Source organism: Salmonella sp. A29-2 (assembly GCF_020150755.1).
GTDB lineage: Bacteria > Pseudomonadota > Gammaproteobacteria > Enterobacterales > Enterobacteriaceae > Salmonella > Salmonella enterica.
This window is the reverse complement of the sequence record NZ_CP083731.1, coordinates 4544341-4885263: the sequence shown is the minus strand read 5'-3', so window position 1 is coordinate 4885263 and position 340923 is coordinate 4544341. Positions and strand designations below refer to the sequence as shown.

307 protein-coding genes, 11 tRNA genes, 9 rRNA genes, 9 pseudogenes and 1 riboswitch are annotated in these 340923 nt (G+C 52.9%); of the genes and pseudogenes, 182 read left to right on the top strand and 154 right to left on the bottom strand.

Annotated elements, in window-relative coordinates; translation table 11 throughout:
- Positions 1-494 precede the first annotated feature (494 nt).
- The 6 genes from rpmH to K8W53_RS23730 all read left to right on the top strand — a co-directional run bounded on the left by rpmH (position 495) and on the right by K8W53_RS23730 (position 5807).
- Positions 495-635: a 50S ribosomal protein L34 gene (rpmH, locus tag K8W53_RS23755; RefSeq protein ID WP_000831330.1), complete on the top strand. Its 141-nt coding sequence runs from the start codon at positions 495-497 to the stop codon at positions 633-635.
- A gap of 16 nt (positions 636-651) precedes the next feature.
- Entirely contained in the window at positions 652-1011 is a 360-nt protein-coding gene (rnpA, locus tag K8W53_RS23750; protein ID WP_000239725.1) for a ribonuclease P protein component, read from the top strand.
- On the top strand, positions 975-1232 hold the full coding sequence (yidD, locus tag K8W53_RS23745; protein ID WP_001307474.1) for a membrane protein insertion efficiency factor YidD: 258 nt from the start codon (positions 975-977) through the stop codon (positions 1230-1232). Before rnpA ends, yidD begins: the two co-directional genes overlap by 37 nt.
- 2 nt (positions 1233-1234) lie before the next feature.
- Positions 1235-2881, top strand: a complete 1647-nt coding sequence (yidC, locus tag K8W53_RS23740; RefSeq protein ID WP_000378283.1) for a membrane protein insertase YidC — start codon at positions 1235-1237, stop codon at positions 2879-2881.
- 140 nt (positions 2882-3021) lie between these two features.
- A complete protein-coding gene (mnmE, locus tag K8W53_RS23735; RefSeq protein ID WP_000019079.1) occupies positions 3022-4386 on the top strand; it encodes a tRNA uridine-5-carboxymethylaminomethyl(34) synthesis GTPase MnmE in 1365 nt (454 codons plus the stop codon).
- Between the two features lie 203 nt (positions 4387-4589).
- Positions 4590-5807: a site-specific integrase gene (locus tag K8W53_RS23730; protein WP_000868887.1), complete on the top strand. Its 1218-nt coding sequence runs from the start codon at positions 4590-4592 to the stop codon at positions 5805-5807.
- On the opposite strand, the gene K8W53_RS23725 is transcribed toward K8W53_RS23730, so the two are convergent.
- From K8W53_RS23725 to K8W53_RS23670, 12 genes and pseudogenes are all read right to left on the bottom strand, one after another.
- The gene (locus K8W53_RS23725; RefSeq protein WP_000215270.1) at positions 5804-6172 is read right to left on the bottom strand and encodes a helix-turn-helix domain-containing protein; all 369 of its coding nucleotides are present in this window, start codon (positions 6170-6172) and stop codon (positions 5804-5806) included. The genes K8W53_RS23730 and K8W53_RS23725 overlap by 4 nt on opposite strands.
- A 357-nt stretch (positions 6173-6529) precedes the next feature.
- A complete protein-coding gene (locus K8W53_RS23720; RefSeq protein WP_000802150.1) occupies positions 6530-7483 on the bottom strand; it encodes a replication protein RepA in 954 nt (317 codons plus the stop codon).
- A complete protein-coding gene (locus tag K8W53_RS23715) occupies positions 7470-7697 on the bottom strand; it encodes a helix-turn-helix transcriptional regulator (protein WP_001187968.1) in 228 nt (75 codons plus the stop codon). The genes K8W53_RS23720 and K8W53_RS23715 overlap by 14 nt, the downstream gene beginning before the upstream one ends.
- A 150-nt stretch (positions 7698-7847) precedes the next feature.
- Positions 7848-9575, bottom strand: a pseudogene (gene traN, locus K8W53_RS23710) (conjugal transfer mating pair stabilization protein TraN); the annotation flags it as partial.
- Positions 9572-10749 (bottom strand): IS3-like element ISVch4 family transposase gene (locus K8W53_RS23705; RefSeq protein ID WP_086010879.1). Its coding sequence is split into 2 segments (ribosomal slippage): positions 9572-10491 and positions 10491-10749, totalling 1179 coding nucleotides; the frame shifts between segments, so codons are not numbered across the junction. The pseudogene traN and the gene K8W53_RS23705, both read right to left, overlap by 4 nt.
- A 286-nt stretch (positions 10750-11035) precedes the next feature.
- Entirely contained in the window at positions 11036-11290 is a 255-nt protein-coding gene (locus K8W53_RS23700) for a hypothetical protein (protein WP_000043897.1), read from the bottom strand.
- Positions 11290-12930 carry a hypothetical protein gene (locus tag K8W53_RS23695; protein WP_224154050.1) on the bottom strand — a complete coding sequence of 547 codons (1641 nt, stop codon included), beginning with the start codon at positions 12928-12930 and terminating at the stop codon, positions 11290-11292. Before K8W53_RS23695 ends, K8W53_RS23700 begins: the two co-directional genes overlap by 1 nt.
- Before the next feature lie 143 nt (positions 12931-13073).
- The gene (tnpC, locus tag K8W53_RS23690) at positions 13074-14609 is read right to left on the bottom strand and encodes an IS66 family transposase (protein WP_001000406.1); all 1536 of its coding nucleotides are present in this window, start codon (positions 14607-14609) and stop codon (positions 13074-13076) included.
- 49 nt (positions 14610-14658) lie between these two features.
- Positions 14659-15006: an IS66 family insertion sequence element accessory protein TnpB gene (gene tnpB, locus K8W53_RS23685; RefSeq protein ID WP_000609174.1), complete on the bottom strand. Its 348-nt coding sequence runs from the start codon at positions 15004-15006 to the stop codon at positions 14659-14661.
- Positions 15003-15335: a transposase gene (locus tag K8W53_RS24095; RefSeq protein ID WP_050586387.1), complete on the bottom strand. Its 333-nt coding sequence runs from the start codon at positions 15333-15335 to the stop codon at positions 15003-15005. The genes tnpB and K8W53_RS24095 overlap by 4 nt, the downstream gene beginning before the upstream one ends.
- A gap of 130 nt (positions 15336-15465) precedes the next feature.
- Complete coding sequence (locus tag K8W53_RS23675; protein ID WP_223533974.1) at positions 15466-17139, bottom strand: conjugal transfer protein TraG N-terminal domain-containing protein; 1674 nt, start codon at positions 17137-17139, stop codon at positions 15466-15468.
- Between the two features lie 3 nt (positions 17140-17142).
- The gene (locus K8W53_RS23670) at positions 17143-18567 is read right to left on the bottom strand and encodes a conjugal transfer protein TraH (protein ID WP_001536376.1); all 1425 of its coding nucleotides are present in this window, start codon (positions 18565-18567) and stop codon (positions 17143-17145) included.
- A 243-nt stretch (positions 18568-18810) separates the two neighbouring features.
- Here K8W53_RS23670 and K8W53_RS23665 point away from each other — a divergent pair, with 243 nt between their 5' ends.
- Complete coding sequence (locus tag K8W53_RS23665; protein WP_161400193.1) at positions 18811-19674, top strand: hypothetical protein; 864 nt, start codon at positions 18811-18813, stop codon at positions 19672-19674.
- Between the two features lie 33 nt (positions 19675-19707).
- Here the strand turns inward: K8W53_RS23665 and K8W53_RS23660 are convergent, their stop codons facing one another.
- On the bottom strand, positions 19708-20412 hold the full coding sequence (locus K8W53_RS23660; RefSeq protein WP_001067855.1) for an IS6-like element IS26 family transposase: 705 nt from the start codon (positions 20410-20412) through the stop codon (positions 19708-19710).
- Positions 20413-20476: 64 nt separating this feature from the next.
- Between K8W53_RS23660 and aac(3)-Id the strand changes: the two are divergent.
- From aac(3)-Id to K8W53_RS23630, 6 genes and pseudogenes are all read left to right on the top strand, one after another.
- A pseudogene (gene aac(3)-Id / locus K8W53_RS23655) lies at positions 20477-20851 on the top strand (aminoglycoside N-acetyltransferase AAC(3)-Id); the annotation flags it as partial.
- Positions 20852-20926: 75 nt separating this feature from the next.
- Positions 20927-21771 (top strand): annotated as a pseudogene (locus tag K8W53_RS23650) (AadA family aminoglycoside 3''-O-nucleotidyltransferase).
- 116 nt (positions 21772-21887) lie between these two features.
- Positions 21888-22235, top strand: a complete 348-nt coding sequence (locus K8W53_RS23645) for a quaternary ammonium compound efflux SMR transporter QacE delta 1 (RefSeq protein WP_000679427.1) — start codon at positions 21888-21890, stop codon at positions 22233-22235.
- A complete protein-coding gene (gene sul1 / locus K8W53_RS23640; RefSeq protein ID WP_000259031.1) occupies positions 22229-23068 on the top strand; it encodes a sulfonamide-resistant dihydropteroate synthase Sul1 in 840 nt (279 codons plus the stop codon). Before K8W53_RS23645 ends, sul1 begins: the two co-directional genes overlap by 7 nt.
- 127 nt (positions 23069-23195) lie before the next feature.
- Entirely contained in the window at positions 23196-23402 is a 207-nt protein-coding gene (locus K8W53_RS23635; protein ID WP_033896018.1) for a hypothetical protein, read from the top strand.
- Positions 23403-23441: 39 nt separating this feature from the next.
- Positions 23442-24206 (top strand): IS6-like element IS6100 family transposase, encoded by a 765-nt coding sequence (locus K8W53_RS23630; protein WP_023464298.1) that lies wholly within the window; start codon positions 23442-23444, stop codon positions 24204-24206.
- A 139-nt stretch (positions 24207-24345) separates the two neighbouring features.
- On the opposite strand, the gene K8W53_RS23625 is transcribed toward K8W53_RS23630, so the two are convergent.
- From K8W53_RS23625 to K8W53_RS23595, 7 genes are read right to left on the bottom strand one after another with little or no spacing between them, the layout of a single operon-like run.
- A complete protein-coding gene (locus K8W53_RS23625) occupies positions 24346-25215 on the bottom strand; it encodes a putative bifunctional diguanylate cyclase/phosphodiesterase (RefSeq protein WP_003160808.1) in 870 nt (289 codons plus the stop codon).
- The gene (gene merE, locus K8W53_RS23620) at positions 25212-25448 is read right to left on the bottom strand and encodes a broad-spectrum mercury transporter MerE (RefSeq protein WP_003132004.1); all 237 of its coding nucleotides are present in this window, start codon (positions 25446-25448) and stop codon (positions 25212-25214) included. The genes K8W53_RS23625 and merE overlap by 4 nt, the downstream gene beginning before the upstream one ends.
- On the bottom strand, positions 25445-25810 hold the full coding sequence (gene merD / locus K8W53_RS23615; protein ID WP_000995360.1) for a mercury resistance co-regulator MerD: 366 nt from the start codon (positions 25808-25810) through the stop codon (positions 25445-25447). Before merD ends, merE begins: the two co-directional genes overlap by 4 nt.
- Positions 25811-25827: 17 nt before the next feature.
- Positions 25828-27510 (bottom strand): mercury(II) reductase, encoded by a 1683-nt coding sequence (merA, locus tag K8W53_RS23610; protein ID WP_058654843.1) that lies wholly within the window; start codon positions 27508-27510, stop codon positions 25828-25830.
- Between the two features lie 51 nt (positions 27511-27561).
- Positions 27562-27984 carry an organomercurial transporter MerC gene (gene merC / locus K8W53_RS23605; protein WP_001340589.1) on the bottom strand — a complete coding sequence of 141 codons (423 nt, stop codon included), beginning with the start codon at positions 27982-27984 and terminating at the stop codon, positions 27562-27564.
- A 35-nt stretch (positions 27985-28019) separates the two neighbouring features.
- A complete protein-coding gene (gene merP / locus K8W53_RS23600) occupies positions 28020-28295 on the bottom strand; it encodes a mercury resistance system periplasmic binding protein MerP (protein WP_000732292.1) in 276 nt (91 codons plus the stop codon).
- Between the two features lie 13 nt (positions 28296-28308).
- The gene (locus K8W53_RS23595; protein WP_001294663.1) at positions 28309-28659 is read right to left on the bottom strand and encodes a mercuric transport protein MerT; all 351 of its coding nucleotides are present in this window, start codon (positions 28657-28659) and stop codon (positions 28309-28311) included.
- 71 nt (positions 28660-28730) lie between these two features.
- Here K8W53_RS23595 and merR point away from each other — a divergent pair, with 71 nt between their 5' ends.
- On the top strand, positions 28731-29165 hold the full coding sequence (gene merR, locus K8W53_RS23590; protein WP_058654846.1) for an Hg(II)-responsive transcriptional regulator: 435 nt from the start codon (positions 28731-28733) through the stop codon (positions 29163-29165).
- A gap of 205 nt (positions 29166-29370) precedes the next feature.
- Here the strand turns inward: merR and tetR(A) are convergent, their stop codons facing one another.
- Entirely contained in the window at positions 29371-30021 is a 651-nt protein-coding gene (tetR(A), locus tag K8W53_RS23585; protein ID WP_000164043.1) for a tetracycline resistance transcriptional repressor TetR(A), read from the bottom strand.
- Positions 30022-30126: 105 nt separating this feature from the next.
- Here tetR(A) and tet(A) point away from each other — a divergent pair, with 105 nt between their 5' ends.
- Positions 30127-31326 carry a tetracycline efflux MFS transporter Tet(A) gene (gene tet(A), locus K8W53_RS23580; RefSeq protein WP_000804064.1) on the top strand — a complete coding sequence of 400 codons (1200 nt, stop codon included), beginning with the start codon at positions 30127-30129 and terminating at the stop codon, positions 31324-31326.
- 31 nt (positions 31327-31357) lie between these two features.
- Here tet(A) and K8W53_RS23575 read toward each other — a convergent pair whose 3' ends face one another.
- Positions 31358-32242, bottom strand: a complete 885-nt coding sequence (locus tag K8W53_RS23575; RefSeq protein ID WP_000058717.1) for a DMT family transporter — start codon at positions 32240-32242, stop codon at positions 31358-31360.
- A gap of 137 nt (positions 32243-32379) precedes the next feature.
- Positions 32380-32772, bottom strand: coding sequence for a cysteine hydrolase family protein (locus K8W53_RS23570; RefSeq protein WP_001351729.1), 393 nt, complete (start codon positions 32770-32772; stop codon positions 32380-32382).
- A gap of 3 nt (positions 32773-32775) precedes the next feature.
- On the opposite strand from K8W53_RS23570, the pseudogene K8W53_RS23565 reads away from it, so the two are divergent.
- The 5 genes and pseudogenes from K8W53_RS23565 to K8W53_RS23545 form a co-directional block, all read left to right on the top strand.
- Positions 32776-34143: pseudogene (locus tag K8W53_RS23565) on the top strand (Tn3-like element TnAs1 family transposase); the annotation flags it as partial.
- 63 nt (positions 34144-34206) lie between these two features.
- Positions 34207-34911 carry an IS6-like element IS26 family transposase gene (locus tag K8W53_RS23560; RefSeq protein WP_001067855.1) on the top strand — a complete coding sequence of 235 codons (705 nt, stop codon included), beginning with the start codon at positions 34207-34209 and terminating at the stop codon, positions 34909-34911.
- Positions 34912-34964: 53 nt separating this feature from the next.
- Positions 34965-35627 (top strand): annotated as a pseudogene (locus K8W53_RS23555) (multidrug transporter subunit MdtL); the annotation flags it as partial.
- Positions 35596-36555, top strand: a complete 960-nt coding sequence (yidZ, locus tag K8W53_RS23550; protein WP_000749365.1) for an HTH-type transcriptional regulator YidZ — start codon at positions 35596-35598, stop codon at positions 36553-36555. The pseudogene K8W53_RS23555 and the gene yidZ, both read left to right, overlap by 32 nt.
- 157 nt (positions 36556-36712) lie before the next feature.
- The gene (locus tag K8W53_RS23545) at positions 36713-37408 is read left to right on the top strand and encodes a 4'-phosphopantetheinyl transferase family protein (protein ID WP_161399819.1); all 696 of its coding nucleotides are present in this window, start codon (positions 36713-36715) and stop codon (positions 37406-37408) included.
- Positions 37409-37441: 33 nt separating this feature from the next.
- Here K8W53_RS23545 and K8W53_RS23540 read toward each other — a convergent pair whose 3' ends face one another.
- The gene (locus K8W53_RS23540) at positions 37442-38146 is read right to left on the bottom strand and encodes an IS6-like element IS26 family transposase (RefSeq protein WP_001067855.1); all 705 of its coding nucleotides are present in this window, start codon (positions 38144-38146) and stop codon (positions 37442-37444) included.
- A gap of 63 nt (positions 38147-38209) precedes the next feature.
- On the opposite strand from K8W53_RS23540, the pseudogene K8W53_RS24090 reads away from it, so the two are divergent.
- Positions 38210-38296: pseudogene (locus tag K8W53_RS24090) on the top strand (phosphopantetheinyl transferase); the annotation flags it as partial.
- Positions 38296-38880, top strand: coding sequence for an NADPH-dependent FMN reductase (locus K8W53_RS23530; RefSeq protein ID WP_001575173.1), 585 nt, complete (start codon positions 38296-38298; stop codon positions 38878-38880). The pseudogene K8W53_RS24090 and the gene K8W53_RS23530, both read left to right, overlap by 1 nt.
- Positions 38881-38924: 44 nt before the next feature.
- On the opposite strand, the gene adeP is transcribed toward K8W53_RS23530, so the two are convergent.
- A complete protein-coding gene (gene adeP / locus K8W53_RS23525; RefSeq protein WP_001519317.1) occupies positions 38925-40262 on the bottom strand; it encodes an adenine permease AdeP in 1338 nt (445 codons plus the stop codon).
- Positions 40263-40467: 205 nt separating this feature from the next.
- Between adeP and K8W53_RS23520 the strand changes: the two genes are divergently transcribed.
- On the top strand, positions 40468-41277 hold the full coding sequence (locus K8W53_RS23520; protein ID WP_023224006.1) for a WG repeat-containing protein: 810 nt from the start codon (positions 40468-40470) through the stop codon (positions 41275-41277).
- Between the two features lie 12 nt (positions 41278-41289).
- Positions 41290-41955 (top strand): 6-phosphogluconate phosphatase, encoded by a 666-nt coding sequence (gene yieH / locus K8W53_RS23515; RefSeq protein ID WP_023224005.1) that lies wholly within the window; start codon positions 41290-41292, stop codon positions 41953-41955.
- A 94-nt stretch (positions 41956-42049) separates the two neighbouring features.
- On the opposite strand, the gene phoU is transcribed toward yieH, so the two are convergent.
- The 7 genes from phoU to K8W53_RS23480 form a co-directional block, all read right to left on the bottom strand.
- Positions 42050-42775, bottom strand: coding sequence for a phosphate signaling complex protein PhoU (phoU, locus tag K8W53_RS23510; RefSeq protein ID WP_000377800.1), 726 nt, complete (start codon positions 42773-42775; stop codon positions 42050-42052).
- 14 nt (positions 42776-42789) lie between these two features.
- On the bottom strand, positions 42790-43563 hold the full coding sequence (gene pstB / locus K8W53_RS23505; protein ID WP_000063118.1) for a phosphate ABC transporter ATP-binding protein PstB: 774 nt from the start codon (positions 43561-43563) through the stop codon (positions 42790-42792).
- Between the two features lie 86 nt (positions 43564-43649).
- The gene (pstA, locus tag K8W53_RS23500; protein ID WP_000212197.1) at positions 43650-44540 is read right to left on the bottom strand and encodes a phosphate ABC transporter permease PstA; all 891 of its coding nucleotides are present in this window, start codon (positions 44538-44540) and stop codon (positions 43650-43652) included.
- A complete protein-coding gene (gene pstC, locus K8W53_RS23495) occupies positions 44540-45499 on the bottom strand; it encodes a phosphate ABC transporter permease PstC (RefSeq protein ID WP_058654918.1) in 960 nt (319 codons plus the stop codon). The genes pstA and pstC overlap by 1 nt, the downstream gene beginning before the upstream one ends.
- Positions 45500-45634: 135 nt before the next feature.
- The gene (gene pstS / locus K8W53_RS23490; protein ID WP_000867131.1) at positions 45635-46675 is read right to left on the bottom strand and encodes a phosphate ABC transporter substrate-binding protein PstS; all 1041 of its coding nucleotides are present in this window, start codon (positions 46673-46675) and stop codon (positions 45635-45637) included.
- A 165-nt stretch (positions 46676-46840) separates the two neighbouring features.
- Entirely contained in the window at positions 46841-48214 is a 1374-nt protein-coding gene (locus K8W53_RS23485) for a fructose-specific PTS transporter subunit EIIC (RefSeq protein WP_000162544.1), read from the bottom strand.
- A 48-nt stretch (positions 48215-48262) separates the two neighbouring features.
- On the bottom strand, positions 48263-49081 hold the full coding sequence (locus K8W53_RS23480) for a shikimate 5-dehydrogenase (RefSeq protein ID WP_000166709.1): 819 nt from the start codon (positions 49079-49081) through the stop codon (positions 48263-48265).
- Positions 49082-49175: 94 nt separating this feature from the next.
- Between K8W53_RS23480 and K8W53_RS23475 the strand changes: the two genes are divergently transcribed.
- A complete protein-coding gene (locus K8W53_RS23475; protein ID WP_000213173.1) occupies positions 49176-50933 on the top strand; it encodes an SgrR family transcriptional regulator in 1758 nt (585 codons plus the stop codon).
- Positions 50934-51082: 149 nt separating this feature from the next.
- Here K8W53_RS23475 and glmS read toward each other — a convergent pair whose 3' ends face one another.
- From glmS to asnC, 16 genes are all read right to left on the bottom strand, one after another.
- On the bottom strand, positions 51083-52912 hold the full coding sequence (glmS, locus tag K8W53_RS23470; protein ID WP_058654911.1) for a glutamine--fructose-6-phosphate transaminase (isomerizing): 1830 nt from the start codon (positions 52910-52912) through the stop codon (positions 51083-51085).
- Between the two features lie 188 nt (positions 52913-53100).
- The gene (gene glmU / locus K8W53_RS23465; protein WP_000934851.1) at positions 53101-54471 is read right to left on the bottom strand and encodes a bifunctional UDP-N-acetylglucosamine diphosphorylase/glucosamine-1-phosphate N-acetyltransferase GlmU; all 1371 of its coding nucleotides are present in this window, start codon (positions 54469-54471) and stop codon (positions 53101-53103) included.
- Positions 54472-54790: 319 nt separating this feature from the next.
- Positions 54791-55489, bottom strand: coding sequence for a Bax inhibitor-1 family protein (locus K8W53_RS23460; RefSeq protein ID WP_023224002.1), 699 nt, complete (start codon positions 55487-55489; stop codon positions 54791-54793).
- Between the two features lie 229 nt (positions 55490-55718).
- On the bottom strand, positions 55719-56138 hold the full coding sequence (locus K8W53_RS23455; RefSeq protein ID WP_001251971.1) for a F0F1 ATP synthase subunit epsilon: 420 nt from the start codon (positions 56136-56138) through the stop codon (positions 55719-55721).
- A 20-nt stretch (positions 56139-56158) separates the two neighbouring features.
- On the bottom strand, positions 56159-57541 hold the full coding sequence (gene atpD, locus K8W53_RS23450; protein WP_000190499.1) for a F0F1 ATP synthase subunit beta: 1383 nt from the start codon (positions 57539-57541) through the stop codon (positions 56159-56161).
- 26 nt (positions 57542-57567) lie between these two features.
- A complete protein-coding gene (gene atpG / locus K8W53_RS23445) occupies positions 57568-58431 on the bottom strand; it encodes a F0F1 ATP synthase subunit gamma (RefSeq protein ID WP_000896506.1) in 864 nt (287 codons plus the stop codon).
- 50 nt (positions 58432-58481) lie between these two features.
- A complete protein-coding gene (atpA, locus tag K8W53_RS23440; RefSeq protein WP_001176751.1) occupies positions 58482-60023 on the bottom strand; it encodes a F0F1 ATP synthase subunit alpha in 1542 nt (513 codons plus the stop codon).
- A gap of 12 nt (positions 60024-60035) precedes the next feature.
- The gene (gene atpH, locus K8W53_RS23435) at positions 60036-60569 is read right to left on the bottom strand and encodes a F0F1 ATP synthase subunit delta (RefSeq protein WP_001288957.1); all 534 of its coding nucleotides are present in this window, start codon (positions 60567-60569) and stop codon (positions 60036-60038) included.
- A gap of 14 nt (positions 60570-60583) precedes the next feature.
- The gene (gene atpF, locus K8W53_RS23430) at positions 60584-61054 is read right to left on the bottom strand and encodes a F0F1 ATP synthase subunit B (protein WP_001052212.1); all 471 of its coding nucleotides are present in this window, start codon (positions 61052-61054) and stop codon (positions 60584-60586) included.
- Between the two features lie 59 nt (positions 61055-61113).
- Positions 61114-61353, bottom strand: coding sequence for a F0F1 ATP synthase subunit C (atpE, locus tag K8W53_RS23425; protein WP_000429386.1), 240 nt, complete (start codon positions 61351-61353; stop codon positions 61114-61116).
- A 46-nt stretch (positions 61354-61399) separates the two neighbouring features.
- Complete coding sequence (gene atpB, locus K8W53_RS23420) at positions 61400-62215, bottom strand: F0F1 ATP synthase subunit A (protein ID WP_000135632.1); 816 nt, start codon at positions 62213-62215, stop codon at positions 61400-61402.
- 8 nt (positions 62216-62223) lie between these two features.
- A complete protein-coding gene (gene atpI, locus K8W53_RS23415) occupies positions 62224-62604 on the bottom strand; it encodes a F0F1 ATP synthase subunit I (protein ID WP_000116685.1) in 381 nt (126 codons plus the stop codon).
- A gap of 615 nt (positions 62605-63219) precedes the next feature.
- On the bottom strand, positions 63220-63843 hold the full coding sequence (gene rsmG / locus K8W53_RS23410; protein WP_001519938.1) for a 16S rRNA (guanine(527)-N(7))-methyltransferase RsmG: 624 nt from the start codon (positions 63841-63843) through the stop codon (positions 63220-63222).
- 102 nt (positions 63844-63945) lie between these two features.
- Complete coding sequence (gene mnmG, locus K8W53_RS23405) at positions 63946-65835, bottom strand: tRNA uridine-5-carboxymethylaminomethyl(34) synthesis enzyme MnmG (protein WP_000499872.1); 1890 nt, start codon at positions 65833-65835, stop codon at positions 63946-63948.
- 378 nt (positions 65836-66213) lie between these two features.
- Positions 66214-66657: an FMN-binding protein MioC gene (gene mioC / locus K8W53_RS23400; RefSeq protein ID WP_023223999.1), complete on the bottom strand. Its 444-nt coding sequence runs from the start codon at positions 66655-66657 to the stop codon at positions 66214-66216.
- Between the two features lie 89 nt (positions 66658-66746).
- Positions 66747-67205, bottom strand: coding sequence for a transcriptional regulator AsnC (asnC, locus tag K8W53_RS23395; protein WP_000433018.1), 459 nt, complete (start codon positions 67203-67205; stop codon positions 66747-66749).
- Between the two features lie 150 nt (positions 67206-67355).
- On the opposite strand from asnC, the gene asnA reads away from it, so the two are divergent.
- Positions 67356-68348, top strand: coding sequence for an aspartate--ammonia ligase (gene asnA / locus K8W53_RS23390; RefSeq protein ID WP_000845123.1), 993 nt, complete (start codon positions 67356-67358; stop codon positions 68346-68348).
- 4 nt (positions 68349-68352) lie between these two features.
- On the opposite strand, the gene viaA is transcribed toward asnA, so the two are convergent.
- Positions 68353-69804: an ATPase RavA stimulator ViaA gene (gene viaA / locus K8W53_RS23385; protein ID WP_000956588.1), complete on the bottom strand. Its 1452-nt coding sequence runs from the start codon at positions 69802-69804 to the stop codon at positions 68353-68355.
- Positions 69798-71294 carry an ATPase RavA gene (gene ravA, locus K8W53_RS23380; protein WP_000940987.1) on the bottom strand — a complete coding sequence of 499 codons (1497 nt, stop codon included), beginning with the start codon at positions 71292-71294 and terminating at the stop codon, positions 69798-69800. The genes viaA and ravA overlap by 7 nt, the downstream gene beginning before the upstream one ends.
- Before the next feature lie 348 nt (positions 71295-71642).
- Between ravA and kup the strand changes: the two genes are divergently transcribed.
- From kup to rbsR, 7 genes are all read left to right on the top strand, one after another.
- Entirely contained in the window at positions 71643-73511 is a 1869-nt protein-coding gene (gene kup, locus K8W53_RS23375; RefSeq protein ID WP_000102338.1) for a low affinity potassium transporter Kup, read from the top strand.
- A 196-nt stretch (positions 73512-73707) separates the two neighbouring features.
- Positions 73708-74127, top strand: a complete 420-nt coding sequence (gene rbsD, locus K8W53_RS23370) for a D-ribose pyranase (protein ID WP_000715944.1) — start codon at positions 73708-73710, stop codon at positions 74125-74127.
- A gap of 7 nt (positions 74128-74134) precedes the next feature.
- On the top strand, positions 74135-75640 hold the full coding sequence (gene rbsA, locus K8W53_RS23365; RefSeq protein WP_000339364.1) for a ribose ABC transporter ATP-binding protein RbsA: 1506 nt from the start codon (positions 74135-74137) through the stop codon (positions 75638-75640).
- Positions 75641-75645: 5 nt separating this feature from the next.
- Positions 75646-76611: a ribose ABC transporter permease gene (gene rbsC, locus K8W53_RS23360; protein WP_000211345.1), complete on the top strand. Its 966-nt coding sequence runs from the start codon at positions 75646-75648 to the stop codon at positions 76609-76611.
- 24 nt (positions 76612-76635) lie between these two features.
- On the top strand, positions 76636-77526 hold the full coding sequence (gene rbsB, locus K8W53_RS23355; protein ID WP_052939458.1) for a ribose ABC transporter substrate-binding protein RbsB: 891 nt from the start codon (positions 76636-76638) through the stop codon (positions 77524-77526).
- Between the two features lie 132 nt (positions 77527-77658).
- Positions 77659-78588, top strand: a complete 930-nt coding sequence (rbsK, locus tag K8W53_RS23350; RefSeq protein ID WP_000844728.1) for a ribokinase — start codon at positions 77659-77661, stop codon at positions 78586-78588.
- Positions 78589-78591: 3 nt separating this feature from the next.
- Positions 78592-79590, top strand: a complete 999-nt coding sequence (gene rbsR / locus K8W53_RS23345; protein WP_023223996.1) for a ribose operon transcriptional repressor RbsR — start codon at positions 78592-78594, stop codon at positions 79588-79590.
- On the opposite strand, the gene mdtD is transcribed toward rbsR, so the two are convergent.
- Positions 79556-80983 (bottom strand): multidrug transporter subunit MdtD, encoded by a 1428-nt coding sequence (mdtD, locus tag K8W53_RS23340; RefSeq protein ID WP_000202072.1) that lies wholly within the window; start codon positions 80981-80983, stop codon positions 79556-79558. The genes rbsR and mdtD overlap by 35 nt on opposite strands.
- An 11-nt stretch (positions 80984-80994) precedes the next feature.
- On the bottom strand, positions 80995-81699 hold the full coding sequence (locus tag K8W53_RS23335; RefSeq protein WP_001131144.1) for a FadR/GntR family transcriptional regulator: 705 nt from the start codon (positions 81697-81699) through the stop codon (positions 80995-80997).
- A gap of 480 nt (positions 81700-82179) precedes the next feature.
- On the opposite strand from K8W53_RS23335, the gene K8W53_RS23330 reads away from it, so the two are divergent.
- The 6 genes from K8W53_RS23330 to K8W53_RS23305 all read left to right on the top strand — a co-directional run bounded on the left by K8W53_RS23330 (position 82180) and on the right by K8W53_RS23305 (position 87488).
- A 16S ribosomal RNA gene (locus K8W53_RS23330) occupies positions 82180-83721 on the top strand.
- Positions 83722-83806: 85 nt separating this feature from the next.
- Positions 83807-83882 (top strand) — tRNA-Glu (locus K8W53_RS23325).
- A gap of 193 nt (positions 83883-84075) precedes the next feature.
- A 23S ribosomal RNA gene (locus tag K8W53_RS23320) occupies positions 84076-87062 on the top strand.
- 95 nt (positions 87063-87157) lie between these two features.
- Positions 87158-87273, top strand: a 5S ribosomal RNA gene (gene rrf / locus K8W53_RS23315).
- The 16S, 23S and 5S rRNA genes sit together here with 3 tRNA genes alongside, the layout of an rRNA operon.
- A 54-nt stretch (positions 87274-87327) precedes the next feature.
- Positions 87328-87404, top strand: a tRNA-Asp gene (locus K8W53_RS23310).
- Between the two features lie 8 nt (positions 87405-87412).
- Positions 87413-87488: transfer RNA gene (locus K8W53_RS23305), tRNA-Trp, on the top strand.
- Positions 87489-87589: 101 nt separating this feature from the next.
- On the opposite strand, the gene hdfR is transcribed toward K8W53_RS23305, so the two are convergent.
- Positions 87590-88438: an HTH-type transcriptional regulator HdfR gene (gene hdfR, locus K8W53_RS23300; protein WP_001541181.1), complete on the bottom strand. Its 849-nt coding sequence runs from the start codon at positions 88436-88438 to the stop codon at positions 87590-87592.
- Between the two features lie 106 nt (positions 88439-88544).
- Here hdfR and maoP point away from each other — a divergent pair, with 106 nt between their 5' ends.
- A complete protein-coding gene (maoP, locus tag K8W53_RS23295; RefSeq protein ID WP_000840996.1) occupies positions 88545-88883 on the top strand; it encodes a macrodomain Ori organization protein MaoP in 339 nt (112 codons plus the stop codon).
- Between the two features lie 24 nt (positions 88884-88907).
- On the opposite strand, the gene K8W53_RS23290 is transcribed toward maoP, so the two are convergent.
- On the bottom strand, positions 88908-90428 hold the full coding sequence (locus tag K8W53_RS23290; protein ID WP_023224553.1) for a YifB family Mg chelatase-like AAA ATPase: 1521 nt from the start codon (positions 90426-90428) through the stop codon (positions 88908-88910).
- Between the two features lie 350 nt (positions 90429-90778).
- Here K8W53_RS23290 and ilvL point away from each other — a divergent pair, with 350 nt between their 5' ends.
- From ilvL to K8W53_RS23250, 8 genes are all read left to right on the top strand, one after another.
- On the top strand, positions 90779-90877 hold the full coding sequence (ilvL, locus tag K8W53_RS23285) for an ilv operon leader peptide (RefSeq protein WP_001311244.1): 99 nt from the start codon (positions 90779-90781) through the stop codon (positions 90875-90877).
- A gap of 86 nt (positions 90878-90963) precedes the next feature.
- Positions 90964-91014: a peptide IlvX gene (gene ilvX, locus K8W53_RS23280; RefSeq protein ID WP_192930503.1), complete on the top strand. Its 51-nt coding sequence runs from the start codon at positions 90964-90966 to the stop codon at positions 91012-91014.
- A 2-nt stretch (positions 91015-91016) separates the two neighbouring features.
- The gene (gene ilvG / locus K8W53_RS23275) at positions 91017-92663 is read left to right on the top strand and encodes an acetolactate synthase 2 catalytic subunit (protein WP_001012567.1); all 1647 of its coding nucleotides are present in this window, start codon (positions 91017-91019) and stop codon (positions 92661-92663) included.
- The gene (gene ilvM / locus K8W53_RS23270) at positions 92660-92923 is read left to right on the top strand and encodes an acetolactate synthase 2 small subunit (protein WP_000983260.1); all 264 of its coding nucleotides are present in this window, start codon (positions 92660-92662) and stop codon (positions 92921-92923) included. Before ilvG ends, ilvM begins: the two co-directional genes overlap by 4 nt.
- A 17-nt stretch (positions 92924-92940) precedes the next feature.
- On the top strand, positions 92941-93870 hold the full coding sequence (gene ilvE / locus K8W53_RS23265; protein WP_000208532.1) for a branched-chain-amino-acid transaminase: 930 nt from the start codon (positions 92941-92943) through the stop codon (positions 93868-93870).
- Positions 93871-94029: 159 nt separating this feature from the next.
- Entirely contained in the window at positions 94030-95880 is a 1851-nt protein-coding gene (ilvD, locus tag K8W53_RS23260) for a dihydroxy-acid dehydratase (protein ID WP_023195008.1), read from the top strand.
- Between the two features lie 2 nt (positions 95881-95882).
- Positions 95883-97427 (top strand): threonine ammonia-lyase, biosynthetic, encoded by a 1545-nt coding sequence (gene ilvA / locus K8W53_RS23255; RefSeq protein ID WP_023137104.1) that lies wholly within the window; start codon positions 95883-95885, stop codon positions 97425-97427.
- Positions 97428-97532: 105 nt separating this feature from the next.
- Positions 97533-98234, top strand: coding sequence for a DUF2461 domain-containing protein (locus K8W53_RS23250; RefSeq protein ID WP_024147969.1), 702 nt, complete (start codon positions 97533-97535; stop codon positions 98232-98234).
- A gap of 10 nt (positions 98235-98244) precedes the next feature.
- Here K8W53_RS23250 and K8W53_RS23245 read toward each other — a convergent pair whose 3' ends face one another.
- Genes K8W53_RS23245 through ilvY form a run of 3 tightly spaced genes read right to left on the bottom strand, consistent with a single transcriptional unit; the run spans position 98245 to position 99922 of the window.
- Entirely contained in the window at positions 98245-98619 is a 375-nt protein-coding gene (locus tag K8W53_RS23245; RefSeq protein WP_000937045.1) for a hypothetical protein, read from the bottom strand.
- Between the two features lie 13 nt (positions 98620-98632).
- A complete protein-coding gene (locus K8W53_RS23240; RefSeq protein ID WP_001259309.1) occupies positions 98633-99022 on the bottom strand; it encodes a hypothetical protein in 390 nt (129 codons plus the stop codon).
- Positions 99023-99034: 12 nt separating this feature from the next.
- Positions 99035-99922, bottom strand: a complete 888-nt coding sequence (ilvY, locus tag K8W53_RS23235) for an HTH-type transcriptional activator IlvY (protein ID WP_001530887.1) — start codon at positions 99920-99922, stop codon at positions 99035-99037.
- A gap of 163 nt (positions 99923-100085) precedes the next feature.
- Here ilvY and ilvC point away from each other — a divergent pair, with 163 nt between their 5' ends.
- Positions 100086-101561, top strand: a complete 1476-nt coding sequence (gene ilvC, locus K8W53_RS23230; protein ID WP_000024943.1) for a ketol-acid reductoisomerase — start codon at positions 100086-100088, stop codon at positions 101559-101561.
- 93 nt (positions 101562-101654) lie between these two features.
- Here the strand turns inward: ilvC and ppiC are convergent, their stop codons facing one another.
- A complete protein-coding gene (gene ppiC / locus K8W53_RS23225; protein ID WP_001096806.1) occupies positions 101655-101936 on the bottom strand; it encodes a peptidylprolyl isomerase PpiC in 282 nt (93 codons plus the stop codon).
- A gap of 193 nt (positions 101937-102129) precedes the next feature.
- Between ppiC and K8W53_RS23220 the strand changes: the two genes are divergently transcribed.
- From K8W53_RS23220 to rep, 4 genes are all read left to right on the top strand, one after another.
- Entirely contained in the window at positions 102130-102831 is a 702-nt protein-coding gene (locus K8W53_RS23220; protein WP_001024340.1) for a Crp/Fnr family transcriptional regulator, read from the top strand.
- A gap of 28 nt (positions 102832-102859) precedes the next feature.
- The gene (locus K8W53_RS23215) at positions 102860-103603 is read left to right on the top strand and encodes a nucleoside phosphorylase (RefSeq protein ID WP_001182428.1); all 744 of its coding nucleotides are present in this window, start codon (positions 102860-102862) and stop codon (positions 103601-103603) included.
- A complete protein-coding gene (gene pnuC / locus K8W53_RS23210; protein WP_020838007.1) occupies positions 103603-104331 on the top strand; it encodes a nicotinamide riboside transporter PnuC in 729 nt (242 codons plus the stop codon). Before K8W53_RS23215 ends, pnuC begins: the two co-directional genes overlap by 1 nt.
- A 99-nt stretch (positions 104332-104430) precedes the next feature.
- Positions 104431-106455, top strand: coding sequence for a DNA helicase Rep (rep, locus tag K8W53_RS23205; protein ID WP_001238842.1), 2025 nt, complete (start codon positions 104431-104433; stop codon positions 106453-106455).
- Between the two features lie 39 nt (positions 106456-106494).
- On the opposite strand, the gene gppA is transcribed toward rep, so the two are convergent.
- The gene (gene gppA, locus K8W53_RS23200) at positions 106495-107976 is read right to left on the bottom strand and encodes a guanosine-5'-triphosphate,3'-diphosphate diphosphatase (RefSeq protein ID WP_001089447.1); all 1482 of its coding nucleotides are present in this window, start codon (positions 107974-107976) and stop codon (positions 106495-106497) included.
- A gap of 118 nt (positions 107977-108094) precedes the next feature.
- Positions 108095-109360, bottom strand: coding sequence for an ATP-dependent RNA helicase RhlB (gene rhlB / locus K8W53_RS23195; RefSeq protein WP_023224557.1), 1266 nt, complete (start codon positions 109358-109360; stop codon positions 108095-108097).
- Positions 109361-109503: 143 nt separating this feature from the next.
- On the opposite strand from rhlB, the gene trxA reads away from it, so the two are divergent.
- The 20 genes from trxA (at position 109504) to K8W53_RS23095 (ending at position 126008) form a co-directional block, all read left to right on the top strand.
- Positions 109504-109833: a thioredoxin TrxA gene (gene trxA / locus K8W53_RS23190; protein WP_001280776.1), complete on the top strand. Its 330-nt coding sequence runs from the start codon at positions 109504-109506 to the stop codon at positions 109831-109833.
- Between the two features lie 247 nt (positions 109834-110080).
- Entirely contained in the window at positions 110081-110164 is an 84-nt protein-coding gene (locus tag K8W53_RS23185) for a rho operon leader peptide (RefSeq protein WP_134820045.1), read from the top strand.
- Between the two features lie 87 nt (positions 110165-110251).
- Positions 110252-111511 carry a transcription termination factor Rho gene (rho, locus tag K8W53_RS23180; protein ID WP_001054532.1) on the top strand — a complete coding sequence of 420 codons (1260 nt, stop codon included), beginning with the start codon at positions 110252-110254 and terminating at the stop codon, positions 111509-111511.
- Between the two features lie 229 nt (positions 111512-111740).
- Entirely contained in the window at positions 111741-112844 is a 1104-nt protein-coding gene (gene wecA, locus K8W53_RS23175; protein ID WP_000771937.1) for a UDP-N-acetylglucosamine--undecaprenyl-phosphate N-acetylglucosaminephosphotransferase, read from the top strand.
- 11 nt (positions 112845-112855) lie between these two features.
- On the top strand, positions 112856-113902 hold the full coding sequence (wzzE, locus tag K8W53_RS23170; protein WP_000193417.1) for an ECA polysaccharide chain length modulation protein: 1047 nt from the start codon (positions 112856-112858) through the stop codon (positions 113900-113902).
- 55 nt (positions 113903-113957) lie between these two features.
- Positions 113958-115088 carry a non-hydrolyzing UDP-N-acetylglucosamine 2-epimerase gene (wecB, locus tag K8W53_RS23165; RefSeq protein ID WP_023224558.1) on the top strand — a complete coding sequence of 377 codons (1131 nt, stop codon included), beginning with the start codon at positions 113958-113960 and terminating at the stop codon, positions 115086-115088.
- Positions 115085-116347 carry a UDP-N-acetyl-D-mannosamine dehydrogenase gene (wecC, locus tag K8W53_RS23160; protein WP_023224559.1) on the top strand — a complete coding sequence of 421 codons (1263 nt, stop codon included), beginning with the start codon at positions 115085-115087 and terminating at the stop codon, positions 116345-116347. The genes wecB and wecC overlap by 4 nt, the downstream gene beginning before the upstream one ends.
- Complete coding sequence (gene rffG / locus K8W53_RS23155; protein WP_000822143.1) at positions 116347-117414, top strand: dTDP-glucose 4,6-dehydratase; 1068 nt, start codon at positions 116347-116349, stop codon at positions 117412-117414. Before wecC ends, rffG begins: the two co-directional genes overlap by 1 nt.
- Positions 117357-117671: a sugar phosphate nucleotidyltransferase gene (locus tag K8W53_RS23150; RefSeq protein WP_223163379.1), complete on the top strand. Its 315-nt coding sequence runs from the start codon at positions 117357-117359 to the stop codon at positions 117669-117671. The genes rffG and K8W53_RS23150 overlap by 58 nt, the downstream gene beginning before the upstream one ends.
- On the top strand, positions 117649-118326 hold the full coding sequence (rffC, locus tag K8W53_RS23145; RefSeq protein WP_001145159.1) for a dTDP-4-amino-4,6-dideoxy-D-galactose acyltransferase: 678 nt from the start codon (positions 117649-117651) through the stop codon (positions 118324-118326). Before K8W53_RS23150 ends, rffC begins: the two co-directional genes overlap by 23 nt.
- A gap of 4 nt (positions 118327-118330) precedes the next feature.
- The gene (gene rffA, locus K8W53_RS23140; protein WP_000612080.1) at positions 118331-119461 is read left to right on the top strand and encodes a dTDP-4-amino-4,6-dideoxygalactose transaminase; all 1131 of its coding nucleotides are present in this window, start codon (positions 118331-118333) and stop codon (positions 119459-119461) included.
- Position 119462: 1 nt separating this feature from the next.
- The gene (wzxE, locus tag K8W53_RS23135) at positions 119463-120713 is read left to right on the top strand and encodes a lipid III flippase WzxE (protein WP_000050297.1); all 1251 of its coding nucleotides are present in this window, start codon (positions 119463-119465) and stop codon (positions 120711-120713) included.
- The gene (locus tag K8W53_RS23130; RefSeq protein WP_023224560.1) at positions 120710-121789 is read left to right on the top strand and encodes a TDP-N-acetylfucosamine:lipid II N-acetylfucosaminyltransferase; all 1080 of its coding nucleotides are present in this window, start codon (positions 120710-120712) and stop codon (positions 121787-121789) included. Before wzxE ends, K8W53_RS23130 begins: the two co-directional genes overlap by 4 nt.
- Complete coding sequence (wzyE, locus tag K8W53_RS23125; RefSeq protein WP_000055605.1) at positions 121786-123144, top strand: ECA oligosaccharide polymerase; 1359 nt, start codon at positions 121786-121788, stop codon at positions 123142-123144. Before K8W53_RS23130 ends, wzyE begins: the two co-directional genes overlap by 4 nt.
- On the top strand, positions 123141-123881 hold the full coding sequence (gene wecG, locus K8W53_RS23120) for a lipopolysaccharide N-acetylmannosaminouronosyltransferase (RefSeq protein ID WP_023224561.1): 741 nt from the start codon (positions 123141-123143) through the stop codon (positions 123879-123881). The genes wzyE and wecG overlap by 4 nt, the downstream gene beginning before the upstream one ends.
- 206 nt (positions 123882-124087) lie before the next feature.
- Positions 124088-125473 carry a bifunctional threonine/serine APC transporter ThrP gene (thrP, locus tag K8W53_RS23115; RefSeq protein WP_000818378.1) on the top strand — a complete coding sequence of 462 codons (1386 nt, stop codon included), beginning with the start codon at positions 124088-124090 and terminating at the stop codon, positions 125471-125473.
- 102 nt (positions 125474-125575) lie between these two features.
- Positions 125576-125652, top strand: a tRNA-Arg gene (locus K8W53_RS23110).
- Positions 125653-125706: 54 nt separating this feature from the next.
- Positions 125707-125782 (top strand) — tRNA-His (locus tag K8W53_RS23105).
- Between the two features lie 20 nt (positions 125783-125802).
- A tRNA-Leu gene (locus K8W53_RS23100) sits at positions 125803-125889 on the top strand.
- 42 nt (positions 125890-125931) lie between these two features.
- A tRNA-Pro gene (locus K8W53_RS23095) sits at positions 125932-126008 on the top strand.
- A 581-nt stretch (positions 126009-126589) separates the two neighbouring features.
- On the opposite strand, the gene hemY is transcribed toward K8W53_RS23095, so the two are convergent.
- Genes hemY through hemC form a run of 4 tightly spaced genes read right to left on the bottom strand, consistent with a single transcriptional unit; the run spans position 126590 to position 130658 of the window.
- The gene (gene hemY / locus K8W53_RS23090) at positions 126590-127786 is read right to left on the bottom strand and encodes a protoheme IX biogenesis protein HemY (protein WP_052939534.1); all 1197 of its coding nucleotides are present in this window, start codon (positions 127784-127786) and stop codon (positions 126590-126592) included.
- A 2-nt stretch (positions 127787-127788) separates the two neighbouring features.
- The gene (gene hemX, locus K8W53_RS23085) at positions 127789-128958 is read right to left on the bottom strand and encodes a uroporphyrinogen-III C-methyltransferase (protein ID WP_000138976.1); all 1170 of its coding nucleotides are present in this window, start codon (positions 128956-128958) and stop codon (positions 127789-127791) included.
- A 21-nt stretch (positions 128959-128979) separates the two neighbouring features.
- Positions 128980-129720 (bottom strand): uroporphyrinogen-III synthase, encoded by a 741-nt coding sequence (gene hemD / locus K8W53_RS23080; protein ID WP_000025495.1) that lies wholly within the window; start codon positions 129718-129720, stop codon positions 128980-128982.
- On the bottom strand, positions 129717-130658 hold the full coding sequence (gene hemC, locus K8W53_RS23075) for a hydroxymethylbilane synthase (RefSeq protein ID WP_058654864.1): 942 nt from the start codon (positions 130656-130658) through the stop codon (positions 129717-129719). Before hemC ends, hemD begins: the two co-directional genes overlap by 4 nt.
- 376 nt (positions 130659-131034) lie before the next feature.
- On the opposite strand from hemC, the gene cyaA reads away from it, so the two are divergent.
- From cyaA to K8W53_RS23055, 4 genes are all read left to right on the top strand, one after another.
- Entirely contained in the window at positions 131035-133581 is a 2547-nt protein-coding gene (cyaA, locus tag K8W53_RS23070; protein WP_000281718.1) for a class I adenylate cyclase, read from the top strand.
- Between the two features lie 107 nt (positions 133582-133688).
- Positions 133689-134045, top strand: coding sequence for a hypothetical protein (locus tag K8W53_RS23065; protein WP_000752580.1), 357 nt, complete (start codon positions 133689-133691; stop codon positions 134043-134045).
- Positions 134046-134230: 185 nt separating this feature from the next.
- Positions 134231-134773 (top strand): STM3941 family protein, encoded by a 543-nt coding sequence (locus tag K8W53_RS23060; protein WP_001747560.1) that lies wholly within the window; start codon positions 134231-134233, stop codon positions 134771-134773.
- 11 nt (positions 134774-134784) lie between these two features.
- Positions 134785-135147 (top strand): hypothetical protein, encoded by a 363-nt coding sequence (locus K8W53_RS23055; RefSeq protein ID WP_052939535.1) that lies wholly within the window; start codon positions 134785-134787, stop codon positions 135145-135147.
- Between the two features lie 70 nt (positions 135148-135217).
- Here the strand turns inward: K8W53_RS23055 and cyaY are convergent, their stop codons facing one another.
- The 4 genes and pseudogenes from cyaY to K8W53_RS23035 all read right to left on the bottom strand — a co-directional run bounded on the left by cyaY (position 135218) and on the right by K8W53_RS23035 (position 136508).
- The gene (gene cyaY / locus K8W53_RS23050) at positions 135218-135538 is read right to left on the bottom strand and encodes an iron donor protein CyaY (protein ID WP_001651119.1); all 321 of its coding nucleotides are present in this window, start codon (positions 135536-135538) and stop codon (positions 135218-135220) included.
- Positions 135539-135607: 69 nt separating this feature from the next.
- Entirely contained in the window at positions 135608-135997 is a 390-nt protein-coding gene (locus tag K8W53_RS23045; RefSeq protein ID WP_023224229.1) for a DUF3021 family protein, read from the bottom strand.
- Positions 135985-136287, bottom strand: a pseudogene (locus K8W53_RS23040) (hypothetical protein); the annotation flags it as partial. The gene K8W53_RS23045 and the pseudogene K8W53_RS23040, both read right to left, overlap by 13 nt.
- Positions 136257-136508: a hypothetical protein gene (locus K8W53_RS23035; protein WP_023888879.1), complete on the bottom strand. Its 252-nt coding sequence runs from the start codon at positions 136506-136508 to the stop codon at positions 136257-136259. The pseudogene K8W53_RS23040 and the gene K8W53_RS23035, both read right to left, overlap by 31 nt.
- 185 nt (positions 136509-136693) lie before the next feature.
- Between K8W53_RS23035 and lptM the strand changes: the two genes are divergently transcribed.
- From lptM to corA, 8 genes are all read left to right on the top strand, one after another.
- Entirely contained in the window at positions 136694-136897 is a 204-nt protein-coding gene (gene lptM / locus K8W53_RS23030) for an LPS translocon maturation chaperone LptM (protein ID WP_000799903.1), read from the top strand.
- A 36-nt stretch (positions 136898-136933) separates the two neighbouring features.
- Positions 136934-137758: a diaminopimelate epimerase gene (gene dapF, locus K8W53_RS23025; RefSeq protein WP_001160671.1), complete on the top strand. Its 825-nt coding sequence runs from the start codon at positions 136934-136936 to the stop codon at positions 137756-137758.
- Positions 137755-138462 (top strand): DUF484 domain-containing protein, encoded by a 708-nt coding sequence (locus tag K8W53_RS23020; RefSeq protein ID WP_000812763.1) that lies wholly within the window; start codon positions 137755-137757, stop codon positions 138460-138462. Before dapF ends, K8W53_RS23020 begins: the two co-directional genes overlap by 4 nt.
- A complete protein-coding gene (xerC, locus tag K8W53_RS23015; RefSeq protein ID WP_000132874.1) occupies positions 138459-139361 on the top strand; it encodes a tyrosine recombinase XerC in 903 nt (300 codons plus the stop codon). The genes K8W53_RS23020 and xerC overlap by 4 nt, the downstream gene beginning before the upstream one ends.
- A complete protein-coding gene (yigB, locus tag K8W53_RS23010; RefSeq protein WP_023224232.1) occupies positions 139361-140077 on the top strand; it encodes a 5-amino-6-(5-phospho-D-ribitylamino)uracil phosphatase YigB in 717 nt (238 codons plus the stop codon). Before xerC ends, yigB begins: the two co-directional genes overlap by 1 nt.
- 135 nt (positions 140078-140212) lie before the next feature.
- Entirely contained in the window at positions 140213-142375 is a 2163-nt protein-coding gene (gene uvrD / locus K8W53_RS23005) for a DNA helicase II (RefSeq protein ID WP_000383436.1), read from the top strand.
- 259 nt (positions 142376-142634) lie between these two features.
- Positions 142635-142691, top strand: a complete 57-nt coding sequence (gene ysgD, locus K8W53_RS23000) for a YsgD/CorL family protein (RefSeq protein ID WP_213083418.1) — start codon at positions 142635-142637, stop codon at positions 142689-142691.
- Positions 142692-142846: 155 nt separating this feature from the next.
- On the top strand, positions 142847-143797 hold the full coding sequence (gene corA, locus K8W53_RS22995) for a magnesium/cobalt transporter CorA (RefSeq protein WP_000947139.1): 951 nt from the start codon (positions 142847-142849) through the stop codon (positions 143795-143797).
- Between the two features lie 48 nt (positions 143798-143845).
- Here corA and yigF read toward each other — a convergent pair whose 3' ends face one another.
- The 4 genes from yigF to yigI are packed head-to-tail and all read right to left on the bottom strand — an operon-like array spanning position 143846 to position 146130.
- Positions 143846-144226 (bottom strand): inner membrane protein YigF, encoded by a 381-nt coding sequence (gene yigF, locus K8W53_RS22990; protein ID WP_000356594.1) that lies wholly within the window; start codon positions 144224-144226, stop codon positions 143846-143848.
- A gap of 15 nt (positions 144227-144241) precedes the next feature.
- Positions 144242-144700, bottom strand: a complete 459-nt coding sequence (locus K8W53_RS22985) for a membrane protein (protein ID WP_001538085.1) — start codon at positions 144698-144700, stop codon at positions 144242-144244.
- Between the two features lie 34 nt (positions 144701-144734).
- Positions 144735-145619 carry an EamA family transporter RarD gene (gene rarD / locus K8W53_RS22980; RefSeq protein WP_000339080.1) on the bottom strand — a complete coding sequence of 295 codons (885 nt, stop codon included), beginning with the start codon at positions 145617-145619 and terminating at the stop codon, positions 144735-144737.
- A gap of 43 nt (positions 145620-145662) precedes the next feature.
- Positions 145663-146130, bottom strand: a complete 468-nt coding sequence (gene yigI, locus K8W53_RS22975) for an acyl-CoA thioesterase YigI (protein ID WP_001277136.1) — start codon at positions 146128-146130, stop codon at positions 145663-145665.
- A gap of 164 nt (positions 146131-146294) precedes the next feature.
- Here yigI and pldA point away from each other — a divergent pair, with 164 nt between their 5' ends.
- The 3 genes from pldA to rhtC all read left to right on the top strand — a co-directional run bounded on the left by pldA (position 146295) and on the right by rhtC (position 149761).
- The gene (gene pldA / locus K8W53_RS22970) at positions 146295-147164 is read left to right on the top strand and encodes a phospholipase A (RefSeq protein ID WP_001201692.1); all 870 of its coding nucleotides are present in this window, start codon (positions 146295-146297) and stop codon (positions 147162-147164) included.
- Positions 147165-147247: 83 nt separating this feature from the next.
- Positions 147248-149077, top strand: coding sequence for an ATP-dependent DNA helicase RecQ (recQ, locus tag K8W53_RS22965; RefSeq protein ID WP_023224233.1), 1830 nt, complete (start codon positions 147248-147250; stop codon positions 149075-149077).
- 63 nt (positions 149078-149140) lie between these two features.
- Positions 149141-149761, top strand: coding sequence for a threonine export protein RhtC (rhtC, locus tag K8W53_RS22960; protein ID WP_000928814.1), 621 nt, complete (start codon positions 149141-149143; stop codon positions 149759-149761).
- A 39-nt stretch (positions 149762-149800) separates the two neighbouring features.
- Here rhtC and rhtB read toward each other — a convergent pair whose 3' ends face one another.
- Positions 149801-150421, bottom strand: a complete 621-nt coding sequence (gene rhtB, locus K8W53_RS22955; protein WP_023224235.1) for a homoserine/homoserine lactone efflux protein — start codon at positions 150419-150421, stop codon at positions 149801-149803.
- Between the two features lie 110 nt (positions 150422-150531).
- Between rhtB and pldB the strand changes: the two genes are divergently transcribed.
- The 3 genes from pldB to K8W53_RS22940 all read left to right on the top strand — a co-directional run bounded on the left by pldB (position 150532) and on the right by K8W53_RS22940 (position 153344).
- Positions 150532-151548, top strand: coding sequence for a lysophospholipase L2 (gene pldB / locus K8W53_RS22950; protein WP_023203706.1), 1017 nt, complete (start codon positions 150532-150534; stop codon positions 151546-151548).
- 15 nt (positions 151549-151563) lie between these two features.
- Positions 151564-152364, top strand: a complete 801-nt coding sequence (gene yigL, locus K8W53_RS22945; protein WP_000285338.1) for a sugar/pyridoxal phosphate phosphatase YigL — start codon at positions 151564-151566, stop codon at positions 152362-152364.
- An 80-nt stretch (positions 152365-152444) separates the two neighbouring features.
- Positions 152445-153344: a carboxylate/amino acid/amine transporter gene (locus K8W53_RS22940; protein ID WP_001196254.1), complete on the top strand. Its 900-nt coding sequence runs from the start codon at positions 152445-152447 to the stop codon at positions 153342-153344.
- On the opposite strand, the gene metR is transcribed toward K8W53_RS22940, so the two are convergent.
- Positions 153232-154185, bottom strand: coding sequence for an HTH-type transcriptional regulator MetR (gene metR, locus K8W53_RS22935; RefSeq protein ID WP_000569786.1), 954 nt, complete (start codon positions 154183-154185; stop codon positions 153232-153234). The two genes, K8W53_RS22940 and metR, sit on opposite strands and share 113 nt — an antisense overlap.
- A gap of 248 nt (positions 154186-154433) precedes the next feature.
- Between metR and metE the strand changes: the two genes are divergently transcribed.
- Together metE and K8W53_RS22925 are read left to right on the top strand one after the other, a co-directional pair.
- The gene (metE, locus tag K8W53_RS22930) at positions 154434-156698 is read left to right on the top strand and encodes a 5-methyltetrahydropteroyltriglutamate--homocysteine S-methyltransferase (protein WP_023223980.1); all 2265 of its coding nucleotides are present in this window, start codon (positions 154434-154436) and stop codon (positions 156696-156698) included.
- A gap of 334 nt (positions 156699-157032) precedes the next feature.
- A complete protein-coding gene (locus K8W53_RS22925) occupies positions 157033-158376 on the top strand; it encodes an anaerobic sulfatase maturase (RefSeq protein ID WP_072106073.1) in 1344 nt (447 codons plus the stop codon).
- Between the two features lie 79 nt (positions 158377-158455).
- On the opposite strand, the gene K8W53_RS22920 is transcribed toward K8W53_RS22925, so the two are convergent.
- On the bottom strand, positions 158456-159268 hold the full coding sequence (locus tag K8W53_RS22920) for a dienelactone hydrolase family protein (protein ID WP_000213959.1): 813 nt from the start codon (positions 159266-159268) through the stop codon (positions 158456-158458).
- 258 nt (positions 159269-159526) lie between these two features.
- On the opposite strand from K8W53_RS22920, the gene udp reads away from it, so the two are divergent.
- The 9 genes from udp (at position 159527) to tatD (ending at position 167579) form a co-directional block, all read left to right on the top strand.
- The gene (gene udp / locus K8W53_RS22915) at positions 159527-160288 is read left to right on the top strand and encodes a uridine phosphorylase (protein ID WP_000045169.1); all 762 of its coding nucleotides are present in this window, start codon (positions 159527-159529) and stop codon (positions 160286-160288) included.
- Between the two features lie 139 nt (positions 160289-160427).
- A complete protein-coding gene (gene rmuC, locus K8W53_RS22910) occupies positions 160428-161858 on the top strand; it encodes a DNA recombination protein RmuC (protein ID WP_000355562.1) in 1431 nt (476 codons plus the stop codon).
- Positions 161859-161953: 95 nt separating this feature from the next.
- Complete coding sequence (gene ubiE / locus K8W53_RS22905) at positions 161954-162709, top strand: bifunctional demethylmenaquinone methyltransferase/2-methoxy-6-polyprenyl-1,4-benzoquinol methylase UbiE (protein ID WP_000229009.1); 756 nt, start codon at positions 161954-161956, stop codon at positions 162707-162709.
- A gap of 9 nt (positions 162710-162718) precedes the next feature.
- Positions 162719-163324 (top strand): ubiquinone biosynthesis protein UbiJ, encoded by a 606-nt coding sequence (gene ubiJ / locus K8W53_RS22900; protein WP_001116090.1) that lies wholly within the window; start codon positions 162719-162721, stop codon positions 163322-163324.
- Positions 163321-164961: a ubiquinone biosynthesis regulatory protein kinase UbiB gene (gene ubiB, locus K8W53_RS22895; protein WP_000187559.1), complete on the top strand. Its 1641-nt coding sequence runs from the start codon at positions 163321-163323 to the stop codon at positions 164959-164961. Before ubiJ ends, ubiB begins: the two co-directional genes overlap by 4 nt.
- Positions 164962-165166: 205 nt before the next feature.
- Positions 165167-165421 (top strand): Sec-independent protein translocase subunit TatA, encoded by a 255-nt coding sequence (gene tatA, locus K8W53_RS22890; RefSeq protein ID WP_000508972.1) that lies wholly within the window; start codon positions 165167-165169, stop codon positions 165419-165421.
- Between the two features lie 3 nt (positions 165422-165424).
- On the top strand, positions 165425-165973 hold the full coding sequence (gene tatB / locus K8W53_RS22885) for a Sec-independent protein translocase protein TatB (protein ID WP_058654860.1): 549 nt from the start codon (positions 165425-165427) through the stop codon (positions 165971-165973).
- A 2-nt stretch (positions 165974-165975) separates the two neighbouring features.
- On the top strand, positions 165976-166755 hold the full coding sequence (tatC, locus tag K8W53_RS22880; protein WP_000257554.1) for a Sec-independent protein translocase subunit TatC: 780 nt from the start codon (positions 165976-165978) through the stop codon (positions 166753-166755).
- 41 nt (positions 166756-166796) lie between these two features.
- The gene (gene tatD, locus K8W53_RS22875; protein ID WP_000459637.1) at positions 166797-167579 is read left to right on the top strand and encodes a 3'-5' ssDNA/RNA exonuclease TatD; all 783 of its coding nucleotides are present in this window, start codon (positions 166797-166799) and stop codon (positions 167577-167579) included.
- Between the two features lie 7 nt (positions 167580-167586).
- Here the strand turns inward: tatD and rfaH are convergent, their stop codons facing one another.
- Positions 167587-168075, bottom strand: coding sequence for a transcription/translation regulatory transformer protein RfaH (gene rfaH, locus K8W53_RS22870; RefSeq protein WP_001192410.1), 489 nt, complete (start codon positions 168073-168075; stop codon positions 167587-167589).
- A 185-nt stretch (positions 168076-168260) separates the two neighbouring features.
- On the opposite strand from rfaH, the gene ubiD reads away from it, so the two are divergent.
- The 3 genes from ubiD to K8W53_RS22855 all read left to right on the top strand — a co-directional run bounded on the left by ubiD (position 168261) and on the right by K8W53_RS22855 (position 172603).
- Positions 168261-169739: a 4-hydroxy-3-polyprenylbenzoate decarboxylase gene (gene ubiD / locus K8W53_RS22865; RefSeq protein ID WP_024147914.1), complete on the top strand. Its 1479-nt coding sequence runs from the start codon at positions 168261-168263 to the stop codon at positions 169737-169739.
- A gap of 85 nt (positions 169740-169824) precedes the next feature.
- Complete coding sequence (gene fre / locus K8W53_RS22860) at positions 169825-170526, top strand: NAD(P)H-flavin reductase (protein WP_000209836.1); 702 nt, start codon at positions 169825-169827, stop codon at positions 170524-170526.
- Positions 170527-170779: 253 nt separating this feature from the next.
- Positions 170780-172603, top strand: coding sequence for an aryl-sulfate sulfotransferase (locus K8W53_RS22855; RefSeq protein ID WP_000669901.1), 1824 nt, complete (start codon positions 170780-170782; stop codon positions 172601-172603).
- 196 nt (positions 172604-172799) lie between these two features.
- Here the strand turns inward: K8W53_RS22855 and fadA are convergent, their stop codons facing one another.
- Entirely contained in the window at positions 172800-173963 is a 1164-nt protein-coding gene (gene fadA, locus K8W53_RS22850) for an acetyl-CoA C-acyltransferase FadA (RefSeq protein WP_000438783.1), read from the bottom strand.
- 9 nt (positions 173964-173972) lie between these two features.
- A complete protein-coding gene (gene fadB, locus K8W53_RS22845) occupies positions 173973-176162 on the bottom strand; it encodes a fatty acid oxidation complex subunit alpha FadB (protein WP_000966001.1) in 2190 nt (729 codons plus the stop codon).
- Between the two features lie 189 nt (positions 176163-176351).
- Between fadB and pepQ the strand changes: the two genes are divergently transcribed.
- The 9 genes from pepQ to rrf (K8W53_RS22800) all read left to right on the top strand — a co-directional run bounded on the left by pepQ (position 176352) and on the right by rrf (K8W53_RS22800) (position 185996).
- Positions 176352-177683: a Xaa-Pro dipeptidase gene (gene pepQ / locus K8W53_RS22840; protein ID WP_000444525.1), complete on the top strand. Its 1332-nt coding sequence runs from the start codon at positions 176352-176354 to the stop codon at positions 177681-177683.
- Positions 177683-178297 (top strand): IMPACT family protein, encoded by a 615-nt coding sequence (locus tag K8W53_RS22835; RefSeq protein WP_000378897.1) that lies wholly within the window; start codon positions 177683-177685, stop codon positions 178295-178297. Before pepQ ends, K8W53_RS22835 begins: the two co-directional genes overlap by 1 nt.
- A 38-nt stretch (positions 178298-178335) precedes the next feature.
- Positions 178336-179787 carry a Trk system potassium transporter TrkH gene (gene trkH / locus K8W53_RS22830; RefSeq protein ID WP_000545688.1) on the top strand — a complete coding sequence of 484 codons (1452 nt, stop codon included), beginning with the start codon at positions 178336-178338 and terminating at the stop codon, positions 179785-179787.
- 11 nt (positions 179788-179798) lie between these two features.
- Entirely contained in the window at positions 179799-180344 is a 546-nt protein-coding gene (gene hemG, locus K8W53_RS22825) for a menaquinone-dependent protoporphyrinogen IX dehydrogenase (RefSeq protein ID WP_023223975.1), read from the top strand.
- A 377-nt stretch (positions 180345-180721) separates the two neighbouring features.
- Positions 180722-182263 (top strand): 16S ribosomal RNA (locus K8W53_RS22820).
- Positions 182264-182332: 69 nt separating this feature from the next.
- Positions 182333-182409 (top strand) — tRNA-Ile (locus tag K8W53_RS22815).
- Between the two features lie 109 nt (positions 182410-182518).
- Positions 182519-182594: transfer RNA gene (locus K8W53_RS22810), tRNA-Ala, on the top strand.
- Between the two features lie 182 nt (positions 182595-182776).
- Positions 182777-185683: ribosomal RNA gene (locus K8W53_RS22805) — 23S ribosomal RNA — on the top strand.
- Between the two features lie 197 nt (positions 185684-185880).
- Positions 185881-185996, top strand: a 5S ribosomal RNA gene (gene rrf / locus K8W53_RS22800).
- A gap of 302 nt (positions 185997-186298) precedes the next feature.
- Here rrf (K8W53_RS22800) and mobB read toward each other — a convergent pair.
- Both mobB and mobA read right to left on the bottom strand, forming a co-directional pair.
- On the bottom strand, positions 186299-186814 hold the full coding sequence (gene mobB / locus K8W53_RS22795) for a molybdopterin-guanine dinucleotide biosynthesis protein MobB (protein ID WP_010989085.1): 516 nt from the start codon (positions 186812-186814) through the stop codon (positions 186299-186301).
- A complete protein-coding gene (mobA, locus tag K8W53_RS22790) occupies positions 186811-187395 on the bottom strand; it encodes a molybdenum cofactor guanylyltransferase MobA (RefSeq protein WP_023224813.1) in 585 nt (194 codons plus the stop codon). Before mobA ends, mobB begins: the two co-directional genes overlap by 4 nt.
- Before the next feature lie 69 nt (positions 187396-187464).
- Here mobA and K8W53_RS22785 point away from each other — a divergent pair, with 69 nt between their 5' ends.
- From K8W53_RS22785 to dsbA, 3 genes are all read left to right on the top strand, one after another.
- Positions 187465-187734: a YihD family protein gene (locus K8W53_RS22785; RefSeq protein WP_000649858.1), complete on the top strand. Its 270-nt coding sequence runs from the start codon at positions 187465-187467 to the stop codon at positions 187732-187734.
- Positions 187735-187810: 76 nt separating this feature from the next.
- Positions 187811-188797: a serine/threonine protein kinase gene (locus K8W53_RS22780; RefSeq protein ID WP_000999264.1), complete on the top strand. Its 987-nt coding sequence runs from the start codon at positions 187811-187813 to the stop codon at positions 188795-188797.
- A gap of 16 nt (positions 188798-188813) precedes the next feature.
- Positions 188814-189437 (top strand): thiol:disulfide interchange protein DsbA, encoded by a 624-nt coding sequence (gene dsbA / locus K8W53_RS22775; RefSeq protein WP_000725364.1) that lies wholly within the window; start codon positions 188814-188816, stop codon positions 189435-189437.
- A 12-nt stretch (positions 189438-189449) separates the two neighbouring features.
- On the opposite strand, the gene K8W53_RS22770 is transcribed toward dsbA, so the two are convergent.
- The gene (locus tag K8W53_RS22770; RefSeq protein ID WP_023224812.1) at positions 189450-190358 is read right to left on the bottom strand and encodes an acyltransferase; all 909 of its coding nucleotides are present in this window, start codon (positions 190356-190358) and stop codon (positions 189450-189452) included.
- Between the two features lie 387 nt (positions 190359-190745).
- On the opposite strand from K8W53_RS22770, the gene polA reads away from it, so the two are divergent.
- On the top strand, positions 190746-193532 hold the full coding sequence (polA, locus tag K8W53_RS22765; RefSeq protein ID WP_023224811.1) for a DNA polymerase I: 2787 nt from the start codon (positions 190746-190748) through the stop codon (positions 193530-193532).
- 338 nt (positions 193533-193870) lie between these two features.
- On the opposite strand, the gene yihA is transcribed toward polA, so the two are convergent.
- Positions 193871-194506: a ribosome biogenesis GTP-binding protein YihA/YsxC gene (yihA, locus tag K8W53_RS22760; protein ID WP_000183328.1), complete on the bottom strand. Its 636-nt coding sequence runs from the start codon at positions 194504-194506 to the stop codon at positions 193871-193873.
- Positions 194507-194745: 239 nt separating this feature from the next.
- On the opposite strand from yihA, the gene K8W53_RS22755 reads away from it, so the two are divergent.
- The 3 genes from K8W53_RS22755 to hemN all read left to right on the top strand — a co-directional run bounded on the left by K8W53_RS22755 (position 194746) and on the right by hemN (position 197166).
- Positions 194746-194970, top strand: a complete 225-nt coding sequence (locus K8W53_RS22755) for a hypothetical protein (RefSeq protein WP_001541209.1) — start codon at positions 194746-194748, stop codon at positions 194968-194970.
- Positions 194971-195088: 118 nt separating this feature from the next.
- On the top strand, positions 195089-195604 hold the full coding sequence (gene yihI / locus K8W53_RS22750) for a Der GTPase-activating protein YihI (RefSeq protein WP_000743292.1): 516 nt from the start codon (positions 195089-195091) through the stop codon (positions 195602-195604).
- Between the two features lie 188 nt (positions 195605-195792).
- The gene (gene hemN, locus K8W53_RS22745) at positions 195793-197166 is read left to right on the top strand and encodes an oxygen-independent coproporphyrinogen III oxidase (RefSeq protein ID WP_023224810.1); all 1374 of its coding nucleotides are present in this window, start codon (positions 195793-195795) and stop codon (positions 197164-197166) included.
- Positions 197167-197255: 89 nt separating this feature from the next.
- Here hemN and K8W53_RS22740 read toward each other — a convergent pair whose 3' ends face one another.
- From K8W53_RS22740 to glnA, 4 genes are all read right to left on the bottom strand, one after another.
- Positions 197256-197366: a YshB family small membrane protein gene (locus K8W53_RS22740; RefSeq protein ID WP_001578131.1), complete on the bottom strand. Its 111-nt coding sequence runs from the start codon at positions 197364-197366 to the stop codon at positions 197256-197258.
- A gap of 112 nt (positions 197367-197478) precedes the next feature.
- Positions 197479-198888: a nitrogen regulation protein NR(I) gene (gene glnG / locus K8W53_RS22735; protein ID WP_023224809.1), complete on the bottom strand. Its 1410-nt coding sequence runs from the start codon at positions 198886-198888 to the stop codon at positions 197479-197481.
- An 8-nt stretch (positions 198889-198896) separates the two neighbouring features.
- Complete coding sequence (glnL, locus tag K8W53_RS22730) at positions 198897-199946, bottom strand: nitrogen regulation protein NR(II) (RefSeq protein ID WP_000146194.1); 1050 nt, start codon at positions 199944-199946, stop codon at positions 198897-198899.
- A 274-nt stretch (positions 199947-200220) separates the two neighbouring features.
- Positions 200221-201630, bottom strand: coding sequence for a glutamate--ammonia ligase (glnA, locus tag K8W53_RS22725; protein ID WP_001271699.1), 1410 nt, complete (start codon positions 201628-201630; stop codon positions 200221-200223).
- Between the two features lie 375 nt (positions 201631-202005).
- Here glnA and typA point away from each other — a divergent pair, with 375 nt between their 5' ends.
- Positions 202006-203829 carry a ribosome-dependent GTPase TypA gene (gene typA / locus K8W53_RS22720; protein ID WP_000572060.1) on the top strand — a complete coding sequence of 608 codons (1824 nt, stop codon included), beginning with the start codon at positions 202006-202008 and terminating at the stop codon, positions 203827-203829.
- A gap of 54 nt (positions 203830-203883) precedes the next feature.
- Here the strand turns inward: typA and K8W53_RS22715 are convergent, their stop codons facing one another.
- From K8W53_RS22715 to yihU, 14 genes are all read right to left on the bottom strand, one after another.
- Positions 203884-204618 carry a Cof-type HAD-IIB family hydrolase gene (locus K8W53_RS22715; protein ID WP_001270600.1) on the bottom strand — a complete coding sequence of 245 codons (735 nt, stop codon included), beginning with the start codon at positions 204616-204618 and terminating at the stop codon, positions 203884-203886.
- Complete coding sequence (locus K8W53_RS22710) at positions 204603-205481, bottom strand: STM4011 family radical SAM protein (RefSeq protein ID WP_023224808.1); 879 nt, start codon at positions 205479-205481, stop codon at positions 204603-204605. The genes K8W53_RS22715 and K8W53_RS22710 overlap by 16 nt, the downstream gene beginning before the upstream one ends.
- Positions 205478-206719 carry an STM4012 family radical SAM protein gene (locus tag K8W53_RS22705; protein WP_023203611.1) on the bottom strand — a complete coding sequence of 414 codons (1242 nt, stop codon included), beginning with the start codon at positions 206717-206719 and terminating at the stop codon, positions 205478-205480. The genes K8W53_RS22710 and K8W53_RS22705 overlap by 4 nt, the downstream gene beginning before the upstream one ends.
- Before the next feature lies 1 nt (position 206720).
- Complete coding sequence (locus K8W53_RS22700) at positions 206721-207596, bottom strand: STM4013/SEN3800 family hydrolase (protein ID WP_000282799.1); 876 nt, start codon at positions 207594-207596, stop codon at positions 206721-206723.
- On the bottom strand, positions 207589-208614 hold the full coding sequence (locus K8W53_RS22695; RefSeq protein ID WP_077944502.1) for an STM4014 family protein: 1026 nt from the start codon (positions 208612-208614) through the stop codon (positions 207589-207591). Before K8W53_RS22695 ends, K8W53_RS22700 begins: the two co-directional genes overlap by 8 nt.
- Positions 208615-208626: 12 nt before the next feature.
- On the bottom strand, positions 208627-209475 hold the full coding sequence (locus K8W53_RS22690; protein WP_023224806.1) for an STM4015 family protein: 849 nt from the start codon (positions 209473-209475) through the stop codon (positions 208627-208629).
- 156 nt (positions 209476-209631) lie between these two features.
- Positions 209632-210324 (bottom strand): porin OmpL, encoded by a 693-nt coding sequence (gene ompL / locus K8W53_RS22685; RefSeq protein ID WP_023224805.1) that lies wholly within the window; start codon positions 210322-210324, stop codon positions 209632-209634.
- A gap of 67 nt (positions 210325-210391) precedes the next feature.
- Positions 210392-211813, bottom strand: coding sequence for an MFS transporter (locus K8W53_RS22680; RefSeq protein ID WP_000064888.1), 1422 nt, complete (start codon positions 211811-211813; stop codon positions 210392-210394).
- 45 nt (positions 211814-211858) lie between these two features.
- On the bottom strand, positions 211859-213241 hold the full coding sequence (locus K8W53_RS22675; protein ID WP_000084251.1) for an MFS transporter: 1383 nt from the start codon (positions 213239-213241) through the stop codon (positions 211859-211861).
- A gap of 45 nt (positions 213242-213286) precedes the next feature.
- Positions 213287-215323 (bottom strand): alpha-glucosidase, encoded by a 2037-nt coding sequence (locus K8W53_RS22670; RefSeq protein WP_001651162.1) that lies wholly within the window; start codon positions 215321-215323, stop codon positions 213287-213289.
- Between the two features lie 43 nt (positions 215324-215366).
- Positions 215367-216224: an aldose-1-epimerase gene (locus K8W53_RS22665; RefSeq protein ID WP_024146405.1), complete on the bottom strand. Its 858-nt coding sequence runs from the start codon at positions 216222-216224 to the stop codon at positions 215367-215369.
- A 3-nt stretch (positions 216225-216227) separates the two neighbouring features.
- Positions 216228-217469, bottom strand: a complete 1242-nt coding sequence (gene yihS / locus K8W53_RS22660; protein ID WP_023224804.1) for a sulfoquinovose isomerase — start codon at positions 217467-217469, stop codon at positions 216228-216230.
- Between the two features lie 15 nt (positions 217470-217484).
- Positions 217485-218363 (bottom strand): sulfofructosephosphate aldolase, encoded by an 879-nt coding sequence (yihT, locus tag K8W53_RS22655; protein ID WP_001067413.1) that lies wholly within the window; start codon positions 218361-218363, stop codon positions 217485-217487.
- A gap of 22 nt (positions 218364-218385) precedes the next feature.
- A complete protein-coding gene (yihU, locus tag K8W53_RS22650) occupies positions 218386-219282 on the bottom strand; it encodes a sulfolactaldehyde 3-reductase (protein WP_000268248.1) in 897 nt (298 codons plus the stop codon).
- 164 nt (positions 219283-219446) lie between these two features.
- Between yihU and K8W53_RS22645 the strand changes: the two genes are divergently transcribed.
- The 6 genes from K8W53_RS22645 (at position 219447) to fabY (ending at position 224256) form a co-directional block, all read left to right on the top strand.
- Positions 219447-220343 carry a sugar kinase gene (locus tag K8W53_RS22645; RefSeq protein WP_001520529.1) on the top strand — a complete coding sequence of 299 codons (897 nt, stop codon included), beginning with the start codon at positions 219447-219449 and terminating at the stop codon, positions 220341-220343.
- A gap of 33 nt (positions 220344-220376) precedes the next feature.
- Positions 220377-221180, top strand: a complete 804-nt coding sequence (locus K8W53_RS22640) for a DeoR/GlpR family DNA-binding transcription regulator (protein WP_000059693.1) — start codon at positions 220377-220379, stop codon at positions 221178-221180.
- A 190-nt stretch (positions 221181-221370) separates the two neighbouring features.
- Positions 221371-221970 (top strand): glucose-1-phosphatase, encoded by a 600-nt coding sequence (yihX, locus tag K8W53_RS22635; RefSeq protein WP_000965695.1) that lies wholly within the window; start codon positions 221371-221373, stop codon positions 221968-221970.
- The gene (locus tag K8W53_RS22630) at positions 221964-222836 is read left to right on the top strand and encodes a virulence factor BrkB family protein (RefSeq protein WP_000921423.1); all 873 of its coding nucleotides are present in this window, start codon (positions 221964-221966) and stop codon (positions 222834-222836) included. The genes yihX and K8W53_RS22630 overlap by 7 nt, the downstream gene beginning before the upstream one ends.
- Positions 222833-223270, top strand: coding sequence for a D-aminoacyl-tRNA deacylase (gene dtd, locus K8W53_RS22625; RefSeq protein ID WP_000560969.1), 438 nt, complete (start codon positions 222833-222835; stop codon positions 223268-223270). The genes K8W53_RS22630 and dtd overlap by 4 nt, the downstream gene beginning before the upstream one ends.
- Positions 223271-223314: 44 nt before the next feature.
- Positions 223315-224256, top strand: a complete 942-nt coding sequence (gene fabY, locus K8W53_RS22620; protein ID WP_001518251.1) for a fatty acid biosynthesis protein FabY — start codon at positions 223315-223317, stop codon at positions 224254-224256.
- 14 nt (positions 224257-224270) lie between these two features.
- On the opposite strand, the gene K8W53_RS22615 is transcribed toward fabY, so the two are convergent.
- The 3 genes from K8W53_RS22615 to K8W53_RS22605 form a co-directional block, all read right to left on the bottom strand.
- Entirely contained in the window at positions 224271-224717 is a 447-nt protein-coding gene (locus K8W53_RS22615) for a helix-turn-helix domain-containing protein (protein ID WP_001259011.1), read from the bottom strand.
- Complete coding sequence (locus tag K8W53_RS22610) at positions 224714-225025, bottom strand: type II toxin-antitoxin system HigB family toxin (RefSeq protein WP_000558166.1); 312 nt, start codon at positions 225023-225025, stop codon at positions 224714-224716. Before K8W53_RS22610 ends, K8W53_RS22615 begins: the two co-directional genes overlap by 4 nt.
- 85 nt (positions 225026-225110) lie before the next feature.
- Complete coding sequence (locus K8W53_RS22605; protein ID WP_001127698.1) at positions 225111-226040, bottom strand: alpha/beta hydrolase; 930 nt, start codon at positions 226038-226040, stop codon at positions 225111-225113.
- Between the two features lie 217 nt (positions 226041-226257).
- Between K8W53_RS22605 and K8W53_RS22600 the strand changes: the two genes are divergently transcribed.
- Positions 226258-226569, top strand: coding sequence for a hypothetical protein (locus K8W53_RS22600; protein WP_023138876.1), 312 nt, complete (start codon positions 226258-226260; stop codon positions 226567-226569).
- The gene (locus tag K8W53_RS22595; protein WP_000362052.1) at positions 226570-226860 is read left to right on the top strand and encodes a helix-turn-helix domain-containing protein; all 291 of its coding nucleotides are present in this window, start codon (positions 226570-226572) and stop codon (positions 226858-226860) included. It begins immediately after the preceding gene.
- 46 nt (positions 226861-226906) lie between these two features.
- On the opposite strand, the gene fdhE is transcribed toward K8W53_RS22595, so the two are convergent.
- From fdhE to fdnG, 4 genes are read right to left on the bottom strand one after another with little or no spacing between them, the layout of a single operon-like run.
- Positions 226907-227836, bottom strand: a complete 930-nt coding sequence (gene fdhE, locus K8W53_RS22590) for a formate dehydrogenase accessory protein FdhE (RefSeq protein WP_000027730.1) — start codon at positions 227834-227836, stop codon at positions 226907-226909.
- Complete coding sequence (fdoI, locus tag K8W53_RS22585) at positions 227833-228468, bottom strand: formate dehydrogenase cytochrome b556 subunit (protein WP_000829025.1); 636 nt, start codon at positions 228466-228468, stop codon at positions 227833-227835. The genes fdhE and fdoI overlap by 4 nt, the downstream gene beginning before the upstream one ends.
- Positions 228465-229367 (bottom strand): formate dehydrogenase subunit beta, encoded by a 903-nt coding sequence (gene fdxH / locus K8W53_RS22580; protein ID WP_000331361.1) that lies wholly within the window; start codon positions 229365-229367, stop codon positions 228465-228467. The genes fdoI and fdxH overlap by 4 nt, the downstream gene beginning before the upstream one ends.
- A 12-nt stretch (positions 229368-229379) precedes the next feature.
- Positions 229380-232430, bottom strand: a complete 3051-nt coding sequence (fdnG, locus tag K8W53_RS22575) for a formate dehydrogenase-N subunit alpha (protein WP_077915487.1) — start codon at positions 232428-232430, stop codon at positions 229380-229382.
- A gap of 194 nt (positions 232431-232624) precedes the next feature.
- Here fdnG and fdhD point away from each other — a divergent pair, with 194 nt between their 5' ends.
- Positions 232625-233461 (top strand): formate dehydrogenase accessory sulfurtransferase FdhD, encoded by an 837-nt coding sequence (gene fdhD / locus K8W53_RS22570; RefSeq protein WP_023224803.1) that lies wholly within the window; start codon positions 232625-232627, stop codon positions 233459-233461.
- 267 nt (positions 233462-233728) lie between these two features.
- Here the strand turns inward: fdhD and K8W53_RS22565 are convergent, their stop codons facing one another.
- Positions 233729-234760 carry a YiiG family protein gene (locus K8W53_RS22565; RefSeq protein ID WP_023224802.1) on the bottom strand — a complete coding sequence of 344 codons (1032 nt, stop codon included), beginning with the start codon at positions 234758-234760 and terminating at the stop codon, positions 233729-233731.
- Between the two features lie 182 nt (positions 234761-234942).
- Between K8W53_RS22565 and K8W53_RS22560 the strand changes: the two genes are divergently transcribed.
- The gene (locus tag K8W53_RS22560) at positions 234943-236043 is read left to right on the top strand and encodes a YiiG family protein (RefSeq protein ID WP_000828048.1); all 1101 of its coding nucleotides are present in this window, start codon (positions 234943-234945) and stop codon (positions 236041-236043) included.
- 354 nt (positions 236044-236397) lie between these two features.
- On the opposite strand, the gene K8W53_RS22555 is transcribed toward K8W53_RS22560, so the two are convergent.
- The gene (locus tag K8W53_RS22555) at positions 236398-236721 is read right to left on the bottom strand and encodes an AzlD domain-containing protein (RefSeq protein ID WP_000527677.1); all 324 of its coding nucleotides are present in this window, start codon (positions 236719-236721) and stop codon (positions 236398-236400) included.
- A complete protein-coding gene (locus K8W53_RS22550) occupies positions 236721-237380 on the bottom strand; it encodes an AzlC family ABC transporter permease (protein WP_000683586.1) in 660 nt (219 codons plus the stop codon). Before K8W53_RS22550 ends, K8W53_RS22555 begins: the two co-directional genes overlap by 1 nt.
- A 100-nt stretch (positions 237381-237480) precedes the next feature.
- On the opposite strand from K8W53_RS22550, the gene K8W53_RS22545 reads away from it, so the two are divergent.
- Positions 237481-238029: a helix-turn-helix domain-containing protein gene (locus K8W53_RS22545; RefSeq protein ID WP_001517951.1), complete on the top strand. Its 549-nt coding sequence runs from the start codon at positions 237481-237483 to the stop codon at positions 238027-238029.
- A gap of 88 nt (positions 238030-238117) precedes the next feature.
- Here the strand turns inward: K8W53_RS22545 and rhaM are convergent, their stop codons facing one another.
- From rhaM to rhaB, 5 genes are all read right to left on the bottom strand, one after another.
- A complete protein-coding gene (gene rhaM / locus K8W53_RS22540; RefSeq protein ID WP_000619478.1) occupies positions 238118-238432 on the bottom strand; it encodes an L-rhamnose mutarotase in 315 nt (104 codons plus the stop codon).
- Positions 238429-239577, bottom strand: a complete 1149-nt coding sequence (gene fucO, locus K8W53_RS22535; RefSeq protein WP_023224801.1) for a lactaldehyde reductase — start codon at positions 239575-239577, stop codon at positions 238429-238431. Before fucO ends, rhaM begins: the two co-directional genes overlap by 4 nt.
- A 126-nt stretch (positions 239578-239703) precedes the next feature.
- Entirely contained in the window at positions 239704-240531 is an 828-nt protein-coding gene (gene rhaD / locus K8W53_RS22530; protein WP_023224800.1) for a rhamnulose-1-phosphate aldolase, read from the bottom strand.
- 142 nt (positions 240532-240673) lie between these two features.
- A complete protein-coding gene (gene rhaA, locus K8W53_RS22525) occupies positions 240674-241933 on the bottom strand; it encodes an L-rhamnose isomerase (protein WP_000211470.1) in 1260 nt (419 codons plus the stop codon).
- The gene (rhaB, locus tag K8W53_RS22520; RefSeq protein WP_023224799.1) at positions 241930-243399 is read right to left on the bottom strand and encodes a rhamnulokinase; all 1470 of its coding nucleotides are present in this window, start codon (positions 243397-243399) and stop codon (positions 241930-241932) included. The genes rhaA and rhaB overlap by 4 nt, the downstream gene beginning before the upstream one ends.
- Before the next feature lie 287 nt (positions 243400-243686).
- Between rhaB and rhaS the strand changes: the two genes are divergently transcribed.
- Together rhaS and rhaR are read left to right on the top strand one after the other, a co-directional pair.
- Positions 243687-244523 carry an HTH-type transcriptional activator RhaS gene (rhaS, locus tag K8W53_RS22515; RefSeq protein WP_000217112.1) on the top strand — a complete coding sequence of 279 codons (837 nt, stop codon included), beginning with the start codon at positions 243687-243689 and terminating at the stop codon, positions 244521-244523.
- A gap of 152 nt (positions 244524-244675) precedes the next feature.
- Complete coding sequence (gene rhaR, locus K8W53_RS22510; RefSeq protein ID WP_000013290.1) at positions 244676-245524, top strand: HTH-type transcriptional activator RhaR; 849 nt, start codon at positions 244676-244678, stop codon at positions 245522-245524.
- Here rhaR and rhaT read toward each other — a convergent pair.
- Positions 245521-246555 carry an L-rhamnose/proton symporter RhaT gene (gene rhaT, locus K8W53_RS22505; RefSeq protein ID WP_023181427.1) on the bottom strand — a complete coding sequence of 345 codons (1035 nt, stop codon included), beginning with the start codon at positions 246553-246555 and terminating at the stop codon, positions 245521-245523. The two genes, rhaR and rhaT, sit on opposite strands and share 4 nt — an antisense overlap.
- A 618-nt stretch (positions 246556-247173) precedes the next feature.
- On the opposite strand from rhaT, the gene K8W53_RS22500 reads away from it, so the two are divergent.
- Positions 247174-247857 carry an oligogalacturonate-specific porin KdgM family protein gene (locus K8W53_RS22500; protein ID WP_161400186.1) on the top strand — a complete coding sequence of 228 codons (684 nt, stop codon included), beginning with the start codon at positions 247174-247176 and terminating at the stop codon, positions 247855-247857.
- A gap of 157 nt (positions 247858-248014) precedes the next feature.
- Here the strand turns inward: K8W53_RS22500 and K8W53_RS22495 are convergent, their stop codons facing one another.
- The 3 genes from K8W53_RS22495 to K8W53_RS22485 are packed head-to-tail and all read right to left on the bottom strand — an operon-like array spanning position 248015 to position 250832.
- Complete coding sequence (locus tag K8W53_RS22495; protein ID WP_023224798.1) at positions 248015-249322, bottom strand: TRAP transporter large permease; 1308 nt, start codon at positions 249320-249322, stop codon at positions 248015-248017.
- Complete coding sequence (locus K8W53_RS22490) at positions 249315-249830, bottom strand: TRAP transporter small permease (protein WP_001091413.1); 516 nt, start codon at positions 249828-249830, stop codon at positions 249315-249317. The genes K8W53_RS22495 and K8W53_RS22490 overlap by 8 nt, the downstream gene beginning before the upstream one ends.
- Positions 249831-249848: 18 nt before the next feature.
- Positions 249849-250832: a TRAP transporter substrate-binding protein gene (locus K8W53_RS22485; protein ID WP_000812816.1), complete on the bottom strand. Its 984-nt coding sequence runs from the start codon at positions 250830-250832 to the stop codon at positions 249849-249851.
- Between the two features lie 328 nt (positions 250833-251160).
- Between K8W53_RS22485 and sodA the strand changes: the two genes are divergently transcribed.
- From sodA to K8W53_RS22470, 3 genes are all read left to right on the top strand, one after another.
- The gene (sodA, locus tag K8W53_RS22480; protein ID WP_000122632.1) at positions 251161-251781 is read left to right on the top strand and encodes a superoxide dismutase [Mn]; all 621 of its coding nucleotides are present in this window, start codon (positions 251161-251163) and stop codon (positions 251779-251781) included.
- A gap of 69 nt (positions 251782-251850) precedes the next feature.
- Positions 251851-252540, top strand: a complete 690-nt coding sequence (gene yiiM / locus K8W53_RS22475; protein WP_000559229.1) for a 6-hydroxyaminopurine reductase — start codon at positions 251851-251853, stop codon at positions 252538-252540.
- 11 nt (positions 252541-252551) lie between these two features.
- Positions 252552-252947, top strand: coding sequence for a nuclear transport factor 2 family protein (locus K8W53_RS22470; RefSeq protein ID WP_000133441.1), 396 nt, complete (start codon positions 252552-252554; stop codon positions 252945-252947).
- 50 nt (positions 252948-252997) lie between these two features.
- Here K8W53_RS22470 and cpxA read toward each other — a convergent pair whose 3' ends face one another.
- Complete coding sequence (gene cpxA, locus K8W53_RS22465) at positions 252998-254371, bottom strand: envelope stress sensor histidine kinase CpxA (protein WP_000580402.1); 1374 nt, start codon at positions 254369-254371, stop codon at positions 252998-253000.
- Positions 254368-255066 (bottom strand): envelope stress response regulator transcription factor CpxR, encoded by a 699-nt coding sequence (gene cpxR / locus K8W53_RS22460; RefSeq protein WP_001033731.1) that lies wholly within the window; start codon positions 255064-255066, stop codon positions 254368-254370. The genes cpxA and cpxR overlap by 4 nt, the downstream gene beginning before the upstream one ends.
- A 150-nt stretch (positions 255067-255216) precedes the next feature.
- Between cpxR and cpxP the strand changes: the two genes are divergently transcribed.
- The 11 genes and pseudogenes from cpxP to K8W53_RS22405 all read left to right on the top strand — a co-directional run.
- The gene (gene cpxP / locus K8W53_RS22455) at positions 255217-255717 is read left to right on the top strand and encodes a cell-envelope stress modulator CpxP (protein WP_001233463.1); all 501 of its coding nucleotides are present in this window, start codon (positions 255217-255219) and stop codon (positions 255715-255717) included.
- Between the two features lie 147 nt (positions 255718-255864).
- Entirely contained in the window at positions 255865-256767 is a 903-nt protein-coding gene (fieF, locus tag K8W53_RS22450) for a CDF family cation-efflux transporter FieF (protein WP_001077321.1), read from the top strand.
- A 184-nt stretch (positions 256768-256951) separates the two neighbouring features.
- Entirely contained in the window at positions 256952-257914 is a 963-nt protein-coding gene (gene pfkA, locus K8W53_RS22445) for a 6-phosphofructokinase (protein ID WP_000591793.1), read from the top strand.
- A 203-nt stretch (positions 257915-258117) separates the two neighbouring features.
- Positions 258118-259107, top strand: a complete 990-nt coding sequence (locus tag K8W53_RS22440; protein WP_020838226.1) for a sulfate ABC transporter substrate-binding protein — start codon at positions 258118-258120, stop codon at positions 259105-259107.
- A 100-nt stretch (positions 259108-259207) separates the two neighbouring features.
- Positions 259208-259963: a CDP-diacylglycerol diphosphatase gene (locus tag K8W53_RS22435; protein WP_000750757.1), complete on the top strand. Its 756-nt coding sequence runs from the start codon at positions 259208-259210 to the stop codon at positions 259961-259963.
- A gap of 262 nt (positions 259964-260225) precedes the next feature.
- Entirely contained in the window at positions 260226-261560 is a 1335-nt protein-coding gene (locus tag K8W53_RS22430) for an MFS transporter (protein ID WP_000777314.1), read from the top strand.
- Between the two features lie 10 nt (positions 261561-261570).
- Positions 261571-262530, top strand: a complete 960-nt coding sequence (locus K8W53_RS22425; RefSeq protein ID WP_023224796.1) for an aminoimidazole riboside kinase — start codon at positions 261571-261573, stop codon at positions 262528-262530.
- A gap of 9 nt (positions 262531-262539) precedes the next feature.
- A complete protein-coding gene (locus K8W53_RS22420; RefSeq protein WP_000557882.1) occupies positions 262540-263580 on the top strand; it encodes an ADP-ribosylglycohydrolase family protein in 1041 nt (346 codons plus the stop codon).
- A gap of 62 nt (positions 263581-263642) precedes the next feature.
- Positions 263643-264365 carry a GntR family transcriptional regulator gene (locus tag K8W53_RS22415; protein ID WP_001533426.1) on the top strand — a complete coding sequence of 241 codons (723 nt, stop codon included), beginning with the start codon at positions 263643-263645 and terminating at the stop codon, positions 264363-264365.
- 97 nt (positions 264366-264462) lie between these two features.
- A pseudogene (locus K8W53_RS22410) lies at positions 264463-264588 on the top strand (hypothetical protein); the annotation flags it as partial.
- 50 nt (positions 264589-264638) lie between these two features.
- Positions 264639-264779 (top strand): annotated as a pseudogene (locus K8W53_RS22405) (CDP-diacylglycerol diphosphatase); the annotation flags it as partial.
- Between the two features lie 89 nt (positions 264780-264868).
- Here the strand turns inward: K8W53_RS22405 and K8W53_RS22400 are convergent.
- The 3 genes from K8W53_RS22400 to lsrR form a co-directional block, all read right to left on the bottom strand.
- Positions 264869-265219 (bottom strand): cupin domain-containing protein, encoded by a 351-nt coding sequence (locus tag K8W53_RS22400; RefSeq protein WP_001173083.1) that lies wholly within the window; start codon positions 265217-265219, stop codon positions 264869-264871.
- Positions 265220-265232: 13 nt separating this feature from the next.
- Positions 265233-266825 carry an autoinducer-2 kinase gene (lsrK, locus tag K8W53_RS22395; RefSeq protein ID WP_052939520.1) on the bottom strand — a complete coding sequence of 531 codons (1593 nt, stop codon included), beginning with the start codon at positions 266823-266825 and terminating at the stop codon, positions 265233-265235.
- Positions 266826-266911: 86 nt separating this feature from the next.
- Entirely contained in the window at positions 266912-267871 is a 960-nt protein-coding gene (gene lsrR / locus K8W53_RS22390; RefSeq protein WP_001283049.1) for a transcriptional regulator LsrR, read from the bottom strand.
- Between the two features lie 255 nt (positions 267872-268126).
- Between lsrR and lsrA the strand changes: the two genes are divergently transcribed.
- The 7 genes from lsrA (at position 268127) to K8W53_RS22355 (ending at position 274799) form a co-directional block, all read left to right on the top strand.
- On the top strand, positions 268127-269662 hold the full coding sequence (gene lsrA / locus K8W53_RS22385; RefSeq protein ID WP_001167250.1) for an autoinducer 2 ABC transporter ATP-binding protein LsrA: 1536 nt from the start codon (positions 268127-268129) through the stop codon (positions 269660-269662).
- Positions 269656-270699 carry an autoinducer 2 ABC transporter permease LsrC gene (gene lsrC, locus K8W53_RS22380; RefSeq protein ID WP_000911134.1) on the top strand — a complete coding sequence of 348 codons (1044 nt, stop codon included), beginning with the start codon at positions 269656-269658 and terminating at the stop codon, positions 270697-270699. Before lsrA ends, lsrC begins: the two co-directional genes overlap by 7 nt.
- Positions 270699-271697 carry an autoinducer 2 ABC transporter permease LsrD gene (lsrD, locus tag K8W53_RS22375; RefSeq protein ID WP_001070414.1) on the top strand — a complete coding sequence of 333 codons (999 nt, stop codon included), beginning with the start codon at positions 270699-270701 and terminating at the stop codon, positions 271695-271697. Before lsrC ends, lsrD begins: the two co-directional genes overlap by 1 nt.
- Before the next feature lie 28 nt (positions 271698-271725).
- A complete protein-coding gene (gene lsrB, locus K8W53_RS22370) occupies positions 271726-272748 on the top strand; it encodes an autoinducer 2 ABC transporter substrate-binding protein LsrB (RefSeq protein WP_000090739.1) in 1023 nt (340 codons plus the stop codon).
- Positions 272749-272776: 28 nt separating this feature from the next.
- On the top strand, positions 272777-273652 hold the full coding sequence (lsrF, locus tag K8W53_RS22365) for a 3-hydroxy-5-phosphonooxypentane-2,4-dione thiolase (protein ID WP_052939523.1): 876 nt from the start codon (positions 272777-272779) through the stop codon (positions 273650-273652).
- Positions 273653-273734: 82 nt separating this feature from the next.
- Positions 273735-274025 carry a (4S)-4-hydroxy-5-phosphonooxypentane-2,3-dione isomerase gene (gene lsrG, locus K8W53_RS22360; protein WP_023224791.1) on the top strand — a complete coding sequence of 97 codons (291 nt, stop codon included), beginning with the start codon at positions 273735-273737 and terminating at the stop codon, positions 274023-274025.
- A 9-nt stretch (positions 274026-274034) separates the two neighbouring features.
- Positions 274035-274799, top strand: a complete 765-nt coding sequence (locus K8W53_RS22355) for an epimerase (protein ID WP_001088049.1) — start codon at positions 274035-274037, stop codon at positions 274797-274799.
- A gap of 91 nt (positions 274800-274890) precedes the next feature.
- On the opposite strand, the gene tpiA is transcribed toward K8W53_RS22355, so the two are convergent.
- Positions 274891-275658, bottom strand: a complete 768-nt coding sequence (tpiA, locus tag K8W53_RS22350; RefSeq protein WP_001216339.1) for a triose-phosphate isomerase — start codon at positions 275656-275658, stop codon at positions 274891-274893.
- Positions 275659-275770: 112 nt separating this feature from the next.
- A complete protein-coding gene (locus tag K8W53_RS22345; protein ID WP_000802241.1) occupies positions 275771-276367 on the bottom strand; it encodes a YiiQ family protein in 597 nt (198 codons plus the stop codon).
- 100 nt (positions 276368-276467) lie between these two features.
- Here K8W53_RS22345 and K8W53_RS22340 point away from each other — a divergent pair, with 100 nt between their 5' ends.
- Positions 276468-276896: a DUF805 domain-containing protein gene (locus K8W53_RS22340; protein ID WP_000155237.1), complete on the top strand. Its 429-nt coding sequence runs from the start codon at positions 276468-276470 to the stop codon at positions 276894-276896.
- 106 nt (positions 276897-277002) lie between these two features.
- On the opposite strand, the gene fpr is transcribed toward K8W53_RS22340, so the two are convergent.
- The 4 genes from fpr to K8W53_RS22320 all read right to left on the bottom strand — a co-directional run bounded on the left by fpr (position 277003) and on the right by K8W53_RS22320 (position 281342).
- Entirely contained in the window at positions 277003-277749 is a 747-nt protein-coding gene (gene fpr / locus K8W53_RS22335) for a ferredoxin--NADP(+) reductase (protein ID WP_000796304.1), read from the bottom strand.
- 96 nt (positions 277750-277845) lie between these two features.
- Complete coding sequence (glpX, locus tag K8W53_RS22330) at positions 277846-278856, bottom strand: class II fructose-bisphosphatase (RefSeq protein ID WP_001250624.1); 1011 nt, start codon at positions 278854-278856, stop codon at positions 277846-277848.
- A gap of 111 nt (positions 278857-278967) precedes the next feature.
- Positions 278968-280476: a glycerol kinase GlpK gene (gene glpK / locus K8W53_RS22325; protein ID WP_000136811.1), complete on the bottom strand. Its 1509-nt coding sequence runs from the start codon at positions 280474-280476 to the stop codon at positions 278968-278970.
- Between the two features lie 20 nt (positions 280477-280496).
- Entirely contained in the window at positions 280497-281342 is an 846-nt protein-coding gene (locus K8W53_RS22320) for an MIP/aquaporin family protein (RefSeq protein WP_000084285.1), read from the bottom strand.
- Positions 281343-281740: 398 nt separating this feature from the next.
- On the opposite strand from K8W53_RS22320, the gene zapB reads away from it, so the two are divergent.
- Complete coding sequence (gene zapB / locus K8W53_RS22315; protein WP_000051370.1) at positions 281741-281980, top strand: septal ring assembly protein ZapB; 240 nt, start codon at positions 281741-281743, stop codon at positions 281978-281980.
- Between the two features lie 221 nt (positions 281981-282201).
- Here the strand turns inward: zapB and rraA are convergent, their stop codons facing one another.
- From rraA to priA, 7 genes are all read right to left on the bottom strand, one after another.
- Positions 282202-282687 carry a ribonuclease E activity regulator RraA gene (gene rraA / locus K8W53_RS22310; RefSeq protein ID WP_000872918.1) on the bottom strand — a complete coding sequence of 162 codons (486 nt, stop codon included), beginning with the start codon at positions 282685-282687 and terminating at the stop codon, positions 282202-282204.
- A gap of 92 nt (positions 282688-282779) precedes the next feature.
- Positions 282780-283709: a 1,4-dihydroxy-2-naphthoate polyprenyltransferase gene (gene menA / locus K8W53_RS22305; protein WP_000139639.1), complete on the bottom strand. Its 930-nt coding sequence runs from the start codon at positions 283707-283709 to the stop codon at positions 282780-282782.
- Positions 283710-283775: 66 nt separating this feature from the next.
- The gene (hslU, locus tag K8W53_RS22300) at positions 283776-285107 is read right to left on the bottom strand and encodes an HslU--HslV peptidase ATPase subunit (RefSeq protein WP_023224790.1); all 1332 of its coding nucleotides are present in this window, start codon (positions 285105-285107) and stop codon (positions 283776-283778) included.
- 9 nt (positions 285108-285116) lie between these two features.
- The gene (hslV, locus tag K8W53_RS22295; protein ID WP_000208240.1) at positions 285117-285647 is read right to left on the bottom strand and encodes an ATP-dependent protease subunit HslV; all 531 of its coding nucleotides are present in this window, start codon (positions 285645-285647) and stop codon (positions 285117-285119) included.
- 91 nt (positions 285648-285738) lie between these two features.
- Complete coding sequence (gene ftsN / locus K8W53_RS22290) at positions 285739-286713, bottom strand: cell division protein FtsN (protein WP_017441863.1); 975 nt, start codon at positions 286711-286713, stop codon at positions 285739-285741.
- A gap of 93 nt (positions 286714-286806) precedes the next feature.
- A complete protein-coding gene (gene cytR, locus K8W53_RS22285; RefSeq protein ID WP_000841337.1) occupies positions 286807-287832 on the bottom strand; it encodes a DNA-binding transcriptional regulator CytR in 1026 nt (341 codons plus the stop codon).
- A 154-nt stretch (positions 287833-287986) separates the two neighbouring features.
- Entirely contained in the window at positions 287987-290185 is a 2199-nt protein-coding gene (priA, locus tag K8W53_RS22280; RefSeq protein WP_023224788.1) for a primosomal protein N', read from the bottom strand.
- Between the two features lie 203 nt (positions 290186-290388).
- Here priA and rpmE point away from each other — a divergent pair, with 203 nt between their 5' ends.
- Positions 290389-290601 carry a 50S ribosomal protein L31 gene (gene rpmE / locus K8W53_RS22275; protein ID WP_000715284.1) on the top strand — a complete coding sequence of 71 codons (213 nt, stop codon included), beginning with the start codon at positions 290389-290391 and terminating at the stop codon, positions 290599-290601.
- Positions 290602-290646: 45 nt separating this feature from the next.
- On the opposite strand, the gene K8W53_RS22270 is transcribed toward rpmE, so the two are convergent.
- The 3 genes from K8W53_RS22270 to metJ all read right to left on the bottom strand — a co-directional run bounded on the left by K8W53_RS22270 (position 290647) and on the right by metJ (position 294074).
- Positions 290647-291309 carry a TIGR02117 family protein gene (locus tag K8W53_RS22270; protein WP_023224787.1) on the bottom strand — a complete coding sequence of 221 codons (663 nt, stop codon included), beginning with the start codon at positions 291307-291309 and terminating at the stop codon, positions 290647-290649.
- A 200-nt stretch (positions 291310-291509) separates the two neighbouring features.
- Entirely contained in the window at positions 291510-293300 is a 1791-nt protein-coding gene (locus K8W53_RS22265; protein WP_000899639.1) for an aryl-sulfate sulfotransferase, read from the bottom strand.
- Positions 293301-293756: 456 nt separating this feature from the next.
- The gene (gene metJ, locus K8W53_RS22260; RefSeq protein ID WP_000852811.1) at positions 293757-294074 is read right to left on the bottom strand and encodes a met regulon transcriptional regulator MetJ; all 318 of its coding nucleotides are present in this window, start codon (positions 294072-294074) and stop codon (positions 293757-293759) included.
- A 264-nt stretch (positions 294075-294338) separates the two neighbouring features.
- Between metJ and metB the strand changes: the two genes are divergently transcribed.
- Complete coding sequence (metB, locus tag K8W53_RS22255; protein WP_023224786.1) at positions 294339-295499, top strand: cystathionine gamma-synthase; 1161 nt, start codon at positions 294339-294341, stop codon at positions 295497-295499.
- A gap of 2 nt (positions 295500-295501) precedes the next feature.
- Complete coding sequence (locus K8W53_RS22250) at positions 295502-297934, top strand: bifunctional aspartate kinase/homoserine dehydrogenase II (RefSeq protein WP_000110805.1); 2433 nt, start codon at positions 295502-295504, stop codon at positions 297932-297934.
- Between the two features lie 115 nt (positions 297935-298049).
- Here the strand turns inward: K8W53_RS22250 and mscS are convergent, their stop codons facing one another.
- The 3 genes from mscS to K8W53_RS22235 all read right to left on the bottom strand — a co-directional run bounded on the left by mscS (position 298050) and on the right by K8W53_RS22235 (position 301267).
- Positions 298050-298907, bottom strand: a complete 858-nt coding sequence (gene mscS, locus K8W53_RS22245) for a small-conductance mechanosensitive channel MscS (protein WP_000398251.1) — start codon at positions 298905-298907, stop codon at positions 298050-298052.
- Between the two features lie 2 nt (positions 298908-298909).
- Positions 298910-299908, bottom strand: a complete 999-nt coding sequence (locus K8W53_RS22240; RefSeq protein WP_023224785.1) for a hypothetical protein — start codon at positions 299906-299908, stop codon at positions 298910-298912.
- Positions 299909-300142: 234 nt separating this feature from the next.
- A complete protein-coding gene (locus tag K8W53_RS22235) occupies positions 300143-301267 on the bottom strand; it encodes a hypothetical protein (protein WP_001134820.1) in 1125 nt (374 codons plus the stop codon).
- A gap of 135 nt (positions 301268-301402) precedes the next feature.
- On the opposite strand from K8W53_RS22235, the gene K8W53_RS22230 reads away from it, so the two are divergent.
- From K8W53_RS22230 to K8W53_RS22220, 3 genes are all read left to right on the top strand, one after another.
- A complete protein-coding gene (locus K8W53_RS22230; protein WP_000865254.1) occupies positions 301403-302959 on the top strand; it encodes a bifunctional metallophosphatase/5'-nucleotidase in 1557 nt (518 codons plus the stop codon).
- A gap of 264 nt (positions 302960-303223) precedes the next feature.
- Positions 303224-304462, top strand: coding sequence for a serine hydroxymethyltransferase (locus K8W53_RS22225; protein ID WP_023224783.1), 1239 nt, complete (start codon positions 303224-303226; stop codon positions 304460-304462).
- Positions 304459-305565, top strand: a complete 1107-nt coding sequence (locus K8W53_RS22220; RefSeq protein WP_023224782.1) for an alanine racemase — start codon at positions 304459-304461, stop codon at positions 305563-305565. Before K8W53_RS22225 ends, K8W53_RS22220 begins: the two co-directional genes overlap by 4 nt.
- On the opposite strand, the gene K8W53_RS22215 is transcribed toward K8W53_RS22220, so the two are convergent.
- Positions 305510-306991, bottom strand: coding sequence for a PLP-dependent aminotransferase family protein (locus K8W53_RS22215; RefSeq protein ID WP_023224781.1), 1482 nt, complete (start codon positions 306989-306991; stop codon positions 305510-305512). The two genes, K8W53_RS22220 and K8W53_RS22215, sit on opposite strands and share 56 nt — an antisense overlap.
- Before the next feature lie 278 nt (positions 306992-307269).
- On the opposite strand from K8W53_RS22215, the gene metF reads away from it, so the two are divergent.
- Both metF and katG read left to right on the top strand, forming a co-directional pair.
- Positions 307270-308160, top strand: coding sequence for a methylenetetrahydrofolate reductase (gene metF, locus K8W53_RS22210; protein ID WP_000007507.1), 891 nt, complete (start codon positions 307270-307272; stop codon positions 308158-308160).
- 164 nt (positions 308161-308324) lie between these two features.
- On the top strand, positions 308325-310505 hold the full coding sequence (katG, locus tag K8W53_RS22205) for a catalase/peroxidase HPI (protein WP_020838265.1): 2181 nt from the start codon (positions 308325-308327) through the stop codon (positions 310503-310505).
- 57 nt (positions 310506-310562) lie between these two features.
- Here the strand turns inward: katG and K8W53_RS22200 are convergent, their stop codons facing one another.
- The 7 genes from K8W53_RS22200 to argE form a co-directional block, all read right to left on the bottom strand.
- The gene (locus tag K8W53_RS22200) at positions 310563-311186 is read right to left on the bottom strand and encodes a DUF1287 domain-containing protein (protein ID WP_023224780.1); all 624 of its coding nucleotides are present in this window, start codon (positions 311184-311186) and stop codon (positions 310563-310565) included.
- 258 nt (positions 311187-311444) lie between these two features.
- Positions 311445-312548, bottom strand: coding sequence for a bifunctional L-1,2-propanediol dehydrogenase/glycerol dehydrogenase (gene gldA / locus K8W53_RS22195; protein WP_000374041.1), 1104 nt, complete (start codon positions 312546-312548; stop codon positions 311445-311447).
- 11 nt (positions 312549-312559) lie between these two features.
- Positions 312560-313222, bottom strand: a complete 663-nt coding sequence (gene fsa / locus K8W53_RS22190) for a fructose-6-phosphate aldolase (RefSeq protein WP_000424866.1) — start codon at positions 313220-313222, stop codon at positions 312560-312562.
- Between the two features lie 254 nt (positions 313223-313476).
- Positions 313477-314313, bottom strand: coding sequence for a helix-turn-helix transcriptional regulator (locus K8W53_RS22185; RefSeq protein ID WP_023224779.1), 837 nt, complete (start codon positions 314311-314313; stop codon positions 313477-313479).
- Between the two features lie 160 nt (positions 314314-314473).
- Positions 314474-316207 (bottom strand): phosphoethanolamine transferase CptA, encoded by a 1734-nt coding sequence (locus tag K8W53_RS22180; RefSeq protein ID WP_001192092.1) that lies wholly within the window; start codon positions 316205-316207, stop codon positions 314474-314476.
- Between the two features lie 210 nt (positions 316208-316417).
- Positions 316418-319069 (bottom strand): phosphoenolpyruvate carboxylase, encoded by a 2652-nt coding sequence (ppc, locus tag K8W53_RS22175; RefSeq protein ID WP_001005548.1) that lies wholly within the window; start codon positions 319067-319069, stop codon positions 316418-316420.
- A 391-nt stretch (positions 319070-319460) separates the two neighbouring features.
- Positions 319461-320612 carry an acetylornithine deacetylase gene (argE, locus tag K8W53_RS22170; RefSeq protein ID WP_000800208.1) on the bottom strand — a complete coding sequence of 384 codons (1152 nt, stop codon included), beginning with the start codon at positions 320610-320612 and terminating at the stop codon, positions 319461-319463.
- Between the two features lie 88 nt (positions 320613-320700).
- Between argE and argC the strand changes: the two genes are divergently transcribed.
- The 4 genes from argC to oxyR all read left to right on the top strand — a co-directional run bounded on the left by argC (position 320701) and on the right by oxyR (position 325184).
- A complete protein-coding gene (gene argC, locus K8W53_RS22165; RefSeq protein ID WP_017441856.1) occupies positions 320701-321705 on the top strand; it encodes an N-acetyl-gamma-glutamyl-phosphate reductase in 1005 nt (334 codons plus the stop codon).
- A gap of 7 nt (positions 321706-321712) precedes the next feature.
- Positions 321713-322489, top strand: coding sequence for an acetylglutamate kinase (gene argB / locus K8W53_RS22160; RefSeq protein ID WP_001575262.1), 777 nt, complete (start codon positions 321713-321715; stop codon positions 322487-322489).
- A gap of 117 nt (positions 322490-322606) precedes the next feature.
- Entirely contained in the window at positions 322607-323983 is a 1377-nt protein-coding gene (argH, locus tag K8W53_RS22155; protein ID WP_010835126.1) for an argininosuccinate lyase, read from the top strand.
- 283 nt (positions 323984-324266) lie between these two features.
- The gene (oxyR, locus tag K8W53_RS22150; protein ID WP_001025919.1) at positions 324267-325184 is read left to right on the top strand and encodes a DNA-binding transcriptional regulator OxyR; all 918 of its coding nucleotides are present in this window, start codon (positions 324267-324269) and stop codon (positions 325182-325184) included.
- Here oxyR and sthA read toward each other — a convergent pair.
- Entirely contained in the window at positions 325167-326567 is a 1401-nt protein-coding gene (sthA, locus tag K8W53_RS22145) for a Si-specific NAD(P)(+) transhydrogenase (protein WP_001120791.1), read from the bottom strand. The genes oxyR and sthA overlap by 18 nt on opposite strands.
- Before the next feature lie 198 nt (positions 326568-326765).
- Between sthA and fabR the strand changes: the two genes are divergently transcribed.
- Both fabR and K8W53_RS22135 read left to right on the top strand, forming a co-directional pair.
- Positions 326766-327401 carry an HTH-type transcriptional repressor FabR gene (fabR, locus tag K8W53_RS22140; protein ID WP_000971958.1) on the top strand — a complete coding sequence of 212 codons (636 nt, stop codon included), beginning with the start codon at positions 326766-326768 and terminating at the stop codon, positions 327399-327401.
- A 15-nt stretch (positions 327402-327416) separates the two neighbouring features.
- Entirely contained in the window at positions 327417-327776 is a 360-nt protein-coding gene (locus K8W53_RS22135) for a YijD family membrane protein (protein WP_000813838.1), read from the top strand.
- 46 nt (positions 327777-327822) lie between these two features.
- Here K8W53_RS22135 and trmA read toward each other — a convergent pair whose 3' ends face one another.
- Positions 327823-328923 (bottom strand): tRNA (uridine(54)-C5)-methyltransferase TrmA, encoded by a 1101-nt coding sequence (gene trmA, locus K8W53_RS22130; RefSeq protein WP_023200574.1) that lies wholly within the window; start codon positions 328921-328923, stop codon positions 327823-327825.
- A gap of 114 nt (positions 328924-329037) precedes the next feature.
- Positions 329038-329231, top strand: a riboswitch (cobalamin riboswitch).
- Between the two features lie 65 nt (positions 329232-329296).
- On the opposite strand from trmA, the gene btuB reads away from it, so the two are divergent.
- The 9 genes from btuB to birA all read left to right on the top strand — a co-directional run bounded on the left by btuB (position 329297) and on the right by birA (position 339842).
- A complete protein-coding gene (gene btuB, locus K8W53_RS22125; RefSeq protein ID WP_000591403.1) occupies positions 329297-331141 on the top strand; it encodes a TonB-dependent vitamin B12 receptor BtuB in 1845 nt (614 codons plus the stop codon).
- Positions 331086-331937, top strand: a complete 852-nt coding sequence (murI, locus tag K8W53_RS22120) for a glutamate racemase (protein ID WP_000201804.1) — start codon at positions 331086-331088, stop codon at positions 331935-331937. Before btuB ends, murI begins: the two co-directional genes overlap by 56 nt.
- A 379-nt stretch (positions 331938-332316) precedes the next feature.
- Positions 332317-333858 (top strand): 16S ribosomal RNA (locus K8W53_RS22115).
- 69 nt (positions 333859-333927) lie between these two features.
- Positions 333928-334004: transfer RNA gene (locus K8W53_RS22110), tRNA-Ile, on the top strand.
- A 109-nt stretch (positions 334005-334113) separates the two neighbouring features.
- Positions 334114-334189: transfer RNA gene (locus tag K8W53_RS22105), tRNA-Ala, on the top strand.
- Between the two features lie 182 nt (positions 334190-334371).
- Positions 334372-337360, top strand: a 23S ribosomal RNA gene (locus tag K8W53_RS22100).
- Positions 337361-337557: 197 nt separating this feature from the next.
- Positions 337558-337673: ribosomal RNA gene (gene rrf / locus K8W53_RS22095) — 5S ribosomal RNA — on the top strand.
- Positions 337674-337854: 181 nt separating this feature from the next.
- Positions 337855-338883 carry a UDP-N-acetylmuramate dehydrogenase gene (murB, locus tag K8W53_RS22090; RefSeq protein WP_000149798.1) on the top strand — a complete coding sequence of 343 codons (1029 nt, stop codon included), beginning with the start codon at positions 337855-337857 and terminating at the stop codon, positions 338881-338883.
- A complete protein-coding gene (gene birA, locus K8W53_RS22085; RefSeq protein ID WP_023224488.1) occupies positions 338880-339842 on the top strand; it encodes a bifunctional biotin--[acetyl-CoA-carboxylase] ligase/biotin operon repressor BirA in 963 nt (320 codons plus the stop codon). The genes murB and birA overlap by 4 nt, the downstream gene beginning before the upstream one ends.
- Positions 339843-339876: 34 nt before the next feature.
- Here the strand turns inward: birA and coaA are convergent, their stop codons facing one another.
- Positions 339877-340827, bottom strand: a complete 951-nt coding sequence (gene coaA / locus K8W53_RS22080; RefSeq protein ID WP_000023068.1) for a type I pantothenate kinase — start codon at positions 340825-340827, stop codon at positions 339877-339879.
- Positions 340828-340923: the final 96 nt, after the last annotated feature.

The following is a 340923-nucleotide window of genomic DNA, read 5'->3' as shown; positions in this document are numbered from 1 at the left end:
GTGTTCATGCCTGACCAGGATCGTTTGAAACGATCAGGACCGCGGATCATAGCCTAAACTGAGCAAGAGATCTTCTGTTTCTCACAGATTCTTCCCGATTTATCCACAGGACTTTCCAGGAAAGGATAAGTGTAATCGATCCTGGGGAACTCCTGTACGCTTTCGCGCGCATATTGAAAAAATTAATAGGTAAAGGTGAGCAGACGCCTAAAAGATCGCATAAAGATCCAGGGCGATCCTTGCGCTTTACCTGGCAGTCCGTATAATTCTCCACCCGTCGCGCAATGCCCGTCATATGGCGTCAACGCTGCTTATTTTCCGCACAAAAAGGCGTGGAAAATCGCGGGAAAATAAGGAAAGAGAATTGACTCCGGAGTGTACAATTATTACAATCCGGCCTCTTTAATCACCCACACTGTGGCGTAAGTCGTTCAAAGTTTGTTCGGGTATACGCAAAAGTCAGTGAATTTATTCAAGTTTAGGTAGAAATCGCCATGAAACGCACTTTTCAACCGTCTGTACTGAAGCGCAACCGTTCTCACGGCTTCCGTGCTCGTATGGCTACTAAAAATGGTCGTCAGGTTCTGGCACGTCGTCGTGCTAAAGGCCGCGCTCGTCTGACCGTTTCCAAGTAATAAAGCTAACCCCTGAGTGGTTAAGCTCGCATTTCCCAGGGAGTTACGTTTGTTAACTCCCGCTCATTTCACATTCGTCTTCCAGCAACCTCAACGGGCTGGCACGCCGCAAATCACCATCCTCGGCCGCCTGAATTCGCTGGGGCATCCCCGTATCGGTCTTACCGTCGCCAAGAAAAATGTTCGACGTGCGCATGAACGCAACCGGATTAAACGTCTGACGCGTGAAAGCTTCCGTCTGCGCCAGCATGAACTTCCTGCAATGGATTTCGTGGTGGTGGCGAAAAAAGGGGTTGCCGACCTCGATAACCGTGCTCTCTCGGAAGCGTTGGAAAAATTATGGCGCCGCCACTGTCGCCTGGCTCGCGGGTCCTGATAGCCCTTATTCGGGTCTATCAACGCCTGATCAGTCCGCTGCTTGGGCCGCATTGTCGTTTCACGCCAACGTGCTCAAGCTACGGAATTGAGGCATTGCGCAGGTTTGGAGTGATAAAAGGCAGTTGGTTGACGGTGAAACGCGTATTAAAATGCCACCCTTTACACCCTGGTGGTGACGATCCCGTCCCGCCCGGACCATTTGATACCAGAGAACACTAACGATGGATTCGCAACGCAATCTTTTAGTCATCGCTTTGCTGTTCGTGTCTTTCATGATCTGGCAAGCCTGGGAGCAGGATAAAAATCCGCAACCTCAGACTCAACAGACCACGCAGACAACGACCACCGCAGCGGGTAGCGCCGCCGACCAGGGCGTACCAGCCAGTGGCCAGGGGAAAATGATTACGGTGAAAACCGATGTGCTTGATTTGACTATCAACACCCGTGGTGGTGATGTCGAGCAGGCCTTGCTCCCGGCTTACCCGAAAGAACTGGGTTCCAACGAACCGTTCCAGCTGCTGGAAACCACCCCGCAGTTTATCTATCAGGCGCAAAGCGGCCTGACAGGCCGCGACGGCCCGGATAACCCGGCGAACGGCCCGCGTCCGCTGTACAACGTCGAGAAAGAGGCGTTTGTACTGGCCGACGGTCAGAACGAACTGCAGGTTCCGATGACTTATACTGACGCCGCAGGCAACACGTTTACCAAAACGTTTGTCTTTAAGCGTGGCGATTATGCGGTTAACGTGAACTATAGCGTGCAGAACACCGGCGAAAAACCGCTGGAAGTCTCCACCTTTGGTCAGTTAAAACAATCCGTCAACCTGCCTCCTCATCGCGACACCGGCAGCAGCAACTTTGCGTTGCATACGTTCCGCGGCGCAGCGTACTCCACGCCGGATGAGAAGTATGAGAAATACAAATTCGACACTATTGCCGATAACGAAAACCTCAACGTCAGCTCCAAAGGCGGTTGGGTGGCAATGTTGCAGCAGTATTTCGCTACCGCATGGATTCCGCGTAACGACGGCACCAACAATTTCTACACCGCCAATCTGGGTAACGGCATTGTCGCTATCGGCTATAAAGCGCAGCCGGTACTGGTACAGCCAGGCCAGACTGGCGCGATGACCAGCACCCTGTGGGTCGGCCCGGAAATTCAGGATAAAATGGCGGCTGTTGCACCGCACCTGGATTTGACCGTGGACTACGGCTGGTTGTGGTTCATCTCTCAGCCGCTGTTCAAGTTGCTGAAGTGGATCCACAGCTTTGTGGGCAACTGGGGCTTCTCCATTATCATCATTACCTTTATCGTTCGCGGTATCATGTACCCGCTGACCAAAGCGCAGTACACGTCAATGGCGAAGATGCGTATGCTGCAGCCGAAAATTCAGGCGATGCGCGAACGTCTTGGCGATGATAAACAGCGCCAAAGCCAGGAGATGATGGCCCTGTACAAAGCGGAGAAGGTTAACCCGCTGGGCGGCTGCTTCCCGCTGATCATCCAGATGCCTATCTTCCTGGCGTTGTACTACATGCTGATGGGTTCCATTGAACTGCGTCATGCGCCGTTCGCGCTGTGGATTCATGACCTGTCCGCACAAGACCCGTACTACATTCTGCCGATCCTGATGGGCGTAACGATGTTCTTCATTCAGAAGATGTCGCCGACCACCGTGACCGACCCGATGCAGCAGAAGATCATGACCTTTATGCCGGTCATCTTTACGGTGTTCTTCCTGTGGTTCCCGTCAGGTCTGGTGCTGTACTATATCGTCAGCAACCTGGTCACCATCATTCAGCAGCAGCTGATCTACCGTGGTCTGGAGAAGCGTGGCCTGCATAGCCGCGAGAAGAAAAAATCCTGATTCGGTGTAGGCCGGATAAGGCGAAGCCGCCATCCGGCAAGGCGCGCCGGTCAGCCTGATGGCGCTAACGCTTATCAGGCCTACAATCAAAAGGCGGTCATATGACCGCCTTTTTTATTGCAACAAAGTTGAGACTAACCATGAGCCATAACGACACTATCGTCGCCCAGGCAACCCCACCGGGACGCGGTGGCGTGGGTATCCTGCGTATCTCTGGTCTGAAGGCGCGCGACGTTGCGCAAGAGGTGCTGGGCAAGCTGCCGAAGCCGCGCTATGCCGACTACCTGCCGTTTAAAGACGTTGACGGCAGCGCGCTGGATCAGGGTATTGCGCTGTGGTTCCCCGGCCCAAACTCCTTCACCGGTGAAGATGTGCTGGAGCTACAAGGGCACGGCGGTCCGGTGATCCTGGACCTGCTGTTAAAACGTATCCTGACGCTTCCTGGCGTGCGCATTGCCCGACCGGGCGAGTTCTCCGAGCGAGCGTTCCTCAACGATAAGCTCGATTTAGCCCAGGCGGAAGCCATTGCCGACCTGATCGATGCCAGTTCCGAACAGGCGGCGCGTTCGGCGCTAAACTCGTTACAGGGGGCATTTTCCGCCCGCGTTAACCACCTTGTGGAAGCACTTACTCACCTGCGAATCTACGTCGAAGCGGCTATTGATTTTCCGGATGAGGAGATCGACTTTCTCTCTGACGGCAAAATCGAAGCGCAGCTCAATGGCGTCATCGCCGATCTTGACGCCGTGCGAACCGAAGCGCGCCAGGGCAGCCTGCTGCGCGAAGGGATGAAGGTAGTGATTGCCGGACGCCCGAATGCCGGGAAATCCAGCCTGCTGAATGCGCTGGCAGGCCGTGAAGCGGCCATTGTTACCGATATCGCCGGCACCACGCGCGACGTGTTGCGCGAGCATATTCACATCGACGGGATGCCGCTGCATATCATCGATACCGCCGGACTGCGCGACGCCAGCGACGAAGTTGAGCGTATCGGCATCGAACGCGCCTGGCAGGAGATTGAACAGGCCGATCGCGTGCTGTTTATGGTGGATGGCACCACGACGGACGCCGTTGACCCTGCCGACATCTGGCCGGACTTTATCGCCCGTCTGCCCAAAAATCTACCGATTACCGTGGTACGTAACAAGGCGGATATCACCGGCGAAACGTTGGGTATTAGTGAAGTAAACGGTCACTCACTGGTTCGCCTCTCGGCGCGTACCGGCGAAGGCGTCGACGTGTTGCGTAACCACCTCAAGCAGAGCATGGGGTTTGATACCAATATGGAAGGCGGCTTCCTGGCCCGCCGCCGTCACCTACAGGCGCTGGCGGAAGCCGCTGACCATCTTGAGCAGGGCAAAGCGCAGCTATTAGGCGCATGGGCGGGGGAACTGCTGGCGGAAGAGTTGCGCCTGGCGCAGCAAAGCTTAAGCGAGATTACCGGCGAGTTTACCTCCGACGACCTGCTGGGACGGATTTTCTCCAGCTTCTGTATTGGGAAGTAAATCTCCTAAATTAAATTAAAAACGAAGTAAAACCTTTCAAAACATATCAAAACAACCAATTGTTATTTATGGCAATTTTAGGAAGTTCTCTTATGGTTAGGTTTTACTTCCCTTCTCACGATTTTGCTCCGTTTTGCTAATTATTGATCCACATTTGCTCCCGAGTTAAAATTTTGGAGTAACGGGAGCAAAGCGGAGCAATTATGAAGGTATCAGTAAACAAGCGTAACCCTAACTCGAAGGGGCTCCAGCAACTTAGGCTAGTGTACTATTACGGAGTTGTTGAAGGTGAGGATGGCAAAAAACGAGCAAAGCGCGACTACGAACCTTTAGAACTCTATCTCTACGAGAACCCAAAGACACAAGCAGAGCGTCAGCACAATAAAGAAATGTTGCGTCAGGCTGAGGCTGCGCGGTCAGCAAGGCTCGTTGAATCTCACAGTAATAAGTTCCAACTGGAAGACAGAGTAAAACTTGCTTCGAGCTTTTACGATTACTACGACAAGTTAACTGCCAGTAAAGAGTCTGGAAGCTCTTCAAACTATTCTATTTGGATCTCAGCAGGTAAACATCTTCGGAGCTATCACGGAAGAGCAGAGCTCACTTTTGAAGAAATTGATAAAAAATTCCTAGAAGGGTTTAGGAAATACCTTTTAGAGGAACCACTAACGAAATCGCAATCAAAACTTGCGAAAAACACAGCCTCTAGTTACTTCAACAAAGTCAGAGCCGCACTAAATGAAGCGTTCCGGGAAGGCATCATCAGGGATAACCCAGTCCAGCGAGTAAAAAGTGTCAAAGCAGAAAATACCCAGCGAACCTACCTCACTCTGGATGAAGTTCGAGCTATGACAAAAGCGGAATGTCGCTATGACGTACTTAAACGAGCATTTCTTTTTAGTTGCACAACTGGCTTGAGATGGAGCGATATTCAGAAGCTTACTTGGAAAGAAATAGAAGAGTTTCAGGATGGACACTACAGAATTATTTTCAAACAAGCTAAATTACTGAATGCCGGAAACAGCTTAGTCTACCTGGATCTACCAGACTCAGCCGTCAAGCTTATGGGAGAGCGCCAAGATAAAGCGGAGCGAGTATTTAAAGGGTTAAAATATAGCAGTTACACCAACGTTGCTTTGCTACACTGGGCAATGCTAGCAGGCGTTCAAAAACATGTTACTTTCCACGTAGGCAGACATACATTTGCTGTGGCCCAGCTTAACCGTGGGGTTGATATCTATTCTCTCTCTCGCCTTCTTGGACACTCAGAATTGAGAACAACGGAAATTTATGCTGATATCCTTGAAAGTCGCCGGGTAACAGCAATGAGAGGCTTTCCAGATATTTTTGAAGATAAAGTACAAGAATCTGGAACTTGCTGTCCTCACTGCGGAAAGTCCGTATTGAATAAAACACTTTAAGATGCCCTACGGCCGCGAGGAAAACTCGTGATGTAATTTGTAACGTCTTGGTGAAGTTCATGAGCAGACTTCACTCTGTTCTTTTCCAACCATGCTTGAAGGTCTGAGCGCTTAATTAGCACCCGATTACCACCCGGCTTAGTAAACGATAAGCGCTTTTCATGCGTCAGGCGGTAGATGTATGAGCGTTTTGCTCCAACGTATGCCGCCGCCTCATCGACGGTAAGATACTCTTTATCAGATGGTGGTAAGTTTGATTTGCTGCCGTCACTCACCGTATTTTCAACGACCTGAGCCAGTAATTGCTTCATTTCTGCAATTTCGCTTCTCAAGGCATTCAAGGTTTCATTCACGTCTACAGTCATCAGCCTACCCGTTACACACCAGTTATTGATAGACCTAGTTTATGAGAGACAGCTACCAATCCTCGGCTCTGGATCTGCCCTTTTAGGGCGCGAACAAAGTTATTAACGCCTGAACATGGTTCAACTATAGGTATCTTTATAGGATTTTTTTAAAGGCAATACCTATAGGTTTAGGGGGGGGGAAATTATGCGTGCAAAGTGGGGGTGATTATGCGCAGCTCGTCAGTAGTCAGGGGGGTAATTATGCGTAAAAAGGGGGGGGCGATTATGCGTGGATAAAATCCAAAACCAACAGTGTTTTCCACAACTTTGCAAAACAATAACATAAAAAAACCGGCACATTGGCCGGTTATTAAGTCAATTACGGTATGGAATCGGTGGGGGGCTGGACATCATCAGAATTCCGCCAGTCACTTTCTTAACTTTTGCATCCGGATAAACAGTAAGGACTCTCTTTAGAGCAGGAAGGAATACCTTCTTAAAGTTCCTGTCAGCGTCGTCTCCGGTATATTCTTGACCAAACTGCTCGCGCAAATTACGCCAGTACAATACGACAGGCCTACCGCTAATTCGATGTAAACGATCCGAAAGCATGGCATAAATATCCATCGCAAGAGCACTGCTATTAAGCTGATTTAGAGCCCTTAAATCAAGCGGTACAGCATGTTCGCTTAGCGTAGTAAAATACTCGTGTGAAAATGTAATAACACCAGGCCATAAAGCACCTTGATTGTCGCTGTTACCAATCCAAGCCTCAAATTTTTGGATGGGCTTACCATCGTAAGTGAACGCTTTATCAGCGGTACTAAAACCAAGGGTAATACTACAAGCAGATAACGCCAAAAGCTGTTTACGGAAGTTTGTATAGCTCCCATTTTTTCCTCCTGATGACTCCTTGCCCAGTTGTTTGAGGAAAGCACTGGCGCTATTGCCGACATCAATCTCGGGTGATTTTGAACGCAACGCTTGAGTATTCAGATATGCCATTACAAGCCTTGGCATGGGACCATACGGAACAGGCTGTTGGAGAAACTGCTTACCATCCCAAATTTTACCCGCTCGGATGTATAGACCAGCAGCACCACAACGCCTCTCAAACTCAGATCCATTTACTCTTGAACGAGGCAAACCGACTTGGCACATGATTGAGTGCATAAAAGTGAAATCATTGGGCGAGGGTGGATCTGATTTAATCCTTACTGAGGCATCTATTAATTCAGACTCAGCCCGACTCAAGCCTTGTGATTTATCACTATTTTCTACTTCGATATCCGCCTGATACTGAGCAAGTAGTTGGCTAAATGGCTTCATTACTTACCCTGCGGGAATCAAGCCATGCCTCCAACTGATCTAACCTGTATCTTAGTGTTTTATCGCCACTGATTTTATATGGTTTGGGAAATGAAGGGTCGTTTGTGCGGATTCGTTGAAGCGTTGGCACAGAGATTTTAAGTAGGGCAGTCACCTCATACACAGAGATCATCTGCAGGTGACTGTAATCTTTTTCATTTAAAGTTTGCTGCATAAATTTCTCCAGCATCATCATTGATTTACTGGAGAAATTTTGAGGGTGAACCCCCGTAAACATGGCCTCTGGAAGTGCCCTATTTGGGCACCTAGGCGATTTATTCCGACACAAAAACTTTCACATGTGAAAGTTTCTCATTGATAAACATCAACCACCATTGCCATCCAAGTCAGGAAAGATTTCACGCGCTTTGTCGTTTCTAATTTTGTCCACATTAATCCCTTCCAGCCGCTCCATAATACGTTCTGAGGCGTCTTGTCGAGTACCATCAATATTAAAATCACTTCCAGCTCCCGTTAAAGCATCCAAGTTTAACGATGCGGGATCAGGAAGTTTTCCATTTTGCTGAAGTATACCCAACCACTCGTCTAGGTTAACCTTACTCCAATCAATATCCGCTATTCGATCCAATGGAATTCCGCCGCATTGAGGTGTGCGCGCATCACCAAAGTTAAGGCCAAGTTGTGGCCGCACTTGCTCTTGGATGATTCGAGAGAGTGGCGAGTTGAAACAGCAATAGGACTCTCGCTCCTCGACACATGCTCCCAGTACTTTGGACTTGCAGTAAGATCCAACGTATGTGCAGCTATTTAGTGCTCTTTTAGCATTCATGGTGAACTCCTTTTCCTCGCACTTCCAAATCATTTGGATCATGACCATCGACACTACATAGACTGTGTAAACAGTCATAACGGTGCTTAGCATGGCGGCACCTTGTTGGCCGAGGATTTGTTCAGTCATTGATTCAGGAGCCCCAGCAGGTACGCCAGCGGCTCCCGTCGCAGAAGCATTTCCTAGAGCTTCAGAAGTCAGCTTGGTAATTTGCTCCTTTAATGCGCCAATAGTCTCCTGGGCAAACTGTTGAACAGGCTGGAGAAAACTATCAACCGCTCCACTAATATTTTCTATATAACTTGCAAAAGGCTGTGTTATTTCGGTCCAGCCAGACATTACGGGGTCTCTTAATACTTGGTATGCTCCTTTCACGGCACTGCCATCAGAGAGTCCCATAACGGCACCGTCTAGCTTAGGCACGGCCATAATCAAATTGAGATAATCAGCAAACGAAATATTCGTCGGCTTTTCACAACAATCTGAGACACCACCCACAGCAATCTTGCATTCCCCAGCCTCACCGGCAAAAGCTGAACACATCACATTTTCTTCACCAGTGGGGTTATCATCATAATTTTGACCAGTACAACTCATATCCTGAGTCATGAACTGAGCTGCATTCAACAATGCAGATGCACGAGCGAAATCAGTGCTTTGTGACTTTGTTATATCGAGACAATCATCCCCCATACACCTAATGGGTCCACCACATTGATACGTCGTTTCTTTCTCTAAAGTAGGTATTGATATGTCCGTTCCGCAGTCGTAGGTATCTTTAAACACATAACACTTACCCGAGGAACCCTCTGCTCCATCAATACATTCAGAACTAATAAATCCACACTGAGGATTATCCTCATACATCTGGCAACTGTTGAGATTTCCACCAGTATTTACAGGGCAGTGTGTTTCACCTTGAGGATCTGTCCAGCAGTCCATTTGCCCCTTATAAAAGTCATAGTCGGCTTTAACTCGAACCTTTTTGCACAGCTTTGGAATGCCAGGGAAAGGTGACGGTTTCAGTTGGGATTCGCAAACTTTGACCCCGTTGATGACTGTGCAGCCCGTAGCATCAGTCGGGTCATCTATACATGTTATCTCGCCTTCGGCAAAACCATCTACAACCCCTTTGGCTGAATCCATGCAGCTCTGTGGAGCCCACTCATCCTTGGTAATGGCTTTCGATGGGTCATAGCGGAGTTTTATGCGGCCAAAACCCTCACCTTCACCAGTTACTGAAACACGGATTGTAGTGGTCAACTAAAATTGGCCACGGTTTTAGAGTTTTCCCAATATAATCGTTCTGATTCATTGGGAGTTAGACCACCGTTATACTGATGTGGCCTGAGTTGGCAGTAATATCCGATAATGTAGCGGGTGATCTCTTGTTGAGCCTCAGCGAAGCTACGATAACCCACAGTTGGCACCCATTCCGTCTTCAGACTTCTAAAGAAGCGCTCTATCGGCGCATTATCCCAACAGTTTCCTCGGCGAGATAAACTCTGTTTTATTTGAAAGCGCCACAGTAATTGACGGTATTTACGGCTAGTATAATGACTGCCTTGATCGCTATGGAACATGACACCTTTTGGCTTTCCGCGAGATTCATAGGCCATAGACAGCGCTTTACCTGTCAACCGACTATCAGGCGACAAAGACATTGACCAACCAATCACTTTGCGGGCAAAAAGATCGATAACGACCGCTAAATACATCCACCGATTACCTGTCCAAATATACGTAACATCGCCAGCCCAAACTTCATTTGGAGCCGTAACAGCAAATTGACGACTTAAGTGATTTGGAACGTCAATATGTTCTTGTGAAGCCTTTCTGTAACGATGCTTTGGTTCTTGGCAGCTTACTAAACCAAGAGTTCTCATTAGCTTTGTTGCTCGGTATCGGCTCAGCTTTACACCCTGATTTGTGACTATATCTGCAATGGTTCTCGCTCCCGCAGAGCCATTGCTTGCGGCGTGAGCCTCGCTAATCAAGCTGCGCAGTTTTATTGTTTCCGCATTAATTAACGCTGGGCGTTTAAGCCAATAGTGATAACTACTTCGATGAACATTGAAGACTTCGCATAATATTTTTACGCTGTGGCTCTGCTTGAGTTTCTTGATTATCAAGAATTGTTCAGTGAGTCCGACATCAAGAGAGCCGTGGCTTTTTTTAGTATTTCATTATGCTCTTCAAGGCGAGCCAGCTTCTTTTTCAATTCCCGAATTTCTATTTGCTCAGGGGTCATAGGTGAAGCTTTAGGTGTTTTCCCTTGGCGTTCTTCTCTAAGCTGGCGAACCCATTTATCCATCGTGGACTTGCCCACATTCATGGCTTGGGCTGCTTCCGTCACTGAGTAATTTTGGTCTAAGACTAGCTGCGCTGCTTCTAACTTAAATTCTGCGCTAAATAGTCGTCTTGTACGTTTTGTCATAATGTCACCTGTTAACTTATGAGGTGATGATATCACCTCTAACTAAGTGACCAAATTCACTATGCCACTACAGTTTCTCTGCTGGCATCTTTAAAGATTGGTAGAAGAGCCTATCTAATCAGTAATTCCGGGAGTAAAACGAACACATTATCTGGGCGAGATCTGTTTGCAGACGTCACATACAACCCTGCCACAGGATCTCCAATGGTAAGTGACGTAGATGTATCCGGAAGCTTCTATGGATTGAATAAAAACAAAGGCTCCTGAGAGCCTTTGTTTTTATTCATTATAGACTTAACGTTAACTGCCTATCTTTATATCTTAATAACGGATACCGTTGAGGCGACGAAAAAAAACCTATCAAAATGTGTTTATTAAGTTCCGGATGCTCTCTGATTACATTGTTCAACACCGAACCATCGACGATAAATTTTTTATTTCCACAGGAGATTGGCTTTTCGTTTAGCCATCTCCCTTCCCCCAGTAATATCATCACTTTAAGCTCTTTAATTGCGCGTCTATATTCAGCTCGTTTGCTCATTAACGGCCTCCTTTGGCTACGGACAAATACCTTGATACAGGCGCTAAATATCCGCCCGCTTGGTCTTTACCTGCCCCCGCAGAACTTTCAATAATCGCAGCCATTTTATCTGCCAATACGTTATCACCAACCTCTTCTCTGAGATTTTCTCTTAGTTCTCCAGAGCGCGATGAATCGCCGCCCATCAACGATGCAGCAAACAATTCTGCTCCTGCCTGACTATTCAAACCATAATCATATCTTGCAGTATCCATTGCTATCTGCCTGAATTCGTCACCATATTGCTGAACAAACTCAGCCGCCTTTCCAGCTCCAGCCTCGCTTGCACTTGCTAATGCTGAAGCAAAAAACATCCCTCTTTCTCTAACAGACATTCCCTGTGCTGCCTCTGAAAGATCTGAATTACCGGTTAACCATTCTTTACCGGCTTCAAATCCACTGATCCCCACACCAATGATATCCCTACCCAGATTTGCAGCACCTACAGCCAGGAAGCCTCCAAGACCATACTCTTGCTTGACGTAATCGTCCCCTTTCTTTGTGTCCTCAATAAACTGATCTCGTTGTTCCGGAGTCATCTGGGCTAACTTAGACATCGATTGCCCAAAACTCTCTGCGAACCCTTCTTTGGCGGCTCCTGCGCCACCCACAACTTGCTGTACAAAACGACCTGCGCCCTCAGCACCTGCAAACAAAGCACTGGATGTTGACGGGGCCAAATCGGATGCCATGATCTGTGCTCTTAACGCAGGCAAGCGGTCATTAAGATATTCATTTCTGCTTGTCCCATAACTCTGCTCAAGTTGTTGGATACCCTTTTCATGAGCGTCACGAACAGAATTTTCAGATCCAATACTGCCTGATTCAGCTAAAAGCTTTTGTTCATTGCTCATTCTTTCCGGTGCCGAAAGTGCGCTCGAATTTTCAACCGGCGAGACATAGCGCGGAGCATCCTTTACCAACATTGCACTATGACCAGGTTGATTAAAGTCAATACCACTGTTACCACCAGTGGCCTTTGCTATTGCACCGGCTGCAATTGCTTGTTCAGATGGAGAGTTGGAATTGAGCATAGCAAACAACTGCCCTCCAACTATTGCCCTCTGGGAATCAATACCTAAATCTTGGTAATGCTGGGCTTTTCTTTGCGCAAAATCTCTTGTCTCTGGCGATGACTGTCTAACACCATCTGACAATGACTTACCGGCTGACCAGTTGTTCAGAACTTTGTCAGCTAACGCGATAATATTATTGTTGCTAGTAGTCCCGATAGTTTGCTGAGCCTGAGATAACTCTTGGTAGGTTTGTTGCGAAGACAAAAGATCAGAACTGGATTGCATGAGCTGCTTTCTCTGCTCTTCACCTAAGCTCTGGGTAAAACGTTGACCTTTATCAGTAGACACTTGCCGCGCCAAATCACTCGTTAATGCTGAACTGTCATCTTTTGTAAAACCGAGTCCGCGAGATAAAGAGTCAATATCAGAACTAAGCTGCTGTCTACTATCCTGACTCTGCGATTGCGCAGATACATCTAAACTACCGTTCATAGATACCGGATTAGCGGCATTTACAGCGGCACCAACCGGTCCTGTAAAAGCAGCAGCAAGTTTTCCGGCATCCACTCCAGCGCTAGCACGCATAGCAATAGCTCCTGCCACAGCATCCGTGTGAGAAGCATTTATCCCACGATCAGTAACGTAGTTCTGCGCCGCGGACAAAATACTTTTAGCCTGAGTTGAATCGTAAGCGTGCAGTGAGAACCGTATTGACGAAGTGAAGCTGGTCAGGCAGGCAGAGTAACCCGCCACGGGAGCAGAGCACCCACCCGGTTCACAGGCCAGTCGGCGATGACATCAAGTACATGATGCAGATAGCGTTCCGGATCCACGCCGTTTAATTTGCACGTCCCGATAAGACTGTACAGTGACGCACCGCGCTCACCACCATGATCCGAGCCGAAGAACAGCCAGTTTTTTCTCCCCAGACTGACCAGTCGTAGGGCGTTTTCGGCAATGTTATTATCCACCTCCACCCAGCCATCTTCTGCATAGCGGGTCAGCGCCGGCCACTGGTTCAGCGCATACCCGAACGCCTTCGCCAGTTCTGAGTGCCTTGAGAGGGTTTTCTGTTTCTCCCGCAGCCACCCCTCCAGTGACGCCAGCAGCGGCAGCACTTTTTGGTGCCGGACTGCCTGCCGTTCCTCTGCTCTTTTACCTCTGAGCTCCGACTCGATGGCATACAGCTCGCCGATCCGTTTCAGCGCCTCCTCCGTCAGGGCTGACGGGGTACGGACGTGAACATCGTGGATTTTTCGGCGGGCATGGGCCCAGCACGCGGCTTCCTTTATATGGCCGTCGCGGTAGAGCTCGTTGAACCCGGCGTAGGCATCAGCCTGCAGTACGCCACTGAAGCCTGCAAGATGGGTCTGAGGGTGGATACCTTTTCTGTCCGGGCTGTAAGCGAACCACACTGCGGGGGCCAGCGCTGATCCGGCGTTGCGGTCGTCTCGAACGTACGTCCATAAGCGCCCGGTCTTCGTCTTCTTATTGCCTGGCAACAGCACCGGGACAGGCGTATCGTCAGCATGGAGTTTGCCGTCGGTCAGGACATAGTGCTGAAGGGCTTCATCCAGCGGTGCCAGCAGACGACAACACGCATCCACCCAGCCCGACAGTACAGAACGACTCAACACTACACCCTGGCGGGCATAGATCTCCGACTGGCGATACAGCGGTGTGTGCTCTGCATACTTTGAGGTCAGCACTCGGGCCAGCAGCCCCGGTCCGGCGATCCCCCGTTCGATGGGGCGCGAAGGAGCCGGGGCCTGAACGATGCGATCGCACCGACGGCAGGCATGCTTTTCACGGACTGTCCGGATAACCCGGAAGGCGCTGCGCATCAGCTCCAGCTGTTCGGCGGCATCCTCACCCAGGTAACTCAGCGAACCACCGCACTCCGGGCAACACGGCTCAGTCGGCAGCAGCCGCTTCTCATCCCGTGGGAGTGACTCAGGGAACGGTTTGCGGGTGCGGGTCTGACGCAGCGGGCGCTGCACTGCCGGGTCATCCACCCGGCCGGTCAGCGTATCGCTTTCCTGCTGCAGCAGGTTCAGGTCAGCTTCCATTTGCGCGATACGGCGGGATACCTTTTCGGAACGACTGCCGAAGTTCATCCGGCGCAGCTTATCCAGTTGCGCCTGCAGATGGTCTATTTCGCGTTCCCGGTTGCTCAGCTTTTCCTGCAGGGCGTGGATCAACGCTTCCTGTTCGGCCAGGCGCTGTTTCAGCAGAAGGATGTCGTCAGAAGAGGTGTCGTTCATAAGCCTGTATTTTACCAGGCTTATTCTGCGACAACCAGGATAAAGAGCGCTACAACATGGTCAGGGATGTCAGTAACCGCTTTGGCTGTCGCCAGTCGATACCTTCCATCAGCATCGCCAGTTGCGCCGGCGTCAGGAACACTTTGCCATCGCGGGCTGAGGGCCAGGCGAAGCGACCACGTTCCAGTCGCTTTGTCAGCAGGCACAGACCATCGCCGGTGGACCAGAGCAGTTTTACCTGACTGCCGCTGCGTCCCCGGAAGATGAAGACGTGGCCGGACATCGGGTCATCTTTCAGCGCGGTCTGCACCTTTGCGGCGAGGCCATTGAAGCCGTTGCGCATATCGGTGATACCGGCAACCAGCCAGATTTTTGTGCCTGCGGGAAGATTTATCATACAGGCCCCCGCATCAGTTCGCGCAGGACAGTGCTCATGAGTTCAGCAGAGGGATGAGTCAGTGTTATTTCTCCTCCCCGACATTTTATGTGGCAGGTAGCGGGAGGAGAGCAGGATGGTAGTTCGAAGGTTGGGAGAGAAGAGCCCGCCTGAAGCTGCACGGGTATCAGGGCAGGAAGCGACGATGAGTTTTTTCGGGGCCGACAGACCCGCCCTTCACGCTGCCAGAGCCTTATCCATTTAAAGAGCAGGTTATCATTGACGTCATGTTTCCGGGCCAGTGCGGCAATACTGCCTTCTTCTTCAAGAGCCAGCCTGACCAGTTCCATTTTGAATTCAGGGGAATAGTGTTTCCGGGGAAGTCTTTCTTTAGCGCGCATGAGGTGTCCACCTGCAAAATAAGTGGGTGCTTAAGTTACAGGATCCTGGATTCGGGACCAGACGGTACTCAGACGACGCTTACGTTGAATCAGACGCTCTCAACGTTTGTCCTAATGATTGTAGTTGTGAATAAGTCTGTTCTGAACCATGTCCAGAAAACACACTATTACTTAATTGGCTAGCGAAACCTTTCTGAGCCTGTGCAGTAGCAGCAGAACTACTGCTAAGGGCATTACTTACGGTACTCCCTAAGTTAATACTATCAACTAACGACTCACCTCCAGAGGTCATTGTTCCAGCAATCCGGGATTGATTAAATTGTGGTTGTTGACTCAAAACAGAACCACGGTCCACTAAGTCTGGAGACATTAGTTTTTCATTGACTGTATCACTCGCCCCCACTCGTTGAGCAAGACTATTGAAGGCATATACTGAGCCAGTTACTAACATCAACGATAGGACTGGCGTTGCTGCGGCCATCATTCCACCTATCCCTATCCAACGCTCAATTTCGGCCCCAGCATATGCAACGCCTTCAAATGAGGATAAGTTCCCTGTGGTATATTTTGCGAGCGCCTGCTGCCCCATTATGTAAATGAATAGATTGATTACCGACATAATTGGCAACCAAAGTTGTACCCATATAAGCATTTGAAGATACTTACCGACCAATAGCAAACCTTTAGAACCTAGCACCATCACAAATGCGGCTATGGGCGTAATCGCATAGGCAAACCCCTCTACCAAGGTCATAAGAGGTTGAATCGATTTTACAAACAAAGACTGTTCGGCTGCATATTGCGTATTTCGCTGAGACTCAGCTTGAGTGAGCATGATTTGTGCGTACGGATCATTCATATCACTGTAGTACTGAGCAAAGCCACGCTGTACGATAGGTTGCAGAAAATTGGCTTTTATAAAATCACCTGCGGCCACATTCGTAACCTGCAGGCGATATAAAGCGTCAGATGTAGCATTCAAAGCATCAGTGGTAGACAACAAATAGCCAAGAGCTTGTTGCGAAAGGCCAGAATTGAAGGCAGTTTCAAAGGATTGGCTCAACTGAATCCAGCCATCTGTACAACTGGGATCTGTCGGGCCAGATGGAGACAGGTACAATCGGGTCCCATATATTTGTGAATCAAATCTGAGAGCTGTACGCCAATTCTCTGTGTTGATTTGATCCTCATTTGACTCACCTAATGAAAATTTAATTGCTGTGCATTCTGATATGTAGTTAGTCAGGCTTTTCTTCATATCAACAGCACCGCCTCCTAGGGAATCATTCCAGACAGTCCATAGTGCTGACTCCATTTCGTGATTTCTGAGCTTTGATAATAACTCTAAAGAATCCATGAACTTTGATTCAGTCACACTCGCGACAGGGCTATATGCAACCTCAAAGAGTTTTGTGAGACCAAATCCAACGCTTGAGATTATAGAACCAGCGGCGGCTGGACCAACAGGTACGTTATCCACTACTCGCACTTGTCCGTTGTACGCGTCCTCAATAGTTACCGTAACGCCGGCTCCAAAGGAAATGGCATACACGAGCCAACAAGCAAAAACTTGATGTAAATCCCAGGATTTAGCTCCCTGGAATAACGACTGAAATGAGATGATAAGAGCGCCAATTAAAAGGCCAATACTTACCATTCGTTCAAAATCACCGGTGCCTGTAGCCATCGCTACAGCAATCATTATTTGCTCTAGAAATGCGGCATCACCGACGGAATAAATACTAAAATCCATTAGTTACTCCTTTTTCCCTGATGCTTGGGCCGCAAGTAAAAGCCGCTGCTTCTTTGTGACATCAAGTAAGCTGTTGTAATACCCCATCAGATCACTTAGCTTCCCGTGCCTCACAATTAATTGGTCATACTCTTGTCTGACAACAGCCCGAGAAGCATCAAGTACATCAACAGCTTTTTGTTGATAGGCATTATCACTGTTAGCTAACGCAATAGTTGTTGCCCGGTATATCTCCTCAATAAACCTGTAGGTTATATCTAGCGCTATGATGGTCTGTGCTTGCTGAGCAAACTGCTCTGCTGTATCACTGGAAACAGCGGAAAGATTTCGGAAAAGTGAGCCAAAGCTACTGGGGAGATTTGATACAAAAGCTATCTCGGCAGAACTTAAAGCCCCAACATTGTTTGCATATTTATAAATCAATCCAGGTGAATAATCAGAACCAAGAAGTAAATCTGACATTTGATTGCCAATACCCCTGAGCTGAACACTCTTCAGCTCAGAACCAGCAGAAATACAGTTAACCGTATCACTGTCACATGAATAAACTTTAACAGAGCCACCTGAAATGAGATCTCCAAGGGTAATTCGATTCCCCGGTAAGGTGACGATGGGATTAGTACTGTTGTTTGCTCCAGCAAGATTTGGATCATTAATTAAATCACCAATGACAACGGCACCAGTTATAGACATCATGGCTTCAAGCAGGCTGTTATCCCCGTACTGGAACCATGAACTTACACTATTCTTTTTGAGTTGCTTCCAGACAATATTACCTATCATCTCTTGGTAGGCCTGTGGCGAGTTGTCTTTCAGCGTCTTGATTGCCGTTTGTCCATCCGTTTCCTGCGTTGCAGAAAACATGTCTTCAAATAAACCTTTGGTCGATGCTTTTGTACGAGTATCGTTCTTTAGTTTCGTGTCAAAAGCACTTAGTGAATCGTTAACAATACCCTGAGCTAACTGACAAGAATTGCCTAAATGCTGGTTCAAAGCCTGAACTTTCTTCTGAAAGTTTTCTATCCATTTGGCACCATCAGGAAAAACATTATCCAGAGCTAGTTGAAAAGCATAGCCCTTTGCATTTGCTGCCACAGCTCGCATCAGTTGAACAATCTGATCTGCATTCACAAACGATAAAGAACCACCGAATAGATCAACGCCACCACACCCAGCTTTCCAGGATGGAGGGACAAAGCTAACTAGGTTTTCATCAAAAATACGCGCTTTGGTGGTCACACGCCCACCCGCAATAACTCCACGGCGTTGTGTCTCATGAATACCCGGTCTAGTTGTATTACTCATTTCGTTGAATAGTCTATCCATCTCGGACTGAAGCCCTTCAGCCGAGGCATGAGTGGCGACGACAGAGAAGATGATTAAACAAGAGGCAGATAGTGTTCTAATGTAAGGGGGAGAGACTCTCATACTGTTGCTCCAATAGGTTTCGTGTCACCCGAAAGCCTACCGAGCAAATGAGTACAAACCGAACTCCCAAACTGTCCAATTTGGGCAGTCCAAATAAAACTTTCACATGTGAAAGTTAATCATTGAATAATGTCGGCAACTTTGTCACGTCAGTACAAACTTATGATTTTTAAAAAGTTTTAATTAACCCTTGTTGCATTTTCACAAACCAATGGCACTCTATTTCTAAAAGAGGAGCTTTAAATGAAAATGAATATGTCAACTTCCGTAAGTTCAGCTACAGCCTTGTTCGCCGCCATTATGCTCGCAGGCTGTGCTACAACCCCAAAATCCTATAATTCAGAGATGTCCAGAGCGTTAAACTTGGCAAGAGCTGGGGGTATTTATGACCAAGATCTGAGAGACTCAGAAGATGGGCGGAACTCATATAGACAGTCTCTACTGATGAAAGCGCTAAATGTCACAAGCCTGGCCACATCGCTTGATGCTCCATTAAGAGGATTGAACGGTCAGCAAACTCTCATGTTTAACACTGCAAGCATTCTTACATCACCGGATAACCCATCCGCTAGGCCAAGTTTGATGGCTTGGATGCCTGCATCAATGGCTAAATCCTCAGAAGATGCTTATAGCAACTACATAAACCTAATTGATAATGCCGTTGCGGTAGCCGCGAAATCTATGAACCTGGATTTAACTAAAATAGTGGAAAGTACAGCGCCTAAGATTGATGGAAATCCCTTAATTATGTGGGCAGTAACGGCTCCACAATTTGGCTGTGATGGCTCAAACTGCGTAATTGCATACAACGTTACAATGCCTAATCCGTGGAAAACACCAGCCTTTGTGGGCAGTGGTAATATTGATAGCTTTAATCTGGCCGCTAATAACACGACCAAATATTCTCGATTGATTTTCTCCCAGGTCAGCGACGTGAAATCATTTCCAATGGACGATTTTTACAAAAGTACGAGCCGAGCGCTGCCGGAGTGGGCAGTCATGTATTTCCCGCCCAATAGTGTGTTCCAGGATGGCAAAGCTTTACCATATCCAGTTATCTATGAAAAAGGCCAGCAATTGCTATTTAGGGCACTGTTGCAAAGTTAGCGATGAGGCAGCCTTTTGTCTTATTCAAAGGCCTTACATTTCAAAAACTCTGCTTACCAGGCGCATTTCGCCCAGGGGATCACCATAATAAAATGCTGAGGCCTGGCCTTTGCGTAGTGCACGCATCACCTCAATACCTTTGATGGTGGCGTAAGCCGTCTTCATGGATTTAAATCCCAGCGTGGCGCCGATTATCCGTTTCAGTTTGCCATGATCGCATTCAATCACGTTGTTCCGGTACTTAATCTGTCGGTGTTCAACGTCAGACGGGCACCGGCCTTCGCGTTTGAGCAGAGCAAGCGCGCGACCATAGGCGGGCGCTTTATCCGTGTTGATGAATCGCGGGATCTGCCACTTCTTCACGTTGTTGAGGATTTTACCCAGAAACCGGTATGCAGCTTTGCTGTTACGACGGGAGGAGAGATAAAAATCGACAGTGCGGCCCCGGCTGTCGACGGCCCGGTACAGATACGCCCAGCGGCCATTGACCTTCACGTAGGTTTCATCCATGTGCCACGGGCAAAGATCGGAAGGGTTACGCCAGTACCAGCGCAGCCGTTTTTCCATTTCAGGCGCATAACGCTGAACCCAGCGGTAAATCGTGGAGTGATCGACATTCACTCCGCGTTCAGCCAGCATCTCCTGCAGCTCACGGTAACTGATGCCGTATTTGCAGTACCAGCGTACGGCCCACAGAATGATGTCACGCTGAAAATGCCGGCCTTTGAATGGGTTCATGTGCAGCTCCATCAGCAAAAGGGGATGATAAGTTTATCACCACCGACTATTTGCAACAGTGCCCCGCAACAAGCCGTCATCAAGCTATCTTCAAAAACTGCTTAGCACTTCTAGTTTTATTGCGTTGGCTGCGGTTGACGAGCAAAAAGTCATTGGCGCTATCGCCGCGTATGAGTTGCAAAAATTCGAGCAGCAAAGAAGCGAGATTTATATCTACGATCTCGCTGTAGCGGCAACCCGCCGCAGAGAAGGCATAGCTACAGCTCTAATTAAAAAACTCAAGGCTATAGGCGCAGCGCGTGGAGCTTATGTGATTTACGTCCAAGCTGATAAAGGCGTAGAAGACCAACCAGCCATAGAGCTCTATAAAAAACTAGGAACCATCGAAGACGTATTTCATTTCGACATTGCGGTTGAGCAGAGTAAAAATCATGCCTAACAAGGCACTCCAGCCGACGGCTTTGCCTTCGCTGCGCTACGGCAAATCCGCGGCTGAGTTTGGGCGTTAGACATCATGAGTGAAAAAGTGCCCGCCGAGATTTCGGTGCAACTATCACAAGCACTCAACGTCATCGGGCGCCACTTGGAGTCGACGTTGCTGGCCGTGCATTTGTACGGCTCCGCACTGGATGGCGGATTGAAACCGTACAGTGATATTGATTTGCTGGTGACTGTAGCTGCACCGCTCAATGATGCCGTGCGGCAAGCCCTGCTCGTCGATCTCTTGGAGGTTTCAGCTTCCCCTGGCCAAAACAAGGCACTCCGCGCCTTGGAAGTGACCATCGTCGTGCACAGTGACATCGTACCTTGGCGTTATCCGGCCAGGCGGGAACTGCAGTTCGGAGAGTGGCAGCGCAAAGACATCCTTGCGGGCATCTTCGAGCCCGCCACAACCGATTCTGACTTGGCGATTCTGCTAACAAAGGCAAAGCAACATAGCGTCGTCTTGGCAGGTTCAGCAGCGAAGGATCTCTTCAGCTCAGTCCCAGAAAGCGATCTATTCAAGGCACTGGCCGATACTCTGAAGCTATGGAACTCGCCGCCAGATTGGGCGGGCGATGAGCGGAATGTAGTGCTTACTTTGTCTCGTATCTGGTACACCGCAGCAACCGGCAAGATCGCGCCAAAGGATGTTGCTGCCACTTGGGCAATGGCACGCTTGCCAGCTCAACATCAGCCCATCCTGTTGAATGCCAAGCGGGCTTATCTTGGGCAAGAAGAAGATTATTTGCCCGCTCGTGCGGATCAGGTGGCGGCGCTCATTAAATTCGTGAAGTATGAAGCAGTTAAACTGCTTGGTGCCAGCCAATGATGTCTAACAATTCATTCAAGCCGACGCCGCTTCGCGGCGCGGCTTAATTCAAGCGTTAGATGCACTAAGCACATAATTGCTCACAGCCAAACTATCAGGTCAAGTCTGCTTTTATTATTTTTAAGCGTGCATAATAAGCCCTACACAAATTGGGAGATATATCATGAAAGGCTGGCTTTTTCTTGTTATCGCAATAGTTGGCGAAGTAATCGCAACATCCGCATTAAAATCTAGCGAGGGCTTTACTAAGCTTGCCCCTTCCGCCGTTGTCATAATCGGTTATGGCATCGCATTTTATTTTCTTTCTCTGGTTCTGAAATCCATCCCTGTCGGTGTTGCTTATGCAGTCTGGTCGGGACTCGGCGTCGTCATAATTACAGCCATTGCCTGGTTGCTTCATGGGCAAAAGCTTGATGCGTGGGGCTTTGTAGGTATGGGGCTCATAATTGCTGCCTTTTTGCTCGCCCGATCCCCATCGTGGAAGTCGCTGCGGAGGCCGACGCCATGGTGACGGTGTTCGGCATTCTGAATCTCACCGAGGACTCCTTCTTCGATGAGAGCCGGCGGCTAGACCCCGCCGGCGCTGTCACCGCGGCGATCGAAATGCTGCGAGTCGGATCAGACGTCGTGGATGTCGGACCGGCCGCCAGCCATCCGGACGCGAGGCCTGTATCGCCGGCCGATGAGATCAGACGTATTGCGCCGCTCTTAGACGCCCTGTCCGATCAGATGCACCGTGTTTCAATCGACAGCTTCCAACCGGAAACCCAGCGCTATGCGCTCAAGCGCGGCGTGGGCTACCTGAACGATATCCAAGGATTTCCTGACCCTGCGCTCTATCCCGATATTGCTGAGGCGGACTGCAGGCTGGTGGTTATGCACTCAGCGCAGCGGGATGGCATCGCCACCCGCACCGGTCACCTTCGACCCGAAGACGCGCTCGACGAGATTGTGCGGTTCTTCGAGGCGCGGGTTTCCGCCTTGCGACGGAGCGGGGTCGCTGCCGACCGGCTCATCCTCGATCCGGGGATGGGATTTTTCTTGAGCCCCGCACCGGAAACATCGCTGCACGTGCTGTCGAACCTTCAAAAGCTGAAGTCGGCGTTGGGGCTTCCGCTATTGGTCTCGGTGTCGCGGAAATCCTTCTTGGGCGCCACCGTTGGCCTTCCTGTAAAGGATCTGGGTCCAGCGAGCCTTGCGGCGGAACTTCACGCGATCGGCAATGGCGCTGACTACGTCCGCACCCACGCGCCTGGAGATCTGCGAAGCGCAATCACCTTCTCGGAAACCCTCGCGAAATTTCGCAGTCGCGACGCCAGAGACCGAGGGTTAGATCATGCCTAGCATTCACCTTCCGGCCGCCCGCTAGCGGACCCTGGTCAGGTTCCGCGAAGGTGGGCGCAGACATGCTGGGCTCGTCAGGATCAAACTGCACTATGAGGCGGCGGTTCATACCGCGCCAGGGGAGCGAATGGACAGCGAGGAGCCTCCGAACGTTCGGGTCGCCTGCTCGGGTGATATCGACGAGGTTGTGCGGCTGATGCACGACGCTGCGGCGTGGATGTCCGCCAAGGGAACGCCCGCCTGGGACGTCGCGCGGATCGACCGGACATTCGCGGAGACCTTCGTCCTGAGATCCGAGCTCCTAGTCGCGAGGGCTCTGTTGCAAAAATCGTGAAGCTTGAGCATGCTTGGCGGAGATTGGACGGACGGAACGATGACGGATTTCAAGTGGCGCCATTTCCAGGGTGATGTGATCCTGTGGGCGGTGCGCTGGTATTGTCGCTATCCGATCAGCTATCGCGACCTTGAGGAAATGCTGGCGGAACGCGGCATTTCGGTCGACCATACGACGATCTATCGCTGGGTCCAGCGCTACGCCCCGGAGATGGAGAAGCGGCTGCGCTGGTTCTGGCGGCGTGGCTTTGATCCGAGCTGGCGCCTGGATGAAACCTACGTCAAGGTGCGGGGCAAGTGGACCTACCTGTACCGGGCAGTCGACAAGCGGGGCGACACGATCGATTTCTACCTGTCGCCGACCCGCAGCGCCAAGGCAGCGAAGCGGTTCCTGGGCAAGGCCCTGCGAGGCCTGAAGCACTGGGAAAAGCCTGCCACGCTCAATACCGACAAAGCGCCGAGCTATGGTGCAGCGATCACCGAATTGAAGCGCGAAGGAAAGCTGGACCGGGAGACGGCCCACCGGCAGGTGAAGTATCTCAATAACGTGATCGAGGCCGATCACGGAAAGCTCAAGATACTGATCAAGCCGGTGCGCGGTTTCAAATCGATCCCCACGGCCTATGCCACGATCAAGGGATTCGAAGTCATGCGAGCCCTGCGCAAAGGACAGGCTCGCCCCTGGTGCCTGCAGCCCGGCATCAGGGGCGAGGTGCGCCTTGTGGAGAGAGCTTTTGGCATTGGGCCCTCGGCGCTGACGGAGGCCATGGGCATGCTCAACCACCATTTCGCAGCAGCCGCCTGATCGGCGCAGAGCGACAGCCTACCTCTGACTGCCGCCAATCTTTGCAACAGAGCCTCCGTCGCCATGCTCACCTCGCTTTGGTGCACACGAGTATTGAGCATAGTCGAGATTGGTGCAGATCACTTCTGATATTGAACTGTCAGGAGCTGGCTGCACAACAGCCATTACGCCCAATCAACTGGTGCAGTCGTCTTCTGAAAATGACAGAGTCACTTGCATTCATGGTGGCACCCCTCCATTGACTGACGAAGACGGCGAATGCCGCCGCCGGCATTGGCTTCGCGAACAGGAAGCCTTGTCCTGTGTCGCAGTCCGCTTGTCGCAATAGATCAAGACTCGCCGATGTTTCCACGCCTTCAGCCACCACATCCATGCCCAGCCCGTGCGCAAGCTGAATCACGGTGTGCACGATGGTTTGGTCGCGGCGGTCGTTGGCGAGCCCGGCGACAAACGATTGGTCGATCTTGAGCGTGCTGATTGGGCAGCACTTCAGATGTTGCAGACAGGAATACCCCGTCCCGAAGTCATCGGCGGCGAAGCGCACACCGATCTGCCGCAAGGCGTCCAGGGCGGGGAAGATCGCCGGATCACCAAACGCGACCGATTCGGTCAGCTCGATTTCGAGATACTCGGCGGGCAACTCGGCATCAGCCAGCACGCCCTTTACCCACCCGTCGAAGTCCGGTCCCACTTGGCTCGCCGAAACATTGACGGCCAGCCGGAACGGTCGCCATGCCAGCATTCGCCAGTCACGCATCTGGCGGCAGGCTTCGCCCAGCACCCAAGCGCCGATTTCAGGCATCAGGCCGGACGATTCGACCACGGGCAGGAACTGGCCCGGTGGCAATAGTCCAAGCGTCGGATGACGCCAGCGCAACAGGGCTTCCGCGCCGACAATCCCACCACTGCGCAGATCGACGACGGGCTGGTAGTGCAGTTCAAGCTGCCCGCGCTCGACCGCTTGGGCCAGTTCCGGCGTCGTCCATCCATCCGGCCGGAAAGCGCTCATTCTCTTTCCCTGAATGCCCGCAACGCCCGCGACAGGGACAGAAGGAACAGGCCGGTCAAACCGAGCGCCGCGATGACCCAATGCTCGCCGAGGAAAGCACCGGCGGTTGTGCCGGCCAGCACGACAGCGAGGATGGGCAGGTGGCAGGGGCAAGTCAGCACAGCCAGTCCGCCCCACAGGTAGCCGGTGATCGGTTTGTGCGTCTCGGACGGCAAGCGCTCGGGGTTGTTCATGGCAGACTCTCCGCGTGCTGTGCCGGCTCGGTCGGCAGGGTGGCCAACTGCACTTCCAGATCGGCCAACGCTTCGCGCCGACGCTCGACGAACTGACGCAGCAGGGCAAGCTGCGCGGCCGCTTCGTCGCCGTCCGCCGCATCCAGCGCCCGGCACAGCCGCGCCAGCGCGTCGAGGCCGATGCCCGCCTCGAAGGCCGCCCGCACGAAGCACAGCCGTTGCAAGGCGGCGTCATCGAACAAGCCGTAGCCGCCTGGTGTGCACGCCACCGGGCGCAGCAATCCGCGCAGCAGGTAGTCGCGCACGATATGCACGCTCACCCCGGCATCAAGAGCCAGCCGGGACACCGTGTAGGCGTTCATTGAACACCTCCTTTTTCTCACCCGGCGCAGCAGGAAAGCTGCTTCACATCCTTGTTGAAGGTCTGCGCCGCGAGCTTCAACCCCTCGACCATCGTCAGGTAGGGGAACAACTGGTCGGCCAGTTCCTGCACCGTCATGCGGTTGCGAATGGCCAGAGCCGCCGTCTGGATCAGTTCACCCGCTTCCGGCGCGACCGCCTGTACGCCGATCAGCCGATGGCTGCCTTCCTCGATAACCAACTTGATGAAGCCGCGTGTGTCGAAGTTGGCGAGCGCACGCGGCACGTTGTCCAAGGTCAAGGTGCGGCTGTCGGTCTCGATCCCGTCGTGGTGGGCTTCCGCCTCGCTGTAGCCCACGGTCGCCACTTGCGGATCGGTGAACACCACGGCCGGCATTGCGGTCAGGTCGAGCGCCGCATCGCCGCCGGTCATGTTGATCGCGGCACGGGTGCCGGCCGCTGCCGCCACATAGACGAACTGCGGCTGGTCGGTGCAGTCGCCGGCCGCGTAGATGTTCGGGTTGCTCGTGCGCATGCCTTGGTCGATGACGATGGCACCTTGCGCATTGACAGTGACCCCCGCTGCGTCCAGCGCGAGGCTGCGCGTGTTCGGTGTCCGACCGGTGGCAACCAGCAGTTTGTCGGCGCGCAATTCACCGTGCGTGGTGGTCAGCACGAATTCACCGTCCATATGGGCGACCTGGCTGGCTTGCGTGTGCTCCAGCACCTCGATGCCCTCGGCACGGAAAGCGGCTGTCACCGCCTCGCCGATGGCCGGGTCTTCACGGAAGAACAAGGTATTGCGCGCCAGGACCGTGACCTTGCTGCCCAGCCGGGCAAAGGCTTGCGCCAGCTCCAGCGCCACCACCGACGAGCCGATTACGGCAAGGCGTTCGGGAATGGTGTCGCTCGCCAGGGCCTCGGTGGAAGTCCAGTAGGGTGACTCTTTCAAGCCCGGAATCGGCGGGACCGCCGGGCTGGCACCCGTGGCGACCAGGCAGCGGTCGAACATCACGACGCGCTCGCCACCCTCGTTCAAACGGACGGTAAGGCTCTGGTCGTCCTTGAAGCGCGCCTCACCGTGCACAACGGTGATGGCCGGATTACCGCCCAGGATGCCTTCGTACTTGGCGTGCCGCAGTTCGTCGACGCGGGCCTGCTGCTGGGCCAGCAGCTTACTGCGGTCAATCGTAGGCACAGTTGCCGCAATACCGCCATCGAACGGGCTTTCCCGGCGCAGATGGGCGATATGGGCGGCGCGGATCATGATCTTGGACGGCACACAACCGACATTGACGCAGGTGCCGCCGATGGTGCCGCGCTCGATCAGCGTGACACGTGCGCCTTGCTCGACGGCCTTCAGCGCCGCTGCCATCGCGGCCCCGCCGCTGCCGATGACGGCGATATGCAATGCGCCGCTGCTACCCGTCTTGTCGTTTCTGCCCAGCAGATCGCGCATCTTGTCGAGCAATCCGCCCGGCGTCGAAACTGAGGGGGCATCGGCCAGCGTGGCCCGATAACCGAGTCCAGCTACAGCGGCCGTCAGCGCGTCGGGTGACGTGCCGACCTCAATGGCGAGCTTGGCGCTGCCCTTGGCGTAGGAGACATCCGCTGATTGCACGCCGGGCACTTTCTCCAGGGCGTCCTTGACATGCACTGCGCACGAGTCGCAAGTCATGCCGGTGATTTTGAGAGTGCTCATACCATCGTTCCTTATTCGTGTGGGCCGCCGTGTCGCACGGTCAGCCGTCTTTCACAAGCGCTTGGCGGGGAGTTCGCAGCCGTCCGGTCCGCAACGGCGATGCGCCGGCGACACGAAGTCCCAGATCGACACCCCAATCATCAAGGCCAGGCCGACGTACATCAGGTTCGCCGTCCACCAGTTGCCGAGCAGCCAGACCGTGGCCGCAAACACGATGGCCGGGCCGATCATGCCGAGCAGACTGCGCAGCCATTGCCGATGACTGAACCAACCCAGCGCGTTCGCCAGGAAGGCCAGCGCGGCAAACAGCGGCAGCAGGCGGCTGATGAACAGTCCCTCGTACTGGCTCAAGAAGCCCAGCCCGATGGCCGCGCCGAAGCTGGCGAGGGCTGGAAAGCAGGCGGCGCAGCCCATCGCGGAAACGACGCTGCCGAGCGCGCCGGTTTTATCGGCAATGCGTGTCATCAGTCCCATGAAGCGGCTCTCGCTGTTGTCGTTGGCTTGCTGGCTCACTGCTTGACGCTGGACGGATAGCCGGCGTCTGCGGTGGCCTTGGTCAGCTTCTGTACGCTGGCCTTGGTGTCGTCAAAAGTGACGACGGCCTCGCGCTTCTCGAAGCCCACATCGACCTTGCTCACGCCTTCGACCTTGGAGAGCGCTTTCTTGACTGTGATCGGGCAGGCGGCGCAAGTCATGCCGGGAACCGCTAGCGTGACGGTCTGGGTAGCGGCCCACACCGGGGCAACAGCGGCGGCGAGGGCAAGGGAGGCAAACAGTTTCTTCATGATGAACTCCTGGTTAATAGAAAAATGGAACGACATAGGGAAATCCAAGCGCGACCAGGACCAGCACGGCCACGATCCAGAAAATCAGCTTGTAGGTGGCGCGCACCTGCGGAATCGCGCAGACCTCACCTGGCTTGCATGCCTGCACGGGCCGGTAAATCCGCTTCCAGGCGAAGAACAGCGCCACTAGCGCCGCGCCGATGAACAACGGTCGATAGGGTTCCAGCACCGTCAGGTTGCCGATCCAAGCACCGGAGAAGCCCAGGGCGACCAGTACTAGCGGCCCCAGGCAGCAGGTCGATGCAAGAATGGCGGCCAGCCCGCCGGCGAAGAGCGCACCGCGCCCGTTTTGTGGTTCAGACATACGTTGGCCCTTTTGAATTTGGATTGGATAGCGTAACCTTACTTCCGTACTCATGTACGGAGTCAAGCGATATGGAAAATAATTTGGAAAACCTGACCATTGGCGTTTTTGCCAAGGCGGCCGGGGTCAACGTGGAGACAATCCGCTTCTATCAGCGCAAGGGCCTGTTGCGGGAACCGGACAAGCCTTACGGCAGCATCCGCCGCTATGGGGAGGCGGACGTGGTTCGGGTGAAATTCGTGAAATCGGCACAGCGGCTGGGGTTCAGTCTGGACGAGATTGCCGAGCTGTTGCGGCTCGACGATGGCACCCGCTGCGAGGAGGCCAGCAGCCTGGCCGAACACAAGCTCAAGGACGTGCGCGAGAAGATGGCCGACTTGGCGCGCATGGAAACCGTGCTGTCTGAACTCGTGTGCGCCTGCCATGCACGAAAGGGGAATGTTTCCTGCCCGTTGATCGCGTCACTACAGGGCGAAGCAGGCCTGGCAAGGTCAGCTATGCCTTAGCGTGCTTTATTTTCCGTTTTCTGAGGTGCCCCCCAGAAGGCCGCCAGAGAGGCCGAGCGCGGCCGTGAGGCTTGGACGCTAGGGCAGGGCATGAAAAAGCCCGTAGCGGGCTGCTACGGGCGTCTGACGCGGTGGAAAGGGGGAGGGGATGTTGTCTACATGGCTCTGCTGTAGTGAGTGGGTTGCGCTCCGGCAGCGGTCCTGATCAATCGTCACCCTTTCTCGGTCCTTCAACGTTCCTGACAACGAGCCTCCTTTTCGCCAATCCATCGACAATCACCGCGAGTCCCTGCTCGAACGCTGCGTCCGGACCGGCTTCGTCGAAGGCGTCTATCGCGGCCCGCAACAGCGGCGAGAGCGGAGCCTGTTCAACGGTGCCGCCGCGCTCGCCGGCATCGCTGTCGCCGGCCTGCTCCTCAAGCACGGCCCCAACAGTGAAGTAGCTGATTGTCATCAGCGCATTGACGGCGTCCCCGGCCGAAAAACCCGCCTCGCAGAGGAAGCGAAGCTGCGCGTCGGCCGTTTCCATCTGCGGTGCGCCCGGTCGCGTGCCGGCATGGATGCGCGCGCCATCGCGGTAGGCGAGCAGCGCCTGCCTGAAGCTGCGGGCATTCCCGATCAGAAATGAGCGCCAGTCGTCGTCGGCTCTCGGCACCGAATGCGTATGATTCTCCGCCAGCATGGCTTCGGCCAGTGCGTCGAGCAGCGCCCGCTTGTTCCTGAAGTGCCAGTAAAGCGCCGGCTGCTGAACCCCCAACCGTTCCGCCAGTTTGCGTGTCGTCAGACCGTCTACGCCGACCTCGTTCAACAGGTCCAGGGCGGCACGGATCACTGTATTCGGCTGCAACTTTGTCATGCTTGACACTTTATCACTGATAAACATAATATGTCCACCAACTTATCAGTGATAAAGAATCCGCGCGTTCAATCGGACCAGCGGAGGCTGGTCCGGAGGCCAGACGTGAAACCCAACAGACCCCTGATCGTAATTCTGAGCACTGTCGCGCTCGACGCTGTCGGCATCGGCCTGATTATGCCGGTGCTGCCGGGCCTCCTGCGCGATCTGGTTCACTCGAACGACGTCACCGCCCACTATGGCATTCTGCTGGCGCTGTATGCGTTGATGCAATTTGCCTGCGCACCTGTGCTGGGCGCGCTGTCGGATCGTTTCGGGCGGCGGCCGGTCTTGCTCGTCTCGCTGGCCGGCGCTGCTGTCGACTACGCCATCATGGCGACGGCGCCTTTCCTTTGGGTTCTCTATATCGGGCGGATCGTGGCCGGCATCACCGGGGCGACTGGGGCGGTAGCCGGCGCTTATATTGCCGATATCACTGATGGCGATGAGCGCGCGCGGCACTTCGGCTTCATGAGCGCCTGTTTCGGGTTCGGGATGGTCGCGGGACCTGTGCTCGGTGGGCTGATGGGCGGTTTCTCCCCCCACGCTCCGTTCTTCGCCGCGGCAGCCTTGAACGGCCTCAATTTCCTGACGGGCTGTTTCCTTTTGCCGGAGTCGCACAAAGGCGAACGCCGGCCGTTACGCCGGGAGGCTCTCAACCCGCTCGCTTCGTTCCGGTGGGCCCGGGGCATGACCGTCGTCGCCGCCCTGATGGCGGTCTTCTTCATCATGCAACTTGTCGGACAGGTGCCGGCCGCGCTTTGGGTCATTTTCGGCGAGGATCGCTTTCACTGGGACGCGACCACGATCGGCATTTCGCTTGCCGCATTTGGCATTCTGCATTCACTCGCCCAGGCAATGATCACCGGCCCTGTAGCCGCCCGGCTCGGCGAAAGGCGGGCACTCATGCTCGGAATGATTGCCGACGGCACAGGCTACATCCTGCTTGCCTTCGCGACACGGGGATGGATGGCGTTCCCGATCATGGTCCTGCTTGCTTCGGGTGGCATCGGAATGCCGGCGCTGCAAGCAATGTTGTCCAGGCAGGTGGATGAGGAACGTCAGGGGCAGCTGCAAGGCTCACTGGCGGCGCTCACCAGCCTGACCTCGATCGTCGGACCCCTCCTCTTCACGGCGATCTATGCGGCTTCTATAACAACGTGGAACGGGTGGGCATGGATTGCAGGCGCTGCCCTCTACTTGCTCTGCCTGCCGGCGCTGCGTCGCGGGCTTTGGAGCGGCGCAGGGCAACGAGCCGATCGCTGATCGTGGAAACGATAGGCCTATGCCATGCGGGTCAAGGCGACTTCCGGCAAGCTATACGCGCCCTAGGAGTGCGGTTGGAACGTTGGCCCAGCCAGATACTCCCGATCACGAGCAGGACGCCGATGATTTGAAGCGCACTCAGCGTCTGATCCAAGAACAACCATCCTAGCAACACGGCGGTCCCCGGGCTGAGAAAGCCCAGTAAGGAAACAACTGTAGGTTCGAGTCGCGAGATCCCCCGGAACCAAAGGAAGTAGGTTAAACCCGCTCCGATCAGGCCGAGCCACGCCAGGCCGAGAACATTGGTTCCTGTAGGCATCGGGATTGGCGGATCAAACACTAAAGCTACTGGAACGAGCAGAAGTCCTCCGGCCGCCAGTTGCCAGGCGGTAAAGGTGAGCAGAGGCACGGGAGGTTGCCACTTGCGGGTCAGCACGGTTCCGAACGCCATGGAAACCGCCCCCGCCAGGCCCGCTGCGACGCCGACAGGATCTAGCGCTGCGTTTGGTGTCAACACCAACAGCGCCACGCCCGCAGTTCCGCAAATAGCCCCCAGGACCGCCATCAATCGTATCGGGCTACCTAGCAGAGCGGCAGAGATGAACACGACCATCAGCGGCTGCACAGCGCCTACCGTCGCCGCGACCCCGCCCGGCAGGCGGTAGACCGAAATAAACAACAAGCTCCAGAATAGCGAAATATTAAGTGCGCCGAGGATGAAGATGCGCATCCACCAGATTCCCGTTGGAATCTGTCGGACGATCATCACGAGCAATAAACCCGCCGGCAACGCCCGCAGCATCGCGACCGTCATCGGTGAGAAGTTCGGCAGGTATTGGGTGGTGACAATGTAGGTGCTGCCCCAAATGGCAGGTGCTATCGCTGTGAACAATAAATCGGGCGTGCGTAATGACATGCGATTACAAGACCTCCGCTACGGCGATGGGTTTTTGAGAGTTGCAGGCGCCGCGATGACCGCACCCTGACTTGGACTGGCCCTGCCTCGCACCAATCCACCTGCGGCTATGGCCGCGATCATGCGAGGCCCGAAAATTACACGACCTGTACACGTCCGCCGAACCCGGAACGCAACAGAGCTTCGTGGGCATCCCGATCCGGGTCGTAGCAGCAGTCCTGGACCAAACGCACGTCGTAGTCCGCATCACTAGCCCAGGCGACGCTTGAAAGAACAACGCCGGTGGTGCTTATCCCGGCCATGACAAGCGTGCTTACGCCGCGCGTCCGAAGGTCGGCGTCGAGCGCCGTGCCATAAAAGACGCTGGCTCGCGGACATGCATAGAAAAGGTCGCCCCGTTCGATCGCAAGCCCTTCGACGGGCAGACCGGTGCGAAATCGTCCGCTCGGGAGATACGGTGAGATTTGGCGATTCGTCGCCGGCGGCGCATGTTCATACTCTTCGCCGAGCGAAAAGTTGGGGAACAGCACGGGCCGGCCGCGCAAGGCGTGCTGGCAGCCGTGCAGACCCTGCGTGAGATGAACGCCGACAACCTGCGCAAGGTGCCGGCCGATGCACCCACGGCCTTCATCAAGCCGCGCTGGAAGCCGCTGGTGATCACCCCGGAAGGCCTCGACCGGAAATTCTACGAAATCTGCGCCCTGTCCGAGCTGAAGAACGCCCTGCGCTCCGGCGACATCTGGGTCAAGGGCTCGCGGCAGTTCCGCGACTTCGACGACTACCTGCTGCCGGCCGAGAAGTTCGCCGCACTCAAGCGCGAGCAGGCCCTGCCCCTGGCGATCAACCCGAACAGCGACCAGTACCTGGAAGAGCGTTTGCAGCTGCTGGACGAGCAGTTGGCCACCGTCACCCGCCTGGCCAAGGACAACGAGCTGCCCGATGCCATCCTCACCGAGTCAGGGCTGAAAATCACCCCGCTGGATGCGGCGGTGCCGGATCGGGCGCAGGCGCTGATCGACCAAACCAGCCAGTTACTGCCGCGCATCAAGATCACCGAACTGCTGATGGACGTGGACGACTGGACGGGCTTCAGCCGCCACTTCACCCACTTGAAGGACGGGGCCGAGGCCAAAGACAGGACGTTGCTGCTGTCCGCAATCCTCGGTGATGCGATCAACCTCGGGCTGACCAAGATGGCCGAGTCGAGCCCCGGCCTGACCTACGCCAAGCTGTCCTGGCTGCAAGCCTGGCACATCCGCGACGAAACCTATTCGGCGGCCTTGGCCGAGCTGGTCAACCACCAGTATCGCCACGCCTTTGCCGCCCACTGGGGCGACGGCACGACCTCATCCTCCGATGGCCAGCGCTTCCGCGCGGGTGGCCGGGGCGAGAGCACCGGGCACGTCAACCCGAAGTACGGTAGCGAGCCGGGACGGCTGTTCTATACCCATATCTCCGACCAGTACGCGCCGTTCAGCACCCGCGTGGTGAATGTCGGCGTCCGCGATTCCACCTATGTGCTCGACGGCCTGCTGTACCACGAGTCCGACCTGCGGATCGAGGAGCACTACACCGACACGGCCGGCTTCACCGATCACGTCTTTGCCCTGATGCACCTGCTAGGCTTCCGCTTCGCGCCGCGCATCCGCGACCTCGGCGAAACCAAGCTGTACGTGCCGCAGGGCGTGCAAGCCTACCCGACGTTGCGCCCGCTGATCGGCGGCACCCTGAACATCAAGCACGTGCGTGCCCACTGGGACGACATCCTGCGCCTGGCCAGCTCGATCAAGCAGGGCACCGTCACCGCCTCGCTGATGCTGCGCAAGCTCGGCAGCTACCCGCGCCAGAACGGACTGGCCGTGGCCCTGCGCGAGCTGGGCCGGATCGAGCGCACGCTGTTCGGCACTGTTGCAAATAGTCGGTGGTGATAAACTTATCATCCCCTTTTGCTGATGGAGCTGCACATGAACCCATTCAAAGGCCGGCATTTTCAGCGTGACATCATTCTGTGGGCCGTACGCTGGTACTGCAAATACGGCATCAGTTACCGTGAGCTGCAGGAGATGCTGGCTGAACGCGGAGTGAATGTCGATCACTCCACGATTTACCGCTGGGTTCAGCGTTATGCGCCTGAAATGGAAAAACGGCTGCGCTGGTACTGGCGTAACCCTTCCGATCTTTGCCCGTGGCACATGGATGAAACCTACGTGAAGGTCAATGGCCGCTGGGCGTATCTGTACCGGGCCGTCGACAGCCGGGGCCGCACTGTCGATTTTTATCTCTCCTCCCGTCGTAACAGCAAAGCTGCATACCGGTTTCTGGGTAAAATCCTCAACAACGTGAAGAAGTGGCAGATCCCGCGATTCATCAACACGGATAAAGCGCCCGCCTATGGTCGCGCGCTTGCTCTGCTCAAACGCGAAGGCCGGTGCCCGTCTGACGTTGAACACCGACAGATTAAGTACCGGAACAACGTGATTGAATGCGATCATGGCAAACTGAAACGGATAATCGGCGCCACGCTGGGATTTAAATCCATGAAGACGGCTTACGCCACCATCAAAGGTATTGAGGTGATGCGTGCACTACGCAAAGGCCAGGCCTCAGCATTTTATTATGGTGATCCCCTGGGCGAAATGCGCCTGGTAAGCAGAGTTTTTGAAATGTAAGGCCTTTGAATAAGACAAAAGGCTGCCTCATCGCTAACTTTGCAACAGTGCCGTTTATCCTGCGCGAGACGCGCCCGGCAAGGCTGGCTCCACGCGATTTATCACGATCGTCGCCCGCCGCCGAGTCGCTGGTTAACCGTTTTTTCGTCAGTCGACTGGCGATCACCACCCTTAGCGTGTCGGTGATCCTGACCTTCGTCAATGCCTCTCCAGTGCTGCTGATGGAGGTGATGGGATTTAGCCGTGGCGACTATGCCATTACCATGGCGCTCACCGCAGGCGTCAGCATGGTCGTCTCTTTTTCTACCCCTTTTGCGCTTGGGTTATTTAAGCCGCGAACCTTAATGCTCGTCTCACAGGGGCTGTTTTTGACGGCTGGCGTGACGTTAAGCCTTGCTCATACCAATACCGTCACGCTCTTTGGCCTGACGCTTATCTGCGCCGGATTCTCGGTTGGTTTTGGCGTCGCGATGAGCCAGGCGCTGGGGCCGTTTTCGCTGCGCGCCGGAGTAGCCAGTTCCACGCTGGGTATCGCGCAGGTTTGCGGTTCATCACTGTGGATTTGGCTGGCGGCAATACTCGGTATCAGCGCGATGAATATGCTGATCGGGATTCTGATTGGTTGTAGCATAGTGAGTATTCTGCTGATCTTCTCCGTCACGCCCAACAGGTCCGTAGCCGAGCATGAAGAAATCCCTTACCAATCTCGACCTTAATTTGCTGTTATGCCTACAGTTACTCATGCAGGAGCGCAGCGTCACTAAAGCTGCAAAACGGATGAACGTAACGCCCTCGGCGGTCAGCAAATCGCTGGCGAAACTCCGGGCATGGTTTGACGATCCGCTGTTCGTCAATACGCCGCTGGGCCTGGCGCCGACGCCGCTGATGGTCAGTATGGAGCAAAGTCTGGCGGACTGGATGCAGATGGGGAATCAACTGCTTGATAAGCCGCATCATCAAACGCCGCGCGGTTTAAAATTTGAGTTGGCGGCAGAGTCGCCGCTGATGATGATTATGTTTAATTCACTGTCGCAGCAGATTTATCAGCGCTATCCGCAGGCTACCATTAAGGTTCGCAACTGGGATTATGACTCGCTGGAGGCGATTACGCGTGGGGAAGTCGATATCGGATTTACCGGACGCGAAAGCCATCCCCGCTCGCGAGAATTGCTCAGTCTGTTGCCGCTCGCGATTGATTTTGAGGTACTGTTTAGCGATTTACCGTGGGTCTGGCTGCGGGAAGATCATCCGGCGCTGCGCGAAGCGTGGGATCTGGACACTTTTCTGCGCTACCCGCATATCAGTATTTGCTGGGAGCAAAGCGATACCTGGGCGCTGGATGATGTCCTGCAAGAAATGGGACGCAAACGCCATATTGCCTTGAGCCTGCCGGGGTTCGAGCAGTCGCTCTTTATGGCCGCCCAGCCGGATCACACCCTGATAGCAACCGCGCCGCGCTATTGCCAGCACTACAATCAGCTCCACCAGCTACCGTTAGTGGCGCGCCCCCTGCCTTTTGATGCGCAACAGCGGGAAAAGCTGATGGTGCCGTTTACCCTATTATGGCACAAACGTAATAGTCATAATCCCAAGATTGTGTGGCTACGACAGGCTATCAACACGCTCTGCCGTCGCCTTATCTGACCACCTGCGTTGATAAATTAACCTTCCTCTTACCAGAAATGTCACCGTCTGATTAAAGAACCTTCTGAAATTGAATTTTTAGCGCGTAAAACCTGTCCATAATTTACGTTAATGTTACTCTCGTCATTATCACGGCCCATTAATCACGGAGCGAAAAATGGCGACTCACTTTGCCAGAGGGATACTTACGGAGGGACAGTTGGTTTCAATTCGTCTCTCTTCGTCTTGCCATATTGAAGCCAGAAACCTGCCTGCTCACCGACGAACGCGTTTTCTCGCCTCCAGAGGCCTTCTTGCCGAACTGATGTTTATGCTGTACGGAATTAGCGAGCTGCCGGAAATCATTATTCAGGCGAAAGGTAAACCCGCGTTTCGTGACAAAAATCTGCCAGGCTTTTCTATCTCCTACGCCGGAAATATGGTTGGCGTGGCGTTGACCACCGAAGGAGAGTGCGGGCTGGATATGGAATTACAGCGCACCTCCCGCGGCTTTCACCATCCGCATTCGCTCGAACGCCACCCTTTCTCCCGTAATGAAAACTTATGGGTAGCCAATCAAAACGATCCCAACGAAGCGCGGGCGCAACTCATTACATTGCGCCAGAGCGTGTTAAAACTCACCGGCGATGTCATGAATGACGATCCGCGGGAGCTGCAACTTTTACCCGTTGCCGGACGCCTGAAGTGCGCGCATGTCACGCAGCTTGAAGCCGTGTGCGATGCGGAAGATGTACTGGTATGGTCCGTAACCGTTACGCCAGCGATAGAAAAATTAAAAGTGTGGGAGTTCGATGGCAAACTGGGCTGGAAAAGCCTGCCCGATATCCAGACGCGGGCACTGTTGCAAAGTTAGCGATGAGGCAGCCTTTTGTCTTATTCAAAGGCCTTACATTTCAAAAACTCTGCTTACCAGGCGCATTTCGCCCAGGGGATCACCATAATAAAATGCTGAGGCCTGGCCTTTGCGTAGTGCACGCATCACCTCAATACCTTTGATGGTGGCGTAAGCCGTCTTCATGGATTTAAATCCCAGCGTGGCGCCGATTATCCGTTTCAGTTTGCCATGATCGCATTCAATCACGTTGTTCCGGTACTTAATCTGTCGGTGTTCAACGTCAGACGGGCACCGGCCTTCGCGTTTGAGCAGAGCAAGCGCGCGACCATAGGCGGGCGCTTTATCCGTGTTGATGAATCGCGGGATCTGCCACTTCTTCACGTTGTTGAGGATTTTACCCAGAAACCGGTATGCAGCTTTGCTGTTACGACGGGAGGAGAGATAAAAATCGACAGTGCGGCCCCGGCTGTCGACGGCCCGGTACAGATACGCCCAGCGGCCATTGACCTTCACGTAGGTTTCATCCATGTGCCACGGGCAAAGATCGGAAGGGTTACGCCAGTACCAGCGCAGCCGTTTTTCCATTTCAGGCGCATAACGCTGAACCCAGCGGTAAATCGTGGAGTGATCGACATTCACTCCGCGTTCAGCCAGCATCTCCTGCAGCTCACGGTAACTGATGCCGTATTTGCAGTACCAGCGTACGGCCCACAGAATGATGTCACGCTGAAAATGCCGGCCTTTGAATGGGTTCATGTGCAGCTCCATCAGCAAAAGGGGATGATAAGTTTATCACCACCGACTATTTGCAACAGTGCCCAGACGCGCGCCAATGAGCCAACCGGTCGTCTGATGCGATTCGCCCAACTCCCCGCCGCCAAATCGTATACGCTTAATCGTTCATAATGAAAAAAGGGGCACGTATGTCTGAAACGCTGAATGTGGTTACATTGCTGGGAAGTTTACGCAAAGGTTCCTTTAACGGAATGGTGGCGCGTACGCTGCCTAAAGTCGCGCCGGCAGGAATGACGGTATCGCCGCTGCCTTCGATCGGGGATATTCCGCTGTATGACGCCGATATCCAGCAGGAAGAGGGATTTCCAGCCAGCGTAGAGGCGCTGGCGGAGCAGATTCGCAACGCTGACGGCGTCGTCATTGTGACGCCGGAATATAACTATTCCGTTCCCGGCGGCCTGAAGAATGCCATCGACTGGCTATCCCGTCTGCCTGAGCAGCCGCTGGCGGGTAAGCCCGTTCTTATCCAGACCAGTTCAATGGGGGCGATTGGCGGCGCGCGCTGCCAGTATCATCTGCGCCAGATTCTGGTGTTCCTTGATGCGATGGTGATGAACAAACCGGAGTTTATGGGCGGCGTGATTCAGAATAAAGTCGACCCGCAGACTGGAGAAGTGGTGGATCAGGGAACGTTAGATCATTTGACCGGTCAGCTGACCGCATTTGGCGAGTATATTCAGCGCGTTAAAGCGTAAGTTATTTAAAAACCCTCCCCCCGATGGGGCGAGGGTTCATTTCATCAGTGTGCGTCAATAAACACAATCTTCAGCACGAATAACAGCGCGACAATCACTACGCACGGGCTAAGGTCGCGCAGGCGACCGGTACCAATCTTCATCACGCAGTAAGAGATAAAGCCCAGCGCGATACCTTCGGTGATCGAGAAGCTAAACGGCATCATTACCGCCGTAATAAACGCCGGGACCGATTCGGTTAAATCCTGCCAGTTTACCCGCGCCAGGCTGGAGGTCATCAGCACGCCGACGTAAATCAGCGCGCCCGCCGCCGCGTAAGGCGGCACCATGCCCGCCAGCGGCGACAGGAAGATAACCAGCAGGAACAAAATACCGACCACCACTGCCGTCAAACCGGTGCGACCGCCCACCGAAACGCCGGAAGAGGACTCAATATAAGCGGTCACAGAAGACGTTCCGACAAATGCGCCAGTGACGGAAGAGATACTATCAACAAACAGCGCCTGCTTCATGCGCGGGAATTTGCCTTTCTCATCCGCCAGCCCGGCTTTATCGGTCACGCCAATCAGCGTACCGGAGGAGTCAAACAGGTTGACCAACATGAAGGAGAAAATAACCCCCGCCAGGCCAAGATTGAACGAGCCTGCCAAATCGACATGCCCTACCACGCTGGTGACGCTTGGCGGCGCGGAGACAATGCCGTTGTAGTGCACATCGCCCATCATCCAGCCAAGCAGCGTCGTGACGATGATGGACACCAGCACCGCCGCATGAATGTTGCGCGAAGCGAGAATCGCAATAATAAAGAATCCGAGAACCCCCAGCAGCACGCTGTGCGAGGTCAGGTTGCCGATGCTGACCAGCGTTTCCGGGTTAGCGACGATCACGCCGGCGTTTTTCAGCCCCATCATGCCGATAAACAGGCCGATGCCGCTGGTGATGCCCACGCGCAGGCTGACCGGAATGTTGGCGATCATCCAGTAACGCACGCGGAAGATAGTCAGCAATAAAAGACCAACAGCGCCCCAGAAAATGGCGCCCATGCCTACCTGCCACGGCAGTCCCATTGCCTGCACAACCACGAAGGCAAAGAACGCATTCAGCCCCATCGCGGGCGCCAGCGCCACCGGCAGGTTAGCGAACAGGCCCATCAGAATACTGCCAAAGGCCGCAATCAGACAGGTGGTCACAAAGACGGCGCTGGTGTCCATGCCAGCTACGCCCAGAATTTGCGGGTTAACAAAAACGATATAAACCATCGTCAGGAAAGTGGTAAAACCGGCGATCACTTCGGTTCGTGCCGTCGTGCCATGTTCGCGCAGTTTAAACACGCGTTCCAGCATACCCTGACCAGAAGCCTGGGTGGTGTGTTGTTGACTCATTATCAATTTCCGGAGAAAGGAGGGAAAATTCGCCGTTATCCTATACCAAAATGCGACACCTGGCGCAGTTGTGTGGTAATTTTTTTCACTCAATTTGTTAGTACGGCAACGATTGCGTCCCCTCATTCAGCATTACGTAAACGTTAAACTAGCGATATGAGACAGGAAATACTGAGGCAGCGACCAGGATATGAAAAGGATTTTTATGTTTACCCGTCTGTTTTTCTTACTCGCGTTGGTTTCTTCAACATCCGGGGCGGCAGGCTCATCCATTCTGAGTCTTATCAACACCATTCAACCAAAAACTTATCTGAACGCACCTGTACCGTTACCGCTAAAACCTGACCAGGTAGAAATATCTGACGTTTCTTTTAGCGCCGACGGCTTAAGACTGCCAGTAACGCGCTTTTACGTCATCTGTCAGGATGAGTTTTGTGGACTCTACAACGCCGCTGGGCAGGCAATCATTCCGTGGCAAAAAATCTATATTGAGCATTATGACAGCGAAACAGATCTGTTTTACGTCTCAACATCGTTCACCGGTAACCATACCGGTTTGTATAGCGCCCGCCAGCAGCAATTTATCTACCCGCCCGTCTATTCCAGCATTGAGTTAGCCGAAAGCAGCGCCATAGTTTTTCTCTCGACTTACCAGAATAGCGCTCAGCTAAGCGGCATGGGCGATGCTTACGGCAATGTGATTATTGCGCCGCAATTTTCGTCGATACAGATGATAAACCAGCGACCCGATGCGTTTGTCGCGGGAAAGCGGATGAACGACAAGATTTTATACGGCCTTCTTGATTTTTCAGGAAACATCATTATTCCCTTTCGCTACGATACTGTCTCTAATACAGATTATCGGTACAATATCAACTTCATCGCCGTCGCTAAAAACGGGCGCTGGGGAGTGATCGATAAAACAGGCAACCTGATCAGGCCGCTGCGCTACAGCCGGGATGACACAGAAAAATGGTTAACGCAACGCGGCGCGCGTCCACGGTTTGGCGACTAAACAGGAAACATCATGTCCATGATAGAAGCGGTATTTTTCGATTGCGACGGTACGCTGGTCGATAGTGAAGTGATTTGCTCGCGTGCCTATGTCGCAATGTTTCAGGAATTTGGCATCACGCTCGATCTCGAAACGGTATTTAAACGCTTTAAGGGCGTAAAACTCTACGAAATTATCGAAACTATCAGCAAGGAGTACGGTGTTACACTAAGACGCGACGTTCTGGAGCCGGTGTACCGCGCGGAAGTGGCGCGCCTGTTCGATACCGAACTGGAAGCGATCGCGGGCGCAAATACCCTGCTGGAGAGCATTAAGACGCCTATGTGCGTGGTATCCAACGGACCGGTCAGTAAGATGCAGCATTCGCTGGGTAACCTGGGCATGTTGCATTATTTTCCCGATTTGCTGTTTAGCGGTTACGATATTCAACGCTGGAAGCCCGATCCGGCGCTGATGCTCCATGCGGCGAACGCCATGAAGGTCAATGTTGAGAAGTGTATTCTGGTGGATGATTCCAGCGCGGGCGCGCAGTCAGGAATTGCAGCGGGAATGGAAGTGTTTTATTTCTGCGCCGATCCGCATAACAAGCCGATCGATCACCCTAACGTGACGACGTTTACCGATTTGGCGCAGTTGCCGGGATTGTGGAAAGCGCGCGGGTGGGAGATTACGCGTTAACTGAAATGCCGGATGGCGCTAACGCTTATCCGGCCTACAGGTACAGATGCTGTAGGCCCGGTAAGCGCAGCGCCACCGGGCAAAAGAATGAGATTTACTCTTTCGGATCTTTCCCCGCCAGCAGTTTATCCAGCTCATCGCCGCCGACGTGACGGAAATCCTGCCCCTTCACGAAGTAGAAGATGTATTCGCAGATATTCTGGCAACGGTCACCGATACGCTCGATAGAGCGCGCGCAGAATAACGCGGTCAGCACGCTGGGAATCGTGCGCGAGTCTTCCATCATGTAGGTCATCAGCTGACGCACGATGCCTTCGTACTCCTGGTCAACTTTCTTGTCTTCACGGTAGATACGCACCGCTTCGTCGAGATCCATGCGCGCGAATGCATCCAGCACGTCGTGCAGCATCTGCACGGTGTGGCGACCCAGTGACTCCAGACTCACCAACAGCGGCTGGTGCTGCTGGGAGAATTTCTCCAGCGCGGTACGGCAGATTTTATCCGCCACGTCGCCAATGCGCTCCAGTTCGGCGATGGTTTTGATAATCGCCATTACCAGACGCAGATCGCTCGCCGTCGGCTGGCGCTTGGCGATAATACGCACGCAGGCTTCATCGATGGCGACTTCCATCATATTAACCTGATGATCGCCTTCTACCACGCGCTTCGCCAGCTCGCTGTCCTGGTTGTGCATGGCGGTGATAGCGTCAGAAAGCTGCTGCTCCACCATGCCGCCCATGGTCATTACCTGAGTGCGGATGCTTTCCAGTTCGGCGTTGAACTGGCCGGAAATATGTTTATTAAGGTTCAGACTGTCCATTACGCACTCCTGAATTAACCGTAACGACCGGTGATATAGTCTTCTGTTTGTTTCTTCGCGGGCTTGGTGAACAGATCGTCCGTGTTGCTGAACTCAATCAACTCGCCCAGGTACATAAACGCCGTATGATCGGAGCAACGTGCCGCCTGCTGCATGTTGTGGGTCACGATCACCACGGTGTAATCCTGTTTCAGCTCGGTGATCAGCTCTTCAATACGCCCGGTAGAGATCGGGTCCAGAGCTGAACATGGCTCATCCAGCAGCAACACTTCCGGGCGAATGGCGATACCGCGCGCAATGCACAGACGCTGCTGCTGACCACCGGAGAGAGAGTACCCGCTCTGGTGCAATTTATCTTTGGTTTCGTTCCATAATGCGGCTTTGGTCAACGCCCACTGCACGCGCTCATCCATATCGGCACGAGACAGCTTCTCAAACAGACGCACGCCAAAGGCGATATTGTCATAGATGGACATCGGGAACGGCGTCGGCTTCTGGAATACCATCCCCACTTTTGCGCGCAGCAACGCGATATCCTGGGTATTGGTGAGAATATTGTCGCCATCCAGCAGAATTTCACCTTCCGCGCGCTGCTCCGGATAAAGCGAGTACATTTTATTGAAGGTACGCAGTAGCGTTGATTTACCGCAGCCGGATGGCCCGATAAATGCCGTTACCTGATTCTTCGCGATATCCAGATTAATGTTCTTCAGGGCATGGAATTTGCCGTAGTAGAAGTTCAAATCACGAACCTGAATCTTACTCGGGGCAGTTTCAACCATACTCATTTCACTCTTTTCCTCATCCAGCGCCGCATCCGCCACGCCGTAAAATAATGCCTGATGGCGCTACGCTTATCAGGCCTACAATGTCTTTAACCGTGTTTTTTCTTCGCGAAAACAACACGCGCCAGAATATTCAGCAGCAGTACGCACAGGGTAATAATCAGCACGCCCGCCCAGGCTAATTGTTGCCATTCGGCAAATGGGCTCATCGCGAATTTAAAGATGGTCACCGGCAGGTTGGCGATCGGCTGCATCATGTCGGTGCTCCAGAACTGGTTCGAGAGCGCGGTAAACAACAATGGCGCCGTTTCGCCGGCGATACGCGCAATAGCCAGCAGGATACCGGTCATAATGCCGGAGATAGAGGCTTTCAGCGTAATCGCGGAAATCATCTTCCACTTCGGCGTACCCAGCGCATAAGCGGCTTCACGCAGGCTATCCGGCACCAATTTGAGCATGTTTTCAGTGGTACGGATAACGATCGGTACCTGCAACAGCGCCAGCGCAATCACCCCTGCCCAACCGGAGAAGTGCTGCATCTGCGCCACCACGATGGTGTAAACAAACAGCCCCACAACAATTGACGGCGCGGAAAGCAGAATGTCGTTAATAAAGCGAATGATTTCCGCCAGCCAGGATTTACGGCCATATTCCGCCAGATAGATCCCGGCCATAATCCCCAGCGGCGTACCCAATACGGTAGCCCAGAGAATCAATAATCCACTCCCCGCCAGGGCGTTCGCCAGCCCGCCGCCCGCCGTGTTCGGCGGCGGCGTCATTTCGGTAAACAGCGCCAGCGACATCCCGTCGATACCACGGGTGATAGTGGACATCAAAATCCAGATCAGCCAGAACAGACCAAATGCCATCGTCGCCATTGAGAGCGTTAGTGCGATACGGTTCTTCATGCGGCGACGCGCCTGCATCTTGCGACGGGATTCCGCGAGCTGCGCGGTGTTCTGCATATCAAGCGTAGCCATTAACGTGCTCCCTCGTTCTTCGCCAGACGCATAATCATGAATTTAGACGCCGCCAGGACGATAAAGGTGATCACAAACAGGATCAGCCCCAGCTCCATCAACGCTGCCACGTGCAGACCCGATTCCGCCTCAGCGAATTCGTTCGCCAGCGCGGAAGTGATGCTATTGCCCGGCATATACAGCGACGCGCTGTCGAGCTGGTAGGTATTGCCGATGATAAAAGTGACCGCCATCGTTTCACCCAGAGCACGGCCCAGCCCCAGCATAATGCCGCCGATCACGCCATTTTTGGTGAACGGTAGCACGATGCGCCAGATAACTTCCCAGGTAGTACAGCCTATACCGTAAGCGGACTCTTTCATCATTACCGGCGTTTGCTCGAAGACGTCGCGCATAACCGCCGCAATGTAGGGGATGATCATGATGGCGAGGATGACGCCCGCCGCCAGAATGCCGATACCAAACGCCGGGCCGGAGAACAGCGCGCCGACAAACGGAATGTTGGAAAGAATATTGCCGACCGGCTCCTGGAAGTACGTCGCAAACAGCGGCGCGAAGATAAACAGCCCCCACATGCCGTACACGATACTGGGGATCGCCGCCAGCAGCTCAATGGCGATGCCGAGCGGACGCTTTAGCCAGCCTGGCGCCAGCTCGGTTAAAAACAGGGCAATGCCGAAACTGACCGGAACAGCGATCAGCAGTGCGATAAAGGAGGTCACCAGCGTGCCGTAAATGTGCACCAGCGCGCCGTAGATATCGTTTGGCGCGTCCCATTCCTTAGTCCAAAGAAATGAGAAACCAAATTTCTGAATACTTGGCCAGGAGGAGATGATCAATGAGACGATAATACCGCCCAACATCAATAGCACAATCAGCGCAGCCAGTTTTACCAGCGCGCTGAAAATCATGTCGCCTTTTTTACCCGGCGGGTTAAAAGCAGGCTTGGTTGCAGCCATAAATTACTCTTTCCATTAAACGCGTTTTACGACGTTGCCCCTGCCGGATGGCGCTACGCTTATCCGGCCTACAACGTGGGCCTGCGGTCGAAACCGTAGGGCGGATAAGCGTAGCGCCATCCGCCAATTCGTTAATTAATACAGCGCCTTACCGTTGCTGTCTTTTATACTGGTCTTCCAGGCGGTACGAACCTGCTCAACAACGTTATCCGGCAGGCTGGCGTAGTCCAGATCATTCGCCTGCTTAGCGCCATTTTTGTAGGCCCAGTCGAAGAACTTCAGCACTTCAGCACCCTGCTCAGGTTTCTTCTGCGCTTTGTGGACCAGGATAAAGGTGGTGGAGGTGATTGGCCACACATCGTCACCTTTCTGGTTGGTCAGATCCTGCGCGAAGGTTTTGCTCCAGTCTGCGCCTTTCGCCGCATTAGAGAAGCTCTCTTCCGTCGGGCTTACCGGTTTGCCGTCGGCAGAAACCAGTTTGGTGTAGGCCAGGTTGTTCTGCTTGGCATAAGCGTATTCAACGTAGCCAATAGCGCCTGGCAAACGCTGTACAAATGCCGCGATGCCGTCGTTACCTTTACCGCCCAGACCGGTTGGCCAGTTCACGGTAGAACCCGCGCCCACTTTCGATTTCCACTCGTCGTTGACTTTCGCCAGGTAACTGGTGAACACGAAGGAAGTACCGGAACCGTCAGCGCGACGCACCACAGCGATGTTCTGAGAAGGCAGCTTCACGCCTGGGTTCAGTTTGGTGATGGCTTCATCATCCCACTTCTTGATTTTACCGAGGTAGATGTCACCCAGCGTTTTACCATCCAGCACCAGTTCGCCGGATTTGAGGCCTGGAATATTCACCGCCAGCACCACGCCGCCGATCACCGTCGGGAACTGGAACAGGCCTTCCTGATTCAGTTTTTCGTCAGACAGCGGCGCATCGGAAGCGCCAAAATCAACGGTATTCGCGGTGATTTGTTTCACGCCGCCGGAAGAGCCTATCCCCTGGTAATTGACTTTGTTACCGGTTTCTTTCTGGTAGGTATCCGCCCATTTGGCATACACCGGCGCAGGAAACGTTGCACCGGCACCTGTCAGGCTTGCTGCTGCAAAGGCAGAGAACGCGCTCATCGATAAGGTCGCGGCGACAACAGTTGCGACAGTGGTACGCATAACTTTCATAATGTCTCCTGCACGGTTTCGGTAAATCGTTGTTTGAGTTGCTACGATGAGCAAAATAGGACAAATTGATGACAGTTATATGTCTTGATTATGACGGTTTGATGACAATGGAAATAAAAAAGCTGGCCCGGGGAGACACCAGACCAGCCTGCAGGGGGAGATGAATTAGACTGTTTGCGCAACCGCAGACGGTTTCAACAGCGCGTACATCAGGCCGCAGGCAATAGTGCCCAAGGCAATCGAGAGCAGGTACTGCATCACATGTTCTACCGCATGTGGGATCGCCAGGACAAAGAGGCCGCCGTGTGGCGCCATCAGTGTACAACCGAAATACATGGATAGTCCCCCGGCGATTGCGCCACCGACCATCGTAGAAGGGATGACGCGCATCGGGTCACGCGCGGCGAAGGGAATCGCCCCTTCAGAGATAAAGCACAGCCCCAGGATAAAAGATGCATTACCCGCTTCATGCTCAGCGGCATTGAATTTCGCTCTTGCCGCCCAGGTTGCGACGCCCATTCCTAATGCCGGTACCATCCCTGCCGCCATAATAGCCGCCATTGGCATATAAGAATGAGAAGCCAGTAAACCGACGCCGAAGGTATACGCAGCTTTATTCACCGGCCCGCCAAGGTCAAAACCTTGCATTGCGCCCAGCAACATTCCCAGCAAGATAGCATTCGTAGAGGTCATATTCCCCAGGAACGTCGTCAGCCCTTCCATCACCGCAGACACCGGGCCACCCACCACGTAAATCATGATTAGGCCGGTAATCAGCGTAGAGAGTAGCGGCAGAACCAGTACCGGCTTAAGCGCTTCCATTGACGCTGGCAGCTTAATATTTTGCGCCAGAAACCGTACGCTGTAACCGGCCAGAAAACCGGCCACAATCCCTCCCAGGAAACCAGCGCCGCACAGGCTGGCCAACATCCCGCCAATAAGCCCCGGGGCCAGACCCGGACGATCGGCAATTGAGAAGGCAATAAACCCAGCCAGTACCGGCACCATCAGCGCAAAGGCCGCCTTACCACCAATTTGAAATAGCGCAGCCGCCAGCGTGCCCGGCTCATTGAAGGCCTGGATACCGAAGACAAAAGAGAGCGCGATACACAACCCTCCCGCCACCACCAAAGGAAGCATATGGGATACGCCGGTCATTAAATGCTTATAAACGCCGGGTAGCTCTGTTTTACCAGCTGAAGAAGAGCGCCCGGCACTCCCCTGATAGACCTCGGCGCTATTGAAAGCATTATCCATTTCCTGCGCACTCTTTTTTAGCGCCGCGCCGGTACTGGTGCGATAGAGTCTTTTGCCAACAAAGCCTGACAGATCCAGTTCAATATCCGCCGCGATAATCACCACATCCGCTTGCGCTATCTCTTCCGCAGTCAGCGTGTTCTTCGCCCCGACGGAACCGCGAGTTTCAACCTTGATCCAGTCACCACGCTTGCGGGCTTCAATTTCCAACGCTTCGGCAGCCATAAATGTATGGGCGACGCCCGTCGGACAGGCCGTCACAGCAACAATTTTTTTAGTCATAGTAGGGTACCCTGTTCTTTTAATTTAAAGAAAAAGCGGGAAAAAATGTTACAGGCGTGACCAGGCCGCGGCTTTCTGGAACAGCGCGTCATCCGGGCGAATCCCGGTATAAAGGACAAATTGCTCCACGGCCTGAATAGCAAACACTTCGGAACCGGTAATCACGGTTTTACCGCGTTCACGGGCGTAGCGGATCAGCGGCGTGACGGGCGGTAGCGCCACCACATCAAAGATAACGCTCGCCTTATCCACTTCCTGTTCGGAATAAGAGAGTTTGTCGGCATCATTACCGCCAGCCATTCCGATAGGCGTGGCGTTAATTAACAAATCGGCTTCAATACCGTCGGTATCCGGGCGCCATTCATAGCCATAGAGTTCGGCCAGTTGTTTACCTGACGCTTCATCAATCGCAACAATATAACCACGGGTAAACCCTGCATCCTTCAGCGCGCAGGCTACCGCCTTTGCCATACCACCGCTGCCACGCAAAGCAAACACCAGGTCGGGAGAGACCTTGTAATTCGCCAGCAAGCGAGCTATTGCAATGTAATCAGTGTTGTACGCCTTCAGATGGCCATTGGTATTCACAATGGTATTAACTGAGTGAATGGCCTGAGCGGAAGCATCCAGTTCATCCACCAGCGGAATGCAGGCTTCCTTAAATGGCATAGAGATCGCGCACCCACGGATCCCCAGACCGCGCACGCCGCTAATGGCCTGCGTAAGATCGGTCGGCGAAAAGGCTTTGTAGAGATAATTGAGATCCAGCGCTTCGTACAGATAGTTGTGAAAGCGTGTACCGAAGTTACTCGGGCGTGCCGCCAGGGACATGCAGACCTGAGTATCTTTATTAATGCGCTTTGTCATGATGAATCCTCATAGAAGTTGCGATAGAGAAAATCATCGGCTAAAAAGGGGATATTAAAAATTGCTCATTCCCGTTCGGGAAATTTCACCTTTTATGACAACCCGGCACACTGAACAAAAATACTTAAAGCTACTCCAGCACTATGGCGACAAGCCTGTTAGCGTGACATTACAGGAGCTGGCGGATGTGTTGTTCTGCACCCGGCGGCATATGCGTAATCTGTTGCTTCAGATGCAGGAGGCAAAGTGGCTCATCTGGCAATCACAGGCCGGACGTGGGCATCGCGCCCGGCTTCACCTGCGCTATAAACCAGAACAGCTGTTAAGCGAAAAGGCGGAGCAGTTGCTGGAGTCTGGTCATGTTGATCAGGCCATTCAACTGCTGGGTAAAAATAAGCACCAGGTGGCGCAACTGCTGCGTTCAAAGCTGGGCTATAGCGTGCGGGCAGACTATCAGCGGCTGTGCATCCCCTATTACCGGACAATGCCGTCGCTGTGCCCCGGCATACCGTTGCGTCGCTCTGAGCAGCATCTGGTCAGGCAGATTTTTAGCGGCCTGACGCGCATAAATGAGGAAAAAGGTGAAGTCGAAGCCGATCTTGCCCACCACTGGCGGCAGATTGATCCGCTGCGCTGGCGTTTTTATCTGCGCCCCGCCGTCCTCTGGCATGATGGCCAGGAGCTGACGATCGACGCGGTTATCGCTTCACTGACCCGCAGCGCTAAGCTGCCGCTGTTCTCGCACTTGCAGACCATTCAGGCCACCGGGCCGCTGAGCCTTGAAATTACGCTGGCGCACCCGGATAACCGACTGCCGCTGCTGCTCAGCCATATTGATGCCATGATCCTACCGCCTGACCATACACAACGCGCTGATTTCCCGGCACATCCTGTGGGGACTGGCCCTTATGAGGTGGTGGAAAACAATGGCTTTCATCTGCAAATGAAGGCCTTTGACCACTATTTCGGTCTGCGCGGGCTGCTGGATGAAGTGGAGGTCTTTATCTGGCCGAATTTAACGGAGACAGACAACCTGGCGGAATCGCTGTCGGATAACGACACGGCAGCCTGGCTCAGCTCCAGCCTGAGCGATGAGGATTACGTTTCCGGACGGCTTAGCCAGGTATCAGGCAAACCTTCTGACAACCTGCGCGAGATGTTTCTCGAGCGTGGAGGATATTTTTTATTATGCGACAGCCGCTCCCCGCACTGGCATACCGCCGAACATCGCCGCTGGCTGCGGGAAACACTCAGCCCTTACGCCATACTCCAGCATCTGAGTGAGGCAATTCGCCCCTTCTGGGTACCGGGCGGCAGCCTGCTGTCCTCCTGGTTTCATACTATTGAGGCGGGCCCGGCCTGTTCACCTTTTATCTCGTCGTCGCCCTACGCAAAACTGCGTCTGGCCTATCACGATCAGCACCCTGAATTTCCAATGCTCCTGGATATTATGCAAGAGATCATGCGCCAGCAGGGCATTTTACTTGAGGGCGTTGAGCTGAATTATGATGACTGGGCGAATGGCAAAGCCAATGTGGATCTCTGGCTGGGGACGGTCAATTTCCCCATTCCCGAAGAGTGGAACGTCGGTACATGGCTACTGGGCTCCCCTTTACTGCGCCACGCCATCAGTGGTGGGGATGATGCGCTGCTGGCCCAATGGGAAACCCAGTGGCATGCCGAAACCATCAGCGCGGAACAACTGGTCAGGGAAACCACCCGTTCAGGCTGGCTACAACCGCTTTTTCACCACTGGATGCGACTCAAAAGCCCCGACCGGGCCAGGGGGATCCACCTGAATAACCTGGGATGGTTTGATTTCCGATCCACCTGGATTGAGCCAGGGCCTTAAAGAAGAGAATGTGACCGGGTGCCCGTAGCGCAGGCAGGCGTAGCACCTCTTAGTCGCTCTTCAGCCACCATAGAGAAAGAACAGCGCCTGTCACAGCGCACAAAAAAAGGCCGTCTATCGACGGCCTTCTGCCTGGTACTACATTTGACTTACTCTACCGTCACCGATTTCGCCAGGTTACGCGGCTGGTCAACGTCGGTGCCTTTAATCAGCGCCACGTGATACGCCAGCAGTTGCAGCGGAACGGTGTAGAAGATAGGCGCAATGACCTCTTCCACATGCGGCATCTCAATGATGTGCATGTTGTCGCTGCTCACAAAACCCGCATCCTGATCGGCGAAGACGTACAACTGACCGCCACGTGCGCGAACTTCTTCGATGTTGGATTTCAGTTTCTCCAGCAGTTCGTTGTTCGGCGCCACCACAATCACCGGCATGTCGGCGTCAATCAGCGCCAACGGCCCGTGTTTCAGCTCGCCTGCAGCATAGGCTTCAGCATGAATGTAAGAGACCTCTTTCAGCTTCAGCGCGCCTTCGAGCGCTATCGGATATTGTTCGCCACGCCCCAGGAACAGCGCATGGTGTTTGTCAGAGAAATCTTCCGCCAGGGCTTCGATACGTTTGTCCTGCGACAACATCTGCTCAATACGGCTCGGCAGCGCCTGTAGGCCATGAACGATATCATGCTCAATGGACGCATCCAGACCTTTCAGGCGAGACAGTTTCGCCACCAGCATCAACAGCACGGTTAACTGGGTGGTGAAGGCTTTGGTAGATGCTACGCCAATTTCCGTTCCGGCATTGGTCATCAGCGCCAGATCGGATTCACGCACCAGCGAAGATCCCGGCACGTTACAAATGGCCAGAGAGCCCAAATATCCCAGCTCTTTCGACAGACGCAGGCCAGCCAGGGTATCTGCCGTTTCGCCAGACTGGGAGAGCGTGATCATCAGGCTGTTACGGCGCACGGCAGATTTGCGATAGCGGAATTCAGAGGCGATTTCAACGTCGCACGGAATACCTGCCAGCGATTCAAACCAGTAACGGGAAACCATACCGGAGTTGTAAGACGTACCGCAGGCGAGGATCTGAATATGCTCAACCTTTGACAGCAGTTCGTCGGCGTTCGGTCCCAACTCGCTTAAATCCACCTGACCGTGGCTGATGCGCCCGGTAAGGGTGTTTTTGATCGCGTTCGGCTGTTCGTAGATCTCTTTCTGCATGTAGTGGCGGTAAATACCTTTATCGCCCGCGTCATATTGCAGATTGGATTCGATATCCTGACGTTTTACTTCCGCGCCGGTGTTATCGAAGATATTTACCGAACGGCGAGTGATTTCAGCGATATCGCCCTCTTCAAGGAAGATAAAGCGACGAGTCACTGGCAACAGCGCCAGCTGGTCAGAAGCGATAAAGTTTTCGCCCATACCCAGGCCAATCACCAGTGGGCTACCAGAACGTGCCGCCAGTAGGGTATCCGGGTGACGGGTATCCATGATCACCGTACCGTACGCACCACGCAGTTGCGGGATAGCACGCAGAACAGCCTCACGCAGAGTACCGCCCTGTTTCAGTTCCCAGTTTACCAGGTGTGCAATCACTTCGGTGTCGGTTTCAGAAACGAAGGTATAGCCACGCGCTTTTAACGCTTCACGCAGCGGTTCATGGTTTTCGATGATGCCGTTATGCACCACCACAATGTGTTCAGAAACATGCGGATGCGCGTTAGCTTCTGAAGGTTCACCGTGCGTCGCCCAGCGAGTGTGAGCAATACCGGTGCCGCCATGCAGAGGATGTTCTTCCGCTGCCTGAGCCAGCATCTGGACTTTACCGAGGCGACGCAGGCGGGTCATATGACCTTCTGCATCCACCACGGCCAGACCGGCAGAGTCATATCCGCGGTATTCCAGACGACGTAAACCTTCGAGAAGGATTTCAGCTACACCACGCTGCGCGATAGCGCCAACAATTCCACACATAGTTTTATTTCCTGATTATGGCATTACGCCATGCGTTGTCGCTGACCTGTATGCCCGTCGTTGCGGGCGCCCCGAGCCTTGTAGAGAGTGGGGTTATTTTTATAAGTACTGCTCATGGAGCGGAGGATTATTTTATCCTCTCATCTCCGGTCTGCCGGATGGCGCTGACGCTTATCCGGCCTACAAAATCACTTTTTCTTCACCGGACGCTGCCAGCCTTGCTTATGCACCTGCGGCACGCGGCTTAATACCAGTTCATTGTCAGCTACGTTACGGGTGACGGTAGTCCCTGCGGCGATGGTGGCCCCTTTACCAACAGTGACCGGCGCCACCAGTTGGGTATCGGAGCCGACAAACACATCGTCGCCAATAACCGTTTTGAATTTGTTCGCGCCATCATAGTTACAGGTGATGGTCCCCGCGCCGATATTCACGTTGTCGCCAATTTCCGCATCTCCCAGGTAGGTCAGATGACCGGCCTTAGAACCTTTACCCAAACGCGCTTTTTTCATTTCAACGAAATTGCCGACGTGAGCGCCCGCTAACAGCTCCGCGCCGGGACGCAGGCGAGCAAACGGACCGATGGTGCAGGCCGCTTCCAGATGCGCATCTTCCACCACGCTGTATGGGCTAATTTCGCAGTCATCGCCAATAACGCTGTTTTTAATAATGCAGCCCGCGCCGATCTTCACGCGGTGACCGAGCGTTACATAACCTTCGATGATAACGTTAGCGTCAATTTCGACATCCATTCCACAATGAAGGGTGCCGCGGAGATCAAAACGTGCCGGATCGCGCAACATAACGCCGGATAACAGCAGTTTCTCCGCCTGTTCGGCCTGGTAAATACGCTCCAGACGAGAAAGCTGTAGACGGTTATTCACGCCGTCCGTTTCGCTGATGCGAGCCGGATGCACCGCGGCGATTTCCCGTCCTTCCTGATAAGCCAGCGCAATGATATCAGTGATGTAATATTCACCCTGCGCATTATTGTTAGTCAGCTTAGACAACCAGCGTTTCAGGTCCGCGCCGTTGGCGATCAGAATACCGGTGTTAATTTCCTGGATCTGACGCTGTTCATCAGTGGCGTCTTTATGTTCAACGATGCCGGTCACTTTACCGTTTTCACGCGTAATACGGCCATAGCCGCTCGGATCGTCCAGCTTCACGGTTAATAACCCAATACCACCCTGCGGTTTGGCATCGCGCAGGCGCTGTAAGGTTTCAACCGAAATCAGCGGCACGTCGCCGTAAAGCATTAAAATATCTTCATCGTCGCTAAAGAAGGGCGCGGCCTGCTGCATTGCGTGACCTGTTCCCAACTGTTCCGCCTGAAGCACCCAGTTCAGCTTGTCATCTTTCAGGGTCTGTTTTAACAACTCGCCACCGTGGCCATAGACCAGATGAACCTGTGCGGCCCCTAATTTAGTAGCTGCATCAATGACATGCTGCACCATGGGTTTACCCGCCAGCGTGTGCAGCACTTTAGGAATATCGGAATACATGCGCGTGCCTTTACCTGCGGCAAGGATCACTACGCTCATAGCACTATTTAACATACGCGTCCTGACTGTAATTTGAGAACGAATTTATACTGTTTCACGTTGAAAATACTACATTTTTTTCATCGTAAAATGGAAGAAGGATAAAACGCTCACCGGGATAACATCCCCGCCTGCTAATGAATCATTTTCGTTCATTACCGCGCCTCTTGTCTCCTGAAAAGTAAAAACACCCGCGTATTGGCAACGTAGTCCGATGTTTTTGCTGTTTTTTTACTCCATAAATAAAGAAGATAACGTAATAAAGCGCAGGGGAGTCAGAAAAGCAAAAACCAGCGACAGAGGCCGCTGGTTTTCCGTTGCGCGTATTTTTTACTTAATTACGCGACATAAAAATCCGCAAAATATACCAGAACATGGTCGCGATAGAAGCGAACAGATGTAATGCCGCGCCAGCAGGGCGATCGGTAGGGTAATGGTGAATAATGTTAGAAGTATCGTAAAGTATAAACCCGGCGCACAGCAGTACCATTAGCGCAGAAAACCAGACACCCAGCGAGAAGCCGCAGATGACGCTGGCAATAATCGCGCCAAAAGCAATGAACCCAGCCATAGTCAGAAACGAGCGCAGAAAAGAAAAGTCTTTTTTTATGGAAAAAGCGGTAAACGTCAGGCCGCCGACCAGCAACAGGGTGGTAATAGCCGCCGCGCCAATGATGGACGGATTAATATAAGCCGCCAGCGTTAACAGGGGGGCAAAAATCAAGGATTCTGCCAACACATAAATCCCCAGCCCGATAAGTTGCGTTTGATTAGTCCCCGCATTATCCGCCAGACGGGTCGCCAGCATTCCCACCAGCATAAAAGCGCCGAGAACAACCAACCAGCTATATCTTCCACCAGCCAGCAGCACATCAAGCGCATACTCCCCGACCCCTATAAAACTCCATGCCGCGCTCAACACGATAAAACCGACGATGGCGCCGGCGAGATGAAGATAAGCGCGACGAATAAAGGTAGTACGATCAATCCTTGAGTCGGGTTGTGGACCCGCAAAGGATGGCTGAAATGACATAGTAATAATCCCTCATTTTATGCAATAAAAACGCATCCATTCCTTCCTTCTTCGCACAATGTGCAGATGCCAATGACAGAAAGAAGGATTTAATGAAAACAGCGCTGTCGCTGAAAACGCGTCGCCTTCAGCCGCTTGTTTTTGTCGTTGCTAGTTTATCGAATAAAAATTGAGAGGATAAAAAAAAACCAGTCCGCAATCAGACTGGTTTTATGCTTTCAAGCCGGTGTTACATCGCTTTTTTGGTCAACTCGATAACGCGCAGTTTAGCGATCGCTTTGGCCAGTTCCGCAGACGCCTGAGCGTAATCCACGTCACCGTGCGAGCTCTTAATGTGCTCTTCGGCTTTACGCTTCGCTTCCAGGGCTCGCGCTTCGTCGAGATCCTGACCGCGAATCGCGGTATCCGCCAGAACGGTCACGCTGCCAGGCTGCACTTCCAGAATGCCGCCGGACAGATAGATAAACTCTTCATGACCGTGCTGCTTAACGATGCGAATCATACCAGGCTTAATGGCGGTGAGCAGCGGCGCGTGCCCCGGGTAAATCCCCAGTTCGCCTTCGCTACCCGTAACCTGGATTTTCTCGACCAGACCGGAGAACATTTGTTGCTCCGCGCTGACGACATCCAGGTGGTAAGTCATTGCCATATCACCCTCCGATTAAGGCGTTAAAGTTTTTTGGCTTTTTCCACGGCTTCGTCGATGGAACCGACCATGTAGAACGCCTGCTCCGGCAGGTGATCGTATTCGCCTTCCATGATGCCTTTAAAGCCACGGATGGTGTCTTTCAGGGAAACGTATTTGCCCGGAGAACCGGTAAATACTTCCGCCACGAAGAACGGCTGGGACAGGAAGCGCTGAATTTTACGCGCGCGAGCTACCACCAGTTTATCTTCTTCAGACAGTTCATCCATACCGAGGATGGCGATGATGTCTTTCAGTTCCTGATAACGCTGCAGGATGGACTGAACGCCACGCGCGGTGTCGTAGTGTTCCTGACCAACAACCAGCGGATCCAACTGACGGCTGGTGGAGTCCAGCGGGTCAACGGCCGGGTAGATACCCAGGGATGCGATCTGACGGCTCAGTACCACGGTTGCATCTAAGTGCGCAAAGGTGGTGGCTGGAGACGGGTCAGTCAAGTCATCCGCCGGTACGTATACCGCCTGTACGGAGGTGATAGAACCGGTTTTGGTGGAGGTGATACGTTCCTGCAGAACGCCCATCTCTTCCGCCAGAGTCGGCTGGTAACCTACTGCGGAAGGCATACGGCCCAGCAGTGCGGATACTTCCGTACCGGCCAGGGTGTAACGATAGATGTTATCGACGAACAGCAGTACGTCACGACCTTCGTCACGGAATTTCTCCGCCATGGTCAGACCGGTCAATGCAACGCGCAGACGGTTTCCCGGCGGCTCGTTCATCTGGCCATACACCAGGGATACTTTATCGATAACGTTGGAGTCGGTCATTTCGTGGTAGAAGTCGTTACCCTCACGAGTACGTTCACCTACGCCCGCAAACACAGAGTAACCGGAGTGCTCGATCGCGATGTTACGGATAAGCTCCATCATGTTTACGGTTTTACCTACACCCGCACCACCGAACAGACCGACTTTACCGCCCTTCGCGAACGGACACATCAGGTCGATAACTTTGATACCGGTTTCCAGCAGTTCCTGAGAGTTTGACAACTCTTCGTAGGAAGGCGCTGCGCGGTGAATCGCCCAACGCTCTTCTTCGCCGATCTCGCCTTTCATGTCGACCGGTTCGCCCAGGACGTTCATGATACGACCCAGCGTGGCTTTACCTACCGGGACTTCGATCGGGTGTTCGAGATCTTTTACATCCAGACCGCGACGCAGACCGTCAGAAGACCCCATCGCGATGGTACGCACAATACCGCCGCCAAGCTGCTGCTGAACTTCCAGCACCAGCTTCTCATTACCATTCTGCACCTCAAGGGCATCGTACACGCGTGGTACGGCATCCTGAGGGAACTCGACGTCGACCACGGCGCCGATTACCTGGACAATCTTTCCAGTAGCCATCTTAAATCCTCTACGAAATAACCTGGTTAAACCGCGGCGGCCCCCGAGACGATCTCGGTGAGTTCCTGAGTAATGCTGGCCTGACGAGCTTTGTTGTATACCAACTGCAGCTCTTTAATCAGGCTGCCGCCATTATCGGTTGCGGCTTTCATCGCCACCATTCGTGCGGCCTGCTCGCTGGCCAGGTTTTCTACCACGCCCTGATAAACCTGAGACTCCACATAACGACGCAGGAGAGTATCCAGCAGCGCTTTCGGGTCTGGTTCATACAGGTAATCCCAGGCTTTACGCTTCAGATCATCATCTTCTGACGCCGGCAGCGGCAGCAGTTGAGTGATCGTCGGCACCTGAGACATGGTGTTAATAAATTTGTTGCTGACAATGTAAAGCTTGTCCAGACGGCCTTCGTCGTAGGCCTGCAACATCACTTTAACCGGACCGATCAGTTCGGACAGAGAAGGGTTATCCCCCATACCTGTCACCTGAGCGACAACGTTGCCGCCTACGGAATTAAAGAATGACACGCCCTTAGAGCCGATCATTGCGAGTTCGCACTGAACGCCTTTATCGGACCATGCCTTCATATCCGCCAGCAGCTTTTTGAACAGGTTAATGTTCAAGCCACCGCACAAACCACGGTCGGTCGACACTACCAGGTAGCCCACGCGTTTAACGTCGCGCTCTTCCAGGTAGGGGTGCTTATATTCCAGATTACCGTTCGCAAGGTGACCAATCACTTTGCGCATGGTCTCTGCATAAGGACGGCTGGCCGCCATGCGATCCTGCGATTTACGCATTTTGGAAGCGGCGACCATCTCCATCGCTTTAGTGATCTTTTGCGTGTTCTGGACGCTTGCGATCTTACTACGTATCTCTTTTGCGCCGGCCATGAGCTTCTCCTCAATGCCTTACGGCCTGCCCTAAGGCAAGCCGCCAGACGTTACCAGGACTGGGTTGCTTTGAAGGAATCGAGGATGCCTTTCAGCTTGCCTTCGATTTCGTCGTTATAGCCACCGGACTGGTTGATCTCTTGCATCAGCGGAGCGTGATCACGGTCGACGTAAGCCAGCAGTGCGGCTTCGAAGCTACCGATTTTCGCCAGTTCGACATCCGCCAGATAACCACGTTCTGCTGCGAACAGAACCAGAGACTGCTGCGCGACGGACATCGGCGCATACTGTTTCTGTTTCAGCAGTTCGGTCACTTTCTGACCGTGGTCAAGCTGTTTACGGGTGGCATCGTCAAGGTCGGATGCAAACTGAGAGAACGCCGCCAGTTCACGATACTGCGCCAGCGCGGTACGAATACCACCGGACAGTTTTTTCATGATCTTGGTCTGGGCTGCGCCACCTACACGGGATACCGAGATACCCGGGTTAACCGCAGGACGAATACCGGCGTTAAACAGGTTAGATTCCAGGAAGATCTGACCATCGGTAATCGAAATTACGTTGGTCGGAACGAACGCGGAAACGTCACCTGCCTGCGTTTCGATAATCGGCAGCGCGGTCAGAGAGCCGGTTTTCCCTTTCACTTCACCTTTGGTGAAGGCTTCGACGTAGTCGGCGTTAACACGCGCAGCACGCTCCAGCAGACGAGAGTGGAGGTAGAATACGTCGCCCGGGAATGCTTCACGTCCTGGCGGACGACGGAGCAGCAGGGAGATCTGACGGTAAGCAACAGCCTGTTTAGACAGGTCATCGTAAATGATCAGCGCATCTTCGCCGCGGTCGCGGAAGTATTCGCCCATTGCACAACCGGCATACGGCGCCAGATATTGCAGCGCAGCGGATTCGGACGCGGTAGCCACCACAACAATGGTGTTAGCCAGCGCGCCGTGTTCTTCCAGTTTACGCACCACGTTAGAGATGGTGGACGCTTTCTGGCCGATAGCGACATAGATACATTTGATACCGGAATCGCGCTGGTTGATGATGGCGTCGATAGCCAGCGCGGTTTTACCGGTCTGACGGTCACCGATGATCAGTTCACGCTGACCACGACCGATTGGGATCATGGAGTCAACGGCTTTATAGCCGGTCTGCACCGGCTGATCGACAGACTGACGATCGATAACGCCCGGCGCAATCGCTTCAACGGCAGAGAAGCCGTCATTATCAACCGGACCTTTACCGTCAATTGGCGCACCCAGGGTGTTCACCACACGTCCCAGCAGACCGCGGCCAACCGGAACTTCCAGGATACGACCCGTACATTTAACCTTCATGCCTTCGGCAAGGTCAGCGTATGGACCCATGACTACCGCACCCACGGAGTCGCGCTCCAGGTTCAGTGCGATAGCGTAACGGTTACCCGGCAGGGAGATCATTTCACCCTGCATACAATCGGCCAGGCCGTGAATGCGGATAACACCGTCACTGACAGAAACAATAGTACCTTCGTTGTGAGCTTCGCTCACCACATTGAACTGAGCAATGCGCTGCTTGATCAGTTCGCTGATTTCGGTGGAATTCAGTTGCATGCTCCAGTCCCCTTAAGACTGCAAGACGTCTGCAAGGCGCTCAAGACGGCCGCGTACGCTGCCATCAATGACCATATCACCCGCCCGGATGATAACGCCTGCCATTACAGACTTATCGATTTTGCAATTCAGCTTCACTTTGCGTGACAGACGTTTTTCCATCGCGGCGCTGATTTTCGAAAGCTGCTCTTCACTCAATGCGGTTGCCGACGTAACTTCTACCTCGGAGGTAGCTTCACTGGCGGCACGCAGATGAATAAACTGCTCCAGAACATCCGGGAGCGCGTTCAGACGATTATTTTCAGCCATCACCCGAATCAGGTTCTGACCGTTTTCGTCTAACTGCTCACCGCAGACTGCGATAAACGACTCAGCGAGCGTTTCCGGCGCCAGCGCGCCAGAGAGAAGCTCTGCCATTTGTTCGTTCTTGGTTACCTCGGCGGCAAACGCCAGCATATCCTGCCAGCGCTCTACGCTTTGGTGTTCAACGGCAAAGTCAAAAGCTGCTTTGGCGTAGGGGCGAGCTACCGTAACAAATTCAGACATCAGCCCCTCCCTCCTTACAGTTCAGCGACAAGTTTATCCACGATGTCGCTGTTAGCAGCTTCATCCACGGAACGTTCGATGATCTTCTCGGCGCCAGCAACAGCCAGGATAGCAACTTGCTTACGCAGCTCTTCACGGGCGCGTTTACGCTCGGCTTCAATTTCCGCCTGCGCCTGCGCCACGATTTTAGTACGTTCCTGCTCTGCTTCAGTTTTGGCTTCGTCCAGGATCTGAGCGCGGCGTTTATTTGCCTGCTCAATGATTACCTGAGCTTCCGCTTTCGCTTTTTTCAGCTGGTCGGTCGCGCTGGCCTTTGCAAGGTCAAGATCCTTATGTGCTCGTTCAGCAGAAGCGAGACCGTCAGCAATTTCTTTCTGACGTTTCTCGATGGCTGCCATTAACGGCGGCCATACGTACTTCATGCAAAACCAGACAAAGAGAATAAACGCGATGGCCTGGCCGAGGATTGTTGCGTTAAGATTCACAGCACAATGCCTCTATCTAGTTAACCTTCTGATATTGCTCTTAATTCAAGCAACGCTTACTACGCGACAGCGAACATCACGTACAGACCCAGACCTACAGCGATCATCGGGATAGCATCCACCAGACCCATAACGATAAAGAACTGAGTACGCAGCAGAGGAATCAGATCAGGTTGACGCGCCGCGCCTTCCAGGAATTTACCCCCGAGGATGCCGATACCGATCGCAGCACCGATTGCCGCCAGACCCATCATCACAGCGGCAGCCATGTACAGCAGATCCATATTCAGGTTTTCCATGACAGTCTCCAGTTTGTTTCAGTTAAAACGTAGTAGTGTTGGTAAATTAATGCTCTTCGGACGCCATCGACAGATAGACAATCGTCAGAACCATGAAAATGAAGGCTTGCAGCGTAATAATCAGGATGTGGAAAATGGCCCACGGCACATTCAGAATCCACTGTGACCACCACGGCAACAGACCAGCAATCAGAATGAAAATCAGCTCACCGGCATACATGTTGCCGAACAGTCGCAGACCGAGAGAAACCGGTTTGGACAGCAGACTTACCCCTTCAAGGATTAAGTTGACAGGAATGAACGCCCAGTGATTGAACGGCTGCAGCGTCAACTCTTTAGCGAAGCCGCCGATGCCTTTCATTTTGATGCTGTAGAACAGAATAAGGATGAATACGCCCAGCGCCATCGACAGGGTGATGTTGACGTCAGCAGACGGCACCACGCGCGTTGCCGGCAGACCCAGCCAATGCTCAGCGATATACGGCAGCAGGTCGATAGGCAGTAAGTCCATCAGGTTCATAAGGAATACCCAGACGAAAATCGTCAGGGCCAGCGGCGCAATCAGCTTGCTTTTGCCATGGTACATGTCTTTGACGCTGCCATGCACAAAGCCGACTATCAGCTCAATCGCGGTCTGAAACTTGCCTGGCACGCCGCTGGTCGCTTTTTTAGCAACGCTACGGAACATCACCAGAAACAACAGACCCAGCACCACCGAGAAGAACATGGAGTCAATATTGAGCGTCCAGAAGGTGGCTGGGGGGTTCTGCGGATCCACCAGCGAGAAAGTACGCAGGTCCAGCTGAAGGTTATTCAGATGGTGTCCTATGTATTCCTGCGGCGTCATATTTTCTGAAGCCATGATGCCTTTTACCCTTTGTTGTTAATTACAGCCGGCGCCAGTATCTGAACCACCAGCACCAAAACCCACGTAACGATCAGCGGCAAAAACACCGCCTTTAAAACCGCCAACGCCACCACCAGTAAAACCAGCATCGCTAACACCTTGAAGGCTTCACCGAAGGCGAAAGTCCAGGACACGCGGCCCTTAGCAGGTGTATGCGCCTGGTGACGCCAGGCAAATATCATAAACAACATATTAGGCAGTGCCACTGCCAATCCCCCACATACTGCGGAGATGCCCCAGAAGGGGTCTTTGAGGCAAAACAGCAATCCACTTGCTATTACCGCCAGAAACTGAATGAACAGAAGCTTACGAGCAACGTTTCGACTCACGAGCGACACAGACATCACGTTTTTACTCCTGCTCACTTCGAGGTATGCCGCGTGTCGTATAAAACGTTCTTTAAGACTTAGAGTCAAGCATCAAAAAGCGGTCAAATTATACGGTGCGCCCCCGTGATTTCAAACAATAAGTAGCCAAAAGGTGAATAAATGTTTAAATATTTTTCTCTGGCCCGCATTTTTAACTTTTAGCCAAAGTGTGAACGATCGTACAAAACTGCAAATAGCGCGAAAACACTGGCGATAAAGCGTGCACCAGATCACACATTAAACATATTCATGCTTACGCAATTCATTTACGTGTCAATTCATGCCTTTTCATCTTTTTGATATTTAAGCGTAAAACCAGGTACTGTTTTAAAAATACCAGCTTACACCTTAAAAACGCCCCATTGACATTTATAATAAAAATTTAACAAGCAAAAGTGATTTTTCGATTCGATTTTTAGCAGACTGATATTTACAAAGTTGATTACTCTCTGTTTTAACAAAAGAAGCGACGTTGTCATGTTGAAACGAAACCGTAAATCCAGAGTTAAATGTAACAACGCTGAAATGCGTTATACCTGTCGATTTTTAACACAAGCCGCGTCGTTTTTTTTCTATTTTTTTTGATAAAAATTAAACTTTGTTTGACTTAATAATCACCAGATGCCGCTCGCCTTCCAGTTGCGGAACGCGTAATTTTTCAACAGATTCGACGCTAAAATTGTCAGGTAGTGAGGCAATTTCATCCCCTGGCAATTGCCCTTTTAAGGCATAAAAACGCCCTTTCTCTCCCGGCAGATGGTGACACCAGCTCACCATATCATTCAACGATGCGAAAGCGCGGCTGATAACGCCATCAAACGGTGGTTCGGAGGGATAGGCTTCAACGCGGCTTTGAACCGGCGTGATGTTTTCCAGTTTCAGTTCGTGCTGGACCTGACGCAGAAAACGTACCCGCTTGCCCAGGCTGTCGAGTAAGGTGAAATGCGCGTCAGGGAGAACAATAGCCAGCGGGATGCCCGGCAGCCCCGGTCCTGTTCCTACATCGATAAAACGCTGTCCCTGAAGATACGGCGCAACGACTATGCTGTCGAGAATATGGCGTACCAACATTTCGTTGGGATCCCGCACTGACGTCAGGTTGTATGCTTTGTTCCATTTGTGCAGCATATCAACGTAGGCGACCAACAGCGTTTTCTGGTGATCGGTAAGAGAAATACCGGCATCAGCCAGCAGACGAGAGAGTTTGTTGAGCACGGTCATTACCTGTTAATAATCAAATGCCCGATGCGCTTTCGCTTATCGGGCCTACAAATTTGTAGGGCGGGCAAGCGAAGCGCCCCCGCCAAATTAGTGTTATCAAGCGCTACGACGCAGCATACCTTGTTTTTTCAGCCATACCAGCAGAATGGAGATTGCCGCTGGCGTAACGCCGGAGATACGCGATGCCTGGCCGATAGACGCCGGTTTATGATCGTTCAGCTTGGCGATAACTTCGTTCGACAGACCGGAAACCTGACGATAATCCAGCGTGGCAGGCAGCAACGTATTCTCGTTACGTAGTTGTTTTTCAATCTCATCCTGCTGGCGAGCGATATAGCCTTCGTATTTGACCTGGATTTCCACCTGCTCAGCGGCTTGCTCATCTTCAAGCGCAGGCGCGAATGCGGCAAGCGAAGTGAGCTGCGCGTAGGTCATTTCCGGACGACGCAACAGATCTTCGCCGCTGGCCTCACGGGAGAGAGGCGTGGTCAAATGCGCATTCACTTCATCGGCGGATTCCGCAGACGGCGTTACCCATGTCGATTTCAGCCGCTGACGTTCGCGTTCGATATTTTCCAGCTTCTCGTTGAATCGCGCCCAGCGTTCATCATCCACCAAACCCAGCTCGCGGCCCATTTCGGTCAGACGCAGATCGGCGTTGTCCTCACGCAGCATCAGGCGATATTCGGCGCGGGAGGTAAACATGCGATACGGCTCTTTGGTGCCCAGCGTACAGAGATCGTCCACCAGCACGCCGAGATAAGCCTGAGAACGCGCAGGCGCCCAGCCCTCTTTGTCGGCGGAAAGACGCGCGGCATTCAGACCAGCGAGCAAGCCCTGCGCCGCAGCCTCTTCATAGCCAGTAGTACCGTTGATTTGACCAGCAAAGAACAGGCCGTGAATAAATTTACTTTCCAGAGTCGGTTTCAGATCGCGCGGGTCGAAGAAATCGTACTCAATCGCGTAACCAGGGCGAACGATCTTCGCGTTCTCCATGCCCTGCATGGAACGGACAATCTGCATCTGCACGTCAAACGGCAGGCTGGTGGAGATACCGTTAGGGTAAATCTCGTTAGAGGTCAGTCCTTCCGGCTCAAGGAAGATCTGATGCTGGTTACGATCGGCAAAACGCATCACCTTGTCTTCGATCGAAGGACAGTAGCGTGGGCCGATCCCTTCGATCACGCCAGCATACATTGGGCTACGATCGAGGTTATTACGAATCACGTCATGGGTTTTCTCATTGGTATGCGTGATGTAACACGGCACCTGTTGCGGATGCTGAGAAGCATTCCCCATAAACGAGAAAACCGGCATCGGGTTATCGCCATGCTGTTGAGCCAACACGCTGAAATCGATAGTACGCGCATCAATACGCGGCGGTGTGCCGGTTTTCAGGCGGCTGACGCGTAGCGGAAGCTCACGCAGACGGCGAGACAGCGGGATGGATGGCGGATCGCCAGCACGACCGCCGCTGTAGTTATCCAGACCAATATGAATTTTGCCGTCCAGGAAGGTCCCGACGGTCAGTACCACCGCTTTCGCGCGGAATTTGAGCCCCATTTGGGTCACAGCGCCGACAACGCGATCGTTTTCGACAATCAGATCTTCAACCGCTTGCTGGAAGATCATCAGATTCGGCTGATTCTCCAGCGCGGTACGCACCGCCTGGCGATATAAGACTCGATCCGCCTGAGCCCGGGTAGCGCGAACGGCCGGACCTTTGCTGGCGTTTAGTATCCTAAACTGAATACCTGCCTGATCGATCGCTTTCGCCATCAGACCGCCGAGCGCATCCACCTCTTTTACCAGATGTCCCTTTCCAATACCGCCGATCGCCGGGTTGCAGCTCATCTGTCCCAACGTGTCAATATTGTGTGTCAAAAGCAGAGTCTGTTGACCCATACGCGCTGCGGCCATCGCGGCCTCAGTGCCTGCATGACCCCCGCCAATAATAATGACGTCAAAAGGATCCTGATAAAACATGGTAATTGCCTCGCATAACGCGGTGTGAAAATGGATTGAAGCCCGGGCGGTGGATTCTACTCAACTTTAGCCGATGGAGAAAGCCCCGGGATCCGGGCTATTAAAAAGAAGATCTTTTTATTTAGAGATCTGTTCTATTGTGATCTCTTATTAGGATCGCTCCAGGCTGTGGATAACCCAGATCCTGTAATAAAGATCAATGCGTTGGAAAGGATCACTAGCTGTGAATGATCGGTGATCGTGGCCCGTATAAGCTGGGATCAAAACGGGTACTTATACACAACTCAAAAAGTGAACAACGGTTATTCTTTGGATAACTACCGGTTGATCCAAGCTTTCCACCAGATTTATCCACAATGGATCGCACGATCTTTACACTTATTTGAGTAAATTAATCCAGGATCCGAGCCAAATCTCCGCTGGATCTTCCGGAATCTCATGCTCAAGGATGTTGATCTTCAGTGTTTCCCCAACCTGTTTTGCGCCAGCGCCTTTCAGTTCCGTTTCTATTTTCTCAATCGCGCCGCAAAACGTGTCGTATTCTCGACTGCCAATGCCAATTGCGCCGAAACGTACCGCGGAAAGATCGGGTTTCTGCGTCTGAAGGTCTTCATAGAAAGGGGTCAGGTTGTCCGGAATGTCTCCGGCGCCGTGCGTTGAGCTGATTATCAGCCAGATCCCGGAAGTTGACAGATCCTCTAATAACGGACCGTGCACCGTTTCGGTTGAAAAACCGGCAGCTTCCAGCTTTTCCGCCAGATGTTCCGCGACGTATTCGGCGCCGCCCAGGGTGCTGCCGCTGATAAGAGTAATGTCTGCCATTGATCGCTCGCTCAGGTAAAGAGGCTGCATTGTACTCTGTGAACGAGCTGGGATCTACCTGTGGAAAAATGTGGGATTAAAAAAGCCGATCATGGCTTGATGGTGCGCATGATCGGGTTCTGCAAGACGATCAGTGTCTCAGTGGACTGAATTTCATCAATTGTTTGGATCTTGTTGATAAGTACGTGCTGAAGCGCGTCGATTGATTTGCACATCACTTTTATAAAGATGCTGTAGTGACCGGTGGTGTAATACGCTTCCGTCACCTCATCCAGGCTTTCCAGCCGGGCCAGTGCGGAGGGATAGTCTTTGGCGCTTTTGAGGATGATGCCAATAAAGCAGCCCACATCGTAGCCCAGTTGTTTAGGGCTGACGTCAATCCGTGCGCCCGTAATGATCCCGGCCTGCTTCATTTTCTCGACGCGAACGTGAATGGTTCCAGGGCTAACGCCAAATTGTTTGGCCAGTTCGGCGTAGGCAGTGCGGGCATTTCCCATTAAGGCGTCAAGGATACCGCGGTCCAGATTGTCGATCTGATAATTTTCCATCGCTTTTTCTTATGCAGATTAATGATTATCTCTATTTTAGCCATTATTTTTAACGAATCAAAACCGAAGTTAGCTTTTTATCTGTTGATTATTGAATAGTGCTCTCGTTTTGTTGCTTAATCATAGGCAACAGGACGCAGGAGTAAAAAAATGAAAACCGCTTACATTGCCAAACAACGTCAAATTAGCTTCGTGAAATCACATTTCTCTCGCCAGCTGGAGGAGCGTCTGGGTCTGATTGAGGTCCAGGCGCCGATCCTGAGTCGCGTAGGGGATGGTACGCAGGATAATTTGTCCGGCTGTGAAAAAGCGGTGCAGGTAAAAGTGAAAGCGTTGCCTGACGCCCAGTTCGAAGTGGTGCATTCACTGGCGAAGTGGAAACGTCAAACCCTGGGGCAACATGACTTCAGCGCGGGCGAAGGGCTGTACACGCACATGAAAGCCCTTCGCCCCGATGAAGACCGACTCTCTCCGCTCCACTCGGTCTATGTGGATCAGTGGGACTGGGAGCGTGTCATGGGCGATGGCGAGCGCCAATTTTCCACCCTGAAAAGCACAGTAGAGGCTATATGGGCAGGAATTAAGGCGACGGAAGCAGAAGTGCATAAACAGTTTGGTCTGGCGCCGTTCCTGCCAGAGCAAATTCAGTTTGTTCACAGCCAGGAGCTGTTGTCTCGCTATCCGGATCTGGATGCGAAAGGGCGCGAACGCGCGATCGCCAAAGAACTTGGCGCCGTTTTCCTGGTGGGGATCGGCGGTAAACTGAGCGATGGCCACCGCCATGATGTACGCGCGCCGGATTATGATGACTGGAGCTCCGCATCTGAGCTGGGCTACGCCGGTCTGAACGGCGATATCCTGGTGTGGAACCCGGTGCTGGAAGATGCGTTTGAGCTTTCCTCTATGGGTATCCGTGTAGATGCCGATACGCTGATGCGCCAGCTGGCGTTGACCGGTGATGAAGATCGCCTGCAACTGGAGTGGCATCAGGCGCTGCTGCGCGGCGAAATGCCGCAGACCATCGGCGGCGGGATTGGGCAGTCGCGTCTGACGATGTTGCTGCTGCAATTGCCGCATATTGGTCAGGTGCAGTGCGGCGTATGGCCCGCGCAGGTTCGCGAAAGCATTCCTGCTATTTTATAAGCCGTTAGCGCCGCCAGCGTCTCAGCAGGCGGCTTCGCATCCCGGTGTCAAAGCGCCAGATATGATCGAAAATGCGCATGATGCCGGGTTTGCCGTGCGCCGACATCGCCACCGCATGGAATCGATGCTGGTGAAGACGCTGCAACTCTCCCACTTTGCTCACCACGTCATCCGGCAAGCGCTGGGCGATAAAATCCGAAATGACCACCGCATCGGCATCAAACCATTCCCGTCCCTGCATTCTTTCAATAATGGCGCGAAAACAGCTGGCGATATCCGTGCCGCCGCGAAAACGTTGACTTAAAAAGCGGATGGCCTGCTCAATACCTTCCGGGCCGGAGAGTTCATAACGCACAACGTCAGTGGAAAACAGCATAATAAAGCAGCGGCGGTTATCCGCCAGCGCAACGCGCATCAACGCCAGGCAGAACGCTTTTGCGCACTGCTCGTTAAATCCCCCCATCGAGCCTGAAGTATCGACGCAGACAATAAACGGTCCGCGCGGCTGCTCGTCGACATCCTGGTGTACTACCGGCCGTTCGGTCACTTTCTCACGCCACGCTTCGCCATGCAGGCGATAGGTGAGGAGCTGTTTTTCCACTAACCGGCGGTAAAATTCATATTCCAGCTCGGTGATGCCGAGCGTCGCCAGCTCTGGCGGCAACAGGCGCAGAATATCATCGCCTTGCTGAATACCGTCAACCTGCTCCGGCACCGTAGCGGGTTCGCGTACCAGTGTACGAAAGGTTTCCATCGGCGCGTCTTTTTTCGGTACCGATTTGGCTTCCCGCGAACGTCCCAGTTGTTCCGCCAGTTGCATTAGCTCCGGCTGGGCGGCGAGAAATTCGCCGTATTTGACGATCAGTTGATAATCACCACGTTTAAGCTGGCCCGCGCTCATATCCCACAGGCGGCCTGCGGCATTATCATTTTCCGCTAGCGTCGGTTCCAGTTGCCCGCTCAGCGTCATCCGTTCCTGAACGTCACTCAGCAACTGCTCGCGCTCTTCTTCCAGTAGTTGCTGGTTTAACGTGGTGGCCTGCACGACCAGACTTAACCGCCAGCGTTGCAAAAAAAGCGTGTGTAGCGCAGGGGTAAAGGTACTGTTGCTCTCCGTCAACTGCTTCGCCTGCGCGGCATACGGTGAATGCAGGCGATGAAGCAACGCCAGTATTTGCGGCAGTTGCACGATGAACTGTGGGGTAGAGAGAAGTTGGCTTTGCTGATAACACATGACCTCTTCCGTGAGTTCCGGCGGAACGCGTGCGTCTTTAAGACGGCTGCGTAGCGCTTCCCGCCAGCGCGGGAGATCGGCGGTCACGGCGTTTTTTAAACGCGGAAACTTTTCAAAGAAAATGACCAGCTGTGGGGAAGCCAGTAGCGCGAGGATCATCTCTTCGACCATTCCCTCTTCGCTGACGGCCAGCATGGTATTTAGCGTATCCAGCGTCAGCATTGTTGCGCCTGGCGGATCTGTTCTCCTACATCCTGCAGGCTGGCCTCAATGCGCCCTAACCAGTCGCTGTGAATAAACAGGCAATGTTGCTGCTCGCTGAAGCGGGTATGCTGCTGGCGCCAGTCGTTTTCTAACGTTTCCAGCTGCTGTTTGATCTCCGCAGGCATACTGTCTTCAGCCGCTCCCGGTAACGCCAGACGGGTACCTTGTAGACTGATGTCGCGCACCACCAGATGTTGAGCGTTATCGACTTCCATATTCAGCGTTTGGGCAAAGCCGATCCCGTTCAGTTTGCCGCGGATCTCGCCGCCTTTGGTCAGCCAAAGTTCCAGCGCGCTGCGGTCAAAGGTAATATGGATCACTTCCATATCATGCAGTTTTAGCGGTTTTTGTAGCAATAACGTCAACGTTGACGCACTGGCTTCCGGCGGTAAAGTGTAATGCGGGCGGCGGCTGAACATACCGCCTTCTTTAATGACGGTGAAGGCGGTTTTATCGCTTTGCTGTTGCTGCAACTGGAGGCGGCGCTGGACGATACCGCCGAGGCGAGTCAGCATGGCCTGCTGCTGCCAGGCGTGTCCGGTCATCAATATTTCCAGTTGCTGTTGCATGAGATTCAGACTCTGCGCGTCATACCACAAGCAATCTTTTAGCAGGATAAGGTCAATCGGCGCAACCGCGTCACGTCCGCTAAAGAAGGCGCTGGCCTGTAACAGGCGGATGGCTTTCTTCCAGCGACGGTCGGAGACATAAGGCGCATTCGGCAAATTATCCAGCTGTTGGCGCAGAGTAAATATCAGCTCAAAGACCGGATCAGGGAGTGAAATCGCGCCGATATCTTTTTGCCACTGTTGATATTCTTCGTCGCTAACCTGTAACGAGGCGGGGACCGGGTTATCGCTCTCATCCTGCTGACTAACCAGCATGGAGCGGAAATTGGCTTTATCCTGAACTTTATCCAGCCACAGGCGAATCAACATTCGGTCGTACAAGGCTTCCAGGCTGCTGTCCGCTTCGGGCAGTTCGTTAGAGGCCGCCACCAGCAGCCGCATCGGAATTTTTTCCTCAAACGCGCCGTTGCGGAAATGGCGTTCGTTAATGGCGGTCAGCAATGTGTTCAGGATAGCGGGCCCGGCTTTCCAGATTTCATCCAGAAAAACGATTTCGGCTTCGGGAAGGTAGCCGGTCGTTAAGCGTTCATAGCGACCTTCATCTTTCAGCGCCTGAATAGAGAGCGGTCCAAAAACCTCTTCCGGCGTGGAAAAGCGTGTCATCAGATATTCAAAAGCGCGGGCGCGCTGGAAAGCAAACTTCAGGCGGCGGGCAATCAGACTCTTGGCGATACCGGGCGGGCCCAACAAAAAGACGCTTTCACCGCTTAACGCCGCCAGTAGGCACAGGCGTATGGCGTGACTACGTTCATACAGCCCCTTCTCAAGGGCGCTGCTCAGACGGGAAATTCTTTCCGCTAATAAATGTGGGTGAGCCATAATAAAGAGGCGTCCTTTCGACAAATGGATCATGCTAATTGCGAGTATAGACGTTTCACCACCGGGGCTGTAATCGTCTGATGCGCTGTTTATTTTTCTTTGAGCCAGGTTAATCTGGCTTCATTTAGGGGTACGATTTTATGATTAATCGTGCATACTGTGCGCTTTTTTGTGGGCCAAGGGACTAAGCACACATTTCATATCTATACACTTATTCATTCAAACTACATCAAGGCGGCAAAGGAGTGAATCCCCTGGCACTAACATTCAACGTGTGACTGGGGTAAGCGAATGCAGCCGACAAGGAGGTAGCGTGAAGGGTGACGTGTATAAACGAAAGATGAGTCTATGAGCACTGATAATAAGCAATCGTTGCCTGCGATTACCCTCGCAGCTATTGGGGTTGTCTACGGTGATATTGGTACCAGCCCGCTTTATACGCTTCGTGAATGTTTGTCCGGTCAGTTTGGTTTTGGCGTTGAACGAGATGCCGTGTTTGGTTTTCTGTCGCTGATCTTCTGGCTACTCATCTTTGTGGTTTCCATCAAATATCTCACCTTCGTGATGCGCGCCGATAACGCGGGTGAAGGTGGAATTTTGACGCTGATGTCGCTTGCCGGGCGTAATACCTCGGCGCGCACTACATCTATGTTAGTTATCATGGGACTGATAGGCGGCAGCTTTTTCTATGGCGAAGTGGTCATTACGCCGGCGATTTCGGTGATGTCGGCGATTGAAGGCCTGGAGATTGTCGCGCCGCAGCTGGATACCTGGATTGTCCCGCTCTCCATTATTGTGCTGACTCTGTTGTTTATGATTCAGAAGCACGGTACGGGAATGGTAGGGAAACTCTTTGCGCCGATTATGCTGACCTGGTTTTTAATCCTGGCGGTACTTGGCCTGCGCAGTATTATCGCCAATCCCGAAGTGTTACATGCGCTGAATCCTGTCTGGGCGGTACGTTTTTTCCTTGAATATAAAACCGTATCATTTATTGCGTTGGGCGCGGTGGTGCTGTCGATTACCGGCGTAGAGGCGTTGTACGCCGATATGGGACACTTCGGTAAGTTCCCGATTCGCCTGGCGTGGTTTACCGTGGTACTGCCGTCGTTAGTACTGAACTACTTTGGTCAGGGCGCATTGCTACTAAAGCATCCGGAAGCGATTAAAAATCCCTTCTTCCTGTTGGCGCCGGACTGGGCGTTAATTCCGCTGCTGATTCTGGCCGCGCTGGCGACGGTGATCGCCTCCCAGGCGGTCATTTCCGGCGTCTTTTCGCTGACGCGTCAGGCCGTGCGTCTTGGCTATTTGTCGCCAATGCGCATTATCCATACCTCCGAGATGGAGTCCGGTCAGATCTACATCCCTTTCGTTAACTGGCTGCTTTATTTCGCGGTCGTGGTTGTTATTGTTAGCTTTGAGCACTCCAGCAACCTGGCGGCGGCCTATGGCATCGCCGTGACCGGCACGATGGTGCTGACGTCTATTCTTTCTACGACCGTGGCGCGTAAGAACTGGCACTGGAACAAATATTTTGTCGCGCTGATCCTCATCGCGTTCCTGTGCGTGGATATCCCGCTGTTCTCGGCTAACCTCGACAAATTGTTGTCCGGCGGTTGGCTGCCGCTGAGCCTGGGTCTGATCATGTTCACGATCATGACCACCTGGAAGAGCGAGCGTTTCCGTCTGTTGCGTCGTATGCATGAACACGGTAATTCGCTGGAAGCGATGATTGCTTCACTGGAGAAGTCACCGCCGGTTCGGGTGCCGGGTACTGCCGTATACATGTCGCGCGCGCTCAGTGTGATCCCTTTTGCTTTATTGCATAACCTGAAGCACAACAAAGTGTTGCATGAGCGCGTAATCTTATTGACGTTGCGTACGGAAGATGCGCCTTATGTGCATAACGTTCGCCGGGTGCAGATTGAGCAGTTGTCTCCGACATTCTGGCGCGTGGTGGCCAGCTACGGCTGGCGCGAAACGCCAAACGTTGAAGAGGTGTTCCACCGCTGCGGTCTGGAAGGGCTTAGCTGTCGGATGATGGAAACGTCGTTCTTTATGTCGCACGAGTCGTTGATTGTCGGCAAACGCCCGTGGTATTTGCGTTTGCGCGGTAAACTGTATTTGTTGCTGCAACGTAACGCTCTGCGCGCGCCGGATCAGTTCGAGATCCCGCCTAACCGCGTGATTGAGTTAGGAACGCAGGTCGAGATTTAACCTCCCATCACCATGCCGGGGGCCGCGTTGGCTTACCCGGCCTGGCCAATCCGTAGATTCCCACACGATAATCGCCTGATTTCCGCTAGCGAAACGTTTCGACGGCGATCACAATTCTGTTACGTCATGATGGTTTTATGAACACATCCAGGGTTACACTGCGGCCAGCGAAACGTTTCGCTAGTGGAGCAGAAAAATGAAGAAAGGCACCGTACTCAACTCTGAAATCTCGTCGGTCATTTCCCGTCTGGGGCATACTGATACTCTGGTGGTCTGTGATGCGGGTTTACCTATCCCGAATAGCACCGCGCGTATCGATATGGCACTAACCCAGGGCGTACCTTCTTTTATGCAGGTGGTGGATGTTGTGACCCGGGAAATGCAGGTTGAGGCGGCGATTCTTGCAACGGAAATCAAACAACAGAATCCGCAGCTCCACGAAACGTTGCTCACTCACCTTGAGCAACTGCAGCAACACCAGGGAAACACCATAAAAATTAGTTATACGACACACGAACAATTCAAAAAATTGACTGCAGACAGTCAGGCAGTGATTCGCAGCGGGGAGTGTTCCCCGTATGCGAACGTCATTCTTTGCGCTGGCGTCACTTTCTGAGGCCGCTATGGACGCATTACTGCAACTCAAAGGGATCGATAAAGCGTTCCCCGGCGTGAAGGCTCTCTCCGGCGCCGCGTTAAACGTTTATCCTGGCCGCGTTATGGCGCTGGTGGGGGAAAACGGCGCCGGAAAATCCACCATGATGAAAGTATTAACCGGCATCTATACGCGAGATGCGGGATCGTTGTTATGGCTGGGTAAAGAGACCACCTTTAACGGGCCTAAATCGTCTCAGGAAGCCGGGATCGGCATTATTCATCAGGAACTGAACCTGATCCCGCAGTTGACCATTGCGGAAAACATCTTCCTGGGCCGTGAGTTTGTGAATCGCTTTGGCAAAATCGACTGGAAAAAGATGTATGCCGAAGCCGACCACCTCTTAGACAAACTCAATCTGCGCTTTAAGAGCGATAAGCTGGTGGGCGAACTCTCTATCGGCGATCAGCAAATGGTGGAAATCGCCAAAGTGCTGAGCTTCGAATCCAAAGTCATCATTATGGATGAACCGACCGATGCGCTGACCGACACTGAAACCGACTCTCTGTTCCGCGTTATCCGCGAATTAAAATCGCAGGGGCGCGGCATTGTCTATATCTCCCACCGTATGAAAGAGATCTTCGAAATTTGCGATGACGTGACGGTCTTCCGCGATGGGCAATTTATCGCCGAGCGTGAAGTGGCCACGTTGACCGAAGATTCTCTTATCGAAATGATGGTGGGACGTAAGCTGGAAGATCAGTACCCGCATCTGGATAACGCGCCGGGTGAGATTCGCCTCAAGGTCGATAATCTGTGCGGACCGGGCGTGAATGATGTCTCTTTTGTGCTGCGAAAAGGCGAGATTCTTGGCATTTCCGGCCTGATGGGCGCCGGTCGCACCGAGCTGATGAAAGTATTGTACGGCGCGATGCCGCGAACCAGCGGTTACGTGACGCTCGATGGACACGAAGTGGTGACGCGTTCTCCGCAGGACGGGCTGGCCAATGGCATCGTTTATATCTCTGAAGACCGTAAGCGCGATGGACTGGTGCTCGGCATGTCAGTTAAAGAGAATATGTCGCTGACGGCGCTGGACTATTTCAGCCGCGCTGGCGGAAGCCTGAAACACAAAGATGAGCAGCAGGCGGTGGGGGATTTTATCCGTCTGTTCAACGTCAAGACACCGTCAATGGAACAGGCGATAGGCCTGCTTTCTGGCGGTAATCAGCAAAAAGTGGCGATTGCCCGCGGGTTGATGACGCGCCCGAAAGTGCTCATTCTCGACGAGCCGACCCGCGGCGTGGACGTCGGCGCCAAGAAAGAGATTTACCAGCTTATCAACCAGTTTAAGGCCGACGGCCTGAGCATCATTCTGGTCTCATCTGAGATGCCAGAAGTATTAGGCATGAGCGATCGCATCATCGTCATGCATGAAGGGCATCTCAGCGGTGAATTTACTCGCGAGCAGGCCACCCAGGAAGTGTTAATGGCTGCCGCAGTGGGCAAGCTTAATCGCGTGAATCAGGAGTAAAAAAGATGACAACCCAGGCTGTTTCTGGTCGCCGTTATTTCACTAAAGCGTGGCTTCTTGAGCAGAAGTCGCTCATTGCCCTGCTGGTGCTGATCGCGATTGTGTCGACGTTGAGCCCCAACTTTTTTACCGTTAATAATCTGTTCAATATTCTTCAACAGACCTCCGTCAACGCCATTATGGCGGTGGGGATGACGTTGGTGATTCTGACATCGGGGATCGATCTGTCCGTCGGTTCCCTGCTGGCGCTCACCGGCGCGGTTGCCGCTTCAATCGTCGGCGTTGAAGTGAATGCGCTGGTCGCGGTTGCCGCCGCGCTGGCGCTGGGCGCTGCGATTGGCGCCGTTACTGGCGTTATCGTCGCGAAAGGCCGCGTACAGGCGTTTATCGCTACGCTGGTGATGATGCTGCTACTGCGCGGCGTGACGATGGTTTACACCGACGGTAGCCCGGTCAACACCGGCTTTACCGATAACGCCGATCTGTTTGGCTGGTTCGGTATCGGCCGTCCGCTGGGCGTTCCTACGCCGGTCTGGATCATGGCTATCGTCTTTATCGCCGCCTGGTATATGCTGCATCACACCCGTCTGGGACGCTATATCTACGCGCTGGGCGGTAACGAAGCGGCGACGCGCCTGTCTGGCATTAGCGTGAGCAAAGTGAAAATTATCGTCTATTCACTTTGCGGCCTGACAGCGTCGCTGGCGGGCATCATTGAAGTGGCGCGCCTCTCTTCCGCGCAGCCGACGGCGGGTACCGGCTATGAGCTGGATGCTATTGCCGCCGTGGTGCTGGGCGGCACCAGCCTTGCAGGCGGTAAAGGACGCATTGTTGGGACATTGATCGGCGCATTGATTCTCGGCTTCCTTAATAATGGTTTGAATTTGTTAGGTGTTTCCTCCTATTACCAGATGATCGTCAAAGCGGTGGTGATTTTGCTGGCGGTACTGGTAGACAACAAAAAGCAGTAACAACGACTACAGGACATCTGAAATATGAACATGAAAAAACTGGCTACCCTGGTATCTGCTGTTGCGCTGAGCGCCACCGTGAGCGCGAATGCAATGGCGAAAGACACCATTGCGCTGGTGATCTCTACCCTCAATAATCCCTTCTTCGTGTCGTTAAAAGACGGGGCGCAAAAAGAGGCGGATAAACTGGGTTATAACCTGGTGGTGCTGGACTCCCAGAACAACCCTGCCAAAGAGCTGGCGAACGTGCAGGATTTAACCGTTCGCGGGACCAAAATTTTGCTGATCAACCCGACTGACTCCGATGCGGTGGGTAACGCGGTGAAGATGGCGAACCAGGCGAAGATTCCGGTTATCACGCTTGACCGCCAGGCAACCAAAGGCGATGTCGTCAGCCATATCGCGTCTGATAACGTGCTGGGCGGTAAGATCGCTGGCGACTATATCGCGAAAAAAGCTGGCGAAGGCGCCAAAGTGATTGAGTTGCAAGGCATTGCCGGAACATCCGCGGCGCGTGAGCGTGGCGAAGGTTTCCAGCAGGCGGTAACCGCCCACAAATTTAATGTCCTGGCCAGCCAGCCAGCCGATTTCGACCGTACTAAGGGTCTGAACGTCATGCAGAACCTGCTGACCGCGCATCCGGATGTTCAGGCTGTCTTCGCCCAGAACGATGAAATGGCGCTGGGCGCACTGCGCGCGCTGCAAACTGCCGGTAAAGCAGATGTGATGGTGGTTGGATTTGACGGTACGCCGGATGGCGAAAAGGCCGTAAAAGATGGCAAACTGGCAGCGACTATCGCTCAGTTACCGGATCAAATCGGCGCCAAAGGCGTTGAAGTGGCGGATAAGGTGCTGAAAGGCGAAAAAGTTCAGGCCAAATATCCGGTTGACCTGAAACTGGTCATCAAGCAGTAATAAACGACACGGGTCAACTATGGCCTGATGGCGACAGAAATACGCGAGCCTCCGCTGAGGTGAACGTAAAAAAAGAAAAGCAGGGCACGCGCCACCCTAACCGGTGGCGCACTTTGACGTGGAACCCCGAATATGAAAACCGCAGGTAATCTCATCGTCCTTGGCAGCATTAATGCCGATCATATCCTTAATCTTGAGTCCTTCCCTACCCCGGGTGAAACGGTAACCGGTAGCCATTATCAGGTCGCGTTTGGCGGGAAAGGCGCGAATCAGGCGGTTGCTGCGGGACGTAGCGGGGCAAATATTGCGTTTATCGCCTGCACGGGCGATGACGATATTGGCGACAGTATTCGTAAACAATTAGTCAGCGATCGTATTGATATCGCGCCAGTTAGCGTTATTAAAGGCGAGTCTACTGGGGTGGCGCTGATTTTCGTTAACGGCGAAGGCGAGAACGTCATCGGTATTCATGCCGGAGCGAATGCCGCGTTATCGCCGGCGTTGGTTGATGCGCAACGTGAACGTATCGCGCAGGCGGATGCGTTACTGATGCAGCTGGAATCGCCGCTGGAAAGCGTACTGGCGGCGGCGAAAATCGCCCATCAACATCATACTACTGTTGCGCTTAACCCGGCGCCTGCCCGTGAGCTACCGGATGAACTGCTGGCGCTGGTGGACATCATCACGCCAAATGAAACGGAAGCTGAAAAGCTGACGGGCGTGCGTGTGGAAAATGACGACGATGCCGCGAAAGCTGCGCAGGTTTTGCATGATAAAGGCATTCGAACCGTATTAATTACCTTAGGAAGCCGTGGCGTCTGGGCCAGCGTAGACGGCGAGGGCCGCCGCGTTCCTGGATTTAGCGTTGAGGCTGTCGATACCATTGCCGCCGGAGATACGTTTAACGGCGCCTTTATCACCGCGATACTGGAGGAGACGCCGTTGCCGGAAGCGATTCGCTTTGCCCATGCCGCCGCCGCGATTGCCGTAACGCGTAAAGGCGCGCAACCTTCCGTTCCGTGGCGCGAAGAGATAGAAGCGTTTTTACATCAGCAGGGGTAACGCTTGGCTACTATGAAAGATGTTGCCCGCCTGGCGGGAGTCTCTACATCGACGGTCTCTCACGTTATTAACAAAGATCGCTTTGTGAGTGAGACGATAACCGAAAAAGTTGAAGCGGCGATTAAATCACTTAACTATGCGCCTTCTGCGCTGGCGCGAAGCCTCAAGTTAAACCAGACCCGCACGATTGGTATGCTGATTACCGCCAGTACCAACCCTTTTTATTCCGAACTGGTGCGCGGCGTTGAGCGAAGCTGTTTTGAGCGCGGTTATAGTCTGGTGCTGTGCAATACCGAAGGCGACGAGCAACGGATGAACCGCAACCTGGAGACGCTGATGCAAAAACGGGTAGACGGTTTACTGCTGCTGTGTACCGAAACGCATCAGCCTTCTCGTGAAATCATGGAGCGTTATCCGTCTATTCCTACCGTCATGATGGACTGGTCGCCGTTTGATGGTGAGGGCGATAGCGATCTCATTCAGGATAATTCGTTGTTAGGCGGCGATCTTGCCACCCAATACCTTATCGATAAAGGTTTTACCCGAATAGCCTGTATTACCGGCCCGCTGGACAAAACGCCAGCGCGTTTACGGCTGGAAGGGTATCGGGCGGCGATGAAACGCGCAGGGCTGGCTATTCCGCAAGGCTATGAGATCACCGGCGATTTTGAATTTGGCGGCGGCTTTGACGCCATGCAGGCGTTACTCGCCCATCAACAGCGACCGCAAGCGGTTTTTACCGGAAACGATGCGATGGCTGTCGGCGCCTATCAGGCGCTATATCAGGCGGGGCTTCGTATTCCGCAGGATATGGCAGTCATTGGCTATGATGATATTGAGCTGGCGCGCTATATGACGCCGCCGCTGACGACTATCCATCAGCCGAAAGATGAATTGGGCGAGCTGGCTATTGATGTGTTGATTCATCGGATGGCGCAGCCCGCCTTGCAACAACAGCGACTTCAGCTTACTCCGGTTTTGACGGAGCGTGGGTCGGTTTAGATTTATGCCGTTCTTTAATCAGATTGTTGCCGTCTTTGACTCTTAGCAGCATAAACATCAGCGCGGACACGATAGTGATCGCCCCCATCGTGATAAAGGTATAGTGGAACTGTTCCACGGTACTGGTGCCCGCAAAACCTTCATAAATACGTAACACCGCCGCGCTGATCGCCACGCCTAAACTGATAGACAATTGCTGCGTAACCGCCAGAACGCTGTTGCCGCTGCTGGCGTTATCGTCCGTCAGATCCGCAAGAGTAATCGTATTCATTGCCGTAAATTGAGTGGACATCGCCATTCCAAGAATGAATAGCGGCAGTACGAGCATCCAGATCGGCATGGCGGGAGATTGAAACGAAAACTGGGCAATCATCAGACCGATAAATACCGTAATGCCGACCAGAGTCTTCCGGTATCCCAAACGTCGCAAAACCTGCGTTACGGTCGATTTCGCGATAATAGAACCCAAAGCTGTCGGCGCCATCATGCAGCCGGCGATCAGAGCCGGGTAGCCAAAACCAACCTGTAGCATTAACGGCATCAAAAAAGGTACGCAGCCTGTCCCCAGACGCGTGGCGAGGTTGCCGGCAATACCGACGGAAAATGTGCGTGTCTTAAACAGCGATAGTGATATTAACGGTGTCGGATGACGGCGGGCGTGGCGGATATAGGCCAATAGTAGAACGATACTGCAAAAAATAATGGCGGATGCGATCCATGTCGCCACAATCTTTTCGCCAAACAGTTCCATTCCGCTGGAAAATAAAACCAGACTTAACCCAAAAAGAAAGAAGCCGGTCATGTCAAACTTGCGACGCGGCGTGGTGAAGTTGGGCATATATTTGCGGGCATACAGAATGCCTGCAACACCAATGGGAATATTAATCAGGAAGATCCAGTGCCAGCTTGCCCAGGTCACCAGTACGCCGCCTAATACCGGCCCCAGAATCGGACCTACCAGCCCCGGCATAGTGACAAAGTTAAGAACAGGCAGCAGCTCACTACGCGGATAGGCTCGCAATAACGCCAGCCGCGCCACTGGCATCATCATCGCTCCGCCGACGCCTTGTACGACGCGAAAAATAACCAATTCAGATAGTGAACTGGAGAGCGCGCAGGCCAGCGAGCCTAACGTAAACAGACTTACGGCAACCATAAAGACGCGACGCGTACCAAAGCGGTCAGCCAGCCAGCCGCTTACCGGAATTAACATAGCTACTGTCAGGGTATAACTGATAATAGCGGACTGCATGGCGAGTGGTGAACGGTTAAGACTATGCGCAATAGCCGGTAAAGCGGTATTCAAAATGGTGGCGTCTAGCGCCTGCATAAAGAAGGCCATCGCCGCGATCCACGGCAGGCCAGCCATACTGCGCGCTTTTTTGCTGGTCATTCAATATCCTGTTAATTATCTGGTCTCTCATTGGGCGCTATTAACAACGCCTGACAGGCCTGGAAAGCGCGTTCGCCGTCGCCATCAGCGATGGCATCAACAATGGCCTGGTGCAAATCCAGCTTTACCACCTCGTTATAGGTGATTGAGGTAAAGTAAGTGTGATAAACCGAATGAAATAGCGTCGCAAAAGAGATTAGAAAGGGATTGGCGCTCATTTCGTAGATATGCTCGTGCCACGCCATATCCACTTCAATCCAGCGTTCACGCTTAAAATGCTTTTTCAGCGCGACCATCTCTTCCATTAAGGCATTAAGCCGCGCTTTCTGCTCCGGTGTGCCAAGAGTCGCCGCCAGCAGGCAGGCTTGCGGCTCCAGGCTAATACGCATCACCAGAAAATGATCTACCACCTGATGAAAATTTTCTTCCGTCATCCACCAGGTCAGCAGCTCTTGATCCAGAAAGTTCCAGTTTCCCTGCGGCATCACCCGCGTACCAATGCGCGGACGGGGTAGCACCATACCTTTAGCCGTCAACGTTTTCACCGCTTCGCGAACTGCCGTTCGACTTACGCCGTACTGCTCGCCCAGTTCTATTTCGCCGGGAAGAATCGTACCGGGGGCGTAGTCACCCTTTAATATCCGCTGCGCCAGCTTTTCAGCCAGAACATAGGATAGATTTTTCTGTGCGGCTAATTGTTGTGCGCTTAAAGGCATGAATGTTCTTCCTTTCTCTTTCGTTTGGTTATTAGTATGCCACCTGGAAGTGTGATTGCAGTTGCAATAACGGCATTTTGCTTATTTTATGGCACGTTAAGCCCGCTGTTGATGAAAAAAGAGACACTCAGAAAATTATTTTAAATTTCCTCTTGTCAGGCAGAAATAACTCCCTATAATGCGCCACCACTGACACGGAACAACGGCATACAGGCCGCCGGGTCAGCGGGGTTCAGACCAGAACCTCACGGAGAAAAGCGAAAATAAACGCTTGACTCTGAAGCGGGAAAGCGTAATATGCACACCCCGCGCCGCTGAGAAAAAGCGAAGCGGCACTGCTCTTTAACAATTTATCAGACAATCTGTGTGGGCACTCGAAGATACGGATTCTTAACGTCGCAAGACGAAAAATGAATACCAAGTCTCAAGAGTGAACACGTAATTCATTACGAAGTTTAATTCTTTGAGCATCAAACTTTTAAATTGAAGAGTTTGATCATGGCTCAGATTGAACGCTGGCGGCAGGCCTAACACATGCAAGTCGAACGGTAACAGGAAGCAGCTTGCTGCTTTGCTGACGAGTGGCGGACGGGTGAGTAATGTCTGGGAAACTGCCTGATGGAGGGGGATAACTACTGGAAACGGTGGCTAATACCGCATAACGTCGCAAGACCAAAGAGGGGGACCTTCGGGCCTCTTGCCATCAGATGTGCCCAGATGGGATTAGCTTGTTGGTGAGGTAACGGCTCACCAAGGCGACGATCCCTAGCTGGTCTGAGAGGATGACCAGCCACACTGGAACTGAGACACGGTCCAGACTCCTACGGGAGGCAGCAGTGGGGAATATTGCACAATGGGCGCAAGCCTGATGCAGCCATGCCGCGTGTATGAAGAAGGCCTTCGGGTTGTAAAGTACTTTCAGCGGGGAGGAAGGTGTTGTGGTTAATAACCGCAGCAATTGACGTTACCCGCAGAAGAAGCACCGGCTAACTCCGTGCCAGCAGCCGCGGTAATACGGAGGGTGCAAGCGTTAATCGGAATTACTGGGCGTAAAGCGCACGCAGGCGGTCTGTCAAGTCGGATGTGAAATCCCCGGGCTCAACCTGGGAACTGCATTCGAAACTGGCAGGCTTGAGTCTTGTAGAGGGGGGTAGAATTCCAGGTGTAGCGGTGAAATGCGTAGAGATCTGGAGGAATACCGGTGGCGAAGGCGGCCCCCTGGACAAAGACTGACGCTCAGGTGCGAAAGCGTGGGGAGCAAACAGGATTAGATACCCTGGTAGTCCACGCCGTAAACGATGTCTACTTGGAGGTTGTGCCCTTGAGGCGTGGCTTCCGGAGCTAACGCGTTAAGTAGACCGCCTGGGGAGTACGGCCGCAAGGTTAAAACTCAAATGAATTGACGGGGGCCCGCACAAGCGGTGGAGCATGTGGTTTAATTCGATGCAACGCGAAGAACCTTACCTGGTCTTGACATCCACAGAACTTTCCAGAGATGGACTGGTGCCTTCGGGAACTGTGAGACAGGTGCTGCATGGCTGTCGTCAGCTCGTGTTGTGAAATGTTGGGTTAAGTCCCGCAACGAGCGCAACCCTTATCCTTTGTTGCCAGCGGTCCGGCCGGGAACTCAAAGGAGACTGCCAGTGATAAACTGGAGGAAGGTGGGGATGACGTCAAGTCATCATGGCCCTTACGACCAGGGCTACACACGTGCTACAATGGCGCATACAAAGAGAAGCGACCTCGCGAGAGCAAGCGGACCTCATAAAGTGCGTCGTAGTCCGGATTGGAGTCTGCAACTCGACTCCATGAAGTCGGAATCGCTAGTAATCGTGGATCAGAATGCCACGGTGAATACGTTCCCGGGCCTTGTACACACCGCCCGTCACACCATGGGAGTGGGTTGCAAAAGAAGTAGGTAGCTTAACCTTCGGGAGGGCGCTTACCACTTTGTGATTCATGACTGGGGTGAAGTCGTAACAAGGTAACCGTAGGGGAACCTGCGGTTGGATCACCTCCTTACCTGAAAGAAGCGTACTTTGCAGTGCTCACACAGATTGTCTGATGAAAAGTGAATAGCAAGGCGTCTTGCGATTGAGACTTCAGTGTCCCCTTCGTCTAGAGGCCCAGGACACCGCCCTTTCACGGCGGTAACAGGGGTTCGAATCCCCTAGGGGACGCCACTTGCGCGGTAATGTGTGAAAGGCGTTGCCATCAGTATCTCAAAACTGACTTACGAGTCACGTTTGAGATATTTGCTCTTTAAAAATCTGGATCAAGCTGAAAATTGAAACACAGAACAACGAAAGTTGTTCGTGAGTCTCTCAAATTTTCGCAACACGATGATGAATCGAAAGAAACATCTTCGGGTTGTGAGGTTAAGCGACTAAGCGTACACGGTGGATGCCCTGGCAGTCAGAGGCGATGAAGGGCGTGCTAATCTGCGATAAGCGCCGGTAAGGTGATATGAACCGTTATAACCGGCGATACCCGAATGGGGAAACCCAGTGTGACTCGTCACACTATCATTAACTGAATCCATAGGTTAATGAGGCGAACCGGGGGAACTGAAACATCTAAGTACCCCGAGGAAAAGAAATCAACCGAGATTCCCCCAGTAGCGGCGAGCGAACGGGGAGGAGCCCAGAGCCTGAATCAGCATGTGTGTTAGTGGAAGCGTCTGGAAAGGCGCGCGATACAGGGTGACAGCCCCGTACACAAAAGCGCATGTGCTGTGAGCTCGATGAGTAGGGCGGGACACGTGGTATCCTGTCTGAATATGGGGGGACCATCCTCCAAGGCTAAATACTCCTGACTGACCGATAGTGAACCAGTACCGTGAGGGAAAGGCGAAAAGAACCCCGGCGAGGGGAGTGAAAAAGAACCTGAAACCGTGTACGTACAAGCAGTGGGAGCACAGGTTTACCTGTGTGACTGCGTACCTTTTGTATAATGGGTCAGCGACTTATATTCTGTAGCAAGGTTAACCGAATAGGGGAGCCGGAGGGAAACCGAGTCTTAATTGGGCGTTAAGTTGCAGGGTATAGACCCGAAACCCGGTGATCTAGCCATGGGCAGGTTGAAGGTTGGGTAACACTAACTGGAGGACCGAACCGACTAATGTTGAAAAATTAGCGGATGACCTGTGGCTGGGGGTGAAAGGCCAATCAAACCGGGAGATAGCTGGTTCTCCCCGAAAGCTATTTAGGTAGCGCCTCGTGAATTCATCTCCGGGGGTAGAGCACTGTTTCGGCTAGGGGGCCATCCCGGCTTACCAACCCGATGCAAACTGCGAATACCGGAGAATGTTATCACGGGAGACACACGGCGGGTGCTAACGTCCGTCGTGAAGAGGGAAACAACCCAGACCGCCAGCTAAGGTCCCAAAGTCATGGTTAAGTGGGAAACGATGTGGGAAGGCCCAGACAGCCAGGATGTTGGCTTAGAAGCAGCCATCATTTAAAGAAAGCGTAATAGCTCACTGGTCGAGTCGGCCTGCGCGGAAGATGTAACGGGGCTAAACCATGCACCGAAGCTGCGGCAGCGAACGTATCACTTAAAGCGATTCAGCGGATTACGATTGACGGAGCGAAGCGACGTCAAAGCGTATACAAAGTCGAGTCGGTTTAAGGATACGTTCGTTGGGTAGGGGAGCGTTCTGTAAGCCTGTGAAGGTGGCCTGTGAGGGTTGCTGGAGGTATCAGAAGTGCGAATGCTGACATAAGTAACGATAAAGCGGGTGAAAAGCCCGCTCGCCGGAAGACCAAGGGTTCCTGTCCAACGTTAATCGGGGCAGGGTGAGTCGACCCCTAAGGCGAGGCCGAAAGGCGTAGTCGATGGGAAACGGGTTAATATTCCCGTACTTGGTGTTACTGCGAAGGGGGGACGGAGAAGGCTATGTTGGCCGGGCGACGGTTGTCCCGGTTTAAGCGTGTAGGCTGGTTTTCCAGGCAAATCCGGAAAATCAAGGCTGAGGCGTGATGACGAGGCACTACGGTGCTGAAGCAACAAATGCCCTGCTTCCAGGAAAAGCCTCTAAGCATCAGGTAACATCAAATCGTACCCCAAACCGACACAGGTGGTCAGGTAGAGAATACCAAGGCGCTTGAGAGAACTCGGGTGAAGGAACTAGGCAAAATGGTGCCGTAACTTCGGGAGAAGGCACGCTGACACGTAGGTGAAGTGATTTACTCATGGAGCTGAAGTCAGTCGAAGATACCAGCTGGCTGCAACTGTTTATTAAAAACACAGCACTGTGCAAACACGAAAGTGGACGTATACGGTGTGACGCCTGCCCGGTGCCGGAAGGTTAATTGATGGGGTCAGCGCAAGCGAAGCTCCTGATCGAAGCCCCGGTAAACGGCGGCCGTAACTATAACGGTCCTAAGGTAGCGAAATTCCTTGTCGGGTAAGTTCCGACCTGCACGAATGGCGTAATGATGGCCAGGCTGTCTCCACCCGAGACTCAGTGAAATTGAACTCGCTGTGAAGATGCAGTGTACCCGCGGCAAGACGGAAAGACCCCGTGAACCTTTACTATAGCTTGACACTGAACATTGAGCCTTGATGTGTAGGATAGGTGGGAGGCTTTGAAGTGTGGACGCCAGTCTGCATGGAGCCGACCTTGAAATACCACCCTTTAATGTTTGATGTTCTAACGTGGACCCGTAATCCGGGTTGCGGACAGTGTCTGGTGGGTAGTTTGACTGGGGCGGTCTCCTCCTAAAGAGTAACGGAGGAGCACGAAGGTTGGCTAATCCTGGTCGGACATCAGGAGGTTAGTGCAATGGCATAAGCCAGCTTGACTGCGAGCGTGACGGCGCGAGCAGGTGCGAAAGCAGGTCATAGTGATCCGGTGGTTCTGAATGGAAGGGCCATCGCTCAACGGATAAAAGGTACTCCGGGGATAACAGGCTGATACCGCCCAAGAGTTCATATCGACGGCGGTGTTTGGCACCTCGATGTCGGCTCATCACATCCTGGGGCTGAAGTAGGTCCCAAGGGTATGGCTGTTCGCCATTTAAAGTGGTACGCGAGCTGGGTTTAGAACGTCGTGAGACAGTTCGGTCCCTATCTGCCGTGGGCGCTGGAGAACTGAGGGGGGCTGCTCCTAGTACGAGAGGACCGGAGTGGACGCATCACTGGTGTTCGGGTTGTCATGCCAATGGCACTGCCCGGTAGCTAAATGCGGAAGAGATAAGTGCTGAAAGCATCTAAGCACGAAACTTGCCCCGAGATGAGTTCTCCCTGAGACTTAGAGTCTCCTGAAGGAACGTTGAAGACGACGACGTTGATAGGCCGGGTGTGTAAGCGCAGCGATGCGTTGAGCTAACCGGTACTAATGAACCGTGAGGCTTAACCTTACAACGCCGAAGGTGTTTTGGCGGATTGAGAGACGATTTTCAGCCTGATACAGATGACATCGACATGCTAAAGGCGTGTTGATAAACAGAATTTGCCTGGCGGCAGTAGCGCGGTGGTCCCACCTGACCCCATGCCGAACTCAGAAGTGAAACGCCGTAGCGCCGATGGTAGTGTGGGGTCTCCCCATGCGAGAGTAGGGAACTGCCAGGCATCAAATTAAGCAGTAAACTGATGTAAAAATCAGTGGTTGTAAAAGAATTCGGTGGAGCGGTAGTTCAGTTGGTTAGAATACCTGCCTGTCACGCAGGGGGTCGCGGGTTCGAGTCCCGTCCGTTCCGCCACCCTAATTAGGGGCGTAGTTCAATTGGTAGAGCACCGGTCTCCAAAACCGGGTGTTGGGAGTTCGAGTCTCTCCGCCCCTGCCAGAAATAATCCTTAGCATCTGCTAAGGATTTTTTTTTGCCTGAAATTACCTGATTATCTGATCAGGTAATCGTAAGTTCCCTTCTTTTTCTTTTCATCATTTTCATTGTTCATCCAGCACATCCGTTTTTAACAGATCGCAGATCAGCGAGTATTTATCGCTGTTTTGCAGCCAAATGGCGTATAGCGGCCGTGAAAGCGTTGCGCTGTCGGCAACGGTATGTAATCCGCCCTTTTCATTTGCCCAGTTTACAGGAAGCCAGCTACAGCCATTTAATGCGCTAAGCTGCTGTCGGGCGAGTTCGGCTGAGCTGGTTGTTAATACCGGCACTTCATCTGCTGCGATCAGCCCGGTTTCATGCTGTTGGAAGTCTGGTCCCCACTCCAGCCGCAGATAATTGAGTTCTGATTTCTTACGGGCAGGGCTGCTGCAATATAACGCCAAAGTGAAGTGCCCTAACAGTTGACTGCTGAACTCATCCATTTTGGGCGCTTCGGTAGTAATGAGGAGATCAAGCTGGCGTTCATGAAGTTGCTTCACAAGCGATTGCCGTTGAGCGATTCTGGCTTCGAATTGCAGGCCGCTTTGCGGCTCCTGTAGTTGGTACAGTCGCCCCAGCCAGGCGTTAAGCATACACTCCCATAAAGACGCGCTGGCGCCGATGGAAAACTCGTTATGGCGTGAGGTATGCGCCACCTCTTTACGTGCCGCCTGCCACGTATTCATCAGCGTTTCCGCATACGGTAAAAGTTTTTCGCCAGCCGTGGTTAAACGGATATTGTTTCTGTGCCGTGTAAAAAGGTTTACGCCCAGTTGATTCTCCAGTTGCCTGATACGAAAGCTCACCGCGGATTGCGTCAGGTAAAGTGCTTCTGCGGCCCGCCCGAAATGGCGTGTCCGGCTAACTTCCAGGAAAGTTTTTAACAATTCCGTATCCACTGTGCTCTCCACAAAATTATTTGTCGTTATGATTTAAATGTTTTGTTTTACACTCTGTCAAGCGTAACTAATACTCCGCGCCATAAATAGCTCAGACAAAGAATTAGGAGCGTGCAGGATGGCGGAAAGCTTTACGACGACTAATCGATATTTTGACAATAAACATTATCCACGTGGATTCTCTCGTCACGGTGATTTCACGATTAAAGAGGCACAACTGCTTGAGCGTCATGGTCATGCCTTTAATGATCTGGATCTTGGCAAGCGTGAGCCTGTGACTGAAGAAGAGAAGCTGTTTGTAGCGGTATGTCGCGGTGAACGCGAGCCGGTAACGGATGCAGAACGCGTCTGGTCCAAGTATATGACGCGTATCAAGCGTCCAAAACGCTTCCACACCTTGTCTGGCGGCAAGCCGCAAGTTGAAGGCGCAGAAGACTACACCGAAGCTGATGATTAATAAAAAGGGCGTAATGCCCTTTTTTTACGCCAGCAGCTTTTGCAAATGAATTAACAACCTGTCTATCGCCCGATAGCTTACCGCCTCCTGCAAATGCTGACGCGAGATCTGGTCAGCCAGTTCTATGTCGGCAATGGTTCTGGCCACTTTTAGTAAACGCTGCCAGGCGCGAATGGATAATCCAAGATGCACCAGCGTGTCTTCAAGCCAGCGGGCGTCATCGTGATGCAAAACACAATATTTTTGGATTTCGCGACCCTCCAGACGCGCGTTTAACTTCTTCTGGCGTCGGTACTGCCGTTCATGGGCGGCGATGACCCGCTTTTTTACCGTAGCGCTGCTCTCACCCTTTGAGGCATGTTGGCTAAGAATCCCGGGCGGTGGAAGCGGTATCTCAAGCGAAAGGTCAAAACGATCAAGAAACGGGCCTGACAACCGATTAAGGTAACGTAGTGTCTGTTCTGGCGTGCAGCGATTATGGTTTCCCTGATAATGTCCGGTCGGGCTGGGATTCATTGCGGCGATTAACTGGAACCTGGCAGGGTACGTTATTTTCGCTCTGGTACGGGATAAATGAATTTGACCGGATTCTATAGGTTCACGTAGCGCATCCAGTGTGCGTCGTTCAAATTCAGGCAATTCATCAAGGAACAAAATTCCGTTGTGCGCCAGCGATATCTCTCCCGGGGTGGGTATTGCGCCGCCGCCGACCATAGCAGTAAGTGAGGCGCTATGATGAGGTGAGCGAAAGGGGCGTTGCTGCCATCGTTTTTGTACCGTATCGGCATTAACCAGACTGAGGATCGCGGCGCTTTCCAACGCCTCTTCATTGCTTAATGGTGGAAGAATCCCGCTCAGTCGACTGGCCAGCATGGTTTTACCCGTACCCGGCGGGCCGATCAATAGCAGATTATGGCCACCTGCCGCTGTAATCTCCAGGCCGCGTTTACCCTGCTCCTGACCGATCACATCGCGAAGATCGGCAGTTGCGGTAGGCGATGCCATATCCTGAGCTAAAGGTCTTTCCAGGGCGTGTTTCCCTTCCAGAAAGGCGCAGACGGTTTGTAGATGATCGGCGATAAAACATCCTTCTTTGCTGATAAGCCCAACCTCCGCCGCGTTCTCTGTTGCGACGATAATATTTCTGCCGGCCCTGATGGCTTCCGTTGCACTTGATATTGCGCCAGGAACGCCGCGTAATGCGCCTGTAAGCGCTAACTCACCCACCAGCTCATATGCCTCAAGATTCGACGCTGTAAGCTGCTCAGACGCGGCCAGAAGCGCAACAGCAATAGGCAGGTCATACCTTCCACCCTCTTTCGGTAGATCGGCTGGAGCAAGGTTAATGGTTATTTTTTTAGCCGGAAATTCATATCCGCTATTAATAATCGCACTACGTACCCGGTCACGCGCCTCTTTTACCGTGGTTTCCGGTAGGCCAACCATGGTTAATCCCGGTAATCCATTACTGATATGCACCTCTATAGTGATAGGCGGCGCATTGACGCCAAGTGCGGCGCGGGTATGAACAATCGCCAGTGACATAATCCCTCCTGTTACGTGGATTATGCGGAATAGAAGAGAAAATCGAATTACTGACTTTTTGTTTTTAGCGGCTGATTCCTGAATTTTGGCGTCATTTTCAGGTAAGAAGCATCAAACTGGAAGAACGCTCGCAGAAGCGAAAAGAAGGAAAACAGGGTGTAGAGTGCGCCAAAAGGGGGAGGAAAACGTGAAAATTTTTCAGTTGCTAATTTTTCTTATAAAAAACAAAGCACTTTTAGGCATTCACCTGCATTATCTGAAACGTGGTTAAAAAAATATCTTGTGCTATTGGCAAAACCTATGGTAACTCTTTAGGTATTCCTTCGAACAAGATGCAAGAATAGACAAAAATGACAGCCCTTCTACGAGTGATTAGCCTGGTCGTGATTAGCGTGGTGGTGATTATTATCCCACCGTGCGGGGCTGCACTTGGACGAGGAAAGGCTTAGAAATCAAGCCTTAACGAACTAAGACCCCCGCACCGAAAGGTCCGGGGGTTTTTTTTGGCCTGAAAAACTTAAGCGAGGAGCAGAGCGTGAATAACAGCATAAAATTCTGTTTCTCAAGATTTACGACGGGGATGTAACTATGAACGGGGCACAGTGGGTGGTACATGCTTTGCGAGCGCAGGGGGTGAAAACCGTATTTGGTTATCCTGGCGGCGCAATTATGCCAGTTTACGACGCGTTGTATGACGGTGGTGTGGAGCATTTGTTGTGCCGACACGAGCAGGGGGCCGCAATGGCGGCAATCGGTTATGCCCGTTCTACCGGCAAAACCGGTGTTTGTATCGCCACTTCCGGCCCTGGCGCCACTAACCTGATCACTGGCCTGGCGGATGCGTTGTTAGATTCGGTCCCCGTCGTCGCGATCACGGGTCAGGTTTCCGCCCCGTTCATCGGCACTGATGCGTTCCAGGAGGTGGATGTGTTAGGCCTGTCGCTGGCCTGTACCAAACACAGCTTCCTGGTGCAGTCGCTGGCAGAGCTGCCTCGTATCATGGCAGAGGCTTTTGAAGTCGCCAACGCTGGCCGTCCTGGCCCGGTTCTGGTGGATATCCCGAAAGATATCCAGTTGGCCAGCGGTGAGCTGGAACCCTGGTTTACTACCGTTGATAACGAAGCGACCTTCCCGCAGGCTGATGTTGAACAGGCGCGCCAGATGCTGGAACAGGCGAAAAAACCCATGCTGTACGTCGGCGGTGGTGTTGGTATGGCGCAGGCAGTTCCGGCGCTGCGTAAATTTATCGCGGTAACGCAAATGCCAGTTACCTGCACGCTGAAAGGGCTGGGGACTGTTGAAGCTGATTATCCGTACTATCTGGGCATGCTGGGAATGCACGGTACTAAAGCGGCTAATTTCGCGGTGCAAGAGTGTGATTTACTGATCGCCGTTGGTGCACGTTTTGATGACCGGGTGACCGGTAAGCTGAATACGTTTGCGCCGAACGCCAGCGTAATCCATATGGATATCGACCCGGCGGAAATGAACAAACTGCGTCAGGCACACGTCGCGTTGCAGGGCGATTTAAATTCGCTGTTGCCGGCATTACAGCAACCGCTGAAGATCGACGCATGGCGTCAGTCCTGTGCAGAGCTGCGCGCAGAACACGCCTGGCGCTATGACCATCCTGGCGAGACTATCTATGCGCCGTTGTTGTTGAAGCAATTGTCGGAACGCAAACCCGCAGACAGCGTGGTGACGACGGATGTGGGGCAGCATCAGATGTGGTCAGCCCAGCATATGACTTACACCCGCCCGGAGAACTTCATCACTTCCAGCGGTCTGGGGACGATGGGATTCGGCTTACCGGCGGCCGTTGGCGCACAGGTAGCGCGACCGAATGATACCGTTATCTGTATCTCCGGTGACGGCTCCTTCATGATGAATGTTCAGGAGTTGGGCACCGTAAAACGCAAGCAGTTACCGTTGAAGATAGTCTTACTCGACAACCAGCGGTTAGGGATGGTTCGACAATGGCAGCAACTGTTTTTCCAGGAGCGATATAGCGAAACCACCCTGACCGATAACCCCGATTTCCTCATGCTGGCCAGCGCCTTCGGCATTCCAGGCCAGCACATTACTCGTAAAGACCAGGTTGAAGCGGCACTTGACACGATGTTGGCAAGCGAAGGGCCGTACCTGCTTCACGTCTCAATCGACGAACTTGAAAATGTCTGGCCGTTGGTGCCGCCTGGCGCCAGTAACTCTGAAATGCTGGAGAAATTATCATGATGCAACATCAGGTCAATGTATCGGCACGCTTTAATCCAGAAACCTTAGAACGTGTTTTACGCGTGGTGCGCCATCGTGGTTTTCAGGTGTGCTCCATGAATATGGAAGCCGCGACCGATGCGCAGAATATAAATATTGAATTGACCGTTGCCAGTCCCCGGTCGGTCGACTTACTGTTTAGTCAGTTAAGTAAACTGGTAGATGTTGCGCATGTCGCGATCTGCCAGAGCGCTGCCACATCACAACAAATCCGCGCCTGAGCGCAAAAGGAAGAAAAATGACGACGAAAAAAGCTGATTATATTTGGTTCAATGGCGAGATGGTGCGCTGGGAAGACGCGAAGGTTCACGTAATGTCTCACGCGCTGCACTACGGTACGTCGGTATTTGAAGGGATTCGGTGCTACGACTCTCACAAAGGCCCGGTAGTGTTTCGTCATCGTGAACATATGCAGCGCCTGCGCGACTCAGCAAAAATTTATCGTTTTCCGGTTTCCCAGAGTATTGATGAGCTGATGGAAGCCTGCCGCGAAGTGATCCGCAAAAACAACCTGACCAGCGCCTATATCCGTCCGTTGGTATTTGTCGGCGATGTCGGTATGGGCGTTAACCCGCCCCCGGGATACACCACTGACGTCATCATCGCCGCGTTCCCGTGGGGGGCATACCTGGGCGCCGAAGCGCTGGATCAGGGGATCGATGCGATGGTTTCTTCCTGGAATCGCGCTGCGCCGAACACCATTCCGACCGCCGCGAAAGCGGGCGGGAACTATCTTTCCTCACTGCTGGTGGGTAGCGAAGCGCGCCGCCACGGCTATCAGGAAGGCATCGCCCTGGATGTAAACGGCTATATCTCCGAAGGCGCAGGCGAAAACCTGTTTGAGGTAAAAGATGGCGTGCTGTTTACTCCGCCGTTTACCTCTTCCGCGCTGCCAGGCATTACTCGCGACGCGATCATCAAACTGGCGAAAGAGCTGGGTATTGAAGTGCGTGAGCAGGTGCTGTCCCGTGAATCGCTGTATCTGGCCGACGAAGTGTTTATGTCCGGAACCGCGGCAGAAATTACTCCGGTACGCAGCGTTGATGGTATCCAGGTAGGTGAAGGCCGTTGCGGCCCTGTGACCAAGCGTATTCAACAAGCCTTCTTTGGTCTCTTCACTGGAGAAACCGAGGATAAATGGGGCTGGTTGGATCCGGTAAATTCATAATAAATAAAATTAATATTTTCCCAAAATAATTTGCGTCACAGGAAGGCGGCAACGCAGCGAATCCCCAGGGCTTACTGTAGTAAGTGACTGGGGTGAGTGAGGCAGCCAACGCACCTGTGGCGTGAAGTATGAAGGGAAAAGATGGGGAGTAAATAAAGCATGCCTAAGTACCGTTCCGCCACCACCACTCATGGTCGTAATATGGCGGGTGCCCGCGCGCTGTGGCGCGCCACCGGAATGACCGACAGTGATTTTGGCAAACCGATTATCGCCGTGGTGAACTCATTCACTCAGTTTGTGCCGGGTCACGTTCATCTGCGCGATCTCGGTAAGCTGGTCGCCGAACAGATTGAAGCTTCCGGCGGTGTGGCGAAAGAGTTCAACACTATTGCCGTGGATGACGGGATCGCCATGGGGCACGGGGGTATGCTCTATTCACTGCCGTCGCGCGAGCTGATCGCCGACTCCGTGGAGTACATGGTGAACGCTCACTGCGCTGACGCGATGGTGTGTATCTCCAACTGCGACAAAATCACCCCAGGGATGCTCATGGCCTCGCTGCGCCTGAATATTCCGGTGATCTTTGTCTCCGGCGGACCGATGGAAGCCGGGAAAACCAAGCTTTCAGACAAAATTATCAAGCTGGATCTGGTTGATGCCATGATTCAGGGCGCGGACCCGAAAGTCTCTGACGATCAAAGTAACCAGGTTGAACGCTCCGCCTGTCCAACCTGCGGCTCCTGCTCCGGCATGTTTACCGCTAATTCCATGAATTGCCTGACCGAAGCGCTGGGCCTGTCGCAGCCGGGCAACGGTTCGCTACTGGCGACCCACGCTGACCGGAAGCAGTTGTTCCTCAATGCCGGTAAGCGGATTGTTGAACTGACTAAACGCTATTACGAGCAGGATGACGAAAGCGCACTGCCACGAAACATTGCCAACAAGGCGGCGTTTGAGAATGCGATGACGCTGGATATTGCGATGGGCGGTTCGACCAATACCGTTCTGCATCTACTGGCGGCGGCGCAGGAAGCGGAAATCGACTTCACCATGAGTGATATCGACAAGCTGTCCCGCAAGGTGCCGCAGCTGTGTAAAGTGGCGCCAAGTACCCAGAAATACCATATGGAAGACGTTCACCGTGCCGGCGGTGTGCTGGGTATTTTAGGCGAGCTGGATCGTGCCGGGCTGCTGAACCGCAACGTGAAAAACGTATTAGGCCTGACGCTGCCGCAAACGCTGGAACAGTACGACATCACGGTTACGCAGGACGAAGCGGTTAAAAAAATGTTCCGTGCTGGCCCTGCCGGTATCCGTACTACCCAGGCGTTCTCGCAGGATTGTCGCTGGGATTCGCTGGATGACGACCGCGCAGCGGGTTGCATCCGCTCGCTGGAATATGCCTATAGCAAAGACGGCGGTCTGGCGGTGCTGTATGGCAACTTCGCCGAAAACGGCTGCATCGTTAAAACCGCGGGCGTCGATGACAGCATCCTTAAATTCACCGGCCCGGCGAAAGTGTATGAAAGCCAGGACGACGCGGTAGAGGCGATTCTCGGCGGCAAAGTAGTGGAAGGCGATGTAGTCGTGATCCGCTACGAAGGGCCGAAAGGCGGGCCGGGCATGCAGGAAATGCTCTATCCGACCAGTTTCCTGAAGTCGATGGGGCTGGGCAAAGCCTGCGCGCTCATTACCGATGGGCGTTTTTCCGGCGGTACTTCGGGTCTTTCCATCGGCCACGTCTCGCCGGAAGCGGCCAGCGGCGGCACTATTGCGTTGATTGAAGATGGCGACACCATTGCGATTGATATCCCAAACCGCAGCATTCAGTTGCAGTTGAGCGAGGCTGAAATCGCCGCACGCCGCGAGGCGCAGGAAGCTCGCGGCGATAAAGCCTGGACGCCGAAAAATCGTCAGCGTCAGGTTTCGTTTGCCCTGCGTGCCTACGCCAGCCTGGCGACCAGCGCCGATAAAGGCGCGGTGCGCGATAAATCGAAACTGGGAGGTTGATGATGGCGGAATCTCAACCTCTGTCAGTCGCGCCGGAAGGGGCGGAGTATCTGCGCGCGGTGCTACGCGCGCCAGTATACGAGGCGGCGCAGGTGACGCCGCTGCAAAAAATGGAAAAGCTCTCGTCACGTCTGGATAACGTTATTCTCGTCAAACGCGAAGACCGGCAGCCGGTACATAGCTTTAAGCTGCGCGGCGCTTACGCGATGATGGCCGGATTGACCGAAGAACAAAAAGCCCACGGCGTGATTACCGCGTCGGCGGGGAACCATGCACAGGGCGTGGCGTTTTCCTCCGCGCGGCTTGGCGTGAAGTCTCTGATCGTCATGCCAAAAGCAACGGCGGATATTAAAGTCGATGCGGTACGCGGTTTTGGCGGCGAAGTGCTGTTGCACGGCGCTAATTTTGATGAAGCGAAAGCGAAAGCTATTGAGCTGGCGCAGCAGCAGGGTTTTACCTGGGTGCCGCCGTTTGATCACCCAATGGTGATCGCCGGGCAGGGCACGCTGGCGCTGGAACTGCTTCAGCAGGATTCGCATCTCGATCGTGTCTTTGTGCCGGTTGGCGGCGGCGGCCTGGCGGCGGGCGTAGCGGTACTGATCAAACAATTGATGCCGCAAATCAAAGTGATTGCCGTCGAAGCGGAGGATTCCGCCTGCCTGAAAGCGGCGTTGGAAGCCGGTCATCCAGTGGATCTCCCGCGCGTTGGGTTGTTTGCTGAAGGCGTGGCGGTAAAACGCATCGGCGACGAAACCTTCCGGCTGTGCCGGGAGTATCTTGACGACATCGTAACCGTCGATAGCGACGCGATCTGCGCGGCGATGAAAGACCTGTTTGAAGATGTGCGTGCGGTGGCGGAGCCGTCCGGCGCGCTGGCGCTGGCAGGGATGAAGAAATATATCGCCCAGCACAATATTCGCGGCGAACGCCTGGCGCACGTCCTTTCCGGCGCCAACGTCAACTTCCACGGCTTGCGCTATGTGTCTGAACGCTGCGAGCTGGGGGAACAGCGCGAAGCGTTACTGGCGGTGACCATTCCGGAAGAAAAGGGTAGCTTTCTCAAATTCTGCCAGTTGCTTGGCGGGCGTATGGTCACCGAATTTAACTACCGTTTTGCCGACGCGAAAAATGCCTGTATTTTTGTCGGCGTACGCGTCAGTCAGGGGCTGGAGGAGCGAAAAGAGATTATCACCCAACTGTGCGACGGCGGTTATAGCGTAGTGGATCTCTCCGACGATGAAATGGCGAAGCTGCATGTGCGCTATATGGTCGGCGGACGCCCCTCCAAGCCATTACAGGAGCGTTTGTATAGTTTCGAATTTCCGGAGTCGCCCGGCGCATTGCTCAAATTCCTGCATACGCTTGGCACGCACTGGAATATTTCGCTATTCCATTACCGCAGCCACGGTACCGATTATGGCCGCGTGCTGGCGGCGTTCGAGTTAGGCGATCATGAGCCGGATTTCGAAACCCGGCTGCATGAGCTGGGCTATGAATGCCATGATGAGAGCAATAACCCGGCGTTCCGGTTCTTTCTGGCGGGGTAGGAATAGTGATGACCGGAAGAAATGTCTCCTTCCGGTCATCTGCATAGACGGCGCGTCAGGGAGTGGGATAATAAACTGACGATCGCTATGAGTAAGGGCAAAAAGATGGCTGGACGCTTTCAGGGATTTGCACAAGAAGGGCTCAATTTTCTTCAGCAGGTTTGTATTGAGAACGACAAAGCCTGGTTCGATGAGCACCGCTTTATCTACGAAAGAAGCCTTCTGACTCCATTCCGCGCGCTGGTGGACGACCTTGCTCCAGCGATGCTGGAAATCGATCCACTGCTGGAAACCCGACCCGCCATCGGTAAAACCCTGTCGCGTATTCACCGCGATACCCGTTTCTCGCACGACAAATCGCTGTACCGCAGCCGGATGTGGCTGACCTTCAAACGTTCGGCGAAAAACTGGATCGATGCGCCAGCCTACTTTTTTGAAATCAGCCCCGATACCCTACGCTATGGGTTGGGTTACTACAGCGCCAGCAAATCTACGATGGATCTGTTTCGCCATACGTTGAGGAAGCGGCCTGATGCGTTTTTACAGGTTGCCGAATGCTGCAGCCCGCCATTTGAGCTGGTGGGGGAAAGCTATAAGCGGCTGCTGGCCAAAGATCTCGACCCGGCGATATCCGACTGGTATCAGCGTAAAACGTTTGCCGTGATGGTGACGGATAATGACGTAGAAAAACTCTTCCATACCGATCTGGTCACACGGCTGGCCGAGAGTTTCCAACAGTTGGAGCCGCTGTACCAGTGGCTGATGACGGTGGAAACCATGAAGCAGGTGAACCCGGCGGATTTATAAAAGATTGCCGTTATGTATTAACATTTTTCGGGATAAAGTGTATTTCCAGGAATCGCCCTTTACCTACCTGGTGAGGCCCTTCCATTATAACAAATAACTGATTTTCCCTGATCTGGAGATAATGCTCATCATTGAATGTGAAAGCCAGGCTAACAATGAAAGGGAAATCAAAAAGTTCAATTTCTCCTTCGACAAAGGTGATGCCCCAATATTCATCCGTGAGGGACGGTATGACAATGTCGGGTCGATACCCTTTTATCGGTAAGAGTTTTCGCTTCGTAGAATCAAATTCTACTTCTGCACGGACATAGTTGCCTGAATTTCCGCCCATAGCAGCATGGGGCTCCTTAAGGATACGCGCAGTCTTACTGTTTTTTGGGAGCATAAGCCGACTCTTGTTATTTCATCACTGTCTCTCGAACGTATTTATCTAATTTGTCCGATTCATAAAATGCCATACACCGCTCCAGCACGTTATTAGCGTCTTTAGCGCTATCGGGGTGGAGCGCCATCGTTAAGCGGTCAAAGCCTTCTGTTTCTTTGGCGACGAATTTAAGGAATGGTTTCCATTTCCCGGCATTATCTAACGCGTAGGTTTTAACTAAAAACGACATATCATGGCCTGGAGCATAAAAAGCATCCGGCGGAATGCGTTTATGATAGTTATCAACAAGGCACTGCTTTAACGCCAGATGCTTTACATCCTGTACGGTAATGCCCGTCGGTTTAGCCTGTACGCTGAAGCATATCGCTACCAGTGCAGATAACAGCATTATTTTTGTGCGCATTTTATTACCTTATCAACCCTGAACAATCTTCCAGAACGCATCAATTAGCGGCTCATGCAGCCGCTTTTTTTGCGCGCAGACGCCCAGTTCAAACGGCGTTTTTTCGTCGCTGCGCTCTAAAATCATCACCCGATTGCGCACCGGCTCCGGGCTGTTTTCCAGCACCACTTCCGGCAGCAGCGCCACGCCGCAGCCCAGCGCCACCATTGAGACCATCGCTTCGTGACCGCCGACGGTGGCGTAAATCTGCGGATTGCTGATTTTATGGCGGCGGAACCACAGCTCAATGCGGCGGCGTACCGGCCCCTGATCGGCCATGATAAACGGCACCGTCGACCAGTCGGGCTTATCAACCGAAACCTGATTACGCACCGGGCAGGGCAGCGCCGGGGCGATCAGCACCACCGCCAGATTTTCCAGCATCGAAAACGCCACCGCGCCGGGTAGCGTTTCCGGCTTACCAGCAATCGCCAGATCGGCCTCGCCGGTGACCACTTTGTCCATGGCATCGGCGGCGTCGCCGGTGGTGAGCTTAATTTCCACCGAGGGATGTTCGGCGCGAAAACGGTCGAGGATCGGCGGCAGATGACTGTATGCCGCGGTCACCGAGCAGAAAATATGCAGTTCGCCGGAAAGGGACGGCCCCTGCTGATCGAGGGTATGGCGCAACTGCTGATATTGCAAAAGTGTCTGTTGGGCAAACACTCGCAGCTCTTCACCCGCTTCGGTCAGCGTGACCGTACGGTTATCGCGCACAAACAGCGGCTGGCCGAGATCTTCTTCCAGCCGCTGAATCTGCCGGGAGAGCGTGGAGGGGCTGACGTGCATCGCCCGCGCGCTGCGGCCAAAGTGGCGGCTTTCCGCCAGATGCAGGAAGGTTTTTAGATCGCGTAAATCCACAGACAGACCTCCGGTTTTTGACGTTGCATAAACCGCAACATAACGTTGTGAATATATCAATTTCCGCAATAAATTTCCTGTTGTAATGTGGGTTCATTCGCACAGATAGCAATCTGTAAACCGAACAATAAGCGCGACACACAACATCACGGAGTACACCATCATGGCTAACTACTTTAATACACTGAACCTGCGCCAGCAGCTGGCACAGCTGGGTAAATGCCGCTTTATGGGCCGCGACGAATTCGCCGACGGCGCGAGCTACCTTCAGGGTAAAAAAGTGGTCATCGTCGGCTGTGGCGCTCAGGGGCTGAACCAGGGCCTGAACATGCGTGATTCCGGTCTGGATATCTCCTACGCCCTGCGTAAAGAAGCGATTGCTGAGAAGCGTGCTTCCTGGCGTAAAGCGACCGAAAACGGCTTCAAAGTGGGTACCTACGAAGAGCTGATCCCGCAGGCCGACCTGGTGGTTAACCTGACGCCAGACAAACAGCACTCCGACGTGGTGCGTTCCGTACAGCCGCTGATGAAAGACGGCGCGGCGCTGGGCTACTCCCACGGCTTCAATATCGTGGAGGTGGGCGAGCAGATCCGTAAAGACATCACCGTGGTGATGGTAGCGCCGAAGTGTCCGGGCACCGAAGTGCGCGAAGAGTACAAACGTGGTTTCGGCGTACCGACCCTGATCGCGGTACACCCGGAAAACGACCCGAAAGGCGAAGGTATGGCGATTGCGAAAGCCTGGGCGGCGGCGACCGGCGGTCACCGTGCGGGCGTACTGGAGTCTTCTTTCGTGGCGGAAGTGAAATCCGACCTGATGGGCGAGCAGACCATCCTGTGCGGTATGCTGCAGGCCGGTTCTCTGCTGTGTTTCGACAAGCTGGTGGCAGAAGGCACCGACCCGGCATACGCCGAAAAACTGATTCAGTTCGGCTGGGAAACCATCACCGAAGCGCTGAAGCAGGGCGGCATCACCCTGATGATGGACCGTCTGTCTAACCCGGCAAAACTGCGTGCTTACGCGCTGTCCGAACAGCTGAAAGAGATCATGGCGCCGTTGTTCCAGAAACACATGGATGACATCATCTCCGGCGAATTCTCGTCCGGCATGATGGCTGACTGGGCTAACGACGATAAGAAACTGCTGACCTGGCGTGAAGAGACCGGTAAAACCGCGTTCGAAACCGCGCCGCAGTTTGAAGGTAAAATCGGCGAGCAGGAGTACTTCGATAAAGGCGTGCTGATGATTGCGATGGTGAAAGCGGGCGTTGAGCTGGCGTTCGAAACCATGGTCGATTCCGGCATCATCGAAGAATCCGCTTACTACGAATCACTGCACGAGCTGCCGCTGATCGCGAACACCATCGCCCGTAAGCGTCTGTACGAAATGAACGTGGTTATCTCCGATACCGCAGAATACGGTAACTATCTGTTCTCTTACGCTTGCGTACCGCTGCTGAAACCGTTTATGGCGGAATTGCAACCGGGCGATCTGGGTAGTGCTATCCCGGAAGGCGCAGTAGACAACGCACAGCTTCGCGACGTGAACGACGCGATTCGTAGTCATGCGATTGAGCAGGTAGGTAAGAAACTGCGCGGCTATATGACGGATATGAAACGCATTGCGGTAGCGGGTTAATGTAGGCAGTGTCGGGTGGCGCTAGCGCTTACCCGACCTACAAAATCAAGCAGACGATGTAGGCCGGGTAAGGCGTAGCCGCCACCCGGCTTTTTATTTGCGATACAATACCTTAATGATGTGATAACCGAACTGGGTGTGCAATGGGCCGGTTGGCTCCAGTACCGGGCAGGAAAAGACTACTTTATCGAATGCCGGAACCATCTGGCCCTGACGAAATTCGCCTAAATGACCGCCTTTTTTACCGGATGGGCAGATAGAATGCTTCTTCGCCAGCTTCTCAAAATCGCCGCCGTTTTTAATTTGCTCCAGAAGATCCAATGCCAGTTTCTCTTCTTTTACAAGAATATGCAGTGCTGCTGCCATTTTTGCCATTATTGTGTTCTCACGTCGCAAAGATTGGCCGTCACTTTATCACTCCTTAGGCCGTCAGACATATACTCTTCGCCATTACAGGACAGATGTCCCGCCTGATTTAATGAACCGGGAGATAAGCGGCATTTTTAGCGGGCGTATTTCGGATGTGCGGGACGGCGGTCCTGTCCTTTCTGACAAGGGGCGAGATACCATGAACATAATGAAAAACGCAGAATTTCCAGACGACTGGCTTTTAGGGCTACGCCAGGTCGTACGCGACCCAGTGCTCTATGAATTACTCAAATACTGCCCGTTGGAAATCATGCAGTGCTGGCGATTTGACGACATTTCCCGTGGCGCGCTTATCTGCCGCCAGGGGGAAATATGCCAGCAATTTTCACTCATCGTGGCCGGTGAAGTGGATGTTTTTTACGAAGCTGAAGATGGACGCCGTTACCGGCAGGCGCGTTATGGCAAAGGAGATATGCTGGGCGAGCTAGAGATATTTGAGTCGCGGCATTACATCTGTTCTGTCGTAGCCGTCGGCAATGTACAGCTACTCAGCCTGCCGCAAGCGCATTTTTGCCGCTGGCTGACGCTGGATAACCACTTTAACCAGCGAATGCTGCGGTTTTTCAGCCAACAGTATTACCAGTTGTCGAAAAAGGCCAGTAGCGACAATTTGTACTCGCTGCATCAGCGCGTATGCCAGGCATTATGGCTGCGTTATCAACAATATGAATCAACCACTATTTTGCTTGATAAGCAGAATCTTGGTCAGGAATTTGCGGCGACGACGCGCAGCATCAACCGGATACTGCACGATCTGAAATCGCTGAACATTATCGATACCGACGGTGAGCGGATCATTTTACTGGCTCCTGAAAAACTCAAACAGGAGGCGGAAATCTGAACCTCTCAGAACAATAAGGAGACGGGAGATGCAACCCCATATTCGGCTTAACACAAGCATGACCCGCGCGAAATATGCGCTTTTGCCCGGCGACCCCGGGCGGGTGGATAGAATCGCCCGTTTTCTTGATAAGGCTGAGATTCTGGGGCAAAACCGGGAGTTTCGCGCGGCGCGCGGTTGGTACCAGGGGGTTGAAATAGTCGTGCTTTCCACGGGAATCGGCGGACCGTCAACCGCTATCGCCATTGAGGAGTTACGCCAGGTTGGCGTCAACACGCTAATCCGTATCGGTAGTTGCGGCGCGTTGCAGGACTCGCTGGCGTTGGGCGATGTGATCATCGCCCACGGCGCGGTGGCTGACGACGGTGCCAGCAAAACCTATGCGCCCGCCAGTTATCCGGCCTGTGCGGACCCGTATCTTACCGCCACGCTGATACAGCAGGCGAAACAGATGAACATCTCTGCCGTTTGCGGGCTGGTACGCAGCCATGACAGTTTTTATACCGATCGCGAAGCTGAACTGGATGCCGAATGGTCGGCCAGGGGAGTTCTCGGCGCGGATATGGAAACCGCCGCGCTGATGGTGGTGGGGGCGTTACGTGGGCTGCGTACCGCGTCGTTGCTAAACGTGGTCGTCGCGCATAGTGGTTGTCTGGAGAGCAGCATTAACCATTATGTTCAGCAGGAAACCTTGTGCCAGCAAGGTGAAGAGCGCCAAATTTCTCTGGCGCTTCAGGCCATTTATTTCGATAGTTTGCAAGGAGAGCAATGATGGACTTTTTCAGCATTAACAATGTAATGGTCAACATTCCTCTCGGCGAGGGTGGGTATGCGCTGTCGTGGATTGAGGCTATCGGCACCGTCTTTGGCTTATTGTGCATCTGGTGCGCCAGCCGGGAAAAAATCGTTAATTACCTGTTTGGTTTGATTAACGTCACTCTGTTTGCCGCCATCTTTTTTCAGATTCAACTGTATGCCAGCTTGCTACTTCAGGTGTTTTTCTTTGCGGCGAATATTTACGGCTGGTACGCATGGAGCCGGCAGAATGACGCCCGGGAAGCCGCTCTGAAAGTACGCTGGCTTTCTCGTCAACAAACATGGAGGTTGGGGGGCGTATGTATTATCGCCATTCTGCTGATGACGTGGTTTATCGATCCGGTCTTCGCTATGTTGACCCGCGTTATGCTCGCTCTGCTGCAAACGGTAGGTATGCAGGTGGCGATGCCTGAACTCCAGCCGGATGCGTTCCCGTTCTGGGATTCCACCATGCTGGTGTTGTCGATTGCGGCGATGGTGCTGATGACCCGCAAGTACGTGGAAAACTGGCTGCTGTGGGTGATTATTGATGTAATTAGCGTCGTGATCTATGCAGTACAGGGCGTTTATGCGATGTCGCTTGAGTATGTTCTGCTGACGGCGATCGCGCTAATGGGTTCTTACAGTTGGATCAAGAGCGCACAGCGTAATGGCTATACGCCGCTTGCCGCCAGAGCCTGCTGATTGACCTTTTCCAGGCTGCCTGAAAAAGCAGCCTGGTCTTCTCTGGGCCTCGCTTTCTGCTACAATCCCTCCCCCGTTCGAAGATTGAGCACTATTCCCATGCGTTTAAATCCCGGCCAACAACACGCTGTCGAATTCGTCACCGGACCCTGCCTGGTGCTGGCAGGAGCGGGTTCTGGTAAAACTCGCGTAATTACCAATAAAATCGCCCACCTGATCCGCGGATGCGGCTATCAGGCCCGGCATATTGCGGCGGTGACGTTTACCAACAAGGCAGCGCGTGAGATGAAAGAACGCGTCGGGCAGACGCTCGGCCGTAAGGAAGCGCGCGGTTTGATGATCTCCACCTTTCATACGCTAGGGCTGGATATTATTAAGCGCGAGTACGCTGCGCTGGGGATGAAATCGAACTTTTCATTGTTTGACGATACCGACCAGGTCGCCTTGCTCAAAGAGCTGACCGAAGGCCTGATCGAAGACGACAAGGTTCTGTTGCAACAGCTGATCTCCACGATCTCCAACTGGAAAAACGATCTCAAAACGCCTGCACAGGCAGCGGCGGGGGCGAAAGGCGAACGCGATCGTATTTTTGCCCACTGCTACGGGCTTTACGACGCCCATATGAAGGCATGTAACGTTCTCGATTTTGATGATTTGATTTTGCTGCCGACGCTGCTGCTGCAACGCAATGACGAGGTGCGCGAGCGCTGGCAGAATAAAATTCGTTATCTGTTGGTGGATGAATATCAGGATACTAACACCAGCCAGTATGAGTTGGTTAAGCTGCTGGTCGGGCAACGCGCGCGCTTTACGGTCGTGGGCGATGACGACCAGTCTATCTACTCCTGGCGCGGGGCGCGTCCGCAAAACCTGGTGTTACTGAGCCAGGACTTTCCGGCGCTGCAGGTGATTAAACTGGAGCAAAACTATCGTTCTTCGGGCCGCATCCTGAAAGCGGCGAATATTCTCATCGCCAACAATCCGCACGTCTTTGAAAAGCGCCTCTTTTCCGAGCTCGGTTACGGCGCGGAACTCAAAGTGTTAAGCGCAAACAATGAAGAGCATGAAGCTGAGCGCGTTACCGGCGAACTGATTGCCCATCACTTTGTGAACAAGACCCAGTACAAGGATTACGCCATTCTGTATCGCGGGAATCATCAGTCGCGGGTATTTGAAAAATTCCTCATGCAGAACCGCATTCCGTACAAAATTTCCGGCGGCACCTCATTCTTCTCCCGTCCGGAGATTAAAGACCTGCTGGCCTACCTGCGGGTGTTGACCAACCCGGATGATGACAGCGCTTTCCTGCGCATCGTGAATACGCCAAAACGCGAAATCGGTCCGGCCACGCTGCAAAAGCTGGGCGAATGGGCAATGACGCGTAATAAGAGCCTGTTTACCGCCAGCTTTGATATGGGACTTAGCCAGAAGCTGACCGGACGTGGTTACGATTCATTGACGCGTTTTACCCACTGGCTGGGGGAAATCCAGCGTCTGGCCGAACGCGAGCCTGTCGCCGCCGTGCGCGATCTCATCCACGGTATTGACTATGAATCCTGGTTGTACGAAACCTCGCCGAGCCCCAAAGCGGCGGAAATGCGTATGAAAAACGTTAACCAGCTCTTTAGCTGGATGACTGAGATGCTGGAAGGCAACGAACTTGATGAGCCGATGACGCTGACCCAGGTGGTTACACGCTTTACGCTGCGCGATATGATGGAGCGCGGCGAGAGCGAAGAAGAGCTGGATCAGGTACAGTTGATGACGCTTCATGCGTCGAAAGGACTGGAATTCCCGTATGTCTATATGGTGGGAATGGAAGAAGGATTTTTGCCGCATCAAAGCAGCATTGACGAAGATAATATTGAGGAAGAGCGTCGGCTGGCCTATGTCGGGATCACTCGCGCGCAGAAAGAGCTCACCTTTACATTATGTAAAGAGCGCCGTCAGTATGGGGAACTGGTGCGCCCGGAACCCAGCCGCTTCCTGTTAGAACTCCCGCAGGATGATTTAATCTGGGAGCAGGAGCGCAAAGTGGTAAGCGCTGAGGAGCGAATGCAAAAAGGGCAAAGTCACCTGGCTAATCTGAAAGCCATGATGGCGGCAAAGCGAGCGAAATCGTAGGCCGGATAAGCGAAGCGTCATCCGGCAATCAGACTACAGTTAGCGAACGTCCAGCGGCCAGTGTACATAGCTTTGCCACTGGCTTTCCTGATCAATCAACTCTTTACCCAGCGGGTGATGTGCCAGCCAGTCGCCAGGCAAGGTTAACGTCAGATTTTCATTTAGCGCCTGTAGCGTAATTTCTGGTACCAGATCGTCACGACGGCGACCGGCAAAGAGAATCGCCAGGCGCAGCAAACGGCATAGCTGTTCCGCAACACGGGGCGGTACCGCGTTTTGCTGATGAAGCGAAGAGAGATCGACCGGATTGGTCTGATTCAGTAAGAGGGTGGCGAGCAACTTTTTCTGCGCGGGCGTATAGCCAGGCAGATCCAAATGGCGTACTAAATAGGCAGCATGATAGGGCGCCTGTTTAAAATCAACGCTCAGACCGATCTCATGCAATTGGCAAGCGCTAAGCAACAGTTCACGACTGATAGGCTCAATATGCCAGGCATTTTCTACCTGTTTGAGGAAGTTATCTGCCAGCTTCGCCACGCGATTTGCCTGATCGGTATCGACGATAAACCGACGCTGAATGTTTCGCAGCGTGCGGCTGCGGATATCCTGATCTACCGCCAGATGCAACATCCCATACACCAGCCCTTCGCGTAACGCGCCGCCTGCCAGCGTCATGCTCTGGATGTTCAGCTCGGTAAATATCGCGATCAGAATAGCCAGCCCGCTTGGGAAAACCAGCGCGCGCTCCAGCGTCAGGCCCTCGATTTCCAGCTCTTCCAGACGCCCGCACTGTATCGCGCGTTGTTTTAGCTGCTGCAGTTTGGCGAGCGTAATGCGCTCGTCCATCCCCTGCGCCATCATAATTTCCTGCAATGCCTGTACGGTGCCGGAGGCACCCACGCAGACCTTCCAGCCATGAAAACGCAGTTCATCGGCGACCGGACGCAACACATCGCGCGCGGCTTTCTCCGCGTCATCAAAATTTTCTTGCGCCAGATTACGATCGCTAAAATAGCGTTCAAGCCACGTTACGCAGCCCATCGACAGGCTAAACAGCGACGTGGTTTGCGCGCCAGTGCCGGTAACCAGTTCAGTGCTGGCGCCGCCGATATCCACCACCAGTCGCTGATCTGCGCCGCCGGTGGTATGAGCGACCCCCTGATAAATCAGCCGCGCCTCTTCTTCGCCGCTGATAACCTGCACCGGACAACCAAGGATAGTCTGCGCTTTCGCGATAAATTCACCTGCATTGACGGCGAGACGCAATGTTGCGGTGGCAACCACGCGGATTTGTGGCTGCGGGATATCCTGCAAACGTTCAGCAAACAGACGCAGGCATTGCCAGCCGCGTTCCATTGCTTCGGCTGAAAGGTGGTTGTCGTTGTTCAGACCCGCGGCCAGACGCACCTTGCGTTTTATTCGGGTCAGCGTCTGGATGCTTCCCGCCGCCTCGCGCACGACCAGCATATGAAAACTATTGGAACCGAGATCAATGGCGGCATACAACGAGGTGGAATTCATACACTTCATCCTTCAACCTGTATCCGTGTTGGCTGCGTACTCTTCCTAAGCTCATCGGGATTTGTTTTCTTGCCGCCTTGATACAGGCTAAATGATTTTGTGTATGACATAACTTTTCTTAACCTGAACGACGACGATTACGCGGAGCGCCAGCGCGGCGCGGACCATTGCCAGGACGCGAACGCGTCAGACGCAACGGCTTGGGCAGATCGTTCATGAGCGCTTCCGGATTGTATTTGCTGACCGGAATCGAGTGGCCGATATAGCTCTCAATGGCGGGCAGATTCAGCGCATACTCTTCGCAAGCCAGGCTGATGGAATGTCCGCTGGCGCCAGCGCGACCGGTACGACCGATACGGTGAACATAGTCTTCACAATCGTCTGGCAGATCGTAGTTAAAGACGTGCGTTACGGCGGGGATATGCAACCCGCGCGCCGCGACATCGGTCGCCACAAGAATATCCAGATCGCCGCGGGTGAACTCATCCAGAATCCGCAGGCGCTTTTTCTGCGCGACGTCGCCGGTCAGCAGACCAACACGATGGCCATCTGCCGCCAGATGTCCCCAGATATCTTCGCAACGATGCTTGGTGTTGGCGAAAATAATGGCGCGATCCGGCCACTCTTCTTCGATCAGCGTTTGCAGTAAACGCATTTTCTCTTCATTAGAGGGGTAGAAAAGCTCTTCTTTAATGCGGTGGCCGGTCTTTTGCTCCGGTTCCACTTCAACATATTCGGCGTTGTTCATCTGTTCAAACGCCAGCTCGCGAACCCGATAAGACAGGGTGGCGGAGAACAACATGTTCAGACGCTGCGCAGCCGGCGGCATACGACGGAACAGCCAGCGGATATCTTTAATAAAGCCCAAATCGTACATGCGATCGGCTTCATCGAGTACGACGACCTGAATGGCGCCGAGGTTAATGTGGTTTTGTTTGGCGTAGTCGATCAGTCGGCCCGTTGTACCAATAAGAATATCAACGCCGCTTTCCAGCACTTTAAGCTGCTTGTCGTAACCATCGCCGCCGTAAGCCAGGCCTAATTTTAAGCCTGTCGCTTGCGCCAGCGGCTCCGCGTCTGCGTGAATTTGTACGGCTAATTCACGCGTCGGCGCCATGATCAGCGCACGCGGCTGGTTCACCTTGCGATCGTCGATCGCGGAATGAGAAAGTAAATAATGAAACGTTGACGTCAGAAACGCCATCGTTTTCCCGGTACCGGTTTGCGCCTGCCCTGCAACGTCACGACCCGCCAGCGTTAGCGGAAGGGCCAGTGCCTGAATGGGCGTACAATTATAAAACCCTTTTTTTTCAAGGGCTTCAACCACCTGTGGGTGCAGGGCGAAGTCGGAAAACTTCTGTTCTGTTAAATGTGTTTTGCTCATAGTGTGGTAGAATATCAGCTTACTATTGCTTTACGAAAGCGTATCCGGTGAAATAAAGTCAACCTTTGTTGGCGAAGTTAACATCAGCACCTCGTTGGTTAATGCTACACCAACACGCCAGGCTTATTCCTGTGGAGTTATATATGAGCGATAAAATTATTCACCTGACTGACGACAGTTTTGACACGGATGTACTCAAAGCGGACGGGGCTATCCTCGTTGATTTCTGGGCAGAGTGGTGCGGGCCGTGTAAAATGATCGCTCCGATTCTGGATGAAATCGCTGACGAATATCAGGGCAAATTGACCGTTGCCAAACTGAACATTGACCAGAACCCAGGTACTGCGCCTAAATATGGCATCCGCGGTATTCCGACTCTGCTGCTGTTTAAAAACGGCGAAGTGGCGGCAACCAAAGTAGGCGCACTGTCTAAAGGTCAGTTGAAAGAGTTTCTCGACGCCAATCTGGCGTAATACCTTTTATACGTCGAATGACAAAGGCGCTGTATAGTCAGGCGTCTGTCATTCGACGAATGATTAAGGTATCAGGCAGTTTCGTGGCGTCTGTTGTCCTTACGTTATTCTTAAATTGTCAGGATCTCTGGACGCCCGGTCTGAGTCGTGCTAAGTTAGTATTGACTTCGAATTAAACATACCTTATTAAGTTTGAATCTGGTTTTATCCGTCACTTCCCGTTTTTTCTCGCACGAGAAGTGGAAAGATTCCTGGCTCTTCGCTCATTCCGTCTTGTCGTTTCAGTTCTGCGTACTTTCCTGTGACCAGACAGCGAACAGACATGAGTTGATAGCCGTAAACAGGCATGGATGACCCTGCCATACCATTCACAACATTAAGTTCGAGATTTACCCCAAGTTTAAGAACTCACACCATTATGAATCTTACCGAATTAAAGAATACGCCGGTTTCTGAGCTGATCACTCTCGGCGAAAGTATGGGGCTGGAAAATCTGGCCCGTATGCGCAAGCAGGACATTATTTTTGCCATCCTGAAGCAGCACGCAAAGAGTGGCGAAGATATCTTTGGCGACGGTGTGCTGGAGATATTGCAGGATGGATTTGGTTTCCTCCGTTCTGCAGACAGCTCCTACCTCGCCGGTCCTGATGATATCTACGTTTCCCCCAGCCAAATCCGCCGTTTCAACCTCCGCACTGGTGATACCATTTCTGGTAAGATTCGCCCGCCGAAAGAAGGTGAACGCTATTTTGCGCTGTTGAAAGTTAACGAAGTTAACTACGACAAACCGGAAAACGCCCGTAACAAAATCCTCTTTGAGAACTTAACCCCGCTGCACGCAAATTCTCGTCTGCGTATGGAGCGTGGTAACGGTTCTACCGAAGATTTAACGGCGCGCGTTCTGGATCTGGCTTCGCCGATCGGTCGCGGCCAGCGCGGTCTGATTGTCGCGCCGCCGAAGGCGGGTAAAACCATGCTGCTGCAGAACATCGCGCAGAGCATCGCGTATAACCACCCAGACTGCGTGCTGATGGTGCTGCTGATTGACGAACGTCCGGAAGAAGTAACCGAGATGCAGCGTTTGGTGAAAGGCGAAGTGGTTGCCTCTACCTTTGACGAACCGGCATCCCGCCACGTTCAGGTTGCCGAAATGGTTATCGAGAAGGCGAAACGTCTGGTTGAACACAAGAAAGACGTTATCATCCTGCTCGACTCCATCACCCGTCTGGCGCGTGCCTACAACACCGTGGTGCCGGCTTCCGGTAAAGTATTGACCGGTGGTGTGGACGCTAACGCCCTGCATCGTCCGAAGCGTTTCTTCGGCGCGGCGCGTAACGTGGAAGAGGGCGGTAGCCTGACTATCATCGCGACGGCGCTGATCGATACCGGTTCCAAGATGGACGAAGTTATCTACGAAGAGTTTAAAGGCACCGGTAACATGGAGCTGCATCTCTCGCGTAAGATTGCTGAAAAACGTGTCTTCCCGGCTATCGACTACAACCGTTCCGGTACCCGTAAAGAAGAGCTGCTCACCACTCAGGAAGAGCTGCAGAAAATGTGGATCCTGCGTAAAATCATCCATCCGATGGGTGAAATTGACGCGATGGAATTCCTCATTAACAAACTGGCGATGACCAAAACTAATGACGACTTTTTCGAGATGATGAAGCGCTCATAACCTGGTCTTTACCTGAAAACGCCACGTTTTTACGTGGCGTTTTTGTTTTGCGATTCATCTTAGCGTCATGTCATATAAACTGGTCATCGGGATATGCGCTACAGAGTAACACCATGCACAATACACATTGTTTGCGGTAAAAAGTGTAATGTTCTAACAGGTCTCTTCTAGGAGCTGGCGTAACGCATTATACTTTAAGGAAATGATATATGCTGAGAGCACATACACTGTGAAGTTACTCACCGCTTTATCTGAGCTAATCAGTATTTTTTTATTCACGACCATTTTTATTTTTCTTGCGCGAAAAGTAGCCATAAAAATTGGTTTAGTGGATAAACCAAACTTTCGTAAACGACATCAGGGTGTTATCCCATTAGTCGGCGGGATTTCTGTGTTTGCAGGAATCTGCTTTATGTTTGGCCTCTCGGATTACTACATACCGCACTTATCGCTATATCTTATTTGCGCTGGTGTATTGGTTTTTGTTGGTGCGATGGATGACCGTTTTGATATCAGTGTAAAAATCCGTGCTGTGGTTCAGGCTGTTATTGCGGTTGTAATGATGGTTATCGCAAAACTTCACTTAGGTAGCCTTGGTTACATCTTTGGGCCTTGGGAGTTAGTGCTTGGCCCCTTTGGCTATTTCCTTACGCTGTTTGCGGTATGGGCGGCGATCAACGCTTTCAATATGGTTGACGGTATTGACGGCCTGCTAGGTGGGTTATCCAGCGTCTCATTTGCGGCGATGGGGCTGATTTTATGGTTTGATGGTCAGACTAGTCTGGCAATGTGGTGCTTTGCCATGATCGCCGCGATTCTGCCTTACATTATGCTTAATCTCGGTATTTTGGGGCGGCGTTATAAAGTCTTTATGGGCGATGCCGGTAGTACACTGATTGGCTTTACCGTCATCTGGCTCTTACTGGAAACGACGCAGGGGAAAACTCACTCTATCAGCCCGGTTACCGCGCTATGGATTATCGCTATTCCATTGATGGATATGGTGGCGATTATGTATCGCCGTCTGCGTAAAGGGATGAGCCCCTTTTCCCCTGATCGCCAACATATTCATCATTTGGTTATGCGAGCAGGGTTTACTTCCCGCCAGGCATTTGTTCTTATTACGCTCGCAGCGGCGATTCTGGCGGGAGTAGGCGTAACGGCAGAATACTCTCATTTTGTTCCTGAATGGGTTATGTTGGTGCTCTTTTTGCTAGCATTCTTCCTCTATGGCTACTGCATTAAGCGGGCCTGGAAGGTGGCGAGATTTATTAAGCGTGTGAAGCGTCGCCTGCGCAGGCAACGTGAGAACCGGCCAAACTTAACCAAGTAAATGAGGATACGATGACACAACCATTACCGGGGGCACGCGCGGTGAGCGCTGAAAATGAACTGGATATTCGCGGGTTGTTTCGTACTTTATGGGCTGGCAAATTCTGGATTATCGGCATTGGCCTGCTATTTGCCCTTATCGCGTTAGCCTATACCTTTTTTGCTCGTCAGGAGTGGAGTGCGACGGCGATCACCGATCGCCCAACCGTAAATATGTTGGGCGGTTATTACTCCCAGCAGCAGTTTCTGCGCAACCTGGATATTAAGACCGATCCCTCTTCTTCCGATAAGCCCTCGGTGATGGATGAAGCGTATAAAGAGTTCATCATGCAACTTGCCTCCTGGGATACGCGTCGCGATTTCTGGTTACAGACGGACTATTACAAGCAGCGAATGGTCGGGAATAGCAAAGCTGATGCGGCGATGCTTGATGAACTGATCAATAACATACAGTTTACGCCCGGCGATTTTACACGCGCCATCAACGACAATGTGAAGCTGATTGCTGAAACTGCGCCGGACGCCAATAATCTGCTGCGTCAGTATGTCGCATTTGCCAGCCAGCGGGCGGCGAGCCATCTGAATGATGAATTAAAAGGTGCCTGGGCTGCGCGTACCGTGCAGATGAAAGCCCAGGTCAAACGGCAGGAAGAGGTTGCGAAAGCGATCTATTCGCGTCGTGTAAACAGTATTGAGCAGGCGCTCAAAATTGCGGAACAACATAATATTTCTCGTAGCGCGACGGATGTCCCGGCAGATGAATTACCGGACTCAGAGCTTTTTTTACTCGGTCGCCCTATGTTGCAGGCGCGTCTTGAAAATCTGCAAGCGGTTGGCCCTGCGTTCGATTTGGACTACTTTCAAAATCGGGCAATGTTGAATACGCTTAATGTGGGGCCGACCCTGGACCCTCGTTTTCAGACCTATCGTTATTTGCGTACGCCGGAAGAACCGGTAAAACGTGATAGCCCACGCCGAGCCTTCCTGATGATTATGTGGGGTATCGTTGGGGCGCTAATCGGTGCGGGCGTTGCCTTAACCCGTCGCCGCACGATTTAGCAACACCTCTGCAGTAGGGGGCTGGGCCCCTACTGTCTATTCGAAGAGAATCGATGTGAAAGTACTGACTGTATTTGGTACACGACCGGAGGCCATTAAGATGGCGCCTCTGGTCCATGCGCTGGAAAAAGATCCTCATTTCGAGGCCAAAGTATGCGTTACTGCGCAGCATCGGGAGATGCTTGATCAGGTATTAACTCTTTTTTCTATTGTGCCTGATTTCGATCTCAACATTATGCAGCCGGGACAGGGGTTGACGGAAATTACCTGCCGAATTCTGGAGGGATTAAAGCCGATCCTGGCAGATTTTAAACCTGATGTGGTGCTGGTTCATGGCGATACCACCACTACGATTGCTACCAGCCTGGCGGCTTTTTATCAACGAATTCCGGTAGGGCACGTAGAAGCCGGGTTGCGAACCGGCGATCTCTATTCCCCCTGGCCGGAAGAGGCAAACCGCACGCTGACCGGACATCTGGCGATGTACCACTTTGCGCCGACGGAAAACTCGCGGCAGAATCTGTTGCGGGAGAACATTCCGGATGAGCGCATTTTTGTCACTGGCAATACCGTTATTGACGCGCTGATCTGGGTACGCGATCGCGTTCTGACGAGCGATACATTACAGGCTGAACTGGCCGAGCAGTATCCTTTCCTCAACGCGAATAAGAAGATGATTTTGGTGACCGGTCATCGGCGTGAAAGCTTTGGTCAGGGCTTTGAGCATATCTGCCAGGCGCTGGCGGAAATCGCCGCCGCGAACCAGAATGTGCAAATTGTCTATCCGGTGCATCTCAATCCCAACGTCAGCGAACCTGTCAACCGTATCCTCGGCCATGTTGAAAACGTGGTACTGATTGAGCCGCAGAACTACTTACCTTTTGTCTGGCTGATGAATCACGCCTGGCTCATTCTGACCGATTCCGGCGGTATTCAGGAAGAAGCGCCGTCATTAGGTAAGCCGGTATTGGTCATGCGTGAAACCACAGAGCGTCCGGAAGCCATTACCGCTGGTACGGTAAGACTGATCGGCACGGATTCCCGGCGCATTGTGGCGGAAGTTATGCGTCTGCTGCACGACGAAAATGAATATCAAACCATGAGCCGCGCCCATAATCCTTATGGTGACGGGCAATCATGCGCGCGCATTTTACAGGCGTTAAAAAGTTATCGGGTATCGTTATGAGTTTTACGACCATTTCTGTTATTGGGCTGGGGTATATCGGATTACCGACTGCGGCCGCTTTTGCTTCCCGCCAGAAGCAGGTTATCGGCGTGGATATCAACCAACATGCGGTAGACACCATAAATCGCGGTGAAATTCACATCGTGGAGCCGGCGTTGGGCAATGTGGTGAAGATGGCGGTGGAAGGCGGCTTTCTGCGTGCGACGACGACACCTGTCGAGGCCGATGCGTACCTGATTGCCGTGCCGACGCCATTCAAAGGCGATCACGACCCTGACATGGCCTATGTGGAAGCCGCGGCGAAATCCATTGCGCCGGTATTAAAAAAAGGGGCACTGGTGATTCTGGAATCAACATCGCCGGTCGGCGCAACGGAGCAAATGGCCGGCTGGCTGGCCGGGATGCGCCCGGATCTGACCTTTCCCCAGCAGGCGGGCGAGCAGGCCGACGTGAATATCGCCTATTGTCCGGAGCGTGTGCTGCCGGGTCAGGTGATGGTGGAACTCATTAAAAATGACCGCGTGATTGGCGGTATGACGCCAGTATGTTCGGCTCGCGCCAGCGCGCTGTACAAAATTTTCCTTGAGGGCGAATGCGTTGTCACCAACTCGCGCACCGCAGAGATGTGCAAGCTGACGGAAAATAGCTTCCGTGATGTGAATATCGCCTTTGCGAATGAATTGTCGCTGATTTGCGCCGAACAGGGGATTAACGTCTGGGAATTGATCCGCCTGGCGAACCGCCATCCGCGCGTCAATATTTTGCAGCCGGGCCCAGGCGTTGGCGGGCACTGCATTGCGGTCGATCCGTGGTTTATTGTGGCGCAAAATCCGCAGCAGGCGAGACTGATTCGCACCGCGCGTGAAGTGAACGACGGCAAACCGCACTGGGTGGTCGATCAGGTAAAAGCCGCGGTCGCAGATTGCCTGGCGGCCACCGATAAACGCGCCAGCGAAGTGAAAATCGCCTGTTTTGGGCTGGCCTTTAAGCCGAATATCGACGATCTGCGCGAAAGCCCGGCGATGGGGATCGCGCAAAGTATCGCCCGCTGGCACAGCGGCGAAACCCTGGTCGTCGAACCGAATATCCATCAGTTGCCGAAAAAATTGGACGGACTTTGCACGCTGGCGAAACTGGACGCGGCGCTGGCCGCCGCCGATGTGCTGGTGATGCTGGTCGATCACGACGAATTTAAAGCGATTCCCGGCGATGCGGTTTATCAACGTTATGTGGTTGATACCAAAGGAGTCTGGCGCTGATGAAACGCATTCTGGTGACCGGCGGCGCAGGCTTTATCGGATCTGCGGTGGTGCGGCATATCATCCATGAAACGGCAGACGCGGTGGTGGTGGTGGATAAACTCACCTATGCGGGCAACCTGATGTCTCTGGCGTCGGTGGCGCAAAGCGACCGTTTCGCCTTTGAGAAGGTGGATATCTGCGATCGGGCATCACTGGAGCGAGTTTTCCAGCAGTATCAGCCCGATAGCGTGATGCACCTGGCGGCGGAAAGCCATGTAGACCGTTCCATCGACGGCCCGGCGGCGTTTATTGAAACGAATATCGTTGGTACTTACACCTTGCTGGAAGCCGCTCGCGCTTACTGGTCCGCGCTTGACGCGGACGCTAAAGCGGCGTTCCGCTTCCACCATATCTCCACCGATGAAGTGTATGGCGATCTGCATACTGCAGACGATTTCTTCACCGAAACCACGCCATATGCGCCAAGCAGCCCTTATTCCGCCTCCAAAGCCAGCAGCGACCATCTGGTACGCGCCTGGTTACGTACCTACGGTCTGCCTACGCTTGTCACCAACTGCTCTAATAACTACGGGCCCTACCATTTCCCGGAAAAACTGATCCCGCTGATGATTCTGAACGCGCTGGCGGGTAAACCATTGCCGGTCTATGGCAACGGTCAGCAAATTCGCGACTGGCTGTATGTGGAGGATCATGCCCGTGCGTTGTATCACGTGGTGACGAACGGTGCGGTGGGCGAAACGTATAATATTGGCGGTCATAACGAACGTAAAAATCTGGATGTGGTCAGGACGATCTGCGCTCTGTTGGAGGAACTGGCCCCGCAAAAACCGCAGGGTGTAGCGAATTATCACGATCTGATTACCTTCGTCGACGATCGACCCGGCCATGACTTACGTTATGCCATCGACGCGTCGAAAATCGCCCGCGAGCTGGGCTGGACGCCGCAGGAAACCTTCGAAAGCGGGATGCGAAAAACCGTTCAGTGGTATCTCGCCAATGAGGCCTGGTGGAAACCCGTGCAGGATGGCAGTTATCAGGGCGAACGCTTAGGTCTGAAACGCTAAACGACAGGTTCTTACTCCTGGAGGAGAAACGAATGAAAGGCATCATTCTGGCCGGAGGTTCCGGTACCCGGTTGCATCCCATTACGCGCGGTGTGTCAAAGCGCCAGGGCTTCAAAATTGCCTGTCTGGAGGAGATTGCCTGGCGCAACGGCTGGTTGGATGATGATGGTTTGAAACGCGCCGCCAGTCAGCTTGAAAAAACCGGCTATGGCCAATATTTACTGGAGTTGCTCCGTGCCCGTCCGCGCCAGTATTGAACCGTTACTCTGGGAAAATACGTTCTTTGGCGTGAATAGCGGCATTGTGCGTATCGATGCCTCAGCGCCCGAATTAACGCCAGAAGCGCTGCAGGCGTGGCAACGCGTGCAGGTAAAAGTGCCGGCTGAAAACATCGCCTGGCTGTCGGCGTTGCAATCGCTGGGATTCTCTTTGGTTGAAGGCGAGGTGGATTTTGCGTTGCCGGTAAAAGGGCATAGCGACCAGCATGGCGCGGAAATTGCACACCTTAAAGACATTCCTGCTTTGCGTCAGTTGGCCGGAGAGGCGTTTACGCAGAGTCGTTTTCGCGCGCCGTGGTATGCGCCCGATGCCAGCGCCCGTTTTTACGCCCAGTGGATTGAGAATGCGGTACGCGGCACGTTTGATCACCAATGCCTGGTGCTTCGCACGGAGACAGGCGCTATCCGCGGTTACGTCTCGCTGCGGGAATTGAATGATACCGACGCGCGCATCGGTCTGTTGGCCGGACGCGGCGCGGGAGCGGAACTTATGCAGGCGGCGATCTGTTGGGCGCAGAGTCGCGGCAAAGCAACATTGCGGGTGGCGACCCAGTTGGGCAACACCGCCGCGCTTAAACGTTACATACAAAGCGGTGCCAACATCGAAAGCACTGCGTACTGGTTATACAGGTGACAACATGATTCCTTTTAATGCGCCGCCGGTGGTGGGAACCGAACTCGAATACATGCAGTCTGCAATGAGCAGCGGCAAACTGTGCGGCGACGGCGGCTTTACGCGCCGTTGCCAGCAGTGGCTGGAGCAACATTTCGGCAGCGCGAAGGTGTTGCTGACGCCTTCCTGTACCGCGTCGCTGGAGATGGCGGCTCTGTTGTTGGATATTCAGCCCGGCGATGAAGTGATCATGCCGAGCTTTACGTTTGTCTCCACCGCTAACGCTTTTGTCCTGCGCGGCGCGAAAATTGTGTTTGTCGATATTCGTCCGGATACGATGAATATTGACGAAACGCTGATTGAGGCGGCGATTACTGATAAAACCCGCGCTATCGTGCCGGTACACTACGCTGGCGTCGCTTGTGAAATGGATGTCATCATGGCGCTGGCGGATAAGTATAATCTGTTCGTTGTCGAGGATGCCGCCCAGGGCGTGATGTCCACGTACAAAGGGCGCGCGTTAGGAACGATCGGTCACATCGGCTGTTTTAGCTTCCATGAAACCAAAAATTACACCGCTGGCGGCGAAGGCGGCGCGACGCTGATCAACGATCGTACGCTGATTGAACGCGCGGAGATCATCCGCGAAAAAGGCACCAACCGCAGCCAGTTCTTCCGTGGTCAGGTGGATAAATACACCTGGCGGGATATCGGCTCCAGTTATTTGATGTCCGATCTGCAGGCTGCCTACCTGTGGGCGCAACTGGAGGCCGCCGATCGTATCAATCAACAGCGTCTGTCGCTGTGGCAGACTTACTACGATGCGTTAACGCCGCTGGCGCGCGCCGGGCGTATCGAGCTGCCTTCTATTCCGGAAAACTGCGGGCATAATGCCCACATGTTTTACATCAAACTGCGGGATATCGCCGATCGCAGCGCGCTGATTAATTTCCTGAAAGAGGCGGAAATCATGGCGGTATTCCATTACATTCCGCTGCATGATTGTCCGGCGGGCGATAAATTTGGCGAGTTTATCGGGGACGATGTCTACACCACAAAAGAGAGCGAACGTTTGTTGCGTCTGCCGCTGTTTTATAATCTTGCGCCCGTCGATCAACGAACGGTGATTACTACCTTGCTAAATTATTTCTCCTGATATGTCGCTTGCTAAAGCCTCCCTGTGGACGGCGGTCAGTACGCTGGTAAAAATTGGCGCCGGACTGCTGGTGGTGAAACTACTGGCCGTCTCTTTTGGTCCGGCGGGCGTCGGACAAGCGGGTAACTTCCGCCAGATGATCACCGTGCTGGGCGTATTGGCTGGCGCGGGGATATTTAACGGCGTTACCAAACTTGTCGCACAACATCATGATAACCCGGCGCAGTTACGTACCGTGGTGGGAACCTCCTCCGCGATGGTATTGGGGTTCTCTACGCTGCTGGCGCTGGTCTTCCTGCTGGCGGCGGCGCCGATTAGCCAGGGACTGTTCGGTCATACGGACTATCAAGGGCTGGTGCGTCTGGTTGCGCTGGTACAAATGGGGATCGCCTGGGCGAACCTGCTGCTGGCGCTAATGAAGGGCTTTCGTGACGCGTCGGGTAATGCCTTATCGTTAATTGTCGGCAGCTTTTTGGGCGTTGCCGCCTGGTATCTCTGCTACCGTGTCGGCGGCTATGAAGGCGCTCTGCTTGGCCTGGCGCTGGTGCCGGCGCTGGTGGTAGTGCCAGCCGGTATGATACTGATTAAGCGCGGCACCGTCCCGCTACGCTATCTCAAGCCCTCCTGGGACAACGGTCTGGCAGGGCAGCTCAGTAAATTTACCCTGATGGCGCTGATTACCTCCGTTACGATGCCGGTCGCCTATGTGATGATGCGAAACCAACTGGCCGCGCACTATAGCTGGAGCGATGTCGGGATCTGGCAGGGCGTAAGCAGCATTTCTGATGCCTATCTGCAATTTATCACCGCCTCCTTCAGCGTTTACCTGTTACCCACGCTCTCACGCCTGACGGAAAAACAGGACATTACGCGTGAAGTGGTAAAAGCGCTGAAATTTGTTTTACCGGCGGTCGCGGCGGCGAGTTTTACCGTCTGGCTACTGCGCGATTTTGCTATCTGGCTGCTTTTTTCCGCCAAATTCACCGCGATGCGCGATCTGTTCGCCTGGCAGTTAGTGGGCGACGTGCTGAAAGTCGGCGCCTATGTTTTCGGTTATCTGGTGATTGCCAAAGCGTCGTTGCGATTTTACATTCTGGCTGAAATTAGCCAGTTCATTCTGTTAACGGCGTTCGCTCACTGGCTGATTCCCGCTCACGGCGCGCTGGGTGCGGCACAGGCTTATATGGCCACTTATATTGTCTATTTTTCACTTTGTTGCGGCGTATTTTTACTCTGGCGTAGGCGAGCATGACTGTACTGATTCACGTCCTGGGATCGGATATCCCTCACCATAACCACACCGTGCTGCGGTTTTTCAATGATACGCTGGCCGCCACAAGCGAGCACGCGCGCGAATTTATGGTTGCCGGCGAAGATAACGGTTTCACGGAAAGCTGTCCGGCGCTCTCGCTTCGTTTTTATGGCAGTAAGAAAGCGTTGGCGCAGGCGGTCATCGCCAAAGCGAAAGCAAATCGTCGACAGAGATTCTTCTTTCACGGTCAGTTCAACACCAGCCTGTGGCTGGCGCTGTTAAGCGGCGGTATTAAGCCAGCTCAGTTTTACTGGCATATCTGGGGCGCGGATCTCTACGAAGTGTCCCACGGGCTGAAATTCCGCCTTTTCTACCCACTTCGTCGTATCGCGCAGGGGCGAGTAGGGGGCGTATTCGCGACGCGCGGCGATCTCAGCTATTTTGCGCGTCAGCATCCGGACGTACGCGGCGAGTTGCTCTATTTCCCGACGCGCATGGATCCTTCCCTGAATGCTATGGCAAAAGAGCGCCAACGTGCGGGGAAATTGACCATTTTGGTAGGGAACTCCGGCGATCGCAGTAACCAACATATTGCGGCGTTACGGGCGGTGTATCAGCAGTTTGGCGACACGGTAAACGTGGTGGTGCCGATGGGCTATCCGGCCAATAAGCAGGCCTATATTGATGAGGTTCGTCAGGCCGGCCTGGCGCTATTTAGCGCCGAAAATCTACAAATTCTTAGCGAAAAAATGGAATTTGATGCCTATCTTGCGCTGTTGCGCCAGTGCGACCTCGGTTATTTTATTTTTGCCCGCCAACAGGGGATCGGGACGTTGTGTCTGCTAATTCAGGCCGATATCCCGTGCGTGTTGAGTCGCGACAATCCTTTCTGGCAGGATATGGCGGAACAGCATCTGCCCGTCCTGTTTACCACGGACGATCTTAATGAGCAGGTCGTGCGCGAGGCGCAGCGTCAGCTCGCATCGTTAGATAAAAGCGGCATCACCTTCTTTAGCCCCAACTACCTGCAACCGTGGCATAATGCGTTGAGAATCGCCGCAGGAGAAGCCGAATGAGTTTAATGCAATTCAGCGGGCTGCTGGTGGTCTGGCTGCTCTCTACGCTGTTTATCGCCACGCTGACCTGGTTTGAATTCCGCCGCGTGCGTTTTAACTTCAACGTTTTCTTTTCGTTGCTGTTTTTGTTGACCTTCTTTTTTGGTTTTCCGCTAACCAGCGTGCTGGTATTTCGTTTCGACGTTGGCGTCGCGCCGCCGGAAATCTTATTGCAGGCTCTATTATCCGCCGCCTGTTTCTACGGCGTGTATTACGTGACCTATAAAACGCGTTTACGCAAACGCGTTGTGGATGTACCACGCAAGCCGCTATTTACCATGAACCGGGTGGAAACCCACCTTACCTGGGTGATCCTGATGGGCATCGCGCTAGTGAGCGTGGCGATTTTCTTTATGCATAACGGCTTTTTGCTGTTCCGGCTGCACTCCTACAGCCAGATCTTTTCCAGCGAAGTCTCCGGCGTGGCGTTAAAACGGTTCTTCTATTTCTTCATTCCGGCGATGCTGGTGGTCTATTTCCTGCGCCAGGACAGCAAAGCGTGGCTGTTCTTTCTGGTGAGCACCGTCGCGTTTGGTCTGTTGACCTACATGATTGTCGGCGGCACGCGCGCTAACATCATTATTGCGTTTGCTATCTTCCTGTTTATCGGCATTATTCGGGGCTGGATCAGCCTGTGGATGCTGGCAGCGGCGGGCGTGCTGGGGATTGTCGGTATGTTCTGGCTGGCGCTCAAACGCTACGGATTAAATGTGAGCGGCGATGAGGCGTTCTATACGTTTCTTTATCTGACGCGCGATACCTTTTCGCCGTGGGAGAATCTGGCGCTGCTGTTGCAAAATTACCACAATATCGATTTTCAGGGGCTGGCCCCTATCGTGCGTGATTTCTACGTCTTTATTCCCACCTGGTTATGGCCGGGACGACCCAGTATCGTGCTGAATTCTGCGAATTACTTCACCTGGGAAGTCCTGAACAACCATTCTGGCCTGGCGATATCGCCAACGCTTATCGGATCGCTGGTGGTCATGGGCGGGGCGCTGTTTATTCCGCTCGGCGCGATCGTCGTCGGGCTGATTATCAAATGGTTCGACTGGCTGTATGAACTGGGTAACCGGGAGCCCAATCGCTATAAGGCGGCGATTCTGCACAGTTTCTGCTTTGGCGCCATCTTTAATATGATTGTGCTGGCGCGAGAAGGGCTGGATTCGTTTGTCTCGCGCGTGGTTTTCTTCCTGGTGGTTTTTGGCGCCAGCCTGCTGGTCGCTAAGCTTCTGTTCTGGTTATTTGATAGCGCCGGACTGATTCATAAACGTACAACTTCGCTCCCTCAGGCACAGGTGGAAGGAAAACTATGACCAACAATGCCGCTGCGCCCCTTTACTCGCTGCGTGGATTACCTCTGATTGGCTGGCGCGACATGTCACACGCGCTGAATTATCTGTTTGCCGATGGACAACTGAAGCAAGGCACGTTGGTGGCGATCAACGCCGAAAAACTGCTGACGGCGGAAGATAATCCGGAAGTCCGCGCGTTGATAGCGGCGGCGGAATTTAAATATGCCGATGGCATCAGCGTGGTGCGTTCAATACGTAAAAAATTTCCGCAGGCGCAGGTTTCTCGCGTGGCTGGTGCCGACCTTTGGGAAGCGTTAATGGCGCGCGCGGGGAAAGAAGGCACACCGGTATTTCTTGTCGGCGGCAAGCCTGAGGTGCTGGCGCAGACGGAAGCAAAACTGCGGACGCAGTGGAACGTCAATATTGTGGGTAGCCAGGACGGTTACTTTACGCCGGAGCAGCGTCAGGCGCTATTTGCGCGTATCCATGCCAGCAGCGCGAAAATTGTCACCGTTGCGATGGGATCGCCAAAACAGGAATTACTCATGCGCGATTGTCGGGAAGTGCATCCCCATGCGCTATATATGGGGGTGGGCGGTACCTATGATGTGTTTACCGGTCACGTCAAACGCGCCCCAAAAATATGGCAGAACCTGGGGCTGGAGTGGTTGTATCGTCTGCTTTCGCAACCGAAGCGTATTACCCGCCAGATGCGTCTGCTGCGCTACCTTCGCTGGCACTATACTGGCGATCTCTAATTCTCCCTTCTGATGACTTGAGCAGCGGATTGTGCTTATGGCGCTGCTCATTTACAACATAATCGATGATTTCTTACACAATAAGTGCATTTTTTTAATGCTCCATTTGCCATTTGTCCAAATTTAAGAAAATATTCGCAACAATCGATGTACCCATAACAATAACCGGTACTACCGGAACCGTTGCAAACACGACATGAGGATTTATGGCAGAGAAAAAACCGGAGCTACAGCGTGGGCTGGAAGCTCGTCATATTGAATTGATTGCCCTCGGGGGCACCATCGGCGTCGGACTCTTTATGGGCGCCGCCAGTACGCTGAAATGGGCGGGCCCGTCAGTGCTGCTGGCGTATATCATCGCCGGATTGTTCGTCTTTTTCATCATGCGTTCGATGGGGGAGATGCTCTTTCTGGAACCTGTTACCGGCTCCTTTGCCGTGTACGCCCACCGGTATATGAGTCCTTTTTTTGGCTATCTTACCGCCTGGTCATACTGGTTTATGTGGATGGCGGTCGGGATCTCGGAAATTACCGCCATTGGGGTCTACGTCCAGTTCTGGTTTCCGGAGATGGCGCAGTGGATACCGGCGCTGATTGCCGTCGGACTGGTTGCGTTGGCGAATTTGGCTGCGGTGCGCCTGTATGGTGAAATCGAGTTCTGGTTTGCGATGATCAAAGTCACCACGATTATTGTGATGATCATCATCGGCCTGGGGGTGATTTTCTTCGGCTTTGGTAACGGCGGCCAGGCGATTGGCTTTGGTAATCTGACCGAGCATGGCGGCTTTTTTGCCGGCGGCTGGAAAGGCTTTCTGACCGCATTATGTATCGTGGTGGCCTCTTATCAGGGGGTTGAGTTGATCGGTATTACCGCCGGTGAAGCGAAGAATCCGCAGGTGACGTTGCGTAGCGCGGTGGGTAAAGTGCTGTGGCGTATCCTGATTTTTTATGTTGGCGCGATTTTCGTGATCGTCACCATTTTCCCGTGGAATGAGATTGGCAGCAACGGCAGCCCCTTTGTACTCACCTTCGCGAAAATCGGCATCACCGCCGCGGCGGGCATTATCAACTTTGTCGTGCTGACGGCGGCGCTCTCCGGCTGTAACAGCGGAATGTATAGCTGTGGGCGTATGCTTTACGCGCTGGCGAAAAACCGTCAACTGCCGGCGGCAGTCGCGAAAGTCTCTCGCCACGGCGTGCCGGTCGCGGGCGTGGCGCTCTCTATTTTGATTTTGCTGGTAGGTTCTTGCCTGAACTACATCATCCCCAATCCGCAGCGCGTCTTTGTTTACGTTTATAGCGCCAGCGTACTGCCGGGGATGGTGCCGTGGTTTGTCATTCTGATTAGCCAACTGCGCTTTCGTCGGGCGCATAAAGAAGCGATTGCGGATCATCCTTTTCGTTCCATTATGTTCCCGTGGGCGAACTATTTGACGATGGCGTTTCTGGTTTGCGTTTTAATCGGCATGTACTTTAATGAAGATACGCGCATGTCGCTGTTTGTCGGCGTCATCTTCCTGCTGGCCGTCACGCTGGTCTACAAAGTTTTCGGCCTGAATCGTCACGGAACCGCCCACAAGGTGGGGGAATAAGCGCCAAAATGCGCAAAGCATAACCAAACGCGCATTTTATTTAAAAAGGCACTGGACAGCGGGGTGTGAAGTCCGTATTATCCACCCCCGCAACGGCGCTAAGCGCCCGTAGCTCAGCTGGATAGAGCGCTGCCCTCCGGAGGCAGAGGTCTCAGGTTCGAATCCTGTCGGGCGTACCATTTATTTAGGTGCTTGAGCTGCGGTGGTTTAATACCGCGTAAAAAGTTTCAGTGGTGGCTATAGCTCAGTTGGTAGAGCCCTGGATTGTGATTCCAGTTGTCGTGGGTTCGAATCCCATTAGCCACCCCATTAATATAGAGTTGTGAAACGCGAAGGTGGCGGAATTGGTAGACGCGCTAGCTTCAGGTGTTAGTGTCCTTACGGACGTGGGGGTTCAAGTCCCCCCCCTCGCACCACGACTCAATGAATTGAACTAAAAATTCAAAAAAGCAGTATATCGGCGAGTAGCGCAGCTTGGTAGCGCAACTGGTTTGGGACCAGTGGGTCGGAGGTTCGAATCCTCTCTCGCCGACCAATTTTGAACCCCGCTTCGGCGGGGTTTTTTGTTTTCTGTTCATTTTCAACTACTTATCCCGCACGTGTTGCCATTATGGTTTATTGGCGATATCCCAGACTTTATTTGTCGCTATTCGGTGACGAATAATCTATTGATTTATAATCACTTTATAAAAAACATCCTGTTCTGTCTCCGCCGGGCGACACGCTAAAACCTCGCCAGCGGCGGGGGGATGACAATCGCGTGAATTCTCTACGTTTTTTTAATGCCTGCGCCTGTTTTTTAGCGGTGCAAAGATGGCACGTTATGTGCAATAATGTACGGGTAGATGCTCATTCCATCTCTTATGTTCGCCTTCTGGCCTCATAAACTCAGGAATGATGCAGAGCCGTTTACGGTGCTTATCGTCCACTGACAGATGTCGCTTACGCCTCATCAAACACCCTGGACACAACGTTGAGTGAAGCACCCCTTTATGTTGTCATACAGACCTGTTTTGACGCCTGCCCCTTAACCGGGCAGGCGTTTTTTTATGCATTCCGAATGATTTTGCGTAGGCGGTAAGCCCGGTAAGCGAAGCGCCACCGGGCAAGAGGGAATTACTGCGGGGGATTGTTCTGTAATGTCAGCATCAAGCCATCGCGCCGCATGGCGGCGGCCTCTTCCGGTTGATGCAGTCGATCAAGCGCATCGGCAAGCCAGGCATAATCATACGCGTCCGGGCGTTGTTTTAGCGCGGCGCGGAAAGCCAGGGTCGCCTCCTGCCATTCACCGTGTTTCATTAGCGACTGGCCGAGCGTGCTCCATAACAGCGGGCGATCGCCTACCGTCTTGATTTGCTGGCGCAGCACTTTCTCCAGTTGTTCCGGATTATTGGTTCTGAGGCGAGGAATGGGCAGCACCAGCCGATCGTCATACTGGCGTTTCAGACCGTCGATGATAATCTGCTGCGCCATATCATGATCGTCACACTCGATCAGATGCTCGGCCATCGCGACCTGCAGCGCCACCTGATGGCGGGTTTTACGGCTTTGGTTTTTCCACCAGGTGCGTAATCCTTCGCTGCCCTGCTCGGCGCGCGCCTGATCCATGAATCCTATCCACGCCTGTTGTTCGAGCATGGCGCGATGCGCTTCATCGCCGACGTGCGCTTTCGCCATGGATGGGATGATATCCAGTAAAGAACTCCATGCGCTGGTGCGAATATAGGCCTGCTCCGCCAGACGCAGAACTTCCGGGTGACGCGGCGTGACCTCCAGCAGTTTGTCCACGCCGTGACGCGCCGCGTGATTTTCATTGCGCGCCAGCTGTAAGCGCACGCGTGTGATCTCGACCGGGATGGTGTCGTTCCCCGCCAGCTCTGCCGCACGTTCAAGGTGCTGATTAGCGCGTGCTTCATCGCCGCGCTGCTGCGCCGCTTCTGCCGCCAGCAGATAATTTACCACCGGTTGTTCAGCATGGTCGGCATTTTTTGACATCAGCTTTTCAACCTGCTGATAGTCGCCCTCCGCCAGCTTCAGCAGCGCCTGTTCGGTCTGCTTGCGGGCGCGACGGCGTTTACGGCCGGCAAACCAACCGCGGGTGTGCGCGCCGGTACGAAACAGACGGCGTAGCAACCACTCAATGGCGAATAGCGCCACCATAGCGACGATGAGAATGATCGCCAGGCCGGTGACGCTGGTTTCAATGTTATAGTTATCGGTCTGGATTAACACATAGCCCTGGTGACCGGCTATCATCGGGCCGACCACGATACCCGCAAGCAACAACACAAAGAGCAATAATACTTTTAGCATCATTATTCTCCTTGCGGCGCGGCTGCCGGAGCGTCTGTCTGCGTGGCAGGCGCTGCCGTAGAGACTGTCGGTTGCGCCAGCAGATTACGCACGCGGGTTTGCATCAGTTTTTCAAGAATCGCCTGGCTTCCCAGGGTTTCCGGCAGATCCATCGTGATATTTTGCTGGCTTAATTTATCGACCTCCTCCAGGAAGGCTTTTGTCGCGGCGTCGTCAGTATCGTAATAAGCGCGAACCCAGGTCGAAACGTTATCCAGCGCCTGACGGTATGTTTCTTCCTGATGGCGTGGCACGGCCTGCGCGGCGACTAACAGGCGGGAGCGAATATTTTCGCGTAAATAGACGTCCTGGTTGGGCGCCAACAGCGGTACGGCGGTATCATCGCGGCGGCGAATGGTAATAAAGCTGTCCATAAAGTTCTGCCAGCTTTTTTGCAGGTTAACGCGCCATTCGCTTAGCGAGCTGGACAGCTCGCTGCTGTCTGAATCCATCGGCGAACCATCAGTATCGTTATCCGCCAGACGCAGGTTATCGATTTGGTTAGAGAGCTGATTGAGCTTGAGAATAATGCCGTCGTAGTCGATCTGCGCAACGGATGACAGGCTGGCGATATCGTCAGTAATCGCGCGTCGTGCGGTAATCAGGCTGGGGTCATTCATGTCCGCCAGACTGGCGTCAGCGCTTTTGAGCAGCGCAGCGGCGGTAGTGACGTCCTGATCGCTCCACAGCTTACGTCCGGCGAGTTTCACCAGGAAATCAGCCTGCGCCAGCAGCCAGGTTTTAGCATCGCTGCCGGAAATAGTGGCGACTTTTTGTTGTACTTCATCAAGCTGTTTCGCCAGCGCCGCCTGTTGGCGATTCGCGTCATCTAACTGCGCCGCTTGTTTTTTGATAATCCCTTCCAGCTCCGCTTTTTGGCTCTCCTGCGCCTTTTGCAAGGCGGTCAGTTGCGTCGCCAGCGCATCGCTGGTTTCCGTTTGCGCGGTTGCCTGCTGTTTTCCCCAGCCATAAAGCCCAATACCTGCCGCCAGGGCAATCGCAATCGCCACCGCGCTTAATACCAGCGCGGCGCCGTTCTTACTTTTTTTCTCGGTATTAACTGGCTGTGGCGTGGTTTCCACGGTCTCCCTGGTCTCATCAACCACGGCGGAGGATTTTTCTTGTTCCGTCATTATGGCATCCCATTATGAGAGTTATTGTAATGCGCGCAACAGCGCATCGTTGTCGGCGTTATCAGCGACCTTAATATCTTGCCAGCCCAGCTCCCGGGCGAGGTGCGCCAGACGTTCACTGACGACCAATAGCCGACAGCGTAGTAACCAGTGCTCACGATACCACTGGGGAGTCAGCGACCAGAGCCGTTGCAACATCTCGCCGCTGGTAACAACAAGCGTTGTTACGCCGCGAGTATGCCAGCGCATCGCTTCTTCCGCGCCATCGTAATGTTTCGCACATCGTTGATAACATTCACAAAAACTGACTTCGGCTCCGCGAGCTGTCAGGGTTTCGCCCAGCAGTTCGCGGCCGCCATTGCCACGCAAAATCAGCGCGCGTTTGCCCGCAATATTTTGTAATTCAGGTAATTGTAGCAAGGCTTCGCTGATTTCCCGATCCAATGGATAACGAATATCGAACCCGCTAACGGTATGAAGGGCGAGCGCCGTGGTGCGGCCAATCGCGAAATAGCGCGGCGACGCAGGCCAGTTTCGGCCATCCCGCTGGAGCTGGGCGTGAGCAAAGGCGACGGCGTGCTGTGAAAGGGCAAAAACCAGATCGTTTTCCGTCAGTGTCGCCAGGCGGTCGGCCAGGGTGGGTAGCTCCCGGCCGGCGACAAATTCAATCAGTGGAAAACTCCAGGCCACCTGCCCCAGTGCGCGCAGACGGCTCACTAACGCTTCCCCTGCGGGAGAGGGGCGGGTGATCAGAATACTCATGCGGGCGTCTCGCCGTTATAAACTTCCGTCAGAATCGCGCGCGCGCCGTTTTCCAGTAGTTCCTCTGCAAGCGAGATGCCCATTTGCTCCGCCTGCTCGGGAGAACCACGACGTTCGCCGCGCACCATCACCGAACCGTCCGGCGCGCCAACCAGCGCGCGTAGCCAAATTTCACCGTTGATGATTTCTGCATAGCTGCCAATCGGCACCTGACAACCGCCTTCCAGGCGGGTGTTCATAGCGCGTTCCGCCGTTACGCGCAGCGCGGTTTGCGAGTGATTCAACGGTGCGAGCAGCGCCTGCGTTCGCGCGTCGTCAAGACGACACTCAATTCCGACGGCACCCTGGCCTACGGCAGGAAGCGAAACGTCGGGCGGCAAGGCTGTGCGAATGCGCGACTCCAGACCTAAGCGTTTCAGGCCGGCCACGGCCAGGATAATGGCGTCATAGTCGCCGTTGTCCAGCTTGCCGAGACGTGTGCCGACGTTGCCGCGCAACGAACGGATAATGAGGTCCGGACGACGTTCCGCCAGTTGACACTGACGACGCAAACTGGACGTCCCGACGATACTACCCGCGGGCAGATCTTCCAGACTGTGATATTTATTCGAGACAAACGCGTCGCGCGGATCTTCGCGCTCGCAAATGGTCACCAGACCGAGACCGTCCGGGAAGGCCACCGGAACGTCTTTCATAGAGTGCACGGCGATATCAGCGCGCTTTTCCAGCAGCGCGATTTCAAGCTCTTTAACAAACAGTCCCTTACCGCCCACTTTCGCCAGGGGAGTATCGAGAATCACGTCGCCGCGTGTGACCATCGGCACCAGTTCTACCGTCAGTCCCGGATGGGTTGCCATCAATGCGTCTTTGACATAATGTGCCTGCCAAAGCGCAAGGGGACTTTGGCGTGTGGCAATTCTTAAAACATTGTCTAACATGCTTGTTACCGTCATTATCAATCATTGACCATCCTAACATCCTTATAGAGAGTATGTTAGTTTTCCGGTCACCGTGAGTGAGAGGATAAGGCGCAGTGTCGTCAATGACAGTGAATAATGACGAGAAACCGCCAGCCCGTATTTAAGAATTTACACGCAGCGAACGGTGCTACACTTGTATGTAGCGCATCTTTCTTTACGGTCAATGAGCAAGGTGTTAAATTGATCACGTTTTAGACCATTTTTTCGTCGGTATTGGATAAAAATATGCAGGCGAGAAAGGGTAACGGTTATTTTTGACATACGGTTTATCCCGAATGGCGACGGTCAAGTACTGACCTGCACCATGACGGGTAGCAACATCAGGCGATACGTCTTGTACCTCTATATTGAGACTCTGAAACAGAGACTGGATGCCATAAATCAACTGCGTGTGGATCGCGCGCTTGCTGCCATGGGACCCGCTTTTCAGCAGGTTTACAGTCTTCTGCCGACATTATTGCACTATCACCATCCACTGATGCCGGGTTACCTTGATGGTAACGTTCCCAGCGGTATTTGCTTCTACACGCCTGATGAAACCCAACGCCACTATCTGAACGAACTTGAGCTGTACCGCGGTATGACGCCGCAGGACCCGCCGAAGGGCGAGCTGCCGATTACCGGTGTTTACACCATGGGCAGCACCTCCTCGGTCGGGCAGAGCTGCTCGTCCGACCTGGATATCTGGGTGTGCCATCAGTCCTGGCTCGACGGCGAAGAGCGTCAGTTGCTGCAACGTAAGTGTAGCCTGCTGGAAAGCTGGGCCGCCTCGCTTGGCGTTGAGGTGAGCTTCTTCCTGATCGACGAGAACCGTTTCCGCCATAACGAAAGCGGCAGTCTGGGCGGGGAAGACTGTGGTTCTACGCAGCATATCCTGTTGCTTGATGAGTTTTATCGTACCGCTGTGCGCCTGGCCGGGAAGCGTATCCTGTGGAGTATGGTGCCGTGCGACGAAGAAGAGCATTACGACGACTATGTCATGACGCTCTACGCGCAGGGCGTATTAACGCCAAACGAATGGCTGGATCTGGGGGGCTTAAGCTCGCTCTCCGCCGAAGAGTACTTTGGCGCCAGCCTGTGGCAGCTATACAAGAGCATTGACTCGCCGTACAAAGCGGTGCTGAAAACGCTGCTGCTGGAAGCCTACTCATGGGAATATCCCAACCCACGTCTGCTGGCGAAAGATATTAAACAACGTCTGCATGACGGTGAAATCGTATCGTTTGGACTCGATCCCTACTGCATGATGCTGGAACGGGTCACTGAATACCTGACGGCGATTGAAGATCCGACGCGGCTGGATTTAGTCCGCCGCTGCTTTTACCTGAAAGTGTGCGAGAAATTAAGTCGCGAGCGCGCCTGCGTAGGCTGGCGTCGGGAAGTATTAAGCCAGTTAGTCAGCGAGTGGGGATGGGACGACGCGCGTCTGACCATGCTCGATAATCGCGCAAACTGGAAAATCGATCAGGTGCGCGAAGCCCACAACGAATTGCTCGACGCCATGATGCAGAGCTATCGTAATCTGATTCGCTTTGCGCGGCGCAACAACCTCAGCGTGAGTGCCAGCCCGCAGGATATCGGCGTACTGACGCGTAAGCTGTACGCGGCTTTTGAAGCGTTGCCGGGTAAAGTCACGCTGGTGAACCCGCAGATATCGCCGGATCTGTCCGAGCCGAATTTAACCTTTATCCATGTGCCGCCGGGACGCGCCAACCGTTCAGGCTGGTATCTCTACAACCGCGCGCCGAACATGGATTCCATCATCAGCCATCAGCCGCTGGAATATAACCGTTATCTTAATAAGCTGGTCGCGTGGGCGTGGTTCAACGGCCTGCTGACGTCGCGAACGCATCTGTTTATTAAGGGCAACGGTATTGTCGACCTGCCTAAGTTGCAGGAGATGGTCGCCGATGTTTCGCACCATTTCCCGCTGCGCTTGCCTGCTCCGACGCCGAAAGCGCTCTACAGCCCCTGTGAAATTCGCCATCTGGCGATTATCGTTAACCTCGAATATGACCCGACGGCGGCGTTTCGCAATAAGGTGGTTCATTTTGACTTCCGTAAGCTGGACGTTTTCAGCTTTGGCGAAGAGCAAAACTGTCTGATAGGCAGTATCGACTTGTTATATCGCAACTCGTGGAACGAAGTGCGTACTCTGCACTTTAACGGCGAGCAGGCGATGATCGAAGCGCTGAAAACGATTCTGGGGAAAATGCACCAGGATGCCGCGCCGCCGGATAGCGTCGAAGTGTTCTGCTACAGTCAGCATCTTCGCGGTCTGATTCGCACCCGCGTGCAGCAACTGGTCTCCGAATGTATCGAGCTACGTCTTTCCAGCACCCGTCAGGAGACCGGTCGCTTCAAGGCGCTGCGGGTTTCCGGGCAGACGTGGGGGCTATTCTTCGAACGCTTGAATGTCTCGGTGCAGAAGCTGGAGAACGCTATCGAATTCTACGGCGCGATTTCGCATAACAAGCTGCACGGGCTGTCGGTACAGGTGGAAACCAACCAGGTGAAATTGCCGTCAGTGGTGGATGGCTTCGCCAGCGAAGGGATCATCCAGTTCTTCTTTGAAGAAACGGGCGATGAGAAAGGCTTTAATATTTATATTCTGGATGAAAGTAACCGGGCGGAAGTGTATCACCACTGCGAAGGTAGCAAGGAAGAACTGGTGCGCGACGTCAGTCGCTTCTATTCGTCATCGCACGATCGCTTCACGTATGGCTCCAGTTTTATCAACTTTAACCTGCCGCAGTTCTACCAGATAGTGAAAACCGATGGCCGCGCGCAGGTGATCCCATTCCGTACGCAGCCTATCAACACCGTGCCGCCAGCAAACCAGGATCATGACGCGCCGCTATTGCAGCAGTATTTTTCGTAAGTGCTGCGCCGGGCAAAGCTGCCCGGCCGGCGTTCACCGCTTCACATTAACTTCACCCAACTTCGTTACCGTGACCTCCGCATTTGGTTTACAGGAGGAGGTTTGAGGTGGCAGATGCGTTCATTTTGTTAGGGATAGTCATGGCGATGGTCAGCCTCGGCTTCATTCTTATAAATAAGTTATTCTGTTTTATATCCGCTGGGTGCCTGCTCTCGCTATGCGCCAGCATGGCCAGTTTTCAACTCTGGGATGCGTCTTACTGGGGGCGATGGGGAAAAGTATGTCCCGGTCTGGAGGATGTGATCATCTCCTGCGACAATTACCATTTTCTCTATGACTTGGGATGGGAATTGTACGGTATCGCCTTTTTGTTCTTTACCGCGTTAATGCTCACATGTGCGGCCATTATTCTTATCAATATGATTATGGCTTTAGAACGATACTGTGCCGGATGGCGGCGCTAACACGCCTTATCCAGCCTACATTCGAAGAATGCTCATTGAGCGGAACAAGGTTTAGACAATATTTTTTCTTATACAATTTATGTAGTAATATCCAGACCGTTCAAAACGCTATCGCGTCTTTCATTGTTTTCGTAAATATGTTTTGAAAAACCATATTAGAAACAAAAGCTCTTTAATGGTTTCTTATGGATGTTTTTATAAAAGGATATTATATGTCAATAAACAACCCTATTCTTATTTACGTGAATAAGAAACGACAAATAAAATTAGCTCTGTTTTATTCAGTGGTAGCTATAGCTCTTATGATGAGCCTCTTTCTAAATTATAGTATTATGCTAAAGATGGTGTGTGTTTTTTTAATACTCCTCATGATAGCAGGCGCAAGTGCTTACTGGTACTCCGCCTTTTCAGGAAAGCCACAGCTAACGTTGAACCAGGAGGGAGTAACATTACACACAACCAGGCTACCAATAGTTTACTGGCATGAAATCGACTATGTTGGTGAGCGTGTTAGCGATAATACGCCTGTGCTGGCCGTTTTTGTCAAAGATGTTGAGCTTTATTGTCAGCGAATTACTAATGAGAAAATGCGTAATAATTTTCTGTCATTATTAAATAAGCATGGAAGTAATCGCGTGATGAATATCTCTCTAAACGATCTCGATTATGATTCAGATGAGTTACAGGATATTTTTAAAATGGCTGTTGCCAGAAACCTGGAACAATAGGGTAGAGATATATGTTTTTTGTTATTACTCACCATATTGATGTGCTGCCTCTGGCAACCCTACCCACACATGAAACATGCCCTTATTGTAATAATCAGGATGTATGGTTGATTATTCGCCAAAAAAGGACCCGTACATGTGGTCTGTCTCAAGCGAGAAAAAGAGATAAGTTTGGTTTAGCGATATGCAATCATTGCAGCAATGAAATCAAGGAAAAACGTTGGTCACCAGCGTTACGTCAACTTTTTACCGAGCAGAAGCCACTATTTAACCTAACCTTTTGGCAACGCTACGGTTTTTGGGTTGGTTGGTTGAGTGTATGGCCCGCGCTGTTTCTGGCAGCCTGGCTGTATTTCACATTTCGGGGTTGGTAATACGACCGCATATCTCGTTAAATATACGCAGGAAAGCGCTATTCTTCTGGCTCTCCTGCGGAATTAAAACTTAGCGAAAACTCACCTTTTCACCCGCTTGCTGCGTCGCCGCCTGCTCCAGCAGCTCCCAGAAGGTTTCGCCGCTGCGATCGCAAATCCACTCGTCACCTTTCAGGTCAAAGTGATAGCCGCCCTGTTTGGTCGCCAGCCATACCTGGTGCAACGGCTCCTGACGGTTAATAATGATCTTACTGCCGTTCTCAAAGCTGAGGGTCAGCACGCCGCCGTTGATTTCGCAGTCGATATCGCTGTCGCCGTCCCAGTTATCGAGGCGTTCTTCAATGGTGAGCCACAGGGCGTCAGCCAGGCGATGAAATTCACTGTCGTTCATTGTTTTATCTCGCTATTGAGTGATAGCGCCAGTATAAGGGGAAGCGTCAGCTTCTGGAACCGATACGAATTACCGTTGTGAGCGGTAAAGGATAAAACTCAGCGGTAGATAAATGACGATAAATAGCGCACTGGTGATAAGTATGACGGACGCGTTAACCGGGAAATGGTTCAGAGCCGACAGCATTGCCACCATCAGCGCGACGCAGCCGCCGCAGAGGAGAAAATGCAACAGGATTAAGGGGGCGCGCGGCTTTGCTTTGATATCCAAAAGAGCGCTAAGCAGACCGAGTACCGCGCTTATCGTCAGGACTCCGGCAGCTTCAACACCGTTTATCGTGCCGTGCATAACGCTTTCAATAATGACGTAAATGCATGAACCGATCCCCACGCCCCGAAGGGCGTTTTTCAGATGTTTATTCAAACGTGCAAAATGGTTTAGCGGCGTCATTTTTGGCATTCCTGCGCCTGCGTTATGATGATGATATCTTTATTGTTGGTGTACATGACGTTCCTATTCAGAATATGCGTCTTATCCGGACAGGAGGATGCTGTTCGGTAAAGCTGGCTGCCAATCCACGTATAAACGTAGCGGTTATCATACGCAAAACGTTCGGTGACTTTTAGCGGCCCATTGATGCTAAAGACCTGAATATCCTGAGCCTGCTGGCTATTATGCATAAAGTAGCCGTGCTCTTTTCCGGCGTTAATTTCCCGGTTCAGGAAGGGGGCTGTGCTATCCAGTTCCAGCCCTGAGTTGCCGGGTTAATCAATGAATTGGGTAACCGACGCAGGCGTTTGAAATTCACCTCCGGCAACAAAAGATTGTTCTCCTCTTCTGGCTGGAGATAAACCACGCCGCTGCCTTGCCGTTGATAAACATTGTGCGGAGGTTCACTCAGCCGGCATCCCCAGGCGGGAGGCAGCAGAAGTGAAAGCGAAAAAAGGCAAAACAAATTACGATATTGCATAAGGTCATCCGGACGTGGTACGTAAACCTGAAGTGATGAGCAAAGCATGTTTCCTGATGTAAATGCGCAATAATCATGGCAACGCGCCGCTTTTCAGATTTTATAAAGAGCCCCTAAACGCTTGCTTTTACGCCTTCTCCTGCGATGATAGAAAATAGAAAGCATGAACTTACAGGCAATCCATAATGAAAAACGTGTTTAAGACACTCGCTGTACTTCTGACTCTGTTCAGCCTGACGGGCTGCGGTTTGAAAGGGCCGCTTTATTTCCCGCCAGCCGATAAAAATGCGCCGCCGCCGACGAAAAAAGTCGATTCGCAAACGCAGTCCACGATGCCCGATAAGAACGATCGCGCAACGGGAGATGGCCCGTCCCAGGTCAATTACTGAGGATAGTTTTCTGTCCCCGCGTGAACGGAGTGAATGATGCAATTCTCTAAAATGCATGGCCTTGGCAACGATTTTATGGTCGTCGACGCGGTAACGCAGAATGTCTTTTTTTCGCCGGAACTGATTCGTCGGCTATCCGACAGACACCTGGGCGTAGGGTTCGATCAGCTGCTGGTGGTTGAGCCGCCCTATGATCCTGAGTTGGACTTTCATTACCGCATCTTCAACGCCGACGGCAGTGAAGTCTCGCAGTGCGGCAATGGCGCGCGCTGTTTCGCGCGATTTGTTCGCCTGAAAGGGCTAACCAATAAACGCGACATTCGGGTCAGTACCGCGAATGGCCGGATGGTATTGAGCGTCACGGAAGATGAACTGGTGCGGGTGAATATGGGGGAACCAAACTTTGAACCCGCGCAGGTGCCTTTTCGCGCCAACAAAGCGGAAAAGACGTATATTATGCGAGCGGCGGAACAGACCATATTGTGCGGCGTGGTTTCAATGGGTAATCCGCACTGTGTCATTCAGGTTGATAACGTCGACACGGCGGCCGTTGAAACACTGGGGCCGGTTCTGGAAAGCCATGAGCGCTTTCCGGAACGCGCCAACATTGGTTTTATGCAGGTTGTAAGACGTGAGCATATCCGGCTGCGAGTCTATGAACGCGGCGCAGGGGAGACCCGCGCGTGCGGTAGCGGCGCGTGCGCTGCCGTTGCCGTGGGGATTCAGCAGGGGCTGCTGGCTGAAGAAGTACGCGTGGAATTACCGGGCGGTCGGCTGGATATCGCCTGGAAAGGTCCGGGTCATCCGTTATACATGACTGGTCCGGCGGCACATATCTACGACGGATTTATCCATTTATGAAGCAACCAGAGGAAGAACTACAGGAAACGCTCACGGAACTGGACGATCGAGCGGTCGTCGATTACCTGCGCCACCACCCTGAGTTTTTTATCCGTAACGCCCATGCCGTGGAAGCGATGCGTGTTCCACATCCCGTGCGGGGAACGGTTTCGCTCGTTGAGTGGCATATGGCCCGCGCGCGTAATCACATCAATGTGCTTGAAGAAAATATGACGCTGCTGATGGAACAGGCTCATGCCAATGAAAGCCTGTTTTATCGCTTGCTGCATCTGCAAAGCCGTCTGGTCGCCGCGGATAGTCTGGATGAGATGCTGGTGCGGTTTCACCGCTGGGCGCGCGATTTGGGGCTTGCCGGCGCGACGCTGCGTTTGTTCCCGGATCGGTGGCGTCTTGGCGCGCCATCGCGCTATACGCATCTGGCTTTAAACCGTCAGGCCTTCGAGCCGCTGCGTATTCAACGACTGGGACAGTCGCAGCATTATCTTGGCCCGCTAAACGGCCCGGAACTGCTGGTGGTCTTGCCGGAGGCGAAGGCTGTAGGCTCGGTAGCCATGTCGATGATGGGCAGCGATGGCGACCTCGGGGTGATTCTCTTCAGCAGCCGTGACCCGCACCACTATCAGCCGGGGCAGGGGACGCAGCTTTTACAGGAGATCGCGCTGATGCTGCCGGAACTGCTGGAACGCTGGATTAAACGCGTATGACGGATGTCGCGCTTTCTCAGGATGTCTCGCGGTTCCTGCGCTATTTAGGCGTGGAGCGCCAGCTTAGCCCCATTACCCTGCTGAACTACCAGCGTCAGCTTGATGCCATTATCGCTTTAGCCGGAGAAACCGGGCTGAAAAGCTGGCAACAATGTGACGCTGCGATTGTGCGCAGTTTTGCGGTGCGCAGTCGGCGCAAAGGGCTTGGCCCTGCCAGTCTGGCGCTACGTCTCTCGGCATTGCGAAGCTTTTTTGACTGGTTAGTCAGTCAGGGCGAATTGAAAGCTAACCCGGCGAAGGGTGTCTCCGCACCGAAAGCGCCGCGTCATCTGCCGAAAAATATTGATGTCGACGACGTTAACCGCCTGCTGGACATCGATCTTAACGATCCGCTCGCCGTACGTGATCGGGCGATGCTGGAGGTCATGTACGGCGCGGGGCTGCGTTTATCCGAACTGGTTGGCCTGGATATAAAGCACCTCGATCTTGATACCGGCGAAGTGTGGGTAATGGGTAAAGGCAGCAAAGAGCGACGCCTGCCGATTGGCCGTAACGCGGTGACGTGGATTGAGCACTGGCTGGATCTGCGCGGCCTGTTCGCCAGCGATGAAGAGGCGTTATTCCTGTCGAAGCTCGGCAAGCGTATCTCCGCGCGCAATGTCCAAAAACGGTTCGCCGAATGGGGCATAAAGCAGGGGCTAAACAGCCACGTGCATCCACATAAGCTGCGCCATTCGTTCGCGACCCATATGCTGGAATCGAGCGGCGATCTGCGCGGCGTGCAAGAGCTGCTGGGTCATGCCAACCTTTCCACCACCCAAATTTATACTCATCTTGATTTTCAACACCTTGCTTCAGTGTACGACGCGGCGCATCCGCGCGCTAAACGGGGGAAATAATGCGTTTTTACCGGACTTTGGGGCGTATTGCCGCGCTCACCTTTGACCTGGATGATACCCTTTATGATAACCGTCCGGTGATTTTGCGTACTGAGCAGGAAGCGCTCGCTTTTATGCAAAATTATCACCCGTCGCTACGTTCGTTTCAAAACGTCGATTTACAGCGGATACGGCAGGCGGTGCGTGAAGCGGAGCCGGAAATCTATCATGACGTTACCCGCTGGCGCCATCGTGCGATAGAGCAGGCCATGCGGGATGCGGGATTATCGGCGCAGGAGGCCATTACCGGTGCGAATGCGGCGATGATGCATTTTGCCAAATGGCGCAGCCAGATTGAGGTTCCGCAGGCTACCCATGAGACGTTACAGCAGCTTGCGAAAAAATGGCCGCTGGTGGCGATCACTAACGGCAACGCCCAGCCGGAACTGTTTGGCCTCGGCGATTACTTTAAGTTTGTACTGCGCGCCGGCCCGGATGGACGTTCCAAGCCGTTTAGCGACATGTATTTCCTGGCGGCGAAAAAGCTGCATGTGCCGATCGGCGAGATCCTGCATGTCGGCGACGATCTGACTACCGATGTGGCTGGCGCTATTCGCTGTGGGATGCAGGCCTGCTGGATTAAACCTGAAAATGCCGACCTGATGCGGACGCAGGACAGCCGTTTACTGCCGCATATCGAAATTTCGCGGTTGGCATCTCTCACCTCGCTGATATAATCACCAGCAGTTCTGTATAAATTCCCAGTTATTCTGGCGGATGGCGCTATGCTTATCCGCCCTACGATAAGTAGCCCCGGTAAGCGAAGCGCCACCGGGCGTTTTTAGTTTTCATGTTTTTACGCGGCGGTGCCAATGGACGTTTCTTACCTGCTCGACAGCCTTAATGATAAACAGCGCGAAGCGGTGGCCGCGCCACGTAGCAACATGCTGGTGCTGGCGGGCGCGGGAAGCGGGAAAACCCGCGTGCTGGTGCACCGTATCGCCTGGTTACTGAGCGTAGAAAACAACTCGCCATACTCCATCATGGCGGTGACCTTTACCAACAAAGCGGCGGCGGAAATGCGCCATCGTATTGGCCAGTTGATGGGGACCAGCCAGGGCGGAATGTGGGTAGGGACGTTCCACGGTCTGGCGCACCGCCTGCTGCGCGCGCATCATATGGACGCTAATTTGCCGCAGGATTTCCAGATTCTCGACAGCGAAGATCAGATGCGTTTGCTTAAACGCCTGATTAAGGCGATGAATCTTGATGAGAAGCAGTGGCCGCCGCGTCAGGCGATGTGGTACATCAATAGCCAGAAAGACGAAGGGCTACGCCCGCACCATATCCAAAGCTATGGCAATCCGGTGGAACAGACCTGGCAGAAGGTGTATCAGGCCTATCAGGAAGCGTGCGATCGCGCTGGTCTGGTGGATTTTGCCGAGCTACTGCTGCGCGCTCATGAACTATGGCTGAACAAGCCGCACATCCTGCAACACTATCGCGAGCGGTTTACTAACATCCTGGTGGACGAATTCCAGGATACCAACAACATTCAGTACGCCTGGGTTCGTCTGCTGGCGGGCGATACCGGTAAGGTGATGATTGTCGGCGACGATGACCAGTCGATCTACGGCTGGCGCGGGGCCCAGGTAGAGAACATCCAGCGCTTCCTCAATGATTTCCCCGGCGCGCAGACCATTCGTCTGGAGCAGAATTACCGCTCGACCAGCAACATCCTTAGCGCGGCGAACGCTCTGATTGAAAACAACAACGGGCGTTTGGGTAAAAAGCTGTGGACTGACGGCGTTGACGGCGAACCGATATCTCTGTACTGCGCTTTCAACGAACTGGATGAAGCGCGCTTTGTGGTTAACCGTATCAAAACTTGGCAGGACAACGGCGGCGCGCTTGCGCAATGCGCCATCCTTTATCGCAGCAACGCCCAGTCGCGCGTGCTGGAAGAAGCGTTATTACAGGCCAGTATGCCGTACCGGATTTACGGCGGGATGCGCTTCTTCGAACGCCAGGAGATCAAAGATGCGCTCTCTTATCTGCGTTTGATTGCCAATCGCAACGATGATGCCGCCTTTGAACGCGTGGTGAATACCCCAACGCGCGGCATCGGCGACCGCACGCTGGACGTGGTGCGCCAGACCTCGCGCGATCGCCAGCTAACATTGTGGCAGGCGTGCCGTGAATTGTTACAGGAAAAAGCCCTGGCCGGGCGTGCGGCCAGCGCGCTACAACGCTTTATGGAACTGATTGACGCTCTGGCGCAGGAAACCGCCGACATGCCGCTGCATGTGCAGACTGACCGGGTGATCAAAGATTCCGGCCTGCGCACCATGTATGAGCAAGAAAAAGGCGAGAAAGGCCAGACGCGCATCGAAAACTTAGAGGAACTGGTGACGGCGACGCGGCAGTTCAGCTACAACGACGAAGATGAAGATTTGATGCCGTTGCAGGCCTTCCTCTCTCACGCGGCGCTGGAAGCGGGCGAGGGGCAGGCGGATACCTGGCAGGATGCGGTACAGCTGATGACGCTGCACTCGGCCAAAGGGCTGGAGTTTCCGCAGGTGTTTATCGTCGGCATGGAAGAGGGCATGTTCCCCAGCCAGATGTCGCTGGATGAGGGCGGGCGTTTGGAAGAGGAGCGTCGTCTGGCCTACGTCGGCGTTACCCGTGCCATGCAGAAACTGACGCTAACCTATGCCGAAACTCGCCGTCTGTATGGTAAAGAGGTCTACCATCGCCCGTCGCGTTTCATCGGCGAGTTGCCGGAGGAGTGCGTGGAAGAGGTCCGTCTGCGCGCCACCGTCAGTCGTCCGGTGAGCCATCAACGAATGGGAACGCCGCTGGCGGAAAACGATACAGGCTACAAACTCGGCCAACGTGTGCGCCATGCGAAGTTCGGCGAGGGAACTATTGTCAACCTGGAGGGCAGCGGCGAGCATAGCCGGTTGCAGGTGGCTTTTCAGGGGCAAGGGATCAAATGGCTGGTTGCCGCGTATGCGAAGCTGGAAACGGTTTGACCGGCTCTCATAGTGCCGGATGGCACCTCTTATCCGGCCTACGCGCTGGCTAACATTTTGATTTGTAGGCCGGATAAGGCGAAGCCGCCATCCGGCGATATAGTGATGTTAATATTCTGAAATCATAGATAAATACTCTCACTCTGCTAACCTTTCTGCATAAGGGGAAATTATTGCTTTTTCGCGTTTCGTTGCGTGTTGACGGCAAATTTTTGCTGGCGTAACATGCGCCCACGATTACGCTAAGAGGACATTCGCCTTGGACACACCCAGTAGATACTGGCTCATTATCCTGTTATCCAGGATCAACTCCTAAGGCTATCCCTTTTTGCTGATAGCCTTAGCGGTTGTCAGCGACCTTTCATTTTTTCCCGTCGCGTTGAGTCAGGCTGTTTAATGGTCTGAAACCCAATTTGTTTCTGTGTGCCCATCTGAACTGTCCGATATTTTTACGCATTGGGAGTCCCGGTCATGCTGAGCGCATTTCAACTGGAAAAAAACCGACTGACCCGGCTGGAAGTCGAGGAGTCACAAAGCCTGATTGATGCCGTATGGGTTGATTTGGTCGAACCGGACGACGACGAGCGATTGCGCGTACAATCTGAGCTGGGCCAGAGTCTGGCGACGCGTCCTGAACTGGAAGATATCGAAGCATCCGCGCGCTTCTTTGAAGACGAAGACGGATTGCATATCCACTCCTTCTTCTTCTTCGAAGATGCGGAAGATCATGCCGGTAACTCTACGGTGGCATTCACTATTCGCGATGGCCGTCTGTTTACGCTGCGTGAACGCGAACTGCCCGCCTTCCGTCTGTATCGTATGCGCGCCCGCAGCCAGGCGATGGTCGACGGTAATGCATACGAATTACTGCTCGATCTGTTCGAAACCAAAATTGAACAGTTAGCGGATGAAATCGAAAACATCTACAGCGATCTGGAAAAACTGAGCCGCGTCATTATGGAAGGGCATCAGGGCGATGAATACGACGAAGCGCTCTCCACGCTGGCGGAACTGGAAGATATCGGCTGGAAGGTACGCCTGTGTCTGATGGATACCCAGCGCGCGCTGAACTTCTTGGTGCGCAAGGCGCGCTTACCGGGCGGGCAGCTGGAGCAGGCGCGTGAGATCCTGCGCGATATCGAATCTCTGCTGCCGCACAATGAATCGCTGTTCCAGAAGGTGAACTTTCTGATGCAGGCGGCGATGGGTTTCATCAACATTGAGCAGAACCGCATTATCAAAATCTTCTCGGTGGTTTCCGTGGTGTTCCTGCCGCCGACGCTGGTCGCTTCCAGCTATGGGATGAACTTCGAGTTTATGCCGGAACTGAAGTGGAGCTTTGGTTATCCGGGCGCGATTATCTTTATGATTCTGGCGGGGCTTGCGCCGTATCTGTACTTTAAGCGCAAGAACTGGTTGTAAAGCATTAAGGCCAGGGTGATTCAGCTGCGGCTGAACCACCCTGAAAAGTTACAGGCTCCAGGTATTGATACCTTTAACCTCTTTTTCATAGAACCACTTATTTGTATTGACGCCGACATAAGCTGCGACAACAAGTCCAAGTATGTTAACGCCGATTAATGCTCCAATAAATATTGCAACGATCCCTAATAAAATAACTATAATTGCTTTTTTCCACAGACCCAGTACAAACAAATAAATCCATGAGAAGAAAAAGGCAATAAAGTTTATTTGAATAGTCAACCGTTGTCGGGGCTTTAATGCTTTAAATGCCTGTTTATATTCTGGGCTTACTTTCCAAAATCCGGGGAAACCATGTTGATCGTAAAATGAAAAACGGTATTTCCATTTTTCAGATAGCGAACCATCATTAATATAATCCTTGTCCATGTAAACTCCATTAAATTACTTGTTGAGTGAATTCGAATCCGGGGGGGCCAGAAGTAGCAGAGAAAAGGTTGCAAAATACCAGATTAGAAAAAGAGGCATACCAAAGCCATCGCAAGCGAAATCTTCAGCAACCATTATCACGAAGGAGGCAATATAGATTACAAGCGTACCCCATACATAGAATTTTATATATTCAAAGCCACTGTCTCTGAATCGCTGACAGTTTAAATTAATGACGAGATAATGTAGTAAAATTGTGAATAAAATTGCCAGTATCACAAAGCTTAAATGTAATAAAACCCCAACCAAAATGGAAAATATTATATTTATTAGCGCGAATGATAATAAATAACGACATCTGGAAACACATCTCTCAGATGAAGGAATAAAAACACTTAACATTAATTTCACATCCATATGTTGGGTTACGTCGTTAGCATGACAATATGCTACCCCCCTTACAAGGGGAGGCATATTTTTTCAGATTATATTTAGAATAATAGTCGCGTTATTTTTTACGCTGCGTATAAATCGCATCCATCACGAAAATCGCCAGCGCGACCCAGATAAACGCAAATGTCACCATCTTATCCGCGCCCGGCACTTCGCCATAAAACGTCACCGCCAGTAAAAACATCAGCGTTGGGCCGATATACTGGAAAAAGCCCAGTGTAGAAAGACGCAGACGCGTAGCCGCTCCGGTGAAGCACAGCAGCGGAATCGTAGTGACCACACCCGCCGCCATTAACAGCAAGTTCAACGATAGTGCGTTTTGCCCCATATGGCTGGTAGGGCTATCGGCGATGCCAAACAGATAAATCGCGGCGACCGGCAACAGCCATAGCGTTTCGACCAGCATACCCGTCTGCGCTTCAACGGCGATCTTCTTACGCACCAGGCCGTAAAACGCAAAACTAAACGCCAGCCCCAGCGCGATAATCGGCAGTGAACCAAACGTCCAGAGTTGCACCAGCACGCCGCACACCGCCAGAATCACCGCCAGCCACTGCATTCGACGGAAGCGTTCGCCAAGAAAAATCATCCCCAGCAAGATGTTAACCAGTGGATTAATGAAATAACCCAGGCTGGCCTCCAGCATATGGTGATTATTTACCGCCCAAATGAATAATAGCCAGTTACCGCCGACCAGTACGGCGGACAGGGCCAGCAGGAAAATCTTCTTTGGCGTTTTCAGTAAGCGCTTCACCTGTCGCCACTGCCGGCTGACGCTAAGCAGCGCCACCATAAAGAAAAATGACCAAATCACGCGGTGCGTCAGGATCTCATCTGCGGGAACGTAATAGATCAGCTTGAAATACGCGGGGGCGATCCCCCAAATAAAATAGGCGGCAAGAGCGAGTAATACGCCCTGCCGTGTTTGTTTTGCGTCCATCCGGAAAACTCGTATCTGAAGTGTAACAACAGTTTACCTGCTTTTATCCCACCATATAAGTAGCGGTGGCGCTGGCGATGTACAGCTGATCTTCATTGTGTAATTCCACGCGGGCGACGGCCACTTTATTCCCTGCGCGCAGCAGGCTACTGGTGGCCGTAAAGCGGTTGCCTCTGCCCGGACGCAGGTAATCGACGCGCAGGTCAATCGTTCCCATCCGCGACAGGCGCTGGCGTAGTTCATCTTCGCTGATGGTTTCGTGGCGAGTTAGCGTGCTGCCGACGCATACCAGTCCGGCGGCGACATCCAGCGCAGAGGCGATCACGCCGCCGTGTAAAATGCTTTGCGCCCAGTTGCCGACCATCATCGGCTGGTTGTTGAAGGCCAGTTGGGCGAACGCTTTTTCATAGCGTTCCAGCTCCAGCCCTAACGCCCGATTAAACGGCATGTGGTAGACAAACATTTCACCCACTAATTTCAGAGCTTGTTCAGCGGTAAGTACAGCGGACATAGATTCCTGACACCTCATTGGTTAATGAAATGTTGATATTATGCTTCTTAATTGTTGTTTTCTACTTTAAGAAGGGATAACTAACGGCTATGTGTGTAAATATGTAAAAATGGTTGGCAGAGAATGATTCAAGCTGAAAATACTTCGTCAGGAGAACGTCAAGAATGCGGGCGATTTTGAGAGGGTTGTTGCCAGCCACGCTACTGCCATTAGCGGCATATGCACAAGAAGCTACGATAAAAGAGGTTCATGATGCGCCTGCAGTACGGGGAAGTATCATCGCTAACATGCTACAGGAGCATGATAACCCTTTTACGCTTTACCCCTATGACACGAACTACTTGATCTACACGAACACCAGCGATCTGAACAAAGAGGCCATAAGTACCTACAACTGGTCTGAAAACGCACGTAAAGATGAAGTGAAATTTCAGTTGAGCCTGGCGTTTCCGCTGTGGCGCGGAATACTGGGGCCGAACTCGGTACTGGGCGCTTCCTATACGCAGAAATCCTGGTGGCAGCTTTCCAACAGTAAAGAGTCTTCGCCGTTTCGCGAAACCAACTACGAACCGCAGCTTTTTCTTGGTTTTGCTACCGATTATCGCTTTGCCGGCTGGACGCTGCGCGACGTAGAGATGGGCTACAACCATGACTCTAACGGACGTTCGGACCCCACCTCGCGTAGCTGGAACCGTCTGTATACCCGTCTGATGGCCGAAAACGGTAACTGGCTGGTAGAGGTCAAACCGTGGTACGTGATTGGCAGTACCGACGATAATCCGGACATCACCAAATATATGGGTTATTACCAGCTTAAAATCGGTTATCACCTGGGCGAGGCGGTATTAAGCGCCAAAGGCCAGTACAACTGGAATACAGGCTACGGCGGCGCGGAAGTTGGATTAAGCTATCCGGTCACTAAACATGTCCGGCTTTATACCCAGGTGTACAGCGGCTATGGCGAATCGCTGATCGACTATAATTTTAATCAGACACGTGTCGGCGTCGGCGTGATGCTTAACGATATCTTCTGATTGGATCGTGTTTTAAACATTGCAGTTTCTCTCGCAGGCGCTGAAAATAGCGCCTGTTTTGATTTATGGTGAACGGGGTTAATGTGGCGCAGGCGGAAGTGTTGAATCTGGAATCAGGGGCCAAACAGGTTTTGCAGGAAACCTTTGGCTACCAACAGTTTCGCCCGGGCCAGGAAGCGATTATTGATACTGCGCTCTCCGGTCGCGACTGTCTGGTCGTCATGCCCACCGGCGGCGGCAAATCTCTGTGCTATCAAATCCCGGCGTTGTTGCTGGACGGATTGACCGTCGTCGTTTCGCCCCTGATCTCGTTGATGAAAGACCAGGTCGATCAGCTACTGGCGAACGGGGTGGCGGCGGCGTGCCTGAACTCTACTCAAAGCCGCGAGCAGCAGCTTGAGGTGATGGCGGGGTGCCGTACCGGACAGATTCGTCTGCTGTATATTGCGCCGGAACGTCTGATGCTGGACAACTTTCTTGATCATCTGGCGCACTGGAATCCGGTATTGCTGGCGGTGGATGAAGCGCACTGTATCTCGCAATGGGGACATGATTTCCGTCCGGAATATGCGGCTCTCGGTCAGCTTCGCCAGCGTTTTCCCGCTTTGCCGTTTATGGCATTGACCGCCACCGCCGACGACACCACGCGCCAGGATATTATTCGTCTGCTTGGGCTTAACGATCCGTTAATCCAGATCAGTAGCTTTGACCGACCGAATATCCGCTACATGCTGATGGAGAAGTTTAAGCCGCTCGACCAGCTAATGCGCTATGTTCAGGAGCAACGCGGCAAATCGGGTATCATCTACTGCAACAGTCGGGCGAAAGTGGAAGATACCGCCGCGCGCTTGCAAAGTCGTGGCATTAGCGCGGCGGCCTATCATGCGGGGCTGGAAAACGCTATTCGCGCCGATGTGCAGGAAAAATTTCAGCGCGACGATCTGCAAATCGTGGTGGCGACCGTCGCTTTTGGAATGGGCATAAACAAACCTAACGTACGTTTCGTCGTGCATTTCGATATCCCGCGCAATATTGAATCCTACTATCAGGAAACGGGCCGCGCCGGGCGCGACGGACTGCCTGCGGAAGCCATGCTATTTTACGATCCGGCTGACATGGCCTGGCTGCGTCGTTGTCTGGAAGAGAAACCAGCCGGACAGCTTCAGGATATTGAACGGCATAAACTGAATGCGATGGGCGCTTTTGCCGAAGCGCAAACCTGCCGCCGCCTGGTATTGCTTAATTACTTTGGCGAAGGCCGACAAGAACCGTGCGGCAACTGCGATATCTGTCTTGATCCGCCCAAACAATATGATGGCTTAAACGATGCCCAGATTGCGCTTTCTACCATTGGTCGGGTTAACCAGCGTTTTGGCATGGGCTACGTTGTCGAGGTGATCCGCGGCGCGAATAACCAACGCATCCGCGATTTCGGTCATGACAAACTCAAGGTTTATGGCATGGGGCGCGAAAAGAGCCATGAGCACTGGGTGAGCGTGATTCGCCAGCTCATTCATCTGGGGCTGGTAATGCAAAATATTGCGCAGCACTCTGCATTACAGTTGACGGATGCCGCGCGTCCGGTACTCCGTGGAGACGTTCCGCTAAATCTTGCGGTGCCGCGCATTGTCGCCCTCAAACCCCGCGTGATGCAGAAATCGTTCGGCGGTAATTACGATCGCAAATTGTTCGCTAAGTTGCGCAAGCTGCGTAAAGCTATCGCTGATGAAGAGAATATCCCGCCGTATGTGGTCTTTAACGACGCCACGTTGATAGAAATGGCGGAACAGATGCCGGTTTCCGCCAGCGAGATGTTAAGCGTTAACGGGGTTGGGATGCGCAAACTGGAGCGCTTCGGGAAAGAATTCATGGCGCTCATCCGCGCGCATGTCGATGGTGATGACGAAGAGTAGTCAGCCCGGCAAAAAAGTGCCAGGATGGTGACTCACTGAACTATTTCCCCGCGAGCCATTTTTATGTTGATGCTATTTTTCACCGTGGCAATGGTGCACATCGTTGCGCTAATGAGTCCCGGCCCCGACTTTTTCTTCGTGTCTCAAACTGCTGTCAGCCGTTCGCGTAAAGAAGCGATGATGGGCGTACTGGGCATCACCTGCGGCGTGATGGTATGGGCGGGCGTGGCGCTGCTTGGCCTGCATCTCATCATCGAAAAAATGGCCTGGCTGCATACGATCATTATGGTAGGTGGTGGCCTGTACCTGTGCTGGATGGGCTATCAGATGCTGCGCGGCGCGCTGAAAAAACAGGATGCGGCGGCGTCTTCTCCGCACATTGAACTGGCGCAGAGCGGGCGCAGCTTTCTCAAAGGGCTGCTGACCAATCTGTCGAATCCGAAAGCGATTATCTATTTTGGTTCCGTTTTTTCACTGTTTGTCGGCGATAACGTCGGCGCTGCGGCGCGCTGGGGTATTTTCGCGTTAATCACCCTGGAAACGCTGGCCTGGTTTACCGTAGTCGCCAGCCTGTTCGCGCTGCCGAAAATGCGCCGCGGCTATCAGCGTCTGGCGAAATGGATTGATGGCTTTGCCGGCGCTCTGTTTGCGGGCTTTGGTATTCACCTGATTATTTCGCGCTAATTTACCTCCGGGCCGGATAAACATCATCCGGCACGACTATCACGCGTGTCTTGCCGACGCCAGGAGCGCGCCTACCAGCATAAACAACGAACCAAACGCTTTATTCAGCGCCTTCATCTGCTTTGGTCCTTTAATCCAGGCGGCAATGCGCTGCGCCAGCGTGGCGTAACCGGTCATCACAATCATATCCACCACAATCGTAGTGACGCCGAGAATGAGGTACTGCGCCAGTTGCGGTTGCTGCGGTATGATGAATTGCGGAAACAGGGCGGCAAGAAAGACAATACTTTTGGGATTGGTTAGATTGACAAATATCGCCCGTTTGAACAGCCGACCCCGCGATTGCGTCTGGGCGAGAGTATGCAGATCGATAGCGCCTGCGGCGCGCCATTGCTGGATACCCAGCCAGATAAGATAAGCCGCGCCAGCCCATTTCAGAATTTCAAAAGCGAGGAGCGAGCGCGAAAAGAGCGTACCCAGTCCGACGCCCACCAGTACGATATGTATCCCCAGTCCGGTCTGGAGTCCGGCGATAGAAGCCGCTGCGCCACGATATCCATGGTTGATAGACGTCGTCATGGTATTGATGGCGCCTGAACCCGGAGAAAGACTCAGCAGAGTTGAGGTCAGTAGATAGGCGAACCACCATTCAAAGGTCATGCGAAACTCCCTGGTTGTCTGTTTTTGTGCCACAATACGCTACTGCCGCTGTGTTGTGTCAGGCACGACGCAAAAAACGATTTTACCTGGTAAACGAGGCCGAAAACCCGATGTTTCAGCAGCAAAATGACTGGGAAACAAGAGAAAATGCGTTTGCCGCTTTTGCTATGGGGCCGCTGACCGATTTCTGGCGTCAGCGGGAAGAGGCGGAGTTTATCGGCGTGGGTAACATTCCGGTGCGCTTTGTCCGTTTTCGGAATGATTCTAACGATCGGACGATCGTCATTTGTCCTGGCCGCATTGAGAGTTATGTAAAATACGCTGAACTGGCGTATGACCTTTTTCATCTCGGTTTTGATATCTTCATCATCGACCACCGTGGTCAAGGGCGCTCCGGGCGGATGTTATCGGACCCGCATCGGGGCCACGTTGATCATTTTAACGATTATGTTGAGGACTTAGCGGCGTTCTGGCAGCAGGAAATTGAGCCGGGGCCGTGGCGTAAGCGTTATATCCTGGCGCACTCAATGGGGGGCGCGATAGCCACCCTGTTCCTGCAACGCCATCGTGTGCGGTGCGACGCTATTGCGCTCACCGCGCCGATGTTTGGTATTGTGATACGCTTGCCTTCCTTTGTGGTGCGCCATATTCTCGACTGGGCCGAGGGGCACCAGCGTATCCGTGAAGATTACGCTATTGGTACCGGTCAGTGGCGGGCGTTGCCGTTTGGGATGAATGCGCTGACCCACAGCCGCCAGCGTTATCAGCGCAACTTACGATTTTATGCCGACGAGCCGCAGCTGCGCGTTGGCGGCCCCACCTGGCATTGGGTACGCGAAGGCATTCTGGCGGGTGAGCAGGTTCTGGCTGGGGCGAGCGATGACACGACGTCTACGCTACTGATTCAGGCGGAAGAAGAGCGGGTAGTGGATAACCGCACCCACGATCGTTTTTGTGAAATTCGCGCCGCGGCGGGATACCCTTGTGAAGGGGGAAAACCGCTGGTTATCAAAGGCGCGTACCATGAGATCCTTTTTGAAAAGGACGCCATGCGCTCAGTCGCGCTTAACGCCATTGTTGAATTTTTCAACAAGCCTAATTTATCCAGCGGAAATCGCTTTGCTTAGAGGTTAAATTTTATTATGTATCAGGTTGTTGCGTCTGATTTAGATGGCACGCTGCTCTCCCCCGACCATACGTTGTCCCCTTATGCCAAAGAGACTCTGAAGCTGTTGACCGCACGCGGCATCCATTTTGTCTTTGCCACTGGTCGTCATCATGTCGATGTAGGGCAAATCCGCGATAATCTTGAAATCAAGTCTTACATGATCACCTCCAACGGCGCGCGAGTGCACGATACCGACGGGAATTTGGTTTTTACGCATAATCTGGACAGCGACATTGCCAGCGACCTGTTCGGGGTGGTGAATGCGAACCCGGACATCGTGACTAACGTTTATCGCGACGACGAATGGTTTATGAATCGTCATCGCCCCGATGAAATGCGTTTTTTCAAAGAGGCGGTATTTAACTACTCGTTGTTTGAGCCTGCGCTGCTGGAGCCGGAGGGCGTCAGCAAAGTGTTTTTCACCAGCGACACTCATGAAAAGTTGTTGCCGCTGGAGCAGGCGATTAACGCGCGCTGGGGCGATCGGGTAAACGTGAGCTTCTCCACGCTAACCTGTCTGGAAGTGATGGCGGGCGGAGTGTCGAAAGGTCATGCGCTGGAAGCGGTCGCTCAGGCGATGGGGTACAGTCTGAAAGAGTGTATCGCCTTTGGCGACGGAATGAACGACGCTGAAATGCTCACGATGGCGGGCAAAGGCTGCATCATGGGCAATGCGCACCAGCGTCTGAAAGACCTGTATCCCGAACTTGAGGTGATCGGCATCAACGCGGATAACGCCGTGCCGCATTACCTGCGCGATCTTTTCTTACGCTGATGTGATTGTTTGTTAGTTGACCAGTTGTCAACTTCACTCTCCGCTACAATGGGTGTTCCCTGTTTTAAGAGACATCCATTGTGGCGCTACTCATCATTACCACTATCCTGTGGGCTTTCTCCTTTAGTCTATTTGGCGAGTATCTTGCCGGGCATGTCGATAGCTATTTCGCGGTGTTGATACGCGTTGGGCTGGCGGCGCTCGTTTTTCTGCCGTTTTTGCGTTCTCGCGGGCACAACCTAAAAACCATCAGCCTGTATATGCTGGTGGGGGCGATGCAGCTTGGCATCATGTATATGTTGAGCTTCCATGCTTACCTCTACCTGACCGTATCCGAACTGCTGCTGTTTACCGTTCTGACGCCGCTCTATATCACGCTGATTTACGATGTGATGAGTCAGCGTCGTTTGCGCTGGGGCTATGCATTTAGCGCGTTGCTGGCGGTGATTGGCGCCGGGATTATTCGCTACGATCGCGTGACCGACCATTTTTGGGTCGGTTTGCTCCTGGTGCAGCTTTCTAATATCAGTTTCGCTATCGGAATGGTGGGGTATAAACGTCTGATGGAGACCCGTCCCATGCCGCAGCACAACGCCTTTGCGTGGTTCTATCTGGGGGCGTTTTTGGTGGCGGCGGTGGCGTGGTCGCTGTTGGGGAACGCGCAAAAGCTGCCGGAAACCACGCTGCAATGGAGCATTCTGGTGTTTCTCGGCGTGGTGGCGTCCGGCATTGGCTACTTTATGTGGAACTATGGCGCTACCCAGGTAGATGCCGGGACGCTGGGTATCATGAATAATATGCATGTTCCCGCAGGACTACTGGTTAATCTTGCCATCTGGCATCAGCAGCCCCACTGGCCAAGCTTTATTACAGGCGCGGCTGTGATCCTGGCTTCGCTGTGGGTGCATCGAAAATGGGTCGCTCCGCGCTCCGCACAAACGGCAGATGATCGCAGGCGTGATCCCGCGTCGAGCGAATAAACGCCTCGGTCACCGCCTGACGCTGGTCGCCGTCGCGCACGGCGGCATACAGGCGGCTCCACAGACCATCGCCCAGGGTTTTGGTCACCACCAGACCCTGGCGCTCAACGCTTTCCACCACCCAGTGCGGCAGGGCGGCAATGCCCATTCTGGCCGCCACCATCTGAATCAGCAGTAGCGTATTATCCACGCTTTTCAGCAGCGGACTGATACCCGCCGGTTGCAGGAAATGTCGCCAGACATCCAGTCGGCTGCGCTGCACCGGGTAAATCAACAGCGTTTCGCTGGCTAAATCTTCCGGCGTAATCTGCGTTTTGCTAGCCAGCGGATGGTCGGGCGCCAGCACCAGTCGGACTTCAAAATCAAACATCGGCGAATAATGCAGCCCGCTGCGCGGCAAAATATCCGATGTCATCACCAAATCCAGCTCGCCTTGTTGCAAGGCCGGTTGCGGATCAAAAGTGACGCCGGATGTGAAATCCATTTCTACCTGCGGCCAGCTTGCACGGAAGTTTTCCAGCGCCGGGGTCAGCCACTGAATACAGCTATGACATTCAATAGCGATGCGCAGACGAGTTTGCTGCGGTTCGTTGCACGCCTGCAGCGCACGGCTGATTTGCGGCAGCACCTGGTTTGCCAGTTGCAGCAGAACTTCCCCCTGCGGCGTAAAGCGCAGCGGCTGGCTTTTACGCACGAACAGGCGGAAGCCAAGGCGTTGTTCCAGATCGCTGAACTGATGAGACAGAGCGGATTGAGTCTGGTGCAGCACCGCAGCAGCAGCAGCCAGCGATCCACTATTCCGCAATGCCTGGAGTGTTTTCAGATGTTTAATTTCGATCATGAAAGTCCTTCACTTCGCCATGAACAAATTGCGCTTGAGGAATATACAGTACCTTTACATTATGGATGTGTAAACATCCAGACGTCTAAAACTCGTCATATTTCGACTTGCAGATGCGTTGGCTTCCTTGCTTACCCCAGTCACTTACTTCAGTAAGCTCCTGGGGATGCGCTGTGTCGCCGCCTTCCTGCAAGCCGAACTATTTAGAGTTTTACTTTCAGATTCAATAAAATAAGAGAGGAAGTAAAATGACAATATTGACTCATACCCTCGGTTTTCCTCGCGTTGGCCTGCGTCGCGAGTTGAAAAAAGCGCAAGAGAGCTACTGGGCGGGGAACTCAACGCGTGAAGCGTTACTGGCGGTGGGGCGCGAACTGCGCGCGCGTCACTGGGAACAGCAGAAACAAGCGGGTATTGACCTGTTACCGGTAGGCGACTTTGCCTGGTACGACCATGTTCTGACCACCAGCCTGCTGTTAGGCAATGTGCCGGCTCGTCATCAGAACAATGACGGTTCCGTGGACATCGACACTCTGTTCCGCATTGGCCGCGGTCGCGCGCCAACCGGCGAACCGGCGGCGGCAGCGGAAATGACCAAATGGTTTAATACTAACTATCACTACATAGTACCGGAGTTCAGCAAAGGCCAGCAGTTCAGACTCACCTGGACCCAGTTGCTGGAGGAAGTGGACGAAGCGCTGGCGCTGGGGCATAAGATCAAACCCGTACTGCTGGGGCCTGTCACGTATCTGTGGCTGGGTAAAGTGAAAGGCGAGCCGTTTGACCGCCTGACGTTGCTGAAAGACATTTTGCCGGTGTATCAGCACGTGCTGGCTGAACTGGCGAAGCGTGGTGTTGAGTGGGTCCAAATTGATGAGCCAGCGCTGGTGCTGGAACTGCCGCAGGCGTGGCTGGATGCCTTCAAACCGGCTTACGACGCGCTCGCCGGCCAGGTGAAGCTGTTGCTGACGACCTATTTTGAAGGCGTGACGCCAAACCTGGACACTATTATCGCGCTACCGGTACAGGGGCTACATGTTGACCTCATTCATGGCAAAGATGATGTAGCGGAACTGCATCAACGTCTGCCGGTCGACTGGCTGCTTTCCGCAGGCTTGATTAACGGGCGTAATGTCTGGCGCGCCGATTTGACCGAAAAATACGCGCAGATTAACGCCATTGTGGGCAAACGCGCGCTGTGGGTAGCATCCTCCTGCTCTTTGCTGCACAGCCCGATCGATCTCAGCGTCGAAACGCGTCTGGATACGGAAGTTAAAAGCTGGTTTGCCTTTGCGCTGCAAAAATGCGGTGAACTGGCGTTGCTGCGCGATGCGCTGAACAGCGGCGAAACGGCGGCGCTTGAGGAATGGAGCGCACCGATTCAGGCTCGTCGTCACTCCCGCCGCGTACATAATGCCGCGGTAGAAAAACGCCTGGCGGCGATCACCGCGCAGGACAGCCAGCGTGAGAATCCGTATGAGGTGCGCGCTGAAGCGCAACGCGCCCGCTTTAAACTTCCCGCCTGGCCGACGACGACTATCGGTTCGTTTCCGCAAACCACGGAAATTCGCGGCCTGCGTCTGGACTTCAAAAAGGGCAACCTCGACGCGAATAACTACCGCACCGGCATCGCCGAACATATCAAACAGGCTATCATCGAGCAGGAGCGTTTAGGGCTGGATGTGCTGGTACACGGCGAAGCCGAGCGAAACGACATGGTGGAATACTTCGGCGAGCATCTGGACGGCTTCGTCTTTACCCAGAATGGTTGGGTGCAAAGCTATGGCTCCCGCTGTGTGAAACCGCCGGTAGTGATTGGCGATATCAGCCGTCCGGCACCGATTACCGTGGAGTGGGCGAAATATGCCCAGTCGCTGACCGACAAGCCGGTAAAAGGGATGTTGACCGGCCCGGTGACTATTCTTTGCTGGTCATTCCCCCGCGAAGACGTGACCCGCGAAACGATTGCGAAACAGATTGCGCTGGCGCTGCGTGATGAAGTCGCGGATCTGGAGGCGGCGGGGATTGGGATTATTCAGATCGACGAACCGGCGCTGCGCGAAGGTCTACCGCTGCGTCGCAGCGACTGGGACGCCTATCTGGAATGGGGTGTGGAAGCCTTCCGCATCAACGCGGCGGTGGCGAAGGATGAAACCCAGATCCACACCCACATGTGTTACTGCGAGTTCAACGACATTATGGATTCGATCGCCGCGCTGGATGCGGATGTGATCACCATTGAGACCTCCCGCTCGGATATGGAGTTGCTGGAGTCGTTCGAAGCGTTCGACTACCCGAACGAAATCGGGCCGGGCGTGTACGATATTCACTCGCCGAACGTGCCGAGCGTCGAGTGGATTGAAGCCCTGCTGAAGAAGGCGGCACAGCGTATTCCGGCACAACGCCTGTGGGTGAATCCGGACTGCGGTCTGAAAACTCGCGGTTGGCCGGAAACCCGCGCGGCGTTAGCGAACATGGTCAAAGCGGCGCACAATCTGCGTCAGGCGAAATAACCCATCCTGGCCGCTGAGTTTATCCGGCAGCAATGCGGCGCTACCCTTTGACGGGTAGCGCCCGTGTCTGACCTGATTAACAGCGCCTCTTTCTTCTCATTTCCCTTTTTCTTATTTTCCGCGCTGTCTTTTTCAGGATCTGGCTATTTGGCGATCTTGATAATAAAAAGGTTCTCCGTATGAATGACAACCAGGCGGATAGCGTCCCCGGAAGCAGCGCGGCGGCTTTTATTGCCTCGCAGATCGTTTTTCTTGTCATGATCGCCCAGCGCTCTCATAGCACAAAACGAGGTTTTCCATTCTGTTATGTTCCCTGGCGACGATAAACGTCGCATTGTCTCATGGCGTTGGTGAACCTTATTTTTTAACGGAGATGTCTGACATGGCGGTAGCAGGTTGTCACGTAATGGCCAAACCCGGCGGCGCGATCTGCAATATTGATTGCACATATTGCTTCTATCTTGAAAAAGAGGCGCTGTACCCGGAACGCAATAAAAACTGGCGGATGTCGGACGAGACGCTGGAACAGTTTATACGCCAGCATATTGCCGCGCAGAGTGGCGACCGCATTGACTTTGCCTGGCAGGGCGGCGAACCGACCATGATGGGGCTACCGTTTTTCCGCCGGGTTGTCGCATTATGTGAAAAGTACGGCGATGGGCGAAAAATCACTCATGCGTTGCAGACGAATGGCATCCTGGTGAATGACGAGTGGGCGCGCTTTTTCGCTGAACAGCATTTTCTCATCGGTCTCTCTATCGACGGCCCGGCGTCGTTACACAACCACTATCGGCTTAATCGCGCTGGAAAAGGAACTCATGAACAGGTCGTCGCAGCAATGGCGCGGCTTAAAGCGCACCATGTCGACTTTAATACCTTAACCGTCGTGGGAAAACATAACGTCGGTCATGCAGCAGACGTCTACGAATTTCTTCTGGCGGCGGGATCGCGTTTTATTCAGTTTATCCCGCTGGTAGAGCGAATGAGCACCGATAACTCATCGGTACTTAATCTGGTGATGCCCGGCGAAAGCGCGGCGACGCTGGCGCCATGGACGGTACCGTCGTGGCAATATGGCGAATTTCTCAACCAGATCTTTGATATCTGGGTTCGTCGCGACGTAGACCGCGTCTATGTGCAGATGTTTGACGTGGCGTTAGCCGCCTGGACGGCGCAGCAGCCGGTACTGTGTGTACATTCCGAGACTTGTGGACATGCCTTCGCGTTGGAGTCGAACGGCGATCTCTACAACTGCGACCACTTCGTCTACCCGGAGCATCTGCTGGGAAATATCCACCAGCACAGCATCAAAGCCTTAAATAATAGCGAGCGGGCTATTGCGTTTGGCGAAGCCAAGCGGGAGACCCTGACCGCCGATTGTCGTCGCTGTGACTACCGCTTTGCGTGTCATGGCGGCTGTCCGAAGCATCGCTTTGCCGTCTCGCCGTCCGGTCATCCTGCGCATAATTACTTGTGTGCGGGCTATAAGCATTTTTTCCAGCACGTTACGCCGTATATGAATGTCTGGCGGGAGCTGCTGACGCAAGGCTATCCGATGGCATCGATCATGCGCTGGCTGGCGCAGGACGCGCGTAAAGACACAGGAGCCGTCAGTCGTAACCATCTCTGTCCCTGCGGCAGCGGCAAAAAATATAAAAAATGCTGTGGTAAAGCATAGCTAACGTGGCGATGACGCTTTGTTGAGCCTACACCGACTCCGGTCTCGTAGGCCCAACAAACATCGTAATGCGCTGTGGTTAGCCTTTTTTCCCGCCGTACTGCGCGAACCATTCCAGCATTCTTTGCCAGCCGTCTTTCGCTGAGGCTTCGTGGTAGCCCGGACGATAATCGGCATTAAACGCGTGCCCTGCATCGGGATAGACCACGATTTCCGCCTTCGCATTAGCGGCGCGTAGCGCCTGACGCATGGTTTCCACGCTCTCCTGTGGAATACTGGTATCCTGTCCGCCGTATAAACCCAGTACCGGCGCGTTAAGATCGGTGGCGATATCAACGGGATGCTTCGGCGAATTAAGTGACGTGTCGCCCACCAGCTTGCCGTACCACGCTACCGCCGCTTTTAACTGTGGGTTGTGCGCGGCGTATAGCCAGGTAATTCGGCCTCCCCAACAAAAACCGGTGATCATCAGCCGATGCGCATCCCCGCCGTTGCGCGAAGCCCAACTGGCGACGTGATCCAGGTCGGCAAGGACTTGCGAATCGGGTACTTTAGCCACCAGCCCGCTCAATAATGTGGGTATATCGGCGAAATCATTGGGGTCGCCTTCGCGGAAATAGAGTTCCGGCGCGATAGCGAGATAGCCTTCCAGCGCCAGTCGTCGGCAAATATCGCGAATGTGTTCATGTACGCCAAAAATTTCCTGTACCACAATGACCACAGGCAGCGCGCCGTCGCTCGCTTTTGGTCTGGCGTAATAGGCTGGCATATCGTCGCCCTGAGAGGGGATCGACGTTATCCCCGCGCTAATGGCCCCATCAGGCGTATGAATCATCGTAGGGGCAAGTGGGGAAGCTGCAGGTGCAAAGCCGGATGGATGTGTCGTTGTCATGGTATTCTCCGTACCCTTAAAAAATAGCGCAATCTTAACTATAGACAGTGTGTAACAAACCACATTGCCTTAAAGCGGCTATCTTTTGTGCAATGCCTGGCGATATTGATTATTTATTGTGATGTGAATCACTTTTTAATGGTAAGCGAGTGCAATTGTTTTACGTCATAGTGATGGCTGTCACGAAAATATCTTTATGCCTTAGGTAAAGTGTCTCTTTGCTTCTTCTGACAAACCCGATTCACAGAGGAGTTTTATATGTCCAAGTCTGATGTTTTTCATCTCGGCCTCACCAAAAACGATTTACAAGGGGCCCAGCTCGCCATCGTCCCTGGCGATCCTGAGCGTGTGGAAAAGATCGCCGCGCTGATGGATAAGCCGGTTAAGCTGGCATCTCACCGCGAATTCACCTCCTGGCGCGCTGAGCTGGATGGTAAAGCAGTTATCGTTTGCTCTACTGGTATCGGCGGCCCGTCTACCTCTATTGCCGTGGAAGAACTGGCGCAACTGGGTATTCGTACCTTCTTGCGTATCGGCACCACGGGGGCTATTCAGCCGCACATCAACGTCGGCGACGTTCTGGTAACGACCGCATCCGTACGTCTGGATGGGGCGAGCCTGCATTTTGCGCCGATGGAATTCCCGGCGGTTGCCGACTTTGCCTGCACCACCGCGCTGGTTGAAGCCGCGAAATCGATTGGCGCCACGACTCACGTTGGCGTAACCGCCTCTTCCGACACTTTCTATCCGGGTCAGGAACGTTACGACACATATTCTGGCCGCGTTGTTCGTCGCTTTAAAGGCTCTATGGAAGAGTGGCAGGCGATGGGCGTGATGAACTACGAAATGGAATCCGCTACGCTGTTAACCATGTGCGCAAGCCAGGGTTTACGCGCAGGTATGGTGGCGGGCGTTATCGTTAACCGTACCCAACAAGAGATTCCGAATGCGGAAACGATGAAACAAACTGAAAGCCACGCGGTGAAAATCGTCGTGGAAGCGGCCCGTCGTCTGCTGTAATTCTCCTCTCTTTTGCAAAGGCCGACGCGTTCGGCCTTTTCTTTTTGCGTGGCGCCTCGCAGGAAATCCCTTTTAAACTGGACGTTTATACAGCACAATTCTATTTTGTGCAGGACAGTGTGGTTCCAGGAGAGGTGTTGTGGATATTACTCTTATGATAAGCGCCGTCGTGGCGCTGGCGGCTGGGGCGGTGATTGGCTGGCTGGCGACGAAAGCGCACGCCGATCAAATCCGCGCCGATCTTATCGAAGAACGGCGTGAGCTGGATATCGAACTTAGCGCGGCCCGGCAGCAATTAGCGCAAGAAGCGCACTGGCGCAGTGAATGCGAGTTACTTAATAACGAACTGCGCAGCCTGCACAGTATTAATACCTCTCTGGAAGCCGATCTGCGTGAAGTCACGACCCGTCTGGAAGCGACTCAGCAACACGCGGAAGACAAAATCCGTCAGATGATCAACAGCGAACAGCGTTTAAGCGAGCAGTTTGAAAATCTGGCGAACCGTATCTTTGAACACAGTAATCGTCGCGTAGACGAACAAAACCGACAAAGCCTGAATAGCCTGCTGACGCCGCTGCGTGAGCAACTGGACGGTTTTCGCCGCCAGGTTCAGGAGAGTTTTGGCAAAGAAGCGCAGGAGCGGCATACGCTGGCGCACGAAATTCGTAATTTGCAGCAGCTTAACGCGCAAATGGCGCAGGAAGCGATCAACCTGACGCGCGCCCTGAAAGGGGACAATAAGGCGCAAGGAAACTGGGGCGAAGTTGTGCTGGCGCGGGTGCTGGAGGCATCCGGACTGCGTGAAGGCTACGAATACGAAACCCAGGTCAGTATTGAGAACGATGCGCGCTCGCGGATGCAGCCGGATGTCATCGTCCGCTTGCCGCAGGGCAAAGATGTGGTCATCGACGCTAAAATGACGTTGGTCGCCTACGAGCGTTACTTTAACGCTGAAGATGACTACACGCGCGAGGCCGCTTTACAAGAGCACATCGCCTCGGTGCGCAATCATATTCGCTTACTGGGGCGTAAAGACTACCAGCAGCTTCCCGGCCTCCGCTCGCTGGACTATGTTCTGATGTTTATCCCCGTAGAACCCGCTTTCCTGCTGGCGTTAGATAAACAGCCCGAACTGATAACCGAGGCGCTGAAAAATAACATTATGCTGGTAAGCCCCACGACGCTGCTGGTGGCGTTACGGACAATCGCCAACCTGTGGCGCTATGAACACCAGAGCCGCAATGCGCAGCACATCGCAGACAGAGCCAGTAAGCTCTACGATAAAATGCGGCTGTTTGTTGATGATATGTCAGCGATCGGTCAGAGTCTGGATAAAGCGCAGGATAACTACCGCCAGGCGATGAAAAAACTTGCGTCGGGGCGTGGCAACGTTTTGGCGCAGGCGGAGGCTTTCCGGGGGCTAGGCGTGGAAATCAAACGCGAGATTAATCCGGATTTAGCGGAACAGGCCGTTACGCAAGATGAAGAATATCGTTTACGATCGATCCCTGAAGGGCGGCAGGATGAACATTATCCCAATGATGAACGGGTGAAGCAGCAGTTAAGTTAACCCATACGGAGTAGTTTAGTCCTGGCGCAGAGTAGGGCAAATTGGCCCAATCTGTTACACTTCTTGAACATTTTTATCGATAAGCAGGCACTGAGATGGTGGAAGATTCACAAGAAACGACGCACTTTGGCTTTCAGACCGTCGCTAAAGAGCAGAAAGCTGACATGGTGGCCCACGTTTTTCATTCTGTGGCGTCAAAGTACGATGTGATGAATGACTTAATGTCATTTGGCATTCATCGTTTGTGGAAGCGCTTCACCATTGATTGCAGTGGCGTGCGTCGTGGACAAACCGTTCTCGATTTAGCGGGTGGTACGGGCGATCTTACCGCGAAATTTTCACGTATGGTCGGGGAAACTGGCAAAGTTATCCTGGCGGATATTAATGATTCTATGCTCAAAATGGGGCGTGAGAAGCTGCGTAATATCGGCGTGATCGGCAACGTAGAGTATGTGCAGGCGAATGCCGAAGCTCTGCCTTTCCCTGATAATACGTTTGATTGCATTACCATTTCGTTTGGTTTGCGCAATGTAACGGAAAAAGAAAAAGCGCTGCGGTCAATGTTCCGTGTGTTGAAACCCGGCGGACGTTTACTGGTGCTTGAATTTTCCAAGCCTATCATTGAGCCGCTGAGTAAAGCGTATGACGCCTATTCTTTCCATATTTTACCGCGTATTGGCTCGATGGTCGCGAACGATGCGGATAGCTATCGGTATCTCGCGGAATCCATCCGTATGCATCCCGATCAGGATACCTTAAAAGCCATGATGCAGGACGCCGGATTTGAGAGCGTGGATTATTACAATCTGACGGCGGGCGTTGTGGCATTGCACCGTGGTTATAAATTCTAGGAGGGTGGAATGCCTTTTAAACCCTTAGTGACCGCAGGAATTGAAGGTCTCCTCAATACGTTTCTGTATCGTTCGCCAGCGCTGAAATCAGCCAGAACGCGCTTACAGGGAAAAGTACTGTGTGTGAAACTAAAGGGATTTTCGACGCCATTAGTCCTGGTATTCAGCGAACGCCAGGTTGATGTGCTGGGGGCATGGGAAGGCGAAGCGGACTGTACGGTAATCACTCAAGCTAGCGTTTTGCCAAAACTACGAGATCGTCAGCAGTTGGCCGCGCTTATTCGCAGCGGCGAACTGGAAGTGCAGGGCGATATTCAGGTCGTGCAAAATTTTGTGGCGCTCGCCGATCTCGCCGAATTCGATCCTGCGGAGCTGTTGGCACCATACACGGGTGATATTGCGGCGGAAAGTATCGGTAAGGCCGTGCGTGGCGGGGCTAAATTCCTGCGCCACGGGTTTCAACGCCAGCAGCGTTATGCCGCTGAAGCGATCACTGAAGAGTGGCGTATGGCGCCTGGCCCGCTGGAAGTCGCATGGTTTGCCGAAGAAACCGCGGCTGTTGAGCGCGCCGTAGATTCTCTGACCACACGGCTGGAAAAACTGGAGGCCAAATGACGCCAGGTGAAGTACGGCGCCTATATTTCATCATCCGCACGTTTTTAAGCTACGGCCTTGATGAACTCATCCCCCGAATGCGTCTTACACTGCCACTCCGATTATGGCGCTATTCGCTGTTCTGGATGCCAAACCGGCATAAAGATAAATTGCTGGGTGAACGATTAAGACTGGCGTTGCAAGAGCTGGGACCGGTCTGGATCAAATTTGGCCAGATGCTCTCCACGCGCCGTGACCTGTTCCCGCCGCAAATCGCCGATCAGCTCGCTTTGCTCCAGGATAAAGTCGCGCCATTCGATGGTCGGCTGGCGAAAGCCCAGATTGAAGAGGCGATGGGGGGGCTACCAGTCGAAGCCTGGTTTGACGACTTTGATATCCAGCCTTTAGCGTCGGCGTCAATCGCCCAGGTACATACCGCGCGATTGAAATCAAACGGTAAAGAAGTGGTTATTAAGGTCATTCGCCCGGATATTTTGCCGGTAATTCAGGCAGACCTGAAACTGATTTATCGCCTTGCTCGCTGGGTACCACGCCTGTTGCCGGATGGGCGTCGTCTGCGCCCGACGGAAGTGGTGCGTGAGTATGAGAAAACGCTGATCGATGAGCTGAATCTGCTGCGGGAATCGGCCAACGCGATTCAGTTACGCCGCAATTTTGAAAATAGTCCCATGCTGTATATCCCGGAGGTGTACTCCGATTACTGTAGCCAGAACATGATGGTGATGGAGCGGATATACGGCATTCCGGTTTCGGATGTGGCGGCGCTGGAAAAGAACGGCACCAACATGAAACTGCTGGCGGAACGCGGGGTTAAAGTTTTCTTCACCCAGGTTTTCCGCGACAGCTTTTTCCATGCGGACATGCATCCGGGAAATATTTTTGTCAGCCATGAACACCCTGAAAACCCGCAATATATCGGCATTGACTGCGGTATCGTCGGGTCGCTAAACAAAGAAGATAAGCGTTATCTGGCTGAAAACTTTATCGCGTTTTTTAATCGCGATTACCGAAAGGTGGCAGAACTGCATGTCGATTCAGGCTGGGTTCCGCCAGATACCAACGTTGAAGATTTTGAGTTTGCCATCCGCACCGTCTGTGAACCTATCTTTGAAAAGCCGCTCGCGGAAATCTCGTTTGGTCATGTGTTGTTAAACCTTTTCAATACAGCGCGTCGATTTAACATGGAAGTCCAGCCGCAACTGGTGTTGTTGCAGAAAACATTATTGTATGTTGAAGGGGTTGGGCGGCAGCTTTATCCTCAGCTTGATTTGTGGAAAACGGCGAAGCCGTTTCTTGAGTCCTGGATCAAAGATCAGGTGGGTATTCCGGCTCTCACGCGGGCTCTTAAAGAAAAAGCGCCGTTCTGGGTCGAAAAAATGCCAGAAATACCTGAACTGGTGTACGACAGTTTGCGCCAGGGCAAATATTTACAGCACAGTGTTGATAAGATTGCGCGCGAGTTACAGGTAAACCATGTGCGCCAAAGTCAGTCTCGTTATTTATTGGGAATTGGCGCAACGCTGTTACTGAGCGGGTCATTCTTACTCGTCAACCGCCCTGAATGGGGATTGATGCCTGGCTGGCTCATGGTCGGCGGCGTAGTTGTCTGGCTGGTTGGCTGGCGTAAAACTCGTTGAGATTTTTTATCGCTCAACGCCGGTTGTGTCACGCAGGTACATATTATCACTTGAGGCAGTACTCAGGTCGCAAGTCAATGTCGTCCCGGTCGTATGTAAAAGTATGTGAATAGGGCGGGCGAAAGCGGCTAACAAAGAGGCAGCGCGAAGGATAATGTGTATAATGCGGCCCTATTAATTCATCATCTATCACAGAGGAACATGTATGGGTGGTATCAGTATTTGGCAGTTGTTGATTGTTGCCGTTATCGTCGTACTGCTGTTCGGCACCAAAAAACTCGGTTCCATCGGTTCCGATCTTGGCGCGTCTATCAAAGGCTTTAAAAAGGCCATGAGCGATGATGATGCCAAACAGGATAAAACCAGTCAGGACGCTGATTTTACCGCTAAATCTATCGCGGATAAGCAAGGCGAAGCGAAAAAGGAAGACGCTAAAAGCCAAGATAAAGAGCAGGTATAATCCGTGTTTGATATCGGTTTTAGCGAACTGCTGTTAGTGTTCGTTATCGGCCTCATTGTGTTGGGGCCGCAACGATTGCCAGTAGCGGTAAAAACGGTAGCGGGCTGGATTCGCGCGTTGCGGTCCCTTGCGACAACGGTTCAGAATGAACTGACTCAGGAACTGAAACTTCAGGAGTTCCAGGACAGTCTGAAAAAAGTCGAAAAGGCGAGCCTGGAAAATCTGACTCCCGAACTGAAAGCATCTATGGATGAACTGCGTCAGGCGGCGGAGTCGATGAAACGCACCTACAGCGCTAACGATCCCGAACAAGCGAGCGATGAAGCGCATACCATCCATAATCCGGTGGTAAAAGGGAACGAAACGCAGCATGAGGGCGTCACCCCTGCCGCCGCTGAAACACAGGTGAGCGCGCCGGAACAAAAGTCGGAGCCCGTTAAAGCTAACGAGCCTGAGTCGACGGAAACCGCTTCCGTAGCCACGATAGACGCCGAGAAGAAATCCGCTGCGCCTGTTGTCGAATCTTCCCCCTCGTCGAGTGATAAACCGTAAACATGGCTGTAGAAGATACTCAACCGCTTATCACGCATCTGATCGAGTTGCGTAAGCGCCTGCTAAACTGCATCGTCGCAGTACTTCTGATTTTTCTGGCGTTAATTTATTTCGCCAATGATATTTATCATTTAGTCGCCGCACCGCTGATTAAACAGATGCCGCAAGGGGCGACAATGATTGCGACGGATGTGGCGTCGCCGTTTTTTACGCCTATCAAACTCACCTTCATGGTGTCTTTGATCTTATCCGCGCCTGTCATTTTGTACCAGGTTTGGGCCTTTATCGCCCCGGCGCTGTATAAGCATGAGCGTCGTCTGGTCGTACCGCTGCTGGTATCCAGCTCGCTGCTTTTCTACATTGGTATGGCCTTCGCCTATTTTGTCGTATTCCCTTTGGCCTTTGGTTTCCTGACGCATACGGCGCCGGAAGGGGTACAGGTTTCGACAGATATCGCCAGCTATCTTAGCTTTGTCATGGCGCTTTTTATGGCCTTTGGCGTAGCCTTTGAAGTGCCGGTGGCGATTGTGTTGCTGTGCTGGATGGGCATCACCACGCCAGAAGATTTACGTAAAAAACGGCCTTATATCCTGGTCGGGGCATTCATTGTGGGAATGCTGCTTACGCCGCCAGATGTTTTCTCGCAAACGTTGCTGGCGATACCGATGTACTGCCTGTTTGAAATTGGCGTTTTCTGCTCACGCTTTTATGTCGGTAAGCGACGGACGCGCGACGAAGATAACGAGGCCGAAACCGAAAAGGCCGAGCACACTGAAGACTAAACACAACCGCCCGCCAGGGCGGTTGTCATATGGGGGCAAGCATGTTTGATATTGGCGTTAATTTAACCAGTAGCCAGTTTGCAAAAGATCGTGATGATGTGGTCGCCCGTGCGTTTGCGGCGGGAGTAAAAGGTATGCTACTGACCGGAACGAACATCCATGAAAGTCAGCAGGCGTTAAAACTGGCGCGGCGCTACCCCCATTGTTGGTCGACGGCTGGCGTCCATCCCCATGACAGCAGTCAGTGGTCACCCGCGTCTGAAGACGCCATTATTGCGCTGGCGAACCAGCCGGAAGTCGTCGCTATCGGTGAGTGCGGGCTGGATTTCAATCGTAATTTTTCCACGCCGCAGGAGCAGGAGCGTGCCTTTCAGGCGCAGCTACAAATTGCCGCCGAATTACAGATGCCAATCTTTATGCACTGCCGGGACGCGCATGAGCGATTTCTGGCATTGCTTGATCCCTGGCTGGATAGTCTTCCGGGTGCAATACTGCACTGCTTTACCGGTTCACGCCAGCAAATGCAGGCCTGTGTGGACAGAGGGCTCTATATCGGTATTACCGGGTGGGTTTGCGACGAACGACGCGGGCTTGAGCTACGTGAACTCTTACCGTTTATTCCAGCGGAAAAGCTACTGATAGAAACCGACGCGCCGTATCTGTTGCCTCGCGATCTTACGCCGAAACCAACGTCACGACGCAACGAGCCCGCGTATCTGCCTCACATCCTGGAACGCATTGCGCTATGGCGTGGTGAAGATCCGCAATGGTTAGCGGCGATGACAGATGCCAACGCCAGAACCTTATTTGAGGTCGTATTCTGAACGATCGCTAAATCTTGCGAAAACCGGTGTTTTTTACGCTCTGCTTCACTTCTTTATTGAGTAAATTAAGCAGTAACATCGAACGCGTTTCGCCATCCGGTTCGGTAAAAATCGCTTTCAGCCCTTCAAATGCGCCTTCCGTGATGATGACGCTATCGCCGGGATAGGGGGTTTCAGGATCGACAACGCCTTCGGGCTTGTAGATAGAAAGCTGATGAATAACGCTGGAAGGCACGATCGCAGGATGCGCGCCAAAGCGCACAAAATGGCTGACGCCGCGCGTGGCGTTGATTGTAGTGGTATGTATCACTTCCGGATCAAATTCAACGAACAGATAATTAGGAAAGAGCGGTTCGCTGACGGAGGTACGTTTTCCGCGTACCATTTTTTCCAGGGTGATCATCGGTGTCAGGCAACTTACCGCTTGTCTTTCGAGGTGTTCCTGAGCACGCTGAAGTTGCCCGCGTTTGCAGTACAGTAAATACCAGGATTGCATAATGACTCTTATCCGCTTGTTCGGGGCGCAAGCATAGCAAAAGCCATGCGCGAAGTTAATTATACACTTCATCCTTTAAGCCGTATCTGGATTAGCGTTGGTTGCCAGAGTTCACGCTAATTTAACAAAAATACAGCATCCCGATGATGAACGCCGTATAATGATGCGCTTACCAAGAGGCTACAATGGACGCCATGAAATATCACGATTTACGCGACTTCCTGACGCTACTTGAGCAGCAGGGGGAACTAAAACGCATCACGCTACCTGTGGATCCTCATCTGGAAATCACGGAAATCGCTGACCGCACGCTGCGTGCCGGTGGACCGGCGTTGCTGTTTGAAAATCCTAAAGGTTACTCCATGCCGGTGCTGTGCAACCTTTTTGGCACGCCAAAACGCGTGGCGATGGGCATGGGGCAGGATGATGTTTCCGCATTACGGGAAGTGGGTAAATTATTAGCGTTTCTGAAAGAACCTGAGCCGCCGAAAGGCTTTCGCGATCTGTTTGACAAGCTGCCGCAGTTTAAGCAAGTGCTGAATATGCCGACGAAACGGTTACGCGGCGCGCCTTGCCAGCAGAAAATCGCGTCTGGCGATGATGTCGATTTAACGCGTCTTCCTGTCATGACCTGTTGGCCGGACGACGCCGCGCCGCTGATTACCTGGGGACTGACGGTAACGCGTGGCCCGCACAAAGAACGGCAAAACCTGGGCATTTATCGTCAGCAGTTGATAGGTAAAAATAAGCTGATTATGCGCTGGCTGTCTCACCGCGGCGGCGCGCTGGATTTTCAGGAGTGGTTAGCCGCGCGTCCGGGTGAACGTTTCCCGGTCTCCGTCGCATTGGGCGCCGATCCGGCGACGATACTTGGCGCCGTGACTCCTGTTCCCGATACTCTGTCGGAGTATGCCTTTGCGGGCCTGCTGCGCGGCACGAAAACTGAAGTGGTTAAATGCCTTTCTAACGATCTGGAAGTGCCTGCCAGCGCCGAGATTATCCTTGAAGGTTACATTGAGCCGGGAGAGATGGCGCCGGAAGGACCGTATGGCGATCATACGGGCTATTATAATGAAGTGGATAACTTTCCGGTCTTTACCGTCACGCATATTACGCAGCGTGAGGATGCCATCTATCACTCCACCTATACCGGGCGTCCGCCCGATGAGCCTGCGGTATTAGGGGTGGCGCTCAATGAAGTCTTCGTGCCTATTCTGCAAAAACAGTTTCCGGAAATCGTCGACTTTTATCTGCCGCCGGAAGGGTGTTCTTACCGCCTGGCGGTAGTGACGATGAAAAAGCAGTACGCTGGTCATGCGAAACGCGTCATGATGGGCGTCTGGTCGTTTTTGCGCCAGTTTATGTATACGAAATTTGTTATCGTTTGCGATGATGACGTTAACGCACGCGACTGGAATGATGTGATCTGGGCGATTACCACCCGTATGGACCCTGCGCGGGATACGGTGCTGGTTGAAAATACGCCGATTGACTACCTGGATTTTGCCTCGCCGGTCTCCGGGCTGGGTTCAAAAATGGGGCTGGATGCCACAAACAAATGGCCGGGCGAAACCCAACGCGAGTGGGGTCGCCCTATTGTTAAAGATCCTGAAGTTACCGCGCGTATTGATGCGATTTGGGATGAGCTGGCTATCTTTAAATAACTGAAAGCGGACATCGACATTTCAGGCTGCGGCGACTCGGCTTGAAAAATGTCGGTATTGACCCGACACCCGACAGAGGGAGCGCATGACAACCTTAAGCTGTAAAGTGACCTCGGTAGAAGCTATCACCGATACCGTATATCGGGTTCGTTTAGTGCCGGACGCGGCGTTTACATTCCGCGCTGGTCAGTATTTGATGGTCGTAATGGACGAGCGTGACAAACGCCCGTTTTCGATGGCCTCAACGCCGGACGAGAAAGGGTTTATTGAATTACACATTGGCGCTTCCGAGCTCAATCTGTATGCGATGGCGGTCATGGATCGAATTCTGAAAGACCGGGAAATCGTCGTCGATATTCCGCATGGCGACGCCTGGCTACGTGACGATGAAGAGCGTCCGTTGATTCTGATCGCGGGCGGTACGGGCTTTTCTTATGCGCGCTCCATCCTGTTGACGGCGTTAGCGCGCAACCCGGCCCGCGATGTTACCATTTACTGGGGCGGCCGCGAAGAAAAGCACCTCTATGATCTCTCTGAGCTGGAAGCACTCTCTGTTAACCATCCGAATTTGCGTATTGAACCTGTTGTCGAGCAGCCGGAAGAAGGCTGGCGTGGACGTACAGGAACGGTACTTACGGCGGTATTGCAGGATTATGGTACGCTGGCGGGGCACGATATTTATATTGCCGGACGTTTTGAGATGGCGAAAATCGCCCGCGATCTGTTCTGTCATGAGCGTAACGCGCGGGAAGATCGTCTGTTTGGCGATGCGTTCGCATTTATTTAACTATTTTATGGGACGCAGTAGCGTCCCTTTTTACGTTAGCCTACCTAAAAGTCCTCTTAAATATTAATTAATCGTCAACTATAAAACCTTATGATATTGAATATCTACAGGCTTTGTATTGCGTGTAATAAATTAAGTAATATTATGTCCTGAGGCTATCAATAAAAATAGTTAATTATATATGCTTCATTTATTTTTATAAAAGAAACATAAAATGGAAAGTTAGTTATTTATTTATAAGATGGAGAGTGTTATGAAATTTAAATATGCTTTAACTTCTCTCGCATTATCTGTTGCAATTTTGTCATCAGTACCTTCTACTGCTTTCGCCATCGGCGGCGCCAGCGGCGCTAAAGTGGACTATCAGGTCCAGGGAAAAATTGGCGAAGTTGTTATGAACCCCTATGATATCGCGCCGCTAACCGCCGTTATTCGTAATGGCGGTTACCAGTTACGTGACGTGCATGTACGGATTGTACCCAAAGAAAATGGCCAGGAGATCGCGTATAAAGTTAATAATAAATACCTTTTAACGTATGGCGGTATTCCCGTCTTTGGTCTTTACCCGGATTATGTCAATACCGTTGAAGTTGAATATACAAGGATCCAGGGTAGTAAAACCGAAAATGTAAAAGAAAGCTATAAAATGTATGCGCCGCCTGCCTATATTGAATCAGCGGGTACAAAAGAAGAACAATCAGCACTCTTTACTATCGATGTTAAAAAGGTTTCCCCAGAATTTAAAGATCGCTTGTATCTTTTGAATAATACGAAAGATAAGTCTGGGAATGGAACGCGTACTGTCTGGAATAACCCTACTGGGGGTGCATTAGAATGGAACTTCACTACAGCTAACGCTATTATCGACACCTCCGGTGATATTCGTTGGTTTATGAATCCAAGTTCAATTTATGATTTAAAGTCAATTTATCGTGCTGGCGTTATGATGGGCTTTAAACAAAACCAGGATGGCGCACTATCGTGGGGCTACGGTCAGCGTTATGTGAAATACGATATCATGGGGCGTGAAATCTTTAACCGCCGCCTGCCGGATAATTATAACGATTTTTCACACTCAATGGATAACGCGGCCAACGGTCACTACTTCCTGCGTGTAGCCAGCTCTAACTATAAACGCCCTGATGGGAAAAATGTTCGTACCGTGCGTGATGTGATTGCCGAAGTTGATCAGAACGGCGTGGTAGTGGATGAATGGCGTCTGTTTGATATCCTCGATCCTTATCGTGATGTGATAATGAAAACTCTCGATCAGGGCGCTGTGTGCCTGAATATCGACGCCAGCCAGTCCGGCCATACGTTGAGCGAAGAAGATCTGGCGGCGCTGGACTCCTCCGACAAATTCGGGGATATCGTGGGTAGTGGGGCTGGCCGCAACTGGGCGCATGTCAACAGCGTCGACTATGACAGTGAAGATGATTCCATCATCATCAGCTCCCGCCACCAGAGTGCGATTATCAAAATCGGCCGCGATAAGAAAGTGAAGTGGATACTGGGTACGCCTGCTGGCTGGAAAGCGCCATTTAATGCCGCAATTCTGACGCCAGTGGATAGCAAAGGCCAAAAAATCGCTTGCCAGGACAGTGGCTGCGAGGGTGACTTCGACTGGACATGGACGCAACATACGGCTTTTAAAATTGATAGTAAGAGTAAAGGCGATATCTTATACCTTTCCGCTTTCGACAATGGCGATGGCCGCGGCTTAGAACAGCCTGCTATGCAGAGTATGAAATACAGCCGCTCCGTGATTTACAAAATCGACCAGAAAAACAAGACAGTCCAACAGATCTGGCAATACGGTAAAGAGCGCGGGAACGAGTGGTTTAGCCCGGTAACCTCTATCACCGAGTACCAGACTGACAAGAATTCTGTGTTCGTGTATTCCGCAACAGCAGGTGGTGCGTTTGATTTGTCGGTAGGCGCATTTACCAGCTTACCTAATCCGTATCTGGAAGAGTTCAAATGGGGAGAAAAAGAGCCTGCGGTCGAAATGCAAATACATGGTGCGCGTGGATATCAGGCTATGCCATTTAGCCTGACCAAAGCGCTTACTGAGTAGAGCGGGCCATACGGTGAAAAAACCCGCCCCTGACGGGCGGGAAAAACGGCAACTAAACTGTTTCCCGTCATAATTCGCGCAGCCTCTTTGTTGGCTGCCTTTGCTCACCCCGGGCACATAGTTATCTATGTGCCCGGGGATTCGCTCAGTTGCCGCTGCGCTGCAATGCGAGTTATTTAGGGGATATTATCTTTGATTAAACCCGCTCAAACACCGTGGCGATGCCCTGACCCAGACCAATACACATCGTCGCCAGACCAAACTGCGCGTCTTTGCGCTCCATCAGGTTGATAAGCGTGGTGCTGATACGTGCTCCGGAGCAGCCGAGCGGATGACCAAGCGCGATCGCGCCGCCGTTGAGGTTGATCTTCTCGTCTATCTGCTCCATCAATCCCAGATCCTTAATGCATGGCAGGATCTGTGCGGCAAACGCTTCGTTCATCTCAAACACATCGATATCGCTGGCTGACAGTCCCGCTTTTTTCAACGCCAGTTTTGACGCCGGAACCGGCCCGTAACCCATAATTGACGGATCACAACCCACCACTGCCATTGAGCGAATACGGGCGCGAGGTTTCAGGCCCAGCTCACGGGCACGACTTTCGCTCATTACCAGCATGGCGGCTGCGCCATCGGAAAGCGCGGATGAGGTGCCCGCCGTGACCGTGCCACTAACCGGATCAAATGCCGGACGCAGCGTTGATAGCGCTTCGACCGTGGTTTCCGGGCGGATCACTTCATCGTAGCTAAACTGCTTCAACACGCCGTCTGCATCATGACCGCCAGTCGGGATAATCTCCGTTTTGAATGCGCCAGACTGCGTGGCGGCCCAGGCGCGAGCGTGAGAACGCGCGGCGAACTGGTCCTGCATTTCCCGGCTAATGCCGTGCAGGCGGGAGAGCATTTCCGCCGTTAGCCCCATCATCCCTGCCGCTTTGGCGACGTTGCGACTCAGACCCGGGTGAAAATCCACACCGTGACTCATCGGCACGTGCCCCATATGCTCCACGCCGCCAACCAGACAAACCTGCGCATCGCCGGTCATGATCATTCGCGCTGCATCGTGTAACGCCTGCATCGAGGAACCACACAGACGGTTGACGGTGACCGCCGGTACCGAATGGGGAATTTCTGCCAGCAGCGCGGCGTTACGGGCAATGTTGAAGCCTTGCTCCAGCGTTTGTTGTACGCAGCCCCAGTAAATATCATCGAGGGTGGCCGCTGTAAGCGACGGATTACGCGCCAGCAGGCTACGCATTAAGTGGGCGGAGAGATCTTCTGCCCGCACGTTGCGAAACGCGCCGCCCTTCGAACGGCCCATCGGGGTGCGAATAGCATCGACAATGACAACCTGTTCCATTGTGACTCCTTAAGCCGTTTTCAGAGAACCAACCGGACGGGCTGGTTCAACCGGGGGATAATACGGTTCGTTATGGCGCGCTTTATTACGCAGCCCTTCCGGCACTTCATACAGCGGGCCGAGGTGTTGATACTGCTGCGCCATATCAAGATATTTCGCGCTGCCCTGTGTATCCAGCCAGCGAAATGCGCCGCCGTGGAACGGAGGGAAGCCCAGGCCGTAGACCAGCGCCATATCGGCTTCCGCCGGGCTTGCGATAATGCCTTCTTCCAGACAGCGAACCACTTCGTTAATCATCGGGATCATCATACGGGCGATTATCTCGTCGTCGCTGAAGTCGCGTTTCGGCTGACTGACGCTTGCCAGCAGGTCATCCACCGCAGCATCTTCTTCTTTCTTCGGCTTACCCTTGCTGTCTTCTTTATAGCGCCAGAAGCCCAGACCGTTTTTTTGCCCAAAACGGCTGGCGTCAAACAATGCGTCGATCGCGTCGCGATACTCTTTCTGCATCCGTTGCGGGAAGCCTGCCGCCATTACCGCCTGCGCGTGGTGGGCGGTATCAATACCCACCACGTCGAGCAGATAGGCCGGGCCCATCGGCCAGCCGAACTGTTTTTCCATCACTTTATCGACTTTGCGGAAATCCGCGCCGTCGCGCAGCAGTTGACTGAAACCGGCGAAATAGGGGAACAGCACGCGGTTAACAAAGAAGCCGGGGCAGTCGTTAACTACAATCGGTGTCTTGCCCATTTTGCTGGCCCAGGCGACGACTTTGGCAATGGTTTCGTCTGAACTCTTCTCGCCGCGAATGATTTCAACCAGCGGCATCCGGTGTACCGGGTTGAAGAAGTGCATTCCGCAAAAGTTTTCCGGACGTTCCAGGGCGCTAGCCAGTTCGCCAATTGGGATGGTGGAGGTATTTGAGGCCAGCACGGTTTCCGGGCGCACTTTCTGCTCGGTTTCCGCCAGTACCGCTTTTTTGACTTTCGGATTTTCGACTACCGCTTCGACAACAACATCTACGCGATCGAAACCGGCATAATCGAGAGTCGGGTGGATGGTCGAAATGACGCCCGCCAGCTTCAGACCGTCGATCTTGCCGCGCTCCAGCTGTTTGTTCAGCAGCTTGGCCGCTTCGGTCATGCCGAGGTTCAACGATTTATCGTTGATATCTTTCATGATGACCGGTACGCCTTTCCAGGCCGACTGGTAAGCGATACCGCCGCCCATAATGCCCGCGCCCAGTACGGCTGCCTGTTTCGGCGTCTCAATATCTTTGGTCAGCTTTTTGGCTTTACCTTTTACATATTGATCGTTGAGGAAGATACCGACCAGCGCACGAGCTTCATTGGTATGCGCCAGCGGAACAAAGCTTTTATTTTCCAGATTCAGCGCTTCTTCACGACCAAAACGCGCGGCGGCTTCAATGGTTTTCACTGCGGTCATCGGCGCCGGATAATGTTTACCCGCCGTTTGTGCGACCATGCCTTTAGCGATGGTAAAGCTCATCGCTGCTTCAATTTTGCTGAGTTTCAACGGTTCCAGTTTCGGCTGGCGTTTAGCTCTCCAGTCGAGATCGCCGGTAATGGCCTGGCGTAACACCGCTATCGCGCCTTCAATTAGCTTCTCTTGTTTGACCACGCCGTCCACAAGGCCGATTTTCAGCGCGTGTTCAGCACCGACATCTTTCCCGGCGGCAATGATCTCCAGCGCGCTGTCCGCGCCCAGCATACGCGGCAGACGAACGGAGCCGCCGAAACCCGGCATGATGCCCAGTTTAGTTTCCGGCAGACCGATACGGAGGTCTGGCGTCGCCAGACGGTAATCGGTGGCCAGCACGCATTCGCACCCGCCGCCCAGCGCATAGCCGTTTACGGCGGCAAGGGTCGGTACGGGTAAATCTTCCAGACGGTTAAAGACGCTGTTAGCGAAATGCAGCCATTGGCTTAACTGCTCTTCGGGGACGAGGAACAGTGAAAGAAATTCGGTGATGTCCGCGCCGACAATAAAGGCCGCTTTATTCGAGCGCAGCAGCAGCCCTTTTAAATCGTGTTGCTTTTCCAGCACCTCAAGCGCCTGGCCGAGGCTGGCGACGGTTGCGGTGTCGAGTTTATTGACCGAGCCTGGAGCATCGAACACCAGTTCGGCGATGCCATCTTCCAGCCAGTCGAGGTACAGGGTGTCGCCTTTATAAAGCATGTCAGTCTCCTGAATCCACAAGGTGATCTGGTCGTACCAGATGAAGCGAAGTGTGTGTTTTGTGTTAATAAAATGCAAATAAATGATTAAAGAAATGCCGATGTGATCACGCTCGGCAGAGATCACGCTCTCGTGGGGCGATGTGCTAAGATGCGGGAACTTGAGGTCAAAAAAACAGAAGGGTAAAAAATGGAATCACTGGCCGCGCTCTATAAAAATCATATCGTTACCTTACAAGAACGGACGCGCGATGTTTTGGCGCGCTTTAAGCTGGATGCGTTACTTATTCACTCCGGCGAGCTATTCAACGTCTTTCTCGACGATCACCCTTATCCGTTTAAGGTCAATCCACAGTTTAAAGCGTGGGTGCCGGTAACTCAGGTTCCAAATTGCTGGCTGCTGGTCGATGGCGTCAACAAACCCAAATTGTGGTTTTATCTGCCGGTCGATTACTGGCATAACGTTGAACCGCTGCCAACGTCCTTCTGGACAGAAGAAGTCGAGGTCGTCGCCTTACCGAAAGCGGATGGCATCGGCAGCCAACTGCCTGCCGCGCGTGGCAATATCGGCTATATCGGCCCGGTTCCTGAGCGCGCGCTACAATTGGATATCGCCGCCAGCAACATCAACCCGAAAGGTGTTATCGACTATCTGCATTACTACCGCGCCTATAAAACGGATTATGAACTGGCCTGTATGCGCGAAGCGCAGAAAATGGCGGTGAGTGGTCATCGTGCGGCGGAAGAAGCCTTCCGTTCCGGCATGAGCGAGTTTGACATCAACCTGGCGTACCTGACCGCCACAGGACATCGCGATACCGATGTTCCATACAGCAACATTGTGGCGCTGAACGAACATGCCGCCGTGCTGCATTACACGAAACTGGATCATCAGGCACCGTCTGAAATGCGCAGTTTCCTGCTGGATGCGGGCGCGGAATACAACGGCTACGCGGCGGATCTGACGCGGACCTGGTCGGCGAAAAACGATAACGACTACGCCCACCTGGTGAAAGATGTTAACGACGAACAGTTGGCGCTGATCGCTACCATGAAGGCGGGCGTCAGCTATGTGGATTATCATATTCAGTTCCATCAGCGCATCGCGAAGCTGCTGCGTAAACATCAAATCATTACCGACATGAGTGAAGAGGCGATGGTGGAAAATGATCTTACCGGGCCGTTTATGCCGCACGGTATTGGTCATCCGTTGGGTCTGCAGGTACACGATGTGGCCGGGTTTATGCAGGATGATTCCGGTACGCATCTCGCCGCGCCGTCCAAATACCCGTATCTGCGCTGCACGCGTGTGTTACAGCCGCGAATGGTGTTGACCATCGAACCGGGGATTTACTTCATCGAATCGCTGTTAGCGCCGTGGCGCGAAGGGCCGTTCAGCAAGCACTTCAACTGGCAGAAAATTGAAGCGCTCAAGCCTTTCGGCGGTATTCGCATTGAAGATAACGTGGTCATCCACGAAAACGGCGTGGAAAACATGACGCGGGATTTAAAACTGGCGTAATGGACAGTTGGTTAATCCCTGCAGCGCCGGTCACCGTTGTTGAAGAGATCAAAAAAAGCCGCTTTATTACGCTATTGGCGCATACCGATGGCGTAGACGCGGCGAAAGCGTTTGTTGAGTCAGTCAGAGCTGAGCACCCTGATGCGCGCCACCATTGTGTGGCGTGGGTGGCGGGGGCGCCGGACGACTCACAGCAACTGGGCTTTTCAGACGACGGCGAACCGGCGGGAACGGCAGGCAAGCCGATGCTTGCGCAATTGATGGGCAGCGGCGTCGGAGAGATTACTGCCGTCGTCGTGCGCTACTATGGTGGTATTCTGCTGGGTACGGGCGGGCTGGTAAAAGCCTATGGCGGCGGTGTGAATCAGGCATTACGTCAGCTTGCCACACAACGCAAGACGCCATTAACCGAATATACTTTGCAGTGTGAGTACGGTCAGTTGGCCGGAATCGAAGCATTATTAGGACAGTTTGCCGGGAAGATCGTTTCCAGCGATTATCAGGCGTCTGTTCGGCTCAGGGTGGCGCTTCCTTTTGCTCATGTGAATGCATTTTCCACAAAACTGGCGGATTTTAGCCGTGGTTCATTGCAATTGTTAGCGATTGAAGAATAATCCCCACCTCATTTTTAAGAATAAAGGAAGCGGCAGAGATGCATTTTCGCGCCATTACCCGAATCGTTGGACTACTGGTTATCTTATTTTCGGGGACAATGATTCTCCCGGGACTGGTAGCGCTAATATATCGTGATGGCGCAGGAAGAGCGTTCACGCAGACCTTTTTTGTCGCGCTGGCGATCGGTTCCATACTGTGGTGGCCAAACCGTAGGGAAAAGGGCGAGCTGAAATCCCGCGAAGGATTTCTTATCGTGGTGCTGTTCTGGACCGTGCTGGGCAGCGTGGGTGCGCTGCCGTTTATTTTCTCGGAAAGCCCAAACCTCACCATTACAGATGCTTTTTTTGAATCGTTCTCCGGGTTAACCACCACGGGCGCCACTACGCTGGTGGGGCTGGATTCATTACCGCACGCCATTCTCTTTTATCGTCAGATGCTGCAATGGTTTGGCGGTATGGGGATCATTGTGCTGGCGGTGGCGATTCTCCCTATCCTCGGCGTCGGGGGGATGCAGCTCTATCGGGCGGAAATGCCGGGGCCGCTGAAAGATAACAAAATGCGCCCGCGTATTGCCGAGACGGCGAAAACGCTGTGGCTTATCTATGTCTTGCTAACGGTAGCCTGCGCGCTGGCGCTATGGTTTGCAGGGATGCCCGCGTTTGACGCTATCGGACATAGCTTCTCCACTATCGCTATCGGCGGCTTCTCAACGCATGACGCCAGCGTAGGCTATTTTGATAGTCCCACTATTAATACCATCATCGCTATTTTCCTGCTGATCTCCGGTTGTAACTATGGCCTGCATTTCTCTTTATTAAGCGGGCGTAGCCTGAAAGTATACTGGCGCGATCCGGAATTCCGCATGTTCATCGGCGTACAGTTGACGCTGGTGGTGATCTGCACGCTGGTACTGTGGTTCCATAATATCTACGACTCGGCGCTGACAACGCTAAATCAGGCATTCTTCCAGGTTGTGTCGATGGCGACAACGGCAGGGTTTACCACGGACAGCATTGCGCGCTGGCCGCTGTTTTTGCCCGTCTTGCTGCTATGTTCCGCGTTTATTGGCGGTTGCGCCGGGTCAACGGGCGGGGGGTTAAAGGTCATCCGTATTCTGTTGTTGTTTAAACAGGGGAACCGCGAACTCAAACGTCTGGTGCATCCGAATGCCGTTTACAGTATTAAGCTGGGGAACCGGGCGCTGCCAGAACGTATTCTGGAAGCCGTCTGGGGATTCTTTTCTGCCTACGCGCTGGTATTTATCGTCAGTATGCTGGCCATTATCGCTACAGGCGTAGATGATTTCTCGGCTTTCGCCTCGGTAGTGGCTACGCTTAATAACCTGGGACCGGGGCTGGGGGTGGTTGCTGATAACTTCGCCAGTATGAATCCGGTTGCGAAATGGATACTCATCGCCAACATGCTATTTGGTCGTCTGGAAGTATTCACTTTGCTGGTACTTTTTACCCCGACTTTCTGGCGTGAATAATGGAGTAACACGTGAAAACATTGATTCTTTTCTCTACCCGGGACGGACAAACGCGCGAAATTGCCTCTTATCTGGCTTCTGAACTCAAAGAGATGGGGATCTGGGCCGATGTCGTTAATCTGCATCGCGCAGAAGAACCGGACTGGGATTGCTATGATCGCGTAGTGATTGGCGCGTCTATTCGTTATGGCCATTACCACAGCGCCTTTCAGGAGTTCGTTAAGAAATACGCCACGCGGTTGAACGGAATGCCGAGCGCCTTTTATTCCGTTAACCTGGTGGCGCGTAAAGCTGAAAAACGGACGCCGCAGACTAACAGCTATGCGCGTAAGTTTTTAATGAGCTCTCCGTGGCGACCTGACTACTGTGCCGTCATTGCAGGCGCGCTTCGCTATCCCCGCTATCGCTGGTATGACCGTCTGATGATCAAGCTTATTATGAAGATGTCGGGCGGCGAAACGGATACCAGTAAAGAAGTGGTGTACACCGACTGGGAGCAGGTTGCGCACTTTGCCCGTGAAATAGCCCATTTAACCAACAAATCGTCGGCAAAATAAACGCAAAGAATAAAAAGTGCGCACTCAGAAAATTATTTTAAATTTCCTCTTGTCAGGCAGAAATAACTCCCTATAATGCGCCACCACTGACACGGAACAACGGCACACAGGCCGCCGGGTCAGCGGGGTTCAGACCAGAACCTCACGGAGAAAAGCGAAAATAAACGCTTGACTCTGAAGCGGGAAAGCGTAATATGCACACCCCGCGCCGCTGAGAAAAAGCGAAGCGGCACTGCTCTTTAACAATTTATCAGACAATCTGTGTGGGCACTCGAAGATACGGATTCTTGACGTCCTCGGACGAAAAATGAATACCAAGTCTCAAGAGTGAACACGTAATTCATTACGAAGTTTAATTGATTGAGCATCAAACTTTTAAATTGAAGAGTTTGATCATGGCTCAGATTGAACGCTGGCGGCAGGCCTAACACATGCAAGTCGAACGGTAACAGGAAGCAGCTTGCTGCTTTGCTGACGAGTGGCGGACGGGTGAGTAATGTCTGGGAAACTGCCTGATGGAGGGGGATAACTACTGGAAACGGTGGCTAATACCGCATAACGTCGCAAGACCAAAGAGGGGGACCTTCGGGCCTCTTGCCATCAGATGTGCCCAGATGGGATTAGCTTGTTGGTGAGGTAACGGCTCACCAAGGCGACGATCCCTAGCTGGTCTGAGAGGATGACCAGCCACACTGGAACTGAGACACGGTCCAGACTCCTACGGGAGGCAGCAGTGGGGAATATTGCACAATGGGCGCAAGCCTGATGCAGCCATGCCGCGTGTATGAAGAAGGCCTTCGGGTTGTAAAGTACTTTCAGCGGGGAGGAAGGTGTTGTGGTTAATAACCGCAGCAATTGACGTTACCCGCAGAAGAAGCACCGGCTAACTCCGTGCCAGCAGCCGCGGTAATACGGAGGGTGCAAGCGTTAATCGGAATTACTGGGCGTAAAGCGCACGCAGGCGGTCTGTCAAGTCGGATGTGAAATCCCCGGGCTCAACCTGGGAACTGCATTCGAAACTGGCAGGCTTGAGTCTTGTAGAGGGGGGTAGAATTCCAGGTGTAGCGGTGAAATGCGTAGAGATCTGGAGGAATACCGGTGGCGAAGGCGGCCCCCTGGACAAAGACTGACGCTCAGGTGCGAAAGCGTGGGGAGCAAACAGGATTAGATACCCTGGTAGTCCACGCCGTAAACGATGTCTACTTGGAGGTTGTGCCCTTGAGGCGTGGCTTCCGGAGCTAACGCGTTAAGTAGACCGCCTGGGGAGTACGGCCGCAAGGTTAAAACTCAAATGAATTGACGGGGGCCCGCACAAGCGGTGGAGCATGTGGTTTAATTCGATGCAACGCGAAGAACCTTACCTGGTCTTGACATCCACAGAACTTTCCAGAGATGGACTGGTGCCTTCGGGAACTGTGAGACAGGTGCTGCATGGCTGTCGTCAGCTCGTGTTGTGAAATGTTGGGTTAAGTCCCGCAACGAGCGCAACCCTTATCCTTTGTTGCCAGCGGTCCGGCCGGGAACTCAAAGGAGACTGCCAGTGATAAACTGGAGGAAGGTGGGGATGACGTCAAGTCATCATGGCCCTTACGACCAGGGCTACACACGTGCTACAATGGCGCATACAAAGAGAAGCGACCTCGCGAGAGCAAGCGGACCTCATAAAGTGCGTCGTAGTCCGGATTGGAGTCTGCAACTCGACTCCATGAAGTCGGAATCGCTAGTAATCGTGGATCAGAATGCCACGGTGAATACGTTCCCGGGCCTTGTACACACCGCCCGTCACACCATGGGAGTGGGTTGCAAAAGAAGTAGGTAGCTTAACCTTCGGGAGGGCGCTTACCACTTTGTGATTCATGACTGGGGTGAAGTCGTAACAAGGTAACCGTAGGGGAACCTGCGGTTGGATCACCTCCTTACCTTAAAGAAGCGTACTTTGCAGTGCTCACACAGATTGTCTGATGAAAAACGAGCAGTAAAACCTCTACAGGCTTGTAGCTCAGGTGGTTAGAGCGCACCCCTGATAAGGGTGAGGTCGGTGGTTCAAGTCCACTCAGGCCTACCAGATTCGCTCCCGTGCTTTGTTGTGGCAAAGCTCGCATACTTCAGTATGCTTCGCTTCACCACGCCGCGCCCGGAAACGAATCAAAGGTAAGAGGTTCTGACTACACGATGGGGCTATAGCTCAGCTGGGAGAGCGCCTGCTTTGCACGCAGGAGGTCTGCGGTTCGATCCCGCATAGCTCCACCATCTCGTGAGTGTTTACGAAAAAATACTTCAGAGTGTACCTGAAAGGGTTCACTGCGAAGTTTTGCTCTTTAAAAATCTGGATCAAGCTGAAAATTGAAACACAGAACAACGAAAGTTGTTCGTGAGTCTCTCAAATTTTCGCAACACGATGATGAATCGAAAGAAACATCTTCGGGTTGTGAGGTTAAGCGACTAAGCGTACACGGTGGATGCCCTGGCAGTCAGAGGCGATGAAGGGCGTGCTAATCTGCGATAAGCGCCGGTAAGGTGATATGAACCGTTATAACCGGCGATACCCGAATGGGGAAACCCAGTGTGACTCGTCACACTATCATTAACTGAATCCATAGGTTAATGAGGCGAACCGGGGGAACTGAAACATCTAAGTACCCCGAGGAAAAGAAATCAACCGAGATTCCCCCAGTAGCGGCGAGCGAACGGGGAGGAGCCCAGAGCCTGAATCAGCATGTGTGTTAGTGGAAGCGTCTGGAAAGGCGCGCGATACAGGGTGACAGCCCCGTACACAAAAGCGCATGTGCTGTGAGCTCGATGAGTAGGGCGGGACACGTGGTATCCTGTCTGAATATGGGGGGACCATCCTCCAAGGCTAAATACTCCTGACTGACCGATAGTGAACCAGTACCGTGAGGGAAAGGCGAAAAGAACCCCGGCGAGGGGAGTGAAAAAGAACCTGAAACCGTGTACGTACAAGCAGTGGGAGCACAGGTTTACCTGTGTGACTGCGTACCTTTTGTATAATGGGTCAGCGACTTATATTCTGTAGCAAGGTTAACCGAATAGGGGAGCCGGAGGGAAACCGAGTCTTAATTGGGCGTTAAGTTGCAGGGTATAGACCCGAAACCCGGTGATCTAGCCATGGGCAGGTTGAAGGTTGGGTAACACTAACTGGAGGACCGAACCGACTAATGTTGAAAAATTAGCGGATGACCTGTGGCTGGGGGTGAAAGGCCAATCAAACCGGGAGATAGCTGGTTCTCCCCGAAAGCTATTTAGGTAGCGCCTCGTGAATTCATCTCCGGGGGTAGAGCACTGTTTCGGCTAGGGGGCCATCCCGGCTTACCAACCCGATGCAAACTGCGAATACCGGAGAATGTTATCACGGGAGACACACGGCGGGTGCTAACGTCCGTCGTGAAGAGGGAAACAACCCAGACCGCCAGCTAAGGTCCCAAAGTCATGGTTAAGTGGGAAACGATGTGGGAAGGCCCAGACAGCCAGGATGTTGGCTTAGAAGCAGCCATCATTTAAAGAAAGCGTAATAGCTCACTGGTCGAGTCGGCCTGCGCGGAAGATGTAACGGGGCTAAACCATGCACCGAAGCTGCGGCAGCGACACTGTGTGTTGTTGGGTAGGGGAGCGTTCTGTAAGCCTGCGAAGGTGTCCCGTGAGGGATGCTGGAGGTATCAGAAGTGCGAATGCTGACATAAGTAACGATAAAGCGGGTGAAAAGCCCGCTCGCCGGAAGACCAAGGGTTCCTGTCCAACGTTAATCGGGGCAGGGTGAGTCGACCCCTAAGGCGAGGCCGAAAGGCGTAGTCGATGGGAAACGGGTTAATATTCCCGTACTTGGTGTTACTGCGAAGGGGGGACGGAGAAGGCTATGTTGGCCGGGCGACGGTTGTCCCGGTTTAAGCGTGTAGGTGTGTGTTCCAGGTAAATCCGGTTCACTTTAACACTGAGGCGTGACGACGAGGCACTACGGTGCTGAAGCAACAAATGCCCTGCTTCCAGGAAAAGCCTCTAAGCATCAGGTAACATCAAATCGTACCCCAAACCGACACAGGTGGTCAGGTAGAGAATACCAAGGCGCTTGAGAGAACTCGGGTGAAGGAACTAGGCAAAATGGTGCCGTAACTTCGGGAGAAGGCACGCTGACACGTAGGTGAAGTGATTTACTCATGGAGCTGAAGTCAGTCGAAGATACCAGCTGGCTGCAACTGTTTATTAAAAACACAGCACTGTGCAAACACGAAAGTGGACGTATACGGTGTGACGCCTGCCCGGTGCCGGAAGGTTAATTGATGGGGTCAGCGCAAGCGAAGCTCCTGATCGAAGCCCCGGTAAACGGCGGCCGTAACTATAACGGTCCTAAGGTAGCGAAATTCCTTGTCGGGTAAGTTCCGACCTGCACGAATGGCGTAATGATGGCCAGGCTGTCTCCACCCGAGACTCAGTGAAATTGAACTCGCTGTGAAGATGCAGTGTACCCGCGGCAAGACGGAAAGACCCCGTGAACCTTTACTATAGCTTGACACTGAACATTGAGCCTTGATGTGTAGGATAGGTGGGAGGCTTTGAAGTGTGGACGCCAGTCTGCATGGAGCCGACCTTGAAATACCACCCTTTAATGTTTGATGTTCTAACGTGGACCCGTAATCCGGGTTGCGGACAGTGTCTGGTGGGTAGTTTGACTGGGGCGGTCTCCTCCTAAAGAGTAACGGAGGAGCACGAAGGTTGGCTAATCCTGGTCGGACATCAGGAGGTTAGTGCAATGGCATAAGCCAGCTTGACTGCGAGCGTGACGGCGCGAGCAGGTGCGAAAGCAGGTCATAGTGATCCGGTGGTTCTGAATGGAAGGGCCATCGCTCAACGGATAAAAGGTACTCCGGGGATAACAGGCTGATACCGCCCAAGAGTTCATATCGACGGCGGTGTTTGGCACCTCGATGTCGGCTCATCACATCCTGGGGCTGAAGTAGGTCCCAAGGGTATGGCTGTTCGCCATTTAAAGTGGTACGCGAGCTGGGTTTAGAACGTCGTGAGACAGTTCGGTCCCTATCTGCCGTGGGCGCTGGAGAACTGAGGGGGGCTGCTCCTAGTACGAGAGGACCGGAGTGGACGCATCACTGGTGTTCGGGTTGTCATGCCAATGGCACTGCCCGGTAGCTAAATGCGGAAGAGATAAGTGCTGAAAGCATCTAAGCACGAAACTTGCCCCGAGATGAGTTCTCCCTGAGACTTAGAGTCTCCTGAAGGAACGTTGAAGACGACGACGTTGATAGGCCGGGTGTGTAAGCGCAGCGATGCGTTGAGCTAACCGGTACTAATGAACCGTGAGGCTTAACCTTACAACGCCGAAGATGTTTTGGCGGATGAGAGAAGATTTTCAGCACTGATTCAGAGTTGAGTACGCAATAATTTGCGCAGCAGCAAGGCGGCAAGCGAAGGAAAGGAAGGAGCATACAGAAGTATGTGACTGACTTTACGAGCGCAGGCAACGCCGCTGATGCGATAAAGAATTGCGTACTGAGCATAAAAGAATTTGCCTGGCGGCAGTAGCGCGGTGGTCCCACCTGACCCCATGCCGAACTCAGAAGTGAAACGCCGTAGCGCCGATGGTAGTGTGGGGTCTCCCCATGCGAGAGTAGGGAACTGCCAGGCATCAAATAAAACGAAGGGCCCTGTCGGAAGACAGGGCCCTTTGTTTTATCTGTAGTCTGCCGGTGAGCACTCTCCTGAGGAGGGCAAATCCGCCGGGAGCTGATTTGAACGTTGCGCAGCAACGGCCCGTAGGGTGGCGGGCAGGACGCCCGCCATAAACTGCCAGGCATCAGACAAGTGAAGAAGCCCGTCCGTCAGGACGGGCTTCTTTGCGTGTGTGGTAACTGTAAAAATGTAGGCCTGATAAGCGCAGCGCCATCAGGCAACCGGCACCGCCGGATGGCGGCTCCGCCTTATCCGGCCTACAAGGAACGTGCTTTCTCTAACCACCGCAAAATGAAGGCAGAAATCTGCGATACATCATTAAGATCCAAAACGGGTACCGCTACGGCAAGTGGAATATCACTGGCAACCGCAATAACATGCTCATCAAGAATTAATTCTTCCTCGCTGTGCCCACATCCCTGACGAAAAAGTAAGATCTTCGCAACTGCCTCGTGTTTAAACCCTTCTACCAGCACCATATCCAGCTTTGATGCATCCATCCGGCTCACCAGCCATGCCAGATCCAACTCTTCTTGCCCCGGCGTTTCAGTCATTAACGCCCAGCGCTGCTGACTGGCAACCAGCGTTTGTGCTGCCCCGGCCTTACGTAATTCGTAGCTATCTTTACCCGGTTTATCAACATCCATATCATGATGGGTATGCTTAATCAGCCCTGGCCGAATACCGTGCGCACAAAGTGCTGGGATCAGTTTTTTCAGCAGTGTTGTTTTTCCCGTGCCGCTCCACGCGGCAATGGCGAGTAGCGGTATCATGGTCTCTTTTGCCATTGCGCGAGTTCCTCCGGCGTGTTGACGTTCACAAATGCCTCCTTACAATCGCTGAAATCAACGGCGTGTCCGCCTACCTGGCGCATAAAAATCATTACCCGCCGCTCGCCTGCTTGCAAATAAGCTGTCAACTGGGGCTCAACGGCACGATTAATCAACGCGATCGTTGGATGATCGCGCTCTCCATCATGAACCCAAACCACGGGTGCGCCATGACGCTGCGTTGCTAAACGATCGACCAGGTTGTGGGGGATACAGGGATTGTCACAGGGACAAAACAGAAACCAGTCACCTGCTACCTGCTGAAAAACGGAAAGCATACCCGCCAGCGGACCGGGAAAGTCAGCGATTGAATCCGGAATGACTTTCAGGCCGCTGGCCTGGTAGATATCCAGATGGCGATTAGCACTAATGACGACCGTAGCAAGTTGTGGCGCGAGCGCATCGGCAACGTGCCGCCAGAGCGGTTTCCCGTCCAGTTCAAGCAGACCTTTATCCGCACCTCCCATCCGCCGGGCTTTACCGCCTGCCAGCACCACGCCGGTTATTACTTCATCCAGATTCACCGATATCGCCTCTTTTATTGTGGGATTGACCCTGCTACCGTGTCTGTATCAAGAATAAGGAGCACAGCTATGAAATGTAAACGCCTGAATGAAGTCATTGAACTCCTCCAGCCAGCCTGGCAGAAAGAGCCTGATCTTAATCTGACGCAATTTTTGCAGAAACTGGCGAAAGAGTCAGGTTTTGACGGCAAACTGGAAGATTTAACTGATGATATCCTGATCTACCATCTGAAAATGCGCGATTCCGCCAAAGACGCCGCCATTCCAGGGATTCAAAAAGACTATGAAGAGGACTTTAAAACGGCGCTTTTACGCGCCCGCGGCGTTATTAAAGAGTAAAACCTTGTAAGCGGCGCCACCGAAATCGCCACGAAATGATATCCTGAATCATTCGTAGTATTTTCCGGATGATGGGATGAACGACAACGCTTTTACTTTCCAGACGCTACACCCGGAAACCATCATGGATGCGCTGTTTGAACAGGGGATCAGGGTGGATTCCGGGCTGACTCCACTAAACAGTTATGAAAACCGCGTCTATCAGTTTCAGGATGAAGACCGTCGACGTTTTGTCGTTAAGTTTTATCGTCCTGAACGCTGGTCTGTTGATCAAATTCGGGAAGAACACCAATTCGCGCTTGAACTGGTGAAGGATGAGGTTCCGGTTGCCGCTCCGCTCGCGTTTAATGGCCAGACGCTGCTAGCGCATCAGGGCTATCATTATGCCATTTTCCCCAGCGTAGGCGGTCGTCAGTTTGAAGCAGATAATATCGATCAGATGGAGGCGGTAGGGCGTTATCTTGGTCGATTGCATCAGACGGGGCGAAAACGTCCTTTCACTTTCCGGCCTGACATTGGGCTTGCAGAGTATCTTTTTGAACCTCGCCAGGTATTCGAAGATGCCGCACTGATTCCCTCCGGGCAAAAAGCGGCTTTCCTGAAAGCCACTGATACTCTACTGTCTGCAGTTACCGAATGCTGGCGCACCGATTTCGCCACGCTGCGATTGCACGGCGATTGTCATGCCGGCAACATTCTATGGCGTGATGGACCGCTGTTTGTCGATTTAGATGATGCCCGTAACGGCCCGGCGATACAGGATTTATGGATGCTGCTGAACGGCGACAAAGCCGAACAGCGAATGCAGCTCGAAACCATTATTGAAGCTTATGAAGAAGTTAGTGAGTTCGATACGGCTGAAATTGGTCTCATTGAACCTTTACGCGCCATGCGTTTAGTTTATTATCTTGCTTGGTTGATTCGTCGTTGGGGCGATCCTGCGTTTCCAAAAAACTTTCCCTGGTTAACAGGGGAAGATTACTGGCAGCGACAGACAACGACTTTTATTGAGCAGACTAAAATTTTGCACGAACCCCCTTTACAATTAACGCCAATGTATTAATCGGAGAGAGTTGATCATGAAAAAGATTTGGCTGGCGCTGGCTGGTATGGTTTTAGCTTTTAGCGCCTCGGCAGCACAGATCAGCGACGGTAAACAGTATATCACGCTGGATAAACCGGTCGCTGGCGAACCCCAGGTACTGGAGTTTTTCTCCTTCTACTGCCCACATTGTTATCAGTTTGAAGAAGTGCTTCATGTGTCTGACAATGTGAAGAAAAAGCTGCCGGAAGGCACCAAAATGACCAAGTACCACGTTGAGTTCCTGGGGCCGTTGGGCAAGGAGCTCACCCAGGCATGGGCGGTGGCGATGGCGTTGGGTGTAGAAGATAAAGTCACGGTCCCGCTGTTTGAAGCCGTACAGAAAACCCAGACAGTACAATCTGCCGCGGATATCCGTAAAGTGTTCGTTGATGCGGGCGTCAAAGGCGAAGATTACGATGCGGCATGGAACAGCTTCGTAGTGAAATCACTGGTTGCGCAACAGGAGAAAGCCGCGGCTGACCTGCAACTGCAGGGCGTTCCGGCGATGTTCGTCAATGGCAAATACCAGATTAACCCACAAGGCATGGATACCAGCAGCATGGATGTTTTTGTTCAGCAGTATGCTGATACTGTGAAATATTTGGTTGATAAAAAATAAAAAGAACGCCGGTCACTGACCGGCGTTTTTATAAGATGTTTTAATCTCTTCTATCTGTATATCTTTCTTATCCCACAGCGTATTAAGCCAACGTTGAAAACGGCGTTTGAATGTTTTGTCGTTCACGTAATCGCCGTGCAGTTCTTCATTTATGGGTTCCAGTTGCACCCGAACAACAATATGCGTCAGCCTACCGCTTAGCATATCGTAGAAGGGGTGACGATCGTTGTTTGGGTAACACAACGTAATATTAAGCAGCTTATCGAACTGTGAGCCTAAAACGTTAATCGCCATTGCAATACCGGCTGCTTTTGGCGGCAACAGATGTTGATAAGGTGAATGCGTTTGCTGATGTTTCTCATGCGTAAATCGCGAGCCTTCAACAAAGTTAACGATAGTGGTGGGATACCGACGAAACTTTTCGCAAGAGCGACGAGTTGTTTCAACATCTTTGCCGCGTCGATCGGGGTGTCGGAGCAGGTAGCTACGGGAGTAGCGCTTCATAAACGGCATATCTAATGCCCAGCACGCCAGGCCGATGAACGGCATCCAGGCCAATTGCTGTTTAAGAAAGTACTTATTCATTGGGATATGCTTGCGGAACAGAACGCAAAGCACAACGATATCGGCCCAGCTGCGATGATTACAAATCAGTAAATACCAATTTTTCTTGCTCAGCCCTTCTAACCCTTCGACATCCCATTGCAAGTGCGGATTAAGGCGTAACAGCGCTGCAAGACCAGCACACCAGCAATACATCATGAAATTGCAGAAAATGGAGACCTTGCGCCAGATACCGGGAACAGGCAAAAGAAGCTTTACCATACCGGCAATGATGATCGGTACTGAGCAAACAATAGTGACCAGGATGGTCAATACGATACTCAATGGGAGCGTGATAGCCGCGAGTATTCTCGTCATAATAAATTATTCAAAAGTTAGCCATAAACGGTGCGCGAAAAGGGCGCAAGGGGCTGATTCTATCAGAAAACGATGCTAATGATGGCGCTGAGTGAAATAGAAACACTCGTAACAACTATCCACATTATGATAACGGCATGAATCAGATAATCAGAAAAACGTGATGTTAACAACTCATTGAAAATAATGGGTAATTATTAAGACGAGAAGGCTATCGCGCTGATTTTAAAGTAATGGTAAGAATTTACACACAAAGTTATCCACAGGTTGTTTTGCGAGCGATCCTGAAGATCGACAAAACTTTTCCGCAAATGCGGCGAAAAACTCAAGTTTTCCTCCTGTATGTGGCATCCTTTAACCATAATCTGTTAAACAGGCACGGACATTATGGTTCAGATCCCAGAAAACCCACTTATTCTCGTAGATGGCTCATCCTATCTTTATCGCGCCTATCATGCGTTTCCGCCGTTAACCAACAGCGCGGGAGAACCTACGGGTGCAATGTATGGTGTCCTCAACATGTTGCGCAGCCTGATCATGCAGTATCAGCCGACGCATGCTGCGGTGGTGTTTGACGCCAAAGGAAAAACCTTCCGTGATGAGCTCTTTGAACACTACAAATCGCATCGTCCTCCGATGCCGGATGATCTGCGAGCGCAAATAGAGCCGTTACATGCCATGGTTAAAGCCATGGGGTTACCTCTGCTGGCAGTCTCTGGCGTAGAAGCGGATGACGTTATCGGTACACTGGCGCGAGAAGCGGAGAAGGTGGGGCGTCCGGTATTAATCAGCACCGGCGATAAAGATATGGCACAGTTGGTGACGCCGAATATTACGCTGATCAACACCATGACTAACACCATCCTCGGCCCGGATGAAGTCGTTAATAAGTACGGCGTGCCGCCTGAGCTGATTATCGACTTTCTGGCGCTGATGGGGGACTCCTCGGATAATATTCCGGGCGTACCAGGCGTGGGTGAGAAGACGGCGCAAGCCTTGCTTCAGGGATTGGGCGGCCTGGATACGCTGTACGCCGAGCCGGAAAAAATTGCCGGTCTCACTTTCCGCGGCGCCAAAACGATGGCCGCTAAATTAGCGCAGAATAAAGACGTAGCGTACCTGTCTTATAAACTCGCCACCATTAAAACGGATGTTGAGCTGGAGCTGACCTGCGAACAGCTTGAAGTGCAGCAGCCGATTGCGGATGAACTGCTGGGCCTGTTTAAAAAATATGAGTTCAAGCGCTGGACGGCGGACGTCGAGGCAGGCAAATGGCTACAGGCAAAGAGCGCGAAACCGGCGGCCAAACCGCAGGAAACGGTCGTTATTGATGAATCGCCCAGCGAACCGGCAGCGGCGCTCTCTTATGAAAATTATGTCACGATTCTGGACGACGTTACGCTGGAAAGCTGGATTGAAAAGCTGAAAAAAGCGCCAGTTTTTGCTTTCGACACGGAGACCGACAGTCTGGATAATATCGCCGCCAACCTGGTGGGCCTCTCGTTTGCTATCGAACCTGGCGTTGCCGCGTATGTACCTGTCGCGCATGATTATCTGGACGCTCCGGATCAAATCTCCCGCCAGCGTGCTCTGGAACTGCTGAAGCCGCTGCTGGAAGATGAAAAAGTGCGCAAAGTGGGGCAAAACCTCAAGTACGATCGCGGCGTCTTGCAAAATTACGGTATTGAGCTGCGCGGTATCGCCTTCGATACCATGCTTGAGTCTTACATTCTGAACAGCGTCGCCGGACGCCATGATATGGACAGCTTGTCCGATCGTTGGCTGAAGCACAAAACTATCACCTTTGAAGACATTGCCGGTAAAGGTAAAAACCAGCTCACCTTTAACCAGATCGCACTGGAGGAAGCGGGGCGCTATGCGGCAGAAGATGCGGATGTCACGTTACAGTTGCATCTCAAAATGTGGCCTGAGCTCCAGCAGCACAAAGGCCCGCTGAATGTTTTCGAAAACATCGAAATGCCGCTGGTGCCGGTACTGTCACGCGTTGAGCGCAATGGCGTAAAAATCGATCCTGCCGTCCTGCACAAACATTCGGAAGAAATCACACTACGTCTGGCGGAACTGGAAAAGAAAGCGCATGACATTGCGGGCGAGGCGTTCAACCTGTCCTCGACGAAGCAGTTGCAGACTATCCTGTTTGAAAAGCAGGGTATTAAGCCGTTGAAGAAAACGCCTGGCGGCGCGCCGTCAACGTCGGAAGAGGTGCTGGAAGAGCTGGCGCTGGACTATCCGCTGCCGAAAGTGATTCTGGAGTATCGTGGTCTGGCGAAGCTAAAATCCACCTATACCGATAAGCTGCCGCTGATGATTAACCCGAAAACCGGGCGCGTCCATACGTCCTATCATCAGGCGGTAACGGCGACGGGACGTTTATCGTCCACCGATCCGAACCTGCAAAATATTCCGGTGCGCAATGAAGAGGGCCGCCGCATTCGTCAGGCATTTATTGCGCCTGAGGATTATCTCATCGTGTCTGCGGACTATTCACAGATTGAGCTGCGTATTATGGCGCATCTTTCCCGTGATAAAGGGCTGCTCACGGCGTTCGCCGAAGGGAAAGATATTCACCGCGCAACGGCGGCGGAAGTCTTTGGCTTGCCGCTGGATAGCGTGACCGGGGAACAGCGCCGAAGTGCGAAAGCCATTAACTTTGGCCTGATTTACGGGATGAGCGCCTTCGGTCTTTCTCGCCAGCTTAATATTCCGCGTAAAGAGGCGCAGAAGTATATGGATCTCTACTTCGAACGCTATCCTGGCGTGCTGGAATACATGGAGCGCACCCGCGCTCAGGCAAAAGAACAAGGCTATGTGGAAACGCTGGAGGGACGCCGCCTTTACCTGCCGGATATTAAATCCAGCAACGCGGCGCGGCGCGCGGGGGCGGAACGCGCGGCGATCAATGCTCCCATGCAAGGAACGGCTGCCGATATCATCAAGCGCGCCATGATTGCCGTCGATGCCTGGCTACAGGCCGAGCAGCCACGCGTGCGGATGATTATGCAGGTACACGATGAATTAGTGTTCGAGGTGCATAAAGACGACTTAGATGCGGTAGCAAAACGTATCCATCAGTTGATGGAAAACTGCACGCGTATTGATGTGCCGTTGCTGGTGGAAGTCGGTAGCGGAGAAAATTGGGATCAAGCGCACTAAGCATTTAAGGAATAACGCGCTTTTTTCGTAATTAAGCAACATAAGCACGGGGGTTTTGTGATGGGTATTAGAATTCCCTATGTAAAGAATGAAAAAAAATTACGAAAAGGTCTTTCTGTGTTGCTCAAAAAAGAGTAAAGTTATTCACGTAGGGTACAGAGGTAAGATGTTCTATCTTTCAGACCTTTTACTTCACGTAATCGGATTTGGCTGAATATTTTAGCCGCCCCAGTCAGTTTATGACTGGGGCGTTTTTTATTGGGCGTAAGAAAAGTCTATGAACCGGATAAGCGCCATCCGGCATTTATGACCTGATGGCGCTTATCCGTCCTGCTCGTTTATTCGGCGTCTTGCGCCTCTTCTACTACCGGCGCTAACTCGCTAAACCAGCTATCCAGCTTCTGACGTAACTTATCCACGCCCTGCTTTTTCAGCGAGGAAAACGCTTCTACCTGCACATCGCCATTAAAAGCCAGCACGGCTTCACGTACCATATTCAACTGCGCCTTGCGCGCGCCGCTGGCCAGTTTGTCCGCTTTGGTCAGCAGAACCAGAACCTGGATATTGCTCTCTACAGCCCACTGGATCATCTGCTGATCGAGGTCTTTCAACGGATGGCGGATATCCATTAAAACGACTAAGCCCTGTAGGCTTTGACGTTTCTCCAGATATTCCCCCAGCGCGCGTTGCCACTTGCGTTTCATCTCTTCCGGGACTTCCGCGTAGCCATAGCCCGGCAGGTCGACCAACCGTTTGCCATCTACGACTTCAAACAGGTTAATCAATTGGGTACGGCCCGGCGTTTTAGAGGTGCGCGCCAGGCTTTTTTGGTTGGTCAACGTGTTCAGGGCGCTGGATTTGCCTGCATTGGAACGGCCAGCAAAAGCCACTTCAATTCCGCAATCGGAAGGTAAATGGCGAATATCAGGCGCACTCATCACAAAATGCGTCTGTTGATAATTCAGGTTAGTCAAAGCGGTCGTCTCCGTCAGTCAAAGCATTGTGGCGATTATACCTGAACGCCAGCAAAAGACGGATTTTTCGGCGCGGCGGTGCTGTAAGTAAAAGCCATACGCTTTGTGAGACATTGACCATTGCACTTATGCGACATGACAGAGTCGTTGTCAGGCTCAAAGCCAGTTAATATAGTTAAATCATGAATTTATAGAAAGGTAATTGTCTGAAAAAAAGGGATTTGCCGTGTCGGTATCTTGTGAGTTTACCCCAAAAGAGTAAAGTAATGCACATAGCGAGGACGCTAACAGGATCAACGACTCAGGATGAGGGTCAGGAGCGCCAGGAGGCGAAGACACAGGATTGTCAGGAAGACAAACGTCCGGAGACGTTAGTAAAAGGAAATGGAAACAACATGGAATGTTCCAGGCTAAGGGAAAAACAGGGCGTGTTGATAGCCAACAGGGATGGTGGAACCCGTTAAGGGTCGTGAGTCAAGAAAAAAGGCGGCAGATTACTCTGTCGCCTTTTTTCTTTGCTTGCTTTCTGCTAGATTCCGCCTCAATTCTATACTGAATAAAACGGCTTAAAGATCTGACATCATGAAAAAACCAACCTCTGCACCGCGCAGTAAAGCCTTTGGCAAACAGCGTCGTAAAACGCGTGAAGAGTTAAACCAGGAGGCGCGCGACCGTAAACGCCTGAAAAAACATCGCGGTCATGCGCCGGGAAGTCGCGCGGCGGGCGGCAATTCCGCTTCGGGCGGCGGCAATCAGAATCAACAAAAAGATCCACGTATTGGCAGTAAAACACCTGTTCCATTGGGCGTGACTGAAAAAGTGACCCAACAGCATAAACCGAAAAGTGAGAAACCTATGCTTTCACCGCAGGCGGAGTTGGATTTACTGGAAACGGATGAGCGCCTGGATGCGCTGTTAGAACGTCTGGAAGCGGGCGAAACCCTGAGTGCGGAAGATCAAGCCTGGGTAGATGCCAAACTGGATCGTATTGATGAACTGATGCAGAAGCTTGGTCTGTCTTACGATGACGACGAAGAAGACGACGAAGAGGACGAGAAGCAGGAAGATATGATGCGCCTGCTAAGAGGCGGCAACTAACGGGTTTACACCGTGGGCTTGCCCGTCCTGCTTATAACCCTTCCGGTTATATGTTATCTGGTGTGGTTATTCGTTAAACTACAGCGATTGTCGCGGCGACAGAAATGGCTGCGCAGCCGGCTTGCCGCCCGTCATGGCGTGAAGCCGGTACGCCGTACCCGCCAGAGACGCCATCGGAAGGAGTGAGCATGTCTGAACAGCAAATAGACTGGGATCTGGCCCTGATCCAGAAATATAACTATTCCGGGCCACGATATACCTCGTACCCAACCGCGCTGGAGTTTTCTGAAGACTTCGAGGACGCCGCATTCTTGCAGGCTGTGGCGCGTTATCCTGAACGTCCGCTCTCGCTGTATGTGCATATCCCGTTTTGTCACAAGTTGTGTTATTTCTGCGGCTGCAACAAGATTGTCACCCGCCAACAGCATAAAGCTGACAAGTATCTTGACGCGCTTGAGCAGGAAATTCGCCATCGCGCGCCGCTGTTTGCAGACCGTCATGTCAGCCAGCTTCACTGGGGCGGCGGTACGCCTACTTACCTGAATAAAGCGCAAATCAGCCGCTTAATGACGCTGTTGCGTGAAAATTTCCACTTTAATACCGACGCGGAAATCTCGATCGAAGTCGATCCCCGTGAAATTGAGCTGGATGTGCTCGATCATTTACGTGCGGAAGGTTTTAACCGCCTGAGTATGGGCGTGCAGGACTTTAATAAAGAGGTGCAGCGCCTGGTTAACCGCGAGCAGGATGAAGAATTCATCTTTGCGTTGCTTAATCACGCCCGCGATATCGGCTTTACCTCGACCAATATCGATTTGATCTACGGTCTACCGAAACAGACGCCGGAAAGCTTCGCTTTCACGCTGAAGCGTGTGACGGAACTGAACCCCGATCGTTTGAGCGTCTTTAACTATGCGCATCTGCCAACGCTTTTTGCCGCCCAGCGTAAAATTAAAGATGCCGATTTACCCAGCGCGCAGCAGAAACTGGATATTTTGCAGGAGACAATCGTATCGCTTACTCAGGCCGGTTATCAGTTTATCGGGATGGACCATTTTGCCCGTCCGGACGACGAACTGGCCGTCGCGCAGCGCGAAGGCGTGCTGCACCGTAATTTTCAGGGCTATACGACCCAGGGCGATACCGATCTGCTGGGGATGGGGGTTTCTGCTATCAGCATGATTGGCGATGGCTACATGCAGAACCAGAAAGAGCTGAAGCGTTATTACCAGCAAGTGGATGAGCGGGGCAATGCGCTATGGCGTGGTATTACGCTGACCCGTGATGATTGCATTCGTCGCGATGTTATCAAGGCGCTGATTTGTAACTTCCGCCTGGATTTTAACGCTGTCGAACAGCAGTGGGGTTTGCATTTCGCTGAGTATTTTGCCGAAGATTTGCAGTTACTGTCGCCGCTGGCGAAAGATGGGCTGGTGGATATTAGCGAGAAGGGAATTCAGGTGACGGCGAAAGGTCGTTTGCTGATCCGCAATATCTGCATGTGCTTTGACGCGTATCTGCGCCAGAAAGCGCGGATGCAGCAGTTCTCGCGCGTCATTTAGCCGGGTTGCCCGGTGGCGCTGCGCTTACCGGGCCTACACGTTGCGACAACCTGTAGGCCGGATAAGCATTAGCGCCATCCGGCACATTGTCAGCTGAACAGTCCCACCAGCGCGGCACACAACACGGCGGCTAGCGCAGTTTGTGGCGTGTGGCTGTCGACCGCTCCACTCGATACCAGATTAATAATAGATTCTAACATAATGAATCCCCCCGTTTGCCGGGCATGATCATACTGAACTCATCGGAACAGTAAAGCGCAAAATAGCAGCGTTTTGCGCTCAATTATTAATCTTTACACTCGCGGGTAATGTTTACTCCATTCCCAGCTCTTTCAACTTCCGCGTTAGGGTGTTTCGCCCCCAACCGAGCAGCCTGGCGGCTTCCTGTTTATGACCCTGCGTATGGCGTAACGCCGTGGTCAGTAGCGTTCTTTCCAGTTCTGGCTGCGCTTCAGAAAGCAGGTTTTGATGACCGGATCGCAAGGCGCGGTCCGCCCATTGCGCCAGTAATGTAGCCCAGCTATCCGGCGGCAGGTGAGACGGGCTATCCGGCGCCGAGGCTTCAAACAGTTCGCCTGGTAAATCCTGGATCAATACCTCCTGTCCGGCGGCCATGACGGTGAGCCAGCGGCAGGTATTTTCTAACTGACGCACGTTACCAGGCCATGCCAGGCGTGTTAACGCCGTTTCGGTTTCTGGATGTAATAATTTGGCTTCCACGCCTAATTCACGGGCGGCGACCTGCAAAAAATGGCGCGCCAGGCGCGGAATATCCTCACGGCGTTCACGCAACGGCGGAAGATGGATACGAATCACGTTCAGGCGGTGGAACAGGTCTTCGCGGAATTTCCCTTCCTGAACGCGTCGTTCGAGGTTCTGGTGGGTGGCGGCGATAATGCGCACATCCACTTTTACCGGCGCGTACCCGCCCACACGGTAGAACTGTCCGTCAGCCAGCACGCGTAACAGACGAGTCTGGACATCCAGCGGCATATCGCCAATTTCGTCCAGAAACAGCGTGCCGCCGTCAGCCTGCTCGAAACGGCCCTGCCGGATGGTATTCGCCCCGGTAAAAGCGCCTTTCTCATGGCCAAACAGTTCGGATTCAATCAAATCTTTCGGGATGGCCGCCATATTGAGCGCGATAAACGGCGCTTTGGCGCGTGGGCTATGGCGATGTAGCGCATGGGCGACCAGTTCTTTACCGGTTCCTGATTCGCCGTTAATCAGCACGCTAATCGAAGAACGCGACAGCCGACCAATAATGCGAAACACATCCTGCATGGCGGGCGCTTCGCCTATCATGTCTGTTGTCGGGCCGTTAACCTCGATATTACGCGGCTGCTGCTGCTCCTGATAGTGGCTAATCGCGCGCTCGACCAGAGCGACGGCTTCATCAATATCAAACGGTTTAGGCAGATAATCAAACGCCCCCTGCTGATAGGCGCTCACGGCGGCATCTAAATCGGAATGCGCGGTCATAATGATGACCGGAAGCATCGGGTGACGCTGTTTAATCTGCTTTAATAGTGCCAGCCCGCCCATTCCCGGCATTCGGATATCCGACAGCAAGACGTCCGGCGTTTTACTGGCCAGCGCAGCCAGTACTTCATTACCATTCTCAAAGGTGGTACAGGTCAACCCTGCCCCGGCGAGAGCACGTTCAAGCACCCAACGGATGGAACTATCATCATCGACGACCCAGACTATTCCTCGTTGCATAAACACCTCTATTTCCGAATCGGCAGGTAAACCGAAAACTCGGTATGCCCCGGCCAACTGGTAAATTCAATTTTGCCGGCGTGTTGATCGATAAGATTGCGGGCGATAGATAACCCAAGCCCGGTGCCGCCTTCGCGACCGCTGACCATCGGGTAGAACAGCGTATCCTGTAAATGGGGAGGAATGCCCGGCCCATTGTCTTCAACGTCTATACGCGCCGCCAGGCGATAGCGTTCGCCATGCAGCGTTAACTGGAAGGCGGTACGGGTACGCAGCGTAATTTCGCCGCCTTCCGGCCCCAGCGCCTGCAAGGCATTGCGGACAATATTCAGCAGTACTTGCTCAATTTGTTCCGGGTCGTGCGGCAGTTCTGGCAGACTGGGGTCATAATCGCGGATAAGCCGGACATTATCCGGCAGTTCCATCGACACCAGCGCCACCACGCGCTCCGCGACTTTATGTATGCTCTCGGTAATGTGCATTCCCGGGTGCTGCGGCCCCAGCAAACGATCGACAAGGTTGCGTAGCCTGTCGGCCTGTTCAATGATGACTTTGGTATATTCCGTTAGCGCCGGGTCGGGCAGCGCCTTGCTGAGTAGCTGCGCCGCGCCGCGCAGGCCGCCGAGCGGATTTTTGATTTCGTGCGCCAGACCGCGCACCAGATCGCGGGCGGCGATTTGCTGCGCGTGCTGCAACTGCTCCTGACTCAGACGACGCTGGTTATCCATCGGCGCCATTTCGAGCAGTATAAAATCGTCGGGCAGACGTTGGGCGGTCAAAGAGAGAATATGCGAGCGACTATCAATCACCAGCGTCACTTCGTTATCGGTAAAGCCTTGCCCTGCCGCTAAACTTTCGCGCATCAGGTCAATGTTTAACGAAAAATAGCTCAACAGTTCAGGTAACGGCGTCCCGAACAGTTTGCGTGAGCTTTGCGCGAGCAACTGCTGCGCGGCAGGATTGGCGTAATGGATTGCCAGCGCGTCGTCGACCACCAGCACGCTGTTGATTAACGAATTGAGGATCTGCCCAGCATCGGGCTGTATGCCGCTTGCCATTCAGCAGTCTCCTGGAAAAGGTTGCACCATTTTAGTGCATTATAGCTTTTTACCACTAAAAAGCGCGTGAGATCAGATTGTTGGTGGAGAAAAAAGCCCATCCTGGGATGGGCTGAAAGTTTCCACGGCAACTCAAAAACTCCTGACGCCTTGCACGCTGCTGTTGTGTTGGCTGCTTTCGCTTACCCCAGTCACATCGCTATCTATGCTCCTGGGCATGTGCTCAGTTGCCGCCTTGCAGCAACGCGAAATTCGTCGGATTTTTAATATACGATTAAACGCTGTAGTACAGCTCAAACTCTACCGGGTGCGGGGTCATACGCACGCGGTCATCTTCTTCGCGACGCAGCGCAATATACGCATCGATCGCTTCATCCGTGAACACGCCGCCTGCTTTCAGGAACTCGCGGTCCAGATCCAGCGCGTTCAGCGCTTCTTCCAGAGAACCCGCTACCTGTGGGATCTCTTTCGCTTCTTCCGGCGGCAGGTCATACAGGTTTTTGTCCATGGCTTCGCCCGGGTGAATCTTATTCTTAATCCCGTCCAGACCGGCCATCAGCAGGGCGGCAAAGCACAGATACGGGTTAGCCGCCGGGTCCGGGAAGCGAACTTCGATACGGCGCGCTTTCGGAGACGCCACCACCGGAATACGGATGGAGGCGGAACGGTTACGGGCGGAGTAGGCCAGCATCACCGGCGCTTCGTAACCCGGGACCAGACGCTTGTAGGAGTTGGTGGTCGGGTTCGCCAGGGCGTTGATGGCTTTGGCGTGTTTGATGACGCCGCCGATGTAGTACAGCGCCTGCTCAGACAGACCGGCATATTTGTCGCCAGAGAACAGGTTGGTGCCGTTCTTTGCCAGCGACATGTGGCAGTGCATACCGGAACCGTTATCGCCGAACATCGGTTTTGGCATAAAGGTCGCGGTCTTACCGAAGCGGTGAGCCACGTTATGCACGACATATTTGTAAATCTGAATTTCGTCGGCTTTTTTGGTCATGGTGTTAAAGCGGGTCGCCACTTCGTTCTGACCTGCGGTCGCTACTTCGTGGTGGTGCGCTTCAACGACCAGGCCCATCTGCTCCATGACCAGACACATTTCAGAACGGATATCCTGCGCGGAATCGACTGGCGGAACCGGGAAATAACCGCCTTTCACGCCCGGACGATGGCCTTTGTTGCCGCCTTCGTACTTGGTAGAGGAGTTCCAGGCGCCTTCAATATCGTCAATCGCAACATGTGAGCCGGAGATAGATGCGCCGAAGCGGATGTCGTCGAACAGGAAGAATTCAGGTTCCGGCCCAAACAGGACGGTATCGGCGATACCGGTCGCGCGCAGGTAGTCTTCCGCACGTTTTGCGATGGAACGTGGGTCACGGTCATAACCTTGCAGAGTGCCAGGCTCCAGGATGTCGCAACGGATAATCAGGGTAGAGTCCGCGAAGAACGGGTCAATCACTGCGGTGGATGCGTCTGGCATCAGCACCATGTCGGATTCGTTAATGCCTTTCCAGCCGCCGATAGAGGAGCCGTCAAACATTTTGCCTTCTTCAAAGAATTCGGCATTTACCTGATGAGCAGGAATCGTGACGTGCTGTTCTTTGCCTTTGGTATCGGTGAAGCGCAGATCGACAAACTTCACTTCGTGCTCGTTCAGCATCGTCAAAACGTGTTCAGCGGACATACTTGTACTCTCCCGGATTGGTCATGGTCGGTCGTCGTGGTAACGAGATCTTCAATTCTGCTGGCCGTGTCGCCGTAAAAATATAAAGCGAAATCTGTGCCAACTTTCACATTGCCCCCAAAAGGCGTTATCATGCGCACCATCGTGCAAAAGGGCTGCACCACGGTGACTATGTTGCACCAAAATAGTGCTTTAATGTGAACATTAAGCACCACATTGGTGCAATAGAACGCAAGCCACCCTTTTAACGCTCCGTGAAAGCGATCACAAAGAGACTCTGCAATACTTGTTTGCGGAGGATGTTTGTGATCCTGTTTTGTAGTGCGATTAATCCGTGTACAATAACGCGCTATTTCTAATGCCTGAGGCAAAGTTGTGATCGAAAATTTGCGTAACATCGCCATCATCGCGCACGTTGACCATGGTAAAACTACCCTGGTTGATAAGCTGCTCCAGCAATCCGGTACGTTCGACGCGCGTGCCGAAACTCAAGAGCGAGTGATGGACTCCAACGATTTGGAGAAAGAGCGTGGTATTACTATCCTCGCTAAAAACACCGCTATTAAATGGAATGATTACCGTATCAACATCGTTGATACTCCCGGGCACGCTGACTTCGGTGGTGAAGTAGAGCGCGTCATGTCCATGGTTGACTCTGTGCTGCTGGTGGTTGACGCATTTGACGGCCCGATGCCGCAAACGCGCTTCGTGACCAAAAAAGCCTTTGCTCATGGCCTGAAACCTATTGTGGTTATCAACAAGGTTGACCGTCCTGGCGCGCGCCCTGACTGGGTTGTTGACCAGGTATTCGACCTGTTTGTTAACCTCGACGCGACCGACGAACAGCTGGACTTCCCGATCATCTACGCTTCGGCGCTGAACGGTATCGCGGGTCTGGACCACGAAGATATGGCGGAAGACATGACCCCGCTGTATCAGGCGATCATTGATCATGTTCCGGCGCCGGACGTTGACCTCGATGGTCCGTTGCAGATGCAGATCTCCCAGCTGGACTACAACAACTACGTTGGCGTTATCGGCATCGGCCGTATCAAACGCGGCAAAGTGAAGCCGAACCAGCAGGTCACTATCATCGATAGTGAAGGGAAAACCCGTAACGCGAAAGTAGGTAAAGTGCTGACGCATCTGGGTCTGGAGCGTATCGACAGCGATATCGCCGAAGCGGGCGATATCATTGCGATCACCGGTCTGGGCGAGCTGAACATTTCCGACACCATCTGCGACCCGCAGAACGTTGAAGCGCTGCCGGCGCTGTCCGTTGATGAGCCGACCGTGTCTATGTTCTTCTGCGTTAACACCTCGCCGTTCTGCGGTAAAGAAGGTAAGTTTGTGACTTCTCGTCAGATTCTTGACCGTCTGAACAAAGAGCTGGTGCATAACGTGGCGCTGCGCGTTGAAGAAACCGAAGATGCGGATGCGTTCCGTGTATCCGGTCGTGGCGAACTGCACCTGTCCGTGCTGATTGAAAATATGCGTCGTGAAGGTTTCGAACTGGCGGTTTCCCGTCCGAAAGTTATCTTCCGTGAAATCGACGGTCGTAAACAAGAGCCGTACGAAAACGTGACGCTGGACGTCGAAGAGCAGCACCAGGGGTCTGTCATGCAGGCGCTGGGCGAGCGTAAAGGCGACCTGAAAAACATGAATCCGGACGGTAAAGGCCGCGTACGTCTCGACTACGTGATCCCAAGCCGTGGGCTGATTGGTTTCCGTTCAGAATTCATGACCATGACTTCCGGTACGGGTCTGCTGTACTCCACCTTCAGCCATTACGACGATATTCGTCCGGGTGAAGTGGGCCAGCGTCAGAACGGCGTACTGATCTCCAACGGTCAGGGTAAAGCGGTGGCGTTTGCGCTTTTCGGTTTGCAGGATCGCGGTAAGCTGTTCCTGGGTCACGGCGCGGAAGTTTATGAAGGCCAGATTATTGGTATTCACAGTCGCTCCAACGACCTGACGGTAAACTGCCTGACCGGTAAGAAACTGACCAACATGCGTGCGTCTGGTACGGATGAAGCGGTGATTCTGGTTCCGCCAATTAAAATGAGCCTTGAGCAAGCGCTGGAGTTCATTGATGACGACGAACTGGTAGAAGTCACCCCAACCTCTATCCGTATCCGTAAACGTCACCTGACGGAAAACGATCGCCGCCGTGCGAACCGTGGTCAGAAAGAAGAGTAATTAACGTTCTTACGGATAAAAACCCTGCCGAAATGAAAACTCGGCGGGGTTTTTTTATTCACATTGATAAAGGGATAAGGTTGTCAAAAAATCAGCAATCGCTGGCGTATTATGCCGACCAATGACGCTATCCGCATACATCTTTGCCCGAGCGCTGGCATTCCCCATCGCGACGCCCAATCCGGCTAAACGTAGCATTTCCGCATCGTTATCATTATCGCCAAACGCCATCACTTCGCGCATTGCGATATGCTGTTGCTGTGCATATCTGGCGAGGCTTTGTCCTTTGCTACATCCCTTCTGAAGAATATCCAGTTGATGATGCCAGGACCAGGTACAGCTTAGCTGTAATTCATGCTGTATAAACTCAGCAATATTTTGTAGTTGTTTTATGTGCCGATGAACGACGCTGATTTGCCAAATATTCTCCCTACTGCTTAGCTCATCAGCCTGAAAGATTATTTTATCATCAGCACGAATTGTCGGTTTAAGCGGATATACCCGCGCCAGTATTTTTTCCGTTTGTAAGTGCGTCAGCGGCAGCGGGTGAAGGACCTGCTGTTGAGCCGGTTGATAAATATAACTTCCGTTACAACAGATCATCGGTTCGGTGAGCGCCAGCGTTTGATAATACGCATAGGCTTCACGATGAGAGCGACCGGTGACAAGCATTATTCGGCAGCCCATGTCCTGCATCTGACGGATAGCGGTTAGCGACTCTGGCAGAATTTGTTTATTACGGTTTAGCAGCGTTCCATCAAGATCAAAAGCGATTAAACGATATCGCATGAGCGCCCGATCCTAAAACAGCGTGAGGTATCCAGGTGATTCAGCAATGGAATATCGAGACGGTGCTGATAAGCGAGAAAACAGTGGCATTGTTTTGCCTGGCAGGCGGGAGAATTAAGCCGTTGCTGATATAAATTACCCATTTTAATTTTGCTGATATGACAAGCAAAAAGATCGCCTTCTGCATTCATAAAAATACTTTTTCTTCCTGCGGTACAGATATCCAGCTGCGCTGGCCACTGCTGTGTTTCAATCACATACAGCGGATCGAGTTCGCTGAAGGCGATGGTTTCCTCAACGGTATGCCGGGTATTGGCACACTCGTTGGCGTTAAACCAAAAATAATTCTGGTCAGGCAACTGCTGGCGTAGCCAACGAAACTGGTCGATATCTTTCATACTGGCGACAGCCCCCGCGCACCAGGTTATTCCGGCGGCAGAGAGCGCTAAACACTGCTGGAGAAAGCGCTCAGCGGTAATTTGTGAGGGATGAAAAGAACACCATAACCGAAGCTTTGAGATATCTCCGCCGCCAGCACGAAATGATTCCAGCAATGACATTAACGAAAAAGAGGCGTTAGTTTGTATGCCGACCGCCTGAACATGAGGATAGCGGCTAATTTCTGCCAGCGCCGCCATGTAATAACGCAAGCGTAGCGCCTCGCCATAGGGCGTAATCATCACATTCAACGGCGTACCTAAAAGAGGCAAATGGTCAACCATGCGCCATAGCGCGGCTTCGTCGCGTTTTTTATCGTTACGGGCGTGTTTATGGAACGGGCAATAGCCGCAATGATAATTACACGATTTAAGATAGCCGCGATAAAACAGCGTGTGAATATCGCGCAGGGCGGGGATGCTCATCTCTGCCGATTCTCCCGTAGCATCACCTCAGGCGAAACGAACACAGGAGCAAGGCAATCGGATAATGCCATACCGGTCTCCGTTAGCCGGAGGCGACTGCCATTCTGATGGCAGTAACCCTGCCGTATGAAGAGTTCCAGGTCGGGGAAATCCCTTAGCGCATCGCTGGCAAAATATTGCTGATAATCGCTAAGAGAAAGTCCCTGCCAGAAAAATAGATTTTTAATGATAAAGCGGCGTTTCATTTCATCAGGGGGGAGCAGATAACCGTGGTTAATGACGGTTTTATCCGCGCTGTCGATAAACGCCTGAATGATTTTTCGTGATGTTTGCAGGTTCGACGACCACGGCGAACAGTAATGCAGATTGCCAAGATAACTTCTGCCGCCCGCGCCGAGCGCCAGTGAGTTTTCAAATCCGCAGCTTTCCGCCGCGGCGGATGGCGCTGGATTAAGGACGAAACGGCGCATGGACGTTTGGGTGTAGCCCGCGTTGCGTAAAAGATCGCGGGCTACAACGTAGTAGCTATGCATATTTTCCTGGCGAGGCATATTATAAAGCGGATAAAGAAACAGCTCTTCCGGTTGATAAACGAGCGCCTGATGTAACGATTCCGTCAGGCTTGCGTGAGTCTGGCCGGGAATGCCGTAAATAATATCAATATTGAGTGATGGAAAATGACCCGCCTTTAGCCACTCCAGCGCCTGGTGCGCGCTGGCGGCATTGTGGCGGCGATGCAGCGTATGTAACTCGCTATCATGAAAACTTTGTACGCCAATACTGACGCGATTAACGGAAAAGGCGTTTAATAGCGCTACTTTTTCTGCCGTGGTATCCGTAGGGGAAGTTTCAATTGTTTTATAAATATTCCAGTCAACATTGAGCACATCAAAGATGGAAAAAAATAACTTCTCTAATTGCGCAATGTTTAATAGCAGAGGTGTGCCGCCGCCTACGGTAAAGCTTGCCCAGTGGACGGGCGCCAGCGCCATTTGTTGGCCCTGGGTAATAATCGTGTCGATATAGCTATCAATGAACGTATTATCTGCGCCTGTACAGGTAAATAAATTACAGAACCCGCAGCGACTTTGACAAAACGGCATATGAACATACAGATGTGTGTCGTGCTCGTAAATGCGCGGTTTTACTTCGCTAAAGCTGACGTTCTCCAGCTCCCGATAAGCCGTCTTATGCGGATAACTGTACATATACTGACGATAAATATCATTGTTATTCATATTAATGATTACAGCTCAGCAAGAAATGCATATAGGGAACGGTATTAACGATCGGATGATTAAAACTATGGAAATATTTCCCGTCTTCGCCATAGCAGGTACCGTGATCGGAACAGACAATAACGAACGTTTCGCCGCCGGTTTGGCGGAAAATGTTTAGTAATCCGTCGATGCGGGCGTCGATATAGCGTAGCGCGGCGGCATGGGTCTCAACGGTATCGCCAGGGGCCGCGCCCTCCACGTAAAAATGGTTAGGGTAATGAATCGTGTCGATATTGATATACATCATGACCGGTTGGCTGCCAGCACGTTCGGCCATGATTTTCTGGATATAATGGATCTGGTTATCCATACTTTCTTTAACCGTACAGGCAAATCGTGGATGCCAGTAACTCTCTTTAAACATCGATGGGAACACTTTTCCCATGCCGGAGCGGTTATTAAAGAAAGAGACGCCGCCAATACAGATGGTCTGGTAGCCTTTATTTTCCAGACTTTTTATCCATGTTGCGTCATCAAAGGCAAATGCATTTTTCGGCCCTTTACGACCAAGTCCGATATCTTTTGGGAAAAACAGCATGGTCTGATTAACGGTATCATCAATAGGTTTTGGCATAAAACCTGAAAACATGGCGTGATGCGAAGGCCAGGTGAAATTACCGGCCGCCTCGCATTTCGTCCATTGTCCATAATGATTAAGGTTTGGCGTATTTCCGGCGGTTTGTTCCTGAAGCGCAATATCGTAGCGTAACGAGTCCAGCACAATAAAAAGAATATGAGCGTTATTACTAATTAGCGTATTCATATCGAATTCGCCATCGCCTGTGTCAATCGACGCGTGTAGCGAGACGGGGACTTCATCCATTGAATTATACATTTTGCTTCCTCATGGCCCGGATTTGCGCCTGATAAATTAGATTATTCTGCTGCGCATCCTGATAAATCAAATCACCCTGGCCATTAATTTCAATAATATACGGCGTCAGGCTGGTAGTAAGTAAAACATCAATACCCGCTAAGCGAATGCCAGGAAAAAGCCGCATGGCATTTTGACAGAGCGTATCGATCTCAGTCACTTTTGCGGCAGATAACTCCAGACTTTCGAAGCAGTAAGCCTGGTTTTGCAGATGTAAGTTAGTAATGGGCTGCGAGGAGGTTCTGACCACTCGCCAGATAATTTCGCCATCCAGGCAGACGATGCGTAAATCATAGGTTTTATGCTTTACGCTGGCTTTGGGCAGCCACTGTTCGACGAGGTTTTCCTGCTGAAGAACGCCATCAATAATGAGCTGGATATCTTCTTTCTGACGATACTGTTGGATTTTTTTGCTGTTAAATAGCTGTTGTCCTGATATGGCAATCGCGCTGTAAAGCACCTGCTTTATGCCGTCAGGATGGCGGCGCAAAGCGATAACGCCCGCCGCGCCAGAACCCAGCGAGGGCTTAATGAACACGCTGGCGATCTTTTTTTCCTGCATGATAGCGGTGAGCTGTGCAAAACTTTTTACGTCTTCCGCTACCAACGGCGGCGTGGGGATGCCGTGTTCCAGTAAGCGCCGCTTGCAGCGTTTTTTATCCAACAGGTGAATGAGGCCCGCCGGATGGTTAAGCCAGGTGACGCCAGGACGCGCCGCCATGTTCTGCAAAAAATGGATATAGTCCAGACCGATCGCGTTTATTTTGCGGATGTCAGTTTCACTGTGTACTGGCGGGTCGATTTTAACGATGCCAGAGGTCAGCGAAGCGTCCAGCGCGTGCGGATGAGTCAGCGCCGTGACGGGTTCCCCAAGTACGGCGGCAGCCTGCATAAAATAATGCGTGCGCTTGCTCTGATGGGGGCCAATGAGCGTAATCACAATAAATCCCTTTATCGTTGAGTAGGGGAATGTGCACATTCCCCTACTCAATCACTCGGTGTACATCGCATTCATATAAATATCGCCATCGTAATCATCAGGCTCCAGTGCTTCTGAAAGATTCAGGTTTATCGGCAGTGTGGCTTTTAGCTTTTCCTGCATCTCCGGCGTCAAATAGTGGTGGTGGAGATCGAGTGTTTCCAGATGCGCAATTCGGTCTTTATGCTCCAGCAGCGCCTCTGCGCCGTTGTCCGTTAAGGTACCGCATGAGAGTTCCAGCACGTTAAGCTGCGGCAGGATATTACTTTCCAGCACCCGGCGGGCGATATCATCCTGCTCTTCGCTGTTCATCAACCCCAGATGGGTGAGCTGAGGGAAAAGATCTTTCGATGCCAGCGCCATCACGTCATCCAGCGAACCGTCAAAACCGTATCCCTCTACGCCCAGGAAGAGCTTCAGCGTTTTTAATGCAGGGAGCTGCGCATTTTGTAGTTCGGCAAGCACGTTAGAAGGGATGCCGCCGGAAATGATTTCCAGGTGCTCCAGTTTCTCATGATGTATAGCGCCCAGTCGCAGATCCGACGCGCCTTTAATAATCAGTTCTTTCAGATTGGGTAACGCCGCATAGAGCCTGGAATAGTCACCTTGTTTAATCCAGGAGATCTCGCAGTCTTCGCTCTCCATATCACCGATAAACAGTGATTCCAGGTGAGCAAAGCGGGGGGCGTTCTCCACAATCATATCAATAATAGGCTGGCAGGTTTCGTCTTCCCAACAATCACCCCAGTTACCAATGGTCAGTGAGCGAAGCTTTGGCAGATCTTCATCGGTTAAAATTAAATTAATGAGCTGTTCCTGGGTTAATTCATTGTCCCAATCAATATTAAATCGCTTATTCATTTGTTTCCCTTCTCTATAAGCATGAATATGGTAAAACGCTTTGCGAATATTATCATGGCGCTTAGGGGCGGGATATCGGGAGTCTGATTCAGGATGAATGAGCGGGCAGAACAACTACCCGCTGTGATGCAGATTTGGAAAATAGAGGCGATAATATCAGAAGAAATACTTCGCCCCGATACGAATCTGGTTTTGCTCTCTATGGTAGGGGCCCACGTTACGATCTAACCAGCGTAATTCAAAATAGGGCAACCAGTGTTCATTGATACGATAACGGAAGGTATTGGTGATTTCCCAATGATGCTTCGTACCATTACTACTATTAAAATCATTAACGTTATAAAAATAGTGTGGTTCAAAGGTATAAGAAAATTTATCGGTAATGATAAAATTCCAATAGTTACCGATTTCATAGCTGTCATTATTATCCAGTTCGCCATTCAAATCGGTTGAACTATAATTATTGTGATTATATCGGTTACGTACCGTAAGATTAAACCACGGGGCAAATTTATAGTTAACATCCAGATAGACGGCGCCGCCGGAACCAATGCTTTTGTCGTTTATTAACCCGCCAGGCTGGATGGTTAATTTATCTGTAGGTTTAAATAACGGATACCAGCCCTCAATCTCATTATAACCGTGCTTTAATTCATCATCACGCTGTAGCGTATAGGTATTGGTCAACATAATTCCGGCCCCCATATCGGAGTTATAGCCGACGCGCAGCATAAACTCCATTTGGTCAGACGCCAGGTTATAGGCCTCACGGTTTTCTACATAAGCGCCAGCAAAAACAGAGGTGGATATTACTGAAGTTAATATCACTAGAGTATTCAGAGATTTCATAATAAATCCATTTTTCAAATATAGGGAAGCCGCCATCCATCGGGATGGATAAAGCGGCAAGCGTCGTTTAATTATTTACAGTAGAAATACTTTGTTTATTATTAGTCGCGACAATTTGATTACCTGTTTTCTTTCGTTGGGCAATTTCCTCGATAATAAAAGCGAAACGTTGTTCATTGAGCTTATAAAAAAAGCCCATCGTTAGTGCTGCGATAATGGCAAGACCGCAAGGCCATAAAAAAATGAGCTGACGCAAACCAAGCAACGTGGTGTCACTTTGAGCTATGTTGGGGATATAACCGATTTGCGTCAGCATAATACCTGGCAAAAAGCCAGCAAGCGCAGCGGAAATTTTTCGGGAAAAGGTATAACCCGTATACACCGAGCCTTCAGCGCGAATACCCGTTTTCCATTCACCATAGTCAACCGTATCCGGAACCAGCGCCCAGTTCAGGCTGTTGACGAAAGCGGTACCGAAGAAGGCGATACAAGAGAAAATAACAAACAGGAATGACGTTCCACCCCAGATAAAATTCAGGATATCGCCAACGGCCCACAATATCAGACCACCAAGATAAACCTGTTTTTTCCCGAAGCGTTTTACCGCAGCAGGTACTAATAAAACACCAATCAGGATACAGCCCATGCTGAAAAAACCCATCCATGACAACAAATGAATATCGTTCAGCACGTACTGAGTGTAATAAACCTGAATGGCCAGCTTGATATTAAAGGCGGCCAGCGTGCACAAATTGGCAACGCAGAGCACCAGCAGCGGCGGATTACGAAAAATCGCGCAGAAGGACTTCAATATGCTGGGTTTATGCGTGTCAGGTACGGTTTCGATATACCGTTCTTTCACCCCGCTAAAGCACCACCACATGCTGAACAGCCCGCAGACCGAAAAGATGACTGCTGCAATCAGATAACCCAGCGAAGGGGAACGGGTAAACAGCGCCTGAATGGGCATAAAACCTACGGTACAAAGAAGAAGGCCAATGGTAGCGCCGCCTTGTCGCCATGCGGCGAGCTGGGCCCGCTCATGCGGATTTTTGGTAATAGCGGGTACCATCGCGCCGTATGAGCAGTTCATCAGGCTGTAGAACAGACCGAACAACATAAACAGCACCGTCGCGAAGGCTGTTTTAACGGGTAAAGTAAAGTGAGTGGCAAAGAATTGCGCAGTAGCAACCAGAGCTACCGGAAATGACGCATACAGAATAAAAGGCCGAAACTTTCCTTTTGCGCCAATATTACGGCGTGAGTCCAGCAATACGCCGGTGAGCATATCGGTAAAAGCGGTGAAGAATTTCGCCACCAGAAAGATAATTCCACCGTAATATGCAGGCATCCCGAGTTCATCGGTATAAAACTTCAGTAGATACAGCGTACCGATACACAGCATCAGATTTGAGCCGAAATCGCCCACGCCATAGGCGCATTTTTCCCGCAGGCTCAACTTTAGCGTTAGCGGATCATGATTAGACATAATCGCCTCTCAAAACGCCCCGCAGGGCGTTATATTTTATTGTTGTTAAACCGTATGTTTCCGGGCCTCAATCTCTTCCACAATTCGCACGTACATCTTCTCGTTGAGGTTGTAGAAACAGCCCATCGCAATAATGGTGATGACCGCCAGCACGCAAGGATAAATAAAGATCAACTGGCGTAGGCCTTCGACGGTGCCTGCCGATTGCACCACATTCGGGATATAACCGATTTGTGTCAGCATCCAGCCGGGGAAGAACCCTGCCAGCGCCTGGGAGACCTTACGGAAGAACGTGAAGCCGGTGTAAACCGTCCCTTCCGAGCGGACGCCGGTGCGCCATTCACCGTACTCCACCGTGTCGGAAACCAGCGCCCAGTTCAGGCTGTTGACGAAGGCGGAACCGAAGAACGCCAGGCAGGAGAAGGCGACAAAACTGACCGAGCCGCCGCCAAAGAAGTAGTTGAGCAGATCGCCCGCCACCCATATTAACAGCCCGCCGATATAGACTTTCTTCTTGCCAAAACGCCTTACTGCGCCTGGCATCAAAAAGACGCCGATAAAAATACAGCCCATGCTAAAGAAGCCCATCCAGGAGAGGAGGATCGGGTCGTTAAGAACGTACTGGGTGTAATAAACCTGAATCGCCAGTTTGACGTTGAAGGCGCCGAGAGTACAAAGGTTGGCGATACACAGAATAAACAGCGGACGGTTACCGGCGATGGCGCGGAACGACTGCAATAATCCAGGCTTTTGCGCGCTATCGACAGGTTTCACTTCGACGTAGCGCTCTTTAACGCCGGCGTAGCACAGCCACATAAATAGCAGGCCAAACAATGAAAATAGCGTGGCGGCGAAAATATAGCTGAGTTGGGCATTGCCTTCGATCAGGTTCATGACCGGCACAAAGCCAACGGTACACAGCAGCAGGCCGAGAGTGGCGCCGCCCTGACGCCACGCGGCAAGCGAGGCGCGTTCATCCGGGTTCTTGGTAATCGCGGGCACCATCGCGCCATACGAGCAGTTCATCATGCTGAAAACCAGCCCGTACAGCATAAACAGCATCGTTGCGACGACGGTTTTTCCCGTCACCTCAAACGGTGTGCCGACAAAGTTAGCAATCGCCAGTAGCGTTACCGGAAATGCCGCGTAAAGCACGAACGGGCGGAATTTGCCCTTCGGACCAATTTTACGCCGCGAGTCGAGCATAATGCCGGTACCCATATCGGTAAATGCGGTAAAAAATTTGGCGATCAGGAAAATGATCCCGCCGTAAGTCCCTGGTAAACCCAGCACATCGGTATAAAATTTGAGTAAATAGAGGGTTCCGATATCTAACAGGATATTAGAACCTAAATCCCCCAGTCCATAGGCAAGTTTTTCTTTAAACGGCAAGCGTAGGGTTGCCGGATTCGATGATGTTTGACTCATTATTCTTCTCCATCTGCCCGCAGGTTTCCCTGCGGGCGAGCCGTATTAGATATTCCGTAAAGAAGCAAAAAGTGAAGCCCACTCGCTCTTCGCGCGATAGAAGACCGGCGGCTTGCCAATGGGCGCATCCACGGTAATTTCACCGCCGTGGTGAGCTTCGCCGGTCCAGATATTCACCCAGTGATCTTCCGGCAGGTACAGCGTCCAGTCGCAACGCCCCTGCTCATGAACCGGCGCGACCAGCAGATCCTGACCGAGCAGATATTGATATTTCAGGGTGTAGGTTGCGGCATCGTTCTCGTAGTGCAGGAATAGCGGACGCATGACTGGCAGACCGGTAGCTGCGTTTTGCGCCACCGCCTGCTTGAGATACGGTTTCAGCGTGGTAAAGACGGTGGTCATGCGGGCAAAGTGGGCAATAGTTTCCGCGTCGCCGTCGAACTGCCAGTTATCGCCGGGGCGGTTGCCTTCATGGGTGCGCATCATCGGCGTAAAGGCGCTGAAATCGCACCAGCGCAGCAGCAACTCTTTGCTGCGTTTCATGTCAAACAGGGTGGTGTAGCCGCCGATATCGCTGTGATGCAGACCATGGCCGGTCATCGCCAGCGACAATGCCGCAGGCACTACAGAGGCCAGACCATCATCAAGGCTCCAGTCAACGTTCTGGTCGCCTGCCCACATCATGGTGGAATATTTCTGACTGCCGGTGTAACCCGCACGCATAAAGAACAGGATCTCGCCGAGCTTGCCGGTCTCCTGTAGCGCTTCGTAGTTACATTTCGCCCAGAGCGCAGGCCAGGCGTTATGCATGATCTCGGCGCTAACGCCGTTGTGCAGATACGTGTCGGTCGGCAGATATTCGCCGAAATCCGCCATCCAGCCGCTGCAGCCGAGCGCGATCATGTTCTTTTTGATGACGTCTTTGAACCAGTCGTAAGCTTCCGGATTGGTCAGATCGACCACGCCGCCATAGAATTCGCCAAACTCGACCAGATAGTCGCCGCCCGTGGCGTCTTTCGCCAGATAGCCGTGTTTCGCCGCCTCAGCGCAGAGGTCTTTATCACTGGCGACGTATGGGTTGATATAAGAGAGGAACTGGACGCCTTCTTCTTTCCACTGTTTGATCCGGCTATCCAGTTGCGGATAGTTGTCGCTATTCCACTTCCAGTTCCACATCACGCGCTTGCCGAAAGAGGTCATGCGGATACCGGACCAGTCCTGCGCCCAAATACCGTTCACTTTTACGCCTGCGTTGCGCATGGTATCCAGTTTTTGCTGGCAAACTTCCGTACCGCCCTGAATGCCTAGCGTGACGCCGTCATAAACCCAGTCCGGCAGCTCCGGCTGGCGGCCTAACAGCGCAGTCAGTTTTTCCAGCAGGGCGATGTAGGTGTCGGCACACTCAAAACGCAGCGTAGTTTTATCTTCCCACAGCGCCAGTTCGTGATACTCCGGCGCGCTGAAGTCGAAATTCATATAGCAGCTATTATCGACGTGGCAGTAATACTTCTGCGTGCTGACAAAGGTCGGTTGCGGGAAGAAGGTCCAGTAATAGTCGCCGCCGGCGTTCTCTTTACAGTCAGCCTGCCAGGTGACATAGCTGGTTTTATTACGGCCAACGCCCTGTTCGCTGGTCCACAGCGGGAACGGCTTGCCGCGCAAATCGAAATAAGAGAACTGTTCGCCGCAGCCGTAGATATGGTCGTCTGGATTAGCTGCGAGGCGTAACCAGATACGGTTATGGTGCAGGTCGTCGTTTTGCAGATCCAGCTTCAGGCGTCCCGCCTCATCGGCGGAGATGCGAAGGGTGGCGCTAATTGTTGCGCCACGGCTGAATTGTACCAGCCAGCCGTCGGGTAGCTCGCTGACCGTAGCCTCTGTTAATGCAATCTTCTCATTGAGTTTGTCTTTGATGCTGAAGTTGCCGCGGAACATATCAATGTCGGCAACGCCCGCACCAATCCACAGACAGGGGTTTTCGGCGCTGTGGCGTAAAATCAGGCGCTGGTGCCAGCTAAGCGCAAAACCATCTTGTGATGTTGTCAGTTCAAAATCGGTTGACCGTTGTGGTAGAGAATTCATTGTAATCTCCGTGAATGTAGGGTAATTCGGTAATCCATTTGGGCTAGTCGCAGCCGATGGAAAAATGCAGTTGATGGATCGCTTTTGGGGCAAGATGAATCAGTGCGATCCCGGAATTAAATGCATCGGGCGGGCAGCTCATAGGCTCTACCGCGAGACCTTTTCGGCTGAGTTTTTCGCCGGTATAGATCTGTAGCCAGGGTTGGTTGCTGCGTAAAAATGTAGACATGTTCTGCGTTGGGCTGGTAAGTCTGACCTCCCACTCAGCCGGGGTAGTCGCGGTCTTAACCGCATGATCAAGGCGCGTTTCGCCGAGCAGGCATGATGCGGAAAAATCCCTGCCTGCGGGCAATTCTTCGCTTGCAGGCAGTGTTAATACACAGCTATCGATGCTTTGCAGATTACAAGTCAAATAAGGATGTGCGCCCGCGCCATAAGGGGCTGATTCATCGCCAATGTTTTGCGTACGAATAAATACGTGCAGCCCACTGGCGGCATCTAACCGATAAATCACTTCCGATATCAACGCAAAGGGATAGCCGTAAGAGGGCGGCAGAAAAATCGTTAGCGACGCTTCCGTCGCCGACTGATAATTAATCTGCCAGTCTCGCCAGGCTAACAGACCGTGAATGGCGGTCTGCGAAACCGGGTCGTTAACGGCAAGCTGGAAAACCTTGCCGTTATAGGAGTAGCAGCCATTTGTCACGCGATTGGGCCAGGGAATCAATACTTTCCCCAGATGCGCCATGGGTATTTCTTCCGGTTTATGCGGGATGACCACATGGCGTCCATGATGGGTCAGTTCCGCCAGACCTGCGCCAACCGTGACGATTTTCGCCTGGTAATGGCCCGCATTAAGCTGAATAGTTTTTCCACCGCTGTGCATGGCTGCCATCCTCATGACCTATTTCGCGTTGATATCCAGGAGACCCGCCGCGACCGCTGGAGCCAGGCCCGGCGCCAGTGGCAGACGAGGAATGACCAGGCAGTGCAGCAGATGGTAAATATCTTGCTTGCCGTCCCACACTTTGGTGGTCACTTTGTTATCGGCGTCCAGCTCTTGCCACCAGGAACCATTTTCATAGTCCATCAGGTACTTAATGCAGTAGTCCCACCATTTCTGATACCACTCTTCATACTGGCTATCGCCCGTCAGGGTGTAGAGGGCGTAGGCCGTACCCATCGCTTCCACAATCGGCCAGCGCACGCGTTCACGTACGATAGGTTTACCGTCCCAGTCGACTGAGTAGACAAAACCGTCTGCGCCATCTGGCGCCCAGGCGTCGCGGATAGTGGCATGGAACAGACCTTTCGCATCCTCCAGCAGCCAGGCGGGGGGCGTTTCGAAGCGGGCCTCCAGCGCAGCATGGAGATGGAGCATCAGACGGCCCCACTCAATCCAGTGACCTGGCGTACCGCCGTAGGCGCGGAAACGGTGGGCAGGATTATCTTTGTTGTAGTCGCGGATAGGATTCCACTGTGAATCGAAATGTTCATTAACACGGTAATGATTATTTCTGGCTACATCATGAATAATGACTGATGCGATTCTGATAGCGCGATCCAGCCATTTTTTGTCATGGGTAACGTCATAAACAATCAGGAACGCTTCGACGGCGTGCATATTGGCGTTACCGCCACGGTAATCTTCGGTTTTGCTAAAGGCTTCGTCCCAGGACTCCAGGCACATCTGCTCTTCTTCACTCCAGAAGTATTTCTCAATCACTTCTATGGTGTAATCCAGCAATTTTCTGGCTTCAGGATGCCCGGTAGTGACGGCGCTGGCCGCGCCCAGCAGGGCGAAGAAGTGTTGATAACCCTGTTTAGAGGCATCCACCACGCCCTGATCGTTAACGCAGGCATACCAGCCGCCGTATTTTTTATCGCGCAGCGCGCCGTTCAGGGTTTTGATGCCGTGATCGACCAGATCATAAGCGCCCGGTCGGCCCATCGACGCCGCCACGGAATAAACGTGCAGCATACGCGCCGTGATCCAAAGATGGGTGCCCATCTCTTCTTTAATTTGCCCTTTATTTCCCAGCCAGCCGAAGCCTGTCGGCACCACGGCGTTTTTACCGAAATTAAAGATGCGGTCGGTTTCCTGCTCCAGCCAGCGGTTGTGGCTCAACGTGTTAAACCATTTCATTCTTTCATCCTCGTATTAACGACGTTTCGCCATCATTTCATCGACGATCTCGCCCAGACGTTGCAACTTAGGCGCGGAAACATCACGTAGCATCAGCTCGGTATCCGGTAGACCAATCACTGATGACCAGACCGCGCGTCCCGCCAGGAACCCGGATGCGCCAGCTTCCATGGCGACCCTGACCGCGCGAGGGAACAGTTTTTCGTCCACACCGGAAGAGAGGATGACCCACGGCATATTGATATGCCCATTCAGGCGTTGTGAGGCGGTAAGAAGATCCGAGCGCGCGCCTTTGCCGTAGAGCGGCATTTCAACTTTGTAAAGATCGGCGCCGCTGTCGCCCAGTTCTTTGGCCGCATCGATAATCGCCTGCTCGCGATCGAATTTGTCGCCGCAGCGCGGCGGACGTACAACCGGTTCGATAATGCTCAGCAAACCATTGGAGTGACATAATTCATTGAATTCTTTGACCATATCCAGACGCTGCTGCGCGTCTTCGTCGCTGCGCCACAGCACCAACAGTTTTAAGGCTTTCGCGCCATCCCGTTTTACCGCCTGCGCATTAATTTTTTTATCAATGACCACGTTATCAACGGGAATACCGTTGCCCGGGATGAAATCATCCGCCGCGACGATCATGGCGCAGCTTTTAGCGACCGCGTTTTGTTCTACGGCCTGGCGATAACAGAACTGCTGATCCAGCAGAACGGCAGAGGCATACGGGGAAAGAATTTTCGCCGCATTCACTTTGAAATCCGTCAGCACGCTATCGGCAACGGGTGTTTTCGCACCAGCAGCAGCAAACATTAAACGCATCGCCTCGCGCTGATCGACAGCCAGCATGGCAAACCCGCCGGACGCTCGCGTAATGTCTTTGATGGTGTAGTTGTTCATTCAATTTTCCTTTATACAGTCGTTACTTTTTTACGTTGGCGGTCAGCCCGGCGCTGATGCGCACCTGTTCCAGGATGGCGCTCCAGTCTTCCCGACCGCGGCCTGCGGCCCGCGCCAGGTTATAAACTTCACGGGAGGCGGCGCCGAGCGGCATCGGTACGTGCAGTTGATTGGCGACATCCAACGCGATGCCAAGATCTTTGTGCGCCAGATCGATCATGAAGGCGGGAGACAGATCCCCTTTCATCACTTTATTCGGCCAGGTGGTGGTGAAATGCCCTTTGCCTGCGGCAGTGCCGCTCATCACTTTTAAAGCCACGTCGAAGGAAAGCCCCAGCGCTTCACACAGCACGGCGGCTTCGGCGGAGAGCGCATTTAGCGCAATACTCATGTAGTTGTTGATCAGTTTTACGCGAATACCCATTCCCGGGCCGCCGGTGTTGACCAGCTCATTACCCATCGCCATCAGAACAGGGGTAGCGCGCTCTACTTGCTCCGCCGTACCGCCTGCCAGCAGCAACAATGTGCCGGTAATCGCGTTGTCGGATGTCCGGCCTACCGGCACATCCATCATGCTGAACCCTTTGCTCTGCATGTCGGCAATCAGCTTATCGGTTTGCAACGGATGAATAGTGGACATATCAATGACCAGCGCTTCACGGGAAAGAGTTTCACAAACGCCTTGCTCGCCAAACAAAACGGAACGAACCAGATCGCCGTTCGGGAGCATGGTGATAACAAATTCAGCGCCGATGGTTGCCTGAGCCGGGCTGCTTGCAGGTTGCGCGCCTTTGTCTACCAGACGCTGTACGGCGTCGGGATTAACATCGAAGACGCTGAGTTGATGGCCCTGCTTTAGCAGATTGCTCGCCATAGGAGAGCCCATCTGTCCCAACCCGATAAATGCTATAACTGCCATATCGTTCTCCTGAACACGGTGGTGTCATTTTTTGTCATTAATGAGCATTTTTATGTCTGTTTGTGATCGTATTTGTAATTTATAGTCAAAAAATTGACAGCCGTCACTTTTTAAACATTTCGTGAAATTAAAATGAGCACATCGAAAATGCTTGAGGAATGACCATGGTTCGTATTGCTTGTGTAGGTATTACCGTGATGGATCGCATCTATTACGTGGAAGGATTACCGACAGAAGGGGGTAAATATGTGGCGAAGCGCTATACGGAAGTGGGCGGCGGGCCTGCGGCGACCGCTGCCGTGGCTGCGGCGAAATTGGGCGCGCAGGTGGACTTTATTGGCCGTGTGGGCGATGACGACACCGGAAACAGCCTGCTGGCGGAACTGGAATCCCTGGGGGTAAATACCCGTTATACCCGCCGCTACACGCAGGCCATGTCGTCGCAGTCAGCGATTATGGTGGATGCCAAAGGAGAGCGGATTATCGTTAATTATCCCAGCCCGGATTTATTACCTGACGCCGACTGGCTTAACGACATCGATTTTTCGCAGTGGGATGTGGTGTTGGCGGATGTGCGCTGGCATGACGGCGCAAAACAGGCGTTTACGCTGGCGCGTCAGGCTGGCGTCATGACTGTTCTTGATGGCGATATTACGCCGCAGGATATTAGCGAGCTGGTGGCGTTAAGCGACCACGCCGCCTTCTCCGAGCCAGGGCTGGCACGCCTGACGGGGATGAGCGAAGCCATTGATGCGCTAAAAAAAGCACAAATGCTCACAAATGGACATGTCTATGTCACGCGAGGCAGTGAAGGCTGCAACTGGTTGGAAAAAGCGGCGGTACGCCACCAACCGGGTTTTACCGTGGAGGTGGTGGATACTACCGGCGCGGGCGATGTTTTTCATGGCGCACTGGCATTTGGCCTGGCAAGCGGATACGCCATCGAAGAGGCTGTCAGATTCGCCAGCGGCGTTGCCGCGCTGAAGTGTACGCGCCCAGGTGGCCGGGCGGGTATCCCTGATTGTGAGCAAACCCGATCTTTCTTGTCACTTTTTGTATAATATGAGCAGTAGGAAGCTTTTAGAGGAATGCTCATGAGTCTTACCGAACTGACCGGTAATCCGCGACACGATCGGCTGTTAATGCTTATTGATGAGCGCGGCTATATGAATATCGATGAGTTAGCCAGTTTGTTGGAGGTCTCTACCCAGACGGTTCGCCGCGATATTCGTAAATTAAGCGAGCAGGGGCTGATTACGCGTCATCACGGCGGCGCCGGCAGAGCGTCCAGTGTGGTCAATACCGCCTTTGAGCAGCGAGAGGTCTCCTGGACGCAAGAGAAAAAAGCCATTGCGGAAGCCGTGGCTGACTATATTCCGGATGGCTCCACGATATTTATCACGATTGGAACGACGGTTGAGCAGGTGGCGCGCGCGCTGCTCAACCATAATCATCTGCGCATTATCACCAATAGCCTGCGCGTCGCGCACATTCTTTATAATAACCCTCGTTTTGAAGTGATGGTGCCTGGCGGCACGCTGCGCCCGCATAATAGCGGCATTATCGGGCCATCCGCGGCGGCGTTTGTGGCGGGGTTCCGGGCGGACTATCTCGTCACCAGCGTAGGCGCGATAGAGAGCGATGGCGCGTTACTGGAGTTTGATGTCAACGAAGCCAGCGTAGTGAAAACCATGATGGCCCACTCGCGACATATTCTACTGGCCGCCGATCATACGAAATACCATGCTTCTGCGGCGGTTGAGATCGGCAATGTGTCACAGATTACCGCTCTGTTTACGGACGAGTATCCAGGTCCGGCATTACAGAATTTACTTCAATCCCAGCAAATCGAAGTGGTTCAGGTGAGTCCTTCGCTGGACGACGCCGTTTCAGCGTGACAAGCGCCCTTGCGCCGGATGGTCGCGTCAGCGCTTTATCCGGCCAATAAAACGGCGCTGTGATGCAGGCGATATTGAACATCGTCTGCGTTTCTATTGTCTTTTTGTTAATTGATTTATAAAGGGATACATAGTCAAACTTCTCCTTTCCCGCTACAGTTATTCATCCCCGGTTAGCAAGGAGAATGACATGCTCTACATCTTTGATTTAGGTAATGTGATTGTCGACATCGACTTTAACCGCGTATTAGGTGTGTGGAGCGATCTGAGTCGAGTACCGCTGGCTTCGCTGAAGCAAAAATTTACGATGGGCGAGACTTTTCACCAACATGAACGCGGTGAGATAACGGACGAAGCGTTTGCTGAAGCTTTCTGTCATGAAATGGCGTTATCGCTCAGTTATGAACAATTTGCGCACGGCTGGCAGGCGGTATTTGTCGGATTACGGCCCGAAGTGATTGCTATCATGCATAAACTGCGCGAGCAGGGGCATCGCGTGGTGGTGCTATCCAATACTAACCGACTGCATACCCACTTCTGGCCGGAGGAATACCCGGAGGTGCGCGCTGCCGCCGACCATATCTATTTATCGCAGGATTTGGGAATGCGTAAGCCGGAAGCGCGTATTTATCAGCACGTCCTGCAGAAAGAAGGTTTTTCCGCTGCCGATGCGGTCTTTTTCGACGACAATGCCGATAATATAGAAGGGGCCAACCAGTTGGGGATCACCAGCATTCTGGTGAAGGATAAAGCCACCATCCCTGACTATTTCGCGAAGCTGTTATGCTAAAAACCGTTCACCAAAAAGCTGGACGCCATACGCGCCCTGTTCGGGCCTGGCTCAAGCTATTATGGCAGCGTATCGATGAGGATAATATGACGACTCTGGCGGGAAATCTCGCCTATGTCTCATTACTCTCCTTAGTACCGCTTATTGCCGTCGTTTTTGCCCTTTTCGCTGCTTTTCCGATGTTTTCTGATGTCAGCATTCAGTTACGCCATTTTATTTTTGCTAACTTTATGCCAGCCACCGGAGACGTGATTCAGCGCTATATTGAGCAGTTTGTCGCTAATTCCAACAAAATGACGGCGGTGGGCGCCTGTGGACTGATTGTGACGGCATTGCTGTTGATGTACGCCATTGATAGCGCCTTAAACACTATCTGGCGCAGCAAACGCACACGGCCAAAAGTGTACTCTTTTGCGGTGTACTGGATGATCCTCACGCTCGGCCCGCTTCTCGCCGGCGCCAGCCTGGCAATCAGCTCCTACCTGCTTTCTTTACGCTGGGCCAGCGATCTGAATACGGTCATCGACAATGTATTGCGTATCCTTCCGCTGCTGCTCTCGTGGATCTCATTCTGGTTACTTTACAGTATTGTCCCAACAACTCGCGTACCGAACCGTGACGCCCTTGTCGGCGCGTTTGTCGCAGCGTTGCTGTTCGAGGCCGGAAAGAAAGGTTTCGCGCTTTATATCACCATGTTCCCGTCATATCAGCTCATTTATGGCGTACTTGCAGTGATCCCTATCCTGTTTGTCTGGGTATACTGGACCTGGTGTATAGTCTTGCTTGGCGCAGAAATAACTGTCACTCTCGGGGAATACCGAAAACTCAAACAAGCCGCAGAACAAGAAGAAGCTGACCAACCATGATTGCATTAATTCAACGCGTAACCCGTGCCAGCGTCACCGTGGAGGACGAGGTGACGGGTGAAATCGGCCCAGGACTTTTGGTGTTATTGGGTGTCGAAAAAGAAGATGACGAACAAAAAGCGAATCGTCTGTGCGAGCGCGTGCTGGGATACCGTATCTTCAGCGATGCTGACGGCAAGATGAATCTGAATGTACAACAGGCTGGCGGCAGCGTGCTGGTGGTATCGCAGTTTACGCTGGCGGCAGATACCGAGCGCGGTATGCGACCAAGCTTTTCCGGCGGGGCTGCGCCGGATCGCGCGCAGGCGCTTTATGAATATTTTGTCGAACGCTGCCGCCAGCAGGCGATAAACACGCAAACCGGACGCTTCGCTGCCGATATGCAGGTTGAGCTGGTTAATGACGGTCCCGTGACATTCTGGCTCCAGGTATGAGTCAGCTTCCGGCGTGGCCGCGGATAACAAGAGAGAGTACGGCTATGTATCACCTTCGAGTTCCGCAAACAGAAGAAGAATTAGAACGTTACTACCAGTTTCGCTGGGAGATGCTGCGTAAACCGCTGCACCAGCCGAAAGGGTCGGAACGGGATGGCTGGGATGCGTTGGCGCACCATCAAATGGTGGTGGACGAAGAAGGAAACTTAGTTGCAGTGGGCCGCCTGTATATCAATGCAGATAACGAGGCGTCTATTCGTTTTATGGCTGTACATCCCTCGGTACAGGATAAAGGGCTGGGGACATTAATGGCGATGACCCTGGAGTCTGTCGCCCGCCAGGAAGGCGTTAAGCGCGTCACCTGCAGCGCGCGCGAAGATGCGGTTGAATTCTTTGCCAAACTCGGATTTGTCAATCAGGGGGAGATTACTACGCCCACAACCACGCCAATCCGCCATTTTCTAATGATTAAACCGGTAGCATCGCTGGATGATATCCTGCATCGCGGCGACTGGTGCGGGCAGCTTCAGCAGGCCTGGTATGAGCACATTCCATTGAGTGAAAAGATGGGGGTGCGCATTCAGCAGTACACCGGGCAAAAATTTATCACCACGATGCCGGAAACCGGTAATCAAAATCCGCATCACACGGTGTTTGCCGGCAGCCTGTTCTCCCTGGCGACGCTGACCGGATGGGGACTTATCTGGCTGATGCTCCGTGAACGCCACCTGGGCGGGACGATTATTCTTGCTGACGCCCATATTCGCTACAGTAAACCGATTAGCGGAAAGCCAAACGCCGTGGCTGATTTGGGGTCGCTAAGCGGTGATTTGGACAGGCTGGCGCGGGGTAAAAAAGCGCGTGTCCAGTTGCAGGTTGAACTGTTGGGCGGCGAGACCGCTGGGGCAATTTTCGAAGGCATTTATATCGTACTACCCGCGAAACCGTTCGGCCCGTATGAAGAGGGCGGGAATGAGGAGGAGTAGCTGGACATATCCAACTACTCGATGAAGGCATCCGCTGGTAGTTTAAAGCGTTGTGTAAGCGCTTTAATATGATTAACCGTTAGTGCTCTGCGGCCATTTAAGATGTTGCTGACGTTCGATTTAGAACCAAGTTCGTTGGCAAGATCTGCTGCTTTGAGACCGTATTGATCCATGAGCGTTCGCAATACTGAAACGCCAGGGGGCGTTTTCTCCAGGTGTTGGTTGAGTGCTTTGAATTCCGGCGCATGTTTTTCGTATTCACTGATTCGGGCACAGAGCAATTCAAATAGTGGGTTTTCAAGATCGTCGTGGTCGACCAGAAACTCCACTAGCGCTAGTGCCCTGCGATACTCATTGTCATTTCGGTCTTCCCCCATCAGTGGGACGGTTTTTACCGCATCGCTGAAGGTATCAACGATCTTTTTTGCGCTGGTTGCATCCATCTGACGATGAGTTCTCATTCTTTATTACCCCGATAATATGCGGTCAGTTTGTCATATTCGGCATGGGAAACGATATGTTTCACAAATATCTTATGTAACCTGAAATCTATGTAGGAAATGAGTCTCAGGCTGTTACCAGAAACATCAATCACCCACCATTTATCTCTGTACTTAAAATTATCCAGTGAAGGAATATACCGCTTCATCTCTTCAGGCTGAGTGAATGTTTTTTTCTCCAGAACATTCAGCAACTCAGTGAGAGCAAGCTCATGGTTTGGATACATGAGCATCGCTTCATTGAACGGTTTTCGGCTGATAACATGCACAATGTAGTTCCATTACAAAGTTTTCAACCTGAAAACAATTTAGCGCAACGTTATCCAGTTTTCAAGTTGAAAACAAAATTGAATTTTAGGTCATTTTGCCTGTTGATGGACTTACAACACGCCAGGCCACATCTCGCATGGCGCTTCGTGCCGCCTGGCTCACGCCTCCGAGCTGGAAAAAGCCATGGATGACACCGAGATAGCGCTGGCAAGTACACGCCACGCCCTGGTCGTTCAGACGGTGATATAGCGCTTCGCCTTCATCACGCAGTGGGTCGAACTCTGCGGTGAGGATATGCACCGGCGGTAAACCGGCAAAATCTTCACGCCATATCGGACTGGCTTCCGGGTGGCGGAGGTCGGTACCCTGGAGATACATTTCGAAACCCGATAACAGCGTATCGCGGGTGATGATGTAGTCTTGCCCGTTGCTGGCATAGCTGGGGAAACTGGCAGTAGCGTCAAGCATCGGGTAGATCAACAGCAGCTTCGCCGGAGACCAGTGGGCGGTGGATTTCAGGCGTAGCGCGCTGACCAATGCCAGGTGCCCGCCTGCGCTGTCGCCAGCAAGCGTGATACGTTCACGATCGATGCCTAACTGTTCCGCGTATTGATGGACGATATTGGCCCCGCGTTCAGCGTCGTCATGAGCCGCAGGGAAGGTGTGCTCTGGCGCAAGGCGATACTGAATGGCAATCACCTTACAGCCGCTTTTCCAGGCCAGTTGCCGTAGCTGGGGGTCATGAGTCAGAAAGCCGCCGCTAACAAAACAGCCGCCGTGATAGTAGAGGATACAGGGTAGAGAACCGGATGCGTTTGGCGGCGAAACGACGCGAAATGTCATCCCTTCCAGCACGATATCTTCCGAACTCACCCGAATTTCTTTCTCACCCGCCAGCGTTGTGCTGGCAATATAGCCCGCTCTCCGGTCATCAATATTCTGCTCTCGTGAAGAGGGACGGCCCGCGGCGATAAACCCAGCGACCAGTTCGGCAATTCCTTTTTCCAGTGGCATATAACGCTCCTTTGACTGTATGTATGTACAGTTTATAACCTGGTTCGTTGGGGATGGAAAGTGGTGAAACGAGGGGATGATGATTCTGGATAGAGGTTCGCAAAAAATGGAATGCGGTTGGCGCTGGGTTTTTAATTTTTGTACTGTGAAACGATGATGCTATACGCCATTGACGTATAGATTATTTTCACTACTATAAGCCAATGGCGTATGGAATATGCAATTTATAGAAACGGAACTCTTTACTGAAGATGTTAAAAAACTGCTCGATGAGGATGAATACCATAAGCTTCAGGTTTTTATGGCTCAGCATCCAGATTGTGGTGATGTCATTCAGGAAACGGGCGGCCTGAGAAAAATGCGCTGGGGATCGCGAGGCAAAGGAAAGCGTAGTGGCGTGCGAATTATCTATTTTCACCGTAGTCAACGGTATGAGATTCGCTTGCTTCTGATTTATCAAAAAGGCATTAAAGATGATCTCACGCCGCAGGAAAAAGCGGTGCTTCGTATGCTGAATGAGAGGTGGTAGATGGATAAAGTGTTATTTGAGCGATTAACTCAAAGTATGTCTCAAATGAATGAAATCATTGAAGGGACCCGTAAGCCTTCTCGTACCTTTCATATTGATGCAATGAAGATTAAAGAAATACGGCAGGCATCTGGGTTGTCGCAATCTAAGTTTGCAGAACTGATTTCGGTCAACGTGGATACGCTGCGCAACTGGGAGCAAGGAAGACGCTCACCGACAGGGCCAGCCAAAGCATTACTTCGCGCCATTGCCAACGACCCGAGAAACGTTATACAAGCATTGCGTTATTGAGCAATGATCCGGCTAACGTAGATTGCTAGCCGGTATACCAGAGAACTTATTCCCCTTCCCCCGGGAACAGGAACGGGTTGATGGAACTGCGGGCGAAGCCCTCCTGTTCCATGCGCGCGTCCAGCACCAGCGAGGCGAGGTCGTCGGCCACTGCTTCTACTTTCGGGTCTTTTTCCTGATACAGAATCTTCAGGTAAGTCCCGCAATCGCCGCAGCTTTCGGCTTTCACCGCAGCCTGCTCATTTTCCAGCGACCAGTAGTGTAAGTCGCGGCTCTGTTCGCAGTTACTGCATTTTACGCGCACGACATGCCATTCGGTTTCGCACAGGTTACAGTGCAGATAACGCAGCCCCTGCGTGGTGCCGATCTGCACCATGCTGGAGACCGGCATCGAACCGCACACCGGGCAATACTGGCGCGCTTCACCGTATTCCGCGCGGGCTTTGCCTGGGATCAAGCTGGCCATTTGCGCCCAGTAAAGGGAGAGCGCGGCCCAGATAAACGGGGCTTTATCGCTGCTGACGGAGGCAAAATCCGAGGCAAACAGCGCGCTGGCCATCTGCTCCAGCTCCTGCTCTGAGGCTTTCTCCAGGTTCTCAATCACCGCCAGCGCGGGGCCGCTCATCTCGGGTTTTAGCTCGGCAATTAACGAATGCAGCAGTTTTTGCCAGTGCTTATCACGCGGCAGCACGTGGATATCCAGCGGCGGCTTGCCCTGGTCGTTCGCTTCTTTAATACGTGCGGTCAGATCCATCTCCAGCGGATGGTCGTACAGCACCACTTCCTGTGCGTGCGCGATAAGCGCGGCAAAGCGCAGGTAATCGCCCAGCGGGTTATTTTCAGCCAGCTCGCGCAGACGTTCGGCGCGGCGGTTGTAGACGTTTTTGAGTCGGGGGAACAATAACGGCGGAATCATATCCGCCGTACGTTTCTCGCTCGACCCCAGCTCATCTTGCGGGATTATGCGAATACTCATTCAGTTTCTTTTTCCGTTGTCTTGCGGACTTCTCGGTACCAGCGCGGGTGATGTTTCTTCGCCCACGACCGGGTTACCCAGCCTTCCACCATCGCGGTAATGGTGCCTTTCACCCAAAGGGCGGCGTAGATATGCACCATGATAACCACAATTAACGCTACTGCGGCAAAAGAATGCAACATTAACGCGAATCGGATCACCGGGATTGAGAAAGCAGGCGCAAAGTACGGACGCCAGATAATTACCCCGCTCACCAGCAGCAGCACCAGGAAGATAATCGCCGCCCAGAATACGCATTTCTGACCGAAGTTATAACGCCCGGTGTCACCCACTTCCTCGTTGACGACGATCTTACGAATATTCTTCGCCCAAAAGATATCATCCCGATTGATTAGATTGTGGTGCCAATAACGGAAAAACATGATGATGAACGAGGCAAACATAACCACGCCCACAAACGGGTGCAGAATTCGCGCCAGTTGTGGGGTGCCCAGGATATGCATCAACCAGTTGAAGGATGGGAATAAAAAGCCCAGCCCGCTCACCGCCGCCAGCACGAAGCAGAAGGCGACGATCCAGTGGTTGATGCGTTCCGGCGCCGTATAGCGCACGATGGTGTCACGTCGTTTCATTTGCGCACCTCGTCTTTCTCTTCATGCAGGTTGTCATCTTCCTCTTCCGCGCGGTTCGGACCGACGCCGACATAGTGGAAGACGCTGGCGGCAAAGGTCGCGGCAAAACCGAACGCGGCGAGCGGTTTCCAGACGCCTTTCCAGAACTTAACGGTTTCGCTGATTTCCGGGTTTTCCGGCAGGCCGTGATACAGATTCGGCTTGTCGGCATGATGCAGCACGTACATGACATGCGTACCGCCTACGCCCGCCGGATCGTACAGACCCGCGTTGTCATAACCACGGGTTTTGAGTTCCGCCACCCGCTCGCCCGCCAGCGTTTTCATATCCTCTTTCGAGCCAAAATGAATGGCGCCGGTTGGACAGGTCTTCACGCAGGCCGGTTCTTGCCCCACGGTCACGCGGTCGACGCACAGCGTACATTTATAGACGCGGTTGTCTTCCGGGTTAAGGCGCGGCACGTTGAACGGGCAGCCAGCGATACAGTAGCCGCAGCCGATACACTGCTCGGACTGGAAGTCGACAATACCGTTAGCATACTGAATGATCGCCCCTTCCGCCGGACAGGCCTTCAGGCAGCCGGGATCGGCGCAGTGCATACAGCCATCCTTACGGATCAGCCACTCCAGTTTGTCGTTCTGTTCCACTTCCGAGAAGCGCATCACCGTCCAGGATTTCGCGGTTAAGTCCGCCGGGTTGTCATACACCCCGACGTTATTGCCCACTTCATCACGGATGTCGTTCCACTCGGAGCACGCCACCTGACACGCTTTACAGCCGATACAGGTGGTGACGTCGATGAGTTTCGCCACCTCTTCCTGGTGGTCCCGCGCCTGGGGCGCGGGGGTGAAACCGTTAGTGGCGGAACGACGAATGATGTCTTGCGATTGATAAGCCATAGGTCGTCTCCGTTACACCTTTTCCACGTTCACAAGGAAGGATTTAAACTCCGGCGTTTGCGTGTTCGCATCACCGACGAAAGGCGTTAACGTATTGGCGATAAAGCCTTTTTTCGCCACGCCTTCGTAGCCCCAGTGAATAGGAATACCGATGGTATCGATATCCTTGCCGTCCGCTTTCAGCGTGCGAATACGCTTGGTCACCACCGCTTTGGCTTTGATATAGCCGCGGTTTGAGGAGACCTTCACGGTATCGCCATGCGCGATGCCGAGCTTATTCGCCAGCTTCTCGCCAATTTCCACAAACTGTTCCGGCTGGGCGATAGCGTTAAGCAACGCGTGCTTGGTCCAGTAGTGAAAGTGCTCGGTCAGACGGTAAGTGGTTCCGACATACGGGAACTTATCCGCTTTACCCAGCGCGTCGGCATCGTCTTTAAAGATACGGGCGGCAGGGTTAGAGATAACGTTCGGGTGCAGCGGGTTAGTGCCCAGCGGCGTTTCAAACGGTTCGTAGTGTTCCGGGAACGGCCCTTCCGCCATCTTATCGATGGCAAACAGGCGACCCATCCCTTCCGGCTGCATGATAAACGGTCCGACGTCGCTGCCGGGCGCGGCGGCGCTGTAGTCCGGAATATCCCATCCGGCCCATTTTCCGCCTTCCCATTTCAGTAGCTGACGTTTCGGGTCCCAGGGATTACCCTGCGGATCGGCGGAGGCGCGGTTATAGAGGATGCGGCGGTTAAGCGGCCATGCCCATGCCCAGCCCAGCGTGTTGCCGAGACCAGACGGGTCGGCGTTATCACGACGCGCCATCATGTTGCCTTCCGGCGTCCAGCTACCGGCGAAAATCCAGCAGCCGCTGGACGTCGTACCGTCATCGCGCAGTTGCGCGAACGAACTGAGCTGTTGACCTTTCTTCACCACCACCGCGCCAGTTGTCGGGTCGATAAGATCGGCCAGCGCTTTACCGTTACTTTCCATCGCCACTTCTTCAGAGGCGGGTTCGTATGGTTTGGTGTAGTTCCAGGTCATATTCAACACCTGTTCCGGGTTGGCGCCGCCCTGTTCAGAGTACATCTTACGCAGGCGTAAGAAGATACCGGCGAGGATTTCGCCGTCGGTCATGGCAATTCCCGGGGCGTCCGCGCCCTTCCAGTGCCACTGTAACCAGCGACCGGAGTTAACGATGGAACCATTTTCCTCGGCAAAACAGGTGGAAGGCAGACGGAACACTTCGGTCTGGATTTTTGCGGGATCAACGTCGTTCGACTCACCGTGGTTTTGCCAGAAGGTGGACGTTTCGGTGTTGAGCGGATCGATAGTCACCAGGTACTTCAGTTTGGAAAGCGACGCGACCACTTTGTTTTTGTTCGGGAATGAGGCCACCGGGTTAAAGCCCTGGCAGATATAGCCGTTGACCTTACCCTGTTTCATCATCTCGAAGTACTGCAACACGTCGTACCCTTTGTCCCACTTCGGTAGCCAGTCAAAGCCCCAGCTATTTTCCGCTGTCGCTTTATCACCAAAGAAGGCCTTCATCATCGAGACGAAGAATTTCGGATAGTTGCCCCAGTAGTTGACCTGATCCTTCAACAATGGCTTCGGCGTATTGGCAGCCAGATAGGTTTGCAAATCGGTCTGTTTTTCGCTCGGCAGCGTCAGGTAGCCCGGCAGACTTTGCGACAGCAGTCCTAAGTCGGTCAGTCCCTGAATGTTGGAGTGACCGCGCAGGGCGTTAACGCCGCCGCCCGCCATCCCCATGTTACCGAGCAGAAGCTGGATCATCGCCATAGTACGGATGTTCTGCGCGCCGATGGAATGCTGCGTCCAGCCCAGCGCGTACAGGAACGACGCGGTTTTATCTTTTGCGCTGGTTTCTGCAATGTACTCGCACACTTTCAGGAAGTCCGCTTTCGGCGTACCGCAGATATTTTCTACCACGTCCGGCGTATAGCGTGAGACATGCTGTTTCAACAGATTCCAGACACAGCGCGGGTGTTGCAGTGTCGTATCGCGTTTGGCAAAACCGTTTTCGTCCAGCTCATAGTGCCAACTGGTTTTATCGTACTGCCGCTTATCTGCGTCGTAGCCGGTGAACAGACCATCATCGAAGCCAAAATCTTCACGCACGATCAGGCTGGCATTGGTATAGGCCTCGGTGTATTCACGGTTGTATTTTTCGTTGGTCAGCAGATACAGCATCACGCCTGACAAGAAGGCAATGTCAGTACCAGAGCGTATTGGCGCATAGAAATCGGCCACCGACGCGGTACGCGTAAAGCGCGGATCGATCACAATCAGCTTCGCGCCGTTGTGAATTTTGGCTTCCATCGCCCAGCGGAACCCGACCGGGTGAGCTTCTGCGGCGTTACCGCCCATCACCACGACGAGGTTGGCGTTCTTGATGTCGACCCAGTGGTTGGTCATCGCACCGCGACCAAATGTTGGAGCAAGACTTGCTACCGTTGGTCCGTGTCAGACACGCGCCTGGTTGTCGACCGCGAGCATACCCAGCGCGCGGGAGAATTTTTGCGTTAAATAACCCGTCTCGTTACTGGATGCGGAAGCGCACAGCATCCCGGTGGTGAGCCAGCGGTTAACGGTAACGCCTTCGGCGTTCTGCGCCTGATAGTTGGCGTCGCGATCTTCCTTCATCAGTTTAGCGATGCGGTCAAACGCTTCTTCCCAACTGATCTGTTGCCACTTATCTGAACCCGGCGCGCGGTATTGCGGGAATTTCAGGCGGCTTTCAGAGTGGATAAAGTCCACCAGACCGGCCCCTTTCGGGCACAGCGCGCCACGGCTTACCGGATGATCCGGGTCCCCTTCGATATGGAAAATAGATGCTTTGGCGTTTTTCGCACCGTCGCCGAGGCTGTACATCAACAGCCCGCAGCCAACGGAACAGTAGGTGCAGGTGTTACGGGTTTCGCGGGTGCGCAGCAGTTTATATTGCCGTGTTTCCGCTAGCGCTACGCCGGGCGCGAAGCCCAGTGCCGCCGCCGTGGTGCCTGCCATACCGCCAGCGCAGATCTTAAAGAACTGCCTTCTGCTGACCTGCATGGTTTGCTCCTTGTTTCGACATTGTCACTTCTCTTTCACATTTCTCTATCCGAAACGCTCAGGGAGTGGTTGTTATTTTTCTTTGCGGACGGGCCCGCAAAGGTTCAGAATTGGATAAATTTTCCTCCATCCGGGAGGAGTTGTAACAGAATACCATAATGTTGGTGTGTGTGTTCTTATATGGTTAAAAGAAAGTGAACAATATACTGTCTGAAGAAGTCCTAAATGTGACTGATTTCACAACCTCACGCCAGTTGACTCTCTGGAAACGCGAGGATTTGCAGTCCCCCCAACTTGATGATGTTGCCGAGGAAGTGCCAGTGGCACTGGTGTATAACGGCATTTCGCATGTCGTTATGATGGCCTCTCCGAAAGATCTGACGCATTTCGCAATGGGGTTTTCTCTGTCGGAAGGGATCATTGACAGCCCGCGTGAAATCTATGGCATGGACGTTGTGCCGTCCTGTAACGGACTTGAAGTGCAGATTGAACTTTCCAGCCGTCGATTTATGGGGCTGAAAGCGCGTCGTCGCGCGCTGGCCGGACGTACCGGTTGCGGCGTATGTGGCGTGGAACAGCTCAATGACATCGGTAAGCCGGTGCAACCGCTGCCGTTTAGCCAAACGTTTAATCTCGGTAACCTTGATCGCGCGTTAAAACATCTGAATGATTTTCAACCGACGGGTAGGCTGACGGGGTGTACGCACGCTGCGGCGTGGGTCATGCCGTCGGGTGAACTGGCGGGGGGCCATGAAGATGTCGGACGCCACGTTGCGCTGGATAAACTGCTCGGCCGCCGCGCTACGGAAGGTGAGGAATGGCGGCAAGGCGCGGCGCTGGTTTCCAGTCGTGCGAGTTACGAAATGGTGCAGAAGTCGGCGATGTGCGGTGTGGAAATTTTGTTTGCGGTTTCTGCTGCCACCACGCTCGCGGTTGACGTCGCTGAACGGTGTAATCTTACGCTGGTGGGGTTCTGTAAGCCGGGTCGGGCGACGATTTATACCCATCCGCAGCGGTTAATCGCAGACTAAAATAGTACCCTCTACATTTTCGGAAAATATATATTTTCTCAATTTTACAGCCTCTCTTGATAACGGAATCACGTATAGTGGCGAGGCCATACAGGTTTTAATCGTTTTTATGCTGGGCCGCAGCTTATTCCAGCCATTCACGAGGCGCTTGCTACCCGGTAATACTTCGAACGAAAAAAGCGCCTCTGGGGCGCTCTTTCGACAGTCGCTAACGACTTATTTGCTCAGTTTAGCGGTTATATGCACGCGATTTGCAGCGTGAAAAGCTTAGAACTCACGCTCAAGATGATAGCCATTATAGGTGTCGATGAGTTCGTTATAAGCTTTAACCACAGCCTCATAAGAACCATCTACCATATCGCCGCTGCCGCTATTGAGGTAGTCCTGCTCATGCGAGGTATACGCCACGTTATCGCGCACGCGCCGAATGCGTTTTTTCACCTTGCCCTGGAATTTTTCCAGCTCAGAAATAAAACCAGGGAAGCTACGATGTTTATCTATATCAACGTTGATCTTCTCGTTTAGCTTCTGAGTATGCTCTTCAAAATCAGCGAGCTGTTTGCTTACTGCCGCCACATCAAAAGAAGCATCAGCTACAGCGTCATTAAGCGTCTCGGCTTCCTGCATCGTCAAAAGCGTATAGTACTTAATGGATTTACCTTCTTTCTTCTCGGTCGCCTTAATTTCATTAGCCGCATGCTGCCCACTCATAATGGTAATCTCGGCGATATATTTCTTCGCAATGGGATCAAACTCATCGAACTGTTTTATAAACGTTTTATGGAACGCTTTAGCGCCAGCAAAGGCATCATCCTTGAAGTTATCTTGATCATAGTATTTATTCATACTATTGATTGTTTCAGCTAGTGGCCCAGCCGCATTAATAAATGCCAGAGCAGCACTATCCAGAGAGGCAAACGCCGGCTTTAATTCAGCCGCCGCCTTGATGTCTTTCCGGCAGTCCTGGATAAATGCAGGATACACAGGAACCAGCGGAGAGGGATCGTCTTCCTTACCGGTAGGACCGGTGCGGAAATCGTCGAATGTGTTAGCATAACGATTTACAGCACGGTAAATATCTGCCTGGAGATTATTATAACAATCAATGTAAACATTCAGCTTTTGGTTAAGAACATCGTTCGCATCTGCGCTTTCCGCTGATGTGGATTGTGTATTGCTCGCTGATGAATCCGCACTCTGAGCTACAGGTTGTTCGTCCGCTTTTTTTTCATCACAAGCGCTTAGCCCGGCAGTCATCAGCATAGCGATAATAATTGATGATAACAAATCCTTTTTCATTAGAATAACCTATAAATAATATCATTGAAATTTACAGATTCATTTTAATGAAAAAAAACAGGTATGTGATTTATTCAACACAAAAAATACTTAATCCATATTTCATTATAATTAACATTATCAATATCAATGTGTTCGTTAAAATAAGAGAACCCCAACGTAAATATACAAAAGGCAATTAAATGAAAAGGAATTTATTATCCTCAGCGATAATCATTGCGCTAATGACCCTGGGCGCAACAGGATGTGATGACAATAATGTTAAAACCGAGGCGACGCCGGCCGCCAGCAGTCAGCCTGCGACGCCAGCGCCTTCTCAGACTCCGGAAACGCAATCTGGCGAAAGTCCAGCGCAGCCCCCAGCAGCGAAGCCAGAAACGGCAACTCAGCCCCCGGCGGCGAAACCAGAAACGCCAGCTCAGCCGGAGGTTGACGCTGAAGAAGTTTATAGTGAAAAAATGGATGTCTATATCGATTGTTTTAACAAACTTCAATTGCCCGTTCAGCGTAGTCTGGCGCGTTACGCGGATTGGGTGAAAGACTTTAAAAAAGGTCCGACAGGGAAAGAGAGCCTGGTTTATGGCATTTATGGTATTACGGAGTCTTACATAACGAATTGCCAGAAAGAGATGAAACAGGTGGCCGCCTTAACGCCATTACTTGAGCCTATTGATGGCGTTGCCGTTAGCTATATTGATAGCGCCGCCGCGCTGGGTAATACCATTAACGAAATGGAAAAATATTATACCCAGGAAAACTATAAAGATGATGCCTTTGCTAAAGGTAAGGCGCTGCATCAGACATTACTGAAGAATATCGAGGATTTTAAACCCGTCTCGGAAAAATATCATGAGGCTATTCAGGAAATAAATGACAGGCGGCAATTGACACAGTTGAAGAGAATAGAAGAAGCGGAAGGTAAAACATTTAACTATTATTCTCTGGCTGTCATGATTTCGGCAAAGCAGATCAACAAGGTTATTTCTGCCGATACCTTTGATGCCGAAGCGATGATGAAAAAAGTCGCGGAACTGGAAACAATGATTGCGCAATTGAAAGAAGTGAATACTGATGGCCGTAATTCTTCTTTCATCAGCTCTGCGGCTGATTATCAGCTACAAGCTAAAAAATATATTCGTCGCATCAGAGACAATGTTGAGTATTCTGATTTTGAAAAGAAACGGGTGCAGGACCCTGCAACAGGATGGATGGTTGCGGATTCTTATCCGGCGTCGTTGAGAAGTTATAACGAGATGGTGGATGATTATAACCGCCTGCGTTGAGTGACGGCACATTAACTCCGTGCAGGCTGGCGCAAGCGCCTATAAAATTACGCTATAACGCCAATAAAAAGCGCCGATCAGGCGCTTTTTTCGTTCATGTATTCTTCATCAGGCAATATCCGTAAAAATAGCTGACGTAAACATTAACTAAAGAGAGTTATTAGAAAAACCAGTAATCTGAAGCTATCACAAGATGTTGACGTCACGCTGGAAGGTACTGGTAGTGTCATTGAGGATCGGCATTTATATGGAAAGCATTTATCCCCCTGGTGCGAAAATTCTGGGCCACTTCAGCATAGGGCGGCCCAGCCTTCATCACTTATAGGGTGTCACGTCCAACTGTTCTGTAAGACGTTAATTAATACCCGCCATTCGTAATAACGCGGTCACCACTGCAGCGGCGATAATCACCACAATAAGCGGCATTTTACGCCAGGCTAAAAATACGGCGAAGCCAACCCCAAGAACGCGCGCCATTCCGGCAAAATGTTCGCCTTCGTAAAAGGTGGTCGCCAGCGCGACGGAGAATAGCAGCACCGTTGCCGCATCCGAGAGCAGCGCCTGTGAACGCTCAGACAGCGCCAGACGGCTGCCAAGTTTCGCGCCGCCGAGGCGCATCAAATAGGTTCCCGCAGACAAAAGAGCAATACCGATAATAAATAGCGTCATATTGCCCATTATTTTTTCCTCGCCAGTAGGCCAAGCAGCGAAAGCAACACTGGCAATCCGGCAGCCACAAAGGGAACGGCGGCAAGCGACAGCGCGGCGCCGCTGCAACCACGAATCAATGTGGTGCGGTTTTTAAACGCCGGGATCACCAGCGCCAGTAAGATTGCCGGGAATACGGCATCCAGACCGATGGTTTCTGGGGCCGGGAGCAGTTTGCCGACACCTGCGCCAATCAGTGTGCCAATCGGCCAGAATAGGGCGACGCCCAGACCGCATAGCCAGTAGGCGGCTTTACGTTGTTCGGGTGTTTTTTGCGACAGGCCGAACACCACGCTCTCATCATTCATAATATGGCAGCCGAAAAAGCTGGCGGCGCGGGTGCCAACCAAATCGCGCACCGTTACGCCAAACGGCACGTGGCGCGCATTCACCAGCAGTCCTGCCGCCGCCGCCGCTAACGGATTGCCGCCGCTGGCAACAATGCCGATAAACATAAATTCGGACGCGCCCGCCAGTACAAAAATAGAGAGGACAAACGGCACCCACAGTGGGAAACCGTAGGCCATCGCCAGTGAGCCATAGGACATGCCGACGACGCCCACGGCCAGGCACACTAAAAATATCGCTTTTATCGTGTCTCCCTTGAGACAGGAAAAATAGTGTTTCATCTTCTTTAGTCATATCGAACGAATTTTCATTATAATGAACGGAACAGATTTGCTTTACAAGACGAACATTTCGTTCGTTATAGTGAACGTTGGATGCTTTATGACACAACCTATTAGCGTCATTGCCAGAAGTCTGGTACGCGAACGCCAGCGAACCGGACTGTCGCTGGCGGAGATTGCGCGGCGCGCAGGCATCGCTAAATCTACGCTTTCACAACTGGAAGCAGGGAACGGCAACCCCAGTCTGGAGACGTTATGGTCGCTATGCGTCGCGCTCGACATTCCCTTTGCCAGGCTGCTGGAGCCGCAGGTACAAAAAACGCAGGTGATTCGCCGCGGAGAGGGCACCAAAGTCGTGGCGGAGCAGGCGCATTATCAGGCGATATTACTGGCGGCGTGTCCGCCCGGCGCGCGGCGTGATATCTATCTGCTGTTGACGCAGCCGGGGGCCGACCGGATCTCTCACCCGCATCCGCCGGGGTCGGTGGAACATATTATTGTTACGCAGGGAAAAGCCCTCGTCGGCTTAACCGAGGCGCCGGAAGAGCTGGCGGAGGGCGATTATATTTGTTATCCCGGCGACCAGGCGCATATCTTTAAAGCGCTGGAACCGGATACTCAGGCTATCCTGGTAGCGGAGCAGAATTGAAATTGCCGGATGGCGGCGTAACCGCCTTATCCGGCCGACAAAAAATAAAACCGTAGGCCCGGTAAGCTTGCGCCATCGGGCACACGACTTACTGCAGATAGAACACCTCTTTTAGCTCTGCGCTGACCGGGCTGTTATCCGGATTCGCGGGCATAACGTCACGCATATGTTTCCACCAACGCTGGCAAACGTCGGTGCTGGCAACGGCGTTCCAGCGCTCCTCGGATTCAATCTCAACGGTGGCGAACAGCAGATTGCGCTCCTGATCGAGATAAATCGCGTAGTGATGCGCGCCGTGAGATTTTAATACGGCTTCCAGCTCCGGCCAGATTGGGTTATGACGACGCTGATACTCCTCGTGCGCGTCGGCATTTACCTGCATCACAAAGGCTTTGCGGATCATAACGCCTCCAGGTACAGCCCGCGAACTTCATCGCGGCTGGCGGTGCGCGGGTTACACGGCGCGCACGGGTCGGCGAGGGCTTTATCCAGCCAGCCTTCGATATCTTCTTTTGTGACGCCCAACGTGCTGAAACCTTCTGGAATGCCGACGCGTTTGCTCAGCGTACGGATAGCGTTAATCGCTTCCTGACTTGCGGCTTCGTCAGACATACCGCGCGTCTCCACGCCCATCGCCTGTGCGATGCGGGCAAAACGCGCGACGGCGTTCGGACGGTTAAAATTCTCGACAATTGGCAGCAGGATAGCGTTGCAGACGCCGTGCGGCAGATTGTGGGTTGCGCCCGGCTGGTGCGCCAGCGCGTGAACCAGCCCCAAACCGGCGCTGTTGAACGCCATACCCGCCAGGTACTGGCCGAATGCCATTTGCTCACGGGCTTCGAGGTTATGGCCATCGTCAACCGCTTTCGGTAGCCACAAATTGATTAAGCGAATCGCTTCCAGCGCGTTAGCGTCGGTGAGCGGATGCGCGCCAACGGAGACATAGGCTTCCACCGCATGGGTCAGGGCATCCATGCCGGTTGCGGCGGTCACAGACGCCGGGATTTCCAGCATGACGCTGGCGTCATCCACGGCAATATCCGGGATGATATTCGGGTCGATGATCACCTCTTTGACCTTACGGGCAGAGTCGATAATCACCGCGTTGCTGGTCATCTCGGCCGCGGTACCTGCCGTAGTATTAATTGCTACCAGCGGTACGCCGGCGTTTTTCACTTTGCCGACGCCGGAGTAGGCGGTGGAAGGGCCAGGGTTGGCGGTGAGGATTTTCACCGCTTTTGCGGTATCGATCGGGCTGCCGCCGCCGAAGGCGATAATGTAGTCACATTCTGCGCTCTGATACGCCGCAAAACCTTTCTGCACCAGCTCTTCTGTCGGATTTGGGAACACCTCATCAAACAGGTGGTAAGACATTTGATGTTCATCCAGTGCGCTAAACAGGCTATCCAGTAGGCCCAGCTTTACCAGTTGACCATCGGTAACGATCAGCGCTTTGCCCCATTGCTTATTCGCCACGAGGTTCACCATATCGGCAATCGCTCCAGCGCCATGCAGGCTAATTTTTGGCAGTGCCAACATAAAGCTCATCACTATTCTCCTTAAAAAAATTCCCTGTTGCCCGATGGCGCTACGCTTATCGGGCCTACGGTAAAATGCGCACCGTCCTGTAGGCCGGATAAGGCAAAGCCGCATCCGGCGTTGAGTTGGGAGGTATCAGTACAGATCTACGGCGCTGGCCAGCGGTGTCACACCAAAACGTTTGCCGAGTGCGACCAGTTCTTCGCGCGTGATGGTCTGCTTCATACCGCCCATCGAATAGATTTTGACTAATACCTCAGCGGATTTCTCTGCGGTATCTATCAAACCGAAGGTTTCATCCAGCGTAGGTCCGCTTCCGAACACGCCGTGGAACGGCCACAGTACCAGCGAATGTTTCTGCATTTCTTGCGCGGTGGCCTGGCCGATTTCATCGGTGCCTGGCACCATCCACGGCAGAATGCCGACACCGTCCGGGAATACCACCAGACATTCGGTGCTGCCTTCCCACAGTTTGCGGGTGATCAGCGCAGTGTTGTTTTCCAGTTCGTAGGTGAGGGCGATCAGGTTAGTCGCATGGCAATGCATAATGACGCGGTCTTTGCCGTGGGTGGCTTTGATGCGTTCGCAGTGGGAGAGGAAATGCGCCGGGAGTTCAGAGGTGGGTACCGCGTCGTGGGTTAAGCCCCACAGAATGTGGTAGCCTGCGCCGTCACTGTCGATTTTGACCACGCCTAAATTGGCTGCCGGATCGAGCTGCACGTTGCGGAAGAATTTGCCGGAACCGGTAACGATAAACGGCGTATTCGCCAGCAGCGGCATGGGTTGACTTAGCGCGATGTAGCGCGGTTTTTCGTGGAAATTAGCTGCAAACGGTGCGATATCGGCTTCATCCAGACGCAGCGTCAGGTTACCGCCATTACGTTCGTCCCACCCTTTCAGCCACGCATCAGACGTGGCTTTAATCATGCCCTGGACGAACCAGGAATCGGTAATATTTTGCATGTTCGTGTTCCCATTTATTGCCCGAAGGTTATTCGGGTCTTACGTAGGCCGGATAAGCGCAGCGCCATCCGGCAATCGTGTTTCATTTATTGCCGGATGGCGACGCGGGCGTCTTATCCGGCCTACAGATCAGGTGTCGCTGTCAGCTACGTTTGCTCAGGATCTCTTTTTCATAGACGCGAACGCTGTCCAGCCACTGGCTGCCAGCCGGCGTGTCGTGACGCTGGCAATACATCTCCCAGACGGCCTGCCACGGCAGAGATTTTTGCTCTTCCAGCAGCGCCAGACGCGCGGTGTAATCGCCGCTGGCCTCAAGCTGACGCAGTTGATCTGTGGGTTCCAGCAGAGCGCGCAGCAGCGCTTTTTTCATGTTGCGGGTACCGATAACCCACGCGGCGACACGGTTGATAGAGGCGTCGAAGAAATCCAGACCGATATGCACACGGTCGAACAGGTTATGACGGACGATTTCGCTGGCAATTGCCTGGGTTTCATCGTCCAGGAGCACCACGTGGTCGCTATCCCAGCGTACCGGGCGGCTGACGTGCAGCAGCAGCCGTGGCACGTAGAGCATGGCGGCGGAAATTTTGTCGGAAATCACTTCAGTGGGATGGAAGTGGCCCGCATCCAGGCACAGCGCGGTCTGACGGCTGGTGGCGTAGCCCATGTAGAACTCATTGGAGCCGACGGTGTAGCTTTCCGCGCCGATGCCAAACAGTTTGCTCTCAACGGCGTCGATGTGGTGCGCCGGGTCGAATTTCTCGCTAATGACCTCATCCAGCGCTTCCAGCAGGCGCTGGCGCGGGGCTAAACGGTCGACGGTAATGTCTTTCATGCCGTCTGGGATCCAGATGTTCATCACCGACGGCGTACCGAGCTGCTCACCAAAGTATGCCGAGACGCGGCGGCTGGCTTTGCAGTGATCGATCCAGAACTGGCGAATTTTCGCGTCTGGATGAGAGAGGGTAAAACCGTCAGCGCTCAGTGGATGAGAAAAACAGGTGGGGTTGAAATCCAGCCCCAGCCGGTTCGCTTTCGCCCACTCCACCCAGTTTTTAAAATGCTCCGGTTTGATCTGGTCGCGGGCAACCGGCGTATCCGACTCAAGGTAGATAGCGTGCAGGTTCAGCCGTTTTGGGCCTGGGATCAGGCGCAGCGCCTGTTCCAGATCGGCGCGCAGTTCGGTGGCGTTACGCGCTTTGCCCGGATAGTTGCCGGTTGACTGAATTCCGCCCGTCAACGAACCTTCCGGGTTCTCGAATCCGGCAACATCGTCGCCCTGCCAGCAGTGCATGGAAACCGGCAGGCGATCGAGCTGGCGCAGCGCCTCCTCGACATCAATACCTACTGCGGCGAAACGTTGTTTTGCCAGTTCCCAGGCTTGTTCCAGTTGAGTGGTCATGCGCAAAGCTCCTTTGTCTGTCGTTTGGGTTGAAACTGCGCAACGTGGCGGGCAATTTCACTATCAGGATTAGGGATATAGGTTGTCAGGTCGTAGTTAGCGCTGATGACCTGACGGAAGTCATCGACGTTGTTTAATTCGTCGAGGGTCATAAGCTGAATACCAATATTGCCAAGGGTGGAGGCTTCAACCGGCCCGGCCATCACGCGAATACCACATGCATCGGCGCACAACTGGTTGAGTAGCGCGTTTTGGCATCCGCCGCCGACAATATGCAGTTGGGTAAATTTTTCGCCGCGCAGATTTGCCAGTTCGTGCAGAATGTCGGCATACAACAGCGCCAGACTGTCGAAAATGCAGCGCGCCAGTTCGGCATCGCTGACGGGAACGGGCTGGTCGGTCTCGCGACAGGCGGCCTGGATTTCAGCGCGCATATCGTCAGGATTGATAAAGCGATCGTCATTCGGGTTAATCAGGAAACGGCAGGCCGGCAGCGCTTCTGTTTGGGCAATAAGCGCAGGCAGATCGGTAATGCGCCGTTCTTTCAGCACACGCTGGAGCAGCCACAAACCCATAATGTTTTTCAGTACCCGATAACGCCCTTCTGCGCCGCCTTCGTTGGTGATATTGGCAGCCAGCGCCTCGTCAGTGGTGTAGGGCATTTTGCTTTCAAAACCCATCAACGACCAGGTGCCTGAAGACAGGTAAGCGCTATGTTTATTTGCCAGCGGAGAGGCAATAACGGCGCTGGCGGTATCGTGGCTGGCGACGGCTACCACCGGAATACGGTTGCCCTGCGGGCAAATCCAGTCGCCGATAACATTGCCAGGGTGCGAGGGGCGACCGAACCAGCTCTTTTTCGCGCCAGTCCACGCCAGCAGGGTATCGTCCCAGTCATCGGTATTGATATTGACCAACTGGGTGGTCGTGGCGTTGGTGTATTCCCAGTTCATTTTACCGGTCAGGCGGTAGCTGAAATAATCGGGCATCAGCAGCGCATGAGCGACCTGCGCTGTTAACTCAGGCTGTTGTTTCGTCAGCGCGCGTAGCTGATAGATGGTGTTAAACGGCAGAAACTGAATCCCGCTGCGGCGATAGATTTCGCTTTTGCCGATCTGGACCAGCGCTTGCGGCATGATGCCCGTGGTACGGTTATCGCGGTAGGAGACCGGCAGGCCGACACGCTGACCTTGTTTATCCAGCAGGACATAATCGACGCCCCAGGTGTCGATGCCGATGCTGTCGATAAGAATGCCTTCATTGCAGACTTTCTTCAGACCAAGACGGATATCCTTTTCCAGACTGTCGATGTCCCAGGTGTCAAACCCGTCTGTTTTTTGTAGGCAGTTCACAAAACGGTGAATTTCACGTAGCGTCAGGGTGCGGTGTTTGCTGTCGTAACGCGCCAGCATCACGCGCCCGCTGGATGCGCCGAGATCAACCGCGACACAATGGCGAAAAGTCATAATCAGGTCCTTCTTAGAGTCATTGCGCACAGTCTAAAAAAGCCCTCAAAGACCTACCTTCTCGTTACTGACAGGAAAATGAGCCGCTGGCAACAAGGCAAAGATGAACGTGATAGCGTTCACAGTTTCTACTAATAGGCCGGTGTGATGTCGTCCGCATTTCCCGCTTTTTCCCGCCTTTTCTTGAAAAAAAGACCATGTTTGCGCGCTTTAGCGTCAAAAATTTAAGGTGAGGCCGATAACCCTTAATTACTATTCGGACATGTTGAATTCAGGAGGAAGCAACCATGACCGTACTGCATAGCGTGGATTTTTTTCCATCAGGTAAAGCGCCCGTGGCGATTGAACCTCGTCTGCCGCAAGCCGCTTTTCCTGAACATCATCATGATTTTCATGAAATCGTGATTGTGGAACACGGTACGGGCATTCATGTATTCAACGGGCAGCCGTATACCATCAGCGGCGGTACCGTGTGTTTTGTTCGCGATCACGACCGGCATTTATATGAACATACCGACAACCTATGCCTGACGAATGTACTGTGGCGTTCACCGGACGCCTTCCAGTTCCTGGCGGGGTTGGATCAATTGCTGCCGCAGGAGCAGGATGGTTACTATCCTTCTCACTGGCGGGTGAATCAGAGTGTGTTGCAGCAGGTGCGCCAGTTGGTCGGTCTGATGGAGCGCGCCGGAGACGGCATGGATGCGCCTGCCGTGGCGAATCGCGAAATTTTGTTTATGCAACTACTGGTGTTGTTGCGCCGCAGTAGCCTGATGGAAGGCGCGACCAATAACGACGCCAAACTCAACCAACTGATGGCATGGCTGGAAGACCATTTTGCGGAGGAGGTCTGCTGGGAGGCGGTAGCTGAACAGTTTTCGCTGTCGCTACGTACGCTGCATCGTCAGCTTAAACAGCATACCGGCCTGACGCCGCAACGTTACCTTAATCGCCTGCGTTTGATCAAAGCCCGGCATTTATTGCGCCATAGCGATCATAGCGTGACAGAAATCGCGTACCGCTGCGGTTTTGGCGACAGTAACCACTTTTCGACTCTGTTTCGCCGAGAATTTAACTGGTCGCCGCGGGATATCCGTCAGGGACGCGATGCGATAATCCAGTAACGCGAACGCTATCAACGTTTTCGTCGCCAATATGCTGATAATTATACCCTTTAATACCGGATGGCGGCTGCGCCTTACCTGGCCTACGGCGGCGAGCGGTAGACAGAATAAGCGTAGCGCCATCCGGCAAGCATTCAACATGAGGTGCTGCGGTGGCAAATCAGTTAATCCTTTTGAAAAAAGATTTTTTTACTGATGAGCAGCAGGCCGTTACGGTTGCCGATCGCTATCCACAGGATGTTTTTGCGGAACATACGCATGAGTTTTGTGAACTGGTGATGGTCTGGCGGGGCAATGGCCTACACGTTCTTAATGAGCGCCCATACAGAATTACCCGCGGCGATCTGTTTTACATTCGTGCTGAAGACAAACACTCCTATACCTCCGTTAACGATCTGGTGCTGCAAAATATCATTTACTGCCCGGAGCGTTTGAAACTCAATGTAAACTGGCAGGCGATGATTCCCGGCTTTCAGGGAGCGCAGTGGCATCCTCACTGGCGGCTGGGCAGTATGGGAATGAATCAGGCGCGGCAGGTCATTAACCAGCTTGAACATGAGAGTAATGGACGCGATCCGCTGGCGAATGAGATGGCGGAATTGCTGTTTGGTCAACTGGTGATGACGTTAAAACGGCATCGCTACGCGACCGACGATCTTCCGGCAACCTCCCGAGAAACCCTGTTGGATAAATTAATTACCGCTTTGGCTAATAGCCTTGAGTGTCCCTTTGCGCTGGATGCGTTTTGCCAGCAGGAACAATGCAGCGAACGGGTGCTGCGGCAGCAGTTTCGCGCCCAAACCGGGATGACGATTAATCAATATTTACGCCAGGTCCGTATTTGCCACGCGCAGTATCTGCTTCAGCATAGCCCGCTGATGATTAGTGAGATTTCGATGCAGTGCGGTTTTGAAGATAGTAATTATTTTTCAGTGGTGTTCACGCGGGAAACCGGGATGACGCCGAGCCAATGGCGTCATCTCAGTAATCAAAGCGATTAACTGGCCATGCCTAAACCGACAATATTCGCCGCGATAATAATTACCACGCAGCCGAGGCTTAATACGGCAACGGGACGGCGGCCAGCATTTTTCCACTCTTTTAGCACCAGACCGACAAGCCCCCCGCACAGCACATAGAAGCTCATGTGCAGCATCCAGCTCATGTAGTCATATTGCGCGGGAATGCGCGCGTGACCCCAGGCATAGAAAAAGAACTGTAAATACCACATCAGACCGCCAAGCGCGGACAGCAGAATATTGCTGATAATCAACGGTCTTGCCAGCGAGAAGTCGGCTTTTATCGACAGATTTGGCACTTTTGCCAGGCGGATAAAACAGAAACCGAGGTTCACCAGCGCGCCGCCGCCCATAATCACCACGTAACTCGGCAGCGCGACATAGAGCGGGTCAACGCCAAGCGCGGCAGCAGCTTCATGCATCGGTTTCGCGGCGTTCATGGCAAAAGACATCCCCGCCGAGAAAATACCGCACATCACTGCCAGCAGAAGCCCTTTCTTCAGATTGAACTCCTCCGCTTTAATGCCCATTTTGCGTTCTTTTAACTGTCCGGCGCGCGTCACAATCCCGACGCCGATCAGCGCGACAAAAACGCCAAGTAGCGTCATGCGTCCCCCTTCGGTATGGATTAACACATCGAAGTTACCGTTGATGATAGGCGTCATCAGCGTGCCGACGATAAGCGTAATGCCGATAGCGATGCCGATACCCATCGACATCCCGAGATAACGCATGGTCAGACCGTAATTAATATTGCCGATGCCCCACATGGCGCCGAACAGAAAAACCGGTAAAAGGGTGGAGAGGTTAAACTGCCCATAATAGGCCCAGAAATCAGGCAGTAACAGAGCGCTAATTGTCCACGGCAGAATAAGCCATGAGACGATGCCGCCCACTGACCACATGGTTTCCCATGACCACTGTTTCACTTGCTTGAACGGGGCATAGAAGCAGGCTGCACTGGCCGCCCCTATCAAATGCCAGAAAATACCCATCGTAATCGCGTTACTCATGACATGTTCCTCATTATTTTTTATGGACGGGATACCCCTTCCGTTTGCATGAGTTTAAAAATTACGCAGCCTGGTAACCTTATAACGATTGCCGCCGTTGGGTGTATTCTGGCAATCAGCACGTTAATGAAGTGATTAACTTCACGTTTTAAAAAAGTCGGAGCGCATCGTGACCGTCTGGATGTTATTTAAATCAGTGGGTAATATTTGTTTTCTAAAATACCTTCATCATAACGACACGAAACGACTTAGCTGGCAACAATGCAAAGAAAACGCTGCGTGAGATCACATAATGGGAATAGTCTGACTTACCGTTTGATAAAAAGGTAGTTATACAGTAATTATTTAGTTGTTTTATTTGTATTTACAATTTAAATATATTGAAATTAACGTTAGGAATCAATGAAATATAAGTATAAGGAAATTCCTATATTAGTGTTGTTGATGGTGTTTTGATTTTTATTTTATATGGCGAATATGAATTTCATTTATTTTATTTTGCTTTTTGAACATTATCCCAATTTTAAATTAAAGATCTTTGTCTATATTGTCGCCATTCACATTGCGTATTATGGTTGTAACGGTCTGACATGAAACAACGTTTTAATTTTAAATTAAATGGATTCTGTTATGAGAAAATCTCTTTTCTTACTATTACCTCTTGTTGTAACAAATGCGCATGCAGTATATGTCGATGTTCGTCATGAATATCTTGACGACAGTAAAGCTAACTATGACCGTGCGTATATTTCTCATCGGTTTGCGAATGGTGTTGGTTTTGCGATAGAAGCTATCTCAAAATCAGGCGGGGATGACACCAATAAAGCGTTTAATGACCTGGAAACACAGGGCAACGAATATACGATAAGCTACCAATTTAAAACCGGTGATGTCGCCAGGCAACCGGGTTTCGTGCTGGAAACAGGCAACGGTTACTCTACCTATAAGCCTTACTTCCGCGCGACGTGGACATTAAATGAAAGCTGGTGGGTTGGTGCGCGCTATCGTTTTGAATATGTACGCCGTTCTTCTGATATCCGTGATGATGATACCATCAATCGTATGGATGTCTGGGCGGGTTATAAATGGAACAACTTTGACTGGACAATCGAAGGAATTTATAAGAAAGCCGATAAATATGATCTTTACGATGGCGGCAAAGATAACTATGAATATAACTTCAGAACTGCCTATATTATTGACCAATGGTCGCCATTCGTTGAGGTAGGTAATGTTTCCGTCAATAGCAACAGCGATGAAAGACAAACCCGTTTCCGCGTGGGTATAGGCTACACATTCTAATCATTATCCCTGTTTATTATTTATTCCCTTTTCCGGCTACTTTATAGGTAGCCGGTTTTTTTTACCTGGTGATGACCTGCGGATAATTATTATCGTGCGTTGGCCGGATAAGACGCGAATCGCCATCCGGCAACGAGATGTGCAGGAAACTATGCGCTTACATGATGCCCAGTATACGGGGTAAGAACAGTGTGATTTCCGGAATGTAGGTAATTAATAACAGAACGCCGATAATCGCGCCGTAAAAAGGCAGCAACGGTTTAATCACTTCCTCAACTTTGACCTTACCGACGCTCGCCCCGACATATAAACCACTGCCAACTGGCGGCGTAATGGTGCCAATCGCCAGGTTATAGATCATGATAATGCCGAAATGCACCGGATCGACGCCCAGTTTAGCCATGATCGGCAGCAGAATCGGGGTAAAAATCAGAATGGCCGGACCAATATCCATAAATGCGCCGATAATCAACAAAAAGACGGTAATGACTAACAGGATAACCAGTTTATTGGCGGAAATACCGAGGATCATATCGCTCAGCGCCGCAGGAATATTGGTGATCGACATCGAGAAGGACATCGCCGAAGAGGTTGCCAGCAGGAACATGATGACCCCGGTCATTACCACTGTCTGGAGCAAAATCGAAGGCAAATCCTTAATTTTCAGCGTGCGGTAAAACACCATCGTCAGCAATAACGTATACACCACGGCAATCGCGGAGGCTTCAATGGCGGTGAAAATCCCCTGCACAATGCCGCCGACGATAATCACGATCAGTAACAGGCTGGGAATGGCCTCAACGGCAACTTTTAGCGCCATGCCTTTTTGGACGGTGAAGAAAACCCGATAATTTCGACGCTTAGCGACTACCAGCGTGACCAGCATACAGCCAACGCCCCACAGCACTCCCGCGACCAGACCGCCGGCGAACAGAGCGGCAATCGATGTTCCCCCGCTTGCCAGCGCATAAAGGATAAAAGCCGTGGTGGGCGGAATTAACATTCCCGTCGGCGCGGAGGCGATATTCACCGCGGCCGCAAAGCCGCGATCGTAACCTTCGCGCGCGCTCATCGGCACCATCACGCCGCCGATGGAGGTTGAGGCGGCAATCGCCGATCCGGAAATTGCACCGAACATCATATTGCCGACGATGTTGGTATAAGAGAGCGAGCCGGGCAGTTTGCCAGTAAACAGTTTGGCAAAATTGACCAGCCGGGCGGCAATTCCCCCGCTATTCATGATCACCCCGGACAAAACGAAGAACGGCACGGCCAGCAAGGCAAAACTGTCCAGGCTGGAGAACATTTTTTGCGCGGTGGCGAACATCGAAATATCGAAAGGCAGTACCAGCATCATGGTGCTGAAAGAGGCGATAACGATGCAGATCCCGATAGGCGCGCCCATGGCCAGTAAAACAACAAAGACGGCAATTAGCGTACAGGACGCAAAAATAGGGTCAATCATGTGATTTCTCCAGAGTGTGCTCAGTGGTATCCGTGGCGGAATGGATAGCTTTCAGGGCGTCAACGATATTCAGCAGCCCATAGAGGATGATCAGTACGCCTGCGCAGGGGAGCGCGTAATAAATTTTCCCCATCGGAATGCCCAGCGCAGGGGAGATTTGCAGCATAGAAATCGCAGAAATCTTTAAGCCGCCGATAATCAATACCCAAATGGAAAACGCGATAAAAATGACCTGCAGAATAATATCCCACCAGCCACGAATCGTCGGCGACACCTTATCCAGTAAGAGAGTCAGGCTGATATGCTGTTTCTGACCGGCGACAAAAGCCATGCCCAGCATTGATACCCACACCAGGAGAAATCGCAGCATCTCTTCGGTAAGGGTGCTGGGAACGCCCAGAATGTAGCGGCTCACCACCTGCCAGCAGGCGATGCCAACCATTATCGCCAGCACCAGGCAACAGATAGCGCCCAGCAATAAATCAAGTCCTTTTCTGAATGTGTTCATCTTAATTTCCTGATTAGATTAATTTTTTGCTGTCTGGATACGTTGATACAGCCCGTAAAGCCGCGGTTTGTTTTTCAGGCCGTCGTAAATAGGCTGTACTGCCTTCTGGAAGGGTTTTTTGTCGATCTCGTAGAATTCAACGTTGAAATCTTTTACCGCCGCCAGCCTGGTTTTCTCTATTTCCTTGTCCCATGCGGCTTTCTCAAATTCGATCGACGCCTTGATGGCGGCTTCGACGATGCGCTGCTGTTCCGGCGTCAGCTTTTCCAGCGTGAGGGTACTCATTAGCAGGATATCGGGAATGCGGGTGTGCATATCGTAGGTGTAATAACGGGCGACTTCGCCGTGGCGGGCGATGGTGAGAGCGAACTCATTGTTTTCCGCGCCGTCGAGAATGCCTTGTTGTAACGAGGTATAGACCTCCGCCTGGCTCATGGCGATGGGCGAAGCGCCCAGCAGTTTGAGAGTTTGGATCGCCGTCTCACTCTGCATGACGCGGATCTTCTTCCCGCGTAAATCCTCAATGCGTTTAACCGGCGCTTTGCTCATATAAAAATTACGCGCGCCGGAATCATACCAGCCTACGCCGACAAACCCCTGCGCGGCGGTGGACTGATAAACAGGCTCCATCACCTGTGGGTTATCCATTACGCGGTAGTATTCATCGACGGTGGCAAACAGGTAGGGAAGTGAGAACACGCCGTACTCAGGCGAAAAACTCTCCATCAGCCCGGACGACACTTTAGTGATGTCGACGACGCCGACCTGCGTCAACTCCACCAGTTCGCGCTCGCCGCCAAGCTGTCCGTCCGGGAAGTACTGTACTTTGATATCGCCGCCCGTTTTCTCTTCAACTTGCTGCCCCAGGAAGTGCAACGCATCTTTTACCGGCTGGCTATTTTCAGCGTAGGCCAGGCGCAAAATGGTTTCGCCGTGGGAGAAGAAAGAGAGTGTGGAGAGTAAGGCCAACGTAGCCAGACGTATAAAACCAGGTTGCTTCATAATTCCCTCGCAATTGTAATAATTTACCGGGAATGTAATTGCATGGTGAAATTATAACCTTCTTGATTTTGCCACCGCTGACAAAAATTGGCACCAAAAGAAAGATTTTGAAACCCTGTTTCACATTTCATGATTTCCAGGAATTCATCAACAGGCGGTTTCGGTTGGAGGCGTAAAAAACGATTTTTTTCAGCGGATGCCGTAACGTTTATAACCCTGGAAAAAGTACGGCATTGATAATCATTTTCAATATCATTTAATTAACTATAATGAACCAACTGCTTACGCGGCGTTAACACTGTGCCGCTCGACAATAATGGAGATGATTATGAGTTATACACTGCCATCCCTGCCGTACGCTTATGATGCACTGGAACCGCACTTCGATAAGCAGACGATGGAGATTCACCACACCAAACACCATCAAACCTATGTCAACAACGCTAACGCGGCGCTGGAAAACCTGCCTGAGTTTGCTGACCTGCCGGTTGAAGAACTGATTACTAAACTGGATCAGGTGCCAGCGGACAAAAAAACCGTGCTGCGTAACAACGCGGGCGGCCACGCTAACCACAGCCTGTTCTGGAAAGGGCTGAAAAAAGGCACCACTCTGCAGGGCGATCTGAAAGCGGCTATCGAGCGTGACTTCGGTTCCGTTGACAACTTCAAAGCTGAATTCGAAAAAGCAGCAGCAACCCGTTTCGGCTCCGGCTGGGCGTGGCTGGTGCTGAAAGGCGACAAACTGGCTGTGGTTTCTACCGCAAACCAGGATTCCCCGCTGATGGGTGAAGCCATTTCCGGCGCTTCCGGCTTCCCGATCCTGGGTCTGGACGTGTGGGAGCACGCTTACTATCTGAAATTCCAGAACCGCCGCCCGGACTACATCAAAGAGTTCTGGAACGTGGTGAACTGGGACGAAGCAGCAGCGCGTTTCGCCGCTAAAAAATAATTTGCATTGCACGTCTGTAGAAGCGAGTCTGATGACTCGCTTTTTTTGTATCCGCGTAAGGAGCAGCAGATGCATTATCCGGTTGACGTGTTTATTGGCAAAATTCGTGACTATGACGGCAGCCGCCCGAGCGCTATCGCCAAGGTGCAAATCGACGGCGAACTCATGCTGACCGAGCTGGGTCTGGCAGGCGATCAGCAGGCCGAAAAGAAAATCCACGGCGGCCCCGACCGCGCGCTATGCCATTACCCCCGCGAACACTATGCTGATTGGATTCGCCAGTTCCCCGAGCAGGCGACGCTGTTTTGCGCCCCGGCGTTTGGCGAGAATCTGTCGACGAACGGAATGACCGAACACAACGTGTTTATTGGCGACATCTACCGCTGGGGCGAGGCGTTGATCCAGGTCACTCAGCCGCGCTCTCCATGCTTTAAACTTAATTTCCACTTTGCCATCAGCGACATGGCCCTCCTTATGCAGAACAGCGGAAAAACCGGCTGGCTGTATCGGGTCATTGCGCCAGGTAAGGTCTCCAGCGATGCGCCGCTGGAACTGGCGTCGCGTCTGAGCGATGTCTCGGTTCATGAAGCGGGTGTTATCGCCTGGTCTATGCCGTTTGATGACGAACAATATCACCGGCTGTTGAGCGCCGCCGGGCTGTCGGCGAGCTGGAGCCGCACCATGCAGAAGCGTCGTTTGAGCGGCAAAATTGAAGATAGCGCCAGACGACTGTGGGGGGATAAAACTCCGCCAAAATGAAAGGAAGGATTATGACTGAAGCTGAAAATGCGGTGGCGATCGTAAAAGAATTTTTGGTGGCCTCGATGATTCCCGATGCTGAACGCGCCGCAACGTATATGCACCCGGAGGTGAAAATTACCTTCACCGGAGGCCGGGCGATGGCGGGCGCGGCAGATATCGCGCAGTTTAACGGCGCTCGCTACAAGTGGGTAAAGAAGGCGCTGGGCGAGTTTGATGCGGTGCAGCATGATGATTACGTTGTGATTTATTCCAACGGTACGTTGTATGGCGAATGGCCCGACGGTCGCCCGTTTGCCGATAACCGCTTTATCGATCGTTTCGAAGTGCGCGATGGCAAAATTACCCGGATGGACGTGTGGAACGACAGCGCCGAGTGGATTTTAGCGCCAGACATTTCCCGGTAAATCTTGATGGCGAGATAAAAAATCGGCCTGCATTCGCAGGCCGATGGTTTTTAGGTTCGCTTGTACAGCGGTAGCCACAGCGTGAGCCGCAACCCACCCAGCGGGCTATCGTCAGCCTTAACCCAGCCGCGGTGCTGCTGCATGGCGCTTTCGACAATCGCCAGACCCAGGCCAGTACCACCGGATTCACGGTCGCGCGCCTCATCAGTGCGATAGAACGGACGGAATATCTGCTCGCGGTCTTCAGGGCTGACGCCCGGCCCGTCGTCATCGACCGTGATCGTAATACCGTCTTTATCCACCGAGAAGCCGACTTCAATCTTCGTATGTGAATAGCGCAGCGCATTACGAACAATATTTTCCAGCGCGCTTTCCAGCGCGTTTGGGTTGCCATAGAGCGGCCACGGCCCCGGCGGATAATTTACCGTTAACGACTTGCCCATCTGTTCGGCTTCAAAGGCGGCGTTATCCAGCACTTCGCCCCATAGCTGATTGGCTTTCATCGTTTCGCTGACCAGCGCGTTTTTCTGTTGGTTACGCGACATCACCAGCAGGTCATTGATCATGCTGTCCAGACGCTGCGCTTCGGTTTCAATACGCTCCAGCTCTTTGCTTTCGCCGCCACGACGACGCAGCAGCGCGGTACCCAGTTGCAGGCGCGTAAGGGGCGTTCGCAGCTCATGGGAGATGTCTGACAGCAAACGCTGCTGCGAGGTCATCATCCGTTCCAGCGCCGTCACCATCTGGTTAAAACTGGCGCCAGCGGCGAGGAACTCCTGCGGACCCGCCTCCAGCTCCGGATGCTGACGCAGGTTGCCTTGCGCCACTTCATCAGCCGCGTTTTTCAACTTACGCGCCGGTTTCGCCAGACTCCATGCCAGCCATAGCAAGAGCGGCGAACTGACCAGCATTGTGACAATGAGCAACAGGAGCGGGCGGTCAAACAGCAGATTAATAAAATCGGATTGCGAACTGCTGGCCGGTCGAATCAGGTAAAGCTGGTAATTATCCTCTCCGTCGCGAACGGAGAACGGCCCCACCATCTCTACGCGGCCATATTTTTTCTTCTGCGGATGATCGGCGTTATCCGCCTGACCAATGAAGTTACGAATGATCTGCATTTCGCTGCGTTCAGCACCGATCACGCGTCCTTCAGAGGTCACCAGTAATAACCGCTGTCCAGGCGGCGCCCACTTATCGATCGCGCGGAACAGGCGACGCCACCACATCAGGTCGTTGGGTGGATCGTTCGCAAGTTCAGCTTCTACATGTTGCTCTATCATCAATCCCTGGCGCTGCTCGCTGTCCAGCAGCTCGGTCATCTGGCGTGAATCGAGCTTGGGCAACATCAGGACCAGCATTAGCACCAGCGCCAGCGTCAACCAGAAGATGGCGAAGATGCGCGCGGTTAAACTTCCTATCATGAAGCGGAAACCATCAGATAGCCGCGACCACGCAATGTTTTAAACCACGGGTGACCGTCTTTGCGTTCCGGCAGTTTGCGGCGCAGGTTAGAAATATGCATATCAATGGCGCGATCGAACGGCGTCAGGCGCTTACCCAGCACTTCCTGACTTAAATGTTCACGGGAAACCACTTGGCCGAGGTGTTGCGCCAGCAAATAGAGCAGGGTGAATTCCGTACCGGTCAGCTCCAGCGTTTGGCCATCGAAACTGGCTTCCTGGCGGCCCGGATTAAGGCTTAGCGCATCGACTTCCAGCGTCGGCGAGCCGTTGTCGCTGCTCTGCTGCTGCTCGCTCCAGTGGGAACGGCGCAAAATAGCCCTGATGCGCGCTACCAGCTCGCGGTCGTTAAACGGTTTGGGTAAATAGTCGTCCGCGCCCAGCTCAAGGCCGAGAACGCGATCCAGCTCGCTGCCGCGCGCGGTCAGCATAATGACAGGCGTCTGGTGTGTCTGGCGAAGCGCTTTCAACGTATCGATACCGTTTTTCTTCGGCATCATGACGTCAAGCAAAAGTAAATCGATGCTGTCATCCAAAAGCTCAAGCGCCTGCTCGCCGTCGTGGGCCACCAGGACATTAAAACCTTCCATTTCGAGGAGCTCTTTTAACAGGGAAGTCAGCTCTCGGTCATCATCAACTAACAGGATTTTATTCATTGTTTACGTACCTCCGAGGCAGAAATTACGTCATCAGGCGTCGCTAATCCATGACTTTACGTTGTTTTACACCCCCTGACGCATGTTTGCAGCCCGAATCGTAAACTGTCTCTCGTTGAATCGCGACAGAAAAGATTTTGGGAGCAAGCGATGCGCAAAGTTACCGCTGCTGTTATGGCCTCAACGCTGGCATTCAGTTTTTTAAGCCACGCAGCTGAAGTTGTTACAAGCGATAACTGGCACCCCGGTGACGGGGCCACGCAGCGTAGCGCGCAAAATCATATGTTTGACGGCATAAGTTTAACCGAACATCAGCGTCAGCAGATGCGAGATCTTATGCAACAGGCAAGGCACGAACAGCCTCCTGTTAATGTTAGCGAAATGGAGACAATGCATCGGCTTGTCACCGCAGAAAAATTTGATGAAAGCGCTGTGCGCGCTCAGGCAGAAAAAATGGCGCAAGAGCAGGTCGCCCGCCAGGTCGAAATGGCCCGCGTGCGTAACCAGATGTATCGCCTGTTAACGCCGGAGCAGCAAGCGGTTTTGAATGAAAAGCATCAGCAACGAATGGAGCAACTGCGCGACGTGGCGCAATGGCAAAAAAGTTCATCGTTGAAATTATTGAGTAGTAGCAACTCACGTTCCCAGTAACAACCCTGTTTTCCTTGCCATAGACACCATCCCTGTCTTCCCCCACATGATGTGGGGGTTTTTTTTATCTCCAGTTTGTCATTCTGTTATTAGCTTACTGTTTTAAACCATCCGTTATACTACCGGCAGAAGATAGCGGGAGTATTTATGAATCAAACCTATGGACGGCTGGTTAGCCGGGCGGCTATCGCGGCAACGGCGATGGCATCAGCGTTACTTTTGATCAAAATTTTTGCGTGGTGGTATACGGGATCGGTGAGTATTCTGGCGGCGTTGGTGGACTCGCTGGTGGATATTGCCGCGTCATTGACGAATTTGTTGGTCGTGCGTTATTCGCTGCAACCCGCAGATGATGAACACACGTTTGGGCACGGTAAAGCGGAGTCGCTGGCGGCGCTGGCGCAAAGTATGTTTATTTCCGGTTCGGCGTTGTTTCTGTTTTTGACCAGTATCCAGAATCTGATTAAGCCGACGCCAATGAACGACCCCGGCGTGGGGATTGGCGTTACCGTCATCGCTCTGATATGCACTATTATACTGGTCACGTTTCAGCGCTGGGTGGTACGCAAGACCCAAAGTCAGGCGGTACGGGCGGATATGCTTCATTATCAGTCTGATGTTATGATGAACGGAGCGATTCTTATCGCGCTGGGGTTATCCTGGTACGGTTGGCATCGTGCAGATGCCCTGTTTGCGTTAGGTATCGGCATCTATATTTTGTATAGCGCGTTGCGTATGGGGTATGAGGCGGTGCAGTCATTATTGGATCGCGCGCTGCCCGATGCGGAACGACAGGAAATTATTGATATCGTGACGTCATGGCCGGGAGTCAGCGGCGCGCACGATCTCCGCACGCGGCAGTCAGGGCCGACCCGCTTTATTCAGATTCATTTGGAAATGGAAGATAATCTGCCGCTCGTTCAGGCGCATTTTGTGGCTGACCAGGTAGAGCAGGCGATTTTGCGGCGTTTTCCGGGTTCAGATGTCATTATTCATCAGGATCCCTGTTCAGTCGTCCCCAGGGAAGGCAGGAAGTTTGAGCTTGTATAATTGATTGTTAAAAAGTGAGCCAGGCCAGCATTTTGTGTATAAATTACCGCCATTTGGCCTGACCTGAATCAATTCAGCAGGAAGGGATTGTTATACTATCTGTATATTCGTTGGATCGTTTCGAAGTGCGAAATCGGCTTCCGGCAATAGATTTCATTTTGCATTCCAAAGTTCAGAGGTAGTCATGATTAAGAAAATCGGTGTGTTGACAAGCGGCGGTGATGCGCCGGGCATGAACGCGGCAATCCGCGGTGTTGTGCGCGCAGCGTTGACGGAAGGGCTGGAAGTCATGGGCATTTATGACGGCTATCTGGGCCTGTATGAAGATCGTATGGTTCAGCTTGACCGTTACAGCGTATCTGACATGATCAACCGTGGCGGTACTTTCCTCGGTTCCGCCCGTTTTCCGGAATTCCGTGACGAAAATATTCGCGCTGTCGCGATCGAAAACCTGAAAAAACGCGGTATCGATGCGCTGGTAGTTATTGGCGGCGACGGTTCTTATATGGGTGCAAAACGTCTGACTGAAATGGGCTTCCCGTGCATCGGTCTGCCAGGCACTATCGATAACGACATCAAAGGCACCGACTACACTATCGGCTACTTCACTGCTCTCGGCACTGTCGTGGAAGCGATTGACCGTCTGCGTGACACCTCCTCTTCTCACCAGCGTATCTCTATCGTTGAGGTGATGGGCCGTTATTGCGGCGACCTGACGTTGGCGGCGGCTATTGCTGGCGGCTGTGAGTTTATCGTGGTGCCGGAAGTTGAATTTAATCGCGAAGATCTGGTGGCGGAAATCAAAGCCGGGATCGCGAAAGGGAAAAAACACGCTATCGTCGCTATCACCGAACATATGTGTGATGTTGACGAGCTGGCGCACTTTATTGAAAAAGAAACGGGCCGTGAAACGCGTGCGACGGTGCTCGGCCACATTCAGCGCGGTGGTTCCCCGGTACCTTACGATCGCATTCTGGCTTCCCGTATGGGCGCGTATGCTATTGACCTGCTGCTGGAAGGCCATGGCGGTCGTTGTGTCGGTATCCAGAACGAGCAGCTTGTTCATCATGACATCATCGATGCGATTGAAAACATGAAGCGTCCGTTCAAAAGCGACTGGATGGAGTGCGCGAAAAAACTGTACTGATTGTTTTTGCGCGCCTGATGGCGCTACGCTTATCAGGCCTACAGGTTGCAGAAACGTGTAGGCCGGATTAGGCGCTAGCCGCCATCCGGCAATCCCTCAGATTTATTCCCCGAAGTTATAGCCAATCTTTTTTTATTCTTTAATGTTTGGTTCTCTTTCTGGCACGCTTTGCTCATCACAACACAACATAAGCGAGTCGGGCGATGAAAAAGTGGGGCGTGGGGTTCACATTATTGCTGGCGTCAACCAGCCTTCTGGCAAAGGATATTCAGTTACTTAACGTATCATACGATCCAACGCGTGAGCTGTACGAGCAGTACAACAAAGCGTTTAGCGCGCACTGGAAGCAGGAAACCGGCGACAACGTCGTGATCCGCCAATCGCACGGCGGTTCGGGTAAACAGGCGACTTCCGTTATTAACGGCATTGAAGCCGATGTCGTGACGCTGGCGCTGGCTTACGATGTGGACGCTATTGCGGAACGTGGTCGTATCGATAAAAACTGGATTAAGCGTCTGCCGGATAACTCAGCACCTTACACCTCCACCATCGTTTTCCTGGTCCGCAAAGGCAATCCAAAACAAATTCATGACTGGAACGATCTGATTAAACCCGGTGTGTCGGTGATTACGCCAAACCCGAAAAGCTCTGGCGGCGCACGCTGGAACTATCTGGCGGCATGGGGCTACGCCCTGCACCACAACAATAACGATCAGGCCAAAGCGCAGGACTTTGTCAAAGCCCTGTTTAAAAACGTTGAAGTGCTGGACTCCGGCGCGCGTGGCTCAACCAATACTTTCGTTGAACGCGGTATCGGTGATGTGCTGATCGCCTGGGAAAATGAAGCGCTGCTGGCGACGAACGAACTGGGTAAAGATAAATTCGAGATAGTGACCCCGAGTGAATCTATTCTCGCAGAGCCGACCGTGTCCGTGGTGGATAAAGTCGTTGAGAAGAAAGGGACGAATGCGGTGGCGGAAGCGTATCTGAAGTATCTCTACTCGCCGGAAGGGCAGGAGATAGCAGCGAAAAACTTCTACCGTCCGCGCGATGCTGACGTGGCGAAAAAATACGACGATGCGTTTCCGAAGCTGAAGCTGTTCACCATTGACGAGGTGTTTGGCGGCTGGGCGAAGGCGCAAAAAGATCACTTCGCTAATGGCGGTACGTTCGACCAAATCAGCAAACGCTAAACCGTTTATAAACCCGGTAACGTATTATGTTACCGGGTTTTTTCTTTGCCACAATTTTGCGTTACTCTTCCCCGTCTATGGGTCACAGGGAACGCATATCATGAAAAAAACAGGCTACTTTTTACTGGCGGTGATAGTGATTGTCGCCGCGGCGGGCGTCGGTTACTGGAAATTTTCCGGCAACCCTGATGCATTACGGGAAATCGTGCTTGAACAATGCCTGCCCGATCAGTTACAGCATCAAAACCCAGCGCCTTGCGCGGAAGTCAAACCTCGCGCCGGCTATGTCGTCTTTAAAGATCGTCACGGTCCGTTGCAATATTTATTGATGCCCACCTACCGTATCAACGGTACAGAAAGCCCGCTATTGCTGGAACCCGCTACGCCCAACTTTTTCTGGCTGGCCTGGCAGGCTCGCGGCTATATGAGTAAAAAATACGGGCATGATATTCCGGATAGCGCAGTCTCGCTGGCGATTAATTCGCGGCTTGGTCGTTCACAGGACCATTTGCATATCCATATTTCTTGCATCCGTCCTGACGTTCGGGAACAACTGGATAACGATCTCACGCGCATCAGCACTCGCTGGCTTCCGCTACCGGGCGACCTGATGGGGCATGAATACCTGGCGCGCCGGGTAACCGAGAGCGAACTGGCGCAGCGTAGTCCGTTTATGATGTTGGCGGAAGAGGTGCCGGAAGCGCGCGATCATATGGGACGCTATGGGCTGGCGGTGGTACGCCAAAGCGATGGCTCTTTTGTCCTGCTGGCGACCGAGCGTAATTTACTAACCTTCAACCGCGCATCGGCGGAAGAGATTCAGGACCATAGTTGCGCCATTTTGTCTTCCCGCTGATTTTCGTTCCACCCCCTGCTCATTATCTTATTGATTCTTATCCCGGTTTAAAACTGGGGTAAGATCGTGTCTATAAAAATATGTGAAACCGATCAAAAGATATAAAGGTATACCTTTATATCTTTTTGTGGTTAGTTACACTCTCTTCATAGCCTCCATAGATTGTCTGGTGGATGGCTTATATAAAAACGTTTTTATTTCATGTAGTGACATCATTAATTGTTCACCAGATTTGCGCTGTTAAGCGTAAAGGAATATCAACATGAAACTTTCTATCGTGGAAAAAATCGGCTTCGGCGCGGGAGATATGGCGATAAACGTTGTGATTATCGCCATGCAGCTGCTCCTCGCCTATTTCTATACCGATATCTACGGCCTGAGCGCCGCTGATGTTGGCGTACTGTTTGTGGTTGTGCGGATGATTGATGCCATTATCGATCCGGCCATGGGGGTTCTGACCGATAAACTGAACACGCGCTGGGGGCGTTACCGCCCGTGGCTGCTGTGGTTTGCCATTCCTTTTGGCTTCGCCGTTTATTTGATGTTTATTACGCCTGATATGGCTTATATGGCCAAGCTGGCATGGGCCTATGGCACCTATATTCTTATGACCCTGGTCTATACCGCGATCACCATTCCCTATATTTCGATGATTGGCGTGATTACCAGCGACCCCGTCGAACGGTTAAGCGCCAACGGTTATCGTTTTGTGATGACCAAGATTGCCGCTTTCCTGGTGACTATCGTCGTACCGATGCTTGCCGTCTGGCTGGGGCAGGGCAACAAGGCGCTGGGTTACCAGTTTTCGATGGGGCTGATGGGGGCGATGGGCGCCTTACTGTTTATCTTCTGTTTTCTTACCACGCGTGAACGCAGCGAGCCGGAAATTACCTCGCTATCGGTGGGGAAACAGTTTAAATATCTGTTACGTAACGATCAGTGGATTATTCTCGGCGTTGTTATTCTGCTGCTGATGTGCGGTTATGTTATTCGCGGTTCCGTTGCCGCTTATTACGCCAAGTATTATCTGAACGGCGGAGATAGCCTGATTTCACCCTTCCTGACTACCGGTGTCGTTGCCTCTATTTTAGCGATGATCGCCACCACCTGGATAACCAAGTTCTGGGACAAAATTAAGATGTTCCGCTACACCCAGATTATTACCTTTATCCTGAGCGCGCTGATGTATTTCTCCGTCGGGCGTGAAAATCTTATCCTGGCGTTTGCGTTCTATTTTCTTATTAATTTCTTCTGCGATATGCAGATGCCGGTGTTCTGGTCCTCTATCGCCGAAGCGGTGGATTACGGAGAAAAGAAAACCGGTCTGCGCGTTTCCGGGTTGGCGTTTGGCGGCATCCTCTTCTTCCAGAAGTTTGGGATGGGGATCGCGGGCGGGATACTCGGATTCCTGCTGAGCCACTTTGGCTATCAGGCCGATGTTGAACAGAGCGCACGTTCGCTCACCGGTATTGCGCTGATGATGACGCTCATTCCGGCTCTGTTTCACCTTGCGGTTGGGCTGCTTATGAAAAAGTATCTGATTAACAACGAATATTATCGTGATATTCAGCTCGCCCTGGCGCAGAAACAGGCATAAGGAGGCGCAAATGAAGGCCATGAATAAGGTTTGGGTTATCGGCGATGCCTCCGTTGACCTAGTGCCGGAAAAACAGAACAGCTATCTGAAATGCCCCGGCGGAGCGTCGGCGAACGTGGGGGTATGCGTTGCCAGGCTGGGCGGAGAGTGCGGTTTTATTGGCTGTCTTGGTGACGATGACGCCGGCCGCTTCCTGCGCCAGGTTTTTCAGGATAACGGCGTGGATGTCACGTTTCTAAGGCTGGATGCGGACCTGACCAGCGCGGTGCTGATCGTCAACCTGACGGCTGACGGGGAACGCAGCTTTACCTATCTGGTGCATCCGGGGGCTGATACCTACGTTTCGCCGCAGGATTTGCCGCCGTTCAGGCAGCACGAATGGTTTTACTTCAGCTCAATTGGCCTCACCGACAGGCCCGCTCGCGAGGCGTGCCTTGAGGGAGCGAGAAGAATGCGTGAAGCGGGTGGTTACGTACTGTTTGACGTCAATCTGCGCAGCAAGATGTGGGGGAATACTGATGAAATCCCTGAACTGATCGCCCGGTCCGCCGCACTGGCTTCTATCTGCAAAGTCTCGGCAGATGAGCTGTGCCAGCTCAGCGGGGCCAGTCACTGGCAGGATGCGCGTTATTACCTGCGCGATCTAGGCTGTGACACCACGATCATTTCGCTGGGGGCCGATGGCGCGCTGTTGATTACCGCCGAGGGGGAGTTCCATTTTCCCGCACCACGCGTCGATGTCATCGATACCACCGGGGCAGGCGATGCTTTTGTCGGCGGCCTGCTGTTCACCCTTTCCCGCGCAAATTGCTGGGATCATGCCCTGCTGGCGGAAGCCATCAGCAATGCCAACGCCTGCGGCGCTATGGCGGTGACGGCAAAAGGCGCAATGACCGCTCTGCCATTTCCTGAGCAGCTAAACACTTTTCTTTCCAGCCATTCGCTGGCACAAGCCATGACCGTGAAATAAGGAGTCATCATGCACGTTGATCAAAACAAAATACTGGGATGCCTGGTGGGCGCCGCCGCCGCGGACGCGATGGGAGCCGCGACGGAAGTACGCACCCAGCAGCAAATAAAAGACTATTTTGGCGGCTGGGTGACGACCTTTCAAAAACCGCCTGCGGACACGTTTGGCCGCTGCAACGAAGCGGGGATGTGCACGGATGATTTTATTCAGGCGAAGTACATTATGGACGCGCTGCTGCGCCATCAACGCCAGGTCAGCGACGAGGCGATGCGCGAGGCTTTTCAGCAGTGGCTGGATTATCCGTACTACGCCAACTTTACCGGCCCGACGACGCGTGCGGCAATGAAGGCAATATTCAATGATAACCGCGCCTCTTTACAGGGTGAGCTGGAAGGCGAGAAACAGTCGGTACAGATTATTAATAAGGGTAACGCGGAGGCAACGAACGGCGCCGCCATGAAGATTTGGCCAGCGGCGGTGCTGCATCCGGGTGATATTGACGCGGCGATTGACTGCGCGCTACAGATTTGCCGTTTTACGCATAATAACGTGCTGGCGATGTCCGGCGCAGCGGCGATGGCGGCGGCAACCAGCGAGGCGTTAAGAGCGCAGACCAACGCAGACAGCATTATTGCCGCCGGTATTTACGGTGCGCAAAGGGGCTATCTGCTGGCGCAGGAGCAAGGGGCGATGATGGTCGCCGGGCCTTCCGTTGCCCGACGCATTGAACTGGCCGTGGATATCGGTAAACGTCATCGCCATTGGGAAACGGCGGTGGTGGAACTTGCTGATATTATTGGCTCTGGGCTGCACGTGAGTGAAGCGGTGCCGGCGGCCTTTGGCCTGTTCGCGTGTTGTCCGAATTCTGCCGTAGATGCTATTATCTCCGGCGTTAATATCGGCAATGATACTGATACTGTCGCCACCATGGTCGGGGCGATTTCCGGCGCATTCCATGGCGTGGAGGCTTTTCCCGCCGATTATTTAACGACCTTGGATCGTATGAATCATTTCGATTTGGCAGAACTGGCCAGGCAAATCGCAGGGTAGCGACTTCACCCTGCCGGGGACGGTAAAACGTCCCCTGCTGGCGAAGACGTGAGGTGCGCAGCTTGCAGGTTGATAAAACGAGCTTTACTCCGCTTTATAAGCAACTATTTTTTATCATCTGTCAGCAGATCCAAAATGGATCCCTGCCTTTAGGCAGCCAGCTGCCGACGCAAAAAGAGATTGCCAGAGCCTACAACGTCTCGCTGATTGTGGTTAAACAGGCCTGGAGCGAACTGATCAATGCGGGCATTATTTCGTCGCAGCGCGGGAGTGGTTCTGTGGTGTGCTCCGTACCGGAAGGCGTGAGCTATGGTCACACGTTTCGCGGTATTACCCGCGATCTCCAGGACGCCAGCGTGGCGATTGAGAACCGTATTCTGGAAATCGCGCCGCGCCGCGCGCGCGACGCTCAGGCAGACGGCTTGAGCCTGCCCGCACAGCATCACTATCTCTATATTTCGCGTATTCGTTGCCTGAATAACCGCCCATTTAACCATGAGAAAATATATCTCGATCTCAGCTTCTTTCCCGGCCTGGAACTGACGCCGCAGGCGCTGGAGCATACGTCGCTCTATTCGTTATTAAACGTAACAAGCGACTCGGCGATAGAAAAAGTTGAGGCGATTTTACCTTCCGCCGACCTGTGTGAAAAACTGCAAATTGCCGCCAATAAACCGCTGCTATCCGTTGCCAGACAGACGTTTCAGGCCGGACAAGACAACCCTTTTGAGTATTGTCGCTATTACGTGCTGTCTGAATACTTTGGTGAAATTCATTATCACTGATCTGTCCGCTTAATCCTGCGATAACCCCACTATATCTGGCGTTTACCTGCCTGACTGTTCGTCGTATTCTTGCTGAAAAAATCGTCAGGAGACAGGTATGTCGCTCTGGTTGTCCCATCCTCTGTTCCTCCCTTTCATCATCGTTGGCGTTACTATCCTTCTGTGGGCGACTTCGCTACTGCCGGAGTTTATGACCGCACTGCTATTTTTTGCTGCTGTGGTGGCGATGGGACCAGGGAAAGTTCCTGCGCGGCGGGGATGCTGTGATGTATCGCGCTGGCGGTGATACGCCAAAGTGATGGCTCTTTTGTCCTGCTGGCGACCGAGCGTAATTTACTGACCTTCAATCGCGCTTCTGCCGAGGAAATTCAGGATCATCAGTGTGATATCTTGAACCAACAGGTAATCAAATGACAGCTTGATATTGCATTAACGAATGCCGTTTGGAGGCCGGACAAGGCTCTCGTGGCGCTATCCGGCAAAATCTGGCGATGGCGCGGGCGTTACCAGGCCGGTGGATCTGCGGGGTGGCTGTCATTTTCCAGATGCGGCGATTTAATAAACACGCCTTTCCAGGGCTTATCGCCGTTATTAATGAGATAATGCGCCTCCCCAGGTTCGCACTGTAAAACATCTCCAGTTTGCAGGATATGAGGTGTTCCTTCCAGATACAGGCACACTTCACCGCTTAGGGTATAAAAAACCTCACAAGCGGTATTATGGCGATGGTTAGGGAATGACTGCCCTGGTTGTAGTATGACGACACCCATATCGCAGCCCGGCCCACGGATTAAGTATTTAGGGCCATTATCGCCAAAGCGGTATTCATGATTCTTCTCATTCGTTTTTTGCATGCTTATTCTCCTGTTACAGGCCTGGCGCTTTCCAGAGGGATGTCGTTAAGCCACCATCGACCAGCGCGCGTTGATCCTGATAAACGGCCTGCCATTTTTCTCTGGCCTGCTGATAGACAGCGAAATTTTCAGGATTAGGTTTATGCTCCCGATCCCAGCGCACTAGCTTTTCTCCCGTTTCCGCCAGCGATGGCCAGATACCCACGCCAACGCCTGCGGCAATAGCGCACCCTAGCGCGGTAGCTTCTTTGACGACAGGTACGTGAACGGTGAGTCCCGTAACGTCGGCAAGTATTTGGCTCCATAATTTGCCTTTAGATCCTCCGCCGGCAAAAACCAGAGAGTCGGCCTGTACGCCGGAAAACGCGGCAATTTGCTGTAAATTGCAGGCGGAAACAATGGCGGCATTCTCTTCCAGCGCGCGAAATAGGGTCGCTTTATTACACTTTTCAGGATCGATAGACAGATTGATAAACGACGGCGCGGCATGGTACCAGCGTTTAAAACGCATAACGTCAGAGAAGATGGGCATCACACCGTACGCGCCGGGAGGAACCCGGCTGGCCATATCTTCCAGCAGGGAATACGCATCAATACCTAACCTTTCAGCGATTAGTTTTTCCTCGGCGCAAAAGGCGTCGCGGAACCAACGCATCGTTAACCCAGTAAAAAAGCTAATAGACTCGGTTTGTACCATACCGGGGATCACATGAGGATTGATGCGAACGTTCATGTTTGGGTCGGTGACCGGCGCGGGAAGATTGACGACCTGTTGCCAGAAGGTTCCGCCCAGCACGGCCGTTTGCGCCGGGCGTACGACGCCCAGCCCCAGACAGCCTAACTGCACATCGCCGCCGCCAACGATGACCGGCGTACCCGCTTGCAGGTTGCACTGTTCAGCCGCTTTCTGTGAAATGTGACCGAGCAGCGTCCCGGTTTCTTTTACCGGCGAGAGAATGTCAGAACGCAGGCCCGCCATCTGTAACAGGCTACGTTTCCAGTTGCGGGTCACCAGATCCAATAACCCCGTCGTGCCTGCGTTGGAGGGATCGACCGCCAGTTCGCCGCTGAGCATAAAGGCCATCCAGTCGCTGATCATAGTGACGGTTGACGCGCGATGATAAATATCCGGACGATGGTGGGCAAGCCAGAGCAGACGCGGAATAGCGCTGAGCGCCAGCGTTTGCCCGGAGCAACGATAAACTTCCTCCTCAAAGGTGTTATCGTGCAGCTCTTTTAATTCACTGACTTCGTGCGCCGCGCGGGCGTCAACATTAGCGCAGGCCCAAATGGGTTCGCCGTTACTGTCATAAATAACAATGCCTTCACGCATCGAGCAGGCCGATACGGCAGCGATAGCCGTTGCAGGAATGGCGGCTTTCTGTAGTGCCTGACGGATACACTGGCAAGCCAGTTGCCAGTTTTTGGCAAGATCAAACTCCATCGAACCAGGCACATCCGGCACGGCCAGATGCTGCCATTCCGCTTGACCGACAGCTATTTGCTTTCCTTGTAGATCAAAAATTACTGCTCTGACGCTACCGGTACCGGCGTCAAGAGCCATCAGGTAATGTCCTGATTCAGTATGGGTACAGAGTCGAGCCATTTTTTTACCCTCGGCTATTTTTACATCGTTACATAAAATCCTGTCAGTTATTGTTTATTGAATTGAGGTAAGTGTTATTTTATTTTTTATTTTTCAATAAGTTGAATTATTTTCCCTGCGGTTTTCTGATCGGTAACCAGCGCATTGATATAGTTACCGCGCATAGCGGCAATAATAGCTTCTGCTTTTTGTTCGCCGCCGGCGACGCCAATCACGGTTGGGATCGTGGAAAGTGAATTTAACTTCAGGCCAATTAATTCGTTATGGATTTTGATGTCTGGAATAATTTCGCCATGAGCATCAAAAAAATAGCCCAGAATATCGCCTACTGCGCCTTTGCGGCCAATCATGAGTTGTTCACCCTGAGTGATATAGCCGGATTTTAAGATACTGGCTTGATCTTTCTGGTTAATTGCCCCAATCCCCACGATGGCGGCATCGGCAGCTTGCGCTGTGAGCATCACATCCCGCACGCTATTTTCATTGCGCAGCGTGCAGGCAATTTCCTGCGATGATGCGCGCAGCGGCGCGGGCATAATACTTACGCTACAAGCGGCATCAAGCTGGCCTATTCCGGTCATATACGGCCCCACGCCGCCGGATAACGTGACCAGTCGGATTTGTTGCGCCGAGATAAATCCGCTGAGGCGTTTTAATGTGGTCATCGTGGCTTCGCCAAAGCCGACGGCCAGCAGTTGCTGTGGCCGCAGTGACTCCATCAACATATGGGCGGCGCCGATTCCTAAGCGCAGACCAATATCGGCATCGGGTAATGCCGGCAGCACGCGGATATTCTGCAATGCGAAGTGGTTGCGCAAGGCATTTTCATACTCAAGACACCCTTCGAAGCGGGAGTTGATTTGTACGCGAATAATACCGGACTGATGCCCTTTCTCCAGCAGACGAGAAACCTTCAGCCGGGTTAGCCCCAGACGCTCGCTGATTTCACTCTGCGTCAATCCATCGTGATAGTAGAACCAGGCAATACGCGCCACCTGCTCTTCTTCGCACATTCCATAATCAGATACCAACGTATTATCGCTCATTGTCATAACCTGGCTTTACTTTGAACATTTCTAAATCATTAACACAATTGTTCAGTTATCACTCCGAAATAACCGTGATTAACGCCACAAAAACGCGTCAAATCTGAACATTTATCATCTAAAAATTCATTTATTCAGAAAACGTGATCTGGATGAGAGTTTTTTGACCAAATAACTACTACCGTTTTGAACAATTTCTTTTTCAAAAAACATTTGTTCAGTCCCGTCAGTCAACATTGAGGGAGCGGAGGCAACATGCAAATCAGTCACAATACTGCATCCCCTCTGATTTGTGTGCAGAACATTTATAAAAGTTATTCCGGCGTCGAAGTACTAAAGGGAATTGACTTTACTCTGCATGCGGGAGAGGTGCACGCATTGCTTGGCGGCAATGGTGCGGGTAAATCAACATTAATGAAGATTATTGCCGGTATAGTCCCGCCAGATGGAGGGACTATCGATATTGCTGGTGTGCGTTGCAGTCATTTAACGCCTCTGAAGGCGCACCAGTATGGCATTTACCTGGTTCCCCAGGAGCCTCTGTTATTTCCGAGTTTATCTGTGCGGGAAAATATCTTGTTTGGCTTGCAGGGACGTCAGGCCTCCACGGAAAAAATGCAGCAGCTATTAAAGGCGATGGGATGCCAACTCGATCCGGCGAGCGCTGCGGGTACGCTTGATGTTGCAGACCGCCAGATCGTTGAAATTATGCGCGGCTTGATGCGCGACTCGCGAATCTTAATTCTTGATGAGCCCACGGCGTCGTTAACGCCAGCCGAAACTGATCGGTTATTTACGCGTCTGCAAGAGTTGCTGAAAAAGGGTGTCGGAATTGTATTTATCTCTCATAAGCTACCAGAAATTAGACAGTTAGCTCACTGCGTTAGCGTGATGCGTGACGGTAAAATCGCATTATTCGGAAAAACGCATGACCTTTCTACCGACGAGATTATTCAAGCTATCACCCCGGCAACGCAGGGCGTCAGTCTTTCCGCGAATCAAAAGTTGTGGCTGGAATTGCCTGGCAGCCGCCCGCAGAACGAACGCGGCGCGACGGTATTAGCGCTGGAGTCACTGACGGGCGAAGGTTTTATGAATATCAACCTTGAGGTGCGGGCAGGCGAAATCCTTGGTCTGGCCGGGTTGGTCGGCGCGGGACGCACAGAACTGGCTGAAACGCTGTACGGTATTAGACCGGTCAATGCGGGGCGGATGCTGTTCAATGGTCAAGAAATTAACGCCCTGACAACCCAACAGCGGTTGCAGCTCGGCCTGGTCTATTTGCCGGAAGATCGGCAGTCATCCGGGCTGTATCTTGACGCTTCCCTGGCATGGAATGTCTGTTCGCTGACCCACAACCAAAAAGGATTTTGGATAAAGCCCCAGCGGGATAACGCCACTCTTGAACGTTACCACCGCGCGTTAAATATCAAACTCAATAATGCCGAACAGGCGGCGCGTACTTTATCCGGCGGTAACCAGCAAAAAGTATTGATTGCTAAATGCCTGGAAGCCTCTCCGCAATTACTGATTGTCGATGAACCGACCCGCGGTGTCGATGTCTCCGCCCGCAGCGATATTTATCAGCTGTTGCGCAGTATCGCGCAACAAAATGTCGCGGTGCTGTTTATTTCGTCCGATCTGGAAGAGATAGAGCAGATGGCCGATCGCGTATATGTCATGCACCAGGGGGAACTGGGGGGGCCTGCGTTATGCGGCGAGGAAATTAACGTTGATACCATCATGCACGTTGCGTTTGGCGAACATGGTGCGTCGGAGGCAACATGTTGAAATTCATCCAAAATAATCGGGAAGCGACGGCACTGCTGGCAATAGTCTGTTTATTCGTGTTTCCTGGCGCGCTGGATAGCCAGTATTTGAGCGTGCAAACGCTGACAATGGTTTTCAGTAGCGCGCAAATTTTGATGCTGTTGGCGATTGGCGCGACGATGGTAATGCTCACCCGCAATATTGATGTATCGGTGGGCTCGACGACAGGCATGTGCGCGGTATTGCTGGGAGTGATGTTAAACGCCGGCTATAGCCTGCCGGTCGCCTGCCTGGCCACACTAATATTAGGAATTGTCGCCGGATTTTTTAATGGCGTACTGGTTGCCTGGTTGAAGATACCCGCCATTGTCGCCACGCTGGGAACGCTGGGCTTGTATCGTGGGATCATGCTGCTATGGACAGGGGGGAAATGGATTGAAGGATTACCCGCAGGCTTAAAGCAACTCTCTGCTCCTGTGTTTCTGGGAATTTCCGCAATCGGCTGGTTTACCCTGGTGTTAGCGCTGCTTATGGCCTGGCTCCTGGCGAAAACCGCCTTTGGCCGCAATTTTTACGCCACCGGCGATAACCTGCAGGGTGCCCGGCAATTGGGTGTCCGTACCGAGATGGTACGCATCATGGCATTTTCACTTAATGGCGGTATGGCGGCATTGGCTGGAATCGTGTTTGCCTCGCAGATTGGCTTCATTCCCAATCAAACCGGCACGGGGCTGGAAATGAAAGCCATCGCGGCCTGCGTATTGGGGGGAATTAGCCTGTTAGGCGGGTCAGGCACGGTCATCGGCGCTATTCTCGGCGCTTATTTTCTTACGCAAATCGATAGTGTGTTAGTGCTGCTGCGTATCCCCGCCTGGTGGAACGATTTTATTGCTGGCCTGGTATTGTTGGGCGTACTGGTATTCGATGGGCGGCTGCGTTGTGCATTACAACGCAATCTGCGCCGCCAGAAATATGCCCGTTTTATATCACCACCCACTCCACTACAGACGGAAGCAAAAACGCACGCACAACAGAATAAAAACAAAGAGGTGGCATAATGAATCCATGGCGACGCTATAGCTGGGAAATTGCGCTGGCAGCCTTATTGATCTTTGAAATTCTGGCTTTCGGTCTGATTAATCCACGTTTATTAGATATTAATGTCTTACTTTTTAGCACTAGCGATTTTATTTGTATCGGTATTGTCGCTTTGCCGCTAACAATGGTTATTGTCAGCGGTGGTATGGATATTTCATTTGGTTCTACAATCGGGCTATGCGCGATTACCCTGGGTGTGCTGTTTCAGCTCGGTATGCCGCTACCTTTAGCGATTATTATTACCCTACTACTCGGCGCAATATGTGGGCTGATAAATGCCGGACTTATTATTTATACCGGCGTAAACCCGTTGGTGATTACCCTGGGAACCATGTATTTATTTGGTGGTAGCGCATTATTGTTATCTGGTATGGCTGGCGCCACGGGTTATGAAGGTATTGGTGGATTTCCCACAGCGTTCACTGACTTTGCCAATATTTCATTTCTTGGTATTCCCATGCCGCTTATTTTTTTTCTTGTGTGCTGTCTGTTTTTCTGGCTGCTCATGCATCGCACGCATATGGGACGCAACGTTTTCCTGATTGGCCAGAGCGCCCGTGTCGCGCAGTACAGCGCGATCCCGGTGAATCGCACGTTGTATACCGTGTATGCCATGACCGGATGCGCCTCCGCGATCGCCGCCGTATTACTGGTTTCTTACTTTGGCTCCGCACGTTCGGATCTGGGCGCCTCTTTCCTGATGCCGGCTATTACGGCGGTTGTGCTGGGAGGCGCCAATATTTATGGCGGCTCCGGGTCGATTATGGGGTCCGCGTTGGCGGCGCTGCTGGTGGGATTTTTACAGCAGGGGCTACAGATGGCCGGAGTGCCGAATCAAATTTCCAGCGCATTGTCCGGTGCGCTTCTCATTGTTGTTGTCGTTGGTCGTTCCGTCAGTTTGCATCGTCACCAAATCCTTGAATGGTACTCACGCCGTCGCAATGCGCATCAGGCATGATTTCCTTTTGAAATTTATGGAGAAAAAAATGGCAAGACACAGCATTAAAATGATCGCCTTACTCACTGCGTTTGGTCTGGCATCTGCGGTAATGACCGTGCAGGCGGCAGAGCGGATTGCTTTTATTCCCAAACTGGTTGGCGTGGGCTTTTTTACCAGCGGCGGCAATGGCGCGCAGGAAGCGGGAAAAGCGCTGGGCATTGACGTAACTTACGATGGCCCTACAGAGCCCAGCGTCTCAGGCCAGGTTCAACTGGTGAATAACTTTGTCAATCAGGGGTATGACGCCATTATCGTTTCTGCCGTTTCGCCTGATGGCCTGTGCCCGGCGTTGAAGCGGGCAATGCAAAGAGGCGTGAAAATATTAACCTGGGATTCCGATACCAAGCCGGAGTGCCGTTCTTACTATATCAATCAAGGGACGCCAAAACAGCTCGGCAGCATGCTGGTAGAGATGGCCGCTCATCAGGTGGACAAAGAGAAAGCGAAAGTCGCTTTCTTCTATTCCAGCCCAACGGTGACCGACCAGAACCAGTGGGTGAAAGAAGCTAAAGCCAAAATTAGCCAGGAACATCCGGGGTGGGAGATAGTCACTACCCAGTTTGGCTATAACGATGCCACGAAATCGCTCCAGACGGCGGAAGGTATCATCAAAGCGTATCCCGATCTGGATGCCATCATCGCGCCTGACGCTAACGCTTTACCTGCTGCGGCACAGGCGGCGGAGAACCTTAAACGCAATAATCTCGCGATTGTTGGTTTTAGTACGCCGAATGTAATGCGCCCTTATGTTCAGCGCGGCACTGTTAAAGAGTTTGGCCTGTGGGATGTCGTCCAACAGGGAAAAATTTCCGTATATGTCGCCAACGCGTTGCTGAAAAATATGCCAATGAATGTCGGTGATTCACTGGATATTCCCGGCATCGGCAAAGTCACCGTTTCACCTAATAGTGAGCAGGGATATCACTATGAGGCAAAAGGTAACGGCATTGTGTTATTGCCGGAGCGTGTCATTTTTAACAAAGACAATATCGACAAATATGATTTCTGATAACTGTTATGTATCGACGGAGTAAATAATGGCTGATTTAGATGATATTAAAGATGGCAAAGATTTTCACACCGATAAACCACAAACTAACACTTTGTTCGCATTAAAAGGCTGTGGCGCGCTGGATTGGGGAATGCAGTCCAGACTGGCGAGGATTTTTAATCCTAAGACCAGAAAAACGGTCATGCTGGCCTTTGACCATGGATATTTCCAGGGGCCGACAACCGGACTTGAGCGTATTGATATCAATATTGCGCCGCTCTTTGAATATGCTGATGTCTTAATGTGTACTCGCGGCATATTACGCAGTGTGGTACCTCCGGCAATCAATAAACCAGTCGTTTTACGCGCGTCCGGGGCGAATTCTATTCTCACTGAATTAAGCAATGAGGCGGTTGCGGTGGCGATGGATGACGCTGTGCGGTTGAATAGCTGTGCTGCTGCCGCACAGGTTTATATTGGTAGTGAGCATGAACATCAGTCGATTAAAAATATTATTCAACTGATTGATGCCGGGTTACGCGTCGGGATGCCAATAATGGCAGTGACCGGGGTGGGTAAAGATATGGCTCGCGACCAGCGTTATTTTTCACTGGCAACGCGTATCGCTGCGGAAATGGGGGCGCAAATTATCAAAACGTATTATGTCGATAAAGGTTTTGAGCGTATTGCGGCAGGTTGTCCGGTGCCGATTGTCATCGCCGGCGGTAAAAAACTGCCTGAACGTGAAGCATTGGAAATGTGCTATCAGGCGATTGACCAGGGGGCTTCTGGCGTAGATATGGGGCGTAATATATTCCAGTCAGAAAATCCGGTAGCCATGATTAAAGCGGTACATGCTGTCGTTCATCATAACGAAACAGCAGAGCGTGCTTATGAGCTGTTTTTGAGTGAGAAAGGTTAAATGAGATCGCTTCCCCATCTTTTACCGATGCGAGGAGATGGGGATGACTGTTATTTTATTTGGAATAATCAGGGGGTTAATGATGCACGTTACGCTGGTTGAAATTAACATTCATGATGACAAGGTTGAACAATTTATCGATGTTTTTCGGCAGAATCATCTGGGCTCAATTAAAGAGCCGGGTAACTTGCGTTTTGATGTTCTGCAGGATCCGCAGGTGCCTACGCGATTTTATATTTATGAAGCCTACGTTGATGAACAGGCCGTCGCTTTTCACAAGACAACGCCACACTATAAAACTTGCGTGGAGCAGCTTGAACCGTTGATGACCGGTCCGCGGACAAAAAAAGTTTTTATGGGTTTGATGCCTTAAGGAGCGCTCATGAACAGCCAGTTTGCCGGATTAACGCGCGAAGCATGTGTGGCATTGTTAGCGTCATATCCGCTTAGTGTGGGTATTCTGGCAGGGCAGTGGATTGCGTTGCATCGCTATCTGCAACAGTTGGAAGCGCTAAACCAGCCGCTGTTGCATTTGGATTTGATGGATGGTCAATTTTGCCCGCAGTTTACCGTTGGGCCATGGGCAGTTGGGCAACTGCCGCAAACTTTTATCAAAGATGTTCATTTGATGGTAGCGGATCAATGGACGGCGGCGCAAGCCTGCGTGAAGGCGGGCGCACACTGCATCACGCTTCAGGCTGAAGGCGATATTCATCTGCATCATACGCTAAGCTGGCTTGGTCAGCAGACCGTGCCCGTTATCGGCGGTGAAATGCCGGTGATCCGGGGGATTAGTTTATGCCCGGCAACGCCTCTGGATGTCATTATCCCTATTCTGAGCGACGTTGAGGTTATTCAACTACTGGCAGTGAACCCTGGATACGGCAGTAAAATGCGCTCCAGTGATTTGCACGAGCGCGTGGCGCAGCTTCTCTGTCTACTTGGTGATAAACGCGAAGGTAAAATTATCGTTATTGATGGGTCGTTAACGCAGGATCAGTTGCCTTCGCTGATTGCACAGGGCATCGATCGTGTTGTTTCTGGTAGTGCGTTATTTCGTGATGATCGGCTGGTTGAGAATACGCGGAGCTGGAGGGCGATGTTTAAGGTTGCCGGGGATACTACTTTCTTACCCTCCACAGCATAAATGCCGGATGGCGGCTTTACCTTATCAGGCCTACATAAGCACTCGGCTGGTAGGCCTGATAAGCGCAGCGCCATCAGACATTGATTGGCAATTAAGCCTGTTTAGCAGCTTCTGCTGCTTTCACGATCACGGCGAAGGCGTCAGCTTTCAGAGAAGCGCCGCCTACCAGTGCGCCGTCGATGTCCGGCTGCGCGAACAGTTCGGCTGCGTTGGAGGCATTAACAGAACCGCCGTACTGGATAATAACCTGTTCAGCGATTTTCGCGTCAGCTTTAGCAATGTGGTCGCGGATGAATTTGTGAACTGCCTGAGCCTGCGCAGGCGTTGCAGATTTACCGGTACCGATCGCCCATACGGGTTCGTAAGCGATAACCGCGCCTTCAAAGGCTGCCGCGCCCTGCGTTTTCAGTACCGCGTCGATCTGGCGTGCGCACACTTCTTCTGTTTTGCCCGCTTCGTTTTCCGCTTCGGTTTCACCGATGCACAGTACCGGCGTCAGACCTTGTTCTTTCAGTACGGCGAATTTTTTGGCGATCAGCTCGTCAGATTCTTTGTGATAAGTACGACGCTCGGAGTGGCCGATAATAATGTACTGCGCGCCGATATCCTTCAGCATTTCAGCCGAAGTTTCACCGGTGAATGCGCCAGACAGGTTCAGATCAACGTTCTGCGCGCCCAGCATAATGTGGCTACCGGCAGCAGCGCGTTTCGCCAGATCGATATACATTTCCGGCGGAGCGATTGCCACGTCGCAGCCTGCTACGCCCGTCAGTTCTTTACGCAGGTTAGCCACCAGTTCGTTTACCATGTGGCGGCTGCCGTTCAGTTTCCAGTTACCCATCACTAAAGGATGTCGCATTTCATTTCTCCACGCTTAGTCAGCGAATTAAGGAAGATGGCCGCTCGTCAGAGCAGCATGGTCTGTGAAACAGTATAGAGATTCATCCCCGGAAAGGCTTTGCTTTTTGTCATCAATTCGCCCCTTCCAGATTTTCAGATAACGCCAGCTTAATCGGTTCAACCGCGAAGGTCAGCCCCTTTTCGCCGTTATCTGCGACAACATAACGTACCGCGCCTTCGGTCTCGGCGTAATAGTGTTTACCTTTACCGGCGATAAGCATCTTTTGCAGTTTTTTCTGGCTTTGCTCTTTTGTCAGTAACGGGGCGACAGTGCGAATAATGGCGGCCATATATTCCAGCGCTTTCGCTTTCGCCGCTTTCTGTTCCGGCCCCTGAATGGGCAGCCAGGTAATCTGCATACTTTTCACTTTGAGCGTACCGCGCTCCAGCGCCGTGGAGGCATACAGATTTTCGTTAATCTTACTGGCGGCGCGGGTCAGATTCGCCTTATCGCGGCTATTCTCAATGGCGCGAAATTCATTGAGCGGCAGATCGGGATTCTGGCGGTTAAAGTTCTCACGAAACTGGCTAATAGAAAGATCAAAGGTTGGCGAGCCCGCCAGCAGATAGGGCGCTGTCGTGGTCGATGAAGAGAGCTGCGCGTGCGCCGTTATGCTGGCGGTGAGAGCAGAAAACAACAGTAAAAACAGAGTACATCCTGGCTTCATCAATCTTACCTTTCGTTAGGACTGCTCACGATTAAAACGATAACTGTCGGGCTTGTCAAAAGGGTAAACTGTAGCGGAAGGCAAAATATAAGGAACTTACATGACCATACAGCAATGGTTATTCTCATTTAAAGGGCGTATCGGACGCCGTGATTTCTGGATTTGGATCGGCCTCTGGTTTGCCGGGATGCTGGCGCTATTTTCGCTGGCGGGGAAAAATCTGCTTGATATCCAAACGGCGGCATTTTGCCTGGTGTGCCTGCTGTGGCCGACCGCCGCCGTCATGGTCAAACGTCTGCATGACCGGGGACGTTCCGGCGCGTGGGCGTTGCTAATGATTCTGGCGTGGATGCTGCTGGCCGGAAACTGGGTGATGCTGCCGGGGATGTGGCAGTGGGTCGTCGGGCGATTTATTCCGACGCTGATCCTGGTGATGATGCTTATCGATCTGGGCGCGTTTGTCGGTGTTCAGGGGGAAAATAAGTTTGGGAAAGCGACACAGGACGTGAAGTTTAAAGCAGAACCGTAAACGGGCGGTAAACCGTAATTTGCCCGGTGGCGCTGACGCTTACCGGGCCTACAGATTGGTGATGATTTGCAGGCCGGATAAGCCCCAGCCGCCATTCGGTAAAACATCACCAGTAATGTTCAGCCGTCATCTGCCCCGGTCGGCGGCGCAGATGTTTAGTCATCTGTCGGGTCTCTTTCAGCAGTTGCTGCGTATCGCGCACCATCTGCGGGTTCCCGCACAGCATGACGTGGCTGGTCTCTTTATCCATCGGTAATCCAACGGCTTTTTCCAGCTCGCCGTTTTCAATGAGCGCTGGCACGCGTCCGGTGAGCGAGCCTGGCACGCTCTCCCGGCTGACCACCGTTTGGATGCGCAGCTTGCCTTCATAACGCTGTTGCAGTTCCAGCATTAGCGGCAGATAGCTTAAATCGGCGGCGAAGCGTGCGGCGTGGACTAAGACCAGATTTTTAAAGCGCGCGACATCCTGGCCATATTGCAGAATAGACAAATACGGGCCAATAGCGGTTCCGGTTGCCAGCATCCATAGCGTCTCGCAGTCAGGCACTTCATCCAGTACAAAGAAACCCGACGCGTCGCTGACCACTTGCACCTCATCGCCAGGTTTTAGCGCCGCCAGCCGCGGGCTGAGCTTTCCTTGCGGCACCGTCACCAGATAAAACTCTAAATTCGGATTGTCAGGCGCATTGACATAGGAATACGCGCGCTGAACGCGCTCGCCATCGATCTCCAGTCCGAGTTTGGTAAATTGGCCTGCAGTAAAAGGATTAATGGGGGCGTGAACGGTCAGGCTGAACAGTGCGTCAGTCCAGTTTTGCACCTTAGTGACTTTACCTGTTACCCAATCGGCCATGGTTTTCTCCTGTTCTGAATCGCTAACCTTATCTTCGTTCGTCAGGAGAAAGATTTCCAGCCCCGCGAGGCTGGAAGGCTCTAACTAACAAATGCGCTAGAGGATATGCGCCTGTACATCCGGATCTTTACGATCAAGATAGTGGATCGACTGAATGCGGCGGATGGTGCGTGATTTGCCGCGGATCAGCAGCGTTTCCGTCGTGGCAATATGGCCTTTCCGGCTAATTCCTTCCAGCAGATCGCCTTTCGTGATGCCGGTCGCGGAGAAAATAACGTTATCGCTACGCGCCATATCGCCCAGGCATAACGCCTTGCCCGCTTCAATGCCCATTGCTTTGCAGCGCGCCAGTTCCTGTTCGCCAATGCGGCGGTTTTCTTCGCTGTCGCCTTTCACATCATGGCGCGCCAGCAGACGCCCCTGCATATCGCCGTCCAGCGCGCGGATCACCGCTGCGGATACCACGCCTTCTGGTGCGCCGCCAATTCCGTACAGCACGTCGACTTCGCTATCCGGCATACAGGTCAGAATTGAGGCCGCGACGTCGCCGTCAGGAATGGCAAACACGCGTACGCCCAGTTTGGCCATCTCTGCGATGACCTCGTCATGACGCGGTTTTGCCAGAATGGTCACGGTCAGATCGCCAAGCGGTTTACCCAGCGCATCCGCGATGTTGCGCAGGTTATCCGCCAGCGGCAGATTGAGATCGATCGCCCCTTTGGCGCCCGGACCGACAATCAGTTTTTCCATATACATATCGGGCGCATTCAGGAAGCAGCCTTTATCGCCGACCGCCAGCACCGCCAGCGCGTTCGCCTGACCCATCGCCGTCATGCGCGTGCCCTCAATCGGATCGACGGCGATATCTACCGCATCGCCGTGGCCGGTACCGACTTTCTCGCCGATATAGAGCATCGGGGCCTCGTCGATTTCGCCTTCGCCAATCACGATGGTGCCGTCAATGTTGACCTGGTTGAGCATGATACGCATGGCGTTGACCGCCGCGCCGTCCGCGGTATTTTTATCGCCGCGTCCCAGCCATTTGTAGCCAGCCAGCGCCGCCGCTTCGGTCACACGGGAAAATTCGATGGCAAGTTCTCGTCTCATAACAAACTCGTAGCAAAAAGGAGTGGCGCGCAGTGTAGCACAGGGGAAGGAGGGAATAATTGATGTGTGTGCGGAGTTGCCCCCGCACAAAGATTTTGCCGGATGGCGACCTTACTTGTCGTGATCTTCCCACGCCATTGCGCGTTTAACCGCTTTCTTCCAGCCGCTATAACGGTAGTTACGCTCGGTGGTTTCAATGCCGGGGCGGAATTCTCGCTCAATGACGGCTTTTTCCTGCAGCTCGTCCAGGTTCTGCCAGTAACCGACGGCCAGACCAGCCAGATAGGCGGCGCCCAGCGCGGTCACTTCGCGCACTTCCGGGCGTTCCACCCGCGTGCCGAGAATATCTGACTGGAACTGCATCAGGAAGTTGTTGGCCACTGCGCCGCCGTCCACACGCAAAGCGTGCAGGCGGATACCGGAGTCGGCCTGCATCGCTTCCAGTACGTCGCGGGTCTGGTAAGCGATGGATTCGAGCGTCGCGCGGATAATGTGATTAGAGTTCACGCCGCGGGTCAGGCCAAAAATGGCGCCGCGGGCATACGGATCCCAGTACGGCGCGCCCAGACCGGTGAAGGCTGGAACCACGTAGACACCGTTGGTATCTTTCACTTTCGTGGCGAAATATTCGGAGTCGAACGCGTCGCTGATGAGCTTCATTTCATCACGCAGCCATTGAATGGACGCTCCCGCCATAAACACCGCGCCTTCCAGCGCATAGTTGACTTCGCCGCTTGGGCCGCAGGCGATGGTGGTCAGCAGGCCGTTTTCCGATTTTACCGCTTTCTCGCCGGTGTTCATCAGCATAAAGCAGCCGGTGCCGTAGGTGTTCTTTGCCATTCCTTCCTTTACGCACAGTTGGCCGAAGAGCGCGGCCTGCTGATCCCCGGCAATCCCGGCGATAGGAATACGTGTACCGCCTTTACCGCCAATATTGGTCTGGCCGTAGACTTCGGAGGATTTACGTACCTGGGGCAGCATCGCGCGTGGGATATCCAGCACGTCCAGCATTTTATCGTCCCAGTCCAAATCATGGATGTTGAACAGCATGGTTCGTGAGGCGTTGGTGTAATCCGTAACGTGGACGCGGCCCTGCGTCATCTTCCAGATAAGCCAGGTATCCACCGTACCGAACAGCAGCTCGCCACGCTTCGCGCGTTCGCGCGAACCTTCCACATGGTCAAGGATCCATTTCACTTTAGTGCCAGAGAAGTACGGGTCGACGACCAGACCGGTATTGTCGCGGATGTAATCTTCCATGCCGTCGCGTTTAAGCTGTTCGCAAATATCGGCGGTACGACGGCACTGCCAGACAATAGCGTTGTATATCGGTTTGCCGGTTTCACGTTCCCAGACGATCGCGGTTTCACGTTGGTTGGTGATACCGATAGCGGCAATCTGATCGGAACTGATATCGGCCTTAGCCAGTACTTCTACCAGCGTTGAGCTTTGGGACGCCCAAATTTCCATCGGGTCGTGTTCTACCCAGCCTGGCTTAGGATAAATTTGCTCAAATTCACGCTGTGATACGCTGACGATATTCGCGTCATGATCCATAACGACCGCGCGGGAGCTGGTGGTACCCTGGTCGAGCGCAACGATATATTTTTTTTCAGTCATAATTTTGTCCCGTAATCAGATTACAGCGAAGCATTTTGTTGTGTGGTCGCGGTGGAGTCCTTCTCTTCCACGACGCAGGTATCGCACGGCAAATGACGGCCAATAAATTTGCGATAAGCAAACGCGCCCAGAATGGCGCCGACGATGGGGCCAAACAGCGGCACCAGGAAGTAAGGAATGTCTCTACCGCCGGTAAACGCAATTTCACCCCAACCGGCAAGCCCGGCGAACATTTTGGGGCCAAAGTCACGCGCCGGATTCATCGCAAACCCGGTCAACGGCCCCATAGAGGCACCGATAACGGCGATCAGTAAACCAATGAGCAGTGGCGCAAGCGGACCGCGAGGTACGCCGTTACCGTCGTCGGTCAGCGCCAGAATCAGCCCCATCAGAATAGCGGTAATCACCATTTCAACCGCGAAGGCCTGCACAAAATTGATATGAGGATTCGGGTAAGTTGAGAAAATGCCTGCGAGATCGAGACTTTCAACGCTGCCACGGACGATATGGTGGGTTTGTTCGAAGTCCACAAAAAGATTGTAATAAAGCCCGTAAACTAACGCCGCTGCGCAAAAGGCGCCGGCAACTTGAGAAATAATAAAAGGAACAACTTTACGTTTGTCGAAACAGGCAAATAGCCAGAGTGCGATGGTCACTGCCGGGTTCAGGTGTGCGCCAGAAACACCTGCCGTCAGGTAGATAGCCATCGCTACTCCCAGACCCCAGATGACGCTGATTTCCCACTGTCCAAAAGTAGCTCCGGCAACTTTAAGCGCAGCGACACAACCCACACCGAAAAAAATCAACAACCCGGTACCGAGGAATTCAGCAATGCACTGGCCTTTTAAGGTTGATGTTTGACTCATAATCGGATCCTGAAGAGTATGTAATGATTATTGGTATGCGAGGAGGTCATGGACATCCACGATGCCCTGTAGGCACACTGTTAATTTATCGTTAACGAGCAAAAACGAGAAATATCGAAATCAAAATGTGTGTACTGCGTCAATAAAATGAGCGTTATCGCGCCATGAGGCGCATTTTGAGACAGCAGAAGAGAGTGAATTGAATCATTTCATTAACCAATATGTTAACACTTTTAAGTTATTGAATGAATGTTACCAGGAGATGGATGAAAATTGCTGCAAACCGCGATCTACGCGGTATGTCGCTGGACAGCGAGAGCGGGGCTTCATACAATCGACACTATATATTGTGCGCGTTTACGTGAAGCGTCGCCTTGCAATTCAGGAGAGGTAAGATCATGTCTTTAGAAGTGTTTGAGAAACTGGAAGCAAAAGTACAGCAGGCGATTGACACCATCACCCTGTTACAGATGGAAATTGAAGAGCTGAAAGAAAAGAACAACAGCCTGACGCAGGAAGTGCAGTCTGCACAGCATCAACGTGAAGAACTCGAGCGTGAAAATAATTCTCTGAAGGAACAGCAGAGCGGCTGGCAGGAACGTTTGCAGGCGCTGCTTGGTCGTATGGAAGAAGTCTAATCCTCGTCATATTTCACGTTATGGCGGCGTTGGCTGCGTGCGTTCACCCCAGTCACATAGTGGCCTATGCTCCTGGGGATTCACTTACTTGCCGCCTTGCCCTGACGCGAAATCTATAGAGGATTTAGAATGCGGATACCGGTGGGCCGGATAAGGCGTAAGCCGACATCCGGCAATCAGCGACAATGCATAAAAAAGGCGCCTTACGGCGCCTTTTTTGATCACTCGATATCAAGCGGGTCTTCGGAAAGGATAATCCCGGTGTTGTCGGCATAGAGATGATCGCCGGAGAAGAACGTCACGCCGCCGAAATTGACGCGCACATCGCTTTCCCCAATGCCTTCACCTGCGGCGCCAACCGGAATGGCGGCGATCGCCTGAATGCCGATATCCAGCTCTTCCAGATCGTCCACCTGACGCACCGCGCCATAGATAACCAGCCCTTCCCATTCATTTTGCGTGGCCAGACGCGCCAGCTCCGCATCGACTAATGCACGACGGACAGAACCGCCGCCATCGACCAGCAGAACCCGACCACGGCCATTTTGTTCGAGCAGATCGTACAGCAACCCGTTGTCCTCGAAACATTTTACCGTGATGATTTGTCCGCCAAACGACGACCGCCCTCCAAAATTAGAGAACAGCGGTTCCACGACGTTGACATCTTCCTGATAGATGTCACAAAGCTCGGAAGTATCGTATTTCATAGGCTTAACGTTCAGTTGCTGCGAGAATTTTTAGTATATCGCGCTAAGTATACTGTTGGCAAAATCATCAATTGTTAATTGATATTTGTCAGTTAAACGGCCCACTGACTTAAGAGTATCCCAATCACAAATAACAGGTTGGTTAACAACGCGCCTTTAACGGTACGTTCAAGCATCGGGCGCATTGCCGCAGGCTCCCTTTCGCGCATTACATAGCGCGCTTGTTTAATGAGCAATGGCGCGGCCAGAATAAACAACCATCCCCACGGACTGTGTAGCGAGAGCAGATTAAACAGCGCCAGACAGAGCAGCGCGCCTAGCAACAGGCAGGCGTGATAACGACGCGCGTTGACATCGCCCAGTCGTACTACAAGGGTGTTTTTGCCGTTCTCTCTGTCGCTATTAATATCGCGCAGGTTATTAATATTCAGCACCGCCGTCGCCAGTAAACCGCAGGCGGTGGCCGGGAGAATCAGCGCCGGAATCAGCGTATGCGCCTGGAGATACCAGCTCCCCATGACACTTAGCCAGCCAAAGAATACCAGGACAGAGATATCACCCAGCCCGATATAACCGTAGGGCCGATTACCCACGGTGTAGGTGATGGCGGCGATAATCGACAGCCCGCCCAAAATCAGGAAGCCGACAAAATCGGTTAACGTATGGCACGCGACCGCCACCAGCGCCAGTCCGGAGATACAGATCAGCACGACGGTAATGATTAACGCCCGCTTCATCTCCTGCCGGGTGATGACGCCTTTTTGCATCCCCCGCAGCGGCCCGATGCGATCCGGTTTATCACTGCCTTTGACAGCGTCGCCATAATCGTTGGCGAGGTTGGATAAAATTTGCAACAGCCCGGCGGTGATAAGGGCCAGCAGCGCGACCAGAGGATCGAAATAGCCTTGCCACCATGCCAGGGCCGTACCGACGATAATCGCCGCGAAGGCGAGGGGTAAGGTTTTGGGTCGTAAGCTTTCCAGCCAGGCCTGAGTGCGGCTAATTTGTTGTTGTTCAGTCATATTTAGCGCCAATAAAAATGGGGCTTTTCAGCCCCATCAACAGTGATGAAAATGCATTGGACGCGATTATAAGATAAAACGGCTTAGATCTTCATCTGCGACCAGCGCATCCAGATGTTTGCTCACATATTCCGCATCAATTGTGATGTTTTGGCCGTGCAGATCGCTGGCGTTATAGGAAATTTCTTCCATCAGACGCTCCAGTACGGTATGCAGACGGCGCGCGCCGATGTTTTCGGTGGTTTCGTTAACCTGCCAGGCGGCTTCGGCAATACGTTTAATACCGGAATCGGTGAACTCGATATTGACGCCTTCAGTTGCCATCAGCGCTTTATACTGCACGGTGACGGAGGCGTTTGGCTCGGTCAAAATGCGTTCGAAATCGCTGGTGGTCAGCGCCTGAAGCTCAACGCGAATCGGCAGGCGGCCCTGCAGTTCCGGGATCAGATCAGACGGCTTCGCCACCTGGAACGCGCCAGAGGCGATAAACAGAATGTGATCCGTTTTGACCATCCCGTGTTTGGTCGAAACCGTGCAGCCTTCTACCAGCGGCAGTAAGTCGCGCTGTACGCCTTCGCGTGAAACATCCGGGCCGGAGGTTTCGCCACGCTTACAAATTTTGTCAATTTCATCGATAAACACGATGCCGTGCTGTTCAACCGCGTCGATAGCGTCCTGTTTCAGCTCTTCCGGGTTGACCAGCTTAGCAGCTTCTTCTTCAACCAACAGTTTCATCGCGTCTTTAATTTTCAGCTTACGCGGTTTCTGTTTCTGACCGCCCAGGTTCTGGAACATAGACTGCAACTGGCTGGTCATCTCTTCCATGCCCGGAGGCGCCATAATCTCTACGCCAATCGGCGCGGCGGCGAGGTTAATCTCGATCTCTTTATCGTCGAGCTGGCCTTCGCGCAGTTTTTTGCGGAACGTTTGACGGGCGGCAGAAGGCTCCTGCTGCTGTTCGGCCTGGCCCCAGTTATTTTTTGCGGGTGGGATCAGTACGTCGAGAATACGTTCTTCCGCCAACTCTTCCGCACGATAGCGGTTTTTCTCGATAGCCTGTACGCGAACCATTTTCACAGCGGCATCGGTCAGATCGCGGATGATAGAGTCCACTTCTTTCCCGACATAGCCCACTTCGGTGAATTTGGTGGCTTCGACTTTAATGAATGGCGCGTTGGCGAGTTTTGCCAGACGACGGGCGATTTCGGTTTTACCGACGCCGGTCGGGCCAATCATCAGAATATTTTTCGGCGTCACTTCGTGGCGCAGCTCTTCATCAAGCTGCATACGACGCCAGCGGTTACGCAATGCAATCGCCACGGAACGCTTTGCGTTATCCTGGCCGATAATGTGTTTGTTCAGTTCGCTGACAATTTCGCGTGGGGTCATTTCAGACATGAGAGGTCCTTACGCTTTGGCGGTCAATTCTTCAATGGTGTGGAAATGGTTGGTGTAAATGCAGATATCGCCTGCAATATCCAACGCCTTTTCAGCAATTTCGCGCGCGCCGAGCTCGGTATTTTCCAACAGAGCGCGAGCGGCAGCCTGGGCATAAGGACCGCCGGAGCCGATAGCAATTAAATCGTTTTCAGGTTGAACGACATCGCCGTTACCCGTGATGATGAGCGAGGCGGTTTCATCCGCGACGGCCAGCAACGCTTCCAGTTTGCGTAGCATACGGTCGGTACGCCAGTCTTTCGCCAGTTCAACGGCGGCTTTGACCAGGTGCCCCTGATGCATTTCCAGTTTACGTTCAAACAGCTCGAACAGCGTGAATGCATCCGCAGTACCGCCCGCAAAGCCCGCAATGACCTTGTCGTTGTAGAGGCGGCGGACTTTCTTCACGTTGCCTTTCATTACTGTGTTACCCAGTGTGGCCTGACCATCACCGGCGATTACCACGTGGCCGTTACGGCGTACGCTTACTATTGTTGTCACGAGCAGACCCCTTGGTTACTAATGCTGAATTGCGGCCCCGTACGGCGTACGGGGCATAATGCAAGTATAGATGGGGGAGATTTTGAGGGTTTCAACCCCCGGTGGCGAGTCGAATGCAGTTTGTATGGCCCGCCATCTTCAGACGGTTAATGGTGCTGTCGGCATTTTCTTTACCTTTCACCGGCCCGATAACCACGCGATTCCAGCCGTTATTGGTGGTAATTTTGGAGTCAAAGCCTTCAAATGCCAGCTGAGCGCGGACGCTTTCTGCCTGCTCAGCGCCTTTGAATGAACCACATTGCACCATCCAGCGACGTTCATCTTTTTTCTCTGCTGTCGCCTTCGGCGCTTCAGGCGCGCGCGTAATTGGCGCGGCTTTTGGCGCTGCCGCGCTGGTATGCGCCGGCGTTTGCAGCAAATCCTGATAAGGTTGCTGCGAGGCCGTCTGCTTCGGCGGCTGACTTTGGCGCGCAGGTTGCGCTGGGGCGGACTGTACCGTGCGCGTTTGCGGCTGCTCGTTTACCCGCGGCTGCGTGCGTGGTTGCTGAACAGTCTGCGTTTGAGCCCACTGCTGCTGCTGCGCCTGACGCTGGCGCTGTAGCGTTTGCTGGCGTTGTTCTGGCGTCTGCTCGTTCCACGGCACTTCGTTAAGTTGCGTTGGCTGCTGACGCATATCCGCCTGCATCTGCTCCAGGAGTTGGCGCTGTTCGCTGGTGAGCTGATTCGGATTCATGACTTCGCCGCCGGCGGACGGTTCCGTTGGCGTACGCACGCCCGGCTGGCGACTTTCCAGCTCTTTGATGTAACGCCAGCGCTCTTCCGGTTTTGGCGGAAGCCCATTGCCGGTGACTTTCTGGTTTTGTAGCGTTTCGGACTCTTCTTTCTTATGGTGAGTAATGAAGTACAGACCGCCGATAAAGGTCACAAGGACGGCTGCCGCAATCGCGACCATTGCCGGCGAGACGGCAGGCATGTTGCTTTGCTTCTTCCGTGAGTTCCGTGAGGTGCTCTTTTTGCGCCGCGAAGGAGCCGGTTGGCCGCGACGTACATAATCTCGTTGTGCCACTATCGTTTCGCTGTATTTATTCGTTCGTCAGCCCGTCATGTTACTGAAGCGGCGGGCCTTTGACCAGACAGGTGAGTCTTAAAGCTATTTACTTTAGGGTAAAGCGCGCGTAGAACCGCGAATAATCAGCTCGCAATCCATTAAACGCGAGCCGCTGCTCACATTTTGCCCCTGCATCTGATCGAGCAACAGCAGCATCGCCTCGCGACCAATGTCAAAACGCGGCTGCGCCACGGTTGTCAACGGAGGGTCGCAAAACTCGGCTAGCGCGATATTGTCAAAGCCGATAATCGACAGATCGTCAGGCACTTTCAGACCCTGGCGCTTGGCCCAGGAGAGGGCGCCCAGCGCCATTACGTCGCTATGACAAAAGACGGCGGTAGGCGGCAACGGTTGCTCAAGCAACTGCTTTAATGCGTTTGCCCCGGCTTCAAAGGTAAAGTCGCCACGGGCGATGTAATGCGGATCGACCACAATGCCACTGCGTCTTAATGCCTGTACGTAACCTTGTAAGCGATAGTGACAGAGCGGCATATCTTCCGGCCCCGCAATACAACCAATCCGCTTGTGGCCCAAATCCAACAGGTAGTTCATGGCATTGAACGCGGCGGTCAGGTTATCGATATGTACCGTCGGCAGTTCAAGCTCCGGCGCAAACTCATTCGACATCACCATCGGAGGCAAATTGCGCTGCTCCTCAACGCTGGCGTCAAAGGGCAGTCGGGAACTGAGAAGTACCATGCCGTCGATCTGTTTGGTGATGATGAGATTAAGAAAGGTTTTTTCTTTCTGGTTTTGATGGGCGCAATCGCCAATCAGCACCAGATACCCCTGTTCTGCCGCGGTCACTTCGATACCGCGGATAATTTCACTGAAGAAGGGATCGCAAATATCCGGGACAATCACCAGAATCGTACGGGATTCATTGCGTTTTACATTTCGCCCCATCGACTGCGGGAAATAACCCACTTCAAGCGCGGCCTGTTCAACCCGGCTACGGGTCGACTGGGAGACTTTATCGGGGTTCATTAACGCGCGGGATACGGTTGCCGTAGAGACTTTCGCCTTCAACGCAACATCCTTCATCGTAGCGGCAGTAACCTGCTTGTTCGATTTCACTCTTTCTCCTCGCCTGGGAACTGCTGGCGCAGATCTATCCCTGGTAACACTCATCGAAAACATTTTTATCAGATAGTGCGTGGAAGCGGTTACAGAATTTTCATAAAAAGTGTGATGGATCTTTAATTTTACGATCCGCCTCGCATCGTGAGGACTATCCTTCAATCGGATCGACGTCCAGAACCCATTTAACTTTCCGCGCTTCCGGGAGCGTATTGATCAACGCCAGCGTGCCGCTGATGATGTGTTGCAGGCGAATCCGTGAAGGATGCTGAAGTAAAATTTGCCAGCGATAGCGGCCGCCGCGTTTTGGCGCGAGGGCCGGAACCGGACCTAAGATCCACAGCTTATCGTCTGATAGCGGGCTGGCCTGAATCAGATTACGCAACTGTTGGAGAAAGACGGGCGCCTGCTGATTGTTATGATCCTCTGCGCGAATAATGACGTGGCTGGTCCACGGCGGAAGCTGGAGCGTTTGCCGTTCCGCCAGCGCCTGCTCCGCAAACGCATCATAGCCTTTATACAGTAACGTTTGCAGCAGGGGATGCTCAGGATGGTGCGTTTGGAGCACCACTTCGCCCTGTTTGCCCGCGCGCCCGGCGCGGCCGGAAACCTGAGTGTAGAGCTGGGCGAAGCGTTCCGCCGAACGAAAATCTGCGGAAAAAAGCGCGCCATCGACATCCAGCAACGCCACCAGCGTGACATCCGGAAAGTGATGGCCTTTCGCCAGCATTTGTGTGCCTATCAGGATGCGTGCTCCGCCGCGGTGAACTTCCGCCAGATGCTGCTCCAGCGCGCCTTTACGACTGGTGGTATCACGGTCGATTCGTGAGATCGGCACGCCGGGGAAGAAGGGCGCCAGCACCTGCTCCAGCTGTTCCGTCCCTAACCCAACCGGTAACATATGTGTGGAGCCGCAGGAGGGGCACTGACGCGGTACCGGACGCTGGCTGTCGCAGTGATGACAGCGTAAATGATGCTGCGCCTGGTGCAGCGTGTAGTAGTGATCACAACGCGGGCACTCCGCAATCCAGCCGCAGTCGTGGCAAAGCAGCGCGGGCGCGAATCCCCGGCGGTTAAGAAATAAAATTACCTGATTGTCGGCCTGGAGATGTTGGCGCATACGGGCGATAAGGGCGGGCGCCAGTCCCGCCTGAAGACGCTGTCCTTTTAAATCCAGCACATGCTGCAGGGCTGGACGGGCATTGCCTGCGCGCCGCGTCAGACGCAGCATCCGGTATTTTTTCTGCCGCACGTTGCATAGCGTTTCCAGGGCTGGGGTGGCGGAGCCGAGAATAATCGGGATCTGCTCGCTATGGGCGCGATACACAGCCAAATCGCGGGCATGGTAGCGCCACCCTTCCTGCTGTTTATAAGAGCTGTCGTGCTCTTCGTCGATGACAATCACGCCAAGATTTTTAAACGGCGTAAACAGCGAGGAGCGCGTGCCGATGACAATCGCCGCTTCGCCGTTTTTCGCTTTCAGCCATGCCGAAAGACGCTCGCTGTCGTTTAGCCCGGAATGCAGCACTTCCACCGGCGCGTTAAAACGTTCGCGAAAACGGGCGATCGTTTGCGGCGTCAGGCCGATTTCCGGCACCATCACCAGCGCCTGTTTGCCCTGGGCGAGGACGTTTTCCAGCACGCTCAGATACACTTCGGTCTTGCCGGAACCGGTTACGCCTGCCAGCAACCAGGCGGAGAAACCGTCCGACGCGCTGTGAATCGCGCCGACTGCTGTCGCCTGTTCGGTATTCAGCCGCAGGCGCGCTCCTGCGACGGCATAACGCTCCCGCCAGTCGGTAAACGCGGGCGTTTCACTGGCAAGCTCACAAAGTCCCTTACGCCGCAGCGTTTGCAGCGTGGCGTCAGTAAAATCAAGCTCGGCTACCTGATAGCGCCAGATCTTTCCTTGCCGTAGCGCCGCCAGCGCCTGTTGTTGTTTGGCGGAGCGTTTCAGGCTGTTGATATCGACGGCTTGCCCCTCTTCGGTGGCGAACCAATACCATAGGGGCGCGTTGCTGGCTGGTTTTCCCTGACGCAATAAAACCGGCAGAGCGTGAAACAGAACGTCGCCGAGGGGATGGTGGTAGTAATCCGCCGCCCAGAGGAGTAAGCGCCAGATGGAGGGAGAAAAGATTGGCTCGTTATCCAGGATTTCAATGACCGATTTTAATTCATCGAGCGGCAATTCGCTGTGGTCGCTAACCGAGACGACAATGCCCACGCGCTCTTGCTGCTTGCCGAACGGCACGCGCACGCGGCACCCGGCTTTGGCGACCCCGCCTTCCGGCAGCAGGTAATCAAAGGTTCGGGGAAGCGGAACGGGCAAGGCAACGTGCGCGACGGACATAGCATCTTCCTGACTTGAAATTTCGTCGGGTAGTATACACATTACGATAAGGGAGCGCGGATCAGTTTGCATACGGTGGTCAAATTCTGTATGATTCGCCGCCTTTGGTGCGTGTTGTGAGCATCAAACCCTTTACTATTAACTTCGCGTGGTGTCTGGCGTTAGGGCTGGAAGAGCGACGCGGCCTTACACTGAGGTTCCCCATGAAAAAAGGTATTCACCCGAATTACGTAGAAATTACTGCAACCTGTTCTTGCGGTAATGTTATCAAAACCCACTCTACCGTGGGTCACGACCTGAACCTGGACGTGTGCGGCAAATGCCACCCGTTCTTCACTGGTAAGCAGCGTGTTGTTGATACCGGTGGTCGTGTTGAGCGCTTCAACAAGCGCTTCAGCATCCCTGGCAGCAAATAAGTTACCGCCAGAAAAAAAAGCGCCGCAGGGCGCTTTTTTTGTTTTCTAGGGATAACAGTATTTGTTCAGACACATTCTGTGATCCGTAATCGCTTTCATTACGCTTCCTGCCGTGAGTTTTAACGAAGGATTTATAGTCAGTCCCGCGCTTTCCAGCCCCTTCGCTGTCCATTTATTGCAGGTATTGAGTATGCCGTAGCGGCCATTCGCGGCGTAAAACTGGCTATCGCCGTAAATTCCTTGTTTTAACGGAATCAGATTACCCTCTGCGTCACGCGCAAAGCTGCGGCCCAGATAACGCATCAGACTGTTACGCTGGTTTGTGTGCAGGAGCAGTGATTTTATCTCGCTACCGGCGAAATAGCGTTCTGGTTGACCGGAAAAGGCGACGATGTGCATAACCGCGCCGGATGACCAGAACATGGCCTGGAGCGTAAGCGCGGTGGTTATTTCTTGTGACTGATAAAAGCCCTTATCGCCCCAGCCGATTTCATACCACTGCGTCTCCTGAGCGAACCGTTTTTTAAGCTGTGGCAGAACGGTATTAACATCATGGGCCGGCGCAATAATTCCCGTGTGCCAGCCATGACTGACGATATAGATTTCCGTCGGGGAGAGCTGTCCGCCTGTCGTAGGTTTTACGGCTTGTGGAAAGGTTGTGCAGCCATATAGCAATAAACTTAACCAGGCGATAAAGAGATTTTGCATGACATATCACCAGCAAAGGCGCGGTATGTTGTGGCGTTTGTCTAATGGCGCTGCGTTTATCGGGTCGGTGCCGGATTGGTAATTCATTGATATTTTTGCATTCCTCTTCGAGGGCAATAAGGCGAATGTCATAACTACAATACGTTTTAACTATTCAGGCGGAAGTTAGCTTCCGCCTGTTTTACTTTTACTATCTCGCTTTATTTTTTAAACATCTGCTCTGGATCGATAATCAGCGCCCGATAACCCAGCATACCGGCACGGTTACTGTGTACTTTTAGCTCCAGCATCACATCCTGAGTACCGTCTTTGACTTCATCCAGAACGGAAACGATCGGTTTTGTACCGCTCATTCCCGCTGTAGCCGAGTACATGAACATCGTTTTGGTTTCCGGGCGATATTCCGTGACGGAAGTAATGGCGCTGTACCAGTCAAAACCGCGCTCTTTACCATATTCCCACATTTGGGAAACTGTCATATTTTTTTCGTCAATTTGATATTCCACGCCGCGGGAATATTTCATTGATGGCATGGCCGGTTGTTCCATGCCGCGCGCATCGCCGTTATCAAAGGCGGTCACGACGGTTTTACCTCCGGTGCTTTTGGATGGCACTAACCAACCGGTATGTTGTGTCCATGTCCAGTCAAATCCACCGTCGCAGTGGTGCGCTTCGCAGGTTAGTGGTTTACCGTTGCTGTCTACGGGTTTCAGCACTTTTTTCGCCAGTTCGCCTTTCCAGCCGGATGGATCGGAAAGTATCCATTTCACTTTTTTATCGCGACCAATTTTGATGATGGCAGACTGGTGGCGCGAGCTAATGATAATGCTGTCGTCGCGAGGATCGTAGCTGACGGAGTTAACATGCGCCCAGTTGCGGCCCGGGCCGGAGCCCGCGATATCGCCGAAGGGTTGTTTTGCAAGCTGCTCTTTGGTCATGACCTGACCGGAATGTTCGGCATCGACGCTCAAACATACCGCTCCCTGATCCATCGCCAGAATAACGTCGTCACGATAGGGGTCGAGGATTTTTGGCAGATCCCAGTAATCGACGGTATCGCCGTTCTGGTCAACTTCAAGAATATGATCACGCACCGTATTGATGGTGTATTTACCATTTAATGGATAATTTTCTTTTGCGACACGCAGCAGGTAGGTGCCTTTCGGCGTTTCGGTAATGGCGTGCGAAAAATCAATAAATCCTTTTGGCAGTCGTTTATCGGAAATAACGCGGCCTAAGAAATCATATTTAAAGTAACGTTGACCCTGGCCAAAAATAAGATTGCCATCGTTAACCTGATGGAAGCTCATCATGGAACCAAAGCGCGTTATATCATCCTGGTTACGGAATTTATCAATATTCATATAGCCGCGAACATCGCCATTCGTATCGCTAATCCAGTTGATACCGGTATAATCCCAGTTCGCCGCGCCGCCTGCGACATGCATAATGTGGCCGGCTCTTGGCATCCCTGTTATATGGTTAAAAAGATATAAGCGATTTTTAAGCGAGCTATCGACTTTAACCGGTTCTACCGTAGGAAGAACGGCAGTTTGCCCGGTAGTAGAGGGTAATGATACCGGTGCGGCGTAAATGGACCACGTATAAGTTTGTTTTTTACCTTCTTCAGTCCAGTCAACTTTAACCTTATTGACATAATCTGGATACAAGCCAAATACAGGTATGCCGTCATGGGTATTTATAGCCTGCGGGCCGACATCATAACTGATCGGGATGCCTTTTTCCCCTTTCCCTAAAACGGTAACCTTCACGTCCTGTACATTATGATTGGCTTTATTAATGATTGCTGTTAATGGGAAAACGCCGCCGTAGGGAGCGACATCGACCATACCTAATGGCCCTTCATGTACTGGAATGACATCTGCTGATGCGACCATTGGCCTGTTTGGGTCTAAAACGCCTGAGGCCAAAACGCTGCCGCTCAAACACAGGCAGCATAATACAGGTAAGACTTTCCTTGTAAATAACATATTTATTTCCCCATTCGATATTATCGATAAAATGAATGTATATTAACCTTCTTATTTATCGGAGATGAAAAAACATTTAAAAAAGTAAAACAATCCGCGGAGGGGAATAATGATGTTGGTCACAAATATGAGGTGTTCATGGTCTTTTTAACAATACTCATCGTTATACTATTTGTTCAGTAAATATATGGCGGTGTATTATTATTCATGTACGCTTTGCTACGTGAAACTTTAAATAAAGATTGGAAGTTTAAATATAATAAAATTATATCGGTTATGGCATGTCGGGAATTTTTTTCAGGAAAATAAAGAAGAGAAACTTATCATGTCTGACAAATTTATCCACCGAGGGCTATTCGGGAAGATGAACGTTTAGAAAAATGTCGGAGATAGCCGTGTACAGGGGGAATCGTTAAAAAAGCGCGGCCAGAGGCGTTCTGACCGCATGCTTTGCTATCAGTATTCCCACGTTTCCGGGTCAATCCCCATCTCACGCATGATCTCTTTTGCCGCTTCCGGGATTTCATCGCTGCGCTCTTTTCGCAGATCGGCATCATCCGGCAAGGGTTGCCCGGTAAAGGCGTGCAGAAATGCTTCACACAACAGCTCGCTGTTGGTGGCGTGGCGCAGGTTGTTCACCTGACGACGCGTACGTTCATCGGTGAGGATTTTTAACACCTTCAGAGGAATGGAAACCGTAATTTTTTTGACTTGCTCACTCTTCTTACCGTGCTCAGCGTATGGGCTGATATATTCGCCGCTCCATTCAGCCATGAGATACTTAATCCTCTTCGTCATTAATATTGAGGTCTGAACCTGAGCCCGGACCATAATCGCGCGTAGTTTACCGTAGTGGCGCGGCCCTGACACGAAGTTAGCGGTCGCAGATGTGCGCTAATGCATATAATTTTAACGGCTATTTGCGGTTTGCTCAATCTATACGCAAAGAAGTTTAGATGTCCAGATGTATTGACGTCTATTGTGGTAGTGGTTAATCTGTGGTCTGACTTTCACCGACTCAGCCAGGAATATCTTCATATGACGCGTAAACAGGCCACTATCGCAGTGCGTAGCGGATTAAACGACGACGAGCAATACGGCTGCGTTGTGCCGCCAATCCACCTCTCCAGTACCTATAACTTTACCGGTTTCAATGAGCCGCGCGCGCATGATTATTCCCGCCGCGGTAATCCCACGCGTGATGTGGTTCAGCGCGCATTAGCGGAACTGGAAGGCGGCGCGGGCGCGGTATTGACGAATACCGGCATGTCAGCGATTCATCTGGTCACCACCGTTTTCCTCAAGCCGGGCGATCTGCTGGTCGCGCCGCATGATTGCTACGGCGGCAGTTATCGTCTGTTTGACAGTCTGGCGACACGCGGCTGTTATCGTGTGCGGTTTGTCGATCAGGGCGATGAACGCGCCTTACAGGCGGCGCTGGAAGAAAAACCGAAGCTGGTACTGGTAGAAAGTCCAAGTAATCCATTGTTACGCGTGGTGGATATTGCGAAAATCTGTCGGCTGGCGCGCGAGGCGGGCGCAGTGAGCGTCGTTGATAACACGTTTTTAAGCCCGGCGCTGCAAAATCCGCTGGCGTTGGGTGCCGATCTGGTGTTGCATTCATGCACGAAATATCTCAACGGTCATTCGGATGTCGTGGCCGGCGTGGTGATTGCTAAAGATCCGGAAATGGTCACTGAACTGGCGTGGTGGGCGAATAATATTGGCGTCACTGGCGGGGCGTTTGATAGCTATCTGCTGCTGCGCGGTTTGCGAACTCTGGTGCCGCGTATGGAGCTGGCGCAGCGCAACGCGCAGGCGATTGTGAAATATCTGCAAACCCAGCCGTTGGTGAAAAAACTGTATCACCCGTCGCTGCCGGAAAATCAGGGGCATGAAATTGCCGCGCGCCAGCAAAAAGGCTTTGGCGCAATGTTGAGTTTTGAACTGGATGGGGATGAGGAGACGCTGCGTCGTTTTCTGGGCAGGCTGTCGCTGTTTACGCTGGCGGAATCTTTAGGGGGAGTGGAAAGTTTGATCTCTCACGCCGCCACCATGACGCATGCCGGTATGTCGCCGCAGGCGCGTGCCGCCGCCGGGATCTCCGAAACGCTACTGCGTATCTCCACCGGTATTGAAGATGGCGAAGATTTAATTGCCGACCTGGAAAATGGCTTCCGGGCTGCAAACAAGGGGTAAACATGAGTGTGATTGCGCAGGCAGGGGCGAAAGGTCGTCAACTGCATAAATTTGGCGGCAGTAGTCTGGCGGATGTGAAGTGTTACCTGCGTGTCGCAGGCATTATGGCGGAGTATTCGCAGCCTGACGATATGATGGTAGTGTCCGCCGCAGGCAGTACCACCAACCAGTTGATTAGCTGGCTCAAGTTAAGCCAGACCGATCGCCTTTCTGCGCATCAGGTATTACAGACGTTACGCCGCTACCAGTGCGATCTGATTAGCGGGCTGCTTCCCGCCGACGCGGCAGATGACTTAACCAGCGCTTTTATCAGCGATCTGGAACGTCTTGCCGCCTTGCTCGACGGCGGCGTAACGGATGCCGTCTATGCTGAGATCGTCGGACACGGCGAAATTTGGTCGGCGAGATTGATGTCCGCCGTCCTGAATCAGCAGGGGCTGGATGCCGCCTGGCTGGACGCGCGCGCATTTTTACGCGCCGAACGCGCCGCACAGCCGCAGGTTGATGAAGGGCTATCTTATCCTTTATTGCAACAGCTACTGGCGCAGCATCCTGGCAAACGTCTGGTCGTGACCGGGTTTATCAGCCGCAATCACGACGGCGAAACGGTCCTGTTAGGCCGGAACGGTTCCGACTATTCCGCCACGCAAATCGGCGCGCTGGCGGGCGTTTCCCGCGTGACCATCTGGAGCGATGTCGCGGGCGTTTATAGCGCCGACCCGCGCAAAGTGAAAGATGCCTGCCTGCTGCCGTTGCTGCGTCTGGACGAAGCCAGCGAGCTGGCGCGTCTGGCGGCGCCTGTTCTGCACGCCCGCACGCTACAGCCAGTGTCCGGCAGCGATATCGATTTGCAGTTGCGCTGTAGCTACACGCCGGATCAAGGGTCAACCCGAATTGAACGAGTGCTGGCTTCCGGGACGGGCGCGCGTATCGTGACCAGTCACGATGATATCTGTCTGATTGAGTTTCAGGTGCCTGCCAGCCAGGATTTCAGGCTGGCGCATAAAGAGCTCGACCACATTTTAAAACGGGCGCAGGCGCGTCCGCTGGCAGTGGGCGTGCATCGCGATCGCCAGCTATTGCAGTTCTGCTATACCGCCGAGGTAGCGGATAGCGTACTGAAACTCCTTGACGATGTCGGGCTGCCGGGCGAATTGCGCCTGCGGCAGGGGCTGGCGCTGGTGGCGATGGTCGGTGCGGGCGTTACTCGCAATCCGCTACACTGCCATCGCTTCTGGCAGCAGCTTAAAGGTCAGCCAGTGGAATTTACCTGGCAGTCGGAGGAGGGCATCAGTCTGGTGGCGGTGCTGCGTACCGGCCCAACTGAGAGCCTGATTCAGGGGCTGCATCAGTCGGTTTTCCGCGCCGAAAAACGCATTGGCCTGATGCTGTTCGGTAAGGGGAACATCGGCTCCCGTTGGCTGGAACTGTTTGCCCGTGAACAAAGCACGCTTTCCGCGCGTACTGGTTTTGAATTTGTGCTGGCGGGCGTGGTGGATAGCCGCCGTAGCCTGCTGAATTATGAAGGGCTGGATGCCAGCCGCGCGCTGGCATTCTTTGATGATGAAGCCGTTGAGCAGGACGAAGAGTCGCTATTCCTGTGGATGCGTGCGCATCCGTATGATGATTTAGTGGTGCTGGATGTGACAGCAAGCGAGCAACTGGCCGATCAGTATCTGGATTTCGCCAGCCACGGTTTTCATGTGATTAGCGCCAATAAACTGGCGGGCGCAAGCGCCAGTGATAAGTATCGCCAGATTCATGACGCGTTTGAAAAAACCGGGCGTTACTGGCTGTATAACGCCACCGTGGGCGCGGGATTGCCGATCAACCACACTGTGCGGGATCTGATTGACAGCGGCGATACGATTCTCTCGATCAGCGGGATCTTCTCCGGGACGCTATCCTGGCTGTTCCTGCAATTTGACGGCACGGTGCCGTTTACCGATCTGGTGGATCAGGCCTGGCAGCAGGGGCTGACGGAACCCGATCCGCGCGTCGATCTTTCCGGAAAAGATGTCATGCGTAAGCTGGTGATTCTGGCGCGCGAGGCGGGATACGACATCGAGCCGGATCAGGTGCGTGTAGAATCGTTGGTGCCGGCGCATTGTGAAGAAGGGTCTATCGATCACTTTTTCGAAAACGGCGACGCGCTGAATGAACAGATGGTGCAGCGTCTGGAGGCAGCCCGCGAACTGGGGCTGGTGTTGCGTTACGTGGCGCGTTTCGACGCCAATGGCAAAGCGCGCGTCGGCGTTGAAGCGGTGCGTCCGGAGCATCCGCTGGCGGCGCTGCTGCCGTGCGATAATGTCTTTGCTATTGAAAGCCGCTGGTATCGCGATAACCCGCTGGTGATCCGTGGGCCGGGCGCGGGTCGCGATGTGACCGCCGGGGCGATTCAGTCGGATATCAACCGCCTGGCGCAGTTGCTGTAATAAAGGCAAGTTCGTGAGCGAAGCGCCAGGTTGCGCTTCGCTCCCTCATCAATACGTTATGCAGTCATTCTGTAGATACTGATATACGAAGCGCTATCCGATTGCTGACGAAACATTATGGCGTGATGCTTTTTACATTCTCAACCCGGACATCCATCCGGGGGTAAGGAATATTGATGCCGTTTTCATCCATTGCTTCCTTGATATTTTCCAGAAGATCGTAGTAAGTACTCCAGTACTGAGCGTTGGGCACCCATACGCGAACATAGAAATTCAGGCTAGAGGGCGCAAGTTCGCCCAGGCGGACCGTAATATCGCGGGTTTTATCAATGCGATGATCTTGTTCAATAATACGATGTATCACGCTTTTTACGTCAGCAATACGGCTTTGGTAATCCACGCCAATAATCAGATCAATACGTCGATAGGGGTGTCGTGAATAGTTGATAATATTATCAGCAATAATTTTACCATTCGGGATGACAACTTCTTTGCTATCCGCAGTGAGCAGAGTGGTGGAGAAAATATGGACCTTTTCTACTGTGCCGATAACCAGGCCAATTTGTACAATTTCCCCGGCGCGGAAAGGGCGCAGGGAGACAAGCAGTACGCCTGCGGCAAAGTTGGAAAGTGACCCTTGCAGCGCCAGACCAATGGCTAAACCCGCCGCGCCGATAACGGCAATAATTGAGGAGGTTTCTATACCGACACGGCCAAGAGCGGCTACTGCCGTGAAAGCTATCGTGATGTAGCGAACCAGCGCGGAGAAAAAGTGGACAATAGTGGCATCCACTTGCCGCCTGAGAAGTAATTTTTCCAGCCCCCTCGATAGTAAGCGAGCTATTAACTTACCGATGAAAAGTAGAATGATGGCGGCAACAACATTCCAGCCAAAATGAATTACCGAGTCACTGTGCTCGGCCATCCATTTGATCGCGCCTTTAATTTTTGGAAATAACTCAAAACCTTCCATGTTTATCCTCTGTCAGCAGTATCCGCGGTATTAGCAGTAATAAAACGGTTCATTTTTGCCTGGATAATCGCCGCGCCGACGGGTGGCAGCAGTAACGCCCAGAATAGTGTCCAGCCGGTTCGTATTCCGCCATCTTCGTTTTTATTCGCCAGCAGAGCGCGGATTTCGTCGCTAAGCGTCAGACACAATATGGCTGTGCCAAACGGCATAATGGCTGACAGCCATCCCGCGCCACATGCGGTCATGAGTCGGGGCGAAGGCGCCACAAATTGCATTTCCCGGTGAATTCTGAAGAACCAATAAATAATATAAAATGGAACGAAAAAGGCCAATAATGCGACGACAAGGGGTTCTGCGCACTCAGGTCGCTGGGTTGATGAGAACCTTTTGGGCGGTGCAATATAGAAAAGTTCTTTTTTGAGCGGTAATAGTAGCAAAAGCGCGATAACCGCTAAAGTAATTACGATTATTCCTATATAAGGAATTGAGTATATAAATATAGACAGATAGCCAGCGATGATAAATTTGAACAGTAAGCAGAGGCTAAATAAAATAACAAATGTCTGAGCACTGCCGATAGCGCTGAAAAGCAGCATGGGGACTAACAGCGTTACGATCCCCATACCCAGATTAATTAAAAACTGCGCTATGATAAGCCTGACTACGTCAGACGGGCCATTTATGCAGAAGGAACAGACCACGCTAATGATTAACAGGAGCGCAACAAAGTAGAAGGGGTAACAATTTTTTATACGGCAGACAAACCAGCTGGCAACCATACCCAGGAGGTATCCCAGTTGGCCGCCAACGAGAATAACACCAATACGATCGGCTGGAATAGACAGTGATTTACTCCAAAAATAAACACCATACGACGATCCCAGCGAACTGATAAAAGAGAGCACCAAAAAGAAAAAAGTGATCCCCCAGAATCGATAGCTACTCAGGAGATCGGCGCAGGTCCATTTTTTATCTGACATTGACGGTAAAGTAATTTCCATATTTATCCCTTGTTTTCCATAGAAAATAAGAATGTATAGAACTATTTAAATTGATAATAAATATTGATTATGTGAATAACGTTTATAGCCAATTTTAACTTAAAACGAAGGGCCATTTTATCAAATAGTTCTATTCTTTTTCAGCGTATAAAAGTAGGATGTGAGGTGATTAAATCTATAGCGCCTTCTGAATGATAATCTGTGATTTTTTATGCGTGGCATTACATCATTGGGTTAAATGTGATTCCATTGTGAGTTATATTTTTCCGTCAGCAAATACAGAATTTGCGTGACGCGTTTGGCGGAATAGTGGGCGCTTTGCTGGAATTCAGGTTGTTGCCATAGCCAGGTAACAAAGCGGCGACTAGCCGCCAGATTAACGGCGACACCTTGTTCTAAGTGGGAACCGGTTAACGAACAGACCATTTTGCGGTTGTGACCTTGCCCCCAGAGTTGCCACTGATTTTGCCACCATCCCTGCCATGTTTTGCCTAACAGTTGCCACTCTGCGCGGCAATCGTCATCGTTTATCTCTTCCTCAACGAACCACAGCGAGGAGAGACGCTGGCGAAACCGCTCCGCCCATGCCGTAATGACCGCGCCGCGCAAAAAACACTCATGGGCAATGATGTGTGTCGTGACATCAGGAAAACGGTTTTTCAGCACCCGAAAATGACCATGCGCCGTAATGACCGGGCGAAGTATTGTCCCTTGCGCGTTCCGTTTAAGCGCCGCCGGGCCATACTGAATCTCATCGAACTGGCTGCGCTGTAAAAATTGCCGTTCTTTAGTGGCGATACGGTGAATAATATCGCCATTCTCACCCTCGGGCGGCGCAATTCCTTTCCAGTGGTAATGCAAACTCTTTCCGGCAGAAAGTAACGTGAAATTGCTGGAAAGGTGAAGAATATTGCCGCGAACAGCGTCAAAACTGAATAAAAAATACAATTGCTGGAAGGCATTCGCTCCCTGAAACGGTACGAGCAGCGGAATACTGCAAATCTGTTCCGGCGTTTCGGCGACATTCAGCGCGTGCTGTTTTGGCGTCCAGACCTTCTTACAGTACTGGCACTGAAGTCGCTGCGTTCCGCCGGGATTACGTCCATAGCGAATCCATGTTTTTTGATAGCAGTCGGGACAAAAGTGACCATGCTCTTTGGCATACTGCGCGATATAAGCAGACGCCCAGCGGCGAAATTCCACCTCGTTGAAGAGCGGCGGATAACTGCCGCAGGCTCGACAATGCAATGCCGGATAACCCAGGCGATAGTCCGGCCACACATAATCCGGCGAGTCAGGCAGCCCAAGATTGCGACAACCAGCGCTTTTGCAGGCATTAATGGTGAACAGAGGCGGCATACATTTTACCAACGATTTTGGCAGGTCGTTGATTCTGCCTTCATAAAACGGTACGCGGGTGTGAGGACTCTCACATAAAAAAACCTTTCAGAACGTAACGTAGCGAATCTTTATATGACTGAAAGGGACTTATTTATGAAAGTAAAACTGCTTGCTGCCGGTATTTTGTTCACGCTGCCGTTCTGGGCCTGCGCCAAAGATGTCACCATTATTTACACCAACGATCTTCATGCTCACGTAGAGCCTTATAAAGTGCCGTGGATTGCTGACGGTAAACGCGATATTGGCGGCTGGGCCAATATCACTACGCTTGTGAAGCAGGAAAAAGCCAAAAATAAGGCGACGTGGTTTTTTGATGCCGGAGATTACTTTACCGGACCGTATATCAGCAGCCTGACGAAGGGTAAAGCGATTATCGATATTTTGAATACCATGCAGTATGACGCTGCCACTATCGGTAATCATGAGTTCGATCATGGCTGGGACAATACATTGTTGCAACTGAGCCGGGCAAAATTCCCTATCGTGCAGGGCAATATTTTTTATGAGGACAGCAGTAAATCCTTCTGGGATAAGCCGTACACCATTGTTGAAAAAGATGGCGTCAAGATTGGCGTAATCGGCTTACACGGTGTCTTTGCTTTTAATGATACGGTTTCTGCCGCGACGCGCGTAGGCATTGAGGCACGCGATGAAATTAAGTGGCTGCAACGTTACATTGATGAACTTAAAGGTAAAGTCGATCTGACCGTCGCGCTGATTCACGAAGGCACCCCGGCCCGCCAGTCCAGCATGGGAAATACCGATGTGCGACGCGCGCTGGATAAAGATATTCAGACCGCAAGTCAGGTAAAAGGGCTGGATATTTTGATTACCGGCCACGCGCATGTCGGTACGCCGGAACCGATTAAAGTCGGTAATACGCTGATCCTCTCAACGGACAGCGGCGGCATTGATGTCGGAAAACTGGTGCTGGACTACCAGGAAAAGCCGCATCAGTTTACGGTGAAGAACTTCGAGCTGAAGACCATTTTTGCTGATGAGTGGAAGCCCGATCCGCAAACGAAGCAGGTGATTGACGGCTGGAATAAAAAGCTGGATGAAGTGGTGCAGCAGACGGTCGCTCAGTCGCCGGTCGAGTTAACGCGCGCTTATGGCGAATCGTCGTCGCTGGGGAATCTGGCGGCGGATGCGCTGCTTTTTACGGCGGGGAAAGACACCCAGTTAGCGCTTACTAACTCTGGCGGTATCCGCAACGAAATCCCGGCTGGCGCGGTGACGATGGGGGCGGTAATCAGTACCTTCCCGTTCCCTAATGAACTGGTCACGATGGATTTAACCGGTAAACAATTGCGCAGCCTGATGGAGCATGGCGCTGGATTAAGCAACGGCGTATTGCAGGTGTCTAAAGGGCTGGAGATGAAATACGACAGCAGCAAACCTATCGGCCAGCGGGTTACCGTGCTGACGCTCAATGGCAAGCCGATTGACGATGCTACGGTTTATCACATCGCTACCAACAGCTTCCTTGCCGACGGCGGCGATGGTTTTGCGGCATTCACGGAAGGCCAGGCGCGGAACACCTCCGGCGGCTACTATGTGTCGAATGCGATAGTCGATTACTTTAAGGCGGGCAACACCATCACGGATGAGCAGCTCAAAGGAATGCGCGTTGCGGATGTGAAGAAGTAAGGGGTTACTTGCCTGTGCGCAATGGCCTCTAGCGCATTCAGGCCGGACGGCGGTATGTCTGGCCTGGATCATTCGTGGACCGCGGATATCAACCGTCTGGCGTAGCGCCTGTAATTTTGCCGGGTTACGCGCTGCGTACCCGGCATGTTCCTGCCGAAATTTCCCCCTCTGTCCGGTGGTCTGCGTCCTGCGTAAAAAGTGGCGGGGTGCGGGGGAAACTTTCCCTGCGAAAATCATCGTATGATGAATTTTCGGGGGAACCGCATGATAAACAACGATCCGCTTTTTGATCTGCTTAACAAAGAGCAACAGCGCCAGCAGCACTCGCTGGAACTGATTGCCTCGGAGAATTTCGCCAGCCCTACCGTTCTTGCGGCACAAGGGTCGGTGTTAACCAATAAATACGCCGAAGGCTATTACCAGCACCGCTACTACGGCGGCTGTAAGTTCATTGATGAGGTTGAGATGCTGGCGATAACCCGCGCGCAGCAACTTTTCGGCGCGCGTTACGTTAACGTGCAGCCTCACTCCGGCAGCCAGGCGAATCAGGCGGTATATCTGGCGCTGCTGAAACCCGGCGACAAAATTCTGGGCATGAGCCTGCAATGCGGCGGCCATCTCACTCACGGTTCGCCGGTCAATCAATCCGGTAAATGGTTTAACGCCTTTCATTATGGCGTCGATGCGCATAGCGGTCTTATTGATATGGATGAGGTCGAGACGATCGCAAAGCGTGAGCGCCCGCGGCTGATTATCGCCGGGGGATCGGCCTACCCACGACACTATGATTTTGCCCGCTTTCGCCGCATTGCCGATGCCGTCGGCGCGATGCTGCTGGTAGATATGGCGCATTTTGCCGGGCTGGTGGCGGGCGGCTGTTTCCCCTCGCCGCTGGCGTATGCCGATGTGATTACCACCACCACGCATAAAACGTTGCGCGGGCCGCGTGGCGGCATGATTCTGACCAACGACGCCCGGCTGGCGAAAAAAATCGACAGCGCCATCTTTCCCGGCTTGCAGGGCGGGCCGTTGATGCACGTTATCGCGGCTAAAGCGGTGGCGCTTGGCGAAGCGCTACAGCCTGAATTTAAACGTTACGCCGGGCAGGTAATCGAAAATGCGCAAGCGATGTGCCAGCAACTGGCGCAGCGCGGCCTGACGCTGTTAACGGGCGGTACCGACTGCCATCTGGGCATTATCGACCTGCGCCCGCAGGGGTTAACCGGCGCTCAGGTGGAATACTTTCTCGAACTGGCGGGGATCACGGTCAATAAAAACACGCTGCCAGGCGATCCGCAGCCGCCGTCGATTACCTCCGGGATTCGCATTGGCAGCGCAGCCTGCGCCACCCGCGGAATGAATGCCGATGATTTTACGCTGATCGCGGACTGGATCAGTGAAATTATTTTTGCCATCAAGACGCCGAATATTACAGATATTTGCGCCGATATTCGGCAAAAAGTGACTAAATTAACCACCAACTATCCGTTGCCTTACCAATGATGAAACTTGCTGAAATTCAGGCGGCGTGCGGCGTTCTTTGTGTAGATCTCGCCGCTGTCGTTGACAATTATCAAACGCTGGCGCGCCATGTCGCCCCCGCGCAATGCGGCGCAGTACTGAAAGCCAATGGCTATGGTCTGGGGGCGGAGGCGATTGCGCCAGCCCTGTATGCGGCCAATTGCCGGATCTTTTTTGCCGCGCAACTTTCTGAAGGGGTGGCGCTACGTAAAATCCTGTCGGCTGACGCGATGGTGGTGTTGCTTAATGGCGTCATGCCGCAGGCGATGCCGCTTTGTTGCGCGCAACAGATCACGCCGTTGCTGAATTCTGTTGACCAGGTGATGGCGTGGCTGGCACTACAGGAGGCGCGGTCGCAGCGGCGTCCGGTTTTGATCCAGCTTGATTCCGGCATGTCGCGGCTGGGGGTGACGCCGGAGCAACTGGCGCGGCTGGCCGCGATTTTTCGCCAGCGTGGCTGGGCTGCGCCAGACTATATCATCAGCCATCTGGCGAACGCCGACAGGCCGGATCATGCGTTAAATGTCTATCAGCATACGCTACTCCAGCAGGCAAAAGAGGCATTCCCAACCAGCCGTTATTCGCTGGCAAATTCCTGCGGTATGTTTCTGCATCCGGCCTGGCGGGAAGATCTCTGCCGTCCGGGCGTTGCGCTGTTCGGCGTCGCCCAGCCGTGGTTTTCAACGCCGTTAAAACCGGCATTTACGCTGACGCTGAGCATTCTGCGTGTGCAAGACGTGCCAGTTGGGACGCCGATTGGCTACGGCAGTACGGTTACTACTACTCGCCCGCTGCGTATCGCCACGGTATCCGCCGGATACGCTGATGGGATTCCACGTAATTTGCGTCCTCCGGCGGGCGTGTGCTGGCGCGGGGTTCGGTTACCGGTATTGGGGCGGGTTTGCATGGACAGCTTTATGGTGGACGCCAGCGCCATCATGCCAACGCCTGGCGATGTTGTGGAGTTTATTGGCGTGAGCCAGACGCTGGAAGAGGTTGCCGCCGCCTGCGATACCATCCCTTATGAGATTATGACCCGGCTTGGCGGGCGTTTTCGGCGCATAATGCAGCCCGCAGAAGCTTGACTCCATTTTCAATCTCGTAGGGGGTAAACGCGGCGAATCCCAGCAGCCAGCCCGTGGGCGCGGGGTGCGTCAGCCAGAACTGGCGCATCCCGGCGATGTTTAACCCGGCCCGCCGCGCGGCGTTAAGGGTCTGTTGTTCGTCAATACCTTCATGTAGCCAGCAGGGCATTTGTAATCCTCCGGGCGTCACGACCGGCGTCACCCAGTCACTAAGATGCTGATTGATGGCCTGCGCCAGGCACGCCTGCCGCACCGCGTACATACTGCGCATGGTGCGGATATGGGCGGCAAAATGGCCGGATGCGATAAATCGCGCCAGCGTCAATTGGGTCAACGCGGGCGTTGCGCCATCAAGCAAATTGCGCGCAGCGGCAAAATGCGCGGCCAGCGACGCAGGCACCACCAGATAACCAATGCGCAGACCGGGGTAGAGCGTTTTGCTGAAGGTGCCGACATACAGGGTGCGCTGCTCGCGATCTAACCCCTGCATACAGGCGACGGGCGCGCCGTTGTAGTGAAATTCACTGTCGTAGTCATCTTCGATAATCCAGGCATTATGCGTCCGCGCCCAGTCAATCAGGGCATGACGCCGCGCCAGAGAGAGCAAATGACCGGAGGGAAACTGGTGCGACGGCGTAACGTAAACCAGCGGCGCAGGCGGCAGTTTATCCACCCGAATACCGTCTCTATCGACTTCAATGGGAAGAAGGTTGAGCTGTGCGGCAGAGAATGCCTGACGTGCGCCGGGATAGCCTGGATTTTCCATCACCACCGACTGTCCGGCCTCTGCCAGCAGTTGCCCGCATAGCCAGAATGCCTGACGCGCGCCACTGACAATCACAATCTGCTGCGCGTCGACCTTCGCGCCGCGTTCAAAATTGAGATAATGAGCAATTTGCTGGCGCAGTTCCGGCTCTCCCTGCGGATCGCCATGCAGCATTAGCGTATGCGCCCGCTCGCGCTGGATCTGGCGGGCAAAATTCTGCCAAATGGTTTGCGGGAAGTTTCGCGTTTCCGCAAGGCCGAGCGTAAACGTCTGCACTCGGCGGGCATCGAAAGATACGGCGCGATCGGCAATCGTCTGCCAGCGGGCGCTAAGTGTGGGCGTCTGGCGAGGCGATGGCGGCAGGCTGTGCTGCCCCTGAATATGCGGAATCCCCTGGCGGCTGGCGAAACTCCCGGCCCCTTGCCTGCGGGTCATAAAGCCGTCGCGCTGAAGCTGGGAATAGGCATTTTCAACCGTATCTCTGGACAGGCGAAGCTGCTGCGCCAGCGCGCGAGCGGACGGCAGTTTTGCGCCATCGACCAGCGCGCCGGAAATGACCAACTGACGAAAAGCGTGGTACAGGCGCACATGCAGCGGCAGGTTACGCCACACTTGCGCGTCGATCATGATATGTATCGACTCGAAATTCGCTGTGTTCATCTTCTGGTTCCCCCGTCCCTGCGTCGCCAAAGCCGTTGAATCATATCATTTACGCCTTATTTTTTATGTGTTGAAGAACACCCGGAACCGTATGAAGAAGGTATTGCTCAAGATGATGGAGAATGAAGTTTTTTCAACTTTGCTGAATATTCCTCATTCTTTAGCGTGATTTTTCAGTTGACGTCCTTCTGCTTTTCCGTCATTTTTACATCTGGACGTCTAAACGGATAGATGTTTACAACACAACAAATAATAACATGCGATTGATGAGGTAAGGTATGAGCTTTTTTCACGCCAACCAGCGGGAAGCCCTGAATCAGAGCCTGGCGGAAGTACAGGGTCAGATTAACGTTTCGTTTGAATTTTTCCCGCCGCGCACCAGTGAAATGGAGCAAACCCTGTGGAACTCCATCGATCGCCTGAGCAGTCTGAAACCGAAGTTTGTTTCGGTAACGTATGGCGCCAACTCCGGGGAACGCGACCGCACTCATAGCGTTATTAAAGGCATTAAAGAGCGTACTGGGCTTGAGGCCGCGCCGCACCTTACCTGTATTGACGCCACGCGCGATGAACTGCGCACCATCGCCCGCGACTACTGGAATAACGGTATCCGCCACATTGTCGCTTTGCGCGGCGATTTGCCGCCGGGCAGCGGTAAGCCGGAGATGTACGCCGCCGATCTGGTTGGTTTGCTCAAAGAGGTGGCCGATTTCGATATTTCAGTAGCGGCCTATCCGGAGGTACATCCGGAAGCGAAAAGCGCGCAGGCCGATCTGCTTAATCTGAAGCGTAAAGTGGATGCTGGCGCTAACCGCGCGATAACCCAATTTTTCTTCGATGTGGAAAGCTACCTGCGTTTTCGCGACCGCTGTGTTTCCGCCGGTATCGACGTAGAAATTATTCCCGGCATTTTACCGGTGTCTAACTTTAAACAGGCGAAAAAATTTGCCGATATGACCAATGTCCGCATTCCGTCCTGGATGTCACTGATGTTTGAGGGTCTGGATGATGACGCAGAAACCCGCAAGCTGGTGGGCGCTAACATTGCGATGGACATGGTGAAAATTTTAAGTCGCGAAGGAGTGAAGGATTTCCACTTCTACACGTTGAATCGTGCGGAAATGAGTTATGCCATTTGCCACACGTTGGGCGTAAGACCGGGTTTATAACCTCCAGCTCCCTGCCGGGAGCTTTATTACAACTCATATTGATCTACATCTCTGTAACTAAAAATATAAAAGGTATTAGCTATCGAATCTGTGGATTAATTCAACTATATCTATTTGCTCCTGGTGTATATCGTAACGGTAACACTTTAAAAGGGAGCTGAGATATGAGCACGACCGACGATACCCATAACACGTTATCCACTGGAAAATGTCCTTTCCATCAGGGGGGGCATGACCGAAGCGCAGGCGCAGGAACAGCCAGCCGCGACTGGTGGCCGAACCAGCTTCGCGTGGATCTTTTGAATCAACATTCCAACCGTTCTAACCCGCTGGGTGAAGACTTTGACTACCGCAAAGAGTTTAGCAAGTTAGACTACTCCGCCCTGAAAGGGGATCTCAAGGCGCTGCTGACCGATTCACAACCGTGGTGGCCCGCCGACTGGGGCAGCTATGTCGGTTTGTTTATTCGTATGGCCTGGCATGGCGCTGGTACCTACCGTTCTATTGATGGTCGTGGCGGCGCGGGTCGTGGTCAACAGCGTTTTGCGCCGCTTAACTCCTGGCCGGATAACGTCAGCCTGGATAAGGCGCGTCGTTTGTTGTGGCCGATTAAGCAGAAATATGGCCAGAAAATTTCCTGGGCTGACCTGTTTATTCTGGCGGGTAACGTGGCGCTGGAAAACTCCGGCTTCCGTACCTTCGGTTTCGGCGCCGGGCGTGAAGATGTCTGGGAGCCGGATCTGGATGTGAACTGGGGCGATGAAAAAGCCTGGTTGACTCACCGACACCCTGAAGCGCTGGCAAAAGCGCCGCTGGGCGCGACCGAGATGGGCCTTATCTACGTTAACCCGGAAGGGCCGGATCACAGCGGCGAACCACTTTCTGCCGCCGCCGCTATTCGCGCTACCTTTGGCAATATGGGGATGAACGACGAAGAAACCGTGGCGTTGATCGCTGGCGGGCATACCCTCGGTAAAACCCACGGCGCGGCAGCGGCATCCCATGTAGGGGCCGATCCGGAAGCCGCGCCGATTGAAGCGCAGGGCTTAGGTTGGGCCAGCAGCTATGGTAGCGGCGTTGGCGCGGATGCTATCACCTCCGGGCTGGAAGTGGTCTGGACGCAGACGCCGACCCAGTGGAGCAACTATTTCTTCGAGAACCTGTTCAAATATGAGTGGGTACAAACCCGTAGTCCGGCTGGCGCTATCCAGTTTGAAGCGGTAGACGCGCCGGACATCATCCCGGACCCGTTCGATCCGTCGAAAAAACGTAAGCCAACCATGCTGGTCACCGACCTGACGCTGCGTTTTGATCCGGAGTTCGAGAAGATTTCCCGCCGTTTCCTTAACGATCCGCAGGCCTTTAATGAAGCCTTTGCTCGTGCCTGGTTCAAACTGACGCACAGAGATATGGGACCAAAAGCGCGTTACATCGGACCGGAAGTGCCAAAAGAAGATCTGATCTGGCAGGACCCGTTGCCGCAACCGCTCTATCAGCCAACGCAGGAAGACATTATCAACCTGAAAGCGGCGATCGCTGCATCCGGGCTTTCTATTAGCGAGATGGTTTCGGTTGCCTGGGCATCCGCGTCTACTTTCCGCGGCGGCGATAAGCGTGGCGGCGCTAACGGCGCGCGTCTGGCATTGGCGCCTCAGCGCGACTGGGAGGTCAACGCCGTTGCGGCTCGCGTTCTGCCGGTATTAGAAGAGATCCAGAAAACGACGAATAAAGCCTCGCTGGCCGATATTATTGTGCTGGCGGGCGTGGTCGGTATCGAGCAGGCGGCCGCTGCTGCGGGTGTCAGCATCAGCGTACCTTTTGCGCCGGGACGGGTGGATGCGCGTCAGGATCAAACCGACATCGAGATGTTCTCGCTGCTTGAACCGATTGCCGATGGATTCCGTAACTATCGTGCGCGTCTGGATGTGTCGACGACCGAATCGCTGTTGATTGATAAAGCGCAGCAGTTAACGTTGACCGCGCCGGAAATGACAGTACTGGTTGGCGGGATGCGTGTGCTGGGAACCAACTTTGACGGCAGCCAGAACGGTGTCTTTACCGACAGACCGGGCGTGCTCAGCACAGACTTCTTCGCTAATCTGCTGGATATGCGTTACGAGTGGAAACCGACCGACGAATCTAATGAGCTGTTCGAAGGCCGGGATCGTCTGACTGGCGAGGTGAAATACACGGCGACCCGCGCCGATCTGGTGTTTGGTTCCAACTCCGTACTGCGCGCGCTGGCGGAAGTTTACGCGTGTAGCGATGCGCACGAGAAGTTTGTGAAGGACTTCGTCGCGGCATGGGTGAAAGTGATGAACCTGGACCGTTTCGATCTGCAATAATCTGATAGGTTAATTCGTCAGCGGCTGCTATTCGGTAGTCGCTGACGTTTTCCGCGTTTAATGCGAAAAATAACGAAAATGCCCCGTGACTTTCCAGTTAAATAATACATCTTCCTCCTGTGCTCCCGCGCCTATGTTATGCACAACCAGCGGCACCCCTTCAGGCGTGACGTTCAGGGATACCACGCCAATATGCGCAAGGCCGTTATCCAGTCGCCAGGAGACAATATCTCCCGGTTGATAATCGCTATATTTATCTGTCACCGGCAACGCTTTGTTTTGACGCTGGAACCAGGTTTCCAGATTCGGAACGCGGCGATGGTCGATATTGCTGTCCGGGCGTTTCAGCTTCCAGTTATTCGGGTAGGCAGAGAAATGCGCCTGCATGTCTTCATGTACCCGTTTCTGTAAATCAACCTGCTGACTGCGTAGCGCGCGGATGACGACATCTGCACATACTCCACGCTCCAGCGGAAGATCGCCATTCGGATAATCCAGACGAACATAGGCAGCATCATAAAATAGCGTCTTACCTATTTGCGTCCCGGCACTTTGGGCGATTGCAGCATTAGTTTGCGCCTGAACGGTTATTGGTCTGGTATCAGAGCGTGGCGAATGATGAGAGATATGGCTAATAAAAAAAGCAGCAAGAATACCGATAAGCACCTGTGCGAATTTCATCTTCTTCGTCCGTGAAGTGTGTCAGTACGTCATTTGACTTTCCGCGGAGAGAATGGTGCGTGATAAAAAAGTCTATTTCAGGACAAAATGGACTGATTCCAGGCTATGGAATACCTGATGATGGCGCTTCGCTTACCCGGCCTGGATGATTGGATAACAAGGCCAGATAAGGTGCCTGTGTCGATATTCGGCAACTGAATTCTGTTGGGTCAGCAAGCTGAAATACTCCTGACTATCGTCAGGAGCATTGCTCAGACCTTATTCCCATTCCTGCAAGAAGCGTTGACCGTACTGGTCGGCGACCAGCAGCGCGGCGTACACTTCATCCGGCGTTGCGCCGCCAGGCATGTTATGAATAGTTTCACCTTCTGCGCAGGAGGCTTCCGCGACGGTGCGCATTTTGGCCGGGATATCCTGTTTAATATCCAGTTGCGCCAGCGTAATCGGCAGGCCAACGGAATGGCACAGCGCCGCAACGGTTTCGATTTCTTCGACCGGCGCGTTTTCCAGCACCAGTTGCGTCAGCGTACCGAAAGCGACCTTCTCACCGTGATAATAGTGGTGCGCATCCGGAATCGCCGTTAAACCGTTATGAATCGCGTGCGCTGCGGCCAGACCGCCGCTTTCAAAACCGACCCCGCTCAGGTAGGTGTTGGCTTCGATGACGCGTTCCAGCGCTGGCGTGACGACGTGCTGTTCGGCGGCCAACATGGCTTTTTCGCCTTCTTCGATCAGCGTGTTATAGCATAGCTCCGCCAGCGCCAGCGCGGCCTGTGTACACTTGCCGCCCGCCATTGTGGTGGCGCCGCTGCGTGAGCAGGCGCGCGCTTCAAACCAGGTCGCCAGCGCATCGCCGATACCGGCTGCCAGCAGACGCGCCGGCGCGCCCGCCACTATCTGCGTATCGACAATGACCATATTCGGGTTATGCGGCAGCAGCAGATAACGGTCAAACTCACCGGCATCGGTATAAATAACCGAGAGCGCGCTGCACGGTGCGTCAGTAGAGGCGATGGTCGGCGCGATAGCGACCGGGACGTTCATAAAATGCGCCAGCGCTTTGGCGGTATCCAGCGTTTTACCGCCGCCGATACCCAGTACGGCGCCACACTGACTTTTCTCGGCGACGGCGCGCAGCCTGTCGATCTCATTTTGCGAACATTCGCCGCCAAACGGGGCGATTTCTACTGACAAACCGGCACCCGTCAGGCTTTTGCGCAGCGTCTCTTCGGCAAATCCCAGCACGAATTTATCGCCCACAACCAGCCAGTTGTTCGCCATTGGTTTTAAATAATCGCCAAGACGCGCGATGACGTTTGCACCCTGAATATACTTACCTGGTGACTGAATAATGCGATCCATACATTTCTCTCCTACAGGTTCAGATTACCAAAAGCGTTTTTCCAGTCTTGCTCAAACTTCTCTATTGCTGACTCTACCGCAGGCGTATTGAGCATTTGTTGCGCTACATCTAAAGGAAGGGTAATCGCCTGGCAACCTGCCAGTAAGCAATCCAGCGCCTGCCGCGGTGTTTTAAAGCTGGCCGCCAGCACCATGCTGTCGGGAGCGTGATGTTCCAGTAGCGTTTGCAGCTCCTGAACCATACGAATGCCATCGCCGCCCTGCGCATCAACGCGGTTGACGTAGGGAGCGACATATTTTGCGCCCGCCAGCGCCGCCAGCAGGCCCTGCGACGCGCTGTAGACGGCGGTGCCCAGCGTCACGATGCCTTCTTTTTTCAGCAATTTAATCGCTGCAAGACCTTCGGCGGTCACCGGAATTTTCACCACAATGCCGGGGATGGCGTTATTCAGTCGTTTGGCTTCTTCCACCATCCCTTTCGCGTCGCGGCTCATGGTCTGCGCAAATAAAGTGCCTTCTTCACCGATGGCGTTTTGCAGCCTGGGCAGCACATCCCAGATAGATTCTTTGCTGGCTGCCACAATGCTTGGATTGGTGGTGACGCCGGCAATCGGGAAAATGCGCGCCAGACGTTCAACTTCCGCCACGTTAGCGGTATCCAGATAGAGTTCCATAGTCTTTCTCTTCGTGAGTTTTCGTTATGGACAGGATAAAGGAGCGTGCCCCGGATGCGCTATGTGACAAATCTGCCAAAAACTGGACAAATGTGATGCTCTTGGTAAAGTGTGATTTACTTCACAAGTTGGTGATGATTAACGTATAACGTGCTGTTGTATGCCATGTGGGGGAGTGAGGTTTTTGCATTGATATTACAATAATCCAGTAAATGCGCGTTTTATCTACTGTATTCTCTTTACTGGCGTGTGGATTATTTCTCCGTTAGCTGGCTGTGATACTGGCGGCGATACTCCGACGGCGAACGTTCCGTATTTTTGCGAAACAGGCGGCAGAAATAGTTACTGTCGACAAAGCCGCAGCGGTGCGCCACCTCTTTCACTTTCAGGTCATAGCCCTTCAGCAACGTTTTGGCGTGTTCCAGTCGCGTATGGTTCAGGTATTCGTTAAAGCCGATGGATCCCGTTTTCTGGAACAGGTGCGAGAGGTAATTTGGCGAGATATAAAACGCCTGTGCTACCGATTCGCGCGTCAACGGCGCGGCGTAGCGTTCATCAATATACTCCCGAATGGCTTCAAAAAGCGCGCGGCTGCGGGAGGCGGTCTGGATTTGGCTGCCGAGCAGATCGCGGCAATGGCTTAGTAGGCTGGCGACAATCAATCTGGCCGTTTGCTGCTCTTGCGGCTGCATCTGCATCTCATTAAGCGTTTGTAACAGGAAAGAGCCGATACGCGGGCCACGGCGCGCAACGTGCTGTTTCGTGAGGTTTTGATGCTGCTGACCATCCCAGTGGACTACGCTGAAACCTAACTGCTGTTTGCCAAACAGAATGCTCAGGGTGGTGACGGGCGTTTGCCACTGCGGGATGTTCCAGCCGCCAGCCGGAACGTAGAGAACATCGCAAGGAATGAGCGGGGCGGTAATGCTCATGTCAGTAAGCTCGCCCTCCAGCACAATCTCCAGCCGCGGAAAATCCACCTGGTACGCCAGTTCCGGCGCTGGGCCGCTGGCGCTGGCAAAATAAATCTGGCGCAGCGGCAGCGGGCCGTTGATGAGACGGGAGAGAAGGTGGCTGACGTCGTGATACATGATAATCCCCTGCCGATCGCAAACAGAGGAAACAGTAACGTCGAAAACCGATGTCCTCAAGCGATTATTGCCGGATGGCGGCGCTTTGCGCCTTATCCGGACTACGGGAGAGAAGCACGCCAGGCCCGATAAGCGTTAGCGTTATCGGGCAGCATACAGGCTATTGATTGCCGACCTGATCGCCATACGGCAACGTATCATAATCAATCAGCGCGTTTTTCTTATACGGGTTGCCAATCCAGCGCGTGGTCTCTTTGAACTGCGGGTTGGTGATGGAACGCGTCGGGTCGTAGCCATCATAGGTCAGGCCCGCTAAGTCCGACCAGGTATGGATAAGCTCGGAACTGCTGTACTTACGATCGACATCCTGTGAGAAGTCGCGCGGATGCGCTGCCTGCCATTTCTCTGAGGTCCACAGCAGGAACGGCACCGTATACATATGACGGGTTGGCGAATCTTCGTTTCGTCCCTGCGTCTTATGCGGCGGCGTGTCATACACTTCTTCACCGTGATCGGAGAAGTAGAGCAGGAAACCGTTCGGATCGGTCGCTTTATAGTCCTTAATCAGGCTGGCGACAACATAGTCGTTATACAGATTCGCGTTGTCGTAATCGTTATACGACTCCAGTTCGTCGCTGCTTAATCCCGGCGGAACATGGTCGGTTTTACCATCAAACTTGCCCTGGTTTTCTGGATAGCGGAACTTGTATTTAATGTGCGTTCCCAGCAGATGCACAATAATGAATTTTTTCGGCGCCGGGTCGGCTAACACCGCTTTAAACGGCGCCAGCACGTTGCTGTCATATTCGCGCGCGCTTTGAGTGCGCTGCTGGTTCATATAGAACTGCTTATCAGTCTGCTTAGAGAACACGGTCAGCATGGTATTACGCGCCGTCATCGTCTGCTGGTTAGTGATCCAGAAGGTTTTATACCCGGCCTGTTTCATCATATTCATCAGCGATGGCTTCGTCAGATACCAGTCCGGGTTCTTTTCGTCCGCGAACGTTAGCGCCTGTTGCAGGATCTCAATGGTGTACGGTCGCGAAGTTACCACATTATTAAACACGGTCAGCCCGGGGTCGGTTTTATGCAGCGCGTCCAGTTCCGGCGTGGTTTCGCGCGGATAACCGTACAGACTCATACGGCCACGCTGGGTCGATTCGCCAATCACCAGTACCAGCGTGCGCGGCGCATCGCCGGAGTGGTCCTGGAAGTTAGCCAGCGGCGGCAGGGCATCGTTTTCATTCAGCAGTTTATTCAGCGAAGCGAGCTGTAAACGGTACTGATAGTAGCCAGTAATAAATTGCCACGGCGCAGCGGGTTCCATTCGTGACGCCAGGCTATCCAGCGTTTTCTCCATCGACTTATGCTTGATAAAGGTATTCATCGCGATGGGATGGAGGATCAGCCCGTACAGCAGGGCAAACGACACCAGATAGCGCCAGGGGGATGGAATATAAACCGGGCGCAGACGTGTCCACAGCAAAATCGCCGCCACCGTATAAGCCAGCGCGACAAGAACAATTTTCAGACTGAAATATTGGCTTAAATATTCGCTGGCTTCATTGGCGTTGGTTTCAAACATCACAAACAGCACGCTTTGCGAGAACTCCTGCCCGTAGATTACGTAATAGCTCAGCGCCGCCAGCGAGGCGGCCCAGAGTACGACGCCAATAACGGCAGCAATAACCCGGATGCGGCCTGGAAACAGAAAGACCGGGATCAGCCACAGTGAGCTGTACAGTAGCGAATCCCGCAGACCGTTTGTCCCACTGTATCCGGTGAGATAAATAATGGCCTGCAGGAGGGTGGAAAAGAACCAAAAGTAGAGCAGTGCCCAGCCCAGGGCTTTCCAGCTAAACGCGGGTTTAGTCTGGAGTAATGTGGATTGCATAATGAGAGCCTGTCTTTAATCGTAGCGCCAAACGTAACGCCTGAACCTTAAAAGAATCTGAAGCAAACCTGCTTTATGCCGCACGTTTTGCTAAGAAAGATTTATAAATGCATAAAATGCAGACAGGAATATATTGAAAAAATGACGAGGATAACAGCAGTATTTCATGCCGCCCCCACATAACTGCGTGAGGGCGGCTTTCTTTTGGCGTTAGCCGGTGTTGCGCATACCGGCGGCGACGCCCGCAATCGTGACCATCAACGCCTGTTCGACGCGAGGATCGGGCGATTTGCCCTGCTCTTCAGTCAGACGGGAACGATACAGCAACTCGGCCTGCAACACGTTTAATGGATCGGTATAAACGTTTCTTAACTGAATGGACTCCGCAATCCACGGTAAGTCGGCCATCAGGTGCGAATCGTTGGCAATCGCCAGCACCACTTTAATGTCTTCTTCCAGCAGGTCACGTAGCTCTTTGCCCAGCGGCCATAGCGTTTTCGCCACCAGACGCTGATCGTAATAGTCGGCCAGCCACAGGTCGGCTTTCGAGAATACCATTTCCAGCATCCCAAGACGCGTGGAGAAGAACGGCCAGTCGCGGCACATGGCTTCCAGTTCGCTTTGTTTACCGTCTTCCACCACTTTTTGCAGCGCAGTACCCGCGCCCAGCCAGGCTGGCAGCATCAGGCGGTTTTGCGTCCAGGCGAAGATCCACGGAATCGCGCGCAGCGATTCGACGCCGCCAGTTGGACGACGTTTCGCCGGACGTGAGCCGAGCGGCAATTTGCCCAGCTCTTGCTCCGGCGTCGCGGAGCGGAAGTACGGTACAAAGTCTTTATTTTCGCGCACGTAGCCGCGGTAGGTTTCACAGGAGATGACGGAAAGCTCATCCATAATATGACGCCAGCTGTCTTTCGGTTCCGGCGGCGGCAGCAGGTTTGCTTCCAGAATTGCGCTGGTGTAGAGCGAGAGGCTGCTGACGGTGACTTCCGGCAGGCCGTATTTGAAGCGGATCATCTCGCCCTGCTCGGTAACGCGCAGGCCGCCTTTCAGACTGCCTGGCGGTTGCGAAAGCAGCGCCGCGTGGGCTGGCGCGCCGCCACGGCCAATAGAGCCGCCGCGGCCGTGGAAGAGGGTGAGCTCGATGCCGGCTTTTTCACAGGTTTTGATCAGGGCGTCCTGCGCCTGATACTGCGCCCATGACGCGGCCATAACGCCGGCGTCTTTCGCCGAGTCGGAGTAGCCGATCATGACCATCTGCTTACCCTGAATCAGCCCGCGATACCAGTCGATATTCAACAACTGGGTCATCACGTCGTCGGCATTGTTCAGGTCGTCGAGGGTTTCAAACAGCGGCGCGACCGGCATGGCAAAGCCGATACCTGCCTCTTTCAGCAACAGATGCACAGCCAGCACATCAGACGGCGTTTTCGCCATTGAAATTACGTAGGCGGCGATCGATCCTTTTGGCGCTTCGGCAATAACCTTGCAGGTTTCAAGCACTTCGCGGGTATCGTTGCTCGGCTCCCAATTACGCGGCAGCAGCGGACGTTTGGAGTTCAGTTCGCGGATCAGGAAGGCCTGCTTGTCGGCTTCCGACCAGCTTTCGTAGTCGCCAATACCAAGGTAGCGGGTAATTTCGCCCAGCGCTTCGGTATGGCGGGTGCTCTCCTGACGGATATCAATACGCACCAGCGGTACGCCGAAACACTTCACGCGGCGGAGCGTGTCGAGTAACTCGCCGTTGGCGATAATGCCCATGCCGCAGGCCTGTAACGACTGGTAGCAGGCGTACAGAGGTTCCCAGAGCTGCTCGTTTTGCGTCAGCAGGCCAGCCGGTTTGGGCAGCTTCTCGCCTTTCAGACGCGCTTCCAGCCAGGACTGGGTCGCCATCAGACGGGCGCGCAATTTTTTCATCAGGTAGCGATACGGCTCAGACGCGCCTTCTTCGCCCACTAACGCCAGCAGCTCCGGCGTGGCGTCGACCATCGACAGTTCTGATACCAGAACATGAATGTCTTTCAGGAACAGATCGGTGGCTTTCCAGCGGCTTAACAAGAGTACGTGGCGGGTGATATCCGCCGTCACGTTCGGGTTGCCGTCACGGTCGCCGCCCATCCAGGAGGTAAAACGTACCGGCACAAAATCCACCGGCAATTTGTAGCCGAGATTTTCTTCCAGCTGTTCGTTCAGTTCACGCAGATAGTTAGGTACGCCCTGCCACAGGCTGTTCTCAACCACGGCGAAGCCCCATTTGGCTTCATCCACCGGGCTTGGACGCTGCTTGCGGATCTCATCCGTATGCCAGGATTGGGCAATCAACTGGCGTAGGCGACGCATTACCTGGTGGCGTTCGTAGTCGGCGATATCGGTATTATCAAGCTGTTTCAGACAGTTATTGATTTCACCCATCTTGTGAATAAGCGTACGGCGGGTAATTTCTGTCGGGTGGGCGGTTAGCACCAACTCCAGAGACAGCGACTCTACCGCTTTTTTGATGGTTGCGTCGTTGAGGTCCGGTTGGTTTTTCAGTTTGCGCAGAGTGCGGGCAATCACTTCCGGGTTGCTGGCGGCTTCGCCTTTTGGCGAAATGCTGTGGTATTGCTCGGCAGTATTGGCCAGGTTCAGGAACTGACTAAACGCGCGCGCAACTGGCAGCAGCTCGTCATTAGACAAATTTTGTAGCGTGGTGAGCAGCTCCTGGCGATTAGCTTCATTGCCGGCGCGTGAAGATTTGGATAGCTTACGGATTGTTTCTACGCGATCAAGAATGTGTTCTCCCAGCGCATCCTTGATGGTTTCTCCCAGCACCTTGCCGAGCATACTGACATTACTACGCAACGCGGAATATTGTTCGTTCATATGATCCCAGACACCCCATCTCTGTTGTAATTGTCCTGCATCTTTCACGCTGCGGCGGCGTTGGCTGCGCTCTCCCACCCAGGTCACTTACTTATGTAAGCTCCCTGGGATGTGCTCGTTTGCCGTCTTGCCGCAACGCGAAATCTTTCGGACCAAGCTTTTTCACATCACTTCTCATCTTTATAAAGCCACGTAAAACCCGTGGCGTCAATTACTGCGAAATCGGTTCAGCAAACGAAAAAATGGCGGTAATTTATTAAAGTTAATTCGCATCGTGCCAAATAAGAAATGCTTATGAACATGTGGCGTAGAGACGCCGGATGGCGCTGCGCTTATCCGGCCTACAAGACGGGGTAGGCCCGGTAAACATCACGTCACCGGGCAATATGCATTAATGCCAGCAAAAATGGTGTACTACCTGGGTAATCAATTCCCGGGTTGGCTTAATAAAACGCGTTTCGAGATATTCATCCGGCTGATGCGCCTGATTAATTGAGCCCGGACCAAGCACCAGCGTTGGGCATAATGTCTGCATAAACGGCGCTTCAGTACAGTAGTTCACCACGTCGGTTTTCGTTCCCAACAGTTTTTCTACTACTTCAACCAGTTGGTGGTCCGGTGGACACTCATAACCTGGAATCGGCGGATGTAATTCCGCCACCGTCAGGCGGCCCGGCCAGCGTTCGCTTACCGGGGCCAGCGCGTCGTTAAGCAGTCCATTAAGGTCGTTTAACGTCATGCCCGGCAGTGGACGAATATCCATATGCAATTCGCAGCAGGCGCAGATACGGTTTGAGGCATCGCCGCCGTGGATATGGCCCAGATTCAGCGTTGGATACGGAACGGTAAACGCCTCGTAGTGATACCGCGCTTTCAGCGAGTCACGCAGTTGCATGATATGGCCAATCGCATCGTGCATCAGTTCAATGGCGTTAACCCCACGCGCCGGGTCGCTGGAATGACCGGACTGCCCCAGGACGCGAACGACATTAGAGATATGCCCTTTGTGCGCGCGTATCGGTTGCAACGACGTCGGTTCGCCAATGATCGCGCAGTCCGGACGTAATGCCGTGGTTTCGGAAAAATAACGCGCCCCCGCCATGCTGGTCTCTTCATCGGCGGTCGCCAGAATGTAGAGCGGCTTTTTCAACTTTGTGACGTCAACGTCACGTAGCGCGTCCAGAATAAAAGCGAAGAAGCCTTTCATATCCGCAGTGCCCAGACCATAGAGCTTATTGTCGTGCTCGGTCAGCGTGAACGGGTCGCGCGTCCAGCGTCCGTCATCAAAGGGAACCGTGTCGGTATGGCCGGTCAGCAGCAAACCGCCCGCGCCATGTCCGGTGCTGGCGAGCATATTGAATTTGTTTCGCGTTCCTGGAACCGGTTGAACCTCTACGTTGAAACCAAGATCGCTGAACCAGCCTGCAAGCAAAGTGATTAAAGACGCATTACTTTGATCCAGGGATTCTTCGGTTGCGCTTATCGACGGTGTGGCAATCAGAGCGCGGTAAATCTCGATAAATGGCGGTAAAACGTTTTTCATTGTTGACACACCTCAGGTCATGATAGTATCAATATTCATGCATTAATTATGAATAAAAATACATTAACGTTGAGCATAAAGGAACCCGATGTTGAATACGCTGATTGTAGGCGCTAGCGGTTATGCGGGCGCAGAGCTTGTAAGCTACGTAAATCGCCACCCACATATGACCATAACCGCTTTGACCGTCTCAGCGCAAAGCAATGATGCAGGAAAGTTAATTTCTGATTTACATCCGCAGTTAAAAGGGATTGTCGACCTGCCATTGCAACCGATGTCGGATGTACGTGACTTTAGCGCAGATGTTGATGTGGTGTTCCTGGCGACAGCGCATGAAGTGAGCCACGATCTGGCGCCGCAATTTTTACAGGCCGGATGCGTCGTATTCGATCTTTCCGGCGCGTTTCGGGTAAACGATCGCGCCTTCTATGAAAAGTACTACGGATTTACTCATCAGTATCCTGAGCTGCTGGAGCAGGCGGTGTACGGTCTGGCGGAGTGGAATGCCGATAAACTGAACACGGCGAATCTGATTGCGGTTCCTGGTTGCTATCCAACCGCAGCGCAGTTGTCGCTAAAACCGCTGATTGACGGCGGGCTTCTGGATCTGACGCAGTGGCCGGTAATTAATGCCACCAGCGGGGTGAGCGGCGCGGGGCGCAAAGCGGCAATATCGAACAGTTTCTGTGAAGTGAGTTTGCAACCGTATGGCGTGTTTACGCATCGTCATCAGCCGGAAATCGCCGTCCATCTGGGCGCGGAGGTCATCTTCACCCCGCATCTGGGGAATTTCCCGCGCGGGATTCTGGAAACCATTACCTGCCGCCTGAAAGCGGGAGTAACCCATGCGCAGATCGCCGACGTGTTGCAAAAAGCCTATGGCGACAAACCGCTGGTGCGCCTGTATGACAAAGGCGTTCCGGCGTTAAAGAACGTCGTCGGGCTGCCGTTCTGCGATATTGGTTTTGCCGTCCAGGGCGAACATCTGATTGTGGTGGCAACCGAAGACAACTTGTTGAAAGGCGCAGCGGCGCAGGCGGTGCAGTGCGCTAATATTCGTTTTGGCTTCGCTGAAACGCAGTCTCTTATTTAAGGGTGAAATGATGAATCCATTAATTATCAAGCTGGGTGGCGTATTACTGGATAGCGAAGAGGCTCTGGAACGTCTTTTTACCGCGCTGGTCAACTATCGTGAGTCCCATCAGCGTCCGCTGGTGATTGTTCACGGCGGCGGTTGCGTGGTGGATGAGCTGATGAAAGGGCTTAATTTGCCAGTGAAAAAGAAAGACGGCCTGCGCGTGACGCCTGCCGATCAGATTGGCATCATTACCGGCGCGCTGGCGGGAACCGCTAACAAGACTCTGCTGGCTTGGGCGAAGAAACACCATATCGCCTCCGTTGGTCTGTTTCTGGGCGATGGCGACAGCGTAAACGTGACTCAACTCGATGAAGCGTTAGGCCACGTCGGGCTGGCGCAGCCGGGGTCGCCGAAGCTGATTAACATGCTGCTGGAAAACGGCTTTCTGCCGGTGGTCAGCTCCATTGGCGTAACAGACGACGGCCAACTGATGAACGTCAACGCCGATCAGGCGGCAACCGCGCTGGCGGCGACGCTGGGGGCCGATCTGATCCTGCTTTCCGACGTGAGCGGTATTCTGGACGGCAAAGGCCAGCGTATCGCCGAAATGACGGCGTCCAAAGCCGAGCAGCTTATCGACCAGGGCATTATTACCGACGGGATGATTGTGAAAGTGAATGCGGCTCTCGATGCTGCGCGGGCGCTGGGTCGCCCGGTGGATATCGCTTCCTGGCGTCATGCGGAGCAACTGCCGGCGCTGTTTAACGGCACGCCGATTGGCACGCGTATTCTGGCTTAACTATTTGTTCGCCCGATGGCGGCTGCGCCTTATCGGGCCTACGTGAACAGAAATTATAGGCCGGATAAGCGTAGCGCCATCCGGCAGTGAAATTCGAAGAATTTAAGGAAGTCTATTATGGCACTTTGGGGTGGGCGTTTTACACAGGCGGCAGACCAGCGGTTTAAACAATTCAATGATTCGTTGCGCTTCGATTACCGTCTGGCGGAGCAGGATATTGTCGGTTCTGTGGCCTGGTCCAAAGCATTGGTCACGGTAGGCGTACTGACTGCCGATGAGCAACGACAGTTGGAAGAAGCGCTGAACGTGTTGCTGGAAGAGGTTCGCGCGAATCCGCAGCAAATCCTGCAAAGCGATGCGGAAGATATCCATAGCTGGGTGGAAGGTAAGCTCATCGACAAAGTGGGTCAGTTGGGTAAAAAGCTGCACACCGGACGCAGCCGTAACGATCAGGTGGCGACGGACCTGAAACTGTGGTGCAAAGAGACGGTGAGGGAACTGCTTACCGCTAACCGCCAGCTACAGAGCGCGCTGGTGGAAACCGCGCAGGCGAACCAGGACGCGGTAATGCCGGGATATACCCATCTGCAACGTGCGCAGCCGGTGACTTTCGCCCACTGGTGTCTCGCGTATGTCGAAATGCTGGCGCGCGATGAAAGCCGCCTGCAGGACACGCTTAAACGTCTGGACGTGAGTCCGCTAGGCTGCGGCGCGTTGGCGGGAACGGCCTATGAAATTGACCGTGAACAATTGGCAGGCTGGCTGGGCTTTGCGTCTGCGACCCGCAACAGCCTGGACAGCGTGTCCGATCGTGACCACGTACTGGAACTGCTTTCTGATGCGGCTATCGGCATGGTGCATCTGTCACGCTTCGCGGAAGATCTGATTTTCTTTAATTCTGGTGAAGCGGGTTTTGTAGAGCTTTCTGACCGCGTGACTTCCGGTTCATCGTTAATGCCGCAGAAGAAAAACCCGGACGCGCTGGAGCTGATTCGCGGTAAGTGCGGTCGCGTACAAGGGGCGCTAACCGGCATGATGATGACCTTAAAAGGTCTGCCGCTGGCGTATAACAAAGATATGCAGGAAGACAAAGAAGGGCTGTTCGATGCGCTCGATACCTGGCTTGACTGCCTGCATATGGCGGCGTTGGTGCTGGACGGTATTCAGGTGAAACGCCCACGTTGTCAGGACGCGGCGCAACAGGGGTATGCCAACGCCACGGAGCTGGCGGATTACCTGGTCGCGAAAGGCGTGCCGTTCCGCGAAGCGCACCATATTGTCGGCGAAGCGGTGGTAGAAGCTATTCGCCAGGGTAAGCCGCTGGAAGCGTTGCCGCTGGCCGATTTACAGAAATTCAGCCGCGTGATTGGCGACGATGTGTATCCGATATTGTCTTTGCAGTCGTGTCTGGATAAACGGGCGGCAAAAGGCGGCGTTTCTCCGCAGCAGGTGGCGCAGGCCATCGACGATGCGAAGGCGCGCCTCGCGTTGTAGGCCTTATAAGCGTAGCGCTATCAGGTAATACTGCCCGGCCGAGCATCAGCGACGCCGGGCTTTTTTACGCAAAAAAAAGCGGACCAGAGGTCCGCAAAAGTTCACGTTGGCTTTAGTTATTTCGGGTTCGAGAGATACCCTCTGAACGGGCGGTGTCTTCAAGGGTTAAACGAGAAACCGCTCCGTTCTGTGATGTATTATTAATCAGAAAGGTTGATAGGGATAATCGTTCATTGCTATGCTACCTATCGCCATGAACTATCGTGGCGACGGAGGATGAATAATGAATATTCGTGATCTTGAATATCTGGTGGCGTTAGCCGAACATCGCCATTTCCGGCGAGCGGCGGACTCCTGTCACGTCAGCCAGCCAACCCTTAGTGGGCAAATACGTAAGCTGGAAGATGAGCTGGGCGTTATGCTGCTGGAGCGTACGAGCCGTAAGGTGCTGTTTACCCAAGCGGGCTTACTGCTGGTGGATCAGGCGCGTACCGTACTGCGTGAGGTCAAGGTGCTCAAGGAGATGGCAAGCCAACAAGGCGAGACGATGTCCGGCCCGCTGCATATTGGTTTAATCCCAACGATTGGTCCCTATTTGCTGCCGCTTATCATTCCAATGTTGCACCAGACTTTCCCGAAGCTGGAAATGTATCTGCATGAGGCGCAAACGCATCAGTTGTTAGCGCAACTCGATAGCGGCAAGCTTGACTGCGCTATTCTGGCGCTGGTGAAAGAGAGCGAGGCGTTTATCGAAGTGCCGCTGTTTGATGAGCCCATGATGCTGGCTATTTATGAGGATCATCCGTGGGCGAATCGCGATCGCGTGCCGATGTCCGACCTGGCGGGCGAGAAATTGCTGATGCTGGAAGATGGCCACTGTCTGCGCGATCAGGCGATGGGGTTCTGTTTTGAAGCGGGAGCGGATGAAGATACCCATTTCCGGGCGACCAGTCTGGAAACGCTGCGCAACATGGTGGCGGCGGGCAGTGGTATTACACTACTCCCCGCGCTGGCCGTACCGCAGGAGCGTAAGCGCGACGGCGTGGTTTATCTGCCATGCATTAAGCCGGAGCCGCGTCGTACCGTGGGGCTGGTTTATCGCCCGGGATCGCCGCTGCGTAGCCGTTATGAGCAACTGGCTGAGGCCATCCGTGGCGCAATGGATGGCCATTTCGATAAGGCGTTAAAACAGGCGGTTTAAGCCGTTCAACGCCGCAACCCGATAAGCTTCCGCCATGGTTGGGTAGTTAAAGGTGGTGTTAACGAAGTATTCGATAGTGTTACCGCCACCTTTCTGCTCCATGATCGCCTGGCCGATATGAATAATTTCGGCGGCGCGTTCGCCAAAGCAGTGAATCCCCAGAATTTCTTTGGTTTCGCGGTGGAAGAGAATTTTTAGCGTGCCGACGTTCATGCCGACGATTTGCGCTCGCGCCAGATGCTTAAACTGCGCGCGGCCCACTTCGTAAGGCACTTTCATTGCCGTTAACTGCTGCTCGGTTTTGCCGACAGAACTGATTTCCGGAATGGTATAAATCCCGGTGGGGATATCTTCGATAAGATGCGCGGTCGCTTCGCCTTTCACCAGCGCCTGCGCTGCAATACGCCCCTGATCGTAGGCGGCGGAGGCCAGACTGGGATAGCCAATCACGTCGCCCACCGCATAGACGTGCGGCAGGGCGGTCTGGTACATACTGTTGACTTTGAGCTGTCCACGGCTGTCTGTTTCCAGACCAATATTCTCCAGCGCCAGCGAATCGGTGTTACCGGTACGGCCATTAGCATAGAGCAGGCAGTCAGCCTTCAGTTTTTTGCCGGATTTCAGGTGCATGATGACGCCATCATCGCAGCCTTCGATTTTCTCATACTCTTCATTGTGGCGAATCACCACGCCGCTATTCCAGAAATGGTAAGAGAGAGAGTCGGACATCTCCTGATCGAGAAAGGCCAGCAGGCGATCGCGGGTGTTGATCAGATCCACTTTCACATCCATACCGCGGAAGATGGACGCATATTCGCAGCCGATAACGCCAGCGCCGTAAATAATAACGTGGCGCGGTTCATGGTGGAGACTCAGGATTGAGTCGCTGTCATAAATGCGCGGATGCGAGAAATCCACATCACTGGGATGGTAAGGACGCGAACCACAGGCAATAACAAATTTTTCTGCCGTCAGGGTTTCAACCGTGCCGTCATGGCATTCCAGCGCCAGGGTATGTTCGTCAATAAAATGGGCGTTGCCCTGCAAGATTTCACAGTGGTTACGCTCATAAAACCCCTGACGCATACGCGTTTGTTGATTAATCACGTTATCGGCATGATTAAGGATATCGGCGAAAGAAGAACGAAGAAGACGGGAGTGGTCGCTATAGAGCGGGTTTTGATTAAATTCAATAATGCGGCTGACGGCGTGGCGAAGGGCTTTGGATGGAATGGTGCCCCAGTGGGTACATCCGCCGCCAACGTTATGATAACGCTCAATCACCGCGACGCGTGCTCCTTGCTTAACCAGACCCATTGCAGCGCCTTCACCGCCGGGGCCTGACCCTATGACGACTGCATCATAATCCCAGGAATGTGGCATGGTATTACTCACCTGTTTTTATACATAAAATAAACACGATGATAACATTTGCCCGGCTTTAACCCAATTATCGTTGTGCTTTTTTGCGAAGCCGGAGCACAAACTGTCTGTAAACAATCATTCACAATCCAGTGTGAACCCGTTACTTTTATTCTCTGGTATAGTGCCGAATAAGGCATATGGAAGGATTCAGACATTGTGATGGGTGTTAGAGCGCAACAAAAAGAAAAAACCCGGCGTTCGCTGGTGGAAGCCGCATTCAGCCAACTGAGCGCTGAGCGGAGTTTCGCCAGCCTGAGTTTGCGTGAGGTGGCGCGTGAAGCGGGCATCGCGCCAACGTCGTTTTACCGTCATTTTCGCGATGTCGATGAACTCGGTCTGACGATGGTGGATGAAAGCGGTCTGATGCTGCGTCAGTTGATGCGTCAGGCGCGACAGCGCATCGCGAAAGGCGGCAGCGTCATTCGCACGTCGGTCTCCACATTTATGGAGTTTATCGGCAACAACCCCAACGCCTTCCGTCTGTTGTTGCGCGAGCGTTCCGGCACTTCCGCGGCGTTTCGTGCCGCCGTCGCGCGGGAGATTCAGCATTTTATTGCGGAACTTGCCGACTATCTGGAACTCGAAAACCATATGCCGCGCGCGTTTACTGAAGCCCAGGCCGAAGCGATGGTGACTATTGTCTTTAGCGCGGGCGCAGAGGCGTTGGACATCGGCGCTGAACAGCGTCGGCAATTAGAAGAGCGGCTGGTATTGCAACTGCGCATGATTGCGAAAGGGGCGTATTACTGGTATCGCCGTGAGCAAGAGAAAATAGCACATCATTCCGAATAACGTGAAGGACGAGTAATGAAACAGTCAGGTCAAGATAAAGGTACGCTGTTGCTGGCGCTCATCGCTGGCTTATCGATTAACGGCACATTCGCGGCGCTGTTTAGCGCTATTGTGCCGTTCTCCGTATTCCCGGTTATCTCGCTGGTGCTGACGGTATATTGTCTGCATCAGCGCTACCAAAATCGTACTATGCCGGTAGGTTTGCCGGGGTTGGCCGCCGCCTGTTTCATTCTTGGCGTTTTACTGTATAGCACCGTCGTGCGTGCAGAATATCCGGATATTGGCTCTAATTTCTTCCCGGCGGTGCTGTCGGTGATTCTGGTATTCTGGATTGGCTTTAAACTACGTAACCGCAAGCAGGATACCGCGGAATAGTGTGTGAATGCCGGATGGCGGTATAACCGGCCATCCGACGTACATTTTACCTTGCGGTGAGTAATACTCCGCATTCCATATGATGCGTATACGGGAACTGATCGAATAGCGCCAGGCGAGACACCGTGTGCGTCTGGCTTAACGTTTCCAGGTTTTTGCACAACGTTTCCGGATTGCAGGAAATGTACAGAATACGTGGATAAGCCTGCACCATTTTTTCCGTTTCGCTGTCCAGACCGCTGCGCGGCGGATCGACAAAAATGGTTTCGCACTGATAGCGCTTCAGATCGATCCCCTGCAGGCGGTTAAACTCACGAACGCCATTCATCGCCTGGGTAAACTCTTCCGCCGCCATGCGAATAATTTGCACATTATCAATATGATTAGCGGCAATATTGTACTGTGCGGCAGCGACGGACGGTTTGGCGATTTCGGTTGCCAGCACGCGGTTAAAATTGCGCGCCAGCGCTAAAGAAAAATTGCCGTTGCCGCAATACAACTCAAGCAGATCGCCTTTTGAGTCTTTCGTCACCTCCAGCGCCCACTCTAACATCTGAATATTCATGGCGGCGTTTGGCTGCGTAAAGCTGTTTTCGACCTGGCGGTAGATCATCTCTTTACCTGCCACAGGCAGACGCTCATCAATATAATCCTGATCCAATTCGATTTTGGTTTTAGTGGCCCGGCCAATCAGGTGTACGTTCAGACCTTGCGCGCGTAAAGCATCGCGTAACGCAGTGGCGGCTTCACGCCACTCTTCGTCCAGCTTCTTATGGTACAGCAACGACACTACCGCCTGGTTGCTCAAGGTCGTGAGATAATCGATCTGGAACAGCTTATGCCGCAGTGCATGATTATCGCGCACGCCGGCAATCATCGCCTTCATTAAGGTATTAATCAGTTGGCTGGCCGCCGGGAAGGTGTCAACGCGAATCCGGCTTTTGGTCTGCTGATCAAACATAATGTGGTACAGGTCATCGCCGTCATGCCACAGGCGAAATTCCGCACGCATACGATAGTGACTGACCGGCGAGCGAAATACTTCCGGAACCAGGTCAGAAAACGGCGCCATCATACTCTGCAAGCGCGCCACTTTTTCGGCCAGCTGCGCCTCATACTGTTCTGTCGGAAGATGTTCGGGGGTCATATCGCATCCTGAATAATAAAAGTACGCGGGGATTGTAGGGATTGCTCAGTGGATGTCCAGCTATTGATGATTTCTGATTTGTGATGCGCGGTCTGGACAGGGTGTTGTGACAGACGGTAGCATCCGTGGGCCGGTCCTGTGAGTTAATAGGGAATCCAGTGAAAATCTGGAGCTGACGCGCAGCGGTAAGGAAAGGTGAGATGAGAGCGTAAGCAGACACTGCCTCCGGCGGGAAGTCATCATTTCTGCTATCCAGCCAACGGATAACCCTCCAAGCCCGAAGACCTGCCGGCTAACGTCGCATCTGGTTTTTCATCATCGCGTACTATCGATGAAGCCTGCGGCATCCTTCTTATATTGTGGATGCTTTACAATGATTAAAAAAGCTACGCTGCTGACGGCGTTCTCCGTCACGGCCTTTTCCGCTTGGGCGCAGGACACTAGCCCGGATACCCTGGTTGTCACCGCCAACCGTTTTCAGCAGCCGCGCAGCGCGGTTCTGGCGCCCGTTACCATCGTGACGCGTCAGGATATTGAACGCTGGCAATCGACCTCCGTAAATGATGTTCTGCGCCGTTTGCCTGGCGTCGATATTGCGCAGAGCGGCGGCGCCGGACAAAACTCCTCCATTTTCATTCGCGGCACCAACTCCAGCCATGTACTGGTATTGATTGACGGCGTGCGTCTGAATTTAGCAGGCGTGAGCGGGTCCGCCGATCTCAGCCAGTTCCCGGTGTCGCTGGTACAGCGCATTGAATATATTCGCGGTCCGCGCTCCGCTATTTATGGTTCCGATGCTATCGGCGGCGTAGTGAATATCATTACGACGCGCGATAACCCAGGCACAGAATTAACCGCTGGATGGGGAAGCAATAGCTACCAGAATTACGACATCTCGACGCAACAGCAACTTGGCGAAAACACGCGGGCGACGTTGATCGGCGATTACGAATACACCAAAGGGTTTGACGTGGTAGCGAAAGGCGGTACCGGGATGCAGGCGCAGCCTGACCGGGACGGCTTTTTGAGTAAAACGCTCTATGGCGCGTTAGAGCATACCTTTTCTGATCGCTGGAGCGGATTCGTGCGTGGTTATGGCTACGATAACCGTACCGATTACGACGCCTATTACTCGCCGGGCTCGCCGCTGATTGATACACGCAAACTTTATAGCCAAAGCTGGGACGCCGGGCTGCGCTTTAATGGCGAACGTATTCAGTCTCAGCTGGTTTCAAGCTATAGCCACAGTAAAGATTACAACTATGATCCGCACTATGGCCGGTATGATACCTCCGCCACGCTGGATGAGATGAAACAGTACAATGTTCAATGGACCAACAGTGTGGTCGTGGGGCACGGTAATGTTGGGGCGGGCGTAGACTGGCAGAAACAGACTACCACGCCTGGTACCGGCTATGTGCCCGAGGGATATGACCAGCGTAATACCGGGGTTTACCTGACAGGATTACAACAGTTGGGTGACTTCACTCTGGAAGCGGCGGCGCGCAGTGATGACAACTCCCAGTTTGGCCGTCATGGTACATGGCAAACCAGCGCAGGATGGGAGTTTATAGAAGGTTATCGCTTTATTGCCTCCTACGGAACCTCCTACAAAGCGCCTAATTTGGGCCAACTGTATGGTTATTACGGTAATCCGAACCTGAATCCTGAAAAGAGTAAACAGTGGGAAGGCGCATTTGAAGGGCTAACCGCTGGCGTCAGCTGGCGTATTTCAGGTTATCGTAACGATATTAATGACATGATCGATTATGACGATCATCTGCAAAAATATTACAACGAAGGTAAGGCGCGCATTAAAGGTATTGAGGCGACGGCGAATTTCGATACCGGACCGTTAACGCATACGGTCAGTTATGATTACGTTGATGCGCGTAATGCGATTACCGATACGCCATTACCGCGGCGTTCCAAACAGATGGCAAAATATCAACTTGACTGGGACGTTTACGATTTTGACTGGGGGGTGACATATCAATACCTTGGTTCCCGCTATGATTCGGACTACTCCGCTTACCCATACCGGACAGTAAAAATGGGCGGCGTCAGTTTATGGGATCTTACGGTTGCATATCCGGTCACCTCACATCTGACAGTTCGTGGTAAAATAGCCAACCTGTTCGACAAAGATTACGAGACAGTTTATGGCTACCAAACTGCAGGACGAGAATACACCTTGTCTGGCAGCTACACCTTCTGAACCACGTCCCACCGTGCTGGTATTTGATTCCGGCGTCGGTGGATTGTCGGTCTATGATGAGATTCGGCGGCTCCTGCCGGATCTCCACTATATATATGCTTTCGATAACGTGGCTTTCCCCTACGGGGAAAAGAGTGAAACGTTTATCGTCGAGCGCGTTGTCGAGATTGTGACTGCGGTACAGCAGCGCTATCCCCTTTCACTGGCGGTGATTGCCTGTAATACCGCCAGTACGGTCTCACTTCCCGCATTACGTGAAAAGTTTGCCTTCCCGGTGGTGGGCGTTGTGCCTGCGATTAAACCAGCGGCGCGGCTGACCGCAAATGGCGTCGTCGGGCTACTGGCGACGAGAGCCACGGTCAAACGTCCTTATACTCACGAGCTGATTGCGCGCTTCGCTAATGAATGTCAGATAGCGATGTTGGGGTCGGCAGAACTGGTGGAACTGGCGGAAGCTAAATTACATGGCGATTCGGTATCGCTGGAAGAACTGCGCCGCATATTACGCCCATGGCTACGAATGCCGGAGCCGCCTGACACGGTCGTTCTGGGGTGTACGCATTTCCCTCTATTACGGGACGAGCTTTTGCAAGTCCTGCCCGAAGGGACGCGGTTAGTGGATTCCGGCGCGGCGATAGCGCGTCGTACAGCCTGGCTGTTGGAACATGAAGCGCCGGATGCGAAATCAACCGATGCCAATATTGCTTATTGCATGGCAATGACGCCAGGAGCTGAACAATTATTACCCGTTTTACAGCGTTATGGCTTTGAAACGCTCGAAAAACTGGCGGTTTAATGGCGTTTTGGGTAAATACCAGGCACTTGAGAAATTATTTTAAATTTCCTCTTGTCAGGCAGAAATAACTCCCTATAATGCGCCACCACTGACACGGAACAACGGCACACAGGCCGCCGGGTCAGCGGGGTTCAGACCAGAACCTCACGGAGAAAAGCGAAAATAAACGCTTGACTCTGAAGCGGGAAAGCGTAATATGCACACCCCGCGCCGCTGAGAAAAAGCGAAGCGGCACTGCTCTTTAACAATTTATCAGACAATCTGTGTGGGCACTCGAAGATACGGATTCTTAACGTCCTCGGACGAAAAATGAATACCAAGTCTCAAGAGTGAACACGTAATTCATTACGAAGTTTAATTGATTGAGCATCAAACTTTTAAATTGAAGAGTTTGATCATGGCTCAGATTGAACGCTGGCGGCAGGCCTAACACATGCAAGTCGAACGGTAACAGGAAGCAGCTTGCTGCTTTGCTGACGAGTGGCGGACGGGTGAGTAATGTCTGGGAAACTGCCTGATGGAGGGGGATAACTACTGGAAACGGTGGCTAATACCGCATAACGTCGCAAGACCAAAGAGGGGGACCTTCGGGCCTCTTGCCATCAGATGTGCCCAGATGGGATTAGCTTGTTGGTGAGGTAACGGCTCACCAAGGCGACGATCCCTAGCTGGTCTGAGAGGATGACCAGCCACACTGGAACTGAGACACGGTCCAGACTCCTACGGGAGGCAGCAGTGGGGAATATTGCACAATGGGCGCAAGCCTGATGCAGCCATGCCGCGTGTATGAAGAAGGCCTTCGGGTTGTAAAGTACTTTCAGCGGGGAGGAAGGTGTTGTGGTTAATAACCGCAGCAATTGACGTTACCCGCAGAAGAAGCACCGGCTAACTCCGTGCCAGCAGCCGCGGTAATACGGAGGGTGCAAGCGTTAATCGGAATTACTGGGCGTAAAGCGCACGCAGGCGGTCTGTCAAGTCGGATGTGAAATCCCCGGGCTCAACCTGGGAACTGCATTCGAAACTGGCAGGCTTGAGTCTTGTAGAGGGGGGTAGAATTCCAGGTGTAGCGGTGAAATGCGTAGAGATCTGGAGGAATACCGGTGGCGAAGGCGGCCCCCTGGACAAAGACTGACGCTCAGGTGCGAAAGCGTGGGGAGCAAACAGGATTAGATACCCTGGTAGTCCACGCCGTAAACGATGTCTACTTGGAGGTTGTGCCCTTGAGGCGTGGCTTCCGGAGCTAACGCGTTAAGTAGACCGCCTGGGGAGTACGGCCGCAAGGTTAAAACTCAAATGAATTGACGGGGGCCCGCACAAGCGGTGGAGCATGTGGTTTAATTCGATGCAACGCGAAGAACCTTACCTGGTCTTGACATCCACGGAAGTTTTCAGAGATGAGAATGTGCCTTCGGGAACCGTGAGACAGGTGCTGCATGGCTGTCGTCAGCTCGTGTTGTGAAATGTTGGGTTAAGTCCCGCAACGAGCGCAACCCTTATCCTTTGTTGCCAGCGATTAGGTCGGGAACTCAAAGGAGACTGCCAGTGATAAACTGGAGGAAGGTGGGGATGACGTCAAGTCATCATGGCCCTTACGACCAGGGCTACACACGTGCTACAATGGCGCATACAAAGAGAAGCGACCTCGCGAGAGCAAGCGGACCTCATAAAGTGCGTCGTAGTCCGGATTGGAGTCTGCAACTCGACTCCATGAAGTCGGAATCGCTAGTAATCGTGGATCAGAATGCCACGGTGAATACGTTCCCGGGCCTTGTACACACCGCCCGTCACACCATGGGAGTGGGTTGCAAAAGAAGTAGGTAGCTTAACCTTCGGGAGGGCGCTTACCACTTTGTGATTCATGACTGGGGTGAAGTCGTAACAAGGTAACCGTAGGGGAACCTGCGGTTGGATCACCTCCTTACCTTAAAGAAGCGTACTTTGCAGTGCTCACACAGATTGTCTGATGAAAAACGAGCAGTAAAACCTCTACAGGCTTGTAGCTCAGGTGGTTAGAGCGCACCCCTGATAAGGGTGAGGTCGGTGGTTCAAGTCCACTCAGGCCTACCAGATTCGCTCCCGTGCTTTGTTGTGGCAAAGCTCGCATACTTCAGTATGCTTCGCTTCACCACGCCGCGCCCGGAAACGAATCAAAGGTAAGAGGTTCTGACTACACGATGGGGCTATAGCTCAGCTGGGAGAGCGCCTGCTTTGCACGCAGGAGGTCTGCGGTTCGATCCCGCATAGCTCCACCATCTCGTGAGTGTTTACGAAAAAATACTTCAGAGTGTACCTGAAAGGGTTCACTGCGAAGTTTTGCTCTTTAAAAATCTGGATCAAGCTGAAAATTGAAACACAGAACAACGAAAGTTGTTCGTGAGTCTCTCAAATTTTCGCAACACGATGATGAATCGAAAGAAACATCTTCGGGTTGTGAGGTTAAGCGACTAAGCGTACACGGTGGATGCCCTGGCAGTCAGAGGCGATGAAGGGCGTGCTAATCTGCGATAAGCGCCGGTAAGGTGATATGAACCGTTATAACCGGCGATACCCGAATGGGGAAACCCAGTGTGACTCGTCACACTATCATTAACTGAATCCATAGGTTAATGAGGCGAACCGGGGGAACTGAAACATCTAAGTACCCCGAGGAAAAGAAATCAACCGAGATTCCCCCAGTAGCGGCGAGCGAACGGGGAGGAGCCCAGAGCCTGAATCAGCATGTGTGTTAGTGGAAGCGTCTGGAAAGGCGCGCGATACAGGGTGACAGCCCCGTACACAAAAGCGCATGTGCTGTGAGCTCGATGAGTAGGGCGGGACACGTGGTATCCTGTCTGAATATGGGGGGACCATCCTCCAAGGCTAAATACTCCTGACTGACCGATAGTGAACCAGTACCGTGAGGGAAAGGCGAAAAGAACCCCGGCGAGGGGAGTGAAAAAGAACCTGAAACCGTGTACGTACAAGCAGTGGGAGCACAGGTTTACCTGTGTGACTGCGTACCTTTTGTATAATGGGTCAGCGACTTATATTCTGTAGCAAGGTTAACCGAATAGGGGAGCCGGAGGGAAACCGAGTCTTAATTGGGCGTTAAGTTGCAGGGTATAGACCCGAAACCCGGTGATCTAGCCATGGGCAGGTTGAAGGTTGGGTAACACTAACTGGAGGACCGAACCGACTAATGTTGAAAAATTAGCGGATGACCTGTGGCTGGGGGTGAAAGGCCAATCAAACCGGGAGATAGCTGGTTCTCCCCGAAAGCTATTTAGGTAGCGCCTCGTGAATTCATCTCCGGGGGTAGAGCACTGTTTCGGCTAGGGGGCCATCCCGGCTTACCAACCCGATGCAAACTGCGAATACCGGAGAATGTTATCACGGGAGACACACGGCGGGTGCTAACGTCCGTCGTGAAGAGGGAAACAACCCAGACCGCCAGCTAAGGTCCCAAAGTCATGGTTAAGTGGGAAACGATGTGGGAAGGCCCAGACAGCCAGGATGTTGGCTTAGAAGCAGCCATCATTTAAAGAAAGCGTAATAGCTCACTGGTCGAGTCGGCCTGCGCGGAAGATGTAACGGGGCTAAACCATGCACCGAAGCTGCGGCAGCGAACGTATCACTTAAAGCGATTCAGCGGATTACGATTGACGGAGCGAAGCGACGTCAAAGCGTATACAAAGTCGAGTCGGTTTAAGGATACGTTCGTTGGGTAGGGGAGCGTTCTGTAAGCCTGTGAAGGTGGCCTGTGAGGGTTGCTGGAGGTATCAGAAGTGCGAATGCTGACATAAGTAACGATAAAGCGGGTGAAAAGCCCGCTCGCCGGAAGACCAAGGGTTCCTGTCCAACGTTAATCGGGGCAGGGTGAGTCGACCCCTAAGGCGAGGCCGAAAGGCGTAGTCGATGGGAAACGGGTTAATATTCCCGTACTTGGTGTTACTGCGAAGGGGGGACGGAGAAGGCTATGTTGGCCGGGCGACGGTTGTCCCGGTTTAAGCGTGTAGGTGTGTGTTCCAGGTAAATCCGGTTCACTTTAACACTGAGGCGTGATGACGAGGCACTACGGTGCTGAAGCAACAAATGCCCTGCTTCCAGGAAAAGCCTCTAAGCATCAGGTAACATCAAATCGTACCCCAAACCGACACAGGTGGTCAGGTAGAGAATACCAAGGCGCTTGAGAGAACTCGGGTGAAGGAACTAGGCAAAATGGTGCCGTAACTTCGGGAGAAGGCACGCTGACACGTAGGTGAAGTGATTTACTCATGGAGCTGAAGTCAGTCGAAGATACCAGCTGGCTGCAACTGTTTATTAAAAACACAGCACTGTGCAAACACGAAAGTGGACGTATACGGTGTGACGCCTGCCCGGTGCCGGAAGGTTAATTGATGGGGTCAGCGCAAGCGAAGCTCCTGATCGAAGCCCCGGTAAACGGCGGCCGTAACTATAACGGTCCTAAGGTAGCGAAATTCCTTGTCGGGTAAGTTCCGACCTGCACGAATGGCGTAATGATGGCCAGGCTGTCTCCACCCGAGACTCAGTGAAATTGAACTCGCTGTGAAGATGCAGTGTACCCGCGGCAAGACGGAAAGACCCCGTGAACCTTTACTATAGCTTGACACTGAACATTGAGCCTTGATGTGTAGGATAGGTGGGAGGCTTTGAAGTGTGGACGCCAGTCTGCATGGAGCCGACCTTGAAATACCACCCTTTAATGTTTGATGTTCTAACGTGGACCCGTAATCCGGGTTGCGGACAGTGTCTGGTGGGTAGTTTGACTGGGGCGGTCTCCTCCTAAAGAGTAACGGAGGAGCACGAAGGTTGGCTAATCCTGGTCGGACATCAGGAGGTTAGTGCAATGGCATAAGCCAGCTTGACTGCGAGCGTGACGGCGCGAGCAGGTGCGAAAGCAGGTCATAGTGATCCGGTGGTTCTGAATGGAAGGGCCATCGCTCAACGGATAAAAGGTACTCCGGGGATAACAGGCTGATACCGCCCAAGAGTTCATATCGACGGCGGTGTTTGGCACCTCGATGTCGGCTCATCACATCCTGGGGCTGAAGTAGGTCCCAAGGGTATGGCTGTTCGCCATTTAAAGTGGTACGCGAGCTGGGTTTAGAACGTCGTGAGACAGTTCGGTCCCTATCTGCCGTGGGCGCTGGAGAACTGAGGGGGGCTGCTCCTAGTACGAGAGGACCGGAGTGGACGCATCACTGGTGTTCGGGTTGTCATGCCAATGGCACTGCCCGGTAGCTAAATGCGGAAGAGATAAGTGCTGAAAGCATCTAAGCACGAAACTTGCCCCGAGATGAGTTCTCCCTGAGACTTAGAGTCTCCTGAAGGAACGTTGAAGACGACGACGTTGATAGGCCGGGTGTGTAAGCGCAGCGATGCGTTGAGCTAACCGGTACTAATGAACCGTGAGGCTTAACCTTACAACGCCGAAGATGTTTTGGCGGATGAGAGAAGATTTTCAGCACTGATTCAGAGTTGAGTACGCAATAATTTGCGCAGCAGCAAGGCGGCAAGCGAAGGAAAGGAAGGAGCATACAGAAGTATGTGACTGACTTTACGAGCGCAGGCAACGCCGCTGATGCGATAAAGAATTGCGTACTGAGCATAAAAGAATTTGCCTGGCGGCAGTAGCGCGGTGGTCCCACCTGACCCCATGCCGAACTCAGAAGTGAAACGCCGTAGCGCCGATGGTAGTGTGGGGTCTCCCCATGCGAGAGTAGGGAACTGCCAGGCATCAAATAAAACGAAGGGCCCTGTCGAAAGACTGGGCCTTTTGTTTTATCTGTAGTCTGCCGGATGGCGGCTCCGCCTTATCCGGCCTACAGGGACGCGCCGATCCACCCTCAATATAACCACAAGCCTTCCCAACACAGATACGGTAAACTATTGCCGATTGAGTATCAGGAAAGCAGCCATGACCCACTCCCTAAAACCCTGGAATACCTTCGGCATTGATCATTGTGCAAAGCACATCGTATGCGCTGAAAACGAACAACAACTACTGAGCGCCTGGCAGCAAGCAACTCGTGAGGGACTGCCGGTTATGATCCTGGGTGAAGGAAGCAATGTCCTGTTTCTGGAAAATTACGCCGGCACCGTGATCCTTAACCGCCTGAAAGGCATTGAGGTCAATGAAACCGCGGACGCCTGGCACCTACACGTCGGCGCAGGCGAAAACTGGCATCAGCTGGTTCGCTACGCGCTGGATAACAACATGCCCGGCCTGGAGAATCTGGCGCTCATCCCTGGCTGCGTTGGTTCCTCGCCTATACAGAATATTGGCGCGTATGGCGTAGAACTACAGCGTGTCTGCGACTATGTTGACTGCGTTGAACTGGAAACGGGAAAACGTCTGCGTTTGTCCGCGGCGGAATGCCGTTTCGGCTATCGTGATAGTATCTTCAAAAATGAATATCAGGATCGCGTTGCGATCGTCGCGGTGGGTCTGCGTTTGTCAAAGCAATGGCAGCCGGTGTTGACCTATGGCGATCTTACTCGTCTGGACCCGAAAACGGTCACCGCGCAACAGGTGTTTGATGCTGTATGCCATATGCGCACCACAAAATTGCCGGATCCTAAAGTGAATGGCAATGCGGGCAGCTTTTTTAAAAATCCCGTTGTCGCAGCCGATATCGCTATGGAACTGTTAGAACGATTCCCCAACGCGCCGCATTACCCTCAGGCAGACGGCTCAGTGAAGCTGGCGGCAGGCTGGCTGATAGATCAATGTCAGTTGAAAGGCGTCACCATTGGCGGCGCTGCGGTGCATCGCCAACAGGCGCTGGTATTGATTAATGCGAATGATGCGACAAGTAAAGATGTGGTGGCGCTGGCGCATCATGTCCGGCAAAAAGTGGGTGAAAAATTTAATGTCTGGCTGGAGCCTGAGGTTCGCTTTATTGGTCAGTTCGGAGAGGTGAACGCAGTGGAGAGCATTGCATGAAAGATACTACCGTTCCCCTGACGCTGATCTCACTACTTGCCGACGGAGAGTTTCACTCAGGCGAGCAGTTGGGTGAACGGCTGGGAATGAGCCGCGCGGCGATTAATAAACATATCCAGACATTACGCGACTGGGGAGTAGATGTATTTACCGTTCCCGGGAAAGGATATAGCTTACCGGAACCCATCCAGTTACTGGATGCTGACCGTATACATAGCCAACTGGATAGCGGAAACGTGGCGGTATTGCCCGTTATCGATTCAACCAATCAGTATTTACTTGATCAAATTGGCGAGCTGCGCTCAGGCGATGCCTGTGTAGCAGAATACCAACAGGCAGGGCGTGGTCGTCGCGGGCGTAAATGGTTCTCACCGTTTGGCGCGAATCTATATCTTTCAATGTACTGGCGCCTGGAGCAGGGGCCTGCGGCGGCAATAGGCTTGAGTCTGGTCATTGGAATTGTGATGGCGGAAGTGCTGCGTGAACTGGGCGCAGATAAAGTTCGTGTGAAGTGGCCTAACGACCTTTACCTACTGGATCGCAAACTGGCGGGTATTCTGGTCGAGTTAACCGGTAAAACGGGCGATGCCGCACAAATAGTGATTGGCGCTGGTATTAACATGGCAATGCGTCGTGTAGAAGAGGACGTGATAAATCAGGGATGGATCACACTACAAGAGGCCGGAATTACGCTCGACCGCAATATGCTGGCCGCAAAGCTGATTTATAAGCTACGTGCTGCGCTTGAGCTTTTTGAGCAAGAAGGTCTTTCTCCTTATCTTTCGCGCTGGAAAAAACTGGATAATTTTATTGATCGTCCGGTAAAACTAATTATTGGCGACAAAGAAATATTTGGTATTTCTCGCGGCATTGATACTCAGGGCGCATTATTGCTTGAACAGGATGGTGTGATTAAACCCTGGATGGGTGGGGAAATATCGCTGCGAAGCGCCGAATAGTAAAAAAGGGGAGTCGGTACTCCCCTTTTTTCTGTTATTTCCGCAATCTTACCTGTTCCACCGCATGGTTAGCGCTCTTGGTCATAATAAGGCTGGCACGTTCTCGTGTAGGTAAAATATTTTGTTTTAAATTCAACCAGTTAATTTCTTTCCAAAGCGAAGCTGCTGTATTAACAGCTTCTTCTTTAGATAATTTCGCATAATTGTGGAAATAAGAGTCAGGATCGGTAAACGCCCCTTCGCGGAATTTCAGGAAGCGATTGATATACCACGTCTGAAGAAGTTCTTCTGGCGCATCCACGTAAATAGAGAAATCAACGAAATCAGAGACAAATACATGATGCGGATCGTGAGGATAATCCATACCGCTTTGTAAAACATTCAAACCTTCAAGAATCAATATATCAGGCTGAGCGACGGTTTTATCCCCTTCAGGAATAACATCGTAAATCAAATGAGAATAGACTGGCGCCGTCACGTTCGGTACGCCCGACTTGAGGTCAGAAACGAATTTCACCAGTCGGTGCATATCATACGATTCGGGGAACCCCTTTTTCTTCATTAACCCGCGTTCTTTCAACACCTGGTTTGGGTGGAGGAAGCCGTCAGTGGTAATCAATTCAACACGGCGGTGTTCCGGCCAGCGACTCAGCAACGCTTGCAGAACGCGTGCTGTCGTGCTTTTACCCACTGCGACGCTGCCCGCGATACTGATGATGTAAGGGATTCGCTGGCCGTTAGTGCCCAGAAACTGTTCCAGGACAGCCTGACGACGCAGATTTGAACTGATATAGAAATTTAGCAAACGGGAGAGAGGTAAATATATTTCTGCAACTTCTTCCAGCGATAAATCTTCATTAATGCCTTTTAACTGCGCGATCTCATCCTCGGTCAGGGTCATCGGCACAGAATCGCGAAGCGCAGCCCACTGGCTGCGATCAAACTGTAGGTAAGGCGTCATTAACGATTGCTCTTTTATACTCATAAGCATGTTTCTGGCTGCTATTGCTACATCAGTTCAGCGATGAACGAGGGCCATCCCTGACATGCAACGGCACGTCACATTTAAGTTAATTTGGAC

Coding starts and splice junctions, on each gene's coding strand:
- K8W53_RS23560 (WP_001067855.1), top strand. CDS start 34,207: ATGAACCCATTCAAAGGCCGGCATTTTCAGCGTGACATCATTCTGTGG.
- rbsB (WP_052939458.1), top strand. CDS start 76,636: ATGAACATGAAAAAACTGGCTACCCTGGTATCTGCTGTTGCGCTGAGC.
- fdhE (WP_000027730.1), bottom strand. CDS start 227,836: ATGAGTATTCGCATAATCCCGCAAGATGAGCTGGGGTCGAGCGAGAAA.
- rpmH (WP_000831330.1), top strand. CDS start 495: ATGAAACGCACTTTTCAACCGTCTGTACTGAAGCGCAACCGTTCTCAC.
- K8W53_RS22560 (WP_000828048.1), top strand. CDS start 234,943: ATGAAAAGGAATTTATTATCCTCAGCGATAATCATTGCGCTAATGACC.
- lsrD (WP_001070414.1), top strand. CDS start 270,699: ATGAATCCATGGCGACGCTATAGCTGGGAAATTGCGCTGGCAGCCTTA.
- pstC (WP_058654918.1), bottom strand. CDS start 45,499: ATGGCTGCAACCAAGCCTGCTTTTAACCCGCCGGGTAAAAAAGGCGAC.
- birA (WP_023224488.1), top strand. CDS start 338,880: ATGAAAGATACTACCGTTCCCCTGACGCTGATCTCACTACTTGCCGAC.
- K8W53_RS23245 (WP_000937045.1), bottom strand. CDS start 98,619: ATGCTCCCAAAAAACAGTAAGACTGCGCGTATCCTTAAGGAGCCCCAT.
- maoP (WP_000840996.1), top strand. CDS start 88,545: ATGGCGGAAAGCTTTACGACGACTAATCGATATTTTGACAATAAACAT.
- yidZ (WP_000749365.1), top strand. CDS start 35,596: ATGAAGAAATCCCTTACCAATCTCGACCTTAATTTGCTGTTATGCCTA.
- pepQ (WP_000444525.1), top strand. CDS start 176,352: ATGGAATCACTGGCCGCGCTCTATAAAAATCATATCGTTACCTTACAA.
- mnmG (WP_000499872.1), bottom strand. CDS start 65,835: ATGTTTTATCAGGATCCTTTTGACGTCATTATTATTGGCGGGGGTCAT.
- rhaD (WP_023224800.1), bottom strand. CDS start 240,531: ATGCAAAATATTACCGATTCCTGGTTCGTCCAGGGCATGATTAAAGCC.
- yigL (WP_000285338.1), top strand. CDS start 151,564: ATGTATCAGGTTGTTGCGTCTGATTTAGATGGCACGCTGCTCTCCCCC.
- K8W53_RS22220 (WP_023224782.1), top strand. CDS start 304,459: ATGATGAAACTTGCTGAAATTCAGGCGGCGTGCGGCGTTCTTTGTGTA.
- merA (WP_058654843.1), bottom strand. CDS start 27,510: ATGAGCACTCTCAAAATCACCGGCATGACTTGCGACTCGTGCGCAGTG.
- lsrG (WP_023224791.1), top strand. CDS start 273,735: ATGCACGTTACGCTGGTTGAAATTAACATTCATGATGACAAGGTTGAA.
- K8W53_RS23480 (WP_000166709.1), bottom strand. CDS start 49,081: ATGACAAAGCGCATTAATAAAGATACTCAGGTCTGCATGTCCCTGGCG.
- rarD (WP_000339080.1), bottom strand. CDS start 145,619: ATGGACGCAAAACAAACACGGCAGGGCGTATTACTCGCTCTTGCCGCC.
- pstA (WP_000212197.1), bottom strand. CDS start 44,540: ATGGCTACGCTTGATATGCAGAACACCGCGCAGCTCGCGGAATCCCGT.
- rffA (WP_000612080.1), top strand. CDS start 118,331: ATGATTCCTTTTAATGCGCCGCCGGTGGTGGGAACCGAACTCGAATAC.
- K8W53_RS22665 (WP_024146405.1), bottom strand. CDS start 216,224: ATGAGGATGGCAGCCATGCACAGCGGTGGAAAAACTATTCAGCTTAAT.
- K8W53_RS22345 (WP_000802241.1), bottom strand. CDS start 276,367: ATGAAGCCAGGATGTACTCTGTTTTTACTGTTGTTTTCTGCTCTCACC.
- K8W53_RS22670 (WP_001651162.1), bottom strand. CDS start 215,323: ATGAATTCTCTACCACAACGGTCAACCGATTTTGAACTGACAACATCA.
- rhaS (WP_000217112.1), top strand. CDS start 243,687: ATGACCGTACTGCATAGCGTGGATTTTTTTCCATCAGGTAAAGCGCCC.
- K8W53_RS22485 (WP_000812816.1), bottom strand. CDS start 250,832: ATGAAGCAACCTGGTTTTATACGTCTGGCTACGTTGGCCTTACTCTCC.
- fadA (WP_000438783.1), bottom strand. CDS start 173,963: ATGGAACAGGTTGTCATTGTCGATGCTATTCGCACCCCGATGGGCCGT.
- argC (WP_017441856.1), top strand. CDS start 320,701: ATGTTGAATACGCTGATTGTAGGCGCTAGCGGTTATGCGGGCGCAGAG.
- K8W53_RS23035 (WP_023888879.1), bottom strand. CDS start 136,508: ATGCAATATCGTAATTTGTTTTGCCTTTTTTCGCTTTCACTTCTGCTG.
- metE (WP_023223980.1), top strand. CDS start 154,434: ATGACAATATTGACTCATACCCTCGGTTTTCCTCGCGTTGGCCTGCGT.
- argE (WP_000800208.1), bottom strand. CDS start 320,612: ATGAAAAACGTTTTACCGCCATTTATCGAGATTTACCGCGCTCTGATT.
- pldB (WP_023203706.1), top strand. CDS start 150,532: ATGTTTCAGCAGCAAAATGACTGGGAAACAAGAGAAAATGCGTTTGCC.
- kup (WP_000102338.1), top strand. CDS start 71,643: ATGAGCACTGATAATAAGCAATCGTTGCCTGCGATTACCCTCGCAGCT.
- rhaT (WP_023181427.1), bottom strand. CDS start 246,555: ATGAGTAACGCGATTACGATGGGTATTTTCTGGCATTTGATAGGGGCG.
- K8W53_RS23520 (WP_023224006.1), top strand. CDS start 40,468: ATGTTTACCCGTCTGTTTTTCTTACTCGCGTTGGTTTCTTCAACATCC.
- oxyR (WP_001025919.1), top strand. CDS start 324,267: ATGAATATTCGTGATCTTGAATATCTGGTGGCGTTAGCCGAACATCGC.
- mioC (WP_023223999.1), bottom strand. CDS start 66,657: ATGGCAGACATTACTCTTATCAGCGGCAGCACCCTGGGCGGCGCCGAA.
- udp (WP_000045169.1), top strand. CDS start 159,527: ATGTCCAAGTCTGATGTTTTTCATCTCGGCCTCACCAAAAACGATTTA.
- K8W53_RS22855 (WP_000669901.1), top strand. CDS start 170,780: ATGAAATTTAAATATGCTTTAACTTCTCTCGCATTATCTGTTGCAATT.
- ppc (WP_001005548.1), bottom strand. CDS start 319,069: ATGAACGAACAATATTCCGCGTTGCGTAGTAATGTCAGTATGCTCGGC.
- yidD (WP_001307474.1), top strand. CDS start 975: ATGGCGCCGCCACTGTCGCCTGGCTCGCGGGTCCTGATAGCCCTTATT.
- glnG (WP_023224809.1), bottom strand. CDS start 198,888: ATGCAACGAGGAATAGTCTGGGTCGTCGATGATGATAGTTCCATCCGT.
- ilvL (WP_001311244.1), top strand. CDS start 90,779: ATGACAGCCCTTCTACGAGTGATTAGCCTGGTCGTGATTAGCGTGGTG.
- cpxP (WP_001233463.1), top strand. CDS start 255,217: ATGCGCAAAGTTACCGCTGCTGTTATGGCCTCAACGCTGGCATTCAGT.
- ubiJ (WP_001116090.1), top strand. CDS start 162,719: ATGCCTTTTAAACCCTTAGTGACCGCAGGAATTGAAGGTCTCCTCAAT.
- lsrA (WP_001167250.1), top strand. CDS start 268,127: ATGCAAATCAGTCACAATACTGCATCCCCTCTGATTTGTGTGCAGAAC.
- atpA (WP_001176751.1), bottom strand. CDS start 60,023: ATGCAACTGAATTCCACCGAAATCAGCGAACTGATCAAGCAGCGCATT.
- thrP (WP_000818378.1), top strand. CDS start 124,088: ATGGCAGAGAAAAAACCGGAGCTACAGCGTGGGCTGGAAGCTCGTCAT.
- glnL (WP_000146194.1), bottom strand. CDS start 199,946: ATGGCAAGCGGCATACAGCCCGATGCTGGGCAGATCCTCAATTCGTTA.
- glpK (WP_000136811.1), bottom strand. CDS start 280,476: ATGACTGAAAAAAAATATATCGTTGCGCTCGACCAGGGTACCACCAGC.
- rbsA (WP_000339364.1), top strand. CDS start 74,135: ATGGACGCATTACTGCAACTCAAAGGGATCGATAAAGCGTTCCCCGGC.
- fpr (WP_000796304.1), bottom strand. CDS start 277,749: ATGGCCGATTGGGTAACAGGTAAAGTCACTAAGGTGCAAAACTGGACT.
- K8W53_RS22690 (WP_023224806.1), bottom strand. CDS start 209,475: ATGAATAAGCGATTTAATATTGATTGGGACAATGAATTAACCCAGGAA.
- ompL (WP_023224805.1), bottom strand. CDS start 210,324: ATGAAATCTCTGAATACTCTAGTGATATTAACTTCAGTAATATCCACC.
- tnpC (WP_001000406.1), bottom strand. CDS start 14,609: ATGAACGACACCTCTTCTGACGACATCCTTCTGCTGAAACAGCGCCTG.
- lsrF (WP_052939523.1), top strand. CDS start 272,777: ATGGCTGATTTAGATGATATTAAAGATGGCAAAGATTTTCACACCGAT.
- yigF (WP_000356594.1), bottom strand. CDS start 144,226: ATGGACAAGGATTATATTAATGATGGTTCGCTATCTGAAAAATGGAAA.
- K8W53_RS22400 (WP_001173083.1), bottom strand. CDS start 265,219: ATGCAAAAAACGAATGAGAAGAATCATGAATACCGCTTTGGCGATAAT.
- K8W53_RS24095 (WP_050586387.1), bottom strand. CDS start 15,335: ATGGAACTGGTCAGGCTGGCTCTTGAAGAAGAAGGCAGTATTGCCGCA.
- xerC (WP_000132874.1), top strand. CDS start 138,459: ATGACGGATGTCGCGCTTTCTCAGGATGTCTCGCGGTTCCTGCGCTAT.
- K8W53_RS23670 (WP_001536376.1), bottom strand. CDS start 18,567: ATGAGAGTCTCTCCCCCTTACATTAGAACACTATCTGCCTCTTGTTTA.
- K8W53_RS22710 (WP_023224808.1), bottom strand. CDS start 205,481: ATGAGCATCCCCGCCCTGCGCGATATTCACACGCTGTTTTATCGCGGC.
- lsrC (WP_000911134.1), top strand. CDS start 269,656: ATGTTGAAATTCATCCAAAATAATCGGGAAGCGACGGCACTGCTGGCA.
- fieF (WP_001077321.1), top strand. CDS start 255,865: ATGAATCAAACCTATGGACGGCTGGTTAGCCGGGCGGCTATCGCGGCA.
- K8W53_RS22270 (WP_023224787.1), bottom strand. CDS start 291,309: ATGCAAAATCTCTTTATCGCCTGGTTAAGTTTATTGCTATATGGCTGC.
- merC (WP_001340589.1), bottom strand. CDS start 27,984: ATGGGACTGATGACACGCATTGCCGATAAAACCGGCGCGCTCGGCAGC.
- K8W53_RS22565 (WP_023224802.1), bottom strand. CDS start 234,760: ATGAAAAAGGATTTGTTATCATCAATTATTATCGCTATGCTGATGACT.
- dsbA (WP_000725364.1), top strand. CDS start 188,814: ATGAAAAAGATTTGGCTGGCGCTGGCTGGTATGGTTTTAGCTTTTAGC.
- priA (WP_023224788.1), bottom strand. CDS start 290,185: ATGTCCGTCGCGCACGTTGCCTTGCCCGTTCCGCTTCCCCGAACCTTT.
- K8W53_RS23665 (WP_161400193.1), top strand. CDS start 18,811: ATGAAAATGAATATGTCAACTTCCGTAAGTTCAGCTACAGCCTTGTTC.
- K8W53_RS23130 (WP_023224560.1), top strand. CDS start 120,710: ATGACTGTACTGATTCACGTCCTGGGATCGGATATCCCTCACCATAAC.
- K8W53_RS22430 (WP_000777314.1), top strand. CDS start 260,226: ATGAAACTTTCTATCGTGGAAAAAATCGGCTTCGGCGCGGGAGATATG.
- K8W53_RS22640 (WP_000059693.1), top strand. CDS start 220,377: ATGAGTCTTACCGAACTGACCGGTAATCCGCGACACGATCGGCTGTTA.
- K8W53_RS23290 (WP_023224553.1), bottom strand. CDS start 90,428: ATGTCACTGGCGATTGTTCATACCCGCGCCGCACTTGGCGTCAATGCG.
- K8W53_RS23575 (WP_000058717.1), bottom strand. CDS start 32,242: ATGTCATTACGCACGCCCGATTTATTGTTCACAGCGATAGCACCTGCC.
- K8W53_RS23625 (WP_003160808.1), bottom strand. CDS start 25,215: ATGAGCGCTTTCCGGCCGGATGGATGGACGACGCCGGAACTGGCCCAA.
- lptM (WP_000799903.1), top strand. CDS start 136,694: ATGAAAAACGTGTTTAAGACACTCGCTGTACTTCTGACTCTGTTCAGC.
- pfkA (WP_000591793.1), top strand. CDS start 256,952: ATGATTAAGAAAATCGGTGTGTTGACAAGCGGCGGTGATGCGCCGGGC.
- gldA (WP_000374041.1), bottom strand. CDS start 312,548: ATGGATCGCATTATTCAGTCACCAGGTAAGTATATTCAGGGTGCAAAC.
- K8W53_RS23630 (WP_023464298.1), top strand. CDS start 23,442: ATGACGGATTTCAAGTGGCGCCATTTCCAGGGTGATGTGATCCTGTGG.
- K8W53_RS22615 (WP_001259011.1), bottom strand. CDS start 224,717: ATGAGAACTCATCGTCAGATGGATGCAACCAGCGCAAAAAAGATCGTT.
- glmU (WP_000934851.1), bottom strand. CDS start 54,471: ATGTTAAATAGTGCTATGAGCGTAGTGATCCTTGCCGCAGGTAAAGGC.
- K8W53_RS23675 (WP_223533974.1), bottom strand. CDS start 17,139: ATGGATTTTAGTATTTATTCCGTCGGTGATGCCGCATTTCTAGAGCAA.
- K8W53_RS22695 (WP_077944502.1), bottom strand. CDS start 208,614: ATGTGCACATTCCCCTACTCAACGATAAAGGGATTTATTGTGATTACG.
- ubiB (WP_000187559.1), top strand. CDS start 163,321: ATGACGCCAGGTGAAGTACGGCGCCTATATTTCATCATCCGCACGTTT.
- K8W53_RS22265 (WP_000899639.1), bottom strand. CDS start 293,300: ATGTTATTTACAAGGAAAGTCTTACCTGTATTATGCTGCCTGTGTTTG.
- fdxH (WP_000331361.1), bottom strand. CDS start 229,367: ATGGCTTATCAATCGCAAGACATCATTCGTCGTTCCGCCACTAACGGT.
- K8W53_RS22700 (WP_000282799.1), bottom strand. CDS start 207,596: ATGTATAATTCAATGGATGAAGTCCCCGTCTCGCTACACGCGTCGATT.
- K8W53_RS23540 (WP_001067855.1), bottom strand. CDS start 38,146: ATGAACCCATTCAAAGGCCGGCATTTTCAGCGTGACATCATTCTGTGG.
- rep (WP_001238842.1), top strand. CDS start 104,431: ATGCGTTTAAATCCCGGCCAACAACACGCTGTCGAATTCGTCACCGGA.
- katG (WP_020838265.1), top strand. CDS start 308,325: ATGAGCACGACCGACGATACCCATAACACGTTATCCACTGGAAAATGT.
- cpxR (WP_001033731.1), bottom strand. CDS start 255,066: ATGAATAAAATCCTGTTAGTTGATGATGACCGAGAGCTGACTTCCCTG.
- ilvE (WP_000208532.1), top strand. CDS start 92,941: ATGACGACGAAAAAAGCTGATTATATTTGGTTCAATGGCGAGATGGTG.
- merR (WP_058654846.1), top strand. CDS start 28,731: ATGGAAAATAATTTGGAAAACCTGACCATTGGCGTTTTTGCCAAGGCG.
- wecC (WP_023224559.1), top strand. CDS start 115,085: ATGAGTTTTACGACCATTTCTGTTATTGGGCTGGGGTATATCGGATTA.
- K8W53_RS22605 (WP_001127698.1), bottom strand. CDS start 226,040: ATGCCACTGGAAAAAGGAATTGCCGAACTGGTCGCTGGGTTTATCGCC.
- K8W53_RS23055 (WP_052939535.1), top strand. CDS start 134,785: ATGTTTTTTGTTATTACTCACCATATTGATGTGCTGCCTCTGGCAACC.
- ilvM (WP_000983260.1), top strand. CDS start 92,660: ATGATGCAACATCAGGTCAATGTATCGGCACGCTTTAATCCAGAAACC.
- trmA (WP_023200574.1), bottom strand. CDS start 328,923: ATGACCCCCGAACATCTTCCGACAGAACAGTATGAGGCGCAGCTGGCC.
- fadB (WP_000966001.1), bottom strand. CDS start 176,162: ATGCTTTATAAAGGCGACACCCTGTACCTCGACTGGCTGGAAGATGGC.
- K8W53_RS23715 (WP_001187968.1), bottom strand. CDS start 7,697: ATGCAGCAAACTTTAAATGAAAAAGATTACAGTCACCTGCAGATGATC.
- pldA (WP_001201692.1), top strand. CDS start 146,295: ATGCGGGCGATTTTGAGAGGGTTGTTGCCAGCCACGCTACTGCCATTA.
- yidC (WP_000378283.1), top strand. CDS start 1,235: ATGGATTCGCAACGCAATCTTTTAGTCATCGCTTTGCTGTTCGTGTCT.
- tatA (WP_000508972.1), top strand. CDS start 165,167: ATGGGTGGTATCAGTATTTGGCAGTTGTTGATTGTTGCCGTTATCGTC.
- sthA (WP_001120791.1), bottom strand. CDS start 326,567: ATGCCACATTCCTGGGATTATGATGCAGTCGTCATAGGGTCAGGCCCC.
- K8W53_RS22355 (WP_001088049.1), top strand. CDS start 274,035: ATGAACAGCCAGTTTGCCGGATTAACGCGCGAAGCATGTGTGGCATTG.
- K8W53_RS23045 (WP_023224229.1), bottom strand. CDS start 135,997: ATGCCAAAAATGACGCCGCTAAACCATTTTGCACGTTTGAATAAACAT.
- K8W53_RS22440 (WP_020838226.1), top strand. CDS start 258,118: ATGAAAAAGTGGGGCGTGGGGTTCACATTATTGCTGGCGTCAACCAGC.
- K8W53_RS22425 (WP_023224796.1), top strand. CDS start 261,571: ATGAAGGCCATGAATAAGGTTTGGGTTATCGGCGATGCCTCCGTTGAC.
- hemD (WP_000025495.1), bottom strand. CDS start 129,720: ATGAGTATTCTGATCACCCGCCCCTCTCCCGCAGGGGAAGCGTTAGTG.
- rfaH (WP_001192410.1), bottom strand. CDS start 168,075: ATGCAATCCTGGTATTTACTGTACTGCAAACGCGGGCAACTTCAGCGT.
- rbsK (WP_000844728.1), top strand. CDS start 77,659: ATGAAAACCGCAGGTAATCTCATCGTCCTTGGCAGCATTAATGCCGAT.
- metB (WP_023224786.1), top strand. CDS start 294,339: ATGACGCGTAAACAGGCCACTATCGCAGTGCGTAGCGGATTAAACGAC.
- rbsD (WP_000715944.1), top strand. CDS start 73,708: ATGAAGAAAGGCACCGTACTCAACTCTGAAATCTCGTCGGTCATTTCC.
- yigB (WP_023224232.1), top strand. CDS start 139,361: ATGCGTTTTTACCGGACTTTGGGGCGTATTGCCGCGCTCACCTTTGAC.
- hemC (WP_058654864.1), bottom strand. CDS start 130,658: ATGTTAGACAATGTTTTAAGAATTGCCACACGCCAAAGTCCCCTTGCG.
- K8W53_RS23645 (WP_000679427.1), top strand. CDS start 21,888: ATGAAAGGCTGGCTTTTTCTTGTTATCGCAATAGTTGGCGAAGTAATC.
- ilvG (WP_001012567.1), top strand. CDS start 91,017: ATGAACGGGGCACAGTGGGTGGTACATGCTTTGCGAGCGCAGGGGGTG.
- K8W53_RS23660 (WP_001067855.1), bottom strand. CDS start 20,412: ATGAACCCATTCAAAGGCCGGCATTTTCAGCGTGACATCATTCTGTGG.
- K8W53_RS22715 (WP_001270600.1), bottom strand. CDS start 204,618: ATGCGATATCGTTTAATCGCTTTTGATCTTGATGGAACGCTGCTAAAC.
- K8W53_RS22705 (WP_023203611.1), bottom strand. CDS start 206,719: ATGAATAACAATGATATTTATCGTCAGTATATGTACAGTTATCCGCAT.
- rpmE (WP_000715284.1), top strand. CDS start 290,389: ATGAAAAAAGGTATTCACCCGAATTACGTAGAAATTACTGCAACCTGT.
- rhlB (WP_023224557.1), bottom strand. CDS start 109,360: ATGAGCAAAACACATTTAACAGAACAGAAGTTTTCCGACTTCGCCCTG.
- yiiM (WP_000559229.1), top strand. CDS start 251,851: ATGCATTATCCGGTTGACGTGTTTATTGGCAAAATTCGTGACTATGAC.
- K8W53_RS22770 (WP_023224812.1), bottom strand. CDS start 190,358: ATGACGAGAATACTCGCGGCTATCACGCTCCCATTGAGTATCGTATTG.
- wzxE (WP_000050297.1), top strand. CDS start 119,463: ATGTCGCTTGCTAAAGCCTCCCTGTGGACGGCGGTCAGTACGCTGGTA.
- K8W53_RS22680 (WP_000064888.1), bottom strand. CDS start 211,813: ATGTCTAATCATGATCCGCTAACGCTAAAGTTGAGCCTGCGGGAAAAA.
- K8W53_RS22600 (WP_023138876.1), top strand. CDS start 226,258: ATGCAATTTATAGAAACGGAACTCTTTACTGAAGATGTTAAAAAACTG.
- K8W53_RS22555 (WP_000527677.1), bottom strand. CDS start 236,721: ATGGGCAATATGACGCTATTTATTATCGGTATTGCTCTTTTGTCTGCG.
- mdtD (WP_000202072.1), bottom strand. CDS start 80,983: ATGACCAGCAAAAAAGCGCGCAGTATGGCTGGCCTGCCGTGGATCGCG.
- rraA (WP_000872918.1), bottom strand. CDS start 282,687: ATGAAATACGATACTTCCGAGCTTTGTGACATCTATCAGGAAGATGTC.
- K8W53_RS22545 (WP_001517951.1), top strand. CDS start 237,481: ATGACACAACCTATTAGCGTCATTGCCAGAAGTCTGGTACGCGAACGC.
- merE (WP_003132004.1), bottom strand. CDS start 25,448: ATGAACAACCCCGAGCGCTTGCCGTCCGAGACGCACAAACCGATCACC.
- mnmE (WP_000019079.1), top strand. CDS start 3,022: ATGAGCCATAACGACACTATCGTCGCCCAGGCAACCCCACCGGGACGC.
- wecG (WP_023224561.1), top strand. CDS start 123,141: ATGACCAACAATGCCGCTGCGCCCCTTTACTCGCTGCGTGGATTACCT.
- dapF (WP_001160671.1), top strand. CDS start 136,934: ATGCAATTCTCTAAAATGCATGGCCTTGGCAACGATTTTATGGTCGTC.
- yihU (WP_000268248.1), bottom strand. CDS start 219,282: ATGGCAGTTATAGCATTTATCGGGTTGGGACAGATGGGCTCTCCTATG.
- murI (WP_000201804.1), top strand. CDS start 331,086: ATGGCTACCAAACTGCAGGACGAGAATACACCTTGTCTGGCAGCTACA.
- ubiE (WP_000229009.1), top strand. CDS start 161,954: ATGGTGGAAGATTCACAAGAAACGACGCACTTTGGCTTTCAGACCGTC.
- viaA (WP_000956588.1), bottom strand. CDS start 69,804: ATGCTGACGCTGGATACGCTAAATACCATGCTGGCCGTCAGCGAAGAG.
- K8W53_RS22240 (WP_023224785.1), bottom strand. CDS start 299,908: ATGGAAATTACTTTACCGTCAATGTCAGATAAAAAATGGACCTGCGCC.
- K8W53_RS23530 (WP_001575173.1), top strand. CDS start 38,296: ATGAAAAAAGGGGCACGTATGTCTGAAACGCTGAATGTGGTTACATTG.
- K8W53_RS22495 (WP_023224798.1), bottom strand. CDS start 249,322: ATGATTGACCCTATTTTTGCGTCCTGTACGCTAATTGCCGTCTTTGTT.
- trkH (WP_000545688.1), top strand. CDS start 178,336: ATGCATTTTCGCGCCATTACCCGAATCGTTGGACTACTGGTTATCTTA.
- phoU (WP_000377800.1), bottom strand. CDS start 42,775: ATGGACAGTCTGAACCTTAATAAACATATTTCCGGCCAGTTCAACGCC.
- K8W53_RS22225 (WP_023224783.1), top strand. CDS start 303,224: ATGATAAACAACGATCCGCTTTTTGATCTGCTTAACAAAGAGCAACAG.
- K8W53_RS22435 (WP_000750757.1), top strand. CDS start 259,208: ATGAAAAAAACAGGCTACTTTTTACTGGCGGTGATAGTGATTGTCGCC.
- lsrB (WP_000090739.1), top strand. CDS start 271,726: ATGGCAAGACACAGCATTAAAATGATCGCCTTACTCACTGCGTTTGGT.
- K8W53_RS23455 (WP_001251971.1), bottom strand. CDS start 56,138: ATGGCAATGACTTACCACCTGGATGTCGTCAGCGCGGAGCAACAAATG.
- ilvD (WP_023195008.1), top strand. CDS start 94,030: ATGCCTAAGTACCGTTCCGCCACCACCACTCATGGTCGTAATATGGCG.
- K8W53_RS22595 (WP_000362052.1), top strand. CDS start 226,570: ATGGATAAAGTGTTATTTGAGCGATTAACTCAAAGTATGTCTCAAATG.
- K8W53_RS22230 (WP_000865254.1), top strand. CDS start 301,403: ATGAAAGTAAAACTGCTTGCTGCCGGTATTTTGTTCACGCTGCCGTTC.
- K8W53_RS22630 (WP_000921423.1), top strand. CDS start 221,964: ATGCTAAAAACCGTTCACCAAAAAGCTGGACGCCATACGCGCCCTGTT.
- corA (WP_000947139.1), top strand. CDS start 142,847: ATGCTGAGCGCATTTCAACTGGAAAAAAACCGACTGACCCGGCTGGAA.
- K8W53_RS22320 (WP_000084285.1), bottom strand. CDS start 281,342: ATGAGTCAAACATCAACCTTAAAAGGCCAGTGCATTGCTGAATTCCTC.
- K8W53_RS23020 (WP_000812763.1), top strand. CDS start 137,755: ATGAAGCAACCAGAGGAAGAACTACAGGAAACGCTCACGGAACTGGAC.
- K8W53_RS23485 (WP_000162544.1), bottom strand. CDS start 48,214: ATGACTAAAAAAATTGTTGCTGTGACGGCCTGTCCGACGGGCGTCGCC.
- K8W53_RS23335 (WP_001131144.1), bottom strand. CDS start 81,699: ATGCCTTTAAGCGCACAACAATTAGCCGCACAGAAAAATCTATCCTAT.
- btuB (WP_000591403.1), top strand. CDS start 329,297: ATGATTAAAAAAGCTACGCTGCTGACGGCGTTCTCCGTCACGGCCTTT.
- K8W53_RS23635 (WP_033896018.1), top strand. CDS start 23,196: ATGGACAGCGAGGAGCCTCCGAACGTTCGGGTCGCCTGCTCGGGTGAT.
- hemN (WP_023224810.1), top strand. CDS start 195,793: ATGTCTGAACAGCAAATAGACTGGGATCTGGCCCTGATCCAGAAATAT.
- ravA (WP_000940987.1), bottom strand. CDS start 71,294: ATGGCTCACCCACATTTATTAGCGGAAAGAATTTCCCGTCTGAGCAGC.
- wzyE (WP_000055605.1), top strand. CDS start 121,786: ATGAGTTTAATGCAATTCAGCGGGCTGCTGGTGGTCTGGCTGCTCTCT.
- fucO (WP_023224801.1), bottom strand. CDS start 239,577: ATGAGCTTTATGTTGGCACTGCCAAAAATTAGCCTGCATGGCGCTGGA.
- sodA (WP_000122632.1), top strand. CDS start 251,161: ATGAGTTATACACTGCCATCCCTGCCGTACGCTTATGATGCACTGGAA.
- pnuC (WP_020838007.1), top strand. CDS start 103,603: ATGGACTTTTTCAGCATTAACAATGTAATGGTCAACATTCCTCTCGGC.
- K8W53_RS23695 (WP_224154050.1), bottom strand. CDS start 12,930: ATGCGTGCTAGCGCTGGAGTGGATGCCGGAAAACTTGCTGCTGCTTTT.
- ubiD (WP_024147914.1), top strand. CDS start 168,261: ATGGACGCCATGAAATATCACGATTTACGCGACTTCCTGACGCTACTT.
- merP (WP_000732292.1), bottom strand. CDS start 28,295: ATGAAGAAACTGTTTGCCTCCCTTGCCCTCGCCGCCGCTGTTGCCCCG.
- K8W53_RS23595 (WP_001294663.1), bottom strand. CDS start 28,659: ATGTCTGAACCACAAAACGGGCGCGGTGCGCTCTTCGCCGGCGGGCTG.
- adeP (WP_001519317.1), bottom strand. CDS start 40,262: ATGAGTCAACAACACACCACCCAGGCTTCTGGTCAGGGTATGCTGGAA.
- dtd (WP_000560969.1), top strand. CDS start 222,833: ATGATTGCATTAATTCAACGCGTAACCCGTGCCAGCGTCACCGTGGAG.
- hslU (WP_023224790.1), bottom strand. CDS start 285,107: ATGTCTGAAATGACCCCACGCGAAATTGTCAGCGAACTGAACAAACAC.
- K8W53_RS23700 (WP_000043897.1), bottom strand. CDS start 11,290: ATGAGCAAACGAGCTGAATATAGACGCGCAATTAAAGAGCTTAAAGTG.
- yihX (WP_000965695.1), top strand. CDS start 221,371: ATGCTCTACATCTTTGATTTAGGTAATGTGATTGTCGACATCGACTTT.
- yihS (WP_023224804.1), bottom strand. CDS start 217,469: ATGAAATGGTTTAACACGTTGAGCCACAACCGCTGGCTGGAGCAGGAA.
- atpB (WP_000135632.1), bottom strand. CDS start 62,215: ATGGCTTCAGAAAATATGACGCCGCAGGAATACATAGGACACCATCTG.
- menA (WP_000139639.1), bottom strand. CDS start 283,709: ATGACTGAACAACAACAAATTAGCCGCACTCAGGCCTGGCTGGAAAGC.
- K8W53_RS22490 (WP_001091413.1), bottom strand. CDS start 249,830: ATGAACACATTCAGAAAAGGACTTGATTTATTGCTGGGCGCTATCTGT.
- tpiA (WP_001216339.1), bottom strand. CDS start 275,658: ATGCGACATCCTTTAGTGATGGGTAACTGGAAACTGAACGGCAGCCGC.
- hemY (WP_052939534.1), bottom strand. CDS start 127,786: ATGCTAAAAGTATTATTGCTCTTTGTGTTGTTGCTTGCGGGTATCGTG.
- metR (WP_000569786.1), bottom strand. CDS start 154,185: ATGATCGAAATTAAACATCTGAAAACACTCCAGGCATTGCGGAATAGT.
- mobB (WP_010989085.1), bottom strand. CDS start 186,814: ATGATACCGCTACTCGCCATTGCCGCGTGGAGCGGCACGGGAAAAACA.
- rffG (WP_000822143.1), top strand. CDS start 116,347: ATGAAACGCATTCTGGTGACCGGCGGCGCAGGCTTTATCGGATCTGCG.
- fsa (WP_000424866.1), bottom strand. CDS start 313,222: ATGGAACTCTATCTGGATACCGCTAACGTGGCGGAAGTTGAACGTCTG.
- yihI (WP_000743292.1), top strand. CDS start 195,089: ATGAAAAAACCAACCTCTGCACCGCGCAGTAAAGCCTTTGGCAAACAG.
- asnC (WP_000433018.1), bottom strand. CDS start 67,205: ATGGAAAATTATCAGATCGACAATCTGGACCGCGGTATCCTTGACGCC.
- K8W53_RS23060 (WP_001747560.1), top strand. CDS start 134,231: ATGGATGTTTTTATAAAAGGATATTATATGTCAATAAACAACCCTATT.
- fdoI (WP_000829025.1), bottom strand. CDS start 228,468: ATGAAACGACGTGACACCATCGTGCGCTATACGGCGCCGGAACGCATC.
- glpX (WP_001250624.1), bottom strand. CDS start 278,856: ATGAGACGAGAACTTGCCATCGAATTTTCCCGTGTGACCGAAGCGGCG.
- K8W53_RS22985 (WP_001538085.1), bottom strand. CDS start 144,700: ATGCCTCCCCTTGTAAGGGGGGTAGCATATTGTCATGCTAACGACGTA.
- K8W53_RS22340 (WP_000155237.1), top strand. CDS start 276,468: ATGACCATACAGCAATGGTTATTCTCATTTAAAGGGCGTATCGGACGC.
- yieH (WP_023224005.1), top strand. CDS start 41,290: ATGTCCATGATAGAAGCGGTATTTTTCGATTGCGACGGTACGCTGGTC.
- K8W53_RS23475 (WP_000213173.1), top strand. CDS start 49,176: ATGACAACCCGGCACACTGAACAAAAATACTTAAAGCTACTCCAGCAC.
- ppiC (WP_001096806.1), bottom strand. CDS start 101,936: ATGGCAAAAATGGCAGCAGCACTGCATATTCTTGTAAAAGAAGAGAAA.
- atpE (WP_000429386.1), bottom strand. CDS start 61,353: ATGGAAAACCTGAATATGGATCTGCTGTACATGGCTGCCGCTGTGATG.
- yigI (WP_001277136.1), bottom strand. CDS start 146,130: ATGTCCGCTGTACTTACCGCTGAACAAGCTCTGAAATTAGTGGGTGAA.
- K8W53_RS22420 (WP_000557882.1), top strand. CDS start 262,540: ATGCACGTTGATCAAAACAAAATACTGGGATGCCTGGTGGGCGCCGCC.
- K8W53_RS23730 (WP_000868887.1), top strand. CDS start 4,590: ATGAAGGTATCAGTAAACAAGCGTAACCCTAACTCGAAGGGGCTCCAG.
- murB (WP_000149798.1), top strand. CDS start 337,855: ATGACCCACTCCCTAAAACCCTGGAATACCTTCGGCATTGATCATTGT.
- atpG (WP_000896506.1), bottom strand. CDS start 58,431: ATGGCCGGCGCAAAAGAGATACGTAGTAAGATCGCAAGCGTCCAGAAC.
- fre (WP_000209836.1), top strand. CDS start 169,825: ATGACAACCTTAAGCTGTAAAGTGACCTCGGTAGAAGCTATCACCGAT.
- K8W53_RS22740 (WP_001578131.1), bottom strand. CDS start 197,366: ATGTTAGAATCTATTATTAATCTGGTATCGAGTGGAGCGGTCGACAGC.
- K8W53_RS22185 (WP_023224779.1), bottom strand. CDS start 314,313: ATGTATCACGACGTCAGCCACCTTCTCTCCCGTCTCATCAACGGCCCG.
- K8W53_RS22470 (WP_000133441.1), top strand. CDS start 252,552: ATGACTGAAGCTGAAAATGCGGTGGCGATCGTAAAAGAATTTTTGGTG.
- tatC (WP_000257554.1), top strand. CDS start 165,976: ATGGCTGTAGAAGATACTCAACCGCTTATCACGCATCTGATCGAGTTG.
- K8W53_RS22235 (WP_001134820.1), bottom strand. CDS start 301,267: ATGCCGCCTCTGTTCACCATTAATGCCTGCAAAAGCGCTGGTTGTCGC.
- fabY (WP_001518251.1), top strand. CDS start 223,315: ATGTATCACCTTCGAGTTCCGCAAACAGAAGAAGAATTAGAACGTTAC.
- pstB (WP_000063118.1), bottom strand. CDS start 43,563: ATGAGTATGGTTGAAACTGCCCCGAGTAAGATTCAGGTTCGTGATTTG.
- K8W53_RS22920 (WP_000213959.1), bottom strand. CDS start 159,268: ATGACAACGACACATCCATCCGGCTTTGCACCTGCAGCTTCCCCACTT.
- tatD (WP_000459637.1), top strand. CDS start 166,797: ATGTTTGATATTGGCGTTAATTTAACCAGTAGCCAGTTTGCAAAAGAT.
- cpxA (WP_000580402.1), bottom strand. CDS start 254,371: ATGATAGGAAGTTTAACCGCGCGCATCTTCGCCATCTTCTGGTTGACG.
- glnA (WP_001271699.1), bottom strand. CDS start 201,630: ATGTCCGCTGAACACGTTTTGACGATGCTGAACGAGCACGAAGTGAAG.
- K8W53_RS22215 (WP_023224781.1), bottom strand. CDS start 306,991: ATGAACACAGCGAATTTCGAGTCGATACATATCATGATCGACGCGCAA.
- rbsC (WP_000211345.1), top strand. CDS start 75,646: ATGACAACCCAGGCTGTTTCTGGTCGCCGTTATTTCACTAAAGCGTGG.
- pstS (WP_000867131.1), bottom strand. CDS start 46,675: ATGAAAGTTATGCGTACCACTGTCGCAACTGTTGTCGCCGCGACCTTA.
- wzzE (WP_000193417.1), top strand. CDS start 112,856: ATGACACAACCATTACCGGGGGCACGCGCGGTGAGCGCTGAAAATGAA.
- rhaB (WP_023224799.1), bottom strand. CDS start 243,399: ATGACTTTTCGCCATTGTGTCGCGGTTGATCTCGGCGCATCCAGCGGG.
- rhaA (WP_000211470.1), bottom strand. CDS start 241,933: ATGACCACTCAACTGGAACAAGCCTGGGAACTGGCAAAACAACGTTTC.
- polA (WP_023224811.1), top strand. CDS start 190,746: ATGGTTCAGATCCCAGAAAACCCACTTATTCTCGTAGATGGCTCATCC.
- cyaY (WP_001651119.1), bottom strand. CDS start 135,538: ATGAACGACAGTGAATTTCATCGCCTGGCTGACGCCCTGTGGCTCACC.
- atpH (WP_001288957.1), bottom strand. CDS start 60,569: ATGTCTGAATTTGTTACGGTAGCTCGCCCCTACGCCAAAGCAGCTTTT.
- K8W53_RS22180 (WP_001192092.1), bottom strand. CDS start 316,207: ATGCAATCCACATTACTCCAGACTAAACCCGCGTTTAGCTGGAAAGCC.
- glmS (WP_058654911.1), bottom strand. CDS start 52,912: ATGTGTGGAATTGTTGGCGCTATCGCGCAGCGTGGTGTAGCTGAAATC.
- K8W53_RS22835 (WP_000378897.1), top strand. CDS start 177,683: ATGGACAGTTGGTTAATCCCTGCAGCGCCGGTCACCGTTGTTGAAGAG.
- rhaM (WP_000619478.1), bottom strand. CDS start 238,432: ATGATCCGCAAAGCCTTTGTGATGCAGGTAAATGCCGACGCGCACGAG.
- zapB (WP_000051370.1), top strand. CDS start 281,741: ATGTCTTTAGAAGTGTTTGAGAAACTGGAAGCAAAAGTACAGCAGGCG.
- K8W53_RS22780 (WP_000999264.1), top strand. CDS start 187,811: ATGAACGACAACGCTTTTACTTTCCAGACGCTACACCCGGAAACCATC.
- rhtC (WP_000928814.1), top strand. CDS start 149,141: ATGTTGATGCTATTTTTCACCGTGGCAATGGTGCACATCGTTGCGCTA.
- K8W53_RS22500 (WP_161400186.1), top strand. CDS start 247,174: ATGGATTCTGTTATGAGAAAATCTCTTTTCTTACTATTACCTCTTGTT.
- argH (WP_010835126.1), top strand. CDS start 322,607: ATGGCACTTTGGGGTGGGCGTTTTACACAGGCGGCAGACCAGCGGTTT.
- K8W53_RS22250 (WP_000110805.1), top strand. CDS start 295,502: ATGAGTGTGATTGCGCAGGCAGGGGCGAAAGGTCGTCAACTGCATAAA.
- K8W53_RS22645 (WP_001520529.1), top strand. CDS start 219,447: ATGGTTCGTATTGCTTGTGTAGGTATTACCGTGATGGATCGCATCTAT.
- atpI (WP_000116685.1), bottom strand. CDS start 62,604: ATGTCTGTGTCGCTCGTGAGTCGAAACGTTGCTCGTAAGCTTCTGTTC.
- metJ (WP_000852811.1), bottom strand. CDS start 294,074: ATGGCTGAATGGAGCGGCGAATATATCAGCCCATACGCTGAGCACGGT.
- asnA (WP_000845123.1), top strand. CDS start 67,356: ATGAAAACCGCTTACATTGCCAAACAACGTCAAATTAGCTTCGTGAAA.
- K8W53_RS22200 (WP_023224780.1), bottom strand. CDS start 311,186: ATGAAATTCGCACAGGTGCTTATCGGTATTCTTGCTGCTTTTTTTATT.
- coaA (WP_000023068.1), bottom strand. CDS start 340,827: ATGAGTATAAAAGAGCAATCGTTAATGACGCCTTACCTACAGTTTGAT.
- trxA (WP_001280776.1), top strand. CDS start 109,504: ATGAGCGATAAAATTATTCACCTGACTGACGACAGTTTTGACACGGAT.
- atpD (WP_000190499.1), bottom strand. CDS start 57,541: ATGGCTACTGGAAAGATTGTCCAGGTAATCGGCGCCGTGGTCGACGTC.
- ilvA (WP_023137104.1), top strand. CDS start 95,883: ATGGCGGAATCTCAACCTCTGTCAGTCGCGCCGGAAGGGGCGGAGTAT.
- gppA (WP_001089447.1), bottom strand. CDS start 107,976: ATGAATTCCACCTCGTTGTATGCCGCCATTGATCTCGGTTCCAATAGT.
- K8W53_RS22675 (WP_000084251.1), bottom strand. CDS start 213,241: ATGAGTCAAACATCATCGAATCCGGCAACCCTACGCTTGCCGTTTAAA.
- lsrK (WP_052939520.1), bottom strand. CDS start 266,825: ATGGCTCGACTCTGTACCCATACTGAATCAGGACATTACCTGATGGCT.
- yihT (WP_001067413.1), bottom strand. CDS start 218,363: ATGAACAACTACACCATCAAAGACATTACGCGAGCGTCCGGCGGGTTT.
- mscS (WP_000398251.1), bottom strand. CDS start 298,907: ATGGAAGGTTTTGAGTTATTTCCAAAAATTAAAGGCGCGATCAAATGG.
- merD (WP_000995360.1), bottom strand. CDS start 25,810: ATGAACGCCTACACGGTGTCCCGGCTGGCTCTTGATGCCGGGGTGAGC.
- ilvC (WP_000024943.1), top strand. CDS start 100,086: ATGGCTAACTACTTTAATACACTGAACCTGCGCCAGCAGCTGGCACAG.
- K8W53_RS23725 (WP_000215270.1), bottom strand. CDS start 6,172: ATGACTGTAGACGTGAATGAAACCTTGAATGCCTTGAGAAGCGAAATT.
- K8W53_RS23720 (WP_000802150.1), bottom strand. CDS start 7,483: ATGAAGCCATTTAGCCAACTACTTGCTCAGTATCAGGCGGATATCGAA.
- lsrR (WP_001283049.1), bottom strand. CDS start 267,871: ATGAGCGATAATACGTTGGTATCTGATTATGGAATGTGCGAAGAAGAG.
- K8W53_RS23460 (WP_023224002.1), bottom strand. CDS start 55,489: ATGTCATTTCAGCCATCCTTTGCGGGTCCACAACCCGACTCAAGGATT.
- hemX (WP_000138976.1), bottom strand. CDS start 128,958: ATGACGGAACAAGAAAAATCCTCCGCCGTGGTTGATGAGACCAGGGAG.
- K8W53_RS22785 (WP_000649858.1), top strand. CDS start 187,465: ATGAAATGTAAACGCCTGAATGAAGTCATTGAACTCCTCCAGCCAGCC.
- K8W53_RS22550 (WP_000683586.1), bottom strand. CDS start 237,380: ATGAAACACTATTTTTCCTGTCTCAAGGGAGACACGATAAAAGCGATA.
- rhtB (WP_023224235.1), bottom strand. CDS start 150,421: ATGACCTTTGAATGGTGGTTCGCCTATCTACTGACCTCAACTCTGCTG.
- sul1 (WP_000259031.1), top strand. CDS start 22,229: ATGGTGACGGTGTTCGGCATTCTGAATCTCACCGAGGACTCCTTCTTC.
- K8W53_RS23215 (WP_001182428.1), top strand. CDS start 102,860: ATGCAACCCCATATTCGGCTTAACACAAGCATGACCCGCGCGAAATAT.
- rho (WP_001054532.1), top strand. CDS start 110,252: ATGAATCTTACCGAATTAAAGAATACGCCGGTTTCTGAGCTGATCACT.
- K8W53_RS23545 (WP_161399819.1), top strand. CDS start 36,713: ATGGCGACTCACTTTGCCAGAGGGATACTTACGGAGGGACAGTTGGTT.
- argB (WP_001575262.1), top strand. CDS start 321,713: ATGATGAATCCATTAATTATCAAGCTGGGTGGCGTATTACTGGATAGC.
- tnpB (WP_000609174.1), bottom strand. CDS start 15,006: ATGATAAATCTTCCCGCAGGCACAAAAATCTGGCTGGTTGCCGGTATC.
- metF (WP_000007507.1), top strand. CDS start 307,270: ATGAGCTTTTTTCACGCCAACCAGCGGGAAGCCCTGAATCAGAGCCTG.
- K8W53_RS22135 (WP_000813838.1), top strand. CDS start 327,417: ATGAAACAGTCAGGTCAAGATAAAGGTACGCTGTTGCTGGCGCTCATC.
- K8W53_RS23250 (WP_024147969.1), top strand. CDS start 97,533: ATGGCTGGACGCTTTCAGGGATTTGCACAAGAAGGGCTCAATTTTCTT.
- K8W53_RS23240 (WP_001259309.1), bottom strand. CDS start 99,022: ATGCGCACAAAAATAATGCTGTTATCTGCACTGGTAGCGATATGCTTC.
- K8W53_RS23220 (WP_001024340.1), top strand. CDS start 102,130: ATGAACATAATGAAAAACGCAGAATTTCCAGACGACTGGCTTTTAGGG.
- uvrD (WP_000383436.1), top strand. CDS start 140,213: ATGGACGTTTCTTACCTGCTCGACAGCCTTAATGATAAACAGCGCGAA.